Origin of the sequence: Teichococcus aestuarii (assembly GCF_003116135.1) — a bacterium.
Taxonomy (GTDB): domain Bacteria; phylum Pseudomonadota; class Alphaproteobacteria; order Acetobacterales; family Acetobacteraceae; genus Pseudoroseomonas; species Pseudoroseomonas aestuarii.
Genome location: NZ_PDOA01000003.1, coordinates 57,477 through 500,799, shown reverse-complemented (window position 1 = coordinate 500,799; position 443,323 = coordinate 57,477). Strand labels below are relative to the sequence as shown.

Here is a 443,323-nt window from a genome sequence, read left to right as displayed (position 1 = left end):
AAGGGCTCGAAGAAGGCCCATTCCTCGTCCGTCAGCAAACCTCGCAGCACCGGCGCCTCCCTTCAGGAGGCAGCCTTGAATCACCTCAGGTTCAGGGTGTGAAGCACCTTTGTCCACGTCGCCTAGGCGCCTCTACCTGCAGAAATCCAGCCGCCTTCCGACACCCAGAGCCTCGGCGACTTCGAGCAATGACGGTTCGACAGCGCCACCACTCATCATCGTCTGCTTGGCTTCTAGAGCAGCGCCGCGGCTGGATTGATGATGTGGACGGTTCGTCGGACGAAGGGAGTTACGCTATGCGGCTACTGCTGGTGGGATCGACCGGGCTTGTGGGCCAGCATGTCCTTGCATTCGCGCTGGCAGACCCTCGCGTCACCGAGGTCGTGGCGCTCGTCCGGCGCCCTCTGCCCGAGCACCCGAAGCTCAGGGCACCGTTGTACCGCGCTCGGTTGTTGAGACACCTGGGTGAAGCCTAAGCGGCGAGCGCCGCGGGTGAAAGCTGATCCTGACGGACGGCGTCCGGCGATCTGAAGCCGTGACGCTCGATGAGCCAGGTCGAGTTGTAGGTGCGCCGGAACTCGAGCAGTGCCTGGCGCAGTTGCTCGACGGTGTCGAAGGTCCGGACCCAGAGGAGGTTCTCCTTGAGGGTTCGGATGAAGCGTTCGGCGCATCCGTTCCCCTCGGGCGCACGCACGAAGGCGGGTGAGCTCTTGATGCCGAGGAACTTCAGCTCGCCCTGGAAAGCGTCGGACATGTACTGCGAGCCGTGGTCATGGCGCAGCGAGAGGCCCGCCGCGATGCCCTTGGTGAAGCCGCCGAAGTGCTGGCGCACGCCCTGCCTGAGGGGCTCAAGCGCCTCGAAGCGGGTGCCGCGCCGGGCGGCATGGAGACCGACGCACGCGGCGCTGTGGTGATCGATCGCGACGAACACGGCGGCCTGGCCCTCTGCCGTCCAGGTGGTGGTCATGTCGGTGCCCCACATGATGTCCACCGCGTCAGGGATGATGGTGCCGTCGTGGTTGCGCGGGCCTCGCGGGGCACCGGCCCGGGAGGGGGCGAGCAGGCCGTGCTCGCGCATGAGCCGCAGCACCCGGCGCCGGGAGGTCCGGACCCCTTCCATGCGCAGCCGGGCCCAGACCTTGCGGTGGCCTTCGCCATGAAAGGGGCTGGCGGCGAGGGCAGCCCGGACCGCCTCCAGTAGCGCCGTGTCCGGCATCGGCCCGACAGGTCCTCGGCGCCTTGGCGGCTCCACCCGGGGCGGTGCGCGATGGCGGTAGATCGTGGCCTGGGCCATGCGCCAGACCCGGCAGACTCGCGCCAAGCCATAGGGCCTGCCACTGCTGGGCGAGATGGTCAGGCTCATGGCCTCGGCCTCCGCCGGGCCAAAGGGCGGCCACCCTCCAGGGCTGCGACCTTGGCCTCCAGCAACTCGCGCTCCAGCAGCATCTCGCCCAGCCGCGCCTTGAGCCGCTCGCTCTCGAGTTCTTCCCCTGCCGTGGGCCGCGTCGCCAGGCTCGCCTCGCCAGCCGCCAGGAAGGCGTCGCGCCAGCCGCTCAGCGTCGCGGCCGTGACACCCAGTGCCCGCGAGACCGTCTCCAGATCCTCGCCCCGCAGCAGCCGAAGCACCGCGTCCCGCTTGCGCTGCCGTGACATCCGCCCACCCCGGCCAGGACCAGCGGCATCCATCGTTCCTGTCGTCATCATCCACCCCATCGGCGGATACCGTCCGCTTGCGGGGTGTCTCGATCAACCGTGGAGCGGAGGACCGTGGTGACTTCGCGCGCCTGCCGGACCATGCCGAAAGGTGGCGTGCCGACGCGGTGATCTGCACGTTAGGCACCACGATGCGGGCCACTGGGTCCAGGACGCGTTCCGCCGGGTGGACAAGGACTACCCGCCTGCGGTGGCGCGTCTGGCCCGCCGACACGGCACGCCAGCCTTTGTGCTCAACTTCTCCATGGGAGCCGACCCGTCGTCGCGGCTCTTCTACACAAGGGTGAAAGGCGGGGTAGAGCGGGAGCTGTCCGCACTCGGCTTCTGCTCCCTAACTACCGCGCGCCCCAGGCTGATCAGCGGCCAGCGGCAGGAACCGCGCCTGGCGGAGTTGGCTGTCAGCATGATTTTGGGACTGCCCGCGCCGGTGCTGCCAAGGCGCCTTCAGATCAACTCGGCTACCCGGATCGTTCGCGCGATGGTTGATGCTGCTGTCTGATGGCACCGGCGAAGCAGGTAATCGGGTCTGGTGACCTGACCTAAGGTGAGCCTTAGTGTCTAAACCAGAACCATGAAGACGTGCAGGAGGCTGTTGTGACGCGTTAAGCCGAACATTCCATGCCGACGACTCGAGCGGTAAACCTTCTTCCCGCTTGATGAGCCGTCCATGCTTTCCATAGGAGAGACTTGTTATCCACAGATAGGGGGCCGCGGAGCCGTTCCGACAGCGAAGCGCAGCGGCCCCCTATCTGTGGATAACGAGAGGTCCCTGTGGGAAGTGTGGGCGGCGCCGTGAGACATTCACCTGATTAGATCATCTTGCACGCCTTCAGGTGCTATAACCTTGATAGTAAGTTTCCGAAGAACCTGAATGGCATCAGGGGGCACGTACAAAGATGCATATACGCAGAGCTTCTTTGCAAAGTTTCCGATAAAGTTTACGGTTAGAAAGTCCTATAATGCCAATAGGCGGCGCCAGTTCTTCCCTGAATCAGCAAGGCCGGAGCGGCGATCCCGCTCCGGCCTTTTCTGTGTCTGCGCAGCCAGCTCGAGTGGGAGCTGCCTGAGGGGCGCCGGGGCGGGATCGCCGCCCCGGCGCGTGATCCGGAGTACCCTCCGGCCGGGGGTCAGCCGCCGAAGATCAGCGCGCCATTGTCCCAGTTCACGTCGATGTTCGACCCGACCAGGATGATGTGCATGTCCGCAACGTCGTCGAACCGGCCGGCATTGTCGCTGACATCCAGCAGAACGCGGGTGGCCTCGACCACGCCATTGCCGGAGTAGTTCAGCACCTGCACGTTCTTCTCGTAGCGGATGGCCAGGCCCAGGCTGTCCGAGCTCACGGTGCTGGCGCTGGCCAGGCCGTTGCTGAGGAACTGCACGCTGTCCGCGCCCTGGAAGTAGATGCGGTCGCCCAGGCTGAAGTTGCTGATGTAGTCGCGCGTCCACTGGGTGGTGCCGGACTCGGCGATCAGCTGCGTCCGGTCATAGCCCTGGTAGATGTAGTTGTCGAAGTCGGCGCTGCCGAACATGTTGTCGCCGTCGCGGCCGCCGATGATGGTGTTGGAGCTGTTGTAGATGGCGGTGTTCCACACCGTGTCGGCCCCGCTGTCACCGGCATGGAGCGTGTCCTTGCCGGCTCCGGCGCTGATGTAGTCGGCACCGGCGCCGCCGGCGATGTAGTCGCTGCCCGCGGTGCCCCTGATGTACTGGTCCCCCGCGCTGCCGGTGACGGAGATCGAATCCGAGCCGCTGTTGCGGGAGTCGAGCAGCCAGAAGATATCCGCGTGGGCGTTGTCGAAGCCGTTCTGCGCGGCGTGCACGTTGGCGGCGTTGTCGACGACGCGCAGGTAGTCCGTGCCGCGGATGCCGGCGGTCGCCACCTCCTCGTTCGTGTAGTTCACCACCGAGTCGATCACGCCGTAGTAGGTGCGCTGCTCGGTGGCCTGGTCGGAGCCCAGCACCGGCTGGACCGCGTTCCAGAAGGTCTGCGCCTGATCCACCGTGAAGCTGCCGTTGACCGTGACATAGGAGGCCTTGTTGTCGTCCGTCAGTTCGGTGGCAGCGTTGCCGGCGACGAAGGCGAAATCATTGGCGTTGATCCGGTCGAGCACGCCGGCTGCCGAATCCAGGACGCTGAAGGTGTAGCGCAGCGCGGTTTCGCCGCCCGTCTCCTGGTGGGCGGTGACGAAGGCGCTCACCTCCGAGGCCGTGCCCCGGATGTTGTAGATGTTCGTCGCGCCCGTGTTGCCCCAGGCGGCGGCGGTGGCCGCATCCGCCGTGCTCAGCACGTTGCCGTAGTAGTAGCCGTTGACCGTGATGTCGTGCGCCGTGTTCCGCACCGCCGAGGCCAGCCCCGACAGGTTCTGGAAATGGTCGTAGACGTCGTAGTGCACGGCGCCGGCGCCATCGCGGTCATGGATGACCGTGGCCTGGGCGGTGGTGGCCGCGGTGCTGGCGTTCAGGTCGCCGGCGTGGCGGATCGCCGCATCGGCCTCGCTGTCGCTGCGCGCGAGGGCGGCGGCGGAGTCGGTGATCGCGTAGCTCGCCGTCGCATCCCGGTCGTAGATGACCACGGCCTGCGCCACCGTGGCCGGCGCCGAGGCCGTCACCGTATCGGCATGGATGACGATGGCCGCCGCATTGCCCTGGGCCAGGTTGGCCGGCAGGTCGTTCAGCGTGTAGGCCAGGTCGGCCAGCTCGATGCGGTCGCCGCCGCCATCCACCAGGTTGGAGATCGCCAGCAGCAGCTGCACGTCGGAGACCGCCACCTGGCCCAGATTGTAGCTGGTGAGCGTGATGGTGGTGGCGCCCGGCAGATAGGCGGCCGCATCATCGGCCAGCAGCGCCTGCCAGCTGTCGGTGATCAGCGCGTGCTCCAGCGCGCCATTGCCATTGGCGCCGTCGATAGCCACCAACTGGGCGATGGTCGCGGCATCGGTGACGGTGACGTCGATGCCGTCCTTCACATAGCCCGCCGCGTTCGCCGCCAGGGCGGCCGCCGCGTCGGTGATGGCCGTGTAGCTCAGCGCGCCATTGCCGTTGTCGGCGTCGATGCCGGCGAGCTGGGCGAGGGTGGCGGCATCGGTCACGGTGACGCCGGTGCCGGCGCGCACATAGCCGTCGCTGTTCGCCGCCAGGTTGGCCGCGGTGTCGGTGACGCTGCCGTAGCTCAGCGCGCCATTGCCGTTGGCGGCGTCGATGCCGGCGAGCTGGGCGAGGGTGGCGGCATCGGCCACGGTGACGTCGGTGCCGGTGCGGACATAGCCGTCGCTGTTCGCCGCCAGGTTGGCCGCGGTGTCGGTGACGCTGCCGTAGCTCAGCGCGCCATTGCCGTTGGCGGCGTCGATGCCGGCGAGCTGGGCGAGGGTGGCAGCATCGGTCACGGTGACGTCGGTGCCGGTGCGGACATAGCCGCCGCTGTTCGCCGCCAGGTTGGCCGCGGTGTCGGTGACGCTGCCGTAGCTGAGCGCGCCATTGCCGTTGGCGGCGTCGATGCCGGCGAGCTGGGCGAGGGTGGCGGCATCCGTCACGGTGACGTCGGTGCCGTCCTTCACATAGCCCGCCGCATTCGTCGCCAGGGCCGCCGCCGTGTCGGTGATGGCCGTGTAGCTCAGCGCGCCGTCGCCGTTGTCGGCGTCGATGCCGGCGAGCTGGGCGAGGGTGGCGGCATCCGTGACGGTGACGTCGGTGCCGTCCTTCACATAGCCCGCCGCATTCGTCGCCAGGGCCGCCGCCGTGTCGGTGATGGCCGTGTAGACCAGCGCGCCGTCGCCGTTGTCGGCGTCGATGCCGGCGAGCTGGGCGAGGGTGGCGGCGCCCGTCACGGTGACGTCGGTGCCGTCCTTCACATAGCCCGCCGCATTCGCCGCCAGGGCCGCCGCCGTGTCGGTGATGGCTGTGTAGACCAGCGCGCCATTGCCGTTGGCGGCGTCGATGCCGGTGAGCTGGGCGAGGGTGGCGGCGCCCGTCACGGTGACGCCGGTGCCGGCGCGCACATAGCCGTCGCTGTTCGTCGCCAGGGCCGAGGCCGCGTCGGTGACGGCCGTGTAGCTCAGCGCGCCGCCGCCATTGGCCGCATCGATCGTGGCGAGCTGGGCGAGGGTGGCCGCATCCGTGACGGTGACGGCCACGCCTTCCGTGACGCGCGCGAAGGGCGTGCCGTCATTCATCAGGTTCGCCGCGGTGTCGGCCACGGCGGTGACGCTGACGCCGGCATTGCCGTTCGCCGCGTCGATGGCGTCCAGCTCGGCCAGGCTGGCCGCGTCGGTCACCAGCACGGCCTTGCCGAGCTTCACGAAGGTGCCGCCGCCGTCCTGGCTCGCCATGTCGGCCAGCAGCGCGGCGCGGTCGCCCGAGAGGCTGTCATAGGCCAGCTCGCCCTCGAAGGCCCCGCGCAGCGCGGCCAGCTGCGCCAGGCTCGCCAGGTCGGTGACGGTCACGCCGGCGGCGCCGGCCAGGAAGGGCCGCGGCGCCGCGCCGTCGAAGAAGGCGGCGGTGGCATCCTGCACCACATAGCGGCCTTCCAGCTCCGCCGCGCCGGCCTGGCCGGCGGAGAGGGTGAGGGTCGCGCCCTCGGCGACGCGGAAGGTGTCGACCGTGCCGAGCGCAGCATTGCCCGTGATGTCCAGGTCGCCGGCGATCAGGGCCGTCACGTCGAGGCTGGCGGCCAGGCCGGAGAGGTCGGTCCCGGCCTCCAGGCCGGAGAGGATGACCGTGCCGGTGCCGGTGACGGCCAGGCCGTCCAGCGCCCCTGCGGGGGCCGCGAGGCTGGCATCGCCCAGCGCGATCTCGGCCACCGGCCCGGCGGCGCTGACGCTCTCGCCCTCGCGCGTGAAGACCAGGGTGCCGTCCACGCGCTGCAGCGTGATCTCGCCCTCGGCATTGCCGCCGAAGCGGAGCACCTCCTCCTCCACCGTGACGGTGAGGTAGGGCAGGAAGACGTCCCGCGAGAGGGTCATGCCCTCGGGGATCTCGACGCCGGCGGGGACGCGCAGCACGGCGCCGTCAACCGGGGTGAAGTCGGTCGGGATCGGCGTGTCCGTGGCGGGCTGCCAGCCGGCGGGTGCCTGGAAATCCGGGAAGAAGGGCGCCACGGCGGCCATGCGGGCCAGTGCAGCGTGGGCGTCCTGCGCGGCCACGGCGTCCGTGAAGGCGCTGTCGGCGGCGAAGTCGGTGAGCCTCACGCCATTGCCGAGATCGCGGCCCTCGGCGAAGCCGTAGGTCAGCAGGTGGGTCAGCGCATCGAAGGTGCCGGCCTCGACGGCGGCGCGCACATCGTCATTGGCGGCGAGATAGGCGGTGAGGTCCAGCGCGGCGTTGGGCGAGCGGCCTTCGGACTGGCCGAAGCGGAAGAAGTGCTCGACCGCCGTCATGGTGCCGGCCTCGACCGCGGCGCGGACATCGGGGTTCTGCGCCAGGTAGAAGGTGGCATCGAACAGCGGCGTGGTGCTGCGGCCCTCACGCAGGCCGAAATCGAGGAAGTGCTCGAAGGGGTCAATGCCGGCGGCGGCCACGTCCGGGTTGGCGGCGAGATAGTAGTCCCGGTCGAACAGGGCGTTGGGGCTGCGGCCTTCCGCCTTCCCGAACAGGGAGAAGTGCATGGCGGCGCTCATGCCGGAGGCGGCCACGTCGGGATTGAACGTGAAGTAGTAGGCCTCGTCGACGTTGAGGACATAGGGAGAAGGCGAACTGGCCATTTTTTCTCTCTCTTTATGAACTGTCAGATCCGCTTTTGCGGGAGGCCGAAGCTGGAAGAAGGCGGGCCGCGCCTCAGCCGGAACCACGCTGCGGGAAGCGGCCGGTTGGCTCAGGTCTGGACTGGCCGGCGTGATGGAGAAGAGGAAGGCGGAAGTGTGGCCTGGCCCTTTCCGCAATCGTTCCGGGCAGGTCAGGACCTTATACAACTGTCAATAAATGCCGCAGAAGTGACTGCAGCCCGCTGAAAAGTGATTCCGTGGTGACGCGGCAAAAATGTCGCAATACTTGGCGTGCCCTGATCTCTCTTCCGTTGCTAAGCCACGGAAAAGAAATGGCTGCTCCAGCCAAGCTCCAGTCTGGACCTGGCACGCGGCCAGCCGGTACTTGCGCATATCAATGTCTATTGTTCGTGGCTGTTTTCTACCCGGAGTTGCACTCTCCTCCTCCGGTCTTGGGGGCCCGGCCTGCCACGCGCCGGGGTGCACGGCTCCTCCCGCCGGGCCGCGCCGTGCTGGCCCGCAGGCTGCGGTGGAGTCTCCGGCCAGCGGCGTCGCGGGAGCCCTTGCCGCAGGCGAGGCGCAGCGCGCCGCAGCCTGGCGCAAGGGAGCGGGGAGGATGGTTTCAGGCCGAAATGTCCACAGTTCGTGCCTGTGTGCCAGAAGGGACACCAGATGTGGTGTGCCGGCTGCCGAATCGCCTGGCTGTCGCCTTGCGCTGCGCTGCCTCGCCCCATATGCTGCGGACCGAGAAACCCGCCGGAGTGTGTGAATGGAAGGGCATGCCAGGACATCGCAGCAGGGAAAGTTCCTGCCGTCCGCAGCAGCCCTTTCCTGAGCTTCACGGCGGCGGATGCAGGGCGCCGCGCCGCCCGCCCCTGCGGCCGCAAGCCGCCCGCGCTTGACCCGGAACCTTTCTGCCAGACACCAGACGACGCGCGGCGCAGGAACGCCGTGCGGCGCGCCATGACCGAGCCACCGGAGAGACCCCATGTCCGAACACGCCGCGCCCGAGAAGATGGACCTGCTGACCGCCAACCCGGTCTACAAGCCCTTCCGCTACCCTTGGGCCTTCGATGCCTGGCAGACCCAGCAGCGTGTCCACTGGCTGCCCGAGGAGGTGCCGATGGCGGACGACGTGAAGGACTGGCAGAAGAATCTGACGGAGACCGAGCGCAACCTCGTCACGCAGATCTTCCGCTTCTTCACCCAGGCGGATGTCGAGGTGAACTCGGCCTACATGAAGCACTACAGCCAGGTGTTTAAGCCCACCGAGGTGCTGATGATGCTCTCGGCCTTCTCCAACATCGAGACGGTGCACATCGCCGCCTACTCGCACCTGCTCGATACCATCGGCATGCCGGAGATCGAGTACCAGGCCTTCCTCAAGTACAAGGAGATGAAGGACAAGTACGACTACATGCAGACCTTCTCGGTCGACAACAAGACCGAGATCGCCAAGACGCTGGCCGCCTTCGGCGCCTTCACGGAAGGCCTGCAGCTCTTCGCCTCCTTCGCCATCCTGCTGAACTTCCCGCGCTTCAACAAGATGAAGGGCATGGGGCAGATCGTGACGTGGTCGGTGCGCGACGAGACGCTGCACTGCCTCTCCGTCATCCGCCTGTTCCGGACCTTCATCCAGGAGAACCCGGAGATCTGGACGGAGCAGTTCCGCCAGGAGCTGACCACCATCTGCACCACCATCGTCGAGCACGAGGACGCCTTCATCGACCTCGCCTTCGAGCTGGGCGGCGTGCAGGGCATGACGCCCGAGGACATCAAGCTCTACATCCGCTTCATCGCCGACCGCCGCCTGCAGCAGCTCGGCCTCGACGCGCATTACGGCATCGAGAAGAACCCGCTGCCCTGGCTGGACGAGATCCTGAACGCCGTGGAGCACATGAACTTCTTCGAGGGCCGCGCCACGGAATACTCCAAGGCCAGCACTCAGGGTTCCTGGGAGGAGGCCTTCGCCGACGGCGTGTTCGCCGACAAGCAGCCGGAAGGGCAGATCCTGCCCCAGTAACGCCCCGGTAAGGCCCGGGTGAAGCGCCGGGCGGGGGAGGGGAGCCTCCGCCGCCCGGCTTTTCGCCCTCATCAAGCGGGGGGCGATCGGCTAATGAGGGGGCCATGCAACGCCTCCTCCGCATCCTCGTCCTTGTCCTGATCCTCGGCCTCGGCGCGCTCTGGGGCGTGGCCTGGTTCGGCCGGCAGCCGGGGGAGCCGCTGGGCGACGCCTTCATGCGGCAGGTCGCCGCCCTCACCGGGCAGGAGGCGCCGCTGCCCTCCGCGGGGGGTGTGCAGCTGCCGCAGGGAATGAGCCTGGGCGGCCCCTTCAGCCTGGTGAACCAGGATGGCCGCACCGTGACCCAGGCCGATTTCGGGGGCGGGCTGCTGGTGGCCTATTTCGGCTTCACCTTCTGCCCCGATGTCTGCCCCACCGAGCTCGGCGCCATCAGCGCCGCCATGGACCTGCTGCCGCCCGCCCAGGCGGAGCGGGTGACGCCGGTGCTGTTCACCATTGACCCCGAGCGGGACACCCCGGCGGCGCTGAAGCCCTATGTGGCCAATTTCCACCCCCGCATGGTGGGTCTGACCGGAACGCCCGAGCAGGTGGCGGAAACCGCCCGCCGCTTCCGCGTCTATTATGCCAAGGTCAACCGTCCGGAGATGAGCGAGTACCTGATGGACCACTCCTCCTTCATCTACCTGATCGGGCCGGACGGCCGCGTGCGCAGCCTGCTGCGCCCGCAGACCCCGCCGGAAGATATTGCCGCCGCCATCCGCGGGCAGTTGGCGGGAATGTAACACTCCAAAAAAACCTGTGCCTCCGCTTTCTCACGCAGCTGTGTCATCGGTAGGCAGGCCGCTGCAAGACCTGCTAAGAGGCAGTTCCCGCCCCTCCACAAATACGTTTTATTTGCGGATTAATAATTGAATGGCGGGGCTGTAGATCGAGGAGCAGCGTCATCATGGCGGATGAGTTGTCAGAGGGCCGGGCGGATCGCGAGTCGGCGCGCAGCGGCCAGGCTGCCCCGCGCCATACGCGCCGCCTGTCCGACAAAATCCTCATCGCCTTCCACCAGGCTTGCGATCAGGGCGATTTCGAGGTGGCGGAAGAGCTGCTCCGCATCCTGGAGACGATGCTGACCCGCCGCCCCACGGCGCCTGACCACAACCGGCGCAAGAACATGGAAAGCCTGGTCGCGGCGCATGAGAGGCTCTGGCTGCTGCGTCACCCCGAGCCGGGCGACTGAAAGCCGCTCCGGCGCCGCGGGACTTCTAAACCCCGATTTCGTTTCGGGCTTTCCGGGCGGGGTTCCGTTGACATGCGATCGCAGGACGTGATTTCCTCCATCCTTCAGGAGGGCGCCGCCGCATGAGCATCCAGTTGGGTCAGACTGCTCCGGATTCCACGGCCGAGACCACGGCCGGCACCCCCCGCATCGCCGGCGGCTTCTGGGGCGCCGTCGGCAACACCCCGCTGATCCGGCTGCGCCGCGCCTCCGAGGAGACGGGATGCGAGATCCTGGGCAAGGCCGAGTTCATGAATCCCGGCGGCTCGGTGAAGGACCGTGCGGCGCTCGGCATCCTGCAGGGCGCGGTGGAGCGCGGGCTGCTCACCCCGGGCCAGCCCGGCACGGTGGTGGAGGGCACGGCCGGCAACACCGGCATCGGCCTCGCCCTCGCCGCGCAGGCGCGGGGCTGGCGGAGCGTCATCGTGGTGCCCGAGACGCAGAGCCGCGAGAAGCTGGACTTCCTCCGCATGATCGGCGCCGATCTGCGGCTGGTGCCGGCGAAGCCCTTCAGCGACCCCGGCAACTACGTGCATGTCTCCCGCCGCCTGGCGGAGGAGCTGGGTGCCGTCTGGGCCAACCAGTTCGACAACACGGACAACGCGCTGGCGCATGAGCGCACCACCGGCCCCGAGATCTGGGAGCAGACGGGCGGCCGGGTGGATGCCTTCACCTGCGCCTGCGGCACCGGCGGCACGCTCGCCGGCACGGCGCGGGCGCTGAAGGCGCGCAACCCCGGCATCCGCATCGTGCTGGCCGACCCGGAGGGCAGCGCGCTCGCCCCCTGGGTGAACAGCGGCACGGTGAAGGCCACCCCGGGCGGTTCCATCACCGAGGGAATCGGCCAGGCCGCGCGCGTGCCGGGCAACCTGGAGGGCGCCCCGATCGACGGCGCCGAGACCATCCCCGACGCCGAGGCCCTGGCGCAGGTCTATGCCCTGCTGGCGGAGGAGGGGCTCTGCGTCGGCGGCAGCGCCGGGCTGAACGTGGCGGCGGCCATCCGCGTGGCGCGCGCGCTCGGCCCCGGCCACACCGTGGTGACGGTCCTCTGCGATGGCGGCGCGCGCTACCAGTCCAAGCTCTTCAACCCGGCCTTCCTGCGGGAGAAGGGCCTGCCGGTTCCCGCCTGGCTGGGCTGAGCGGCGGCCGGAAGCGGCCCGGCTGCCGGTCTTTTTTGCTCGGGTAGCGCCTTCCGATACAGCCGCTCTTGGCCCCGCGCCGCTTTGGCTGCACCCTCCGCGACATGACCGCCGAGGGAGAGACGCCGGTGAACGGAGCCGAGAGCCTTGTCCACACGCTGCTGAAGAGCGGGGTGGACACCTGTTTCGCCAACCCGGGCACCAGCGAGATGCATTTCGTCGCCGCGCTGGACCGGATTCCCGGCATGCGCTGCGTGCTGGGGCTGCAGGAGAACATCGTCACCGGCATGGCCGATGGCTACTGGCGCATGGCCGAGAAGCCGGCGGCCACCCTGCTGCATTGCGGCCCCGGCCTGGCCAACGGCCTGGCCAACCTGCACAACGCCCGCCGCGCCCGCAGCGGCATCGTCAACATCGTGGGCGACCAAGCGACCTATCATCGCCCGCTGGATGCCCAGCTCACCGCCGACACCGAGGGCTGGGCGCGCCCCGTCTCCGGCTGGGTGCGGACGGCGATGGACGCCAAGCGCGTCGGCGCCGATGCCGCCGTGGCCGTGCAGGCCGCGCGCACCGCGCCGGGGCAGATCGCCACGCTGATCCTGCCGGCCGACACCGCCTGGAACGAGGGCGCCGAGCCGGCCGAGGCGCTGCCCGTGCCGCCCGCGCCCGCGCCGGACCCGCATGCGGTGAAGAACGCCGCCCGCATCCTGCGCGAGAAGAAGAACGTGCTGATCCTGCTCGGCGGCGTCGCGCTGCGGGCGGAGGGGCAGGCGCTGGCTTGGCGCGCCGCCCAGGCCACCGGCCAGCGCGTGCTGGCCGAGATGTCCAACGCCCGGGTGCAGCGCGGCCGTGGCCGGATGCAGCTGGAGCGCGTGCCCTATCCGGCGGACATGGCGATCGACGCGCTGAAGTGGGTCGAGCACCTGATCCTGGTGAACGCGAAGGCGCCGGTCGGCTTCTTCGCCTATCCGGGCAAGCCGAGCCTGCACTACCCGGAGACGGCCGGCGTGCACGTGCTGTCGCGCTACGAGGAGGATGGCCTCGCCGCGCTGCAGGCGCTGGTCGATGAGCTGGGCGCGCCGGAGGCCGCCATCCCCGACCCCGGCCCGCGGCCCGAGCCGGCCAAGGGCGCGCCGACGCCGGAGGGCCTGGCCCGCACGCTCGCCGCGCTGATGCCGGAGGGCGGCATCGTCGCCGATGAGAGCGTCTCCTTCGGCCGCGGCTTCTACAAGGAGACGCACGCCGCGCCGCCGCATGATTGGCTGCACATCACCGGCGGTGCCATCGGCTGCGGCATGCCGCTGGCCACGGGGGCCGCGATCGGCGCCGGCGGGCAGCGCCGCGTCATCAACCTGCAGGCCGACGGCTCGGCCATGTACACGCTGCAGGCGCTGTGGACCCAGGCGCGGGAGCGGCTGCCCGTCACCACCATCATCCTGTCGAACCGCAAGTACCAGATCCTGATCGGCGAGTACCAGAATGTCGGCGCCAATCCGGGTCCGACGGCGATGAGCATGCTCGACCTCAGCAACCCGGACATCGACTGGCTGCGCCTGGCCGGCGGCATGGGTGTGGAGGCGGCCCGCGCCACGACGCTGGAGCAATGCGCCGACCTGCTGGCGCAGTCCTGCGCCCAGCAGGCGCCGTTCCTGATCGAGCTGATGATCTGACCCATCCTCCCCGCACGGCGGGGCCGGAAAGATAGGGGGGCGGGCCATGCGGATGGCCCGCCCTTTCTTTTTGCGAGCCGCTCGCAAATGATGCTTGACGCCGCCCCGCCCATGGGCTTATTTGCGAATAACTCGCAGTTGCAGCGAGGCTGGCGGAAAGCGGTTACTACCGTCCCACCGCGTCACCGGATCCCGCACTCTCCCCCCGGGTTCCGTCAGCCCCGATGCCGCAGCGGGAATCGGTTTCCGGCCCGCAGGGGGGGCCGGAGACCGGAAGCGGGCCGGGGGGATCGGGCGCACTATGCGAACCGCCTGATCCAGCCGCGCGGTACCTGAAGGGGGACACCGCCGGTGATTGATTTTGCACGCGGGCAGGGCGTGCAACCCCGGTCCGCGCCCCCTTCCTTCGCCGCGCCCTCCGCTGGCCGGATCCGGCAAGGGGAGGGCTGGCGCGGGGCGCCGCAGGCGCTAGGCTGCCACCGTCCAAGACAAGACGGAGGAAGCCCTCTTCATGCCCTACATCATCGAGACCTTCGACAAGCCCGACAGCCAGGCGCTGCGCCAGGCCACGCGCGAGGAGCACATCGACTACCTCGAATCGCAGGTCGACCGGCTGCTGGCCTGCGGCGCCAAGCTGAAGGACGACGGCAGCGACGCCGGCGGCGGCTTCTACATCGTCGATGTCGAGACCCGCGCCGAGGCGGAGGCCTTCATCAACGCCGATCCCTTCACCAAGGCGGGGCTGTTCGAGCGCATGGCCATCACCCGCTGGCGCAAGGGGTATCTGGACCGCAAGAGCTACCTGCGGCCGCGGTGAGCGGCCGGGGCGGCCCGATTGCGGGCTGAATCCCGCCTCTCTAACATCCGGCCCCGCATGAGGAGATCGCGATGAGCGAGCAGGAGCTTTCGGCCCGTATTGCCGCGCTGGAAAGCCGTATGGATCAGGTCGAGCAGCGCCTTGGCGCCAAGCTCGACCACATCGGCAAGCGGCTGGAGGAGATCACCTCGTTCTTCGCCACCCGCACCAGCCGCATGATGAACGCCCAGTCGCTCTACCTGGGCGACCACACGGCGCTGACCTTCCTGGAGACGGGGCAGCGGATCTATGTCGATACCCGCAGCCAGGACATCGGCGTGCACCTCCTCACCGTCGGCCGGTGGGAGAGCAACTACCTGGAGCTGTTCCGCCGGCTGGTGAAGCCGGGGCACACCGTGTTCGACATCGGCGCCAACCATGCCTTCTACGCCCTGCACGCGGCGAAGCTGACCGGCGCCACAGGGCAGGTCGAGGCTTTCGAGCCCAACCCCCGGCTGGCCGAGCTGTCAGCCGCCTCGCTGCGCGCCAACGGCTACAAATGGGCCAGGCTGCACGCCGTCGCGGTAGGCGACGCGAAGGGGCAGGCGGTGCTCACCTTCAACCCCAGCATGTCCGGCGGCGGCAACATCCAGATGAACCCGGCCCGCAGCAAGGCCGAGAGCGTCACGGTGGATGTCGTGGTGCTGGACGAGATGTTCCCCGACCCTTCCTACACCGTCGATGTCATCAAGATGGATGTGGAAGGCTATGAGGGCCGGGCGCTGCGCGGCATGGCGCAGCTGCTGGAGCGCTCGCCCGATGTGCGCATCATGATGGAGTTCGCCCCGGCGCTGATGGCCCGCTCGGGCGTCGGCGCCTCCGAGGTGGCGGCGCAGTTCCAGGGGCTGGGGCTTTCCGCCTGGCTGATCGGCGGCACCGGGAAGCTGGAGGCGGTCAGTTGGGGCAAGCTGGCCAACCAGCCGGGCGGGCTGATGAACATCCTGGTGGCGCGCGAGCCGCCGGCCTGAACCCGCGCAACCCCGCCCCGGCGGGGTGGTTTTCCTCCATGACGGCGCGCCCCGCGCCCATGACGGAGGAAGAGATGACCGCCAACGCGCGCCCCTACCTGCTGGCCCTGGCCGCCGCCGCCGCCCTGGTGGCCGGCCCGGCCCTGGCCCAGGACACCCGCTCCGCCCCTCCTGCTGCCACGCCGGGGCCAGCGCCCGGCGAGTCGGACAGGCAGACCCTGCAGAACAACAGTGCCACCCGCGCGCTGGACCGCGCCGCCGGCACCAACACCTCCGGCGCCTACCCCAGCCAGTCGGACGGCACGCCCGGCAACCCGCCGGGCACGGAGGCCACCCGCGCGCTGGACCGTGCCGCCGGCACCAACACCTCCGGCGCCTATCCCGGCCAGTCGGACGGCAAGCCCGGCAACCCGCCCGGCACCGCGGCGGAGCGCGAACTGGACACCACGCCCCGGACGGAGGACGTGGCCCCGTCCCGCCCGGACCGCCGCAGCGAGGCCACGCCGCGCTTCCTGCTGGCGCAGAACCCGCTCGGCCCACGCCCGGGGCTGGAGAACGGCGCCACGCTGAGCGGGCCGGAGGCCAAGAGCGGCACCGGCAACAACAGCGGCGCTGCGCCCAGCGGCCCCACCACGCCGACGCCGGGCAACGCCGCCAGCCGGCCCGAGCGTGGCGGCGGCCCGCCGCAGCCCGGCGGCGCGCCGTCGCAGCACACCACCGGCGCACCGTCGCTGGAGACCCGGGAGGTGGGGCCGCCGGGCAGCAATCCCACGCAGCAGCAGCGGCCTTCAAGCGCCAACTGAGCGCGTCCGCCGGGCCGGCTGCCAGGACGGGTGCAAGGGAGGGGAGCCGTTGGCTCTCCTCTCACAGTCCGCGCAGCCGGGCGGCGAGATGGGCAGCGTAGTTGTCGGTCATGCCCGCCACGAAGTCGATCGCGCAGCGGATCGTCTCGCTCGGGGAGAAGCCTGGCTTCGGGTGGTAGTCCTGCATCAGCGAGAGCGCCTGCCGGGGGCGCGAGGGAATGTCGTCGAAGCCGTGCCGCGCCACCGCCAGGCAGGCTTCCAGGAACACCGCCAGCGTCTTCTCCAGCACGTCCCAGGCGCCGATCTCGAACTCGGCCTTGCGCGGGTGGAAGTAGAGCGTGTCGCGGTTGGTGTCCTGCACGGCGCGGAACAGCCCGCGCAGCTCCGCCTCGCACAGCCCGATCAGCGACTCGCCCGCCGGCATCGCGCCGGCCATGAAGCGCGGGTGGTGTTCGCAATAGGCTTCCGTGACGGCGCCGATCAGCCGGCCGATGGCGCCGGAGCGCAGCAGCGCCACCTTCTGCGCCTCGGTGTCCTCATCCGCCAGCCGGCCGGCCTCGACCCGTGCCAGGGGCGCCACAAGCGCCTCGTAGGTGGCGTAGGGGACGATCTGCAACTCCACCGCGTCCTCGAGGTCGGCGAGGCCGTAGGTGATGTCGTCCGCCGCCTCCATCAGCCAGACGGCCGGGTGGCGGGCATGGGCGCCGCCCAGGCCGCAGGCGGCGGTGACGGCGGCGAAGGCCTCGCGCTCGGTGGCGAAATGGTTGAACTTCACGCCCGCCCGGCCCTGCCGCGCGGCGCGGGGGTCCAGGGCATCCCAGGGATATTTCAGGAAGGCGCCGAGGCTGGCGGAGGTCAGCTTCAGCCCGCCGCGCTCGCGGTAGCCATCGGCCCGCGTCAGGATGCGGAAGCCCTGGGCGTTGCCGTCGAAGAAGCGCAGGTCCTCGTCCAGCCCCAGCCCGCTGGGGCGGCCCTCGGCCTCCATCCAGCGCGCCATGAAGGTGGCGATCACCTCCTCCCCGGCATGGCCGAAGGGCGGGTTGCCGATGTCGTGCGCCAGGCAGACGGCCTGCACGAGATAGCCCAGGTCGTCCGGCGTGTGGCCGGCCGCGCGCAGCTCGCCCGCCAGCCGGGAGCCCACGGCGAAGCCCAGCGAGCGGCCCACCGAGGCCACCTCCAGCGTGTGCAGCAGGCGGTTGCGCACATGCGCGTTGAAGGGCAGGGGGTGGACCTGGGTCTTCTGCTGCAGCCGCCGGAAGGGGCGGCTGAAGACGATGCGGTCCTGGTCGATCTGGAAGGCGTTGCGGTTGGGGGCCGGCCGGGCCGCGTCCGAGAGGAAGCGGCGCCTCTCGAACAGCGTTTCCCAGCGCATAGGGCGGTTCAGCCCCGCATCCGCGCCACGGTGGCGGTGGTGGAATTGCCCGGCAGCAGCGCCGCCAGCTTCACCACGCCCCCCCATTCCTGCACCAGCTCGCCACCCACCACCTGGTCCACCGTGTAGTCGGCGCCCTTCACCAGCACGTCGGGGCGCAGCAGCTCGATCAGCTCCACCGGCGTGTCCTCCTCGAAGACCGTCACCAGGTCGACGGTGGCCAGCGAGGCCAGCACGGCGGCGCGCGCCGCCTCGGGCTGGATCGGGCGCGCCGGGCCCTTCAGCCGCTTGACGCTGGAATCGGCGTTGACGCCCACCACCAGGCGGTCGCACCAGGAGCGGGCCTGCTCCAGCAGGTGCACATGCCCGGGGTGCAGCAGGTCGAAGCAGCCATTGGTGAAGCCGACGCGCCAGCCGCGCTGGCGCCAGCGCTCCACCTGCTCGGCCGCGGCGGCGCGGCGCAGCACCTTGCGCAGCGCGCCGCGCTCGGGGGTGAGGGCCTCCAGCAGGTCGGCCTCCCGCGCCACGGCGGTGCCCACCTTGCCCACCACCAGCCCGCCGGCGATGTTGGCGATGCGCGCCGCCAGCGGCAGCGGCAGCCCGGCCGCGTAGCCGGCGGCCAGCACCGCCACCACCGTGTCGCCCGCGCCGGAGACGTCGTGCACCTCCGGCGCCTCGGCCGGCAGGTGGTGCACCACGTCGCCCTCCAGCAGCGTCATGCCATCCTCGGAGCGGGTGACGAGCACGGCGGGGAAGCCATGGTGCCGTTGCAGCGCCCGCGCGGCGGCGACGATCTCCTCCTCCGTGTCCACCGGCATGCCGGTGGCCAGCGCCAGCTCGGCGCGGTTGGGGGTGATCACGTCGGCCCCCGCGTAGCGGGAGAAATCCTCGCCCTTCGGGTCCACCACGATGCGGCGGCCGGCGGCCTTGGCGGCGGCGATCAGCCGCTCCGGCACGTCGCCCGCCAGCACGCCCTTGCGGTAGTCGGAGAGCACCATCACCGAGGTGGCGGCCACCGTGTCGGTGGCGATGCGCACCAGCCGGTCCGCGAGGCGCGGATGCACGGCGCGGGCGATCTCGTGGTCGGCCCGCAGCATCTGCTGCCCGTTGGCGATGAAGCGGGTCTTGGTGGTGGTGGCGCGGCCGCCCTGCACCAGCAGCCAGGGCTCGACGCGCGGCTGGCCGCCGATCAGCCCGGTCAGGTCGCTGCCCGCCTGGTCGTCGCCCACCACGGAGAGGAAGGCCACCGCCGCGCCCAGCGCGGTGAGGTTGCGCACCACGTTGCCGGCGCCGCCGGGCATGGCCACCTCGCGCTCCACCCCCAGCACCGGGACCGGTGCCTCCGGGCTGATGCGCGTGACGCGGCCATAGACGTAGCGGTCCAGCATGGCGTCGCCCACCACCAGGACGGAGGCGCGCTTGAGCTGCCGCACGGCCTCGGCGAGGTCGGCGGCGTCCACGGGGGTTCCGGTCTCCGGCGGAGACTCCACCGGCGAGGCGGCGGCGCCGTCCTGCGGGGAGGCCGGGAGGGCGCCGGGGAGGGCGCCCGGAGGGGCAGAGGGGGGCACGGGGCCTTGCATTGGCAAGCTGCCTAGCGCAGCCCTGCGGCCACGCGCAAGGCGCCCTCTCATACGGAGAGGAAACGAAGTTGCGCGGCTTCCAGCACCAGGCAGGTCAGCGGTCCGCCGGCGACCGCCCCGGTGTCGATGCCGATGCGGTTCGGGCGCAGCTCCGGCGCGCGGCAGGGGGTGTGCCCGTGCACCACCACCTTGGGCAGCGGGCGGGGCCAGGAGAGGAAGGGCTCGCGGATCCACAGCAGGTCCTGGTTGCGCTGCGCCGCCAGCGGCCGGCGCGGATCGATGCCGGCATGGACGAAAAGATAATCCCCCGCCTCCCATCGCAGCGGCATGGTGGCCAGCAGCGCCCGGTGCCGCAGCGGCAGCACCGGCGGCCCCTGGCAGACGCCATAGCTGGAGAGGGTGGCGTCGCCGCCATTCCACAGCCAGACATCCTCGGCCACCGTGCCGGGGCCGGCGGCGAGCGAATCCAGCATCATCGCCTCGTGGTTGCCGCGCAGATGCACACGCTCGGCGCCGGGCACGGGGCTTTCGCCGCAGAGCCGGTCGAGCACCGCCGCGCTGTCCGGGCCGCGGTCCACATAGTCGCCGAGATGCACCAGGGCGCAGCGCTCGGCCGGGCGGCGGGCCCAATCCTCCGCCACCATCGCGTGCAGCCTGGCCAGCTTCGTGGCGCAGCCATGCACATCACCGATGGCGTAGACCCTGAGGCCGGGGGGTAACCGGCCGGGCGCCGGAATGGACATGAAGGAACACACCGGACAAGCGAAGCCTGCACGCGCCATGCGCGAGGCGGGACGCCACTATAACCCTCGGCCGGCCGTTCCGTTGTCGGCACCCGTCATCACGCGCTGCGGCGCAGCGCGCGAGGCCAGGGACAGGGGCAGGGGCAGGGGCAGGGGCAGCCCCCCGGCTCAGCGGGCGGGGGCGACCCGCCAGATGCGGTTGCCCGTGTCGTCCGTCACCAGCAGGGCGCCGCGGCCGTCCTCGATGACGCCGACCGGCCGGCCATAGGTCTCGCCCGTTCCGCTGTCGGGCATGAAGCCGGTGAGGAAGGGCTCCAGCGGCCCGCTCGGCCGGCCATCGGCGAAGGGGATGAAGGCGAGCTGGTAGCCGGAGAAGGGCACCCGGTTCCAGGAGCCGCGCTGCGCCACGAAGGCGCCGCCCCGGTAGCGGGCGGGGAAGCCATCCCCCTGGCGCAGGAAGGCGAGGCCGATCGAGGCGGTGTGGCTGCCCACCGCGTAGTCCGGCTTGAGGCTCTGCGCCACCAGGTCGGGCCGCTCCTGGGCCATGCGCGGGTCCGGGTTGCGGCCCCAATAGGCATAGGGCCAGCCATAGAAGCCGCCTTCCCGCACGCTGGTGATGTAGTCCGGCACCAGGTCGTCGCCAATGTTGTCGCGCTCGTTCACGGCGGTCCAGAGGGCGCCGGTCTGCGGCTCCCAGTCCAGCCCGTTCGGGTTGCGCAGGCCGTGGGCGAAGATGCGCTGGCTGCCGCCCTCCGGGTCGATCTCGAGGATGGCGGCGCGGCGCGCCTCGCGCTCCATGCCGAACTCGCCATTGTTGCTGGCGGAGCCCACCGTGACATAGAGCTTCCGCCCGTCCGGCGCGGCGACGACGTTGCGCGTCCAGTGGTTGTTGTAGCCGCCGGCGGGCAGGTCCAGCAGGCGCTGGGCGGTGGCGGGGTCGATGCGGTCGCCGCCCGGCGTGTAGCGGTAGCGCATCAGCGCGTCGGTGTTGGCGATGTAGAGCCAGCCATTCTGCCACAGCATCCCGAAGGGCTGTTTCAGCCCGGTGAGCAGCACCTGCCGCGTCTCCGCCACGCCGTCGCCATCGGCGTCGCGCAGCAGGGTGACGCGGTTGGCGCTTTCGCCGGCGATGGTGCCGGCGGCGCGCTGCTTCTCCAGCTTCTCGCGGTCCTCGGCATTCTCCGGCGGCTTGGGCACGGTGCGCGCCTCGGCCACCAGGATGTCGCCATTCGGCAGGCGGTGCATCCAGCGCGGGCTGTCCAGCCCGGTGGCGAAGGCATTGACGGTGAAGCCCTCCGGCGCGCGGGGCGTCACCCCGTCCGGCCAGCCCAGCTGGCGGGAGTAGTTCTGCACCGCGTGGCTCAGGTCGGGCGGCGGCAGGCGGGGGTCGGGGCCCGTCGCCGCCGGGGCGCGGCCGGCCCAGGCGCCGAGGGAGAGGCCCAGGGCGGAGCCCAGCAGAAGGCGGCGGGAGGGTGCGGCCATCGGGGAGGATCTCCTGCGAAGGGTCGGCGATGCCAGTGCAACGGCGCCGCCATGGTCCGGTTGGGGCGCCTCGCGCCGCCGTGACCGGGCGGGGAGGGTGTGAAACCCCCCGCCGCGCCGCCACGTTGGGCCGGTGTGGCCGCACCCCTCCGGTGCCGGCCCGCGCAGCGTCCCGTCCCGACCGCCAGGAGGCCCTCATGAAGCGTTGGACCAAGCCCCGCATCGTCACCCTCTGCACCGGCATGGAGATCAACTCCTACGCCACCGCCGAGTAATCCCGGGCGGGAGATGCGGCTCATCATCCTGGGCTCGGCGGCGGGTGGCGGCTTCCCGCAATGGAACTGCGCCTGCGAGAATTGTCGGCTGGCCTGGGCGGGCGACCCCCGCCTCTCCCCCCGCACCCAGTCCGCCCTGGCGGTGGCGCTGGCCGATGGCACCTGGCTGCTGGTGAACGCCTCGCCGGATGTGCTGCGGCAGATCGCCGCCACCCCGGCCCTGCAGCCGGGGGCGGCGCCGCGGCACAGCCCCATCGCGCAGGTGCTGCTGACCAGCGGCGAGATCGACCACATCGCCGGGCTGCTCTCGCTGCGGGAGCGGCAGGGCTACGGGCTGCGCGCCACCCCGCGCGTGCTCGGCATCCTGCGCGACAACAGCATCTTCGAGGCGCTGAGCCCCGGGCATGTGCGGCGCGCGCCGCTGGCCCTGGGCGAGGCATGGGAACTGCCGGGGCTGACGCTGCGGCTCTTCGCCGTGCCGGGCAAGCCGCCCCTCTACCTGGAGGCGGGCACTACTGCGGATGCGGAGGACACGGTGGCGGTGGAGCTCACCGCGCCCGATGGCCGGCGCGCCTACTACATCCCGGGCTGCCACGCCGTGACCCCGGAGCTGCGCGCGCGCCTCGATGGCGCCGCGCTGCTGCTGTTCGACGGCACGGTCTGGACCGATGACGAGCTGCGCCGCGCCGGCGTCGGCGAGAAGACCGGCCGCCGCATGGGCCACCAGCCGCTCTCGGGCGAGGATGGCTCGCTGGCGGCGCTGGCGGGGCTGGCGATCGGCCGGCGCGTGCTCGTGCACATCAACAACACCAACCCGCTGCTGCGGTCCGATTCGGCGGAGCGTGCCCAGGCCGCGGCGCTGGGCTGGGCGGTGGCGGAGGACGGCATGGAGCTGGCATGGTGACGCGGCCGATGACGCCCGACGAACTCGAGGCCGCGCTGCGGCGGATCGGCGCCGAGCGCTACCACAACCTGCACCCCTTCCACCGCCTGCTGCATGAGGGGCGGCTGGACAAGGGGCAGGTGCAGGCCTGGGCGCTGAACCGCTACTACTACCAGAGCCGCATCCCGCTGAAGGACGCCGCCTTCCTCTCCCGCGCCGAGGACCCGGCGCTGCGCCGCGAATGGCGCCGCCGCATCGAGGACCATGACGGCACGGACGGCACGGATGGCGGCATCAACCGCTGGCTGGCGCTGACCGACGGGCTGAGGCTGGACCGCGCCGATGTCGAGGCCGGGCGCGGCATCCTGCCCGCCACGCGCTTCGCGGTGGATGCCTATGTGCGCTACGTGCGCGACAAGTCGCTGCTGGAGGCGGTGGCTTCCTCGCTGACCGAGCTGTTCTCGCCCACCATCATCTCCGAGCGCGTCTCGGGCATGCTGCGGCACTACGACTTTATCAGCGAGGACACGCTGCGCTATTTCGGCCACCGCATGACGCAGGCGCCGCGCGATTCCGACTTCGCGCTGGATTTCGTCAAGCGCGAGGCGCGCACGCCGGAGCAGCAGGAGCAGGTGCTGGAGGCGCTGCGCTTCAAGTGCGACGTGCTCTGGGCGCAGCTCGACGCGCTGCACCACGCCTATGTCACGCCCGGGCTGATCCCGCCCGGCGGCTTCCGGCCCCGATGAGCGAGGCCCCCCGCCTCTCGCCGCACGCCCGGCTGCGGCACGATGCGGCGCGCGGGCAATGGGTGCTGCTGGCGCCTGAGCGCGTGCTGGTGCTGGACGAGACCTCCCACGCCATCCTGGCCCTGCTGGACGGCACGCGGGACGTCGCCGCCATCGCCGCGCAGCTCGCCGCCGAATACGACGCGCCGGCGGAGGAGATCGCCGCCGACGTGGCGGCGGTGCTGGACGATCTTCGCGCGCAGGGGCTGGTGCGGCCGTGAGCGGGAGCATCCCGCCGCCGATCGGGCTGCTGGCGGAGCTGACGCATCGCTGCCCGCTGGGCTGCCCCTACTGCTCCAACCCCACCGACCTGGAGAAGCGCGGCGCCGAGCTAGACACCGCCACATGGCAGCGGGTGATGCGCGAGGCGGCGGCGCTCGGCGTGCTGCAACTGCATCTCTCGGGCGGCGAGCCGGCGGCGCGGCCGGACCTGGAGGCCATCACCGCCACCGCCGCCGAGGCGGGGCTCTACACCAACCTCATCACCTCCGGCGTGCTGCTGAACGGTGCCCGGCTGCGCGCCCTGGCCGATGCCGGGCTGGCGCATGTGCAGCTCAGCCTGCAGCACGCCGAGGCGGCGGCGGCCGACCGCATCGGCAATTTCCGCGGCGGCCATGCGCGCAAGCTGGCGCTGGTGGAGGGCATCCACGCCGCCGGGCTGGCGCTGACCATCAACGTGGTGCTGCACCGGGGCAACCTGGATTCGGTGGAGGCGATGATCGCGCTGGCGGAAAGGCTCGGCGCCGGGCGGCTGGAGATCGCGCACACCCAGTACCATGGCTGGGCGCTGCGCAACCGCGCGGCGCTGATGCCGAGCGCCGCGCAGGTGGCGGAATCGCGCGCCACCGTGCTGGCGGCGCGGGAGCGGCTGCAGGGCCGCATGGCGATCGACTTCGTGGCGCCGGACTACCATGCCAGCCGCCCCAAGGCCTGCATGGGCGGCTGGGGCCGGCAGTTCCTGAACGTGACGCCGAGCGGCGCCGTGCTGCCCTGCCACGCCGCCGAGACCATCCCCGGCCTCAGCTTCCCGCGCGTGACGGAACAGTCGCTGGCCGGGATCTGGTATGGCGCGGAGGCCTTCAACCGCTTCCGCGGCACCGCCTGGATGCCGGAGCCCTGCCGCTCCTGCGACCGGCGGGAGGTGGATTGGGGCGGCTGCCGCTGCCAGGCGCTGGCGCTGACCGGCGACGCCACCCAGGCCGACCCCGCCTGCGCCCTCTCGCCGCACCGCGCCGCCCTGCTGGCCGCGCTGGAGGCGCCGGCGGAAGACAGCCTGGCCTTCCGCCGCTGAGGCGGCAGGAAGGCAGGCGTTCCGGGCCGCGGGACCGCGCCCGCAGCGTTGATGTCATTGCCCCTGCCGCGGCCGAAACTTCAACCCGCCCTGCCGCGTAGATCTGTTCGCCCCCAAGACGAAGGAAGCGGATGATGCGCCCCTGCCTGATCATCGCTGCCGGCATCCTCGCGGCCGCGCCCCTGGCGTCCCTGTCGCCGGCCCGGAGCGCCGAGCCTCTCCGGATGACCGCCTGCCCCTCCCGCGAGAAGACGGAGCAGATCCTCCAGAGCGGCGGCAATCTCAACCCCGATGGCTGCCGCACCGTGACCGTCACCCGCGTCGATTCCCCCGCCGGCCCGGTCTGCGTCATGAATTTCGGCGAGAGCCAGGGTATCGTTGGCGCCATCACCAGCGCGGCGGTGCCGACCGAGTGGTGGACATCCTGCGAGAATCTCCGCCAGCCCTGACGGCGCCGGGGCTGGAAGCGGGGAAGCGGCCCCGGAGGGCTCAGACCCGCTCCAGCACCATGGCAATGCCCTGGCCGACGCCGATGCACATCGTCACCAGCGCGTAGCGCGCCTCACGGTGGTGCAGCTCGGCCACCGCCGTCTGCACCAGCCGCGCGCCGGACATGCCGAGCGGGTGGCCGAGCGCGATGGCGCCGCCATTCGGGTTCACATGCTCGGCGTCGTCCGGCAGGCCGAGGTCGCGCGTCACGGCGAGGGCCTGGGCGGCGAAGGCCTCGTTCAGCTCGATCACGTCGATGTCGGAGAGGTCGAGGCCGGCCCTGTCCAGCACCTTGCGGGTGGCGGGCGCCGGGCCGAAGCCCATGATGCGCGGCGGCACGCCGGCGGTGGCGCAAGCCACCACGCGGGCGCGCGGCACCAGGCCGTGCGTGGCCGCCGCCGCCTCGCTGGCCAGCAGGATGGCACAGGCGCCGTCATTCACGCCCGAGGCGTTGCCCGCCGTCACCGTGCCGCCCTCGCGGCGGAAGGGGGCGGGCAGGCGCGCCAGCATCTCCGGCGTGGTGTCCGGGCGGGGGTGCTCGTCCTGCCGCACGATCACCGGCCCGCCCTTGCGGCGGCGGATCTCGACGGGGACGATCTCCTCGGCGAAGCGGCCATTCTCCATGGCGCGCCTGGCCCGCTGCTGGCTGCGGAAGGCGAAGGCGTCCTGGTCGGCGCGGCCGATCTGGAAATCGGCCGCGACGTTCTCCGCCGTCTCCGGCATGGATTCGGCGCCGTACTGCGCCCGCATCAGCGGGTTGACGAAGCGCCAGCCGATGGTGGTGTCGTACATCTCCGCCTGCCGGCCGAAGGGCTCGGCGTTCTTGCCCATGACGAAGGGCGCGCGCGTCATGCTCTCCACGCCGCCGGCCAGCATCAGCTCCGCCTCGCCGGACTTGATGGCGCGGGCGGCGATGCCGGTGGCGTCGAGCCCGGAGCCGCAGAGCCGGTTGACGGTGCTGCCCGGCACGCCATCCGGCAGGCCGGCCAGCAGCCCGGCCATGCGCGCCACGTTGCGGTTGTCCTCCCCCGCCTGGTTGGCGCAGCCGAGGACGATGTCGTCCAGCGCGCCCCAGTCGAGCCCGCGGTGGCGGGCCATCAGCGCCTTGATCGGCACGGCGGCGAGGTCATCGGCGCGCACCGCCGCCAGCGCGCCGGCATGGCGGCCGATGGGCGTGCGGGCGGCGTCGCAGATGAAGGCGTCACGCATCGCGGTGTGTCAGGCCTTGCGCAGCGGCGCGTCGGTGCGCGCCTGGAGGTCGTCGAAGCTGAGGCCGGGGGCCATGTCCACCACCGCGAAGCCCTGCTCCGTCACGTCCAGCACGGCGAGGTTGGTGTAGACGCGGCGCACGGCGCGCATGGCCGTCAGCGGGTAGCCGCAGCGGTGCACCAGCTTGGAGCGGCCCTCCTTGGTGGTGTGCTCCATCACCACCCACAGCCGCTTGGCGCCGGCCGCGAGGTCCATGGCGCCGCCGACGGCGGGGGCGGTGTCGTTGGCCGAGGTCGCCCAGTTGGCGACGTCGCCATTCTCCGCCACCTCGAAGGCGCCGAGCACGCAGAGGTCGAGATGCCCGCCGCGGATCATGGCGAAGCTGTCGGCGTGGTGCACATAGGCGCCGCCGCGCAGCAGCGTCACCTGCTGCTTGCCGGCGTTGATCAGCCAGGGGTCGGCGTCGTCCGGCGCGGGGGCGGGGCCCATGCCCAGCACGCCGTTCTCGGAGTGGAACACCACCTCGCGCTCGGCGGGGACGAAATCGGCCACCAGCGTCGGGATGCCGATGCCGAGGTTGACGTACCAGCCCTCGGGGATGTCCTGCGCCACCCGTGCGGCCATCTGCTTGCGGGAGAGGGGCGTGAAGCTTGTCTCGCTCATGGGGAGGATCCTCTCAGGCCCAAGGGTCAGGCGACGGGGTGCAGCAGGACGCGGTCGACGAAGATGCCGGGGGTGACGACCTCCTCCGGGTCCAGCGTGCCGAGCGGCTCGATCATGTCCACCTGCGCGATGGTGAGCTTCGCGGCCATGGCCATCACCGGGTTGAAGTTGCGGCCCGAGCGCCGGTAGGTGAGGTTGCCCCAGCGGTCCGCCTTGTGCGCCTGCACCAGCGCCACGTCGCCGGGCAGGGCGTGCTCCAGCACGCAGGGGCGGCCGTTGAACTCGGCGGTGGGCTTGCCCTCGGTCAGCAGCGTGCCGTAGCCGGTGGGGGTGTAGAAGGCGGGCACCCCGGCGCCGGCGGCGCGCATCCGCTCGGCCAGCGTGCCCTGCGGCACGATCTCCAGCTCCAGCTTCCCGGCCTTGTACAGCTCCTCGAACACCACCGAGCCGGCGCTGCGCGGGAAGGAGCAGATGATCTTGCGCACCCGCCCCAGCTCCATCAGCCGCGCCAGCCCGACGCGCCCGGCGCCGGCATTGTTGGCGACGATGGTGAGGTCCTTCGCCCCCTGCTCGATCAGCCCGTCGATCAGCGCGTCCGGCTGGCCGACCGAGCCGAAGCCGCCCACCAGCACGGTGGCGCCGTCGGCGAGGCCCTGCATGGCCTCGGCCATGTCGCGCACGGTCTTGTTGATCATCGGATCGTTCCCTCGGGGTGTCCCTGCTGGGTCATGGCGTTCCCTGTTCTTCTTGCGGTGGGCGAGACTAGGTCCGCCATGCGCGGGGCCGCAACGGCGTGCGCTATCCGCACAACGGGCATCCTGGCAGCTCCGGCCGCAACAGCCGCCTCCTCCGGGGCGTTAGCCCCCGGGAACGACCCTGCGCCCGCTTCCTGCTGGCGCATCCGGACAGCAAGGACGCGCATGGCCGAGCCTGCCCATCCCGCCACCTATCCGCCCCTCGATCAGCCGAAGCCGGTGGCGGAGGGGCTCTGGATCGTGGACAGCGGCCCGCTGCGCGTCCTGGGCCTTCCCCTGCCAGTGCGCATGACGGTGCTCCGCCTGCGGGATGGCGGGCTCTGGCTGCACTCGCCCACCCGCCATACCGATGCATTGCAGCGCGCGCTGCAGGAGATCGGCCCGATCCACCACCTGGTCGCGCCCAACATCGCGCACTGGTCCTTCCTGCAGGCCTGGCAGCGCCATTGCCCGGAAGCCAGGATCTGGGCGGCACCGGAGCTGCGGCGGCGCCGCGCCGTGCGGAAATCCCGCCTGCGGCTGGACCACGACCTTGCCGGCGCCGCGCCGGAGCCCTGGGCCGGGGAGATCGAGCAGCGCGTCGTGCCCGGGGCCGGCGGCTTCCGCGAGGTGGCCTTCTTCCACCAGCCGAGCCGCAGCCTGCTGCTGACCGACCTGGTGCAGAACCTGGAGCCCGGCAAGCTGCCGCCCCTGGTGCGCCCCCTGGCGCGGCTGGCCGGCGTCATGGCGCCGGAGGGCGGCACGCCGGCCTATCTGCGCGCCCTTCTGCGCCTGCGCCGCCGGGAGGCCGCCGAGGCCGCCCGGCAGATGCTGGCATGGCAGCCGGAGCGGGTGATCTTCGCCCATGGCGCCTGGTTCGAGCGGGACGGCACCGCGGCGCTGCGGCGCGCCCTGTCCTGGCTGCTGCGCTGAGCCGCCCGCCACCCCTGATTCCCCGCAGCAAGGAACACGGACACATGCCCACCCCTGCCAAGTCCACCCCTGCCAAGCCCGCCCCGCGCGGCACCCGCGCCCTGACCAGCGCCATCCTGGCCGCCCTGGAGGGCATCCCCGAGGTCCACCGCAAGGCGGCCTTCCGCCACGCCACGGTGGCGGTGCGGGAGAAGCTGATCGCCCAGTCGGAGAAGGCGAAGGCCGCCGCGCGCCGGGCGCCCGCCCTGCCGGGGGCGAAGCGCCGCGCCGCCGTGGCGTCCATCCGGGAGGACACGGCCCGGGAAGACACAGCGAAGCCGCCGCGCGCCACGGCCCGTCGCGGCCGGAGCGCACCGGCCGGCTGAAGGGAAGGGCCGCGCCTAGCCCGGGATGGTCCGCCGCAACTCGGCGGCCGCGTGGAGCAGGGCCGGCAGCAACCGCTCCCGCAGCACCTCGTCCGGCGCGCGCGCCGTCCGCACGCCGATGTTGATGGCGGCGACGCAGCGCCCGCGCTGGTCGCGCACCGGCACGGCAACGGAACGCAGCCCGATCTCCAGCTCCTCGTCCACCAGTGCGTAGCCGTGCGCCCGCGCCTCGCGGATGGCGGCGCGGATCGCGCTGCGGGTGGTGCGGGTGTGGGCGGTGAGCGCGGCGGGGGCGAGGCGCGCCACGAACTGGTCCACCAGCGGCTCCGGCTGGGCAGAGAGCAGCGCCCGCCCCAGCGCCGTGCAATGCGCCGGCAGCCGGCTGCCCACCCCCAGCGCCACGGAGGCGATGCGCGCCGCCGCCGCGCGGGCGATGTAGACCACCTCCGCCCCGTCGAGGATGGCGGCGGAGCAGCTCTCGCCCGTCGCCTCGCGCACGGCGTCGAGCTGCGGCTGGAGCTGTTCGGGCAGGGTGGCGCTGGCCAGCCAGGCGCCGCCCAGCCGCAGCACGCGGGGGGTGAGGGCGAAGCCGCGCCCATCCGCCTCGGCATAGCCCAGCGAGACCAGGGTGAGCAGGCAGCGCCGTGCCGCCGCCCGCGTCATGCCCGTGGCGCGGGCGATCTCGGCGATGCTGGCGCGGCCCTCGCCGGCCTGCCCCGGCAGGGCGTGGAACGCCTCGATCACGGCCAGGCCGCGCGAGAGGCCGCCCAGCAGGTCGCGCGGGCTACCCATCGCGCGCCTGGCCGGGGGTCAGCCCCGTCATGCGGCGGAAGAAGCGCGAGAAATAGGCCGGGTCGCGGAAGCCGAGCCCGTAGCCGATCTCGGCCACCGAGAGGGAGGAGTAGCGCAGGCTGCGCCGCGCCTCGGTGATGCGCCGGGCGTTGAGGATCTGCAGCGGCGTGCGCCCGGCGGCGGCGCGGCAGAGCGCGGCCAGGCGCTTCTCGGAAAGGCCCAGCGCCTTCTGGTAGTCGGCGATCGGGCGCGGCTCGTGGAACCACTGCTCCACCAGGGCGCGGAAGCGGGCGAAGTGCAGCGTGCCGGCGCTGGCGGCGGCGTCCGCGCGCGGCTGCCCGGCGCGCAGCCGCGCCAGGGCGATGAGCAGCAGCCGCAGCTGCGCCGCCAGCGCCGCGCTCCGCCCGGGCCGGTGGGCGGCGAATTCCTCCGCCAGCTCGGCGAAGCGCTGCGGCACGCGGTGGGCAACCAGCGCCGCCGGCTCCAGCGGCAGCAGCAGCGCCGCCTCGGGCAGCGTGTCCTCCGCCAGCAGCTCCGCCGCCCAGGGCAGGGTCAGGCTCAGCACCCAGCCATCCGTGCCGGGCTGGAAGGTGAAGCCGTGGATCACCGCCGGCGGCAGCAGCAGCAGGGCGGGGGCGGCGAAGTCCCGCTCCTGCCCGTCGAACTGCGCGCGGCCGCCGCCCTGCTCGGCCAGCAGCAATTGCAGCAGGCCGGGATGGCGGTGCGGCGCGATGTGCCAGCCATGCGGCAGGCTGCGGGCGGGGATGGTCTCGATGTGCAGGAAGCGGGAATCCGCCTCATCCCCGGCCTCGCCGTAGAGGAAGAAGCGCGGGACGATCTCCATGGCGGGAAAGTGCCAGGATTTCGCCCTTCCGTCCATTCAGCCGCGCCGGTGGGGCGGGATAGCGTGCCGGCCAAGCAGAAGCCTCCGGAGGAAAAGTCCATGCGCACCCAGGTCGGCATCGTCGGCTGCGGCCCCGCCGGGTTGTTCCTGGCCCACCTCCTGCACCGTGCCGGCATCGAATCCGTCATCCTGGAGAGCCGGAGCCGCACCGAGGTGGAGGGCACCATCCGCGCCGGCGTGCTGGAGCACTGGCTCGTCGAGATGATGACGGCGATGGGCCTCGGCGCGCGGATGCTGCGCGAGGGGCATTTCCACACCGGCATCACCCTGCAATGGAACCGCCAGCGCCTGCATCTCGACATGGAGGACCTCACCGGCGGCAGGAAGGTGACGGTCTATGCCCAGCACGAGGTGCTGAAGGACCTGATCGCCGCGCGGCTGGCCGATGGCGGCGCCATCCATTTCGGCGTCTCGGCCACCGCCATCCACGCCGTGGACACCGACCGCCCCTTCCTCACCTGGCGCGCCGATGGCGACGGCCCGGAGCAGCGGCTGGATTGCGATTACATCGTCGGCGCCGACGGCTTCCACGGCCCGGGGCGGCAGGCCATCCCGGCCAGCCGCCGCACCGAGTACCAGAAGGTCTACCCCTTCGGCTGGCTCGGCATCCTGGCCCGCGCGCCGCTCTCCTGGCCGGAGCTGATCTACGCCAACCAGGGCGAGGGCTTCGCGCTGCTCTCCACGCGCTCGCCCGAGATCCAGCGCATGTACATCCAGTGCGATCCGGCGGACGACATCACCAACTGGCCCGACGACCGCATCTGGGCGCAGCTCGAGGCGCGCCTGTCCACCGACGATGGCTGGGTGCTGCAACGGGGAGAGATCTTCCAGAAGGGCATCATCCCTTTGCGCAGCTTCGTCTGCGAGCCGATGCAACATGGCAGGCTGTTCCTGGCGGGCGATGCCGCGCACATCGTCCCGCCCACCGGCGCCAAGGGGCTGAACCTGGCGGTGGCCGACGCGGTGGTGCTGGCCCGCGCCCTGGAGGCCCGCTACCGCGACAACCGCACGGAGAGGCTGGACGCCTACAGCGCCACCTGCCTGCGCCGCGTCTGGAAGGGCGAGCGCTTCTCCTGGTCCATGACCACCATGCTGCACCGCAACCCGGATGACAGCCCCTTCGAGCAGCGCATCCACCAGGCGGGGCTCGACCTGCTGCGCAGTTCCCGCGCCGCCGCCACGGCGCTGGCCGAGAACTATGTGGGCCTGCCCTTCGAGGACTGAGCGCCGCCCGGCCGGATGGACAGGCGGGCGGGCCGGGTGGAAGAACAACGCCGCCCTTCCTCCCGCGCCGGAGCCGCCGCCATGCCGATCCTCGATTTCCAGCAGGTCGATGTCTTTTCCGCCACCCCGCTGAAGGGCAACCCGCTGGCCGTGGTGCTAGGGGCCGACAGCCTTTCCGACGCGCAGATGGCCGCCTTCGCCAACTGGACCAACCTCAGCGAGACCACCTTCCTCCTCCGCCCCACCCTGCCGGAGGCGGATTACCGGGTGCGCATCTTCACCCCGGAGCGGGAACTGCCCTTCGCCGGCCACCCGACGCTGGGCAGCTGCCATGCCTGGCTGGCGGCGGGCGGGCGGCCCAGGGGGGCGGAGGTGGTGCAGGAATGCGGCGTCGGCCCCGTGCGCATCCGGCGGGGGGAGGGCGGGCAACTGGCCTTCGCCGCCCCGCCGCTGCGCCGCAGCGGGCCGGTGGAGCCCGAGGTGCTGGCGCGCCTCGCCCGCGGGCTGCGCCTGGCGCCGGAAGCCATCGTGGCGGCGGAGTGGATCGTCAACGGCCCGGAATGGGTGGGGGTGCTGCTCCGCTCCCGCGCCGAGCTGCTGGCGATCGAGCCCGATTACGCGGCGCTGGAAGGGCTGTGGCCCGGCGTGGTGGCGCCCTGGGACCCGGCGGTGGACGGGACGGAGGCGCAGTTCGAGCTGCGCGCCTTCATCCCCGGCTCCGCCGTGCCGGAGGACCCGGTGACGGGCAGCCTGAATGCCGGCATCGGGCAGTGGCTGATCGGCAGCGGCCGGGCGCCGGAGCGCTACGTGGCCGCGCAGGGCACGGTGCTGGGCCGTGCCGGCCGCGTCTTCCTGCGGCGGGAAGGGGAGACGGTATGGGTGGGCGGCGCGGTGGTGACGGTGCTCTCCGGACGGGCGGAGCTGTAGGTCAGGCGAAATTGTAACGGCGGCGGGCCTGGGCAAGCGGCGGCGGCTTCCCCTAATCGGGACCATGCAATCCGCCGCCATCCAGGCCGAGGGCCTGACCAAGCGCTACGGCGAGACCACCGCCGTGGAGTCCCTGAGCTTCACCCTGCCGCGCGGCGCCACCTGGGGCCTGCTGGGCGGCAACGGGGCGGGCAAGACCACCACCATCGCCATGCTGCTCGGCCTGCTGGTGCCGAGCGCGGGCCGCGTCTCCGTGCTGGGGCACGACATGGCGCGGGACCGCTTCGCCGCGCTCGCGCGGATGAACTTCTCCTCCCCCTATGTGGCGCTGCCGCACCGGCTGACGGTGGCGGAGAACCTCCGGGTCTATGCCCATCTCTACGGGGTGCGCGGTACCGAGGCGCGCATCGCCGAGCTGGCGGCCGCCCTGCAAATGGAGGAGATCCTGCACCGCCCGGCGGGCCAGCTCTCGGCCGGGCAGAAGACCCGCGTGGCGCTGGCCAAGGCGCTGGTGAACCGCCCCGAGCTGCTGCTGCTGGACGAACCCACCGCCAGCCTCGACCCGGACACCGGCGACTGGGTGCGAACATGGCTGGAAAATTATCGTGCCGAAAGCGGCTGCGCCATACTCCTGGCCAGCCACAACATGGCCGAGGTGGAGCGCCTCTGCGGCCATGTGCTGATGATGAAGCGCGGCAGGCTGGTCGATCAGGGCAGCCCGGCCGATCTCGTCGCCCGCTTCGGGCGGGACAATCTGGAGGATGTCTTCCTCGACATCGCCCGCGACCGGAGGGTGGAAGCATGAACGGGGCACCGCGCCGCGTCTGGGGCCTGGTCTACCGGCACCTGGCGCTCTACCGCCGCTCCTGGCCGCGGCTGCTGGAGCTGATGTACTGGCCGGTGCTGCAGATGCTCGTCTGGGGCTTCGTCACCGCCTATCTGGCGGGGGTGCAGCAGAACACGGCCACGGTGGCGGCGGGCGTGCTGCTGGGCGGCGTGCTGCTGTGGGAGGTGGCGCTGCGCAGCCAGATGGGCTTCGCCCTCTCCTTCCTGGAGGAGGTCTGGAGCCGCAACCTCGGCCATATCTTCGTCAGCCCCCTGCGGCCGGGGGAGCTGGTGGCGGGGCTGATCACCATGGCCACGCTCAGGATGCTGATCGGCGTGCTGCCGGCGGTGGGGCTGGCTTGGCTGCTCTACGGCTTCGGCCTGTTCGGACTGGGGCCGGTGGTGGTGCTGTTCTTCGCCGCGCTGATGCTGATGGGCTGGGCGGTGGCGCTCGGCGTCACGGCGATGATCCTGCGGCACGGGGCGGGGGCGGAGCCGCTCGCCTGGTCGGTGCTGTTCGGCCTCACGCCCTTCGCCTGCGTGTTCTACCCGATGGCGACGCTGCCGCAGCCGCTGCAATGGGTGGCGCAGGCCATTCCCGCCGCGCATGTGTTCGAGGGGATGCGCGCCGCCCTGCTGGAGGGGCGGGTGGATGGCTGGCACCTCGCCGCCGCCTTCCTGCTGGATGCGCTGTGGCTGGCGCTGCTCGGCCGCGTCTTCATGGCGCAGTTCGAGGCGGCGCGGCGCAGCGGCGCGCTGATGAACATCGGCGAGTGAACGGGCGGCGCGTGAGCGGGCGGCGCGTGAGCGGGCGGCGAGTGAGCGGGCTGCGGGCGGGGGCGTCCCGCCGCCCCGCCCGCCTCAGCCGAACCAGAAGCGGTCCGGCACGGCGGCCTGGCTGGCGCGGGCCAGGGCCGCTTCCACCTCGGCGGAAGACTCGGGCGCCGTGGCCTGCAGCCGGTCGGTGTCGAGCCCCAGGCTGAGATCCGGCCGCAGGCTCAGCCGCAGCGCCAGGGCATGCGCCAGCACCCGCATCGCCGCCTGGGTCTGCGGCACCTCCTGCCAGCCGGGCAGGCGCATGCTGAAGGCCAGCCGCGCCGCATGCTCCGCCAGCAGCGGGTGCGGGGGCGCCCAGGCCGGCACGGCCGTGGCGATCGGGGGAGATTCGGGGGGCATCCTGCGCGCCTTCATCCGGTCCGGAGGGGAGGGCGCGGAGGGCCGCGCCGCCACCATCTTCCGGCCTTCAGGGTGAACAGGCGGTGAATGCGCGTGACGGCGGCCGGGGCCGGCCATGCCGTCCCGGCAATTCCGCCGCCGCCCGAAAGGGGCTACAGGTCGGGCGTGACCCCGACCCGCTTCTTCCTGATCCGCCACGCCATCGTCGAGCCCTCGGCGCGTGTCGTGATGTATGGCGACATGGATGTCGCCATCTGTTCCCTGGCCCTGGCGCAGGAGAGCGCCGCCTATGCCTGGCTGGCGGGCCGCCTGCCGGAGGGGGCGCGCTGGTTCCACACCCCGCTCTCGCGCACCCGCGCCACGGCCGAGGCGATCTTCGCCGCCGGCTACCCGACGGCCGCGCTGAGCGTGGAGCCGCGCTTCGCCGAGCAGCATCTCGGCGAATGGCAGGGCATCACCTATGAGGCGCTGGCCCGGCTGCTCTCCGAGCCGCCGCACCCCTTCTGGCCGCATGGCGCCGCCGAGCGGCCGCCGGGCGGCGAGAGCCTGCAGGACGTGATCGGCCGCATCGGCCCGGCGCTGGAGGAGATGGCGGAGCGGCTGGAGGGGATGGATGTGGTGATCGTGGCGCATGGCGGCTCGATCCGCGCCGCGGTGGCGCACGCCATGGGGCTCGACCCGCACCAGGCCTTCCAGCTCTCGGTGAAGAACCTCTCCCTCACCCGGCTGGAGAAGCACGGGGCGCATTGGCGCGTGGCCTCGGTGAACGAGGAGCCGCCGGCCGGCGCGGCGGCCTGAAACCGCCGCGCAAAGCCACGCCTCGCTGCAAGTTGGGCTTGCCACGCCGCAGCCGGAAGGCCATTCCTGGGCAATGGGTTGCCGGAGGACCTTCATGCGGCGTTCGATCTTCGCACCAATCCCCCTTGCCGGGGCCTTGCTGCTGACGACGGCCCTGTGCGCCGGAGGCGCGCGGCCGGCCGCCGCGCAGGTGGAGCAGCAGGCGCTGGTGGACCGCTCCACCCTCGCCGTGCAGGAAATGCTCGGCGCCGCCGGCCCGGCCGATGCCGCCCACTACAATGACGCGGTGACCATGCTGCGCCGGGCGCGCGCCGTCATGGTCTGCCCGCGCGTCTTCCGCGCCGGGTTCATCCTGGGCGGGCAGGGCGGCTCCTGCGTGCTGCTGGCGCGCGACGGCGCGGGCTCCTGGTCCTCGCCCGCCTTCTACAGCCTGGGCTCGGGCAGCCTCGGCTTCCAGATCGGCGTGCAGGACGCCATGGTCATGATGATGGTGCTGACCGACAAGGGCCTCTCCGCCCTGATGGACAGCCAGTTCAAGGTCGGCGCCGACGCCTCCATCGCGGTGGCGACGATCGGCGGCGGCATCGCCGGCTCCACCACCGCGGCGGTGGGGGCGGACATCGTCACCTTCGCCAAGACGCGCGGCCTCTATGCCGGCATCGCGCTGGACGGCTCCCTGCTCTCCACCCGCAGCGACTGGAACCGCGCCTATTACGGCCAGAGCGTCGGCGCGCGGCAGATCGTGGTGGACATGGCCGCCCACAACCCGGGGGCCGACCCGCTGCGCGGCACGCTGATGCGCTTCGGCGGCGCGCCGGCGGCCACCGCCGCCCAGCCCTACCAGCAGCAGCAGCAGCAGCAGCCGCAGAGCTTCCAGCAGCCCGGCTACCAGCCGCCGCCCTCCTACCAGCAGGGTGGCGGCGTGCAGGCCGAGCCGCTGCGCTGATCCGGCCACTGCGCTGATCCGGCCGCCGCCGGTGCCTTGTCGGCACTGGCGGCCGCGATCCGGTAATTTTCCGTTTATGACTCCGCGCTAAGCCAGACCCTCTCTGCTGAAGTGGGCTTCGGGCATATGCGCATTCGTACTCTCTTCCTGGCCGGCTTCTGCGCTGTAGCCCTGCCAGGCGCGCTGGCCTCCCTGGTGCTGGCCGGCCAGGCCTTCGGCGACTGGCGGCAGGCCAACCAGGCGATGCTCGATACCCGTGCCCTCAGCGCCCTGCAGCGCGCGCAGACCGCGCTGACCATCGAGGTCGGGCAATATGCCAGCTCCGCCACCAGCCCCGCGCCGGACATGCCGACGCTGCGCGCCACCGTGCCGGTGGCGGACCAGCAGCTTGCGCTGATGGCGGAGAGGCTGCCCGCCTCCTCGCTCGGGGAGGCGGCGCTGTCGGTGACGCGGCAGCTCACCCAGACCATGGCCACGCTGCGCCGCCGCGCCGAGGCCGAGTTCGTGCGCCCCCTGCCGCAGCGCGACCCCACCCTGGCCACCGATCTGCGGCAGGCGCGCGCCACCCTGATGGATGGCGTGACCGCGCAGGGCGACACGCTGGTCCGCCTGCTGGCGGTGCGCCAGCCGGAGCTGATGCTGCCGCTGGAACTGGCCCGGGCCGTGATGCAGCAGCGCGACGTGACGGGCCGCAACCTGACCGCGCTCTATGGCTGGGTGAACGGCCTGCCGGTGGAGCGCGCCGCCTTCCATGCCCTGCAGGGCCAGCTGGGCGAGGCCCGGCAATCGCAGCAGAGCGCGCTGCACCTGGTCGATGTGCTGCGCGACCGGCCGCGGCTGCAGGAGGCGGCCGGCCGGTATGGCAGCCTGAACGAGGCGCTGAATGGCCGGATCCGGCAGCTGAGCGACCTGGCGGCGGCGAATCTGGATCGCGTCGCGCCGCCCGGCACCTGGCCTGCCGACAGCAACGCGCTGCGCCGCGAGATCACGCCCATGCAGTTGCGGCTGCTCGACCTGCGCGACGCCGCGCTGGACGAGGCGATGGCGATGACCGAGGAGGCCACCGGCTCCGCCCGGCTGCGGCTGGCGATGGCGCTGGGGCTGGTGGCCCTGACCCTGGCCGTCGTCCTCGGCGGCCTGCTGCTGCTGATGCGCCGCCTGGTGCAGCCGCTGCGGGCGCTCACCGCCACCCTGTCCCGCATCGCCCAGGGCAGCCTGGAGGTGGCCGTGCCCGGCCACGCCCGCACGGACGAGCTGGGCGAGATGGCGCGCGCCATCGAGACGCTGCGCGAGGGCTCGCGGCAGCGGCTGGCGATGCAGCAGGCCCAGCAGCAGGCCCAGCAGGCCGAGCTGGAGCGCGCCAAGCGGGTCGACCTGCTGCTCAACCACTTCGAGGAGGAGACGGCGGGCATGCTGCGCGTGGTCGCCTCCGCCGCCACCGAGCTGGACGCCACCGCCGCCAGCATGGCCGGCATCGCCCAGGACGGCACCCGCCATGCCGGCGACGTGGCGGAGGCCGCCCGGCAGGCCAGCGCCAATGTGCAGACCGTGGCCGCCGCGGCCGAGGAGCTGGCCGCCAGCATCGCCGAGGTGGCGCGCCAGGTGCGCGACGGCGCCGGCCAGGCGCGCTCCGCCGTGGCCGCCGCCGAGCGCGCCGGGCAGACCGTGCGCGGCCTCTCCGACGCCGCCGACCGCATCGGCGACGTGGTGAAGCTGATCGCCGACATCGCCAGCCAGACCAACCTGCTGGCGCTGAACGCCACGATCGAGGCGGCGCGGGCGGGGGAGGCGGGCAAGGGCTTCGCCGTGGTGGCGTCCGAGGTGAAGAACCTGGCCAGCCAGACGGCCAAGGCCACCGAGGAGATCGGCCAGCAGATCGCCGGCATGCAGACCGAGACGCAGCGGACGGTGCAGGCGATCGGCGCCATCGCCGGGATCATCGAGGGGCTGAACCGCGCCACCGCCCAGGTGGCCGAGGCCGCCGGGCAGCAGGCGGAAGCCACGCAGGAGATCGGCCGCGCCGTGGCCGAGGCGGCCACCGGCACGGATGCCGCCTCCCGCCACGCGATGGGCGTCAGCGCCGATGCCGAGCGCACCGGCACCGCCGCCGGCGAGGTGCGCGCCGCCTCCGGCGAGCTGGCGCAGCGCTCCGAGGCGCTGCGCGGGCAGATGGAGCGCTTCCTCAGCGCGATCCGCGCCGCCTGAGGCGTGGCGGCCGGCGCCGCCTCAGGCGCCGGCCTGCAGCCCGTTGCGCAGCGAGTGCCCCTCGGCGCTCGCGGGGTCGATCAGCCCCTCGCGCAGCAGCAGGTCGATCAGCACCAGGTTGACGTTGAACTTCACGCTGTCCGTATCCCGCACCACCTCCAGCACGCGGGCGATGGGCCACAGCTCGAAATGCTCCACCTCGTCGTCATGCGGGGTGGGGGTGAAGTCCTCGGGCAGCTCCAGGTCGTAGACATGCAGGATGTCGCGCCGCAGCCCGCCATCGGCCTGGCGCATGATGTAGGAGATGCGGCCCGTGGGCCGCGCTCCGGCCACCAGCTCGGGCGGCAGGCCGGCCTCCTCGGCGCCCTCCTTCACCAGCGTCTCCCAGGCATCCAGCCCGGCGGGGGTGCCGCCGGCCACCAGGTTGTCCCACTGGCCGGGCGCCACCGCCTTGTCCCGCGCCCGCTTGCCGATCCAGACATGCAGCCCGTCGGCCCGGCGCACCAGCCCGTTCAGGTGCACCCCCTGCGCCAGCACGCCGAAGGCTGGCACGGCGCCGCGGTCCAGCGTGGCCAGCACCGGCCCTTCGGGCGTCGCGCGCACGTCGAAGGGCTCGCCGCGCACGCGCAGGTAGCCGGCCTTCTCCAGCCCCTTCGCCGCCTCGGCCAGGGCCGCGCCGCGCGCGGCCGCGCCCCGCAGCCGGCCAGCCAGCGAGACGCCCTCGCCATCGAAATGGAAGTCACGCGGGCGGAAGGCCAGCCAGCGGGCCAGTTCCGGCGACAGCCAGCCGACCTGCTCGGCGCCGATGCGGAAGGGGATCAGCCCGGCGGGCGAGGCCAGGTTGTTGCAGGCGGCGATGTGGCGGGCGAAGCCCGTGGAGGCGGGGATGGGCATGCCCTCCCTCATGCCGCCGCCGCGCGCCGGCGGCAATGCCTTCCGCCCGGCCGGGCCGCCCAGCCGACCGCCCAGCCGACCGCCCAGCCGACCGCCCAGACGGGCTGGGGGGCGGGCCATGTGCCGGGGGCATGCGCGCCGCCCGGATGCGGCGCGGTGCATTGCCGCTGCCGGTGGCGGGCGCCATGTAACGCCCGACCGACTGGAGATTGCCCCGTGCCCGCTTCCCCTGCCGCGCCGGCCCGTCCGCGCGGCCACTTCCAAACGCTGCTGACCCTCGCCCCCTATCTCTGGCCCCGCAACGAGCCGGGGCTGCGCGCCCGCGTCGTCGTCGCGCTGATCCTCATGGTGCTCGCCAAGGGCGCCAACGTGGTGGTGCCGATCGCCTATGCCCGCGCCGTGGACGCGCTGGGGCCGCAGGCCGGCACCGCCGCCGCCATCGCCACCGTGCCCGTGGCCCTCGTGCTGGCCTATGGCCTGCTGCGCATCACCTCCTCCTGGATGGCGGAGCTGCGCGACGCCGTCTTCACCCGCGTGCAGGCGCGGGCGGGGCGGGTCATCGCGCTCAACGTGTTCCGCCACCTGCACGCCCTGTCGCTCCGCTTCCACCTGGACCGGCAGACGGGCGGCATGAGCCGCGTCATCGAGCGCGGCACGCGGGGCATCAACTTCGTCCTCGACTTCATGCTGTTCAACATCATCCCCACGCTGATCGAGATCCTGCTCGTCGCGGGCATCCTGTGGGGGCTGTTCGACGCCAGCTTCGCCCTCGTCACGCTGCTGACGATCGGGCTCTACATCGCCTTCACCCTGGTCTTCACCGATTGGCGGCTGCGCTTCCGCCGCGCCATGAACGAGATGGACCAGGAGGCCAACACCAAGGCCATCGACAGCCTGCTGAACTACGAGACGGTGAAGTATTTCGGCAACGAGAAGCACGAGGAGCGGCGCTACGATTCCTCCCTCGCGCGCTACGAGGCCGCCTACACCCGCTCCGAGGTGACGCTGAACTACCTGAACATGGGCCAGGCGGCGATCATCGCCATCGGCCTGACGGCGGTGATGCTGATGGCCGCGCGCGGTGTCGCCAGTGGCAGCATGTCGGTGGGCGATTTCGTGCTGGTGAACACCTACCTGATCCAGCTCTACCTGCCGCTGAACTTCCTGGGCTTCGTCTATCGCGAGTTGAAGCAGGGGCTGGTGGACATGGAGGCCATGTTCACCCTGATGCGCGAGAAGCAGGAGGTGGCCGACGCCCCCGGCGCGCCGCCGCTCGCCGCAGGCCCCGGCGCGCTGGAGTTCCGCGACATCCGCTTCGGCTACCGGCCGGACCGCACCATCCTCAAGGGTGTCTCGCTGAGCGTCCCGGCGGGGCGGACGCTGGCCATCGTCGGCCCCACCGGCGCCGGCAAGTCCACCATCTCTCGCCTGCTGTTCCGCTTCTACGACGCCCAGAGCGGCGAGATCCTGCTCGATGGCCAGGATATCCGGAGCGTGACGCAGGAGAGCCTGCGCGCCGCCGTCGGCGTGGTGCCGCAGGACACGGTGCTGTTCAACGACACCATCCGCTACAACATCGCCTATGGCCGCCCCGGCGCCTCCGAGGAGGAGGTGGTGGCGGCCGCGAAGCTCGCCCAGGTGCATGACTTCGTCCTCCGCCTGCCGGATGGCTACGACACCCGCGTGGGCGAGCGCGGCCTGAAGCTCTCGGGCGGCGAGAAGCAGCGCGTGGCGATCGCCCGCACCATCCTGAAGGACCCGCGCGTGCTGATCCTGGACGAGGCGACGAGCGCGCTCGACACGCGCACCGAGCAGGAGATCCAGGCGGCCCTGCGCGGCGTCTCGGCCGGGCGCACCACGCTGGTCATCGCCCACCGCCTCTCCACCGTGGTGGAGGCGGACGAGATCATCGTGCTGCAGGACGGGCAGATCGCCGAGCGCGGCAACCACACGGCGCTGATGGCGGCCGATGGCCTCTACGCGCAGATGTGGCGCCGCCAGTCCGAGGCAGTGGCGGCGGCCGAGGCGGCGGCGGCGGCGCAGGAGGCGGCGCGCGCCGCCGGGGTGGAGGCGGATGCGGGGCGGCGCCCGGCGCACGACCCGCGCCTGTGAGCGGCGCGTTCCGCCCGCCTTTTGCGCCCCCTGCTCTTTTGCGCCCGTGCTCTTTTGCTTCCCCGCCAGTGTGACTATGTGACCGGACCGTATCAGGAGGGCACCAGATGCAACTCGATCCGCAGGGGGTGGCCCCGGAAGATCTCAGCCATGCCGGGTCCGTGGTGGACAAGGCGATCGAATACATGATCGAGCAGAAGATCGCGCCGATCTCGGTCGCCTCCGCCCTGCTCGGCGGCGCGCTCGGGCTGATGGCGCGCAGCATGCGCGACGAGGCGATCGCCAACGTGCTGCGCAGCGCGCTGGCCTCGGTCGAGGCGGGGGAGCTGGCCGAGATGCGCCAGGGGCCGCCGTCCGGCAACGATCTCTGAAGCCGGCAGGCGCCCGCGCGGCCAGGATTTCCGCCGCCGCGGGGCCGTCGAATCCTTGACTCTCGCGGGGAGGCGGGCCATACGCCCCCTCTGTTTTTCACACTGGGTGTGCGGTCTGTGCCGCGACCCCGCTCCGATTGAAGGGTAGCGCCATGGCTCGCCGTTGCGGCATCACCGGCAAGGGCGTGCTGACGGGCAACAACGTCAGCCACGCCAACAACAAGACGCGTCGCCGTTTCCTGCCGAACCTGCAGGAAACCTCGTTCTTCTCCGACGTGCTCGGCACCTCCGTGCAGATCCGCATCTCCACCAACGGCATCCGCACCGTGGAGCACAATGGCGGCCTGGACTCCTTCCTGCTCGGCACCGCCGACCGGAAGCTGCCGGCCGAGGCGCTGACCCTGAAGCGCCGCATCCTGAAGGCGCAGGAGAAGAAGGCCGCCGCCGCGGCCTGACGCGCCTCCCGCGCCCTGCGCGCGGTGCATGGACCGATGATGCGAACGCGCCCCGCCTGAGCGGGGCGCGTTTACTTTTTCTTCGGGTCCGTCGCGCAGCATGAGCGCATGGCGACTTTTTCCCTGATTGTCCTGATGGGCCTGCTTTCCGGCGTGGGCCTGCTGCTCTTCATGGCCGAGCGCGAGCGCCACCGCGCGCAGCGCCGGGTCATCGAGATGGAGCAGGAGGTGGCGCAGCGGACCCGGCATCTCGACCTGTTCGCGCAGGAGCTGCACACGCTCGGCCTGTCCCTGCTGGGCCAGAGCCCGCAGCTGGCGCAGGGCGGCGCGGAAGGCCATGCGCGCGCGCTGCTCTGCCTGGCCGCCGACGTGCACGACCTGGCCGCCAGCACCGCCGCTCCCCGCCGGCTGCGGGAGGAGTGCGTCTCCCTGGCGCCGCTGCTGCGCGAGGTGATCGAGCAGGTCTCGCTGGCCATGGCGCCCGGCACGCGGCAATGGCGCGTCGCGCCCGACCTCGCCGCGCTGATCCTGCGGGCCGACCGCCGCGCGCTCCGCGGCGCGCTGCTGCAGGTGCTGACCCGCGCCATCCGCCACACGCGCGAGGGCGACCCGATCATCCTGCAGCTGGTGCAGGCGGAGGAGACGCTGACCATCCTGGTCGAGGATGAGGGGGCGGGGCTGGCCGCCGGGGATCTCGGCCAAAGCGCCGCCGGCGATGGCACGCGGGGGCTGGCCCTGGGGCTGCTGGTGGCCCGCCAGCTCCTGCGCGCCCATGAGGGCGAGCTGACGGTGGAGGCGGTGCAGGGCATCGGGGCCCGCACCTGGATGACCCTGCCACGGCGCTGCTTGCTGCACATCGCGCAGGACGGCCCGCCGGGCACGCCCGCCGTCCTGCTCCCCGCCCCGGCCGGTACCGATGTCGCCCCTGCCGGCAATGCGCCGGAGGCGGTGCAGGCCGGCACCGGGCGGGCGGCCCTGCCCCTCCAGGCCGGAGGCGGCTAGGCGCCGGGAGCGGCGCCGCCGTCGCGGAGGGTGAAGAGCAGCAGCAGCCCCTCCTGGAAGAACAGCTCGTTGTCGTCGGCCAGCAGGGCGACCCAGGTCTGCCCGGCATGGCGGAAGCTGGCCACCCCCTCCCAGTTCTCGCCGGGCAGGGCCGTCTCGGGCAGCAGGGTCTCGGCCTCCAGCACCGTCTCCGCGCGGGCGGTGGCCAGGGCTGCGGCGGGCAGGCGCAGCAGGCGGCCCTGGAAGCCCTGGGGCAGGCCGAAGCGCCGCTCCACCACCAGGGCGCCACCATCGGCCAGGCCGCAGGCACCGGTGGGCACGAAGCCGGGCGTGGGGCGGTAGGCGAGGGGCAGCCACTGCCCGGGCTCGCCCAGCCAGGCGCGCACGTCTCCCCCGTCCTCCGCCCCCGCGCCGCCTGTGGCGGGCAGCGCCTCGGTGATGGCCAGCCATCGCCCGTCGGCCAGCAAAGCCAGGCTTTCCAGCCCGCCATTGTTCGGCGCGAAGCGCAGTGCCGGGGGCATGGCGATCGGCCGGCACGCCTCGCGCAGCGTGTCGTAGGCGCAGACGCGGTGGCGGCGCTCGAACCCCACCAGCCAGCCACCCCCCGGCCGTGGCGCCAGCGATTCGGCATCGCCATCGACGCTGCGGGGCAGGGGGATGGGTAACTCGCCGGCCAGCCGGCCGGTCTCGAGCGCCTCCAGCGCCACCGGCCGCCCTTCCGGCCCGAGCCGGAGACCGGCCTGGAGCCAGCGGCCCAGATCGCTGATGGCGGTCAGCCGCAGGGCCTCATCCACATGCAGGCCGGAGAGGCCGCCGAAGCCGATGACATGCCGGTTCAGCCGCAGCCCGCCGCGCGATTTGAGCGGCGAATCCGGCGGCAGGTCGAGAGGCGGCAGGGGCGTGGCCGGCGCGCCGCCCAGGCGCAGGGCGGCACAGGCCCCGAGCCCGCCCAGCGCGGCCACGGCCAGCAGGCCGCGCCGCCCCGGGCGGTTCACGCGCGCGCCTGCCTGCTCACGCCGCCCGCCGGCTCACGCGAGCAGCGGCGCCCGCTCGGTGGCCGCGCGCTGGAAGGCGGCGGCGGCGTCCTCGTCGAACAGCTCCGCCAGCTTCTTCATCATCGTGCCGCCCAGCTCCTCGGCATCGACGATGGTGACGGCGCGGCGGTAGTAGCGCGTCACGTCATGCCCGATGCCGATGGCGATCAGCTCGACGATGTCGCGGTTCTCGATGTCGCCGATCACCTTGCGCAGGTGGCGCTCCAGGTAGTTGCCCGGATTGACGGAGAGCGTGCTGTCATCGACCGGCGCGCCGTCAGAGATCACCATCAGGATGCGGCGCCGCTCGGGGCGCATCATCAGGCGCTTGTAGGCCCAGTCCAGCGCCTCGCCGTCGATGTTCTCCTTGAGCAGACCCTCGCGCAGCATCAGCCCGAGATTCTTGCGGGCGCGGCGCCAGGGCGCGTCGGCGCTCTTGTAGATGACGTGGCGCAAATCGTTCAGCCGGCCGGGGTTGCGCGGCTTGCCTTCCTGCACCCAGCGCTCGCGGCTCTGGCCGCCCTTCCAGGCGCGGGTGGTGAAGCCCAGGATCTCCACCTTCACCGAGCAGCGCTCCAGCGTGCGTGCCAGGATGTCGCAGCACATGGCGGCCACCGAGATGGGGCGGCCGCGCATCGAACCGGAATTGTCGATCAGCAGGGTGACGACGGTGTCGCGGAAATCCGCCTCCCGCTCCCGCTTGTAGGAGAGGGAGAGCATCGGGTTGACGATGATCCGCGCCAGGCGCGCGGCATCGAGCTGCCCTTCCTCGAGGTCGAACTCCCAGGCGCGCTGCTGCTGCGCCAGCAGGCGGCGCTGCAGCCGGTTGGCCAGCTTGGAGACGACGCCCTGCAGGTGGCTGAGCTGCTGGTCGAGCTGCTGGCGCAGGCGGGCCAGCTCCTCGGCGTCGCAGAGATCCTCGGCCTCGATCTCCTCGTCGAACTTCTTGGTGAAGGCGCGGTAGGCGGAGGCATCGTCGGAGGGGGCCACCTCCTTGCGCTGCTGCGGGCCGCCCGGGCGGTCCTCGCCCTCGGCGGCGACACCTTCCTCCTCCTGGGTCTCGCCCTCCTCCTCGGCGCCCTCGCCCTGCATGGATTCGGGCTGGGCGCCGAGCGTCGGGTCGCTTTCCTGGCTCTGCGCCTCGCCCTCGGCGGAGTTGTCCTGCTGGCTGGAGGTCTCGCTGCCCTCGTCGCCCTGCTCGTCCTCCTCGGCCTCCGCCTCCACCTCGGCCTCGACCAGGTCGAAGGCCGAGAGCAGCTTGCGGGCGGCGCGGGCGAACTTCTCCTGGTCCTCGCTGGCGGTGGCCATCTCGTCGAGCGCGGCCTCGGCCTTGTCGCCCAGCGTGGCGCGCCAGAGGTCGAGGATGCGCTGGGCGGCGGCGGGGGCGGCCTGGCCGGAGAGGCGCTCGCGCGCCAGCAGCGAGAGCGCGGCGGGCAGCGGCAGCTGGTCCTTCCGCGTCATCCGGTCATAGCCTTCCGACTCGCAGGTCTCGGCCAGCCGGGCATCGAGGTTGGCGGCCACGCCCGGCATCAGCCGGGAGCCGATCACCTCGACGCGGGCCTGCTCCAGCGCGTCGAACACCTCGCGCGCCTCGCGGCGGGCGGGGGTGCGGGCGGCGTGGGCGGCCTCGTCATGGTGGCGCAGGCGCAGCGCGATGGAATCCGCGGCGCCGCGCAGCCGGGCCATCTCGGCCGGCGGCAGGGCGCGGGTCGGCAGCGGCAGCCGCGCCCGCTTGCCGGCGAGGCCGGACGGCCCCGGCTGGTAGGCCACCTGCACCTCGGCGTTGCGCGCGATGGCGCGCAGCGTGCCGGCGGTGGCCCGCTTGAACTCTTCCTGACGTGTCAGGTCCTTGCCGCTACCGCTCATGGCGTACCCCTGCTGGGAGGTCCAGGAACCTCAGGTTCCTGGCGGGGAGGTCCAGGAGGGGCGGCGCCCCTCCTGGCCATGGTTTCAGTTCTTGCGAACCAGCAGCCCGGTGGGAACTTCCTCGTTGAAGCAGCGCTGGTAGTACTCGGCCACGGTGGACCGCTCCGCCTCGTCGCATTTGTTGAGGAAGGAGAGGCGGAAGGCGAAGCCGACATCCCCGAAGATGCGGGTGTTCTCGGCCCAGGTGATGACGGTGCGCGGCGACATGACGGTGGAGATGTCGCCGGCGATGAAGCCGGCGCGGGTCAGGTCGGCCAGCGCCACCATGGCGTCGATGCGCTTCTTGCCCGCCGTGTCGCCCGGCTCGATGCCGAGCTTGGCGGCGACGATGCTGCTCTCCTGCGCGTGCGGCAGGTAGTTCAGCGTGGCCACGATGTTCCAGCGGTCCATCTGGCCCTGATTGATCTGCTGGGTGCCGTGGTAGAGGCCGGTGGTGTCGCCCAGCCCCACCGTGTTGGCGGTGGCGAAGAGGCGGAAGGCCGGGTGCGGGCGGATGACGCGGTTCTGGTCGAGCAGGGTCAGCTTGCCCTCGACCTCCAGCACGCGCTGGATGACGAACATCACGTCCGGCCGGCCGGCGTCGTACTCGTCGAACACCATGGCGCAGGGGTGCTGCAGCGCCCAGGGGAGGATGCCCTCGCGGAACTCCGTCACCTGCTTGCCGTCCTTGAGGACGATGGCGTCCTTGCCGATCAGGTCGATGCGGCTGATGTGGCTGTCGAGGTTGACGCGGATGCAGGGCCAGTTCAGCCGCGCCGCCACCTGCTCGATATGGGTGGACTTGCCGGTGCCGTGGTAGCCCTGGACCATGACGCGCCGGTTGAAGGCGAAGCCGGCCAGGATGGCGAGCGTGGTGTCGCGGTCGAACTTATAGGTGGAGTCGGGCTCCGGCACGTGCTCGGTGCGGACCGAGAAGGCGGGAACCTCCAGGTCGCTGTCGATGCCGAAGACCTCGCGCGCCTTCACGGTGATATCCGGCAGGTTGATCACGGAGGTGGGGCGCGCTTCGGACAATGTTGCGACCTTCGTCATAGGGCTCTCTTCGCTCTCGGCTGTGCGTTCGCGGATCGGGGCGGTGCGGTGTCGGTCTCTCGCGGCTCAGGCTGCCCGGCTGGCGGAGGCCGCGGGCGGCTTCTTCGGCGTCTGCTGTTCCGCCGCCATCATGGCCAGCCGCTTGCGCAGAAGGCTATAGGCTCGGTTGATATCCTTGAGGCGGTCCTCGGCGGATTTGTCGCCGCCGTTGGTGTCGGGGTGGTAGCGCTTGGCGAGCTCCTTATAGCGGGCGCGCAGCGCATCCTCCTCCAGCGGCCAGCCGAGGCCGAGCATGTCGAGCGCGGCACGCAGCTCGGGCGGTGCCTCCTTGGCGCTCTTGCGCGGCGTCGGCGGCGCCTGGCCAAACAGTCCGAGAGGGTCGCGGAACAGCTCGGGGTTCAGCTTGGTGCCGCCGAGCCGGCCCAGGGGCCAGGTCGGGCGCTGCCAGGAGCTGTCCTCGCGCAGGTTCTGCTCGATCTCGTCGGCATTCATGCCTTTATAATAGTCCCATGCCTGGTTGTAGGCGCGGACATGCTCCAGGCAGAAATGGTAATAGTCGCGCAGTCGCGAGCGGTCGCGGGGTGCGCGGAATTCACCCGGAGCCTCACAGCCGGGCGCGTCGCACGGTGTGGTCGGGGTGGATGTGTCGGGTCTGAGACGTTCGCCTCGGCGGGCCATTTGGAGGTTTATGGGCGTCTCGCGGGCATCCCGCAAGGCGGCAGATGCCAAACCTTTCTCTTGGCAGGCGGGTTTCGGCATGGAAAACCTGCCCGTCATGTCAACACGCGAAGAGCGCATGCGGACGATCCTGCTCTCGGCCTTCCCCGGGGCGGATGTCTCGATCCTGGATGAGAGCCACCGCCATGCCGGCCATGCCGGCGCGGCCCCCGGCGGGCAGACCCACTACGCGGTGCGGGTGGTCAGCCCCGCCTTCGCGGGCATGAGCCGCGTCGCCCGCTCGCGCGCCGTGCACGCCGCGCTGGAGCAGGAATTCGGCAGCGGCCTGCACGCCCTCTCGCTGCGCCTGCAAACCCCGGAGGAGGCGGGCCGGGCGGCCTGACGCCACCCGCCCGCAGGATCATGGCCGAGACCCAGCCCGCCGCCACCACCCCGCCGGCCGCTCCGGCGGGCACGATCCTCTACGAAGACGAGCACCTCGTGGTGGTGCACCGGCCCGCCGCCGGCGAGCCCACGCTGATCACCTTCGCCGACCTGACCTTCCGCCCGAAGGGCGACAGCATCTGGGGCCAGGAGGTGGCGCGCAAGCTGAAGGTGAACGCCATCGGCTTCGTGGCCAAGCGGGAGAACTGGTTCCCCGCCGCCTCGGTGGCGGCGGCGGCGGCGGCGGTGCGCGGCGCCCTGCGCGGCCCCGCCGTCACCTACGGCTACAGCATGGGCGGCTATGCCGCGCTGAAATACGCGCGGCTGCTGGGCGCGGCCCATGCCTTCGGCGTATGCCCGCAGGGCTCGATCGACCCGCGCCAGGTGCCGTGGGACAAGCGCTTCCACCAGCACCACGACGCCGCCCTGCTGCCCGACATGGCGGTGCGGCCGGGCGAGCCGGGCCGCTTCGCCGTGCTGCTGGCCGACCCCTACATGCCGGAGGATGCGCGCCACGCGGCGGCGCTGGCGAAGGGGGCGGGGGTGCACTGGCTGCGCACCCCCTTCATGGACCACGCGCCGGTCTGGCTGCTGGTGGAGAGCGCCTTCCTCCGCCAGATGCTCGACGGCATCCTGGCCGAGGACCTGCCGCGGCTGACGGCGCTGATGCGCGCCCGCCGCCACCAGAGCCCGCACTGGTTCCGCCATGCCGGCAACGCCGCCTTCCGCCGCGGCCATCTGGAGATGGCCAACCGGCTTTGGAAGCGGGCGCTGGAGCTTGGCCTCTCCCCCGGAATCGCCGAGCAGGACATCATGCGCGCCATGCGGCTGCGCATGCGCGCGCTGCGCGACGCGGGCGACCGCGACGGTGCCACCGCCGTGGCGCTGCGCCAGGCGGCGCTGCGGCCGGAGGATTTCCACAGCCAGGCGCGGGCCGGCCACGCCCTGCTCGGCATGGGCGAGTTCAACGCGGCGGAGGCCCCGTTCCGCGCCGCCCTGGCGCTGCGCAAGAATGTCGGTCACGTCTACCAGGGGCTTTCCCTGGTGCTGGGCAGCCAGAAGCGGATGACGGAGGCGCTGGAGCTGTGCAAGCGCGGCGTGCGCGACGCGCCGGGCGACGGCAAGCTGCATGTGCATTACGGCCACCTGCTGCTGAACAACGGCAAGCTGGACGAGGCCGAGGCGCAGTTCCGCATTGTGCTGCGGCAGAACCCCAGCCATGCCAAGGCGCTGCTCGGCCTCAGCCACACACTGGCCGCGCGTGGCGACCGCGCCGAGGCCATCGCCGTCGCCCGCCAGCAGGTGCAGGACGCCGACAAGGACCCTCAGGCCTATCTCTGGCTCGGCCAGCTCCTGCTGTTCGTCGGCGAGCCGGGGGAGGCGGAGCCGGTGTTCCGCGAGGCGCTGCTGCTCGCGCCCGAGCTGGGCGCGGCGCATATCGGGCTGGCCCGCGCGCTGGAGCGGACAGGGCGGCTGGAGCTGGCGCGCCGCACCGCCGCCGAGGCGGCACGCCGCTTGCCCGAGGACGAGAAGGTGCAGGCCCTCTACAGCCGCCTCGGCCCGCCCGACCTCACCGAGGCTGAGGCGGCGGAGCTGGCGCCGCCCGCCTCGCCGCTGCGCCGCTTCCTGCGCGCCTTCTTCAGCCGCGACGAGGACTGACGCCGGCCTTCACTCCGCCGCGCGGTGGCGGCTGGCGGCGTAGTCCGGCCAGTGGCGCGCCACCACGTCGCTGCCCTCCGCATAGGCGAGGCAGGTATCGACCAGGGCGGGGCGGCGGGCGGGCGATGTCTTCGCCTCGGCTTGGCGGCGGGCCTGCCGCGCGTCGTAGGTGGTCTGGAAGGCGACGGTGGCGAGTTGCGCCATCATCTCCCGCAGATGGGTGCAGCCCAGCGTGCCGCCCACCCGCTCCTGCACCGCGCGGTTGAAGCCGGCGCCGATGCGCAGCCCCGCCAGCCGGCCGAAATTCGCCGCCGCGGCGGGGCAGATGGCGTAGGGGCTGAAATCGGTCGAGGCCTCGCAGGCGTGGATCAGCAGCTCGTCATCCACGGTCAGCCGGATCCACATGCCGTGCAGCGGCTCGTCCGGGCCGACGCTGCGGTCCAGCGTCTCGAAGCCATGCGGCTTGGTGTCGACCAGATGGCCCTCGATGTCGAACAGGCCGTCCTCGCGCGCATAGCCGTGCATGTCGATCAGGCGCCGGTGCAGCGGCTGGCGCGCGGCGGGCGGGGAGAGGGGCATGGGCAGGCCTCCCGGCATGATGCGTCGCAACAGAGCCTTCCGCTATGGCATGGCGGACACGAGGGGGGAAGCCCGGCGCGGGGCATGGCTGCCGCGCGCGGCGGCGCTCAGCCGGTGGCGCCGGCCTCGCGCAGCAGGTCCTCGACCAGCGCGGGCGGCACGTCGCCGCGCGTCAGCGCCTCGCCGGGGGCGCGCAGCAGCACGAAGCGCAGCGCGCCGTCGCGCACCTTCTTGTCCTTGCGCATGCGGCCCATCAGCGCCTCCACGGTGAAGCCGCGCGGCAGGTCGGCGAGGCGCGCGGGCAGACCGACGGCGGCGATATGCGCCTCCACCCGCCCCGGCAGCGCCGCGTCGCACAGGCCGAGCCGCGCTGAGAGCCGGGCGGCGAGGCCGAGCCCGATCGCCACGCCCTCGCCATGCAGCAGGCTGCCGTCATAGCCGCACTCGGCCTCGATGGCGTGGCCGAAGGTGTGGCCGAGGTTGAGCAGGGCGCGGCCGCCCTCGGGGCTTTCCTCGCGCTCGTCGGCGGCCACCACGGCGGCCTTCAGGCGGCAGCTCTCCAGCACGGCGTGGCGCAGCGCGGCGGCATCGCCCGCCACGGCCTTGGCGCCCTCGGCCTCGCACCAGTCCCAGAGCGGGCCCTGGAGCAGGCCGTGCTTGGCCACCTCGGCATAGCCGGCGCGCAATTCGCGGGCGGGGAGGGTGGCGAGCACCCCGGTATCGGCCAGCACGATGCGCGGCTGGTGGAAGGCGCCGGCCAGGTTCTTGCCCGCCTTCAGGTTAATGCCGGTCTTGCCGCCCACCGAGCTGTCCACCTGCGCCAGCAGGGTGGTGGGCACCTGCACGAAGGGCAGGCCGCGCAGCGCCGCGGCGGCGGCGAAGCCGGCGAGGTCGCCCACCACCCCGCCGCCCAGCGCGACGATGGCGGTGCTGCGGTCGATGCCCGCCGCCAGCAGCGCCTCCATCAGCGTGCCGAACGGGGAGAAACTCTTGCTGGCCTCGCCCGGCGGCACGGAGAGGCTGGCGCGGATCTCGAAGCCCGCCCGCTCCAGCCCGGCGCGCAGCGCGGGGAGGTGCAGCGCCGCCACGCTGGCATCGCTGACGATGGCCACGCGCCGCGCCGGCAGCACCGGGGCGATCAGCCCGCCAGCGCGGGCCAGCAGCCCCTCGCCCACCAGCACCTCGTAGGGGCTGGCGGAGAGCGCCACCGGCAGGCGGTCCGGCATGGCATGGCCCTCCAGCGCGGCCTGCACGCGGTCGGTCGTGGTCTCGGGGGATTCGTCCAGGCAGTTCACCACGATATCGGCCTCGGCATAGAAGGGGTGGCGGGCGGCCATGAGGCGGTTCAGCACCGCCTCCGGGTCCTGGTCGAGGAACATCGGCCGGGTGCTGCGCCCCGCGACGCGCGGCAGCAGCACCGGCACGGTGCAGCGCAGCCACAGCGCCACGGCGCCCGAGTCGCGGATGGCGCGGCGCGTCTCGGCATCGGCATAGGCGCCGCCGCCGGTGGCCAGCACGACGGGCGGGCCGGAGAGCAGGCGGGCGATGACCCGCCGCTCCCCCTCGCGGAAATGCGGCTCGCCATAGCGGGCGAAGATCTCGGTGATGGGCTGGCCGGCGGCGGCCTCGATCTCGGCGTCCGCGTCGCAGAAGGGCAGGCCCAGGCGCTGCGCCAGGCGGCGGCCGATGGAGGATTTGCCGGAGCCCGGCATCCCCACCAGCACGACCGAGCGCGGCCGGCCGCCCGGAATGTCCAGGGGCGGCGGCATGGCCGGTGCCGGCGCGGTCATGGCGGGGCCGGTGGGCTCGGGGGCCGGCGGTGCGGCGGGCGGAATGATGGCGAAGCCGAGGTTGCGTGACACAGGGCCGGACGGTAGCACATCACACTCCGCCGCGCAGGATACCCCCGGCCGCCATGTTCCGCCGTCCCTTGCTTCTCCTCATCCTGATCCTGGTCATCGCCGCCCTGGGCGGGCTGCTGGTGCTGGGCGCCTTCCCGCCGCCCGTGACGCAGCAGCCGGTCGAGCGCACCCTGCCCAACGAGCGCTTCGGCACCCGCTGAGGCCGGCCCCGGCCGTCAGGAACCAGGGATGGACCGCCACCTCGAGGCCTTCCTGGAGATGCTCTCGGCCGAGCGTGGCGCCGCGCGCAACACGCTGACGGCCTACGAGGCGGACCTGACCGATTTCGAGACCTATGCGCGGCGCCGCGGCGAATCGCTCGCCGCCGCCTCGTCCGAGATGCTGCGCGCCTACCTGGCGCGGCTGACCGATGCCGGCCTCTCGCCGCGCACCGCGGCGCGGCGGCTCTCGGCGCTGCGGCAGTTCTTCCGTTTCCTGGCGCGGGAGAATGTGCGCGCCGACGACCCCACCGAGCTGCTCGACAGCCCCCGCCAGCCGCGCTCCCTGCCCAAGGCGCTGCGCGTGGCGGAGGTGGAGGCGCTGCTGGGCGCCGCCGCGACCATTCCCGGCAAGCGCGGCCCGCTGGCCGTGGCGCTGCTGGAGCTGCTCTACTGCTCCGGCCTGCGCGCCAGCGAGGTGGTCTCGCTGCCGGCGCATGCCCTGGCGCAGGGCAGCGCGCTGATCCGCGTGCGCGGCAAGGGGGGGAAGGACCGGCTGGTGCCGGTCTCGGCCCGGGCGCGCGCCGCCGTGGCCGCGCTGCGGGACCCGAAGAAGCCTTCCAAATGGCTGTTCCCCTCGCATGGCGCGGCCGGGCACCTGACGCGCCAGGGGCTGCTGCTGCTGGTCAAGCAGGCGGCGCTGGCGGCGGGGCTGGACCCGGCCAAGGTCAGCCCGCACGTGCTGCGCCATTCCTTCGCCAGCCACCTGCTGGAGGGCGGCGCCGATCTGCGCGCCCTGCAGATGCTGCTCGGCCATGCCGACATCGCCACCACCCAGATCTACACGCGGGTGCTGGAGGAGCGGCTGCGCCAGCTCGTCGAGACGCACCACCCGCTGGCCTGACGGGGCCGGCCATGGCACGCTGCCCCCGCCAGGGGGCGGGGAGGAAGGGCATGACCATGCTGGCCGGGCGCTGCCATTGCGGCGCCGTGCAGTATGCGGTGGCGGTGGCGGATGTGCTGCACCACGCGCTGTGCCACTGCGCCGATTGCCGCCGCCATGCCGGGGCGCCGGTGGTGGGCTGGGCGATGGTGCCGGCCGGGCGGCTCACCGTGCAGGGCACGCCGAAGGTCTATGCCTCCTCCGCCCATGGCCGCCGCAGCTTCTGCGCCGAATGCGGCACTAGCCTGTTCTACGTGAACGAGGCGATGCTGCCCGGCATGGTGGACATCCAGACCGGCACGCTGGACGATGCCGCCCTCCTGCCGCCGGGCGCGCAGATCCAGGTGGCGGAGCGCCTGCCCTGGATGGCCACGCTGCACACCCTGCCGGAATTCCAGCGCTACCCCGGCTGAGGCGGGCGGGATGCGGCGGGCATGCTGGCCTTGACGCCGCATCTGCGCTAGGCCACCCGCTCTCCGCGCCCAGGCCGTGACGGGCGCCGCCAGAGACGGGATCGCGATGCGTCACTTCCTCGACTTCGAAAAGCCCCTCGCCGAACTGGAAGGCAAGATCGAGGAGCTGCGCCGCACCACCGATGCGGGCGGCATCGACGTGGCGGAGGAGGTCGGCCGCCTGTCGGACAAGGCGGAGAAGCTGCTCTCCGCCACCTACGCCAAGCTGACGCCCTGGCAGAAGACCCAGGTGGCCCGCCACCCGGACCGGCCGAAATGCCTCGACTATGTCCGCGCCCTGATCGAGGACTTCACGCCCCTGGCCGGCGACCGCGCCTTCGCCGACGACGCGGCGGTGGTGGGCGGCATGGGCCGCTTCCGCGGCCGCGCCGTGATGGTGCTGGGCACCGAGAAGGGCACCGACACCGAGAGCCGCGTGCGCCACAATTTCGGCATGGCCCGGCCCGAGGGCTACCGCAAGGCCCGCCGCCTGATGGAGCTGGCCGGGCGCTTCGGCCTGCCCGTCCTCTCCTTCGTCGACACCGCCGGCGCCTTCCCCGGCATTGAGGCCGAGGCGCGCGGCCAGGCCGAGGCCATCGCCCGCTCGATCGAGGCCTGCCTGGACGCGCCGGTGCCGGTGGTCTCCACCATCATCGGCGAGGGCGGCTCGGGCGGTGCCATCGCCCTCGCCGCGGCCGACCGCGTGCTGATGCTGGAGCACTCCATCTACTCGGTGATCAGCCCCGAGGGCTGCGCCTCGATCCTGTGGCGGGATGCGGCCCAGGCCAGCACCGCCGCCGATGCGCTGAAGCTGACGGCGCAGGACCTCTCGCGCCTGGCGCTGATCGACGCCGTGGTGGCGGAGCCGCTGGGCGGCGCGCACCGCGACGCGGCCGCCGCGATCGCCGCCGTGGGCGACAAGGTGGCGGAATGCCTGGAGCCGCTGCTGGCGCTCGACAGCGGCACGCTGCGCGCCCGCCGCCGCGAGAAGTTCCTGGAGATGGGCCGCAACGGCGTGGCCTGAGGCGCCGGGCGCAGCCCCCCGCCTCAGCGCACCGGCAGGAGCAGGCCGCAGGCGGTGCCGCGCGGCGCCCGCTGCATCTCGAAGCTGGCGCCGAGCTGCGCGGCCAGCGCCCTGACGATGCGCAGGCCGAGGCTTTGCGTGGTCTCCAGGTCGAAATCCGGCGGCAGGCCGGCGCCGTCATCGAGCACGGTGAGCTGTATCGTGGCCGGCTCCAGCTGGCGCAGCTCGATGGCGATCCTCCCCTGGCCCTGGTGCGCGAAGCCATGCTCCAGCGCGTTGGAGACCAGCTCCATCAGGATCAGCGCCATCGGCACCGTCTGCTCGGGCGGCAGCAGCACGCTGTCGGCCTGCAGGTGCACCTTGACGCCCGTGGCGCCGGCGGCGTCCAGCAGGTCGTCGCACAGCCGGCCGAGGAAGACGCCGAGTTCCACGCGCTGGCCCGAGGGGTCCTGCAGCCGGCGGTGGATGCGGCCGATCAGCTCCAGCCGGGTGGCCGCCTGGTCGATAATGCGGCGGGCCTTCTTGTCCTGCACGGCGCCGCGCTGCAGCGCCATCAGCGCGCCGATCACCTGCAGGTTGTTGGAGATGCGGTGCTGCAGCTCCTGGAACATCACCTCGCGGCTCTCGGCCAGCTGCTGGCTCAGCTCCCGCTCGCGGGACTGGCGGGCGCTCTCGGCGCGCAGGCGCAGCAGCGCCTCTTGCATCAGGTGGATCAGCAGCACGTCCACCGTCACGATCAGGGCGTAGAAGCCCAGCGCCATCGCCGTGGCGCCGTCGAGGGTGAAGCTGTGGAAGGGCTCGATGAAGAAGTACCAGGCGGCGATGCCGGAGGCGGTGGCGGCGGCCACGCCCGGCCACAGGCCGCAGACGAAGGTGGTGACGATCACCGCCGGGAAGAAGGTGAGGTAGGGGAAGCCCGGCGGCAATGCCGGCCCGATCTTCAGCCGGGCCAGAAGCGCCACCAGGAAGACGCCGGCGGCGAAGCTCCAGCGGAACATGGCCGAGCGGGGGCGGATGCTGAACTCCAGCAGCTGGCTCAGGCGGTTCAGCATCGGTGCGTCCGGAGGGGCGGGAGGGGCGGGAGCGGTCTGCGTGCCGGGCCGGCGCCGCCTGGCAGGGCGGGCGGCCGGGTCCGTCCCCGGCCCCTTCCGGGAAAGGGCGCCGGGGAGCCGGGTCTCAGCTCCGGTAGGAGCCGTTGATATCGATATAGCCGTGCGTCAGGTCGCAGGTCCAGGCCGTGCCCTTGCCGCGCCCGAGGCCGATATCGACGGCGATCTCGATCTCCCGGCCCTTCATGTGCGCCACCACCGGCGCCTCGTCATAGCCCGGCACCACGCCGCCCTCGCGCGCCATCCAGGTGCCGCCGACGGCGACCGAGAGCCTGTCGCGGTCGGCCGGCTCGCCCGCCTTGCCCACCGCCATGACGATGCGGCCCCAATTGGCGTCCTCGCCGGCGATGGCGGTCTTGACCAGCGGCGAGTTGGCGATGGCCATGGCGATCTTCTGCGCCGAGCGGGCGGTGGTGGCGCCGGTGACGTCGATGCGCACCAGCTTCTGCGCACCCTCGCCGTCGCGCACCACCTGCAGCGCGAGGTCGAGCAGCAGATCGTGCAGCGCGCGGGCGAAGCCCTTGAGCATCGCGCCGCCCTCGGCCGGCACGCGCGGGTGCTTCGCCTGGCCGGTGGCGAAGACCAGCACCGTGTCGCTGGTCGAGGTGTCGGAATCGACGGTGGTGCGGTTGAAGCTGGCATCCACCCCCTTCTTCAGGATGGCCTGCAGCGCCGCCGCCGGGACCTTGGCGTCGGTGGCGATGAAGCAGAGCATCGTCGCCATGTCCGGCGCCACCATGCCGCTGCCCTTGGCGATGCCGGCGATGGTCACCTCCGTGTCGCCGATCAGCGCGGTGCGGACGCAGGCCTTGGGGAAGGTGTCGGTGGTCATGATGCCGCGCGCGGCACCCTCCCAGCCATCGGCGGCGAGCTGGCCGTGCAGGGCGGGCAGGGCGGCGGTCAGCTTCTCGTGCGGCAGCGTCTCGCCGATCACGCCGGTGGAGGCGAGGAACACCTCGCGCGGCTTGCAGCCGACCAGGCCGGCGGCGGCGTCGGCCGTGGCCTGCACCGCGTCGCGCCCCGGCTTGCCGGTGAAGACGTTGGCGTTGCCGGCATTCACCACCAGGGCGCGGGCCTTGCCGCCCTTGAGCGCCGCGCGGCACCAGTCCACCGGCGCGCCCGGGCACTTGTTGCGGGTGAACACGCCGGCCACCGTGGTGCCGGGGGCGAACTGCATCAGGGTGAGGTCGTTGCGGCCCTTGTATCGGATGCCCGCCGCCGCCACGCCGAGCGTCACGCCGGCGATGGGCGGCACGGCGGGGAGGGGAACCGCGAGCGGAGAGACGGGCAGAGCCTTAGCGGCCATCAGGGCGCATCCTTGACGTGATCAGGGCGCCGCAGCGTTACCGCAAAGGAAGAGGGCTTGAAAGCAGGCGCGCGGGCCGGCGGCGGCGGAGATCCGCCGCCGCCGGCCCGCGGCAGGATCGCCTCAGCGGCGCGGCTGCCCGGCGGGCGGCGCGGCGCCGTCCAGCAGCGAGGGCGCGGGGGTGCTGGCGCGGGGCGAGCCGTCCATGTTGAAGCGCTCGATCTTGGCCTTGGCCTGCACCTCCTCCACCGCTGCGTTCACCGCCTCCTCGAAGGCGGCCTGGCGCAGCGATTCGGCGCTCTCCTCAAAGCTCGGGGCCGGCGCCATGCGGCGCGCCTCGACCTTGATGACGTGCCAGCCGAAGGGGCTCTTCACCGGCTCGCGGCTGATCTCGCCCGCCTTCAGGCCGAAGGCGGCCTCGGCGAATTCCGGCACCATGTCGGACTTCTTGAAGAAGCCGAGGTCGCCACCCTGCTGGGTGCCGGGGCCGGTGGAGCGCTGCTTCGCCACGGCGGCGAAATCGGCGTTCGGCTTGCGCACCTCGGCGAGTGCGGCGCGCGCCTCGGCCTCGGTGGCGGTGAGGATGTGGCGCGCATGCACCTCCTCCTCGCCCGGCTTGCCGGCGATCTCCTTCTGGTAGCGGGCGCGCAGCGCCTCCTCCGTCAGGGCGGGGGCGATCTCGCGGCGAAGCAGCGCCTGCTGCAGCTGCTCCTCCTCGGCGCGGCGGATGGCGGCCTGCACCGCCGCGTCCTTGTCGAGCCCCTGGGCGCGGGCGGCGGCGACCAGCGCCTTCTGGGCGATCAGCTGGTCCAGCACGAGGGGGAAGAGCATCGGGCCGGGGGCGCCGCGCAGCTCGGGCGGCAGCTCGCCGATGGCGGCCTGCACGTCGGAGAGGCGGATTTCCTCCTGCTCGACGCGGGCGACCACCGGGTTGCCGGCCGGCTGGCCGGCGGGCGTACCGGGCGCGGCCTGGGGCGCGGCCGCGCCGGGCGGTGTTCCCGGCTGTGCCTGGCCAGTCTGGGCCTGACCAGTCTGGGCCTGACCGCTCTGGGCCAGGCCAGGCTGGGCCAGGAGGGGCGCCGCGGCGAGCAGCAGGGGAAGAATGAGGGCGGTGGATCGCATTCGGTGCATGTGCCTTCGCGGCTGGACGGTTCAAGATGGCGGATGCCGCCCCACATCACAATCAGGGCAGGCAGGCCAGCCAGGCAGGGCCGCCGCCGCGGCGTGGGCCTGACCTTTCGGCGCTGTCATTCCGGCTTTCGTTGACCCTGAGGCGGGCCGCGCCTATCTGTCTCGGCCAAAGCAGCCTGTTGCCCGCCCCTGTTGCCCGGCCTGGGCGGACCCGGAAGGTCCGGGCCCGGCCTTCCTCCGGACTGGCCCCGTGCCCGGCCGTCGGAGGGGGGGGAGGGGTGCCGGCCGCCCTCGGAGAGTTTCGAAACAGCATGTTCTCCCGCCTCGCCCGCGCCATCTTCGGCACCTCGAACGACCGCGTGCTGAAGCAGTTCAGCGCCCGGCTGCCCGACATCACCGCCTTCGAGCCGAAACTCGCCCCCCTCTCGGACGAGGAGCTGCGGGCGCAGACCCCGAAGCTGAAGGCCCGCCTCGCCGCCGGGGAGAGCCTGGACGATCTGCTGCCCGAGGCCTTCGCCACGGCACGCGAGGCCTCCAAGCGCGTGCTCGGCATGCGCCATTTCGACGTGCAGATGATCGGCGGCATGGTGCTGCACGCCGGCCGCATCGCCGAGATGAAGACCGGCGAGGGCAAGACCCTCGTCGCCACGCTGGCGGTGTACCTCAACGCCCTCGCCGGCAAGGGCGTGCATGTCGTCACGGTGAACGACTACCTGGCGCAGCGCGACAGCGCCCAGATGGGCCGGCTCTACAACTTCCTCGGCCTCTCCTGCGGCGTCATCGTCCACGGCCTGACGGATGTGGAGCGGCGCGACGCCTATGCCTGCGACATCACCTACGGCACCAACAACGAGTTCGGCTTCGACTACCTGCGCGACAACATGAAGTACCGGCTGGACGAGATGGTCCAGCGCGACTTCAACTTCGCCATCGTTGACGAGGTGGACAGCATCCTCATCGACGAGGCGCGCACGCCGCTGATCATCTCCGGCCCGGCCGAGGACAGCTCCGAGCTGTACCGCCAGGTGGACCTCGTGGTGCGCGAGCTGGTGAAGGACAAGGAGACCTTCGACAAGGACGAGAAGATGCGCACCGCGGCGCTGACCGAGGCCGGCACGGCCACGGTGGAGCGCATGCTGAGCGAGGCCGGGCTGCTGGAGGAAGGCAATCTCTACGACTTCCACAACGTCACGCTGGTGCACCACGTCAACCAGAGCCTGCGCGCGCATGTCCTCTTCGCGCGGGACGTGGACTACATCGTCAACCGCGAGGGCAAGCTCGTCATCATCGACGAGTTCACCGGCCGCATGATGGAAGGCCGCCGCTACTCCGAGGGGCTGCACCAGGCGCTGGAGGCCAAGGAAGGCGTCGAGGTCCAGCCGGAGAACCAGACGCTCGCCTCCATCACCTTCCAGAACTACTTCCGCCTCTACCCCAAGCTCGCCGGCATGACCGGCACGGCCTCGACCGAGGCGGACGAGTTCGCCGAGATCTACAAGCTGGAGGTGGTCGAGATCCCGACCAACCTGCCGGTGGTCCGCCAGGACAGCGACGACGAGGTCTACCGCAGCGCCGCCGAGAAGTACGACGCGGTGGCGAAGCTGGTGAAGGAGGCGCAGGCGCGCCACCAGCCGGTGCTCGTCGGCACTACCAGCATCGAGAAGTCGGAGCTGATCAGCGAGCTGCTGAAGAAGGAAGGCGTGCCGCACAAGGTGCTGAACGCGCGCTACCACGAGCAGGAGGCCGGCATCATCGCCCAGGCCGGCCGCCCGGGCGCCGTCACCATCGCCACCAACATGGCCGGGCGGGGAACCGACATCAAGCTCGGCGGCAATGCCGAGATGCTGGCCGAGGCGGGCTTCCCCGGCCCGAAGGAAGGGCCGGAGTGGGAGGCGCACCTCGCCGCCCTCCGCGCCCAGGTGAAGGCGGATGAGGAGGTGGTGAAGCAGGCGGGCGGCCTCTTCGTCATCGGCACGGAGCGGCATGAGAGCCGACGCATCGACAACCAGCTGCGCGGCCGCTCCGGCCGCCAGGGCGACCCGGGCGCCTCCCGCTTCTTCCTGAGCCTGGAAGACGACCTGATGCGGATCTTCGGATCGGACCGCATGGGCGGGATGCTGCAGAAGCTCGGCCTCAAGGAAGGCGAGGCCATCATCCACCCCTGGATCAACCGGGCGCTGGAGAAGGCGCAGAAGAAGGTCGAGGCGCGGAATTTCGACACCCGCAAGAACCTCCTGAAGTACGACGACGTCATGAACGACCAGCGCAAGGAGGTGTACGCCCAGCGCCGCACCTTCATGACGGCGGCCGACGTCTCGGAGACGGTGGAGGAGATGCGGCGCGAGACGATCGACGCCATGGTCGCCCGCGCCATCCCGGAGAACGCCTATCCGGAGCAGTGGGACATCGCTGGGCTGCAGGAGCGGGTGCGCAACGACCTTGGCCTCGACCTGCCGGTGGAGGAATGGGCGAAGGAGGAGGGCATCGACGAGGTGGCGGTGCGCGAGCGCATCCAGGCCGCCGCCGAGCAGATGGCCGCCAGCCGCGCCGCCAATATCGGCCCCGAGCTGATGCGCATGGTCGAGAAGCAGCTGCTGCTGCAGGTGTTCGATTCGGTGTGGAAGGAGCACCTGCTCTCGCTCGACCACATGCGCCAGGGCATCGGCCTGCGCGCCTATGGCCAGCGCGACCCGCTGAACGAGTACAAGAGCGAGGCCTTCAACCTCTTCAACACCATGCTCGAGGATCTGCGCGAGCGCGTCACCTCGCTGCTGCTGCGCATCGAGCTGAGCCCCGCCTCGCCGCCGCCCCTGCCCGAGCCGGTGATGGTGAGCGACATGCGCCATCCGGAGCCGGACATGATGGGCGCGGCCTCCGCGGCGGGGTGGGATCATGCGCCCGCCGAGGGCGGCTTCGCCCCCGCCACGCCGCGCGCGGTGGAAGGCGTCGATCCGCAGGACCCGGCCACCTGGTACCGCACGCCGCGCAACGCCGCCTGCCCCTGCGGCTCGGGGAAGAAGTACAAGCACTGCCACGGCAAGCTGGGCTGACGGCCCGGCAGGCCAGGTAAGGGCGGGGGAAGGAATTCCCCCGCGCCCCCATCTTCTTTCTGTCAGCCGGCGTGGATCATGCCGGCATGGTGCTGGGCCAGCCAGCCATGGATCGCCCGGGTCATCGAGCGGGCGAGCAGGGCGCGGTGCGCGGCGCGGTTCAGCGCCGCCTCGTCCCGCCGGTCCGAGAGGAAGCCCATCTCCACCAGCACGCTCGGCACGTCCGGCGCCTTGAGCACGGCGAAGGAAGCCTGGCGGTGGGTGTTGGGCAGCAGCGTCACGCTGCGGCCGAGCGAATCCACCACGAAGCGCGCCATCCGCGCCGAGCCCACCTTCGTCTCCTGCCGCACCAGCGAGTAGAGGATGCGCTCCACCTCGGGCGAGACATCGGGCAGGCGCAGCCCGCCCGCCGCGTCGGCGCGGTTCTGCGTCTGCGCCAGCCGGGCGGAGAGCGCGTCCGAGGCGCGGTCGGAGAGGGTGTAGACGCTGGCGCCGCGCGCCCCCGGCGCGGAATCGGCGTGCAGCGAGACGAACAGCGCCGCCTCCCGCTTGCGGGCGAACTCCACCCGGCCGTCGAGCGAGACGAACGCGTCGCGCGCGCGGGTCAGCGCCACGCGGCAGCGCCCGCCCGCCTCGAGCTGCCGCTTCAGCTCCAGCGCGGCGGCGAGGGTGATGCGCTTCTCCAGCGTGCCGTTGACGCCGATCGTGCCCGGGTCCTTGCCGCCATGGCCGGGGTCCAGCACCACCAGCGGCAGGGAGGAGGCGGCCGCCGCGCCGCCCAGCCGCCCCTCGGCGATGGTGCCGCGCGCCAGCCGCGCGAAGCCGGGCTGGGTGCCGGGCGTGACATGCACCGCGAGCTGCCGCCCGTCCTCCTCCGCCTGCACCGAGACGGGGCCGGCGAGGTCGATCAGCAGCCGCTTGTTGGCGTTGTCCCAGCGCGCGCCGCGCACCAGACCGGCCGCGCCGAGCCGCGCCGGGCCGCGCCAGGTGGTGCCGGGCAGGCTCAGCACCAGCCGGGCGGGGCGGGTGGTGGCGCGCAGCGACCAGCGCGTGGCGCTGTTGACCGCGATGGTCAGGCGGCTGCCGCCATCGGCGCGCGCCAGCCGGGCGGCGGTGACGGCGGCCTCGGCCAGCGCCGGCACCCCGGCGAAGGCGAGCCCCAGCGCCATCTGCAACAATTGCCGGCGGCCGGGTGAATCAGACATGGCGCGGCGAACTCCCCCTCGATGAGCCTGGCGAGGCCGGCGGGCTTTCCCCCTCCCGGCGGCCCCGGCCGGGCGCGGCCCTCCCCTGGGTGCGCGCCCGTCACCGCCGGCGCGGGGCGCGGCGGCGACCGGAAGGCGGGCAGGGGCGCGAAAACGCCGCCACGCCGGCCGGCCCGCGATGGGCCGCACCTTGCCGATACTTCGCCTCTATCATGCCAGTGCCGCAGGATCACGGGATTCCTTCATGTAACATGTGAGGAATGCAATGCCTTGTGGAAGGAGCAGCCCCCGCCTATGGTGCCTTGCCCCGGCGGCGAACGCTGTCGGTGGAGGTTCCGGGCACGGCCGCCTGGGCTTTTCCTGGCTCCGCCGCCTTCATGGCGGGCCAGGCCCGAAGCGGCCTGAAGGATCTGGCAAGGGATTGCCCCCTATGATCAGGGGTGCGCGCATCCCGGCTCCGCCAGAGCCCCGTTGTCCGCTCCACCGGCGCGTGCACCATGGCGCGGAGGGATGATGCGGGTTTTCCGCCCGCCATCCTGGCTCGTGCCTGCCGCTGGCCCGTTCGTGCCCGCCCGGCGTCGCTCTGCGATGTGGCGGCACGGTCCCGGGGCCTGCGCGCGGCGCGCCCAACAAGGGCCCCCCCATTCCGGGGCGCGGCCCGCCGAGACGAGAGGTCGAGACCAGAGCCGCATGGCAAGTCCATCGCCACGCCGCCTGCGCGACCCCGCTGCCTCGGGCCTGCCCACCCATTGCCGCCACCGGCAGCGCGACCGCGCCGGTGGCTCGGAGCATCCCGGTTCATGACCAAGCGCATGCTGATCGATGCATCCCACGCCGACGAGACACGCGTGGTGGTGCTGGACGGCAACCGGCTCGAAGAATTCGACATCGAGACCGAGAACAAGCGCCCGCTGAAGGGCAACATCTACCTCGCCAAGGTGGTGCGCGTGGAGCCCAGCCTCCAGGCCGCCTTCGTCGAGTATGGCGGCAACCGCCACGGCTTTCTCGCCTTCGGCGAGATCCACCCCGACTACTACCAGCTGCCCGTCGCCGACCGTGAGCGCCTGCTCGCCCTGCAGGCCGCCGAGGCCGCCGAGGATGAGGCGGACGACGAGGGCGAGGAGGTCAGCGAGGCCGAGGCCGACGCGATGGCCGCACGCATCGAGCAGATGGTCGATGCCGACCAGGCGCCCCGCGAGACCTCCGGCGAGGCGCTGATCGCCGCCGAGGCCGCCGCCGCCGAGGCCACCGTGCCGCATGAGGGCGTGCCGGTGAGCGAGACCGCCGGCGAGGACGCCGAGAGCGCCGCTCCCGAGACCCCGCCCGAGATGCTCGGCGGCCGTGACAAGGACGAGGAGAACGGCCGCGAGGAGCGCCGCATCCCGCCCCGCTTCCTGCGCCACTACAAGATCCAGGAGGTGATCCGCCGCCGGCAGGTCATGCTGGTGCAGGTCGTCAAGGAGGAGCGCGGCAACAAGGGCGCGGCGCTGACCACCTATATCAGCCTCGCCGGCCGCTTCTCCGTGCTGATGCCGAACAGCCCGCGCGGCGGCGGCATCTCCCGCAAGATCACCTCCATCGCCGACCGCAAGCGCCTGCGCGAGGTGATCGAGGAGCTGAGCATGCCGCGCGGCATGAGCATGATCGTCCGCACCGCCGGCGCCGGCCGGCCGAAGCCCGAGATCCGCCGCGACTGCGAGTACCTGCTGCGTCTGTGGGACGACATCCGCGAGCGCACGCTGGAATCCACCGCGCCGACGCTGGTCTATGAGGAAGCCGACCTCATCAAGCGCTCGATCCGCGACGTGTTCGGCCGCGACATCGAGGAGATCCAGGTGGAGGGCGAGGGCGCCTACCGCCAGGCGCGCGACTTCATGCGGATGCTGATGCCGCAGAACGACCGCAAGATCCGCCTCTACAAGGACCACTCGGTGCCGCTCTTCGCGCGCCACGGCGTGGACCAGCAGCTCGACGCGATGATGTCGCCCACCGTGCAGCTGAAGTCGGGCGGCTACATCGTCATCAACCAGACCGAGGCGCTGGTCGCCATCGACGTGAACTCGGGCCGCGCCACGCGCGACCGGCACATCGAGGACACCGCGCTGCGCACCAACCTGGAGGCCGCCGACGAGGTGGCGCGCCAGCTGCGCCTGCGCGACCTGGCCGGCCTCATCGTCATCGACTTCATCGACATGGAGTCCTCGCGCAACGACGCGCAGGTGGAGCGCCGCCTGAAGGAGGCGCTGAAGCAGGACCGCGCCCGCATCCAGGTCGGCCGCATCAGCCATTTCGGCCTGCTGGAGATGAGCCGCCAGCGGCTGCGCCCCAGCCTCACCGAGCATTCCTTCGCCACCTGCCCGCACTGCCAGGGCCTCGGCATCGTCCGCACGCCGGAGAGCAGCGCACTGCAGGTGCTGCGCCAGATCGAGGAGGAGGGCGCCCGCCGCCGCGCCGCCGAGATCGTCGTCTCCATCGCGCCGGAACTGGCCCTGCACATCCTCAACCGCCGGCGCGAGCGTCTGGCGGAGATCGAGGCGCGCTACGGCATGGCCGTGCTGTTCGAGCCGGACGCCAAGCTGCTGCCGCCGGCCATCCGCATCGAGCGCACCCGCGCGCAGACCGTGGCCGAGCCGCCCAGCGCCCCCGCCGCGCTGCGCATGGACTACGCCCCCGAGGTGGAGGAGGCCGCGCCGGTGGCCGTGCCGGAGGCGCCCGCCGCCACGGCCGCGCCTGCGCCCATGCCTGCCGCCGCCGCCGAGGATGAGGCCGTGGCCGTGCCGGCCGGCGCCGAGGTTCCGCCCGCCGAGGCCGGTGCCGAGGACCGTGGCAATGGCGAGAACCGCCGCCGCCGCCGCCGTCGCCGCCGCCGTGGGGGCCGCCGCGAGGATGGCGCGCCGATGCAGGCCGGCGATCTCGCCGGGCCGGACGACAGCGAGGGCGACAGCGAGGGCGACGAGGCCGAGGCCGAGTCCGAGGGCATGACCCCGGACGAGGCGGTGCCCGAAGCCGCGCCCGCCTCCGCCACGCCGGTGCCCGAGGGGCCGGCGGCCGATGGCGCCGCCTTCGACAGCGAGGAGGAGCAGCGCCGTGGTCGCCGCGGCCGCCGTGGCCGCCGCCGCTTCGGCGAGGGAACGGAGCCGCCGCGCCCGCGTTATGCCGGCCCGACGCCCGCCGACCCCTTCGCCGGCACGCTGGACGACATCTTCGACGCCATGGCGGCGGCCGAGGAAGCCGCGCAGCAGCCGCTGGCGCCGAAGCCCGGCACGCTGCCGCCGGTGACGCCGGAGGTGGCGCCGGTCGCCGCCATCGACTCGCTGCCGCAACCGCCGGTGCCGGAGATGCAGGCCGCGCCGCAGCCTGTCGTGGAAAGCGCCGCCCTGCCGGAGCCCGCGCCCCTGCCGCTGACCGAGCCCGCGCCCGTGGTCGAGGCTCCTGTGGAAGCAGCGGTGGAAGCGCCGGTGGAGGCTGCGCCGGCCAAGCCGCGCCGCACGCGCAAGGCGCCGGCCAAGGCCGCCGTGGCCGCGCCGGAGGCGGTGGAAGCCGCGCCGGTGGAGGTGCCTGTGGAGGCGGAAGCCGCGCCGGCCAAGCCGCGCCGCACGCGCAAGGCTCCGGCCAAGGCCGCCGCGGCCGCGCCGGAGGCGGTGGAAGCCGCGCCGGCGGAAGAGCCGGTGGAGGCTGCGCCGGCCAAGCCGCGCCGCACGCGCAAGGCTCCGGCCAAGGCCGCCGCGGCCACGCCGGAGACCGTGGAGGCGGTGCCGGTGGAGATGCCGGTGGAAGTGCCGGCGGCTGCCCCGGCCAGCGAGGCCGTGGCCGAACCCGCGCCGGCCGTGGAGCCGGCGCCGGCCGCCACGCCGGAAGCCGGCGCACCGGTGCAGCCCGTGCTCGTGGATGCCGTGCCGGATGCGCCGAAGAAGCGCGGCTGGTGGAAGCGCTAAATCCCATGGCCCCGTGGCGCCCTGCGCCACGGGGCCTGGACTTCCCCGCATGAGCGAGCCCGAATTCGCCCCCCTCCGCACCGAGCGGCTGACGCTGCGGCCCCTGCGCGCCGAGGATGCCCCGGCGCTGCACCGCCTGATCAACGACTGGGAGGTGGTGCGCTGGCTCAGCCGCGTGCCCTTCCCCTACTCCCGCGAGCTGGCCGATGAGTGGATCGCCTCCACCCACAAGCGGCTGGCGGAGGGCTCCGCCTGGCACCTGGCCATCGTCGGCCAGGATGGCGACACCGAGGTGCTGGTCGGCTGCGTCGGCCTGACGCGGGAGCCGGATACCCGCCGCGCCGAGCTGGGCTACTGGGTCGGGCGCCGCTTCTGGGGCCATGGCGTGGCCGCCGAGGCGGCTGGCCGGCTGGCCCGCTGGGGCCTCGCCAATCTCGACCTGGACAGCATCTTCGCCCATGCGCTGGAGGAGAATGGCCGCTCCGGCGCCGTGCTGCGGCGCATCGGCCTGCGCGAGACGGGCAAGGGCGAGGTGCCGTTCCTGGCGCGCGGCGCCCGCCTGCCGGTGACGCTGTTCGAGGGCGGGCGGGAGGACCTGACCGCCCCCGTGCCGCTGCCCGAGCCCTTCGTGGCCGAGCCGCCGCCGCCGGACGCCAAGCCCATGCTGCTGGTGGCCGCCTGCGCGCTGGTCGACCCCGATGGCCGCGTGCTGCTGGCCCGCCGGCCGGAAGGCAAGCCGATGGCGGGGCTGTGGGAGTTTCCCGGCGGCAAGCTGGACCCCGGCGAGACGCCGGAGCAGGCGCTGATCCGCGAGCTGAAGGAGGAGCTGGATATCGACGTCTCCGCCGCCTGCCTCGCGCCCTTCACCTTCGCCAGCCATGATGCCGGGCGCTTCCACCTGCTGATGCCGCTCTACCTCTGCCGCCGCTGGGAAGGCACGGTCACCGCGCGGGAGGGGCAGGCGCTGGCCTGGGTGAAGCCGCAGAAGCTCTCCGACTACGCCATGCCGCCGGCCGACAGGCCGCTGGTCGCGCTGTTGCGCGATTTCCTGTGAGGCGGGCGGGGGGTAGACTCCCCCCCCGACGCCGCCCTTGGGACTCGCACATGACCAACCCCACCGCCTGCCTGCTCATCATCGGCAACGAGGTGCTCTCGGGCCGCACCCAGGATGCCAACCTGAAGTTCATCGCCACGAAGCTCGGCGAGATCGGCATCCCGCTGCGCGAGGTGCGCGTCATCCCCGACGTGCCGGAGACGGTCATCGGCACGGTGAACGAGGTGCGGGCGAAGTTCACCTATGTCTTCACCACGGGCGGCATCGGCCCGACGCATGACGACATCACCGCCGAATGCATCGCCGCCGCCTTCGGCGTGCCGTGGGAGCCGCACCCGGAGGCATGGGCACGGCTGGCCGCGCATTACGCGCGCCAGGACCCGCCGGCCGAGTTCAACGCCGCGCGCCAGCGCATGGCCACCATGCCGCGCGGCGCCGCGCTGATCGACAACCCGGTCTCCGTCGCGCCCGGCTTCATCATCGGCAATGTGCATGTGATGGCGGGCGTGCCGCGCATCATGCAGGCGATGTTCGAGGGGCTGACGCCGAAGCTGGCCGGCGGCGTGCCGGTGCAGTCGCGCGCGGTGCACGCCGCCGGCATGCTGGAGGGCACCATCGCCGAGGGGCTAGGCGCCATCCAGGCGCGCTACCCCCAGCTCGATATCGGCTCCTACCCGTATTACCGCCCGGAGGGGAACGGCGTGGCGCTGGTGGCCAAGGGCACCGACCTCGCGGAGGTGGAGGCCGCCACGGGCGAGATCACCACCTTCATCACCGAGCTGGGCTACGTGCCGGTGCAGGGCGAGCCGCGCTGAACGAAAGGCCAGGGGAGAAGGAATTCTCCCCTGGAACCCCTTTTCTTTCTTTTGTCAGTCAGGCTTGGCCACGCCGGAAAGCTCGGCCACCAGCTCCCCCAGCGCCGCCGAATCCATGCCCCCCCGCCCGCTGTTGACCAGCGCCTCCATCATCTGCGCGGCCAGCGCGGTGGAAGGCGCGAACACCCCGTGGTCCCGCGCGGCGCCGATCGCCAGGCGCATGTCCTTGCGCATCAGCTCTGCGCGGAAGCCGGGCTGCAGCGCGCCATCGAGGTAGCGCTTGGCATGCGCCTCCAGCACCGCCGAACGGGCGGAGCCGCCGAGCAGCGCCTGGCGCATCGCCTCCGGGTCCAGCCCCGCCTTGCGGCCCAGCGCCAGCGCCTCGAACACCGCCTGCATGGTGGCGGTGATGATGAGCTGGTTGGCCGACTTGCACACCTGCCCGGCACCGGCCGGGCCGAGATGCGTGGCGCTGCGCCCCACCGCGCCGAACACGGCGGCGGCGGCGTCGAAGGCCGCGCGGTCGCCGCCCACCATGCAGGTGAGGGTGCCGTCCCGCGCCCCGGCGGGGCCGCCGGAGACCGGGCTGTCCAGCAGGTGCGCGCCGCGCTCGGCCAGCAGCCGCGCGGCAAAGCCGGCGGCGGGGGCGGCGGCGATCGAGGAGAAGTCGATCACCACCGCGCCGGGGGCGATGCCCTCCGCCACGCCGCCGGGGCCGAACAGCACGGCCTCCACATCCGGCGTGTCGGGCACGCAGAGGCCCACGCAGGCGGCGCCGCGCGCCGCCCCGGCGGCACTCTCCGCCCAGGCCGCGCCCTGCGCCTCCAGCGTGGCCGCCTTGGCGCGGCTGCGGGTGTGCACCGTGAGGGCGAAGCCGGCGCGGCGCAGGTTGGTGGCCATCGCCGCCCCCATGACGCCGAGCCCGATGAAGGCGACCGGGGCGGGCGGGGTGATCGGGGTCATTCGCGCGTTCTCCTTGCTCAGCTTCGGCGCAGCGCGCCGCGGATGTCGTCCAGCAGCGTGTCCATGGCGCGCTGGAAGTCGGGGCCGCTGGCATAGCCGTCCGCCTCGCGGATGCGCTCCATGAAGCGGATCCAGGCGGGCGCCTTCATGCCCTCGCGGAAGCGGTCGTGGTGGTAGGCCGCCATGGCGTCGGTCAGCCCGGCGGGGCCGATCCAGCCCTTCTGGTTGTCGGCCCGCACGTCCCAGCCCAGCTCGCGCAGCGTCGGCACATCGGGCCAGGCGGGGGAGCGCTCGGCGGAGGCGAGGGCGATCGGCACGATGTCGCCCGAGGCGGCGAGCCCGCCCAGCTCGTCGGACGCCTGCACGCCGAGGTCGATCTCGCCCGAGAGCAGGGCCTGCGCCACCGGGCCGCCGCCGGTATAGGGCACGTGCAGGAACTCCACCGCCGCGCGCCGCTCCAGCAGCAGGAACAGCGAGTGGGAGAGGGTGCCGGCGCCGGCCGAGCCATGGGTGATGCGCCCCGGCTCCGCCTTGGCCGCCGCCATCACCTGCCGCATGTCGGAGAAGCGGCCGCCCTTGCCGCGCACGCAGATGAAATGCCCGTTGCGCGTCAGGCGGATGACGGCGCGGAAGGATGTCTTGGGGTCGTAGGGCACCTCGCGGTGGGCGGGGATGGAGGTGCTCTCGCTGCCGCCGGCCAGCAGCAGGGTGTGGCCGTCCGGCGCCGCGCGGGCGACGAAATCGGCGGCGAGCGCGCCGCCGGCGCCGGGGCGGTTCACCACCACCAGCGGCTGCGGGTAGAGCGGCGCGCAGGCCTCGGCGATGGTGCGGGCGATGATGTCGCTGCCGCCGCCGGGCGCGAAGCCGGCGATGAGCTGCACGGGGCGCGTGGGCTGCCAGCCGGAGGCCTGGGCGGCGGCGGCGCGGGGGCGCAGCAGGGCGGGGGCGGCGAGCAGGCCGGCCATCAGGGCGCGGCGAGGCATCCTGGACATGTGGACATTCTCCCGGTGGTTCTTGCGCAGGGCGGCCGTGTCTTCACGGTCCGCAGCGGGGCGCGGCGGCGGTGCCGCGCCCCGGCAGTGTCAGGCCAGCACGTAACCGGCGCCGCAGCGGGCGCAGATCTCCCGCACATGGCGGTCCAGCGTCTCCGGCACGGGGATGCCGGCGGCGCCGCGGGCGGCGTGCTCGGCATCCTCCGGCTCGCCGGGGATCAGCACGGGGCGGCCCGAGAGGGCAGGGGGCGTCGCCCGCATCGTCTCCAGCAGCGTGCCGAGATCGGCCTCGAATTCCTCCGGCGGGCGAAAGGCGGCGGGGTCGATGGCCAGGAAGAAATGGCCGATATTGTCCGGCTCCCCCGGCTTCGCTGTGCGGTTGCGCAGCACGGAGAGGGCGCCGCCGGTCAGCGTGCCGGCCAGGATCTGCACCATCAGCCCCAGGCCATAGCCCTTGTGGCCGCCGGTGGCCTCGTCGCCGCCGAGCGGGGTCAGGCCGCCCTCGGCCCGCCTGAAGAGATAGGCCATGCCCTCGGCGGCGTCGGTGACGGGGCGGCCCTCGCCATCCACCACCCAGCCTTCCGGCATCGGCTTGCCGTTGAGGTCGTAGACCTTGACCTTGTTGCCGGCCACCGTGCTGCTCGACATGTCCAGCACGAAGGCCGGCCGGCCATCGGCCGGCGCGGCGAGGGCGATGGGGTTGGTGCCGAGCATCGGCTGCGCGCCGCGCGTGGGCACCACCAGCACGCTGCGCGCCGTGGTCATCACCAGGCCGATGACGCCGCGCTTCGCCGCCAGCCGCGCGTAGTAGCCGGCGGCGCCGAAATGGTGCGAGTTGAACACCCCCACCGCGCCGATGCCGCCCGCCCGCGCCTGCTCCACGGCCAGCTCCATCGCCATGACGGCGACGGGATGGCCGAGCCCGGCGCCGCCATCGACCAGCGCGGTGGCGGCGTTGCGCCGCACCACGCGCGGCCGCGCCGCGAGGTCGAGCTGCCCGGCGTTGCGCATGGTCTCGTACATCATCAGCATCGACAGGCCGTGCGAGTCGATGCCCATGAGGTCGGTCTCCACCATGGCCTCGGCCGTGGTGGCGGCCAGCACAGGGTCCATGCCCCATGCCAGCAGGATGTTCAGGATCTGCCGGTGGACGCGCTCCGCCGGCACCTGCGCCACGGGCGTGGCCATGCTCCCCGTCCTCAGCGCGTGATGGCGAAGCCCTTGGCGGCCAGGGTCTGCTCCACCCAGGCGCGGTCCCAGCCGGCGCCGCGGATGGCGGCGGTGGTGGCGGCCTCCTTCGCCGCATGGCCCTCGGCCGCCGTGATCACCGCCTCCGCCGCCTCGCGGGGCACGACGACGACGCCATCCTCGTCGGCCGCGATCAGGTCGCCGGGGGCGACCACCAGCCCGCCGCAGGCGATGGGGTAGCCGATCTCGCCCGGCCCTTCCTTGTGCGGCCCCGCCGGCGTGGCGCCGAGCGCCCAGACGCCGAGGTCGAGCTGCGCCAGCTCCTTGATGTCGCGCACCGCGCCATCGACCACCAGCGCGCCGACGCGGCGGCTGACGGCGTGGCTGGCCATCAGGTCGCCGGCCACGGCGATGGAGAGGTCGCCGCCGCCGTCGCAGACGATGACATCGCCCGGCTGGGCGAGGTCGATGGCGCGGTGCAGCAGCAGGTTGTCGCCGGGGCGGACGCGCACGGTCAGCGCCGGGCCGACCAGGGCGCGGCGCCCGCCATAGGCCTTGAAGCCGCCGCGCATGGCCTGCATCCGGTTCATGACATCGCCGATATTGGCGACGGGCAGCTTCGCCGCCCGGTCGATCAGCGCGGGCGCGACGCGGGTGAACTGCTCGGCGATGCGCAGGCCAATGGCCATCCTGGAAGTCCTCCGGTGGGGTGTGTCTCTTTGGGCGGGCGGGCGGGGCCTGCCAGCGGGCCGGCAGGGTGGCACGGGCTGTTCACTGTCTGCAATCCCCACTCATCCGATGACCGGCTTGCCAGATGTCCGGCGTGCCGGTCTTTGCGGGGCTTTCAGGCCTCGTCTGGGCCGAGGAAGCGCGCCAGGCGCACGGCGGTGTGGCCGCGCATGGTGCGCGGGCTTGGCATCACCAGCAGGCAGTCATCATGCGGCGTGCGGATCTCGGTCTCGCCATCCAGCGCCAGCAGCGTGTTGCGGTGGGGGATGACGGCGCCGCCCCGGAACGGCGCGACGAAGCTGAAATTGTGCGTGCCGGCGACGACCGTGCGCGTCACCCGCGCCAGGCGGGGCGGGGCGGCGGACGGGGCGGGGGGCAGGTCCAGCGTGCCGGTCTCGCGCAGCAGGGCGGTGGCGCAGCCCTCCAGCGTGGCCAGCGTCGCCGCCTCCCAGTGCTGGCCGCCTTCCACCAGCAGGGCGGTGCGCTGCCCCTCCGGCGTGCTGAAGCCGCTGTGGTCGATCAGCCGCAGGCCGGTGTTGTGGCCCTGGTCGGCCACCACCAGCGGCGGCACGCCGAGCCGCCGGCCCAGCACCTGCCCGCGCGGCGTGGTGCCGCAGAGGATCAGCGGGTCGGAAGGCCAGAGCATGCTGTGCAGGTCCAGCAGCACATCGACGCTCTCCACCAGTGGCAGCAGCTCCCGCGCGCGCTGCAGCTCGGCGCTCTGGCGCGGGCCGTTCAGCACGCGGCCGCACCAGACGCGGTTCATGTCCTCGTCGATGTAGCGGCTGAGGGTGGGGTCGGCGGGGTCGAAGCGGGCGAAGGCGCGCAGGTTGGCGAAGACGAAGGTGAGCCGCCCGCGCGCCGGCCGCAGCCCCCGTGCCAGCCAGCGCGACAGCAGCAGCGCGCCGGCGATCTCGTTGCCGTGGATCAGGCTGACCAGCGCCACATGCGGGCCGGGCTCGGCGGCGGTGAAGCTCCACACCCCCGGCAGCAGGTTGCCCGCCAGCCAGGGGCGCAGATCCGGGACCGGCAGCTCCACCGGGAAGTGCGGCAGGAAGGGCCGGTCCGCGCTGCCGCTCACCCTGCGGCACCCCGCGGGGCAGGCGGCGCGACCTCCCAACCAGGGCACGGCCCCGGCGCCTGCATGGATGCTTGCACCCTCGTCCCCCTGAATCTGTCTCCCGCACGCACTCTATACGCAGGTGCGGGATGGGCAACCGGGCGGGGGCGTGGCGCTTGCGGCGAGGCGGCCCGGCCGGGAGCCGCCCTAGCCGGGGCGGGCCTCCCGCCGCGCCTGGCCGACCAGCTGGCGCAGCGTCGGCAGGTCCACCGCGCCGGGCACCAGCGTATCGCCGATCACCAGCGCCGGCGTGCCCTGGATCGAGAGCGCCTGCGCCAGCGCCACGTTGCGCTGCAGCCGCGCCTGGATGGCGGGGTCCTCCATGTCGCGCTTCAGCCGGGGCCAGTCCAGGCCCAGCTTCTCGGCCTCCGCCTTCAGCGCCGCCTCGGTGGGCTCGCCGCGCAGCCGCATCAGCGCGTCCTGCAGCGCGGCGTACTTGCCCTGGCGCTGCGCCGCCAGCAGGGCGCGGCTGGCCACCACGCTGGCCGGGCCGAGGATCGGCAGGTCCTTCATCACCACGCGAAGCTGCCGGTCCTCGGCCAGCAGGGCCTGTATCGTCGGGTGCAGCGCCTTGCAGTAGCCGCAGCGCGCGTCGAAGAACTCGACGATGGTGAGGTCGCCCTGCGGGTTGCCCTTCACCGGGTCCGCCGGGTCTCGCAGCAGGGCGGCGGCCTCGGCGCGGATGGCCTCGCGCTGGGCGCCGGCGCGGTCCTGCTGCTCGGCCTGCTCCAGCGCCCCGAAGGCGTCGCGCAGGATGGAGGGGTCGCGCTTCAGCGCCTCGCGCAGGATCTCCACCACCTCGCCGCGCTGCTCGGGGGTGAGGGGCTGCGCCAGGGCGGGCGGCGCCATGAGGACCGGCAACAGGGCCAGGGCCAGGAGGCGGGGAGAGAGGCGGGGGGCGAGGCGGGTCGTCAGGGTCACGCGGCTTATCGTCTCCGTCGTTCGTTCTCGCGCTCGGCGGCGCGCTGCTCGGGGGTCAGGTTGTCGCGCCGCGCGGCGTTGCGCAGGTCGGCGGCGCGCAGCCGGGCGGGGCTGGGGGGCAGCGCCTCCTCGGCGCGGCGGGCCAGGAAGCGGGCGGCGGGGAAATCCTCCTCCAGCATCGCCTCCTCCGCCAGGGCCAGGTCGGCCAGCGGCATCTGGCCGAGCCGGCCGCGGGCGATGCCGAGCTGCCGCCAGGTGAAGGCGGAGTCGCGGTCGAGCGCCAAACTCGCCTCCAGCTCGGCCACGGCGGGCGGCAGCAGGGCCGGGTCGCCGAGCTCGATCATCACCCGCGCATGGGCGGTGCGGATCAGCGGCTCGGCGGGGGCGAGGCGGGCGGCGGCGGCGTAGGCGGGCAGCGCCTCGGCGGCGCGGTGGCCCTCGAACAGCACCTGCCCCTTCATCTCGTGCAGCCAGGGATTGCCCGGCTGCGCGGCCAGCAGCGACTCCAGCCCGGCCACGGCCTCGGCGATGCGGCCCGCGCGGAACGCCATGATGGCGCGGGCATAGCGCGCCGGCGCGCCCGAATCCTCCGCCGGGTATTGCCGCAGCACCCGTTGCGGCGGGTCGAGGAAGCCGTGCAGCTTGGCCTTCGCCATGGCGAAGGCACCCTCCAGCGCCGCCGGCATCAGCGCCGGGGTGCTGCGGCTGCGGCGCATCTGCTCGCGCACGAATTCCAGCCGGTCCTGCGAGAGCGGGTGGGTGCGGAAATACGGGTCCTGCCGGCCGACGGCGAGCAGCTCCTGGTCCAGCAGCCGCTCCAGCAGGCGCTTCAGCCCCGCGGCGGACCAGCCCACCGTCTCCAGGTAGTGCAGCCCGGCCTGGTCGGCCGCCTGCTCCTGCCCGCGGGTGAAGGCGAAGAGCCCGCCCAGGGCGCTGCTCTGCCCGCCCAGGGCGATGGCACCGAAGGCGCCGCCCTGGCCGGTGGCCACCGCCGCCCCGGCGCCGAGCAGCATGGCGGCGACGGAGCGGATCGTCGCCATCCGCATCTCCTCCGGCAGCCGCGCGAGGTGCCCGCCGGCGATGTGGCCGGTCTCGTGCGCCAGCACCCCGGCCAGCTCGGCGGCCGACCCGGCCTGCAGGATGAGCCCCGTGTGGATGAACATGCGGTTGCCGGTGGTGACGAAGGCGTTTATGGCGCGGTTCTGGATGAGGGTGATGTCCACCCGGCCAGGGTCGATCCCGGCGGCGCGGAACAGGGGGTTGGCGAAGCCGCGGACCATGCGTTCGGTCTCGGCGTCGCGGATCACCACCACGCCCCGCCCGCCCTCTCTTCCGCCCTGGGCCGCAGCGGCCCCGGGAACCAGCACCGGAGTGAAGAACGCCAGCATGAGCAGCAGCGCGCGGAACGGGGCCAGCAGCTTTCCCATGCCGGCCATTCTAGCCCGAGCCGACCGGGAGCGGCCAGCACCGCAGCCCCGCCGGGGCGCCCCCGCCACGCTGGCGGCCCTGGGCCTGCTGGCGCTGGCCGGCTGCGGCACCGTGAGCAACGCGGTGAGCGGCCTGACCGGCGGCGGACCGGCCCCCGGCCAGCCCGGCTATGTCAGCGGCTTCCTCGGCGGCGCGGTGGCCGATGAGCCGCGCGCCGCGCTGGTGGCGCGCGAGGTGCTCTCGGTCGGCGGCACGGCGGCGGATGCGGCGGTGGCGGCGGGCTTCGCCATGGCCGTCACGCTGCCCTCGCGCACCGGGCTCGGCGCCGGCGGCGCCTGCCTCGTCTACACCCACAGCCGCAACACCACCGAGGCGCTGCTGTTCCTGCCGCCCGCCGGCACCGCCGCCGGCGGCGACCGCCCGGCCGCGGTGCCGATGCTGGCGCGCGGCCTGTTCGCCCTGCACACCCGCAACCCGCGCCGGCCTTTCGAGGAATTGATGGCGCCGGCCGAGCAGCTCGCCCGCTTCGGCGCCACCGTCTCGCGCGCCTTCGCGCAGGACCTCGCCGCCGTCTCCGGCCCGCTCTTCGCCGATCCGCGCGCCCGCGCCCTCTACGCCGACGCCGCCGGCCGGCCGCTGGCCGAGGGCGAGCGGATGACCCAGGCCGATCTCGGCGCCACGCTGGGCGCGCTGCGCGTCTCCGGCGTGGGCGACCTGCACCAGGGCGCCCTGGCCCGCCGGCTGGAGGCGGCGAGCCCCGGCATCGGCGGCCCGCTGACCGTGGAGCAGCTCCGCCCGGCCCTGCCCAGCGTCACCGCGCCGCTGCAGGTGAGCGTGGGCAGCGACATCCTCTCCTTCCTGCCGGCGCCGGCCGATGGCGGGCTGGCCGCCGCCGCCGCCTTCCAGGCGCTGCAGGCGGGCGAGGGGGTGGACGCCGCCTCGCAGCGCGGCCTCGCCGTCTCCCATGCCTGGCGCCAGGGCGGGGCCGACCCCGCCGCGCTGCTCGCGCGCCCGCCGGCCTTCCCCGGCGCCGCGCCGGTGCTGCCGGCCTCGGCCGGGCTGATGACGCTGGACCGCGACGGCAACGCCGTCTCCTGCGTGTTCACGCTGAACAACCTGTTCGGCACCGGCCGCGTGGTGCCGCAGATGGGCTTCCTGCTGGCCGCCGCCCCCGGCGTCGGGCGCGTCGAGCCGCCGCTGCTGGCGGCCGCCCTGGCGCACAACGCCAATCTCCGCGCCTTCCGCTACGCCGGCACCGGCACCGGGCAGGCGGCGGCGCCGATCGCGCTGGCGCTGCCGGCGGCCCGCCACCTGCTGAACCGCACCGGCATCGACGCCGCCGTGGCCGGGGTGCCGGAGCCGGGGCGGGCCAATGCCATCGGCTGCCCGGCCTACCTGCCGGGCAATTCCGCCCAGTGCGCCGCCGCCACCGACCCGCGCGGGGCGGGGCTGGCCATCGGCGGCGGGCTCTGAGGCCCAGGCCGGGGAGGGTGCCGCCCTCCCCGGGCACCCTCCCGCCGGGGTGACGGCGCCAGGAGTATCGAGACAGATGTTGAAGACGGAATGTTGAAGACGGGCCGCGGGGCGGAAGCGCCGCCCTTCCTGGTGATGGACGTCATCGCCGCCGCCAATGCGCGCGCGGCCGCGCTGCCGCCGGGCGCGCCGGGGGTGCTGCGCATGGAGGTGGGGCAGCCCTCCACCGGCGCCCCGCGCATCGCGGTCGTGGCGGCCCAGCGCGCCCTCTCGGCCGGCGCGCCGATGGGCTACACGGAGGCCTTTGGCCTGCGCAGCCTGCGCGAGCGCATCGCCCGGCACTACGAGGACAAGTACGAGGTCACCGTGGCGCCCGGCCGCGTGGCGGTGACGGTGGGGGCCTCGGGCGCCTTCCCGCTGGCCTTCCTCGCCGCCTTCGACCCGGGCGACAGGGTGGCGATGGCCGCCCCCTTCTACCCGCCCTACGCCAACATCCTCACTGCCCTCGGCATGGTGCCGCAGCTGCTGCCCTGCGACGCCTCCACCCGCTTCCAGCCCAGCATCGCCATGCTGGAGGCGCTGGACCCGCGGCCCGAGGGGCTGATCGTCGCCTCGCCCTGCAACCCGGCGGGCACCATGCTCTCGGCGGAGGAGCTTGGCGCCATCGCCCGCTGGTGCCACGAGAACGGCGTGCGGCTGATCTCGGACGAGATCTACCACGGCCTCTCCTACGGCATGGCCGAGACCACCGCCGCCGCGCTGAGCGACAGCGCCGTGGTGATCAACAGCTTCTCCAAGTACTTCTCGATGACCGGCTGGCGCATCGGCTGGATGGTGCTGCCCGAGGACCTGATCCGCCCCGTCGAGTGCCTGGCGCAGAACATGTTCATCAGTGCCCCGCATGTGGCGCAGGTGGCGGCGGAGGCCGCCTTCGAGGGGGTGGAGGAGCTCGAGGGCAACAAGGCCGCCTATGCCCGCAACCGCGACCGGCTGCTGGCCGGACTGCCGGCGGCGGGGTTCGACCGGCTGGCGGCGGCGGACGGCGCCTTCTACCTCTGGGCCGATATCGGCCACCTGACCAATGACAGCGTGGCCTTCGCCGCCCGCATGCTGGCCGAGGCCGGCATCGCCGCCACGCCGGGGGTGGATTTCGACCCGGCGCGCGGCGGCCGCTTCCTGCGCTTCTCCTATTGCGGCGCCGAGGATGCCATGGCCGAGGCGCCGGGGCGGCTGCGCGCCTGGCTGGGGCGCTGAAGGCGCCGCCTCAGACGACGGCCGCCATCCCGCCCGGCCCCTGCGCCAGCAGCGCCGCCAGGGCGCGCAGCCTCTCCTCCAGCGGTGCCCGGTCCGGCGCCGCGCCGAGGGCGATGCGCAGCCCGCGCCCGCCCTCGCCGAAGGCGCCGCCCGGCACCAGCGCCAGCCCTCCTTCATGCTGCTCACCTGCATTCCGCCCCTGCGGCCGCTGAAGGGGTGGCGGGTGGCCAGCCAGTATTTCTACAAGGCCGAGGAGGCGCGCTTCGGCCAGCGCCGGGCGCCCAACGCCGGCTGAGCGCCGCCCGCCGGGCAACCCGGCCGCCGCTCTGTCCGTTCATTCCTTCGCCGGGCAGATGGAGCCCGGCGGGGATGGAGGGCGACGATGATCATGGGTTCCAGCGGCCGGCGCCTGCCGGGCTTCCTCTCGCGGCGGCTCTTCCTGCGCCAGGCCGGCGCGGAGGCCCCCGCCACGCCGCCCCGGGCGGCCACCCAGGCCGAGGCGCCATCCGGCGCGGCCACACGCCGCCCCCGGCCGACATGGCGCCTGCCCGCCGCTGAGGCGCCGCCCGGGTGCGGGCAGGTCCGCTAGTTCGGCGCGAAGAAGCGCTGCAGCCGCTGCAGCATGTCCCGCAGGTTGAAGGGCGGCGGCGGCTCCTCGGCCTGCTCGGCCGGAGCCTGGGCGCGGAAGGCGGCCAGCGCCGCCGGGGTCTCGGAGAGCGGCAGCTCGCGCGGCTCGCTCTCTGCCGTGGCGCTGCCCAGCCCCAGCACCCGCACCAGCACGCGGTCCGCCGCGGCCAGCTCGGTGGCGGCGCGGGCTGCATCCTCCGGGCGCGGGGCGCAGACCACGGAACGCCCTTCCAGCCCGCAGGGCATCTCGAACAGGGCATTGGGCGGGAAGCGGAGCTGCACCGTGCCGGTCAGCGCCAGCAGGCCGCGTGTGGCGCTCTCCAGCCCCAGCTCGCGCGCCGTCACCACCGGCACCAGCCGGCCGCGCCGCGGCGCCACCTCCAGCGCCAGGGCGCCCTGGCTCTCGGTGGCCGGCTCCACGGGCTGGTTGTGGGTCATGCGGCAGGTGGCGCGGTCGGTCATCGGGTCCGCCGCGCAGGCCAGGATCCAGGGACCGTAGCTGTCCGTGGCGGCGCGGGCGGGCGCGGCGGCGAGCGGCCCGAGGCCGGCCAGCAGCAGGGCGAGCGGGGGGAGGATGGCGATGGGGCGCATGTCGCGCAACATAGGGATGCAGAGAGGAGCTTGCCATGAATACGATCACCCTGCCGGATGGCCGCAGCATTCCCGTGCTCGGCCAGGGCACCTGGCGCCTGGGCGAGCGCGGCGCCGACCGCGCGGCGGAGGCGCGGGTGCTGCGCCTCGGCCTCGACCTCGGCCTGACGCTGGTCGACACCGCCGAGATGTATGCCGAGGGCGGCGCCGAGGAGGTGGTGGCCGAGGCCATCGCCGGCCGGCGGCAGGAGGTGTTCCTGGTCAGCAAGGCCTACCCGCAGAACGCCTCCCGCGCCCGGCTGCCGCAGGCCTGCGAGCGCAGTCTGAAGCGGCTCGGCACGGACAGGATCGATCTCTACCTGCTGCACTGGCGCGGCGGCGTGCCGCTGGCCGAGACGGTGGAGGCGATGCGCCGGCTGGTCGAGCAGGGCAAGATCGGGGCCTGGGGCGTCTCCAACCTCGACGTCCCGGACCTGGAGGAGCTGGGCCCCGCCCTCTCCGAATGCGCCACGGACCAGGTGCTCTACAATCTGGAGGCACGCGGCGTGGAGTTCGACCTGCTGCCCTACGCGGCACGGCTGAAGATGCCGGTGATGGCCTATTCGCCCGTGGGGCAGGGCGGCGACCTGCTGGGCCACCCGGCGCTGAAGAAGGTGGCACGGCGCCAGGGCATCAGCCCGGCCCAGGTGGCACTGGCCTGGACGCTGCGCCAGCCGGGCGTCATCAGCATCCCCAAGGCCGCCTCGGAGGCGCATCTGCGCGAGAACGCCGATGTCTGGAAGGTGGTGCTGACGCCGGAGGACCTGTCCGAGCTGGACGGCGCCTTCCCGCCGCCCCGCCGCAAGCAGCCGCTGGAGATGCTCTGAGATGCCGCCGCGCCCGCCCCGGCGCCGGGCGGCGGCGGCGCACACCGCTTTGTCGCTTCCGGCGCCGGGGGGCGGCGCCTATCCTGCCGGCGTGACATGTCCTGACATCCGCGCGCCGTGACCGCGGCGCCCGTACTGCTCCTCTGCCTCCTGCTGCTGCTGGCTGCCGCCGGGGCCTTCGCCGGGCGCTGGCCGGCGCCCTTCGGCATTGCCATCGCCCGGCTGGTGCATGGGGGCTGCGCCGCCGTCTCGGCGGGCTTCGCGCTGCTCGCCATCCTGGCGCTGGCCACGGGGGGCATGGCGCCGGTGCTGCTGCCCTTCGGCCCGCCCTGGGCGCCGCTGAGCCTGGGGCTGGACGCGCTCTCGGCCTGGTTCCTGCTGCTGCTGGGCCTGGCCGGGCTGGCCGCCGGGCTGTTCGCGCTGGAGCGCGAGGTGGCGGTGCCGCCGCGCCGGCTGCTGCCCTGGCCGCTGTTCCTGGCCGGCATGGCGCTGACCCTGCTGGCGGCCGACGCCTTCACCCTGCTGCTGGGCTTCGAGCTGATGTCGCTCGCCTCCTGGGCGCTGGTGGCCTCCAGCCCGGCCGATGCGGAGGCGCGCGCGGCGGCGCGGCAATACCTGGGCTTCGCGCTGTTCGCCGCCGCCTGCCTGGTGCCGGCGGTGGGGCTGATGGGCGGGCTGGCGGGCGACCTCTCCTTCGCCGGGCTGCGCGCCGCGCCGCCGCAGGGCTGGGCGGCGGTGGCGGTGCTGGCGCTGGTGCTGGCCGGGGCGGGGGCCAAGGCGGGGCTGGTGCCGCTGCATGGCTGGCTGCCGCTGGCCCACCCGGTGGCGCCGGGGCCGGTCTCGGCGCTGCTCTCGGGCGTGATGACCAAGGTGGCGCTCTATGTCATGGCGCGGCTGCTGCTCGATCTCGGCGGGCTCGGCCAACCGCTCTGGTGGGGCGTGCCGCTGATGGTGATGGGCGCCGCCTCCGCCGTGCTGGGCGCGCTGCGCGCCGGGCAGGAGCGGGACACCAAGGTCCTGCTGGCCTGCTCCACCATCGAGCATGTCGGGCTGGTCACGCTGGGGCTCGGCCTCGCCGCCACGCTGCGCGCGGCCGATCTCGGTCCGCTGGCGGCGCTGGCGGCGGCGGCGGCGCTGCTGCACGCCCTGGCGCATGGCCTGTTCAAGACCCTCCTCTTCCTGGTGGCGGCCGAGGTGCAGCACGCCGCCGGCTCCCGCCGGCTCGACAGCCTGGGCGCCCTGGTCCACGCCATGCCGGCGGTGGCGCTCTGCGCGCTGGTCGGCGCCGCTGCCGCCGCGGCGCTGCCGCCGCTCTCCGGCTTCGCGGGGGAGTGGCTGCTGCTGCAGGCGCTGCTCGGCGCCTGGCGGGTGGGGGAGCTGGGCTTCCAGGTGCTGGTGGCCGCCTGCACCGCGCTCGCCGCGCTGGCGGCGGCGCTGGGCGCGGCGGCCATGCTGCGCTTCTGGGGGCTGGCCTTCCTCGGCCGCCCGCGCGGCCCCCGCACCCTCGGCGCGCAGGATGCGCCGCCGCTGGTGCGCGCCGCCCTGGCCGGCCTCGCCGGGCTGGCGGTGCTGATCGGCCTGCTGCCCGGGCCGCTGCTGATGCTGGGGGCGGGGGCCATCGGCGCGCTCAGCGGCCATCCCGGCCTGCCGGAGGCGGCGCCGCTCTCGGTCAGCCCCTCGGTGCAGGGTGCGGACTACGCGCCGCTGCCGCTGGCGGTGCTGCTCGGCCTGCTGGGGGCGGGGCTGGTGTGGCTCTGCCGGCGCCTCTCGCCGCAGCCCGCGCGGCGCGGCCCGGCCTGGGATGGCGGCTTCCAGGCGCCGCCGCCGCACCTACCCTTCGGCGACCCCGCCACCCAGCCCGGCGCCGATGGCTTCGCCCAGCCGCTGCGGCGGATGCTGGGCGGCCGCCTGCTGGCGGCGCATGAGGCGGTGCACAGGCCGCCCCCCGGCGACACCGCCCCCGCCCGGCTGGAGAGCGGCTTCCACGACCCGCTGCCGGGACGCCTGCTCGCCCCCCTGGTGGCCCTGCGCGAGCGGCTCTCGGTGGCGGCGGAGCGGCTGCGGGACCTCAGCCTGCGGCGATTGCTGATGCTGGGCTTCGGCACGCTGGTGCTGCTGCTCCTGCTGCTGGCGCTGCTGCCGGGCGGGGGGGCGCGCTGATGCTGTTCCCCGCCATCGTCACGCAATTGCTGCACGCGGCGCTGCTGCTGGCCCTGGCGCCGCTGCTGGTGGGGGTGGTGCGCTGGCTCAAGGCGCGGCTGCTCGGCCGGCGCGGCGCGCACCCCTTCCAGCCCTGGCGGGACCTGCGGAAGCTGCTGCGCAAGCAGCCGGTGCTGGCCGAGGGCGCCTCCCCCGTCACCGCCGCCGCGCCCTATGTGGCGCTGGCGGCGACGCTGGCGGCGGCGCTGATGGTGCCCGGCTTCGCCCGCGGCATGGCGCTGGCGCCGATGGGCGACCTGATCCTGATCGGCGGCCTGCTGGCGGTCTCGCGCTTCGCCCTGGCCCTGGCGGGGATGGATGCCGGCACCGCCTTCGGCGGCCTCGGCGCCGCGCGCGAGATGAGTTTCGCCAGTCTCGCCGAGCCGGCCTTCGTGCTGGCGGTGATGGTGCTCGCCATGCTGGCCGGCACCACCAGCCTCGATGGCATCGGCGCCGTGCTGCAGGAGGGGGCGGTGGGGCTGCGTGTCTCGCTGGGCCTGGCGCTGCTGGCGCTGCTCGCCGTGGCTCTGGCCGAGAATGGCCGCCTGCCGGTGGACAACCCCGCCACCCACCTCGAACTCACCATGGTGCACGAGGCGATGCTGCTGGAGGCCTCCGGCCGCCACCTCGCCCTGTGGGAGATGCAGGGGGCGCTGCGCCTCGCCCTGTGGCTGGCGCTGCTGGCGGCGGTGTTCCTGCCCTTCGGCACGGCGCCGGCCGAGGCCGGGCCGCTCGGCTGGCTGCTGGGCCTCGCCGCCTGGGCGCTGAAGCTCGGCCTGCTGGCGGTGGCGCTGGCGGTGTTCGAGACGGCGATCGCCAAGATGCGCGTCTTCCGCGTGCCGGAGTTCCTCGGCGCGGCGCTGCTGCTGGCGCTGCTCGGGGTGGTGCTCCTGTTCCTCTCCACCGGCCTGGCCTGAAGGGCGCGCGGCATGGGCTTCGGCCAGCTTTCCTACGACATGGCGCACCTGCTGGGCGGCGGCGTGCTGCTGTTCTCCTTCGTGCTGCTCTACCAGCGGCGCCTTTCCGGCGTCATCGCCGCCTTCGCCGCGCAGGGGGCGCTGCTGGCGCTGGCCGTGGCGTGGCAGGGCTGGGCGCAGGGGGCGCCGGGCCTCTACCTCACCGCGCTGCTGGCGGCGGTGGCGCAGGCGGTGCTGCTGCCGCTGGCGCTGCGCCGCCTTGTCCGCCATCTCGCGGTGCAGCGCGCGGTGGAGCCGGCGCTCGGCATCGGCGCCAGCATGGTGGCGGGCGTCGCACTGGTGGCGCTGGCGCTGATGGTGGTGCTGCCGGCCACCGCCGGCGCCGGCCTTCAGGCGCGGGAGGATCTGGCGCTGGCCCTTTCCGTGGTGCTGCTCGGCATGCTGATGATGATCACGCGGCACAACGCCATCAGCCAGCTGGTGGGGCTGCTCAGCCTGGAGAACGGGCTGGTGCTGGCCGCCTCCGGCGTGCGGGGCATGCCGCTGGTGCTGGAGCTGTCCACCGCCGCGCTGGTGCTGATGCTGGCCGCCGTTGCCGGCTTCTTCGTCTTCCGCCTGCGCGAGAGCCTCGCCAGCCTCGACGTCTCCGCCCTGCACGCGCATCGCGGCGAGCGGGAGGGGGAGGGCGCATGATGCACCCCGCCCTCCTGGTGCTGCTGCCCTTCCTGGGCGCGGTGGTGCTGGCCGCGATCCCCCGCCAGCCCGTGGCGGCGCTGGCCAATATCGGCTTCTCGGCCGGCGGCTTCCTGCTGGCGCTGGCGCTGCTCGCCCTGCCGCGCGAGGTCGAGGGGCTGCTGCATCTCGACGCGCTGAACCTGCCGCTGCTGCTGCTCTCGGGGCTGGTCGGCCTCACCACGGCGGTGTTCTCGGCCGCCACCCTGCCGGCGGAGGGCTTCGGCCCGCGCGCCGGGCGGGCCTACCACGCCGCCTTCCAGCTTTTCCTCGGCGCCAACCACCTGGCGCTGCTGGCCGACAATCTCGGCCTGATGTGGGTGGCGATCGAGCTGGCCACGCTGGCCAGCGTGCTGATGGTGGCGCTGCACCGCACCCCCGCCGCCATCGAGGCGGCCTGGAAGTTCCTGATGCTGTGCGGCGTCGGCATCGGGCTGGCGCTGTTCGGCACCATCGTGCTGGCGCTGGCGGCGCAGCCGCTCACCGGGGGTGGTGCCGCCTCCCTCTCCATTGCCGCCCTCGGCCGCGTGGCGCGGGAGGCCGATCCGGCGCTGATGACGCTCGCCTTCGTCTTCCTGCTGGTGGGCTACGGCACCAAGGCGGGGCTGGTGCCGCTGCATTCCTGGCTGCCCGATGCCCATGCCGAGGGGCCGATGGCGATCTCCGCCGTGCTCTCCGGCCTGCTGCTGAACGCGGCGTTGCACGCCATCCTGCGCGCCAAGGCCATCGTGGCGCTGAACCCCGGGCCGCTGCCGCCCGGCGCGCTGATGGTGGCGATGGGCCTCGCCTCGCTGCTGCTGGCCGCCTTCGCGCTGTGGCGGCGGCGGGATGCGCGGCGCCTCTTCGCCTGGAGCAGCATCGAGCATATGGGCCTCGCCGCCTTCGCCTTCGGGCTGGGCGGGCCGGCGGCGATGGCGGGGCTGCTGCACATGCTCGGCCATTCGCTGGTCAAGAGCGCCCTGTTCTTCGCCCTTGGCCGCGCCATCGTGCTGAAGGGCGGGCAGCGCCTCGCCGCCATCGGCGGGCTGAACCTCTCCCATCCGGTGCTGGGCTGGACGCTGGCGCTCGCCATCCTCGCCACCGCCGGGCTGCCGCCCTTCTCCCTCTTCGCCAGCGAGTTCCTGATGGCGCAGCAGAGCGTGGCGCGGCTGCCCTGGCTGGCCCTGCCGCTCGGCCTCGGCCTGCTGGTGGCGGCGCTGGCGCTGCTGCGCACCCTGCAGGATCTCTGCTTCGGCCCGGCCACGGCCGACGCGCCCGGCGCCCCGCCGCCCGCGCTTGGCGAATGGGCGGTGCTGGCCCCGGCGCAGCTCCACCTGCTGCTGGCGCTGGCGCTGGGGATGGCGCTGCCCGCGCCGCTCGCCGCCCTGCTGGCCGAGGCCGCGAGGATCGCCGGATGACCCCCGCGAGGTTCGCGCCATGAATGGCCCCGCCACCCGCCTGATCCAGTCCGGCACCCGCCGTTCGCCCTTGCGCTGGCGGCTGGACGAGGGCGGCTGGGCGGCGCTGCCCGCCGCGCTGCGGCAGGAGCCGGAGCTGGAATTCCTGGGCCTGTGGGGCGAGGCCGAGCGGGTGCACGCCGCCTTCCGCCATGCCGGGGGCGGCCCGCCGCTGCTGGCCACGGCCGATGCCACGGGCGGCCGCTATGCCGCCCTCTCCCCCGCCCGCCCCGCCGCCAGCCGCTTCGAGCGCATGGTGGCCGATCTCTGGGGGCTGCGCGCCGAGGGGGCGGTGGATTCCCGCCCCTGGCTGGACCACGGCGTGTGGCCGCTCCACGCCCCGCTCGGCAAGTCGCCCAGCCCGCCGGTGGGCGAGCTGCCGCAGCCCGCCTTCCTGCCCGCCGAGGGGGAGGGGGTGCACCAGATCCCGGTCGGGCCCGTGCATGCGGGCGTGATCGAGCCGGGGCATTTCCGCTTCCATGTGCAGGGCGAGACCATCGTCCGGCTGGAGACGCGTCTGGGCTACGCGCACAAGGGCGTGCTGGGGCTGATGCGGGGCAAGTCGCCCCGGCTGGCGGCGCGGCTGGCGGCGCGGCTCTCGGGCGATTCCACCGTGGCGCATGCCTGGGCCTTCGCCGCCGCCGCCGAGGCCGCCACCGGCGTCACGCCGCCGCCACGCGCCACCCTGCTGCGCGGCGTGATGGCGGAGCTGGAGCGCATCGCCAACCACCTCAACGATATCGGCTTTCTCTGCAACGACGCCGCCTTCGCCTGGCCGCATGCCCGCTGCGGCCTGCTGCGCGAGCGTGTGCTGCGCGCGGCGGACGCCGCCTTCGGCCACCGGCTGATGATGGACCGCGTGGTGCCGGGCGGCGTCTCCATCGACATCGCGCCGAGCGGGCCGGAGGCGATTCTGGCCGCGCTGGCGGCGGTGGTGGCCGGGCTGCCGGCGCTGCGCCGCGCGATCGAAGGCCATGCCAGCCTGCAGGACCGGCTGGCCGGCACCGGCACGCTGCGCCCTGGCCTGGCGGCGGGCTTCGCCGCCGGCGGCTATGTCGGCCGCGCCTCGGGGCGGGATTTCGACGCACGGCGGGACATGCCCTACGCGCCCTATGACCGCCTCGGCTTCACCGTGCCGCTGCGCCAGGCGGGCGATGTGGAGGCGCGGCTGCAGATCCGCCTCGACGAGCTGGCCGAGAGCCTGGCCATGGTGGCCGCCCTGCTGGCGCGGCTGGAGGCGGGCGAGACGCTGCTGCCCATTCCCGCCCGGGCGGGGGAGGGGGTCGGCGTGGTGGAGGGCTTCCGCGGCGAGGTGCTGTGCTGGATGGCGCTGGACGAGGCGGGGCTGATCCGCGCCATCTTCCCGCGCGATCCCTCCTGGCTGCACTGGCCGCTGCTGGAGGCGGCGGTGGAGGGCGACATCGTGGCCGACTTCCCGCTCTGCAACAAATCCTTCAACGCCTCCTACAGCGGGGTGGACCTGTGACCCCGCCCCGGCAGGGAGACTGACAGATGCCCTGGCCCCGCCCGCTGCTCGCCGATCTGGCGCGCACCGTGTTCCGCCGCCCGCTGACCGACCCGCCGCCGGAGAGCACGCCCGAGATCGTCGCCGCCCTGGTGGAGCGGCTGGACGCCATGGCGCGCGGCCGCCTCGGCCGCAGCCTGGCGATCCGCCATGTCGATGCCGGCTCCTGCAATGGCTGCGAGCTGGAGGTGAACGCCCTCTCCGGCGTGGCCTACGACCTGGAGCGGTTCGGGCTGCGCTTCGTCGCCTCGCCGCGCCACGCCGATGTGCTGCTCGTCACCGGGCCGGCCGCGCGCAACATGAACGAGGCCCTGCTGCGCACCCATGCCGCCATGCCCGACCCGAAATGGGTGGTGGCGGTGGGCGACTGCGCGGTGGATGGCGGCGTGTTCCAGGGCAGCCCGGCGGTGGAGGAGGGCGGCGTCGGTCAGGTCGTGCCGGTGGACCTGCTGATCCCCGGCTGCCCGCCCAGCCCGACCCTGCTGCTGGAGGGGCTGCTGGCGCTGCTGGAGGCGGAGGTCTCGGCGCCGCCGCCGGTGCTGCCGCCACGGCCCGTGGAGCCTTCCCTGGAGGACTGGGCGCAGCCGCAGCCCAGGGACCCGGCGCAGGACCCTGCCTGGAAGCAGGACCCCACCTGAAAAAATGGGCCGGCCGGACGAGCCGGCCGGCCCAACAGCCGGCCCCCGGAAGGGCTGGCTGATCGGACGGCGGCCTGCCGGGAAATAAGGCCGCCGCCGAATCCGGGCGCCCTGCTCAGCCGGCCGTGCGGGCGGCGCGGCGGGCGCGGGCGGCCTGCTGGCGCTGGGTGCGCTTGACGGCGCTGGCGTGCTGGCGCTGGCGGGTGGTGCTGCGCGCGCTGTGGCGGCGGGTGTGCTGGCGCGCCGCCGCCGGCTGTGCCTGGGTACCTGCCGTGACGGCCTGGCCACGCGGGGCGCGGGCCTCGGCGGTGCCGGAAAGGGCGGTCAGGGCCAGCGGTGCGGCCAGGGCGAAGGCCGCGAGCAGGAGGCGGAACGAGCGGAGCATTGCGGTGGATTCCTGATGGCGAGGGAAGCACGCCCCTCAGCCAACAGGCTGCGCAAGCTGGCCTCTCGCCAGGATGGGCCGGCGCTGAATTCACCGTAATGAAGTGTTTGCCTTCAGAGCAGGCAGAGCAGCTGCAACTCGCGCCGCAGCGCCTCGGGCAGGGCGGCGATGCCGTCATCCGCCGCGCCGTCGGGGCGGGCGGCGATGTCGGGCGGCGCGGCCTCGGGCGCCAGGTAGCGCCAGCCCTGGAAGGCCTTCACCGGCCGTGCTGCCACCGCCACCAGCGCCGGGTCCAGCACCAGGGCGGCGTACGCCGTGCCGTCCTCCGCCGCCTCGGTGCGGATGTCGAGGATGCGCTGGCGGACGCAGGCGAAGCCGGCCACCACCCAGTAGAGCGAGCCGCCCGCCAGCACCTCCTCCGCCCGCTTGGGCTGCATGCGGGTGAGGTGGCGGAGCGGCGGGTCGAGGCGGGCGCGCCGCTCCTGCGCGGCGCGGAGGGAGGCCACGTCGCGCGGGCCGACGCAGAGCTTGATGATGTGCAGCACGCCGCCTGATCTACGCCCCCCGCGCCGCGCCGCAAGGGGGGGCGATCGTGGTGCTTCCTTTGTGTGGCGCGCTGCGGCACGCTGCTCCCCGGCCACACCCGGCGGCATGATCGGGGCCGGGCCAGGACGGCGGCCGCGGCCGCCGCGGACAGGGAAGGAAGACCGATGCAACGACGCGAGATGCTCTTCGCCGGCGCGCTGGCGGCCACGCTGCCGGTGCTGGCGCCACGCCTGGCGGCGGCGCAGCCCAAGCAGGCCGGCTGGCCGCGCGCGCTCACCATGGGCACGGCGGCGCCGGGCGGCACCTACGCGCTCTACGGCCCGGCCTGGGGGCAGATGGCGCAGGCGGCGACGGGGGTCGCCATCTCCTACCGGACCACCCAGGGGCCGAACCAGAACATCCTGCTGGTGGAGCGCAAGGAGGTGGAGATCGCCATGACCACCATGGGCGTGGCGCTGCAGGCCTGGGAAGGCAAGGGCGACTGGACCCAGGGCAAGCAGTTCCGCGAGATCCGCGCGCTGTTCCCGATGTATGACACGCCCTTCCACGGCATCGCGCTGAAGCGCAGCGGCATCACCCGCTTCGCGCAGCTGGAGGGCAAGAACATCGGCGTCGGCCCGCGCGGGGGCACGCCCGGCACCTACTTCCCCATCATCATGAGCACGCTGGGCTACAAGCCGGGGGCGGTGCGCTACGGCTCCGGCTCCGACATGGCGGGGCAGCTGCAGGACGGGCTGCTGGATGCCTACCTCTTCGCCTCCGGCATCCCCGTGCCCTCCTTCAGCGAGGCCGAGACGCAGGGCGATGTGGTGTTCCTCGACTTCACCGAGGCGGAGGTGGCGAAGCTGACGGCGGCGCTGCCCGAGCTCTCCCCCGGCACCATCCCGGCCAGCACCTACCGCACCGCCGGGCGCGATCTGCGGGTGGTCGGCATGTTCAACTTCGCCATCGCGCATCGCAGTCTGGACGAGGGCCTGGTCTATGCCATCGTCAAGGCGGTGATGGACGGCAACGCGCAGCTGGTGCAGGCGATCGCGGCGGCGCGCGAGACGGTGCCGGCCAATGCCGCCAAGAACGGCTTCCTGCCCTTCCATCCCGGCGCGGCGCGCTACTTCCGCGAGAAGGGCATCAACCTGCCGGACAAGCTCGTGGCAGCCTGAGGGCGGCGGCACGGCGCGGCGGGGGAGGGCGGGCGGCGGGCTGAAACAGTGGCGTTTCACAAGGCCTTAAGCCTGGCGGGGCATTCTGCGGCCGAACCAGACGCTGGAGGGCCGCCAATGCGCATACTGCTGAACCTGCCCGTCGCACAGAAGCTGCTCCTTTCGGCTCTGTTGGCGATTGGCCTGCTGGGGCTGCTGGTGGCCCGCAGTGATGCGGGGCTGTCCGCCGTGGCGCAGGAAAGCCAGACGCTCAAAGTCGCCGCCGAGGCCGATGCCGCGTTGCGGGAGGTGCGTTTCGCGCTGGCGCGCGCGGGAATCGCCACCCGCAGCGCCATCGCCGCGCAGTCGCCCGCAGCCGTGGAGGGGGCCACGCGGGAGCTGGAGCAGTGGCTCGCCGAGGCGCGCCGCCTGCTGGGCCAGGGCGGCCAGGGCGACCCGAAGAGGGCCGAGGCGCAGATGCTGCTGGAGCGCTACCGGACCCTGGCCATGGAGCTGGCGCGGCTGCGCCGGGATCTGCTGGAGGCGCGCGACCAGCAGCTTTTCCCCGCCTTCCGCGCCTATGGCAGGCAGTTGGAGCCCGCCCTCGGCATGGTCGAGTACGCGGCCCTGCCGGGGGAGGAGCGCGGCGCGCTGCGCGACCGCCTGCAGTCTCTCCACATGGCGGCCGGCGAACTGCGCAACGCCGTGCAGCACCACCTGATCACCGACGAGGACGCGCCGCTGCAGCGGATGCGGCAGGCCGTGGCGCAGATCGAGGCGCACCGGCAAGGGCTTGAGCGTAGCCTGCCCGGCCTGCGCGATGCGGGGCTGGCGGCGGATCTGCGGCAGCTTTCCGGCCTGGCGGAGCGCATGGGAACCCTGGCCGCGGATGTGGCGGCGCTGAATCTGCGCCGGCAGGCCATGGTGCAGGAGGCGGTGGCGGTGCGCGTCTCGATCGACCGCCAGATGGACGGGCTGAGCGAGGCACTGGCCGCCACGGCGCGGCGCACCGAGGTGGCGCTGCAGGAGGATCTCCTGTCGCTGCGGCAGGGCGGGCAGTGGACCGGCGGCGCCGTGGTGCTGGTGCTTCTGCTCTCGGCCTGGGGGATGGGCCGGCTGGTGGGGGCGCCGATGCGGCGGCTGGCGGCGGCGCTGGGGCGGATCACCGCCGGGGAGGCGGCGCAGCCCGTGCCGGAGCAGCACCGGCGGGACGAGATCGGCGCCATCGCCTCGGCGGCCGAGGCGCTGCGCGTCCACATGCGGCAATCCTACCTCCAGAAGCAGATGATGGAGCAGCTGCCGATCGCCATCGTCACCGCCGATCCGCGCGACGATTTCCGCATCAACTACATGAACGCGGCGATGCGCGGGGTGCTCAAGGACCGCATCGCCCACCTCCTGCCCTGCCGGCCGGAGGAGGTGCTGGGCAAGAGCTTCGACATCTTCCACCGCGACCCGGCCCGCCAGCGCGCCCTGATGGCCGATGGCTCGCGCCTGCCCTACCGCGCCCGCATCACCGCGGGCGGCGAGACGATGGAGCTCAATGTCAGCGCCATCCGCGACCCTTCCGGCGCCTATGTCGGGCCGATGCTGGTCTGGACCATGGTGACCGAGCAGGCCCGGCTGGCCGACACCTTCGAGGCCGACGTCAAATCGGTGGTGGAGACCTTCGTCACCCGGGCCGGGGAGATGCAGGAGGCGGCCGGCCGGCTCACCGCCACCGCCCGCCAGTCGCAGGAGGAGGCCAGCACCGTGGCCGACGCGGCCAGCCGCGCCAACTCGGACGTTCAGGCGGTGGCGGCGGCGGCGGAGGAGATGGCGGCCTCGATCGTCGAGATCACCCGGCGGGTTTCCGAGGCGGCGGGGGTAACGCAGCAGGCGGTGGCCGAGGCGCAGGCCACCGACGCCACCATGCGCAGCCTGACCGAGGCGGCGGCGCGCATCGGCGACGTGGTGAAGCTGATCGGCGACATCGCCGGGCAGACCAACCTGCTGGCGCTGAATGCCACGATCGAGGCGGCGCGGGCGGGGGAGGCGGGCAAGGGCTTCGCCGTGGTGGCGTCCGAGGTGAAGAACCTGGCCGGGCAGACCGCCCGCGCCACCGAGGAGATCAGCAGCCAGATCGCCGAGATGCAGGCCGCCACCAGCCGCGCGGTGGAGGCGATCCGCGGCATCGGCAGCACGGTGGAACGGACCAACGGCATCGCCACCGCCATTGCCGCCGCGGTGGAGGAGCAGGGGGCGGCGACGCAGGAGATCGCGCGTGCCGCCGCGCAGGTGGCGGAGGCCACCGGCACCGTCAGCTCCCGCATCGGGAGCGTGCGGATGGCGGCGGCGGAGACCGGCGGCTCGGCCGGGCATGTGCTGGAGGCGGCGCGCGAGCTGTCCGGCCAGGCCAGCGCCCTGCGCAGCCGCTCCGACAGCTTCCTGCAGGCGGTGCGGGCCTGAGCGGGGCGGGGCGCGCGCGGGGAGGCGGGTGCAAAACAGTTGCGCCGCCCCGCGCGCCGGCGCTAAGCCAGCCCGCTTTTTCGCCCGCGAACGATTGCAGGGCACCGATTTCAGGGGGATGGACACCATGGGCTACCGGGTCGCGGTCGTCGGCGCCACCGGCAATGTGGGGCGCGAGATCCTCAAGACCCTCGCGGAGCGGGACTTCCCCGTCAGCGAGGTCATCGCCCTCGCCTCGGGCCGCTCGGCGGGCCAGGAGGTGTCCTTCGGCGAGAAGGGCGTGCTGAAGGTGCAGAACCTGGAGAAGTTCGACTTCGCCGGCACCGATATCGCCCTGTTCTCGCCCGGCGCCTCGGTCTCCGCCATCCATGCGCCGCGCGCGGCGGCGGCGGGCTGCGTGGTGATCGACAACACCAGCCAGTTCCGCATGGACCACGACGTGCCGCTGGTGGTGCCGGAGGTGAACCCGCAGGCGCTGAAAGGCTTCCGCCGGCGCAACATCATCGCCAATCCCAACTGCTCCACCATCCAGATGGTGGTGGCGCTGAAGCCGCTGCACGAGATCGCCACGGTGCGGCGCGTGGTCGTGGCCACCTACCAGTCGGTTTCCGGCGCGGGGAAGGAGGCGATGGACGAGCTGTTCACCCAGACCCGCGGCGTCTTCGTCAACGACGCGGCCACGCCCGAGGTGTTCACCAAGCCCATCGCCTTCAACTGCATCCCGCACATCGACAAGTTCATGGACGACGGGGCCACCAAGGAGGAGTGGAAGATGGCGGTCGAGACCCGCAAGATCCTCGACCCCGACATCCAGGTGGTGGCCACCTGCGTCCGCGTGCCCGCCTTCATCGGCCATGGCGAGGCGGTGCATGTGGAGTTCGAGCGGCCGATCACGGTGAACCAGGCCTGGGCGGCGCTGCGCGAGGCGCCGGGCATCACCGTGCTCGACCACCGCGAGGATGGCGGCTACGCCACCCAGGTGGAGATCGCCGGCGAGGACCCGGTCTTCGTCTCCCGCCTGCGCGCCGATCCCACCGTGCCGAACGGCCTGGCCTTCTGGTGCGTGGCCGACAATCTGCGCAAGGGCGCGGCGCTGAACGCCGTGCAGATCGCCGAGGAGCTGGTGCGCCAGGGCCTGCTGGAGAAGCAGGCGGCCTGAGGCGCCGCCCCCGCCGGGCGCATCACGCGAAAGTATGGGATTGCGGCGGCACGGCCACGTTGCCGCCGCATCTTTGTCCGGCATCCGGGCGGAACCTCCAGGTGTTGTTCAAGCCAGGAGGATTCATCATGCGGAAGACCCTGATGCGCGTCGGGCTGGCGGCCGGGCTGGCGCTTGGTCTGGCGGCCTGCACCGACCCCTACAGCCCGGGCCAGCGCGCCCTGGGCGCTGGCGCGCTGGGCGCCGGCGCCGGCGCGGGCATCGGCTCGCTGAGCGGCAATGCCGGCACCGGCGCGCTGATCGGGGGCGCCCTGGGGGCCGTGGGCGGCGCCGTGACCACGCCGGAGCGGCCGGTCGACCCCTATTATGACCGCCGCCCGCCCCGTGGCGGCTATTACGGCTACTGACCCTGCCGCGGCGGCTCCCTGCGGGAGCCGCCGGACCTTTTCTGCCCTTCCGCCACCCGCATTGGGCACCGAGTCGGACAAAGACGACCGTGGCTATCCGGCGTGTCTTGCCCAGCCCCGCCATGGCCGGGCATCGCGGATGAAAAGGCGAAAACGTTAACCCGCAATTTTACCGCACCGTGGCATGGGCGGGGTGGGCGCGTTGACGCTGCATGGCGGCGCACCATAAAAGGTTCCACCGCTTCCCCCCGGCCGCTTGCCCAGGCCGGGCCGGGAGCGTTTCAGAATAGGCGGAGCGGGATCGGTCCATGGCCAGTACGAAAGACGCGCGCGAGGCGACCATGGTGGGGCGCCGCACGGACGGGACGCCGGTGAGGCGCCCCCTGTCCCCGCACCTGCAGGTCTATGACATGATGCAGATCACCAGCGGCCTGTCGATCGCGAACCGCGCGACCGGCATCGCCTGGACGGTCGGCCTGCTCTTCCTGGTGTGGTGGCTGGTGGCGGCTGCGGCCGGCCCGCGGGCCTTCGCCACGGCGCAGTGGTTCTTCTCCTCCTTCCTCGGCATCCTCATCCTGTTCGGCATGACGGCCGTGGCGTGGTTCCACACCCTGGGCGGCGTGCGTCACCTGATGTGGGACGCGGGCTATGGCTACGACCTGCCGACCACCTACCGCACCGGCCGGGCCGTGCTGATCGGCACTGCGGTGCTGACGGTGCTGACCTGGTTCATCGTCATCATCGCCTGGGGCTGAGGAGCGGCACATGAGCGACACCCCGACCCGCGTTCCCCTGCAGTCGCCGCTCGGCCGCGTCCGTGGCCTCGGCTCCGCCAAGCAGGGCTCGCACCATTGGTGGATCCAGCGCGTCAGCTCGGTGGCGCTGCTGCCGCTGATGCTGTGGTTCATCCTCTCGGTCGCCACCATGGGCGGCAAGGAATACGCCGAGGTTGTGGCGTGGATCGCCCACCCGCTGAACGCCACGCTGCTGCTGCTGTCCATCGGCCTCGCCTTCCAGCACGCCGCCTCGGGCATGCAGGTGGTGATCGAGGACTACACGCGCAGCGAGATGGTGCGCATGGCGGTGATCCTGGCGGTGAAGGCCGCCTGCGCGCTGTTCGGCGTGCTGGCCGCCGTGGCCGTGCTGAAGATCGCGATCTGAGCCAGCGGCGGGGGGTGGCAAGGCGCCACTCCCGCCCATCTTCACGCTGAGTGCTTTCTGGAAAGGCGGCGGCTCCCTGTGCCCGCTGCGCAAGTGACGGACGGATCGGGACGATGAACGCGATCACCATGCCCTCCTCGGGCGCCTACCGCGTGGTGGACCACACCTACGACGTCGTCGTCGTGGGCGCCGGTGGTGCCGGGCTGCGCGCCACCTTCGGGATGGGTGCGGCGGGGCTGAAAACCGCCTGCATCACCAAGGTCTTCCCGACCCGCAGCCACACCGTGGCGGCGCAGGGCGGAGTCGGCGCGGCCCTCGGCAACATGGGCGAGGATGACTGGCGCTGGCACATGTACGACACCGTCAAGGGGTCGGACTGGCTGGGAGACCAGGACGCCATCGAGTACATGTGCCGCGAGGCGGTGCCGGCCATCATCGAGCTGGAGCACTTCGGCGTGCCCTTCAGCCGCACCGAGGATGGCCGCATCTACCAGCGCCCCTTCGGCGGGCACATGCAGAACTACGGCAAGACCCCGGCCATGCGCGCCTGCGCCGCGGCCGACCGCACGGGCCATGCCATCCTGCACACGCTCTACCAGCAGTCGCTGAAGCACCAATGCGAGTTCTTCATCGAGTATTTCGCGCTCGACCTGATCATGGAGGACGGCGCCTGCCGCGGCGTCATGGCCTGGAACCTGGAGGATGGCAGCCTCCACCGCTTCCGTGCCCAGACCGTGGTGCTGGCCACCGGCGGCTATGGCCGCGCCTACTTCTCCTGCACCTCCGCCCACACCTGCACGGGCGATGGCGGCGGCATGGTGCTGCGCGCCGGCCTGCCGCTGCAGGACAATGAGTTCGTCCAGTTCCACCCCACCGGCATCTACGGCTCGGGCTGCCTCGTCACCGAGGGCGCCCGCGGCGAGGGCGGCTACCTGACCAACTCCGAGGGCGAGCGCTTCATGGAGCGCTACGCGCCGACGGCGAAGGACCTCGCCTCGCGCGACGTCGTCAGCCGCGCCATGTCGATGGAGATCCGCGAGGGGCGGGGCGTCGGCCCGCACAAGGACCACATCCACCTGCACCTCGAGCATCTCGGCGCCGACCTGCTGCATGAGCGGCTGCCCGGCATCTCCGAGACGGCGAAGATCTTCGCCGGCGTGGACGTGACGAAGGAGCCGATCCCGATGCTCCCGACCGTCCACTACAACATGGGCGGCATCCCGACGAACATCCACTGCGAGGTGCTGGCGGCGACCGGCACCGACCAGGACCGGGTGGTGCCCGGCCTGATGGCGGTGGGCGAGGCGGCCTCCGTCTCGGTGCACGGCGCCAACCGCCTCGGCACCAACTCGCTGCTCGACCTGGTGGTGTTCGGCCGCGCCGCCGCGCTGCGCGCCGCCGAGACGATCAAGCCCGGTGCCACCCAGGCGCCGCTGCCGCCCAAGGCCGGCGAGGCCGCGCTGGACCGGCTGGACCGCGTCCGCCACGCCAAGGGCGGCACCTCGGTGGCCGATCTGCGCCTGCAGATGCAGCGCACCATGCAGACCCATGCCGCCGTCTTCCGCACCTCCGACCTGCTGAAGGAAGGCGTGGAGAAGATGGAGAAGGTGGCCGCCGGCTATTCGGACATCCGCATCGCCGACCGCAGCCTGATCTGGAACAGCGACCTGGTCGAGGCGCTGGAGCTGGACAACCTGATCGGCAACGCGCTGACCACCGTGGTCGGCGCCGAGGCGCGGCACGAGAGCCGTGGTGCCCATGCGCATGAGGATTATCCGGAGCGCGACGACGCGAACTGGATGAAGCACACCCTTGCCCGCATGGACGACAAGTACAAGATCAGCCTCGACTACCGTGACGTGAAGATGCGGACCCTCACCAACGAGGTTCAGGTCTTCCCGCCCAAGCCGCGCGTTTACTGAGGGAAGGAGCGGGACTCATGGCCACCTTCACGCTGCCCAAGAATTCCACCATCGGCACCGGCAAGACCTACAAGGCCGAGGCCGGCGCCAAGAACGTCAAGGCGTTCAAGATCTACCGGTTCGACCCCGACACGGGGGAGAACCCGCGCTACGACACCTACGAGATCGATCTCGACAAGTGCGGCCCCATGGTCCTGGACGCGCTGATCAAGATCAAGAACGAGGTGGACACCACGCTGACCTTCCGGCGCTCCTGCCGCGAGGGCATCTGCGGCTCCTGCTCGATGAACATCGACGGGATGAACACGCTGGCCTGCCTGAAGCCGATCGAGGATGTGAAGAAGGACGTGCGCATCACGCCGCTTCCGCACATGCCGGTGGTGAAGGACCTGGTGCCGGACCTGACGCATATCTACGCGCAGCTGCGCTCCATCGAGCCCTGGCTGAAGTCCGACACGCCGCCGCCGCCGGATGAGGAGCGCCGCCAGTCGAAGGACGAGCGCGCCAAGCTCGACGGGCTGTGGGAGTGCATCCTGTGCTTCTGCTGCTCCACGGCCTGCCCCTCCTACTGGTGGAATGGCGACCGCTATCTCGGCCCGGCCGTGCTGCTGCAGGCCTATCGCTGGATCGCGGATTCGCGCGACGACCACACGGGCGAGCGCCTCGACGACCTCGAGGATCCGTTCCGCCTGTATCGCTGCCACACCATCATGAACTGCGCCGCGACCTGCCCGAAGGGGCTGAACCCGGCCCAGGCCATCGGCAAGATCAAGCAGATGATGGTCGAGCGCCAGGGCTGACGCCCTTCACCGGAACTGTCCGGAACAAGACAAAGGCCCGGGGGAAGGAATTCCCCCGGGCCTTTTCGATTCCGATTCGCCCTCAGGACTGGGCCTGGAAATTCGGCCCGATCCCGGGCTCCGGCGCGTCCTGCAGGAGGGACTGCGCGGCTTTGTGATTGACCACCGTGGTCACCCGTCCCGGCTCGGTCGAGGCCACCGCCGAGATCGGCAGGTATTTGTGCTGACCATCCGTGGAATCGTTGCGCGTCAGCTTGATGAAGTCGCCCTCTAGATGGTCGACGGTGCCGAGATGGTTGCCACAGGAGCCGACGATTTCAGCCTGTTCCGTGATCGTGGACTTGTCGATCATTGGGCGTCGCTCCGTTCTGTTGTTTCGCCTGATTTGTAAACGCAGCCATGCAGGCAGGGGATGCGCCGCCGGAACATGACGCTGCTTTCATCACTTCACGAAATCTAAAAAACCCACCCTTTCCGTAGGTTGTGGAACGTTGTGAAAGTGCGGTTGCCGGTTTCGGCCACCCAGGCTATGCCGCATTGCGATGGATGGCCCCTTAAAGCCGGGCGGTGCCGCAAGCCCCCCGTCCCCCGCTGAAGGTCCTCTGCCGGCCTACCGTGCGAAGGTGGCGGCGGGGGAGCTCCGCGCCGACCCCGCCCAGGCGCTCGCCGCCGAGACGTTGCAGGATCTGTGGCGCCGCACCCGCGGCTACGAGCCGCGGCAGGAGCAGCCCACGGCCGAGGGCGGCGGCTTCATGAGCCGCTTCTTCCGCCGCAAGCCGGTGGAGGAGGCGCCGGGCAACGCGCCGCAGGGCCTCTACCTCGTGGGCGAGGTGGGGCGCGGCAAGTCCATGCTGATGGACCTGTTCTTCCTCTGCGCCGACGTGCCACGGAAGAAGCGCATCCACTTCCACCAGTTCATGCAGCAGTCGCACCAGCGCATCCATGCCTGGAAGAAGCAGCATGGCGACGCGGCGGACCCGATCCCGCCGCTGGCCGACCAGATCCTCGCCGAGGCCTCGCTGCTCTGCTTCGACGAGTTCCAGGTGCACGACATCGCCGACGCGATGATCCTGGGACGGCTGTTCGAGGCGCTGTTCGCGCGCGGCACCGTCATCGTCGCCACCAGCAACACGGCGCCGGACGATCTGTTCAAGGGCCGCCCCGGGCGGGACGCCTTCCTGCCCTTCATCGCGCTGATCAACAGGAACGTGGCGGTGCTGCACCTGCAATCGGCGCAGGACTACCGGCGTGACCGCATCCAGGGCCTGCCGACCTGGCACGCGCCGGCCGATGGCCGGGCGGAGCGGGCGCTGGATGCCGCCTTCCGGGAGCTGACCGGCAAGCCGCACGGTGCCCCGGAGGTAATCTCGGTGCTCGGCCGGCGGGTCGAGATCCCGCAGGCGGCGGGCGGCGTGGCGCGGGCGGATTTCGACGCGCTCTGCGGCAAGCCGCTGGGGCCGGCCGACTACCTGGCCATCTCCACCCACTACCACACGCTGGTGCTGGACGGCGTGCCGCGGCTGGGGCCGGACAATTTCGACAAGGCCCGCCGCTTCATCACCCTCATCGACACGCTCTACGAGCACCGCTGCAAGCTGGTGGCCTCGGCCGCCGCCCTGCCGGACCAGCTCTACGAGCAGGGCGAGAACGCGGCGATGTTCCAGCGCACCGCGTCGCGCCTGATGGAAATGCAAAGCCACGACTATCTGGGCCTGCCGCACCTCACCTGAGGAGCGGGGCCGCCACCGGAAAGGAGTTGCCATGCGACTGATCCCGCTCTGCCTGCTCGGCCTCCTGGCCGCCTCCATCGCCCCCGGCATGATCTCTGGCGCGGAAGCCGCGCCGAATCGCGGCGAGGGGCGCACCGTCTCCGCCAAATCCGCCAAGGCGGGCAGCGTCCTCCGCACGGCAGCCCGGCCGGCCGCGCAGCCGCAGCGCAGCGCGGTCCGCCCGGCTGCCGCCAAGGGCACCCAGCTGCTGCGCCGCCCCGCCATGCAGCCGCAGCGCACCGCCGTGCGGCCAGCCGCCCGCCCGCCGGCCGGCGGCGCGCGCCTCACCTCCTGGCAGGCCGGCCTGCCGCTGGCCTCCGGCACGCAGCGTGAGTGCCCGGTGGGCACCCTGGCCACCCTGGCCCGCGGCCATGATGACGTGATCCGCTGCATGCCGCTTTGAGCGGCAATCCTCCGGCCCCTGGCGTTCCGATTGTCCTGAAACGGCACCAGCCCGCCTTGCCCATGCGGGTGGGGCGGAGTAGGTAGCCGCTGCAAGATTTCCCTGATCTCGCCCATCGACGAACGCCTCGGGAAGGAGCCTCCTATGGCCCGTAAGAAGATTGCGCTGGTCGGCGCCGGCAATATTGGCGGCACGCTCGCTCACCTGATCGGCCTCAAGGAACTGGGCGATGTCGTCCTGTTCGACGTGTTCGCCGGCGTGGCCGCCGGCAAGGCGCTGGACATCATGCAGTCCGGCCCGGTCGACGGGTTCGACAGCAAGATGGTCGGCGCCGCCGACTACGCCGCCATCGAGGGCGCCGACGTGGTGATCGTCACCGCCGGCTTCCCCCGCCTGCCGGGCATGACGCGCGACGACCTGCTGACCAAGAACGCCGAGGTCATCACCAAGGTCGCCGAGGGCATCAAGACCTATGCCCCGAACGCCTTCGTCATCTGCATCACCAACCCGCTCGACGTGATGGTGTGGGTGCTGCAGCAGAAGTCCGGCCTGCCGCCTGAGAAGGTCGTCGGCATGGCCGGCGTGCTGGATTCCGCGCGCTTCCGCCTGTTCCTGGCCGAGGAGTTCGGCGTCTCGGTCGAGGACGTGACGGCCTTCGTGCTGGGCGGCCATGGCGACACCATGGTGCCGCTGACCCGCTACTCCACCGTCGCCGGCATCCCGGTGCCGGACCTGGTGAAGATGGGCTGGACCACCCAGGACAAGATCGACGCCATCGTGACCCGCACCGCCAATGGCGGCGGCGAGATCGTCAAGCTGCTGGAGAAGGGCTCGGCCTTCTACGCCCCGGCGGCCTCGGCCATCGCCATGGCGGAAAGCTACCTGAAGGACAAGAAGCGCGTCCTGCCCTGCGCCGTGCTGCTGAACGGCGAGTACGGCATGAACGACTTCTATGTCGGCGTGCCCGTCGTCATCGGCGACAAGGGCGTGGAGAAGATCGTCGAGGTCCAGTTCACCGACGCCGAGAAGGCCGCCTTCGACAAATCCTGCGACGCGGTGAAGAAGCTCATCGCGGACTTCAAGAAGCTCGGCGTCTGAGCCTCCCGCGGCCGGGGCGGTCGCCCCGGCCGCTCCCCATCCGGCCGCGCCCCGGCCGTCCAGCCCAGCAAAGGGTGAGCGGATGAATATTCACGAATATCAGGGCAAAGAGCTGCTGCGCCGCTACGGCGTCGCGGTGCTCGACGGCCATGTGGCCTGGACCGCCGAGGAGGCGGCCGAGGCGGCAAGCAAGCTGCCCGGCCCCGTCTATGTGGTGAAGAGCCAGATCCATGCCGGCGGGCGTGGCGCCGGCCGCTTCGCCGAGGACCCGAACGGCAAGGGCGGCGTCCGCGTCGTCAAGTCGGTCGAGGATGTCCGCGCGGCGGCCGAGGCGATGATCGGCAAGACCCTCGTCACCAAGCAGACCGGCCCGGCCGGCAAGCTGGTGAGCCGTGTCTATGTCGAGGATGGCTGCGACATCAAGCGCGAGCTGTACCTCTCGCTGCTGGTGGACCGTGACACCTCCCGCATCGTCATCATGGCGTCCACCGAGGGCGGCATGGAGATCGAGGAGGTGGCCGAGCACCACCCCGAGAAGATCCTGAAGGCGGTCATCGACCCGGCCTCGGGCGTCTCCGGCTTCCACTGCCGCAAGCTGGCCTTCGGGCTGGGCCTCGAGGGCAAGCAGGTCGCCTCCTTCACCAAGTTCGTCACGGCCATGTACCAAGCCTTCGTCGAGCTGGATTGCGCCATCGTCGAGATCAACCCGCTGGTCGTCACCGGCGCGGGCGAGATCGTGGCGCTGGACGCCAAGGTGTCCTTCGACGACAACGCGCTGTTCCGCCACAAGGACCTCGAGTCCCTGCGCGACGACAGCGAGATGGACCCGAAGGAGCTGGACGCGATCAAGAACGACCTGAACTATGTGGCGCTCGACGGCGAGATCGGCTGCATGGTGAACGGCGCGGGCCTGGCGATGTCCACCATGGACATCATCAAGCTCTACGGCTCCAGCCCGGCGAACTTCCTCGACGTTGGCGGCACGGCGACGGCCGAGCGCGTGACCGAGGCGTTCCGGATCATCACCTCCGACAGCAACGTCAAGGCGATCCTGGTCAACATCTTCGGCGGCATCGCCAAGTGCGACATGATCGCGACCGGCGTGGTGCAGGCGGCCAAGAACCTGACCCTTTCGGTGCCGCTGGTGGTGCGCCTGGAAGGCACCAATGTGGAGCTCGGCAAGAAGATCCTGGCCGAGAGCGGCCTGAAGATCATCCCGGCCGACAACCTGGCCGACGCCGCCGAGAAGGTGGTCGCCGCCGTGAAGGGAGCCAAGTAAGATGGCCATCCTCGTCGACGCGAACACCAAGGTGATGACCCAGGGCTTCACCGGGAGCCAGGGCACCTTCCACGCCGAGCAGGGCATTGCCTACGGCTCGAACTATGTGGGCGGCGTGACCCCGGGCAAGGGCGGCCAGACGCATCTCGGCCTGCCGGTGTTCAACACCGTGGCGGAATGCGTGGAGGCCACCGGCGCCAACGCCTCCGTCATCTACGTGCCGCCGCCGTTTGCCGCCGACTCCATCCTGGAGGCGATCGACGCCGAGGTGCCGCTCATCATCTGCATCACCGAGGGCATCCCGGTGCTGGACATGGTGAAGGTGAAGCGCGCCCTCTCCGGCTCCAGGTCCCGCCTGATCGGGCCGAACTGCCCGGGCGTGATCACGCCGGACGCCTGCAAGATCGGCATCATGCCGGGCCACATCCACAAGCGCGGCTCTGTCGGCATCGTGTCCCGCTCGGGCACGCTGACCTATGAGGCGGTGGCGCAGACCACGGCGGCCGGCCTCGGCCAGTCCACCTGCGTCGGCATCGGCGGCGACCCGGTGAAGGGCACCGACTTCACCGAGGTGCTGGAGATGTTCCTGGCCGACCCCGAGACCCAGTCGATCATCATGATCGGCGAGATCGGCGGCCAGTCGGAGATCCAGGCGGCCGAGTTCCTGGGGCGCGAGAACAAGCCGGGCTCCAAGAACTACAAGCCCGTGGTCGGCTTCATCGCCGGTGCGACCGCCCCTCCGGGCCGCCGCATGGGCCATGCCGGCGCCGTCATCTCCGGCGGCAAGGACACGGCCGAGGCCAAGATGAACGCCATGCGCGAGGCCGGCATCCATGTCGCCGAGAGCCCGGCGGCGCTGGGCTCGACCATGGTGAAGGCGCTGCGCGGCTGATGCCCGACCCGTCGTGGCAAGGCGAGCAAGGCCAACCGGGCGGGTCTGTCATGCAGGCCTGTCAGTGCTGGCTGCCATGCCGCGACTTTAACCTCTATGTTAATCAGCGCCGTCCCTATATCGGGGACGGCGCTGCGTTTTGTGACGCCCGGTAGTGAACGGATGCCGCCGCGCCCGACGAGGTGCGGGCGAGGAGGAGATGATGGCCGGTATCGATATCCTGGCAAGCGCGATGACGGGGGCGAACGCCACCTTCCTCGCCGACCTGTATGCGCGCTGGGTGGAGAATCCGGACAGCGTGGACGCCTCGTTCCAGGAGCTGTTCGCGGCGCTGAACGACGATGCGCGCGCCGTTCTGCACGACGCCACCGGCGCTTCCTGGTCGCCCCGCCCGCGCGGCGGCTTCGCGCCCGAGCCCGAGGCCCCGAAGGCCGACCCGAAGAAGGGCGCCAAGCCGGCCCCCGCCGTGGCGGCCGACCCCGCCGCCTCGCGCCAGCAGGTGCTGGATTCGATCCGCGTCCTGATGCTAATCCGCGCCTACCGCGTGCGCGGCCATCTGGAGGCGCAGCTCGACCCGCTCGGCCTGCAGCAGGCCAAGCCGCACCCGGAGCTGGACCCCAAGACCTACGGCTTCACCGACGCCGACATGAACCGGCCGATCTTCATCGACCGCGTTCTCGGCAAGGAGACGGCCTCGCTGCGCGAGATCGTGCAGATCCTGCGCGCGACCTATTGCGGGCCGATCGGCGTCGAGTTCATGCACATCCAGGACCCGGAGCAGAAATCCTGGATCCAGCAGCGCATCGAGGGCGCGCCCTGGACGCGCGCCTTCGACAATGACGGCCGCCGCGCCATCCTGCAGCAGCTGACCGAGGCCGAGGGCTTCGAGGCCTTCTGTGCCCGCAAGTATGTCGGCACCAAGCGCTTCGGGCTGGAGGGCGGCGAGGTCACCATCCCGGCGCTGCAGGCCATCATCGAGACCGCGGCGGGGCAGGGCGTCAACGAGATCGCCATCGGCATGCCGCATCGCGGCCGGCTGAACACGCTGGTCAACGTGGTGAAGAAGCCCTTCACCCAGGTCTTCTCCGAGTTCAAGGGCACGCCGGCGCACCCCGACGACGTGCAGGGCTCGGGCGACGTGAAGTACCACCTCGGCACCTCGACCGATGTCGAGATCAACGGCCGCCAGGTGCACCTCTCGCTGCAGCCCAACCCCTCGCATCTCGAGGCGGTGGACCCGGTGGTGGTGGGCAAGGTGCGCGCGCGCCAGGACATGGCGGGCGACACCCGCACCCGCCGCTCCGTCATGGGCATCCTGCTGCATGGCGACGCCGCCTTCGCCGGCCAGGGCCTGGTCTATGAGACGCTGGCGATGAGCCAACTCATCGGCTACCGCACCGGCGGCACCGTGCATGTGGTGGTGAACAACCAGATCGGCTTCACCACCGTGCCGCTGCACGCCTATTCGGGCCTGTATTGCACGGATGTCGCCAAGTCGATCCAGGCGCCGATCCTGCACGTCAATGGCGACCAGCCGGAGGCGGTGGTGTTCTGCGCCCGCCTCGCCGCCGAGTACCGCATGCAGTTCGGCGCGGACATCGTGCTGGACATCGTCTGCTACCGCCGCCACGGCCACAACGAGACGGACGAGCCGGCCTTCACCCAGCCGACCATGTATGGCCGGATCAAGGAGATGAAGACGACCCGCACGAAGTACGCCGAGGCGCTCGCCGCCTCCGGCGCCGTGCCGGCCGAGGACGGCAAGGCGATGCTCGACGCCTTCTACGCCCGGCTGGAGGAGGCCTACCAGGCCGCCCAGACCTTCAAGCCGAACAAGGCGGACTGGCTGGAGGGCCACTGGGCCGGCCTCAAGGCCGCCGGCTCGGATGACGAGGACAAGGAGGACGGCACCGCCGTCGACCTCGCCACGCTGCGCGAGGTGGGCGGCGCCCTCTCCCGCGTGCCGGAGGGCTTCAACGCCAACTCCAAGATCGTCCGCCAGCTCGAGGCCAAGAAGAACGCCATCGAGACGGGCGAGGGGATCGACTGGGCGACCGGCGAGGCGCTGGCCTTCGGCACCCTGCTGCTGGAGGGCCACCGTGTCCGCCTCTCGGGCGAGGACGTGCAGCGCGGCACCTTCTCCCACCGCCATTGCGTGCTGATCGACCAGCAGAGCCAGGCGGAGTACATGCCGCTGAACAACATCCGCGACGGACAGGCGCGGATGGAGGCCTTCAACTCGCTGCTCTCCGAGATGGGCGTGCTGGGCTTCGACTACGGCTACACCCTGGCCGACCCGCAGACCCTGGTGCTGTGGGAGGCGCAGTTCGGCGACTTCGCCAATGGCGCGCAGGTCATCATCGACCAGTTCATCGCCAGCGCCGAGACCAAGTGGCTGCGCATGTCCGGCCTCGTGATGCTGCTGCCGCACGGCTATGAGGGGCAGGGGCCGGAGCACTCCTCCGCCCGCCTCGAGCGCTACCTGCAGCTCTGCGCCGAGCGCAACATGGCGGTGTGCAACTTCACCACGCCGGCCAACTACTTCCACGCCCTGCGCCGGCAGCTGAAGCGCAACTACCGCAAGCCGCTGGTGGTGATGACGCCGAAGTCCCTGCTGCGCCACAAGCTGGCGATCAGCAGCCTCTCGGAGTTCGCGCCCGGCTCCACCTTCCGCACCGTGATCCCGGAGGTGGACGCCATCGCCCCCGCCGAGCAGGTGAAGCGCGTCGTGCTCTGCACCGGCAAGGTCTATTACGACCTGCTGCAGGAGCGCCGCGACAAGGGCGTGCAGGACGTGGCCATCGTGCGGGTGGAGCAGATCCATCCCTTCCCGCGCGTCAGCCTCGCCAAGGCGCTCGCCGAGTACAAGAATGCCGAGGTGGTCTGGTGCCAGGAGGAGCCCGAGAACATGGGCGCCTGGACCTTCGTCGACCGGCGCATCGAAAAGGTGCTGAAGGACCTCGATATCAAGGCCAAGCGGCCCGACTATGTGGGCCGCGCCGAGGCGGCGAGCCCGGCCACCGGCCTGGCCAAGGTCCATCAGCAACAGCAGGAGGCCCTGGTGCGCGAAGCGCTGGGCCTCGACTGACCCATTCCTGAGCATCGCACCGGCAAGAAGGCGACGGCAGAATGACCGAAATTGTGGTGCCCACACTGGGCGAGAGCGTGTCCACCGCGACGGTGGCCAAGTGGATGAAGAAGGCCGGTGACGCGGTTGCGGCCGACGAGCCGCTGGTGGAGCTGGAGACCGACAAGGTCACGGTGGAGGTCAACGCGCCCTCCGCCGGCGTGCTGGAGTCGATCACCGCCGATGAGGGCGCCGAGGTCGAGCCGGGCGCCGTGCTCGGCGTGATCGGCGCCGGCGACGGCAAGGCCGCCGCGCCGAAGCCCGCCGCCGACAAGGCCGCGAGCGCCCCCGCGGCGCCCGCCGCCGCCCCCGCCGGCCCGAAGGTCGAGGCGCCGCGCGCCGAGACCGGCCCGGTCGGCCGCCCCGGCGTCGGCCACGCGCCGCTGCCCGCCGCCGCCAAGATGATGGCCGAGAACAAGGTGTCGGCCGAGCAGGTCGGCACCGGCACGGCGAAGGATGGCCGCATCAGCAAGGGCGACGTGCAGGCTTTCCTGGCCCGCCCGGCGCCCGAGGCGGCGAAGCCCGCCGCGCCGAAGGCCCCGCGCGCCCTGGAGGGCGGCGAGGAGCGGGTGAAGATGACCCGCCTGCGCAAGACCATCGCCAACCGGCTGAAGGAGGCGCAGAACACCGCCGCCATGCTGACCACCTTCAACGAGGTGGACATGGGCGCGGTGATGGCGCTGCGGAACGAGTACAAGGACGTGTTCGAGAAGAAGCAGGGCACCAAGCTCGGCTTCATGTCCTTCTTCGTGAAGGCCTGCGTCTCGGCGCTGAAGGAGTTCCCGGCCGTCAACGCCGAGATCGACGGCGACGATCTGGTCTACAAGAACTTCGTGCACATGGGCATCGCGGTGGGCGGCCCGTCCGGCCTCGTCGTGCCGGTGCTGAAGCACGCCGACCAGATGTCCTTCGCCGAGATCGAGAAGAGCATCTCCGGCTTCGGCCGCAAGGCGCGTGATGGCCAGCTCAAGCTCGACGAGCTCTCGGGCGGCAGCTTCACCATCACCAATGGCGGCATCTACGGCTCGCTGATGTCGACGCCGATCCTGAATCCGCCGCAGTCCGGCATCCTGGGCATGCACAAGATCCAGGAGCGCCCGATGGTGGTGGGCGGCAAGATCGAGATCCGCCCGATGATGTACCTGGCGCTCTCCTACGACCACCGCATCGTCGACGGGAAGGAGGCGGTGTCCTTCCTGGTGCGCGTGAAGGAGAGCATCGAGGACCCGCGCCGGCTGATGCTCGACATCTGAGGCCCGGCCCTTCCGGGCCCGGGATGAAGGGGCGGGGGCCGCGCGCAGCGGCCCCCGCTTCGCGTTTCAGCCGTCGATGCTGAGGTTGAGCCGCGCCACCATCGCCTTCTCATAGGCCGCGCGGCGCACCGTGAAGTCGCGATAGGCCTCGGTGTCCATGTAGTTCAGCGGCATATCCCACTTCTCGCGGATCGCCGTGTTCTCGGGGCTCATCAGCGCGGCCTTGAAGGCGTCGTGCAGCACGCGCACCACGCCCGGGTCCATGCCCTTCGGCCCGGCGATGCCGTAGGGCGAGGTCACGGCGAGGTCGATGCCCAGCTCCCGCAGCGTCGGCACATCGGGGAAACGCTTCGCCCGCTCGGGCGACCAGACGCTGAGCAGGCGGAACTGCCCCGCCTCCACCTGCGGCACCCAGGCGGAGCTGTCGGCGATGCTGTCGATCTGCCCGCCGAGCAGCGCCGTCACCCCTTCCGTGCTGCCGCGGAAGGGCACATGCGTCATCTGCATCCCCAGCCGGTTGCAGATATCCTCCATGGCGAGGTGGTTGGTGGTGCCGATGCCGCTGGTGGAATAGGTCATCATCCCCGGGCGCGCCTTCACCGCCGCCACGTAGTCGGCCCAGCTCTTGATCGGGCTGTCCGTCCGCACCACCACGCCGAACAGCCAGCCGGTGAGGCCGATGACCGGGGTGAAATCCTCCACCGGGTCCCAGGACTTCGCCTTGGTCATGTAGGGATGGCGGATCACCGAGAGGTGGTGCTGGGCCAGGGTGTAGCCATCGGGCGCCGCCTGCAGCAGCGCCTGGGCGGCCAGCAGCCCGCGCGCGCCGGAGCGGTTCTCGATCACCACCGGGTGGCCCAGGCTGCGTGTGGCGAGATCGGCCATCGAGCGGAGCTGCGCGTCGGCCGAGCCGCCAGGGGGCCAGGGCACCATCAGGCGGATCTGCCGGGCGGGGAAGCCCTGTGCCAGGGCGGGGCGCGCCAGGGCGCCGGCGGCGGCAGCGCCGGCGGCGAGAGCCAGGACGTTGCGGCGCGGCAGCGCCCGGTCGGAGCGGGTGGGCATTCTCGTCATTCCTCCACGGGGGAGGCTTCGTTTTGGCCCCCTCCCATTGCGGGCAGCGTGGCAGAGGCGGGGCATGGCGCGCAACATCCCTGCGCGGGCCCGGCCCCACGCCCGCCCCTGTGGCGGCCAGGGCGCATGCGGGGCGGGAGGGGCAGGATCGCGCCGCCAGGGGCCGGCTCCGGCACGCTGCCCCCTTGCCCGATGGCGCCGGCCGCGCCAGTTTGCCCGTCACATTCCATTGCCAAGCAGGACTTTTGCCCCATGTCCGACAGCTTCGACGTGATCGTGATCGGCGCCGGCCCCGGCGGTTATGTGTGCGCCATCCGCGCCGCGCAGCTCGGGCTGAAGGTGGCCTGCGTCGAGAAGCGGGAGACGCTGGGCGGCACCTGCCTCAACATCGGCTGCATCCCGTCCAAGGCGCTGCTGCAATCCTCGGAGAGCTTCGAGGAGACCAAGCACAAATTCGCCGACCACGGCATCATCGTCGAGGGCGTGAAGCTCGATCTGGCGCGCATGCAGGCGCGCAAGGGCGAGGTGGTGGCCGCCAACACCAAGGGCGTCGAGTTCCTCTTCAAGAAGAACAAGATCACCTGGCTGAAGGGGGCCGGGAAGATCGTCGCCCCCGGCAAGGTGGAGGTCGCCGGCCAGACCTACGAGACGAAGAACATCGTCATCGCCACCGGCTCGGACAGCGCGCCGCTGCGCGGCGTCGAGGTCGATGAGAAGCAGGTCGTCACCTCCACCGGCGCGCTGGAGCTGGAGAAGGTGCCGGGCCACCTCGTCGTCATCGGCGGCGGCGTCATCGGGCTGGAGCTGGGCAGCGTGTGGCGCCGCCTCGGCGCCGAGGTGACGGTGATCGAGTATCTCGACCGCCTCGCCCCCGGCATGGATGCCGAGACGGCCAAGCAGTTCGAGCGCGTGCTCGCCAAGCAGGGCATGAAGTTCAGGCTGAAGTCCAAGGTGACCGGCGCCGCCAAGTCGGCCGAGGGCGTGACCCTGACGGTGGAGCCCGCCGCCGGCGGCGCGGCCGAGGAGATCAAGGCCGATGTGGTGCTGCTGGCCATCGGCCGCCGCGCCTACACCGAGGGCCTCGGCCTCGCCGAGGTCGGCGTCGAGCTGGACGAGCGCGGCCGGGTGAAGACCGACGGCCACTTCGCCACCAACATCCCCGGCATCTACGCCATCGGCGACGTCATCGCCGGCGCCATGCTGGCCCACAAGGCTGAGGATGAGGGCGTGGCGCTGGCCGAGATGCTGGTGGGCCAGGCCGGCCACGTGAACTACGGCGTCATCCCCGCCATCGTCTACACTTGGCCCGAGATCGCCAGCGTGGGCGAGAGCGAGGAGGAGCTGAAGGCGCGCGGCCAGGCCTACAAGGTCGGCAAGTTCCCCTTCATGGCCAATGGCCGCGCCCGCGCCATGGGCGACCTGGACGGCTTCGTGAAGATCCTGGCCGACAAGGAGACGGACCGCGTGCTGGGCTGCCACATCCTGGGCCCGGATGCCGGCACGCTGATCGCCGAGGTCGCCATCGCCATGGAGTTCGGCGCCAGCGCCGAGGACGTGGCCCGCACCTGCCACGCCCACCCGACGCTGAACGAGGCGGTGAAGGAAGCCGCCCTGGCCGTCGACGGCCGGCCGCTGCACATCTGAGCGGCGCGGCGCGGGTGGGCTCGCTTCACCCGCGCCCGCCCCTGGCCGGCCTCGCCCGCGCAGGATTGAGCGAGGCGGGGCTGAGCCTCTGCCTCGCCGCCGTGGCGGGGGCGGTCAATGCCGGCGGCTTCCTGCTGGCCGGCGCCTACACCTCGCACATGTCCGGCATCGTCTCGGCCATGGCGGACCATCTGGTGCTCGGCGCCGTGCCCGTGGTGCTGGCGGGGCTGCTCGCGCTGCTGGCCTTCACGGGCGGCGCCATGGCCTCGGCCATGCTGATCAACCATGGCCGCCGGCGCGGGCGGCCCAACCCCTACCTGGCGCCGCTGCGGCTGGAGGCGGGGCTGCTGCTGGCCGGCGGCGGCGCCGGCTGGCTGGTGGCGCAGCGATCGGGCGGGCTGCCGCCCGCGGCGCTGGCGACGCCGCTGCTCTGCTTCCTGATGGGGCTGCAGAACGCCACCATCACCAAGATCTCCGGCGCGCGGATGCGCACCACCCATGTCACCGGCATCGTCACCGACATCGGCGTGGAGCTGGGCAGGCTGCTCTACTGGAACCGCGCCGGAATGCTGGAGGGCCGCCCCTTCGTGCGGGCGGACCGCGCCAAGCTGCGCCTGCTGCTCGGATTGCTGGGCGGCTTCTTCCTGGGCGGGGTGGCGGGGGCGGCGGGCTTCCTGGTGCTGGGCTTCGCCTTCTGCCTGCCGGTGGCGGCGCTGCTGCTGCTGACGGCCGGGGCCATGCGCCAGCCATGAGGCAGGCTTCTTGAGCCGAGGCCGGGGCAGGGCCATCTGCCATGCCATGCTCGTCTATCGCCCGTCCTGGAAACGCAAGCTGGCCGGCTGGTTGCTGCTGCTGCTCGGCGTGATCGGCCTGATCCTGCCGGTGATGAACGGCACCGTCTTCCTGCTGCTCGGCATCTTCGTGCTGCGCGAGCAGCATGCCTGGTCGCAGCGCGCGCTGGGCTGGTGCCAGGCACGCTGGCCGGCCCAGGTGAACGGGCTGGGCTCGCTGGAGGGCCGCATGCTGAGCCGCTGCGGCGCGTGGTCGGACTGGATGATGCGCCGCCTCGGCCGGCGCTGAGGCGAGGGGCGCGGCCTAGTCGCTGCGCGGATGCGCCTTCTGCCAGGTCTCCAGCAGCTTCACCGCATCGACGCTGGTGTAGCGCTGGGTGGTGGAGAGGCTGGCATGGCCGAGCAATTCCTGGATGGCGCGCAGGTCGCCCCCCGCGCCCAGCAGGTGGGTGGCGAAGGAGTGGCGCAGCGCGTGCGGCGTGGCGCTCTCCGGCAGGCCGACGAGCCGTCGATAGGTCCGCAGCGCCTTCTGCGCCACGCCCGGGTCCAGCCTGTCGCCCCGCGCGCCGAGGAAGAGCGGTTCCTCCGGCAGGGCGGCGCCGCGCAGCCGCAGATAGGCCGCCACCGCCTCGGCCACCGCGGGCAGCACCGGCACCAGCCGCTCCTTCTCGCCCTTGCCGGTGATGCGGAGCGCCTGCCGGGCCTTCGGCGCGTCCTTCACATCCAGCGCCAGCGCCTCCGAGATGCGCAGGCCGCAGCCATAGAGCAGGGTGAACAGCGCCGTGTCGCGCGCCGAAAGGAGGGGGCTGTTCTCCACGTCGCCGGCGGCGCGGGAGACGTCGATCGCCTGCTCCGGCGTCAGCGGGCGGGGCGCGGGGGGCACCACGCGCGGGCCGCGCAGCCCGGCCAGCGCCAGCGGCGGCAGGCCGTGGTGGCGGGCCAGGAAGCGCAGGAAGCCGCGTATGGCGGCGAGCTGCCGCGCGCGGGTGGCGTTGCCCACGCCGTCGCGCGTCGCGCGCTCGGCCAGGAAGGCGCGCAGGTCGGCCGGCCGCAGCGCGGCGAAGCTGGCCATGGTGGGTTCCTCGCCATGGTGGCGGGTGAGGAAGTCCAGGAAGTCCGAGAGGTCGCCGCCATAGGCGATCAGGGTGTGGCGGCTGGCCCGGCGCTCCCGCGCCAGCCAGTCGAGCCAGAGCTGGCGGGCCTCGAAGCCGGTCATGACGGGGTTCTCGCTCATCGCAGCAGGGCCGCGGCCAGGGCGCGCGCCAGGAACAGCAGGTCCGGCCCGGCGCCGCGCGCCGGCAGGCCGGTGGCGCCGCGCGCGCCCAGCACCAGCATGCAGGGCGCGCCGGGCAGCGGCAGCCGGGCCAGCGCGTCGCACCGCACCAGGCCGGCCGCCTCGGCGTGCAGCAGGGGAAGGTCGGTGGGGGCGGGGCGGACCAGCGCGTCGCGCCCGGCGGGCAGCAGCCGCGCCACGGTGCCGGCGGGCAGGCTCAGCCGGTGCGCGGCGGGCATCCCCTCATCGGCCAGGGCGCAATGCTCGAGGCCGAGCAGGGCGGGCCATTCCTGGCTCACCGTCTCGGCCGGGTCGGCGCTCGGGATCAGCGCCAGCACGGCGGCGCGGGCGCGGGCGGCGAAGCCCGCCCCCTCGCGCGCCGCGTCCGCCATCTCGCGGCTGGCGGCGCGCTCGGCGGAGAGCATCGCCGCCATGTGGTCGGCCAGCTCCTCGCCATGGACGCGGCGCGGCGGCGCAAGCAGCCGGTACAGCTCGGGCTGCTCGGCCAGGAAGCCGGGATGGGCCCGCAGCCAGGCGGCCACATCCTCGGGTGTCATGCCGCCCTCCGCGCCCCGCGCCCGGCTCAGAGGATGCTCTGGCCGGTCTTCTTCCAGTCGGCCAGGAAGGCCTCCAGGCCGCGGTCGGTCAGCGGGTGCTTGATGAGCTGGCGGATCACGGCGGGCGGCAGGGTGGCCACGCCGGCGCCGAGCTTGGCCGCCTGCGCCAGGTGCAGCGGGTGGCGGATGGAGGCCACCAGCACCTCGGTCCGGATCGCGGGGTAGTTGCGGTAGATCTGCACGATGTCGGCGATCAGCTGCATGCCGTCCTGCGCCAGGTCGTCCAGCCGGCCGACGAAGGGCGAGACGTAGGTGGCCCCCGCCTTGGCCGCCAGCAGCGCCTGGGTGGGGGAGAAGCACAGCGTGACGTTGACCGGCGTGCCCTCGTCGGAGAGCGCGCGGCAGGTGCGCAGCCCGGCCTCGGTCAGCGGCACCTTCACCGCCACGTTCGAGGCGATGCCGCGCAGGAAGCGGCCCTCGGCCAGCATGGTCTCGTAGTCGGTCGCCGTCACCTCGGCGGAGACGTGGCCGGGCGTCACGGTGCAGATCTCGGCGATCACCTCGGCCATGTTGCGGCCGGACTTGGCGATCAGCGAGGGGTTGGTGGTGACGCCGTCGACCATGCCGAGCTCGGCAAGCGCGCGGATCTCGGACACCTCGGCGGTGTCGACGAAGAACTTCATGAGGCGGTTTCCTGTGGCGCGGCGACATGCGCCGGTTGCGAGGAGGAGGGGGTGCGTCCCGGGGTCGTGTCACCCTATCTAGCGGATGGCGGGTGCCGGGCGAAAGGCCGTGCCGCCCGGGGAAGGTCTTGGAGAAGGGGCTCGATGGCTCGTCTGCGTGTGCTGCTGCCCCTGCCGCTGGCCGGGGCCTATGACTACCGGGTGCCGGCCGGCCGGGACGTGCCGCCGGCCGGCAGCTTCGTGGTGGTGCCGCTCTCGGGCCGGCAGCTCTACGGCGTGGTGTGGGATGGCGAGGCCGATCCCGACCTGCCGGAACGCCGCCTGCGCGACATCGTGGAGGTGCTGCCGGTGCCGCCGATGACGGCCAGCCTGCGCCGCTTCGTCGAATGGGTGGCGGCCTATACGCTGAGCCCGCCCGGCGCGGTGCTGCGCATGGCGATGAGCAGCCCCTCGGCGCTGGAGCCGCCGGCGCAGAAGGCCGGCTGGCGCCTCGCCGCCGCCGGGCGGCGCGCGGCCCAGGGGCAGGGCCAGGGGGAGGGGCGGCTGACCGAGGCGCGCCGCCGCGTGCTGGACGCGATGGAGCCGGGCGAGGTCTACACCGCCGCCACCCTGGCCGCCGAGGCCGGCGTCTCCGCCGGCGTGGTGCGCGGCATGGCCGGGGCCGGGCTGCTCGAGCCCGCCCTGCTGCCGGCCGGCGCCGAGTTCCCGCGCCCCAACCCCGCCCACCCCGGACCCACCCTCGGCACCGAGCAGGGGCAGGTGGCGGCGGCGCTGCGGGAGGCCACCGCGGCGCGGGCCTTCGGTGTCACGCTGCTCACCGGCGTCACCGGTTCGGGCAAGACGGAGGTGTATCTGGAGGCGGTGGCGGAATGCCTGGAGCAGGGGCGGCAGGCGCTGGTGCTGCTGCCCGAGATCGCCCTCTCCACCCAGTGGCTGGAGCGGTTCGAGCGGCGCTTCGGCGGCCCGCCCGCCCTGTGGCACTCCGAGCTCGGCAGCCGGCTGCGGCGGGACACCTGGCGCGCCGTGGCCGAGGGGCGGGCGCCGGTGCTGGTGGGCGCCCGCTCGGCCCTGTTCCTGCCCTTCCCGGATCTCGGCCTGATCATCGTGGACGAGGAGCACGAGACCGCCTTCAAGCAGGAGGAGGGCGTCATCTACCACGCGCGGGACATGGCGGTGGTGCGCGCACGCCTCGCCGGCGCCGCCTGCGTGCTGGTCTCCGCCACGCCCAGCCTGGAGACGCTGACCAATGCGGGGACTGGCCGCTACGCCGCGCTGCACCTGCCGGTGCGGCATGGCGGCGCCAGCCTGCCCGAGGTGGCGGTGATCGACCAGCGGCGCACGCCGCCCGAGCGCGGCCGCTTCCTCAGCCCGCCGCTCGTCGAGGCGGTGCGGGAGACGCTGGCGGCGGGGCAGCAGGCCATGCTGTTCCTCAACCGGCGGGGCTACGCGCCGCTGACGCTCTGCCGCAGCTGCGGCCACCGCATGCGCTGCCCCAACTGCACCGCCTGGCTGGTGGAGCACCGGGTGCGCCGCACCCTGCAATGCCACCATTGCGGCCATGCCGAGCCGATTCCCGAGACCTGCCCCGAATGCGCCGCCGAGGGCAGCCTGACGCCGCTCGGCCCCGGCGTGGAGCGGGTGCAGGAGGAGGCGGCGCTGCTCTTCCCCGATGCGCGGCGGCTGGTGATGGCCTCCGACACCATCCCCGGCCCCGCCGCGGCGGCCGAGGCGGCGCGCGCCATCCAGGAGCGCGAGGTGGACCTCATCATCGGCACGCAGATCGTCGCCAAGGGCTGGCACTTCCCGCACCTGACCCTGGTGGGGGTGGTGGATGCCGATCTCGGCCTCGCGGGCGGCGACCTGCGCGCCGCCGAGCGCACGGTGCAGCTGCTGCACCAGGTGGCCGGCCGCGCCGGCCGGGCCGAGGCGCCGGGGCGGGTGCTGCTGCAGAGCTGGAGCCCCGAGCACCCGGTGCTGGAGGCGCTGGTCTCGGGCGACCTCGACGCCTTCATGGAGGCCGAGGCGGAAAGCCGCCGCCCCGGCCATTGGCCCCCCTTCGGCCGGCTCGCCGCGCTGATCGTCTCGGCCGAGGACGAGCGGGAGGCGGACCGCGCGGCGCGCGACCTGGGGCTCACCGCGCCGCAGGCGGAGGGGGTGGAGGTGCTGGGCCCGGCGCCGGCGCCGCTTGCCCTGCTGCGCGGGCGGCACCGGCGGCGGCTGCTGCTGAAGGCGCGGCGGGATGTGGCGGTGCAGCCGCTGCTGCGGGAGTGGCTCTCCCGCGCCGGGGTGCCGGCCGGAGTGCGAGTGCAGGTCGATATCGACCCCGTCAGCTTCCTGTGACGCGGCGCGGCAAAGCGACAAATTGCGACAGGCTGGTGAAGACCCGGTAACGAATCCGCCGCACCCCCCGTTGCCGCGCCGCAATACCTTGTGTTAATGCCGGGCCGCCGCGGCGGACGATGTCCGCGCGCGTCGAAATCATGTCCAACCGCCGGAATGCCCTCCGGGGCACCGCGCGGCGGGACGCCGGGATAGCAGAGAACGGGATCCTCCGTGGCCTCCGAAGCGACCAACGTCTCGCCCAACGCGACCCAACCTTCCGGCCTCGCGCAGCGCTACGCGCTGGCGCTGCTGGAGCTGGCCAAGGACAAGAAGGCGGTCGATTCCGTCGCCGCCGACCTGGACAGCCTGAACGGCCTCTGGTCGAAGGACGCGGCCTTCCGCGCCTTCGTCGAGGATCCGCGCCTCGACAGCGGCGCGCAGCGGCGCGGCGCTCTCGCCGTGCTGGAGCGCGCCGGAATCTCCGGCGAGGTCCGCAACCTGGTCGGCGTGATGATCGCCAACCGCCGCCTCGCGGCGCTGCCGCAGGTGATCGCCGCCTTCGGCACGCTGCTCGCCGAGCAGCGCGGTCAGCAGACCGCCGAGGTCGCCACCGCCCATCCGCTTTCCGACACGCAGCGCACGCAGCTCGTCGCGCGGCTGACGGAAGCCGGGTATTCCAACGTGAAGCTGGTCGAGCGCGTCGACACCACCCTGCTGGGTGGCCTGGTCGTCCGTCTCGGGTCCCGCCTCTACGACAGCTCGATCAAGTCCAAGCTGCAGCGCCTGCAGTACGCCATGAAGGGGGCCGCCTGATATGGAGATCCGTCCCGCCGAGATCTCGGAGATCCTGAAGCAGCAGATCGCCGGTTTCGACGCCGATGCGAATGTTGCCGAGGTCGGCACCGTGCTGACCGTGGGCGACGGCATTGCCCGCGTCTACGGCCTGCAGAATGTCATGGCCGGTGAGCTGGTGGAGTTCCCCTCCGCCGGCCTCAAGGGCATGGCGCTCAATCTCGAGACCGACAACGTCGGCGTCGTCATTTTCGGCAACGACCAGCAGATCCGCGAGGGCGACACCGTCTCCCGCACCGGTGACATCGTCGACGTGCCGGTCGGCCGCGGCCTGCTCGGCCGCGTGGTCGATGGCCTGGGCAACCCGATCGACGGCAAGGGTCCGCTGGTCGACGTGACCCGCGCCCTGGTCGAGGTGAAGGCGCCCGGCATCATCCCGCGCAAGTCGGTGCACGAGCCGATGCAGACGGGCGTGAAGGCGATCGACGCGCTGATCCCGATCGGCCGCGGCCAGCGCGAGCTGGTCATCGGCGACCGCCAGACCGGCAAGACCGCCGTCATCATCGACACCATCATCAACCAGAAGCAGATCAACGCTTCTGGCGATGAGTCGAAGAAGCTCTACTGCATCTACGTCGCCATCGGGCAGAAGCGCTCGACGGTGGCGCAGCTGGTCCGCACGCTGGAAGAGAACGGCGCGATGGAATACTCCATCGTCGTCGCCGCCACGGCGTCCGACCCGGCGCCGATGCAGTTCCTGGCGCCCTACACGGGCTGCGCCATGGGCGAGTTCTTCCGCGACAGCGGCAAGCACGCGGTCATCTTCTACGACGATCTGTCGAAGCAGGCCGTGGCCTACCGCCAGATGTCGCTGCTGCTGCGCCGCCCGCCGGGCCGCGAGGCCTATCCGGGCGACGTGTTCTACCTGCACTCGCGCCTGCTCGAGCGCGCGGCCAAGATGGGCGAGGCCGCCGGCCTCGGTTCGCTGACCGCGTTGCCGGTGATCGAGACGCAGGCGGGCGACGTCTCCGCCTACATCCCGACCAACGTGATCTCGATCACGGACGGGCAGATCTTCCTGGAGACCGAGCTGTTCTTCAAGGGCATCCGCCCCGCCGTGAACGTCGGCCTCTCGGTCTCCCGCGTCGGCTCCGCCGCCCAGATCAAGGCGATGAAGCAGGTCGCCGGCAAGATCAAGCTGGAGCTGGCGCAGTACCGCGAGATGGCGGCCTTCGCCCAGTTCGCCTCGGATCTCGACGCCTCCACCCAGGCCCTGTTGGCCCGTGGCGCGCGCCTGACCGAGCTGCTGAAGCAGCCGCAGTTCAAGCCGGTGCCCGTCGAGGAGCAGGTGATCTCGCTCTTCGCCGGCGTCCGCGGCTACCTGGACAAGATCCCGGTCGCCAAGGTCGGCGCCTTCGAGACGCAGCTGCTCTCCTCGATCAAGGCCAATGCGCCGGAGATCGTGGCCAGCATCCGCGACAAGAAGGAGATCACCAAGGAGAACGAGGCGAAGCTGGTGTCCTTCATGGACGACTTCGCCAAGTCCTTCGCGGTCTGAGATCGGGCCGGGGCAGACAGCATGGCCAACCTCAAGGAACTCCGGGGGCGCATCAACAGCGTCAAATCCACCCGGAAGATCACCCAGGCGATGAAGATGGTCGCGGCGGCGAAGCTCCGCCGCGCCCAGCAGCAGGCCGAGGCCGCCCGCCCCTATGCCGAGCGCATGGCCCGCATGCTGGGCGCGCTCGGGCAGGCGGTGGCCGGCAACCCGGACGCGCCGAAGCTCCTCGTGGGCACCGGCGCGGACCAGGTGCACCTGCTGGTCGTCGTCACCGGCGACCGCGGTCTGGCCGGCCCCTTCAACACCAATGTGAGCCGCTTCGCCCGCGCCCGGATCCGGGCGCTGGAGTCGGAAGGCAAGACGGTCAAGATCCTGACCGTCGGCCGCAAGGGCGCCTCCTACCTGAAGCGTGAATTCGCCTCCCGCGTGGTGGGCGAGGTCAGCTTCCAGGGCAAGAAGCGCGTCGGCTTCGAGGATGCGAACGAGATCGCCACCCGCGTCACCGCGATGCTGGAGGCGGGCGAGTTCGACGTCTGCACGCTCATCTACAACCGCTTCCGCAACGTGATCAGCCAGACCCCCACGGGCCAGCAGCTGATCCCGGCGGAGCTGCCGGAGGCCAAGGCCGAGGCGGGTGACGCGCAGGCGTGGTACGAGTACGAGCCGGACGAGGCGACCATCCTGGCGCAGCTGCTGCCGAAGAATCTGGCCATCCAGATCTACCGCGCGCTGCTGGAGAATTCCGCTGGCTTCTTCGGCAGCCAGATGAACGCCATGGACAACGCCACGCGCAACGCCGGCGACATGATCAACAAGCTGACCCTGACCTACAACCGTACGCGTCAGGCGAACATCACCCGCGAGCTGATCGAGATCATCTCGGGTGCGGAAGCCCTCTGAGGGGAATGACGGCCATGAAGAACAACGTTGGCAAGGTCACGCAGGTCCTGGGCGCTGTCGTGGACGTGCAGTTCCCCGCCGAACTGCCGAGCATGCAGAACGCCCTGAAGGTGATGATCGGCGACCGCACCCTGGTGCTGGAAGTCGCGCAGCACCTTGGTGAGCGCACCGTCCGCACCATCGCCATGGACACGACCGACGGCCTGGTCCGCGGCGCCGAGGTGGTGGACACGGGCGCCGGCATCTCCGTGCCGGTGGGCGAGGGCACCCTCGGCCGCATCCTGAACGTCATCGGCGAGCCGATCGACGAGCGCGGCCCGGTGGCCGCAACCAAGAGCTACACCATCCACCGCGATGCTCCCGCCTTCGAGGACCAGGCCACCTCGGCCGAGATCCTGGTGACGGGCATCAAGGTCGTCGACCTGATGTGCCCCTACCTGAAGGGCGGCAAGATCGGCCTGTTCGGCGGCGCCGGCGTCGGCAAGACGGTGACCATCCAGGAGCTGATCAACAACATCGCCAAGGGCCATGGCGGCGTGTCCGTGTTCGCCGGCGTTGGCGAGCGCACGCGCGAGGGCAACGATCTCTATCACGAGATGATCGATGCCGGCGTCATCAAGCTCGGCGAGAACGGCTCCACCGAGGGCTCCAAGGTGGCGCTGGTCTATGGCCAGATGAACGAGCCGCCGGGCGCCCGCGCCCGCGTCGCGCTCTCCGGCCTGTCCATGGCGGAGTATTTCCGCGATGAGCAGGGCCAGGACGTGCTGTTCTTTATCGACAACATCTTCCGCTTCACCCAGGCGGGCGCCGAGGTCTCGGCCCTGCTCGGCCGCATCCCCTCCGCGGTGGGCTACCAGCCGACGCTGGCCACCGACATGGGCGCCCTGCAGGAGCGGATCACCTCGACGAAGAAGGGCTCGATCACCTCGGTGCAGGCCATCTACGTGCCCGCCGACGACCTGACCGACCCGGCCCCCGCCGCCTCCTTCGCCCACCTCGACGCGACCACCGTGCTGTCGCGCTCGATCGCCGAGCAGGCCATCTTCCCGGCCGTGGACCCGCTGGACTCCACGAGCCGCGCGATGGACCCCCGCGTCATCGGCGACGAGCACTACAACACGGCCCGCGAGGTGCAGCGCATCCTGCAGACCTACAAGTCGCTGCAGGACATCATCGCCATCCTGGGCATGGATGAGCTGTCCGAGGACGACAAGCTGATCGTGGCGCGCGCGCGCAAGATCCAGCGCTTCCTCAGCCAGCCCTTCCACGTCGCTGAGGTCTTCACGGGCACGCCGGGCGTGTTCGTCAAGATCGAGGACACGGTCCGCTCCTTCGCCGCCATCTGCAAGGGCGAGTACGACCACCTCCCCGAGGCCGCCTTCTACATGGTCGGCACCATCGAGGACGCGGTGAAGAAGGCCGAGACCCTCAAGGCCGCGGCCTGAACCGGGCAGGGGGAGCTGATCCATGGCGACCTTCGACCTGGAACTGGTGAGCCCGGAGAAGCTCCTTCTCTCCCGCCCCGTCGAGATGGCCATCATCCCGGCGGCGGAGGGCGAGATGGGGGTGCTCCCCGGCATGGCGCCGATGATCGTGGCCCTCAAGGGCGGCGTCATCCGCGTGCAGGAGAACGGGCAGACCACCGAGAGGCTGTTCGTGCTCGGCGGCTTCGCCGAGATCACGCCGACCCGCGTCACGGTGCTGGCGGATGAGGCGACGCCCGTCGCCTCGCTCTCCCGCGCCGCCGCCGCCGCCCGCGTGAAGGAGGCCGAGGCCGCCTACGACGCGGCCGGCAGCGAGACGCCGGAGACGCGCGAGGCGGCGATGGACCGCCTGCTTGCCGCGCGCGAGATGGCCGCCGCGGCCGAGGCCGCTTGAGGCACCGCGCCACCGGTCCTGTCCGGGCTGTGACTTGATTCCCGACGCCGTTCGCAGATCATCCCTGCGGACGGCGTTTTTCTATGTCCCTGGGCTGGCGCGTGCCCCGGGCGGTGGGGGCAGCGGCATGAAGCACTGGCAGATCGCGCAGGTGGCCTGGAACCGGTTCGATCCGGCGCGGCTCGACGCCGGACTGATCCCTCTGGTGAAGGCGGCGGCGATGGTGGAGAAGAACGGCGTCGATTACGCCCTCTATCTCAACCGCGTCTTCCAGGACGACCCGGATTTCCGCCAGGCCGCCGACAACTGGGCGGTGGAGGAGGTGCAGCATGGCGACGCGCTGGGCCGCTGGGCCATGCTGGCCGACCCCGGCTGGAGCTTCGACGACGCCTTCGAGCGCTACCGCAACGGCTACCGGATCGACGTCAACGCCGATGCCTCCATCCGCGGCAGCCGCACCGGCGAGCTGATCGCCCGCTGCATGGTGGAGACAGGCACCTCCAGCTACTACACGGCCCTGGGCGAGGCGACGGAGGAGCCGGTGCTGAAGGAGATCTGCCGCCTCATCGCGGCGGACGAGTACCGCCACTTCAAGCTCTTCTACGACCACATGAAGCGCTACCTGGCGCGGGAACGGCTCTCCTTTCCGCAGCGCCTGCGCGTCGCCGCCGGCCGCATCGGCGAGTCGGAGGATGACGAGCTGGCCTATGCCTATCACTGCGGCAACGAGCCGGAAGGCGCGGCCTACGACCATGAACGGTGTATCGCCGGCTACATGGGGCGTGCCATGGGCTACTATCGCTACCGGCATATCGAGCGTGGCATGGGCATGGTTTTCAAATCGATCGGGCTGACGCCCCGGGGCCGCCTGGCGGGCCTCGCCGCGCAAGGGGCGTGGCGGCTGCTGCGCTGGCGGCACGGGCGCTACCAGCAATGGCTGGCGCGCTCCGATGCCACCAAGGGGAAGCTCGCCGCACGCAGCCCGGCCGCGGCTTGAGCATCGCCATGCTTCGCCGCCGCACCCTGCTGGCCGCCACGGCCGCCGGCACGCTGTCCCCCTCCCTGGGCCGGGCCCAGGCCGCGCCCGATCTCTCCGGCCAGCCCAGCCTGGGCGCCCTGGCGCGCAGCCAGGGCCTCACCTTCGGTGCCGCCGTGCAGGGCCAGCTCCTGGAGACCGACCCGGACTACCACCGCGCCTTCGAGACCGAGGCCGCCATCCTGGTGCCGGAATGGGAGGCCAAGTGGTCCGCCCTGCAGCCGCAGGAGGGCCGCTTCGACACCGCCCCGCTCGATTCCATCCTGCGCTGGGCGCAATCCCGCGCCCGCCCGGTGCGTGGCCATGCGCTGATCTGGCACAACGACCTGCCGGACTGGACCCGCGCCGCGCTGGGCGAGGGGCGGGACCGCGCCCTGGCCGTGATGGCCGCGCATTTCGACCGCGTCCTGTCCCATGCCCGCGGCCAGATCCGCGACTGGGATGTGGTCAACGAGCCGGTGGCCAACCCGCCCGGCAGCGACGTGCCCCAGGCCGGCCCCGGCGAGCTGCGCGACACGCCCTGGCTGCGCGCGCTGGGGCCCAACTACATCGACATCGCCTTCCGCATGGCGCGCGAGCGCGACCCCACCCTGCGGCTGACGCTGAACGAATACGGCATCGAGGAGGACACGCCCGACGCCACCGAGAAGCGCCGCCGCCTGCTGGCGCTGCTGCGCTCCCTCCTGGCGCGGGGCACGCCGCTGGATGCGGTGGGCATCCAGGCGCACCTGCAGATGGTCCGCCCCTTCCGCCCGGCGCCCTTCGCCGCCTTCCTGGCCGAGCTGCGGCAGATGGGCCTGGCCGTGCTGATCACCGAGCTGGATGTGCGGGAGGCGCCGAGCCCGCCACAGGACATGGGGGCGCGCGACGCGCTGGTGGCCGAGCGTGCCCATGCCTTCGTCGCCACGGCGCTGGAGGGCGGGGTGCGCACCATCCTCACCTGGGGCCTGTCCGACAAATACTCCTGGCTGGCCACCGAGCCCGCCGTGGCGCTGCGCGACGGCCGCACCCATCGCGGCCTGCCGCTCGACGCGGAATGGCGCCGCAAGGCGTTGTGGGAAGCCCTGGCCCGCGCCTTCCAGGGCCGCTGAACGGCGGCGAAGCCGCGCGAGGGGGCGACAGCGGCGCCGATCGGGTGTTTCCTGGCGGGTATGTCTCGCGCTGGAGCCCCGATGGATCTCGCCACCCTCGAAACCCCCGTCCCCGTCGTCGACCTCGCCGTGGTCGAGGCCAACCTGGCGCGGATGCAGGAATACTGCGACCGCCACGGCCTGGCCCTGCGGCCGCACATCAAGACGCACAAGATCCCGGCCCTGGCCCAGCGGCAGGTGGCGCTCGGCGCCCGCGGCATCACCTGCCAGAAGCTGGGCGAGGCCGAGGTGATGGCCGATGCCGGGCTGGACGACATCCTGATCTCCTACCCGCTGCTGGGGCAGGGCAAGGCCGCGCGCCTCGGCGCGCTGGCCGGCCGGGCGCGGATGCGCGTGGCGGTGGACAACCCGCTGGCCCTGCGCAACGCCGCCGAGGCCGCCGCCGCCGCGGGGGCCGAGATCGGCGTGCTGGTGGAGTTCGACAGCGGCGCCCGGCGCACCGGCGTCACCAGCGTGGAGGCGGCGCTGGAGCTGGCCCGCGCCGCCCGCGCCACCCCCGGCCTGCGCTTCGACGGGCTGATGACCTACCCCGTCTCCGCGGCCAGCGCCGTGTTCCTGGAGGCCATCCTGCCGCGGCTGCGGGCGGAGGGGCTGGAGCCCGCCATCCTCTCCGGCGGCGGCACGCCAGATGCCTTCCGCACCCATGAGCTGGCGCCGGTCAACGAGCTGCGCGTCGGCACCTACATCTACAACGACCGGATGATGGTGGCGGCGGGCCATGCCGGCTGGGCCGATTGCGCCCTGCACCTGCATGTCACGGTCATCAGCCGCCCCACGGCGGAGCGGGGCATCATCGACGCCGGCACCAAGAGCTTCGCGGCCGACCCGATGCCGGGGGGCGCGGAACTCGGCCACGGCTACTTCCCCGACTACCCGGAGGCGCGGCTGGAGCGGCTGAGCGAGGAGCACGGCATGCTCGACCTCTCCGCCTGCGCCCGGAAGCCGGAGCTGGGCGAGCGGCTGCGCGTGGTGCCCAACCATGTCTGCCCCGTCAGCAACCTGCACGACCGGATCGCCTTCGTGCGCGGGGGGGAGTTCCTGGGGTTCCAGGATGTCGCGGCGCGGGGGAAGACCCTTTGAGAGCGCGGCCCGCAGCGCGGGACGAGCGCCCGAACGGGCGCCGCCGCCTGTGCGGCGGAGCCAAGCCGGCGGATGCCGGCGCCGGCGTTTGAGGGCGGCTGTGCGTCAGCACAGGCGCAACTGAAAAGACCCCGGGGAGAAGGGATTCTCCCCGGAGCCCCTCTTCTTTTCTTCTTTCAAGTCAAAGGAGCAACGCATGACCGAGACCGCCGAGCAACGCCTGGAGGCGCTGGGGCACAGCCTGCCGAAGGTGGGCAAGCCGCTGTTCAGCTACGTGCCGTTCCGCCGCGTGGGCGATGTCGCCTACCTCTCGGGGCAGGTGCCCCGGCTGGCCGATGGCTCCGTCATCCAGGGCAAGGTGGGCGCCGAGATGGGGGTGGAGGAGGCGCGCAGGGCGGCCGAGCTCTGCGCGCTGCATCTCCTGGCCGTGGCGCGCGAGGCCGCGGGCTCGCTGGAGCGGGTGGAGTTCCTCAAGGTGTTCGGCATGGTCAACGCCACGCCGGAATTCGGCGAGCAGCCCAAGGTGATCGACGCCTGCTCGCAGCTCCTCGCCGCCGTGCTGGGCGAGCGTGGCCACCATGCCCGCTCGGCCGTCGGCATGGGCTCGCTGCCCTCCAACGTGCCGGTCGAGATCGAGGCCGTCATCCGCATCCTGCCGTGAGAGGAGGATTGGAGGGAGGAACCTTCTTTTTCTGAAGAAAAAGAAGCAAAAAGACTTTCCGGGTTTGGCGTCACGCTCCCGGCCAGCGGCCGCTAAGTGAGTACGCGGGCAAGCCGGCCCAGCCCCTCCGCCAGCCTTGCCCGTTCCGCCTCGCCGCCCAGCGAGAGGCGGAAGAAGGGCGCCTCGCCCCCGGCATGGCGGAAGGGCGTGGCGGGGGCGAGCGAGACCTCCGCCGCCCGCGCCCGCGCCAGGAAATCCGCCTCCGCCTCGCCGGCGGGGCGGTGCATCCAGATGTGCCAGGAATCGCCGGGCTCGGTGGCGAAGCGCGCCGTGCCCAGAATCTCCCGCGCCAGGGCACGGCGCGCGGCGCCCTCGGCGCGCTTCTCCGCCACCAGCCGGGCGGCGGTGCCGTCCTCCGCCAGCCGCGCCGTGGCGGCGGCGATCACCGGGTTGGCCGTCAGGCCGCGGATGCGGATCTGCTCCGCCGCCACCTCGGCCAGCGCCGCGGGCGCCGACACCGCCCCCAGCCGCAGCGAGAGCGAGACCATCTTGGACAGGCTCCACATGCCGAAGACCCGCTCCGGCAGCAGGCTGGCGAGGCTGGGCGGCCGTAGCTCGGGCGCGGCGAGGAAGGCATAGGCCTCGTCCTCCACCACCCAGAGGTCGTGCCGCGCCACGATCGCGGCCAGCGCCGCCAGCCGCGCCGCGCTGTAGGTGAGGCCGAGCGGGTTGTGCACCACCGGCATCACATAGAGCACGCCGGGTGGCTCGGGGCTGGCCAGGGCCTGTTCCAGCGCGGCGAGGTCCATGCCTTCGGCATCCATCGGCAGGCCGAGGGTCGGCACGCCTTCCAGCGCCAGGAAGTGCCGCGCCATGGGGAAGGTGTGCGCCTCCATGGCGATGCGCCGCCGCCCCGGCCCGGCCGCCGCCAGCGCCGCCGCGAAGGCCACGCTCAGCGCCGACTGCCCGCCGCAGGTCAGCGCCAGCGCCTGCCCCGGCGCCAGCCCGAGCAGCGGCGCGATGGCCCGGCGTGCCGCCTCCGCCCCCTGGGGCGGGCCATAGGCGGCAGGCAGGGGAGCGCCGCCCTCCAGCAGGCCGCGCAGCGCGCCGGAGACCGCCGCCTCCTGCGCCGGGATGGCGGGGTAGTTCACCCAGAGATCGTACATGCCCGCCCTCAGCCCTTCAGGTGCCGCGCCAGGAAGGCCAGCACGGCCCGATAGACCCTCCGCCGGTTGTCGCGCTTGGTGAAGCCGTGCCCCTCATCGGGGAAGGTGAGGTATTCCACCGGCACGCCGCGCCGCTCCAGCGCCGCCACGATCTGCGCGCTCTCCTGCGGCGGCACGCGCGGGTCGGTCATCCCCTGCGCCACCAGCAGCGGGCAGGCGATCCGCTCCGCCCGCAGCAGCGGCGAGAGGCGCTCCAGCAATTCGGCGTCCCGCACCGGGTCGCCATATTCGGCGGCGCGGTGGCCGATGCGCCAGGGGCCGGTGCGCTCGAAAAAGGTCTTCCAGCGGGCGATGCCGTAGAAATCCACGCCGCAGGCCCAGAGCGCCGGGTATTCGGTGGTGGCGGCCAGCACCATCCAGCCGCCATAGCTCTGCCCCATGATGCCGATGCGCGCCCCATCCACCCCTGGCCGGGCGGCGAGGAAGGCATGGGCGGCGGCGAGGTCCGCCACGCTGTCCAGCCGCTTCTCCCGGTCGTCCAGCGCGGCGTAGTCGCGGCCATAGCCGGTGGAGCCGCGCACATTCGGCACCAGGACGCCGATGCCCATGGCCAGCACCGCCTGCAGGTCGGGCCGCCAATTGGGCAGCGCCTGCGCCGCCGGGCCGCCATGCACCCAGACCAGCATGGGCCAGCCGGAGGCCGGCGCTTCGCCTTCCGGCAGGGCCAGGAAGGCGGGAATCTCCCGCCCGTCATGGGTGGGGTAGGTGATGCTTTCCCATTGCCGCAGCCCGCGCGGGACGTCGGCCGGGAACAGCGGCTCGCTCTCCGCCCGGTCCGGCCAGGCGCGGTGCAGCCCGGCGGGAAAGGCGAATCCCGCCAGGTCGAAGGCCACATGGCTGCCATCCGGCGCCCAGCTGACCTTGGTGATGACGCCGCGCGGGTGCCAGGGCGCGGCCCGCACCGCGCCGCTGGCCGCATCCAGGAAGCGCAGGCGGGAGTAGCCGCCCTCGTTCACCACCACCGCCAGCAGCGACTCGTCCGGCGAGAGCTGAAGCACCTCCACGTCATGCGGCGGGGCGTAGAGGAAGCGCGGCGCCGCCCCGGGCTCCTGGAAGGCCACGCCCAGGAAATCCTGCCCTCGGTCGGTCAGCAGCCAGAAGCCGCCGCCACCGGCCTTGCCGCGCGGCGCCTGGTGGCGCCAGTCGCCCTCATGCGGGGTGAGGGGGGTGCGGGCACCATCGGCCAGGGCCACGCGGTCGAGGCTGGATTCGAAGGTGCGGGGGGCGGTGGCCAGCAGCAGCGCGTCGCCCTCCGGCGCCCAGGCGGGCAGTTCGTGCGGGCCTTCCACCTCGGCCACGCAGCGGGCCGCGCCGGTGGCGAGCTCCATCACCCAGGCATCGGTGTGCGCCGGGTCGCGCGCATTGGCGGTGTAGGCGATGCGCCGGCCGTCGGGCGAGACGGCGCCCCAGCCATGGATCACCTCCGGCGCCTCGGTCAGCGCGCGGGCCTCGCCCTCGGGCGGCAGGTGGTGCAGCTGCACCCGCTCGTCGCCGGCGCCGTCGCGGCCGAACACGGCGCCGCCATCCGGCAGGCCGGCGACGTGCGAGACGGCGTCGCGGTGGCGGGTGCGCGGCCGGGGCGCGCCGCCGCCGGCCGGGATCTCCCAGACCTGCGCGGAGCCTTCCGCGTCGTGCAGGAAGTAGAGCCGGCCATCCCCGGCATGGGTGGGGGCGCTGGCGGCGGGGGTGGCGAGCAGCCGCTCGAGCAGGGCGGCGGCATCGGCGGGCGCGGCATCGGAGGACATGGGCGCCACGGTGAACCCGATCGGCCCGCGCGCCAAGGCGGTGGAGCGCGGCAAATGCGCGCAACCGGCATGGCCGGATGCCGCGCCAGGGCCTAATCTGCCCGCATCATGCGCTATGTCTCGACCCGGGGCGCCGCCCCCGCCCGCGATTTCGAAGGCGTCCTCCTGGCCGGGCTGGCCGAGGATGGCGGCCTGTTCATGCCGGAAACCTGGCCGCTGCTCTCGGCCGCCGAATGGCGCGGCCTGCGCGGCCTGCCCTATCCGGAACTGGCCGCGCACCTCATGGCGCGCTTCACCGGCGGCACGCCGGACGAGGCCACGCTGCTGCGCATGGCCCACGCCGCCTATGGCGGGTTCGGCCATGCCGCCACGGCGCCGCTGGTGCAGGTGGAGCCGGGGATCTTCTCGCTGGAGCTGTTCCACGGGCCGACGCTGGCCTTCAAGGACATGGCGATGCAGCTGCTCGGGCAGCTCTTCGACCATGCGCTGGCGAAGCGCGGCGAGCGTGTCACCATCGTCGGCGCCACCTCGGGCGACACCGGCTCCGCCGCCATCGAGGCCTGCCGCGACCGCGCCGCGATCGACGTGGTGATCCTGCACCCCGAGGGCCGCACCTCCGAGGTGCAGCGCCGGCAGATGACCACGGTGCTCTCGCCCAACATCCACAACATCGCCGTCCAGGGCAGCTTCGACGACTGCCAGGACCTGGTGAAGGCGATGTTCAACGACGCGCCCTTCCGCCAGGAGATGCGCCTCTCGGCGGTGAACTCGATCAACTGGGCGCGCATCGCGGCGCAGGTGCCCTACTACGCCTATGCCGCGCTGGCGCTGGGCGCACCGGATCGCCCGGTGGCCGTCTCCGTCCCCACCGGCAATTTCGGCAATGTGCTGGCCGCCTGGGTGGCGCGCCGCATGGGTCTGCCGATCGAGCGGCTGATCATCGGCGCCAACCGCAACGACATCCTGGCCCGCTTCCTCGCCGCCAACGACATGTCGGTGCAGGGGGTCGCGCCCTCGTTCTCGCCGAGCATGGACATCCAGGTCTCATCGAATTTCGAGCGGCTGCTGTTCGAGCTGCTGGGGCGGGATGCGGCGGCCACCGCCACGACCATGCAGCGCTTCCGCGCCGAGGGCCGCATGCCGGTGCCCGACTCCGCCTGGAAGAAGGCGACCGCCCTGTTCCACGGCCACACCCTCTCCGACGAGGGGACACTCGAAGAAATCCGTCGCCTGTGGCGGGAGAGCGCCTATCTGGCCGATCCGCACACCGCCATCGGCATGGCGGCGGCGCGGGCGCACCGGCCGGAGGACAAGGGCATCCCGGTGATCGTGGCGGCCACGGCGCATCCGGCCAAGTTCCCGGACGCGGTGGAGAAGGCCACCGGCTTCCGCCCGCCGCTGCCGGCCCGGCTGGCCGATCTCTACGAGCGGGAGGAGCGGTTCATCGCGATGCCGAACGACCTGGAGAGCATCGAGGCGGCCGTGCGCGGCCATGCGCGGCGCAACGCCGCCTGAGGTGGTGAAGGGTTGGGAGAGGGCACCGTGCCGTCTCCCGCCTGACCGAGAGCCGGGGCCGGTTCAGCCCGGGTTGTTGGGGATGCTGATCGGCACCACCTCGACCATCACCACCCCTTCCTCGCGCATGCCGAGCTGCGTGGCGATACGCGGGCTGACATCGATCACCCGCCCGCCCTTGAACGGCCCGCGGTCCTGGATGGTGACGACGGCGCTGCGGCCGTTCTCCAGGTTCTTGACCCGCGCCTGGGTGCCGAGCGGCAAAGTGCGGCTGGCCGCCGCGTTGGAGTTGCGGTTGAAGCGGCGGCCATTGGCCATGCGCTTGCCGTGGAAATGGTTGGCGTAATAGGAGGCCCGTCCGCGCTGCACCCGGTGCGCGGCACGCGGGGCGGGCTTGCTCGCGGTGGCGCTGCGGGCGGTGGTCTCCCGCTTCATCTCGCGGCTTTCCACGGGGGAGAGAACGGCCGTCAGGCCAAGGGCGGCACAGATCGCGGCCAGCTTGAGTCCTCGCATGATGGATGGCCCTCCTTGTCTTGCGATGGGCCAGGTGGCGGCATGGCCGCACATGGCCCGGTTCATCCTAGGTGGGGTGCCCGCCGCTCCGGGCAATGCGGCCAGCCCGGCGGCGAGCGGTTCCGTCAATCCTTCCCCTGGCCGGGGAGGGGCCGCACTTCCACGGGCGCGGTGCCATCCTCCATCATGTCCAGCTTGCGGGCGGTGCTCTTGCTCAGGTCGATCACCCGGCCGCGCGCATAGGGTCCCCGGTCCTCGATGGTCACCTCGGCGGTCCGGCCATCCTCCAGGTTCCGCACCTGCGCCCGGGTGCCGAGGGGCAGGGTGCGGCTGGCGGCGGAATCCGATTCCTGCCGGAAGGTCTCCCCATTGGCCATTTCCCGCCCATGGAAGCGGTCATGGTAGAAGGAGGCCTCGCCACGATGCGGGCGCGCATTCTCCTCACGCACCGGCAAGACCATGCCGCCCGTTGTGGCCGCCGCCGCGAGGGGCGCGGCGCTGCGGGCCTGGGCAGGGGGCGTCGCGAGCAGGGCACCCGCCAGCAGGGCGGGCAGGCAGGACAGGGCCAGGGGCAGGCCACGCATGGATCGTGTTCCTCGTCAGTTTCCAGGGGGCAGGGCCCTGGCGGACGCCGCGCGCGGCGTCCGCCAGGGCCTTACAGAACCTTAACGAAGCAGGGGCCGGGACGTTGTGCCGCCACACCGCCCCGTGAACAGGCGCGGCCATGTGTCCAGGGCCGGTGCCGGGCCGTGCCCGGCATCAGGACCAGCGCCGGGCCTTGCCCGGCATGCGGCGCAGGCATGGCGGCGGCCGGGGTCGCACGCGGCGCATTTCGACACTACATTCGGAATCAAATGGGTTTCCGCCCGCCATCCCCCTCTCCGCGCGGGCCGATCACAGGAATGCTTGCTCATGACTGAAGCGGTGCGGCTGACGCGCCTTGCCAACGGGCTGACCATTGTCTCCGAGGCCATGCCACGGGTCGAGACCGTGTCGATCGGCGCCTATGTCCATGCCGGCACGCGGGACGAGACGGGCGCCGAGAACGGCGCCTCCCACTTCCTGGAGCACATGGCCTTCAAGGGCACCGAGAAGCGCGACGCCGCTTCCATCGCGCGCGAGATCGAGAATGTCGGCGGCCACCTGAACGCCTACACGGCGCGCGAGCAGACCGCCTACTACGCCAAGGTGCTGAAGGAGGACATGCCGCTCGCCGCCGACATCATCGGCGACATCCTGACGCACTCCACCTTCATCCCCGAGGAGATGGAGCGCGAGCGCGGCGTCATCCTCCAGGAGATCGGCCAGGCGAACGACACGCCGGACGACATCATCTTCGACCACTTCCAATCCACCGCCTTTCCCGACCAACCGATGGGCCGCCCGACGCTCGGCACCGAGGAGAGCATCGCCGCCATGGGGCGCGAGGTGCTGACCGGCTACATGCGCCGCCACTACGGCCCCAGCCGCATGGTGGTGGCCGCCGCCGGCGCGCTGGAGCACGAGCATCTGGTCGGGCTGGTGGAGCGCCACTTCGCCGACCTGCCGGTGGTCAGCCCCACCCCCTCGGAGGTGGCGCGCTACGGCGGCGGCGAGTTCCGCGAGGAGCGGGAGCTGGACCAGGTGCATGTGGTGCTGGGCTTCGAGGGCCCGGCGGTGGCCACGCCGATGCACTACCCCACCATGCTGCTTTCCACCCTGCTCGGCGGCGGCATGTCCTCCCGCCTGTTCCAGGAGATCCGCGAGAAGCGCGGGCTGGTCTATTCCATCTACTCCTTCGCCCAGCCCTTCCGCGACGGTGGCCTCTTCGCCATCTACGCCGGCACGGGCGAGGCGCAGGCGGCCGAGCTGGTGCCGGTGGCGCTGGAGGAACTGCGGCGCGTGCAGCACGACGTGACGGAGGAGGAGCTGGCCCGCGCCAAGGCGCAGCTGCGCGCCTCGGTGCTGATGTCGCTTGAATCCACCGGCAGCCGCTGCGAGCAGCTGGCGCGGCAGATCCAGGTGCATGGCCGCCTCATCCCCGTCGAGGAGACCAAGGCGAAGATCGCCGCCGTCACGGTGGAGCAGGTGCAGCAGGCGGCGGCGATGATCTTCCGCTCACGCCCGACGCTGGCCGCCCTCGGCCCCGCCGGCAAGGTGCCGGGCCTGCCCGCCATCGTGGAGAAGCTCGCCGCATGAACCGGCTGGAGCACCTGGAATCCCTCGTCGCCGCCGCCCGCGCGGCGGGGGCGGATGCGGCGGATGCGCTGATGATCGTGGGCACCGCGCTCTCGGTGCACCGGCGCCTGGGCAAGCTGGAGCATCTGGAGCGCTCCGAGGGGCTGGATCTCGGGCTGCGCGTGCTGGTCGGCCAGCGGCAGGCCATCGTCTCCGCCACCGATGCCGAGCCGCGCGGCTTCCAGGCGCTGGCCGAGCGCGCCGTTGCCATGGCCCGCGCCGTGCCACCGGACCGCTTCTCCGGCCTCGGCGAGCCGCACTCGGTGCCGGCGCTGGACCTGGCGCTGAACGACAGCGCCGAGCCGGATGCCGAGGCGCTGATCGCCCGCGCCGCCCTGGCGGAGGACGCGGCGCTGGCGGTGCCCGGCGTCACCAACAGCGAGGGTGCCGAGGCCGGCTTCGCCCGCACCGAGGTGGCGCTGTTCAGCTCCGCCGGCTTCGCGGGCGAATATGGGCGCAGCGGCCATTCCATCTCGGTGACGGCGGTGGCCGGCCAGGGCACCGGCATGGAGCGCGACTACGACTACAGCAGCGCCGTCCATCTCGCCGACCTGGAGGACCCCGCCGCCCTGGGCCGCGCCGCGGCCGAGCGCGCCGTGCGCCGCCTGAACCCCATCCGCATGAAGACCGGCCGCCGCCCCGTGGTCTATGACCCGCGCGTGGCCGGCTCACTCGCCGGGCATCTGGCGGCGGCGCTGAATGGGGCGGCGGTGGCGCGCGGCACCTCCTTCCTGCGCGACCGCATGGGCCAGGCGGTGCTGAGCCCCGGCCTCAGCCTGCGCGACGACCCGCTGCGCCCCCGCGGCCTGCGCTCCCGCCCCTTCGACGGCGAGGGGATGCCCGGCGCGCCGCTGGCGCTGGTGGAGGATGGCGTGCTGCGCTCCTGGGTGCTGGACTGGCGCAGCGCGCGGCAGCTCGGCCTGCGTTCCACCGGCCATGCCAGCCGTGGCATCTCCAGCCCCCCGGCGCCCGCCACCACCAACCTGTGGCTGGAAGGCGGCAGCGGCACGCCGGAGGCGCTGATGGCCGATATCGGCGAGGGCCTTTACGTCACGGAGATGATCGGCTCCGGCGTGAACGGCGTGACGGGCGACTACAGCCGCGGCGCCGCCGGCTTCGTGATCCGCGACGGCCAGCTGGCCGAGGCGGTGAGCGGCATCACGGTGGCCGGCAATCTGAAGGACATGTTCCTCAACATGCGGGCCGCCGGCGACCTGCGCTTCCGCCGCGGCACCGATGCTCCGACCCTGCGCGTCGATGGGCTGACCATCGCCGGCAGCTGAGCCGCCGGCGCAGGCAGCCGCGGCCGCCTGCGCCGATGCTCAGGCGGCGCGCACCTGGGTGATGAACTGCCCCACCTCGGACCGGAGCCGCTCCGACTGGCGGGACAGCTCGCCCGAGGCCTGCAGCACCTGGCGGGCCGAGGCGCCGGTCATCTCGGCGCCCTGATTCACCTCGGCGATGCTGCCGCTGACGCTGTCCGTGGCCTGCGCGGTGCGGGTGACGCTGCTGGCGATCTCGCGCGTCGCCAGCCCCTGTTCGTCGATGGCGGCGGCGATGGTGGAGGTGATGTCGCTGATCGAGCCGATCGTGCCGGTGATCGCCTGGATATCGACCACAGCCTGCTGCGTGGCGCTCTGGATCTGCGTGATCTGACTGCGGATCTCATCCGTGGCCCTGGCGGTCTGGCTCGCCAGGTTCTTCACCTCGCTGGCCACCACGGCGAAGCCCTTGCCGGCTTCTCCCGCCCGCGCCGCCTCGATGGTCGCGTTCAGCGCCAGCAGGTTGGTCTGCCCGGCGATGGTGTTGATCAGCCCCACCACCTCGCCGATGCGCGCCGCGCTCTCGGCCAGGGCGCGCACCGTGTCGTCGGTGCGCTGCGCGTCGCTCACCGCCCGCGCCGTCACGGCGGTGGCCTGCGCCACCTGGCGGCTGATCTCGCCGATCGAGGCGGTCAGCTCCTCGGTGGCGGAGGCGACGGTCTGCACCCCCTGGCCGGCCTCCTGCGAGGAGGAGAGCACGCGCTCCACCTGCTGGCCCGTCTCGCTGGCGGTGCCGGCCATGGATTGCGCGGTGGCTTCCAGCTGGGTCGAGGCGGCGGCGAGCATATCCACCATGTCGCCCACCTTGCCCTCGAACCGCGCCATCAGCGCCGTGAGCTGGGTGGCGCGCTGTTCCTTCGCCTGCCGCTCCGCCTCCTGCGCGGCGGCCAGCGCGTCGGCCTCGCGCAGGCCGCGGCGGCATTCCTCCAGAGCCTTCGCCATCTCGCCGATCTCGTCCTGGCGGTCGCGCTCGGCCAGCGTGAAATCGTAGTCCCGCCGCGCCACCTTGCGCAGCGCGCCGGAGAGCCGCACCACCGCCCGGCCCAGGTTGCGGTCCATCCACAGCGCCATGCCGAGGCCGGCCAGCAGCGCCAGCGTGGCGGTGGTGAAGATGCCCGTCATGGCCATGCCATAGGCTTCCTCGGCCATGGTGCTGGCGGCCATGAAGCCGGCGCGGTTGAGCTTCAGCATCTCGTCCAGCGTGCCGAAGGCGACGCGGATGGCGCGGGCGGATTCGTTGTTGAACAAGCTTTGCGCCGCGGCCTCGTCCTTCCGCAGGAGATCGTCGTTGATCGCGTTGTAGGCGCGGTACTCGGTCAGGAAGCGGTCATACAGCGCCCGTTCCTGCGGGCCCGAGATCATCGGCGGATAGGCGTCGATCTGCCGCCGCACCTCCCGCACCATGGAGTCGAACTCGGCCTGCACCTGCGGCCGCTCGCGCGCATCCCGGGTGGCGAGCAGGCGGGAGAGGCGGATGCGCTCCCGCGCCAGGCCGTATTGCAGTTCGCCCAGGGCCCGCACCGAGGGCATCCAGTTGTCCCGCATCTCGATCATGTCATGGTTGATGGTGCGGAGCTGGGCCGCGCCGTAGAGCCCGTTGCCGATGAAGAACATCAGCAGCACGCCGAAGGAGAGCAGCACCTTGCCGCGGATGCTCAACCGGTTGAGGAAATTTGCCATGACGCCCACTGCCGTTTCCAGCGGCAGTGGACAGCCGGTTTCCTTACCGGGCGCCTAATGTTGCCGGGCCGGTGGTGTCACAGCCCCGCGAGATGCGAGAATTCCCGGACCAGCCGCTCATAGACCGGCCGCCGGAACGGCACCACCAGCGCCGGCAGCGCCGCCAGCGCCTCCCACCGCCAGGCGTTGAACTCGGGATGCGGGTCGAGGTCGAGGCGGATCTCCTCGTCCCGCCCCAGGAAGCGCAGGGCGAACCATTTCTGCATCTGGCCCCGGTAGCGGCCGCCCAGCGCCTTGCCCACCAGCTCCGCCGGCAGGTCATAGCGCAGCCATTCGGGCACCTCGCCGATGATCTCGGCCCGCGCGGTGCCGATCTCTTCGGCCAGCTCCCGCAGCACGGCGTCCCGCGGCTCCTCTCCCTCGTCCAGCCCGCCCTGGGGAAGCTGCCAGGCATCCTGCGCCACGTCGGCGCGCCGGGCGATCAGCACCTGGCCGGCATGGTTGAACAGGGCGGCGCCGACATTGCGGCGGTAGGGCAGCTCGGCCATGGCGGATCGGTCTCTAGCGGGAAGCGGAAGGGATCGGCGTGTTGTCGGGCGCGTGCAGCACGGCACTGGCGGGCGCCAGCACCAGGCCGCGCGCCTCCAGCCCGGCCGCCCAGGCGGCGATGCGGTCCACCAGCAGCGGCGTCGGCTCGGCGGCCAGGCCGACCGCCCGCCCGTGCCGCTGCGCCAGGCTCTCCAGCTGGGACAGGCGGTGCTCCACCTCGCCACGGGTCGGCAACTCGTCCAGCAGCAGGTCGGCGGCGGCGTGCCAAGCCAGGGCGGTGGCGCCGGGGCGGGGGTCCACATAATAGAGCCCGCGCGCGCGCACCTCCTCCTGCACCACGGCCAGCGCCTCGGGGCTGGCCAGGAAGCGCTCCCCGCGCTGCGCGCCCAGCGCGCCGACGACGCCGGCATAGCCGGCGAAGCGGCCCATGGCGCGGTGCAGCCGCTCCAAATTCTCGCCCGGCGGCAGGCTGGCGCGCAGCAGGTGCCCGGCCGGCAGGTCGCCGGGCGATTCCAGCGGCAGCGCCAGCACCACCTCCATGCCGCGCCGCCGCGCCGGCTCCAGCAGCAGGTCCGGGCGCAGCGCCAGGGGGCTGATGGCGAGGGTGGCGGCGGGCGGCAGGCGGCGCAGCGCCTCCTCGGCGCGCAGCCCCGCGCCGCCGAAGCCGCCGATCACCAGGGCGATGCGCGGCCTGGCATCCGCTGCGTCGAAGGGGCGGGCATAGGCGGTGCGGGGTTCGGCGCCACCCGGGCCGATGCGCGGCAGCGGGCCGTGCGGGCTCTCCTCCAGCAAGGCGGGGCGGGGCGCGGCGATGACGGGGCCGCCGCGCCCCGCCAGCCCGGGCTCGGGCAGGGGCGGCGGGGGCGGCGCCTCGGGCGGCGGCGCCGGCTCGGGCAGGGCGGCGGGGGGCGGCAGCGGCGCGGCGAGCACGCCGCCCTGTGGCGCCGGAAGCGGCGTGCCGGCCAGGGGAGGCTCGGGCAGCGGCGGCGCGGGGAGGGGCAGGGCGGCGGCCAGTTCCTCACGTCCCGGCGATGCGGGGGAGGGGGCGCCGGCCCGCGCCGCGGCGGCCGGCAGCGGGGCCGCGTCCGGCCCGGCTGCAAGGGAACCGGCCGCAGGGGAAACGGCCCTGGGGGAACCGGCCTCAGGGGAAGGGGCCGCAGGGGAACCGGCCGCCCGCGCCGCCGGCGCGGCAGCGCGGGGCGCAGGCTGCGGCGAGGCGAGCCGGGCGGGCCCTTCCGGCGCGCCGAGCCAGTGGAGCACCCCCACCGTCCCGATGCCGCCGGCCAGGACCACGGCCCAGAACACCCCCAGCGCCCGCCAGGCGGCCCGAGCGTCCATGCCGCTCATCCCCCGCTCATCTTACCCCGCGGGCGCGCGGCGTTCAGCGCGCGGCGCGGCGCTGCGGCTCGGCCGCAGACCAGGCGCGCAGCAGCGACACGGCCTGCTGCAGCTGGAAGTCGGTCTCCGGCTTGGTCGGGTCGAAGGCCGGCGCGCCCTCGGGCGGCATGCGCTGCACCTTGTCCAGCACCCCGGCCGGCAGGTTCAGCGGCGGCAGCGGCGCGCTCTCGTGCGTGGCGTTGTCGTTGCGCAGCGCGCGGCGCAGATCGGCCTCGCGGTCGCGCAGCGGGGCGTTGCCTTCCTCGCGGGTCGCCAGCACCTCGACATCCGGGCTGATGCCCAGCGCCTGGATGGAGCGGCCGGAGGGGGTGTAGTAGCGCGCCGTGGTCAGGCGGATGGCGCCGTTGCCGGGGATCGGCATGACGGTCTGCACGCTGCCCTTGCCGAAGGACTTGGTGCCGAGCACCACGCCGCGGCGGTGGTCCTGCAGGGCGCCGGCGACGATCTCGCTGGCCGAGGCGGAGCCGCCATTGACCAGCACCACCACCCGCAGCCCCTCGGTGATGTCGCCGGGCTTGGCGTTCCAGCGCTGCGCGTCGTCCGGGCGGCGGGCGCGGGTGGAGACGATCTCGCCCTGCTCCAGGAAGTCGTCCGAGACCTGCACCGCCTGGTCCAGCAGCCCGCCCGGGTTGTTGCGCAGGTCGAGGATCAGCCCCTTGAGGTTGCCGCCCGCCTGTGAGCGCATCGTGCTCACGGCGCGGCGCAGGGCGCTCTCCGTCTGCTCGTTGAAGGAGGAGAGACGGACATAGCCGATGTCGTTGCCTTCCAGCCGGAAGCGCGCCACCTGCGGGCGGATCACGTCGCGGGTCAGGGAAAGCTCGATCGGCGTCTCGGTGCCGGGGCGGCGGATGGTCAGCTTGATGCTGCTGCCGCGCTCGCCGCGCATCTTCTCGACCGATTCCTGCAGCGTCAGGCCCTGCACGGATTCGCCGTTGAGATGGGTGATGAGATCGCCCGGCTTGACGCCCGCCTTGGCCGCCGGCGTGTCGTCGATCGGGCTGATCACCTTCACATAGCCGCCTTCCTGGCTGACCTCGATGCCGAGGCCGCCGAACTCGCCGCGGGTCTGCACCTGCATGTCGCGGAAGGAGCGGGCGTTCATGTAGCTGCTGTGCGGGTCGAGCCCCTGCAGCATGCCGTTGATGGCCGCCTCGATGACCTCGCGGTCCTTCACCGGCTCGACATATTCGGCGCGGACGCGCTCGAACACGTCGCCGAACAGGTTCAGCAGGCGATAGGTCTCGGCGCGGTTGCCGGCCTCCTGGGCGAAGGCGGACATCACGGGCGGCGCCACCACCGGCCCCAGCACGGCGCCGGCGGTGAACGCCGCCGCCACCACCCCGACCATGCGCATTCCAGGCTTCATGCGGCGACCCCTCATGCCGGTCAACGATCCTTTCGCCGTGGCGAGTTCCACGGCCCTGCGAGACACCCTAGAGCGAATTCCTGTGCAAGGGGCAAACTGAAACCTTTCTGGACAATTGACCCCTGGCGCCGGCTAGCCACGGCCACGGAACCACGCCTTCGGGTCCACCGGCTGGCTGTTGCGCCGCAGCTCGACATAGAGCGAGGCGCGGCCATTCTCCTCGCCGCCGCCGAGCTGGCCGACCGGCTCGCCGGCCAGGACGCGGGCGCCGATCTCGGCATCCAGCCGCTCCAGCCCCGCCAGCACGAAATGGTAGCCGCCCCCGCAATCGACAATCAACAACTGCCCATAGGAGCGGAAAGGCCCGGCGAAGGCGATGCTGCCGCCGCAGGGGCTGACCACCCGCGCGCCGGGCGGCGCGGCATAGGTCAGGCCGCGGGCCGGGCCGCCGGCGCCGCTGTCGCCGAAATCGCGCGCCAGGGTGCCGGCCACCGGCTGGGCGCGGCCGCCCTGCGCGCGCGGCGCCGGCGTGGCCGGCGTGCGCGAGGCCTGCTGCCGCCGGGCCCCCTCCCGCCGCTCCTGCTCCTGCCGTTCCAGCGCGGCCTGCTCGCGCGCCAGGGCCGCGCGCTGCTCGGCATCGCGCGTCGCCTGGCGGCGGGCCTCCAGCGCCGCCGCCTCGCGCTCCGCGCGCAGCCGGGCGGCGCGCTCGGCGGCCTCGCGCTCCCGCTCGGCGCGGGCACGGGCCTCGGCCTCCGCCTGGGCGCGGGCGCGCTCCAGCCGCTCCAGCATGCCGCGCAGGTCGCCGGCGCGGGCGGCGGTGGCGGCGGCCTCGCGCGCCGCCTCGGCCTGCTCCGCCTCGGCCGCGCTGCGCTGCGTGCGGGCCGCCGCCAGCGCCGCCTCCACGGCGGCGGCGGCGGCGTGGCGCTCGGCGCGGGCGGCGGCCAGGCGACGCGCCTCGGCCTCGGCCCGCTCGGTGGCGGCGGCGGCCACGGCCTGCGCCTCGCGCAGCGCCGCCGCCTCGGCCGAGAGGTGGCGCGTCAGCCCGCGCAGCACCAGCGCGCCGCGCAGCGCCGTCTCGGGGTCCACCGGCACGGCGAGCAGGGTCTCGGCCGGCCACTGGCCGAGCCGGCGCATCAGCGGCAGCAGCGGCGCCATCGCCTCCGCCCGCCGCTGCAGGTCGACCAGCGCGTTGTCGCGCACCACCGCCGCCTCGCGCGCGGCGGCCTCGGCGGCGTCGGCCGCCTCGTCGGCGGCCACGGCGCGGCGGCCGGCCTCGGCGCGCTGGCGGGCCAGGGCGGCCTCCGCCTCGGCGGCCGTGCGGGCGGCCTCGGCGGCGGCCTGCGCGGCGGCGCGGGCGGCCTCGGCGGCGCGCTCCGCCTCCTGCACGCTGCGCGCCGTGGGGTTCTCGGCACCCCAGGCCAGGAAGGCCGGGGCCAGCAGGGCGAGCGGCGCCAGCAGCAGGAGGGCGCGCAGCGCGCCGCCCGGGGGCAGGCTCACCGCCGCCATGCCGCCGCCGCCATGCCGCGCCGCCCCCGCCTCAGCCAGCGATCAGGCTCCGCCCCGTCATCGCCGCCGGCTGGTCCAGGCCGAGCAGGGCGAGCAGGGTGGGCGCCACATCGGCCAGCCGCCCCTCGCGCAGCGTGGCGCCGGCCGGGCCGCCGCGCAGCAGCACCGGCACCACGTTGGTGGTGTGGGCGGTGAAGGGGCCGCCCGTGGCGGGGTCCTTCATCATCTCGGCGTTGCCGTGGTCGGCCGTCACCAGCAGGGCGCCGCCCTGGGCGGCCACCGCCGCCTCGATCCGCGCCAGGCCCGCATCCACCGCCTCGCACGCCTTGATGGCGGCGGCCAGGCTGCCGGTGTGGCCCACCATGTCGGCATTGGCGAAGTTCAGCACGATCAGGTCGAATTGCCCCGAGCTGATCGCCTCCACCGCCTTCCCGGCCAGCTCAGGGGCCGACATCTCGGGCTGCAGGTCGTAGGTGGCCACCTTGGGGGAGGCGACCATGACGCGCTCCTCGCCGGGGAAGGGGGTCTCCTCGCCGCCGTTCAGGAAGTAGGTGACATGCGGGTACTTCTCCGTCTCCGCCATGCGGAGCTGGCGCAGCCCGGCCTGCGAGACCACGGCGCCCAGGATGTCCTGCATCGACTGCGGGGCGAACAGCGTCTCCAGCAGCGGGTTCAGCGCGGTGGAGTATTCCGTCATGCCGGCGGCGCCGGCGAGCCTCGGGCGGCGCGGCGGCGCAAAGCCGTCGAAGGCCGGGTCGAGCAGCGCGGTCAGGACCTGCCGCACCCGGTCGGCGCGGAAGTTGAAGCAGAGCAGCCCATCGCCATCCTGCATCCCCGCATAGCCGCCGATGACGCTGGCGGGAATGAACTCGTCCGTCTTGCCGGCGGCGTGCGCGGCGGCGATGGCGGCGGCGGCGCTCTCCGCCCGCTCCCCCTTGGCCTCGACGATGGCGTCCCAGGCCTGGCGCACCCGCTCCCAGCGGTTGTCGCGGTCCATGGCGTAGTAGCGGCCGGTGACGGTGGCGAGGCGCGCCCCCGCGGGCAGCTTCGGCTCGAAGGCGGCGAGGTAGCCCGGGCTCGCCTGGGGCGGGGTGTCGCGCCCGTCGGTCCAGGCATGGATGGCCACGGGGATGCCGGCACCGGCAAAGACCTTCGCCAGCGCCAGCCCGTGCTCCTGGTGGCTGTGCACGCCGCCGGGGGAGAGCAGGCCCATCAGGTGCAGCGTGCCGCCGCTCGCCTTCAGCCTGTCGATCAGCCCGGCGACGGCGGGCAGGGTGGCGAGCGAGCCGTCGGCCACGGCGCGGTCGATGCGCGGCAGGTCCTGCATCACCACGCGGCCGGCGCCGAGGTTGAGGTGGCCCACCTCGGAATTGCCCATCTGCCCGTGCGGCAGGCCGACATCCTCGCCGCAGGTGCGCAGGAAGCTGTGCGGGCTTTCGGCCCAGAGGCGGTCGAAGCAGGGGGTGCTGGCCTGCCGCACGGCATTGTCCGCCTCGTCCTCGCGCCAGCCCCAGCCATCCAGGATGACGAGCATCACGGGCTTCGGACGGGACATGGGCATCTCTCCTGCGGGTCGGTGACGGCACGGGATAGACCCGGCAGGGGGCGCTTGCCCAGGGGGATGAGGCAGGGGATGCGGCAGGGGTGCGGCAAAGGAGGGATTGGCCAGGGGCGGCCCGGTCACGCCGGGCCGCCCCTGGCGCCCGGCGGCTCAGGCGGGCAGCGTCAGGTCGCTGGCGGGGGGCAGGTAGGCGGGGGTGTAGATCTCGCCGGCCTTCAGCGGGGCGTCGATGCCGAAGGCGGAGCGGATCGTCTCGATCGCCGCCTGCACCCGCGCCTCGGTGAGGTTGCCGAAGCCGCCCGAGAGCACCTCCGGCGTGCGGATGAAGCCGAAATTGGCCATCATGCGCGCCTTCTCCAGCTCCTTCGGCGCCGTCGGGTCGCGCTGGGCCAGGGTGGCGATGGCGGCGTCCGGGTCCTTCCAGGCCGCCGCATGGCCGCGCGCGATGGCGCGGATCATGCCCGTCACCAGCTTCGGGTTGGCCTCGGCATAGGGGCGCTTGACCAGCAGCGCGGTGGAGAGCAGCGCCACGCCCGCGTCGGAATAGCGCAGCGAGACGATGTCGCCCTCCGGCACGCGCAGGCTGCGCAGGCTGAACACGCCGGAGACCTCGAAGCCGGTGATGGCATCCGTCTCGCCGCGCACCAGCATCGGCTCGCGCAGCTGCGGCGTCACCGTCAGCCAGTTGATCTTGCTGGAGTCGATGCCGGCGGCCTTGGCCAGGGCGGGGAAGAGCTGGCGGGCGGAATCCGTCTCCGGCGCCGCCACCTTGCGGCCTTCCAGCTGCTTCAGGGTGGTGATGCCGCTCTTCTTCAGCGTCATCACCGCCAGCGGGCTGCCCTGCTGGATCACCATGGGGGCGATGATGTCGCTGCCCTGGGTGGTCAGGCGCAGGCGGATGGCCGGCGAGAGGTCGGCGATGCCGAACTCGTAGGCGCCCGTGCTGACCTTCACCGGCGTGTCGCCCGAGCCGAAGCCGCGGTCGATGGTGATGGCGATGCCTTCCTCGCGGAAGAAGCCGCGCTCGGCGGCGAGCAGGAAGGGCGCCTGCGGGCCCTGGAAGGCCCAGTCCAGGCAGAACTTCACCGGCGTCAGCGCGGCCTGCCCGCGTGCGAGGTGGGGCATGGCGAGCAGCGTGCCGGCGGTGCCGAGCATCAGGCCGCGACGGGTGGCGAGCATGGAAAGTCTCCCGGTCGGCGCCGGCGCGCGGAGGCGCGGCCGGCGGATGCGCGGCATGTAGCAACCGCGGTGCCGGGCGGGGAAGCGCCGTCTCGGGCCTTCCTCATGGCCCGGGCCGGCGGGGAGGCCGCCTTGAGGACGCCGCCGCCCCGGTCTGCGCGCCCCCGGGTGCCGCGCATGAAAGGGTGCCGCGCATAAAGCCGCGCATAAAAAGGGGGCGCGGCCTGCGCCGCGCCCCCGTCATGGCCTTGCCTGGTCCGCGCCGGCTCAGCCGGTCTGCTGGATCGCCGAAAGCTTCCAGCTTCCCGCCGGGCCGCGCACGAAGGTCCACAGCTCGGTGGCGGTGTCGCGGCGGTCCGGGTCGCCCTCCACCACGCGGCCCTGCGCGTCGTAGGTCACGTCGACCAGGCTGAAGCGCATGGCGACGGTGGCGTATTCGGAGTCGCCCTCCCGCCAGGCCTCGGCGAGATCACCCTGCTCCAGCCGCGGGTCGCGCGTCTCGTTGCGCCAGCCGCGCGCCTCCAGGTCGCGCCAGTCCTTGCTGAAGAAGCCCATCATCTCGGGCGTCGTCAGCCGCGACAGGGCCGCCGGGTCGCGGCGAGACCAAGCCTCGTTCACCGCGCGCAGCAGGCCCTCGAAGGCCTGGAAGTCGGACTGCGCCAGCTGCACCGGGGTTGCCGCCGGGGCCGCCGGCCGGGCACCGCCCATTCCGCCACTGGCCATTCCGCCACTGGCCATGCCGCCACTGGCCATGCCACCGCCGAGACCGCCCATGCCCATCGGCCGCGCGGCGGGCTGCGCCTCGCGGTGGAGCGGGCCGGGGCGCGGGCCGCCGGCCATGGCGGGCTGGTTGCGGTTGCGGAAGAAGCGGATCGCGAAGCGCACCAGCAGCACGATCAGGCCGATCTGCAGCAGCAGGCCCAGGATGCTGCCGATGCCGCCGAAGCCGCCAAACAGGCCGTTGCCGAACAGCAGGCCGCCAATGCCCATGCCGATCAGCCCGCCCATCAGCGCGCCGCCGAAGCCGCCGCCGAACATGCCGCCGCGCGTAGCGGTGGCGGCGCCGGGGGCGGCCGCGTTCGGCCGGGCCTGCTGGCCGGGCTGGGTCATGGTGCGGTCCATCGGCCGCGCCGCGTCGGGCGCCGTGCGGGTGACGGGCGGCGGCGCGAAGGTGCGGCTGCCGCGGCTGCCGAAGCTGGAGCGGCCGCCCGGGCGGGCCTCCGCCAGGGCCGGGCCGAGCACCAGGGCAAAAGCGGCAAGGGCGGCCAGGAACCTGGCTCTTCCGTGCATAGGGGTGTTCCTCCGGGAATCTTTCATCGGCCCATCATATAGGCATTAACGCGCCGTAATCCATGCTGGCCGGCGCCGCCACGAAGGCCTAAACCGCCGGCCGGCACCGGCGTTGCAGGCGCCCCCCGGCTGCTCCATGGCGGCCTCGCGCTGCAGGCCGCCCGGCGTGCCGCCCCCCTCCCGCCTGAGCCGCGCGAGGCTGGCCAAACGCCGCCCGATGCCGCAGAAGGCGCGCCCATGAAGAATGAAGCTGGCATGGCGAAGGCAGTGCGTCGCCTGTGGTGGCGGGTGGAAGGCGGGGTGGTGCGCGGCCTGCTGGCCCTGGCGCGGGCGCTGGGCCCGCGGCGCGCCTCGGCGCTGGGCGGCGCGGTGGCGCGCGGGCTGGGGCCGTGGCTGCCGGTCTCGCGCGTCGGGCGGCGCAACCTGGCGCTGGCCTTCCCGCAGAGCGATGCCGCCTGGCGGGAGCGCGTGCTGCGCGGTGCCTGGGACAATCTCGGCCGCACCGCGCTGGAGCTGCCGCACCTCGCCGGCCTGCGCCGGACGGAGGGCGGCCCCGGCTGGGAGGTGGTCGGCGCCGAGCATCTCCCCGCCGGCGAGACGCGGGTCATCTTCGTCTCGGCGCATCTGGCCAACTGGGAGGTGCTGCCGCTGGCGGCGCATGCGGTGGGGCTGCGCATGGCCAGCCTCTACCGCGCGCCGGACAACCCGCATGTCGATGCCGCGCTGCGCCAGATGCGCGAGGGCGGCGTGGAGCTGCCGCTGTTCCCCAAGGGCTCGAAGGGGGCGCGGCTGGCGCTGCGGCATCTGGCGGCGGGCCACGCGCTGGGGCTGCTGGTGGACCAGAAGCTGAACGAGGGGCTGGAGCTGCCCTTCCTCGGCCACCCGGCGATGACCGCGCCGGCCCCGGCCGAGATGGCGCTGCGCTTCCGCTGCCCGCTGATCCCGGTGCATGTCGAGCGGGCCGGGCCGGGCCGCTTCCGGGTGGTGGTCGAGCCGCCGCTGCCGCTGCCGCAGACGGGCGACCACCATGCCGATGTGCGCACCACCATGCTGGCGGTGAATGCGCGGATCGAAGCCTGGGTGCGGGCCCGGCCGGAGGAGTGGCTCTGGCTGCACCGCCGCTTCCCGGCGCGCTACTACAGGGCGGAGGCCGCGCCCCCGGGCTGATGAGTGGACCGCCTGCCGGCCGCCGGGCGCCTCAGCCCACCACCAGCATGGCGCCGGCGGCGTAGAGCTTCTCGCGCAGGCCCGGCAGCGGCGCCAGGATGACGACCCCGGGCGACGCCTCCCGCCACAGCGTGGCGCCGGCGCTGCGCAGGGCGTCGCCGGTGGCGACACTGCTGTCGAACAGGGCGATCAGCGGCGCCTCGATCGAGCCGGCGCGGCGGAGGTTCTCCGGTGAGGGGGCGGGGCGGGGGAGAAATTCGGAAAGGATCGACATGCGCTCGCCAATGCCTCCCCGACCCTTACCGGGTGATGAAAGCGTTACTGCAATTTGGTGGATTATCGCGAAAAATGCTGCCGGGGTGTTGCCGCCTCTCAGGCGGGAGGCAGCAGCGGCTGCGGGTCCAGCGCCGTGGCGAACCAGTGCAGCCCCAGATGCAGGTGCGGCCCGGTGACGCGGCCGGTGGCGCCGATCGCGCCCAGGCGCTGGCCGCGCGCCAGCATCGCCCCCTCCCGCACATCCATGGCCGAGAGGTGGGCGTAGAGGCTGACCACGCCGTGGCCATGGTCCACCAGCACGGTGTTGCCGGTGAAGTAGAGATCCTCGGCCAGCAGCACGCGGCCGGGGGCCATGGTGGCGCAGGGCGTGCCGGTGGGGGCGGCGATGTCGAGCCCCAGATGCGGGGCGCGCGGCTCGCCGTTCAGGATGCGCTGGCTGCCATACACGCCGCTGATGCGGCCATGCGCCGGCCAGTCGAACCCTTCGGCGAAATGGGGCAGGTCGCTGTCCACCTTGCGCAGGGCGGCGATGCGCTCGCGCTCGCGGGTGATGCGGGCCATCTGCTGCGCGTTGGGACTGACCATGGCGCCGGGCAGGCCGTTGATGCGCTGCACGTCCCATTCGCGCCTCGCCACGGCGAGGCTGCGGCGCTCCGTCTGGCCGCCGGGAGTGGTCACCACCAGCTCGGCGGCGGGCGCCGCGTCGCGGCTGAAGCCCAGGGCGAAGCGGCCATCGGGCGCCACCGAGACGGCGCGGCCATCCAGCGTCACGCGGCTGCCGGGGCGGGTGCGGCCGAGCAGCAGCCCGCCCTGGGCCGGCGCCTCCGGCGGCAGCGCCAGCAGCGGCCCCGCGGAGGGGTTGGAGGCCGCGACCGGCTCCGCGCCGCCCCCGCAGGCGCCCAGCAGCAGGCCGGGCAGGGCGAGGGCGAGGCGGCGAGAGAGCATGCGGGCATCCTTCAGGGCGATGGCCTTGGGGTCGATGGTCACAGCAGCGAGCCCTGTTCCGGCTTCGGCTCGGGCCGGGGGTCCGGCGGGGCCTTGCGGCGTGGCTTCGGGGGCGTGGCGGGGGCAGGCGGGGCATCGCCGCCCTCGGCCAGCAGCGCCACGCTGCCGTCGCGCAGCGTGGCGGTGAGGCGCTGGCCGGGGGCGATGGCGGCGGCCTCGGTCAGCGGCTCGCCATCGGCGCCGCGCAGCAGCGCGAAGCCGCGCGCCAGCACGCCCTGGTAGGAGGCGCCCTCCAGCCGGCCCACCAGCCCCTCCAGCCGCAGCCTTGCCTCGCGCAGCCGGCCAGCCAGCGCGCCGGCCGGGTCCGGCAGGCGGTGCAGCGCGGTCTGCCGCCGGTCGATCATCCGGCGCAACGCGGCACCGCCGCGCATCTCCAGCAGCGCCAGTGCGTTGCGGTGGCCGGCCAGCGTCTCGCGCGGATGCGGCAGGCGAGGCGCGATGGCATCGAGCGCCGCGCGCTTGCGGGAGAGCAGCGCGCCCGGCGCCAGGGCCAGGCGCTCGGCGCGGTCGTCGAGCCGCTGGCGGGCGGCACCCACCAGCCCGGGCAGGTCCGGCATCCGCGCCTCGGCGCGGGAGAGGCGCAGCCGGGCCGTGTTCAGCAGCGCCTGGCCGGATTGCAGCAGCCGCGTGGCGGTCTGCCCCAGCGCCGCCAGCAGATCGGCCCGCGCCGGCACGGCCAGCTCGGCGGCGGCGGTGGGGGTGGGGGCGCGGCGGTCCGAGGCGAAGTCGATCAGCGTGGTGTCCGTCTCGTGCCCCACCGCCGAGATCAGCGGGATGGGGCATTCGGCCACGGCGCGGATGACCACCTCCTCGTTGAAGGCCATCAGATCCTCCAGGCTGCCGCCGCCGCGCGCGACGATCAGCACGTCCGGCCGGGGCAGGCCGGCGGGCAGGCGGGAGAAGCCGCGGATGGCGGCGGCGATCTGCTCCGCCGCGCCCTGGCCCTGCACCGGCACCGGCCACAGCAGCAGGTGGCGCGGGAAGCGCCGCGCGATGGTGGTGCGGATGTCCTGGATCACCGCGCCCTTCTCGGAGGAGACGACGCCGACCACGCGCGGCAGCAGCGGCAGCGGCCGCTTGCGCGCCTCGTCGAACAGCCCCTCGGCGCCGAGCTTCTTCCTCAGCTGCTCGATGCGGGCGAGCAGCGCGCCCTCGCCGGCGAATTCGATGCGGTCGATGATGAGCTGGTAGTCGCTGCGCTCGCCATAGGCCGAGACCTTGCCGGTGGCGATCACCTCCATGCCGTTCTCGGGCTTCAGCGAGAGGCGCGGCACGGCGAAGCGCCAGATGATGGCGCGGATCTTCGCCCCCTCATCCTTCAGCGCGAGGTAGATATGGCCCGAAGGGTAGGCCTTCAGCTCGGTGATCTCGCCGCGCACCCGCACGCGGCCGAACTCGCCCTCCAGCGTGCGCTTGATGGCGCCGCTGATCTCGGAGACGGTGAATTCGGGGGCGTTGCTGCGGGCCGGGGCCTCGCGCGCATCGGGCGTGTCCATGCCGCGCATAGTAGGGCGGCCGCGGCGCCACGGCCAGCCGGCCGGCCTTTGCGGGCCACACCGCAATACGTTACTATATCAGAACATGTTGCATCCCCGGGAGGCTCCGATGCGCGACGCGGCCGCGAGGCAAGCCATGGACGAGGTCAACAGGATCTTCGAGGAGCAGGTTGTCGGCCAGGGCCGGTTCGAGGCCCTGGACCAGGTCTACACCCGCGATGCCCTCATCCTGCCGCCGGGCGGCGAGGCGGTGCAGGGGCTGGAGGCGATCCGCGCATTCTGGCAGCAGGCGGCCCGCAGCCTTGGCGTGACCGCCTGCCGCCTGCGGCCGTTCGAGACCACCATCCTGGGCGAGATGGCCTGCGAGGTCGCGCGGGGGGAGATCGTCACCGGCAGCGCCACCATCCCCATCCAGTATGTCGTGCTGTGGAAATGCGGGGATGGCGGCTGGAAATGGCACCGCGACATCTGGAACACCTCCGCCTGAGGCGGCGGCGGCCTGGCACAGGGTTGAAGGCATGGGCTGACGGAGCCCCGCCAGTCATGCTAGCGCGGCCCCGGTTTGGAACAAGGGCCTCGGGTCACGATGCAAGTGCTTCTGGTGGGCGGCGGCGGCCGCGAACATGCCCTGGCCTGGGCGCTCTCCGGCTCCGGCCTGCTGGGCAAGCTCTGGGTGGCGCCGGGCAATGCGGGCATCGCCGAGATCGCCGAATGCGTGGCGATCGGCGCCGAGGATGTCGCCGGGCTGGTGGCCTTCGCCCAGGCGCAGGCGGTGGACCTGGTGGTGGTGGGGCCGGAGGCGCCACTGACGCTGGGGCTGGCCGATGCCTGCGCCGCAGCCGGGATCCGCTGCTTCGGCCCCAGCGCCGCCGCCGCGAAGCTGGAGGGCAGCAAGGCCTTCACGCGAGAGGTGACCACCGCCGCCGGCGTGCCCGGCGCCGAGTGGGCCCGCTTCACGGATGCCGCCGAGGCGCGCGCCTATGTCCGGCGGAAGGGCGCGCCGATCGTGGTGAAGGCCGATGGCCTCGCCGCCGGCAAGGGCGTGGTGGTGGCCGCCACGGTGGCCGAGGCCGAGCAGGCCATCACCGAGATCATGGAGGAGCGCGTGCACGGCGCGGCCGGCGCCGAGATCCTGATCGAGGAATGCCTGATGGGGCAGGAGGTCTCCTTCTTCGCGCTGTGCGACGGCACCACCGCCCTGCCCATGGCCGCCGCGCAGGACCACAAGCGCGTGGGCGATGGCGACACCGGCCCCAACACCGGCGGCATGGGCGCCTATTCCCCGCCGCCCGCCTTCACGCCCGAGATCGAGGCGCAGGTGATGGACCGCATCATCCGCCCGACCCTGGCGGAGATGGCGAAGCGCGGCACGCCCTTCCGCGGCGTGCTGTTCGCCGGGCTGATGCTGACGGAGAGCGGTCCGCGCCTGATCGAGTTCAATGTCCGCTTCGGCGACCCGGAATGCCAGGTGCTGATGCTGCGCCTGCAATCCGACCTGCTGGCCGCGCTGCTGGCCGCCTGCGATGGCGAACTGGACCGCTTCGCCCTGCGCTGGTCGGAGGAGGCGGCGATGGTGGTGGTGATGGCGGCGAAGGGTTACCCGGGCGCCTACCAGAAGGGCAGCGTCATCGAGGGGCTGGAGCGGGCGGCGCAGGTGCCGGGCGCGCAGGTCTTCCATGCCGGCACGGCGCGGGACGCGCATGGCAGCCTGGTGGCCACGGGCGGGCGTGTGCTCGGCGTCGCCGCCAGCGGCGCCACCCTGGCCGAGGCGCGGGGCGCGGCCTATGCGGCGGTGGATGCCGTGAACTGGCCGGAGGGCTTCTGCCGCCGCGACATCGGCTGGCGCGCCCTGAACTGACGGAAGGAAGCAAGGCCAGGGGAATTCCTTCCCCTGGCCTTGCTTGCTTACGCGTTCGCCGCCCCGATGAACGCCGCGAAGGCCGCGAGCTGCTTGCGGATCACCTCGCGCGTGCCTTCGTCGGTCAGCCGGCCATCCTGCACGCGCTGCTGCACGGAGGCCACCATCACCTCCGGCTTGTTCAGCACCCGCGCGTCGAGGAACACCGCCACCTGGCGCAGGTGGTACTGCGCGCGCACGCCGCCCAGCACGCTCATCGAGGCGCTCTGGATGGCCATCGGCTTGCCGGCGAAGGGGGTGTCGGGCAGGCGGGAGAGCCAGTCGATGCCGTTCTTCAGCACGCCGGGGATGGAGTAGTTGTATTCCGGCGTGACGATGATGATTCCGTCCGCGGCGGCGATGGCCTCGCCCATGGCGGTGACGGCGGCGGGGAAGCCCTGCGCCTGCACATCGGAATTGTAGAGCGGGATGTCGCCCAGGCCTTCGAGCGCAGTCAGCGTCATGCCCTCGGGCGCCAGCTCCGGCAGGGTGCGCTGGAGGGCGGCGTTGTAGCTGCCGGCGCGCAGGCTGCCGCACAGGGTGACGACGGAAAGCGGACGGGTCATGCGGGTTCCTCGGTGCGGGGCGTGGAGGGCGGCGGGGGCCGGCCCTGGCCCATGCTGCGCTGCAGGGCGGTGCGCATCTCCGCCATCGTGTAGGGCTTGCTGATGACCTCGCTCGACCGGAAGCGGTCGGGGAAGGCATCGGCCTCGCCATAGCCGGTGGCGAAGACGAAGGGGATGCCGCGCGCCAGCAGGGCATCGGCCACGGGGAAGCTGCTCTCGCGGCCCAGATTGACGTCGAGCAGCGCCACCTGGGGCACGGCATGCTCCAGCATCCGCAGCGCCGCCTGGACTGAGGAGGCGACATCCACCGCCGTGCCCCCCAGGCGCCGCAGCTGGTCCTCGGCATCCATGGCGATCAGCAGGTTGTCCTCCACCAGCAGCACGCGGCCGGAGAAGGAAAACTCCGCCGGGGCGGCCGGAAGGGCGTGCTGTGCCTCCACCGCCGCCTCCGTGCCGCGCCGCACATAGCTGGCCGGCAGCAGGAAGCGGGCCTGCACGCCGGACAGGTGGTAGTGCAGCTCCGCCTCGCCCTTCAGGTCGTGCGGCAGGGCGCGCTCGACGATGGTGGTGCCGAAGCCCTGGCGCCGCGGCGGCTGCACGGGCGGCCCGCCTTCCTCGGTCCAGCGGATCTCCAGCGCCTCCTCGGGCGTGAAGCGCCAGCGCACCTGCACATGGCCGTGGCCGTCGCACAGCGCGCCATACTTGGCGGCGTTGGTCATCATCTCGTGCATGACCAACGCGAGGGTGGTGTAGGCCACCGGCTCGAGCAGCACCGGCGGGCCGTCCAGCCGCACCCGGTCGCGGCCATTGGCGGCGTAGGCGGCGGCCTCGGAGCGGATCAGCTCCTCCAGCGGCGCCGCGCGCCAGCGGTCGGTGGTGATCTGCTCATGCGCGCGCGCCAGCGCCTGGATGCGGCCGCCGATCATGCCGGCGAACTCGTCCACCGAGCCGGCATGGCCGCGGGTCTGGTTCACCAGGCCGCGGATCAGGCCGAGGATGTTGCGCACCCGGTGGTTCAGCTCGGCGATCAGGATCTCCTGCCGCTCCTGCGCCACGCGGCGCTCGCGCTCCGCCATGTCGGTGAGCTGCAGCACGACCTCGAGCAGCGTCACGCGCAGGCGCTCGGCCATCATCAGGTCGCTCTCGGTCCAGGGGCGGCTCTGGCCCTCGACCGTCTCCTGCCAGGCGGCGAAGCTCTTGCGCGGCGTCAGGCGCGGCCCGTTCGGCCCCAGCGCCACCGGCTTGCTCGGGTCGCCCGCCCAGGTGACGGACTGCGTCACGGCACGGCGGAAGAACACCAGGTAGTCGCGCGGGGCGCGGGAGAGCGGGATGGCGAGCAGCCCGGCGGCGCGCTGCGCGTAGTCGGCCGCCGGCGGGTGCATCTCCCCCAGCCGGTGGGTGGCGTAGATGGTGCCCGAGGCGGCGCGGTGCAGGAAGCGGACGATGCCGGAGAATTCCTCCACCGTCGGCGTGTGGCCGTGCAGCGCGGTGCCGGTGCTGCTCCACAGCCCGATGCCGTCGCAGCCGATGACCTCGGCCAGCGTCTCGAGGAACTCGGCGAGCGAGCTGCTGCCGGGGCGCATGGCGCCGAGCGAGGCCATCAGCCGGTGGTGCACGCGGTTGGCCTGCGCCTCGCGCGAGAGATCCTCCTCCCGCTCGCGGCTTTCCAGGGCGAGGGAGAAGATCTGGCCGAACAGCTCGGCCGCGGTGCGGCGCTCGAAGGGCACGCGCAGCGGCTCGGTGTTGTGGCAGGCGATCAGCCCCCAGAGCCGGCCCTTGCGCAGCACCGAGATCGACATGGAGGCCTTGATCCCCATGTTGCGCAGATACTCGATGTGGATGGGCGAGACGCTGCGCAGCACGCTGAGCGAGAGGTCGAGCGGCTGCTGGCGCGAATCGAGCAGCGGCAGCACCGGCACCGGCGCCAGCTCCGTGTCGGTGATCAGGCGCAGCAAGTTGCGCTCGTAGAGCAGCCGGGCCTGGCGCGGGATGTCGGAGGCCGGGAAGTGCAGCCCCATGAAGGAGGGCATGAAGCTGGCGGTCGATTCGGCGATCACCTCGCCCGCCCCGTCATGGTCGAAGCGGTAGAGCATGACGCGGCCGAAGCCGGTCAGCGCGCGGATCTGCCGCACCGCCTCGCGGCAGAGGCCGTCGAACCCCTCCACCTGGTGCAGCCGGGCGATCATGCCGCGCACCGTGGTGCCGGCCTCCAGCGCGTCCTCCAGGTCGGAGGGCTCGCCCTCCAGCACGATCATCTCGCCCGCCATGTGGATGGCGAGGTCGTAGGGCGGCTGCCCTTCCTGCAGCACCACGCCGAACAGGCGCTCCACCGCGTTGGGGCCGCGCAGCAGGTGCAGCCGGCCGCCGATCTGGTGCAGCGCCTCGCGCGTCAGCAGGCGGGAGAGGAAGCTGCCGAACAGGGCCTCGGGCGCCTGGCCCAGATGCGCCTCGACGTTGGCGGAGGTCCGCCGGACCACCCAGTCCGAAGTGACCGCGACCAGGAAGCCGATCGGCTGAACGCCACCCAGCAGGTGGATCGGCTCGCGGTCGCAATTCGTCAGGTCGACGGCCTGTGTCAGAGAGAGGTCGCCCAGGTCTTCACGCATGCAGCATTGGCTCAGCGGTCCTTTCGCGACGCAGGGCCGCCAGGAAGTGGTCGAAGGCCAGGCGCGCGCCATGCGCCGCCTCGGGCCAGAGGTGCGAGCCGGGGAGAGCCTGCTCCAGCAGCGGCAGGAAGGCCGGCCAGCCTCCCGTCCCCGGGTCGTGGGCCAGGTAGGCCGTGGCCCCCCGTGCTTCCGGCAGGGCCGCGGCCTGGCGCAGCAGCATGGCATTGCCGAGCCGCGAGCCCTCCAGCACATAGGCGGCGCCCAGTGCCTCTTCCACCCCGGCGAAGGCGAGGGGCGGGCTGTCAGGCGCGGCCACGCCGAGCGCCGCGAGATCGGCGGCCAGGGCGGCGGCGCGGCGGCGGCGGGGCCAGTCCGGCAGCCTGGCGGCGAGGCCCGCGGCGTCGCAGGCGGCTTCCAGGGCCGGCAGGGCGCGGGCATGGGCGCGGAGAAAGCCGCGATAGCCGGCGAGGGTGCCGAGGTCGTGGTCGCTGCCCAGGGCATCGGCGGCGTCGTGCCGGGACCGGGTTTCCTGCCGCAGGTGCCAGCGCAGGCCGGTACGCCGGGATTCGGTGCCCAAAGGGGCCATGATGCGTCGTCTCTCCGAGCCTGCCCGGTTGCAGGCCCACCTATAAGCGCTTCCTCCCAAATGGGGGATCAACCCTGCGGGATGGAGCGCAGGGGTTGAGACCGGCCGCACGGAAACGGGGCCGCACGGAAACGGGGAGGGAGGTTGCCGGCCGGGAGGGTTTCCGGGCTAAACTCCAACGTGGAGCCTTGCCCCTATAAAGCGAGGAAGTTGGAGGAAGACAAGAATGACTGCATTGACCCGCCGCGCGGCGCTCTCGCTGGGTGCCCTCGGCGCCGCCGGCCTCGGCGCGGCCGCGCTGGCCCGGCCGGCCCTGGCCCAATCCGGCTTCCCCAACCGCCCGATCCGCATGCTGGTGCCCTGGGGCGCCGGCGGCACCACCGATGTCCAGATGCGCGCCTTCTGCGAGGTGGCCTCGGCCAGGCTGGGCCAGCCGGTGGTGGTGGAGAACCGCTCCGGCGCCGGCGGCATCCTCGGCCCGCAGGCGCTGCTGAACGAGAAGCCGGACGGCTACACCCTCTCGCAGATGCCGATCAGCGTGTTCCGCTATCCGCACATGGCCGCGCGCGCGCCCTTCGACCCGATGAAGGACTTCACCTGGGTCAGCCACCTGACCGGCTACCTGTTCGGCATCGTGGTCCGCGCCGACGCGCCCTGGAACACGCTCGACGAGTTCATCGCCGATTCGAAGAAGAACCCGGGCAAGTTCACCTACGGCACCCCCGGCGTCGGCACCTCGCTGCACATCACCATGGAGCAGATCGCCGGGCAGAAGGGGGTGGAGTGGGTGCACGTGCCCTTCCGCGGCTTCGCCGAGAACCTCACCTCGCTGCTCGGCGGCCAGACCCATGCGCTGGCCGACAGTTCCGGCTGGGCGGAGATGGTGAAGGACGGCCGGGTGAAGCTGCTCGTCACCTGGGGCCCCTCGCGCGCCAAGCGCTTCCCCGAGACGCCGACGCTGAAGGAAAGCGGCATCGACATCGTCTCCACCTCGCCCTACGGCGTCGCCGGGCCGAAGGGGATGGACCCGGCGGTGGTGAAGGTGCTGGACGAGGCCTTCCGCGTGGCGGTGAACGACCCGAAGCACGTCGCCATCCTCGACCGCTACGACATGCCGGTGATCTACATGGGGCCGGAGGAATATGCCGCCTTCGCGCAGAAGACCAACACCGAGGAGAAGGCGATGATCGAGCGGCTCGGGCTGAAGCTCTGAGCCGCGCCGCCCGGCCGCGCCTTGGCGGCGGGCCGGGCGGGCCTCATCCTGGGGGCGATCCACGCGCAGGAGAGCCCCCATGGACGCACCCATCCCCGAGCGCCCCATCCCCGGGCGGCCGATCCCTGAGCGGCCCGTCGCCGCCGAGCCCGCCGCCGAGCCCGCCGCCGGCCTCGACCGGCACGGCTTCCGCCCCGGGGACCCGTGGCGGCCGGAGGGGTGCCGGCGGGTGGCGCTGGTGCTGCAGGGGGGCGGGGCGCTCGGCGCCTACCAGGCCGGGGTGTACGAGGCGCTCGCCGAGGCGGGCGTGGCGCTGGACTGGATCGCCGGCGTCTCGATCGGCGCGATCAACGGCGCGCTGATCGCCGGCAACCCGCCGGAGAGGCGCGTGGCGGCGCTGCACAGCTTCTGGGACCGTGTCACCAGCGAGCGCATCTGGCCCCAGGCCCTGCCGGATGGCGACCTCTTCCGCCAGTGGCGGCACGAGGCCTCGGCGGTGCTGACCATGCTGCAGGGCCAGCCCGGCTTCTTCACGCCGAACCGGCCCAACCCGTGGTTCTCGCTGCCCGGCGCGCGCACCGCGACCGCCTTCTACGACAGCGCGCCCCTGCGCGAGACGCTGCGCGAGCTGGTGGATTTCGACCTGCTGAACGATGGGCGCATCCGCTTCTCGGTCGGCGCCGTGAACGTCGCCACCGGCAATTTCGCCTTCTTCGACAGCAGCCGCATGCGCATCACCGAGGCGCACATCATGGCCTCCGGCGCGCTGCCGCCGGCGCTGCCCATGGTGCAGGTGGGAACCGACTGGTTCTGGGATGGCGGCCTTGTCTCCAACACGCCCCTGCAGCACCTGCTGGAGAATCTGGAGGGGCGCAACACCCTGGCCTTCCAGGTGGACCTGTTCAGCGCGCGGGGGCTGGTGCCGCGCTCCATGCCGGGCGTGATGTCGCGCGAGAAGGACATCCGCTACAGCAGCCGCACCCGCATGGTGACGGACATCTACCGCCGCCAGCGCCAGCTGGAGGTGGAGCTGCGGCGGGCGCTGGAGATGGTGCCGCCCGAGCGGCTGGACGAGGGCCAGAAGGCGCTGAAGGCGCAGCTGGAGCGAATGCCGGAGGTGGTGATCCTGCAGCTGATCTACCAGCAGCAGGCCTTCGAGGGGCAGGCGAAGGACTACGAGTTCTCCACCACCTCCATGCACGCCCACTGGCAGAGCGGGCTGGAGGACACCCGCGCCACGCTGCGGCACGGCAACTGGCTGGTGATGCCGCCGCCCGGCAGCGGCATCCAGGTGCACGACATCCACCGGCCCTGAGGCTGCGGCCCCGGGGCCGCCGCTCAGGCTGCTCCGGGCGGCGCCAGCGCCGCGCGGCGCGGGCAGCCGAGGGCGTGGTCGTTGAACAGGCCAGCCGCCTGCATCCAGGCATGGACCGTCACCGCGCCGACGAAGCGGAAGCCCCGCCGCTTCAGCGCCTTCGACAGCGCCTCGGATTCGGCGCTGCTGGCGGCCACATGCGTGCCGTCGCCGAGCCGTGGCACGCCGCCGACGAAGCCCCAGGCGAAGGCCGCGAAATCCTCCCCCGCCGCCATCATTTGCAGGTAGGCGCGGGCATTGCCGATCGTCGCCTCGATCTTGGCGCGGGAGCGGATGATGCCGGCATCCTGCACCAGCGCCTCCACCCGGGCGGCGTCGTAGGCGGCCACCGCCTCCGGGTCGAACCCCGCGAAGGCGGCGCGGAAGCCCTCGCGGCGGTGCAGGATGGTCCGCCAGGAAAGCCCGGCCTGGAAGCTCTCCAGCACCAGCAGCGCCCAGAGTGCGCGGCTGTCGCGCAGGGGCACGCCCCATTCGGTGTCGTGGTAGGCCACCATCACCGGGTCGCCCTCGGCCCAGGCGCAGCGCGCGCAGCCGCTCATGGCGCGGCCACCGCCGCCATGGGGGGGAAGTGCTCCACATGCGTCTCCGCCGTGCGGCCGAGATAGACCGCCCGCCGCCCGGCGAGGGAGACGATGTAGCCCACGCAGCCGGCGGCGCGCGCCCTGGCGCAGAAGCCCCGGTAGCTGTAGCCGGGCGCCTGGCGCTGCGCCTCCCCGATGGCGGCGCGCAGGGCCGTGGTGTCGAACGCGGCCGCGATGGGGCCTTCCTGCGGGGGCTGCGGCAGGACCAGGCTTTCGCCGTCCGCGTGGTAGTAGGTGGCGCTGGCGCGGCGGAAATCGACCGCGTAGCTCTCGAAGCCGGCGCGGCCCAGCCGGTCCAGGATCTCGGGGAAATGCAGGGTGCCGGCCTCGGCGCCGTCGAGGCAGGCCTGGGCCACGGCGCGGGGGGTGTCGTCCATCGGATTCATCCGCGGTGTGGGGTTGCGGGAGGTCATTCGACCGCCACGCCGGTGATGCCGAGCCGCGCCACGGTCCGCTCCAGCAGGTCGCGCAGGGTCTCGCGCTCGGCGGGGGAGAGATGGGCGAAGCACTCGGCCTCGTTGCGGTCGGCGAGGCCGGCCAGTTCCGGCACGAAGGCGGTTGCCGACTCTGTCAGCCCGAGGGTCTGCGCCCGCCCATCCGCCGCGCTCGGCGCGCGGAGGAGCAGGCCCTTGCCGATCAGCCGGTCGGCGAGGCGGGTGATGGCGCCGCGCGTCATGCCCATCCGCGTGGCGAGCTGGCTGGGCGGCAGGGGCGGCTGCCCGTACAGCATGCGCAGGAGTGCCCATTCGGCCACCGTCACCCCCCGCGCGGCGAGCTTGCGGGCGAAGGCGTGCGAGACATGGTTCGACACCTGGCGGATCCGGTAGCCGAGATGGTCGGTCAGTTCGGGGAGGGGCTGGGGCATGAGGTCATGTTGAGTTTCCTAGGAAACTATATGATCCGGACGCTCCGGGAAACAGGAAATCGGCCTGCCGCGAAGGGGCGGGGCGCCGGCCCCGCCGCCGCCGCTCAGCCGGCCGGCGGGTCCCAGGCGCGCACGGGCGGCAGGTTGCCGGTGAACTTCTCCACCTCCAGCGCGGTGAGCTGCCCGGTGCAGCCCTGGGCGAGGCGCGAGGTGCCCATGTCCCGCGTCAGCACGTTCGGGTTGCCGTGCACGCAGAGCGGGTTCTCATCGTTCGGGTCCTCGGGGTCGTACCAGGCGCCGGTGGCGAGCTGCACCACGCCGGGCATCACCGCCTCGCTCAGCGCCGCCGCGGCCAGGCAGGCGCCACGGGCGTTGTGCAGCCGCACGATGTCGCCCTCGGCGATGCCGCGTGCCGCGGCGTCCTGGGGGTGGAGGCGCACCACCTCCCGCCCGCGCCGCTTGGAGGCGGCGCTGGTGCCGCCGAAATCGAGCTGGCTGTGCAGCCGGGTGGCGGGCTGGTTGGCCACGAGCCAGAGCGGCGCGCCGGGGGCGGGGGTGTCAGTCGGCGCCAGCCAGGCGGGGTGGCCGGGGCAGTCATCGTAGCCGAAGCCGGCGATGGTCTCCGAGAAGATCTCGATGCGGCCACTCGGCGTGGGCAGCGGGTTCGCCGCGGGGTCCTCGCGGAAGGCGCGCAGGATGCCGCCATCGTCCGGCGCCTGGGGCAGGGCCAGCTCGCCGTCCTGCCAGAATTCCTCAAAGGAAGGCGCCGCCTCGCCGCGTTCGGCCAGCGCCGCGCGGGTGGTCTCGTAGAGGTGGCGCAGCCAGCCGCGCGCGTCCCGCCCCTCGGTGAAGGCGTCCCCGCAGCCCAGGCGCTCCGCAAGGCCGGCGAAGATGGCGTAGTCGTCCCGCGCCTCGCCGAAGGGCTTTGCGAGTTGGTGCATGGCGACGAGCAGCGGGTCGTTGGGCGAGCCGGCGATGTCCTCCCGCTCCAGCGAGAGTGTGGCGGGCAGCACGATGTCGGCGTGCCTGGCGGTGGCGGTCCAGGCGCTCTCATGCACCACCAGCGTGTCGACGCGGGCGAAGGCGCGGCGCAGCCGGTTGATGTCCTGGTGGTGGTGAAAGGGGTTGCCGCCCGCCCAGTAGACCAGCTTGATATCGGGGTAGGCCAGGCGCTGGCCGTTGTAGTCGAAGGGCGCGCCGGGGTTCAGCAGCATGTCGCTGACGCGGGCCACGGGGATGAAGTCCCGCACGCCGTTCCGGCCCTGCGGCAGGCCGGCGATCGGCACCGCATTGGCCCGCTTGCCGTAATGCGCGATGGCGCCGAGCGCGTAGTTGTAGCCGCCGCCGGGCAGGCCGATCTGCCCCAGCATCGCTGCCAGCACGGCGGCCATCCACACCGGCTGCTCGCCATGCTCGGCGCGCTGAAGGGAATGCGCCATGGAGATGAGGGTGCGGGTGCCGGCCGCGTCCCGCGCCAGTTGCCGGATGCGCCCGGCCGGGATGCCGCAGTGGACGGAAGCCCAGGCGGCGTCCTTCGGCTGGCCGTCGGCGGCGCCGGTCAGGTAGGGGGCGAAGCGGTCCCAGCCGGTGCAGTGGGTGGCGAGGAAGGCCGTGTCGTGCAGCCCCTCGGCCAGCAGGGTGTGCGCCATGCCGAGCATCAGCGCCGTGTCGGTGCCGGGGGTGATGGGCAGCCACTCGGCGCCCGCCTCCTCCGGCAGGTCGTCCTTCAGCGGTCCGATCAGCACGAAGCGGGTGCCGCGCGCCGCCGCCGCCGCCATGGCGCCGCGCTCGACATGGCGGGAGACGCCGCCGCTGGCCACCGCGCTGTTCTTCACCGCCATGCCGCCGAAGGAGAGCACCAGCCCGGTGTGCCCGACGATCTGCTCCCAGGTGACGTTGCGGCGCGTGACCGCCTCGAACGGCCCCAGGATGTGCGGGATGATCACCGCCGAAGCGCCGGCGCTGTAGCTGTTGACCGAGCGGACATAGCCGCCGAGGGCGATGTTCAGGAACCGGTGGATCTGGCTCTGCGCATGGTGGAAGCGCCCGGCGCTGGCCCAGCCATAGGAGCCGCCGAACACCGCCTGCGGCCCGTGCGAATCCCGCACCCGCGCCAGCTCGCCCGCCAGCAGCGCCAGCGCCTTCTCCCAGGAGACGGGGACGAACGCCTCCCGCCCGCGCGCCGTGCTGGGGCCGGGGCCGTGCTCCAGCCAGCCTCGCCGCACCATGGGCTGCGCGATGCGCGCCCGGTGGCGCAGCGCCTCCGGGAAGTTTTGTAAGATCGGCGAGGGGTCGGGGTCCGCCGGATGGGGCTCCACCACCAGCGCGCCGTTCTGCCAGCCGGCCCGGAAGGCACCCCAATGCGCGGCATGTGGCCGCATCGCGCCATCCTGTTCCGTCATCGCCTGCTCCTCGCCAACAGGGCCAGCCGGTGAGATTGCCGGGGCCCGGCCCCATATGAGAGGGAGTGTGCGGCCGCCGGCCCGGCCTGTCACCCCGCTTCGGGGGTGGGGCAACCCGGCGCCTCTGCCCGGCATTGCCGTGGCAGCAACCCGAGGGAGAGTGAATTGGCGCTGCTGCTGAACATCCTGTGGAACGTCTTCGCCCTCGGCTTCGTCACGGCGGCGATGTGGCTGCTGGCCGCGGTGCTGATGACCATCACCATCATCGGCATCCCCTGGGCGCGCGCCTGCGTGACGATGGCGAGCTATTCCTTCCTCCCCTTCGGCCGCAGCCTGGTCTCGCGCGAGGACCTGACGGGCGTCCCCTCCATCGGCACCGGGCCGCTGGGGCTGCTGGCCAACCTGATCTGGTTCCTGCTGGCCGGCATCTGGCTGTGCATCTCGCACCTGACGCTGGCGGCGGCGATGGCCGTCACCATCATCGGCCTGCCGCTGGCCTGGGCGCATCTGAAGCTGGCCGGCGCCGCCATCTTCCCCGTGGGCAAGCGCGTGGTGCCGAACGATGTGGCGGATGCCGTCTCGCTCGGCCGCGGCCGCGATGCCTGGGGGCGGATGCGCGGCGGCTGAGCGCGCCCGCCATGGTCGATCCCGACATCCTGGTGGTGGGGGCCGGCGCCGCCGGCTTGGCGGCGGCGCGCGCCATCCGCGCCGCCGGGCGCGGCGTGCGGGTGCTGGAGGCGCGGCACCGCCCGGGCGGCCGCGCCTGGACCGACAGCACCACCCTGGCCGCCCCGTTCGACCTCGGCGCCACCTGGCTGCACCAGGCGCTGGACAACCCGCTGGCGCCGCTCGCCGCCGGCGCCGCGCCCTTCGACCATGATGCGGTGCGCCGCCATCTCTGCCTGATCGACGGCCGCCCCGCCGCCGAGGCGGAGATGGCCGATTACGACGCCACCTACGCCGCCTTCCACGCCCGCCTGCGCGCCGCCCTGCCGGAGGCGCCGCCCGGCGCCTCGGCGGCCGATTTCGCCCCGCGCGGCGGCCCCTGGGATGCCATGGTGGCGCATTGGGAAGGGCCCGTCATCTGCGCCGCACCGCTGGCCGAAATGGACCTGCGGGACTTCCTCGACACCCAGCTCGACGCGCCGAACTGGCTGCTGCCGCAGGGCATCGGGAATTTCCTATCCGGCCTCGCCGCCGGCCTGCCCGTCACCTATGGCGCGGCGGTGGAGCGGCTGCGCTGGGGCGGCGCCGGCGTGGTGGCAGAGGGCGCCTTCGGGCAGGTTGCGGCCCGCGCCGCCATCGTGACCCTCCCCACCGCCCTGCTCGCCGCCGGCGCGCTGCGCTTCGACCCGCCCCTGCCGGCGGAGACGGAGCAGGCGGCGCACGACCTGCCGCTCGGCCTGCTGAACAAGATCGGCCTGCGCGCGGCGGGGGAGGACCGGCTGGGCCTCGCCCCCTTCACCGGGTAGGAGCGGCGGGTGGAGCGGGAGGATGAGGCGGCGATGACCTTCATCGCCTGGCCCTTCGGCCAGGACCATCTGATGGGCTTCCTCGGCGGCCCCGCCGCCTGGGAGGCCAGCCGCGAGGGCCCCGCCGCGCTGGAGGCGCTGGCCCGGGCGGAGCTGCGCGCGGCCTTCGGCCCCCGCGCCGATGCCGCGCTGCGCGGCGCCCCGGTGCTGGCCAGCGACTGGGGCAACGATCCCTATGCGCGCGGTGCCTACTCCCATGCCCGGCCCGGCCGGGCCGCGGCCCGCCGCATCCTGGGCACGCCGCTGGCCGGCGGGCGGCTCTGCTTCGCCGGCGAGGCCTGCCACCCGCGCCTCGCCGCCACGGTGGGCGGCGCGTGGGAGAGCGGCGAATGGGCCGCCCATGCGGCCCTGGCGGCCCTGGCCGGCGTCCCTCCGGAACCAGTGAGATGAACACAGGCTTAAAGTTTCGCTCAGGCTGCCTTATCTGCTGCACCGCATGACGGATCAGGCGGAACAGGCGGGCTTCGACCGTCAGGACGACACGCTGCGGCTGCGCGGGGCGATGACCACGCGGCAGGTGGGCGGGCTGTGGGAGCCGCTGCTGAAGGCCGCGCGGGGCGCGCGGCGGCTGGACCTCTCCGGCGTCACGGCGCTCGACACCACCGGCGCCGCCCTGGTGCTGCGCGGCGCCGCCGTGGCGGGCGATGCCCCGGTGGAGGGCGCCAGCGCGCCTGTCTCCGCCGTGCTGAAGCGGGCGCAGGATGCGCTGGCGGCCCCGCGCCCGGCCGCCGGCCCGAAGCCGCTGCCCTTCGTCGGCCGCGTCGGCGCCTGGGGGGTGGAGGGCCTGCGCGCCTTCCGCGCCTCCACCGGCTTCCTCGGCGAGACGGTGCTGATGGGGCTGGCCGTGCTGCCCCAGCCGCGCCGATTGCGCGTGGCCGACCTGCTGCGCCACCTGGACGAGGCGGGGCTGCGCGCCTTCCCGCTGGCGATCCTGCTCGGCACGCTGATCGGCGTCATCCTGGCCTTCCAGTCCTCCATCCCGATGCGGCAGTTCGGCGCCGAGATCTTCATCCCGCCGCTGGTCGGCATCTCGCTGATCCGCGAGCTGGGGCCGCTGATCGCCGCCATCATCGTCGCTGGCCGCACCGGCTCGGCCTATGCCGCCGAACTCGGCACCATGACGGTGAACGAGGAGGTGGACGCGCTGCGCATCATGGGCGTCGATCCGGTGAGCATGCTGGTGCTGCCGCGCCTCGTCGCGGCGCTGCTGGTGATGCCGGTGCTGGCGCTGGTGGTGAACCTCACCGGCCTGTTCGGCATGGGCGTGGTGATGGGCACGCTGGGCTTCCCCGCCGCCCTGGTGCTGAACCAGCTCAGCCAGTGGCTGACGCTGGGCTCGCTGCTGGGCGGGCTGTTCAAGGCGGGCGTGTTCGGGCTGGTCATCGCCGGCATCGGCTGCCGCGCCGGGCTCGGCGCCGGGCGCGGGCCGCGCGCGGTGGGCGATGCCGCCACCCAGGCCGTGGTGGGCGGCATCGTCGCCACCGTGGTGCTGGACGGGCTGTTCGCCGTCCTCTTCTACCGTCTGGGATGGTGAGCGGCATGGCCGAGCAGAAGGAGGCCCCCGCCGTCGTCGGCGTGCGCGGCCTGACCATGGCCTTCGGGTCCAACGTGCTGTTCCGCGACGTCACCTTCGACGTGCGCAAGGGCGAGGTCTTCGTCATCCTCGGCGGCTCGGGCTGCGGCAAGTCCACCCTGCTGAAGCTGCTGATCGGCCTCTACCGGCCGAGCGAGGGCGAGATCCGCATCCTGGGCGAGAACCTCGATGCCGCGCGCGGGCGGGAGCGGCGCGAATTGCTCTCGCGCCTCGGCGTCATGTGGCAGTCCGGCGCGTTGTTCGGCAGCATGACCCTGCTGGAGAACGTGATGCTGCCGCTGGAGGAGCACACCCGCCTGCCGCGCGCGGCGCGCGAGGAGGTGGCGCGCGTCAAGCTCGGCCTGGTCGGCCTGTCGGACGCCGCCAACCGGCTGCCGGCCGAGATCTCGGGCGGCATGGCCAAGCGCGCCGGCATCGCCCGCGCCATGGCGCTGGACCCGCCGCTGCTGTTCCTCGACGAACCCTCCGCCGGGCTCGACCCCATCACCTCCGCCGGCCTCGATCAGCTGATCCGGGACCTCGCGCGCGACCTCGGGACCACCTTCATCGTCGTGACCCACGAATTGCAGAGCATCCTGGCCATCGGCGACCGCTGCATCATGCTGGACAAGCAGGCCAAGGGCATGATCGCCGAGGGCGACCCGCGCGAGCTGCGCGACCACGCGACGCACCCCACCGTGCGCGCCTTCTTCCGCCGGGAGGCGGCCTGAGCCATGGCGAGTTCCAGCAGCCTCTATGTCCGCGTCGGCGCCCTGATCCTGGTCGGGCTGGCGCTCGGCCTCGGCTTTCTGCTGTTCCTGACGGGCGGCGGCTTCGGCCGGCAGAGCATCGTCTTCGAGACCTACCTGCAGGAGAGCGTCACCGGCCTCGAGGTCGGCGCGCCGGTGCGCTACCGCGGCGTGCAGATCGGCCAGGTGAGCCAGGTGGGGCTGGTCAACGCCGCCTATCCGCCGGGCAGCCGCGACGCGGCGCTGGAGGCCTTCCAGCTCGTGCTGGTGCGCCTCTCGCTCGACCCCGCCAAGGCCACGGTGCGCACCGAGGACCAGGCGATGCGGGCGGTGGAGCGCGGGCTGCGCGCACGGCTCTCCAGCCAGGGCATCACCGGCGTCGCCTATATCGAGCTGGACTTCGTCAGCCCCGAGCGATTCCCGCCGCGCGAGGTGCCCTGGGAGCCGGACTACCCGGTGGTGCCCTCCATGCCCTCCACCGTGGCGCAGGTGCAGAACGCGGCGGAGGCCATCCTGTCCCGCATCCAGCAGGCGCCGCTGGAGCAGCTGCTGGACGATGTCAGCGGCATTGTCCGCACCCTGCGCACCCAGGTGGACGAAGGCGACTTCGCTCACCTTCTGGCCGAGGCGGCGCAGACCATGGCGCTGCTGCGCCAGGTGGTGCAGAGCTCCGACGTGCCCGCCATGGTGGCCGAGCTGCGCGGCGTGGCGGCCGACCTGCGCACCACCTTCGCCGGCCCCGAGATCCGCGAGGCGCTGGCCAACACCGGCGCCGCCACCGAGGAGATGCGCCGCGCCCTGACCCGGCTGCCCGCCGTCATCGGCGCGCTGGAGCAGACGGCGCGGGCGGCGCGCAACACCACGCAGGACACCAATGCCGACCTCGCGCCGATCCTGCGCGACCTGCGCGCCGTGGTGAGCAATTTGCGCGACACCACCGAGACGCTGCGCCGCGCCCCCGGCCAGGCCATCTTCGGCGCGCCGCCGCCGCCGCCCGCCAACCGCTGATGAGAGCCCCCCGCATGAACCGACGCCTGCTGCTCCTGGCCCTGCCTGCGCTGGCTTCGCTGCCCCTGGGCGCCTGCAGCGTCATCCCCGAACGGCCCTATGTGGAGACGAAGCGCTTCCCGCTCGACCCGCGGCGCGACGGGCCGCCGGCCCGGCGGGGGCGGGGGCGCGTGCTGCAGGTGCGGCTGATGCGCGCCGCTCCCGGCCAGGACACGCGCGGCCTGCGCACGCTGCGGGAGGACGGCACCATCTCGGTCGATTTCTACGCCGAATGGAGCGCGCCGCCGGTGGAGCTTGCCGAGGAGGCGATGCGCCGCTGGCTCTCCGCCTCCGGCCTGTTCAACGGCGTGGTGGCCACCGGCAGCCGCGTCAGCCCCGATCTGGTGCTGGAGAGCGAGCTGACGGCGCTGCATGCCGATCTGGCGAAGGGCGAGGCGGTGGCCGGGCTCTCCGTGGTGCTGCTGCGCGAGACGGGCGGCGATGCGCAGCTTCTCACCCAGCTCGCCATCCGCGGCACGGCGCCGCTGCCGCCGCAGCGGCCGCTGCCGCCCGAGCTGGCGGCCGAGGCCATGAACGAGGCCCTGGCCAGCGCCCTGGGCGCGCTGGAGCGGGGTCTGGCGCGCTACGCCTGAAGGAGGGGGCGCGCACGGCCCCTCCTCCCATCCCCGGCCCATCTTCCTTTTCTTAACGATTGTGCAAGCTGCGCCGCGTTAGTCTCAAAAACGAGACGGATGACGGCTGGCACGCCATCCGGGCGGGACCGGAATTCTGGGCGCGGCGTGTCAGGCCGGGGGCGGGAGAGTGTTGCATGCCGAGTGCGGACCCTTGGGACGAGGCCTGGGATGCCTATGAGGCGCGCCGCCAGGGCGCTCTTCCGGCCGCCGGGCCGGAGGCCTGCGCCGTGCCGCTTCCTGGGCCGGCGCGGCGGCGCGGCCGGGGCGCGCTGCGGGCCGGCCTTCTGGCTGGCGGGGCGGGGGCGCTGCTGACGCTGGCGATGCCGGGGTTGCAGCTGGCGGGGCTGATGCTCCGCCACGATGCGGCCGGCCTGCTGGCCGCCCTGCCGGCCGAGGGCGCCGTGCTGCGGCTTGGCCCGGTGGAGGCCGGGGCGGGCGGTGCCTCCCGCCCCTATCTGGACGGGCTGGCGGCCGAGCTGGCCTCGGGCGCGCGGGACCCGGCGGCGGTGGCGCGGCTGCTGGAATCGCGCCGCCTCGCCGCCCCGCCCGTCCGGGACCCGGTGGCGGGGCAGGCGGAGACGGTGCGGCTGGCCTGGCCGCTGGGATGGAACGCGGCACGGCTGGAGCTGCTGCCGCGCGAGGGCGGCGGCGGCCTGGCGCTCGACCTCGCCTGGCGCCAGGGCGGCTGGCAGATCCGCCAGGTGGTGCTGCGGACCGGCGCGGGATGAGGTTGCGGGAGCGGAGGCGGCCCCCGGCGGCGGCAGGCGCGCCGGGGGCACCGCCTCAGAAGCGGTAGCGCAGCGCGGCGCCGACGATCCACGGGTCGAGATCGGCCCGCGCGCCGATGGCGCCGCCATTGACCGAGACATCCGGCCGCAGGAACAGCTTCTTCACGTCCAGGTTGAGGCCCCATTCCGGGGTCAGGGCGTAGTCCACGCCGGCATTCAGCGCCCAGCCCCAGCTGTTCTCGATATCCACCTTGCTCACCGGCGCGGTGCGGCTGCCGCCCTCGCCATAGAACACCGTGTAGTTCACGCCGGCGCCGACATAGGGGCTGAGGCGCGCGGCGGGCAGGGGATGGAATTGTAGGGTGAGGGTGGGCGGCAGCGCCCAGACCCGGCCGAGATCGACATCGCCCAGCGCCGAGCCCTTCACCGTCACATCATGCCGGCTGGTGGCGGCGATCAGGTTCAGCGACAGGTTCGAGGTGAGGAAGTAGGTCAGGTCGAGCTGCGGGGTGAGCGTGTCGGAGGCTTCCGGCTTGCCGCCGATGGCATCGACGCGCCCGCCATTCTGCGGCAGCACGCCGATGGCGCCGAAGCCCACCACCAGATCCCCCGCCTGCTTGCCCCGGAAGCCGGGCAGTTCCTGCATCAGCCCCTGAGCCTGGGCCGGCGCCCCCATCAGGGCGGCGCTCATGGCGGCGCCCAGCAGCGCGCCGCACGTCATCTTGTTCACGACCAACCTCTCGTTCCAGGCGGCGCGGGCGCCGCCGGAAACGGGAGTAGGCCGATGTGCCGCACGATTCCTTGATCTGGATCATTCGGCGATCCGGGTCAGTCGGCGGTGATGCCGGCGGTCTGGATCACCTGCCGCCAGCGGCCGATCTCCTCGCGCTGGAAGCGGCCGTATTCCTCCGGCTTGTTGGCCACCACGTCGAGCCCGATCTGCTCCAGGCGCGGCTTCACCTCGGGGTGGTTCAGCGCCTCCATCACCGCGGTGGCGATGCGGCCGCGCAGCGCCTCGGGCATGTTGCCCGGCGCCATCACCGCCTGCCAGGAGGTGACGACGAAATCGGCCATCCCCGTCTCGGCGGCGGTGGGCACGTCGGGCAGGACGGGGTGGCGCTTGGCGCCGGTCACCATCAGCGCGCGCAGCCGGCCGGACTGGATGTGGCCGGCCACCGTGCCGAGATTCTGGAAGGACATCTGCACATTGCCGGCGATCAGGTCGGTCGCCGCCGCGGCGCCGCCGCGATAGGGCACATGCGCCACGTCGGTGCCGGTGCGCTGCTTGAACAGCTCGGTCGTCATCTGGTCGGAGGAGCCGACGCCGCTGGTGGAGTAGCTCGCCTTGCGCGGGTTGGCCTTCAGCCAGGCCACCAGCTCGGCCACGGTCTTCGCCGGCACCTTCTCGGGGTTCACCACCAGCACGTTCGGCGTGGTGACGGCCAGCGTGATGGGGGTGAAGTCCTTCACCGGGTCATAGCCCAGCTCCGGGCGCAGCGCGGCGTTGATGGCATAGACGCCGATCGAGCCCACCATCAGCGTATGGCCGTCCGGCTCGGCGCGGGCCAGCAGGCGGCCGGCCACCTCGCCATTGGCGCCGGCCCGGTTCTCCACCACCACGGGCTGGCCGATGGTCTGGCTCATCCGGTTGGCGATGGCACGCGCCACGATGTCGGACGGACCGCCGGCGACGAAGGGCACCAGCATGGTGACGGGCCGGTTCGGCCAGGCCGGCTGGCCGGAGCTTTGGGCGAGGGCGGCGGTGCTGGCCAGCAGCGGCAGGCCGCCCATCAGGGCGGCGAAGGTACGGCGGTTCATAGACGTTCTCCGGCACTGTCTTGCTTATTCCCGTACGATGACATGATGGCTTGCCTCCTGGCCAGGGGGGCATGGGCCTCTTTCACCCGGCCGGGCGCAGCCTCGGCGGCCGCCACCCCCGGTCATGGCGTCGCGCGCCGCATCCCGGCCCGCGGCGCCACGTCTTGCCGCCGCGGAAGGCTGCGGATAAGCCGTGGCATCCGCAGCCGGCAGGACGATTCCATGGCGACCGACCTCGACATCGCGCGGGCCGCGCGGCTCCTTCCCATCCAGGAGATCGCCGCGCGTGCCGGCATCCCCGAGACGGCGCTGGAGCCCTATGGCCGGCACAAGGCGAAGGTCGGGCTGGACTTCGTCGCCGAGCAGGAGCGCATGTCGGCGCCGCGCGGCGCGCTGGTGCTGGTCACCGGCATCAGCCCCACCGCCGCCGGCGAGGGCAAGACCACCACCACCATCGGCCTCGGCGACGCGCTGAACAGCCTCGGCAGGAAGGCGATGATCGCGCTGCGCGAGCCCTCGCTCGGGCCGTGCTTCGGGGTGAAGGGCGGTGCCACGGGCGGCGGCCGCGCGCAGGTGGCGCCGATGGAGGAGATCAACCTCCACTTCACCGGCGACTTCCACGCCATCACCTCCGCCAACAACCTGCTGGCGGCGATGCTGGACAACCACCTCTACTGGGGCAACGAGCTGGGGCTCGATGCGCGCCGCATCTCCTGGCGCCGCGCGCTCGACATGAACGACCGCGCGCTGCGCTCGATCAACGCGGCGCTCGGCGGCGTGCCGAACGGCTTTCCCCGGGAGGACGGGTTCGACATCACCGTCGCCTCCGAGGTGATGGCGGTGTTCTGCCTCTCGAAGGACCTGGCGGAGTTGCAGCAGCGGCTGGGCCGCATCATCGTCGGCCAGACGCGGGACGGGCGGAACGTCACCGCGCACGACCTGAAGGCCGATGGCGCCATGGCCGCGCTGCTGCGCGACGCGCTGGCGCCCAACCTGGTGCAGACGCTGGAGGGCAGCCCGGCGCTGGTGCATGGCGGGCCCTTCGCCAACATCGCGCATGGCTGCAACAGCGTCATCGCCACGCGGCTGGCGCTGCGGCTGGCCGATGTGGTCGTCACCGAGGCGGGCTTCGGCGCCGATCTGGGCGCCGAGAAGTTCCTCGACATCAAGTGCCGCAGCGCCGGCCTCGCGCCCTCCGCCTGCGTGGTGGTGGCCACGGCGCGGGCGCTGAAGATGCATGGCGGCGTGGCGAAGTCGGCCCTCGGCGCGGAGGATGTGGCGGCGGTCACGCGCGGCGCGGCCAATCTGCGGCGGCATGTGCAGAACATGCAGAAATTCGGCCTGCCCGTGGTGGTGGCGCTGAACCGCTTCACCAGCGACACCGACGCCGAGATCGCGGCGGTGCAGGCGGCGGTGCGGCCGCTCGGCGTCGAGGCCATCCTCTGCACCCATTGGGCCGACGGCGCCGCCGGCGCGGCCGACCTCGCCCGCGCCGTGCAGGCGCTCATCGCCGGCGGCACCGCCAGCTTCGAGCCGCTCTACAACGACCACATGTCGCTGCAGGGCAAGATCGAGACGGTGGCGCGCGAGATCTACCACGCCGCCAGCGTCAGCGTGCCGCCGCCCGTCGCCGCGAGGCTGCGGCGCTTCGAGGAGCAGGGCTTCGGCCATGTGCCCGTCTGCATCGCCAAGACGCAGTATTCCTTCAGCGCCGACCCGGCGCTGATGGGCGCGCCGGAGGGGCATGTGCTGCCGCTGCGCGAGGTGCGGCTCTCGGCCGGCGCCGGCTTCGTCGTGGCGATCTGCGGCGAGATCATGACCATGCCCGGCCTGCCGCGCCGCCCCGCCGCGGAAGGCATCGGCCTCGATGCCGAGGGGCGGATCGAGGGGCTGTTCTGAGCCGGCGGCGGGCGCGGTGAGCGGCGACGCGGCCCTGCTGCGCCAGGCCGCCGCGCGCCACGCCGCCGGCGCGCTGGATGAGGCGGAGGCGCTCTACACCCGCCTCCTGGCCCGCAGCCCGCGCGATGCCAATGCGCTGAACCTGCTCGGCACGCTGCACCGGCAGCGCGGCGACCTGCCCCGCGCCATCGGCCTGATCCGCCGCGCCGTGGCGTTGCGGCCGGAGGCGCCGGTGTTCCTGGCCTCGCTGGGCGGCGCGCTGGCGGAGGCGGGGCAGCTGGAGCCGGCGGTGGCGGCGCTGCGCGCGGCGCTGGCGCGGCGGCCGGACGACGCGGTGGCGCTGCGCAACCTGGGGCAGGCGCTGTGCGGGCTGGGGCAGGCGCGGGCGGCGCTGGCGCCGCTGCGCCAGGCGGTGGCGCTGGCACCGGAGGCCGCCGAGACGAAGCTGGCCCTGGCCCATGCCTGCCGCGAGGCCGGCGCCCTGCCCGAGGCCATCCGCATGGCCGAGGCGGCGCTGGCGCACCACGACCCGGACGTGGCGGGGCAGGCGCGCTTCCTGCTGGCGGCGCTGGGCCGCGCGCCGGCGCCGGAGCGCGCCCCCGCCGCCTATGTGCGCGACCTGTTCGACCAGTACGCGCCGCGCTTCGCGGCGGACCTCACCGGCCGGCTGGGCTACCGCACCCCGGCCGCCCTGGCGGCGCTGCTGCGCGACTCGGGGCTGGCGCCGGCGCCGGTGGAGGGCGCGCTCGACCTCGGCTGCGGCACCGGCCTGTCCGGCCTGGCGCTCGCGCCCTTCGCGCGGCGGCTGGAAGGGCTGGACCTTTCGCCCCGCATGCTGGCCGAGGCGGCGCGCCAGGGCTGCTACGCCGCCCTGCACGAGGCGGACCTGCTGGACTTCCTGCCCCGCCACCCCGCCGCCTGGGACCTGATCGCCGCCGCCGACGTGCTGAACTACCTGGGCGATCTCGGCCCCGCTTTGGCGGCGCTGCGGGCGGCGCTGCGGCCGGGCGGGCTGGCGCTGTTCAGCGTCGAGCTGGCCGAGGGGGAGGCGGGCGGGGAGGGGCCCTACGCGCTCGGCCCCGGGCTGCGCTACCGCCATGCCCTGCCGGCACTGCGCGCCACCTGCGCCGCCGCCGGCCTGGCCGGCGTGGCGGAGCGGCGGGACGTGCTGCGCCAGGAGCAGGGCGCGCCGGTCGACGGGGTGCTGATGCTGCTCCGCCGCGCCTGACCGGCGGAGTTGAACGGCGCCCCCGCCCCTCAAGCCCCTGTTAACTTCCTGCACCGCAGATTGAGCCACCGTCACCACCGACGGTGACAGGGGACGAGACCGGCCCCGCCAGCAGGAGCAAGACCGGAATGTGTTGAAGCCCCGCACCCATGGGCGCGGCATCGGCGGCTTTCGCCTGCTGCCCGGAGCTTTCCCCTCACATGCCCGGTGCCATCCGCCCGGGTTCCGAAGGACCGCTGTTCATGTCCACGCTTGTGCTCGAACTGCGCCAGGGCGACCTGCTGGTCGTCAACGGCGCCCCGCTGCGCTTCCGCAACCGCGCCCGGGTGGAGCTGACCAGCCGCGCGCGGTTCCTCTTCGGCAAGCAGATCATGACCCCCGAGGCCGCCGACACCCCGGCCAAACGCATCTACTTCGCGCTGCAGACCGCCTATATCGGCAATGAGGAGGAGCGCGAGCGCGGCCTGGAGCTGGCACGCGATCTGATCGCCGAATTCCAGAGCATCACCACCTCGGCCCTGGTGCGCGAGATGCTGGAAAGCGCCCTGGTCCTGGCCCAGCAGGACGAGTGCTACCAGTCGCTGAAGCTGGTCCGCCGGGTGATGCAGCATGAGGATGCCGTGTTGCGCGCCGCCGCCGAGCCGCCCACCCGCGCCCATCCCGTGCCGCCATCCGGCGAAGGGGCGGGAGCCATGGCGTGATGCCGCTCGGCCAGACGATCGCCACGGGGGGCGCATCCCTGGCGGAAAGCCGCGCGGCCGAGGCCGAGGCCTTCCGCGCGGCGGTGTCCCGACTGCGCCAGGCGCGGGCGGGCGGGGCCGGCCGGCGCGCCGCGGCGGTGCGTGCCACGCGCCGGCTCTGGCAGGCCGTGCTGTTGGCGGTGTGCAGCCCGGCCTGCCCCTTGCCGGATGCCCTGCGGGACGGCTTCGGCCTGCTCGGCAGCGCCGTGCTGCGGGAGCTGGAGCGGGAGCAGCCCGACCTGGACTTCCTGATCATGGTCAATGAGCAGGTCGTGGCGGGCCTCGCCACCTATCACTGAGCACGCCTTCGCGGGCATGCAGCCCAGCCCGCCCGGAGGGGGCTCAGCCCGCCTGCCAGCGCAGCCGCCGCAGCAGCCACTCGCGGTAGGCCAGCACGGCATCGGCGGCGGGGCAGAGCGGCGCGATGGTGGCGCGCGCCTCGGCGCCCACCAGGGCGGGGGCCGTGGTCTCCGCCGGCTGCTTCGCCTCCTCCTCCTGCCAGAGCAGGGCGGCGCGCCGCCACGCGGCGACGACATCGGCCGAGGTGAGGCCGGGCAGCATCAGCGCCGCGCGCAGCCGCAGCGCCGCGAAGCCCGCCTGTGCCGCCGCCAGCGGCGCCGGGCGGATGGCGGGCAGGGCGCTGGCCGCCGGCAGCTCCGGGTTCTCCCGCCGGCCGGGCGTGTCCAGCTCCAGCCAGGGGGTCAGGCCTTGGCGGCGCGCCTGGGCGGCGGCGGCGGGAGCGGCGATCACCATGGCATCGGCCACGCCCTGGGCCAGGGCAGCGGCCGCCTCGCCGCCGGCGATGCCGAACACCGGGATGGCGGGCAGCCCGAGCAGGTCCAGCGCCAGCAGGGCGGCCGCTTCCGGCGCGTCGGGGCCCGGCAGCGCCAGCCGCAGCGGCCGCGCGGCGGTGGGCGCGAGGACGCCCCGCCCGGCCAGCACCGCCCCCTGCCAGGAGACGCAGAGCGGCAGCCAGCCCTCGGGCTGGAACTGGGCGCGGCTTTCCCCCACCAGCCGGGCATGCGCGGCCAGGCCGGGCAGCACGAGCAGGGTGCGGCCGTCGCCCGCCTCCAGCGTGGCGAAGCGGTTGGCGGCGGTGACGCCGTCCGGCCCGCCCAGCGTGACGGTGCGCAGCGCCACGGCGTGCGGCAGGCCGCGCGCCAGCCCCGCCGCCACCCCGCGCGCCCATTGCGCCGCCGCGCCGCCCTCGGGGCCGGGCAGCAGCAGGGTGGCGCTGTCCGGGGCCAGGGAAGCGGGAACCGGAGAGGCGGGAGCCAGGGCGGCGGCGCCCGGCTGGGGCTGGGCGCGCAGCGGCGGGGCCAGGGCCGGCATCAGCGCCGCCGCGCCGGCCAGCCGCAGCCAGGCCCGGCGGCCGCGCGGCGCGCCGCCCTGTGGCGGTGCCGGGAAGGGGGAGTGGATGCCGCGCCCCGCCATGCCGCTCAGTCGTCGTAGGTGGCCAGGGTCTCGACCGGCACGTCGACGCGGGCGCGGCCGTTGAGGAAGCGCAGCTCGATCAGCGTCGCCGCCGCCGGCACCTCGGCGCCGGCCTTGCGCAGCAGCTGGATGGCGGCGGCCATGGTGCCGCCGGTGGCCAGCAGGTCGTCCAGCAGCACCACCCGCTCGCCGGGGCGCAGCGCATCGGCCTGCATCTCGATGCGGTCCTTGCCGTATTCGAGGTCGTAATCATAGCCGATGGTGGCGCCCGGCAGCTTGCGCGGCTTGCGCAGCATGATGAAGCCGAGACCGAGCTCCAGCGCCATCGGCGCGGCCATCAGGAAGCCGCGGCTCTCGATGCCGGCCAGCAGGGTCGGCCGGTAGGGGCGGATGATCTCGGCCAGCCGGTCCATCGCCCCGCGCCAGGCCGGGCCGTCCCGCAGCAGGGTGGAGATGTCGTAGAACAGGATGCCCGGCTTCGGGAAATCCGGCACGCCGCGGATATGCGCCTTCAGGTCGAAATCCTGGGTGCCCGAGGAAGTGCCCGAGGAAGCGCCGGAGGCGGGGGTGAGGCCGTTATCAGGCATCGGGGTCTTTCAGTCAGCAGGAGGGGGCGGGCTGGGTGGCCCGGCCGGTCGCGGCGGAGACTAGGCGCCCCGGCCCGCCGCTGCAACGCAAGCCGCATGACGGGATGCTGCCGGGGCCGCCGGATCGAGGCTTGGCGAAGCGGCGGCGGCCTGCCAAGAGCAGATTCATGCCGCGCATCCTTCTGGCCTGCCTCGCGGGCTTCTGTTTCCTCGCCCTCTACCTGGTCGTGGTGCTGCGCATCGCCGACTGGATGCTGGGCCTGCACTGGGCGCTGCAGGTGCCCTTCTTCGTGCTGGCCGGCCTCGCCTGGGTGTTTCCCATCCGCGCCCTGATGTTCTGGGCGGCGCGGCGGCCGCGCTGAGGCGGGCAGCGGCCGGGAGAAGGCCCCGGGCGGACCGCGCCGCCCGGGAGCCGGAGCCTGCGGCGCCGGTCAGAAGGCGCGGCTGAGCGTCACCATCGCCCGCGCATCGCACAGCTTGGTGCCGGCGAAGCACTCGGCCTTGGAGAGGTTGGTGTCGTAGTAGCCGACCGTCAGGGCGAAGCCCGCCACCACCTCGCGCGACAGCGCGACGGACCAGTTGGCGTAGTCCGGCGCGCCGTAGCGCGGGTTCTTGTCGATCCACTGGTAGCCGTAGCGGCCGGCCAGGGTGACATCGAGCGGCAGGCTGACATCGGCGCCGCCCTCCAGGTAGATGGCCGAGCCGGCCTCGAAGTAGAAATCGGGCGAGTAGGCCAGGGCGCCAACGAACTTCACCGCGTCCAGCGTGTAGCTCGCCTTCGCGACCGCCTCGAAGTAGTTGTACTCGTAGCTGCCATCGGGCTTGTCGTAGCCCGGATAGGTGTAGAACACCCCGCCCAGATCCAGGTTTACCGGGCCGAGCCCGAAGCGGTAGCCGGCCAGCAGGTCCAGTTCCTGCCGCGCATTGCTGCCGGGGAAGGTGACGTTGCTGGCGAAGGCGCCGGCATAGAGGCCCGTCTCATGCTGCACGTCGAGCGTGAGCGAGGCGGCCGGCCGGTTGCGGGTCTGCGAGATGCCGCGGAACAGGTAGTCCGAGGCGATGGCGGGCGTGGCCGTCACGGTCAGGCCGGCGCTCTCGATCGTGGTCTGCGCGGCGGCGGGCAGGCTCAGCGGCAGGATGCCCAAGGCGAGGGCAGCGGCGGAGGCCAAAGGAGACTTCATGGGCAGGTTCCCTCCAGCCGGAAGCCTCGTGCTTCCGGTGGTAACCGATGCCTTAGCAAAATGTGTGCAACTTTGATGACGTCGGCGCCGCCCTGCGGCGGAATCGGAAAGCCCCGCCGGCCGTCTCCCTGGCGGGAGGGGCAGGCGGGGCTTTCCCCGGCCGGATCATTTGGTCGGAGCGAGAGGATTCGAACCTCCGGCCCCTGCGTCCCGAACACAGTGCTCTACCAGGCTGAGCTACGCTCCGTCGTTCCGGCCGGCGCGTCCTCTCGGGCACGGCGCGGCGTATAGCGGCAGGCGCGGGTGCCAGCAAGGGCGCCCGGACCGTGGCGGAGAAGAAAAAGTCACTTTTCTGCCGCGCCGGTCATGCTGTGATGCGCGCGGGACCGACGACGGAGGAACGCACGACATGCGGATGAGACAGGCAGGGCTGGCCGGCGCGGCGCTGGCGGTGGCGGCGCTGGCGGGCGCCTGGCAGGCCGCTCCGGCCCTGGCCCAGGCGGGCGCGGCCAGCGGCACGGCAGGCGATGTGGTGGCCGAGCGCAAGGCCGGGCTGAAGCAGATGGCCGGGCATCTGGAGGCCATCAAGGGCATCCTCGATTCGCGCGGGGCGCTGGAGCCGGTGGCCGGCCGCGCCACGGAGATGCAGCGCTTCTTCGAGGGCTTCCCCGCCCGCTTCCCGCCCGGCAGCGACACGGGCGACACCCGTGCCCTGCCCGCCGTGTGGTCGGACCGCGCCGGGTTCGAGCGCGCCAGCGCTAACATGGTGGCCGCCCTCGGCAAGCTGCGCGACGCGGCGGCCGCGGGCGATGCCGGCGCCACCGCCACGGCCTTTCGCGAGGCGGGCGGCACCTGCGGCGCCTGCCACCGCAACTACCGCGCCCGCTGAAGGCGGCGCGGGAGGGCGCTTCCCCGGCGCCCGCCCGCCCTCAGCCGAGGCCGGCGATGAGCCAGACCGCCGCCAAGGCCAGCGCCAGCAGCAGCGCGCCCCGCAGCGGCGGGGCGATGCGCGGCGCCGTGGCGGCCAGGGGCGCGGGCAGCCACTTGCTGCCGGTCAGCATCGGCCGCACCAGATCCTGCCCCTTCACCAGCGCGTAGAGGCCGACCACCAGCACGTGCAGCGCCGCCAGCGCCAGGATCACGTTGAAGTTGCGGATGTGCAGGAAGGTCATCCAGTCGCTGACGGCGGCGGGGGCGTGCGCCGCGAGCGGGCCGCGGGTAAGGACCAGGTCGTCGGCGAAGAGGCCGCTCACCGCCTGCAGCAGCAGCACGGCCAGCAGCGCCAGCACCATCCAGCCGCCGGCGGCGTTGTGGCCCAGCTCGGTGTCCGGCGCGCGCCGGAAGAGGTGGCGCAGATGCGACAGCGCCGCCAGCGGCGAGCGCAGGAAGCGCGAGAAGCGTGCCGTGTCCGACCCCACCACGCCCCAGCCGGCACGGAACAGCAGCAGCGCCAGGATGGCGTGGCCGCTGGTCATGTGCAGATCCATCCGCCCCGTCTCCGCCGTCCACCAGGACAGGCCGAGCAGGCCGACGATCAGCCAATGGGTCAGCCGCACCCAGCCATCCCACACCTGCACGCGAATCCGTGTCTCGTTGCGCATCGCAGCCTTGCTCCCGTGGCCTGTGGCGGGGCAGCATTCAGCAATTCGCCGGTCCCTCCCCGCAAGGGGGCCGGGAGAGGGGCGGCGCCCCGGCTGCGGGAAGAATGCGGGATCGCCAGGTGATGCGAGCATGACGGATCGGACACGCCTGTCCCTGCTGGGGGTGGCGGGGGCCGCGCTGGGCGGCGGCCTGGCCGGGTGGCTCATGGTCGTCGCCGCGCCCTCGTCCGGCCCGTCATGGCCCGCCGCCTGGTTCGCCCCGCCGGCGCCCCTGCCCGGCGCGGCCTCGGTCCCGGCCCCGGCCCCGGCGGCCGCCCCGCAGGTTGCCGCCGAGATCACGCCGCGCTTCGACATCGCCCGCATCGGCGCGCGGGGCACCGCCGTGGTGGCCGGGCGCGCCGCGCCGGGCGCCGAGGTGGTGCTGCTGCGGGATGGCGGGCACGAGCTGGGCCGCGCCCGCGCCGATGCCCGGGGCGAATGGGTGATCCTGCCCGCCGAGGCGCTGCCGCCCGGGCCGCACGAGCTGAGCCTCGCCGCCCGCACCGCCCACGGGGCGCTGCACCGGGGCGGGGAGGCCCTGCTGGTCCTGGTGCCGGCGCCGGAGGCGGGCGGCGCCGCCGCGCCGGAGGGGCCGCTGGCGGTGCTGCTGCCGCCGGCCGGCGGGGCCGCGCCGCGGCTGCTGCAGGCGGCGGGGCCTGCCGCCCGGCCGGCGGCGCCCCCGGCGGGCCGCGCGCTGGCGCTGGATGTGGTGGATTACGACGATGATGGCGGGCTGCGCTTCGCCGGCAGCGCGCCGGCCGGCAGCCATCTGCGCCTCTACATTGACCAGGGCCATGCCGGCGACACGCGCGCCGACACCGAGGGCCGCTGGGCGCTGCGGCCCTCGACCCAGGCCGCGCCCGGCCTGCACACGCTGCGGCTGGACCAGCTCGGCCCGCAGGGGCAGGTGGCGGCGCGGCTGGAGCTGCCCTTCCAGCGCGATGCGGCAGGGCCGGCGGAGGGCCGCATCGTGGTGCAGCCGGGCCACAACCTCTGGCGCATCGCCCGCGCAACCTATGGCCGCGGCACCCGCTACACCATTATCTACCGTGCGAACCAGGAGCAGATCCGCGACCCGGGGCGCATCTATCCCGGCCAGGTCTTCACCCTGCCGCCCTCGTGAGCGGCAGGGCAGGGCGGACGGGGCGTCAGCGGTCAGGGATTGTTTGCGCTTCCCCGACGGACCATAACCAGGGGCATCATGGCGCTTATTGAAAGCCTTCGCTTGGTCCTGGCCCCGCCGCATCCGGCTGGCCGGCCCTTCATCATCGGTGGCGCGGCCGTTGCCGTGGTCGGGGGCCTGTTGCTGGGCTCCTGGCTGTTCTGGCTCGGTGTCGCCTTCACCCTGTTCTGCCTCTACTTCTTCCGGGACCCGGAACGGGTGACGCCGGACCGGCCGGTCTTCGTCGCCCCCGCCGATGGCCGGGTGGTGAGCGTGGCGCCCGCCGTGCCGCCGGCCGAACTCGGCCTCGGCGCCACGCCGCGCTGGCGCGTGGCGATCTTCCTCTCGGTGCTCGACGTGCACGTCAACCGCAGCCCGGTCGATGGCATCGTCACCCGAATCGCCTACCGGCACGGCAAGTTCCTCAACGCCAGCCTGGACAAGGCCAGCGACGACAATGAGCGCAACGCCCTGGCGATCCGCCTGCCGGGCGGGCAGGAGATCGCGGTGGTGCAGATCGCCGGGCTGATCGCCCGACGCATCCTCTGCAACGTGCGCGAGGGCGACCAGCTCCGCGCCGGCGAGCGCTTCGGCATCATCCGCTTCGGCAGCCGCACCGACCTCTACCTGCCGGAAGGCGTGAAGCCGGTGGTGACCGAAGGCCAGCTGATGATCGGCGGCGAGACGGTGATCGCCGAGTTGGCGCCCGCGCCCAACCCCGCGGCGGCCATGGCGCCGGGCACGGTCCTCTGATGGACGAGGCCCCCCGGCACCCCGCCCCGTCCTCCTCCTCGCGGCGCTTCCGCTTCGCCGCGCGCCAGCGGCCGCGTTTTCAGGGCCAGTCCTTCAACCGGCTGATCCCGAACATCCTGACCCTGCTCGGCCTCTGCGCCGGGCTGATGGCGATGCGCTTCGCGCTGGAGGCGCGGTGGGAGCCCGCGGCGGGCCTCATCATCCTGGCCGGCGCGATCGACGGCCTGGACGGGCGGCTCGCCCGCCTGCTCAAGGCGACCAGCCGCTTCGGCGCCGAGTTCGACAGCCTGGCCGATTTCCTCTCCTTCGGCGTGGCGCCGGCCATGGTGCTCTACCTTTGGACCATGCACGAGTATCGCGGCCTCGGCTTCGTGCCCTGCGTGATGTTCGCCGTCTGCATGTCGCTGCGCCTGGCGCGCTTCAACGCGGCGCTGGATGCGGGGCCGATGCCGCTGCCCGGCCCCCCGCCCAAGCCCGCCTACGCGCAGAGCTTCTTCACCGGCGTGCCGGCGCCGGCCGGCGCGCTGCTCGGCATGTTCCCCATCTTCGCCGCGCTGGCCTTCGAGGGCTGGGGCTGGACGGGGCTGGCCGGCGCGGTGCGGCACCCGGCCTTCGTCGGGCTGCTGCTGATCGCGGTGGCGCTGATGCTGGTCAGCACCCTGCCCACCTGGTCGTTCAAGAACTTCAAGGTGCGGCGCGAATACGTGCTGCCGCTGCTGCTCTCCATCGGCGCCTATGCCGCGCTGCTGGTCAGCGAGCCCTGGGCGGCGCTGGCGGCGGCCGGGCTGATCTACTGCGGCATGCTGCCCTTCTCCTTCCGCTCCTACCTGCGGCTGAAGCGGGAGACGGAGGCGCTGATGCAGCCGCTGCCGCCCCCTTCGGGCGGGACCTCCACCCCCGCACCATGAGCGGGCAGGGCGCAGGCCTCGGCGGCCTGGCTCTGCCCCTGCCGGGCGGCGGCACCGCCCGGCTGCGCGGCGGCCCCTTCGCCGCCTGCCCCGCGGAGGGCTTCGCCCTCTGCCTCGATGGCGGGGCCGCCAACCGCCGGCGTGCCACCCTCCTCCTCCCGATTCCCGATTTCGGCGTGCCGGACGACCTGCCGGCGCTGCGCGCGGCGCTCGCCGCAACCGTGGCGGCGCTGCGGGCGGGTGAGGCGGTCTATGTCGGCTGCCGCGCCGGGCTGGGGCGCACCGGCCTGGTGCTGGGCTGCCTCGCCCGCCGCAGCGGCGTGACGGAGGAACCGGTGGCCTTCATCCGCCGGCACTACCACCCCGGCGCCATCGAGACGGCGGCGCAGGAGGCCTTCCTGCGGGAGGCCTCGCTGGATGGCTGAACCACGCCCCGGCCCCCGGCCGAAGCCTGACTGGGCGATGCGCGTGCTGCCGCCCTACCGCCCCCCGCCCGCACCGGCCAATGACCGGCGGCCTCCGGGCCGCGGCGGACGGTGGCGGTTCCTGGCCTGGCTGCTGGTGCTGCTGGCCGTGCTGTTCCTTATCAAGGTTTTCTTCACTTCCGGCTCCTAGGCTGAGACTTCGAAGATCACGCGCTCGTGAGGTGTGTGTTTTGAAGGGTTTGGCTAACATTCCTAACCAATAGGTTGATGGATGCCGGGAGATTTTCGAATGCTTGCTGCCTCGCCGCCTCGCCGTGCCCTGCTGCGCGCCGCCCTGGGGAGCCTTGCCCTGGGCAGCAGCGCGAGCCTGCTGGCGGGCTGCGCGGCCCCGTTCGGGCAGCAGGCGCGGGGCACCCCGGCCGAGGCCATCGCCACCGGAGGATCGGCCGTGCTCTACAACGGCCAGGGCGGGCGCGGCGCGGCGGTGGGCTTCGGCACCCGGCATGTGCTGACCTGCGCGCATCTGCTGGAGGCCGGGGCCACGGGCGCGCGCCTCCGCCGCGCCGATGGCGCGGAGGCCGAGGCCGCGCTGGCCGGCCGCAGCGCGCGGATGGACCTTGCCGTGCTGTGCGTGCCGCCCGGCTTCCTGGCCGCCGCGCCGCGCGCCGCCGAGCTGCCGCGCGAGGGGGAGGCGGTGTGGGCCACCGGCGCGCCGGGCTTCGGCCCCGCCATCGCGCAGGGGCATGTCGAGGCGCCGGATGCCGAGATGCCGGGCTTCGGCCGTGGCTTCACCGCCCGCATGCCGGCCCTGCTGGGCTATTCGGGCGGCCCGGTGGTGGATGCCTCGGGGCGGCTCATGGGCCTCACCGCCGCCCTGCCCAACCCCGGGGCGGCCGGCGCCCTGGCCCTGCTGACCGGTGCCGACCTGGACGGGCTGGCGCGGCGCGACCGGCAGGTCTTCGTGCTCGGCATCCGCCGGGCGGAGGCGGAGGCGCTGCGCCTGCTCGGCCGCACGGCCGCTTGAGCGGCATCCACCGCCGCCGATTCCCCTGGACTTGGCCACCCCGCGCGCAGCATCGTTGCCGTAACAACCAAGGCGGGCCGTGCCGTCTTCCCCTGGCGGCGCCAGCCCGCATGCCAAGGGAATCCCGCCATGACGATTGCGAACATCCTGCGCGGCAAGGGCTCACAGGTGGTCTCCGTCGGGCCGCAGGACGATGCCGCGGCCGTCGCGCGCACCCTGGCGCAGCACCGCATCGGCGCCGTGCTGGTGCGGGACGCGCAGGGCGGCGTGCTCGGCATCCTCAGCGAGCGTGACATCGTCCGAGCCCTGGCCGGCCAGCCGGAGGGAATCGGCCGGTTGCAGGCCGACCAGCTCATGACCCGCGTGCTGCACACCGTCTCGCCCGAGACGCCGATCACCGCCGCCCTTTCCATGGTGACCGACCGCCGCGTGCGCCACCTGCCGGTGCTGGACGGGGCGGGCGCCCTGGTCGGCATGGTCTCGATCGGCGATCTGGTGAAGGCGCGCATCGCCGAGGCGGAGCAGGAGGCGAGCGACCTGCGCAACTACGTCACCTCCGGGGGATGAGCGGCGGGGCGGCTGAGCGGCGGGGCGGCGCCGCGCTGCACAGAAGGCGGTCAGGAACCGCCCAGGAACTGCGCGGAAGCCGCCCTCCGGCGCGCGCCTGCGCGACGGCGGATGTCCGAAACACCCTTGCAAGGCTTTCGCGGGCGCGACGATGATGCCCGCCAAGCAAAACAGGCAGGGGTCTGGGTTCATGAACATCCACCGGCGTTCCCTTCTCGCGGCCGGCGCCGCCGGCGCGCTGCTGCCGCTCGCCGGGCGGGAGGCCCTGGCGCAGGCGCGCTGGCAGCTGGCCACGCCCTATCCGGACGGCAACTTCCACACCCGCAACCTGCGGCAGTTCGTCGAGGCGGCGCAGCAGGCCTCGGGCGGCGCGCTGCAGATCCAGATGCACACCAACGCCGCGCTGCTGAAGATGCCGGAGATCCGCCGCGGCATTCAGACCGGCCAGGTGCAGATGGGCGAGATCCTGATCTCGGCCTATGGCAACGAGGACCCGTTCTTCGAGGTGGACGGCATCCCGCAGCTCGTCACCTCCTATGAGCAGGCGCGCAAGCTGGCCGACCTCTCCCGCCCCTACATCGAGGCGCGGCTGAAGCGCACCGGCATCACGCTGCTCTACATGGTGCCCTGGCCGCCCTCGGGCTTCTACACCAACTTCCCGGTGGATTCGATCGAGGCGCTGCGCGGCAACAAGATGCGCACCTTCAGCGCCGCCACCAACCGATTCGCCACGCTGGTCGGCGCCACGCCGACCCTGGTGCAGGCGGCCGAGGTGCCGCAGGCCTTCGCCACCGGCGTGGTCAACAGCATGGTCACCTCCGCCGCCACCGGCGTCGACGTGCAGGCCTGGGACTTCGCCAAGTTCTTCACGCCGATCGGCTTCACCTGGACCAAGAACGCGGTGATGGTGCAGACCCGCGCGCTGGAGGCGCTGCCCGAGGCAGCGCGCAAGGCGGTGCTGGACGGCGCGAAGGCGGCCGAGACGCGCGGCTGGGAGATGTCGGCCGCCGAGCAGGTGGCGCGCGAGAAGATCCTGGCCGATCGCGGCATGACGGTGAACCAGCCTTCCGCCGCGCTCCGGGAGGGCATGGCCAAGGTCTCCGAGACCATGGTGCAGGAGTGGCTCGCCAAGGCCGGCGAGGACGGCAAGAAGCTGATCGACGCCTACCGCGCGGCCTGAGGCCACGCCCGCCGCGCCGCCGCCGCCCGGAAGGCCCCCGCCAGGGGCCTTCGCCCGGGCGGCGGCCTGCCCCGCCGCAATCGCCGAACCCGAGAGGCCACGCATGCGCGCCCTGCGATCCGTGCTCGACTTCCTGTATCTGCTGGGCGGGGTGGGGGGCGCGCTGGCGCTCACCGCCATCGCCCTCGTCATCGCCGCCCAGGTGGGCGGGCGCTTCCTCGGCCTGACGGTGGCGGGGGCGGACGACCTGACCTCCTTCGCCGTGGCCGCCTCCGCGCTGCTGCCGCTGGCCTATGCCTTCCGCCATGGCGCGCATATCCGCGTGGACCTGATCATCGGCCGGCTGCGGGGCCGGGCGCGATTCGCGCTGGAGGCGGTGGCGCTGCTGCTGGCGCTGGCCGTGGTGCTGGCGCTGGGCTGGGCGCTCTCCGACCTCGCCACCGATTCGCTGGAGTTCGACGACGTGGCGCAGGGCACCGTTCCCTGGAAGCTGTGGATTCCACAGGCGGTCTCGGCGGTGGGGGTGGTGCTGTTCGCCCTCTCCCTGCTGGACGACCTGGTGGTGCACCTGGCCGGCGGCACGCCCTCCTACCGCCGCGCCGGCGAGGGCTCGGCGCTGGACCGCGCGGCGGAGGAACTCTGATGGATCTCGCGCAGACCGAGGCGGGGCTGCTGCTGCTGGCCCTGCTGTTCCTGTTCCTCGGCCTCGGCGTCTGGATCGGCCTGGCGCTGATGCTGGTGGGCTTCTGCGGCGTCGTCGTGCTGCCCTGGCTGATCCCCGCCATGCCGGCCATGCCGGTGGAGAAGGTGATGGGCACCGCCATCTGGCAGGCCATGGCCTCCTGGACGCTGGCCGCCCTGCCGCTGTTCATCTGGATGGGCGAGATCCTGTTCCGCACCAAGCTGTCGGAGGACATGTTCCGCGGCCTCGCCCCCTGGGTGCAGCGCCTGCCGGGGCGGCTGATGCATGTGAACGTCATCGGCTGCGCCATCTTCGCCGCCGTCTCCGGCTCCTCCGCCGCCACCGCCGCGACCATCGGCAAGATGTCGCTGCCGGCGCTGACGCAGCGGCGCTACCACCTGCCCATGGCCATGGGCAGCCTGGCCGGCGCCGGCACGCTCGGCCTGCTGATCCCGCCCTCGATCGTGATGATCGTCTATGGCGTGGCGGCCGAGGTCTCGGTGGTGCGGCTGTTCATCGCCGGCGTGCTGCCGGGGCTGCTGCTGGTGGCGCTGTTCAGCGGCTACATCGCCGTCTGGTCGCTGCTGCACCCGGAGCTGACGCCACCGCGCGACCCCTCCATGCCGCTGCGCCAGAAGCTGCGGGAAAGCGCCCAGCTCGTGCCGGTGATGCTGCTCATCGGCTTTGTCATGAGCAGCATCTATTTCGGCTGGGCCACGGCGACGGAGGCGGCGGTGTTCGGCGTCGTCGGCGCGCTGGCGCTCTCGGCCTGGGGCGGCACGCTGAGCTGGGCCTCGCTGCGCGACAGCCTGATGGGCGCCACGCGCCTTGCCTGCATGATCAACCTGATCCTGGCCGGCGCCGCCTTCCTGACCCAGGCCATGGCCTATTCCGGCATTCCCGCCGCCATGGGCGCCTGGGTGGGCGAGCAGGGCTTCAGCCCGGGCATGATCATCCTGGTGCTGACGGTGATCTACCTGATCCTCGGCTGCTTCATCGACGGCATCAGCATGATCGTGCTCACCGCCTCGGTGGTGCTGCCAGTGATCTCGGCGGCGCAGTTCGACCTGGTGTGGTTCGGCATCTTCATCGTGCTGGTGGTCGAGATGGCGCAGATCACGCCGCCGGTGGGCTTCAACCTCTTCGTCATCCAGGGGCTGACGGGGCAGGGCATCTTCGCCGTGGCGCGGGCGACGCTGCCCTTCTTCCTGCTGATGGTGGTGGCGGTCGCCATCGTCACCGTCTTCCCCGGCATCGTCACCTGGTTGCCGCGCACCATGCTCTCCGGCTGATCCTGGCGGAGGGCGGGCCAGAGTGGCGGCACAACCTTTCTCCCTGCCCGGCGTTGTTGCGAACGCAGACAGGGAGAACTCCGATGAGATTACATGTGATGGGTGCCGCCGCTCTGGCCCTGGCGCTGGCCGCCTGCGGCACGGATGAGCGCGAGCGGGTACAGGGCGGCGCGGCCGCCGGTGCCGCCACCGGGGCCGGCGTGGGCGCGCTGGGCGGCCCGGTGGGCGCGGCGGTGGGTGCGGTGGTCGGCGGTGGCGCCGGCGCCGTGACGGGCGCCACCACCTCTCCCTCCGACGTCAATCTCGGCCGCCCGCTGTGGCGCGATCCGGAGGTGCGCACGCCGCTCGACGAGACCAACCGCCGCGGCAGCAGCCGCAGCTCCTCCCGTGGCAGCCGCGCCAACAGCGACGGCGCCTATATGGGCGGTGGCATGGTGGTGGAGCCGGGTGGCACCCCCGCCAACCCGCGTCCCGCAAGCAGCACGGGCAACACCGGCAGCGGCATGGGCGGCTCGGGCATGGGCGGCTCCGGCATGAGCGGCACGGGCATGAGCGGCACGGGCACCAGCAGCACCGGCAGCGGCATGAGCGGCTCGGGCACGGGCAGCACGGGCATGGGCGGCTCCGGCGGCGCCGCGACCACCACGACGGGCGGCGGCACCACCAGCGGCGGCGCCATGTCCAGCCCGACGCCGGTCAGCCCGGCGCCGCGCACCTCGCCCTGAGGGAAGCGGCCGGAGGCAGCCTTTCCGAGGCAGCCTCCGGCCAGGGTGCCCGGCCCGGCCGGGCCGGGCTCATGCCTGATCCGCAGGCTCCGGCCAGCCGCCACGGTCGAAGCGCTGCACCTCCAGCAGGTAGCCCGCCGGATCGCGGAAGAAGAAGTGCTCCACGCCATAGGCTTCCGACCAGGCGGGCGCTTCGCCCACCTCCACACCCCGCGCCTTCAGCAGGGCGTGGCATTCCGCGACCCGGGGGGTGACGAAGGTGATCACCACGCCGCCCTCCGCCCGCGGTTCGTCCCCGGCCCGGGGGGCACGGGCGCGGCAGACTCCCAGGAAGGCCCGCGGCGCATCGGCGCCGCCCGCCACCGCGTAGATGCGGCAGCGCCCCTGGTCCTGCACCAGCGGCAGTTGCAGGACAGTCTCGTAGAAATGCCAGCTGGCCTCGGGCTGCTCGGCATAGACGAAGGTGATCTGTTGGCCGAGGCCGGGCAGGGCGGTGCGCATGGCGCGATCCTGCCCCGCCACGGCCAGCCCGACAATAGGAGGCACGTCCTCCTTCCGCAGCAGGAGGCACCATGAAGCCGCCCATCCCCGTCCACGAGCCGCTCTGGGTGAAGGAGTTCAAGGCCTTCATCATGCGCGGCAACGTTGTCGACCTTGCGGTCGGCATCGTCATCGGCGCGGCCTTCACCGGAATCGTCAACTCCCTGGTGCAGGACCTGATCAATCCGCTGATCGGCCTGATGATCGGCGGCGTCGACTTCTCCAACGTCTTCGTCGTGCTGAGCGGCGAGCGCGGCCCCTCGCTGGAGGCGACGCGGCAGAGCGGCGCGGCGGTCCTGGCCATCGGCCTGTTCATCAACGCCATCATCCGCTTCCTCATCGTGGCGATGGCGATCTTCTGGCTGCTGCGCATGCTCACCCGGCTGCGCGTGCGGCACAGGGAGGAGCAGAGCGCGCCGCCCGCGCCCACCACGCAGGAGAAGCTGCTGATGGAAATCCGCGACGCGCTGGTATCGGAGCGCGGGGCCACCCAGGCCGCGCCGCCCCCGGCCGGCCCTGCACCGCGCCCTTCCTGAGGCCGCGGCGTGGTCGCCCAGGGCGGTGAGGGATGCTAGGATGACGGACATGCGCTTCAACCATCCCCCCTCCCTCGAGGACCTCCAGGACATGGCGGAGACCGCCTTCGCCGCCATCCCGCAGGCGCTGCGCGAGGCGGTGCGGGGCGTCGCCATCCTGGTCGAGGACGTGCCCGACGAGGAGACGCTGGAGGCGATGGACCTCCAGCACCCCTGGGAGCTGACCGGCCTCTACCGCGGCACGCCGCTGACCGAGAAGACCAGCCTCGGCGTGGCCGCCGAGCCGGACATGATCCTCCTCTACCGCGAGCCCATCCTGGTGGAATGGATCGAGACCGGGGAGGATCTGTTCCGGCTGGTGCGCAACGTGCTGATCCACGAGATCGGCCACCATTTCGGCTTCTCCGACGAGGAGATCGCCCGGCTGGAAGGCGAGGGCTGAGGCTTCAGCCCGCCCGCCTTCAGCCCGCCAGCGCCCGGGCCACCGCTTCGCGCAGCCCCGGCAGCACGGCCTGCTCGAACCAGGGCCTGGCATCGGCCCAGACCTTGGTCCGCCAGGAGGGGTGGGGCAGCACGGCCAGCCCGCGGGGCCGCAGCGCCGCCTGGTCCCGCACCGTCTCGCCGAAGCGCGAGGCCGCGGCCCGGCCCAGCACCGCCCGCACCGCATGCGCCCCCACCAGCAGGGTGAGCCGGACCTGGCGCATCGGCGGAATCAGGCGGGGGTGCCAGAGCGGCGCGCATTCCGGGCGCGGCGGCGCGTCGCCGCCCCGGGGCAGGCGGCCGGGGTAGCACAGCCCCATCGGCACGATCGCCACCCGCGCGCCATCGTCGAAGGTGGGGCGGTCGATGCCCATCCAGCCGCGCAGCCGCTCGCCCGAGGCGTCGTTCCAGGGCAGGCCGGTGACGTGCACCCGGCTGCTCGGCGCCTGGCTGATGATCAGCACCCGCGCCGTCTCGCCCACCCGGAAGACAGGGCGCGGCCCCAGTGGCAGGGCGGCGGCGCAGAGGGTGCAGGCGCGCGCGGCGGCGGCGGCTTCCTCCAGGGTCAGGGCGCGTGCTCCGCCAGCAGCGCCGCCACGAAGGCGGGCACCAGCTCCGTGGCTGGCCCGTGCCGCGCCTCGTCGAAGAGGCGGCTGCCGGCGCTGGGCTCGAGGTTCAGCTCCACCGTGCGCGCCCGGCCGCGCAGCGCCGCCACGAACCCCGCCGCCGGATAGACCTGCCCGGAGGTGCCGATGGAGACGAACAGCCGGCACCCCGCCATCGCCGCCTCGATCCGCTCCATGCCGAGCGGCACCTCGCCGAACCACACCACATCCGGCCGCATCCCGCCGGTCTCGCCGCAGCCGGGGCAGGGGGTTTCCGTGGACAGATCGCCGGCCCAGGGCCGGGTGGCGCCGCAGCGCAGGCAGCGGGCATGGCCCAGCCGGCCATGCATGTGCAGCAGGGAGGGGGCGTCCTCTCCCATGGCGCGGTCATGCAGGTCGTCCACGTTCTGGGTGACGAGCAGGAAGGGCGCCGGCCAGCGCGCGGCCAGCCAGGCCAGCGCGTCATGCGCGGCATTGGGCCGGATGGCGGGGTCGCGCAGCTGGGCGCGGCGCATGTTGTAGAAGGCATGCACCCGCGCCGGGTCGCGCGCGAAGGCCTCCGGCGTGGCGACATCCTCGATGCGGTGGCGGGCCCAGAGCCCGTCCGGATCGCGGAAGGTGGCGAGGCCGGATTCGGCGGAGATGCCGGCGCCGGTCAGGATGATGAGGGGCGGTGCGGACATGGGCGAGGCTTCCCGCGGCGCGGGGCCGCGGTCAAGCGCCGGCTTCGGGCGCCGCCGCCGCCGCCGCCACCACCGCCCTGGCCCGCGCCGCCCTCAATGCTGGTGGCCGCCGCCGCTCCGCCCCGGGCTGGCGCCCGCCGCCGCCACCGCCAGCTCGACGGTGATGCGGCCGGCCCGCTCGAAGACGAGGGTGACGGGCACGCGGTCATCCTTCCGCAGCGCCTGCTTCAGCCCGATCAGCATCAGGTGATAGCCGCCGGGGGCAAGCTGCACCTCGGCACCGGGCGCGATCTCGATGCCCTCGACGGGGCGCATGCGCATCACCCCGCCTTCATGGATGTGGGTGTGGATCTCCACCGCGCGGGCGATGTCGGCGCTGCCGCCCACCAGCCGGTCGGGCGTGGTGCCGGTGTTGCGCAGGGTCATGAAGCCGGCGCCGGTGATGTTGGCCGGCGCGGCGCGGCTCCAGGGATGGCCGATCTCGATATCCCCGAGCGCGTAGCTGTGGGCGGCGGCGGGGCGGGCAAGGGTGCAGAGGCTCAGGCCCGGCAGGGCGGCCAGCATCAGGCGACGCGTGAACATGCGGGAGAAATCCGGTTTCGGGCCAGGGCGGCCCGGGGAGATGGGAAAGGTCGGCGGCGCGTGTTCAGGCGGCGGCGGGTGGCGCGCGGGGCAGGGCGGGCGGCGCGCGGGCCGGTGGGCGGGGCGCCCTGGCCTCCGGCAGCGGCAGCCCGGCATCGGCCAGGCGCCAGTGCGGCGCCGGCAGCAGGGGCGGCGCGGGCAGGGCCAGCTGCGGCGTGGCGTGGCAGGCCAGGCACCAGCCGCTGAGGTCGGGGCTGCCGGCGGGGCCGTCCTCCTCCCCGCCTTGCCCGGGGCCGTCCGCCGGATCGGGGGGGAGCTGCACCAGCTTCAGCCCGTCCGGCGTGCAGAGGTGCAGCAGCAGGCCGTCCGCGCGCGGCTGCGCCATGCGCAGGCAGTGCCTGGCCGCCACCAGCCCCTGGCCAACCAGGAGCAGCGTGAACAGGCTCAGCAGGAAGGGGCGCAGCCGGGTCATCCCGGCGGCTGCCTAGAACTCCGCCTCGCGCCCGGCAAGCCCGGAACGGCCGGCATCGTCGCCTTCGAGCGGATAATCCACCTCCGCCTCGTAATGCGCCTGCTCCTTGCCGAGGCGGGAGGAGAACAGGGAGAAGCGCTCCACCGCCACCGGCGGCGGGCGGAACAGGTTGTGCGCCTGGACGAAGCCGATCAGCTTGTCGGGCGCCACCTTGTCGGTGCGCGCCAGCGTCACGTGCGGCGCGAAGCGGCGGCGCTCGGGCGGCAGGCCGGCGCGCTGCAGCGCCGTCTCCACCTTGGACTGGAGATGCGCCAGCCGCTCGCCGCGCTCGGCCTTCACATGCAGCGAGTGGATGCGCCCGGCCTTCTCGAAGATGTCGAGCCCCGCCAGCTGGAGGTCGAAGGGCCTGGCGCGGATGCCGGCCAGCGCCTCGTCCAGCTCATCCGCGCGCCAGCCCTCGACCTCGCCGATGAAGCGCAGCGTCAGGTGGTAGTTCTCGGGCGGCACCCAGCGCGCGCCGGGAAGTCCGCCGGCAAGGTCGGAGAGCTGCTCCCGCAGCGCCTCCGGCAGGGGCAGGGCAACGAACAGGCGTGGCATGGCGGCTCAACCTCCCTGCACCTTGGACAGAAGCTCCCGCACGGCGGGGAGCATGCGCCGCGCCATCTCCGCCGCGCCCTGCGCGTTGGGATGGATCCGGTCCGGCTGGTTCAGCGCCGGCTCGCCCGCCACGCCCTCCAGCAGGAAGGGATAGAAGACAACCTGAGGATACGCCTCGGCCAGCCGGGTGAAGGTGGCGGCGAAATCCCGGCCGTACTCGGCGCCGAGATTGGGCGGCGCCAGCATCCCGGCCAGCAGGGTGGGCAGGCCGCGCGCCGCGAGGCGCTTCAGGATGTCGTCGAGGTTGGCGTGGCTGTCGGCCGGCGGCAGGCCGCGCAGCCCGTCATTGCCGCCGAGCGCCACGATCACCGCCTGCGGCCGGTCGGCCAGCGCCCAGTCGAGCCGCGCCTTGCCGCCCGCCGTGGTGTCGCCCGAGACCCCGGCGGGGATGACGCGCACCGCCTCCCCCGCCTCCCGCAGCGCCTTCTGCAGCTGGGCGGGGAAGGCCTCCTCCGGCGCCAGCCCGTAGCCGGCGGTGATGGAATCGCCCAGGATCAGCAGCCGCACCGGCTCCTGCGCCCGGGCTGGCCACGCCGAAAGAAATATTCCGATACCGAGAGCTGCCCTTCGCAGTGCGGCACGCCGGCCATATCTGCGGAACATGCTGGACGCACCGAACGCCATCCGTTCCCCCGCTGCGAGGCCCCCCGCGGGGGCCGGACGCGACGCAAACCTCATCGAGGCCCGCGGGCTCGCCTTCAAGGTGGCGGGGCCGGGGGGTGAGGTCAACATCCTCCGCGGCCTTGATCTGGACGTGAAACAAGGTGAGGCGGTGGGGCTGGTCGGCCCCTCCGGCTCCGGCAAGACCTCGCTGCTGATGCTGCTGGCCGGGCTGGAGCGCGCCACCGGCGGCGGCCTCCGGGTCGCTGGCACCGATCTCGGCGGGCTGGACGAGGATGGCCTCGCGCGCTTCCGGCGCGACCATCTCGGCATCGTCTTCCAGGCCTTCCACCTGATCCCGACCATGACGGCGCTGGAGAACGTCGCCGTGCCGCTGGAATTCGCCGGGCGGGCCGATGCCTTCGAGCGCGCCCGCGTGGCGCTGGGGCGGGTCGGGCTCGGCCACCGGCTGGAGCATTACCCCGGGCAGCTCTCGGGCGGCGAGCAGCAGCGCGTGGCGCTGGCCCGCGCCGTGGTGGGCGAGCCCAGCCTGCTGCTGGCCGACGAGCCCACCGGCAACCTCGACGGCGCCACCGGCCAAGCGGTGATGGATCTGCTGTTCGGCCTGCGGGAGCAGCTCGGCACCACCCTGCTGCTGATCACCCACGACCCGGCGCTGGCCGCCCGCTGCGGCCGCCGCCTGCGCATGGCCGATGGCCTGCTGGTGGAAGACAGCGCCACGCCCCCCCCGGCTGCTTCCTCGTGAGCGGCACCTTCGGGCTGAGCTTGCGCTTCGCGCGGCGGGAGCTGCGCGGGGGCTTGCGGGGGCTGCGCATCGTGCTGGCCTGCCTGGCGCTGGGGGTGGGGGCCATCGCCGCCGTCGGCACGCTGCGCGCCGGCATCCAGGCGGGGCTCTCCGCCGACGGCGCCCGCATCCTGGGCGGCGACCTCTCGGTGCGCGTCTCCTACCGCCCCATGCCGCAAGCGGCGCGGGACTGGATCACCGGCCAGGGCGCCCGCCTCTCCGAGGTGGTGGAGATGCGCGCCATGGCCATCGCCCCCTCGGGCGAGCGCTCCCTGGTGGAGCTGAAGGCGGTGGACGGGGCCTACCCGCTCTACGGCGCGCTGGCGCTGGAGCCGGCGCTGCCGCCGGAGCGGGGCGGGCGCCTCGCCCCCGGCGAGGTGGCGCTGGACCCGCTGGTGGCCGAGCGCCTCGGCGTCGCCCCCGGCGACGAGATCCGGCTGGGCGAGGCGCGGCTGCGCCATGCCGGCACCATCCGCTCGGAGCCGGACAAGGTGGCGAGCCCCGCCATCCTCGGCCCGCGCGCCATGATCGCGATGGAGAGCCTGCCGGCCACGGCGCTGATCCAGCCCGGCAGCCTGGTGCAGTACGAGTACCGCATCGCCCTGCCGCCCGGACTGGCGCCCGGCCCCTTCGCCGAGGCGCTGCGCGTGGCGCATGACGATGGCGGCTGGCGCATCCGCGGCGCCGCCGAGGCCTCGCCCGGCGTCAACCGCTTCCTCGACCGTGCCGCCTCCTTCCTGACGCTCGCCGGGCTGACAGCGCTGCTGGTGGGCGGCATCGGCGTGGCCACGGGCGTGCGTGCCTGGCTGGACCAGCGGGCGCGCACCATCGCCACGCTGCGCTGCCTGGGCGCCCCGGCGCGGGTGATCTTCACCACCTACCTGCTCCAGGTGCTGGTGCTCTCGGCGCTCGGCATCCTGCTCGGGCTGCTGCTGGGGCAGGGGCTCTCGGTGCTGGCGGCGCGGGCGCTGGAGGGCGCCCTGCCGGTGCCGCCGCGCCTTGGCTTCTACCCGCTGCCGCTGGCCCAGGCGGCGCTCTACGGCGTGCTGACGGCGCTCACCTTCGCCCTCTGGCCGCTTGGCCGGGCGCGGGAGATCCCCGGCGCCGCGCTGTTCCGCGACGTGGTGCAGGGCGGCGGCGGGCGGCCGCGCTGGTCGCTGCTGGCGGTGAACGCCGCCGCCGCCCTGGCGCTGGTGGCGCTGGTGGTGGGCAGCGCCGAGCAGCCGGGCTTCGCGCTCGGCTTCTGCGCCGCCGCCGGCGGCACGCTGCTGCTGTTCCGCCTCGGCGCCAGCGCGCTGATGGCGCTGGCGCGGCGCTGGCGGCACCAGCGGCGCCCGGCGCTGCGCCTGGGGCTGGCCAACCTGCACCGCCCCGGCGCACCCACCGCGCTGCTGCTGGTGGCGCTGGGCATCGGCCTGACCACCCTCTCGGCGGTGGCGATGATCGAGGGCAACCTCCGCCGCCAGATCCAGGACCAGCTGCCCGAGGCGGCGCCGAACTTCTATTTCATCGACATCCAGTCCGACCAGGCGCGGCGCTTCGACGAGCTTGCCCTGGCGCAGCCCGGCGTGGCGGAGATCCGCCGCGTGCCCTCGCTGCGGGCGCGCATCACCGCCATCAAGGGCGTGCCGGTGGACCAGGTGCAGGCCACCGAGGACACGCGCTGGGCGCTGCGCGGCGACCGTGGCCTGACCTATGCCGCGACCCCGCCCGAGGGCACCCGCCTGGTGGCCGGCCAGTGGTGGGCGGCCGACTACAGCGGCCCGCCGCTGCTCTCGCTCGATGCCCGGCTGGCCGAGGGCTGGGGCGTCACGGTCGGCGACGCGGTGACGCTCGACATCCTCGGCCGCGACATCGCGCTGAAGGTGGCGAGCCTGCGGCAGATCGAGTGGCAGGGGCTGGGGCTGAACTTCGTGCTGATCGCCTCGCCCGGGCTGCTGGAGGCGGCGCCGCACACCCACATCGCCACCCTGCGCGGCGATCCGGCGCGCGATGCCGCCGTGCTGCGCGCCATCACCGACGCCTTCCCCAACGTCTCCGGCATCCGCGTGCGGGACGCGCTGGAGGCGGTCTCCGGCCTGCTGGAGCGGCTCGGCACCGCCGTCTCGGCGGTGGCGGGGGTCACGCTGCTGGCGGGCGGGCTGGTGCTGGCAGGCGCCATGGCCGCCGGCCAGCGCCGCCGGGTGCGGGACGCCGTGGTGCTGAAGGTGGTGGGCGCCACCCGCGCCCAGGTGCGGCGCGCCTGGATGGTGGAGTTCGGCCTGCTCGGCGCCACGGCGGGCGTCATCGCGGCGCTCTGCGGCACGGCGGCGAGCTGGGCTGTGGCGCGCTACGTGATGCGGACGGACTGGGCCTTCCTGCCCGGCACGCTGGCCGCCACCATCCTGGGCTGCACCCTGCTGACGCTGCTGCTGGGCTATGCCGGCACGGCGCTGGCCCTGCGCGCGCGGGCCGCGCCATTGTTGCGCAATGAGTGATTTCCCGCCCCAGGGCCTTTCCGCTAAGGGAGCCCTGCCGCGGGTGGGGCGGGCCGATGAATTCTGCGCGGCCCCGCCCGCCACGCCCGCGATTCCCGTTGAACCAGATTACCGTTAGTCCATATTACTCATGACCCGCGGATTCTCCGCGCTGGGAGGAGTTGAGACACCTATGGCCACTGGTCCCGACTATCGATACACGACGGGTGCGCCTGGCTGGGGTCGCACCGCGACTGCCGACGCGGCCGCCGTCGATGCCGGGCTGCGGTCCTACATGCTGCGCGTCTACAACTGGATGGCGTCCGGCCTGCTGCTGACGGCGATCGTTGCCTACCTGATCGCCAACACCGGCGCGGCCGACCTGTTCTACACGGTTGTCCGCACGCCGCGCGGCCTGGCCACGCAGCCGACCATCCTGGGCTTCGCGGCCATGCTCGCCCCGCTCGCCTTCGTGCTGGTGCTGTCCTTCGGCATCAACCGGATGAGCAAGGGCACGGTGCAGGCGCTGTTCTGGGTGTTCTGCGCGGCCATGGGCGCCAGCATGGCGAACATCTTCGCCGTGTATGTGGGCGCCTCGATCGCCAGCACCTTCTTCATCACCGCCGGCATGTTCGCCGCCGTCAGCCTCTACGGCTACACGACGAAGGCGGACCTGACGAAGCTCGGCACCTTCATGATGATGGGCCTGATCGGCATCATCATCGCCGGCGTGGTGAACATGTTCGTGGGCTCCTCGGCCCTGCAGTTCGCCATCAGCGTCATCGGCGTGGTGGTGTTCGTGGGCCTCACCGCCTACGACACGCAGCGGATCAAGTCCGACTACGTCGAGTACGCCTATGCCGAGGGCACGGACATCGCCGCCAAGCGCAGCGTGTTCGACGCGCTGGGCCTGTACCTGAACTTCATCAACCTGTTCCAGCTGCTGCTGCAGTTCATGGGCGTGCGCCAGCAGGACTGATCCTGCCGGCGCCCCGGTAAGGGTGGATGGCCCCGGAGGGAAACCTCCGGGGCTTTTTCTTTGCGCCGCTCAGCCCTGGGGCGGCGGGCCGAGCCCTTCCAGCCCCGTGCCGAGCGACGCCCACTCCGCGCGCAGCATGGCCAGCACGGTGGCGCAGGCCGGGTTCTCCATCTCCGGCCGCCAGGCCAGCACCAGCTCGGCGGCGGGCGGTGCCGGCATGTCCAGCGGCCGCAGCGCCACCTCGGCCGGCTGCAGCCGCTCGGCCGCGCGCGGCACCAGCGCCACCCCGAGCCCCGCCCCCACCAGCGCCAGGATGGAATGCGTCTGGCTGATGTGCTGCACCCGCTCCGGCACGATGCCCGAAAGGCGGAACAGGCCGGTGACGAGGTCGTGCAGGTAGCGCCCCTCCACCGGCGGGTAGGTAATGAGCGGCTCGTCCTCCAGCGCCGACAGGGCGATGGCGGGGCGCGACGCCAGCGGATGCGCCCGCGGCAGCGCCACCAGCAGCGCCTCCCGCTGAACCCGGGTGCTGAGCAGCCCGGCCGGGCGCCCCACCGGCCGCAGCAGGCCGAGATCGAGCCGCCCCGCCTGCAGGGCCTGCACCTGCTCCTGCGAGACCGCCTCGCGCAGCGTCAGCGTGATCTCCGGCAGGCGGGTGCGCAGCAGGCCCACCAGCCGCGGCAGCACGCCATAGCTGGAAGCGGCGGTGAAGCCGATCCGCACCTCGCCGCTCTGCCCGCGCGCCACGCGCCGGACCTGGAGGGCGGCGCCCTCGGCCAGCCGCAGCAGCCGCCGGGCATCCTCCAGGAAGGCCTGGCCTGCCGGGGTGAGGCGCACGCCGCGGCTGTCCCGCCACAGCAGCACGGCGCCGAGCCGGTGCTCCAGCGCCTGGATCTGCCGGCTCAGCGGCGGCTGCGTCATGTTCAGCCGCGCCGCGGCCCGGTGGAAGTGCAGCTCCTCCGCCACCGCGACGAAGCAGCGCAGCTGGTTGAACTCGAACATGGATACCGCCCCGGCATCGGCCGATGCCGAATCAGGTTTAGACCGGTATCGCCGCGCGGGCCTAGAGCGGAAGCCAAGGCCGCGCGCCACAGGCGGCCAGTTCCGGGGAGAACAACCGAGATGCTTCGCCGCACCCTGCTGCGCGCCGCGCCCCTGGCCGGCGCCGCCGCCCTCTCGCCGCTGGCCGCACCCGCCCTGCGCGCCCAGGGGTTCGACCACACGCTGCGCATCATCGTGCCGAACGCGCCGGGCGGCACCAGCGACATCATCGCCCGCCTGCTGGCGCCCGAGATGACGAAGGCGCTCGGCCAGTCGGTGGTGGTGGAGAACCGGGCCGGCGCCGCCGGCAACATCGGCGCCGACGCCGTGGCCAAGAGCCCGCCGGATGGCCACACCCTGCTGCTGATGGACGTCTCGACGCTCGCCATCAACCCGGCGCTGTTCCCGCGCATCCCCTTCGACGTGCAGCGCGACCTCGCGCCCGTCACCATGCTGATCTACGCCCCCTATCTCGCCGCCACCCGCAACACCCTGGCGGTGACGGACGCCGCCAGCCTCGCGGCCCATGCCAGGGGGAAGGGCGGGCTGAACCTGGCCAATGCCGGCGTCGGCAGCCTGACGCACCTCACCGCCGTGGAGGTGGCCGCGAAGCTCGGCGGCGAGGTGACGCACGTGCCCTACCGTGGCGGCGCGCCGGCGCTGCTCGCCATCAGCTCAGGCGAGGCGGACATGATCATCAACGGCGCCACGGCGACGCAGCCCTACGTGGTGAACGGGCAGATGCGCGGCATCGCCGTCTCCGGCCCGCACCGGCTGGCGGCGCTGCCGAACGTGCCGACCTTCGCCGAGCTGGGCTGGCCGATGGCCGATGCCGGAACCTGGCAGGGGGTGATGGTGCAGGGCAACACGCCGCGCCCGCTGGTGGAGAAGCTGGAGACGGTGCTGCGCGCGGTGATGGCGCAGCCCGCCATCGCCGGCCGCATCGCCGAGCTGGGCGGCGAGCCGCGGGTGGAGGGGCCGGACGCCTTCCGCCGCTGGCTGGCCCAGGCGACGGAGAGCTACGGCGCCATCGTCCGTACCCACAACATCCGCCCCGAGTGAGGAAGCCCGCCGCATGAGCCTGTCCACCGCCCCCGCCGCCCTGCGGCGCGCGCCCCGGGAGCTGGAGGCCTTCGCCACGGCGCTGTTCGCGGCGGCGGGGCTGGAGCGTGGCATGGCGGAGAGCGTCGGCCGGCTGCTGGTGCTGACCGACATGATGGGCCGCCGCACCCACGGCCTGGCCCAGGCCGGCGCCTACCTGGCCGAGATCGCGGCGGGGCGGATGGAGACCGCCGGCCAGCCGGAGGTGCTGCGCGACACCGGCGCCACCCTGGTCTGGGATGGCGGCTACCGCCCCGGCCTCTGGCTGGTGGAGCAGGCCGTGGAGCAGGCCCTCGCCCGGCTGCCGCGGCATGGCGTCGTCACCCTCGCCATGCGGCGCAGCCACCATATCGGCTGCCTCGCCGCCCTGGCCAGGCGCGCCACCGATGCCGGCTGCTTCGTCATGCTGGCCTCCTCCGGCCCGCATAGCCGGATCGTGGCGCCCTTCGGCGGGCGGGAGGCGCTGTTCAGCCCCAACCCCTTCGCGGTCGGCTTCCCGGCCGGCGCCGTGCCGGTGCTGGTGGACATCTCCGCCTCCATCACCACCGTCTCGATGACGCGGCAGAAGGCCGCCGCCGGCGAGATGTTCGAGCACCCCTGGCTGCTGGACGCCGAGGGCCGCCCGACCCGCGACCCCGCCGTGATGGAGCGCGAGGCGTCGCGCGGCAGCCTGATGCTGCTGGGCGGGCCGGAGGCGGGGCACAAGGGCTTCGGCCTGGCGCTGATGGTGGAGGCGCTGACCCAGGGCCTGGCCGGCCATGGCCGGCGGGACGCGCCGGGCCGCTGGGGCGCCAGCGTCTACCTGCAGGTGATGGACCCCGGCGCCTTCGCCGGGCGGGAGGCCTTCGGGGACCAGATGTCCTTCCTGGCCGAGGCCTGCCGCGCCAACGCGCCGGCCGACCCCGCCCGCCCGGTGCGCCTGCCGGGCGAGCAGGCGGCGCGCGGAATCGCGCGGGCCGAGGCGGAGGGGCTGGAGGTGCCGGCCGGGACCGTGGCCGCGCTGCGCGAATGGTCGGCGCGGCTGGGCGTCGCCTTTCCCGGCTGAAGCCAGCCGCCGCGCAGGAAAAAGGCCCGGGAGCTGGCTGCTCCCGGGCCTTCTTGCGTATCCGGCCGGCGTGGCGGGTGCCGTCAGCCCTGCTTCAGGTGCTCCAGCAGCTTGTTCATCGCCGCGTTCTTGTCGGTGCCGTCGATCGCCGCGACCTCGGCGGCCAGCCGGTCCATGGCCAGCTCGTAGATCTGCCGCTCGGAGAAGGACTGGTCCGGCTGGCCGGCATTGCGGTGCAGGTCGCGCACCACCTCGGCGATCTGCACGGGGTCGCCGCTGTTGATCTTCTGCTCGTATTCCTGGGCGCGGCGGGACCACATGGTGCGCTTGATGCGGGCGCGGCCCTTCAGCGTCTCCAGCGCCTCGCCCATCATGTTGGTGTTGGCGAGCTTGCGCAGGCCGGAGGAGGCCGCCTTGTTCAGCGGCACCCGCAGCGTCATGCGGTTCTCCTCGAAGGTGACGATGATCACCTTCAGCTCCGTGCCGGCCACGGCCATGCTCTCGATGCCCTGCACCTGGCCCACGCCGTGGGTCGGGTACACCACATGGTCGCCGGCCTTGAACTCGCTGCCCTGGTTGCCGAGCGGCTTGGGCGGCGGAACAGGGCGGGAGGACCCGCCTTCGGTGGGAGAGGGGCTCTGGGATTCCGACATGCCTGGGCGACGTCCGGGTAGGATGCGGGGGGAGGTTCGGGATTCGGCCGGGGCCGGCTCGGGTTGCGTGCTGGTGGATCTCGCGCCGGCGGGTGGCTTCATCCGCTGTCTACTCCTGCGAACCGCAAGTGCGGGGAGGGGCGGCGCCACCGGAGGGAGCCGGCCGCGCGTTCATCGCCTCACGCACCCAGAAAAGCTGGGGCCGCGCCGGGGCGCGGACAACCAGGCCCAAATCGCAGGATAGCAAAAAACGCGTGATTCGTCACGCGGCGCCGGGCTTGGGGTCGAACAGCTCTTTCTTGTCCGGCTTGCCGTTCCATTCCTCGGCATCGGCCGGCGCCTCGCCCTTGCGGGTGATGTTCGGCCATTGCTGGGCGTAGGTGCGGTTCAGCTCCGCCCATTCGGCGGCGCGGTCGTCGCTGTCGGGGAAGATGGCCTCGGCGGGGCATTCGGGCTCGCAGACGCCGCAGTCGATGCATTCATCCGGGTGGATGACCAGCATGTTCTCGCCCACGTAGAAGCAATCCACCGGACAGACTTCCACGCAGTCCATGTACTTGCAGCGAATGCAGTTCTCGGTGACGACGTAGGTCACGGGCCCCAATCCTTCTGCCGTCCGTTCCAGACAGCTCCTGCGCCAGACACCCTGGCGCGCGGCGGAGAAATGGACCGCAATGCCCGCCCGCGCAACCGCCTTTCTGCGATGGCGCGGCCCCGCGCCGGGCATGGCGGAGGTCAGGGCGCGGCGGGCGGCGGGGCGCCTGGCGGCGGCTCGGTCAGGTCCTCGTAGAGGGCGCGCGCCTCGGGGGCGGGGCCGCGCCGGCCGGCCAGGGCCAGGATGCGCCAGACCCGTACGCTGCCACGCTCCGGCCCGCCGAGGGCGAGGGTCATCACATCACCGGGGCGGAGCTTCGCGTGCGGCTTGTCCACCGGCTGGCGGTTGAGGCGGACGGCGCCGCGCGCCACGAGGCGGGAGCAATCCGCGCGGGTCTTGGCCACCCGCGCGCACCACAGCCACTTGTCGAGCCGCTGCCAGTCGCGGTCCTCGTCGCCGCCGGCCGCCAAGTCAGTCCTTGCCCAGCTTCAGCCGCGCCAGCACCGCGAAGGGGCTGTCCGGGTCCGGCCCCTTGCCCTTCTCGGGCGAGAAGGAGAAGGAGCGTGGCTCCTGCCCGCGGTCGTTGCGCGGGCCACGGCGGTCGCCGCGGTCGCCCTGCGGGCGCGGCGGCCGGTCGCCCTGGTGGCGGTCTCCCTGCGGGCGGGGGCCGCCCTTGCCCTGGAAGCGCGGTCCACCACCGGCCTGGTCGCGCGGGCCGCGCTCGCGGCGCGGCTCCCGCTCCGGCGCCGGGGGCGTGCCCTCGGGGGTGCCTTCGGCGGCGGGCGCGGCCTCGCGCGGCGGGCGGGGGCCACGTTCGCCCCCACGCTCGCCGCCCCGCTCCGGGCGGCGCTCCGCCGGGCGGCCATCGCGGCGCTCGCCGGGGCGGCCCGGGCGGAAGCGGCCGCGGTCCTCCCGGCGGGCGCTGACCATGGCGGGGGCGGGCGGGCCGAACGCATCCTCGGCCAGCGCCTCCGGCGTCAGCAGCCGGAAGCCCAGCGCCTGCAGCACGGCGGGCAGCACGTCGGCCTTCACGCCCAGGCGGCTGGCCACGTCGGCCGGCAGCATGGCGGGCGCGCGGCGGGTCAGGTGGCCGAGCTCGCCGGCCACGCGCTCGGCGACGTCGAGCCGCAGCAGCACCGGCCCGGCCTGCACCCAGCCCATGGTGGCGGCGAAGCCCTCCGGCCAGCCTTCCGGCGGCGGCACGGAGACGAGGCCGCCGCCCGGCACCACCGGCACGTCGCACTCGGCTTTCAGCGCCCAGAGCTGGGCGCGCAGCGCCATCGGCTTGGGCTTGAGCATCTCGGGCAAATAGAGCGCGAAGCGCCCGGCGCGGATGCCGATGGCCTTCAGCTTCTGCCGCAGCTCGGGGTTCACCTCCGCCTCGGTGCCACCGGGCACCAGGCCGAGATACTCGCGCAGGCGGAAGGCGGGGCCGCGCAGCGCGCCATCCTCGGCGGCCTTGGCCTCCACCACGTCGAGCGGGGCGAATTCCCGCTTGATGGCCGCCTCGATCCAGGTGGCGAGGCGGGCGCGGATACGCTCCCGCTGCGCGCCGTCCAGCAGGTCGGTGGGCAGCGGCTCGACCAGCGGCTTGTCCGGGGTGGGTCCGGGCCGCAGGCGGGCGACCTCGTCACCGTTCCAGGTGATGCGGTGGGACGGGGTCAGGGCGAAAGCGTCGTCGGACGCGGTTTCGATCTCAGTCACGCGCTTCGGCATCTCACTCTGCAGGGCACGGCGGGCGGCACGCAGGACAAGCTTGCGCTCCTCCCCATTACCCGCAGCGGCATCGGGTTCAAACACGAAACCCTTCACTTGGCCAACGGGGTGGCCTTCCACCACCACCTCACCCTGGCGGGTGACGGCGGAGAGGAGTTCGTCGGCGGACTCGTCGAGCCGGCGGATCAGGTGCGCCGCGCGGCGGTCGACGAAGCGGGCGGTCAGGCGCTCATGCAGCGCATCGCTGACAGCATCCTCGGCGGCGCGGGCGGCGTCCTGGAAACGGGCGGCGTCGCGCACCCAGTCTGCACGCGCCGCGATATAGGTCCAGACCCGAATCGCCGAGAGGCGCGTCATCAGCGTGTCGAGGTCGCCCTCGGTGGTGGCGCACTGGGCGATCTGCCCGGCCACCCAGTCGGCGGGCAGGTGCCCTTCCTTCGCCAGGTGGAGGAAGACGCGGGCGCAGAGCCGCGTGTGGCTGTCATCGGCCAGCTTGCGGAAATCCGGGATCTGGCAGGCTTCCCACAGCAGCCGCATGCGCGTCCGCCCGCGCGCCACCTGGCGGATCTCCTGGTCGCGCGAGAGGGCCTCGAGGGTGATGTGGTCGGTCGCGTCATTGCCCTTGGCGAGGCCGGGCACGGGCGGCGGGGCAGCCAGGCTGTCGAGCAGCGCGTCGATGCCGGAGAGGTCGAGATCGGCGTTGCGCCAAGCCAGCGTGCCGAGCGACTCGAAGTGATGGCCCTCGATCTTGGCCACCATCTCCTCCGGCAGGGGCGGGCAGTCGGCCGTCACGCCGAAGGTGCCGTCGCGCATGCCGCGCCCGGCGCGGCCGGCGATCTGCGCCGCCTCCTGCGCCGAGAGCGGGCGGGGGCGGTGGCCGTCGAACTTCTGCAGCGAGGCGAAGGCGACATGGTCCACATCCATGTTCAGCCCCATGCCGATGGCGTCCGTCGCCACCAGGAAGTCCACCTCGCGGTTCTGGTAGAGCGCCACCTGGGCGTTGCGGGTGCGTGGGCTGAGCCGGCCCATCACCACCGCGCAGCCGCCGCGCCGGCGGCGGATCGCCTCGGCGATGGCATAGACCTCGCTGGCCGAGAAGGCGACCACGGCGGAGCGCGGCGGCAGCCGCGTCAGCTTGGCGGGCCCCGCGTAGCGCAGCTGCGACAGCCGCGGCCGGGTCTCGATCTCGGCCTGCGGCACCAGCCGCTGCAGCAGCGGGCGGATGGTCTCGGCGCCGAGGAACATGGTCTCGACCATGCCGCGCGCATGCAGCAGCCGGTCGGTGAAGACATGGCCGCGGTCCGGGTCGGCGCAGAGCTGGATCTCGTCCACCGCGACGAACTCCACCCGCCGGTCGAGCGGCATGGCCTCCACCGTGCAGGCGAACCACTTGGCGCCGGGCGGCAGGATCTTCTCCTCGCCGGTGATGAGGGCGACACGCTCCTCCCCCTTCAGCGCCACCATGCGGTCGTAGTTCTCCCGCGCCAGCAGGCGCAGCGGAAAGCCGATGATGCCGGTCTCATGCGCCAGCAAGCGGGTGATGGCCAAGTGGGTCTTGCCGGTGTTGGTCGGACCCAGGACGGCCTTGACGCGCGCGGGAAACATGGAGGCGGTGGAGGACGAGTACGGGGAGAGAACGGGCATCTCGTGCCTAAGTGGGCCAAGCGAGGGGGCTTGGCAACCACGCTGCGCGCGGCGGGGCTTTTTAACGGAATGGCAGTACTGCCCCGCTGAGGATGCACGGGCCCTGCGGGCAGCCCGCATAGGGGGCGGCACGTCCGGAAGAGGGTGAGAGATTTCATGATCGGCTGGTTGTCGCGTTCGCTCGCCACACGCCTCTACGTCCTGCTGGGGCTGTCTGCGCTGGTGGCGCTGGTCACGGCCAGCTTCGCCATGTGGGCGCTCTCCAGCTACCGGGTGGAGGTGCAGGCCACGCAGCGGACCGGCGCGATCGCCTGGCGGGTCGAGCGGGTGAACGGGCGGGTCATGGAGGCGGTCTCGGACAGCCGCCTGCTGTACTTCGCCCAGCCCGGCAGCGATGCGGAGAAGGCGGCCGCCTCGCTGCGCCGCGCCCTGGCCGGGCTGCAGGCCGAGATGGAGGCCTGGCAGGCCCTGCTGCGGCCGGAGGAGCTTCCCGCCTTCCACGAATTGTCGCGCATCACCGGCGAGTTCGTGCGCTTCCGCACCGAGGTCGCCCGCGTCGGCGTGGAGACAGGGCCCCCCGCCGCCAACGCCATGGGCAACAACGAGGCCAACCGGGCCAACCGCCGGGCCCTGAACGAGATGCTGGACCGTGCCGCCAAGAGCGCCGAGGCGCAGAGCGAGCATGCGGCCCGGGAGGCCATCGCCTATGCCGACCGCCTCTCCGCCATGCTGCTGGCGCTGGTCTGCACGGGCCTCGCCATACTGGGCGCAACGCTGATCGTCACCATCCGCCGCAGCATCCTGCGGCCGCTCTCGGCCGCCACGGGGGGCATCGCCAACATGGCGGCGGGCGATCTGGGCCAGCCCGTCCCCGGTGCCAGCCGGCCGGACGAGATCGGCGTGCTGGCCGGCGCGGCCGAGAGCCTGCGCGAGAATCTGCGCCATGCCGAAGGGGTGGAGCAGCAGGCGCGGGAAGCGGCGGAGGCCCGGCTGCGGCGCGCCGAGGCCTATGCCACGGCCGTGAGCGACTTCCGCCAGGAGGTGGATGCCGCCATGGCCGGGCTGAGCCAGGCGGCCGGGGCGGTGGAGAGCGCCTCCGCCACGCTGCGCGGCGTGGCCGACCGCACCGCGCGGGCGGGTGGCGCGGCGGCCAGCGCCGCCGATGGCACGTCGCAGGAGGTGCGCACCGTCGCCGCCGCCGCCGAGCAGATGGCCTCCGCCGTGCAGGAGATCGCCCGCCAAACGGCCGAGGCCACCCAGGTGACCGCCGGCGCCGCCGAGGCCGCCCGCCGCAGCGACCAGACGGTGCAGGGGCTGACCGAGGCGGCGGCGCGCATCGGCGACGTGGTGAAGCTGATCGGCGACATCGCCGGGCAGACCAATCTGCTGGCGCTCAACGCCACGATCGAGGCGGCGCGGGCGGGGGAGGCAGGCAAGGGCTTCGCCGTGGTCGCCTCCGAGGTGAAGAACCTCGCCGGGCAGACCGCCCGCGCCACCGAGGAGATCAGCAGCCAGATCACCGCCATGCGGCAGGCCACGGGTGCGGCGGTGGAGGCGATCAGCGGCATCGCCGGCACTATCGCGGAGGTGGACCGCATCAGCGGCAGCATCGCTGCGGCGGTGGAGCAGCAGGGCGCCGCCACCCGCGAGATCGCCCGCGCCGCCGCCGCCGCCGCGCAGGGCACGGGCGAGGTGGCGCAGCGCAGCGGCGAGGTGCGCGGCGCCGCCGGTGAGGCGCAGCAGGAGGTCGGCCGGCTTTCCGAGGCGGCGGCGAGCCTGCAGCAGCGCAACACCACGCTGCGCAGCGCGGTGGATGGATTCCTGCTGCGCATCGGGCAGGCCTGAGGCAGAAGGGAAGGGCGGGGGCGGCCTGCCCCTTTCTTCCCGACTCCTCTGGTGCCTGCCATCTCCGCCCTCCGCTTTCCCGTCCTGCGCCATGTCCTGCTGCTGAGCGCCATCTTCGCCGCCATCGGCGTCACGCAGCCCTTCCTGCCGGCCTTCCTGGCCGCCCGGGGCCTCTCGCCCGGCGAGATCGCGCTGGCGCTGGCGCTGGGCTCGCTGGCGCGGCTGCTGGCCGGGCCGGCGGCCGGGCGCTGGGCGGACGCGCTGGGCGATGCCCGGCTGCTGCTGGGCGGGCTGGCGCTGCTGGGCCTGCTGGTGGCGGGCGGCTTCCTGGCGGCGGCGGGGTTGCTGGGCTTCATCCTGGTGCAGGTGCTGCTCGGCATCGCCATGGCGCCGCAGGTGCCCCTGGCCGACGCGCTCTGCCTCGCCGCCGCCCGCCAGGGGCTGTTCGACTACGGGCAGGTCCGCGCCGCCGGCTCGGTGGCCTTCATGGCGGCGGCGATGCTGGCTGGCTGGCTGGTGGGGGTGTGGGGCTATGGCGCCGTGCCGGTGCTGATCGGCGCCGCCATGCTGGCCACCCTGGCCGCCACCCTGCTGATGCCGCGCCCGCCGCCACGGCCCCCGCGCCAGGCGAAGGGCGGCTTCGGCGCCACGCTGCGCCTGCCCGGTTTCACGCGGCTGCTGCTGCTCTCCGGGCTGATCCAGAGCAGCCACGCCGCCTATTACGGCTTCGGCAGCATCCACTGGACGGCGGCGGGGCATTCCACCGCCACCATCGGCCTGCTCTGGGGCCTGGGCGTGGTGGGGGAGGTGGTGCTGTTCCTGCTCGGGCGGCGGCTGATGGCGCGGGTCGGGCCACGCGGCATGGCGCTGCTGGCGGCGGGGGCGGGGCTCCTGCGCTGGGGGCTGATGGCCGGCACCGTCTGGCTGCCCGCCCTGGCGCTGATGCAGGTGCTGCACGCGCTCACCTTCGGCGCCCAGCACCTGGCGGCGATGCACATGATCCTGCGGCTGGTGCCGGCCGAGCAGGCGGGCACCGCGCAGGCGCTGCACGCTGCCCTCGGCGTCGGCCTGCTGATGGGGGTGTTCACCCTGCTCTCGGGGCCGTTCTACGCCGCCTGGGGCGGCGGCGTGTTCCTGCTGATGGCGGGGCTCTGCGCCCTGGCGCTGCCGCTGGCCTGGCGCCTGCCGGCCCGCTGATGCGCGACGCCGCTCAGTCCTCGGCCAGCACCGTGGTGGGCCAGGCGGGGGCGGCGGCGCTAACCCAGGCCGCGCCATCCCAGCGGCGCGGCTCGATGCGGGCCGCATGGTCCTGGATAATGATGCGGTTGTAGGCATTCGGCTCGCCGCGCAGCCGGGTGGAGATGGCCGAGCCGGCCTGCACCACCAGCAGCTCCGGCCGCTGCGAATCCGGCGCCGCGGCGCCGCGGTGCAGCCGCACATAGCCCCGGTGCAGATGGCCTGAGAGGATCAGCCGCACGCCGGCGCGCTGCAACGCCTCCAGCGCCGGCGCCGCGCGGCGGGCCAGGGGCGTGCCCGGGGCGTCCTCGGGTGCCAGGAAGGGGTGGTGCGCCACGACGATGCGGAACAGGCCGGGCGGCAATTCGTCCAGCCGGTCCAGCAGGCGCTTCAGCCGGTGGCGCTTCACCCGGCCGCCTTCCCAGGCAAGGTGCAGCCCGCCGCGCACCACCGTGTTCAGCCCGATCACCGCCACATGGTCATTGCGCCAGAACGGCTCCGTCTCGCCGCCGACGAAGCGGCGCCAGCGGCCGAAGGGGTCCAGGAAGCGCTCCCAGGGCCAGTAGTTGGTGATGTCGTGGTTGCCGGGCACCACCAGCAGCGGCGCGCGCAGCGCCTCCATGAAGCGGCACGCCGCGCGGTACTCGCGCGAGCGGGCGCGCATCGTCAGGTCGCCGCTGATCACCACCAGGTTGGCCGGCTCGGCGTTCAGCGTCTCGATCAGCGCCTCCGCCACGCGCTCGTCCACCCGGCCGAAATGCAGGTCGGAGATGTGGTCGATGCGGTGCGGCAAGGTCATTGCGGGAATTCCTGAGGCGGGCATCGCGGAGGACGGGCCATGCGGCGGGCGGTGCGTTGCAGAACGCCTGGAGCGCGCGGAAGGATGCGCGTGCCCTCAGCCAGGCTCCGGCCCCTGCTCCTGCCCGGCCCCATGGCCGCGCGGCACCAGCACCTTCAACGCCCGGGGGTGGAGGCTGTAGTGCAGGGGGGTTTCCAGCAGCGCCGCCTCGCCATCGTTCATCACCCAGAGATGGCGCTTGCGGGCGTGCAGGACAATGGCGGTCGCCTGGCGGCTGAGCAGGCCGGACTGCCGCCGCCACCGGCCTGCGGCCATGGCCAGCAGCAGCCGCACCACCCACCACAGGCCGAAACCGCGCGCCACATGCAGGGTCAGGATGCCGCCATCCAGGCGCGGCCGGTGGAACAGCGCGCCCGGCGCCTCGCCATAGGCGTTGTTCACAACCGAGAGGGCGCGGGTCCAGACACGCAGCACGGGCGCCACTTCGGGTGGCTGCCCTGGCGTGCCCAGGCGCAGCCCGAGCCGCAGCGGCGGGTGCCGCCAGAAGGCGCGCGCCGCCCCCACCACCACCCGCCAGCGCGAGGCCAGCCGCCCATCGCCGCGGGAGCGCTCGCGGTGCTGGCCGATGCGGTTGGGCAGCCCGATGACGGACTGGCAGAGGAAGATCTCGCCATTCACCTCCGCCAGGTCGATCGGCGCCACATGGGCATCGCCCAGGGCGGCGGCGGCCTCCAGCGGCGGCATCGGCAGGCCGAGGTCGCGGGCCAGCAGGTTCATGGTGCCGAGCGGCAGCACGCCGAGCGCCACGCCGGTGCCGCGCAGCGCGGCGGCGGCGCTGCGGATGGTGCCGTCGCCGCCGCCGATGATGAGGGCCTCGGGGGCCGTCTCCAGCGCCAGGGCGATGCGGCCGGGCAGGTCCGGCGCCGCGTCGGGGGCGATGACGGTGAGGTCGAAGCCGGCGCGGCGCAGCGCTTCCGGCAGGGCCTCGGCGAGTCCGGGCTCGCCCAGCAGCGTGCCGGAGCGGGGGTTCAGCAGCAGGGTGGCGCGCATGGGCAGGGGGGTTCTCCAGCGCCCGAACGCGGCCTGAGCGGGGCGGTTGCGGGGCGACATGGCTGGCGGATGGCTTTTTGGCCAGATGGCCCGCAGTTCAGGGGCAATTCAGGAAGGCTTCACCATTGGGAACGATACTCGACAGCATCGCGCAGCAGAGGAGACATTCCCATGAACTGGACCACCCGCCAGCGGCCTCTCACCGCCCGCAACATGCTGCGGGGCCTGATGGCCCTGCCCTGGAACGCGCCACTCTTCGGGCCGCTGCGCATGCAGCGGCCGGAGAACTGAAGCCGCCCGCCCCCTGAACGCGGAAAGGGCGCGCCCCCGCCCGGGGACGCGCCCTTTTCCTGCCTGCCGCCCGGAGGGACGGGGCTTGCGCCACCGCCCCCGCCGCCCGGCGCGGCCTCAGGCGGCCTTGGCCATGTTGCGCAGCACGTAGTGCAGGATGCCGCCATTCTTGTAGTACTCGACCTCATCGGCCGTATCGACGCGGCACTGTACCTGGGTGGTGGTGGTGGTGCCGTCCGGGCGATGGATGACGAGGTCCAGCACCATGCGGGGCTTCAGCTCCTCAAGGCCCAGGATGTCGATGGTCTCCTCGCCGGTCAGGCCCAGCGTCTCGCGGTTCTCGCCCGGCTTGAACACCAGCGGCAGCACGCCCATGCCGACCAGGTTCGAGCGGTGGATGCGCTCGAAGCTCTCGGTGATGACGGCCTTCACGCCCAGCAGGAAGGTGCCCTTGGCCGCCCAGTCGCGCGACGAGCCGGTGCCGTATTCCTTGCCGCCGAAGATAACGAGCGGCGTGCCCTCGGCCTTGTAGCGCATGGCCGCGTCGTAGATCGGCATCACCTCGCCCGAGGGCTGGTGCTTCGTGATGCCGCCCTCGATGCCGGGCACCATCTCGTTCTTGATGCGGATGTTGGCGAAGGTGCCGCGCATCATCACTTCATGGTTGCCGCGGCGGGCGCCGTAGCTGTTGAAGTCCGCCTGCCGCACCTGGTGCTCGCCCAGATACTCGCCGGCGGGGGAGGTCTTCTTGATGTTGCCGGCCGGGCTGATGTGGTCGGTGGTGATCGAGTCGCCCAGCTTGGCCAGCACGCGGGCGCCCTGCACCGAGGCGATCGGCTTCGGCTCGGCGTCCATGCCCTCGAAATAGGGCGGGTTCTGCACGTAGGTGGAGCCGCCGTTCCACTTGTAGGTGTCCGACCCGGCATCGACGCGGATCGCCTGCCACTGCTCCGGGCCCTTGAAGACGTCGGAATAGCGGGACTGGAACATCTCGCGGGTGACGACGGCGGAGACCGTGTCGTTCACCTCCTTCTGCGTCGGCCAGATGTCCTTCAGATAGACCGGCTGGCCGTCCTTGCCGGTGCCGATCGGCTGCGTCGTCACGTCCAGCGTGATGGAGCCGGCGAGCGCGTAGAGGACGACGAGCGGCGGCGAGGCCAGGTAGTTGGCGCGCACGTTCTGGTGCACGCGGCCCTCGAAGTTGCGGTTGCCCGACAGCACCGAGACGGCGACCAGCTTGTTGTCCTCGATCGCGTCCACGATCGGGTCCGGCAGCGGGCCGGAATTGCCGATGCAGGTGGTGCAGCCATAGCCCACCGTCTGGAAGCCCAGCGCGTCGAGGTGCTCGCTCAGCTCGGCCTTGTTCAGGTAGTCCGTCACCACCTGGGAGCCGGGGGCGAGCGAGGTCTTGACCCAGGGCTTGGGCTTCAGGCCCAGCGCGTTGGCCTTCTTGGCCACCAGCCCCGCCGCCACCAGAACGTAGGGGTTCGAGGTGTTGGTGCAGGAGGTGATGGCGGCGATCACCACGTCGCCATGGCCGAGGTCGTAGTTGGCGCCGGCCACCGGCACGCGCAAATCGGCCTTGTCGCCGGGCACGCCGAGGTTGCCGGAGGCCAGCTCCTTGGCGAAGGCGGGGGCGGCGTTGTCGAGCGAGACGCGGTCCTGCGGGCGCTTCGGGCCGGCCATGGACGGCACCACCGTCGCCATGTCCAGCTCCAGCGTGTCGGTGAACACCGGCTCCGGCATGCTGGAATCGGCGAACATGCCCTGCGCCTTGTAGTACTCGCGCACCAGGTTGATGCGGTGCTCGTCGCGCCCCGAAAGGCGCAGGTAGTCCAGCGTCACCTCGTCGACCGGGAAGATGCCGCAGGTGGCGCCGTATTCGGGGGCCATGTTGCCGATGGTGGCGCGGTCGGCCAGCGCCATGTCGGCCAGGCCCGGGCCGTAGAACTCGACGAACTTGCCGACGACGCCCTTCTTGCGGAGCATCTGCGTCACCGTCAGCACCAGGTCGGTGGCGGTCACGCCCTCGCGCAGCTTGCCGTGCAGCTTGAAGCCGATGACGTCGGGGATCAGCATGGCGATCGGCTGGCCCAGCATGGCCGCCTCCGCCTCGATGCCGCCGACGCCCCAGCCCAGCACGCCGAGGCCGTTCACCATGGTGGTGTGGCTGTCGGTGCCGTAGCAGCTGTCGGGGTAGGCGAAGGTGTCGTCGCCGTCGGTGGCGGTCCAGACGCCCTGCGCCAGGTATTCCAGGTTCACCTGGTGGCAGATGCCGGTGCCGGGGGGGACGACGCGGAAGTTGTTGAACGCCTCCTGGCCCCAGCGCAGGAACTCGTAGCGCTCGCCATTGCGCTCGAACTCGATGTCGACGTTCTTCTGCAGCGAGGAGGCGCTGCCGGAGACGTCCACCATCACCGAGTGGTCGATGACCAGATCGACGGGAACCAGGGGGTTCACGCGCTTCGGGTCGCCGCCGAGCTTGGTGATGCCGTCGCGCATTGCGGCGAGGTCGACCACGGCGGGCACGCCGGTGAAGTCCTGCATCAGGATGCGGGCGGGGCGGAAGGGCACTTCCTTCTCGCTGCGGCCTTCCTTCACCCACTCGGCCACCGCCTCGGCGTCCTTCACCGAGTAGCTGCGGCCATCCTCGAAGCGGAGGATGTTCTCCAGCAGGACCTTCAGGCTGAAGGGCAGGCGGCTGACATCGCCGATGCTCTTCGCCGCCTCGGGCAGGCTGAAGTAGTGGTAAACCTTGCCGTCCACCGTCAGGGAGCGACGCGCCTTCAGGCTATCCTGCCCGATCATCCGCATGGTCCGGGGTCCCCTCAATATTTGCTGCGAACGCTGCCGCTTATTACACGGGGAGCGGCCACGGTCCATCGGCGGGCGGGGGTGTGAGGTGCCGTGCTGGAAGCGAATGCGTTGGCGGTGGAGCGGGGCGGGCGGGTGGTGTTCGCCGGCCTGTCCTTCAACCTGGAGGCGGGGCAGGCCCTGGTGCTGACCGGCGCCAACGGCGCGGGCAAGTCCACCCTGCTGCGCGCCCTGGCCGGGCTGGTGCCGCTGGCCGAGGGCAGCCTGCGCTGGAGCGGCGCCGCGGCCCTGGCCGAGGGCCCCGAGTCGCGGCTGCGCTACCTGGCCCATGCCGAGGCGCTGAAGCCCGGCCTCTCGGTGGTCGAGAACCTGCGCTTCTGGGCGCGCTGCTGGGGCGGCGCGGTGGAGCCGGCGCTGGAGGCGGTGGATCTCGCGCCGCTGGCCGGGCTGCCGGCGCGGCTGCTCTCGGCCGGGCAGCGGCGGCGGCTGGCGCTGGCCCGCCTCGCCCTGGCGCCCGTGCCGCTCTGGCTGCTGGACGAGCCGACGGTGGGGCTGGATGCCGCCGCCATCGCCCGCTTCGGCGCGCTGCTGGCGCGGCACCGCGCGGCGGGCGGCGCCGTTGTGGCCGCCACCCATGTGCCGCTGCCGCTGGACGGCGCCGGGGAACTGCGCCTGGAACAGCAGCCCTGGGGGCTGGAATGACCGCGCTGCTGCGGCGGGAATTGCTGCTCGCCTTCCGCCACCCGGCCGACACGCTGGCGGCCATGCTGTTCTTCCTGCTGGTGACGGCGCTGTTCCCCTTTGGCGTGGGGCCGGCGCCGGAGGCGCTGGCGCGGCTCGCCCCCGGCGCGCTGCTGGCCGCCGCCCTGCTCGCCGCCCTGCTGCCGCTGGACCGGCTGTTCGGCGCCGAGGCGGAGGACGGCTCGCTCGACCAGCTCCTGCTCAGCGGCCTCTCGGGCTTCGAGATCGCGCTGGCCAAGGCGCTGGCCCACTGGCTGACCACCGGCGCGCCGCTGCTGCTGGCCACCCCCATCGCCGCCGCCATGCTGAACCTGCCCGAGGCAGCCTGGGGCGTGGCGGTGCTGGTGCTGGGGCTGGCGACGCTGTTCCTCTCGCTGCTCGGCACGGCGGGGGCGGCGCTGACGCTGGGCGCCCGGCGCGGCGGCGTGCTGCTGCCGCTGCTGGTGCTGCCGCTGGCCATCCCGGCCATGATCTTCGGCGCGGCGGGGATCGAGGCGGCGGCGGGCGGGGTGGCGGTACGGCCCTTCCTGCTGCTGCTGGGCGCGCTCACCGCCGCCGCCCTGCCGCTGGCCCCGCTCGCCGCCGGCGCCGCGCTGCGCGCCGAGTGAGGGGCGCCCTCAGCCCAGCGGCGCCGTCCGGAACAGCGACACGCGCAGCCCGCCATGCGGCACCGGCGGGCCGCCGGGCAGGAAGGGCAGCCCCGTCGCATGGGCGAGCTTCGGCTCGCTGGTGACGATCCCGACGCGCCAGCCCGTGAAGCGGCTCGTCAGCACCTGCCCCAGGGCGCGGTAGAGGGCCGCCAGCTTCGCCTTGTCCCCGATGCGGGCACCATAGGGCGGGTTGACGATGACCAGCCCCGGCGGCCCCTCGGGCGGCACCGCCTCGCTGACCGTGCAGTGGCGGAACTCCGTGTGGTCGGCGACCCCGGCACGCCCGGCATTGGCGCGGCTCATGGCCACGGCGGCGGCGTCGCGGTCGCTGCCATGGCAGCGGAAGGCCGGCACGCGCTCGCTCCGCACCGCGCGCATCCGCTGCCAGGCATCCTCGTCGAAGGTGGCGAGCTGCTCGAAGGCGAAGGCGCGGTGGCGGCCCGGGTTGAGCCGCGCCGCGATCTCCGCCGCCTCGATGACGAAGGTGCCGGAGCCGCACATCGGATCGAGCACCGGCTCGGCGCCGTCATAGCCGCAGGCGCGCAGGAACAGCGCGGCGAGCGTCTCCCGCATCGGCGCTCGGTTGACCTCCGCCTTGTAGCCGCGCCGGTGCAGCAACTCGCCCGAGGTGTCGACACTGAGGGTGCAGAGGTCGTTCTCCAGCCGCGCCCGCACCACCACCGCCGCCTCCGGCGAGGGCGTCGCGCCCAGCGTCTCGCGGATGGCGGTCTCGATGCGCTGGGCCACGGCGTCGGAATGGTAGAGGCGGGAGCCGGCGCAGGAGGCCTCCACCCGGAACGGCACCTCTGGCCGCAGGACATCGGCCCAGGGCACCTGGCGCGCGCGGTCGTCGAGCTGCGCGAAATGCACGGCGCGGAAGGCGGCGAGCCGCGCCAGCACGCGGCTGGCGCCGCGCACCCAGAGATTGGCCCGCCACACCTCCGGCCAGCCGCCGCGCAGGGTGACGCCGCCCGGCACCACGCGGGGCTGCCGGAAGCCCTTGCCGCGCACCTCCTCGAACAGCGCCGGCTCCAGCCCGGGCACCGTGGCGAGGAAGATCTCGAAATCCTGGTCTCGCGCCGTCGCGCCGGACGCAGCCTTCACCGCAGCACCTTGGTTGTTCGGGTTGCCCGCGCCGGGCGGGAAAGGCGCTGCCTCATGGCAGGGATGGCGGGGGGATTCAACGGGCGGGCATCGGCCAGATGGAGGAGAGAAGGCCAGGGGAATGAATTCCCCTGGAACCCCTTCTTTTTTCTATCGGCCAGATTCGAAAACAGATCAGAAAAAAGAAGGGGTTTGGGGAATTCCTTCCCCAACCTACCCCCCTTCATGCCGCAGGGGCCGCGTCATCAGTTGCGTCACCGCACCGGCCACGTCCGCCTCGCCCGCCAGCACGGCGGCCACGGCGGCGGCGATGGGCATCTCCACCCCCTCAGCATGGGCACGGGCGAGCAGGGCCGGGGCGGTGGCCACGCCCTCCGTCACGCTGTTCCGCTCCGCCAGGATGTCGGCCAGGTGCCGCCCCTGGCCCAGGGCAAAGCCAAGCGAGAAATTGCGGCTGCCGGGGCCGGTGCAGGTCAGCAGCAGGTCGCCAAGGCCGGAGAGGCCGGCCACCGTCTCCGCCCGCCCGCCCAGCGCCAGGGCGAGCCGCCCGATCTCGGCGATGCCGCGCGTCACCAGCGCGGCGCGGGCATTCTCGCCGAGCCCGGCGCCCATGACGGCGCCCGCGGCGATGGCGATGACGTTCTTGGCCGCGCCCCCCACCTGCGCCCCCACCGCGTCATCCTGCCCGTAGAGGCGGAAGGCGGCGGTGGCGAGGCCCGCGATGGCCTGCTCGCGCAGAGCGGGTGGCAGCCCGGCCACCACGGCGGCGGCGGGCAGGCCGGCGGCTACCTCGGCAGCGAAGTTGGGGCCGGTGAGCACCCCCGCCGGCAGGCCGGGACGCACCAGGGCCAGCGTCTCCAGCGGCAGGCGATGCCCCTCGGCGGTGACGCCCTTGGCCGCCACCAGCACGGGGGGAAGCGCGGCGGGGAACCCTTCCAGCACGCGGGCCATGTGCTGCGCCGGCACCACCAGCAGGGCCAGCTCCGCCCCCGCCAGCGTGGTGGCCGGGTCGGCGGTGACGGCAATGGCCTCCGGCAGGCGGTGGCCGGGCAGGTGGGCGGCGTTCTCGCGCGCCGCCTGCATGGCCGCGGCGCGGGCGGGGTCACGCGCCCAGAGCGTGACGGCGGCCCCCGCGCGCGCGGCCTGGATGGCCAGCGCCGTTCCCCAGGCCCCGGCACCGATCACGGCGATGCGGCGCATGCTCATTCCTCGGCGATGCGGGTGACGGAGCAGCCCTGGCCCGGCTCGCCCTCGCCCAGATGCTCCAGCAATGCTTCGAGGATGGCGCGAGCCTCCTCCTCGAAGCGCCAGGGCGGGTTGACCACCACCAGGCCGCAGCCGTTCAGCCGCTGCGGGTCGGTCGGCTCGCGCAGCCACAGCTCGCAGGCGAGGATGTCGCGCACCCCGCTCTCGGCCAGCGCCGTGTGGAAGACGCGCACCGGCGCGCGGTGCTTGATGGGATACCAATGCGCCTGCACCCCGGCGCGGAAGCGGTGCGCCACCAGGGCCAGCCCTTCCGCCATGCGCTCGAACTCGCCCTCCACCTCGAAGGGCGGGTCCACCAGCACCAGCCCGCGCTTCTCGGCGAAGGGGGTGAGGCCGGTCAGCGCCTCCCAGGCGTCGCGCTTGTGCACGGCGGTCTGCGGGTCGCCGCGGAACAGGGTGCGAAGGGTCGCGTGGTCCTCCTCGTGCAGCTCGCACAGCACGAGGCGGTCATTGGGCCGCAGCATCATCCGCACCAGCGAGGGGCTGCCGGGGTAGCGCGGCGGGAAGCCGGCGTTGCGCACCAGCGCCAGCCAGTCGGCCAGCGGCCCCTCGGTGAGGCCGAGCAGCCGGCCGACGCCGCGCCGCCACTCCCCTGTGCGCTCCGCCTCGGAGCCGGAGAGGTCGTAGGCGCCGATGCCGGCATGGGTGTCGAGCACCCGGAAGGGCTTGTCCTTGGCGGCGAGGCGGCGGATCAGCAGGACCAGCAGGGCGTGCTTCATGCAGTCGGCGAAGTTGCCGGCATGGAAGGCGTGGCGGTAGTTCACGCGGCGCGCTCCCCGGTCGGTTCCGCCGAGAGCTCGGCCAGCGGCCAGCGCGGGCGCGGGGCGAAGTCCAGCGGCTCGGTGAGGCCGGCGCGCAGCCGCTCGATGCCGGCCCAGGCGATCATCACCGCATTGTCCGTGCAGAGCCGGATCGGCGGCGCCACCAGCGGCAGGCCGGCGCGCGCCGCCTCGGCCGAGAGCGCGGCGCGCACCCCCTGGTTGGCCGCCACGCCGCCCGCCACCACCATGGCGGTGGCCCCCCCACAAGTGGCATTGGGCAGCATGGCCAGGGCGTTGCGCGCCCGGTCCGCCAGCACGGCGGCGACCACGCGCTGGAAGGCGGCGGCGAGGTCAGCACGGTCCTGCTCCGTCTCCAGCTTCGGCACCATCTGCGCCACGGCGGTCTTGAGGCCACTGAAGGAAAAATCGCAGCCGGGGCGGCCGAGCATCGGGCGGGGCAGGGGGTAGCGCATCGGGTCGCCGCTGGCGGCCAGCTTCTCCAGGGCCGGGCCGCCGGGCCAGGGCAGGCCCATCAGCTTGGCCGATTTGTCGAAGGCCTCGCCCACCGCGTCGTCCAGCGTGGAGCCGAGGCGGCGGTAGCGGCCCAGCCCCTCCACCGCCACGCACTGGCAATGCCCGCCGGAGAGCAGCAGCAGCAGGTAGGGGAATTCCACCCCGCCCTCGACCACGCCCGGGAGCCGCGCCGTCAGCGCATGCCCCTCCAGGTGGTTCACCGCGACGAAGGGCAGGCCGTGGGCGATCGCCATGCCCTTGCCGAAGCTGGCGCCGACGATCAGCCCGCCGATCAGCCCCGGCCCCGCCGTGGCGGCGATGCCGCCCAGATCGGCCGGCGCCACGCCCGCCTGGCCCATCACCTGCGCCGCCAGGGCCGGGAGATGGGCGAGATGGGCACGCGCCGCGATCTCGGGCACCACGCCGCCGAAGGGGGTGTGCTCGGCCAGCTGGCTGCGCACCGCTTCCGCCAGGATGGTGCCGTCCGGTGCCAGGATCGCGGCGGCGGTCTCGTCGCAACTCGCCTCCAAACCCAGGACCGGACCTCTGATAGGCGCCGATTGCATCCGTTCTTGCCTTCCCCAATGCCGGGCGGTGGTTCTATGACGCCCGCATGTCCCTTGCCCACCCCGTCCTGCCGTCTGCCGCGGTGGGCGCTTCCGCTTATGCCCGCGTCGCCGCCCCGGCCGATACCCGGATGGGCGGCGGCCTCCCGGCGGGTTCCCACCCCGGTGCCGCGCCCCCGCCGGGCCATGCGCCGGGCCATGCGCCTGGAACGCTGCGCCAGGGCGCGCCGGTGAAGCCCCATGCGCGGCGGCCGCTGCCGCTGCGCGTCGGCACCCGCGGCTCGCCGCTGGCGCTGTGGCAGACCCGCACCTTCCTCGACCTGCTGCTGCGCTTCTGCCCCGTGCTGCGCAACGCCAAGGCCTTCGAGGAGCATGTCATCACCACCTCGGGCGACCGCATCCAGGACAAGCGCCTGGCGGATATCGGCGGCAAGGGCCTCTTCGCCAAGGAGATCCACGAGGCGCTGCTGGACGGGCGGATCGATTTCGCCGTGCACAGCCTGAAGGATCTGGAGACCGAGCTGCCCCCCGGCATCGTGCTGGCCTGCACGCTGAAGCGCGAGGATGCGCGGGACACGCTGATCCTCGGGCCCAACTGCCCGGCCGTCGATGCCGCCGACCCCTATGCGGCGCTGCCCACGGGCGCGCGCATCGGCACCGCCAGCCTGCGCCGCCAGGCGCAGCTGCTGCACGCGCGGCCCGACCTGCAGGTGCAGATGATCCGCGGCAATGTCGGCTCGCGCCTGGCCAAGCTCGCCGCCGGCGAGGCCGATGCCACGCTGCTGGCCCTGGCCGGGCTGAAGCGGCTGGAGATGGCCGACCGCGCCTCCGTGGTGCTGGACGCCGAGGCGATGGTGCCGGCCGCCGGCCAGGGCATCGTCGGCATCACCGTGCGCGCGGCGGATGAGGAGCTGCACGAGCTGCTCTCCGGCATCGAGGACCGATCCGCGCGCGCCGTGTCCCGTGCCGAGCGGGCGCTGCTGGCGGCGCTCGACGGCTCCTGCCGCACGCCGATCGGGGGCCATGCGCGGCTGCTGCCGAATGGCGAGCTGCACCTGACCGGGCTGGTGGCGCGCCCCGATGGCAGCTTCCTGCTCAAGCGCAGCATCCACGGCGCCGCCGCCGATGCCGGGCGGCTGGGCCGCGAGCTGGGCGAAGGGCTGCGCGCCGACAGCCCCGCCGACATCTTCATCGGCTAGCCCCGTGCGGGAGGCGCCCGCCATCCTGGTGACGCGGCCGGAGCCCGGCTGCGCCGAGACCGCCGCCGCCGTGGCGGCGCTGGGCTGGCGCCCGCTGGCGGCGCCCGCGCTGGTGCTGGCCCCGCTGCCGCCGCCCGCCCTGCCGCTGACCGCCGGGGGCGGCCGCCCCGCCCAGGCCACCCTGCTGCCGAGCCGCGCCAGCGCCCGCGCCCTGGCCGGCTGGCCGGAGAAGGACCGCCTCATGGCCTGCCCCGTGCTGGCGGTGGGCGACGGCACGGCCGAGGAGGCACGCCGCGCCGGCTTCCGCCAGGTCGAGGCGGCCGCCGGCGATGCCGATTCGCTGGCGCGGCTGGCGGTGGCGCGGCTGGACCCGCGGGCCGGCCCGCTGCTGCTGGCGGTGGGGCAGGGCTATGGCGCCGCGCTCGCGGCGGCCCTGCGCGCCGCGGGCTTCGCCGTGCGGCGCCGCGTCGTCTACGCGGCGCGCCCGGCCGCCGCCCTGCCGGAGGAGACGGTGGCGGCACTGCGCGCCGGGGCGGTGCGCGGGGCGCTGTTCCTCTCGCCGCGCTCGGCCCGCCACACCCACTTCCTGCTGCGCCGCGCGGGCCTTGTGGAAACCGTGCGGGAGAGCGTGGCGTTCGCGCTTTCACCACGTATTGCGGCGGCGCTCGCGGGAATGCCATGGCGAGCGATCCATGCTACCCCGGTGCCGGAGCTTCCGGCGCTGCTGGCCCTGCTGGGCCGGCCGCCCGGGGCGTGGCCGGACGCGGCGCCCCCCGGCGCCTCGCCGGGCGGATTGCCAGAACCGGAGAGCGAGGGGCAGGAGAGAGAATGACCGACACGCCGAAAGACAGCCCCAAGGGTGAGCCGGTGACGGGCAGCCGCAACACCCCGCCCGCCAAGGGAAAGCCCGGCCGCGAGAACCCGACCGTGACGCCGCGTGCCTTCAGCGGCATCAACCCGGCCGCGAAGCCCGCGCCGGATGCGGCCCCCCAGGCCGCCCCTGTCCCGCCCCCTGCCACCCCGGCTTCATCTACTCCGGCTTCGTCCACGCCCGCCGCCGCTGCGCCGGGCGCTCCTTCCGCCGCCGCGCCGCACGTCCCGCCGCCTGCGGCCGACGCGCCCCCGGCCCCGCCCGCTCCATCAGCCGCTTCCCCGGCCGCCGCACCCGCCGGCGGGGCCGGCTCCAGCCCACCCGCCGGCGGGGCCGGCTCCAGCCCATCCGCCGGCGGGGCCGGCTCCAGCCTATCTGCCGGCAGGGCCGGCGCCAGCCCATCCGCCGCCCCGGGCGGCAGCACGCCCATCGCACCCGCGCCCTCCGCCCCGCCGGCCACGCCGCCGCAGAAGCCCGCGCCCCGGGCCGAGGCCACCACCCAGGAGACGGTGATTCCGCCTGTGCCCACGCCGCCCCGCCCCGCCACCCCGCAGGACAGCTCCCCCCCACGCATGACCAATCCTTCCGCCCCGCCCGCGCCCACCGCTCCGGCGCGTGGCCGCCTGGAGCATCTGGCCCTGCCCATCGCCGCGGTGAGCGGCGTGGCCGCCCTGCTGGCCATCGGCATCAGCCTGGCCAACCGGCCGGGGCCCTCGGTGGAGCCCGCCCGCGTGGAGGCGCTGGAGCAGCGCCTCTCCGCGCTGCAGCCGGTGCAGGAGCAGCTGCGCGCCCTGCAGCCGCTGCCGCAGCGCCTGCAGGCGCTGGAGAGCGGGCCGCTGGCCCAGGCCGGGCAGCGCCTCGGCGCCGTGGAATCCGGCCTCAGTGAGACCCGGCAGACCGTGGGCGCGCTGCGCGAGCAGGTGCAGAGCCAGCGCAGCGACCGCGAGGCGGTGGAGCGCGCCGCCAATGCCCGCATCGAGGAGGCCGAGCGCGCCTTCTCCCAGCGCATCAGCGGCGCCGAGGCGCAGATCGCCCAGCGCGTGGCCGCCGCCGAGGCGGCGCTCGGCCCGCGCTTCGCGGCGGTGGAGGAGACCATGCGCCAGCGCATCGCCGCCTCCGAGGCGGCGGCGCAGGAGCGGGCCGCGGCGCGCGAGAAGGCGCTGGATGAGCGCTTCTCCGCCCTCGAGGCGCGCGAGAGCCGTCTGGCCAATGCCGAGCAGCGCCTGTCGCGGCTGATCGCCAGCGCCGGGGTGGAGACCGCCCTGGAGGCGGGCCGCCCGCTCGGCCAGGCCCTGTCCGGCCTGGGCGGCGAGGCACCCGCCGCGCTGCGGCGCTACGCCGAGAACGCGCCGCCCACCGAGGCCGCGCTGCGCCTCTCCTTCGAGGATGCCGCCCGCGCCGCCCGCGCCAAGGCCGAGCCCGCCAATGAGGGCCAGAGCGTGTGGGAATCCGCCGCCAGCCGCCTCGGCAACCTCGTCACCGTCCGCCGTGGCGAGAACGTGGTGTGGGGCGATTCGGTGAGCGGCGAGCTGGAGGCGGCCCGCCGCGCCCTGGAGGCCGGCGACCTGCCGGCCGCCATCCGCCGCATCGAGGGCCTGCCCGAGCCGGTGCGGGCGCCGATGAATTCCTGGCTGGAGCAGGCGCGCGGCCTCGTCGCCGCGCGCGGCGCGCTCGGCGAGCTGCGCAGCGGGGGGCAGGGCTGATGCGCCGCGCCATCGGGCTGCTGCTGCTCAGCCTCGTCGCCGTTGCCATCGCCTGGGGGCTGATGCGCCTGGGCGGGTCGGTGGAGCTGCGGGTGGGCGACATGTTCATCGGCATCTCGCTGCCGGTGCTGCTGATCGGCCTCGTCGTGCTGTTCCTGGTGCTGCACGGGCTGCTGGTGGGGCTGCGCGCGCTGATCGGCTGGCCGGCCCGCGCCCGCGCCCGCCGCGCCGCGCGCCGGCGGGAGCAGGGCGACGCGGTGCTGACCCGCGCCCTCGTCTCCCTCGCCGCCGGCTCGGCCGACGCGGCGCGCAGCGAGGTCCGCAAGGCCCGCACCCTGCTGGGCGACACGCCGCAGCTGCTGCTGCTGACCGCCGAGGCCGAGCGCATGGCCGGGCGTGAGGAGGCCGCCACCGAGGCCTTCCAGGCGCTGGCCAAGCGCGAGGATGCCCGCTTCATCGGCCTGCGCGGCCTGCTGCGGCAGGCCATCCAGCGCAAGGACTGGCCCGCCGCCCAGGCGCTGGCGCGCGAGGCCGAGGCCGCCCACCCCGGCGCCGCCTGGCTGCGCGAGGAGCGCGCCGTGCTGGCGCTGCGCACCCAGGACTGGCGCGAGGCGCTGACCCTGGCCGCGCCGGAGACGCCGCGCGCGCCGCTCGCCATGGCCGCCGCCAGCCAGGAGCCGGACGCCGAGCGTGCCGCCGAGCTGGAGCGCCAGGCCTTCCAGGCCGACCCCGGCTTCACCCCCGCCGTGCTGGCGCATGCGAAGCGCATGGCCGCCAATGGCAGCCCGCGCCGCGCCAAGGCGGTGCTGGAGCAGGGCTGGGCCGCCGCGCCGCACCCGCAGGTGGCCGAGGCCTATCTGGAGGGCGAGGCGGACCCGCTGGCGCGGGTGAAGCTGGCCGAGGCGCTGGTCAGCCGCAACCGCACCCATGCGGAGAGCCGGCTGCTGCTGGCCCGCGTGGCGCTGCAGGCCAGCCTGACCGGCCGCACCCGCAGCGAGCTGGAGGCGCTGGTGGAGTCCGGCGAGGCCGATGCCCGCGCCTACCTGATGCTGGTGGAGCTGGAGCAGCTGGAGCATGGCGACAGCCCGGTGGCCCGCGCCGCCGAGGCCAAGTGGCTGCGCGCCGCCACGGCCGCGCCGCAGGAGCCGCGCTGGCGTTGCGGCCAGTGCGGCAAGGTGCACGCGCAGTGGAAGCCGGTGTGCGAGGCCTGCGGCACGGCCGGACGCATCGCCTGGGGCCGCCAGGACTGAGGCGGCGCCCGGGCCTTTGGCCCTTGTCGGGAAAAGCGCGCCGGTGGCGCGCTTTTTTTATCCACGCAGCGGGTTGGCCAGCAGCAGCCCGGCGCGGCGGAAGCTCAGGGAAAGGCCGATCGCCGGACCCATGGCGGCATAGGCGCCGGCCGGTGGCAGCAGGCGGAGAAAGGCGGCCAGCGCCTCCCGCCGCGGGCCACGCTGTGCCAGGGCGAAGGCCAGCAGCAGGGCGGGCTCATCTCCCATGAGGGCCGGATGCACGGTTTCCCCCATCGCGAAACGGTGCCCGCCCAGGCGCATCACCGCGTCCAGCGCCGGCGCGGCCGCCGCCACATTCTCGGCGATGAAGGGCAGCCGTGCCTCGGGCAGGCCGGCCAGCCCGCGGCGCGTGGCGCAGGACCAGCGGCGCATGCCTTCCAGCAGCAGCGCCTCGGGCACGGGGAGGGCGTCGACATGCGCGTCGGTCCAGGGCCAGGTGGGCAGGCCGTGAGTAGCCATGGCGGTCGGGTCTCCCTGGTGGCAAGAGGGTGTCGGGCCAGATTGCCGAAAGTAAGAATTAGTCGCAAGTGACCCTGTGTATCGGCCTGCCCCGTCAGCGCAGGGCGAAGCCTTCCTCCGGCGGCAGGGCCAGCCGCAGCACCAGCTCCACCCGGTCCAGCGCGTGGCTGCCGAGAAGCTCGCTCCAGTGGTTCACGATCTCGGGGGCGGGGTCCCGCTCATGGGTGTTGCGGTAGAGGCTGGCCACGAAGTCGCGGTCGCTCTCCCCGGCGTGGAGGGCGAGGAATTCGGGGCTTTCCAGCAGCGCCTGCGCCACCTCCCATGCCTCGGCCGGCCCGTCGCCCGCATGGCCCATCCAGTGGGCCAGATCGGGAATGGAGGGCGCACGGTTCAGCACCGTGTCGTACAGGGCGGCGATCATCTTCTCCGGCTGCAGGGGGCCTGAGAGGCCGGCGGCGGGCGAGAGGGGCGCCAGCAGCTTCAGGTCCAGCGAGGCCGCGCCCGCGGGCTTGTCCTGTGCCAGGGCCTGCAGGGCCTCGAGCAGCTTGCCGCCATTGGGCAGGCTGAGCTGCTCCAGCGCCTCGCGGTGGCGGAGCAGGCCGTGCAGCAGGCTGCCAAGCTCTGCCTCGGGCTCGCTGCCGGCCACCCAGACAAGGATTCTCCGCTCCTCGCCCGTGCCGCCGAAATCCAGCAGGTAGGAAGCATCGGGCGGCGCCTCGAACTGGGCGAGGCCGGCCTGCAGCCGCCGCTGATCCTCGGCCGATAGCCACAGCAGCCCGCCGGAGGAGAGCGAGGCATGGGCCTCGCCTCCTGCGGTGACGCCGGTGTGCTCCGCCTGCCAGACCAGCTTGAAGCTGTTCAACAGCGCCGGCGCGGCCTGCGCCACGATGTGCAGGGTGTTCTGCACATCTGGCGGTGGCGGCTGGTCAGGCAGCGCCGGAGAACCGGGTTCCGGCAGTGGTGGCGGTGGCGGAGGCGGCGGTGGCGGAGGCGGCGGTGGTGGCGGAGGCGGCGGTGGCGGTGGTGGCGGAGGCGGCGGTGGCGGAGGAGGTGGCGGCGGCGGCGGAGGCGGTGGTGGCGGAGGCGGTGGTGGCGGAGGCGGTGGCGGCGGCGGAGGCGGCGGCGGAGGCGGTGGCGGCGGCGGCGGCGGTGGCGGCGGCGGCGGCGGTGGCGGAGGCGGCGGTGGCGGCGGTGGCGGCTCGATGGCGGGAGGGGCGGGCGTGGTGTCCACGGTGGTGGCGTCGATCACCACGACATCCATCAGGAAGCTGGCATCCTGTCGGCCGTTCGAGACGGTGATCATCACCGGGCGGGTGGTGCCGCCCTCGCGCAGCAAATCCACCCCGTCGCGCAGCTTCAGCACGTCGCCCACCACCTCGAACAGGGCGGAGTCCGGCCAGGCCACCTCATAGGTCAGGCTGCGGATGTCGGTGTCGGAATCATAGCCTTGCAGCCGGCCGATGACGCCGCCCACATCCGTCTCCAGCACCGATCCGCCGGAAGCGAAGAGCAGGCGCCGGGGTGGCGCGTCGTCGATCCCCAGCAGCGTGACGGACCAGCTCTGCGTCGCGTCCTGCCAGCCACTTTCCGTGCGCACGGAAAGACCGAACCGGAAGACGGGGTTCGTGGCGCTGGCCTCGGCCTCGCGGTCGAAGACCATGGCGGGCACGATGGTGACGGTGCCGGTCAGCCGGTCGAGCGTCGCCTCGAACAGGCGGGCCGACTCGCCGATCAGCCGCACCTCCAGCGGGTTGACGATGCCGGAGAGGTTGAGTGTCGCTACCCAGTCGCCGGGGCGGCCATTCTCCAGGATGGTGTTCGGAACCTCGCCGGAGACCAGCAGTGCCAAGCTCCCCTCCCTCCTGCCATGGCGTCGGGCGGGAGAGTCGGGGGCGGCGGGTAAAGAAATCCTAAGAAAGCGGTGCCTGCACCAGCCGCCAGGCCAGCGCCGCCAGCATCAGCGCGTTGAGGCCGAACAGCGCGGCGCCCGCCGGGCGCAGCCAGGGCCCGCTGCGCCGCCCGAAGAAGCGGCCGAGCAGCGCCACCCCCACCAGGGCGGGCACCGTGCCGGCGCAGAAGGCCAGCATGGCCAGCGCCCCGCCCAGCGCGCTGCCTGTGGCCGCCGCGCCGGCCAGCGCGCCATAGAGCAGGCCGCAGGGCAGGGCGGAGAGCATCAGCCCCAGCGCCACGCCGCGCCAGCCATCGGGCGCCGCCAGCAGGGCGCCGAGATGCCGCGAGAGGAAGCCCGGCAGGCGCGGGGCGGGCAGGCGCGGCAGCCACCGGCCCAGGCCGTGCGCCAGCCGGGCCGAGGCCTGGCCCAGCATCAGCAGCGCCGCCAGCAGCAGCAGCGCCGCCAGCGACAGGCGCAGTGCGCCCGGCACGCTGCCGCCTTCCACCAGCGCGCCTGCCAGCCCGGCGCCACCGCCCATCAGGGCACCCAGCAGCGCGTAGCCCAGCATCCGGCCGGCGTGGTAGGGCAGCAGCGCCGCACCGCCGAGCCGTGCCAGCCGCCCACCCGCCGCCGCGCGCGGCGACACGGCCGCCGCCTGCGCCAGCACGAAGGGCGCGCACATGGCGGCGCAATGCGTGGCGCCCCCCGCCAGCCCCGCCAGGAACAGCGCGCTCATCAGCGCGGCTAGCCCGCCAGGGCCAAGCGCGGTCAGGTCATGCAGGCAATCGGCGATCATGCCCCACATTCTGCCGCGCCGGGCGCCGCGCCGCGTTGCGCCAGATCAAGCGGCGCGGCGCCGCAGGGCGCCAGATCAAGCGGCACGATGCCGCAGGGCGCCAGATCAAGCGGCGCGGCGCCGCAGGCGGCCATCCAGCACCATGAAGCCGAGCGCGATCAGCGCCATGCCGGCCAGGTGCCGCGGCAGCAGCGCCTCGCCCAGCACCAGCACGCCGAGCAGGATGGCCATGACCGGGACGAGTTGCGTCACCAGCGCGGTGTTGGTGGCACCCGCCTCGGCCAGCAGGCGGAAGAACAGCGCATAGGCCACGCCGGTGGAGATCAGCCCCAGCGCCAGCACCGCCAGGATCACCTCCGGCCCCGGCAGCGGCAGGTGCCAGGGCTGGTCCAGCAGCAGCACCAGCGGCAGGGCGAGCAGGATGCTCGCCGTGGTCTGCCCGGCCGCCGCCGCCAGCGGCGGCACGCCCATCCGCCGGAAGCGGCGGCCCCACACGCCGGCGCAGGCATAGCTGAGGCAGGCGCCGAGCCCCGCCAGGATGCCCGGCAGCTCCGCCCCCGTGCCGAAGGCGGCTGGCCCGGCCAGCACCGCCACCCCGCCCAGGCCGACCAGCACGCCAGCGAGGCGGTGGCCGCTGAGCTTCTCGTCCGCCGTGGCGAGATGCGCCACCACGGCGGTCAGCACCGGCGTCGCCGCGTTCACCACCGAGGCCAGGCTGCTCGGGATGCTCTGCTGCGCCCAGACGATCAGGCTGAAGGGGATGAGGTTGTTCAGCAGCGCCATGCCGAGGCAGGCCAGCAGCACCGGGCGGCGCAGCGGCAGGCGCTGCCGGTTCAGCGCCAGCAGCAGCCAGAGCAGCGCCGACGCCAGCACCACCCGCGAGAGCACCACGGTGAAAGGCGGCCAGGCCCGCCCGGCCACCGCCATGAAGAAGAAGCTGCCGCCCCAGGCCAGGGCGAGCAGGAGGAGCAATCCCCATTGGCGGGGGGTGAGCGGCGCGTTCATGGGGAGATGTTCTGGAACCAAAGGAGGATGGCCGCACTCCGGGGAGTGCGGCCATCTGAAGTCTTCTGAGGATTCTTCTTTTTCTGAAGAAAAAGAAGCAAAAAGACTTTGTCAGTTTGGCGTCACGCTCTCGGCCAGCGCACCGCCAACAGGCAAAAGTTTTTTGGTTCTTTTTTCTAAAAAAAGAACGACTTACCTCTTCTTCTCGATCAGCACGCCTTCCGCCTTCAGCGCGGCGATCTCCTCGGCGCTGTAGCCATGCGCGGCCAGCACGTCCTCGCCATGCTGGTTGAAGGCGGGCGGGGCGGCGCGCGTGCCGCCCGGCGTGCGGGAGAGCTTGATCGGCGTACCCAGGGCGCGGAACTCGCCGAGTTGCGTCACCATCTCGCGGTGCGCGGTGTGCGGGGCGGCCAGCGCCTCGTCCACGTTCAGCACCGGGCCGGCGGGCAGGCCGGCGGCCAGCAGGCGGTCGGAGAGGTCGTGGCCATCCTCGGTGGAAAGGCGCTGCTCCAGGATGGCGGCCAGCGCCTCGCGGTTGGTCACGCGGTCGCCATTGGTGCGGAAGCGCGGGTCCTCCGGCAGCCCCTCCAGCCCGAGGAAGGCGCAGAACTTGCGGAAGGCCGGGTCGTTGCCGCAGGCAACGAAGATCTCGCAGGTCGCCGTCTTGAAGGCCGAGTAGGGCGAGATGTTCGGGTGCGGGTTGCCGGTGGCCTTGGGGCGCTTGTCGTTCAGCAGGTAGTTGGCGGCCTGCGGGTGCAGCAGCGCCATGCCGCAATCGTGCAGCGTCATGTCCACATACTGGCCCTGGCCGGAGCGGGCCCGCTCCTGCAGCGCCATCAGGATGCCGATGCTGGAGTAGAGGCCGGTGGCGAGGTCGACGATCGGCGTGCCCATGCGCACTGGCGCCGTCTCCGGCGTGCCGTTGATGGACATGAGGCCCACCATCGCCTGGATGATGGCGTCATAGCCCGGCAGCCCGCCGCGCGGACCGGTGGCGCCGAAGCCCGAGACGCGGCAATGCACGAGCTGCGGGAACTTCTTGCTCAGCACCTCCTCGTAGCCCAGCCCCCACTTCTCCATCGAGCCGGGCTTGAAGTTCTCCACCAGCACGTCGGCATCCTCCAGCATCCGCAGCAGCACGGCGCGGCCGGAAGGCTTGGCGAGGTCGAGCGCGATCGACTTCTTGTTGCGGTTGACGCCGATGAAGTAGCTGGCGGCATCGCCCTGGAAGGGGGGGCCCCATTCCCGCACCTCGTCGCCCTGCGGCGGCTCCACCTTGATCACCTCGGCGCCATGGTCGGAGAGGATCATGGTGCAGTAGGGGCCGCCGAGGACCCGGGTCAGGTCGATCACCTTCAGCCCGGCCAGCGCGCCGGCGGAGCGGGCCAGGCCGGCGCCCGTGGGGGAATCGTTGGTGGGCAGGGCATCGGTCATGCGGCGGCGTCCTTCTTCTCGGCTGCGCCGAAGACCCGGGCGCAGAATTCGGGGTAGGTCTCGATCATCTCGTCCCGCACCGGGCCGCGCAGCAGGGCGAGCTGCTCCGGCGTCGGGTCCGGCGTGGCGGGGAGATGGGCGGGCTCGTCATAGTCGAAGCCGGTGGCGGCGCGGATGCTGGCGACATCCTCGCCCGGATGGGCGCTCTCCAGCGCGAAGCGGCCGCGCGCGGGGTCGAAGCGGAACACCGCGCGGCCGGTAACCAGCGCCTGCGCCGTGCCGCGGCGGAACACGCCGGGGGCGGAGAGGCCGGGGGCGGAGATGTTGTCCACCTTCTCCACCAGTACGCGGGGCGAATGCTCCTCGCGGAACAGGATGGTGCGCGGCGTCATCATGTACATGAAGGCGCTGCCGAAGCTGCCGGGGAAGCGCGCCCCCGTGCCCGGCCATTCGCCGGTGCCGATCAGGTTGATGTTGGCCTGCCCGTCTATCTGCCCGCCGCCCAGGAAGAACAGGTCGATCCGCCCCTGCCCGGTGAGGTCGAACAGCTCGCGCGAGCCCTCGGTGAAGGGGTTGCCGCTGCGCTTGTGCAGCAGGGAGAGCCGCACGGGGTGGCCGGACTTCTTCACCAGCCAGCAGGCGGCGGCCGGGATGGGCGAGGCGGCGCCCACCGCGATGTGCCGCGCGGGCGGCGCGGCCGGGTCCAGGATCAGCCGCGCCAGGGTGGCGGCGAGGCGTTCCTCGGGCTTGATCTCGGGGCCGCTCATGCCAGTGCCTCCTCGTGCTGCTCGGTGACGTGGCGCGCCAGCCAGGCCTGGAAGCCTTCCTCGGTGCGGGCGGCGCGGGCGTATTCGGCGATGAAGCCGGCATCCACGCCGTATTCGTCGAGCAGCGCCACGGGCTGCGCGCCGCGCGGGGCGAGGGCGATGCCGCTGATGTAGGTGGCGCTGATGGTGCCGGGGGCGAGGCGCTCATCCTCCAGCAGGTTGCCGTCGTGCAGCCGCTCCACCGTGACGAAGGTGGCCTTCGCCGCATGGGCGATGGTGGCGCATTCCCGCCGCCGCCCGAGCCAGACATTGCCCTCGCGGTCCGCCATCGCGGCGTGGATCAGCGCGAAGTCGGGGGAGAGGGCGGGCAGCAGCACGACAGGATCGCCGCCGCCGGCGAAGGGGTTGTCGATGACGCGCCAATCCGGCCGGTTGGCCAGGATGTCGCTGCCGATCAGCCCGCGCAGCGGCATGAAGGGCACGCCCTTCTCGGCCGCCTGCAGCATGGTGTGGATGGCCGGGCAGGTGGCGTCCCGCACCGTGATCCGGCCTTCCTTCAGCGCGGCGGTGAAGCGGGGGGCGAAGCCGGCCTCGCCGAGGCTGACGGCGCTGGTCTGCACCTCCGCCACGCAGCCGGCGCCGATCAGGATGTCGGTGGCGAAGCCCGAGACCGGCACACCCAGCAGCCGCAAGCCCCGCGCGCCGCGGCGGATCAGCGCCTTGGCCAGCGCCACCGAGGGCAGGGAATTGTCGGGCGGCAGCGCCACCATCGCGCCGTCCGGCACGCGGGCGGCGAGGGCCTCCGGGGAAGCCTCCAGGGTCTCAGGGTTCATGGGCCGGTTCCTCCGGCGCGCACCATAGACCCTTCGGGGCGGAGGGGGAGGGGGGTGGCTGGCGGATCGGCCGGCGCCGGGGCTAGGCTGGACCGCATGGCGACGAACCCGCCCACCCTGCACACGCCGCGCCTGCGGCTCCGCCCCTGGCGGGAGGAGGACCGCGCCGCGCTGGCCGCACTGAACGCCGACCCGGCGGTGATGCGCCACTTCCCCGCCCCGCTGGACCGCGCCGCCTCGGATGCCTTCATGGACCGGATGGCGGCGCATCTCGATGCGCATGGCTACGGCTTCTGGGCGGTGGAGCGGCTTGGGGTGCCGGGCATCATCGGCCTGTGCGGCCTGGCCCGCCTTGCCTGGGAGAGCATCCCCTGGGAGGCGCCGGCCGACCCGCCGGTGGAGATCGGCTGGCGCTTCGCCACCGCCTTCCAGCGCCAGGGCCTGGCCGAGGAGGCGGCACGGATCGCGCTGGCGCATGGCTTCGGCCCGCTGGGGCTGGCGGAGATCGTCGCCTTCACCGTGCCGGAGAACATCCGCTCCTGGTCGCTGATGGAGCGGCTCGGGATGCGCCCCGCCGGCGTCTTCGGCCACCCCCGCCTGCCGGAAGGCCACCGGCTGCGCCGCCACACGCTCTACCGCCTGCGCCGCGCCGACTGGATCGAGGCCCACCTCGGCGGCTGAAGGGAAAGGGGAGGGCGGGGCACGCCCCCCCCCCGATGCGGGCTCAGCCCAGGCAGCGCGCCAGCAGCTCGGCCGTGCGGCCATTGGCGATGGTCGCCGCCCGCCCGTCCCAGGAATGGCCGCCCATGCGGGCGAAGGCGTGGTCCACCCCCGGATAGACATGCGCCGCCACCTCGGGCTTGCCCTCGACACCCGCCAGGATCGCCTTGCGGGCCGCCTCCGGCACGAACTTGTCCAGCTCGGCGATGTGCATCAGCAGCGGCCTGGTGATGCGGTCCTTGCCCTCCAGCAGCCCGTCGATGCCGACGCCGTAGTAGGAGATATTGCAATCCGCATCCGACTCGGTCGCCATCATGAAGGCGAGCCGGCCGCCCAGGCAGAAGCCCATGGTGCCCGCCTTGCCGTTGCAGCCGGGCATGACGCGCACGGCCGCCAGCGTCGCCTTCAGGTCCTCGATGCCCTTCTGCTGGTCGAAGGCGTTCATCAGGGCGAAGGCGCGGTCCCACTCCTCCTTGCTGCCATCGGTGAGCTGGATGCCCGGCTCCTGGCGCCAGAACAGGTCGGGGCAGATGGCGATGAAGCCCATGTCCGCCACCCAGTCGGAGAGCGACCGCATGGCATGGTTCACGCCGAAGATCTCCTGGATCATCACCACCGCGCCGGCCGGCACCTGCTTCGGCATGGCCAGGTAGGCCGAGAAGCTGCCGCTGCCGTCGGTGGCCTGGATCGTGATTTCGGGCATGTGCTTATCCTGACTCGCGGTTCCGGAGCCGGCAGGATAGCGGGATGGGGGCCGGACGGAAGCGCCCGCCGCTTCAGTCTTTCGCCATCCGGCCCAGGCTGGCCGGGCGGCACGCCGAACCCCCTGGAACAGCCTGTCCGGGTGGTTTGCAGAAAGCCCGCATGGCACCATGTGCTGGCGTAGTCTGAAGGTGCCCGCAGCATGCCCGTCTCCCGCCCCGATTTCCGTGAAGCCATGGCGCGCCTGGGCGCGGCGGTGAGCCTGATCACCAGCGACGGCGCCGGCGGCCGGGCCGGGCTGACCGCCAGCGCCGTGTGCAGCGTGACCGACGACCCCGCCACGCTGCTGGTCTGCATCAACCGCAACAGCGGCCAGAACGCCGCCATCAAGGCCAATGGCGTGCTGTGCGTGAACGTGCTCTCGGCGGGGCAGCAGGAGCTTTCCAACGTCTTCGCCGGCTTCACCGGCGCGCTGACGGCGGAGCAGCGCTTCGCCCACGGCGACTGGACGACGCTGGAGACCGGCGCCCCCGTGCTGGCCGATGCCGCCGTGGCGCTGGACTGCGCGATCGACGAGGTGCTGGAGAAGGGGACGCACAGCGTGTTCTTCGCCAGCATCCGGGCCATCCATCTCGGCGCGCCCGGCCCGGCGCTGATCTGGTGGCGGAGGGACTACCACCACCTCGGCCATCCGGCGCTCTGAGGCGGGAGGGGGCAGCCCCCTCCCGCCCTGTCAGGAAGCGGCCTCGATGGTGTCGCGCACCAGCGGGTAGACCTCGTTGGCCCAGCGGCGGCCGCTGAACACGCCGTAGTGGCCGGCGCCGGTCTGCAGGTGGTTGTGCTTCATGGTGGCGGGCAGGCCGGCGCAGAGGTCGAGCGCCGCCGCCGTCTGGCCGATGGCGCAGATATCGTCCCGCTCCCCCTCCACGGTCAGCAGGCGGGTGCGGCGGATCAGCTCCGGACGCACCAGCCGGCCGCGGTAGTGGAACTGGCCGAGCGGCATGTGGTGCTCCTGGAACACCGTGCGGACGGTCTCCAGGTAGAACTCGGCCGGCAGGTCCATCACCGCCAGGTATTCGTCGTAGAAGCGGCGGTGCGCGTCGGCCAGCTCGGAATCGCCGCCCACCAGGTTGCGGTACTGCTCCAGATGCGCCCGCACATGCCGGTTCATGTTCATCGACATGAAGGCGGTGAGCTGCAGCGCGCCGGGATAGACCTTCCGCCCGCCACCCTGGAAACGCCAGGGCACGGTGTCCACCAGGTTCTTCTCGAACCATTCGATGGTGTTGCCCTGCGCCAGCTCGTTCACCTTGGTGGGGCTGATGCGGGTGTCGATGGGGCCGGCCATCAGCGTCATGCTGCGCGGCGTGGCGGGGTTCTTCGCCTCCGACATGACGGCCACCGCCGCCAGCACCGGCACGGCCGGCTGGCACACCGCCAGCACATGGCCGCCCGGCCCCATCTCCTCCTGGAAGCGGATCACATGGTCGATGAACTCGTCCATGCCGAAGCGCCCGGCGGAGAGGGGCACGTCACGGGCATTGGTCCAGTCCGTGATGTAGACGTCGTTCTCCGGCAGCAGCACCTGCACCGTTCCGCGCAGCAGGGTGGCGAAGTGGCCCGACATGGGGGCCACCACCAGCACCTTGGGCTGCGGGATGTCCACATCCTTGCGGAAGTGCAGGAGGGTGCCGAAGGGGGTGCTGTAGAGCGCCTCCTCCTCCACCGCGATCTCCTGGTTGCCGACCTGGACGCTGGTGAAGCCGAAAGGAGGCCGGGTGTGGGTGATACCGCTGCTGCCCAGGAGCTCCAGCGCGGCGGTCATCTGCCGCAGAGCGAAGGTTTCCGGCCGCCCGGTGTCGAACTGCCGCAGCACCGCTCCGGTTCCCCGGGCAAACATCCGGATCGGTGTCATCAGGTCCTGCTGGGCCTGATAGATCTGGTACATCATCCGCTGGAGCCTCTCCCGCGTCCATGCCTTGCCCAAATGGCCAGCATCTTGCCCGCCGCCCCAGCGAAAGGTAACGAAAATGTTCCTTCGCCGCGAGGGGGGATGTTGGTTGGGCATATATTGCCATTCCGTCAAGACCGTGGCGCGCCTAAGGTTGCATCCTCACGGTTTCCGGAGGCGGTGCCATGGTCCAGTCCCGGCTTCTCATCAGCAGCCGTAACTACTCCTCCTGGTCGCTCCGGGGCTTCCTGCTGTGCCGGCTGGCCGGCATCCCCTTCACGGTGCAGGTCGCGGCGGCGGACGACCCGCAGGCCCGGGCCGAGCTGCTCTCGCGCAGCTCCACCATCCGGCTGCCCTGCCTGCTGCAGGGCGAGATCGCCATCTGGGACACGCTGGCGATCGCCGAGCACCTGAACGAGGCCTACCCCGGGGCGCAGATGATGCCCGCCCAGCGCCTGGCGCGCGCCCGCTGCCGCTCCATCTCGGGCGAGATGCATTCGGGCTTCGCGGCGCTGCGCGCCTCGCTGCCGCTGAACATGCGGGCGCGCCGGCCCGGCTTCACCCTCTGGTCCGGCCCGCGCGCCGACATCGCGCTGATCCAGGAGATCTGGCAGGACTGCCTCGACATCTGGGGCGGGCCGTGGCTGTTCGGGGACCGGCCCAGCGTGGCGGACGCCATGTACGCCCCCGTCGCCAGCCGCTTCCTCACCTACGACGTGGCGCTGAACCCGGATTGCGCCACCTACCGCGACCACCTGCTCGCCTGGCCCGACATGGCGGAGTGGATGCAGGAGGCCGAGCAGGAGCCGGAGGCGATCGAGGAGCTGGAGGTGGAGTTCTGAGCGGCGGCGGGCGCTACAGCGCCTCGCCGGCGCACCAGCCGCTCGCCCAGGCCCATTGGAAGTTGTAGCCGCCGAGCCATCCGGTCACGTCCACCGCCTCGCCCACGACATGCAGGCCGGGCACGGTGGTGGCCTCCATCGTGCGGGAGGAGAGGGCGGCGGTGTCCACGCCGCCCAGCATCACCTCGGCCTTGGCGTAGCCCTCGGTGCCCGAGGGGGTGAGGCTCCAGTGCGCCAGGCTGCCGGCCACGCGGCGCAGGTCGCGGTCGGTCTGCATGGCCATCGGCCGGTCGGGCAGCCAGGCGGCGGCCAGCGACTGCGCCAGGCGCTGCGGCAGCAGCTCGGCCAGCACGGTGCGCGGCTCCGCCTTCGGGCGGGCGGCCTTGCGCGCCACCAGCAGGTTCACCGCGTCCTCCGCCCCGGGCAGCAGGTTCAGCGCGATGGCCTGCCCCTCCCGCCAGGCGGAGGAAATCTGCAATATCGCCGGGCCGGAAAGGCCGCGATGGGTGAACAGCACCGCCTCGGGGAAGCTGTGCCGCCCGAGCCGCGCCACCGCCGGCAGCGCCACGCCGGAGAGCGGGCGCATCAGTTCCAGCACCTCGCCGGCGAAGGTGAGCGGGACGAGGGCGGGCCGGGTTTCCGTCAGCGGCAGCCCGAAGCGGCGCGCGATGTCCAGCGAAAGGCCGGTGGCCCCCATCTTCGGGATGGAGAGGCCGCCCGTGGCCAGCACCAGGGCGGGGGCGGTGAAGTCGCCGCGGTCGGTCTGCACCCGGTAGTGGTCGGCGCGGGAGACATCCGTGATGCGGTGGCCGAGGCGGATCTCCACCCCCGCCGCCGCGCACTCGGCCAGCAGCATGGCGACGATCTCGCGCGCTGAATGGTCGCAGAAGAGCTGGCCCAGCGTCTTCTCGTGCCAGGCGATGCGGTGCTTCTCCACCAGCGCCAGGAAGTCGGCCGGGGTGTAGCGCTTCAGGGCGGATTTGCAGAAATGCGGGTTGGCGGAGAAGAACCGCTCCGGCCTGGTGTCGCGGTTGGTGAAGTTGCACCGCCCGCCGCCCGAGATGAGGATCTTCGCGCCGGCCTGGGGGGCGTGGTCCAGCACCAGCACGCGCCGCCCGCGCTGCCCGGCGCGCAGCGCGCACATCAGCCCGGCCGCGCCGGCGCCGAGGATCACCGCATCGAAATTCCGCATGGAGGCGGGCTTTAGCCGCTGGCGGCGCGCAAAGGAAGCGCGGGCGGAGGCCGCGGAGGGCCGCCCGACTTATCCCCCGATCCCGTGGATGAGGCTGGGGATAAGTGGCGGCATAGGATGGGGACAGCGGTGGGGCGCCGAGCAAAGCAGCAGCGGGGAGCAAGGGGTTTGCCCGAAATCCCCGATTCTTCGTTGCGATAGTGTACCATTAGTGCCGCCAGGCTCAGGCTGGCCGGGACGGCTGGAGGAAGGCGCGCCCGGCCGCCGCGTAATCCTCCGCCCGCAGGGCACGGCGCAGCAGGGCCGGGTCGTTGGCCGCCGGGGCGTCCCCCTGGCGCAGGGCGCGCAGCGTTTCCTCCACTGCCCGCAGCGCGGCGGGGAAGCTGTGGTGCCCCTGCAGCATCACCCGCACGCCCAGCCCGGCCAGGGTGGCGGCATCGCCCAGCCCCTCGCGGCTGCCGCCCACCAGCAGGGGGATGTCCACCGCGGCGCGCAGGGCGGCGAGCTGCGCCAGATCCTGCACGCCCGTGAGGAACAGCCCGTCCGCCCCGGCGGCGGCATAGGCGCGGGCGCGCTCCAGCGCATCCTCCAGCGTGGTGGCCGAGAGCGCCCCCGTGCGCGCCACCACGCAGAGCGCGGGGTCGCGCCGCGCGGCCAGGGCGGCGCGGAGCTTGCCCAGCCCCTCCTCCAGGCTGACCAGCCGCGTGGCGCTCTCGCCGAAGGGCTGCGGCAGCAGCGTGTCCTCCAGCGTCAGGGCGGCGGCGCCGGCGGCCTCCAGCTCCTCCACCGTGCGTGCGGCGGAGAGGGCGTTGCCGAAGCCATGGTCGGCGTCCACCAGCAGCGGCAGCGGCCCGGCGCGGGTGATGCGGCGCACCAGCCCGGCCAGTTCGGTCAGCGTCATCACCATCAGGTCCGGCGCCGCCAGCACCGCCGCCGAGGCCACCGAGCCGCCAAGGATGCCGCATTCATAGCCGATATCGGCGGCGATGCGGGCGGTGGCGGCGTCATAGACCGAGGCAGGGTGCACGCAGCCGGGGCCGGCGAGCAGGGCGCGGAAGGCGTCTCGGGGCGTGGCGGGCATGGGCGGTTTTCTTCCCTGTGGCGTGTTCTGGCCGCCGCAGCATGCCGCAGCCAGGCCGCGCCGGCCATGCGGCGTGCCAGCCGCTTGCCGGCCGGCGCGGGGAGTGGCTTCATGCCGGCCAGCGATCAATGCCATCGTATCGCTCAACGATACGGCGCGCCGGCCCCTCTTGTGGGGCTGTCCGCCAGGGAGAGCGCGCCGCCCGGCGCAGCCGCAGGGGAGATTGGAAGCATGTTGCTCAGGACGTGGCTCAGGCGAACGGTGCTGGCATCGGCGATGCTCGGAGCGGGGCTGGGGGCGGGGCTGGCCCCCGCCGGTGCGCGGGCGCAGCCGGCGGAGAAGCCGCTGCGGCTGGTGGTGAATGTCGGGTTGCAGACGCTGGACCCGATCGCCGGCACCTCCTTCGTCACCCGCAACTTCGCCTACATGGTGTTCGACACGCTGGTGGCGATGGACAGCCAGGGCCAGTACCGGCCGCAGATGCTGCAGGGCTGGGAGGTGAGCGCGGACGGGCTGACCTACCGCTTCACCCTGCGCCCCGGCCTCGAATGGCACGATGGCACGCCGGTGACGGCCGAGGATTGCGTCGCCTCGCTGAAGCGCTGGGGGGCGCGCGACTCCACCGGCCGCCGCCTGATGGCCGCCACACAGGAACTGCGCGCCACCGGCCCGGACAGCTTCGAGCTGAAGCTCGCAAAGCCCTTCGGCGGCGTCATCGACGCGCTGGGCAAGCCCAGTGTCCATACCCCCTTCATGATGCCGGCGCGGCTGGCCGCCACCCCGCCCACCCAGCCGGTGACGGAGATCGTCGGCTCCGGTCCCTTCCTCTTCGTGAAGGAGGAGTGGGTGCCGGGGGAGCGCACCGTGTTCCGCCGCAACCCGCGCTACCGCCCGCGCGACGAGCCGGCCGACGGGCTGGCCGGCGGCAAGGTGGCGCATATGCAGCGCGTCGAGTTCCTCACCATCACCGACCCCGCCACCCGCGCCGCCGCCCTTCAGAACGGCGAGGTGGACTACCTGGAATACGCGCCGCTCGACTACCTGCCGATGCTGCGGCGGGACCGGAAGCTGGTGCTGGCCAAGCCGGGCGGCATCGCGCAGATCATGGGCGCGGTGGCGGTGAACCACGCGCAGCCGCCCTTCGACAGCCTGCCCGTGCGCCAGGCCCTGCAGATGGCGCTGGACCAGCGGGAGGTGGTGGCGGTGCACGGCCTGCCGGACGAGATGACGCGCGTGCCCTGCCAGTCCATGACCCTGTGCGGCACGCGCTACAGCAGCGAGGCGGGCGGCGAGGCGCTGCGCGAGCCCAGCCTGGAGCGCGCCCAGGCGCTGCTGAAGCAGAGCGGCTACAAGAACGAGCGCGTGGTGTTCCTGCACCCGGCCGATTCCGCGCTGATCAACCCCATGGCGCTGGTGGTGGCCGACCGCATGAAGCGGGCCGGCTTCAACGTGGAAGTGCAGACGCTGGACTGGGCGACGGTGGCGCAGCGCTGGCTCAGCCGCGCGCCGGTGGAGCAGGGCGGCTGGAGCGTGGTGCCGGTGATCTACACCGGCTTCGACATGTCCGAGCCGCTGAGCAACCCGGGCATCAGCTACAACTGCACCGGCACCGCCCCCTGGCTCTACTGCGACGAGGCGCTGAAGCCGCTGCTGGAGCGCTTCGAGGCGGAGAGCGACCTGGAGAAGCGCCGCGCCATCGTCGCCGACATCAACCGGCGCGCCCTGGCCAATGTGAACTTCCCGCTCACCGGCCAGTTCTCCAGCCCGGCCGTGTGGCGGGCCGAACTGGAGGGGGTGATCGATTTCGGCTTCCCCGTGCTGTGGAACATCCGCCGCGCGGCACGCTGAAACGCGGGCGCCCCGGCGGGCCTTGCCTGCCGGGGCGTTCTCATGATCGGGCGGGGAAGGCGCGCCGCTCAGCGCCGGCGTGTCTGCGCCCAGGCCTCGGCCATGCGGTCGAGCCGGATCTGCTCCGGCGTGCGGGCAGGGGCGCGCGGGGCGGCCACGGCGCGGTCGAAACCCCAGCTCCGCACCGGGCCGGAATCGACATGCACGAAGCCATGGTCCGGATAGCTGCCGACGCCGCCCCGCCCGAGGCCGCGCGCGGCATCGCCGAAGGCGGCTAGCCTCGCCTTCGGGATCTGCACGTCGAGCGCCGCGGCGCGAAGGTGCTGGCTGTCGCCCGCGCCATGCACGGCGGCGTTGGTGGCCGGGGTGCGGTAGCCGGAGAGCACGGTGAACGCCTCCATGCGCTCCCGCATGCCCAGCTCCCACAGGATGTCGATGGCCTTCGGGTCGAAGGGATGGACCGTGCCGGTGCGGGTGTCCGCCAGCACGATCGAGAGTTCCCGCATGGCGCCCGCGTCGAATTCCACCCCGTTGTGATAGGGGCCATCGAAACGGGAGCCGGTGGCGGCGTGGCGCAGCGCGAGCCGACGCTGCGCAAGGGGTGGGCTGGCCCGCCGCCGGGCCGCCGCGTGGGCGAGGCCTGGGGCAACGAGCACAGCCGGGGCCGTGGCGGCCAGGAGAAGGAATCGGCGGCGCATGGGCGCGACCCTAATGAAGGGTTAAGACGCGCGGAAGCACACCTCACGCGATTGGGACCAATTTCAAAACAAACGCGCTGATTTTTCTCAAAAAAGCGATGAAGCCGGAAGCTTTCTCGCCTTCAGAGCAAGCTTTGCATCCGCAGCATGCCCAGCGCCGCCAGGCTGGGGGCATCCTGCAGGACATTGTCGCGCACCATGGCCTCGATCTCGGCCAGGCTGAAGTCGCGGCAGATGAGGTCCTGCTCCGAGACCTCGCGCTCATGGGCACCCTGCGTCAGCCCGGTGGCCAGGAACACATGGCCGCGCTGGTTGGAGATGCCGGCCCCCTGGAAGATCTGCCCGGCGTGCCGCAGGCTGGCGGCGACCAGCCCGGTTTCCTCGCGCAGCTCGGCGGCGGCGAGCGTGGCCAGGTCCGGGCCGTGCTGCTCCTCCCAGGTGCCCATGGGCAGTTCCCACTGCCGCGCGCGGATCGGGTAGCGGTACTGCTCCACCAGCGTGATGCGGCCGTCCTGGAGCGGCACCACCACCACGAAGTCGCTGCGCTCCACCACGCCGTAGAGCCCGTCCGAGCCGTCGCGGCGGCGGATGCGGTCCTCGCGCACCCGCAGCCAGCGGTTCTCGTAGGCGATGCGGCTGCTGAGGGTGGTGATCTCCTCGGTCATCCCGGCGGCCCTCAGCGGCGCGGCGCCAGGCGCCAGTTGCTGGCCCGCAGCTCCTCCACCGCCCCGTCGAAGGAGGCGATGCGGTCCGGACCGGCGGGGTGGGTGGAGAGGCGGCTCGTCTCCGTCCGGCCGGAGAGGCGGGCCAGGGTGAGCAGCATGTCCCGCGCCTCGCCGATGTCGTAGCCGGCGCGGTGCAGGATGGCGGCGCCCAGCACGTCTGCCTCCCGCTCCTGCGCCTTGCTGTAGGAGATGACGCCGAGCTGCGCGCCGACGCCGGAGGCGGTCTGCGCCAGCTGCCCGGTCTCCAGCCCCGCATAGGCGCCGGCCAGCGAGGCCAGGATGCCGCCCAGCGCCGCCCCCGCCTGGGCGCGGTTCTGGGTGGAGCGGACATGGTCGGCGGCGTGGTGCGCCATCTCGTGCGCCACGACGAAGGCGATCTCGGCGTCGTTGCGGGCATAGTCGGCCACGCCGCGCTGCACGACGATGACGCCCTCGCCGGTGGCGGCGGCATTCAGGTCGGTGCTGGGGTCGTAGACGAAGCGCCATTCGCAGCCGGCGCCGCGGCCGATCTCCTGGCACACGGCGGTGCCGGCCGGCGCCAAGCGCCGCGCCACGCGGGTGATGGCGGCCTTGGCCTCATCCTCGGAGAGGTTGCGACGGCCCGGCGCCGCCCCCTGGCCGATCTCCGACGCCGCCGCCTGCAGCCCCGCCGGCGTCGCCACCGGCACCTCGTAGACGGCCTGCGCGCAGGCGAGCAGCGGCAGGCAGAGCAGCAGCGGGAGGGCAGGGCGCATGGTCATGTCCTTCGGCGGTGTCGGGGAAAGGGAGCGGAGGGGGGCGGAGGAGCCGGGGGCCGGCCGCCGCCTCAGCCGGCGTCGCGGAAGTAGGGCTCGACCGTGCCCTGGAGCTTCATGGTCATCGGGTTGCCCTTGCGGTCCACCGAATTGCCGAGGGTCAGGCGCACCCAGCCCTCGCTGACGCAATACTCGTCCACATTGTTCTTCTCGACGCCCTTGAAGCGGACACCCACGCCGCGCTCGATGGCGGCGGCGTCGTAATGGGGGCTCTTCGGGTTGCTGGAGAGGCGGTCGGGCGGGGTGTCGGTGCTCATGCTGAGGCCTTGTGCTGGGTCGGCGGGCAGGCGCCGCCGCGCGGTGGGTGATACCCAACCGCGCGGCGCTTTGCCAACCGCCCCCAGGAATGGCTCCTGCGCAGGCTCGGGAATGGGCCAGGCCTCAGGTGACCGGGGCGCCGGCCTCCCGTGCCATGGCCACCATGTCGTGCCGGGCCTTCTGCATGTCGTCCAGCGTGCCGAAGGCGTTCATGTAGTGGCCCTTGAAGCCGCGCCGCTCCAGGAGCGCGAACATCGCGCCGAAGTCGAAATCGCCCTGGCCGGGCAGCAGGTGCTGCTCATGCCCGTTGCGGAAGCAGTCGGCCAGCCGCACCTCCGCCACGCGCTCCAGCGGGATGGCGTCGACGAAGCCCTCCACCCCGTCCGGCATCAGATGTGCGTGATTGGCGGTGAAGGAGAGCGCGAAGGCCGGCGAGTTGATCCGGTCGTAGTAGTAGCGCCACTCCTCGATGGTGTGCGCCAGGTAGTGCACCTCGGCGTCCTCGGGCTCCTTGTTGAGGTTCTCCAGCAGCAGCAGCGCGCCGCGCTCCTCGGCATGGCCCACCATGCGCTTCAGGCGCTCGAGCCCCGCCTCCATGCGCGGCTTCACGTCGGCGGTGAAGTGGTAGCCCGCATGCACCACGATCCATTCCGCGCCCAGCTTCGGCGCGAGGTCGATATAGGCGCGCATGTAGGCATCCACCGCCTCCGACAGGAAGGGCGAGTATTCCGCCACGTTCACCGCCGAGAGGGTGTGCAGGCCGAGCGTCACGCCGCGCCGCGCCGCCTGCTCGCGGATCGCGGCGGCGCGCGCGTCGTCGAACTCGTTCACCCGGTTGGCGCCGGTGTCGAGCTGGATGTCGATGTAGCGGACCTGGTTCTCGGCCGCCCAGTCGATGGCGTCCTCCAGCCGCAGGCGGCGGCCGATATCGACGCCGATCCGGTCAATCAGCAGCATGGCGTTTCCTTCCCGTTGTGCTGTTCATGGGGCGTGTCGGTGGTCTCCGCCGCCGCGTTGCCCTGCGCGATGGCGGCCAGGTAGCGGGCCCGGCCGGCGCGCGTGTGCGCCTCCGCGTGGCGCCGCGCCGGCTCGGCCTTTCCGGCCAGGATGCTGGCCAGCAGGCGATGGTGTTCGGCATTGGCCACCCGCATGTTGCCGGCGGCGTCGAAGGAGCGGCGGCGCAGCAGCAGCAGCTTGCGCGTGTGCTCCAGATAGACGGCCTGCAGCGGCTGGTTGCCGCAGAGGCCGACGATCTGCTGGTGGAACAGCGCGTTGTCGGTGAAGAAGGCCTCGAGCGCACCCTGTTCCACGGCGTGGTCCATGCGCGCCACCGTCGCGCGCAGCGTGGCGGCCTCCGGGCCGTCGCGCCGGCCCTTCAGCCTCTCGGCCAGCAGCGCGGCGGCATGGCCGAACAGCACCGCGTTCAGCTCGTAGATCTGCGCCGCCTCCTCCATCCCGAGGCTGCGGACGAAGGCGCCGCGGTTGAGGATGACGGTGACGAGGCCATCCTTCTCCAGCGCACGCGCCGCCTCGCGCACCGGGCCGCGGCTGACGCCGAGCTGCGCCGCCAGCGCCACCTCGTTCAGCCGCGCCCCGGGGGGCAGCGCGCCGCTTTCAATCAACCGTTCCAGCGCCGCCTGCACGCTGCGGCCCAGCGGCTGCCGCGCCGCGATGCGCGCCCGCAGCGCCGAGACGCCGCTGTCCTGGCCTTGGGCCTCGCCGGTGGATGCCAGGACCGCGTCCGGGCCGTTGGCCTCTCGCTGCGACATGGGCGCTTCCTCTCCCGCATGTTCGGGCGGTGTTTATTGTTTACAGCCTGCATGGGCGGTGACAAGCTTCCTCTCCAGGAGAGGAACGAACCGAAAGCGCGGATCGCCACCAGGGCGGCCGGTGCCATACGCCGCCCGCCGGTCTCCGGCCCGGCGCCTTTCCCCCGACGCGCGTGACCGCATCTGGCATTGCAGCAAGGCCCGGCATTCCATGAACATTCAGTTTTCCCCTGACGCCGCCAACAAGATCCTCACCCGCAAGCAGGACGGCATCGGCTGGCTGACCATCAACCAGCCGGAGAAGCGCAACGCCATCTCGCTCGCCATGTGGGACGCGATCGCCGCCGCGGCCGACGACTTCGCGGCCGACGACGCGGTGCGCGTGGTGGTGATGCATGGCGCGGGCGGCAAGGCCTTCGCCTCCGGCGCCGACATCAGCGAGTTCGACCGCGTGCGCGCCGATGCGGCGGCGCAGCAGGAATATGGCCGCCGCAGCGGCGAGGCGCGCCGCCGTCTGGAAGGGCTGCGCAAGCCGCTGATCGCGATGATCCAGGGCTTCTGCATCGGCGGCGGCTACGCCACGGCGCTGATGGCCGATCTGCGCATCGCCTCGGCCGACAGCCGCTTCGGCATTCCCGCCGCGAAGCTCGGCATCGCCTATGGCTATGAGAGCCTCTCGCGGCTGGTGGCGCTGGCGGGGCCGGCCATGGCCAAGGAGATCCTGTTCACCGGCCGCCAGCTCGACGCCGCGGAGGCGCTGGCCTGCGGGCTGATCAACCGCGTGGTGCCGCCCGAGGCGCTGGAGGCCACCGTGACCGAGCTGGCGTTGCAGATCGCGCGCAACGCCCCGCTCTCGGTGGAGGCGTCGAAGGTGGCGATCGACCAGATCGCCGGCGACCCGATGGCGCGCGACAACGCCCTGGTGGAGCGGCTGAACCGCGCCTGCTTCGACAGCGCCGACTACGCCGAGGGCCGCCGCGCCTTCCAGGAGAAGCGGCCGCCGGCCTTCACCGGGCGCTGAACTGTTTCCCCGGCCCAAGGGCCAGGAAGCTGTAGTCCCCGGCCCAAGGGCCGGAAAGCTGTTGTCCCCGGCCCAAGGGCCGGGAAGCTGTTGTCCCCGGCCCAAGGGCCGGGCTGGCACCGAGCGGGGCGCGCAAGGCGGACGCAGAGCCGCCACCCCGCCGTGACAAGGGAGGAAATGACGATGATGATCCTGAACAGGCGCCTGATGCTGGGGCTCGCTGCCGGTGGCGCCATGGCGCGCCTCGCCCCCGCGGCGGCGCAGGAGCTGCGGCCGCACGAGAAGGAGCTCTACGAGGCGGCGAAGCGGGAAGGGCAGATCACCTGGTACACCGGCCAGTACCAGGCCGAGCCCTCGCAGGCGATCGGGCGCGGCTTCACCGAGCGCTTCCCCGGCATCACCGTCAACGTGGTGCGCAGCACCTCGCAGGTGGCGTTCCAGCGGCTGGCGCAGGACATGCGCGCCGGCGTCGCGCAATGCGACGTGTTCAGCTCCACCGACCACAGCCACGCCGCCTACCTGAAGCGGCAGGGCCGGCTGATGCCCTACAAGCCGCACAATGCGGAAGGGCTGATCCGCGCCGCGAAGGAGGCGGGCGACCCGGACGGGCACTTCCAGGTCACCTATCTCGGCCTGTTCCTGATGGCGCGGCGCAGCACGGACGTCTCGGAGGCCGAGGCGCCGAAGAGCTGGAAGGAGCTGACCGACCCGAAATGGCGCGGCCGGATCGCCGTCGGCCATCCGGGCTACAGCGGCGCCATCACCTCCTGGTGCCTGGCGATGCGCGAGAAGTATGGCTGGGACTACTTCAAGGCGCTGGAGAAGAACCAGCCGCAGATCGGCCGCTCCAGCGCCGACCCGGTGACGATGCTGAATGCCGGGGAGCGGCAGATCGGCGCCGCCATCCCCTCCGCCACCACGCTGCTGTCCATCTCGCGCGGCAACCCGATCACGCTGATCTATCCGACGGACGGCACGCTGATGGTGCCGGCGCCGAGCGGCGCGCTGAAGGACGCGCCGCATCCGAACGCCGCCAGGCTGTTCATGGAGTTCATGACCAGCCCGACCTACTACGCCGTGACCCGGCCCTTCTTCAGCGAGTCGCTGCGCCCCGAGGTGCCGCCGCCCCCCGGTTCCCGCCCGCTCGACGAGGTGCCGCTGATCACCGCCGATCCCAAGGCGCTGGAACGGGACGGGCAGGAGGTGAAGGAACTCTGGCGCGACACCTTCGGCGTCTGATCTGATGACCCCCCCCGGCGCAACGACGCCGGGGCGGACTGCCAAGAAGCAATGAGAGGGAGAGAGACGATGCAAGGGATCAGCCGGCGTGGCCTGTTGGCCAGTGCCGCCATCATCGGCAGCGGCGGCGCCGCGATGCGCGCCGCCGCCCAGGACCTGCCGGCGCATGAGCGCGCGCTCTACGAGGCCGCGAAGCGGGAAGGCCAGGTCACCTGGTATTCCGGCCAGCAGAGCGCCGAGACCTCCGAGGCGGTGGGGCGCGCCTTCGGCGAGCGCTACCCGGGCGTGCATGTCAACGTGGTGCGCAGCACCTCGCAGGTGGCGTTCCAGCGGCTTTCGCAGGACATCCGCGCGGGCGTGGCGCAATGCGACGTGTTCAGCTCGGTCGACTACAGCCACTCCACCTTCCTCAAGCGGCAGGGGCGGCTGATGGCCTACACCCCGCAGAACGCCGCCGGCCTGCTGGAGTTCGCCCGCAAGGCTGGCGACCCGGACGGCCAGTTCCACGTCTTCTACATCGGCGTGCACCTGCTCTCCCGCCACACCGGGCAGGTGCCGGCGGCGGAGGCGCCGAAGAGCTGGCAGGACCTGCTGGACCCGAAGTGGCGCGGCAAGATGGCGGTGGGCCACCCGGGCTTCAGCGGTGCCATCGGCGCCTGGGCCGTGCTGATGCGCAAGATGTATGGCTGGGAGTACTTCACCAAGCTGGAGAAGAACCGGCCGCAGATCGGCCGCTCCAGCATCGACCCCGTGACGGCGCTGAACGCGGGCGAGCGCAGCATCGGCGTCGCCGTGCCCTCGGCCACCGCGCTGCTGTCGATCTCGCGCGGCAATCCGCAGGAGCTGATCTACCCGACCGACGGCACGGTGGTGGTGCCCTCGCCGAGCTGCATCCAGAAGAACGCGCCACACCCGAACGCGGCGAAGCTGTTCATGGAATTCGCCACCGGCCCGGAATACTTCCGTGTCACCCGCAAGTACTTCTCGGAGTCCCTGCGCGGCGACGTGCCGCCGCCCGAGGGCGCGAAGCCGCTCGAATCCATCAAGATCATCATGCCCACGCCGCAGGAGATCGAGACCGGGGTGACGGAGGTGAAGGAACAATGGCGCGACACCTTCGGCATCTGAACACGCACACCAACCGCGAGGGAGAGGCGACCGCATGACGGATTCCGCCGCCATCCTGCCCAAGCCCGCCGCGCTGGAGGCGCGGCGGCCAGGGTTGCTCAGGCGCCTGCGCTACCTGGAGCCCTCCAACCTGCTCTGGGTCCTGCTGGTGGCCACGCTGCTGTTCCTGGTGGCGGTGCCGATCGGCAAGCTGCTGGTCGTCTCCTTCGAGGAGCAGGGCACCGGCGCCTTCACCCTCTCCAACTACGCCACCGCCTATGGCCGCGTGCGCTACCTGGAGGCGCTCGGCAACTCGCTGATGCTGGGCGCGCTCTCCTCCTTCTTCTCGGTGATCTTCGCGGTGCCGATGGCCTGGGCGGTCTCGCGCACCGACATGCCGGGCAAGGGCTTCACCTGGGCGATGGTGATGGGCGCCTTCATCATGCCGCCCTATCTCGGCGCGGTGGGCTGGATCCTGCTGGCGGGGCCGAATTCCGGCTTCCTCAACCAGGCCTGGACCTGGCTGACGGGCATCGAATCGCCGCTGGTCAACGTCTACAGCTTCGCCGGGCTCGCCCTCGTCATCGCGCTGCACTCCTTCCCGCTGATCTTCATCTTCGTGAAGTCGGCGCTCGACCTGATCTCCTCGGAGATGGAGGACGCCGCCAACATCCTCGGCGCCGGCACCTGGACGGCGATGCGCAAGGTGACGCTGCCGCTGGTCTGGCCCGCCGTGCTGGGCGGCATCATCGTGGTGTTCCTGGAGACGGTGGCGCTGTTCGGCACGCCGGCCATCATCGGCATCCCGGCGCGCATCAACGTCGTCACCACGCAGCTCTGGCAGTTCTTCGAGTATCCGGTGCGGGTGGAGGTGGCGGCGGCCTACGCCATGCCGCTGCTGCTCATCACCATCGGCATGATCGCGGTGCAGAAGCTGCTGCTGGCGCGCAAGGGCTTCGTCTCGCAGACCGGCAAGGGCGGCGAGCGGCGGCCGATCCGCCTCGGTGGCTGGCGCTGGGCGGTGCTCGGCTACTGCGTGTTCGTCGGCGCTCTCTCGGTGCTGATGCCGCTGGTGGTGCTGCTGCAGGCCTCCTTCGCCAAGGCCTGGGGGCGCGGCCTCTCGCTCGCCAACCTGACGCTGGACAACTACGCCTACCTGCTGTTCCGGCACGAGATGGCGCTCACCTCCATCTGGAACACGCTGTGGTTCTCGGCCGCCTCGGCGACGGCGGCGGTGATCATCGCGGTGCTGGTGGCCTACATCGTGGCGCGGCGGCTGGTGCCCTTCGGCTCGGCGCTGGGCTTCCTGGCCATGGCGCCCTTCGTCATCCCCGGCATCGTCATGGCGATCGGCTTCTACGCCGCCTACGCGGCGCCGCCGGTGGCGCTCTATGGCACGGCGCTGATCATCATCCTGGCCTTCACCGCGCGCTTCCTGCCCATCGCCTTCGCCAACTCCTCCGCCGCGGTGCGCGCCGTGCACCCGGAGATGGAGGAGGCCTCGCGCATCCTGGGCGGCGGGCGGCTGCTGACCATCCGGCGCATCACCGCGCCGCTGATCAGCCGCAGCCTCATCGGCGGCTGGCTGATCGTCTTCATCGTCGCCTCGCGCGAGCTGTCGGCGGCGGTGTTCCTGGTGGGGCCGCGCACGCGCACCATGTCGGTGCTGCTCTACGACCTCAGCGAGGCCGGCAATTTCGAGGTGCTGGCGGCCTTCGGCGGGCTGCTGCTCGCCATCACGCTCATTCTCGTCGCCATCGGCATGAAGCTGGCCGGCCGCGACTTCATGCTGCGGAGGAACTGAGAGACATGCCCCGTCTGACGCTCAAGGGCCTCGGCAAGGCCTATGGCCCGCTCAAGGTGGTGAACGATGTGGACCTGACGCTGGAGGAGGGGGAGTTCGTCTCCCTCCTCGGCCCCTCGGGCTGCGGCAAGACGACGACGCTGCGCATGATCGCGGGCTTCATCGAGCCGACCGAGGGCAGCATCAGCATGAATGGCGAGGTGCTCTCCGCCCCCGGCGCCGTGCTGCCGCCGGAGCGGCGCCGCATGTCGATGATCTTCCAGAGCTACGCCATCTGGCCGAACATGACGGTGGCGGAGAATGTCGGCTTCGGGCTGAAGCTGCAGAAGCTGCCCTCCGCCGAGGTGAAGTCGCGCATCGGCCGCATCCTGGAGGTGGTGAAGATGAGCCACCTGGCGGACCGCTACCCCTCCGAGCTTTCCGGCGGGCAGCAGCAGCGCGTGGCGCTGGCCCGCGCCATCGTGGTGCAGCCCTCCGTGCTGCTGCTCGACGAGCCGCTCTCCAACCTCGACGCCAACCTGCGCGAGGAGATGCGCTTCGAGATCCGCCGCCTGCACGACGAGTTCCGCATCACCACCGTCTATGTCACGCACGACCAGTCGGAGGCGATGGCGACGGCCGACCGCATCGCGGTGATGAATGCCGGGCGCATCGAGCAGGTGGATGCGCCGCACCTGATCTATACGCGGCCGCGCACGCGCTTCGTCGCCGCCTTCATCGGCCGCACCAACCTGCTGGAGGGGCGGCTGGCGAATGGCGAAATCGGGCTGGACGGCTTCGCCCTGCGCGCGGCGCAGCTCGGCGGCGCGCCGCCGGATTCGGCGCGGCCCATCCTGCTCTCCGTGCGGCCGCAGAGCATGGCGCTGCACCGCACCCAGCCCGCCGCGCGCGACGGCTACCCGCTGCTGCCCGCCACCGTGGCCCAGCGCACCTATCTGGGCGAATCCTGGGACTACGTCGTGCACCCGCGGGAGAGCGGGCTGCAGCTGCGCGTGACGGCACCGCCCCTGCAGGTGCACGAGGTGGGCGAGACGGTCTGGCTGGAGTTCGACCCGCAGCAGATCGCCGTGGTCAACTGAAGGGGAGGGCGGTGGCCGCCGGGCCGCCGCCATGGCCTTCTGCGCCGATGGACGAGCTCACCTTCCTCACGCGGCTGCACCGGCCGGGCCTGATCGTCGATGTCGGCGCGCATGACGGGCTGCTGACCCTGCCGCTGGCGCGGCTGCCGGGCGCGCGGGTGCTGGCCTTCGAGCCCCTGCCGCAGGCCCATGCGCGCCTCGCGCGCGCCTGTGCCGGTCTCGGCAATGTCACGCTGCGGCGGGAGGCGCTCTCCGACGCCCCCGGCACGCTGGAGCTGGCACTGCCGGTGCTGGACGGCGTGCCGCAGGAGCAGTGGGCCTCCACCGTGAAATCCTACGCCGGCTATGGCGCGCGCATTGACACGCAGCGCGTCGCGGTGCCCGCCATCACGCTGGACAGCCTGGCGCTGGCTGAGATGGCCGCGCTCAAGATCGACGCCGAGGGCGCCGAGTACGAGGTGCTGCGCGGCGCGCGGCAGACGCTGCGCCGCTGCCGCCCCCTGCTGACGCTGGAGCTGGAGGAACGGCATCGTGAAGGCGCGACCTGGGCGGTGCCGGCCTTCCTCGACGGGCTGGATTACCACACGGCCTTCCATCTGGATGGCGCCTGGCACCCCATCGCGGCGCTGGACCGGCCCCGCATGCACCGCGCCAGCCCTGATCCTTCGGTCTTCGGCGCGGCCTCGGAGCGGTACGTGTTCACCTTCTTCGCCTGGCCCCGCGAGCGGGATGCCGAGGTCCGCGCCCGTGTGACGACTGCGTAACAGCCTGGCCGAAAAAGAAACCGCCTCCGCTTCTGGCCGTTTTCCTGCGCGGACGAAGAAGGAGAAACGCCAATGGCTATCATCCAGGGCACTGAAGGCAACGACGACCTCGTTTCCTCCAATTCGCGAGAGAACGACATCATTGTCGCGCTCGGGGGCAATGACCGTGTCGAGGCCCGTGGCGGCGATGACCTGATCTATCCGGGCCTCGGCAATGACCGCATCGAGGGCGGCGATGGCCGGGACACCGTCCGCGTCGGCGGCGATATCGCCCAGTGGGAGGTCTATCGCTACGAGGATGAAGGCATCCTGCGCGGCCCTGAGGGAGTGAAGAGCCTTCTGGACGTCGAAGGGCTGGAGTTCGCCGACAATCCCGGCACCTACGAGCTCGACGATTTCAACGAATTCTTCGCCTACACCTATCTGGCGTCGAATCTGGACGTGGCCGACGCACTGGGCGTGAACCCGGACGCGGCGTGGGATCACTTCCGCGATTTCGGCTCCGTCGAGGGTCGCCAGCTCAGCTTTGACGGCAATGCCTATCTGGCCGCCAACCCGGATGTGCTGGCGAACGAGGATTTCGGCGCCAATTCCGACCAGGGCGGCGCGCGCCACTACCTGGCCGCCGGCCGCGCCGAGGGCCGCCCGACCGACTTCGCGGGTCTCTCCTACATCGCCAGCCACGAGGATCTGATCAGCGCCTTCGGCGTGAATGAGGCGCTCGGCACGGAGCACTATGTGCAGAACGGCTTCAATGAGGGCCGGGCCGTCAGCTTTGACGGCCTCGACTACGTCGCCAGCTACGGCGACCTGATCGATGCCTTCAAGGGCGCCGGTGGCGCGATGGCGATCGAGGATGCGGGCGCGGCCCACTACATCCAGAATGGCCGCGCCGAGGAGCGTACCGTCGGCTTCGACGGGCTGCAGTATGTGGCCAGCCACACCGACCTGATCGAGGCCTTCCGCGGCGGCAATGGCGCCGAGGCCTATGCCGATGCCGGTGCGCTGCACTACATCCAGAACGGCTACGCCGAGGAGCGCGTGGTCGACCAGTTCAACGAGGCGAGCTACGCCGCTGCGAACATGGACCTGGCCTCGGCGGGCGTGACCTCGGCCGATGCCCTCGCGGCCCACTGGATCCAGTACGGCCTCGCCGAGGGCCGGACCGGTGCCTACGATCCGGTCGTTGCCTGACGCGGACAGGGAGAGCCCGGGCCGGGCTCTTCCGCACCGGGCCGGCATCCTTGCGATGCCGGCCTTTTTCATGCCTGCGCGGCATCCCCTCTCTCGCCTTCCGGCGCGTGGCGGGTATAGCGGAAGACATGATCCAGCCTCGCACCGCCCCCGCCGCACTGCCGCATCGCCGGCTGGCGGCCGCCATCGCCGAGCTGCACCGCAGCCTGCTGAACGCCCAGGCCTCCGGTTCCCCCGCGGCCGGCAATCCCTATGCCCTGCTGCAGGCGGTGATGCACGACCCCGCCTTCCTCTGGCTGCGCCGGCTGAGCGACCTGATCCTGGCCATCGACGAGGCCGGCGCGAAGGGCGCCACCCCTTCGCCGGAGGCGATGCAGGGCTTCCTGTCCCGCGCCACCGGCCTGGTGGAGGAGGGTGATGGCGAGGCGGCGGAGATCCGGCAGAAGATGGGCGGCTTCCTGCTGCGCCCGGACGTGGCCGCCGCGCATGCGAAGCTGCGGGCCGTGCTGGCCGAGCTGCGCGCCCAGCGGCCGCACTGAGCCGCGCGCCATGCGGCAGCACAGCCACCGCCTGGAGGTCGCCACCCGCGGGCGCGGCCTGCGCGACATCACCGCGCCGCTCTGCGGCTGGGTGGCGGAATGCGGCATCGGCACCGGCCTGCTGACAATCTGGTGCCGCCATACCTCCGCCTCGCTGCTGGTGCAGGAGAATGCCTCGCCCGAGGTGCTGCAGGACCTGGAGGATTTCCTCGGCCGCCTGGTGCCGGATGGCGATGCCATGGCCTACCGGCATGACGAGGAGGGGCCGGACGACATGCCCGCCCATCTGCGGGCCGTGCTGACCCAGACGCAGCTTTCCATCCCCGTGCTGGAGGGGAAGCCGGTGCTGGGCCGCTGGCAGGCCGTCTATCTCTGCGAGCACCGCACCCGGCCGCACCGGCGGGAGCTGGTGCTGCACCTGCTGGGCACCCCCGCCGGCTGACGGCCGGGCCTCAGCCCGGCGGCAAGCGGCGCGATGACGGCCTGTCCGGCGAGGGCATGTCCAGCGGGGGGCTGTCGAGCGGGCGGTCCAGGTGCTCGCGCAGCAGCCGCATGTTGCGCAGATTGGCGCGGTAGAACACGTCCCCCGCCCAGCCGACCACCGGCACCGCGCTGATCAGCGTGTCGAGGCCGAGATGGCCCAGCATCCGCAGCAGCGTGGGCAACGGCACGCCGAGCCGCCGCGCCTCCCACAGCAGGTAGACCGACACTCCCTTGGAGGCCAGCAAACCCAGGCCGGGCACCAGGTTCAGCACCGGATCGGCGCCGAAGCGGATGTTGGTGAGGGGAAGGCGCCAGCGGCTGTCCAGCAGGCGGGCGACGGCCTCCAGGCGGCGGCGGGTGGCATCGGTGTCGGCGTCTGTGCGAGGTGGCATGGCAGGGGCCTTGGCAGCGTCTGGAGAGGGAACGCGGGGGCAGGGCAGGCGTTCCGTCCCCTCCCGCCGGTGGCGATGCACGCCGGGGCTGTGGCGGAGTGCGCCGCCACCCCTTTCCCGCGTGCGTGATCGTTCGAACAAAAGAAGAACATTGCCCCGCTCCCGACCGCATGGCACACCAAGGCAGGACGGGAGGAGGGCATGGAAAATCTGGCGCGCTGGACCCTGGCCCAGACTTTTGGACTGCTGGGCACACTGGCGGTGATCTTCCGCGACAATTACCGCTCTCCCCTGCCGGTGCTGGAGCTGGGCGAAATGCTCGTGCGCTTCGGCCCGCAGGCCTCGGCGCTGGGGCTGCTGCTGGCGCTGTGGCCGGTCTCGGACCTGGTGTTCCGCGCCTGCGCACCGGACCGTGCCTGGCAGTGCGCGGGGGCCTTCAACCGCTGGGCGGTGGCGCTGCTGCTGTTCTTCCTCTGCGCCCATGCGGCGGTGCTGGGGCTGGTGGCGATGTCGGACCCCGCCCTGCTGGCGCGCGCCGTGCGCCCGGCGCTGCGGAGCGCCTATGGGGCGGCTCTGCTGGCCACGGCGCTGCTGTCCCTGGCTTATGTGCTGAGGCTGGAATTCACGTTGTGGAAGGCGCATGATCGGGCGATGAGGAACGATCGCCAAGGCTGAGCATGGGGGGGCAGGACATCCTCGCCGCCCTGATCTGGGGTGCCAGCCTGCTCGGTCTCGGGCTGGGCGGCTATGGGGTGGCGCGCTACGGGCTGGGCCTCTGGCGTATCTCGCGCGGCCGCCGCCGGCGCTGAGGCGCGCCTCAGTCCCGCCGCCGCCGGCCGATCAGCCGCGCCACCAGCATCAGCATGCCGCCGGCGACGATGAGGCCGGCCGTGCCCGGGCTCCGCTCCACCGTCTCCAGCAGCATGGCCGGGATCCAGAGCAGGGTGTCCCAGCCCAGCACATGCGCGGCGATGCCCAGCGCCACCAGCAGGCTGCCCAGAAACCAGAGCTGTGACGCCATCCGTCCGTGTTCCGCCTGATCCGTGCGGCGGCCGGCCGGCACCATGCCGGGCCGTGCCGCCTGAAGGGCGGAGATCGTGCTTCGCGGCCCCGCCGGCAAGGGGGCGGCGGGGAGGGGGCGCGGCGGCCCCCTCCCGGATTCAGTTGAGGAATTCCGGCGAGACGAGGCTCGGCAGGAACAGCACCAGCCCGGGCCAGGCGATGATCAGCAGCAGCACCGCCAGCATCGGCATCAGCATGATGAAGGTGTCCTTCAGCGCATCCGCCATGCGCATCCCCGCCACCGAGCAGGCGATCATCAGGCAGAGGCCATAGGGCGGCGTGACCAGCCCGAAGGCCAGCGAGACGATGCCGATCATGGCGAACTGCACCGGGTCGATGCCGACCGAGACGGTGAGCGGCTGGAGGATGCTGCCGACGATGATGATGGCCGGGATCGCGTCGAGGAAGCACCCCGTGATCAGGAACACCGCGGCGATGAACAGGCCCACCCCGAGCGGCCCCATGCCCCAGGCCTCGACGCCGGCCAGCAGCACCTTCGGGATCTCGTAATAGGCCAGCAGCCAGCCGAAGGCGCTGGCGGTGCCGACGCAGAACAGCGCCACCGCCGCCAGCCGCCCGGAATCGAGCAGCGCCGCCCACAGCCCCTTCATGTCCATCTCGCGGTAGACCAGCAGCGAGAGGGCGCAGGCGTAGAGCACCGCGATGCAGGCGGATTCCGTGGCGGTGAACCAGCCGAACAGCTTGCCGCCGATGATGATGAAGGGCGTGGTGAGCGCCGGCAGCGCCACGAACAGCGCCACGCCCAGCTCCCGCAGGGTGGAGCGCGGATAGGTCGGGTAGCCGCGCAGCTTGGCGTAGGTGTGCACCGTGGCCATCTGCACCCCCGCGATCAGCAGCCCCGGCACCACGCCCGCCAGGAACAGCGCGCCGATGGAGACGCTGAGCACGCCGCCCCAGACGATCATCAGGATCGAGGGCGGGATGATGACGGCGAGCACCGCCGAAACGGCGGTGATGGCGACGGAGAAGCTGTCGTCATACCCCTCCTTGCGCTGCGCCTCGATGAAGATCTTGCCCTGGCTGGCGGCATCGGCGGTGGAGCTGCCGGAGATGCCGGCGAAGAAGAAGGAGAGTACCACGTTGATCTGCGCCAGCCCGCCGGGGAAGTGCCCGACCAGCGCCCGCGCCAGCCGCATCAGCCGGTCGGTGATGCCGCCGACATTCATCAGGTTGGCGGTGAGCAGGAAGAAGGGCACCGCCAGCAGGATGAAGCTGTTGTAGGCGTTGAAGGTCTCCTGCACCATCAGCGCGGGGGAGAGGTGCGGCTCGATCAGCATGATCGGCAGGCAGGCGAGGCCGAGGCAGAAGGCCACCGGCACGCGCAGCGCCATCAGCCCGAAGAACACCCCGAACATCAGCGCCGCCGCCGTGCCGGAGGAGAGGACGGCCCCGTTCATGCGTCCCGCCTCCGCAGCAGCAGCGCCGCGTCGGCCATGCGCAGCCCCATGAACAGCAGCCAGGAAGCACCGGCCACCGGCCAGGCCATATGGATCAGCCAGAGCGGCAACTCCGCCATCTCGCTGATGCGGTAGAAGGCGAACTCGGTGAACTCCCAGCCCCAGAACAGGAACACCCCGGCCATCACCAGCACGAAGCTGCCGGAGACCAGCTCCATCAGCGCCGTCGCGCGCGGGGAGAGGACGGGGAACACGTCGACGATGAAGTGCGTGCCCTCGCGCACCGCCAGGATGGCGCCCAGCATCACCATCCAGACCAGCGCGAAGCGCGCCATCTCCTCCGTCCAGATGTAGTGCGGGATGACAGCGGTGTAGCGCGAGAACACCTGCAGCGTGACAGGGAACAGCAGCACCAGCACGCTGAGGCCAAGCAGCCCCCGCAGCAGCGCCGCATAGGCGTCGGCGAGGCGCCGCAGCGGCCCCGCCCGTTTTGGTTCAGTCATCGTTTCGTCCGGCTGGAGGGCAAGGGTCGCTGCGGCCTGTCCCTCAGCTCGTCACGTCGGCGATGCGGCGCAGGATGGCCTCCGCGTCGATCTCCTTGGCGTAGGTGGCCAGCACCGGCGACACCCTCTGCTGCAGCGCGTCGCGGTCGGTGAAGGGCACGCGCTTCAGCCGCCCCGCGGCCTCCAGCGCGGCGATCTTCTGCCCGTCCTCGGTGGATTCGATCTGCCGCCCATAGGCCGCGGCCTCCGGCCCGGCGCGGCGGATGGCCGCCTGCAGGTCGGCCGGCAGCCGCGCGAAGGTGACGGCGGAGAAGCAGAGCGGGCGGATGGTGATGGCGTGCTGCGTCATCGAGAGGTGCGGCGCCACCTCGTAGAAGCGCATCTGCTCGACGCCCGCCGCCTCGTTCTCGCCCGCCTCGATGACGTTGTTCTGGATGGCGTTGTAGACCTCGTTGTAGGCGATGACGGTGGGGGACATGCCGGCCGCGGCGAAGGTGCGGCTCCAGATCGGCGCGCCCTGCACCCGCACCTTCATGCCGCGCAGCGCCTCCAGGTTGCCGGCCGGGCGGCTGGCGAAGATGTTGCGCACGCCGCCGCCGGCATAGCCCACCAGCATCACCCGCGCCCGCTTCTCCACCTCCTCGGCGATCGGCTTCAGCATGTCCTGCTCCAGCACCTTGTTCCAGTGCGGCAGGTCGCGGAACAGGAAGGGCGCGTCGATGAAGGGCGCGGCGCGGGAGAAGGTGGACATGTGCGCCGGCGAGACGATGCCGTAATCCACCGCGCGGCCCTGCGCCATGTACTCGAAGTACTGCTTCTCCAGCCCCAGGCTGCTGTTCTTGTGCAGGATGAAGTTGATGGGCTTGCCGTAATACTGCTTCACCAGCTCCTCGAACCGGACGATGCAGCGGGTGAAGGCGTGCTCGTCGTTGAACTGTGACGCGCCGTTCAGGGTGATGGCCTGGGCCTGGGCCCGCCCGGTGATGGCGAAGCCCGTGATCCCCCCCGCGACTCCCAGCGTGGCGCCAAGCAGCGTCCTGCGATCCATGGTCGTTCTCCCATATTATCAGATGGCCATACGTCCGATGGCCTGCGACGCAGACTAGACCGGTGACAAAGGAAAACAAAACCGCAGAAATGCGGGGCTGGGTGTCCCCGCGCCGGCCGCCACGGCGCCGGGGCAGGGGCCGGCGGGCAAAATCGAGGCACCGGCCGCGGCCACGGGCGGAGGGAGCCGGTCTAGTCTGCGCCGGTCGCTCCCCGGGTTGTCGAGGCCGCACCTTGCGTCTGCTCCTGCCCTTCAAGGCCCAGGCTTCCAGGCTGCACGGCGCGGCCGGGAGCCTGCCCCTGCGCATGGCCGCCTTCGGCATGCTGGCCTGCCTGGCGCTGCTCGGGGTCGAGACCCTGAACAGCGTCCGCGCCCGTGCCGAGCAGCTGCAGAAGGCCGAGGCCTCGGTCACCAGCCTGGCCCGCGCGCTGGTGCAGCATGCCGATGACATGCTGAGCCTGGCGGATGTCATGCTGGTCAGCCTCGTGGAGACCGCCCGGAGCGAGGGCCTGCAGCTTCCGGCCCTCGGCCGGCTGAACCTGTTGCTGGAGCGACGGGCCACCATGCTGCAGCGGGGCCTGCGCTTCTCCATCCACGGCCCGGACGGCGCCCTGCTCGCCACGTCCCATCCCGGCGCCGATGCCGGCCCGGCGGAGCGCGACGAATTCCTCCACCAGGGTGCGGCGGGCGGCGGCGTGGCTTATCTGGGCCTGCCCGTGCGCGACCGCGCGTCGGGCGCGTGGATGCTCACCCTCTCGCGCCGGATCGAAGGCCCCGATGGCAGCCTGGCCGGGGTGGCCGTCGCCACCATCGAGACGGCCCATTTCGTCGCGCACTACGCGTGGCTCGGCCTGGGGCCGCAGAGCACCGTCGCCCTGTTCCGCGACGACGGCACTGTGCTGGTCCGCCATCCGCCGCGCGACGACCTGATCGGCCGCCGCAGGCTGCGGCAAGACATCCTGCAATCCGGGAAGGACGGGCCGGAGAAGCCGGACCGCTACATCTCGCCGATCGACGGCGTGAAGCGCATCGGCGCCTTCCACCGGGCCGAGAACCATCCGATCCTGCTGGTGGTCTCGCTCTCCGTCGAGAACGTGCTGACGGGCTGGCGGAATGATCTGGCGAAGCGGGCCATGATCACCGGCGGGCTGATCCTGCTGCTCGCCTTTCTCGGCGTCCGGCTGACCCGCAGCGCCCTGGAGCGGCACCGCGTGGCCCAGGCCCTGGCGGAAAGCGAGGCCAGCTTCCGGTCGCTGGCGGAGAACTCAAGCGATGTGGCGATGCGGGTCGATATGCAGTGCATCATCCGCTATGTCTCGCCGGGCATCCAGCCCTGGCTGGGCTGGCAGCCGCAGCAGATCGCCGGGCAGTTCATGCCCAACCTCGTGGCCGCCGAGGACCGCGGCACCATGCAGGCCACACTGCTGCGGATGGTCTCGGAGGGGCTGCCGCCAACCCGGCACACCCTCCGCCTGCACCGGCGCGACGGTGCGCTGGTCTGGGCCGAGCTGGCGCTGCACCCCATGCGCGACCCCCGCACCGGCCGGCCCGACGGCGCCGTGATCGTCGCCCGGGACATCGGCGAGCACAAGGCGCGGGAGGCGCAGCTGCATCGGCTGGCCAGCACCGACGGCCTGACCGGCCTCGCCAACCGCCGGGCCTTCGACGAGACGCTGGAGCGCGAGTGGCGGCGCATGGTGCGCGGCGACGGCGCCCTGTCGCTCCTGCTGCTGGACGTGGACCGCTTCAAGCCGTTCAACGACCGCCATGGCCATCCGCAGGGCGATTGCTGCCTGAAGGCGGTGGCGGACGCGCTGTCCACCCTGGCGCGCCGCCCGGCCGACCTCGCCGCACGCTATGGCGGGGAGGAGATGGTGCTCCTCCTGCCGGACACGGACAGCGCCGGCGCGGCCCGCATGGCCGAGGCGGCGCGCGCCGCCATCGAGGGGCTGCAATGGCCGCATGAGGACAACACGCCGTTCCGGGTGGTGACGGTCAGCATCGGCGTTGCCACGGCCAGCCATGGCAGCGGCCTGATGGCCGCCGAGCAACTGGTCAAGGCGGCGGACGGCGCCCTCTACCACGCCAAGCGGAATGGCCGGAATCGCATCGTCCTGGCCGAGGCGCTGGCGGAGCGGCCGGCCCTGCCGGCGGGCGGGATGGAAGACTGGCCGCCCCCCACCCGGGCCGGGCAGCCCGGCCAGCCGGAGCGCGGCTGAGCCGGGCATGCAAGGCCAGGCATGCAAGGCGGGGCATGCGAGGCCGGGTATGCAAGGCGGGGCATGCGAGGCCGGGTATGCAAGGCGGGGCATGCGAGGCCAGGCCTGCGGAGGCCGGGCCGCCGCCCGCGGATCAGGCCGGCGGCGCGACCGCGTGGACGGGCCTGCCGGTCGCCGCGAAGCTGGACAGGTTCTCCAGCGTGGTGTGCGCGATGGCCTGCATCGCCTCGGCGGTGAAGAAGGCCTGGTGGCCGGTGATCAGCACGTTCGGGAAGGTGAGCAGCCGGGCGAAGACATCGTCCTGCAGGATCTGGTCCGACAGATCCTCGAAGAACAGGTCGCTCTCCTCCTCGTACACGTCGAGGCCCAGATGGCCGATCGCCCCGGTCTTCAGCCCCTCGATCAGCGCCCGCGCATCGACCAGCGCGCCGCGCCCCGTGTTGATGAGCATGACGCCGTGCTTCATGCGGGCGATGGCCGCATGGTCGATCAGGTGGCGGGTGTCCGGCGTCAGCGGGCAGTGCAGCGACACGATGTCGGACTCCGCCAGCAGCGTCTCGAGCGGCGCCACCGTCGCGCCGATCGCCGCCAGCTCGGGGGTGGGGTAGGGGTCGTGCACCAGCACGCGGCAGCCGAATCCGGCCATGATCCGCGCGACGGCGAGGCCGATCTTGCCGGCGCCGACGATGCCGGCGGTGCGGCCGCGAAGGTCGAAGCCCAGCAGCCCCTCCAGCGCGAAGTTCCCTTCCCGCACCCGCGCATAGGCGCGGTGGATCTTGCGGTTGAGCGACAGGATCAGCGCCACGGTGTGCTCGGCCACGGCATGCGGCGAATAGGCCGGCACGCGTGCCACGGCGAGGCCGAGCGAAGCGGCCGCGGCGAGGTCGACATGGTTGAACCCCGCGCTGCGCAGCGCGACCAGCCTTGTGCCGCCCGAGGCCAGGGCTTCCAGCGCCGGGCGGTCCAGCTCGTCGTTGACGAAGGCGCACACGGCCTCGGCGCCGGCCGCGAGGGTGGCGCTGTCGCGCGTCAGCCGCGCCTCCAGGTAGCGCAGCGCGTGGGGCTGGCCCGCCGCCGCGTTGGCGGCATCGAGGAACCGGCGGTCATAGGATTTGGTGCTGAAGACCGCGACCTGCATGGTGTCCTCCGTCTTGCCGGGATGGCGGGCACAGCGTCGCAAATCCGGCGGCCCGGCGCACCCCTTCTGCGCCGGGCGGGGGAGGCCTAGGCCGCTCCGGCTGCGCGCGGTATCTCGTCAGACGGCCATGGGCGAGGGCCGCCGGCGGAACAGCCGCCCTGCGGCGGGCCGACAGGGAGTGAAAACGATCTTGAGAATGCCGCTATGGGCCAGCGCCCTTGCCGCGACGCTGATTGTCCAGACCGTGAGCTCCTTCGCCAGCCTTGTCGTTCCGCTGCTCGGTCCGCCCCTCATGGCCCGCGCCGGCCTGCCGCCGGAGAGCATCGGCCTCGTCTCCGCCATGACCTCGGTCGGCATCTGCTGGAGCCTGGCCTGTGGCGGGCCGATGCTCGGCCATCACGGCCCGGTCCGGACGCTGCAGATCGGCCTCGCCTGCATGGTGGCCGGCCTGTTCGTGCTGTCGCAGCCGCTCGGCCTGCTGGGGTTGCTGGGCGCCCTGGCGATCGGCTTCGGCCTGGGGCCCAACACGCCGGCGGGCAGCCAGATCCTGATCCGCACGGCACCCCCCCGGCACCGCACCCTGATCTTCTCGATCAAGCAGGCGGGCGTCCCGCTGGGCGGCGCGCTGGCCGGGCTGGTGGTGGCGCCCCTGGTGCTGCGGCACGGGCTGCCTGCCACCCTGGGCGTGGTCATCGGCGTGATCCTGCTTACCATCCTGCTGGTGCAGCCTTTCCGCCGCCGGCTGGACGAGGACAGGGGCACGGGGCATCCGGGCTGGGCCCGCGCGCTGGTCTCCCCGGCGGCGATGCTCGGCTCCGTTGGCGTGCTGCGCGCGCATCCCTCCCTGCCGATGCTGACGGCCCTCGGCGCCTCCTTCTCGATGATGCAGTCCTGCCTGACGGCCTTCACCGCGACCTATGCGGTGACGCGCCACGGCGCCTCCCTGGCCGAGGCCGGGCTGATCGTCGCGCTGATGCAGGGGGCCAGCATGGTGGGGCGGATCGTCATGGGCTGGGTGGCGGACCGCACGGGCCATGCGATGCGGCTGCTGGTGCTGCAGGCGGGGGCCTCGGCCCTGGCGGTGGGGCTGCTGGTCGTGGCCGGGGGCCATGGCGCCTGGGCGCTGTATGGCTGCGCGGCGCTGGCGGGCCTGACCGCCATCGGCTGGAACGGCGTGCACATCGCGGAGCTGGCCCGCGTCGCGCCCCTGCACCAGGTGAGCGACGTGACCTCCGCCGCCAGCCTCTTCGGCTTCATCGGGTCGATCTTCGGGCCCCTGCTCTTCACCCTGGTGGTGCACTGGAGCGGCAGCTACGGCCTGGCGTTCCTCCTCATGGCCGCCCAGCTCGCGGCCTTCGGGCTGGTCAGCGCCGCCTTCCTCTGGCGGGGCGCGGGCCGGCGGGCCGGCGGCGGCGCCGGCTGAAGGCCCGCGCGCCCCTCGTCAGGGCGCGCCCGCCTCGTGGCGCAACTGCTGCTCTCGCAGGAAGATGAACAGGCCGGCGCCGATGATGATGGCGGCCCCGGCCAGGGTCAGGGGCCCGATCACCTCGCCGAAGAAGAGGTAGCCGAACAGCATGCCCCAGAGGATCAGCGTGTACTGGTAGGGCACCACCACCGAGGCCGGCGCCATCCGCAGCGCCTGGTTCACGCAGAGGTTGCCGGCCAGCGAGCCGATGCCGAGGAACAGCATCAGCACGAGGTCGATGGCGCCGGGCGGCGTCCAGCCCTGGGCCAGCACCAGCACGGCGCCGAAGAGCAGGGCGGCCAGCAGCTGCGCCGTCATCAGCACGGTGCCGCGCGTGCCGGCCAGCTTGCGGGTGGCGACCAGGAAGCAGGCATAGCTGAAGCTGCCCGCCAGGGCGCAGGCCGCGCCGAGGGAGAGCGAGTCCGGCGAGGGATGCAGCGCCAGCACCACGCCGCCGAAGCCCACCGTCACGGCCGTCCACCGGCGCCAGCCCACCCGCTCGCCCAGCAGGAAGGGGGAGAGGGCGGTCACGTAGATCGGGCCGGCCATGTAGTAGGTCATGACCTCCGCGAGCGGCAGCGCGACGAGGGCCCAGAAGAACAGCGAGGTCTCCAGCGTCGAGAACAGCACGCGGAGCAGCTGCAGCCCGGGCCGCGGCGGCCGCAGGAAGGCGTGCGGACCGGTGCGGTAAATGAAGGGCGCCATGACGCAGAGCCCGGCGATGCTGCGCACCAGCAGCAGCTGGCCGACCGTGTAGGCCCCCACCAGCCATTTGCCCAGCGTGTCGTTGACGGCGAAGAGCAGCACGCCCAGCAGCATCATGGCGATGCCGCCGGCGGCGCCCGTGGGCATCAGGCCCAGGCGCAGGAATGCGGACACGGCGATAGACCCAACCCCTTGTGGCGCTTCTCGCCCGGAATGGGGGGCGCCGCCCCGCAGCAGTAGCCAGAGCCGGCCGCGCTGCAAAGGCCGCGCCGCGCGAGGGGCGCCGGCAGGCTTGCGCCGTGCCGCCCGCTATCCGCATCATGCGGCGCAAGCGCCCGCGCCATGACGGGCGGCATGGAGGATCGGATGAGGATGTTCACCCGCCGCGGCCTGATGGCCGCCAGCGCCACCCTGCCTGCGCTTTCCGCCCTGCCGGCGCGGCCCCGCGCCCAGGGCGCCGCGCCGACGCTGCGCATCGGCGTGCTGGCCGATTTCTCCGGTCCCTACCGGGATACCTCCGGCCCCACCTCGGTGGTCTGCGCGCGGCAGGCGGTGGCGGATCTCGGCCTGGATACGCGCGGCATCAAGGTGGAGATCCTGCAGGCCGACCACCAGAACAAGGCCGATGTGGGCCTTGGCATCGCGCGCCGCTGGTTCGACCAGGACGGGGTGGATGCGATCACGGAGGTGAACAACAGCGCGGTCGCCCTCGCCGTGGCCAACCTGGCGCAGGAGAAGGACAAGGTGGTGCTGGCCTCCGGCCCGGCCAGCGCCGTGCTGACGGGCGAGCGCTGCACCAGCAACCTGGTGCACTGGACCTACGACACCTGGATGTGCGCCAACGTGGTGGGCAAGGCCTCGGTCCGGGCGGGCAACGACAGCTTCTTCTTCCTGACCGCCGATTACAGCTTCGGCCACCAGCTCGAGCGCGACACCACGGCGGCGGTGCAGGGCGCCGGCGGCAAGGTGCTGGGCGGCGTGCGCTTTCCCTTCCCCGGCACCGCCGACTTCTCCTCCTTCCTGGTGCAGGCGCAGAGCTCGCGCGCCAAGGTGGTGGCCATGGCCACGGCCGGCGCGGACACGGTGAACTGCATGAAGCAGGCGCAGGAATTCGGCCTGACGCGGCGGCAGAAGATGCTCGCCCTGATCGCCTTCATCTGCGACATCCACGCCATGGGCCTGCCCGCCGCGCAGGGCCTGCTGCTGAACGAGACCTTCTACTGGGACCTGAACGACCGCACCCGCGCCTTCCTCGGCCGCGTGCGCGACAAGACGCCCACCAACTGGCCGAACCAGGAGCATGCCGGCACCTATTCCGCCGTGCTGCATTACCTGAAGGCCGTGGCCGATCTGGGCCCCGCCGCGGCGCGCGCCTCCGGCCGGGCTGTGGTGGAACGGATGAAGGCCATGCCCACCGATGACGACTGCTTCGGCCCCGGGACGCTGCGCGCCGATGGGCGCAAGATCCATCCGGCGCATCTGTTCGAGGTGAAGCGCCCGGAGGAGAGCCGGGGGCCGTGGGATTACTACAAGCTCGTCGGCACCGTGCCGGCGGCGGAAGCCTTCCGCCCGATGGGCGAGGGCAACTGCCCGCTCGTCCGCAGCTGAGGGACATCGCGGGCGCCCTGGCGCCGGGTCCGGCGCGGGGCGGAGGATGCCGCGACAGGCCCGGCGGCATGGCCGCCGGGATGCCTGAACAGGCACCCGGGCCTGATGGCCGCATCCTGATATATCATATCTTGCACGGGAAGACCGATGGCCTAGGATGTTCCGCGAGCGGGCCAGAACAGCCGACAAGCCGCTCCGGCAGACAGGAGGCGCCCATGGTCGATCCGAACATTTCCCGCCGTGCCCTGCTCGCGGCCGGAGCCTTTGCCGTGCCGGCGATCCTCGGCACGCCACGCCCGGCGCGGGCGGCCGGCGCCATCACCGTGATGCTGGAATCCGAGGTGGTGGTGCTGGACCCGCACGCGACCACCGCCGCCATCACGCGCAGCTTCGGCTACCATGTGTTCGACACGCTGTTCGCGCAGGATTCCAAGGGGACGATCCGGCCGCAGATGGCGGAGGGCCACACGGTCTCGGCCGATGGGCTGGAATGGCGCTTCGCCCTGCGCGACGGTCTCGCCTTCCATGACGGCGCGCCGGTCACGGCCGCCGATTGCGTCGCCTCGCTGCGCCGCTGGGCGGTGCGCGACAGCCTCGGCCGCATGCTGCTGGCGGCGATGCGGGAGATGCGGGCGGAGGATGCGCGCCGCTTCTCCATCACGCTGAAGGAGCCGTTCCCGCTGATGCTGGAGGTGCTGGGCAAGCCCAACGCGCCCGTGCCCTTCATCATGCCCGCGCGCATCCTGCCCGAGGGCGACGCGCGCATCACCGAGATCACCGGCTCCGGCCCCTTCAGCTTCGTGCGCGAGCAGTGGCGCACCGGCGACCGCATGGTGCTGCGGCGCAACGCGCGCTACGTGCCGCGCGACGAGCCGGCCGATTTCCTGGCGGGCGGCAAGGTGGTGAAGCTCGACGAGCTGGTGCTCAAGACCATGCCGGACGACACCACCGGCGTGAACGCGCTGATCGCCGGCGAGATCGACTACATGCAGTACCTGCCCTTCGACTTCCTCGGCGTCCTCGGCCGCAACCGGGATCTGCGGCTGATGGAGCTGAAGGGCATCGACATGTTCCAGGGCAATTTCCGCCTCAACCACGCGAGCGGCCCCTTCGCCGACCCCGCGGTGCGCCAGGTGATGTGGAAGCTGGTGGACCAGAAGCAGGTGCTGGACGCCATCGGCATCCCGCCGCGGTTCCGGGTGGAGAACTGCCGCTCCTTCTGGATGTGCGACGCGCCGCTGGAGACCGCCGCCGGCAGCGATGTGGCGCGCTTCGACCCGGAGGCCGCGAAGCAGGCGCTGGCCCGCACCGGCTACAAGGGCGAGCCGGTGGTGATGCTGGAGGTCTCCGGCTCCATCTCGCAGACCGCCGGGCACGTGCTGGCCGAGAACATGAAGAAGGCCGGCTTCACCGTGGACGAGCAGGTGATGGACTGGGGCACGGTGCTGGCACGCCGCGCCAAGCCCGATGGCTGGAGCCTGTTCCCCGTCTACGCCAACGGCGTGGACATGGTCTCGCCGCTGAACCACTTCTATGTCGCCAACAACTGCGCCGACTATCCCGGCCGCAGCTGCGATGCGCGCATCACCGGCCTGCTGCGGGACTATGCCCGCGCGCCGGATCTCGCGGCGCGCCGGGCGGTGGCCGAGCGCATCCAGATCGCCGCCTACGAACTGGTGCCGAGCGTGATGTGGGGCCAGTTCTCGCGCCCCGCCGGCTACCGGGCGCGGCTGCGGAACATGATCCAGTCCAGCTTCCCGCTTTTCTGGCAGGTCGAGGTCTGACGCATGCTGCTGGGCGGGATCGCGGATGACCTGACGGGCGCGGTGGAGCTGGCCGGCATGCTGGCGGCCGGCGGGATGCGCGTGGCGCTGGTGCTGGACGACGCGCCGATCCCGTCCGGCCAGGATGCGGTGGTGGTGGCGCTGCCCTCCCGCGTCGCGCCAGTGGCGGAGGCACGCGATGGCTTCGCACGCGCGGCCGATGCGCTGCTGGGCGCCGGGGCGCGGATGCTGTTCTTCAAGTACTGCGCCACCTTCGATTCCACGCCCCAGGGCAATATCGGCCCCTGCGCGGACCTGCTGATGGAGCGGACGGGCGCGCCCTTCACCCTGTTCGCGCCCAGTTTCCCGGAGGCGGAGCGGCGGGTGTTCATGGGCCATCTCTTCGTGGGCGCGCAGCTCGTCTCCAACTCGCCCAAGCGCTTCGACCCGCTGACGCCGATGACCGAGCCGGATCTGGTGAAGGTGCTGGCGGCGCAGACGGCGCGGCGGGTCGGCCTGCTGCCGCTGCCGGTGGTCGCGCAGGGGGAGGCGGCGGTGGCGCGGCATGCGTCGACCCTGCGGGAGGCCGGCCTCTCCTACGCCATCGCCGATGCCGCGACGGAGGAGGACCTCGCCACCCTGGCGCGGGCGAGCTGGGACTGGCCGCTGGCGACCGGCGGCTCCAACCTCGCCGCGCATTACCCGCCGATCTGGCGGGAGAAGGGGCTGCTTGCGCCCGCCGCCGCCCTGCCGCCCGCGCGGGCCGGCGGGCATGGCGCGGTGCTGGCCGGCAGCTGCTCGGACCGGACGCGGGAGCAGGTGGCGCATTTCGCCGGGCATCACCCGGTGCTGCGGATCGACCTGGCCCGGCTGGAGACGCCGGCGGCGGCGCTGCGCGAGGCGGCCGGCTGGGCCCTGCCGCGCCTGGAGCGGGGGCCGGTGTGCATCACCACCGCGGGCGACCCGCAGGCGGTCGCTGCCGCCCAGGCGCGCCTCGGGCGCGAGGGCGCGGCGCGGGCGGCGGAGGAGCTGCTGGGCGGGCTGGCGCGGGCGCTGGTGGCGGCGGGCGCCCGGCGCCTCCTGGTGGCGGGCGGCGAGACCTCGGGCGCGGTGATCCGCGCGCTGGGCATCGCCCGGCTTACGGTCGCGCCCTATGTCTCGCCGGGCATCGGGCTGTGCGCGGCGGAGGCGCCGGAGCCGCTGGCGCTCTGCCTCGAATCGGGGAAGCTGGGGCCGGTGGACATGTTCGGAACGGTGCTGGAGCGGATGCGCGCATGAACGGGGTGCGGCAGGCGCGCGAGGATGTCGCGCAGGGCTACCGGGAGCTGGGGCGGCTGGGGCTGAATTTCGGCAGCGCCGGCAATGTCTCGCGCCGTGTTGAGGGCGGCATGGTCATCACCCGCTCCGGCACCACGGTGGATGCCACGGCGGAGGCCGACACGGTGTGGATGTCGCTGGAGGGCGCGGCCCGGGATGACGCCGCGCCCTCCAGCGAATGGCCGATGCACGCCGCCATCCTGCGCGCCTTCCCCGAGGCGGGCAGCGCGGTGCACACCCATGCCGATGCCTGCACCGCGCTCGCCTGCCTGGGCGAGGGGCTGCCGGCCTTCCACTACATGGTCGCCGGCTTCGGCGGCGAGGATGTGCGCTGCGCCCCCTATGTCACCTTCGGCACGCCGGAGCTGGCGGTGGTGGCGGTCGAGGCGCTGCGCGGCCGCACCGCCTGCCTGCTCGGCAATCACGGGATGATCGTGACGGGGCGCGACGTGAAGGCGGCCGTGGCCGCCGCGCTGCGGCTGGAGACGCTGGCCCGGCAATACCTGCTGGCGCGCTCGGCCGGCACGCCGCGCCTGCTGGACGCGGCGCAGATGCAGGCCACGCGGGAGCGCTACAAGACCTACGGCAGCGCCGCCCCCGCGCGGGGCTGAGCGCCGCCCTACAGCGCGGCGGCGGCCCGGAAGCCGGCCTCCGCCGCTTCCAGCGCGCGGTCGATATCCGCCTCGGTGTGCGCGCAGGAGAGGAACATGTTGTGCCGGGGGTGGAAATACGCCCCGTGCCGCAGCGCCGTGGCGCAAAAGGCGTCGCCCTTCGCCCAGTCCGGGTCGTTGTCGAAGATCATCAGCGGCATCTGCGCCGGGCCGGTCTGGCGGACAGGCAGGGCGTACTGGCGCGAGAGCGCGTCCAGCCCGTTGCGCAGCCGCTCGCCCATGGCGCGCATGCGGGCCGGGCCGTCGATGCGGCGCAGCTCGGTAATGGTGGCGACCGCGGCGGCCATCGGCACCGCGCCGCACCAGAAGGAGCCGGTGGTGTAGACCTGCGTCGCAGCCTGGCGGAAGCGCTCCCGCCCGGTGACGGCGGCGAGCGGATGGCCGTTGGCGATGGCCTTGCTGAAGGCGGAGAGATCGGGCCGCACGCCGAGCGGCTCCCAGGAGCCGGCGAGGTCGATGCGGAAGCCCGCGCGCACATCGTCGAGGATCAGCGCGGCACCCGTCGCGTCGCACAGCGCGCGGAGGTGGCGGGCGAATTCCGGCGTCGGCAGCTCCTGGTGGCGGCCGAAATCATGCCGGAAGGCGGTGACGATGACGGCGGCAAGGTCGCCCTTCGCCGCCTCGGCCGCCGCGTCCAGGCTGGCCGTGTCGTTGTAGTCGAAGGTCAGAAGATGGGCGCGGTCCTCGGTGGTGACGCCGGCCAGGGAGGGCGAGCACCAGGGCACGGCGCCGTGGTAGGAGCCGCGCGCCACCAGTACCTTGCGCCGCCCCGTCTCGGCGCGGGCAATGGTGACGCAGGCGGTGGTGGCGTCCGTGCCGTTCTTGGCTAGCAGCGCCCAGTCGGCATGGGCGATGGTTTCCACCAGCAACTCGGCCAGCTCCACCAGCACGGGGGCGGGGCCGTTCATGCAGTCGCCCTGCGCGGCCTGGCGGCGGGCGGCCTCCTCCACCGCGGGGTTGCGGTGGCCGAGCACCATCGGGCCCCAGGAGCACATGAAGTCGATGTAGTCCCGCCCGTCGGCGTCGCGCAGGCGGCAGCCCTCGGCCGATGTGAAGTATTGCGGGTAGCCCTCCGGCAGCTTGGCCGCGTTGAGATGGCCCCAGAGGCCGCCGGGGATGACGGCCCGGGCGCGGGCGCGCAGGGCGGCATCGCGGGAGGCGGTGCCGGACTTCTCGGGCAGGAGGGCCTGCGACATGGACGGATCCTCGTCTTGATCCATTCGATATATCATATTTCCCCCAAGGGCCGGAAGGCCTTCAGCCCATCAGCCGGCGCAACGCAGCCCCGATGCCGGAGGCGTTACTCAGCGCGGCCATGTTCAGCGGGCGCGACACCACGGGCGCGGCCGCGCCGCCGGTGACGCGCAGGATCTCGGCATCCAGCCAGTCGAAGCAGCGTTCCTGGATCTCCTGCGCAATGCGGGCGCCATGGCTGGTGCCGCGCGCCGTCTGCTCGGCGATCAGCACGCGGTTGGTGCGGCGCACGCTGGCCTCGATGGCCGGCCAGTCCAGCCCGCCGGGGTCGAGGCTGCGCAGGTCGATGATCTCGGCATCGATCCCGGTGGCCTCGGCGGCCTCGAGGCTGGCGGCGACCATGGTGGAGTAGGTGAGCACGGTGCAGGCCCGGCCCGGGCGAACGGTGCGCGCGGAGCCGAGGGGGATGATGTAGTCCCGGTCGTCGCCTGGCACCGGGCCGGTGGTCTGGAACAGGTCCTGGTGCTCGATCACCAGCACCGGGTCGTCGCAGCGCAGCGCCGCGTTCATCAGGCCGATATAGTCGTGCGGGGTGGAGGGGGAGACGATCCGCCAGGCCGGGTAGAGGGCGAAGAGCGCCGAGGGGTCCATCGAGTGCTGTGAGCCGTAGCCCGCCTGCGGCGAGACGCGGGCGCGCACCACCACCGGCACGCCGAAGCCGCCGCCGAACATGTGCGAGAACTTGCCGATGCCGTTGAACATCTGGTCGGCGGCGACGATGCAGAAATCGCCGAACATGATGTCCACCACGGGCCGCAGCCCGCAGGCGGCGGCGCCGAGCGCCATGCCGGTGAAGCCGTTCTCGCAGATCGGCGTGGGGAAGACGCGCTCGGGGAAGCGCTCCATCACCCCCCTGGTCGAGCCGGAGACGCCGCCGCGCAGCCGGTGCACATCCTCGCCGATGACGATGATGCGCGGGTCGCGCTCCATGTTGCGCAGCAGGGTGCTGGCGATGGCGTCGACATATTTCACCTCCACCCGCGCCGCGGCGGGCACGGAGGCCGTCTCCAGCACGCGGGCGCCGGCCAGCTCGGAGAGGTCGCCACGGATGCCGTTCTCGATCTCCGCCACATCGGGGAAGGCGCCGGCGCGGATCTGCGGCGTGTTGGAATCGCGCGGCATCTCGGTCAGCGCGGCGGCGGCCTCGGCCACCATGCGGGTGGCGCGCGCGTCGAGCGCGGCGAGGCCGGCCTCGTCCAGCACGCCGAGCGCCTTCAGCCGCGCCGGCATGGTGGCGAGCGGGTCGCGCGCCTGCCATTCCGCCTCCTCCTCCCGGCTGCGGTAGCCGAGCTGGCTGCCGAGCAGCGGGCCACTCTGGTGCAGGAAGCGGTAGAGGATGGCCTCGACGAAGACCGGCCCGCCCGTCTCGCGGATGGTCTGCACCGCCCATTGCATGGCCCGCCGCACGGCGACGAGATCCATGCCGTCGCACTCCACCGAGGGCACGCCGAACATGGCGCCGCGCGTGGTCAGCCGCGTCTCGCGCGTCTGCTCCCGGACATGGGTGGAGACGGCGTAGAAATTGTTCTCGAGGAAGAAGATGACGGGCAGGTTGTAAAGGGCGGCGAGGTTGATGGCCTCCATCGATTGCCCCGCCATCAGCGTGCCGTCGCCGAAGAAGGCGACCGAGACATGGTCGCGGCCCAGCACCTTGTCGGCCAGGCCGTAGCCCACGGCGTGGGGGAGGTTGCCGCCGATGATGGCGCTGGTGCCGACGATGCCCGCCGGCGCCCAGCGCATGTGCATGGAGCCGCCACGCCCGCCGCAGAAGCCTTCCGCCAGCCCCATGATCTCCGCCATGGCGCGGCGGACAAGGCCGCCCGCTTCCTCCACCGGCGCGTCCCGGCGCGGGTCGTAGCCGCCGGGGAGGGCGCTGTTCAGCAGCTTGGCCAGGATCTGGTGGTGCGCGCGGTGGGTGCCGTTCAGCTTGTCCTGCGTGCCGAGCACGGACATGGCGCCGACCGCGCCCGCCTCCTGGCCGATCGAGGCATGCGCCGGGCCATGCACCAGGCCCTGCCCGTGCAGTTCCAGGATCTTCTCCTCGAAGCGGCGGATGAGCAGGAGCTGCTCCATCCAGCGGGCGAGGGCGGCGGGGTCTTCCGCCGCCCAGTCGGCGTCATCCACCTCCAGCCGGAACCAGGGCGTGTCGGTGGCAATCGGGGTGCGCTGCATGGGAAGGCGTTTCCTGGGTTCCGCGCCTTGTGGCGGCGCTTCGCCCCCGCCGCGCGCGGCGGGAGGCTGTTCTGTCAGAGGTCGAAGCCCTCGAAGGGCGCGGGGTCGAGGAAGCGGCGGAGAACATTGCCCGTCAGGCGGCTGACGGAATTCTCGTAGCCATTGTGCGAGAGCGCGCAGGCCCAGGCGATGGAGCCGGTGGAGAAGACGGCGCCACCGCGCGCCGTGGGGAAGAAGGCGATGTCCGCGCGCACCTGCGCGTTCTGGTCGCCCATGGTGCCGCGGTGCAGGGTGCGCAGCTCCTCCAGCGTCGGCACGCCGCCATAGTCCAGCCGGTCCGCCGTGGCGAGCCAGAGGAGGTGCGGCGGCGAGCCGAGGGTGGGTTCCACCCGGTCCACCTCCAGCCCCGCCGCCCCGCCGCCGCGCAGGCCGAAATCGCCGAGCGGCGCGTCGAGGTCGATGCCTTCCACCGCCCAGGCGATGCGCGGGTCGCGCGCGGGTTCGCGCCATTCATAGGGGTAGGAGCGGGTGAAGACCTGCGCGTCGAAGCCGACGCCGACAAGGCGCTGCGGCGGGCGTCCGCTGGCGCGCCAGAGGCCGGAGGGCTCGCCGGTGAAGGAGAGGGCGTTCTCGCCCGGCTCGCCCTCCCAGGTGCGCAGCCCGATCATGCCGCGGCGGATCTCCATGGCATGCGGCTCGGTCGGGTGCCAGCCGATGCGCCAGTAGAAGCCGTTGCCGCCGAGATAGATGTGGCGGCCGCCGCCACGCTGGTAGGCATCGAAAGCCTCGATCATGGAGCGGCTGAAATACTCGGGATGCGAGCCGGTGATGACGCAGCGATAGGGGGCGAGCGTCTGCGCGCCGTGGCGGTGGATGTCGTCATCCGTGACGATGTCGTAGTCCTGGCCGATCTGTTCCAGCCAGTCGAGGATGTGCGTGTCGTTGCCGTAGTTGAAGGTGGCGCCGCGCGGCCGCATGTTCAGGATGGGGCGCTTCGCCGTGGAGTAGCACCAGCCGCTGCCGTCGCTGTGCGTGTCGTAGGTGGAGAGACCGAGCTCGCGGTGCTCCTGCAGGTAGACATCGTCGCGCGAGAGGGCGATGAGGCCTTCCAGCATGGCCTCCGCATGCACCTGGTCCAGCCGCAGCGCGCTGTTGGCATAGGCCAGGAAGGTGGCGGTGCTGGCGACGAAGGCGAGCTTCGCGCGCGGCCTGCCGAGCGGCGCGCGGACGAAGAAGGCGACAAAGCTCTCCACCGGATCCTCGCCGCCCTGCCGCGCGCGCAGGCGCAGCGCGTAGAAGCCGCTGCGCCAGTCCTCGGGGATGGTGAGGCGGAGATCCGGTGACCAGCCTGCGTCGTGCATGTCGTCGCTGTGGAAATGGATGGCGCCGTAGAGTTCCGGCGCCTCGGTCCACTGCACGGTGCGGCCATCCCAGTTGGCGCCGGTGGCCGCGCGCATCGGCATCTGGCGCAGCCTTCCGTCCAGCCGGTTGGCGGAGAGGTCGCGGATGATGTCGGTGGACATCTCGCGCGAGAAATCCCAGGCGCCGACCAGGTCGGGCTCGGCGGGGGAGGGCGTCAGGCTCTCGGCCAGGGCGCGCAGCGCGGCCTCGTCGCGGGCGGCGGAGAGCAGGCGCGGGCGGTCGATCTTGCCGTCGAAATGCCCGGCGGTGCGGGGTGCCGCGCCCGCCTCCAGCGCATGGGCGGCGATGACGAGGGCCGTATCCGCCGGCCAGGCAATCTCCCTGGGGGCCTCGGCGCTGGCCATGCCGCCCGTGTCGCGCCCGGCCTGGGCGTCGAGGCTGGACTGGAAGACGGTGATCCGCCCCTGCGCCGGATCGTAGCAAGCACCGACAAAAATCCACTCCCGCTCCAGCACCGGGCGCGGCGCGGTGACGCGCCAGAGGCGGCCCTGCGCGCCGAGAGTGAATTCGAGCCGCGCCTCGGCATCCAGCGCGAGGCGCCAGCCCTCCGCCGTGTCGTCGCGCCAGCGGGAGAGCAGCGTCTGCGGGCCGGTGCCGGGCGCGGTGGGGTGGATGAAGGCGGCCACCGAGAGCGCGCCCGGCCGGTTCAGCGCCGGCGCATCGGGGATGAGGGCGCAGGAGCCGGGGCGGAGCGGCTGGTGGCGCAGCGCCACCGGCCCGTCGAGCGGCGTGCCGGGTTGGTGGAAGCGAAGGCCCGGCCCGTCCGGGTCCGGGTCGGCGCAGCGGACGCGCAGCAGCGTGGCCTCGGCCCCTTCCAGCGTGGCGCTGGAGAGATGGAAGGCCACCTCCTCCCCGGGGGAGACGACGAGCGGCCAGGCATAGCCGAGAACGGCGGTGGTGTCGGTCATCAGGGCGTGGTCCTGCTGGGCGCCAGCGTCTGGCCGGTCAGCGCTTCCCAGCGCAGGGCGAAGACGGCCCACTCGGCCTCGGCCAGGCTGGTGAAGACTTGGTTGGGGAAGGTCTCCACCGGCGCGCCGCGGCGGCCGGGCATGCGCGCCAGCATCCAGCGGCGGTTCGGCTCCAGCACCACGAGCACGTGGCGGCGGCCGACGCCGGACCAGCGCATCCGGTGCAGCAGCTTCTGCAGTTCGTCGCTGTGCGGGCCGCGCGGCTTGCGGCGGAATTCCTCGACGAGGTCGAGCCGGCTCGGGTCCACCGGCCAGTGTGCCGCCTCGGGGTGGTTCACCAGCATGAAGGGCGGGTTTCCGTGAGAGGGGTGGCGCGGGCGGGCCCGTGCGGCCCGCCCGTGGGATCGGTCAGTGGGCCGGTCAGCGGGTCAGCCAGTTCACCCAGCGCTCGCGCATGGCGTTGCGGTTGGCGGCGATCCATTCGTAGTCGGCGATCACCAGCCGGTCCCAGTTCTCGGGCCAGGAGGCGCGGTAGCGGCGCTCCGCCTCGGGCACCAGCGCGGCGGTCTCGCGGTTGTTGCTGTCGAAGGAGACCTTCTCGCTGAAGGGCAGGTGCTCCTTCGGGTTCTGCACGAAGAACTTCAGGAAGCGCATGGCGTTGGCGGTGTTCGGCCCGCCCTTCAGCACCGCCCAGTTGCCGACGTCGCGGATCGCGCCGTTCCAGGTGAAGTCGAACTCCCCGCTCTTGGCCAGCGGCACGGCGCGGGAGGAGTAGAGCACGCTCATCACCGCGTCGCCGCCGCGCAGGATCTGCATGGAGTTGTCGCCGCTCTTCCACCAGGCGGCGACATGCGGCTTGATCGTGTCCAGCTTGCGGTAGGCGCGGTCGAGATCCATCGGGAAGAGCTTGTCGCGCGGCACGCCATCGGCCATCAGCGCCGCCAGCGGCAGCCACCATTCGCGGTCGCCCGTATCCGGCAGGGAGCGGGGGCCGGGAAACTTCGCCACGTCAAAGAACTCCGCCCAGGAGGCGGGGCCGCCATTGGGGAAGGCCTTTTTGCTCCAGGTGATGGCCATGCCGCCAGCGGTGCGGATGATGCCGGTGGGGAAGCAGCCACCGGGCAGGGCGTGCTGCGTCATGGCCGGCGTGGTGCAGTCCACCGGCGCCAGGATGTCGGCGTGCTGGATCAGGTCGGGCGGGGTGGCGGTCACCACGTCGAAGGGGATGTTGCCGCTGCGCTGCCCGGCGCGGGCGCGCGCCCACTGGTCCGGCAACTCGATCGGGATGGAGCGGACGCGGATGCCCTGCTCCTGCTCGAAGCGGCGGTAGAAATGCTCCTGCAGGCTGCGTTCCATCAGCCCGCCGGTGGCGCAGACCACCACCTCGCCCGAGCCGCGCCGGGCGAGCGATGGCTTCGCCAGGCCCGCCGACCCCGCGCCCAGCGCGGTGGCCGCCAGAAGTGTTCTCCGTGTCACGCCCATGCCCTGTCTCCTGTCCTTGCCGGTTGAGAGAGGACCTGGCCGCCGCCGGGGATCAGCCGGGGGTGGTCCAGGCCGTGTCGCGTTCCATGCGGCCGAGGAGCGCGACGAGATTGGCGCCGCCCTCCATCAGATCCGCGCGCAGGGCGGCGCGGGTCGCCTTCGGGTCCCGCGCGCGCAAGCCGTCGATGATGTCGAGGTGCCGGTGCCGGCCGGGGTAGCTCGGCCGCGCATCGGGGTAGAGGAAGGCGTGCATCGGCCCGTTGCGCAGCCAGATGCTCTCGATGATGGCGAGCAGCTCCGGCATGGCGGCGGCCGCGTAGAGGGTGTGGTGGAAGGCCCAGTTGGCGCGGTTGGCGGCGGTCGCTTCGCCCGCCTCCTCGGCCGCGGCCAGGGCGGTGTTGGCGCGCTCCAGCGCGTCGAGGTCGGAGGGAGTGATGCGCAGCGCGGCGGCCTCGGCGGCCAGCCCCTCCAGCTCCAGGCGGATGGTGCGCAGCTCCAGATACTGCTCCAGGCTGAGGCCGGCGACGGTGATGGAGCGCGCCGCCTCCAGCCGCAGCGCGCGCTCGCGGGCGAGCTGCACCACCGCCTCCCGCACCGGCGTCTCGGAGACCTGCATGGCGGCGGCGAGGTCGCGGATCTTGAGCCGCTGGCCGGGGCGCATGCGGCCCTCGAACAGGGCGCTGCGCAGCTCGTCATAGACACGCCCCGCCAGGTTCTCCCGGCCGACGGGGGCGACGAAATCGAGCACGTTTGCCGCTTCGGGCATGGTCTTCATGGTCCTGGGTCCGGTGCCGTGCCGGCGGCCCGCGCCCTCCGCTCCAGGCTGCGCTTCAGCCCGTAGCCGAGCAGCAGCGCGAGGATGGTGAGGGCGGTGAGCATGGTCGCCACGGCGGCGAGGGTGGGCGAGATGTTGAAGTCGATATCCTCGAACATCTTGCGGGGCAAAGTCTTGCGGTCGAGATCCGAGATGAAGAAGGAGACCACCGCCTCGTCGAAGGAGATGATGAAGGCGAAGAGGGCGGCGGAGACGAGGCCCGGCGCGATCAGCGGCAGGGTGACGTGGCGGAAGGCGCGGATGGGCCCCGCGCCGCAGGACAGCGCCGCGCGCTCCAGATCCACGTCGAAGCGGTAGAGCGCCGCCAGCACGGTGAAGACCACGAAGGGCAGGGCGAGCACGGTGTGCGCCATGGCGAAGCCGAGCAGCGTGCCGGTGAGCCGCAACTGCTCGAACACCAGGAACATGGCGACGGCCAGCGCGATGTGCGGCACGATGACGGGGCCGATCACCAGCAGCTCGATGAAGCCCTTGCCCGGCAGCCGCCCGCGCACCAGGGCGAGGGCCAGCATGGTGCCGATGAGGGTGGCGCAGACCGCCGAGATGAGCCCCGCCTCGGCGCTGAAGAGGGTGGCGCGCAGCCAGTCGCTGTCCTCGAAATAGGCGGCGTACCAGCGCAGCGAGAAGCCTTTCGGCGGGAAGCTCAGCAGCCGCTCCGGCCCCACCGACATCGGCGCGATGATCAGCGTCGGCAGCAGCAGGAATACCGTGACGGCATAGGCCGCCGCGTTCAGCGCCATCCGCCCGGCGCGGTTGTGTGTCCGCGCGGCGCTCATGCGGACCCCACGAAGCGGTCCAGCCGCACCGCGCGCTTGAACAGCAGGGTGAGGGCCAGCACGAAGACCAGCAGGATGCCGACCAGCGCGCCGGCGAAGGGCCAGTCCAGCATCTCCCGCACCTGCTGCGAGACGAGGGTGGCGATCATCATCTGCTGCGGCCCGCCGATCAGCGCAGGCGTGACGAAGAAGCCCAGCGCCAGCAGGAAGACCATCAGGCAGCCGGAGGTGACGCCGGGCAGCGCCAGCGGCCAGATCACCTCGCGGAAGGTGGCCCAGGGCGAGGCGCCGAGCATCTGCGCCGCGCGCGGATAGTCCTCCGGGATGCCCTTCAGCGCCGAGTAGATGGGCAGCACCATGAAGGGCAGCAGCACATGCGCCATGGCCAGCACCACCGCGCCCTCCGTGTAGAGCAGGCGGATGGGCGCCTCGGTCAGCCCTAGCTGTTGCAGGAGCTGGTTCACCACGCCGTTGCGCTGCAGCAGCACCATCCAGGCATAGGTGCGCACCAGCACGGAGGTCCAGAGCGGCAGCAGCACGGCGGCGGCGAGCAGGGCGAGGCCCAGCCCGCGGCTGCGCGACATCACCCAGGCCATCGGCCAGGCGAGCAGCAGCGCCAGCGCCGTCACCAGCGCCGCGATGCGGAGCGTGCGCAGCATGACGCGCAGATAGACCGGCTCGGCGAAGGCGCGGGCGTAATGCTCGGTGGTGGGGGCGGGGACGAACAGGCTCTCATGCAGCAGCGTCGCCAGCGGCAGGATGAAGATGATGGCGACGAGCAGCAGGAAGGGCGCCGCCAGGGCCAGGCTGGCCGCCGGGCTGTAGCGGCGCCCGCCGAGCCGGAAGCGGGAGGGGCGGCGCGCGCTCACGCGCGGAAGGCCCTGGCGTCGGCCGCCTGCCAGGCGAGGCGCACCGTCTCGCCCGGGCGCGGCTCGTGCAGCCCGGCGCCGGCGGGGATGCGGGCGCGGAGCGGCTGGCCGAAGGCGCCTTCCAGCATCAGCGTGGTGGCGTTGCCGGCATAGATCGCCTCCGCCACGCGGGCGGTGGTGCCTTCGGCGGTGGCGGGCAGCACGCGCAGCCGCTCCGGACGCAGCGCCACCTTGATGCGGCCGCCGGCGGGCAGCGCCTCGGCGGCGATGGCGGGCAGGCTGCCGCCGCCCGTGAGCGCGACCGTCACGGACTCACCGGATGCGGCGGCCTGGGCGAGCTGCCCCTCGCAGAAATTCGTCTCGCCGATGAAGCCGGCGACGAAGGCGGTCTGCGGCGCCTCGTAGAGATCGCGCGGCGTGCCGAGCTGTTGCAGCCGCCCGTGGTCCAGCACGGCGATGCGGTCGGCCATGGTCAGCGCCTCCGTCTGGTCGTGGGTGACGAAGATGACGGTGATGCCGATGCGCTGCTGGAGATGCTTGATCTCGATCTGCATCTCCTCGCGCAGGTTCTTGTCCAGCGCGGAAAGCGGCTCGTCCATCAGCAGCACGCGCGGCTGGTAGACGATGGCGCGGGCGATGGCCACGCGCTGCTGCTGCCCGCCCGAGAGCTGCGCCGGCCGGCGCCCGCCCATCTCGCCGAGCCGCACCGTGGCCAGCGCCGCGCGGGCGCGCTCCTCCCGCTCGGCGCGGCCGACGCCGCGCATCTTCAGCGGGAAGGCGATGTTCTCCAGCACGCTCATATGCGGGAACAGCGTGTAGCGCTGGAACACCATGCCGAGGTTCCGCCGGTTCGGCGGCGTCCAGGTCACCTCCTCCTGCCCGATCAGGATGCGGCCCGCATCCGGGAACTCGAAGCCGGCGATGGACATGAGGATGGTCGTCTTGCCCGAGCCGGAAGGGCCGAGCAGGGCGAGGAACTCGCCGGAGCTGACCTCCAGCGAGACATGGTCCACCGCGTTCACCGGCCCGAAGCGCTTCACCAGCCCCTCGACCGCCACGCGGCCCGCCAACCCGTCCGTTCCGCCCATTCGGCTCCCCTGGCCCCGATCCGGAAACAGAGTATTTGATATATCGACAAGACCCGCAAGCCGGTTCCACACTCCCCGCAGACAGGGAGGACGGCATGACCGGAGTGGATGCGCGGATGCTGGAGGCGGCGCTGCCGCCGCTGGAGGGGGAATTGCGGGTGCCCGGCCTGGAGGGGCCGGTGGAGATCCTGCGGGATGCCTATGGCATTCCCCATCTGCGCGCCGGCGGCACGGGCGATGCCTGGTTCGCCCTCGGCTTCGTCCACGCGCAGGACCGGCTGTTCCAGATGGAGCTGACGCGGCGGCGCGCCCTGGGCCGGGCTGCCGAATGGCTCGGCGCCGGCGCGGCGGAGGCGGATATGCTGGTCCACCGCCTCGGCATGGAGGCCGCCTGCCGGCGCGACCACGCGGCGCTGGGCGGGGCGGCGCGGGCCATGCTCGACTCCTACGCGGCGGGGGTGAACGCCTTCCTCGCCTCCGGCGCGCCGCTGCCGGTGGAGTACGCGCTGCTCGGCGCCACGCCGGAGCCCTGGGAGGGCTGGCACAGCATCGCGGTGATGCGCCGCCTCGGGCTGCTGATGGGCTCGGTGTGGTTCAAGCTGTGGCGCGCCGCGGCGCTGCCGGTGGTGGGGGCGGAGCGCGTCGGGCTGCTGCGCTACGATGATGGCGGGGGGGACCTGCTCTGCATCCCGCCCGGGGTGGAGGCGGCGCGCTACGAGGCCGATCTCGCGGCGCTGGCGCCCGCCCTCCGCGCGCTGCTCGACTCGCTCGGCGTGCAGGGCGACGAGACGGGGGGCGGCAGCAACAACTGGGCGGTCGCGCCCTCGCGCAGCGGCACCGGGCGGCCTGTCCTCGCCGGGGACCCGCACCGGGTCTTCGAGATCCCCAACATGTATGCGCAGCACCATGTGGCCTGCGACGCCTTCGACATGATCGGCCTCACCGTGCCGGGCGTGCCGGGCTTCCCGCATTTCGCGCAGAACGGCCGCGTGGCCTATTGCGTGACGCACGCCTTCATGGACATCCACGACGTCTTCCTCGAGCGCTTCTCGGAGGATGGCGCACGGGTGATGCAGGCGGGCGCCAGCGGGCCGGCCAGCGGGCCAGAATGGGTGCCCGTCATCCGGCGCGAGGCGGAGATCGCGGTGCGCGGCGCGCCGCCCCGCCGCTTCGAGATCCTGGAGACGCCGAACGGCCCGGTGATCGCGGGCGATGCGCGGGCGGGCACGGCGCTCTCGCTGCGCTCCGTGCAGTTCGCCGAGACGGACCTCTCCTTCGACTGCCTGCCGCGCATGACGCAGGCCACCGGCGTCGAGGATCTGTTCGAGGCGACGCGCGGCTGGGGGCTGATCGACCACAACCTCGTCGCCGCCGACACGGGCGGGCATATCGGCCATCTGGTGCGCGCCCGCGTGCCGCGCCGCGGGCGGGAGAGCGGCTGGCTGCCCATGCCGGGCTGGACGGGCGAGCATTCCTGGCGGGGCTGGATCGGGCATGACGAGATGCCGCGCGCCATCGACCCGGCGGAGGGGCTGATCGTCACCGCCAACAACCGCGTGGTGGCGGATGACCACCCGGACTACCTCTGCACCGATTGCCACCCGCCCTACCGCGCCGCGCGCATCCTGGAGGAACTCCGCGCCAACCCGGCCTTCCGCGCGGAGGATGCCGGGCGGCTGCATGGCGACACGCTCTCGGCCAATGCGCTGCTGTTCCAGCAGCGCCTCGCCGCGCTGCCCGAGCCGGAGGGGGCGGCGGGCGCGCTGCGCGCCCGGCTGCTGGCCTGGGACGGGCGGATGGAGGCCGGCGCCACCGAGCCCGGCGCCTATGTCGCGCTGCGCCGCGCGCTGACGCGCATCCTGGCCGAGCGCAGCGGGCTCTCGGGCGCCGGCGGCCATCCCTGGCTGGCCGTGGCGCCCAGCGTGGTGCCGATGAACCAGCTCTGGTGGACCCTGCCCAACCTGCTGCGGCGCGACGATGCCGCGCTGCTCGATGGCTGGAGCTGGGACCAGGCCCTCGGCGCCGCGCTGCGCGAGGTGGCGGAGACGGAAGGGGAAACCCCCTGGGGCGAGGCGCACCGGCCGCGCTTCGCCCATCCGCTCTCCGCGCTGTTCCCCGAGGCGGCGCCGCTGCTCGACCCGCCCGCGCTGCCGATCGGTGGCGACAACGACACGGTGCTGGCCAACGGCCTGCTCGCCGCCGCCGGGCCCGCCGCCGCCTATGGCGCCCTGGCGCGCTACGCCTTCGACGTGGGGGATTGGGACAACAGCCGCTGGGCGGTGTTCCACGGCGTCTCCGGCCATCCCGGCAGCCCGCACTTTACGGACCAGCACGCCGAATGGGCGGCCTGCCGCATGGTGCCGATGCTCTATGGCTGGGAGGCGGTCCGCAAGGCGGCGCGCGCCACCCAGGTGCTGCGCCCGTGAGCGGGCCGGCAACCGGCCTGCCCGCCGCCATCGCCACGCCGGAGCTGTGCCGGATCGGCGCCGTGCCGCTCGCCGCCATGATCCGCCGTCGCGAGGTCTCGGCGCGCGAGGTCATGGCCACCTATCTCGACCACATCGCGGCCGTGAACCCGCATGTGAACGCCATCGTCTCGCTGCGACCGCGCGCCGCGCTGCTGGCCGAGGCGGAGGCGGCGGACGCGGCCGTGGCGCGCGGCGAGGCCACCGGCCCGCTGCACGGGCTGCCGCAGGCGATCAAGGACCTGGCCGCGACGAAGGGGCTGCGCACCACCCTCGGCTCGCCGCTCTTCGCGGAGCAGGTGCCGGAGGAGGACGCCATCTTCGTCGCCCGCATGCGCGCGGCGGGGGCCATCATCATCGGCAAGACCAACGTGCCGGAATTCGGCTACGGCTCGAACAGCTACAACCCGGTCTTCGGCCTGACCCGCAATGCCTGGGACCCCTCGCGCGTCGGCGGCGGCTCCAGCGGCGGGGCGGGGGTGGCGCTGGCCACGCGGATGCTGCCCGTGGCCGATGGCGGCGACATGGGCGGGTCGCTCCGCAACCCCGCGGCCTTCAACAACGTCTATGGCTTCCGCCCGAGCCAGGGCCGCGTGCCGGCCGACACGCCGGACCCCTTCTACGGCCAGATGGCGGTGGAAGGCCCGATGGGCCGCAGCGTGCGGGACGTGGCGATGCTGCTCTCCGTGCAGGCCGGGTACGACCCCCGCGCGCCGCTCTCGCTGGAGGCGCCGGGCTACCGCTACGAGGACCGGCTGGAGGAGGGCCGGGCGGCGCCGCTGCGCTGCGGCTGGCTGGGCGACCTCGGCGGCCACCTGCCCTTCGAGCCGGGCGTGCTGGCGCTGTGCGAGGCGGCGGCCGGGCTGTTCCGGCAGGCGGGCGGCAGCGTCGAGCCGGCGCGGGTGGAATTCGACCCCGAGCGGCTGTGGCGCGCCTTCGTCACCCTGCGGCAGCAGAGCATCGGCGGCCGGCACGACGCCGCCTGGCGCGACCCGGCGCAGCGCCGCCTGCTGAAGCCCGAGGCGATCTGGGAGATCGAGGGCAGCCACCGCCTCTCGGCGCTCGATGCCTACAAGGCGGGGCTGGAGCGGGGCGCCTGGTACAAGGCCTTCACCGCCCTGTTCGCGCGCTTCGACGTGCTGCTGATCCCCGCCGCGCAGGTCTTCCCCTTTCCGGCGGAGGTGACCTGGCCGCGCGAGGTCGGCGGCCGCGCCATGGACAGCTACCACCGCTGGATGGAGGTGGTGGTGGGCGCGACCATGGCGGGCTGCCCGGCCATCAGCGTGCCGGCGGGCTTCGACGCGCGCGGCCTGCCGATGGGGCTGCAGGTCATCGGCCCGCCGCGTGGCGACCTCCGCGTGCTGCAGGCCGCCGCCCGCTACGAGGCCGCCTGCCCCTGGACCGGCCGCCTGCCGCCCTGGCTGGACGCGCCCCCCGCCACCACCCCCGCTCAGGAGATGCAGCCATGAAACGCCGTGACCTTCTGGCCCTCCCGGCCGCCCTGCTCGCCGCGCCGAATGTCGTGCGCGCGCAGGGCACGGCGGGGGCGCGCAGCCTGCTCCGCTTCGTGCCGCAATCCGACCTCGCCTTGCTGGACCCGGTGTTCAACACGGCGCTGGTGACGCGCAACCACGCCATGATGGTCTATGACCAGCTCTACGGCCTGGACGAATCCTACGAGCCGCGTCCGCAGCTCGTGGAAGGGCATGTCATCGAGGATGAGGGGCGGCGCTGGCGCATCACGCTGCGCGAGGGGCCGGTCTTCCACGACGGCACGCCGATCCGCGCGGTGGACGCCATCGCCAGCATCGCGCGCTGGAGCCAGGCGGATGTGCTGGGGCAGGGCATCCGCGCCATCACCGAGGAGATGACCGCCGTCTCCGACCGGGTGTTCGAGATCCGGCTGCGCCGGCCCTTCCCGCTGCTCGCCGCCGCCCTGGCCAAGCCCTCCTCCTTCTGCCCGGTGATGCAGGAGCGCTTCGCCCGCAACCCGCCCGCGACGCAGGTGACGGAGATCGTCGGCAGCGGACCGTTCCGCTGGATCGCGGGCGACCGCCTGGCCGGGGTGCGCGCGGCCTATGAGCGCTTCGAGGGCTATGTGCCGCGCAACGAGCCGCCGAGCTTCCTCGCCGGCGGCAAGCGCGCCTATCTCGACCGCGTGGAGTGGCACACCCTGCCGGACGTGGCGACGGCGGCCGCCGCCTTGCAACAGGGCGAGGTGGATTGGTGGGAGCAGCCCTCGCCGGACCTGCTGCCGCTGCTGCGCCGCAACCGCAACATCCGCCTGGAGGTGAAGGACAGGAGCGGCTCCATGGGGATGATCCGCTTCAACCACCTGCAGCCGCCCTTCGACAACCCGGCCATCCGCCGCGCCTTCCTCCCCGGCATCCGCCAGGCCGACTACATGACCGCGGTGCTGGGCGAGGACCGCTCGCTGTGGAACGACCGCTGCGGCTTCTTCCTCCCCGGCAGCCCGCTGGCCACCGAGGTGGGGCTGGAGGCGATGGAGGGCGCGCCCGACCATGACAAGGTGAAGCGCAACCTGGAAGCCGCCGGCTACAAGGGCGAGCGCGTCGTCTTCGTCGTGCCGACGGACAATGCCCGGCTGAACGCGATGAGCGAGGTTGCCGGCGACATGTTCCGCCGCAGCGGCGTCAATCTCGACTACCAGGCGGGCGACTGGGGCACCATCGCCGCGCGGGTGAACAACCGCGGGCCGCTGGACAAGGGCGGCTGGAGCGTGTGGTGCAACACCATTCCCGGCATCATCGCCACCAGCCCGGCCACGCAATCCTACCTGCGGGGGCCGGGCAAGGCGGGCACCTTCGGCTGGCCGGACCTGCCGAAGATCGAGGCGCTGCGCAACCAGTTCATGGATGCCACCGACCCTGCGGAGCAGAAGCGCCTGGCCGAGGCGATGCAGCGTCAGGCCTTCGAGGACATCCCCTACCTGCCGACGGGCGCCTTCACCCAGCCCACGGCGTTCCGCGCCAATGTGACGGGGATGCTCAACGGTTTCCCGATCTTCCACAACGTCCGCAAGGGCTGAGCAGGGCGCGGCGCGGCCCCGCGCCCTGGCGCGGAGGCCCGCTGCGCGGGCTCCCCGGCCGGGAGCGCCGGCGCGGCTGCCGTATCACGGCAAGACGCCTGCGGTCACGCTCGTCTCAAAGGGGAGAAGGAGATGGTGCCCAGAGCCGGAATCGAACCAGCGACACTGCGATTTTCAGTCGCATGCTCTACCAACTGAGCTATCTGGGCCCATGCTTGAGCGCCCTCTCGGGCGCCGTCGGCAGATGACGGGGAAATAACGGATGCGCCGCGGCCTGTCCAGCGGGGTCGCAGGATTGTTTTGCGGCCGGTTTCAAGCCTGCCCATCCTCCTCCTCAGGCCCCGGTACGGGCGCGCCGGGGATGACGTAGCCGCCCTGCAGCCAGCGGCCGAGATCGACCTGCCGGCACCGGTCGGAGCAGAAGGGGCGGTGCGCCGGGTCGGAGGGCTTGCCGCAGACGGGGCAGGCCGCGCGCCGGCGGGGCTTCGGGTCATTCGGCATGGACATGCTCCTGTCCGGGGGGGCAGAGCGGGTCGGCGCGCAGCGACAGCGGCCCGGCGGCCCGGGTGAATTCCTCCAGCGCGCCCGGCCAGTCGCGCAGCGCGGCCAGCACGGCGGGATGGGCGGTCAAGGCCAGGCGCGCGCCGGGCCGGGCGGCGGCCTCGCGCACGCCCCGCCGCAGCGCCAGGAGGCCACGGGTGAGGGGGGAGGGCGGGTCGCCCAGCACCTCGTGCAGCGGGGTGTGCACGCGGCGCCGCTGCAGCTCGATCAGCCCCAGCCCCGTCATGCCGACCAGCCGCAGATGCGGGTCTGCCGCCAGATGCGGCTGCAGCCCCGGCAGCAGGTCGCGCCGGCGGGCGATGGGCATGCCCGCCATGTCGATGAGGATGGCGCCGGCGAGGTGGCGCAGGCGGATCTGCCGCAGCGCCTCGGCCAGGGCGGCGGCGTTCAGGGTGCGGTGCGCCGCCGCGTCGCGCCCGCCGGCGGCGGCGCCGGCGTCGATGTCGATGGCCAGCAGGGCGGGGGTGGGGTGCAGCGTCAGCCGCCCGCCGCCGGGCAGCGGCACCGCCATGCCGGAGAGGGTCTCGAACGCCTCCTCCACCGCCTCGTCGAAGGCAGGGGCGGTGGAGAGGGACACGCGCGCGGCGCCGAGCGCGGCGCGCAGCCGGGCGGCGGTGGCGGGGTGGTCGGTGCGGAGCGTGGCCTCGGGGTGCTGCGCGGCGAGGCGCAGCGGCGCGTCCGGGCCGCGCGCCAGCAGCCGGGGCGGACCCTGCGGCGCCTCGGGCCCGGGCCGGGCGGCGAGGCGCGGCCCCTTGCCGCCCTGCGCCGCGCGCGTCACCGCCACGCGCAGCCATTCGCCCTCGGTGCGGCCCTTGGCGCCCTCGGAATCGGGCAGGAAGCCGGTCTCGCCGCCCGCCATGGCTAGGAAGGCGCCGCCCATGGCCGGGGCACGGGCGGAGAGGCGGGCGATGTGCAGGTCGCCCACCCCTTCGGGCCGCGCCGGGCGCTCGATGAAGGCTGCCTCCAGCCGGTCCCCGTCGATCAGGTCTCCGGCGAGCAGGGCGGTGCGCTGCTCGCCCGGCGAGACGGAGACCAGGATCAGGGGCGCAGCCACCCGATGCCCCGCAGCAGCTGCGCGGTCTCGTGCAGCGGCAGGCCCACCACGTTGGAATGGCTGCCCGAGAGGAAGCGGACGAAGGCCTCGGCCGATTCCTGGATGGTGTAGCCGCCCGCCTTGCCGCGCCACTCGCCGGAGGCGATGTAGGCCTCGACCTGCGCCGCGGTGAGCCGCTGGAAGGTGACGACGCTCTCCACCACCCGCGTCAGCAGCCGCCCGTCCGGCAGGCCCAGCGCCACGCCGGTATAGACGCGGTGGCGGCGGCCGGAGAGCAGGGCGAGGCAGTCCCGCGCCTGCGCCTCGGTCTCGGCCTTGGGCAGGATGCGGCGGCCGACGCCCACCACCGTGTCGGCGGCCAGCACCAGCGCCTGCGGCTCGCCCGCCATCACGGCGCGCGCCTTTTCCTGGGAGAGGCGCCCGGCCAGCTGGCGCGGCAACTCCTGGGGGCGCGGGCGCTCGTCGATCTCGGGCGGCAGGATGCGCGCGGGCACGACCCCGATGCGCGCCAGCAGGTCGCGGCGGCGCGGGCTGCCGCTGGCCAGCACCAGCGGCGGGCGGGCCGCCTTGTCTGGCCCGGTGGCGTCGGGAAGGGTGGCGGCGCCCTCGGGCGCGGCGGCCGGCGGAGCCGGCGGGCCCGCCTCGGGCATTACTTGAACCGGAAGGTGATACGGCCCTTGGTGAGGTCGTAGGGCGTCATCTCGACATTCACGCGGTCGCCGGCCAGCACGCGGATGCGGTTCTTGCGCATCTTGCCGCTGGTGTGGGCCAGGACCATGTGCTCATTGTCGAGCTTCACGCGGAACATCGCGTTGGGCAGAAGTTCAACGACCTGGCCGCTGAACTCGATCATATCTTCTTTTGACATCAGGCCTCTTTCGGGGGGTGTGGACGGGCGGGGCGGACCATGATCGTCCGCGCCCGGCCGGTCAAGCACAGGCTGCGGGGACGGGCAGGGCGCGCGCCGCTCGGTGCGCCGCAGAAATGGCGCCGCAGCGCGGATTCTTCAACCGTTCAGGGGCGGTGACAGGGGGTTCAGCCCTGCCCCAGCCGCATGGCCACGCTGCGCGCATGGGCGCCGAGCCCTTCCGCCTCGGCCAGCGCCACGGCGGCGGGGCCGATCGCCTCCAGCCCGCGCCGCTCGGCGGCGATCCAGGTGGTGCGCTTGAGGAAGTCGAACACCGAGAGGCCGGAGGCGAAGCGCGCCGTGCGGCCGGTGGGCAGCACGTGGTTCGGCCCGGCCACGTAGTCGCCCAACGCCTCGGGGCAGTGGGCGCCCAGGAAGGCGGCGCCGGCGTGGCGGATGCGGGCGAACAGCGCCTGCGGCTCGGCCACCATGATCTCCAGGTGCTCGGGCGCCAGCCGGTCGGTCAGCGCGGCGCCCTCCTCCCAGTCCCGCACCACGATGATGGCGCCGTGGCGGCGCCAGCTCTCGCCGGCGATGGCGGCGCGGGGGAGGCTTTTCAACGCATCCTCCACCGCGTGCTCGACGGCGTGCGCCATCTGCCCGCTGGTGGTGATGAGGATGGACTGCGCGCTCTCGTCGTGCTCGGCCTGGGCCAGCAGGTCGATGGCGATCAGCGCCGGGTTCTGCGAGGCATCGGCCAGCACCACCACCTCGGAGGGGCCGGCGATGGAATCGATGCCGACGCGGCCGAAGACCTGCCGCTTGGCCTCGGCCACATAGGCGTTGCCGGGGCCGACCACGCGATCGACCGGCGCGATGCTGGCGGTGCCCCAGGCCATGGCGGCCACCGCCTGGGCGCCGCCCACCCGGAAGATCTCGCTGACGCCGGCACGGTGCGCCGCGGCCAGGACCAGCGGGTTCAGCACGCCATCGGGGGTGGGGACGCACATGGCGATGCGCGGCACCCCCGCGACGCGCGCGGGAATGGCGTTCATCAGCACGGAGGAGGGGTAGGCCGCCTTGCCGCCGGGCACGTAGATCCCCACCGCGTCCAGCGGTCCCCAGCGCAGGCCGAGGGTGAGGCCGAGCGGGTCGTCCAGCTCCACGTCGCGCGGCAGCTGCGCCTGGTGGAAGCGCTCGATGCGGGTGGCGGCGAGGTCCAGCGCGTCCAGCAGGGCAGGGGCGCAGCCGGCGCGGGCGGCCTCGATCTCGGCCTCGGTCACGCGCAGCGCGGCGGCGCTGCCGGGGGTCCAGCGGTCGAAGCGGGCGGTGATGTCGAGCAGGGCGTTGTCTCCACCCGCGCGCACCTCGGCGATGAGGGCGGAGACGGCGGCATCCACCTTGGCGGTGGTGTCGCGCGCCTGGTCGAGCAGCGCGCGGAACTTGCCCTCGAAGCCGGGCTCGGCGGTGGAGAGGCGGATCATGCGGCGGGCTCGGTTCCGGTGGCGGCGAGGGCGGCACGGAAGCGGGCCAGCCAGGCGCCGATCGCCTCGGGCCGGGTCTTCAGCGCGGTGCGGTTGACGATCAGGCGGGAGGTGACCTGGGCGATCACCTCGGTCTCCACCAGCCCGTTGGCCTTCAGGGTGGAGCCGGTCTGCACCAGGTCCACGATCAGGCGGGAGAGGCCGAGCGAGGGGGCCAGCTCCATGGCGCCGTTCAAGTGCACCACCTCGGCCTGGATGCCACGGGCGGCGAAGTGGCGGCGGGCGACGTTCGGGTACTTGGTGGCCACGGCGAGGCGCGACTCCCGCCCCAGCGCGTGCTGCCCGGCGCTCTCCACCGGCTCCGCCACCGAGACGCGGCAGCGGCCGATGCCGAGGTCGAGCGGCGCGTAGATCTCGGGGTAGTCGAACTCCATCAGCACGTCGGCGCCGCAGATGCCGATCTGCGCGGCGCCGAAGGCGACGAAGGTGGCCACGTCGAAGGAGCGCACCCGCACCACGTCGAGCCCCGGATGGTTGGTCTCGAAGCGCAGGCGGCGGCTGGATTCGGCGTGGAAATCCTCGGCCGGCACGATGCCGGTGCGGGCCAGCATCGGGCCCAGCTCCTTGAGGATGCGGCCCTTGGGCAGGGCCAGGACGAGAGGCGCCGCATCATCGGCGGCTGCCGCGTTGGGGAGGGTGATGGGCTGGTCCATGGCGGGTTGTATCACCGGAAAAGCGGCAAAGCCATGTCAGCCTGGAATACGTTCAATGTCGGCGCCGACGGCGGCGAGCTTGCGCTCGACCCGCTCATAGCCCCGGTCCAGGTGATAGACGCGGTTCACCACGGTCTCCCCCTCGGCGGCGAGGCCGGCGATGATGAGGGAGACGGAGGCGCGCAGGTCGGTGGCCATGACCGGCGCGCCGGAGAGGCGCGGCACGCCGCGGACGATGGCCGAGGAGCCGTGCGCGTTGATCCGCGCGCCCATGCGGGTCAGCTCCGGCACATGCATGAAGCGGTTCTCGAAGATCGTCTCGGTGATCATCGAGGCGCCCTCGGCCACCGCCATCAGCGCCATGAACTGGGCCTGCATGTCGGTGGCGAAGCCGGGGAAGGGCTCGGTCATCACATCGACGCCGTGCAGCCCGTTCAGGCGGCGGGCGCGGACGCCCTCCGCCTCCTGCTCCATCTCCACCCCCGCCTCGCGCAGCGAGCGGGTGCAGGCGCCGAACAGCTCCAGCGTCATCCCCTCCAGCAGCAGCTCGCCGCCGGTGATGGCGCCGGCGCAGGCGAAGGTGCCGGCCTCGATGCGGTCCGGCAGGATGGCATGGGTGGTGCCGTGCAGGCTGTCCACGCCCTCGATGGTGAGCCGGTCGCTCCCCACCCCCTCGATGCGGGCGCCCATGGAGATCAGGCAGTTGGCGAGGTCGGTGATCTCCGGCTCGCGCGCGGCGTTGACGAGCTGGGTGGTGCCCTCGGCCAGCGCCGCCGCCATCAGCAGGTTTTCCGTCGCCCCGACCGAGACCTGCGGGAAGAGGATGCGCGCGCCCTTCAGGCGGCCCTCCACCTTCGCGTCGATATAGCCGGCCGCGAGGTCGATCCGCGCCCCCATCTGCTCCAGCCCCTTCAGGTGGAGATCGACGGGGCGGGTGCCAATGGCGCAACCGCCGGGCAGCGAGACGCGGGCCTGGCCGTAGCGCGCCAGCAGCGGCCCCAGCACCAGGATGGAGGCGCGCATCTTGCGCACCAGGTCGTAGGGCGCCTCGAACTGGCTGGCCGCGCCGTCCAGCAGGATGCGGCGGCCCTCCGTGTCGTGCTCCACCGTCAGCCCGTGCTGGGCGATCAGGTGGCCCATGGTGGCGACGTCGGCGAGCGCCGGGGCGTTGGTCAGCACCACCGCCTGCTCGGTGAGCAGGCCGGTGGCCATCAGCGGCAGGGCGGCGTTCTTGGCGCCACCGATGGCGATGCGCCCCTCGAGCCGGCGGCCGCCGCGAATGCGGATGCGGTCCATGATGCGCGCTCCCCCTTACAGCCGGGGCAGCGCGACGCCGCGCTGGCCCATGTATTTGCCCTTGCGGTCGGCATAGGACACCTCGGGCGCCGCCGAGCCCTGCAGGAACAGGAACTGGCAGATGCCCTCATTGGCATAGATGCGGGCCGGCAGGGGGGTGGTGTTGGAGATCTCGATCGTCACCTGCCCCTCCCATTCCGGCTCCAGCGGCGTGACGTTCACGATCAGCCCGCAGCGGGCATAGGTGCTCTTGCCCAGGCAGATCACCAGCACGTCGCGCGGGATGCGGAAATACTCGACCGTGTGCGCCAGGGCGAAGGAATTGGGCGGGATGATGCAGGTCGGGCCGCGCCGGGTGACGAAGCTGTCATCGGCGAATTTCTTCGGGTCCACCAGCGCGTTGTCCACATTGGTGAAGACCTTGAACTCGTCCGCCACGCGGGCGTCGTAGCCATAGGAGGAGAGGCCGTAGGAGATCACCCCCTCGCGCCGCTGGCTCTCGACGAAGGGCTCGATCATGCCGTGTTCGGTCGCCATGCGGCGGATCCAGTGATCGGGCATGATGGACATGGGCAGGAACGTCCTTCGGCGCGCGGCAGGGCCGGCCCCGATAGCGCAGCGGGCAGCCGCCGGCAACTCGGGGGCTGGATGGCGGGGCCTACGGGCTCAGTCCTGGCGGGGCGGCTCGGCAGGCGACGGGGAAGGGGTGGGGGCGGCCCCGGGCGCCTCGGTGGTGGCGCGGGCGCGGCTCTGCGCCTTGCGGCGGCGCAGGTTCTCGCGCAGGGCGGCAGCCAGGCGAGCTTCGCGTTCGCTGCTGCGGTCGGCGGGCGGGGGTGTCTTGCTCATCGGGCGGGCAGGGCGGGGAGGGTCACGGAGCGAACCCCCAGGGGCCGGCCATTCCAGGAAGGGAAGGTGGTGCTGCTAGAGAGGATTGAACTCTCGACCTCTCCCTTACCAAGGGAGTGCTCTACCACTGAGCTACAGCAGCATACCGCCGTGGAAGCGAGGCGCTCTCTAAGGGCGGGGGCGGGGCGGCGCAACCCCTTTTTTGCGCCGGGGGCGGAAAACCACCCCCGGCGCCTGGCGGGAGAAAGGCCCTCCGCCCCCTGCCGGAGGGGGCGGGGTAGGCCTTCTCAGGCGCCGGGCTCGCCGAAGCCGCGCCCCTTCCGCGCCGCCTCCCACACGCCGAGCGCGGCGATGGCGAGGTTCGGCAGCGCCGATTGCAGCTCGGCCGAGAGGCTGATGCCGAAGCCGGCGGCCAGCAGCAGGAACAGGCCGCGCCAGGTGCTGGGCTGGCCGATCTGCTGGCGGATCCATTCGCTCATGGTGGATACTCCCTGAGGGGTAAGATCAGGCTGGGGGTCGGGATCAGACGCCGTTCAGCGTCAGCGCCTCGGCAGCGATGGTTACCGTGCCCGGCCCCGTCACGCTGGCGGTTTGCGCCAAGGGCCCGTAGGCGAGGGCATTGCCACCGCTCGCCGCGTCATAGAGGCCGAGATGCGTCAGGCCGCCGGCGGCGCCCGTGAAGACGAAGCGCAGCGCCTCGGTGTTCCGCTGCGCGCCGGTGCCGGTGAAGATGACCCGCTGGCGGGCATAGCCATTGCCGGCCGGCTCGCCGGTCAGGCCGCCGGCGCCCGCCCCGGTGCCGAGACCGGCATAGACGATGGCGGGCAGCGCGGGGGCGCGGCCGCACAGGGCGCGGGCCAGCATGTTGCGGGCGTAGTCGGTCAGGGTCGGCATGGAGGTGCGTTCCTTTCTGTCCAAGGAGATGTTGCGCGCAGGGGCGGTGCGGCCTCAGCCGGCCGCCGAGACCGCCTGCAGCATGGCGTCGGGCAGGCGCAGCGGGCGGTGGTCGATGAGGGCGACCTCGCCATTCGCCGCACGGTTCAGCGCGGTGGAGGCGTGGCCGACCAGCATCCGGACGAGCCCGGCAGGCGGGGTCACGGCGGCGCTCTGCACCGTGCCGCCATTCAGGCAGAAGGCCACCTCGCCCGGCGCCCAGGCCAGGGCGGCACGGAACGGCGTGCCCGGAACCATGTTGCCGCCCGGGAGCGCGGCCAGGGTGGCGCCGCCGCTGTCCACCACGCCGAAGATCTCCGACCCGCCGGAGGTGTTGCGGATCAGCAGCCGGTTGGCATCCGTGCCGTCGTCGATCTGCAGCAGGCCCTGGCTGGCGCCGAAGGCGGCGGCATTGGGCAGCATGCCCGCCACCACCACCGTCCCCGCGCCGCCGAGGCCGCCGGGCGGCGACCAGACGGGTGCATCGGCGCTGCGCGATGACGCGGCGGGAGCGCCGGCCGGCGGCAGCACCGGGGAGGTGGCCACCTCGCCCCGCTCGAGCTGCGGGGCGCCGAGGAAGAAGGTGGCGTTGATCGCTGCGCCCGCGTTCTGGGTGAAGTAGAAGCGCGGCACCAGGCCTGTGGTGCCGGAGCCCATCACCGTGGTCAGGCTGGGGCGGGCGAGCGTGGTGCCCGGCGAGACCGCCAGGCTGCTCGGGCTGGCCGTGCCGCCGGCGGTGCGGATCGAAAGCTGGATGTTGGACAGGCCGGCGAGGCTGCCGCCGGTCAGCGCCACGAAGAAGCTCGCCGCCCAGATCTCGGTGGCCGTGGTGGGGACCGAGGTGTCCGCATCGAAGGTCAGCGCCGTGTTGAGGCCGTTGCCGGTGCCGCTCACCTGCAGCTGGAATCCGGGGATGCCGTTCAGCACCGCCGGCCCCAGGAGGACGAGGTTGGCCGGGCTGCCCTGCAGGCTCCAGGTGGATGGCAGGGTGCCGGCGGCCGCGCCCTCGCATCGCGGGTTGCGCAGGCTGTTGGTCCTGCCTGCCTCCACCAGCAGCCGGCGGGCCGGCCCGTGGAAACGTGGCGTGTCCGCCGCCGCGGCCTGCCAGAGCCCGGCCGCATCCTGCACCAGCGCCGCACCGGCGCGGCTGAGGGCGACGCGCCCCGCGTGATCCGGGCCCAGCGCGCGCAGTGGGATGCCCGCGCCGGGCAGCCCGAGAAGACTGGCCGTGGTGATCATCAGGGCGCCCCCGCCCCCACCAGCTGGCAGATCTTCGTCGTGCCGCCATCCGGCGAGTAGGCCAGCAGCGTCGCCACGCCGCCGGCGCGGATCCTGGTGAAGCCATCGCTGTTGGTGGGCGCGGCGTTGCTGGTGAAGCCCGACAGCGTCAGCCCCAGATCCGCCCCCGTGCGGTTCACCACCGTGCAGGAGAAGCCATCGCCCGTGTTGGCCCAGCTCAGCGAGAGGGTGGTGCCGGCGTTGGCCACGAGCATCCGCGCATTGTGCGCGGCATGCGTGACGGTGGTGGCCGCCGAGAGCAGCACGGAGGTCAGCCGCCGGTCGGTGAACTGCGCGTCCACATACTGCTTCGTCGCCGCATGCAGGCTGGCCGCCGGGTTGGCGGGCAGCACCAGCGGGCCGGTTAGCGTCACCGTGCCGTTGGCGGCGATGCGGAAGCGTTCCGCCACGCTGCCGCCCTGGCGGGTCTCCACCACCACCGCGCCGGCCTCCGCGCCGCTGGTCACCGCCTCCGCCACCGTCACGAGGCGGGCGAAGACCTGCTCTGTGCCGGCGCTGTTGTTGCCGCTGCTCTCCAGCACGCCGATGCGGTCATTGGCCGCCGGCGTTGCGGAGAGGCGGCGCAGCCGCACCGTCTGCGCCGCCGTCATGCCGCTGCCACCGAAGGTGAAGCCGGCATTCGGGTTGCCCGTCTCGCCGGCGAAGACGCAGTCGGTGCCGGAGATCGAGAAGCTGGCGTAAGGCGCGTTGCCGCTGTTGTGGAGCCGGAGCTGGCTGCCCAGGCTGGCGCTGCGGCGGTGCAGGTTCACCGCGCCATCCGTGTCCATCGACAGCCGCGTCTCGATCGCGGCGCCCGAGGAGACGGAGGCCAGCTCCAGCCGCCCGGCGGCGATGCGCTGGGTGGTGGGGGTGCCGCTGCCCAGGCGGTTGCCCAGGAGCTGCAGCCGCTGCATCGCCGCCGCGCTGTCGGCGGTGAAGGTGACGGCGCTGGTGTCGCAGCCCGAGACGATGAGGTTGCCTGCGCTGGCGCCGAGATGGATGGCGCTGATGGTGACGTTGCCGGTGCCGGGCGCGCCGGTGAAGTCGCAGCCAATGAGCGACAATTGGCCGGCCAGCACCTCGGTGATGCGGCGTGCCCCGCCGGTGATGTTGACGCCGATCATCTCGTGCTGCTCGTTGCCGGTGGTGTTCACCTGCACCGAGCAGCCCTTGGAGGAGAGGAAGCCGCCCACCCACTTGCAGCGCAGCGCCGTGCCGCCGATGCGGACGCCGATGGTGGCGGGGTCCGCGGCGTCCACCCAGCCATCCGTGCCGCTGTTGAAGAAGCTGCAGGAATGCGTGGCGTCCTGGATGTCGAAGCCGATCTCGTGGCCGAACTCGAAGCAGTTGTCGAAGGTGGCCATGTCGACATCGTTGACGACGAAGCCGGTGCCGGGCCGCCGGTTCGGGCTGATGTAGACGGCGCCGCCCGCCGTCCAGCCGGCCGCGTAGGTGCTGCCCACCAAATCGACCGTGGTGGCGTCCACCACCGCCACCGTCCAGCGGCCGTAGCAGCCCGGCGCGCCGGAGGTGCGCACCTCGGCGATGTTGATGATGTCGCCATTCACCAGGCTGTGCGGCGTGGCCATGGTGACGCGGAACAGCCCGGCGCCGTTGCTGGCGACGTTGGTGATCAGGATGCGGGTGTTCGACCAGCTCCGCGAGGTGGTGACCAGCGGATGCCAGTTCACCTCGCTGATGCGCGAGACGTCGAAGGAGCGGGCGAAGTAGAGGCCGTTGGTGCAGTCGCCCAGGATGTTCTCGATGCGCACGCGCGCATTGCCGTTGCTGTGGATGCCCCAGTTGAAGCCGAGGATCAGCAGGCGGGAGAGCTGGCTGTCGGCGCCGTTGGCGATGCCGCTGCCGCCGCTGCCGTCGCCGATGGTGACGGCGGTGCCGGCGAAGGCGGCCACCTCGTCCAGCCCCTCGCGCAGCGTGGCCGGCACGCCGAGGCCGCGGCGGAACAGGGCGATGCCGTCCAGCCCACCATTGCGCCGCACCCGGATGGTGTAGGCGGGGTCGACGATCAGCGCGTACGGCACGCCGCTGTAGCTGCCGCCGATCCGCCAGCCGCCGGAGCCGGGGCGGCCGCGCAGGAAGACGCCATCCTTCAGGATCAGGTCGGCCGCGCCGACCAGGTAGCGGCGCGGGCCGATCAGCACCGTGCCGCCGCCGCGCGACGCGGCCGCGTCGATCGCCGCCTGGATGGCGGCGGTGTCGTCGGTCACGCCATCGCCCACTGCCCCGTAGTCGCGCACATGCAGCTCGCGGTCGGCCATGATGCCGCCGCGCAGCTGCCGGATGGTGGCGCGCCGCGTCTCCGCGGCGGCCTGGCTGCCCTGCACGAGCGGCGCCACATCATCGTCGGTGAGAGCGGCGGCCGCCGGCAGTTCCGTGATCTTCTTGTCGGACATGGAGCAGTGATCCTTCGGGCAGGGGAGGGCGGGCGGGCGTGGTCAGAGCAGCAATTCGCCGCCCTCGGCGGCGGCGAGGCTGGCGCCGGATTCGGTCAGCAGCGCGAAGGGCTCGGTGACGACGAAGGACGCCGAGGTCTGCGCCGCCAGCGGCTCCGCCGTGTCCTGCACCCGGATGCGGTAGCCCGAGCCGGGGTCGGGCGCGGTGAAGCTGGCCGAGGCGCCGCCCGACGCCACCGCCACCACGACCGGGCCGGCGATGACCGCGCCCGCGGCGTTGAGCATGCTGAAGCTCAGGCTGGTGACCGGCCCGGTGACGCGCGCGCCGATGGTGAAGCTGCGGCCGATGTAGAGGCCGGTCGGCACCGGATCGAGCGCGACGCTGCGCGTCTCGGCCGGCACCGGGCCGAGCGAGAACTCGAAGCCCAGCGCGGTGCTGCCGTTCAGCCGCAGCGGCGGGGCCGAGGCGTCCAGCACCAGCCCGTTCCCCACCCCCGCGCTGCTGCGCACCGGCAGGAAGGTGAGCGAATCCGCCGATTGCAGCACCACCACATGCCCCGGCTGCAGCCGGGCGGCGACGCTGGTGAAGTAGCCCGGCGCCAGCACCGCGGCGCGGGTGTCCGTGGTGACGTAGAGCCAGAGGGTGAAGCTGTCCGTGCTGGCGAGCGAGGACAGGCCGCGGGGATCGAACGGCATGCGCGTCTCCTGGATGGGTCGCGAAGGGCGTGCGGGCCCGATCCGCGTGCCGGCCCCTGGCGCATGGCGAATGGCGCATGGCGAAGGGCCGGCGCGTGGAGGGGCCGGGAAGGGCGATCAGGAATGCCGGGGAAACGGGCCTGCGCTGGACGCAGCTCACCCGTTGATGGCTAGGATTTAAAGAACATATTGACGCTTTGTCAAGAAAATATTCCCAAATCCATCATCGCCACGCCGCAGCCCGTGGACCCCTGGGCGGCGGGGAATTAACCTGCCGTTCCGTCTCCATTCCGCTGCAGGGACCGCACGATGCTCCGACGCCGGATCGCCACCGCCGCCTTCGCCGCCCTGCTGGGCCTGTCCGCTGCCATGCCCGCCCGCGCCCAGCAGCCGGAGACGGTGCTGAACGTGTACAACTGGTCGGACTACATCGACCCCTATGCCGTGGCGCAGTTCCAGCAGGAGACCGGCATCCGCATCCGCTACGATGTGTATGACAGCCTGGAGACGCTGGAAGGGAAGCTGTCCGCCGGACGCTCGGGCTACGACATCATCGTGCCGACCAGCGAGCCCACCTTCTCCCGCCTGGCGCGGGCCGGTGCGCTGAAGCCGCTCGACCGCGCGCTGATCCCGAACTGGGGCAAGCAGGATGCCACGCTGCTGCGGCAGGTGGAGAGCAGCGACCCGGGCAACCGCTTCGGCGCCATCTATCTCTACGGCACGGTGGGCCTCGGCATCCGCGCCGACCGCGTGCGCGAGCTGTTCCCCGACGCGCCGACCGACAGCCTCGACCTGCTGATGAAGCCCGAGAACGCCCGCCGCCTCGCGCGCTGCGGCATCGCGGTGATGGATTCCGCCACCGACGTGCTGCCCAGCATCCTGCAATGGCTCGGCCGCGACCCCAACAGCACCGAGCCGCGCGACCTGCGCGCCGCCGAGGACGCGCTGACGGCCATCCGCCCGCATGTCCGCGCCATCACCGCCAGCGGCAACATCCTCGATGCCCTGGCCAATGGCGAATACTGCGTGGCGCTGACCTATTCGGGCGATGTCATCCAGGCGCAGGCGCGCGCGCGGGAGGCGAAGCGCGGCGTCGAGATCGGCTATGTGGCGCCGAAGGAGGGCGCGCAGCTCTGGTTCGACATGCTGGCCATCCCGGCCGACGCGCCGCACCCGGAGGCGGCGCACCGCTTCATCGACTTCCTGCTGCAGCCGGCGGTGATGGCGGGCATCACCAACCATGTCCGCTACCCCAACGCCGTGCCGGAGGCGCGCCCGATGGTGAACCCGGCGGTGCGGGACGACCCGGATGTCTACCCCACGCCCGAGATGCTGAAGCGCACCTTCACCACCGCGCCGCTGACGCCCGCGGCGGAGCGGGCGCGCAGCCGTAGCTGGAGCCGCTTCAAGGCCGGCCGCTGAATTGTGCCGCTGCTGTCCCTCCGTGGCCTGAGCAAGCGCTTCGGCCAGACCCTCGCGCTCGACCGCCTCGACCTCGATGTGGCGGCGGGCGAGTTCCTCACCCTGCTCGGCGGCTCCGGCTCCGGCAAGTCCACCCTGCTGCGGGTGGTGGCGGGGTTCGAGGCGGCGGATGCGGGGGCGGTGCTGCTGGAGGGGCGCGACCTCTCCGGCGTGCCGCCGCACGCCCGGCCGCTGAACATGATGTTCCAGTCCTATGCCCTGTTCCCGCATCTGAACGTGGCCGCCAACATCGCCTATGGCCTGAAGCGGGATGGCGTGCCGCGCGCCGAACGCGCCGGCCGCGTGGAGCAGGCGCTGGCCATGGTCGGGCTGGAGGGCTTCGGCGGGCGGCTGCCGCACCGTCTCTCCGGCGGGCAGCGGCAGCGCGTGGCGCTGGCCCGCGCCCTGGTCAAGCGCCCGCGCCTGCTGCTGCTCGATGAACCGCTCGGCGCGCTGGACGCCAACCTGCGCGAGCGCACCGGCTTCGAGCTGCGTGCCCTGCAACGCGAGACGGGGGCCGCCTTCATCATGGTGACCCACGACCAGCAGGAGGCGCTGGCCCTGGCCGACCGCGTGGCGGTGCTGGAGCATGGCCGCGTGGTGCAGCTCGGCGCCCCGCGCGCGGTCTATGACCGGCCGGCGACACGCTTCGTCGCCCAGTTCCTCGGCACGGCCAATGTGCTGGAGGGCCGTGCCGCCGGCGAAGGCTTCGACTGCCCGGGCCTCGCCGCCACGCTGCGCCCGGAGGGGGCGCTGCCGCCGGGCACCACGGCTTGCGCCCTGCGGCCCGAGCGCATCGCGCTCCGCCCTGGCGCGCAGGGCCCGAACAGCGCCGGCGGCGTGGTGGAGGAGGTGGCCTTCCGCGGCGATGACAGCCTGCTGCTGGTGCGCGCCGAGGGCGGCGCGCTGCTGCGCGTGGGCCATGCCGAGGAGGATGGCCCGCCGCCGCCGCGTGGCAGCGCCGTGCGCCTGGGGTGGGAGGCGGCCTCCGTGGTGCCGCTGGCCGGCTGATGCACGCCGCGCTGCGCGCCATCCTGCGCCCCTTGCCGCTGGCCGTCCCGTCGCTGTGGCTGGCGCTGCTGGTGGCGGCGCCGCTGCTGGTGGTGCTGGTGCTGGCCTTCGCCTGGCCGGCCGAGAGCGTGCCGCCCATCGCCCCGCCCTGGGGCGCGGAGGGGCCGAACACCGAGCCCTTCGCCCTGGTGCTGGAGGATTCCTTCTACCATGCGGCCTTCGCGCAGGCGGCGCTGGTGGCGGCGGGCACGGCGGCGCTCTGCCTGCTGCTGGGCTTCCCCATGGCCATGGGCCTGGCGCGCGCCAGGCCCGCCTGGCGGCTGCCGCTGCTGATGGCGGTTCTGCTGCCGTTCTGGACCGGCTTCCTGCCGCGCCTCGGCGCCTGGATCGGCCTGCTGCGCGACGAGGGCTGGGTCAACACCGTGCTGCAATCCCTCGGCCTGATCACCGATCCGCTGCCGCTGCTCTATTCCTGGCCGGCGCTGTTCCTCGGCATGGCGCATGCGTACCTGCCCTTCGCCGTGCTGCCGCTCTATGCCAGCCTCTCGCGCCGGGACCCGGCGATGGAGGAGGCGGCGGCCGATCTCGGCGCCACGCCCTGGGCGGTGTTCCGCACCGTCACCCTGCCGCTGGCGGCGCCGGGGGCGGCGGCGGCCTTCCTGCTGGTGTTCATTCCGGCGGCGGGGGAATACGTCATCCCCGAGCTGCTGGGGCCGCCGGGGGCGCAACTCGTCGGCCGGGTGCTGTGGCAGGAATTCTTCCAGAACCGCGACTGGCCGGTGGCGGCGGCGCTGGCGGTGCTGCTGCTGCTGGCGCTGCTGCTGCCCATCCTGCTGTTCCAGCGGCTGGAGGCGCGCCGATGAGCCGGGGGACGGGACAGGGCGGCATGGCGCGGCTGGGCCTGATGCTGGGCCTCGGCTTCCTGTGGCTGCCGGTGCTGCTGCTGGCGGGCTACGCCTTCAGCGGCAGCCGCATCCCCTTCCAATGGGGCGGCTTCTCGCTGCGCTGGTTCGCCGCCCTGGCCGAGAATGAGCGGCTGCTGGAGGCCGCCTGGCTGTCGCTGCGCGTGGCGCTGGGCTCGGCCACGCTGGCGGTGCTGCTGGGCGGCGCCACCGGCTGGGTGCTGGCGCGGCGCGGGCCGTTCCGCGGCCGGGCGCTGTTCGGCGTGCTGGCCGGCGCGCCGCTGGTGCTGCCGGACGTGGTGATGGGCCTCTCCCTGCTGCTGCTCTTCGTGCTGCTGGAGGGCGCCACGGGCTGGCCCGCCGGGCGCGGCGCCACCACCATCCTGCTGGCGCACGCCACCATCGGCGCAGCCTATGTGGCGGTGCTGGCGCAGGCGCGGCTGGCCGAGATGGCGCCCGAGCTGGAGGAGGCGGCGCGCGACCTCGGCGCCGGTCCGGCCACGGCCTTCGCCACCGTCACCCTGCCGCTGATGGCGCCGAGCCTGGCGGCGGGCTGGCTGCTGGCCTTCACCCTCTCGCTGGACGATGTGGTGGTAGCGAGCTTCGTCTCCGGCCCTGCCGGCACCACCCTGCCGATGGTGGTGTTCTCCATGCTGCGGCTGGGGCTGACGCCGGAGGTGAATGCGCTCGCCGTCATCATCCTGGCGCTGGCGGGCCTGGGCGGCGGCCTCGCCCTGCTGGCCATGCGCGGCCTGCGCAGTCTTTGAACCTTCCGTGTGCCCGGCTTGCCGGCCGGGCGCCGCATCCCAGATCGAATTTGTGGACGACCTGGCTGCGCATGGCGTGGTGGTCACATCCTACCATATGGCCACCCGGCTGCCGTTGCCCGGGCCTTCCGTGAAGCGAATGCCGCGCCCCCGGCGCGACAGGCAATCGAACACGGCGCCGCGGCGCGGCGCGGGAGGACGACAATGGCCACGACCTGGACCGAGGCGCCCGACATGGCCCGGCACGAACCCGCCATACATCGGATCGGCAGCACGGAGGTCGGCCAGGCGCTGGCCCTCGGCTGGCGGGATTTCCTGGCCAACCCCACGCAGCTCGTCTTCCTGGCGATCCTCTATCCAATCATCGGCCTGATCGCCGCGCAGCTCGCGGCGGGCCGGGATGTGATGCCGCTGTTCTGGCCGCTCGTCTCCGGCTTCGCCCTTCTCGGGCCGGTCGCGGCGCTCGGCGTCTATGAGCTGAGCCGGCGCCGCGAGCAGGGCCAGCCGACCCGTTGGACCGATGCCCTGGCGGTGCGCCACTCCCCGGCCCTCACCTCCATCATCGGCCTCGGCGTGCTGCTGCTGGCCATCTTCGTCGCCTGGATCTTCACCGCGCGGGCGATCTACGGCATAACGCTGGGCGATACCCCGGCCACCGCTACCGATTTCCTCAGCCGGGTACTCTACAGCCGCGAGGGGCACCAGCTGATGCTGCTGGGCAACCTGGCGGGCTTCCTGTTCGCGGTGCTGGTGTTCTCCCTCACCGTCGTCTCCTTCCCGATGCTGCTCGACCGTGCGGGGCGGGGCCTGCCGGTCAACGCACGCATGGCCATGCGCGCCTCCCTGCGCGCGGTGCGGACCAATCCGGGCCCGTTGGCGCTGTGGGGCTTCCTCATCGCCTTGTTGCTGGCTCTGGGCAGCCTGCCCCTCTTTGTCGGCCTGGCGGTGGTCGTGCCGGTGCTGGGGCATGCCACCTGGCACCTCTACCGCCGGATCGTCCGCGACTGAGCGCCGGAGGCCGGCCGCCTCCGGACCCGCCCTGGGTTCCGGAGGCCCCCAGCTAGGCCCCCAGCCAGGCACCCGATCCAGGCACCCGAGCCAGGCAGAAGAGGGCCGGCTTCGTCATTCCCGCACCGCCATCCGGCCAGCATGCCGCGCAGGGGGAACCCCCGCGGCGGCGGCCTGTTTGTCTTTCTGCAACAAGCTTCTGGCCGGCAGGCAGGGCGGAGTGGCCGTCCTGGAGTCTCTTTTCCGGAAGTCTCCGATGCCGGCGCAGGCCGCAGATGAGCCGCCGATGCCTGTCTGTGCCGGCAACAGGCAGGGGCCGGCAGCAAAGAGGGGCCGGCAGCAAAGAGGGGCCGGAAGCAGAAAGGGGAAAGACAGCATGGGTGACGAACACCGCACGAGCGGACCGCGGCCGCAGGGGCTGGGGGCACAGGGCCCCGGCAACGCACATGGCATCCCCGCCGATCATGAGCCCGATGTGGAAGGGCGGCCCTTCAGCCCGGAGGGTGGCCGGCCCGCGCAGGACCCGGACGCCATGGCCAGGAAGGTGCTGAACCGCACGCCGCCTGGCCCTGCGTCTGATGACGGTGCGGGGTCGGAGGGGGCCGGCGGCGACAGCTAGGATACCGCTGGCGAAGATGAGGTCCCTGGAGGGGGCTGGTGCTGTTCCCGGCACACCCTCTCTGCGGACGATGCCGGCCCTGCCCGAGAACGATGGCCATTGAGCCCGGCGTCCGGGTGGCCGGAACGTCCGGCGAGCCGTCTCGTGACTCCGGAGGAATGTCGATGCTCATACCCCGCAGCATTCACGCCCTGATCGACTATATCTATGGCGTCGTACTAATCGGAATACCGTACTTCCTCGGCTTCGCCTGGCAGGAACCGGCACGCATGGTGTTCTGGGCCTTCGGCTTCGGGGCCATCCTCTACAGCCTGCTGACCAATTACCGGCTGGGTCTGCTGAAGCTGATCCCTTTCCGCATCCATCTGGTGCTGGATGTGGTGGCGGCGCTCGCCCTGCTGGCCTCCCCCTGGCTGCTCGGCTTTTCGGAGGAGGTCTGGGTGCCGCATGTGGTGCTCGGGGTGCTGGCGATCGGTGTCGTGCTGCTGAGCCGGAGGACGGATGACACCTTGCCCGCTCCGCTGCGCGACTAGGGCCGCTCCCCCGCGGGCAGGGCAGGGGCTGCCAGAGCGGTGGCGGAACGGTCGGCCCGGCCTTGGCGCCGCGCCATGGCGGAATCGGCCCCGCCGGGCGGCATGGCGCCTTGTCGGGGCGGCCGGCTGGGGTCTAGGGTCCGCCGTCTTTCGAGTTGGACCCATCCTTCCATGAACCTGATCGCCGAGCGGCTCGACCGCATCGCCCCCTCCCAGACCATCGCCATCACCGCCAAGGCGCGGGCGCTGAAGGCCGAGGGCAAGAATGTCATCAGCCTCTCGGCCGGGGAGCCCGATTTCGACACCCCCCGCAACGTCAAGGACGCGGCGATCGCGGCGATCGAGAAGGGCGAGACCCGCTACACCGATGTCGCCGGCACCAGGGCGCTGCGCGAGGCCTGCGCCACCTATTTCCGCCGCGAGCACGGGGTGGAGTACAAGCCGGAGGAGATCGTCGTCTCCACCGGCGGCAAGCAGGTGATCTTCAACGCCATCCTGGCCACCATCGACGCCGGCGACGAGGCGATCATCCCGGCGCCGTGCTGGGTCTCCTACCCCGACATCGTGACGCTGGCCGAGGGCAAGCCGGTGATCGTGCCGGCCGGGCAGAACCAGGGCTTCAAGATCACGCCCGAGCAGCTCGAGGCGGCGATCACGCCCCGCACCAAGTGGTTCATGCTGAACAACCCCTCCAACCCCACCGGCGCCGCCTACAGCGCGGAGGAGCTGAAGGCGCTGGCCGAGGTGCTGCTGCGCCACCCGGACATCTGGATCTTCACCGACGACATCTACGAGAAGCTGACCTATGGCGGCTTCAAGGCCCGCACCCTGGTCGCGGTGGAGCCGCGCCTGAAGGAGCGGACCGTGACGATGAATGGCTGCTCCAAGGCCTACGCCATGACCGGCTGGCGCATCGGCTTCGCCGGCGCGCCGGTGAAGCTGATCAAGGCGATGGACAAGCTGCAGGGCCAGTCCACCTCCAACACCTCCTCCATCTCGCAGGCCGCCGCCGTCGAGGCGCTGACGGGGCCGCAGGATTCGGTCGAGGCGATGCGCGTCGTCTATGAGCGCCGCCGCGACCTGGTGGTGGGGCTGCTGAACCAGGCGCCGGGCATCCACTGCATCGTGCCCGAGGGCGCCTTCTACGTCTTCCCCTCGATCCATGGCTGCCTGGGCAAGACCACGGCCTCCGGCAAGAAGATCGAGACGGACGAGGATTTCGTCACCGCGCTGCTGGAGGATGAGGGCGTCGCCGCCGTGCACGGCTCGGCCTTCATGTTCCCCGGCCATTTCCGCATCAGCTACGCGACCGACGACGCCTCGCTGACCGAGGCCTGCACGCGCATCCAGCGCTTCTGCGCCGGGCTGAAGTGACCTGAGCGGAGGGGGAGGGCGGGCGGCGCGCCGCCCGCCCTCCGCCGGGCGCGGGGTGCCTCAGCCCAGCTTCAGCACGATGCGGCCATCGATCGCGCCGCGCTCCATGCGGGCGAAGATGTCGTTGATCTCCTCCAGCCGGCCCCAGCTGAAGTGGGATTCCACCTTGCCCTCTCCGGCGAAGGCCAGCGCCTCCTCCAGGTCCTGCCGCGTGCCGACGATCGAGCCGCGCACGGTGATGCGCTTCAGCACCGTGTCGAAGATCGGCATGGCGAAGCGGCCCGGCGGCAGGCCGACCAGCGCCATGGTGCCGTGCGGCCGCAGCATGGCGAAGGCCTGCTCGAAGGCGGCGGGCGAGACGGCGGTGACGAGCACGCCATGCATGCCGCCCGCGCGGCGCTGCAGCACCTCGCCCGGGTCTTGCTCCCGCGCGTTCACCACCAGGTCGGCGCCGAGGTTGCGGGCCAGCTCCAGCTTCTCCGGGTGCACGTCCACGGCCGCCACGTGCAGCCCCATGGCCCGGGCATACTGCACCGCCATGTGGCCAAGCCCGCCGATGCCGGAGATGGCCACCCACTCGCCGGGCCGCGCCTCCGTCTCCTTCAGCCCCTTGTAGACGGTGACGCCGGCGCAGAGCACCGGTGCGGCCGGGCCGAAATCCAGCGCGTCCGGCAGCAGGCCGACATAGTCCGGATCCGCCACCACGTATTCGGCGAAGGTGCCGTTGACCGAGTAGCCGGTGTTCTGCTGGCGGGCGCAGAGCGTCTCCCAGCCGGTGCGGCAATGCGGGCAGCCGCCGCAGGCGGTGTGCAGCCAGGGCACGCCGACGCGGTCCCCCTCCCGCACCCGCCGCACCCCGGCGCCCAGCGCGGCCACATGGCCCACCCCTTCATGCCCCGGGATGAAGGGCGGGCGCGGCTTCACCGGCCAGTCCCCCTTCACCGCGTGCAGGTCCGTGTGGCAGACGCCGGTGGCGGCGAGGCGGACCAGCACCTGGCCGGGCCCGGGCTCGGGCACCGGCACCTCCTCGATCGTCAGGGGGGCGCCGAATTGCCGCGCCACGGCGGCCCGCATCATCCTGGCCATCTGCCAATCCTTCTGCTGCGTGCGGCACGCTACGGGGCGGGGCGGCAGGGCGCCTTGCGCTGCATCAAGCGCGCGCCACCTTGGCGCGCGGCGCGGCCGGGCCTAGGCTGCGCCCCCTTGTTCGCCTGACATGTCGGAGATCATCCCAGCCATGCCCGCCCTCGCCGGTCGTCTGAACGACATTGCCGTCTCCGCCTCCGTTGTCATGGGCACCCGTGCCCGGGCGCTGGCCGCCGAAGGCAAGAAGGTGATCAGCCTCGCCGCCGGCGAGCCCGACTTCGCCACCCCCGCCCATGCCATCGAGGCGGCGCACCAGGCGGCGCTCTCCGGCGACACCAAGTACCCGCCGACCGACGGCACGCCGGCGCTGAAGAAGGCGGTGCAGAAGAAGTTCAAGCGCGACAACAACCTCGACTACGCGCTGGACGAGATCATCGTCGCCAATGGCGGCAAGCAGATCATCATGGACGCGCTGCTCGCCACCTGCGACCAGGGCGACGAGGTTCTGATCCCCGCCCCCTACTGGGTCAGCTACGCCGACATGGCGAAGCTGGCGACGGCCACGCCCACCTTCGTCAACTGCCCGCAGAACAACGGCTTCAAGCTGCGCCCGGAGGATCTGGACGCGGCCATCACGCCGAAGACCAAGTGGCTGTTCCTGAACTTTCCGAACAACCCGACCGGCGCCGCCTGCTCCCGCGCGGAGATGCAGGCGATCGCGGCGGTGATGCTGAAGCACCCGCATGTCTGGATCCTGACCGACGACATGTACGAGCACCTCGTCTATGAGGGCGGCTTCTGCACCATCGCCGATGTCGAGCCGCGGCTGAAGGACCGGGTGCTGACGGTCAACGGCACCTCCAAGACCTATGCCATGACCGGCTGGCGCGTCGGCTTCGCCGGCGGCCCGAAGCCGCTGATCAAGGCGATGACCAACATGCAGGGCCAGCTCACCAGCGGCATCAGCACCATCAGCCAGGCCGCCGCCGTGGCCGCGCTGGAAGGGCCGCAGGATCTGGTCGCCGAGCGTGCCGCCATCTACCGCGAGCGGCGCGACCTGGTGGTGGAGATGCTGAACCAGGCCCCCGGCATGGTCTGCCACAAGCCCGAGGGCGCCTTCTACGTCTACCCCGACATCGCCGGCTGCATCGGCAAAACCAGCAAGGGCGGCCGCAAGCTGGAGACGGACACCGACTTTGCCCTGGCGCTGCTGGAGGAGAAGCTGGTGGCCACGGTGCAGGGTACGGCTTACGGCATGAGCCCCTATCTGCGCATCTCCTACGCCACCGACACGGAGAGCCTGCGCGAGGCCTGCGCGCGCATCCAGGAGTTCTGCCGGGAGCTGGCGTGAGCGGCGCCGGCTTCACGCTGCGCGCCGGGCGGGACGCGGACGCGGCGGATTTCATCCGCCTCGTCGGCGATGCCTGGGGCGAGTACCCGAACTGCATCCTCGACGTGGATGGCGAGGTGCCCGAGCTGCGGGCGCTCGCCAGCTACTTCGCGGCGGCCGGCGGCGCGCTCTGGGCGGCGGAGGCGGCGGGGCGCGTGGTGGGCATGGTGGCCACGCGGCCGCTCGGCTCCGATCGCGCCTGGGAGATCTGCAAGATGTATGTCGAGAAGGCGCAGCGCGGCACCGGCCTCGCCCATGCCCTGCTCGGCGGCGCGGAGGAGCATGCCCGCGCCCAGGGCGCGCAGCGGATCGTGCTCTGGACGGACACCCGCTTCGAGGCGGCGCACCGCTTCTACGAGAAGCGCGGCTATGTCCGCTCCGGCTCCATCCGCATCCTCGACGACATCTCGAAATCGCTGGAATTCCGCTACGCCAAGCCGCTGGTCGGGCTGGCGGTGGAGGCGCTGGACGCCGCCGCCGCCGCCAGCGCCGAGCGCAGCCTGGCGGAGATGCTGGTGGCCTGCGTGGCCGATGGCGCCGCCACCGGCCACCTGCCGCCGCTCTCCCTTGAGACGGCGCGCGCCTTCTGGCGTCGCGTCTCGGGCGAGGCGGCGCTGGGCAACAAGCTGCTGCTGGTGGCCTGGCAGGAGGGGCGGGTGGCCGGCACGGTGCAGCTCAACCTCGCCATGCCGCAGGACCAGGCGCACCGCGCCGTGGTGGAGCAGCTCCTGGTGCATCCGGATTTCCGCCGCCGGGGCATCGGCCGGGCGCTGATGCAACGTGTGGAGCAGGCGGCGCGCGGCATCGGCCGCTCGCTGCTGACGCTCGACATCCGTGCCGGCGCCGCGGCCGAGGCGCTGTGCCGCAGCCGGGGCTGGGTGGCGGCGGGGCGCATCCCGGGCTTCTCGCGCGATGCCACGGGCGCGCTGACCGACCAGCTGCTGCTCTACCGCACGCTCTGAGGGCCGGGCCGGGAGGGGGGCACCCCTTCCGGGCCGCCCGCCCTTGTCCTACGCTGGCGGAATGATCACGCCGGAATACTGCCGCGCCATGGCGGCCTACAACAGCGAGATGAACCGCCGCTTCTACGCCGCCGCCTCCGGGCTGGACGAGGCGGCGCGGACACGCCCGCGCGGTGCCTTCTTCGGCTCGCTGCATGGTACGCTCTGCCATCTGGTCTGGGGCGACATGCAGTGGATGAGCCGCTTCGATGGCGGGCCGCCGCCGCCGGCCAGGCTGCCCGAGAGCGCCGGCATGATCCCCGGCTTCGCCGCGCTGGAAGCCGCCCGCGTGGCGCTCGACGCGCGCATCGAGGCCTGGGCGGCGGGGCTGGACGCGGCGCGGCTGGCGGGCGACCTCACCTGGTACAGCGGCGCCGCCGGCCGCGAGGTGACCCGCCCGATGGCCCTGCTGGTGGTGCATTTCTTCAACCACCAGACGCATCATCGCGGCCAGGCCCACGCCCTGCTGACGGCCGAGGGCGCCCGGACCGGGGATACCGACCTGTTCCTCGTGCTGCCCTGACCCGCGCAAAGCGGGCAGGGGGGGGCGAAAACTCCCCCGCGCCTTCCGTGTTCTCCCCGCGACACGCAAGGGAGACCACGACATGCCTGACATTCAGCAGAGCAAGATCCTGATTCTCGCCACGGACGGCTTCGAGGAATCCGAGTTGTTCGTGCCGCTGGAGAAGCTGCGCGCCGCCGGTGCCACCGTGCATGTGGCCGCGCCCGGCAAGACCCGCGAGCCCGGCAGCATCGTCGCCTGGGACGGCCAGAAGCAGCCGGAGGACTGGGGCCGCAAGGTGCCGGTGGACCGCAAGCTGGAGGAGGCCGCCGCCGATGACTACGACGCCATCGTGCTGCCCGGCGGCGTGCTGAACCCGGACCAGCTGCGCGTGAACCCCGCCGTCATCGGCCTGGTGCGGGACTTCGCCGCCAAGGGCAAGGTGGTGGCCTCGATCTGCCACGGCCCGTGGATCCTGGTGGAGGCCGGGCTGGCGAAGGGCCGCAAGATGACCTCCTTCGCCTCGATCAAGACCGATGTGCAGAATGCCGGCGCCAACTGGCTGGACCAGGAGGTGGTGACCGACCAGGGCATCGTCACCAGCCGCTCGCCCGAGGATCTCGATGCCTTCGTCGCGAAGATCATCGAGGAGGTGCGCGAGGGCAACCACGGCCCCCGCCGCGCCGCCTGAACGGCCTGTGCGAAACCGGGCCGGGGGAGGCATCCCCCGGCCCTTTTCACGTCCTCAGCGCAGGAACGGCCCGACCGCCGCGAGCACCGCCTCCGGCGCCTCCTCGGCGAGGTAGTGGCCGCTGCGCACCGGGCCGCCGCTGACCGGCCCGGCGGCATAGCCCTGCCACAGCTCCAGCGGCCGGTACCACTGGCCGATCTTCCCCTTCTCGCCCCACAGCACCATCAGCGGGCAGCGGATCTTCTCCCCCGCCGCGCGGCTGGCGCGGTCATGCTCCAGATCGATGGTGGCGGCGGCGCGGTAATCCTCGCAGATGGCGGTGACGGTGCCGGGCCGGCGCAGCGCGGCGAGGTAGTCGGCACGCGCCTCGGGGTGGAAGAAGCCCCTGTCCTTCGGCTCGCGCGAGGTCTGCAGGTCGAACCAGTCCTCGACGTCGCGCAGGATCATGCGCTCCGGCAGGTCGTGCTTCTGCGCCAGGAAGAACCAGTGGTAGTAGCCGAGCGCGAAGGCCATGTCGGTGCGCTCGAAATGCTCGATCGTCGGCACGATGTCGAGCAGGGCGAGGCGCTCCACCGCCTCCGGCGCGTCCAGCGCCAGTCGGTGCGCCACACGGGCGCCGCGGTCATGCGCCAGCACGCGGAAGCGCTCATGGCCGAGGCCGCGCATCAGACCCAGCATGTCGGCCGCCATGGCGCGCTTGGCGTAGGGCGCATGGTCGGGGGTCGGTCCCGGCTTGCCGGAGAAGCCGTAGCCGCGCAGGTCCGGGCAGATCACCGTGTGGCGCTCGGCCAGAAGGGGCGCGACGCGGTGCCACATGGCATGGGTCTGCGGGTTGCCGTGCAGCAGCAGCAGGGGCGGGCCCTCGCCCCCCCGGCGCAGGCGCAGCGTCTGGCCCGCGACATCGCGTTCCTCCAGGACGAATCCCTCGAAGATCATGCCGTTTCCTCCTCTCCGGAGGGCTCAGCCCAGCACGGTATAGACGCCGAGCGCCAGCCCCGCCGCGCAGAAGCCCATGGACAGGCCCGGCCAGATGCTGCGGGGGCCACGGCTGGCCAGCAGCAGGTTGAAGACCAGCGACAGCCCGAAGCCCACCGCGGCGGTGGTCAGCGGCCGCATGTAGATGCCCCACACCAGCAGGCCTATCCACAGGAAGAAGGCCAGCCTGGCCAGGAGCTTCCAGATCGTGTCGGCCGCGTCGGAAGCCGGGCGCAGCTCTGGCACGTTGGAGCGGGTGTGGATGAAGGCACCGCCCGAGAGCAGCAGCAGCGCGGGAATGAAGGTGTCCATGCCTCAGCCGGGTAGCCAAGCCGGCGCCCCTTGCCAAGCCGCAAAGATGGGCCTGCCTGAGCTCAGCCTGCGCCGCCGCAGGATTTCCTGTCGCCGCCGCGCAGCAGCAGGGGGCAGTAGGGGCATTCCTGGCGTTCCGGCAGGCGGTAGAGCAGGCAGCAGACCTTGCGCCAGTGCTGCGGCCCCTCCGGCCCTTCCAGCAGGCGCATCGGCTCGTGCAGCGGGTTGGCCGAGCCATCTGGCCAGTGCGTGGCCTCGATGACGGCCTGGCCTGGCGCCGCGCTGCCGGGCGGCGCGCCCTCGGCGGTGGCGGCCTCCCGCACGATCCAGGCGAAGTAGCTGGCGGCGTTGGCCCAGAGCACCCGGGGCGCCAGCCGCGCCTCGGCCGCCCAATGCGCGATCAGCGGCGCCAGATGCTCCTGCACCAGCGGCGCGAAGCGGGCGAAGGCGTCGGCCGGGGGCGGCGCCTCGCGCCCGGCATCGGGCAGGGCGATGGCGGCGGGCATGCCCTGCTCGGTCAGCATCACCGCCCCGCCCTGCGGCGCCAGCGGCAGGCTGCGATGCGCCAGCAGCAGCGTCAGCACCACCGGCGGGATCAGGGTGTAGAAATAGTGCCGGCTCCACAGTGAGAGCAGGGCACGCCGGTCCTGCCCCGGCTGGCGGCGCAGCAGCGGCGCCAGGATCGCCTCCACGCCGCCGGGCGCCATCAGCGTGGCCAGCGGCAGCGAAGGGCCCGGCGTGCCCAGCGGCACCAGCCCTGCGCCGGCGCGGGTCAGGGGGCCGGTGAGGAAGGGGAAAGGCGTCATGCGCCCCTGCATAGCGCGGATGAGAAGCGTTCGCATCCAATTTCCGCGGCGGCGGGGCAATTGGCCCCGCCGCCGGCCCCGCGCTACTCCACCTGCACATTGGCGGCGCGGATCACCGCCGCCCAACGCGCGATCTCGGCCTCCAGGAAGCGGCCCGCCTCCTCCGGCGTGCCACCCACCGTCTCGAAGCCCATGCCTTCCAGGTTCCGCACGGTGGCCGGCTCCCGCACGATGGCGGCGATCTCGGTCGAGACGCGGCGCACGATCTCGGGCGGCGTGCGGGCCGGCGCCAGCAGCAGGCACCAGGTGGAGGAGACGAAATCCGGCACGCCGGCTTCGGCAAAGGTCGGGATGTCCGGCGCGAAGGGCGGGCGGGCGGCGCTGGCGATGGCGAGCGGGCGGGCGTTGCCGGCCTCGAATTGCGGCCGCAGGGTCGAGTAGGTGTCGAACATGGCGCTGATGTTGCCGGCGATCAGGTCCTGCAGCGCCGGCTGGGTGCCGCGATAGGGCACATGCACCAGCCGGGTGCCGGTGCGCGCCTGCAGATCCTCCATCGTCAGGTGCGCCGCCGCGCCGATGCCGCTGGAGCCGAAGTTCAGCGCTCCCGGCTTGGCCTTCGCCTCGGCCAGGAGCTCGGGCAGGGTGCGGGGCCGCATCTTCCCGCTGCCGGCCAGGATCAGTGGCGCCGAGACGACATGCGAGACGGGGGCGAAATCCGCCACGGGGTCGAAGGGCAGGCGGCCCTTGAACAGCGTGGCGTTGGCGGCGTGCGCGCCGATCACCATGACGAAGGAATAGCCATCGGGCGGGCTGCTGGCGACGACCCCGGCGCCCAGGATGCTGTTGGCGCCGGGGCGGTTCTCGATGACGACCGGTTGGCCGAGGCGGCGGGAAAGCTGCTCGCCGACCAGGCGGGCGGCGATGTCGGTGGTGCCGCCCGGCGCATAGGGCACGACGATGCGGATGGGCCGGGCCGGCCAGGCCTCGGCCCGGGCCCCGCCGCCGGGCGCCAGCGCGGCGAGGCCCGCCGCGCCTAGCGTGAGCGCCTGGCGGCGCGGGAGGCCGGGTGTGAAGCTGCTGGGCATGGACGTTTCCCCTGTCTGTCGTTCGTTGCCGCCCCACTCTGCCGCAGGACAGCCGCCGGGCAAGCCGGTAACGAAGCCAGACTCGGGAAAGACCGCGTGCCTCAGCCTTTCAGCAGGTGGCGGCTGGCGCGCCGCAGCAGCCAGCCCTGCAGGCCCGGCGCCTTGTGGATGGCGTCGCGCAACGCCTTCAGCTCGGCCTCCGCGCGGGAGCGGGCGAGGGCGGCCTCCACCGCGTGGCCGCGGGCGATCTGCCGTTCCTCCTCCAGCGTGGCGAGGCGGCGCGCCACCCGGCTCCTCTCGCCCTCCGGCCCCTGGCTGATCTCGCGCAGCAGGGCGCGGGCCTCCTCCAGCTCCTGCCGCAGACGCTCGACCTCACCCTGTGCGGCCGCTCCCTGAGGTGGCGCCGAGGACGGGCCGGCCAGACGAGGAGCGCGGGTGTTCGGGATGCTCTTGGAACGCTTGCGGCCCATGCCGGCTTTCCCCTCTCTGCCAAGCCAGGGTCGATACCCTTCCTGGCCGCATGGGGAAAGGCCAACGTCACCGAAAGCGGGAAGCCAAAAAAAGAGGCCCGGAAAACAGAGTTTTCCAGGCCAGTCATACAGGGAGGCTTCACGTCTGGGAGACGAAGGGTCAGAGACCCTTTCCGACCTAGTCGCCGGATGAAGAGACCCTAATGTGCGTCGCAGCATGCGCGTAGGTCGAATATCGCCACTCCGCCATGCGTTCCGCGCATGATGAAGTTTTCGCGTCCTCCCTCAGCCGTTGAGGCTGGCCAGTTCGGACACCAGGAAGTCGCGGAACACGCCGACACGCTTGGAATGCCGCATCTCTTCCGGATAGACGAAATAGGCGTCGATGCGGGGCGCCTTGAGGTCGCCCAGCACCGGAATGAGGTCGCGCAGGTCGTCGCCCATGTAGTCGGGCAGGGCGGCGAGGCCGAGGCCGGAGCGCACGGCGTGCAGCATGGCGGGCAGGCTGTTCACCTCCACCGCCGCGCGGCGCGGGCTTCCGGGGCGGCGCCCGGCTTCCAGCAGCCAGTTGATGCTTTCCACCGGTGGCCGGTAATCGCCATAGACGATCAGCCGGTGGGCATCGAGATCCTCGGCCCGCTGCGGGATGCCGGCCTGCTTCAGGTATTCCGGCGAGCCCACCACCTTCCAGCCGAAGGTGGCGACATGCCGCTGGATCAGGTCCGGCTGCTTCGGCGGGTGCATGCGGATGGCGACATCGGCCTCGCGCATGGCGAGGTCGAGATCGGCGTCGTCCAGCAGCAGCGTCACCGTCACGTCGCTGTGCAGGCTCATGAAGCGGCGCAGGCGCGGCGCCAGCCAGGTGGTGCCGAAGCCGGTGGTGGTGGTCACCTTCAGCCGGCCTGCGGCGCGTTCCCGGCTCTCGGTCAGCAGCGCCTCGGTCATCGCCAGCTTGGCGAAAACCTCCCGCACGGTGCGGTTCAGCGTCTCGCCCTGCTCCGTCAGGATCAGGCCGCGCGCATGGCGGTGGAAGAGGGGCACCTGCAGCGCCTCCTCCAGCGCCTGGATCTGGCGCGAGACGGCCGACTGGCTGAGGTTCAGCGACTCACCCGCATGGGTGAAGCTGCCCGCCTCGGCGACGGCGTGGAAGACCCGGAGCTTGTCCCAATCGAGCGGCATGGCGGGTCAGGCGGCTTCGGCGGTGGCGGCGGCGTCCTCGCGCTCGGCGAGGAACTTCTCCGCCTCCAGCGCCGCCATGCAGCCGGTGCCGGCGGCCGTCACCGCCTGGCGGTAGACACGATCCTGCACATCGCCGGCGGCGAAGATGCCTGCCCGGCTGGTCCGCGTCGAATCAGGGGCCGTCACCAGATATCCTTCCGCATCCATGTCCAGCTGTCCCTTGAACAGGCTCGTGGCCGGGGCATGGCCGATGGCGACGAAGACGCCATCCACCGCCAGTTCCCGCGCCTGGCCGGTGTCGCGGTCGCGCAGGGCGAGGCCGCGTGCCACGGGCGTGCGCCCCCCGGTCTCCGCCAGGACCTGCTCGGTCAGCGTGTTCCAGAGGATCGTCACGTTGCTCTTGGCCATCAGCCGCTTCTGCAGGATCCGCTCCGCCCGTAGCGTGTCGCGGCGGTGAATCAGCGTCACGTGCCGCGCCAGGTTGGAGAGGTAAAGCGCTTCCTCCACCGCGGAGTTGCCGCCGCCGATCACTGCGACGTCCTTGTTGCGGTAGAAGAAGCCGTCGCAGGTGGCGCAGGCCGAGACGCCGAAGCCGGAAAGCTCCTTCTCGCCCGGGATGCCCAGCCACTTGGCCTGGGCGCCGGTGGCGATGACCACGGCCTCGGCCTCGTAGCTGTCGCCCGAATCGCCGGTGCAGCGGAAGGGCGGGCCGGCGGCGAAGTCGACGGCGGTGATCAGGTCGTGGTGGATGCGGGCGCCGACATGCTCGGCCTGCTCGCGCATCTGCTCCATCAGCCAGGGGCCCTGGATGGGGGCGGCGAATCCGGGATAGTTCTCGACCTCGGTGGTGATGGTGAGCTGCCCGCCCGGCTGCATGCCGGCCACGATCAGCGGCTCCAGCCCGGCGCGGGCGGCGTAGATGGCCGCCGTGTAGCCGGCGGGGCCGGCCCCGAGGATCAGAAGGCGGGTGCGGTGAAGTTCAGACAAGGGCTTGGTCCCGGAATCGCTCTGTTGTCGCAGGATATCGGAAAGAACCCGTTTCCCCGCAACCCGATGCCTTGAATAGAAGGGCTCGTGCAAGGATATTGCGCCTGAAACGCCGCTCGAGCAACGAAACGGTTCCGATGAAGCCTGAAACGATCGACAACCTGGATGCGGTAGACCGCCAGATCCTCGCGGAACTTCAGGCCGATGGCCGGATGACCAATGTGGAGCTGGCCCGGCGGGTGGAGCTCTCCGCGCCGCCCTGCCTGCGCCGGGTGCGCCGGCTGGAGGAGGGCGGCATCATCCGCGGCTACCATGCCGACATCGACCCCGTGGCGCTGGGCTGGCAGATCACCTTCTTCGCGGTGGTGGGGCTGGAGAGCCAGAAGCACGCCATCCTCTCCGCCTTCGAGGCGGAGGTGACCACCTGGCCGGAGGTGCGGGAATGCCACATGATCCGTGGCGGAGGCGATTTCCTGCTGCGGCTGGTGGCGCGCGACACGGCGCATGAGAACGCCCTGACCAACCGCCTGACCGCCGCGCCGAATGTGGGGCGGGTGACGACGCTGCAGACCATCCATACCGCCAAGGAAGTGCCCGGCGTGCCGCTGGACGTGAAATAAGGAAGCGTACGGCAAGGCGGGGGAGGGCCTGCCTCCCCCGCGCGCCCTCAACCCCGCCGCACCACGTAGTTGGCGGCTTCCATCGCGGCGATGATGGCATTGCCCTGTGCGGCGTCGCGCACCTCGATCATCAGCTCCAGCTCGGTGGACTGCACCGTGGGCGCGCCGAAGAGCTGCTGGTGCTTCACCTCGATGACGTTGCCGCCCGCATCCGAGATGCGCTTCGAGATGTCGGCCAGCACGCCGGGGCGGTCGGGGATGTCGAAATGCAGGCGCAGGATGCGGCCATCCCGCAACAACTGCCGCAGCAGCACGTTGGAGAGCGCCCGGGCATCGATGTTGCCGCCGCAGACCGGGGTGCCGACCTTGCGGCCGGCGAAGCGCCCCGGATGCGCCAGCAGCGCCGCGACGCCGGCCGCGCCGGCGCCCTCGGCCACCACCTTGGCGCCCTCGGCCAGCAGGGCCACGCCCTGTTCCACCGCCCGCTCCGGCACCACCAGCACCTCGATGCCGAGGCTCCTGAGCAGCGCGTAGGGGGCCTCGCCCACATCGCGCACGGCGATGCCCTCGGCGATGGTCGGGCCGCCGACCGCCACGGGCTGCCCGGCCAGGCGCTGCGCCATGGCCGGGTAGCCTTCCACCTCGACGCCATAGACGGTGAGGCCGGGGTTCAGCTCCAGCGCCGCGGCGGCGCAGCCGGCCAGCAGCCCGCCGCCGCCGACGGGGAAGACCAGCGTGTCCAGCCCCGGCGCGTCCTCGATCATCTCGATCGCCATGGTGCCCTGGCCGGCCATCACGCCCGGGTCGTCATAGGGGTGGATGAAGGTCAGCCCCTCGCGCAGCGCCAGCGCATGGGCGTGCGCCGCGGCCTCGGCCAGGGTCTCGCCATGCAGCACCACGGTGGCGCCCCAGCTCTCGGTCCGCACCACCTTGGTGGCGGGCGTGAAGCGCGGCATGACGATGGTGGCGCGTATGCCGAGCAGGCTGGCATGGCGGGCCACCGCCTGGGCGTGGTTGCCGGCCGACATGGCGATGACGCCGGTGGCCTTCTCCCGCGCCGTCAGCAGCGCCAGCCGGTTGGCGGCACCGCGCTCCTTGAAGGCGCCGGTGGCCTGGAGGTTGTCCAGCTTCAGCCACACCTCGCAGCCGGCGGCGCGGCCGATGACGGGGGCCGGCACCATGGGCGTGCGCAGCACCGCGCCCTGGATGCGGGTGGCGGCCTCCCGCACATCGGCCAGGGTGACGAGGCCGGGCGCGGGCAGGTCGAGCGTCATGCCCGGCAGGCTGCGGCTCGGCATGGTCAGACGAAGCGGACCTTGGCGATCTCGTAGGCGCGCGCGCCACCGGGGGCCGGCACCTCGACGGAGTCGCCGAGCTTCTTGCCGAGCAGCGCCTTGGCCAGCGGCGAGGAGATGGAGATGGAGCCCTGCTTGGTGTCCGCCTCGTACTGGCCGACGATGCGGTAGGTCTTCTCCTCCTCGCTCTCCTCGTCGATGACCGTGACGGTGGCGCCGAAGCGCACCTGGTCACCGGAGAATTTCGAGACGTCGATCACCTCGGCGGAGGGGACGATGCTCTCCAGCTCGGCGATGCGGCCCTCGACGAAGGACTGGCGCTCGCGCGCGGCATGGTACTCGGCGTTCTCGGACAGGTCGCCATGCTCGCGGGCCTCGGCGATCGCGCGGATCACCGCGGGGCGCTCCTCCGATTTCAGATGCCGCAATTCCTCCTCAAGTCGGGCGAGACCTTCGGCGGTCATCGGGAATTTCTGCACGGCAGATCTTTCCTTCATACGCGGCAACGGCCGCCGGGCAGGACCCGGCGGCCTTCCGGCACCCCAGGGCGGTTGCCCCTGCGGATGCCATTGGCGGGAAACATGGATCGGGCGGGACGGGCCTTGCAGCCTGCCCCGCCCCGCCCTTCAGAACGAAGGAGGAAAGTAAGCCTGTAGGGGCGCCACTTCAAGAGTTCCGGCCTTCAGCGCGGCGATGGCGTGCACCGCGGCGCGGGCGCCGGCCATGGTGGTGTAGTGCGGCACCCCATGGGTCAGCGCGCCGCGGCGGATGTCGAAGCTGTCCGCCACCGCCTGGCCGGTGCCGGTGGTGTTGATGACGAGCTGGATCTCGCCATTGCGGATGGCGTCCACGCAATGCGGGCGGCCTTCCATCACCTTGTTCACCACCGTCACGGCGAGCCCCGCCTCGCGCAGCGCCGCGGCGGTGCCGCGCGTGGCCAGGATGCGGAAGCCCATGTCGGACAGGCGGCGGACGAAGGAGATGGCCCCCTTCTTGTCGGTGTCCTTCACCGAGACGAAGGCGGCGCCCTCCAGCGGCAGCTTCACGCCGGCGCCGAGCTGCGCCTTGGCGAAGGCACGCTCGAAGGAGGCGTCGAGCCCCATCACCTCGCCGGTGGACTTCATCTCCGGCCCGAGGATGACATCGACATTGGGGAAGCGGTTGAAGGGGAACACCGCCTCCTTCACTGCGACGTGCCGGTTCACCGCCTCGTCGTCGAGCTTGAACTCGGAGAGCTTCGCGCCGGCCATGACGCGGGCGCCGATCTTGGCGATCGGCACGCCGGTGGCCTTGGCCACGAAGGGCGCCGTGCGCGAGGCGCGCGGGTTGACCTCGAGGACGAAGATCTCGCCGTCCTTCACCGCGTACTGCACGTTCATCAGGCCCTTCACCTTCAGGGCCTTGGCCATCGCCTCCGTCTCCGCCTTCAGCTCGGTGACCACCGAGGGGGGGAGGGAGTAGGGGGGGAGCGAGCAGGCGCTGTCGCCCGAATGGATGCCCGCCTCCTCGATATGCTCCATGACGCCGGCGACATAGACCTGCCCGTCCTCGTCGGCGATGCAGTCCACATCCACCTCGATGGCGTCCTGCAGGTACTGGTCGATCAGGATCGGGTTCTCGCCGGAGACGATCACCGCCTCCTGGCCGAAGCGCAGAAGCTGCTCGCGGTTGTAGGCGATCTCCATGGCGCGGCCGCCCAGCACGTAGGAGGGGCGCACCACCACGGGGTAGCCGATGCGCTCGGCCTCGACCACCGCCTCGTCCAGCGTGCGGACGATGCCGTTCTGCGGCTGCTGCAGGCCGAGGCCCTTGAGAAGCTGCTGGAAGCGCTCGCGGTCCTCGGCGATGTCGATGGCCTCGGCGGAGGTGCCGAGGATCGGGATGCCCGCCTTGTGCAGCGCCTGGGAGAGCTTCAGCGGCGTCTGCCCGCCATACTGCACGATGCAGCCCAGCACCTCGCCCTTCTCCTGCTCCTTGCGGATCAGGGAGATCACGTCCTCGGCCGTCAGCGGCTCGAAGTAGAGGCGGTCCGAGGTGTCGTAGTCGGTCGAGACGGTCTCGGGGTTGCAGTTGACCATGATGGTCTCGAAGCCGGCCTCGCGCAGCGCGTAGCAGGCATGGACGCAGCAATAGTCGAACTCGATGCCCTGGCCGATGCGGTTCGGCCCGCCGCCGAGGATGACGATCTTCTTGCGGTCCGTCGGCCGGCTCTCGCAGGCGGGGGTGCCGAAGCCGCCCTCGTAGGTCGAGTACATGTAGGGCGTGTCGGAGGCGAACTCGGCGGCGCAGGTGTCGATGCGCTTGAACACCGGCAGCACGCCGAGGCCGAGGCGGTGCTGCATCACCGCCGCCTCGCTCTGGCCGCTCAGCACGCCGAGGCGTTTGTCGGAGAAGCCCATCGCCTTCAGCCGGCGCAGCCCGTGCGCGTCCTGCGGCAGCCCCTCGGCGCGGACGCCCTCCTCGGCGCGGACGATCTTCTCGATCTCGCGGATGAACCACGGCTCGAAGCGGCAGGCCTCGTGGATCTCCTCCACCGTCAGGCCGGCGCGCAGCGCCTGCGCCACGTTCAGCACGCGGTCCGGCTTCGGCGTGGCCAGCGAGGCGATATGCGCCTCGCGGCTGTTGTCGGCCATGGCGATATCGTCGAGGCCCGACAGGCCGGTCTCCAGGCTGCGCAGGCCCTTCTGCAGCGCCTCGTTGAAGGAGCGGCCGATCGCCATCGCCTCGCCCACCGACTTCATCGAGGTGGTCAGCGTCGCCGGCGTGCCGGGGAACTTCTCAAACGTGAAGCGGGGAATCTTGATGACGACGTAGTCGATGGTCGGCTCGAAGCTGGCCGGCGTCACCATGGTGATGTCGTTCTTCAGCTCGTCCAGCGTGTAGCCGACGGCGAGCTTGGCGGCGATCTTGGCGATCGGGAAGCCCGTCGCCTTCGAGGCCAGCGCCGAGGAGCGGGAGACGCGCGGGTTCATCTCGATGACGACCATGCGGCCATCCACCGGGTTGATGCCGAACTGCACGTTGGAGCCGCCGGTATCGACGCCGATCTCGCGCAGGCAGGCGATGGAGGCATCGCGCATGCGCTGGTATTCTTTGTCCGTCAGCGTCAGCGCCGGCGCCACCGTGACGGAGTCGCCGGTGTGCACGCCCATCGGGTCCAGGTTCTCGATGGAGCAGACGATGATGCAGTTGTCCGCGGTGTCGCGGACCACCTCCATCTCGTACTCCTTCCAGCCCAGCACGCTCTCCTCGATCAGCACCTCGTTGGTCATCGAGGCGGAGAGGCCGGCGGAGACGATCTGCTCGAACTCCTCGCGGTTGTAGGCGATGCCGCCGCCCGTGCCGCCCAGCGTGAAGGAGGGGCGGATGACGCAGGGGAGCTTCACCAGCTCCAGCCCGGCGCGCGCCTCCTCCATCGTGTGGGCGATGTGGCTGCGCGGGCTCTCGATGCCGATCTTGGTCATCGCGTCGCGGAACTTCAGCCGGTCCTCGGCCTTGTCGATCACCTCGGCCTTGGCGCCGATCAGCTCGCAGCCATACTTCTCCAGCACGCCGGCCTCGGCCAGCTTGAGGGAGGTGTTCAGCGCCGTCTGGCCGCCCATGGTCGGCAGCAGCGCGTCCGGGCGCTCCTTGGCGATGATCTTCTCCACCATCTCGACCGTGATCGGCTCGATATAGGTGGCGTCCGCCAGGCCCGGGTCGGTCATGATGGTCGCGGGGTTGGAGTTCACCAGGATCACCCGGTAGCCCTCCGCCCGCAGCGCCTTGCAGGCCTGCGCGCCCGAATAGTCGAACTCGCAGGCCTGGCCGATGACGATGGGGCCGGCCCCGATGATCAGGATGGACTTGATGTCTGTACGCTTCGGCATCGGGAGGGCCCTTATCGGCGGGAGTCGGTGGCGAGTTTGACGGCGATCAGCCCCAGCGCGCCGCCCAGCACATAGCGCTGCGCGGCCAGCCAGAGGGGACGCCTGGCCAGGAAGGTGGAGATGCCCCCGGCGCCCAGCACCAGGAGGATGTCGAACAGCGCGCCGATCAGCACCTGCACGCTGCCCAGGATGACGCCCTGCGCCAGCACGCTGCCGCGGGCGGGGTCGATGAAGGGCGGCAGCACCGCCACGTAGAACAGCGCCACCTTCGGGTTCAGCAGCGCCGTGGCGGCGCCCACGGCGAACAGCCGGGCCGGCGGCTCCGGCGGCAGGGCGCGCGGTTCGAACACCGAGGCGCCGCCGGGGCGCAGCGTCTGCCAGGCCATCCAGCCGAGATAGGCGGCGCCGCCCAGGCGCAGCACGTCATAGGCATAGGGCACCGCCAGCAGGGCCGCGGTGACGCCGGCCGCGGCGGCCAGCATGATCAGCGCCATGCCCGCCTGGCAGCCGGCCAGCGAGACCAGACCCGCCTGCCGCCCCTGCGCCAGGGTGCGGGAGGCGAGGTAGAGCATGTTCGGCCCCGGCGTAACCGCCAGCCCCACGGAGAGCGCGGCGAAGGCCAGGAGCGCCGCGAGCGAGGGCATCAGCCCATCCCCGCGGCAGGAACCGGCGCCGCGCCCATGGCCTCAGCCCTGGATCGAGAAGCCGCCATCGACCGGGATGGCGGTGCCGGTGATGAAGGCGGCCTCGTCGCTGGCGAGGAAGGCGGCGATGCCGCCGAAATCCTTCGGGTCGCCCCAGCGCTTGCTGGGGCTGCGGGCGATGACGGCGTCGTTCAGGGTCGGCACGTCCTGCCGCGCCTTGCGGGTCAGGTCGGTGTCGATCCAGCCGGGCAGGATGGCGTTGGCGGTGATGCCATCGGCGCTCCAGGCAGCGGCGAGGGACTTGGTGTACTGCACCACCGCGCCCTTGCTCGCCCCATAGGCCGGGGAGAAGGAGACGCCGAAGATGGAGAGCATGGAGCCGATGTTGATGACGCGGCCATGGCCGCTCGCCTTCAGCGCCGGGTAGGCGGCACGGGTCAGGCGCATCACGCCGGTCAGGTTGGTGTCCAGCACCGTCATCCACTCCTCGTCCGTCACCATGTGCGGAGCCTTGCGGATGTTGGTGCCGGCGTTGTTCACCAGGATGTCGAGCCGGCCGGCCTGGGCCAGCACCTCCTCCACCAGCTTCGCCGGCACGGCGGGGTCCGTCAGCTCGGCCTGGAGGGCAAGGGTCTGGCCGCCCAGCTCGGCGGCGGCGGCGGCGTTCTTCTCCGCGCTGCGGCCGGCGATGACGATGCGCGCGCCGCAGGCGGCCAGGCCGCGCGCCATGCCGAAGCCGATGCCGCCATTGCCGCCGGTGACCAGCGCCACGCGCCCCGTCAGGTCGAACATTCCAGCCATGCCCTGTCTCCCCTGTTCTGGCCGGCGGCTCAGGCCGCCTTGTGCTTCTCGATCATCTCCACAAAGCGGTGGAAGAGATAGTGGCTGTCGGAGGGGCCGGGGCTGGCCTCCGGGTGGTACTGCACCGAGAAGGCCGGGCGGTCGGTGGCGGCGATGCCCTCGTTCGAGCCGTCGAACAGCGAGACATGGGTGATCTTCACCGTCTCCGGCAGCGACTTGTCGTCCACCGCGAAGCCATGGTTCTGGCTGGTGATCTCGACGCGGCCGGTGGCCAGGTCCTTCACCGGCTGGTTGGCGCCGCGGTGGCCGCGGTCCAGCTTGAAGGTGCGGCCGCCCAGCGCCAGCGCCAGCAGCTGGTGGCCGAGGCAGATGCCGAACACCGGCGTGCCGGCATCGAGCACGCCGCGGATGGCGGGCACCGCGTAGGCGCCCGTCGCCGCCGGGTCGCCGGGGCCGTTGGAGAGGAACACGCCATCCGGCTTGTGGGAGAGGATGTCCTCGGCGGTGGCGGTGGCGGGCAGCACGGTCACCTCGCAGCCGGCATCGGCCAGGCAGCGCAGGATGTTGCGCTTGGCGCCGTAATCGACGGCCACCACCTTGTGCTTGCGCGCCGGCGCCACGTTGTAGCCCTGGCCCCAGGACCACAGCCCCTCGGTCCAGGCATAGGACTGGCGGCAGGAGACCTCCTTCGCGAGGTCCATGCCCTCCAGCCCCGGCCAGCCGGCCGCCTGGGCGCGCAGCGCGGGGATGTCGAAGCGGCCATCCTGCGGGTGGGCCAGCACGCCGTTCGGCGGGCCGCCATCGCGGATGCGGGCGGTCAGCGCGCGGGTGTCGATGCCGGCGATGCCGGGAATGCCATGGCTCTTCAGCCAGTCATCCAGGTGCCGGGTGGCGCGGTAATTGGCCGGCTCGGTCAGATCGAGCTTCACCACCAGGCCGCGCGCGGCGGGGGTGATGCTCTCCACATCCTCCGCATTGGCGCCCACATTGCCGATATGCGGGAAGGTGAAGGTGATGATCTGCCCGGCATAGGAGGGGTCGGTCAGGGTTTCCTGATAGCCCGTCATGCCGGTGTTGAAGCAGATCTCGCCGACGCTGGCGGTGTGGGCGCCGAAGCCCACGCCCCAGAAGACCGTGCCATCGGCCAGCACCAGGGCGGCGGTGGCGCCGGCGGGGGGCTGCTGATCGTCGGTCGGGGTGGCGGCAGCGGGCATGCGCGTCTCCGGGCTCGGTTCGGTCTGCGGGGTGGGGGCGGCGGCCAGCTCCGCCAGGGAGAGGCCGGTGGCGGCGAGGATCGCCGGCCAGTGCCTGGCGGGAATGGCGCGCGCCTGGCGCCACTTCCGCACCGCCTCGGTGCCGACGCCGCAGCGCTCGGCCACGGCTTCGCTGCCGCCCATCAGGGCGATGATGTCATCCACAGACCGCATGGGAGGCTTATGTGGGAAGGAATTTCCCAGTGCAACCAAATCCGGGCAAGTGGGAAAAAATTTCCCAGCCTGGCTACCCCCTGGCTCCGGCCGCGCCGAGCGGCTTTATACCCCGCCCGATCCCAGAGGAGAGTGACCGATGAGCCTGCGCGAACGCTTCACCCAGGAATTGAAGGTGGCCATGCTGGCCAAGGACGCGGCCCGCACCTCCACCATCCGCATGATCATGGCCAAGCTGAAGGACACCGACATTGCCGCCCGGCCCTCGGGCGTCGATCAGGTGCCGGAGGAGCAGATCGTGGCCATGCTGCGCTCGATGGTGAAGTCCCGCCGCGAGAGCGTCGAGATGTACACCCAGGGCAACCGGCCGGAGCTGGCGGAGAAGGAAGGCGCCGAGATCGCCGTGATCGAATCCTTCCTGCCGCGGCAGATGGACGAGGCCGCCATGCAGGCCGCCGTGGCCGAGGCGGTGGCCGAGAGCGGCGCCAGCTCGGTGAAGGACATGGGCAAGGTGATGGCGGTGCTGAAGGCGAAGCACGCCGCGACGCTGGACATGGCCAAGGCCGGCCCAATGGTGAAGGCGGCGCTGAACGGCTGAGGCCGCGCCCGCCGTGGCGCGGCGCCGCGGCATGGCTTAGGTAGGGCGGCATGTCCCTGCCGCCCAACTTCCTGGAGGAGCTGCGCCTGCGCACGCCGCTGGCGCCGCTGATCGGCCGCAGCGTGAAGCTGACGCGCGCCGGGCGGCAATGGCGCGGCTGCTGCCCCTTCCACGGCGAGAAGTCGCCCTCCTTCTACGTCTATGACGACCACTACCACTGCTTCGGCTGCGGCGCGCATGGCGATGCCATCGCCTATGTCATGCAGAGCCAGGGGGCGAGCTTCCCCGAGGCGGTGGAGCGGCTGGCCGCCGAGGCGGGGCTGGAGGTGCCCAAGGCCACCCCGCAGCAGGCCCGGCGTGAGGAGAAGCGGCGCGACCTGCACGGCGTGATGCAGGCCGCCGCCGAGGCCTTCCAGCGCCGGCTGCGGCTGCCGGAGGGCCGGGCGGGGCTGGACTACCTGCTGCGCCGCGGCCTCTCGGAGGAGACCATCCGCAAGTTCGGCCTCGGCTGGTCCGGCGGCGGGCGCGGCACGCTGGCGGCCGACCTGAAGCCGCTCGGCATCGAGCCGCCGCAGCTCGTCGAGGCCGGGTTGATGCGGGCGGGGGAGGGGGACGCGCCCCCGGCCGACCTCTATTTCAACCGGGTGATGTTCCCGATCCGCGACCGGCGCGGCCGCATCGTCTCCTTCGGCGGCCGGGTGCTGGGGGATGCGCAGCCCAAATACGTCAACGGCCCGGAGACCGAGCTGTTCTCCAAGCGCCGCAACCTCTACGGCGCCGACCTGGCGCGCGAGGCCGCCTTCAAGGGCGCGCCCGTGGTGGTGGTGGAGGGCTACATGGACGTCATCGCCCTGCACCAGGCGGGGTTCGGCGGCGCCGTGGCCCCGCTCGGCACGGCGCTGACGGAGGAGCAGCTGGCCGAGCTGTGGCGCATGGCGCCGCAGCCGCTGCTCTGCTTCGACGGCGACAAGGCGGGCCTGCGCGCCGCCGCCCGCGCCGCCGAGCTGGCGCTGCCGCTGCTCTCGCCCGAGCGCAGCCTGGGCTTCGTCACCCTGCCGGCGGGCGAGGACCCGGACACGCTGGTGGCCAAGGGCGGCTCTGGCGCCTTCCGCACCCTGCTGGAGGCGGCCCGCCCGCTCTCGGCGGTGCTGTATGGCATGCTGGCCGAGAAGCACCCCGGCGGCACGCCCGAGGCGCGCGCCGCGCTGCGCCACGACCTCGAGGACGCGGCCGGCAAGATCCCCGACAAGTTCCTGGCCGGCGAGTACCGCCGCGCCCTGCTCGACAGCTTCTTCGCCGGCAACCGCCGCCCCGCCCCGGCGCCGCGCCAGCCCTGGTCGCCGCGCGGCGGGGCGGGCGGGCGCGGTGCCCGGCCCCTGGCCCCCGCCCTGAACCTGCCGCGCCCCGGCATCGACCCCGCCCAGGTGCGGCAGGAGCAGGCGCGCTGCCTGCTGGCCATCACCCTGGCCCATCCCTGGCTGCTCGGCGAGGTGGAGGAGGCGCTGGCCAGCCTGGAGCTGCCCGAGGGCATGGCGCGCCGGTTGCAGCAGGCCATGCTGGGCTGGCACGGCGGGACGGAGCGCCTTGAAGCGGCGGCGCTCGCCGACCACCTCGAAAAAATGGACCCTGACGGCCTGGCCTGGCTGCGCCAGTCGCCGCGCATGCTGCCCGCGGCGGCGAAGGAAGCGGCCCTGCCGCAGCTGGTGACGCAGCAATGGTGGTACTTCTTCGGCCGCTTCCGTGGCGAGGCGGCGCTGCTGCTGGAGCGCGAGGCGGCGGTGCGGGACCTTGCCGCCACCGGCAGCGCGGCCGCGCAGACGCGGCTGATCCGGCTCAACGAATTGCTCGCCGCCCAGCGCCGCGGCGAGATGGAGGAGGAGAATGAGGGCGGGTGAGCGGCGCGCCCGCCGGGCGCCATTCCGCGACCCGCTCTTGTGTTGCCCTGTCACGGGGCGTTATGGCCCCGTTTCGTGGCGTTCATGCGGGCGCGGCGTTGGCCCCTCTCTCTCCGTTCACCCGGGGCGGGGCCGTTAGGACCAAAGCGAGGCTTCCCGGCCTACACTGCGGGCCGGGCTGAGTCAGACGGAGCGGATCGGCATGGCGAGCAAGGTCGCGAACGGCACCGACACGGTCGAGAACCGCGACGAGGCGGTGGAGGGCGCGCTGCTCGACACCCTGTCGGCAGCGGTCAAGAAGCTGGTCGCGCGGGGCAAGGAACGGGGCTACGTCACCTATGACGAGCTGAACCAGGCCTTGCCCGACAGCCAGGTGTCCTCGGAACTGATCGAGGACACCATGGCGATGCTGAGTGAGCTCGGCGTCAACGTGGTCGAGGCCGAGGAGACCGAGGACACCGAGGGCGCCGCCAAGCCCGCCGCCAAGGCCGAGGGGGCCGAGGAGGAGGAGGAGGAGGAGAGCGGCGGCAACGTCGACGAGGAGAGCCTCGGCCGCACCGACGACCCCGTCCGCATGTACCTGCGCGAGATGGGCAGCGTCGAGCTGCTCTCGCGCGAGGGCGAGATCGCCATCGCCAAGCGCATCGAGGCGGGGCGGGACATGATGATCGGCGGGCTCTGCGAGAGCCCGCTGACCTTCCAGGCCATCCTCACCTGGCACGACGCGGTCAAGGAAGGCCGCATGCTGCTGCGCGACGTGATCGACCTCGAGGCGACCGCCGCCGCCGACAGCCCCGACGTCCCCCCCGCCGCGGAGGAGGAGTTCGAGGATGGCGAGGAGGGCGAGGGGATGGGCCTCTCCCTCTCGGCGCTCGAGGAGAAGCTGAAGCCCGAGGCGCTGGCCACCTTCGAGCAGATCGAGGAGATGTATGGCCGCCTGCAGAAGCTGCAGAACAAGCGCATGGAGGCCTACACGGCGGGCGAGGAGTTCGCCACCCGCACCGAGGCGACCTATGAGAAGCTGCGCCAGGAGCTGGTGACGCTGGTCGAGAAGGTGCAGCTCCACAACAACCGCATCGAGGAGCTGGTCGACCAGCTCAAGGGGCTGAACCGCCGCATCACCGGCTATGAGGGGCAGATCCTGCGCCTCGCCGAGGCCAGCAAGGTGAAGCGCGACGACTTCCTCACCCAGTGGCGCGGTGCCGAGATCGACCCCGCCTGGTTCGACCGCGTGGCCACCCTGCCGGGCAAGGCGTGGAAGAACTTCGCCGAGCGCTCGCGCGACGAGGTGGAGCAGATCCGCAACCAGATCGGCAACACCGCCGCCGTCACCGGCCTGCCGGTGGGCGAGTTCAAGCGGGTCTATTCCACCGTCTCGCGCGGCGAGCGCGACATGACCCAGGCGAAGAAGGAGATGATCGAGGCCAATCTCCGCCTCGTCATCTCCATCGCCAAGAAATACACCAACCGCGGCCTGCAGTTCCTGGACCTGATCCAGGAGGGCAATATCGGCCTGATGAAGGCGGTCGATAAGTTCGAGTACCGCCGCGGCTACAAGTTCAGCACCTACGCCACCTGGTGGATCCGCCAGGCCATCACCCGCTCGATCGCCGACCAGGCGCGGACCATCCGCATCCCCGTGCACATGATCGAGACGATCAACAAGCTGGTGCGCACCAGCCGCCAGATGCTGCACGAGATCGGCCGCGAGCCGCAGCCCGAGGAGCTGGCCGAGAAGCTCGGCATGCCGCTCGAGAAGGTGCGCAAGGTGCTGAAGATCGCCAAGGAGCCGATCAGCCTCGAGACGCCGATCGGCGACGAGGAGGACAGCCACCTCGGCGACTTCATTGAGGACAAGGCGGCGATCATCCCGCTCGACGCCGCCATCCAGACCAACCTGCGCGAGGCCACCACCCGCGTGCTCTCCTCGCTTACCCCGCGCGAGGAGCGGGTGCTGCGCATGCGCTTCGGCATCGGCATGAACACCGACCACACGCTGGAGGAGGTCGGCCAGCAGTTCAACGTGACGCGCGAGCGCATCCGCCAGATCGAGGCCAAGGCGCTGCGCAAGCTCAAGCACCCGAGCCGCAGCCGCAAGCTGCGCTCCTTCCTGGACAATTGAGGATGGCGCTCTCCCTGGTGGAGCCGGCGCTCCGCGTGGCGGTGGACGTCACCTTCCTGCGCATGGCGGCGCCGCCCGAGGGGCCGGCGCCCGCCCTGCCGGAGGGCAGCCGGGTGGAGCGCGTGGCGCGCTGCTCCGTGCCTTTCTACCGCTACCTCTACAACACGGTGGGGCAGGATTACGTCTGGTGGCTGCGCCGCGCCGCCGGCGATGCCGAGATCGCCGCCATCCTGGGCGACCCGGCCGTCTCCATCCATGTGCTCTACCAGGGCGGTGCGCCGGCCGGCTTCTTCGAGCTGGAGCGCCGCCCGGCCACGACGGCCCAGGCCGGCACCGTGAACATCGCCTATTTTGGCCTGCTGCCGCATGCGGTGGGCACGGGGGCGGGGCGCGCCTTCCTGCGCCATGCCATCGACATGGCCTGGGCCGAGGGCTGCGCCCTGCTGACGGTGAACACCTGCACCGCCGACCATCCCCGCGCCCTGCCCAACTACCTGGCCGCCGGCTTCACCCGGCTGCGCACGGTGCGCGAGATCTGGCCGGTGCCGGTGCGGCTGGGCCTGGCGGTCCCGTCCCACCTGCTGGCCTGAAGCGCCCCACGGCTTAGCCTTCCTTTACCTCCGCCTCCGACAATGGCGCCGGGCGTGAAGCCCGAGCCCTCCGGAGGTTCCGCATGGCCACAGCCTCATCCCCTCGCCAGGGCCGCCTGCCCATTGCCCTGCGCCTTGCAGCCCTGGCCCTGCTCGCGCTCCTGGCGCTGGCGGGGCTGACGGTGCATGGCCTGTCCGAGCGGCGGCAGGTCATGGAGGAGGGGCGCATCGACATGCTGCGCGCCGTGGTGGAGACGGTCATCGCCATCGCGGCGCACCACGCGGCGGAGGAGCAGGCGGGGCGGGCGGACCGCGCCACGGCCCAGGCGGCGGCGCTGCGCGCCATCCGCGCCATGCGCTACCGGGGTGACGAGTACGTCTTCATCACCGACATGGAGCCGCGGATGGTGATGCACCCCATCCGGCCGGCGCTGGAGGGGCAGGCGCTCGCCGCCAGCCGCGACCCCAGCGGCTTCCCCCTCTTCCTCGCCTTCGTCGAGACGGTGCGGCGCGCGGGAGGTGGGCTGGTGCCCTATCTCTGGCCGCGCCCCGGCGCCGAGAAGCCGGTGGAGAAGCTGAGCTACGTGCAGGGCTTCGCGCCCTGGGGCTGGGTGATCGGCACCGGCGTCTATGTCGATGACCTGCGCGCCGCCCAGCACGCGGCGCTGCTGCGGGAACTCGGCGTGGCGGGCGGCGTCGGGCTGCTGCTGGCGCTCTCCGGCCTGCTGGTCGGCCGCGGCGTGACCCGGCCTCTGAAGGCGCTGGAGGCGCGCATGCGCAGCCTGGCGGCGGGCGGCACGGCGGCGCCCGTGCCGGGGATTGGCCGTGGCGACGAGATCGGCGCCATGGCCGGCGCCGTGGCCGTGTTCCGCGAGGCCATGCTGGAGGCCGACCGGCTGCGGCAGGAGCGGGAGGTGGCGCGGCAGCAGGCGGAAGGCGCGCGGCACGATGCCCAGCGCGCCCTGGCCGCCGAGGTGGAGCAATCCCTCGGCAAGGTCTCCGGCCATCTCGAGCACTCCGCCGGCACGCTGGACGCCGCAACCCAGGCGATGGGCGCCACGCGCGATGCCATGGCCGCCGGCCTCGCCGCCGCCCAGGCCGACGCGGCGGCGACGGGCGAGAATGTCCGCGCCGTGGCGGCCGCGGCGGAAGAGCTGGCGCGTTCGGTCGAGGCCATCACTCGGCAGGTCGAGGAGAGCGCCGGCGCCGCGCGCCGCGCCTCCGCCGAGGCCCGCCAGGCGGACGAGACGGTGGGCAGCCTCACCGACACGGCGCGCCGCATCGGCGACGTGGTGCGGCTGATCAACGACATCGCCGGGCAGACCAACCTGCTGGCGCTGAACGCCACCATCGAATCGGCCCGGGCGGGGGAGGCTGGCAAGGGCTTCGCCGTCGTCGCCAACGAGGTGAAGGCCCTGGCCAGCCAGACCGCCCGTGCCACAGAGGAGATCGCCACGCAGATCAACGCCATGCAGCGGGTGACGGAGCAGGTGGTGGCGGCGATCCGCGGCATGGGCGGCGCCATCGAGCATTCCGGCACGGTGGCCACGGCCATCGCCGGCGCCATTGCCCAGCAGGGCGCGGCCACCCGGCAGATCGCGGCCCATGTGGCGGAGGCCACCACCGGCTCCAGGACGATGGGCCGCCGCATGGCGCAGCTGGGCGAGGGCATGGGCCTGAACGACGCGGCCCTGGCCCGCGTGCGCGAGGCGGGCAGCGCGCTGGGGCAGCAGGGGCAGGCCCTGCGGCAGGCGGTCGACGGGCTGGTGGCGCGGCTGCATGGCGGCGCCCCGACCTGACGGCCGCCCCCGGCACGCAAAAGGCCCGGAGGAAAGCCTTCCCCCCGGGCCCTGCGTCTCACACCCCCGGAGGGGAGATTACTGGGCGGCGGCGATCTGCTTCTGCAGGATCTCGGCGGCCTGGGCGGCGTTGCCCCAGCCCTTCACCTTCACCCACTTGCCCGGCTCCAGGTCCTTGTAGCGGGTGAAGAAGTGCTCGATCTGGTCGCGGGTGATCTTCGGCAGATCCTCCAGCTCCTTCACGTCGGTGTAGGCGAGGGAGATCTTGTCGTGCGGCACGCAGACGAGCTTCTCGTCCTGGCCGCTCTCATCCTCCATGAACAGCACGCCGATGGGGCGGGCGCGGATCGCGGCGCCGGGCACCACGGGGGCCGGCACCAGCACCAGCGCGTCCGACGGGTCGCCATCGTCGGCCAGCGTGCCGGGGACGAAGCCGTAGGCGGCCGGATAGGCCATCGGCGTGAACAGGAAGCGGTCCACCACCACCGCGCCGCTGTCCTTGTCCACCTCGTACTTCACCGAGCTGCCCTGGGGGATCTCGATGACGACGTTGATGTCGTGCGGCGGGTTCTTGCCGGTGGAAAGCTTGGTCACATCCATGGGGGGCATCCGTTTCGTGGCAATGCGGAGGCTGGTTAGCAGGGGGCGGCGGCGGCGGCAATTCGGCCGCGCGGCGGGGCTTGCGGGCGCCGTGGCCGCTCGCGCACCATGGGCGGCCCCATGCGCCGCGGAAGAAGGCCCGCCGGCCCGGGGCTAGGGAGAGAGCAGCGCCATGACCACCCGTCGTTCCCTGTTGGCGGCCGCCTGGGCGGTGCCGTTGGCCGCCGCCGCGCCGGGCATCCTGGCCCGCGCCGCCCTGGCGCAGGCACCGACCGCGCAGGCACCGACCGCGCAGGCACCGGCCGCGCAGGCACCGATTGCGCAGGCACCGGCCGCGCCGGCCCTGGTGGAACGGCGGGAATTCAGCTTCCAGGGCTACACCACGCGCGGCGGCGCCAGCATTCCCGCCATCCGCACCGGCTACCAGACCGCCGGCACGCTGAACGCCGCCGGCGACAACGCGGTGCTGGTGACGCATTTCTTCAGCGGCAACGGGCATGCCTTCGGCCGGCTCCAGGCGGAAGGCCCGGCGGGGTGGTGGGATTCCATCATCGGCCCCGGCCGGCCGATCGACACCGAGCGCTACTTCGTCGTCGCATCGGACACCCTGGTGAACCTCAACGCGCCGGACCGGCATACCATCACCACCGGCCCCGCCTCGGTGAACCCCTCGACCGGCCGGCCCTGGGGGATGAGCTTCCCCGCCGTCTCCATCCGCGACTTCGTCGAGGTGCAGAAGCGGCTGCTGGACCATCTGGGCGTGAAGAAGCTCGCTCTGGTCGCCGGGCCCAGCATGGGCTCGCTGCAGGCCATTGAATGGGCGGCGGCCTATCCGGAGATGGTCGAGCGCGTCATGCCGGTGATCGGCACCGGCGAGATGGATGCCTGGATGCTGGGCTGGCTGGATCTCTGGGCGGCGCCCATCCGCATGGACCCGGCCTGGCGCAATGGCGACTATTACGGCCAGGGCCGCGAGGCGCCGCTGCGCGGCCTGGCCGAGGCGCTGAAGCTCGTCACGCTGCATTCGCGCGACCGCGGCTGGGCCGGCCAGTTCGGCCGCCGCCCGGCCGAGGGGCAGGACCCCGCCCGCCGGGTGCAGGACCGCTTCGCCATCGAGGCCGCGCTGGATGCCGCCGCCGCCGCCCGCGCCAAGGTCTCGGACGCCAACTCCTTCCTCTACCTCGTCCGCGCCAACCAGCTCTTCCTGAACGAGTATGCGGGGCTGGAGGCCGCCCTGGCCAAGGCCGGCGGCCGCTGGCTGGTGGTGCCGAGCCGGGGAGACCGCGTCTTCCCCATCGAATACAGCGAGGAGCTGGTGGCGGCGCTGCGCCGCGCCGGCCGGCCCGTCAGCCAGGCGGTGCTGACCGGCACCCAGGGTCATCTGGAAGGGGTGGTCGGCATCGCCCAGGCCGAGGCGCAGATCCGGGAGTTCCTTGCCCGCTGAGGCCCAGTCGGTCTAGCAGAGGGGGCAGCGGCGAATCGCCCCATCCTCTCATGCGCCCGTAGCTCAATGGTCAGAGCGGGCCGCTCATAACGGCTTGGTTGCGGGTTCAAGTCCTGCCGGGCGCAGAGGGACGGCGTGATTGCGAGAAACGGCGCGCGCCGCACCAAGCTGCCCTTGCGGAGCGGAACAAAATTGCGCGAGATATCGCGCCCGGCGCCATGGACAGTGCGCCATTCCCCCGCCGGAGGAACGCGTGTCCGCGACCGCCCCGCCCTTCAACCCCGCTGCGGTGCTTCCCGCCGGCTGGGCTCCCGCCTCCCTGGCCCCCGGCTCCCGGGGGCGAAGGCCGCATCCCTGGTCGCCGGCCTGGTGCCAGGGCAGGAGCCCGCTCTTCTGGCTGGGCGCCAACGGCGCGGTGCTGCTCGGCTATCTGGTGCTGGGCTGGGCGGTGGGCCGCTTCTTCGCGGCCTATGGGCTGTTTCCCTCGCCCATCTGGCTGCCCGCCGGCCTGGCCGCGGCGGCGGCCATGCTGGGGGGATGGCGACTCGCGCCCGGTATCTTCCTTGGCTCCCTGGTGGTGAACGGGTCGGTCCTCGGCAGCGACTGGGGGCTGGCGGCGGTGGTGTCGCTCGGCAATGCGCTGGGGCCGCTGGCCGGCGCGGCGCTGTCGCGCCGCTTCCGCCCGGCGCCCGGCCTGTTCACCCGCTTCGGGGGGGTGGTGGCCTTCCTCGCCGGCCTCGTGCTGCTGCACGCCCTCATCACCGCCAGCACCGGCACGCTGGCGCTGTGGTGGCTGGGCGGGGCGCGGCCTGAGGAACTGCCCGGGCTGTGGAGCGGCTGGCTGCTCTGCGATGCCGGCGGCACCTTCTACTTCACCCCCTCCCTGGCCATGTGGCTGGGGCTGGAGCGCACGCCCCCCCAGCGCGGCCGAAGCTGGCTGGTGCTGGATGGCGCCGTGTGGCTGGCCACGGCGGGCCTGGCGGCGCTGGTCTTCTCCTTCCGCCTGCCGGAGGGGCTGCCCACGGCGCAGATGGTCTTCCTGCTGGCGGTGCCGCTGTCCTGGATCGCCCTGCGCATCTCGCTGCGCGCCGCCTACACGCTGCTGACCCTGATCTGCGTCATCGCCTCGGCCGGCACGGTGATGGGCTACGGCCCCTTCCAGTCGGGAGCCGTGGCCAACCCGATGCAGTCGGTCGGCCTGCTGATCGTATTGTGCGCCATGAACATCCTGACGCTGATCGCCCTGGTCAGCGAGCGGCGGGAGGCGGAGGCGGCGCTGGCGGAAGCCAACCGCACGCTGGAATGGCGCGTCGCCGCCCGCACGGAGGAATTGCGACGAGAGGCGGAGACCGATTCGCTCACCGGCCTGGCCAACCGCCGCAGCTTCTTCCACCGGGCCGAGGCGATGCTGCGGCGGGACCGCGCGGTGGGGCAGCCCTTCTGCCTGCTCGCCCTCGACCTCGACTATTTCAAGGCGATCAATGACAGCGCCGGCCACGCCGCGGGCGATGCCGTGCTGCGCGCCGCCGCCGAGCGCCTGGTGGCCCAGCTCCGCGCGCAGGACCTGCCGGGGCGGATCGGCGGCGAGGAGTTCGCCGTGGCACTGCCGGGCACCGATCTGGCGGAGGGAGCGCGCGTGGCGGAGCGGCTGCGCGCGGTGCTTTCCACCGTGCCGCTGCCGCCGGCGGTGGGGCGGGCGCGCCTCTCGGCCAGCCTCGGCATCGCCTCGGCCGGGCCGCAGGACCAGAACCTGGAGGACCTGCTGCGGCGGGCCGATGCCGCCCTCTACGCGGCCAAGCGCGGCGGCCGCGACCAGGCACAGGAGGCGGTTTGAAGGGCAGGGGCCGAACCCTCACGCTTGGCGCGCAGGCCCGGTCTGGCTAGAACCGGGGCTGAACCTCTGCCCGGAATAGTGTGACCATGGCCGCTCAGTACGTTTTCGTCATGAAGGATCTCACCAAGTCCTACCCGGGCGGGCGTGAGATCTTCAAAGGCATCACCCTCTCCTTCCTGCCCACCGCCAAGATCGGCGTGCTGGGTCCGAACGGCGCCGGCAAGTCGACGCTGATGCGGATCATGGCGGGCATGGACAAGGAGTTCGGCGGCGAGGCCTGGGCGGCCGACGGCGTCAAGATCGGCTACCTCTCGCAGGAGCCGCAGCTCGATGCCAGCAAGACCGTGGGCGAGAACGTCCGCGACGCCTTCGGCACGCTGGCGGCCGACCTTGAGCGCTTCAACGAGATCTCGATGAAGTTCGCCGAGGAGATGAGCGAGGATGAGATGAACACCCTCCTCGCCGAGCAGGCCGAGCTGCAGGAGCGGATCGACGCCGCCAATGGATGGGATCTGGACCGCACCATCGACATCGCGCTCGACGCGCTGCGCTGCCCGCCGGCCGAGAGCGGCGTGACCAGCCTCTCGGGCGGCGAGCGCCGGCGCGTGGCGCTGTGCAAGCTGCTGCTCGAGAAGCCCGACCTGCTGCTGCTCGACGAGCCGACCAACCACCTCGACGCCGAGAGCGTGTCCTGGCTGGAGAAGACGCTGCGCGACTACCAGGGCGCCGTGCTGATCGTCACCCACGACCGCTACTTCCTCGACAACGTCACCAACTGGATCCTCGAGGTCGACCGCGGCCGCGGCATCCCCTACGAGGGCAACTACTCCGCCTACCTGACCGCCAAGCGCAAGCGCCTGCAGCAGGAGGAGAAGGAGGAGAGCACCCGCCAGCGGCAGCTGGCCGAGGAGCAGGAGTGGATCGGCCGCAGCCCCGCCGCCCGCCAGGCCAAGAGCAAGGCGCGCATCCAGGCCTATGAGGAGCTGCTGGCCAAGAGCCTGGACCGCGCGCCGGACCCCACCGAGATCCAGATCCCGCCGGCGCCGCGCCTCGGCAACCTCGTCATCGAGGCGGAGGACCTGCGCAAGGGCTTCGGCAACAACCTGCTGATCGACGGCCTCTCCTTCAAGCTGCCGCCGGGCGGCATCGTCGGCGTCATCGGGCCGAACGGCGCCGGCAAGTCCACGCTGTTCAAGATGATCACCGGCAAGGAGAAGCCGGATGGCGGCTCGCTCAAGATCGGCGAGACCGTCTCCCTCGGCTATGTCGACCAGAGCCGTGACACGCTGGATGACAAGCGCACCGTCTGGCAGGAGATCTCGGACGGCGAGGACCTGATCATGATGGGCAAGCGCGCCGTGCCGAGCCGCGCCTATGCCGCCGCCTTCAACTTCAAGGGCGGCGACCAGCAGAAGCCCGTGGGCGTCCTCTCGGGCGGCGAGCGCAACCGCGTGCACCTGGCCAAGATGCTGCGCAAGCCGCACAACGTCATCCTGCTCGACGAGCCGACCAACGACCTCGACGTGGACACCCTCCGCGCGCTGGAAGAGGCGCTGGTGGATTTCGCCGGCTGCGCCGTGATCATCAGCCACGATCGCTGGTTCCTCGACCGGCTGGCGACGCACATCATGTCCTTCGAGGGCGACAGCCACGTCGAATGGTTCGAGGGCAACTATCAGGCCTACGAGGCGGATCGACGTCGACGCCTTGGCGCGGCGGCCGATCAGCCGCACCGTATCAAGTACCGGCCGCTCACCCGGTAAGCCGGTGGATGGCCTGGCGCGGGTGGAATCCCCGCATGCGGTGCGCACGCCCCGTCTGGTGCTGCGCCCCGTCGGGCCTGGGCATCTGGCCGACCTCGTCGCCCTGAAGGGCGACGAGGCCGCCTTCGGCCTGATGCTCCACGGCACCCGCAGCCCGGCCCAGGCGCGGCAGGACCTGGAGGACGACATGGCCTTCTGGGCCGTGCGCGGCTACGGCACCTGGGCCGTGCATCTGGCGGAGAGCGAGGCCTTTCTCGGCATCGTGGCGCTGTCGGAGCGGCCGGATGGGCGAGGGGTGGCGCTGCGCTTCGCGCTCTGGCCGCACACCCGCGGCAAGGGCTATGCGCGGGAGGCCGCCCGCGCGGCGGTCGAATTCGGCCACCGGCAGGCCGGCCTGCCCCGCATCATCGCCGTGGCGCGGGAGGACAACCGCGCCTCGCGCGGTGTGCTGGAGGATCTTGGCCTGCGCTGTGCGGGCGAGTTTCCGCGCGATGGGCACCGCATGCTGGTCTATGAGAGCCTGCGGCCGCCGGCACCGCCCGCGCAGCAGGGCGAAGGCTGATCGACAGGCCGGGTGGGGGCGATGCCCCGACCCGGCCTTTTTCATGTGCTCCGCCCTATTGTGGCAGTTCTGCCACATTTGAGGCGGCGGCCTGCCCTGCGTCCTGACAGTAATCCCCTGTTAACTAATGAACCGGAAGAAGCCCCTGCGGCCTTCGCCCCTCAAACAAGGCAAGGCTGCCATGATTGTGTTTAAAATGTGGCGAACCTGCTCTATCCAGCCGGACAGGGAAGGAAGCGCGGGCTTGAAGGTTCTGCCGGATGATGTCTCTTCGCCGTCTCGCCCTGTTGGGCCTCCTCCTGGGCGCCAACCTTGTCGCGCCGGCCGCGCAGGCGCAGGATTTCACCCTGCGCGCCGCCATCGGCGGGGGCGGGGTGCCTTACGCGCAGAAGGACTCCTTCCTGGTCGCCACGCTGGGCGGGCCCAAGGCTGGCAAGGTGGCGCTCGCCACCAGCCTGCCGCTGGCCGCCCTCGCCAGGCCGGTCTTCGAATCCCGCCCGCTCTATGTGCTGGGGGGCGGGGTGGGGCTGGGGCGGCTTGGCCAGGCACGGCTTTCACTGGATGGGCAGTTCGCCGCCGCCGCCAACCCGGCGCCCGATGAGGCGCGCGCCATGCTGGGGCTGGCCCGGCTGCGCCTGGTGTTCTGAGCCGCCTCAGCCCGTGGCGGCGAGGCGCGCCATGGCCGAGGCGGTGGCCTCCTCGGCCGGGAAGAAGGCCTCGATCGTCACCTCCGCCAGCGTCACATCCACCGCCGTGCCAAACACGGTGGTGGTGCTGAGGAAGCTGAGCGGCCCCGCCGCGCTCGCCAGCCGCAGCGGCACGGCGATGCCCGCCTCCTCCACCGGCACGGGCCGCGCCCCGCGCGCCTGGGGTGGCGGCGGATACGCCTTCAGCTCCTCCAGCAGCCGCATCAGCACGGGGTCGGCCGAGCTTCGTGCCTCATGCCCCAGCCGCGCCAGCAGATGGGCGCGCCATTCGGCGTAGTTCAGGATGCGGTCCGCCAGCCCCTCCGGGTGCAGGCTGAGGCGCAGCACGTTCACCGGCGGCCGCAGCAGCGGCGGCGCCACCGCCCCGATCAGCACGCCGATGGCGGCATTGGCCGCCAGCAGCGTCCAGTGCCGGTCCACCGCCAGGGCGGGGTGGGGCATGTGGCCGTGCAGGATGCGCTCCATCGCCTGCCGCGCCGAGGCCAGGTCGGGCGCCTGCCAGGGCCGCTCCCGGTAGACCGGCGCGAAGCCCGCCGCCGCCAGCAGGGCGTTGCGCTCGCGCAGCGGCAGGCCGAGCGGCTCCGCCAGCCGCAGCACCATGGCGCGGCTTGGCATGGCGCGGCCGGATTCCAGGCAGCTCAGGTGCCGCTGGGAGATCTCGGCCTCCAGCGCCAGCGCCATCTGGCTCATCCGCCGCCGTTGCCGCCACTGGCGCAGCAGCGTGCCGGCCGGGAGTGGTTCGATACCCATCATGCGCCGAGCCTAGCCACCGCATCCGCCGCCGGACAATGACCTCCGAGGTCATCGACCCGCCGCCGGCGGTGGGGAGAGGATCGGCCCCGGCGGCACCGCAGCCCGCGGCGCCGAAGCGATGCGAGGAACCGATCATGATGGCGTGGACCGAACACCTTTCCCTGCGGCGCCTGCTGGCAGCCGATGCGGCGAGCTGCGCGCTGATGGGGGCCGCCCTGCTGGCGGCGCCGCAGGCCCTGGGCGGCTGGACCGGCCTGCCGCCGGCGCTGCTCTCCGGGGCGGGGCTGGCCCTGCTGCCGGTGGCGGCCTTCATGGCGCTGCTGGCACGCGGCGGCGCCGTGCCGCGCTGGGGGCTGGCGGTGGTGCTGGGCGGCAATGCGCTGTGGGTTGTGGCCAGCCTGATGCTGCCGCTGCTCCGGCTGGTGGCGCCGAACGCACTGGGATGGTCCTTCCTGCTCGGCCAGGCTGGCTTCGTCGCCGCCCTGGCCTGGCTGGAGGGCGCCGCCGCCCGTGCCCGGCCGGCCCTGGCCTGAGGCGGCGCGCCATGACCTGCTACGCCATCGGCCTGCTGCACGATGTGGAGATGGGGCCGGGCATCCTGGCCTATCTGGAGGGGATCGATGCCACGCTGGCGCCTTTCGGCGGGCGCTACCGCATCCATGGCGGGGTGCCGGAGATGCTGGAAGGCGCCTGCGACCGCGACCTGATCGTCATCGCCTTTCCCGACCGGGCGGCGGCCCGGGCCTGGTACGGATCGGCGGCCTACCAGGCCCTGCTGCCGCACCGGCTGCGCCATGCCCGGGGTGCGGTGTTCCTGATCGACGGCGTGGCGGAGGGCCACCGCGCCACGGACATCCTGCGGCGCGGTGGCTGAGGCCTCAGGCCCCGCGCCGCCGCGCCAGCAGCTTCACCCCCAGCATGGCGCCGCCGATCACCAGGAAGGAGAGGGCGGTGGAGACGGTGCCGAGGGCGTAGAGCACCGGCGTCGTCACCGTCGTCGTCATGCCGAGGATTTCTAGCGGCAGGGTGTTGCCGCTGCCGGCGGTGAGCAGGGTGCGGGCGAACTCGTCGAAGGAGAGGGTGAAGCCGAACAGCGCGATGCCTACCACGCTCGGCGCGATGATCGGCAGCACCACGTGCCAGAAGCTCTGCCAGGGGGTGGCGCCCATGTCGCGCGCCGCCTCCTCCCAGCTGCGGTCGAAGCGGTTGAACACGGCGAACATGATCAGCAGGCCGAAGGGCAGCGTCCAGGTGAGCTGCGCGCCGAAGGCGGAGGAGTACCAGGCAGGCTCCCACTCCATCCGGTTGAACAGCAGCCCGACGCCGAGGCTGACCAGGATGGACGGCACGATCAGGCTGGCGAGGGTGAGATAGAACAGCGCGCCGCTACCGGGGAAGCGGCGGCGGAAGGCCATGCCGGCGGCGAGCGAGATGACCACCGTGCTCGCCGTCACCATCGCCGCCAGCAGCAGCGTGCGCGTCATCGAGGCGCCGAGGTCGCCCACCGCCTGCGGCTGGAACAGCCGGCCGAACCAGTGCAGCGAGACGCCGTTCATCGGGAAGGTCAGCCCGCCATCCGGTCCCTGGAAGGAGAGGATGGTGATGGTGAGCGTCGGCCCGTAGAGGAACAGCAGGAACAGCACGAACAGCGTGCCGAGCAGGATGCGCGCCGTGCGTCCGGGCATGGGCTCAGAGCTCCTTGCGGATGTCGATGGCGCGCAACATCGCCGCCACCAGCAGCAGCACCATGGCCAGCAGCACCACCGCGTTGGCGGCCGCCGCCGGATACTGCATCAGCCCGATCTGGTTGCTGATCATCAGCCCCACCGAGGCGCTCTGCCCGCCGCTCATCAGCCGCACCGTGGCGAAGTCGCCCATCACCAGCACAACGACGAAGATGCTGCCGATGCCGATGCCCGGCTTGCACAGCGGTAGGATGACGCACCACAGCGTCTGCCAGAAGCCGGCGCCGGCATCGCGCGCCGCCTCCAGCAGCCGGCGGTCGATGCGCATCATGGTGTTGAAGATCGGCACCACCATGAACAGCGTGTAGAGGTGGACGAAGGCCAGGATCACCGAGAAATCCGAGAAAAGCAGGAATTCCAGCGGCTGCTCGATCAGGCCCGCGCCCATCAGCGTGTTGTTCATGATGCCGTTGCGGCCGAGGAAGGGTACCCAGGCGATCATGCGGATCAGGTTGCTGGTCCAGAAGGGCACGGTGCAGAGGATGAAGAGCACCGTGCGCCAGGTCGCGTCCTGCACCACGAAGGCCAAATAGTAGGCCAGCCAGAAGCCGAGCGCGAAGGTCACCAGCCAGGTGAGGCCGGCGAACCACAGCGTCTTGAGATAGGTCTGCCACGTCACCGGGGAGGCGAAGACCTCCTGGTAATTGGTCAGCACGAAATCCGGAATCAGGCTGAAGCTGTCATAATCGTAGAAGCTGACGACGACGATCAGCGCGATCGGCAGCAGCAGGAAGGTGGCCAGCACCAGCGCCAGCGGCGCGGCCTGCAGCCAGGGGAACCATCGGGACATGCGCGCGCTCCAACTCCGGGCCTTCCAGGGGGCGCCGCCCCCTGGACCCCCGCCGGGGTGACCGTGTCACCCCGGACCCCGCCATCGTGTGCGATCGCTGCAGGCGGCAACGCCGGAAGCGTGAATCGCACACGCAAACAAAATCAGGCCGCGATGAACTCGTTCCACTTCTGGATCATGTAGCGGTCCTCGTTCATCACCGAGTTCCAGCAGACGACCTTGCCCATGCGGTCCGTGAAGGAGCCGCCATCGCGCACCGCGCCGGCCTTCTCCATCACCTTGCCATCGGGGGCGACGATGTCGGCGGTGGCGGGCTTGCCCTCCATCCAGTAGCCCCACTCATTCTCGCTCATGTTGGCCTTCGCCGTCTCCAGCACCGCCGAGTAGTAGCCCTGGCGGTTGAGGAAGGCGCCGCACCAGCCGGAGAGATACCAGTTCATGTACTCATAGGCCGCGTCCAGCTCGAGGCCGGAGAGGTGGCGCATCAGGCCGAGGCCCGAGCCCCAGGCGCGGTAGCCCTCGGCCAGCGGCTGGTAGACGCAGGGGATGCCGCGCGAGCGCACGGCGGTGACGGCCGGCGACCACATGGACTGGATGACGACCTCGCCCGAGGCCATCAGGTTCACGCTCTCGTCGAAGCTCTTCCAGAAGGCGCGGAACTGGCCGGCGCGCTTGGCCTCGATCAGGAAGGCGATGGTCTTGTCGATCTCGGCGCGGGTCATGTTGCCCTTGTCGCCGTATTTCACGATGCCGGCGCTCTCCGCCACCATCGCAGCGTCCATGATGCCGATGCCGGGGATGTTCAGGATGCTCGCCTTGCCCTTGAAGGCGGGGTCCAGCAGGTCCTTCCAGTGGGTGATGGGGCGGCCCACCAGGTCGGGGCGGATGCCCAGCGTGTCGGCGTTGTACACGGTCGGCATCAGCGTCATCAGATCGGTGCGCTTGCCGGCGAAGGTCTTCGCATCCTTGCTTTCGACGAAGCCCACCGAGAAGGGCGAGGTGCCCTGGCCCGGCGCGCTCTCCGGCGTCAGGCGGCCGGTGGTGAAGATCGGCACGATCTTGTCGGCCAGCTTGATGCGCTTGGTGTCGATCGGCTGCAGCGCGCCGGTCGGGTACACCTTCTTGATGCTGAAATATTCGATGTCCGCGATGTCGAAGCTGCGCGCCTGGGTGGCGGCGCGCTGCGCCACGGCGTCGGTGTCGGTCACCGTCAGCTGCAGGGTGAAGCCGAGGTCCTTCTTCACCTGCTCGGCGATCGGGTTGAGGCCCGAGACGCCGGTGCCGATCTGCCGCAGCGTCACGTTGCGGATGTTCTGCGCCCACAGCGTGGGGAAGCCGGTGACGGCGCCGCTGCCCAGGGCCGCGCCAGCCAGCGCCAGCGCGCCGCGGCGGGTGAGGGAGGGCTGAGTCTTCTTCTGCTCGGTCATCTTGTACGCTCTCCTGGTCAGGCGGTCTGGCTGAGGGGGTGGGCGTCCTGCGCCGCCCAGCCCAGCGTGGCGGCCTCGCCCGGGGCCACGGGCGCGGCGTGGAACAGGCCATCCGGCAGCAGCGCCTCGGCGGTCTGGCCGTCCCCGGCCCGCACCACCACGCGCACCGCGGCGCCCTGGTACTCGACGGTGGTCACCTGGCCGGCCAGGCTGGCGCCGTCACTGGCGCCGCCTTCCGGCACCGGCGTCAGCCGGGTGCGGTCCGTGCGCACGGCGAAGCGGCCGCCCGGCAGGTCCAGCACATTGTGGCCGCCGATGAAGCGGGCGACGAAGGCGCTGGCCGGCTTCTCGAAGATCTCGCGCGGATGCGCCGCCTGGGCGATCCGCCCATGGTCCATCACCACGGCGATGTCGGAGAGGGCCATCGCCTCCTCCTGCCCATGGGTGACATGGATGAAGGTGATGCCGAGCTCGCGCTGCAGCCGCTTCAGCTCCTCGCGCATCTGGGTGCGCAGGAAGGGGTCGAGGGCGGAGAGCGGCTCGTCCAGCAGCAGCACCTTGGGGCGGGTGATCAGCGCGCGGGCCAGCGCCACGCGCTGCTGCTGGCCGCCCGAGAGCTGCGCCGGCAGCCGGTCCGCCATCTTCTCCAGCTGCACCAGCTTCAGGAACCCGGCCGCCTGGGCCAGCCGCTCTGCCTTGCCCACGCCACGCATGCGCAGCCCGAAGGCGATGTTCTCCAGCGCCGTCAGGTGCGGGAACAGGGCATAGGACTGGAACATCATGGCCGTGCCGCGCGCCGCCGGCGGCAGCAGCGTCACATTGCGGCCGGAGAGCAGGATGTCGCCTTCGCTCACCGTCTCATGCCCGGCGATCATGCGCAGCGTGCTGGTCTTGCCGCAGCCCGAGGGGCCGAGCAGGCAGCAATAGCTGGCGGCCGGGATCGAGAGCGAAATCCCGTCCACCGCCGCCGGGCCATGGCCGTACCGCTTGGTGACGCCGATCAGTTCCACATCCGGTCGCAATCGCCCGATCCCATTCCGGTTCGTGTCGGCGCGGAGGGTATGCAAGGGATGCGCCAGGAGCTGGACCGCTGCGCGGGCAGGCGTCGCCCCCGCGGAAACAGGGACCGTAAGGGCCGGAAGCACACGAAAACGAGAGGTGCTATGCCTTGATTTTGGGCAGATAGGGCCGCCCTGCCCGTAGCCTGCTCAAGTTGTTCACAAGTCCAAACAGACCTTACATTCATCCACCATCTTGATGATGCGCGCTGCCGGGAGACCATGTCGAATGGCGGCAGGAGAGCAAGCGATGGCGGACGCGAGGCCCCCGGGCTTTAACCTGAACATAGGCTTGTCAGACGTCGTAGGACTGAAGCCGGTTCTCGACGATCTGGTGGACATGGCCTGGGAGCCGGGCTGGAGCCCCGCGGCGCTGAGCCGGCTGGTGCGGCTGTGCGATGATCTGAAGCGCAGCCTGGAGCCGGCGGTCTGGCAGATGGCCTGCGCCGAGATGCTGGTCCACCCGCTGCACCGGCTGATGCTGGAGGACCCTCTCATCCGCGCGGCACAGGATCTGGCGGGCCGCCCCGGCCTGCTGCCGCTGCTGCAGGACCTGCTGCTGCGGCATGAGACGGTGCGGGACCGGCTCAGCCAGGCCTCGCGCGCCGGGCGCGACCTGTTCGAGGCAACCGCCGCGCTCGGCTATTTCAGCGCCTTGCAGGGGCAGCCCGCCTTCCTCGCGCGGGTGATCGAGGCGGTGCTGGAGCGCCGCCCGGGGGCCGAGGTGCTGAGCCTGGGGGCAGGGCACCTGCGGGAGGCCGCCATGCTGGCCCAGCCCGGCAAGCTCGGGCGCTGGGTGGCGCAGGAGACGGACCGCGGCGTCATCGCCACGCTGCGCAGGGGGCTGCCGCCCGGGCTGCCGCTGCGCAGCCTGCGCTGCAACCTCTCCTCCTTCGTCCGGAAGCCTTATCTGCGCGGCTGCTTCGACCTGATCCTGCTGCCGGACCTGCCGGGCTGCGGCACCGGCAGCTGGCCGAAGGAGCTGGTGGATTCCGCCTTTGCGGCGCTCAAGCCGGGCGGCCTGCTGCTTCTGGGCAGCGCCGGCCCCGCCCCGCCGGAGGCAGCCTGGATGGAGGTGTTCCTGGGTCTGCGGCCCTGCTGGCGCAGCCTGGAGGAGATGGAGGCCCTGCTGGCCGCTGTGCCGCCGGCGGAGGCGCGGCGGCCTCGGGTATTCCAGGGCATCGGCGGAGGCGTCGAGGGGCGGCGGCTCTACGCCATGGTCGAGCGGCGCTGAACGGGCGGAACAACGCCCGGAAGCGGCGGCCATCCACCAGGGGGCAGCGCCGCCCTGGCGGATGGCCGCCGGAAGGTCCTCAGGGGTTCTCGCGCGCCGCCAGCGCCGCCACCTGGCGCCGCATGGCATCCAGCAGGGCGGAAACCTGGCCGCCATTGCGGCTGATCACGGCGGAGTACTCGCTGCGCTGGGTGAGCCGCAGGGAGGTGCCTTCCGCGATCACGTCCACCACGCGCGGCTGGCCGCCCACCTCGCCCACCCGCCAATCGAGGCTGAACGGGGCGGTGTTGGGGCGCTCGATGACGGTGTTCACCAGCGCGTCGTCCTCGGTGCGCTGCTGGCTACGGCCCAGGCTGAAGCGCACGCCCTCATACTCGCCGAAGCGGGCGGAGAGATTGCGGATCAGCGTCTCCTCGAACAGCTTCATGTATTCCTGCTGCTCCGCCGGGGAGGCGGTGCGCCACCAGCGGCCGAGGATGAAGCGGCCCACCCCCTCCACATCCACGGCGCGGCGCAGGATCGCGGCCACACGTTGCCGGCGCTCGGCCACGGGCGCGCGGGAGTTGAGGGCGCCCACCAGCTCCTGGCCAGTGGCCTCGATGAAGTTGGCGGCGCGGTTGATGTCCATCTCCGCCCGCGCCGGGGAGCTTCCGAGCGCGACCATGGAGAAGGGGGCAGCCCATGCGGCGGCCAGCAGGGAACGGCGGTGCATCCTGTTCTGTCTCATCTTGTGTTCAAGCCCGCTCAGTTGCGGCCGGGCGGGTTGCCCGCAGTCCCGAGCCCCGTGCCCCAGGCATTGCCGGAAGACGGATTGGCACCGCTGTTGCGGATCTCCGACTGGCGGCGCTGGCGATAGGCGCTGCGGAACGTGGCATACGGGTCGAGGCTGGTTTCCTTCACCGAATCAATCGTCTCGATCAGCCTTTCGCGGGTGTCGAGCACGGTCAGGCCGGTGATGCCATAGCCGATGTTCTCTATCGTGTTGTCGCCATTGGCGACCACCCAGGTCACCGGGTTGGAGACGATATCCAATCCAAACCCCGTCAGGTCACGCGGGTTGCTCGGGCCCAGCACCGGAATGAACAGGAACGGGCCTTCGCCCAGGCCCCAGACCGCCAGGGTCTGGCCGAAATCCTCGGTGTGTCCGGGCAGGCCGAAATTCTTCGCCACGTCGAAGATGCCGCCGACGCCCAGGGTGGTGTTCAGCAGGAACCGGCCGAGGGTGGTGCCGAAGCGCTGCGTCTCGCCCTGCAGGCCATCGTTCAGCAGGATGACGGGGCTGCGCAGGTTGGCCAGCACGTTGCCCACGCCGGTGCGGACCGGCTGCGGCAGCACGAAGCGGTAGACCTCCGCCGCCGGGCGCAGCAGCACCGTGTCGATCCCGTTATGCACCGTGTACATGGTGCGGTTGAAGGGCTCGAGCGGGTCGTTGGTCTGCTCGTACTCCGCCAGGGCTTCGGGCTCGTTCGCTGGGGGACGCGTGGCGCAGGCCGAGAGGGCCAGCATGCCGAGCAGCAGAAGAAGCGGGCGGCGGTAGGGGTGCATGGGCGGGGCGTTTCCTGGGGGTCGGGAAGGCTGGGGGGAGCAGAGGGGGGAGCGGTTGGCCGGCAACATACATGCTGGGATGAATGCCAGGAACATCTAAAGGCCAAGCTGGCTTAAACAACCCCGTGCGTGTACCGCATTCATTTCCATCGCCCGGTGCAGTATGGGGGAGGCATGAACCACTTCGCCGACCACGCCGCCCCCGAAGCGCCGCAGGGCGCCCAGCTTGGCTCCTCCCAGACGGGTGCCCCGGGCACCCTGCAGCGCTGGTTGACCGGCCCGCGCGTGGCCGGCCTGCCCGTGCCGACCGAGCTGCCCCCGCCCGCGCTCTCCTTCGAGTTCTTCCCGCCCCGCACCGAGGCGCTTGAGCAGCAGCTCTGGACCTGCGTGCGGCGGCTGGAGCCGCTGGCGCCGCGCTTCGTCTCCGTCACCTACGGCGCCGGCGGCACCACGCAGGAGCGCACCCACGCCACCGTCGCCCGCCTGGTGCGGGAGACCAGCCTGACGCCGGCCGCGCACCTGACCTGCGTCGGCGCCAGCCGCGGCGAGGTGGACGACGTCGCCCGCCGCTACTGGGCCGATGGCGTGCGCCATATCGTGGCGCTGCGCGGCGACGCCCCGGCCGGCGAGGCGGGCTACGTGCCCCACCCCGATGGCTACGCCTACGCCGCCGATCTGGTGGCCGGGCTGCGCAAGGTCGGCGACTTCGAGATCTCGGTGGCCGCCTATCCGGAGACCCACCCCACCGCCAGCTCCGCCCAGCACGACCTGGACAACCTCAAGCGCAAGATCGACGCCGGCGCCACCCGCGCCATCACCCAGTATTTCTTCGATACCGAGGTGTTCCTGCGCTTCCTCGACCGCTGTCTCGCCGCCGGTATCACCGTGCCGATCGTGCCGGGCATCCTGCCGGTCTCCAACTTCAACCAGGTGCGCAAATTCTCCGCCATGTGCGGCGCCAGCGTGCCGGGCTGGATGGGCAAGCTGTTCGAGGGGCTGGACGACGACCCGGACACCCGCCGCATGGTGGCCGCCGCCCTGGCCGCCGAGCAGGTGCGGCTGCTGCAGGCCAATGGCGTGGACGAGTTCCACTTCTACACCCTCAACCGCGCCGACCTGACCTATGCCATCGCCCATATCCTGGGCGCCCGGCCAAAGGTGGCGGCGGCGCTCTGAGCGGAGGCCCCCTCCCGTGGGGGGCCTTCAGCCCCGCCGCGCCAGCCGGGCATAGACCGGCTTCAGCAGGAAGGGGCTGAGGAAGAGCGGGAACTGGCAGAGCACGAAGAACAGCAGGATGCGCGGCTCCGTGCTCGCCGGCATCACCGCCAGGTAGAGCGCCATGTTGCGGTTGCCCGAGAGCAGCCCGGCGGAGAGCGAGAGGCGCCGCCCCGCGGGGCGGAAGACCAGCGCCGTGGCCAGGTTCAGGCCGAGGCAGCCGGCGAAGGCCAGGGCCACGCCGCCCAGCACCAGCCCCGGCTCGGCCAGCAGCAGCGCCAGCACCCCATCCATCACGCCGAAGCCGTAGAGCACCACCAGCAGCACCACCGCGCCATCCACCGCGCCGCCCCAGCGGGCGAGGCGCGCCGGGCCGGCCATCTGCCGGATGGCCAGCGAGACCACCAGCGGCAGCCCCACCACCAGCGCCAGCCGCGCCATCAGCCCGGCCACGGTGATGGAGAGGTCGATGCCCAGCAGCCCCAGCGCCAGCGGCGGCGCGGTGAAGGGCACCAGCAGGGTGGAGAGCAGCGAGGCCACCAGCGCCACCTCCCCATCCAGCCCCACCAGCCGGGCGAAGGCGGGGGAGGAGGTGGCGGCGCAGCCGGTGGCGACGATGACCAGCCCCGCGCCCATCGGCCCGTCCAGCCCCACCGCCTGGGTCACGGCGAAGGCCAGCAGCGGGCAGCCCAGCAGCAGCCAGGCCAGCAGCGCCGCCACCAGCAGCGGCCGCCGCAGATAGGCCAGCACCTGCACCGGATCGACCCGCAGCAGCACCAGCGTCATCAGCAGCGCCACGATCGGCGTCACCGCCTCGCGCAGGGCGGCGGCGAGCGGCGGGATGAACAGGCCGGCGAAGATGCTCACCGCCAGCAGCACGCCACCCTGCCGGGCGGACCATTCCAGGGCGCGGATCGGCAGGCTGAGAATGGCGGTAACTCCTCCCGGCAAGCGGCCGGAGGTTGGCCGCGTTCGTGACCCGTTCTATATCCAGCCTGTGCCCTCGCCAATCCTGCCCCTCCTCGCCCTTCCCCTGCTCCTGCTGCTGGGCGCCGCCCCGGCCGCGGCGGCCTGCACGGACGCCCCCGCGCCCGGGGTGGACTGGCGACGCTGCCTGCAGGACGGGCAGGACCTGCACGGCGTGGACCTGACCGGCGCCGTGCTGCGCGACGCCAGCTTCGCCCGGGCCCGTCTGGGGCAGGCGAAGCTGGTCAAGGCGGATGCGCCCTCCGCCCGCTTCACCTCGGCCGATGCCACAGGAGCCGACTTCTCCGGCGCCGTGCTGCGCGGCGCCGAGTTCACCCGCGCCCGGCTGGCCGGCGCCCGCTTCGTGCGGGCCGACCTGCGCGGCGCCCGCTTCTTCCGCGCCGACCTGACCGATGCCGACCTGACCGGGGCGGAGCTGTCGGGCGCTGACCTGGGCACCGCCACGCTGGACGGCGCGCTCTGGGTCGATGGCGCCCGGCGCTGCGCCGCCGGCTCCGTGGGGTTCTGCCAATGACGACGATGCCCGCCTCCGCCGCCGCCGCCGACTACCTGGCCCGGCTGAACCCCGAGCAGCGCGCCGCCGTGGAGACGGTGGACGGGCCGCTCCTGGTGTTGGCCGGCGCCGGCACCGGCAAGACGCGGGTGCTGACCACCCGCTTCGCCCATATCCTGATGACGCGGCGGGCCTTCCCCAGCCAGGTGCTGGCCGTCACCTTCACCAACAAGGCGGCGCGCGAGATGCGCGAGCGCGTCTCCGCCATCCTCGGCCAGCCGGCGGAGGGGCTGTGGCTCGGCACCTTCCACGCCCTCTGCGCCCGCATGCTGCGCCGCCATGCCGAGCTGGTGGGGCTCGACAGCAACTTCACCATCCTCGACACGGACGACCAGATGCGCCTGCTGAAGCAGGTGATGGACGCCGCTGGGGTGGACCAGAAGCGCTGGCCGCCGCAGGGGCTGATGGCCGTCATCCAGCGCTGGAAGGACCGCGGCTGCACCCCGGCCCGCATCACCCCGGCCGAGGATTCGGACTTCGCCAACAACCGCGCCCGCAGCCTCTACGCCGCCTACCAGGAACGGCTGCGCCAGGTGAACGCCACCGATTTCGGCGACCTGATGCTGCATGTGGTGGAGATCCTGCGCACCCACCCGGACGTGCTGGCCGACTACCACCGCCGCTTCCGCTACATCCTGGTGGACGAGTACCAGGACACCAACCTGGTGCAGTATCTCTGGCTGCGCCTGCTGGCCCAGCGGGAGGACCCTTCGCAGCGCAACATCTGCTGCGTGGGCGATGACGACCAGTCGATCTATTCCTGGCGCGGCGCCGAGATCGAGAACATCCTCCGCTTCGAGAAGGATTTCCCGGGCGCCACCATCGTGCGCCTCGAATCCAACTACCGCTCCACCACTCCCATCCTGGGCGCCGCCGCCGGGCTGATCGCCCGCAACAGCGGCCGCCTGGGCAAGACGCTGCGGCCGGGGCGGGAGGATTCGCGGGGCGAGAAGGTGCGCGTCGTCTCGCTGTGGGATTCGGAGGAGGAGGCCCGCATGGTGGGCGGCCGCATCGAGGCCGCGCGGCGGGAGGGGCACAACCTCGCCGAGATCGCCATCCTGGTCCGCACCGGCTCGCAGACCCGCGCCTTCGAGGAGCGGCTGATCACGCTCGGCATCCCCTACCGCGTGGTGGGCGGGCTGAAATTCTACGAGCGGGCCGAGATCCGCGACGCCATGGCCTATCTGCGCGTGCTGCAGCAGCCGGCGGACGACCTCGCCTTCGAGCGTATCGTCAACACCCCCAAGCGTGGGCTGGGCGACACGGCGCTGCGCGCCATGCACCAGCTCGCCCGCGCCGAGGGGGTGCCGCTGCTGGTGGCGGCGGACCGGATGACGGCGATGGGCGCGCTGCGCCCGAAGCCGCGCCAGGCGCTGCGCGAGCTGCTGGAAGGCTTCGCCCGCTGGCGCGAGGGGCTGGGGCGGGAGGGGCATGTGGTGGTGGCCGCCACCCTGCTGGAGGAATCCGGCTACACGGAGATGTGGAAGCAGGACAAGTCGCCCGAGGCGCCCGGGCGGCTCGAGAACCTGAAGGAGCTGATCCGGGCGCTCGGCGAGTTCGAGACGCTCGCCGGCTTCCTCGAGCACGTGTCGCTGGTGATGGAGAGCGACCAGGCCCCCGAGGCCGAGCGGGTCAGCCTGATGACGCTGCACGCCGCCAAGGGGCTGGAGTTCGACACGGTGTTCCTCCCCGGCTGGGAGGAGGGGCTGTTCCCGCACCAGCGCTCGCTGGACGAGAGCGGCGACAAGGGGCTCGAGGAGGAGCGGCGCCTCGCCTATGTCGGCATCACCCGGGCGCGGAAACGCTGCATCATCAGCCATGCCGCCAACCGCCGGCTCTATGCCAACTGGAGCAGCGCCATCCCCAGCCGCTTCCTGGAGGAGCTGCCGCCCGAGCATATCGAGCAGGAGGGCGGCGCGCGGGCCGAGCGCAGCCGCATGATGGCGGCGCCCTCGGTGTTCTCCGGCCAGTTCCCGCTGGTGGCGCGCAAGCCACGCATCATCGAGGCCGGCGCCTGGGAGGTCTCGGAGCGGCCGGCGAAGAATGCCGCCATCCCGCCCGGCACGCGGGTTTTTCACCAGAAATTCGGCTATGGGCGTGTCGTGAGCACCGACGACAACAAGCTGGACGTCGAATTCGACAAGGCGGGGCGGAAGCGCGTGCTCGACAGCTTCGTGGAAAAGGCCTGATGAACCGCCGCCATCCCCAGACCCTGGAAACCCTGACCATCGACGGCCTGCCGGAAGAGGCGGTGCCGCATTTCGAGGCGGCGCTGCAGACCGTCTGCCCCACCGTGGGCTACTTCAAAGACGACCCGACCGACACCTGGGGCCTGGAGGCGGTGCGCGAGACCGGCGTGGGCGACGAGGAGCTGCTGCCCGCCCTGGTGCTGGCCTCGGCGCTTTCCGGCATCGAGATGCCCGAGCTGAAGCGCGCGCCGGTGGAGGCGGAGGGCTGGCTGGCCCGCACCGTGCAGGCCTTCCCCGAGCAGGAGATCGGCGCCCGCGTGCTGATCCGGCCCAGCCACATGCCCAACCCCGTCACCTATGGCCGCACCGTGCTGCGGCTGGATGCCGGCCTCGCCTTCGGCTCCGGCGAGCATGGCTCGACGCGCGGCTGCCTGATTGGCTTCGAGGGCATGGCGCACCGCCGGCCGCGCCGCATCCTCGACCTTGGCACCGGCTCGGGCATCCTGGCCATGGCCGCGGCCAAGCGGTTGCACCGCAAGGTGCTGGCCACCGATATCGAGCCCTGGAGCGTGCGCATCGCCGCCGAGAACGCGCGGATGAACGGGCTGCGCAACCTGCTGGAGGCCAGGCTGGCCGATGGCTGGCGCCACCGCGGCGTGCGCGCCGGCACCTACGACCTGGTCTTCGCCAACATCCTGGCACGGCCGCTCTGCGCCATGGCCAAGAGCCTGTCGGACCATCTGGCGCCGGGCGGCACCGCCATCCTGGCCGGGCTGCTGGGCACGCAGGTGCGGATGGTGCTGGCCGCGCACCGCCGCGCCGGCATGGTGCTGGAGCGGCGCATCGACCAGGGCGCCTGGTCGGCCCTGGTGCTGCGCAAGCGCTGAAAATGGAACCGCCCCGCATCTGGGGGGATGCGGGGCGGTTCTGGTCGGGAGCGGCACCGGGGGGAGGGGGGGAGGAAGCGCCGTTCCCTTAGTCTCTGGTGCAACAACTCCGGCCCGAGGCCGGAGTTGCTGTGCCGCGTGCGGATTTTTTCAGGCAGCGCTGCGGCTGTTGGCCGGCGCGTTGGCGGCGCGGCTGGCCTGGGCCTCGAAGTCGCCGTCGAACACGCGGCTGATCTCGCCACGGCTCAGCCCGATGTCGGACAGTTCGCGGTCGGTCATCAGGGACAGCTCGTTCTGCACGCGGCGGCGCTGCGGATATTCCACCACGGCGCGGTAGGCCCTGGTCAGCGCCTTGCGGATCCAAAGGCCGATCGCCTCATCCCGCGCACGCATCGCCGCGAGGGCGACGGAGCGCGCCTCGTCCATGTTGAAGGCGGCGGCGGGGATGGCGGAGTCAAACTCCGGCTTGGTGATGCGGGGTTCCATTGTCTAGCGTTCCAGTTGCGCGCCGGGGTGGTCCGCAGGACTGGCTCTTGCCGTCGACCGCCCGCCCCTGGTGCGATGAGCAGGATGTAATCTTGTGCAGGCGCGAAGACGAGCGCGACAAGCGAAGCTGAGCCATGCGCAGGACGCATTGATACCTGTGGAAATATGTTCTTAACGGGATGCTAACCGAAGTGACACACGCCGAACGCCTCGCCGCCCTCCGCGCCGAGCTTGCCCGCAGCGGGGTGGATGGCCTGCTGATCCCCCGCAGCGACGAATATCTGGGCGAATACGTGCCCCCCAGCGGCGAGCGGCTGGCCTGGGTCACCGGCTTCACCGGCAGCGCCGGCATGGCCATCGTGCTGGCGGAGCGCGCCGCGCTCTTCGTCGATGGCCGCTACACCACCCAGGCGCGGCAGCAGGCCGACACCACCCTGTGGGAGCAGCGCCACCTCACTGAGCAGCCGCCGCAGGATTGGCTGGCCGAGCACGCCGCCGGCCTGCGCATCGGCTACGACCCCTGGCTGCACCCGCAATCGATGCTGGACAGGCTGGCCCCCTCGGGCGCCGTGCTGGTGCCGCTGGCGGCCAATCCGGTGGATGCCGTGTGGCGGGACCGCCCGGCGCCGCCCGCCGCGCCCGCCGTGCCGCACCCGCTTGCCTATGCCGGCCGCGATTCGGCCGAGAAGCGCGCCGAGGCCGCCGCCACCCTGCGCGCCGCCGGCGAGGATGCCGCGGTGCTGGCCGACCCGCATTCCCTGGCCTGGCTGCTGAACCTGCGCGGCGGCGACCTGGAGCACACGCCCCTGGCCCTGGGCTTCGCCCTGCTGCACGCCGATGCGCGGGTGGAGCTGTTCATGGAGCCGGCCAAGCTCTCCGAGGCGGTGCGGGTGCATCTGGGCAACGCGGTGGCGGCGCATCCGCCGGCGGCGCTGGCCGAGGCGCTGGCCGGACTCGGCGGCAAGGCGGTGCGGATCGACCCCGACGCCACGCCCGTCTGGTTCGCCGCCACGCTGCGCGAGGCCGGCGCCACGCTGCGCCCGGGCGAGGACCCCTGCCGTATGCCGCGCGCCTGCAAGAACCCGGTGGAGCAGGAGGGCGCCCGCGCCGCCCACAAGCGCGACGCCGCGGCGATGGCGCGCTTCCTCGCCTGGTTCGCCCGCCACGCGCCCCAGGGCGGCGAGACGGAAATGAGCGCCGCCGGGCGCCTCCTGGCCTTCCGGCGGGAACAGCCGCTGTTCCGCGCCGAGAGCTTCCCCGCCATCTCGGGGGCGGGCGAGCATGGCGCCATCGTCCACTACCGCGCCACGCCGGAGAGCGACCGCCCGATCCACTCCGGCGAGTGCTACCTGATCGACAGCGGCGGCCAGTACACGGACGGCACCACCGACATCACCCGCACCCTCTGGACCGGGGCGCGCGAGGGCGGCCCCATCCCCCCGGCCGACCTCGTGGAGCGCTACACCCGCGTGCTGCGCGGCCACATCGCCCTGGCCACGCTGCGCTTCCCGCAGGGCGTGGCCGGGCCGCATATCGACGCGGTGGCGCGTGCGCCGCTCTGGCAGGCGGGGCTGGATTTCGACCATGGCACCGGCCATGGCATCGGCAGCTTCCTCTCGGTGCATGAGGGGCCGGTCAGCATCAGCCGGGCGGCGCGGACGGTGCCGCTGCGGCCGGGCATGATCCTGTCCGACGAGCCGGGTTTCTACCAGCCGGGCGCCTATGGTATCCGCATCGAGAACCTGCTGCTGACCCGCGCGGCCGAGGCCCGCCCCGGCCAGACGCGGCCCTTCCTGGAGTTCGAGACCCTGACCCTGGTGCCTTATGAGCGCCGTCTGATCGATTGCGCGCTGCTCACCCCGGCCGAGCATGCCTGGGTGGATGCCTACCATGGCCGCGTGCTGGCCGAGATCGGCGGCGCGGTGGAAGCCGATGTGGCGGAATGGCTGCAGTGGGCCTGCGCGCCGCTCTGACCGCCCGGCTGCGCCGCCCCATCCCCGCCGCGCCCTTTGCCGAGCCGATGCTGCCCCTCCTGGCGGGGCAGCGCGTGCTGCTGGTCTATGGCCTGATGGGGGAGGGGGCGGCGCGGCTGGCGCCGCTCGGCATGGACTACATGGGCACGCAGCTGCGCTGGCTGCTGGCGCAGGGCGCCCGCGCCCGCGTGGTGAAGCTGCCCACCACCGCGCCCATCGCGCCCAATGCCGCGCGGCTGGCCGAGGCCATCCTGGCCGAGCCGGAGCCCTGCCTGCTGGTGGCGCACAGCAAGGGCGGGCTGGAGGCGCTGGCGGCGCTGCTGGAGCCTGCCGTGGCGGCGCGCTGCGCCGGGCTGCTGGCGCTGCACGCGCCCTTCCACGGCTCGCCGGTGGCCGATGCGCTGCTGGCCCGACCCCGCCTGCACCGCGGCCTGGCGGCGCTGGTGCGGGCGCTGCGCATGGGCGGCGGCGCCGGCCTGCCGGACCTCTCCACCGAGGGCCGCGCCGCCTGGATGGCGGCCCATGCCGCGCGGGTGGCCGAGATCACCGCCAGCCTGCCGGTGCTCTGCGTCGGCAGCTACCTGGAGCGGGATGCGGTGGGGCCGGACCGCCGCTACCTGCCGATGGTCCGCTTCATGATGCGGCGCGGCGCCGGCCCGAATGACGGCTTCGTCTCCGTGGCCTCGGCGCTGCTGCCCGGTGCCCGCCACCGGGTCATCCGCGGCGGCCACCGTGCCTCCGTCTCGCAGGGCCTGGGCCGCGACCCGCTGGGCGTGCTGCACGAGGGGCTGGCGGAGCTGCTGGCGGCCCGCATGAGCGAGCGCGCCCTCAGCCTGCGCCACTGAGGGCGGGGTCCGGGGAGACACTGTCTCCCCGGCGGAGGGGTCAGGGGAGGCGGCGCCTCCCCTGTGCTTATCCCAGCCCGGCGAGTTCCCGCCACTCGGCCTCGGTGAGCGTCCGCAGCCCCAGCTCGGCCGCCTTCTTGGCCTTCGACCCGGCTTCCGCCCCCACCACGACGAAATCGGTCTTCTTCGAGACGCTCTTGGTCACCTTGGCGCCGAGCCGCTCGGCCACCGCCTCCGCCTCGTCGCGCGAGGTCTTTTCCAGCGTCCCGGTAAAGACGATGACCTTCCCCGCGAAGGGGCTGTCGTTGGTGGAGAAATCCTCCGCATCGGCGGGTGCCACCTCGCGGGCGAGGTCGTCCAGCGCATCGCGGTTGTGGCGCTCGGCGAAGAACTCGGCCAGCTCGGTGGCGATGGCCGGGCCGATGCCCTGGATCGAACCCAGCTCCTCCCGCGCCTCGGAGCCCAGGGTGGTGGCCGCCACCATCTTCTCCCGCCAGGCGGCGAAGCTCTGGTAGTGCCGCGCCAGCAGCTTGGCGTTCTGCTCGCCGATGCGGCGTATGCCGAGGGCGAAGATGAACCGCTCCAGCGGCGCGTTGCGCCGGGATTCGATGGCGGCGAGCAGGTTGGCCACCTTCTTCGTGCCGGCCGCGCCCTTGGCGGAGCGGCCCCAGCCCTCCCAGCCGCGCATCCGCTCGGCGTGCGGGGCCAGGCGGAACAGGTCGGCGGGGCTCTTCACCAGCCCCTCCTCGTGCAGCCTGAGGATGTTCTCCTCGCCCAGCCCCTCGATATCCATGGCGTTGCGGCTGACGAAATGCTTCAGCCGCTCCACCGTCTGGGCCGGGCAGACCAGCCCGCCGGTGCAGCGCCGCACCACCTCGCCCTCCGGCCGCACGGCGTGGCTGCCGCAGGCGGGGCAATGGGTCAGGGGGCGCCACGGCCCGGCGGCCTCCACCTCTGGCGGCCGCTTCTCCGCCACCACGCCGACGATCTGCGGGATCACGTCGCCGGCGCGCTGGAGGATGACAGTGTCGCCCACCCGCACATCCTTGCGGGCGATCTCGTCCTCGTTGTGCAGCGTGGCGTGCTGCACCATGACGCCGCCGACATTGACCGGCTGCATCACCGCGCGCGGCGTCAGCGCCCCCGTGCGGCCGACCTGGATCTGGATCTCGAGCAGCACCGTCTCGGCCCGCTCCGCCGGGAACTTCCAGGCGATGGCCCAGCGCGGCGCGCGGCCGACGAAGCCGAGCCGCCCCTGCCAGTCCAGCCGGTCCAGCTTGTAGACCACGCCGTCGATGTCATAGGCGAGGCCGGCGCGCTCCGCCGTCATCTCCGCCTGGAAGGCCTTGGCGGCGGTTTCGTCCGGCAGGGTGCGGGAGAGGGGGTTCACCCGGAACCCCCAGGCCTCGAGCTGCTTCAGGTAGCCGGCATGGGTTTCGGCCACCGGGCTGCTGGATTCCCCCTGGGCATAGGCGAAGAGCTTCAGCGGCCGTCGCGCCGTGACCTCGGGGTTGAGCTGGCGCAGGCTGCCCGCCGCCGCGTTGCGCGGGTTGACCGGGATGCGGACCGCCTCGCCCACCTTCTCGCCGCGCTCGCGCCGCTGCTCGCGCTCCTCGTGCAGCCGCGTCTGCTCGGCATGGAAGGCCAGGAAGTCGGCCTTGGTCATGAACACCTCGCCGCGGATCTCGATCGAGTCCGGGAAGGGGGCGGGCAGGCGGCGCGGCAGCTCGTCCAGCGTCTCCAGGTTGCGGGTGATGTCCTCGCCCACCGTGCCGTCGCCGCGCGTGGCGCCGCGGACGAAGACGCCGTTCTCGTAGAGCAGGTTGACCGAGAGCCCGTCGATCTTCGGCTCGGCCACGAAGCGCAGCGTCTCCTCCGGCGGCAGCTTCAGGAAACGCCGGATGCTTTTCGCGAACTCGGCGAAATCCTCGGGGGAGAAGGCGTTGTCCAGGCTCAACATCGGCGTGCCGTGGCGGGACTTGGCGAAGCCCGCCGCCGGCGCCGCGCCGGGGGACGCCTCGCTCGGGCTGTCGGCCCGCTTCAGGGCGGGGAAGCGGCGCTCGATGGCGGCGTTGCGGCGGCGCAGCGCGTCGTACTCCGCGTCGGTCATCACCGGCGCGTCGTTCTGGTGATAGGCGATGTCGGCGGTCTCGATCGCCTCGGCCAGGGCGGCGAGTTCCTCGGCCGCCTGGGCCTCGGTCAGGTCGTCGACGGGAATCGGGCGGAGCGGCGCGGTCATGGCATGTCCGTTAACGCGGCGGGGAGAGAAAAACAAAAAGGCCGGGGGAAGGAATTCCCCCGGGCCCCCATCTTTTTTCTGCCAGTCGGCGTCAGCGCAGCAGGCTGTCGGCGGCGGCGCGGGCGGCTTCGGTGATGGTCTCGCCGGCCAGCATGCGGGCCAGCTCCTCGCGGCGCGCCTGCGCGTCGAGCGGCTCCACCCGGGTCTCGGCACGGTCGGCCCGCACGCCCTTGGAGACGCGCCAGTGCTGCGTGCCGCGCGCCGCCACCTGCGGGCTGTGCGTCACCACCAGCACCTGCAGGCGCTCGGCCACGCGGGCCAGGCGCTCGCCCACCGCCGCCGCCGTGGCGCCGCCGATGCCGCTGTCCACCTCGTCGAACACCAGGGTCGGCACAGGCGAGCCGCGCGCCAGCACCACCTTCAGCGCCAGCATCAGGCGGGACAGCTCGCCACCCGAGGCAATCTTGTCGAGCTGCCCGGGCTTCTGGCCGGGATTGGTGGTGACGAGGAAGGTGACGCGGTCCTGCCCGTCGGCCGCCCAGGCGCGCTCCTCGCGGGGCGCGATCTCGATATGCAGCCGGGCGCGGTCCAGCTTCAGCGGCGCCAGCTCCTGCGCCACCGCCTTCTCCAGTTCGCGGGCGGCCTTGGCGCGGGCGGCGGACAGCGCCCCGGCGCGGCGGACATAGCCGGCACGCGCCGCGGCGGCGGCCTGCTCCAGCGCGGCGGCGCGCTCGGCCCCGGCATCCAGCGCCGAGAGGCGGGCTGCGAGGTCCTGCAACAGCTGCGGCAGCTCCACCACCGCCACCATGTGCTTGCGGGCGGCGGCGCGCAGCGCGAAGAGCCGCTCCTCCACCTGCTCCAGCCGGCGCGGGTCGGGGCCGAGATCGGCGCCGAGGCGCTCCAGCAGGCTCTCCGCCTCGGCCAGCGAATCCTGCGCCTGGCCCAGCGCGGCGAGGATGGGTGAGGCCTCCTCGTTCGGCGGCGGCAGGCGCTCCAGCGCGCGGGCGGCGTTGCGCAGCGCGGCGGCCGGGCCGGCGCTGCCGCGGCGGTCGCGCGGCTGCAATTCGGAGAGGGCGGCGGCCACGGCCTCGGCCCGGCGCTCGCCCTGCTGCATGGCTTGGCGCTCATTGGCCAGGGCATCCTCCTCGCCCTCGGCCGGCCCGAGCAGGGAGAGCTCCTCCACCGCGTGGCGCAGCCACTCCTCGTCGCGCTGCGCCTGGGCGATGGCCTCCTGCGCCTCGCGCAGGGCACGCTCGGCCTGCCGCCAGGCGCGGTAGGCCTCGCCCACGCCGGCGCGGTCCGGCTCCAGCCCGCCGAAGGCGTCGAGCAGGGCGGCGTGGGTGGCGGGGTCGGCGAGGCCGACCTGGTCGTGCTGGCCCTGCACCTCGACGAGCAGCGCGCCGAGCCGGCGCAGCAGCGCCACACCCACCGGCTGGTCGTTGACGAAGGCGCGGGAGCGGCCATCGGCCTGCACCACGCGGCGCAGCACCAGATCCTCCTCCACCTCGATTCCCTGCTCCACCAGCAGGGCATTCGCGGGGTGGTCGGGGGGGAGGTGGAAGCAGGCGGCGACCGAGGCCTGGGCCTGCCCGCCGCGCACCATGCCGGCCTCGGCGCGCTGGCCGAGCGCCAGGCCCAGGCTGTCCAGCAGGATGGACTTGCCGGCACCGGTCTCGCCGGTCAGCACGGTGAGGCCGGCGCCGAGCGACAGGTCCAGCCGGTCGATCAGCACCACGTCGCGGATGGCGAGCGAGTTCAGCATGGCGGGGCCTTGGCCGCGGCGTTCCCGGCCCGCCGGCTCAGAACACCGAGTTCCAGGCGCGGCGGAGGATGCCCGGCCGGTCCTGCGCCGCCGGTTGCGCGCCATCCACCAGCAGGGCGTAGGAATCCTGGTACCACGGGTTGCCGGGGTAGTTGTGGCCGAGCACGCTGGCGGTCCGCCGCGCCTCCTCGGTGAGGCCGAGGGCGAGATAGATCTCGGTCAGGCGGTGCAGCGCCTCGGGCGTGTGGTTGGTGGTCTGGAACTCCTCCACCACGCGCCGGAAGCGGCCGATGGCGGCGGAATACAGCCCCCGGGACTGGTAGAAGCGGCCGATGTTCATCTCCCGCCCGGCGAGATGGTCGCGGGCGAGGTCCATCTTCAGCCGCGCATCGCGGGCATAGGAGCTTTCGGGGAAGCGGTTGATCACTTCCTGGAGCCGCGCCATGGCGATCTCGGTGCCACGCTGGTCGCGCTCGGCATCGACGATCTGCTCATAGTAGGAGAGCGCGCGCAGATAGTAGGCATAGGCGATGTCGCGGTGCGCGGGGTGGAGCTGGATGAAGCGGTCCAGCGCGCCGATCGCCTCGGTGTAGCGGTTTCGCATGTAGTCGGAATAGGCCGACATCAGCTTCGCGCTGGTGGCCCAGGTCGAGTAGGGATGCTCCCGCTCCACCGTATCGAAATATTCGATGGCCTGGACGTATCGTTCCTGGCGCAGCGATTCGATGCCGGCGGCATACAGGGACTCCGGCGTCTGCTCGGCCAGCGGGGCACGAGGGCGCAGGGAGGTGTCTTTGCCATCCCACTGGGAGCAGGCGCCCGCCAGCAGCGGGGCGGCCAGGATCAGGGAGAGGCGGAGAGTCCGGTTCAGACGGGTGCGCATGGCGTCCGCTCTATATCATGCGCCCCCGCCAAGACGAAGGGGCCCTCTGGCCGGATCAGGCGGCGACCGGCTCGGCTTCCGGAACGCGCGTGGCTGCGGGCTCGGTGGCGGGCAGCAGCGGCGCGTCCTTCCAGCGCCAAGCGCTGGCATCGGCGAACAGGGCGCGCAGCAGCCGGTTGTTCAGCGCGTGGCCGGAGCGGCTGCCGCTGAAGCGGGCCGAGAGCGGCGCGCCGGCCAGGGCGAGGTCGCCCACCACGTCGAGCAGCTTGTGGCGCACGCATTCATCAGCGTGGCGCAGCCCGCCCGGGTTCAGCACCAGCGGGCCGTCGACCACCACGGCATTGGCCAGGCTGCCGCCCTGCGCCAGACCCATGGCGCGCAGCCGCGCCACGTCCTCGGCCATGGTGAAGGTGCGGGCATCGGCCAGCACGCCGCGGAAGGAGGCTTCCGTCACGCGCAGGGAAAGGCTCTGGTGGCCAATCGCAGTGGAGGGGAAGTCGATCTCCAGCGATGCCTCGAAGCCCGGCGTGGCGGTGGGGTGCAGCGCCACCCACGGGGCGCCCGGGCCTTCGCCATCCTGCACGCGCACCGTCTTCAGCACCTCGATCGTGCTGCGCGGCATGGCGCTGGTGGCGATGCCGGCGCAGTCGATGAGGAACAGGAAGGGAGAGGCGGAGCCGTCGAGGATCGGCACCTCGGGGCCATCCACCTCGACCACCACGTCGTCGATGCCGCTGGCCGCCAGCGCGGCCATCACGTGCTCGATGGTGCCGAGTCGCGCCTGCGGCTGGCCGGGCAGGGCAATGGCCGTGCACAGGCGGGTGTCGAACACCAGGTCGTAGCGCGCGGGGATGTCGAGGCCGAGATCGGTGCGGCGGAAGACGATGCCGGTGCCGATGGGCGCGGGGCGCAGGGTCAGCGCGGCGCGGCGGCCCGAGTGCAGGCCGATGCCGACGCACCCGATGGGCGCCTTCAGCGTCCTGCGTCGTTCCATGCCCACTGCGAGGAAACCGTCCATCATTGCCCCTGGCCATTCCTGGATCGGCGGGAGGCGGCCCTGCGGCCGTTCCGCCTGACCGTTACATGGCATTTGCGGCGGGGCATCGCGAGTCAACGCTTGTTTCCGTTTATTTCAGGTTAGCTTAGGCAGGTAAGCCTCTGATCTGAAACGGTTGGTGCGAAGCAAAAAGCCCCGCAACCTGCGTTGCGGGGCTGGTTCGTTACCGGGCTCGTCCGGCGTTCAGTTGTTCTGGCGGCGCAGGAAGGTCGGGATGTCGAGGCCCATCTCCTCGCCCTGCGGCGCCGGCTGCGGGGCGGGTGCCGCAGCCGGGCGCGACGCGGCAGGCTGCGCCGGGGCCGCGGCCACGGGGCGCGGAGCGGGGGCCGGCGCGGCGTCGCCCTCGGCCGAGAGGTTGCGGCGCATCAGGCCGGTGGCGCGGCGGAACAGGTTGAAGCCGCCGCCGCTGGCCGGGGGCGCAGAGACCGGCGGCGGCGCCATCGGGCGCGGCGCCGCGGCCTGGCGCGCCGCGGCATCCGGGTGCTGCGCCAGCGGGGCCGGCATGTCCTCGGGCGAGGGCGCCTCCGGCGCGGCCTCGTAGGCCACCGGCTGCGGGGCGGGCGCCAGTTGCTGCGCCGTGGCGGCGCCGGTGACCATGGCGGGCGCCATGCCGGCCGGGCGGCGCGGCGCGCCGGCAGGGCCGGCCGGGCCCACGCGCACCGGCGAGGCGGGCTGCGGCATCACCGGGCGCTGCATCGCCGGCGCGCCCGGCACGCCGCGCGGAATGGCGGGGGGGACCGGCGCGGTGGCCACCGCCTGCGTCGGTGCCGCGCCGCCGACGGCGACCAGCTTCGGCCGCTCCGCGCTGTGCTCCTGGATGGCGTCGATGCCGGTGGCGACAACCGAGACGCGCAGCCGGCCGTTCATGTCCTCGTCGACCGAGGAGCCGAAGATGATGTTCGCTTCCTCATCCACCTCGCGGCGGATGCGGTTCGCGGCCTCGTCGACCTCGAACAGCGTCATGTCGTAGCCGCCGGTGATGTTGATCAGCACACCCTTGGCGCCGAGCATCGAGGTGTCCTCGAGCAGCGGGTTGTTGATCGCGGCCTCGGCCGCCTTCACCGCGCGGTCCTCGCCCTCGGCCTCGCCCGTGCCCATCATCGCCTTGCCCATCTCGGCCATGACGGTGCGGATGTCGGCGAAGTCGAGGTTGACCAGGCCCGGATTGACCATCAGGTCGGTGACGCCGCGCACGCCCATGTGCAGCACGTCGTCCGCCATCTTGAAGGCTTCGGCGAAGGTGGTGCGCTCATTCGCCTTGCGGAAGAGATTCTGGTTCGGAATGACGATCAGCGTATCGACATAGGACTGCAGATCCTCGAGCCCCGCCTCGGCCGCCCGCCGCCGCTTCGGCCCCTCGAAGTCGAACGGGCGGGTGACGACGCCGACCGTCAGGATGCCGCGCTCGCGCGCCATGCGCGCGATGACCGGCGCCGCGCCCGTGCCCGTGCCACCGCCCATGCCGGCGGTGATGAAGACCATGTGCATGCCCTCGAGGTGGCGGGCCAGCTCCTCCGTCGCCTCCTCGGCGGCGGCGCGGCCGATCTCGGGCTTGGCGCCGGCGCCGAGGCCCTGCGTCAGGTGCGGGCCGAGCTGCACGCGGCGTTCCGCGCGGCTGTGCACCAGCGCCTGGGCATCGGTGTTGGCCACCAGGAACTCGACCCCGTCGAGGCCCATGGCGATCATGTTGTTCACCGCGTTGCAGCCCGCGCCGCCGACACCGACGACGGTGATGCGCGGGCTGAAATCAGTGTGCTGCTGGCGCGGGATCGTCAGGTTCAGCGTCATTGCAGCGTGTCTCCTCGGGTAGCGGGCGTTGGGCGTGGCGGTCGGGTGGCAGATTGCATCAGACGCGGTCGCGAAGCCAGTTGACGAAGCGGGCAAATTTGCCGTTTCCGCGCTCCGGGCCAGGATCAATATCGAGCAGCGGGCGGCCTTCGCCCGTGCCCCATGCGACAAGTCCCAGCGTTGTCGCAAAATCGGGACCTTGCGCGGTTTCTGGCAAGCCGCGCACCATCGCGGGGCGTCCGAGGCGCACGGGACGGTCGAGAATTTGTGCGGCCAGTTCGCGGAGTCCCACGAGCTGACTCGCACCGCCGGTGAGTACAACGCGCGAACCTGCATCGCGGCCGAGCGCGGCGGCGTTCAGCCGGTCCCGCACCAGCTCCAGCGTCTCCTCGATTCGCGGCCTGATGATGTTGACGATGCTGGCGCGCGGGATGCTGACGAGATGATCGTCGTCCTCGCCGACCTGCGGCACGTTCACCATGGTCTTCGCATCGTCGCCGCCATTCAGCGCGCTGCCGTCGAGAATCTTGATCCGTTCCGCATGCGCGATCGGCGTGGCCAGGCCACGGGCGAGGTCGTTGGTCACCTGCCAGCCGCCGACGGGAATCTGCGCGGTGTGCAGCAGATGCCCCTCGCCATAGACGGCGATGCTGGTGGTGCCGCCGCCCATGTCCACCACCGTGGCGCCCAACTGCCGCTCATCCTCAACCAGCACGGAGAGGGCGGAGGCGTAGGGCGCCGAGACCAGCTCCTCCACCTCCAGGTCACAGCCATGCAGGCATACGCCGAGGTTGCGCAGCGAGGCGGAAGCGGCATCGACGAGGTGCATCTGCGCCACCAGCGCCTCGCACACCATGTTGCGCGGATCCTCGACGCCGGACGTGGCATCGATGGTGAAGCCGAGCGCCGCGGCATGCACCGTCTCGCGCCCGTCATCGACGGCGCGGCGGCGGCCCTCGCCGAGCACGGCGCGCAGGTCCGCATCGACCACGGCGCGGCCGCCGATCGGCCACTGAATATTCATCAAACGTGAGCCGGGCTGGCCGCAGGAGAGGTTGACGATGGCGCCGGCCAGCTTGACCTCCGCGGCATCCTCCGCCTGCGCCACGGCGGCGCGGATGCACTGCTCGGCCTCGTGCAGATCGACGATGTTGCCGCCCTTGATGCCGCGCGCGCGCTGCCAGCCGCAGCCGAGGATGCGCGCCTGCCCGTCATTCTCCACGCGCGCGATCAGGCAGACGATCTTGGTGGTGCCGATGTCGAGCACGCCGAAGGGGCCGCTGCGCGCGCGCCGGCGGCGCGGTGCTGCGGGGGCCCCGGGCGGCGGCTCGGCGGTGGCGATGCGAGGCGGGTTCCTCATCCGCGGCTGCTCCCGCCGCGGCGTTTCGGCGGCTCCGCGATCGGCTCCGGCGCCGGGTTCTGCCGCACCACCAGCCGGTCCGGCAGGCGCAGGTCGATCGCCACCAGCGGGCGGTCCAGCAGCGCGCTGCTGCGCTGCAATTCACCCAGCCGCTGCACCGCCGCCGCCTCGTGCGCCTCGGGCAGCAGAACGTCGGTGCCATTGTGCAGGCGCAGGTTCCAGCGGCGCTCGTTCACCAGCACCAGCGCCTGCACGCGGCGGCGCACCTCGGGCTCGCGCGAGAGCGCGTCATACAGCGTGGCGCCGAGCTTGTGCGCGCCATCGCCCACCAGCAGCGGCAAGGGCCCGAAGGCATCCAGCGTGTCGGCCGAGACGACGCGGCCGTCGCGGTCCACCACCGCGAACTCGCCCTGGCGCTGCCAGATGGCGAAGGGCTTCCGCTCATGGATCTCGATCAGGATGTTGCCCGAGAGATGGCGCTGCACCTCGGCCTGCTCAATCCAGGCGATGCTCTCCAGCCGCGCCTTGGCCTGGGTCGGCGAGAAGGCCAGCAGCGGGTCGCCGCGGCCGACGCCGATGGCGGCGCGGATCAGCTCGCGCGGCGTGTTCTGCTGCCCGCGCACGACGATCTCGTTCACCGTCAGCCCGGCGGCGCCGGCGACCTCGGCCATGTTCTCGCCAAGCCAGGCAAAGCGGCCCGCCGGGTCCAGCGCCGACACCGTCACCGCGCCGGCGCCAACGAGGCCGAGGCCGAGCAGCGCGTAGAGCGCCGGGCGCAGCAGCCCGCGGCGGCGGCGCAGCCAGAGGCGCAGGCCGCTCGGCCGCTGCGGCGCCGCCATGCTGGGGCGCCCGCCATCGCTGGAGAGACGGGTGCGGTCCTCCGCGCGGAGGCGGGCGGGACTACGGGCCATGGCGTGCCTCCTGCACCAGCCAGGTGCAGAGCTCGGGGAAGCTGATGCCGCGATAGGCCGCCTGCTCCGGCACAAGGCTGGTCGGCGTCATGCCCGGCTGGGTGTTCACCTCCAGCAGGGCGAGGCGGCCGGTCGCGTCGTCGTAGCGGAAGTCGGAGCGGCTGACGCCGCGGCAGCCCAGCGCCTGGTGCGCGCGCAGCGCCGCATCCATCGCCGCCTGCGCCACCGCGTCCGGGATGGCGGCGGGGATGGTGTGGCGGCTGCCGCCATCGGCATACTTCGCGTCGTAGTCGTAGAACACGTGGCCGGTGCCGATCTCGGTGACGGCGAGCGGGCGGTCGCCCATCACCGCCACGGTCAGCTCGCGCCCGGCGATGTATTCCTCGGCCATGATCTGCCGGCCGAAGCGCCAGCCGCGGGCGATCTCGGCGCGGCGGTTGTCGCCATCCTTCAGGATCTCGACGCCGACGGAGGAGCCCTCGTTCACCGGCTTCACGACATAGGGGCGGTCGAGCGGGTCTTCGGCCGCCAGCTCCTCGGGCGTCACCACGCGGTGCTCGGCCAGCGGCAGGCCGTGCGCGGCGAACACCGCCTTGGCGGCGGACTTGTCCATCGCCACCGAGGAGGCGCGCACGCCGGAATGGGTGTAGGGAATGCCGAGCCAGTCCAGCACGCCCTGCACGCAGCCATCCTCGCCGAAGCGGCCATGCAGCGCGTTGAACACCGCATCCGGCTTCGCCCGCTGCAGCGTGGCGATGAGCGTGGCGAGGTCGCCCGTCACCTCGACGGGCGTGACCTCGTGCCCCGCCTCGCGCAGCGCGGCGATGACCTGCCGTCCCGTAGAGAGCGAAACCTCGCGCTCGGTGGAGATGCCACCGAACAGGACAGCGACATGGCTCATGCGGCGGGTTCCCCGATGCGCTTGATTTCCCACTCCAGCGTGACGCCGGACTGCGCGGCGACGCGCGCCCGCACCGTCTCGCCCAGCCCCTCGAGGTCGGCCGCCGTGGCGGCGCCGAGGTTGAGGAGGAAGTTGCAGTGCTTCTCCGACACCTGCGCGCCGCCCTGTCGCAGGCCGCGGCAGCCGGCGGCGTCGATCAGCGCCCAGGCCTTGTGGCCCTCGGGATTCTTGAAGGTGGAGCCGCCGGTGCGGGCGCGCACGGGCTGGCTCTCCTCGCGCGCCGTGCGGATGGCCTGCATCCGCGCGGCGATCGTGGCCACGTCGCCCGGCACGGCGCGGAAGCGCGCGCGCACCACCACGCCGCCCTCGGGCAGGGCGGAGCGGCGATAGGCGAAGCCCAGCTCGGCGGCGGAGAGGCGCAGCAGCCCGGCGGGCGTCGCCACCTCGGCCCAGTCCAGCACGTCCTTCACTTCCGCGCCGTAGGCGCCGGCATTCATCGCCACCGCGCCGCCGATGGCGCCGGGGATGCCGCTGAGGAATTCCAGCCCGCCGAGGCCGGCGGCGGCGGCATGCTCGGCCACCGTCATGTCGAGCGCGGCGGCGCCGGCGACGATGCCGTCGGCCTCCACCACGATGTCGGAGAAGCCGCGCGCCAGCTTGAGGACGATGCCGCGCAGACCGCCATTGCGCACCAGCAGGTTGGAGGCGGCGCCGATCACCGTCAGCGGCAGGTGCGCGGGCCGGTCGCGCAGCAGCAGCAGCAGGTCGTCCACATCCGCCGGGCGCACGAGGTACTGCGCCGGCCCGCCGACGCGGAACCAGGTGAAGGGCGCCAGCGGCGCCTCCGCCTGGACGCGGCCGCGCAGCGGCGGCAGGGCGAGGGTGGCGCTGTCCGGCATGGCGCGGCTCACCGGACCCCCCCGGCCATGCGCGGTCCGCGTGGCTGCAACTCGGCCAGCTTCTCCGGCAGCGCATGCGCCCAGGCGGTGATGTTGCCGGCGCCGAGGCAGACGACATAATCGCCCGGCTTGGCGATGGCGTTGATCATCTCCGGCAGGCTGTCCGGCCCGGGCAGCGGCACCACGCTGCGGTGGCCATGCGCGCGCAGGCCATCGACCAGCGAGTCACGGTCGGCGCCGGGGATGGGCTGCTCGCCGGCGGCATAGACATCGGCCACGATCACGGTGCCGGCGTCGTTCATGCACTGGCAGAACTCCTCGAAGAGCTGCTTCAGGCGCGAGTAGCGGTGCGGCTGCACCACGGCGATGACATCGCGCGCGCCGGCCTGCCGCGCCGCCTTCAGCACGGCGGCGATCTCCACCGGATGGTGGCCGTAATCGTCGATCACCTGGATGCCGTTGGTCTCGCCCACGCGGGTGAAGCGGCGCTTGACGCCCTTGAAGCCGGCCAGCGCCGAGCGGATGGTGCCCTCGTCGATGTCCATCTCGATGCCGACGGCGATGGCGGCCAGCGCGTTCTGCACGTTGTGCTGGCCGAGCATCGGCAGGCGCATCGGCTTCAGGCTGCGGCTGCGGCCGGTGGCGCGGTCCTGCACGATCACCTCGAAGGTGGCGCCCATGCGGTCGGTGATCAGCCGCTCGGCGCGCACATCGGCCTGCGGCGAGAAGCCGTAGGTGATCAGGCGGCGGTCGATATGCGGGATCATCGCCTGCACGTTGGGGTGGTCGGCGCAGAGCACGGCGAAGCCGTAGAAGGGGATGTTGCCGACGAACTGGGCATAGCCCTGCTTCATCGCCTCTTCGGTGCCCCAGTGGTCCAGGTGCTCCGCATCCATGTTGGTGACAACGGCGGCGACGGCGGGCAGGCGCAGGAAGGAGCCGTCGCTCTCATCCGCCTCCACCACCATCCAGTCGCCCTCGCCGAGGCGGGTGTTGGTGCCGTAGGCGTTGATGATGCCGCCATTGATCACGGTGGGGTCGAGCTTGGCGGCCTCCAGCACCGTGGCGACGAGCGAGGTGGTGGTGGTCTTGCCATGGGTGCCGCCGATGGCGATGCCCCATTTCAGCCGCATCAGCTCGGCCAGCATCTCGGCGCGGCGCACCACGGGGATGAGGCGCTGGCGGGCGGCCACCACCTCGGGGTTGTCGCGCTTCACCGCCGTCGAGATGACGACGACCTGCGCGCTGCCGAGATTGGCGGCATCGTGCCCCACGGTGACGGCGATGCCGGCGGCGCGCAGGCGCTCGACATTGTAGCCCTCGGCGATGTCGCTGCCCTGCACCGTGTAGCCGAGATTGTGCAGCACCTCGGCGATGCCCGACATGCCGATGCCGCCGATGCCGACGAAGTGGATGGGACCGATATTCAGCGGCAGGGCGCGCATCACGAGACTTCCTGAGAGCGGCGCGCCGTGGCGCGCGCGAGAACGAGATCGGCCAGCCGCGCGGCGGCATCCGGCGCGGCGAGGCTGGCGGCGGCGGCGGCGGCCTGGGCCAGCGCCTCCGGGGAATCGAGCAGGGCGGCGAGCTTCTCCGCCAGCGCCTGCGGCGTGCAGGCGGGCTGCGGCATCACCACCGCCGCGCCGCTGGCGGCGAGGGCCCGGGCATTGGCGCTCTGGTGGTCGTCGATGGCGTGCGGCAGCGGCACCAGCACGGCGCCGCGCCCGGCGCAGGCCAGCTCCGCGACCGTGGAGGCGCCGGCCCGCGCCACCACCAGATGCGCCGTGCCGTAGAGGCCGGCCACGTCGCCGAAGAAGGGGGCGAGCTCCGCCGGCACGCCGAGCGCCTCATAGGCGGCGCGCACGCGGGGCAGGTCCTCCACCCGGCATTGCTGCACCACGGAGAGGCGGCTGCGCAGCGGTGCCGGCAGCAGCCCCACCGCCTCCGGCACCACGTCGGAGAAGATGCGGGCGCCGAGGCTGCCGCCGATGACGAAGAGCCGCACCGGGCCTTGCGGCGGCGTGAAGCCCTGGCCCGCCAGCCCGGCCAGCGACGGGCGCACCGGGTTGCCCACCACGGCGGTGGTGGTGCCGGCCGGCACGCGGGTGGTGTCGGCGAAGGAGAGGGCCAGCGTGTCGGCGCCGCGCGCCAGCAGCCGGTTGGCGCGGCCGAGCACCGCGTTCTGCTCGTGCAGGATGGTGGCGGGGCGGCGCGCGGCGGGCAGGGTGCGCGCGGCCAGCAGCGGCGGCACGCAGGGATAGCCGCCGAAGCCCACCACCGCGGCGGGGGCGAGGGATTGCAGCAGCCGCCGCGCCTGCAGGGTGCCTGCGGCCAGCGCCACGGCACCCTCGGCCGCGCGCTTCAGCCCGCGCCCGGCGAGGCCGGCGCCCTTCAGCACGAAGCGCTCCGCCTGGGCGAAGGCGGGGCTGCTGTAATCGGCGCTGCGCGCATCGGTCATCAGCGCGATGCGGTGGCCGCGCCGCAGCAGCTCCGCCGCCAGCGCCTCGGCGGGAAAGAAATGCCCGCCGGTGCCGCCGGCGGCGATGACGATGGGGGCGCCGCTCATGCCTCCTCCGTCCGCGCGAGCCGCCGCCGCGTCATGGCCAGCAGCATGCCCATGCCGAGCGCCACCGCCACCACCGAGGAGCCGCCATAGGAGACGAAGGGCAGCGTCATGCCCTTGGTCGGGATCAGGTGCAGCGCCGAGCCCATGTTGATGAAGGCCTGCAGGCCGAACTGCGTCAGCAGCCCGGTGGCGCCGAGGATGATGAACATGTCCTTCTCGCCCAGCAGCCGCAGCAGGCCGCGCAGCACGACGAAGCCGAACAGCGCCAGGATCAGCAGGCAGATGGCCAAGCCGAATTCCTCGCCGGCGACGGCATAGACGAAGTCGGCATGGGCGTCGGGCAGCATGCTCTTCAGCCGGCCCTCGCCGGGGCCGACGCCGAGCAGCCCGCCATGGCCGAAGGCCTCCATGGCGATCTGCACCTGGTAGGTGTCGCCCGATTGCGGGTCGAGGAAGCGGTCGATGCGCGACTGGAAGTGCGGCAGCACGAAATAGGCGCCGACGCCGCCCAGCACGCCAGCGATGCCGGCGCCGGCCACCAGCGCCAGGTTGATGCCGGCGACGAAGAGCTGTGCGCAGAACACCGAGCCGATGACGATGAGCATGCCCATGTCCGGCTGCTTCACCAGCACCGCCGCCACCACCACGAACAGCGCGCAGGCGGCGGCGGTGGCGCGCCAGCCCATGCTGCGCGCCTCGGAGAGCAGCCAGGCGGCGACCACGGCGAAGAACGGCTTGAGGAACTCGGAGGGCTGCAGGGTCATGCCCGGAAGGTGCAGCCAGCGCCGCGCGCCCTTGATCTCGACGCCCATCGAGAGCGTCGCCGCCGTCATCAGCAGCGCGCCGAAGAAGCCGAGCAGCGCCAGGCGCCGCACCTGCTTCACCGGCAGCAGCGAGATGGCCACCATCACGCCCGTGGCCAGCGCCAGGAAGAAGACCTGCTTGAGGATGAACAGGTCGCGCGAGCTGGCGCCGATGCGCTCGGCGACGCCCGGGCTGGCGGCCAGCAGCATGACATAGCCGAGGCCGACCAGCGCCAGCAGCGCCGCCAGCGTCCACCGGTCGACCGTCCACCACCAGCGGCCAAGCACGGAGGTATCAGCGCGGGAGAGGGCCATCACACGTCCTCGGGCATGGCGGCGACGAGGGCGCGGAAGGCATCGCCGCGCGCATCGAAGCCGGTGAACTGGTCGAAGCTGGCGCAGGCGGGGGAGAGCAGCACCGTGCCCACGCCCTGCCGCCGCGCCGCGTCCCGTGCCGCCGGCACCGCCGCCGCCAGCGTGCCGGCCACCTGTACGGGCACGCCGTGCGCCGTGAGGGTGGCGGCGAAATCCTCGGCGCTCTGGCCGATCAGCACCGCCTCGGCGATGCGCGGGAAGAGCGGCGCCAGGCTGTCGATACCGCCCGCCTTCGGCACGCCGCCGCCGATCCAGACCACGCGGCCGTAGCTGGCCAGCGCGCGCGCCGCGCTGTCGGCGTTGGTGGCCTTGCTGTCGTTGACGAAGGCGATGCCGCCGCGCGTGCCCACCCGCTCCTGCCGGTGCGGCAGGCCGGGGAAGCTGGCGAGGCCGGCGGCGATCTCGGCGCGGGAGAGGCCGAGGAACAGCGCCACGGCGGCGGCCGCGGCGGCGTTCTGCGCGTTGTGGCTGCCGGGCAGGGCGGGCGCGGCGTCGAGATCGGCGATCGGGCCGGAAGCGTCGCGCAGCGTGCGGCCCTCCGCCCAGACGCCGCCCGGCTGCGGGGCGAGGCCGGAGATCGGCGCCACCCGCGCCGCGCGGCCCTGCGCGAAGGCGGCGGTCTCCGCGTCGTCCATGCCGATCACGGCGAGGTCGTCGGCGCCCTGGTGGCCGAAGATGTGCGCCTTGGCGGCGGCGTAGCCTTCCATGCCGCCATGCCGGTCCAGATGGTCCGGCGAGAGGTTCAGCAGGATGGCGGCATCGAAGTGCAGCGCATCGGTGCGCTCCAGCATGTAGCTGGACATCTCCAGCACATAGGCGCCGTCATCGCCGAGCAGGGGCAGGCCCAGCGCGGCGGGGCCAAGGTTGCCGCCCACCTCGGCCACGCGCCCGGCCCGCAGGAGCAGGTGGTGCAGCAGCGCCGTGGTGGTGGATTTGCCATTGGTGCCGGTGACGCCGAGGAAGCGCGCATGGCTTCCCGAGGCGCGCACGGCGCGGAACAGCAGCTCGGCGTCGCACAGCACCGGCACGCCGGCGGCCTGCGCGCGGGCCGCGGCTGGGTGCGGCTTCGGCAGGGTGTGCGGGATACCGGGGGAGAGCAGCAGCGCGTCGAAGCGAAAGCCCGCCGCCGCGCAGGGGTCGCCCACCGGCAGGCCGGCGGCCTCGGCCGCGTTCCGTGCCGCCGCGCCATCGTCCCAGCAGAGGATCTCCGCGCCCCAGCCCATCAGCCGCCGCGCCGAGGGCAGCCCGGCGCGGCCGAGCCCGACCACGGCAATGCGCTGCCCGGCGAAGGGCGCGAAGATGGCGGCAGGGGAGGGGGCGGGGAGGCTCATCTCAGCGGATCTTCAGCGTGCCGAGGCCGACAAGGGCCAGGATCATGGCGATGATCCAGAAGCGGATGACGATGGTGGGCTCGGCCCAGCCCTTCTTCTCGAAATGGTGGTGCAGCGGCGCCATCAGGAACACCCGGCGGCCGGTGCGCTTGAACCAGAAGACCTGGATGATGACGGAGACCGTCTCCACCACGAACAGCCCGCCGACGATGGCCAGCACCACCTCGTGCTTGGTGGCCACCGCCACGGCGCCGAGCGCGCCGCCGAGCGAGAGGCTGCCCGTGTCGCCCATGAACACCTTGGCCGGCGGCGCGTTGTACCAGAGGAAGCCGAGTCCGGCGCCGATCAGCGCGGAGAGGAACACCGCCAGCTCCGAGGTGCCCGGCACGCCGTTCAGCTGCAGGTAGTCGGCGAAGAGGCGGTTGCCGACGAGGTAGGAGATGAGGCCGAACACGCCGGCGGCCAGCATCACCGGCACGGTGGCGAGGCCGTCCAGCCCGTCGGTCAGGTTCACCGCGTTGGAGGCGCCCATCATCACCAGCATCCCCACCAGCGGGAAGAGGATGCTGAAATTGATCATCGCCTCCTTGAGGAAGGGCATGGTCAGGTGGCTGGACAGCTCGGGCGGCATGAGCTGCGTGATCCAGATGGCGGCGGCGAGGCCGACGCCGGCCTGCACCACCAGCTTCGCCTTGCCGGAGACGCCCTTGGTGTTGCGCTTGGTGACCTTCAGCCAGTCGTCCCAGAAGCCCAGCGCGCCATAGCCCAGCGTCACCATCAGCACGGCCCAGACGAAGCCGTTGCGCAGGTCCGCCCAGAGCAGCGTGGCCGGCACCAGCCCGAGCAGGATCAGCACGCCGCCCATGGTGGGCGTGCCCTTCTTGGTCAGCAGGTGCCCTTCCGGCCCGTCGGTGCGGATCGGCTGGCCGCCATTCTGGAAGCTGCGCAGCCAGCGGATCACGGCAGGGCCGAAGAACAGGGTGACGAACAGCGCCGTCATGCAGGCCGCGCCGGCCCGGAAGGTGACGTAGCGGAACAGGTTGAACAGGAAGAACCCGTCCGCGTACGGGGACAGGAAATTGTAGATCATGAATGCGCCCCTTCGCGCACCCCAGGTCGCATGTCCTGGGATGCCGATGTCAGGGCCCGGACCACCACCGCCATGCGGCTGCCCAGCGACCCCTTCACCAGAATGACATCGCCCGGACGCACGGCCTGCCGCACCAGCGGGGCCAGTTCATCGCTGCTGTCCCGATGCGCGCCGCGCCGGTTCTCCGGCAGGGCGTCAAACAGGCCGCGCATCAGTGCACCGCAGCAAAATACCACATCCGCCCCGGCCAGAACATCGGGGAGCAGGGATGCGTGCAAAGCGGGGCCATGCTCGCCCAGCTCCCGCATGTCGCCGAGCACGGCGATTCGCCGCCCGCCCGGGCCGGGGCGCTGCGCCCCCAGCACGCCGAGCCCGGCGCGCATGGCGGGGGGCTGGCCGTTGTAGCTATCGTCGATCAGCAGGGCCGGGCCGCCCGGCAGGTCCAGCGCCACGCGCCCGCCGCGCCCGGCGCCGGGGCGGAACTCCGCGAGCGCCGCCAGGAAGGCTTCGCGCCCGGCGCCCAGCGCCTCGGCCACCGCGATGGCGGCCAGCGCGTTCAGCGCCAGGTGCCGCCCCGGCGCCGCGAGATGCAGCGTGTGCGCCGCACCGCGCAGGGAGAGTTGCGCCACCCCGCCCTCGGCCGCGCCCTCATAGCCGAGCAGGCGGTAATCCGCCGCCGCATCCGTGCCGAAGGTGACGGCGCGCAGCCCGGCGGCCTCGGCGCGGGCGGCGAGGCGGGGGAACATGGCGGCGTCGCGCGGCAGCACCACCGGCGCGCCGGGGGCGAGGCCCGCCATGATGTCCGCCTTCTCCTCGGCGATCTCCTCGAGCGAGCCGAGATGGCCGATATGCGCCGCCTCCACCGTGGTGATGGCCGCTACATGCGGCCGGGCGAGGCGCGCCAGCGGCGCGATCTCGCCGCGGTGGTTCATGCCGATCTCGAGCACGCCGTATTCCGCCTCGCGCGGCATGCGGGCGAGGGTGAGCGGCAGGCCCCAGTGGTTGTTGTAGCTGGCCACCGCCGCATGGGTGCGGCCCAGCGCCGAGAGGCCGTGGCGCAGCATCTCCTTGGTGGTGGTCTTGCCGACGCTGCCGGTGATGGCGGCCAGCCGCGCCGTGCTGCGCGCGCGGCCCGCGGCGCCCAGCGCCTGAAGGCCCGCCAGCGTCTCGCCCACGCGCAGCAGCGGCGCTCCGGGCGCCACGCCCGGCGGGTCGCGGTCCACCAGCGCGGCGGCGGCGCCGCGCGCCAGGGCGTCGGCCACGAAATCATGCCCGTCCCGCACATCGCGCAGCGCCACGAACAGCTCGCCCGGGCCGGTGGCGCGGCTGTCGATGCCGACGGAGGTGATCTCCAGCCCGTCCAGGCCAGCGCCTTCCAGGGTGCCGCCGGTGGCCTCGCGCAGCTCGGCCGCGGTCCAGAGGGGGGCGCTCATGCCGCCACCCCCGCGAGGCGGCGCACCACCTCGGCATCGTCGAAGGGGTGCACCACGCCGGCGATGGTCTGGCCCGGCTCATGCCCCTTGCCGGCCACCGCCAGCACGTCGCCGGGGCCGAGCGCCGCCAGCCCGGCGGCGATCGCCGCCTCCCGGTCGCCGATCTCGGTGACCTCGGCCGCCCCCGCCATGCCGGCGCGCACGGCGGCGCGGATGGCGGCGGGGTCCTCGCTGCGCGGATTGTCGTCGGTGAGGATGGCGTGGTCGGCGAGGCGGGCGCAGACCTCGCCCATCAGCGGGCGCTTGCCGCCGTCGCGGTCGCCGCCGGCGCCGAACACCACATGCAGCCGCCCCGTGGTGTGCGGGCGCAGCGCGGTGAGCAGCCGCTCCAGCGCATCCGGCGTGTGGGCATAGTCGACATAGGCGGCCGCGCCATTGGGCAGGCGGGCGGCCAGCTCCATGCGGCCGCGCACGCCGACGAGGCGCGGCAGCAGCGCCAGCACCGTGTCGGCCGCCATGCCGGTGGCGATGGCGAGGCCGGCGGCGAGCAGCACATTGTCCGCCTGGAAGCGGCCGGGCAGGGCAAGGGCCACCTCGGCGCGGCGGCCGAAGGCCTCCAGCACCATCTCCTGGCCGTCGGGGCGCGGGGTCTGGCGCAGCAGGCGGATCGCCTCGCCGGCCTCGCCCACGGTGTGCAGCTTCAGGTGGCGGCGGCGGGCGATGCCGCGCAACGCGGCGAGGATCTCGGGCGCCATGTCGGCATTGGCCACGGCGGCGTCGCCCTGGTCGAGCAGCGTGTCGAACAGGCGCAGCTTGGCGGCGGCGTAGGCCTCCATGCCGCCATGGTAGTCCAGGTGGTCGCGCGTCAGGTTGCTGAAGCCGGCGGCGGTGAGCATCAGCCCGTCCAGCCGCCGCTGCTCCAGCCCGTGCGAGGAGGCCTCCAGCGCCACGCTCTGCACGCCCGCGCGGGCGAGTTGCGCCAGCATGGCGTGCAGCGCCACCGGGTCCGGCGTGGTGAGGGAGGCTGTCTCGGGGAAGCCCGGCGCGCGCAGGCCGAGCGTGCCGAGCGAGCCGGCCTTCACCCCCGAAAGCGCCCAGAGCTGGCGCAGGAAGTCCACCGTGCTGGTCTTGCCGTTGGTGCCGGTGACGGCGACGATCCGCGCCGGCTGGGTGCCGTGGAAGGCGGCGGCCATGCGGGCGAGCGCGCGGCGCGGGTCGGCATCGGTCAGCAGCGGGCGGGGCGGCACGCCGGCGGGCCATTCGGTGCCGTCCGGCGCCAGCACGGCGCCGGCGCCGCGCGCCACGGCCTCGGCGATGTAGGCGCGCCCGTCCTGCCGGGCGCCGGGCAGCGCCGCGAACAGGTAGCCGGGCGCCACCGCCCGGCTGTCCGCCGTCAACCCCGTGATCGGCAGCCCCGCGAAGGGAATGGCGGTGGCCGGGCGCTGCGATCCGAGGGCCTGGCGCATCAGGTCAGCGAGTTGCAAGGCTCGCCTCCCGCCGCGGAACCGGCGCGGACGGGTCGGCCGAGGTCATGCGCAGCGGCACGGGCGGCGGCAGGCTGCCGGGGCTGGCCGGCATGTTGGGCATCGGCACCGCGCGCGGCAGGGGCCGGGGCTGCACGGGCGCCGGGCCGGGCTGCGGCGCGCGCAGCGCCGGGGCCTCGGGCGCCGCGGCCGGGCGCGGCGCGCTGGCGCGCGGCGGCTCGGCCGGGCGGCTGGCGGCGGGCGAGACGGCGGGCGCCGCCGCGCGGGCGCTGGCGGTGGCGGCGCGCGGCCGGCCCGGCTGCAGCGGGATCTCGGTGGCGGCGACGATCGCCGGGTTGGCCGGGTCCTCCGGCACCAGCCCCAGGATGGGGGCGATGCGCGAGATGACGGTGTGCGCCGCCGGCGCCGCCACCCAGCCGGCGGTGGCGTAGCCATGGCTCTTGGCGTTCGGCGTCGGCTCGTCGACCATGACGTAGAGCGCGTAGCGGGGCGCCTGCATCGGGAAGGCGCCGACGAAGGCGGCGATGCGCTTGTTCATGATGTAGCCGCCGCGCGGGCCGGTCTTCTGCGCCGTGCCGGTCTTGCCGCCGACGAAGTAGCCCGGCACCTCGGCATTCTTGCCCGAGCCGTCGGTGACGACGAGGCGCATCAGCCGACGCATCGTCTCGCTGTTCTGCTCGCTGATCAGCCGCGTGCCCTCGCGCACCGTGCCGGGCGGCTGGGCCAGCAGCGTCGGCGCCCGCAGGATGCCGCCATTGGCGATGGCGGAGACGCCCGTCACCACATGCAGCGGCGTGACGCTGATGCCGTGGCCGAAGGAGATGGTGAACATGTTGATGTCGCGCCAGGAATTGGCGGGCGGCACCAGCGGCGCGGCGGCTTCGGGCAGCTCGATCGGCGTGCGCGCCAGCATGCCGGCGCGCTTGAGGAATTCACGCTGCCGCGCCGGCCCGAAGGTGGCCGCCATGTGCGCGGCCCCCAGGTTCGACGAGTAGGCGAGCATCTCGGGGAAGGTGATCCAGCGATTCTTGCCCTTGTAGTCGCTGATCGTGAAGCGGCCGTAGCGGATCGGGCGGGAGGCGTCGAAGCTGCTCGTGTTGACGTTGGCGGTGCCGTATTCCAGCGCCGCCGCGGCGGTGAACAGCTTGAAGGTGGAGCCCGGCTCGTAGACGCCGACCGTGGCGCGGTTGAAGCGCTGGTCGGGCGTGGCGCCGCCGATGTCGCCCGCGTCGTAGTCGGGCAGGCTGACCATCGCCACCACCTCGGCGGTGTTGATGTCGAGCACCACGCCGGCGCCGCCGATGCCGCTGAAGTCGCTGATCGCCTGGCTCACCGCGTCGCGGAGCGCGAGCTGCACGCGCACGTCGATCGAGAGCTTCAGCGGCGTGTCGCGCTCGGTGCGCAGCCGCTCGTCGAAGCGGCGCTCGATGCCGGAGAGGCCGTTGCCGTCCACGTCCACATTGCCGAGCACGTGCACGGCGGCGCGGCCCTGCGGGTAGTAGCGGCGCTCCGCCTCCTCGAAGTCGAGGCCGGCGATGCCGAGGTTGATGATGCCCTGCTGCTCGCGCGGGGTCAGGGCGCGGGCGACGTAGACGAAGCCGCGGTCCCCCGAGAGGCGCTCGATCAGCCGGTCGCGCTCGATCTGCGGCAGCACCGTGCGGATGCGGTCGGCGACGTGCTCCTTGTTCTCGATGACGCGCGGATTGGCGATCAGCGCCGTCACCGGCAGGGAGATGGCCAGCATCTCGCCGTTGCGGTCGGTGATCGGCGCGCGGCTGGCGGCGTGCTGCGCGGGCGGCTGCAGCGCGCGCACCGCGGCGTTCAGCCGCTTCGGCTCGGCCGGCATCACCACGGTGGACCAGGTGGCCTTCGCCGCCACGGCCAGGAACAGCGTGCCGAAGCCCAGCGCCGCGATCACCAGCCGGCCGCGGCTGCGCTCCAGCTGCGCGCGGCGGGCGAGGTCGGGCTGGGTGACGCGCACGACCACGCCGGGCGCCGGCGGCGCCGGCTCCTCATGCCCCACCGGGGCCTGCCGCGGGTGGCGGAGGGGCGGGGAATCGGGCGAGGGAGGCGGGACGTGCGGCATGGGGGGTTACTGCCTCCAGGCACCGGGCGAAACGGGAACGGGAGCGGCCAGCGGCACCGGCGGGGCGAGACCGCCGCCGGCCATGCCGAGGGCGGAGCCGCCTACGGGCGGGGCGAGGGGGCGCGGGGCCGGCACATGCGCGGCGCGCAGCAGCGGCACATGCGCCTGGGCCGGCCGGGCCTGCGCGGCCATCCCGAGCGAGGTCGGCGCAGCCTGGCGCGCCGCCGGTGCGGCGACCGGCGCACGCGGCGCGGGCGCGCGGTGCGGCGCCTCCACCCGGCTGGCGGCGACGGCGAGGCTGGAGGCGGGAGCGGAGACGGGGCGGATGACCGGCTCCGGCGCGGCGCGCGGCGACTCGGCCGGGCGCGCCGCGGCGGGGCGGTGATGCGTCTCGGCGGTGGTGCGCGGCGCGGCCACGGCGCTGGAGACGGCGCCGACCGCGGCGGCGGCCAGCACCGCCGCGCCCGCGGCACGGGCGGCCGCCGGCGGCTGCGGGGCGGCGGCCTGGACCGTGCCCTGGGTGGCCGGCTGCGGCGCGGCGGGTGTGGCCGCGGCCACCGCCACCTCGGGCGCCGAGCCGAACAGGCTGACCGGCCCGGCGAAGGCCACCGCCTGCGGCAGGCGCCGCTCCAGCTCGGCCATGCGCACGAACTGGTCGGGGGTCATGGTCTCCAGCGTCAGGTGCCGCTGCGCCACCTGACGCAGCCGCTCCGGCTCGTTCAGCATCGCCCATTCGGCGCGCAGCACCTGGGTCCGCTCCCGCGCCTGCTCGATGCGGCGGTTCAGGTCGCGCATCTCGCGGTCGAGCTGCGTCGCGGCTTCCTCGGCACGGTAGACGTGCCAGCCGACCAGGCTGAAGGCAGCGATGGCGACCACGGTCAGGGGGCGGAACATCAGGCCTCCTCCAGCTTCTCAAGGGCCCGCAGGCGGGCGGATCGGGCGCGCGGGTTGGCCGATGTCTCGGCGTCCCCCGGGCGCTGGGCGTTGTTCGTGACGAGGCGGAACCCCGCGCGCGTGACAGGGGCGTGCATGGCGGCCGGCGTGTGGCGCGAGGCGCCGGGCGCGCGGCCGGCGGCGGCCTGCATGAAGCGCTTCACCAGCCGGTCCTCCAGCGAGTGGAAGGCCACCACCACCAGCCGGCCACCGGGGGCCAGCAGCTTCGCGGCGGCGGCAAGGCCGCGCTCCACCTCGCCCAGCTCGTCATTCACCTTCAGGCGCAGCGCCTGGAAGGAGCGGGTGGCGCTGTCCATGCCGGAGGGGTCGCGCGGCATCACGGAATGGATGACCTGCACCAGCCGCCCCGTCGTCTCGATCGGCGCCTCGCGCCGGGCGGCGACGATGGCGCGGGCGATGCGGCGGGAATGCCGCTCCTCGCCCAGCTCCCACAGCACATTGGCGAGGTCGGCCTCCGGCAGGCGGTTCACCAGGTCGGCGGCGGAGGGGCCGGCCTTCTCCATCCGCATGTCGAGCGGGCCGTCGAAGCGGAAGGAGAAGCCGCGCTCCGCCTGGTCGATCTGGAAGGAGGAGACGCCGAGGTCGAGCACCACCCCGTCGACCGCCGGCACCGAAGCCTCGGCCAGCAGCGTGCCCATGTCGCCGAAGCGGCCCTCATGCAGGTGCAGCCGGCCAGCGAAGGCATCGCGCAGCGCGGCGCCGCGGGCGATGGCATCCGGGTCGCGGTCGATGGCGTGCAGGGTGCAGGGCGCCGCCTCCAGAATGGCGCGGGCATAGCCGCCGCCGCCGAAGGTGCCGTCGACATAGATCCCGCCCTCGCGCGGGGCGAGCGCGGCCAGCACCTCGGCCAGCATGACGGGGACATGGCCGCTCATGCCGCGCCCCGCGGCGTGGCGGGCAGGGTCATGCCCTTCGCGGAGGCGTTCTGCCGTGCCGCGAGATTGCGCTGCCGCCCGGCGGCGGGCTCCCACATCTGGAAGATGCGGCCCAGGCCGATGAAGGCGATGGAGTCGCTCAGCCCAGCATGGGCGATCAGCTCCTCGGGCAGCATGATGCGGCCCTCGCCATCCGGGCGCATGGGATAAGAATCGGCGAAGAGGGTGGCGGCGAGGTCGTCATGCTCGTCGGAAAACACTTCGAGCTGTTCCAGCTTGCCCGTCTCGGCCTCGAAGGCGGGCATCGGCCAGGCCTCCAGGCAGGAATGCTTGTGGGAAGGGCGCAGCACCAGCTCGTCGCTCCCCAGCCGGGTGAGCTCCGCACGAAAGGGCGCAGGCACGGAAACCCGTCCCTTGCGGTCCAGCCGATTGGTGTGTGTCCCCATGAACCGGGTCATCTGGCCGCCCTGTCCCCCTGCGGCGGTGATAAAGTCCCGGCCGGAAAGCGGCCGGCGAGGCCCCCCGACCCCGCCGGCTCACCCGACCATCCCCTTCACGACTCCCTCGCCCCCCCGAGCTACGGATCGTTCATGGGATAAGTTGGGATATCATGGGTTCAGTTTGGGCAGCAAGGGTAAAACCCCCGCCAAAGCCCATCCCGAACACAGGGAAAACATTGTCTTATCCAGCGCACCTTCGGCGCTGTGTTACGACTGTTCGGATTGTGAGTCGGATTGGGGAGTGTGCGTCAGATGGCCTGTAAGCCGGGTTCTGTCCGGGCAGGCGGCAAGCCACCTGCCCGGGGCGACCATTCCTCTGGGACATGCCTTGCGGCATGCCTCTCGCGGCCAACCCGGGTGGCGGGGCGGGAACGCCCCTGCGGCCGAGTCCCTCGCGGAACTCCCGCCGGCCACCCCTATTCGGCCTTGCTCCCGGTGGGGTTTACCGTGCCACCCCTGTTGCCAGGGGCGCGGTGCGCTCTTACCGCACCGTTTCACCCTTACCAGCGCGGCAAGCCGGGCTGGCGGTCTGATTTCTGTGGCACTTTCCCTGAGGTCGCCCTCGCCGGCCGTTGACCGGCACCGTATTCCCGTGGAGCCCGGACTTTCCTCCAGCCCCGGAACCTGCCCGGAGCCAGCGGCCGCCCGGCCATCTGACGCGGCGGTCCTGTGCGCCGGCGGCGCCGGGAAGTCAATGCGCCGCGGGTGCCCGGCGCCGGGGCCGGCTCAGGCCGGCGGATACAGCGCCGCCACGGCTTCCAGCCGCCGCAGGGTGCCGGCATCGGCCCGGCCATCGACGGTTTCCTGCCGCCAGCGGCGCTGGAAGGCGGCCAGCGCCAGTTCCGGCCGGGCCGGGTCCACCGGGTAGCCGATGCGGGCCAGCAGCGGCAGCGCCCGCGCCACGCCGCCCGGCGCCGGTGCCGTTTCCGCCCCGGTGATGCCGCGCGGCCACAGGCCGACGCCGTTGGCGGCCAGCCCTTCCCAGTCGAACAGCTCGCCCGGGTCCTGCTTCCGGTCGGGCGCGATGTCGCTGTGGCCGACCACGTTGCAGGGCGGAATCGGGTGGCGCGCCAGGATGTCGAGGCAGAGCTCGGCCACCGCCGCCATCTGCAGCGCGGGGAAGGGGCGGTAGCCCCATTCATGGCCCGGATTGGCGATCTCGATGCCGATGCTGCGGCCGTTCAGCGTCTCGTGCCCGCGCCAGAAGGAGATGCCGGCATGCCAGGCGCGCCGCCCCTCCGGCACCAGCCGCCAGATCAGCCCGTCCTCCTCCACGAGGTAGTGGCAGGAGACGCGGGGCAGCGGCGGCGGCGGGGCGGGGTCGCAGAGCCGGTCGAGCGCGGCGGCGGCGCTGGCCATGCCGGTGTAGTGCAGCACCAGCATGTCCACCGGCACGCCCTCGGGGCGCGAATCGTGGTTGGGGCTGGCGCGGTCCCGGCAGGGCAGGGCGGTGTCCAGAGAGGCTCCCGGGAGGGTCTGCCCGGCCGCTGCCGCCCCCCTCAAAGATTGCGCTCCCGCTTGATGCGGTCCCAGGCGGCGTTGATCTCGGCCACCTTGTCGGAGGCGCGGCGCACCTGCTCGGGCGGCACGCCGCGCGCGGCCAGGCTGTCCGGGTGGTATTCGCGCATCAGCTTGCGCCAGGCCTGGCGCACCTGGTCGTCCGTGGCGGCCGGCGGCACGCCGAGCACGGCATAGGGGTCCGGCCCGCGCGGCCGCACCAGGGCGGACTGCCCGGCCTGGGCACGCGCCTCGCTGGCATCGTCCAGCCGGAAGCTCTGCCGCACCTTCGCCAGGAACACCGCCTCGCTGCGCGTCATCGGCCCGTCGGCGCGGGCGATGTGGTGCAGCGCGGTCAGCACCTCCTCCAGCATCACCCTGTTGTCGGCGAAGGCCTCGCCCATGCGGTTGGCGAAGGGCTCGTAGCCGCCCGGCTCCTCGCGCGCCTTGTCGAACAGCAGCCCCACCTCCCGCTGGCTCTCGGGCGGGATGCGGAAGGCGCGCTTGAAGGCGTCGATCTCCTCACGCTTCACCGCGCCATCCACCTTGGCCAGCTTGGCCGACAGCACGATGACGCCGATCGAGAAGAGCTGATCGCGGTTGGTGATGCGGGCGATGGCCTCGGGCCGGCTGTCCAGCTCCGGCAGGCGCGTTGCCCCCTCGTCGGCCGCATGGCCGAGCGCCGCCCCGACCACCGCGCCGAACGGCCCGCCCATGGCGAAGCCCGTCACGCCGCCGAGGATCTTGCCCCACAAACTCAAGGCCCGCCAGCCTCCCGCCTTCGTGCTGTCAGCCTCTCCCTACCATGCCCGGGGGCAGCCTGCCATTGCCTCCGGTGGCGTCTCGGCCCTTGCATGGCGCGCCGCCGGGCGCCACACGGAGGCGGCGAGAATCGGAGAGCACGGGATGACCGCAGCGGGCTGGCAGTTCTGGGTCGATCGGGGCGGCACCTTCACCGATATCGTGGCGCGCGATCCCGCAGGGGCGCTGTCCACGCGGAAGTTGCTGTCCGAGAATCCGGGCCGCTACCGCGACGCGGCGGTGGCCGGCATCCGCGCCTGCCTCGGCCTGCCCGAAGGCGCGCCGATTCCGCCCGGCACCATCGAGGCGGTGAAGATGGGCACCACGGTGGCCACCAACGCCCTGCTGGAGCGCAAGGGCGAGCGGGTGCTGCTGCTGGTCAACCGCGGCTTCGCCGATGCGCTGCGGATCGGCAACCAGGCCCGGCCGCGGCTGTTCGACCTCGACATCCGCCTGCCCGAGCTGCTGCACGAGCGCGCCGTGGAGATCGGCGGCCGCATCGCCGCCGACGGCACCGAGATCGAGCCGCTCGACGAGGGCGCCGCCCGCGCCGCGCTGGAGGCCGGCTTCGCCGACGGCATCCGCGCCGTGGCCATCGTGCTGATGCATGCCTGGCTGGCGCCGGAGCATGAGCGGCGGCTCGGCGCCATCGCGCGGGCGGTGGGCTACACCCAGGTCAGCCTCAGCCACGAGGCCTCGCCCTTGCCGCGCATCGTGCCGCGCGGGGACACCACGGTGGTGGACGCCTACCTCTCCCCCATCCTGCGCCGCTATGTGGAGCAGGTGGCGGAGCAGCTCCCCGGCGTGCCGCTCTACTTCATGCAGTCCTCCGGCGGCCTGACGCGGGCGGAGAAGTTCCAGGGCAAGGACGCCATCCTCTCCGGCCCCGCGGGCGGCATCGTCGGCGCCGCCCGCACCGCCGCCATGGCGGGACTGGAAAAAATCATCGGCTTCGACATGGGCGGCACCTCGACCGACGTGGCGCTCTATGCCGGCCAGTTCGAGCGCGCCTTCGAGACGGTGGTGGCGGGCGTGCGGATGCGCGCGCCGATGATGGCCATCAACACCGTGGCGGCGGGCGGCGGCTCCATCCTCTCCTTCGACGGCGCCCGCTTCCGCGTGGGGCCGGAGAGCGCCGGCGCCGTGCCCGGCCCCGCCTGCTACCGGCGCGGCGGCCCGCTGACGGTGACGGACGCCAATGTCATGGCGGGCAAGATCCAGCCCGCCCACTTCCCGCCGATCTTCGGCCCGAACGGCGACGAGCCGCTGGACGCCGTGGTGGTGCGCGAGAAATTCGCGGCGATGGCGGCCGAGATCGCCGCCGCCACCGGCCAGCCGCGGCAGGACCCGCGCGCCGTGGCCGAGGGGTTCCTCCGCATCGCCGTCGCCAACATGGCGCAGGCCATCAAGCAGGTCTCCATCCAGAAGGGGCACGACCCCGCCGGCCACGCCCTGCAATGCTTCGGCGGCGCCGGCGGGCAGCATGCCTGCCTGGTGGCGGACGAGCTGGGCATGGAGACGGTGTTCATCCACCCCTTCGCCGGCGTGCTCTCCGCCTATGGCATGGGGCTGGCCGACCAGAGCGTGATCCAGGAGGCCGCCATCGAGGCGCCGCTGGCACCCGAGGGGATGGAAGCGCTGGCGGAGCGCATCGCCGGGCTGGAGGCGGAGGGCCGCGCGGCGCTGGAGGCCCAGGGCGCCGAGCCCGCCCGGCTGCGCGCCGAGCCACGCCTGCACCTGCGCTACGCCGGCACGGACAGCTTCCTGCCCGTGCCCTTCGGCGACCACGCCACGGTGCTCGCCGCCTTCACCGAGGCGCATCGCCGCCGCTTCGGCTTCGCCACGCCCGAGCGGCCGGTGCTGGTGGAGGCCTGCGTGGTGGAGGTCATCGCCCCCGGCGAGGCGGTGGAGGAGCCCCGCCTGCCGCCCCGCGCCGCGGGCGAGGCGCCGGCGGCGGTGGACACCGTGCCGCTTTTCACCGGCGGCACCGAGCACGCGGCCCCGGTGCTGGACCGCGAGGCGCTCCGCGCGGGCGACCGCATCGCCGGCCCGGCGCTGATCCGCGAGCGCACCGCCACCACCGTGGTCGAGCCCGGCTGGACCGCCGAGGTGACGCCGCTCGACCACATGATTCTCCGCCGCACCACGCCGCGGCCGAAGGCGGAGACGGCCGAGGCCGGGGACGGCGCCGCCGCGCGGCCGGACCCGGTGCTGCTGGAGCTGTTCAACAACCTGTTCATGAGCATCGCCGAGCAGACCGGCACGGTGCTGCAGAACACCTCGCTCAGCGTGAACATCAAGGAGCGGCTGGACTTCTCCTGCGCCATCTTCGACGCCGAGGGGCGCCTCGTGGCCAACGCCCCGCACGTGCCGGTGCATCTTGGCGCCATGGGGCAGAGCGTCCGCACCGTCATCGACAGCCGCGGCGCCACGCTGAAGCCCGGCGACGTGGTGGCGCTGAACAACCCCTACAATGGCGGCACCCACCTGCCGGACATCACCGTCATCACCCCGGTCTTCGACGAGGCGGGGAGGGAGATCCTGTTCTTCGTCGGCAGCCGTGGCCACCACGCCGATATCGGCGGCCTCACCCCCGGCTCCACGCCCCCCGATTCCCGCACGCTGGAGGAGGAGGGGGTGGTCATCGACGACTTCCTGCTCGTCGATGGCGGCGCCTTCCAGGAGGCGCCCTTCCGCGCCCTGCTGGCGGGCGCGAAGTACCCGGCGCGCAGCCCGGATGTGAACGTGGCCGACATCAAGGCCCAGGTGGCGGCCAACGAAACGGGCGTGCAGGAGCTGCGCCGGGCGGTCTCGCAATTCGGCCTGCCCACCGTGCGCGCCTATATGCGCCACGTGATGGACAATGCCGAGGAGGCGGTGCGGCAGGTGCTGGACCGGCTGCAGGACGGCGAATTCGCCTACACCATGGACGATGGCGCGCCGCTGCGTGTCGCCGTGCGGGTGGACCGCGCCGCGCGCCGTGCCACCATCGACTTCACCGGCACCGCGCCGCAGCGCCCCGGCAACTTCAACGCCCCCGAGGCGGTGACGCGCGCCGTGGTGCTCTACTGCTTCCGCTGCCTGGTGGGCGAGGACATCCCGCTCAACGATGGCTGCCTGGTGCCGCTGGAGATCGTGGTGCCGCGCGGCTCCTTCCTCTCGCCCGAGCCGGGTGCCGCGGTGGTGGCCGGCAACACGGAGGTCAGCCAGAACACCGCCAACGCGCTGCTCGCCGCGCTCGACGCCTGCGCCTGCGCCCAGGCGACGATGAACAACCTGCTCTTCGGCGACGACCGCTACCAGTACTACGAGACGGTGTGCGGCGGCACCGGCGCGGGGGAGGGGTTCGACGGCGCCTCGGCCGTGCAGACCCACATGACCAACACCCGCATGACCGACCCCGAGATCCTGGAGCTGCGCTACCCGGTGCAGCTGGAGGAGTTCGCCATCCGCCGCGGCTCGGGGGGGCGGGGGCGCTGGCGCGGCGGCGATGGCGCGCGGCGGCGCATCCGCTTCCTGCGGCCGATGCAGGCCATCATCGTCGCCAGCCGGCGCGAGGTGCCGCCGCACGGGCTGCATGGCGGCGCCGACGGCGCGCCCGGCCGGCAATGGGTGGAGCGGCTGGACGGCACGGTGCAGCCCCTCGGCGGGCGGGACCGCGCCGAGCTCGCCGAGGGCGAGGTGCTGGGGCTGGAGACGCCCGGCGGCGGCGGCTGGGGCGCGGCGGGGGAGGCCCGGTCCGGCTGATGCCACGGCCCGCGCCATCCGCCCCGCCCGGGCGCGGCCGCTGGCTGGCCCTGGGCGCGCTGGCGCTGCTGCCGCTGCTGGTGCTGGCCGGCCTGTGGTTCGGCCCGCGCCTGACGGACTGGAACGAGCACCGCGACCGACTGGCCATCCTCGCCGCCGGCCGGCTCGGCCAGCCGGTGACGCTGGCCGGCCCGGTGCGGCTGGCGCTGCTGCCGCAGCCCATGCTGGAGGCGGGCGGCGTCACCATCGGCGGGCCGGATGGCGAGATCTCGATCGAGGCGCGGGCGCTGCGGCTGCGGCTGGATTGGGCTGCCCTGCTGCGGCTGGAGCTGGAGCCGCGCGAGGTGGCGGTGGTCGGCGCCGAGATCCGCCTGCCCTGGCCGCCGGCGCCCGGCCAGCCCTTCCGCCCGCCACCCTGGCTCACCGGGTTGCAGGGCCGCATCCAGGATTCCCGCATCATCCTCGGCCAGGTGGCGCTGGAGCAGGTGGAGGCCGATCTCGCCGCCGGCGGCCCGGCCGATGCGCTGCGCATCGACGGCCAGTTCCGCTGGCGGCAGACCGAGGTGGCCTTCGAGACCACGCTCGGCCGCCCGGGCTGGGATGGCATCGCGCCGCTGGCGCTGACGCTGAGCGGCGCCCGCGCCTCCGTCTCCGCCAGCGGCGTGCTGCTGCCGGAGGGTGGCTTCGAGGGCAGCCTGCAGGGCGGCGGCAGCGACCTCGCGGCGCTGCTGCCGGCGCCGCCGGGCAGCTTCCGGCTGCGCGGCCGGCTCAGCGTCACGGCCGAGCTGCTGGCGGCGGAGGATCTGAGCCTCGACATCGCCGGCAGCCCGGCGCGCGGCGCCGCCACGCTGCGCGTCAGCCCCGTGCCGCGCCTCGACATCGCGCTGCAGACCGGCCGGGTGGAACTGGACCCGTGGGTGGCGGCGCTGCGTGGCGCCGGCGGGCCGCCCCTGCCATTCGGCCTGGACCTGACGGCGGAGGCCGCCCAGCTGCGCGGCGTGACGCTGCGCCGGCTGCGCGGCGCCCTCTCCCTGGATGGCGAGCGCCTGACGCTGACCAATATCGGCGCCCTGCTGCCGGGCGACACCGAGATCGAGCTGGACGGCGCCACCACCGGCCGGCCCGGCGCCGGCCGGCTGGAGGCGGCGCTGCGCTTCCGGGGCGAGGGGCTGCGCGCCACCCTCGCCGCCCTTGGCCTGCCGCTGGAGGGCACCGATCCCTCCCACCTGCGCCGTGGCGAGGGCAGGCTGCGCCTGACGCTGGACGAGAACCAGGCGGCCATTCCTGAATTCACCGCCACGCTGGACGGCAACCGGGTCTCCGGCGCCGGGGTGTTGCGCTTCGGCCCGCGGCCGGCGCTGGGACTCGGGCTGAATTTCGAGAAGCTGGCGCTGGATGGCTGGCTGCCATCCGGCATCGGCTGGCCTGCCATCCAGGCGCGCCTGGCCGGCATCGACGCCAATCTGCGCCTCTCCGCCGAGCAGGCTGAATGGCGCGGCCTGACCTTCCAGGGCCTCTCCGCCGACGCCGCGCTGGAGAATGGCCGCCTCACCGCGCGCCGCCTCGCCGCCCGCCTGGCGGAGAGCGAGCTGGCCCTCTCTGGCGTTGCGCAGCTCGGCCCGGCACCGCGGCTGACCGACCTGGCGCTGGAAGTGAGCGCTCCCGTCGCGGCGCCGCTGCTGGCGCTGCTGCCCGGCGGCTGGCCGGACCACATGCCGATCGCGGGGGCGCCACTCTCGCTGCGGCTCTCCGGCAGCGGCCCCGCCGGCGCGCTGGCGCTGCGCGGCGGGCTGGAGCTGGGCGACCTGCGGGCGGAGCTGAACGGCACGCTGGACCTCGCCCTGCCGCGCTACGCCGGCGCGCTGACGCTGCGCCACCCGGGCGCGCCCCGCCTGCTGGCGGAGCTGGCCAGCCTCGCCCTGCCTGGCTGGCTGGATGAGGGCTCGCTCTCGCTCATCGCCAATGTCGCGCTCTCGCCGCAGGAGCTGACGGCGGAGAATTTCGACCTGGTCGCCGCCGGGCTGCGGCTGAGCGGGCAGCTCAGCCTGGCGCAGGGCGCGCGCCAGCCACGCCTGACCGGGCGCGTCTCGGCCGAGCGGCTGCTGCTGCCGGGCCTCGACTGGCGCTCGCGCGAGCCGATGGTGCTGGAAGGGCTCCAGCTGCTGGATGCCGAGCTGGCGCTGGCGGCGCAGCGCGTGGAGCCGGTGGGGCTGCCGGTGCTGGAGCAGGCTTCCGCCACGCTGCGCCTGCAGGATGGCACCCTCGCGCTGGAGGGCCTCCGCGGCCAGCTTGCCGGCGGGCGCCTCTCCGGCGCGCTGCGGCTGGACGGTGCCGCCAGCCCGCCCACCCTGGCCGTGCAGGGCAATGTCTCGGGTGTCGCCCTGACCGGCCCGCTCACCGGCCTGCCGCTCGACCTCTCGGCCGGGCGGGTGGAGGGGGAGGTGCGGCTGCGCGCCACGGGCCACAGCCCCGCCGCCCTGCTCGCCACGCTGGAAGGCCAGGCGCGGTTCTCGGTGCGCGACGGCATCCTCGCCGGCGCCGACCTGCGCGGGGCCCTGGCCGCCGCCGAGCGTACCGATTCCGGCACCGCCGAGGCCGGGCTGCGGGCCGCGCTGGGCGATGGCGCAACCGCCTTCGAGGCATTCGACCTCGCCGCGCGCATCCAGTCCGGGCGCGCGGTGCTGGAGCAGGGGCGCATGGCCATGGCCGAGACGGCTGGCGCCACCCTGGCCGGCGAGGTGGACCTGGCACGGGCTGGCATGGACCTGATGCTGGCGCTGCGCGACGCGGAGGGGCCGGAATTCGGCCTGCGCCTGACCGGGCCGCTGCCCCTGCCGCGCCGTGTTCCGGAGCTGGCGCCCTGGCTGCGCTGGCGGGCGGAGCGCTGAGCGCCCCGGCTCAGCCGGGCGCGTCGATGCGGCGGTAGCGCGCCTCCGCGAACTCGAAGGCGCCGAAGGCGGCCAGGCCCAGCGCCACCACCCCGAACAGCACGCGGCCGAAGGGCTGCGCCTGGAGGGCCAGCAGGGCGCTGCCCAGGCCGCGCACCTCCTGCGGGTCGGACTGCCAGGCGGCCACCACCAGGAACAGCCCGATGATGAGGAACACCACCCCGCGCGCCGCGAAGCCGAGCCGGCCGAGCGGCACCACCCAGTGGGAGGCCTCGGCGGGGCAGCGCAGGTGGCGGGTGAAGGAGGCGCGCCAGCCGCGCGCCAGCATCGCCACGCCCACCCCCATGACGATCAGCCCGATCAGCGCCACCAGCACCTCGCCCGCCGGCTTGGCCAGCAGCCAGCGCGTCCAGTCCTGCGCCGACTGGTCGTCGCCGCCGCCGCCGCCGCCGCGGCCGAGCAGGAGGCCGAAGGCGGAGATGCCGAGGCCGGTATAGGCGACCGCCGAGATCAGGGCGCCGCCACGGATGGCCAGCGCCTTGGCGCCGTGGCCATGGTTGTCGGCATCGAGCAGCCCCTGCAGGGCCCGCCACAGGGCGAAGCCGAACAGGCCGAGCCCCACCACGCCCAGCAGGACGCCGCCGAAGGGGTGCAGCAGCAGCTCCCGCAGCGCCCCCTTCGAGCCTGTGGCCTGGCCGCCGGGCCCGACGGCCGCCAGCAGCGCCAGCGAGCCGATAATCAGGCTGACCGCGCCGCGCGCGGCGTAGCCGAGCCGCGCGAACATCTCGAGCGCATGGCGATGGGATGGCACGGGCAGGGCCTCCGGTGCGAGTGCGGGACCTCTGTAACGCCGCGACTCAGCTTTCCGATGCAGGCAGCGCCGAACTCTCTTCCGGCGGGTGTCGCCGCGCCGGCGGCAGACGTGCCAGCAGGAACAGCATGACCCCCATGGCCGGCAGCGCCGCGAAGGTGGTGAGCAGGAAGAAATCCGCCCAGCCCAGCCATTCGGCGAGGGAGCCGGAACTGGCGCCCAGCGTGCGCAGCGGCACCGCCGCCAGCGAGGAGAGCAGCGCGTATTGCGTGGCGGTGAAGGCGCGGCTGGTGAGGCTGGAGAGGTAGGTGACGAAGGCGGCGTCGGCCAGGCCGTCGGTGAAGTTCTCGACGCCCACCTGGGCCCAGAGCATGGGCATGTCGTGCCCGGCATGGGCGAGCGCCACGTACATCAGGTTGGAGAGCATCTGCGTCAGGCCGGTCAGCACCAGGGCGCGGGCGGTGCCGATGCGCACCACCAGCCAGCCCCCCGCCAGCGCGCCGAGCAGCGTGGCGAACAGGCCGAACACGCTGGAGACCGCCGCCACCTCGGTGCGGGAGAAGCCGAGATCGCGGTAGAAGGGCGCCGTCATCACCCCCGCCAGCGCCTCGCCCAGCTTGAACAGGGCGATGAACAGCAGGATCCAGAGCCAGTAGGGGCGGCGGACGAAATCGGCGAAGGGGTCCACCACCGCGGCGCGCAGCCGCGCCGACCAGCCCAGCGCCGAGGCGGGCGCCGCCGCCGGCTCCGGCCCGCGCCACACCGCGACGAAGCCGATGCCCACCAGCGCCGCGCAATAGGCGAAGGCTGCCGTCCAGCCGGCGAACTCGGCCACCGTCAGCGCGCCGGCGTTGGAGGCCAGCAGCGCGCCGCGATAGCCCCAGACATAGTAGGCGAGGCCGAGGCCCTGTTGCCGCTCCTCCAGGAACTCGATGCGGTAGGCATCCACCACGATGTCCTGGCTGGCGGAGAGGAAGGCCACCAGCACCGCGACCGCCACCGTGATCTCCGGCGCCACGGCCGGGTTGGTGAAGCCGAGCGCCAGGATGGCGAGCGCCAGCACCGGCTGGATGCTGGCCAGCCAGCCGCGCCGCCGGCCCCAGCGGCGGAAGAAGGGCGGCGCCGCATGGTCGATCAGCGGCGCCCAGAGGAATTTCAGCGAGTAGGAGAGGCCGATCAGCGCCGTCAGCCCGATGGCGGTGAGCGGAATGTTGGCTTCCGACATCCACTGCCGCAGCACGAAGGCGGTGAGCGGCAGCGGAACCCCGGCGGAGAAGCCAAGGGCCAGCATGATGAGGAATCGGCGGTCGCTGGCGATCGCGGGGAGGGGAAGGCGCATGGGCGCCCACCCTGCCATGCGCGGGGCGGCTTTTGAACCGCCGCCGCGCCGCCTCAGGCGGTGCCCGGCTCCGGGCGGTGGCGCAGGGCACGGCCCAGCGCCTCGGCCAGGGCGCCGCGCGCATAGGGCTTGCGCAGCACCGCCGTGGCCGCCGCGGCATGGACGGACAGCTCGGCATCGCTGCCATAGCCGGTGATGAAGATGATGGGCACCTGCCGCGCCCGCAGCACCTCGGCGAGCGGGAAGACCACCTCGCCGGCCAGGTTCACGTCCAGCAACGCGGCGCTCAGCCGCGGCGTGCCGGCTGCCAGGGCCAGCGCCTCCTGCAGGGTGTGCGCCGGGCCCACCGGCGTGCAGCCCATCTCCTGCAGCAGCACCGCCGCCTCCAGTGCCAGCATCGACTCATCCTCCACCACCAGCACGCTGGGCGGAGAGGAGGGGTCGTCGATCAGCGGCAGCAGCGCCGTGGCGGCCTCGGCCGGGGTGGCCAGGATCGGCGCGGCGGTGCGCCAGGCGGGGCCGTCCGGCGCGCTGACATGCCGGGCCGGCAGGGTGAGGGAGGCGCGCAGCCCATCCTCGCCCCAGACCAGGCGCAGCAGGCCGCCCAGCTGCCGCTCGGCCAGTTGCCGCACCAGCCGGAGCCCGAAGCCGGGGCGCGGTGGCGGCAGGTCGGGCGGCGCGGTGTCGGCCTGCGGCACGCCGCTCTCCTCCCACAACAGGCGCAGCCCGCCATCCTGGCCGGTGAAGGCCCAACTCAGCGAGAGGCGTCCCTCCGGGTGGCTCAGCGCGCCATGCCGCACCGCATTGGCGGACATCTCATGCAGCAGCATGGACAGCGGCTGCACGGCGATCGCGGCGATGCGGGCCGGCGGGCCGTCGATGCGGACGGCGCCCTGGTGCGCGGCCAGCTCGCCCTCCGCCACCGCGCGCAGCTCGGCCCCCAGCCAGGCATGGCTGGCCAGCAGCGCGTGCGCCCGCGCCATGGCGGCGACACGCCCCTCCACCGAGGTGGCGAAGCGCTCCGGCGGTACGTCGCGCGGGGCCAGCCGCACCAGGGAAAGGGCCACGGCCAGCGCGTTCTTGGCGCGGTGGTCCACCTCGCGCACCAGCAGCGCCTGGTTGGCCTCGGCCTCCCGCTTGGCACGGGCGCGCAGGCGCAGCGCCTCGCCGGCGCGGATCAGGCTGGCCCGCGCCATGGCCACCTCCCGCACCGTGGCGGAGGCACGGGCCGGGGGCGGTGCCTCCGCCAGGGCGACGGCGGCGGCGTCGATGCCCAGCCCCTCGATCTCCCGCCCCAGTATGCGGCCGAGCCACAGCGCGGCCAGCGCGGCCAGGAGGGCGGCGCACAGCCCGCCCACGCTGGCGAGGCCGAGCGCCCGCCAGAGCGGGCCGTCCACCTGCAGGCGCGGCGCCGCGTAGACCACCATCCAGGGCATGGTGCCGGTGCGGCGGACCGCGGCGTAGACCGGCACCTTGTCGTAGGAATGGGTGCGGACCAGCCCGCCCCGGCCCTGGCCGGCCTGCAGGAAGGCGCGGATCTCCGGCGTGGCGGGCTGCGCGAGCCACACCTCCTGCTCCAGCGAGCGCGCGACGACGATGCCGGAGCGGTCCACCACGGAGGCGATCCAGCCCGGCGGCGGCGACTGGTCCTGCAGGATGCGGGCAATGCCCTCGGGGCGGAGATTGGCCGCCAGCACGGCGATGGTGCGCCCCTCCCGCCGCACCGGCAGGGCCACGGCCACCACCCAGTTGCGCGCCAGGGCCGGCCAGTAGAGGTCCGAGACATAGGGCTCGTCCCCCTGCAGCACGGCGCGCATGAAGGCGGGGGCCTCCTGCCCGGCGGTCTCCGGGCGGGGCGGGAAGCGCATCGGCCGGCCGGCCGGCAGCACCGCGCCGGGGACCACCAGCGTGTTCAGCACCTGGCGGGCTGTCCCGACCGAGTAGAGGCTGACATTCAGCAGCGCCGCCGTGCGGCGCGCCACCAGCGCCGAGGCCTGGGCGTGGAACGAGGCCAGCGCCTGCTCCGCCGCCTCCTGCTGCAGGGCGCGGTCGAGGTCGGGCGAGGTGGAAAGCACCTCCAACGCCGCGATGGTGACGCGCAGCTCGCGGTCGACCGCGAGCTGCAACGCGTTGGCGGTGTCTGCCATGGCGCGCAGCATGTCGCCGCGCTGCTCCTGCGCCGTCCACACCGCGAGGCCGGCCGAGAGTGCCACCAGCGGCAGCGCCGTGGCGAGCACCAGCCGCAGGATGTGGACACGGAAGCGGGCAGGTCTTCGGGGTTTCGGCGCGGTCCTGTCCTGCAGCTTTCCAGTGCTCATGCCATGCCAATCTCTGAGGCTGCCTGCCCCCAGATGACCGCGCAGGACAATTCAGGCAGGCGTGACCGGCCTAGCCGAAACCCCTGCGGCGCGCGAAGCACATTGCGTTGTTCAGGCCACGGCCCCCGCAGTATCGCCCGCTTCGTGACGAAAACTTACGAAGCGGGCGATGTCGGCGAACGGCCTCAGGCCATGTTCACCATGATGGTCTTCTTGTGCGTGAAGTGCTCGAGCATCGATTCCAGGCTCGCCTCCTTGCCGAGGCCCGAGGCCTTCACGCCGCCATAGGAAAGGTTCGGCTGCACGACGAGGTTCTGGTTCACCTGCACCAGCCCCGCCTCGATGCGGTGGGCGAAGCCGAGCGCGATCTTGAGGTTGTTGGTCCAGACGCTCGCGGCGAGGCCGAACTCGGTGTCGTTGGCCGCCTCCAGCACCGCCTCCGCGTCGTCGAAGGGAAACACGACGGTGACGGGGCCGAAAATCTCCTCGCGCACCAGGCGGCTCTCCTTGTCGAGCCCGGTGAAGATGTGCGGCTGGATGAACAGCCCCTTCTTCAGCGCGGGATCGGCGGGCATCGCCGAGCAGGCGCGGCCCTCGGCGCCGGCGGTGGCCTTCCCCTCCTCGATGAAGCCCTGCACCTTCTCGAACTGGCCGGGCGAGATGATGGTGCCGATGTCGGTCTTCTCGTCCAGCGGGTCGCCCATCACCATGGCATCGACCCGCTTGGCCATCTCGGCCACGAACTTCTCGTAGATCGGGCGCTCGACGAAGATGCGGCTGGCCGCCGTGCAGCTCTGCCCCTGGCGGGTGAAGCGCATGGAGGTCAGCGCGCCCTGCACGGTCTTTTCGAAATCGCAATCGGCGAAGACGATCATCGGCGACTTGCCGCCGAGTTCGAGCGTGACGGGGATGAGCTTCTCCGCCGCCGCGCGGTAGATGATCTTGCCGGTCTCGACCGAGCCGGTGAAGGTCACCTTCTTCACGAGCTTATGTTCGACGAGCGGCGCGCCGCATTCCGGCCCCTGGCCGGAGAGGATGTTGAACACGCCCGCCGGCAGCACGCGGTTCATCAGCTCGACGATGCGCAGCACCGCGAGCGGCGCCTCCTCCGCCGACTTGACGACGATGCTGTTGCCGGCGACCAGCGCGGGCGCCGCCTTCAGCGCCATCAGCATCATCGGGATGTTCCAGGGGATGATGGCACCCACCACGCCGAGCGGCTCGCGCACCGTGATGTTCAGCACCTCCGGCGCGAAGGGCACCGTCTCGCCCTTGATCTCGCCGCCGAGGCCGCCGAAGAACTCGAAGATGTCGGCCACGTTGTTGGCCTCGACGCGGCTCTCCGTGCGCAGCGCCTTGCCGGTCTCGAGCGCCACCAGCCGCGACAGCTCCTCGACATGCTCGCGGATCAGCTGCGCCGCCTTGTGCACCAGCGCGCCGCGCTTGCGGGCGGGCACCTTGGCCCATTCCTTCTGCGCGCGCGCCGCCTCGGCCACCGCGGCCTCGACATCCGCGGCATCCCCGTCCGCCGCCTCGGCCACCGTCCCGCCGGTGGCGGGGTTCACCACCGCGAAGGTGCGGCCCGAGCGGGCCGGGGTGTAGCGGCCGCCGATGAAATGCACGCCCGAGAGCGCCTTCGCCAGGGCGAAGGGGTCCAGGCAGGGGGCCTCCGGGGCGGGGTTCGGGCGGTCGAGCATGGCTTTCCTCCTGGTTCGGCCGGAACGGCCCGGCCGCGGAAACGGTTTGGCCGCGGACGATGCGCCGGGCCACGCGCCAGGGCAACCCATGCCGGCAACCCATCCCGGCAACCCATCAAGTTGACCCGGCGCCCTGCCTCGTGGTGTGCGTCTTGTGGCGGGCGCGGGGCGGGGGCAGCATCCGCCCCCATGAGCCTTGCATCGCCCACCCTGGCCGAGACCATCCGCCTGCGCCTGGCCGACGACATCACCGCCGGCCGCCTGCCGCCCGGCAGCGAGATCGACGAGGGCGCGCTGGCCGGGCGCTTCGGCGCCTCCCGAACCCCGGTGCGCGAGGCGCTGCGCGAGCTGGCGGCGCAGGGCATGGTGGAGATCACCCCGCGCCGGGGCGCCCGGGTGGCGCGGGTCTCGCTGGAGCGGCTGGGCGAGCTGTTCGAACTGCTGGCCGAGACGGAGGCGATGTGCGCCCGCTTCGCTACCTGGCGGATGACGGCCACCGAGCGCTTCGCCCTCCAGGCGCTCCAGGCCGGCTTCCACCCCTGCCCGGAGGAGCGGCCCGGGGCGCTGGCGGCCTATGATGCCTACAACCAGGGCTTCCACGAGCTGATCTACCGCGGCACCCACAACGGCGTGCTGGCCGAGCACGCGGCGGGGCTGCGGCAGCGCCTGGCCCCCTATCGCCGCGCCCAGTACCGGGGCGACCGGCGCATCGAGCAATCCTATGCCGAGCACCAAGCGGTGCTGGAGCGTATGCTGCGCGGGGCAGGGGACGAGGCGGCGCAGCTGATGCGGGCGCACATGCTTTCCGCCAGCGCCGCGCTGGCGCGCTTCATGCAGGGTGATCTCCGGGAAATTGTGGGCGAAGCGAACTGATCCGCGGAGTTTTGCATACAAAAGTTCATGCGGAACGGGGCGCCGCATAATTTCCGGTTCCCGTACCGCCTGGCCTGCGCTCTACTGGCTGGCCTGGGGCTGCGGGTAGCACGCCCCGCTATGCGGGAGGAAGTTCCATGGCGCTGTCCATCACCCTTGGCGCGCGCACCTGGATCGAGCGGCTCTGGTCCGGGATCGCCGATCGCGGCCGGCCCTATGCCGACGTGCCCGGCGCCGCCACCCCGCCGCTGGACCGCGCGCGGCTGCTGGCCATGGCGCTGCTCTCCGAGCGGGGCGAGGCCTCCGGCGCGGCCGTGGCGCGCGAGCTGCTGCAGGTGCTGGGCACGCTGGAGGCGGGCGACCGCGCCGCCTTCCGCCATTTCCTCGCCGGCAACTTCCTGCCCGACCAGGAGAGCCTGCGCGCCGCCGCTGAGGCCTACCTGGCCGAGCCCTCGGCCGAGCGGGCCATGGCGCTGTTCGAATGCGCCGAGCCGCCCCGCCAGGAGCTGCTGCGGCGGATGAACATGGCGCCCGGCGGCACCGCCGCGCTGGTGGCGCTGCGCACCGAGCTGCTGGCCGGGCTGAAGCGCGAGCCGGCGCTGAAGCCGCTGGATTCCGACCTGCGCCACCTCTTCACCTCCTGGTTCAACCGCGGCTTCCTGGAGCTGCGCCGGATCGACTGGGACACCCCCGCCGCCATCCTGGAGAAGCTGATCCGCTACGAGGCGGTGCACGAGATCCAGGGCTGGGAGGACCTCCGCCGCCGCCTCGCGCCGGACCGGCGCTGCTTCGGCTTCTTCCACCGCGCCCTGCCGGGCGAGCCGCTGATCTTCGTCGAGGTGGCGCTGGTGAAGGGGCTGGCCGGCGCCATCCAGCCGCTGCTGGCGCTCAGCCGCGACCCGGCGCCGCAGCCGCCCGCCGGGTTCGACACCGCCATCTTCTACTCCATCTCCAACTGCCAGGAGGGGCTGCGCGGCATCTCCTTCGGCAACTTCCTGATCAAGCAGGTGGTGGAGGAGCTGAAGGCCGACCTGCCGGGGCTGAAGCACTTCTCCACCCTCTCGCCCGTGCCGGGCTTCCGCCGCTGGCTGAAGCGCCGGCTGGACCGCGATGGCCAGGCCCTCACCCCGGAGGAGCGGGGCGCGCTGGCCGCCCTGCTGCCGCCCGCGCAGGAGGAGAGCGTGGCCGAGGCCGGGCCCCTCTCCACCGCCGCGCTGCTGGAGCAGGTGGCCGAGGGCGAGTGGTGGCGCGACCCGGCGCGCGAGGCGGCGCTGCGCGGCCCGCTGATGCGGCTGGCCGCCGAGTACCTGACCCGCCCCAACACCGGCATGGGCAACATCGACCCGGTGGCGCGCTTCCACCTCGGCAATGGCGCGCGGCTGGAGCGCATCAACTGGCTGGGCAACACCGCGCCGCGTGGCCTGGAGGAATCGCACGGGGTGATGGTGAACTACCTCTACGACCCCGACAGCATCGAGGCCAACCACGAGGCCTTCACCCGCTCCGGCACGGTGGCGCGCTCGGCGGCGGTGGAGGCCATGCTGGCCCAGCCGCGCCTGCCGGCGCCGGCAACCGGCGGCGCCCGCGCCCGGCTGCCGCGCCTGCTGGGCGGCAGCGGCGGGGCGCCGGAGCCGGCCGCGCCCGCCCCGCCCCCGCGCGAGAACGCCGCCTCCTGACCCGCGGGGCCATGGCCCCGGCGGGCGGGACAGGCGGCGGGGGAGGGTTCCACCGCCCGCCCGTTCTGCCCTAAAGCCCCGGGCCAAGCGGCAGCGCGGCGCCGGGGGCACCGAACAGGAAGGCGGCCCCGCGCCGCGCCGCCTTTCCGCAACGCACAGGCGCCAAGAAGCCACCGGCAGCCCATCGGCCCCGTCCAGCCGCAGGAACGATCCAAGACCATGTCACCCGCTCTCGCCTCCACGATGGGGCTTGTCGTGATGTTCATCCTGGGCACGGCGCTGCCCATCAACATGGGCGCGCTGGCCTTCGCCCTGGCCTTCCTCATCGGTGTCTTCGCGGTCGGCATGACGGCCAGCCAGATCCTGGCCGGCTTCCCGGGCGACCTGTTCGTCACCCTGGTGGGCATTACCTACCTCTTCGCCATCGCGCAGAAGAACGGCACCATCGACCTGCTGGTGCACTGGGCGGTGCGGGCGGTGGGCGGGCGCATCGCCGCCATTCCCTGGGTGATGTTCGGCGTCGCCGCCATCCTCACCGCCATCGGCGCGGTCAGTCCGGCGGCGGTGGCGATCATCGCGCCCATCGCGCTCCGCTTCGCCCGCCACTACAACATCGACCCGCTGATGATGGGCCTGCTGGTGGTGCATGGCGCGCAGGGCGGCGGCTTCTCACCCATCTCGATCTATGGCGGCATCACCAACCAGATCGTCGAGCGCGCCGGGCTGCCGGGCGACGAGATGGTGCTGTTCCTGGCCAGCCTGCTGTTCAACCTGGCGGTCGCCGTGGCGGTGTACTTCGTCTTCGGCGGTGCCCGGCTGATCGGCCGGCGCGACGGCGTGGCGCATGACGAGTTCGAGGAAGGCGGCCGCCCCTCGCTGCCGGTGCGTGGCCATGGCGGCACCCCCGCCGCGCCGAAGGGCGGGGAGCCGCACGCCGTGCCCGCCCTCGACGCCCAGCGCGGCCTGACGCTGCTGGGGCTGCTCGTGCTCGGCGTCGGCTCGCTCGCCTTCGGGCTGAACGTCGGCCTGATGGCCATCACCGTGGCCGTGGCGCTGGCCCTGGTGGCGCCCGAATCCCAGAAGGGCACGGTGGACAAGGTGAGCTGGTCCACCGTGCTGCTGATCGCCGGCGTCATCACCTATGTCGGCGTGCTGCAGAAATCGGGCGCGGTCGATCTGGTGAGCGGCAGCGTCGTGGCCCTCGGCGCGCCGCTGCTGGGGGCGCTGCTGCTCTGCTACATCGGCGGCGTGGTCTCGGCCTTCGCCTCCTCCACCGGCGTGCTGGGGGCCATCATCCCGCTCGCCGTGCCCTTCCTGGCGGGGGGCGAGGTCGGGGCGGTCGGCATGATCGCCGCGCTGGCCATCTCGGCCACCATTGTCGATGTCAGCCCCTTCTCGACCAATGGCGCGCTGGTGCTGGCCAACGCGCCGGAGGGCGAGCGGGAGAAGCTGTTCCGCCGCTTCCTCGTCTACAGCGGCCTCGTCGTGGTGGCGGGGCCGCTGCTGGCCTGGGCGGTGCTGATCGTGCCCGGCTGGCTGTGAGAGGCATGCCGGAAGCGGCTTGGGTGGGCTGGCCCTCCGCCGCCGCTTCTGGCTTGATGGGGCGTGGCCGGAAAGCCGGCCGACGCCGCCCGACCCGTGGTAAGTGTTGACAGCAAACGGAAGACAGAAGCGATGACTGAGCCGACCGGCCCGCTGAGGGGCCTGCGCGTGGTGGACCTGACCCGGGTGCTGGCGGGCCCCACCTGCACGCAGATGCTGGGCGACCTGGGTGCCGAGGTGATCAAGATCGAGCGCCCCGAGGCGGGCGACGACACCCGCGGCTTCGCCCCGCCCTATGTGCCGAACACGCGGGAGAGCGCCTATTTCGTCGGCGTCAATCGCAACAAGCAGTCGGTGACGGTGGACATCGCCCGCCCCGAGGGCCAGGCCATCGTCCACAAGCTGCTGGAGACGGCCGACATCCTGGTCGAGAACTTCAAGGTCGGCGCGCTCGCCAAGTACGGCCTCGGCTGGGAGCAGCTGAAGGAAAAGTATCCGGGGCTGATCTACTGCTCGATCACCGGCTTCGGCCAGACCGGCCCCTATGCGCCGCGCCCGGGCTACGACGCGCTGATCCAGGCGATGGGCGGCGTCATGTCGCTCACCGGCGAGCCGGAGGGCGAGCCGCAGAAGGTGGGCATCCCGGTGGCCGACCTGTTCGCCGGCCTCTACGGCACCATCGGCGTGCTCGCGGCGCTGCGCCACAAGCAGGCGACAGGGCAGGGCCAGCAGATCGACATCGGCATGCTGGACACGCATGTGGCCTGGCTCGCCAACCAGGGCATGAACTACCTGGCCACCGGCGAGAACCCGCCGCGCCTCGGCAACCAGCACCCCAACATCGTGCCCTACCAGGTCTTTCCCACCGCCGATGGCTACATGGTGCTCTCCATCGGCAACGACCCGACCTTCGAGCGCTTCTGCAAGAACTTCGCGCTGGAGCACCTGCTGGCCGACGAGCGCTACGCCACCAACGCCGCCCGCGTCGGCAACCGCGCCCTGGTGACCGAGACGCTGACGGCGGTGACGAAGACCCGCCCCACCAAGGAGTGGATCGAGAAGCTGGAGGCGCTGAAGATCGGCTGCGGCCCGATCAACACGCTGAAGGATGTCTTCGCCGACCCGCATGTGGTGGCGCGCAACATGGTGGTGGAGATGCCGCACGCCTCGGGCGAGAGCGTGAAGGTCATCGCCAACCCGGTGAAGCTCTCCGCCACCCCGCCCGACTACCGCTCCGCCGCGCCGGTGCTGGGGCAGCACACGGAGAGCGTGCTCTCCGGCCTCGGCTACTCGGAGGCGGAGATCGCGGCGATGCGCCAGGGAGGCATCGTCTGAGCTTTATCGTCTGAACAGGCGGGGCGGGGGAGGGCGGCGGCGCCTCCTCCCGCTCCGGGCCGCAAGCGGGAGCCGGGCAACCAAAAGCGCCGGCCTGACGTTCCGCCCTCGCAAGGCCGCCCGCCGACACGCGGGTGGCTCCCGAGGAGATACTGATGACGATGATGTCCCGCCGCGCCAGCCTGCTGCTGCCGATGGGCCTGGCCGGTCTGGTGGCCGCCTGCGCCACCGAGCCGATGCCGCTGCCCCCCGCCGACCCGACCGGCAAGGCCGATCCGCAGATGCGTGCGCTGCTGGAGAGCCTGCAGGCGCTGAACCCCAAGCCGATCGAGACACTGAGCGCCGAGGAAGCGCGCCGCCAGCCCGGCATGGCCGACGCGGTGAAGCACCGGCTGCGCGCCCAGGGCCTGCCCGTCGCGCCGCGCCCGCTACCGGTGGTGCGCGACCTGGAGATCCCGGGCAATGCCGGGCCGCTGATGGCCCGCCTCTACAGCCCCGTGGAGCCGCCGCGCGCCGGCCAGCCGCCGCGCGCCCTGCTGCCGCTGATCGTCTACTACCATGGCGGCGGCTTCGTCATCGCCGACCTCGACACCTACGACGCCTCGGCCCGCGCCCTGGCCGCCGAGGCGCAGGCCGTGGTGCTCTCGGTGCACTACCGCCAGGCGCCGGAGAACAAGTTCCCCTCCGCGCATGACGACGCCTACACCTCCTACATCTGGGCGGTGCAGAACGCGGCGCAGCTTGGCGCCGACCTCTCCCGCGTGGCCGTGGTGGGCGAGAGCGCCGGCGGCAACCTGGCGATCACCACCGCCATGTCGGCCCGCGAGGCGCGCGCGCCGCTGCCGGTGGCAATGGGCCTGATCTACCCGGTGGCCGGCACCGACATGACCACGCCCTCCTACCGCGAGAACGCCATGGCCAAGCCGCTGAACGCGGCGATGATGCGCTGGTTCGTCGAGAAGTACACCAGCGGCCCGGCCGAGCTGCAGGACCCGCGGCTGAATGTCTATGGCCGGGCCGAGCTGCGCGGCCTGCCCAAGGCCGTCATCGTCACCGCCGAGATCGACCCGCTGCGCAGCGACGGCATGATGCTGGCCGACAAGCTGCGCGCGGCGGGCGTGCAGGTGGTGGCGCAGGACTACCCGGGCGTGACGCACGAGTTCTTCGGCGCCGATCCGCAGCTGCTGGCCCGTGCCGGCGAGGCGCAGCGCTTCATGGCGGGCGAGCTGCGCTCCGCCTTCGCCCTGCCGGCGCCGACCATCGTGCCGCCGCAGCCGCCGCGCCGCCCCGTGCCGCGCGGCTGAGGCACAGCGCCTGACCTGGCTGCGGAGGGCGGCTCCCGGCCAGGGGGCCGCCCTCCGCGCATCCGGCGCTTCCCATCCGGCCGGAAGCGCCAATACTGACCGGCTGACAGGAAGGAGATTCCGCCATGGAACTGCGCGAACTCGGCCGCTCCGGCCTGCGCGTCTCGCCCCTCTGCCTCGGCGGCAACGTCTTCGGCTGGACGGCGGGCGAGGCGGACAGCTTCCGCCTGCTCGACCGCTTCGTGGAAGCGGGCGGCAATTTCATCGACACCGCCGATGTCTATTCCGTCTGGGCGCCCGGCCACCAGGGCGGCGAGTCGGAGACGGTGATCGGCAACTGGCTGGCCCAGGGCGGCGGGCGGCGGGAGAAGGTGGTGATCGCCACCAAGGTGGGCATGGAGCTGGCGCCGGACCGCAAGGGGCTGGCCGCCGCCTATATCCGCCGCGCCGTGGAAGATTCGCTGCGCCGCCTGCGCGTCGAGCGGATCGACCTCTACCAGGCGCACAAGGACGACCCGGAGACGCCGCTGGAGGAGACGCTCGGCGCCTTCGCGGAACTGATCCGGGAGGGCAAGGTGCGCGCCATCGGCGCCTCCAACCACGAGGCGCCGCGGCTGCGGGAGGCGCTGGAGACCAGCGCCCGCCTCGGCCTGCCGCGCTACGAAAGCCTGCAGCCGCACTACAACCTCGCCGAGCGGATGCGCTACGAGGCGGCGCTGGAGGCGGTCTGCCAGGAGGAAGGGCTGGGGGTGATTCCCTATTTCTCCCTCGCGGCCGGCTTCCTCACCGGCAAGTACCGCTCGGAAGCCGATCTCGGGCAGAGCCCGCGCGGCCAGGGCGTCGCCAAGTACCTGGACGAGCGCGGCCTCGGCATCCTGGCGGCGCTGGACGCGGTGGCGGCGCGGCACGGCGCCACGCCCGCGCGGGTGGCGCTGGCCTGGATGATGGCGCGGCCCGGCATCACTGCGCCGATCGCCAGCGCGACGAAGCTGGAGCAGCTGGAGGAACTGCTGGCTGCGACGGCGCTCCGGCTCGATCCGGAAGATGTCGAGCGGCTGGACCGGGCCTCGGTGGGGTAAGGGAAGGTCGGGGGAGGGAACTCCCCCGAACCCCCTCCTTTTTCTGACAGAAAGAAGATGAGGGGGCCCGGGGGAGAATTCCTTCTCCCCCGGCCTTTCAGCGCTCGCGCAGCTTGCGCGCGGCATCCACCGCGAAATAGGTCAGCACGCCATCGGCGCCGGCGCGCCTGAAGGCCAGCAGGCTCTCCAGCATCGCCTTCTCGTGGTCCAGCCAGCCGTTGCGGACGGCGGCCATGATCATCGCGTACTCGCCGCTCACCTGATAGGCGTAGGTCGGCACGGCGAAGCGGTCCTTCACCCGGCGGACGATGTCGAGATAGGGCATGCCGGGCTTGACCATCACCATGTCCGCGCCCTCGGCCAGGTCGAGCGCCACCTCGCGCAGCGCCTCGTCGGAATTGGCGGGGTCCATCTGGTAGGTCTTCTTGTCGCCCTTCAGCGCGCCGCCCGAGCCCACCGCGTCGCGGAACGGGCCGTAGAAGGCGGAGGCATACTTGGCGGCGTAGGACATGATGCGGGTGTGGATCAGCCCGCGCCCGTCCAACGCGGCGCGGATGGCGCCGACGCGGCCATCCATCATGTCGGAGGGCGCGATGACGTCGATGCCCGCCTCCGCCTGGTTCACCGCCTGGGCGGCGAGGATGGCGAGGGATTCGTCATTGGCCACGTAGCCGTCGCGGATCACGCCGTCATGGCCGTGGTCGGTGTAGGGGTCGAGCGCCACGTCGCCCACCAGGCCGAGATCGGGGAATTCCCGCTTCAGCAGGCGGGAGGCGCGGCACATCAGGTTTTCGGGGTTGGTGGCCTCGGTGCCCTCGGCATCCTTCCGCTCCGGCGGCGTCATCGGAAAGAGGGCGATGGCGGGGATGCCGAGCTCCACCGCCGGCGCCACGTGCTGCGCCAGCCGGTCGATCGTCACCCGCTGCACGCCGGGCATGGAGCCCACATCGGAGATGCCGCCGCTGCCCTCCATGACGAAGATCGGCCAGATCAGGTCGTCCACCGAGAGGCGGTGCTCGGCCACCAGCCGGCGGGTCCAGGCATCGTGCCGGTTGCGGCGGGGGCGGATGGCGGGGAAGGCCCCCAGGGGAGAGGTCATGCTGTTGCTCCGGCGGCGGCCAGGGCCTGGCCGAGATCGGCCAGGATGTCGTCGATATGCTCGATGCCGATCGAGAGACGCACATAGCCGGGCGTGACGCCGGCCGCCGCCTGCTCCTCGGCCGAGAGCTGGCTGTGCGTGGTGGTGGCGGGGTGGATGGCGAGGCTGCGCGCATCGCCGATATTCGCCACATGGTAGAACATCCGCAGCGCCTCGATGAAGCGGCGCCCCGCCTCGGCGCCGCCCTTCAGCTCGAAGCCGAGCAGGCTGCCGAGGCCGCCCTTCAGATGCGCCGCCCGCTGCCGCGCCGGGCCGCTGGCCACGGAGGGATGGATCACCTTCGCCACCGCCGGGTGCGCGGCGAGGAAGGCCGCCACGCGCAGCGCGTTGGCGCAGTGCCGTTCCATCCGCAGCGGCAGCGTCTCGAGCCCCTGGAGGAAGAGGAAGGCGTTCATCGGCGCCATCGCCGCGCCGATGTCGCGCAGCAGGCAGGTGCGCATCCGCAGGATGTAGGCGACGGGCCCCATCGGCTTCGCGGCCTCGGTCCAGACGGCGCCGTGGTAGCTGGGGTCGGGCTGGTTCAGGGTGGGGAAGCGTGCCGGGTGGGCCGCCCAGTCGAAATTGCCGCCATCGACGACGATGCCGCCGATGCTGCTGCCATGCCCGCCGATCCACTTGGTGGTGGAGTGCATGACGATGGCCGCGCCATGCTCCAGCGGCCGGCAGAGGATCGGCGCCGCCGTGTTGTCCATGATCAGCGGGATGCCCATGCCCCGCCCGAGCGCCGCCACCTCGGCGATGGGGAAGACCTCCAGCTTCGGGTTGGGCAGCGTCTCGGCGTACCAGGCGCGGGTGCGGTCGTCGGAGGCGGCGGCGAAGGCCTGCGGGTCGGCCGGGTCGACGAAGCGGACCTCGATGCCGAACTGCTTCAGCGTGTTGGCGAAGAGGTTCCAGGTGCCGCCATAGATGGCGGTGGAGGAGACGATGTTGTCCCCCGCCGCGCAGAGGTTCATCACGCAGAAGCTGCTGGCCGCCTGGCCCGAGCCCAGCGCCAGCGCCGCCACGCCCCCCTCCAGCGCCGCCATGCGCCGCTCCAGCACGTCGAGCGTCGGGTTCATGATGCGGCTGTAGATGTTGCCGCCCTCCTCCAACGCGAAGAGCCGGGCGGCGTGGCCGGTGTCCTGGAACTGGAAGCTGGTGGTCTGGTGGATCGGCACCGCCACGGAGCCGGTGCTGGGGTCCGCCCGCCAGCCGGCATGCAGGGCGAGGGTTTCGGGGTTACTGGTGCTGGCCATACTGCGCCTCCCGCTTTTCGTGGGGGCTGTGGTGCCACGGGGCGGGGGCGGGGGGGAAGGGGCGATGCGCGCGGCCCTGGCCCGCCGGCCGCATGGCCACCCTGCGCCTTGCGCCGATTTCATGCCCGGCGGCGGCGTGGCGGTGGCAGCCTCGGCCGCATGCGCCGCCTGTTCCTCTCCCTGTTGCTGCCACTCCTCGCCCTGGCACCGCCCGCCGCCCGGGCCGTGGAGCTGCGGCCCGTCACCCTGCCCGGGCCGGAGGGCACCCCGCTGCGCGCCCTGCTGGCCCTGCCGCCGGCCGGTGCCCCGCTCGGCGTTCCAGTCGTGGCGCTGCATGGCTGCGGCGGCCTCGGCCCGCCAGGGGCGATGCGCGCCCCGGCGCGGGAGCGGGACTGGGCGGCGCGGCTGGTGGAAGCCGGCCACCCCGTGCTGTTCCCGGACAGCTTCGGCAGCCGCGGCCTCGGCCCGGCCTGCGGCCGGCCGGAGCACCCGGCGCGGCCGGACCCGGTGCGCGCGGCCGATGCCCTGGCCGCCGCCGCCTGGGCGCAGGCCCAGAGCTGGGCCGCGCCTGGCGGGGTGCTGCTGCTCGGCTGGTCGCATGGCGGCAGCACGGTGCTGGCGGCGGCCGCGCGGGCGGAGCCGGGGCTGGTGCGGGCGGCGGTGGCCTTCTATCCCGGCTGCCTCGCCGCCCGCCGGGCCGGCACCATGGCCGCCATTCCCCTCCTGCTGCTGCTGGGCGAGGCGGATGACTGGACGCCCGCGCGCTTCTGTCAGGGCTGGGCCGCGGCGCAGCCGCCGGGCCGGTTGGAGGCGGTGCTCTACCCCGGCGCCGGCCATGGCTTCGACGCACCGGGCGAGGCGCCGCCGCGCGCCCTGGAACTGCCCGACGGCCGGCGGGTGACGGCCGGCGCCCACCCCGCCGCGCGGGCGCTCGCCATGCCAAGAGCGCTGGCCTTCCTCGCCGCACATGCCGGCCCTGCATCCAGGCCCTAGGGCTTTGCATTTCCCGCCGCCGCGAGGCGTGGTAACGGGGGCGCCATGAATCCGGCCGACACCCCCATCGCCCTCGGCGCCGACCATGCCGGCGTCGCCCTGAAGGACAGCCTGCGGGCCGCACTGGAGGCGGCCGGCCACCCCGTGCTCGACTTCGGCACCCATGGCAGCGAGAGCTGCGACTACGCCGATTTCGCCCACCCCGTCTCCGAGGCGGTGGCGGGCGGCCAGGCGCGCTTCGGCGTGCTGGTCTGCGGCACCGGCATCGGCATGGCGATCGCCGCCAACCGCCACCCCGCCATCCGCGCCGTGGTGGTGCACAACACCACCGAGGCGCGGCTGACCCGCGCCCACAACGATGCCAACATCGCCTGCTTCGGCGCCCGCACCGTGGGGCCGGAGGTGGTGCTGGACGCGCTCTCCGCCTTCCTGACCACCCCCTATGAAGGGGGCCGTCACGACCGTCGCATCGCCAAGATCACGCCGCGCATCCTCGCCGCCGGCACCGCCCAGGAGGCCTGAACCGATGAACGAGCTGTCCCCCGCGCACCTCGCCGGCCGCTTCTTCGGCGCCCCGCTGGCCGAGGCCGATGCCGACATCGCCACGCTGATCGGCCGCGAGCTGACCCGCCAGCAGGACGGCATCGAGCTGATCGCCTCCGAGAACATCGTCTCCCGCGCCGTGCTGGAGGCCCAGGGCTCGATCCTGACCAACAAGTACGCCGAGGGCCTGCCCGGCAAGCGCTACTACGGTGGCTGCGAGGTGGTGGACGAGATCGAGACCATCGCCATCGAGCGCGCCAAGCAGCTCTTCGGCTGCGGCTTCGCCAACGTCCAGCCGCACAGCGGCGCCCAGGCCAACCAGGCGGTGTTCTTCGCCCTGATGCAGCCGGGCGACACCTTCATGGGCCTCGACCTCGCCGCCGGCGGGCACCTGACGCATGGCTCGCCCGCCAACCAGTCCGGCAAGTGGTTCAAGGTGGCGCCCTACACGGTGGAGCGCGAGAGCGGCCGCATCGACATGGAGGAGGTGGCGCGCATCGCGCGCGAGAGCCGCCCCAAGGTGATCGTCGCCGGCGGCTCCGCCTATTCCCGCGCCTGGGACTTCGCCCGCTTCCGCGCCATCGCCGACGAGGTGGGCGCCACCTTCATGGTGGACATGGCGCATTTCGCGGGCCTCGTGGCCGGCGGCGCGCATGACAGCCCGTTCCCGCACGCCCATGTGGTGACCACCACCACCCACAAGACGCTGCGCGGCCCGCGCGGCGGCATGATCCTCACCAACGACGAGGCGCTGGCCAAGAAGTTCAACAGCGCCGTCTTCCCCGGCCTGCAGGGCGGCCCGTTGGAGCATGTGATCGCCGCCAAGGCCGTGGCCTTCGGCGAGGCGCTGCGCCCCGAGTTCCGCGCCTATGCCAGGGCCGTCGTCGCCAACGCGAAGGCGCTGGCGGACGAGCTGGTGGCCCAGGGCGCCGGCATCGTCACCGGCGGCACGGACAACCACCTGATGCTGGTCGACCTCCGCCCGCTGAACCTGACCGGCAAGGCGGCCGAGGCGGCGCTGGGCCGCGCCCACCTGACCTGCAACAAGAACGCCATCCCCTTCGACCCGGCCAAGCCCTTCGTCACCTCGGGCATCCGCCTCGGCACGCCGGCCGGCACCACGCGTGGCCTGGGCGAGGCGGAGTTCCGCGAGATCGGGCGGATGATCGGCCGCGTGCTGCTCGGCCTCTCCCGCGCCAACGAGCCGGAGGGCAATGCCGCGGTCGAGGCCGAAATCGGTGCCGAGGTGCTGGCGCTCTGCCAGCGCTTCCCGATCTACCGCTGAGCGGCCGGGGCAGGGGGGCGGGAGATGCGCTGTCCGTTCTGCGGCAGCGAGGACACGCAGGTGAAGGACAGCCGCCCCGCCGATGACGGGGCGGCGATCCGCCGCCGGCGGTCCTGCCCGTCCTGTGGCGCCCGCTTCACCACCTTCGAGCGGGTGACCCTGCGCGAGCTGACGGTGGTGAAGTCCGACCAGCGCCGCGTGCCCTTCGACCGCGACAAGCTCGCCCGCTCCATCCGCATCGCGCTGCGCAAGCGGCCGGTGGACGAGGACCGGGTGGAGCGCATCGTCAACGGCATCCAGCGCCGGCTGGAGGCCGAGGGCGAGAGCGAGATCAGCTCCCGCGCCATCGGCGAGATGGTGATGGAAACGCTCAAGGAACTCGACCAGGTGGCCTATGTGCGCTTCGCCTCGGTCTATCGCAATTTCGGCGAGGCCGCGGATTTCCAGGCCTTTCTCGGCTCGCTCGACCGCAACGGCTGACAGACCCATGGTGATCCTCTTCCATCCCGCGGCCCGTGCCGCCGGGAATGCCGCCGCCGTTCTGGCCACGCTGCGCGAGGCCCTGCCGGGCGACCGGGCGGCGCTGGCGGTGATGGCCGCCGCCGCCTTCGCCCAGGGGCCGGCGGCGCTGATGCCGGCGCGGCTGCGCGCCCGCGCCGATGCCGGCCGCTTCGCCGCCCTCTTCGCCGCCCATGGCCCGCTGCTGCTGGCCGAGGCGGAGGGCCGCCCGCTCGGCTGCATCCTGGCCGAGCCGGCACAGCCCGGCGAGCCGGCGCGCATCACCGGGCTGTGGGTGGCGCCCGGGGCGGCCGGCCAGGGCATCGGCTCCGCCCTGCTCGCCGCCATGGAACGGCATCTGGCCGCGGCCGGGGCGGAGAGCCTGCGGGTGCGGGTGCCGAGCGGGCATCTGCGCGCCCTCGGCCTGTTCCGCCGCCGCGGCTACGCCATGCAGGCGGCCGGGCAGCGCACCGAGCCGGTGCTGCAGGTGCCGCTGCCGCACACCGTGCTGGCCAAGCCCCTGGCCGGCGCCACGGCGGGCGGCACGCTGCCCTGCGCCGCGGCATGAGCACGGGCGCCGGCCAGGACCCGGGCCAGGCGGCGGAGGCGGCCGACGAGGCGCATCTGCGCGCGGCGCTGGCGCTGGCCGCGCGTGGCCTCGGCAACACCTGGCCCAACCCGGCGGTGGGCTGCGTCATCGTGCGCGATGGCGCCGTGGTCGGGCGCGGCTGGACCGCCCCCGGCGGCCGCCCGCATGCCGAGACGGAGGCGCTGAAGCGCGCCGGGGCGGCGGCGCGCGGCGCCACCGCCTATGTCACGCTGGAGCCCTGCTGCCACTGGGGCCGCACGCCCCCCTGCGCCGATGCGCTGGTGGCCGCCGGCGTGGCCCGCGTGGTGGTGGCCATGCGCGACCCCGACCCGCGGGTGGACGGCGCCGGGCTGGCGCGGCTGCGCGCCGCCGGCATCGCCGTCTCGGTGGGGCTGCTGGAGGCGGAGGCGCGGGCGCTGAACGCCGGCTTCCTCAAGCGCCTGACGCGGAACCTGCCGCTGGTCACGCTGAAGCTGGCCACCACGCTGGATGGCCGCATCGCCACCCGCACCGGCGAGAGCCAGTGGATCACCGGCCCCGAGGCGCGGCGCATGGCGCACGCCCTGCGCGGCCGGCACGACGCCGTGCTGGTGGGCAGCGGCACCGCCCTGGCCGACGACCCGGATCTCTCCTGCCGCATCCCCGGCTATGCCGCCGTGCCGACGGTGCGCGTGGTGGCCGATGCCCGGCTGCGCCTGCCGCCCACGGCGCGCATGCTGCGGGAAGGGCAGGGGCCGGTCTGGGTCGCCACCCGCCCCGGCCACCCGGATGCGGTGCTGGAGCCGCTGCGCGCCGCCGGCGCCGAGATCGTCGAGGTGCCGGAGGCCGAGGGCGCGCACGGGGTTCCCCTGGGGCTCGACCCCGCCGCGCTGCTGCGGGCGCTCGCCGCGCGGGGCCTGACGCGGGTGCTGGCCGAGGGCGGCGCCGCGCTCGGCGCCGGGCTGCTGCGCGCCGGGCTGGTGGACCGGCTGGCCTGGTTCCATGCCCCTGGCATCATCGGCGCCGATGGCAGGGCCGCGCTGGACGCTTTGCCGCTGGAGGTTTTGTCGGCCATGCCCAGATATCGCCGCACCGCCCTGGCGCTGCCGGGGGCGGACCTGCTCAGCGAGTATGCCAGCGAGACCCATTCCAGCCAGATCGGGGCCGACTGAATGTTCACCGGGATCATCACCGCCCAGGGCCAGGTGGCCGAGGTCACGCCGATCGGCGGGGGGCAGGACATGCGCCTCGTCATCGCCACGCCCGGGGGCTGGCTGGAGGGGGCCGCGCTCGGCGCCTCCATCGCCTGCTCCGGCTGCTGCCTCACCGTCATCGCGCGCGACGAGCGGCGCTTCACCGTCGAGGTCTCGGCTGAGACGCTGGGCAAGACCACGCTTGGCCAGTGGCGGCAGGGCGGCACCATCAACCTGGAGCGCGCCCTGAAGATGGGCGACGAGATGGGCGGCCATGTCGTCTCCGGCCATGTGGACGGAGTGGGGGAGGTGGTCTCCGCCACGCCCGAGAACGGCTCGCTGCGCCTGGTGGTGAAGCTGCCTGAGGCGCTGGCCCGCTTCGTGGCGCCGAAGGGTTCGGTCACCATCGAGGGCGTCTCGCTCACCGTGAACGATGTCGAGGGCAGCCGCTTCGGCGTGAACCTGATCCCGCACACGGCGCAGGTGACGACGCTCGGCGGCTTGCGGCCCGGCGCGCCGGTGAATATCGAGATCGACATGCTGGCGCGCTATGTCGCCCGCCTGCGTGAGTTCGAGGCGGGCGATGCCCGGCGGGGGGAGACCAAGGCATGAATATTCTGACCCAGCGCACCTCCTTCTCGGAGTTCCTCAGCCCCACCGAGGAGCTGCTGGAGGAGGCCCGGCGCGGCCGCATGTTCATCCTCGTCGATGACGAGGACCGCGAGAACGAGGGCGACCTCGTCATCCCGGCCCAGTTCGCCACGCCCGACGCCATCAACTTCATGGCCCGCCATGCGCGCGGGCTGATCTGCCTGGCCATGACCAAGGCGCGGGTGGAGCAGCTCGGCCTGCCGCTGATGGCGCAGAGTAACGGCACCCGCCACCAGACCGCCTTCACCGTCTCGATCGAGGCGCGGGACGGCGTGACCACCGGCATCTCGGCGGCCGACCGGGCGCGCACCGTGGCGGTGGCCATCAACCCCGAGGCACGGCGGGAGGAGATCGTCACCCCCGGCCATGTCTTCCCGCTGGTGGCGCGCGAGGGCGGCACGCTGGTGCGCGCCGGCCACACCGAGGCGGCGGTCGACTTCGCCCGCCTCGCCGGGCTGAACCCCGCCGGCGTGATCTGCGAGATCATGAACGAGGACGGCACCATGGCCCGGATGCCGGACCTGGTGGCCTTCGCCCAGCACCACGGCCTGAAGCTCGGCACCATCGCCGACCTGATCGGCCACCGCCGCCGCACGGAGCGGCTGGTGCGACGCGTCGAGGAAGGCCGCCACGCCGGGGCGCCGGGCGGCGAGTGGCGCTCCGTCGTCTATGCCAACACGCTGGAATACGGCGAGCATGTCGCGCTGGTGAAGGGCGACCTCGCGCGCCCCGGCCCGGTGCCGGTGCGGATGCACGCGGTGAACCTCTTCGCCGACATCGTCGGCGCCAACGGCGCGGCCGAGCTGCACCACGCCATGGAGGCCATCGCGCGCGAGGGCCGCGGCGTCGTCGTGCTGATCCGCGACGTGAAGCCCACCGCCCTCTCCGAGCGGGTCCGCGCCGGGCGCGACCGCAGCGAGCAGCCGGAGCTGCGCGACTACGGCATCGGCGCGCAGATCCTGGCCGATCTCGGCGTGCGCGAGATGATCCTGCTGACCAACCACCCCAGGGCGATCGTCGGGCTGGAGGGCTACGGCCTGACCGTGGCCGAGACCCGGCCGATCGAGCACCAGTGAGCACCTGAATTCATGAGCACCATCGACGCGCCGGAGCGCGCCACCCCCGCCATCCCGGGCCCGCCGCCGCGCATCCTGCTGATCCAGGCGCCGTATTACGAGGCCGTGGTCTCCGGCATGCGGCACGGCGCCGAGCGCGTGCTGGCCGAGGCGGGGGCGACGCTGGAGGTGGTGGACGTGGCCGGCGCCTTCGAGCTGCCCGCCGCGCTGCGCCTGGCGCTGAAGGCGGCGCCGCAGGGCGGGGCCGGTAGCGGGGCCAGGGGCGGTGACGGGGGCTGGGACGGCTTCCTGCTGCATGGCTGCGTGGTGAAGGGCGAGACCGACCACTACCAGTTCATCTGCGAGGCGGTGTGCCAGGGTGTCATGGACATCAGCGGCGAGACCGGCGTGCCGCTGGGCTTCGGCCTGCTGACGGTGGAGACCCTGTCCCAGGCCGTGGCCCGTTCCTCCAACGACCGCCACAACAAGGGTGCCGAGGCGGCGCATGCGCTGCTGGCGCAGGTGGCGCTCGCGCGCCGCTGGAACGTGAAGTGGGGCGCGAAGTGAGCGGCTCCGGCAAGGGTGCCCCCAAGGGCGGCCCGCAGGGCAAGCGCCCGGCGCCGCCGCAGGGCCGCCCGCGCACCGGCTCGCGCGTCGCCGCCATCCAGGCGCTGTTCCAGAGCGAGCAGACCGGCGAGGCGGCCGAGACGGTGCTCGACCAGTTCGTCCGCCACCGCATCGGGCCCGATGCCGGCGGCTTCGAGGATGGCCGCGTGCCGCTGGCGGACGTTCCGCTCTTCGCCGAGCTGGTGCGCGGCGTGGCGCGCCAGGGCGATTCGCTGGACGAGATCGTCGGCGGCCATCTGGCGGGCGACTGGACGGTGGTGCGGCTCGACCCGGTGCTGCGCGCCCTGCTGCGCGCCGCGGCCTTCGAGCTGTCCTCCGGCACGCAGCCGCCGGCCCGCGTGGTGATCAACGAATACATGGACATCGCGCACGGTTTCTTCAGCGGCGAGGAGCCGCGCTTCGCCAATGGCGTGCTGGACGCCATGGCCCGCTCGCTGCGCGCCCCCGAGTTCCAGCGCTGAGCCGGGCGGGGGAGGCGCCGCCTCCCCGCCGGGGCGGAGAGCCTTCCCCATGACCCTGCTTCCATGACCCTGCCGCCGGAATTCTCGCTGATCGCACGGCATTTCCGCCCGCTCGCGGGCCCCGGCGCGCTGGAGCTGGAGGACGACGCCGCGCTGCTGGCGCCGCCCCCAGGGCGGGAGCTGGTGCTGGCGGCGGACGCCATGGTGGCGGGCGTCCACTTCCTGCCGGACGACCCGCCGGAGACCATCGGCCGCAAGCTGCTGCGCACCAACCTCTCCGACCTCGCCGCCATGGGCGCGGCGCCGCTCGGCTACCTGATGACCACCGGCCTGCCGCGCGGCCTGCCGGATGGCTGGCTCGGCGCCTTCGCCGCCGGGCTGGCGGCGGACCAGCGCGAATTCGGCCTCTCCCTGCTGGGGGGCGACACCGTCTCAACCCCCGGCCCGATCCATCTCTCCCTCACCATCCTCGGCCATGTGGCGCCCGGCGCGGCGCTGCGCCGGGCGGGGGCGCGGCCGGGCGACGAGATCTGGGTCTCGGGCAGCATCGGCGACGGCACGCTGGGCCTCGGCGTGCTGCAGGGCGAGTTCCCGGCCGATGCGGCGGGCTTCCTGGCGGAGCGCTACCGGCTGCCGCGCCCGCGCCTGGGGCTGGGGCAGGCGCTGGCGGGCCTCGCCCGCGCGGCGATGGATGTGTCGGACGGGCTGGCGCAGGATCTCGGCCATCTCTGCCGCGCCGGCGGCTGCGGCGCCGTGCTGCGCGCGGCGGATGTGCCGCTCTCGCCGGCGGCGCGGGCGCTGCTGCGCGGGGCGCCGGCGCTGCTCCCGCGCATCCTGACCGGCGGCGACGATTACGAGCTGCTCTTCGCCGCGGCGCCCGGGGATGCGGAGGCCATCCGCGCCCAGGCCGCCGCCTGCGGCGTGGCTGTGTCGCGCATCGGGCATTTCGCGCCGGGCGAGGCCGTGGTTACGGTGGTGGATGGAGCCGGGGCGCGCCTTGACCTCGGCCAGGGGGGATGGAGCCACTTCTGATGGCAGGAACGGAACCGGCGGACGCCGTGGGGAACGCCCGGGCGGACGCCGAGATGCGCAGGACGGTCTGGCTGATGTTCGCCTGCCAGGCGCTGATGAACGCCTCCGTGGTGGGGCAGGTGGCGATGTCGGCGCTTATCGGCCACAGCCTGGCCAGCGACAAGGCGCTCGCCACCCTGCCCATGGCGTTGCAGATGGCCTCCACCATGGCCGCCTCCATCCCGGCGGGGCTGGTCTTCGCCCGGCTGGGGCGGAAGGCGGGCTTCGTGCTGGGGGCGGTCGGTGCCTGCCTCGGCAGCCTGACCTTCGCGCTCGGCGTCTGGCAGGGCGATTTCCTGCTCTACTGCCTCGGCGCCATCCCGGCGGGCCTCGGCTTCGGCATCTCGCAGCACTACCGCTTCGCCGCGGCCGAGGTGGCGACGCCCGCCTACCGCCCGCGCGCCATCTCGCTGGTGATGGCGGGCGGCGTGCTCTCCGCCATCTTCGGGCCGGAGCTGGTGAAGCACAGCCGCGACATGCTGGCGCCCTTCCTGTTCCTCGGCACCTACCTGATCCTGGCGCTGCTGCCGCTGGTCTGCCTGGCGCTGCTCTCCCGCGCGAAGCTGCCGCCGGCGCCGCCGCGGCCCAAGGTGGCGACGCCGATCGGCGAGATCTTGGCCCGCCCGGCCTTCCTCACCGCCGCCATCACCGGCGCGGTGGCCTATGGCACGATGAACCTGGTGATGACCTCGACGCCGCTGGAGATGATGCTCTGCGGCTTCGGCGTCGGTGCCAGCGCCACGGTCATCCAGCTGCACGCCGTCTCGATGTTCGCGCCCGGATTCGTCACGGGGCGGCTGATCGCCCGCTTCGGCGTGCGGCGGATCATCGCGGCGGGGGCGCTGCTGAACCTGTTCTGCGTCGCCGTGGCGCTGTCGGGGCGGGAGTTCGGCCATTTCAGCGTGGCGCTGATGCTGCTGGGGCTGGGCTGGAACTTCATGTTCGTCGGCGCCACCAGCCTGCTGGCCGAGGCGCACCGGCCGGAGGAGCGGGTGCGTGCCCAGGCGGCCAACGACTTCATCGTCTTCGGCACGGTGGCGTGCACCGCCTTCGCCTCCGGCGCCATCCATGCCCAGGCGGGCTGGATGGTGCTGAACCTGGCGCTGCTGCCCGCCGTCGGCCTGGCGCTGCTGCTGGTGCTGCTGCAGGCCCGTCGCCCGAGCGCCGCCTGAGCAGGCGGCCGGCGGCGCAAAAAAAGCCCGGGAGGCTTCCCGGGCTTTTTTCATGCCATGGCGGCGGGGAAGGGGGAGGGCCTAGAGCAGATCGCGAGCAGGCTGCTTCGCCTGATCGCGTGAAGATGCTCGCGAAAACAATGAGCTAGAGCCTTTTCCGTGAGCCAGTACGAACGGAAAAGGCTCTAGCGCCCCGGCCCGCCGCCCGGCGCCGTCTCCGAGCCGAGGCCACCGGCGCCGACGCGCCCGATATTGCCGAACAGCGCCTGCAGCACCGTGCGCTCCGTGCCCGGCACGGGGGTGGTGCGGCCCACCATGTCCACGCTGCGCATGTCGTCCTGGCCCACCTCGCGGATGTCGCGCAGCGTGCCGCCCTCGTCGAAGCGCATGGCGATGACGCGGCGGTCCTCGACGGTGAAGTGGCTGGCCGGGCGCATCCGCGTCACCGAGCTGATGTAGTACCACATGTTCCGGTCGAAGGTGCCGGTGGCGGTGGGGGAGCCGAGCAGGGCCTGCACATCGGCCTGGGTCTGCACGCCCGGGGTGAGCTGCGCCAGCAGCTCCGGGTCGGCGCGGTTGCCGCGCTGCACCGGCGGCGCCTCGAAGACCGAGCAGCCGGCGGCGGGCAGGGCCAGGATGAGCGCGAGCAGCGCGGCGCGGGCCTTGCCGGCCGGCCGCGGGCGGAACATGCTGCGGGTGGTGTCGCTGCTGGTCACGTCGCTGTTCACGGGGCGCCCCAATTCCTCTCGGCCTTCGCCCCGCGCGGCACCCGCCGGCGGGCCGGTCGGATTGACCAATGCGGGGTTGCGGTCCATCTGCACGGTCGATTGCCACCGCCCCGCATCGGGGTCAACCGGCCTGTGCCGCCCGGGGAACCGACCCGGGGTTTCGCCCAGGGTTTCGAAGGAGCCTGTCCCGACCATGGCCTTGTTCGGCCTGTTCCGCCGCAAGCCGCATGAGCGGCAGGGATTCGAGCTGTACGGCGCCGCCGTGCGGGCGGCGCGCCACCCCGTCTTCTTCGCGCATTATGGCGTGCCGGACACGCTGGATGGCCGGTTCGACCTGATCGGCCTGCAGGTGGCGCTGCTGATCCGCCGCCTGCACCGCGACGCCGACCGGCGCGGCGCCGTGCTGGCCCAGGCGGTGTTCGACGCCATGTTCGCCGACATGGACTTCAACCTGCGCGAGATGGGGGTGGGCGACATGTCCATCGCCAAGCGGGTGAAGAACATGTGGGAGGCCTTCCACGGCCGCGCCCGCGCCTATGAGGCGCCGCTGGAGGCGCGCGACACGGCGGCGCTGGCCGCCGCCCTGGCGCGCAATGTGTGGCGCGGCGCGGTGGCGGAGGACGCGCCGGCGCCGCGCGCGCTGGCCGCCCTGGCCCTGGCCACCGACGACGCCCTGGCCGCGCAGGGGCTGGATGCCCTGCTGCGGGGCCAGGTCACCTTCCCCCCGCCCCGGGACGAGATCCCGCAGTGAACGCAGGAGGCCGCATGACCGACCAGCCCCTGGAATTCTCCCGCACCCTGCCCTGGGTCGCGGTCGGCCCCGAAGGGCGCCGCCAGACCGTGCGTGCCACCGAGGCGGAGTGCGCCGCGCTGGCGCGCCGCTTCGGCATCCCCGCCGTCAATGCCCTGGGCGCCGAGCTGGAGCTGCGGGTGGAGGGCGGTGGCGCCATCCGCGCGCGGGGGCGGCTGCGGGCCTCCGTGGTGCAATCCTGCGTCGTCACGCTGGAGCCGGTGACGCAGGCGCTGGATGAGGCGGTGGACCTGCGCTTCCTGCCCTCCGGCAAGGAGCCGTCGGACGAGGACCCGGACGGGCCGGACGAGATTCCCACCGAGCGCGGCGTGATGGAACTGGGCGAGGCGCTGGCGGAGCAGCTCTCCCTGGCGCTCGACCCCTATCCGCGTGCCCCGGGCGCCACCCTGCCGGCCCTGGATGCGGCGGAGGAGGCGGATGAGCCGGCGCCGAAGCGGCCCAACCCCTTCGCCGTGCTCAAGGGCGGCAAGCCTTGAGCGTGGCGCGAGAGGGTTGCGTTTCAACCCTCTCGAAGCCTGCGTAACAACGGCGTATCAAGACTGGCGGCGGCATTGGCCCGCCTGTATGGAGAGCTCCATGCGCCGGAGAGACCTGCCCGCCTTGCTGCTCGCCGCGGCAATGCCCCTGCCTGCCTTGTCCTCGCCCGCCCTGGCGGCCGCGCCCGCCGCCCGCCCCCGTGCCGAGGCGGAGGCGATGCTGCGGCTCGCGGCCCGGCTGCGGCTGCTGTCGGTCGATGGCCTCTCGCCCCGGCTCTACGACATCCCGCCTGATGCCCGCCTCGGCGCCGACCCGCAGGGCCATGCCGCCGCCCTCTATGCCGCCGCCGGCGCCGCGCTGGCCGACCTGGTGCAGGGCCGCGTGACCGAGCAGCCCGGGCGGCCGGATCTCCGCCGAGACCTTTCCCCGGCCCGGCTGGCGCAGTGGCAGGCGCAGCTGCTGCGCAGCCCGGAGCCGGCCGAGGTGATCGAGCAGGCGGCGCTGAGCCACCCCGACATGCCGGCGCTGCGCCTGGCCCTGCAAGCCGTGCGCGCCCGCGTCGAGGCCGGCGGCTGGCCGCTGGTGCCGCCCGGCGGAACGCTGGACCCCGGCATGGCCGACCCGGTGCGAATCCCCGCCCTGCGCGCCCGCCTCGCCGCCGACGACACCACCCTGGCCGCCGCCCCGGATGCCGGCGAGCTGTTCGACACGGCGCTCGAGGAGGCGGTGCGCCGCTGGCAGGCCGCGCATGGGCTGGACGTGGATGGCCGCGTCGGCCCCGCCACGCTGCGGCTGATGAACCGCCCGGCCGAGGCCTGGCTCGGCCAGGTGCGGGTGGCGATGGACATGCGCCGCGGCGCCGCCGCCCCGCCCGCCGGCCGGCGCATCGAGGTGAACATCCCCGAATTCCGCCTCTGGGTGATGGAGGGGGCGCGCACCCTGCTGGAGATGCCGGTCATCGTCGGCAAGGCGGCGCGGGCCACGCCGCCGCTGGCGGTGAAGATGACGGCGGTGCAGTTCAACCCGCCCTGGGGCGTGCCCGAGCGCAACGCGCGCGAGGATTTGCTGCCGCGCTTCCGCCGCGACCCGCGCGCCATGATGGAGAAGGGCTTCCGCCTGTTCACCGTGGTCGGCGGCGAGCGGGTGGAGGTGGACCCGATGACGGTGGACTGGGCGAGCGTGAACCCGCAGCGCTTCCCCTACATCGTGCGGCAGGATGCGAGCGATGTGAGCGCGCTCGGCCGGCTGAAATTCGTCATGCCCAATGGCGACGACATCTACCTGCACGACACGCCGGACCGCCACCTGTTCAGCCGCGGCGACCGCGCCCTCTCCTCGGGCTGCATCCGCCTCAGCCAGCCCATGGAGCTGCTGGCGCTGGTGCTGGAGAACGCCCCCGGCTGGAACCGCGAGCGCGCCCAGGCGGCGCTCGACAGCCGGCAGACCAGCTTCGTCGGCCTCGCCCGCACCCTGCCGGTGCGGCTGGCCTACACCACGGTGACGGTGGAGGACGGGCTGGTGCGCGTCCGCCCCGACATCTACGGGCTGGATGCCGCCTATCTGCGGCTGCTGGACCAGCGCCGCCCGGCGCCCGGCGCGGCACCCGGCGCGGCCCCCGTGCCGCTGGCCCAGAACACGGCTTCCAGCACGGCCGGAGCGCCCTCCGCCATCCCCGCTCCGGCGCGCCCGGCGCCGGAACAGCCCCGCCCCGCCCGCGCCGAGGCCCCTGGCCCCGCCGAGGCGACAAAGGTTGCGAGCCCCTGATGCTGTTCGGACGACACAAGCCGCAAAGCTGCCCCTGCTGCGACCCCGCCCTGGCCGGGCGGCGCGAGGTGATCACCGCCGGCCTCGGCCTGCTGGCCTGCGCGGCACTGCCACGCGCCGCGCGGGCCGCCCCGCCGCTCGCCCCGGTGCGCAGCCTGCGGGTGGAGCGCAGCTACACGGAGGACCGCTTCGAGGGCGTGTACTTCCGCGATGGCCGCTACGACCGCGAGGCGCTGCACAAGCTGGACTGGGTGTTCCGCGACCTCTCCGCCGCCGAGGTGACGCCGATGGACCCAAGGCTGTTCGACGTGCTGCACGCCGTGGCCGAGCAGCTCGAGGCCTCGGAGGCCTTCGTCATCTCCAGCGGCTACCGCACGCCGGAGCGCAACGGCCAGCTCCGCACCCGCCGCGTCTCGACGGTGAGCCTGCACATGTCCGGCATGGCGGCCGATTTCCGCCTGCCGGGGCGCGACGCCTATGGCGTGGCGCGCGCCGCCGCGCAGATGCAGGTGGGCGGCGTCGGCCTCTACCGCCGCGAGGGCTTCGTCCACCTCGATTGCGGCCCGCCGCGCCGCTGGTAGCGGCGCCCCCGGCTCAGCTGCGCCCGGCTCAGGCGCGCCAAGCTCAGATATGCCCGGCTCAGGCGCCGGCCAGCTCCACCAGCGCCGCCGCCAGCACCCGTGTTCCCCGGGCGAGCTGCTCCGGCGAGGAATACTCCGACGGGTGATGGCTCACGCCATCCCGGCAGGGCACGAAGATCATCCCCGAGGGGCAGAGCGGCACCAGGAACTGCGCGTCGTGGAAGGCGCCGGAGGGCATGCGCAGGGATTTCAGCCCCTGCGCCGCCGCCGCGCGCTCCACCGCGTCGGGCACCTCGGGCCGGAAGGTGACGGGCAGGGCGTGGAAGGTCTCGGTGACGGTGGCGGTGCAGCCGCGCAGCGCGGCCTGGATGACGCCGGGAATGGCATCGCCCCGCTTCAGCAGCACATCCTTGTCCGGGTGGCGCAGGTCGATGCTGAAGCGCGCCAGGTTCGCCACCGTGTTGGAGGCGTTGGGGAACACCTCCACCCGGCCCACGGTGAAGCGCAGCACATCCGCCGGGTCGTGCGTCAGCGCGTTCAGGGCGGCGATGGCGCGCAGCATGTCCTGCACCGCATCCTTCCGCTGGCCGAGGGGCGTGGTGCCGGCATGGTCGGTGCGGCCATGGATCTCCACGGTGAACCAGCGGCTGCCCTGGATGCCGGTGACGATGCCGATGTCCAGCCCACCCGCCTCCAGCCGCGGCCCCTGCTCGATATGCGCCTCCACATAGGCGTGCGGGCGCGGCGTGCCGAAGGGGCGGCGGGGCAGGTCGGCCTCGGCCGCCAGATGCTCCTCCAGCGCGGCGCGGAAGGTGGTGCCCGCCGCGTCGGTCACCGAATCCCAGCTGTCGGCGGGGCGGAAGCCGCTCCAGGCCATGCTGCCCATGCAGCCGGGGGCGAAGCGGCCGCCCTCCTCGTTGGTCCAGGCCACCACCTCGATCGGCCGGCGGGTGGCGATGCCGGCCTCGCGGATGGCCTGCACCGCCTCCAGACCCGCCAGCACGCCCCAGATGCCATCGAACCGCCCGCCATTGGGCTGGCTGTCCATGTGGCTGCCGGTCAGCACGGGGGCGGCGTCCGGGTCGGTGCCCTCGTGGCGGAGGAACAGGTTGGCCAGCCCGTCGGTCGCCACGGTCAGGCCAAGCTCGCGTGCCCAGCCGATCAGCAGCCGGCGCGCCTCGCGGTCGAGCGGGGAGAGGCAGGGGCGGTTCACCCCGTCGCCGGGGATGGCGCCGAGCTGCGCCATGCGCATCAGGCGGTCCCATTGCCGCGCCTCGTCCACCGCCGCGATCAGGTTGGGGGGTGCGGCCATTGTGCTGTGCTCCTGAGAACCAGCCGTCATGGATAGGGGAAAGGCCGGGGAGGGGGAATTCCCCCCTGGCCTCCCTCCTGCCGCCGTCAGCCGGCCAGCTTGAGGCCGATGATGCCGCCCGCGATCAGGGCGATGCAGAGCAGGCGCGCGGCCGTGGCGGGCTCGCCGAACAGGGCGATGCCGAGCAGCGCCGTGCCCACCGTGCCGATGCCGGTCCAGACCGCGTAGGCGGTGCCGAGCGGCAGGCCACGCAGGGCCAGGCCGAGCAGGCCCAGGCTGGCGGCCATGCTCGTCACCGTCAGCACGGTGGGCACCAGCCGCGTGAAGCCGTGGGTGTATTTCAGCCCCACGGCCCAGCCGATTTCCAGAAGGCCCGCCAGGGCAAGGTAGATCCAGGACATGAGGGAACGCCCCCCTTTCCAAGGTGGCGGGGTCGTCCCTGCCGTGGTCGATGCGAGGGGAGGTCGTCCTCCCGCCCCTCATCTAGGCGATCCCGGCCGGTCTTGCACCGGCCGGGCGCCGGCTCACCCGGCCGTGTTGTTCCCGCCGGGCGCCGCGGCCGCCGGAGAGGATGGCTCGGCGCGCAGGAAGTCGAGGTCGCAGCCCTCGTCGGCCTGCAGCACCTGCTCCGTGTAGAGCCGCGCATAGCCGCGCTTCGCCGTGGCGGCGGTGGCGGGCTGGGTGGCGCGGCGGCGCTCCAGCTCGGCCGCGTCCACCAGCAGGTCGATCCGCCGCTCCTTCACCGAGAGGCGGATGCGGTCGCCATCCCGCACCAGGCCAAGCGGCCCGCCCGAGGCGGCGTCCGGCGAGACGTGCAGCACGATGGTGCCATAGGCGGTGCCGGACATGCGGGCATCGGAGATGCGCACCATGTCCTTCACCCCGGCCCGCGCCAGCTTGGACGGGATGGGCAGGTAGCCTGCCTCCGGCATGCCGGAGGGCGAGAGCGGGCCGGCATTCTGCAGCACCAGGAAGTCGTCCGCCGCCACGTCGAGATCGGGGCTGTCGATGCGCGCGGCGAGGTCCTCCAGCGAGGTGAAGACGACGGCGCGGCCCTCTTGCTCGAACAGCGCCGGGTCGGCCGCCGCCCGCTTGAGGATGGCGCCGCGCGGCGCCAGGCTGCCGAACAGCGCGACCAGCCCGCCCTGCGGCTGCAGCGGCTCCTCCCGCGCGCGCACCACGGTGCGGTCCACATAGCCCGGCTCGGCATCCAGCCGCTCGCCCAGCGTCTGGCCGGTGACGGTCATCACGTCGAGATGCAGCATCGGCCGCAGCTCGCGCAGCACGGCGCCGATGCCGCCCGCCGCGTAGAGATCCTCCATGTAGAAGGGGCCGGTGGGCTTGAGGTCCACCAGCACCGGCGTCTCGTCGGACAGCACGTTGAGCCGGTTGAGGTCCACCTTGATGCCGGCGCGGCCGGCGATGGCGGCGAGGTGGATGATGGCGTTGGTCGAGCCGCCGATCGCCAGCAGCACGCGCAGCGCGTTCTCCACCGACTTCTCGGTGACGATCTGCGAGGGGCGCAGCTTGCGGGTGGCCAGCATCATCGCGGCGGTGCCGGAGGCCTCGGCGGCGCGGATGCGGTCGGCGTGCACGGCGGGGATGGCGGCGGTGCCGGGCAGCATCATGCCCAGCGCCTCGGCGAGCGACGCCATGGTGGAGGCGGTGCCCATCACCGCGCAGGTGCCGGCGGTGGTGGCCAGGTTGCCCTCGATCTCCTCCACCGTCTCCTGGTCGATCTCGCCGGCGCGGAACTTGGCCCAGAAGCGGCGGCAATCGGTGCAGGCGCCGAGCCGCTCGCCGCGCCAGCGGCCGGTGGACATCGGCCCCGTCACCACCTGGATCGCCGGCACGTCGGCCGAGATGGCGCCCATCAGCTGCGCCGGCACGGTCTTGTCGCAGCCGCCCACCAGCACCACCGCGTCCATCGGCTGGCCGCGCACCATCTCCTCGGTGTCCATCGCCATCAGGTTGCGGAACACCAGGGCGGTCGGGTTCAGGAAGGGCTCGCCGAGCGAGATGGTGGGGAACTCGCGCGGCAGGCCGCCGGCGGCCAGCACGCCGCGCTTCACCGCCTCCACCAGCTCCGGCACGCCGCGGTGGCAGTTGTTGAACTCCGAATAGGTGGCGGCGATGCCCACCACCGGCTTCTTCAGCAGGCTGGAGGACAGGCCCATGGAGCGGGCCATGGACAGGCGCAGATAGCGCGCGAAATCCATGTCGCCATAGTTGGTCAGGCCACGGGTCAGGCCGACGGGCTCGGGCTTCTCGGTCATGGGCAGGGGTTTCCTCCGGAGATCTTTGGTGTTCAGGCCAGCAGCGTGGGGTGCTGGCCGAGATAGGCTTCGCGCGCCGGGCGGAAATGCGCGACGCAGAGCGCCAGCAGCGCCGCGCGGTCGCCGGCGCGCAGGGCGCCGAGCATGGCGGCGTGCTCGTCGCGCGCCCATTCCATGCTCGCCTGGCTGCGCAGGTTGGCGTAGCGGATCACCTGCGCCCGCTGGCCCAGCTCCTCGATAGTCTCGGCCAGGAACAGGTTGCCGCAATGGGCGTAGAGCGCGCGGTGGAAGGCGAGGTCGGCGCGGAACACGGCGCGCGTATCGCCCTCGGCGACGGCGGCGGCATGCTGCTGTTGCAGGGCGTGCAGCGGCGCCAGCGCGTCTCCGGCCAGCGGCAGCGGGATCAGCGCGGCGGCCTGGGTCTCCAGCATCTCGCGCAGGGCGTAGAGCTGCCGAACCTCCTCGGGGCTGTAGGCCTTCACCAGCGCGCCGCGATGCGGGATGCGCTCGATCAGCCGCATCCGCTCCAGCTCGGCCAGGGCCTGGCGCACCGTGTGGCGCGTGGCGCGGAAGCGCTCGGCCAGCTCCTCCTCGATCAGCCGCTCGCGCGGGTGGAGGCGGCCGAAGACGATATCCTCCTCCAGCGCCGCGGCGATGGCGGCGGGCAGGGGCAGGGCGGCATCGTCTCGGGCGGCATCGGCCATGGCGCGGCTTCCGTGGAGCGGGGCGAGGACAGCTTAATCGGCGACGGGATTGTCGACAATGCCGTTGACTCATCTGCCGCCGCCGGGAAGAGTGCGGCGCAGAAGAAAACCCCTGGAGGACGTTCCATGCGCAAATCCGCTTCGCAGGGCGGCTTGCCGCGCCGTGGCCTCGGCGCCATGGCCCTGGCCGCCACCGCCCTGGCCGCCGGCTTCCGCCCCGCCCATGCCGCCGCCTATCCAGACCGCGCCATCTCCGTCGTGGTGCCCTTCGCGCCGGGCGGCGCCACCGACCTCGCCGGCCGCCTGCTGGCCGACCGCATCGGCCCGCTGCTGGGCGGGGATGGCCGCGCCCTGGTGGAGAACCGGCCCGGCGCCGGCTCCAGCCTGGGCGCCGACTATGTCCGCCGCGCCAAGCCCGATGGCTACACGCTGCTGGTCGGCTCCGCCTCCACCCTGGCGGTGGCGCCGGCGGCGCAGCCCAACATCGCCAAGTACCATCCGGTGGAGGATTTCACGCCGATCGCCATCATCGGCACCAGCGCCATGGGGCTGGTGGTGCCCGCCGCCTCGGGCATCAAGAGCGTGCCGCAGCTGATCGCGCGGCTGAAGGAGAAGCAGGGCGCGGACGGCTTCGCCAGCTCCGGCGTCGGCGGCGTGTCGCACCTGGCGTCGGAGCTGTTCGTCAAGCTGGCGGCGGCGCCCGCCAACCACATCCCCTATCGCGGCGGCAGCTCGGTGGCCGAGGCGCTGCTCAAGCAGGAGGTGATCTTCGCCATCGACCAGATCGCCTCCATCGTCGGCCAGATCCGCGACGGGGCGCTGACCCTGCTGGCGGTGACCACCGAGACGCGCGACGCCAACTTCCCCGATGTGCCGACCCTGGCCGAGGCGGGGGTGCCGGGCTACGCGCTCTCCACCTGGACGGCGATGGTGGGGCCGAAGGGCCTGCCGCCCGAGGTGGCGGCGGCGCTGAACAAGGCGGTGAACGCGGCGCTGAGCGAGCCCGCGCTGCGCGAGCGCCTCTCCAGCAGCGGCACCGACCCGCGCAACGACAGCACGCTGGAAAGCGCGGCCGCCTTCCTGGGGCAGGAGTTCAACCGCTTCAAGGCGGTGGTGGAGCGCACCGGCCTGAAGCTGGACTGACGGCAGCTGGACTGACCGCAGCTGGACCGACGGCGGCTGGTCCGACGGCGCGGCGCGGCCCTTCCCGCCGGAAGGGCCGCACGGGCGGCATGGCTCAGGCCGGCACCGCCGCCTCGGCCTCGCTCTCCGCCGGGGCGGGCGGCAGGGCGGCGAGGGCGGTGCGCATCGCCTGTTCCGCGTCCGGCCAGCCGGTCTCGATGTCGTCACCGGCCAGGGTCAGGCTTTCCGGCGAGAGCAGGGCGCGCAGATGCTGCTCCCGCCAGGCCTTGGGCTGGTCGCGCTTGGCCAGGCCATAGGCCAGGGCGCGCACCACCCGCATCACCATGGCGCGCTCCGAGATGGTCTGGGCGGCGCTGGTGGCGGCCTCGGACTCCACCGTCGCGGGAGCCAGGGCCAGCAGGCGCTCCGCCAGCGCCGGCACGGCGGGGTAGGCGAGGTTGATGTGGAGCTGGTGCGTCTCGGCATAATAGGCCGCTGCGCGGTGGGTCAGCTCGCGGTCCGCCAGCTCGGCCGGGTCGCGCAGCAGGAACAGCGCCGGCGGCGTCTCCAGCACCGGCGCGGGCGGCGGCGTCTCGGGCTTGGCGGCGGCGGCGGGCGGCGCCGGCGGCTGCGCGCCGGGCAGGCCGGGCTTCGGCGGCGGCCGGCGGCGCTGCACCTCCATCTGCTCCAGCATGGTGCGCATCATCTCGCGCACCTCGTCGAGGTAGAGGGCGTCCGGCGAGGCATCGGCCAGCAGCCTCGACAGCCATTCCGGAATGTGGCGCGACACGAGGCCCGCATAGTCCATCAGCCTCACCTGCGCCTGGGTGGCGGTGCGGTAGCGCAGGAATTCGCGATAGGCCTCCGGCTGCACCGGGTAGTCGGCCGGCAGCTCGACCAGGACGATGACGCTGCGCGCCGCGAAGGGAATGCCGAAGCTGGGCGCCTCGCGCCGCCAGGCATTGCCGCGGGCCACGGCATACATCTCGTTCTGGTGCACGACGGCGCCGAGGCTCTCGTGCAGCATCACGCCTTCCTTGCGCGGCAGGTCCGCATCGTAGGCGTAGTGCAGCACGATGCCGTCCGGACCCTTCACGGCCTCGTAGTGCTCGAGCTGCGCCAGCCGCTCGGCCAGGCTCACCACCCGCAGCGGCTGCGTCAGCCGGGCGATGCCGGGCTTGATGATGACCTCGGTGCCGGCGGGAAAGCGGAAGAAACGGTGGCCGATGGTCTCGATCAGCCAGTGGGCCGGGCTGCGCGGGTGGCCGTTGTAGGGGTCGAGCGCCGTGTTCTGCTCCGGCGCGTTGCCGAATAGCACGACCTCCGTCCATTCCTGGTCGAGCGGGCGGCCCTCGGCGGCGGCGCTTTCGGTGACGTGGATGACCTCGCGCATCTGCCCGTCCGTCCCCGGGCGCAGCAGGCGGCCATAGACGCCGCCGAACTTGCCGATCATCACTTCCTGAACCATGCCCTTGCGGGCCGAGCGGTAGCGCATGCCGTTCTGGTTGGAGGGCAGGGAGGCCACCTTGGCACCCATGCCGAAATTGCGGTCGAGCCCGGTTTCCTTGCGGATCGAGGCGGCGATGTCGCACATCCGGTAGAGTTCCGGGCCGGTGAGGCCGGTGCCGCTGTTCCACACCGCCAGCTTCGGCGTGCCCTCGACCGGCACCGTGGAGAACTCGACACGCCGCTCGCCCTCGGGGGCAGAGCCCGCGGCCTCCAGCGCGTTCTGGAGCAGCTCGCGGATCATCATGCTCTTCGGGCAGCGCTCGATCATCGAGGCCACAAGGAAGTCTTCGTCCTTGACGCGCAGCTTCGTGACGGTGGTGCTCATCGTGGCAGTCTCCCCTGCAGCGGCTCGCTGGTGGCATGGCCCAGGCCAGGTTCCGCGCTTGCCTCCTGGCGGGACCACACGGCATGTTGTGCATAGCAGCAGACGGCGCAGCCTCGCCAGGGACAGTTCAAAGCATGCCGGCCGCACTCGCGAGACTAGAACAGGACATCCGGCAGCAATTATCGCTGGTGGACTACCCCGCCCGCCCCTGGATGCGGCCTGCCGCGGCGGATGTGCTCGACGTCGCCATCATCGGCGCCGGACAGACCGGATTGGCAACGGCCTTCGGGCTGCGCCGCCAGAAGGTGGACAAGCTGGTCCTGTTCGACCGTGCACCGCCAGGCGGCACCGGTGTCTGGATCACATTTGCGCGAATGCGCACCCTGCGCACGCCCAAGCACGTCACGGGCCCCGATCTCGGCCTGCCGGCACTGACCCCGCGCGCCTATTTCACCGCCCGCGACGGCGAGGCCGCCTGGGACAGCCTGCACAAGATCGGCCGCGAGGACTGGCAGGACTATCTCGACTGGTACGCCCGCGTGCTGGAACTGCCGGTGCGGCACGAGCACACGCTGCTGGAGATCGGCCAGGAGGCGGAGACGGGGCTGCTGACGCTGCGCTTCGCCACGCCCGGGGGCGAAGTGGTGCGGCGTGCCCGCAAGCTGGTGCTGGCCACGGGCATGGATGGCGCGGGGGCCTGGCAGATCCCGCCGCCCTTCGGCGCCCTGCCGCCGGGGCGGGTGCTGCACACCGCCCAGGCGATCGACTTCGCGGCGCTGGCCGGCAAGCGGCTGCTGGTGATCGGCGCCGGCGCCTCCGCCTTCGACAACCTGGCCACGGCCCTGGAGGCCGGCGCGGCCGAGGCCACCATGCTGGTGCGCCGCCCGCGCATGCCGCGCGTCAACCCGTTCCGCTGGATGGAGCAGGCCGGCTATCTCGGCCAGTACCATGCGCTCCCGGACCTGCTGAAATGGCGCTTCACGCGGCACATCTTCGAACTGAACCAGCCGCCGCCGCAGGAGAGCTGGGACCGCGTGGCCGCCGACCCGCGCTTCCGGCTGGTCATGGGCGCGCCGGTCGAGTCTGCCCGCATGGAGGGCGGTGCTGTGGTGCTGGAGACGCCGCGCGGCGCCTTCGGCGCCGACGCGGTCATCCTCGGCACCGGCTTCACCTTCGATCTCGGGCTGCGGCCGGAACTGGCGCCCTTCGCGCGCCACATCCGCCTCTGGCGCGACGCCTTCACCCCGCCAGCGGGCGAGGAGAGCGCCCTCTGCGGTGCGTCGCCCTACCTCTCGCCGGATTTCGCCTTCCAGGAAAAGGTGCCCGGCGCCGCCCCGCTGCTGCGCCATATCCACTGCATGACCTATGCGGCGACCCTCTCCATGGGTCTCTCGGGCGCCAGCATCAGCGGCATGAAGTATGGCGTGCCGCGGCTGGTGGACGGGCTCTGCCGCGCGCTCTGGCTGGAGGATGCCGAGGCGCATCTCGCCGCCCTGCGCGCCTTCGACCTGCCGGAACTGACCGCCCCCATCCCGCAGGAACACGAGACCCCGGAGGAGCGCCGGGCCGGCGCCGCGGAGTGAGCATGAGCAGACCCAGCGCCCTCTCCACCCACATCCTCGACACCGCCTCCGGCCGCCCGGCCGAGGGGGTGCGGGTGCAGCTGTGGCGGATGCAGCCCGTGCCCGCGCTCCTGGCGGAGGAGCACACCGATGCCGATGGCCGCGCCGGCGGCGCCCTGCTGCCGGCGGAGCGCTTCCGGCCCGGCCGCTACGAGTTGCGCTTCTTCGTGGGCGACTACTTCGCCGCGCGCGGCATGGCTGGCGGGCCGGAGGAGCGCTACCTTGACGTGGTGGCGGTCAGCGTCGGGCTGCGCGAGGGACAGGGGCACTACCATGTGCCGCTGCTCTGCACGCCCTGGTCCTACACCACCTATCGCGGCTCGTAGGGCGAGGGATCGTCCAGCTCGGGCGGCGGCTGCGCCTCCGGGTCGCGGGCGATCAGCCCGGCATCGTTCTCCGCGAAGCGGCCGACGCGCGCCGGCACTGGCCAGCAGGCGAGGTCCCCGGCCGGGCTGGGGCGCAGCAGGGCCAGCGGGTCGCCCTCCGCCTCGCCCAGCCAGGCGGGCCAGTCGGCGCGTGGCAGGATCACCGGCATGCGGTGATGCACCAGCGCCTGCTTGGCATTCGCCGCCGTGGTGATGATGCTGAAGGTGCGCAGCCATGTGCCGTCCGGCTGCTGCCACCCCTCCCACAGCCCGGCCAGCGCCATCGGCTCGCCGCTCGCCAGTGCCACGGCGTAGGGCTGCTTGCGCGTGCCCTCCTGCCGCCACTCGTAGAAGCCGTCGGCGGGCACGAGGCAGCGGCGGCGGGCGAAGGCCTCGCGGAAGGAGGGCTTTTCCGTGATGCCTTCGCTGCGGGCGTTCATCAGCTTCGCGGCGCCGGAGGCGTCCCTGGCCCAGCGCGGCACCAGCCCCCAGCGCAGCGGGCCCAGATGCCGCGCGCCGCTCTCCGGGTGGCGGCGCACGACCAGCGAATCCTGCGTCGGCGCCACGTTCCAGGAGGGAGGATGGTTGGGGAGCGGCGGCGCCGTCTCGAAATACTCCGCCAGGCGCTGTGGCTCGCGCTGCAAGAAGTAGCGGCCGCACATGATGGGTCTCCCTTCGGCCATCCAGCATAGCGGCCCGGGCGGCCGGCCGCGAGGTGGCGGCCGCGCCGCGCCGAGACAGGGCGGGGCTCACGGCAAGGTAATTTCGAAAACAAATCGATATTCGGTAGAGCCAGGGCCCGGCCCGAAAAAAACACAGGCCGGATCCGCTCAAGCTGGGAGCCGGTCAGGAACTCCCCGATGCGGATCAAGGAAGGGAGTTCCGCCTATGAGCTTCGGCAGATTCTTCACCTCGGACTGGATGCACTACACCCGGCCCGCGCTGGACTGGTTCAATTCGAAGCTGGTCTATGGCACCCGCGGCGACGACACCATCGGCCGCGACGGCAACGGCCTGCTCGTCTTCGGCCTGGCCGGGGATGACCAGATCACGGTGGATGGCCGCGCCAACCCGGATGGCGCCGGGAACAAGGTGCTGGGCGGCTCCGGCCGGGACAGCATCATCGCCTCGGGCAACAAGAACCTGCTGCTGGGCGAGACGGGCAACGACAGCATCACCGCCACCGGCAACGACAACACGGCCTTCGGCGGGGCGGGCGACGACGTCATCGCCATGACCGGCCAGAACGCCAGCGGCAACGCCGCCCATGGCGGCAGCGGCAACGACACGCTCTCCGCCTTCGGCTACGACAACCGGCTGTATGGCGGCGCGGGCGAGGACGTGCTGAGCAGCCGCAGCTTCAGCGTCGGGCAGGGCATCCAGGTGGGCGACGGCACGGTGATGAGCGGCGGCTCCGGCGCCGACCGCTTCGTGCTGAACAACACCAGCGCGCTCTCCGTGCTGGACAATGGCGACGACGTCGTCTCCGCCGGCGACACCTTCCGCGGCGTGATCGACGTGATCACCGACTACCGGGCCGGCGAGGTGATCGAGACCGGCGCCACCACGCGCGTGAGCGGCCCGGTGGCGCTGGACGAACTGCAGACCATTCCGCCCGGCAATTTGGGCGCCGTGCTGGCGGCCGGCGAATACGCCCTGTTCCATGGCGCGCTGACCGAGGCCGGCGTGTTCTCCGTGGCGGCGGCGGGGCCGGACCTGCTGATGATCTACGAGACCGCCAACAGCGCCGACCCCACCGCCAGCGGCGCGGTGGTGCTGCGCGACTATGCCTCCGATAGCGTGCTGATCGCCTGAAGGGCCGGCGTGCCGGGCGGGCCTGCGCGGCCCGCCCGGGTCAGGATCAGTCCACGATGAACAGCGTGGCGCCCGTCTCGGTGACGGAGCGGTGCGCCGCGTCGCCGAAATCGGACACCATGTAGCTCATGCCGGCCTTCAGCTCCGTGCGCCGGCCGTCCTTCAGCTCGCTGACCAGGGTGCCCGCGACCACGTGGATGATGTGGCCGCGGTCGCACCAGTGGTCGGCCACGTAGCCGGGCGAATACTCCACCAGCCGCACGCGGATGTCGCCGAGAGTGAAGGTGCGCCACAGCGCGTGGCCGGATTCGCCCGCGTGCCGGGTCGGCTCCACCGCCGACCAGTCGATGGCGGTGAAGGGCAGGGGCGGGATCTTCACGGGTGCCGCCTTCAGCCGCGCGGCAGCAGCTGCTCGGCCAGCGCCGCGAAGAAGCTGGCGCCGACCGGCAGGACCGCGTCGTTGAAGTCGTATTTCGGGTGGTGCAGCCCGGCATCGGTGGCCGAGCGGCCGCCGCCCAGCATCAGGTAGGAGCCGGACTTGGCGTTCAGCATGAAGGCGAAGTCCTCGCCGCCCATGGTCGGCTTGGGCAGCTCATGCGTGTTGGCCTCGCCCACCACGGCAGCGGCGGCGCGGGCGGCGAGCTGCGTCGCCTCGGCCTCGTTGATGGTGGAGGGGTACATGCGGAAGAAGCGCACCTCCGCCTGCGCGCCGAAGGCGGTGGCGATGCCGGAGGCGATCTCCGTCACCTTCTTCTCCAGGATGTCGCCCACCTCGGGGCGGAACCAGCGGGCGGTGCCGCGCAGGCTCACCGTCTCGGGGATGACGTTGAAGGCGTTGCCGCCCTCGATCTTGCCGATGGTGACGACGCCCGCCTCCACCGGCTCCACGTTGCGCGCCACGACGGATTGGAGCGCGGTGACGATCTGCGCCGCGATCACCACCGGGTCGTTGCCCATGTGCGGCATGGCGCCATGCGCGCCCTTGCCGGTGATGGTGATCTCGATATCGGCCACCGCCGCCATCACCGGGCCGGTGCGCCAGTGCATCTCACCCGCCGGCAGGTTCGGCCAGTTGTGGATGGCGAAGACGCGGTCCATCGGGAAGCGCTCGAACAGCCCTTCCTTCACCATCACCTCGGCGCCGCCGCCCATCTCCTCGGCGGGCTGGAAGATGACATAGACGGTGCCGGCGAAGTTGCGCGTCTCGGCCAGGTACTTCGCCGCGCCGAGCAGCATGGTGGTGTGGCCGTCATGGCCGCAGGCGTGCATCTTGCCCGGCACGGTGGAGGTGTAGGGGACACCGCTCTCCTCCAGGATCGGCAGCGCGTCCATGTCGGCGCGCAGGCCGATGGCGCCGCCCGGCGCATTGCCGCGGATGACGCCGACCACGCCTGTCTTGGCGATGCCGGTGATCACCTCGTCCACGCCGAACTCGCGCAGCTTCTCCGCCACGATGCCGCTGGTGCGCACCTCCTCGAAGGCCAGCTCCGGGTGGCGGTGGAAATCCTGCCGCCAGGCGGTCATCTCGTCGTGGAAGTCGGCGATGCGGTTGATCACGGGCATGGGGCGGGTTCCGTCCGGTCGGTGTGGTCGCGAAGGCGTGCAGCTTTGCGGCGAGTGCCGCCGCCCCGCAAGGGGAGGGGGGTTCCCCGGAGCGCCGGCGGGACCATCTGAGGGCGGATGCTCCGCCGGGTCGTGATCCTCCTCCTGCTGCTGTCGCTGCTGGCGCCGGCGGGCCTCTATGTCTCGGGCCTGTGGCGCCCGCCGCCGCGCTGGGACCCCTGGGCCGTGCTCGACATCCGCGACACCCCCAATTTCGTGACGCCCTGGAAGCTGGCCCGGCTGGAGCGCGAGCCCGCGGCCTGCTTCGCCGCGCTGGAGCAGTCGGGGCTGGCGATGGCGCGCCTGCCGGACCGTGCCTCGGATTCCGGCTGCCCGCTGGAGAACACGGTGCGGCTGGAGGGCGGCCGTGCCGCGCTCAGCCCGGCGGGGCCGGTGGTGACCTGCCCGCTGGCGGTGGCCTGGGCGATGTTCGAGCGGCACGCGCTGCAGCCGGCGGCGCGGGCGCATTTCGGCCAGGGCGTGCGTGCCGTGCGGCAGCTCGGCACCTACAATTGCCGCAACGTCTATCACCGCGCCGAGGGCCGCCGCAGCCAGCACGCCACGGCCAACGCCATCGACATCGCCGGCTTCACCCTGGCCGATGGCCGCGCCATCACCCTGCTGCGCGACTGGGAGGGGGCGGGGCCGGAGGCCGCCTTCCTGCGGGATGCGCGGGACGGCGCCTGCCGCTTCTTCAAGGCGGTGCTGGGGCCGGACTACAACGCGCCGCACCGCGACCATTTCCACCTCGACCGGGGGCGGTGGTCGCGCTGCTCCTGAGGCCGGGATGGCTACGGTATCATGATACCACAGCTTTTTCCCTTGACCTCCCCGGGCGTTGCGCCGATAACCCGCCCCATCTTTCCAGGACTAAGCAAAGCAGATCATGCTCACCACGCAGACCCGCTCGCTGAAGCCGGCGGAGGTCAAGAAGGGCTGGGTGCTGATCGATGCGGACGGGCTCGTGCTCGGCCGTCTCGCGGCCCTCGTTGCCAATCACCTCCGCGGCAAGCACAAGCCGCAGTTCACGCCGCATGTCGATTGCGGCGATCATGTTGTCATCGTCAACGCCGAGAAGGTGAAGGTGACCGGTAACAAGGCCGAGCAGTCGGTCTTCTACTGGCACACCGGCTACCCCGGCGGGATCAAGGAGCGCACCGTCCGTGAGCGCCTCGAGGGCCGTTTCCCCGAGCGCGTGATCGAGAAGGCCGTGGAGCGCATGATCACCCGTGGCCCGCTGGGCCGTCGGCAGATGAAGAACCTGCACGTCTATGCGGGCGCCGAGCACCCGCATGCCGGCGCGCAGCCCCAGACGCTGGACGTCGCCGCCCTGAACCGCAAGAACAAGGTGGCCTGAGATCATGAGCGAACAGACCACCGCCACTTCGCTGTCCGAGCTGAAGAACCTGGTCGCCGGCACCCCGGCCGCCGGTGAGGCCGCCGCCGCGCCGCGCGAGCCGAAGAAGGACCAGTTCGGCCGCTCCTACGCCACGGGCCGCCGCAAGAACGCCATCGCGCGCGTCTGGGTGAAGCCGGGCAAGGGCACTGTCGAGATCAACGGCAAGGCCGCCTCTAAGTACTTCGCCCGGCCGGTGCTGCGCATGCTGATCGCGCAGCCCTTCCTGGTGGCCGACCGCTACCAGCAGTTCGATGTGTACTGCACGGTCGTCGGCGGCGGGCTCTCCGGCCAGGCCGGCGCGGTGCGCCACGGCATCAGCCGCGCCCTGACCAACTTCGAGCCGGCCCTGCGGCCGATCCTGAAGAAGGCCGGCTTCCTGACGCGCGACCCGCGCGTCGTCGAGCGCAAGAAGTACGGCAAGGCCAAGGCCCGACGCTCCTTCCAGTTCAGCAAGCGCTGACGCTGGCGGGCCGGCGTACGCGCCGGCCCGATCAAGGGCTGTTCATCGGCAAGGGCGGGTCCGCGAGGACCCGCCCTTTCTGCATTCTGCTATCGTCACCGACCCTGAAGGAGGGCCAGATGGCCAAGGGTTCCGTTCCCGCGATCTTCATCGACGGCGAAGCCGGCACAACGGGGCTGGGCATCCGCCAGCGCCTCGAGGCGCTGCCCGGCATCGCCCTGCGCTCGATCGACCCGGCGCAGCGCAAGGACCCCGAGGCCAAGCGTGCCCTGATGGCCGAGGTGGACCTGGTGGTGCTCTGCCTGCCGGACGAGGCAGCGAAGGAGAGCGCGGCCATGGCCGCCAGCCTCGGCGCCGACGCGCCCAAGCTGCTCGACGCCTCCACCGCCCACCGGGTGAACCCGGACTGGGCCTATGGCTTCCCCGAGCTGTCGGCGGCGCAGGCGGCGGCGGTGGCGGCCAGCCCGCGCGTTTCCAACCCCGGCTGCTACCCGACGGGCGGCATCGCCCTGCTGCGGCCGCTGGTCGATGCCGGGCTGATCCCGGCCGACCACCCTATCACCGTCAATGCCGTCTCGGGCTATTCCGGCGGCGGCAAGGCGATGATCGAGGCCTATGAGGGCGGCACCGCGCCGGCCTTCGAGCTGTACGGGCTGGGGCTGGAGCACAAGCACCTGCCGGAGCTGCAGCTCTATTCCGGCCTGACGCGGCGGCCGATCTTCGTCCCCAGCGTCGGCAACTACCGGCAGGGGATGCTCGTCTCCATCCCGCTGCATCTCGACACCCTGCCGGGCAACCCCGCGCCGGAGGATCTGCGGGCGGCGCTGGCCGCGCATTACGAAGGCTCGCCCTGGGTGCGGGTCGTGCCGGCGCCGGCCAATGGCAAGCTGGAGCCCGAGGCGCTGAACGACACCAACGGGCTGGAACTGCGGGTGTTCGGCAACGCGGCGCGGCACCAAGCCGTTCTGGTGGCGCGGCTGGACAATCTGGGCAAGGGCGCCTCGGCGGCCGCGGTGCAGAATATCGGCCTGATGCTCGGGCTGGAGCAGGCGGCGCGGCAGGCCGCCTGAGACGCCGCCGGCGCGGGGCGCGGGGGGGCACCCCCTTCCGCCCGGCGCCAGCGGGCAGGATGATGCGGGCGAGGGGGGCAGCCCCTCCCGCCCATGCCCGCCGCCAGGGTGGCGGGCCAACCCTGGCGGGCCAACCCCGCCGCAGCGCGAGGAACCCGTCACGCCCATGGCTCCGCTCCATCCCTTCGAAGGGCGCCTGCCCACCATCGACCCCAGCGCCTTCGTCGCGCCCAGCGCCGCCGTCATCGGCGATGTCGAGCTGGGGGCGGATGCCAGCGTCTGGTATCACTGCGTGCTGCGCGGCGACACCAACTTCATCCGCGTCGGCGCCCGCAGCAACATCCAGGACGGCAGCATCGTCCATGTGAATGCCGGCACCCACCCCACCATCATCGGCGCCGACGTCACCATCGGCCATGCCTGCATCATCCATGCCTGCACGCTGCACGACCGCGCCTTCGTCGGCATGGGCGCCACGGTGCTGGACGGCGCGGTGATCGAGGAGGGCGGCATGCTGGGTGCCGGCGGGCTGCTCGCGCCCGGCAAGCGGATCGGCGCCAACGAGCTGTGGCTGGGCTCGCCCGCCCGCAAGGTGCGGCTGATGGAGGCGGAGGAGCGCGCGCGCTGGGACCGCACCGCGGCACACTATGTGGAACTGGCCAAGCGGCACCGCACCTCGCTGGTGACCGGGGGCGCATGATGCCGCGCCCCGCCGTGTCGCGGCCCGCCCTCGGGCTGGCGCTGGGGCTGGTCCTCGCCGGCTGCGCCCTGGCGCCGCCCACGCCGCCCGTGACGCTGCCGGCCGCGGCGGCGCGCGGCGCGCCGGCTCCCGCCACGGCGGCCATCCGCGGCGCCGCCGCCGCCTTTTCCGCGCCGGAGCGCCTGCATGGCCGCCCGGCGCTGGCGGCGCTCGCCGTGGCGCAACTCGAATACATCGCGGTGGAGCTGCCCTCCGGCCGCTTCGGCGATGTCGGCATGGTCTCGCCCTCGCTGCTGGCGGCGCGGGACGAGGTGCGCGGCGCGCTGGGCATTCCCTCCACCGCGCCGCCGCAGGCGGTGATCGACGCGATGGCGGCGGCGGCCACCGCCCCGGGCGGCGACCCGGCGGGGCCGGCCGCGCTGCCACCGGGCCTGTTCCCGCTCGGCGGCGCCGAGGTGTGGCGCCGCCTCGGCCAGCTGCCCCGGCTGCCCCAGGCCAATGCCGGCACCCTGCGCGCCCTGCGCCACTGGGAGTTCGGACCGGAGGAGCCGTTCGAGATGAGCAGCCTGTCGCGCCGCCGCTGAGCCCGCCCGCGCCGCCGCTTTGGCACGCCGCGCCGGCTGCGGCATTCTGCCCGCCTGACCTGATCGGAGTGCCCCGCATGCGCCGAGTCCCCGCCCTTCCCCTGACGGCGCTGCTGCTGGCCGCCCTGGTGCTGCCCGGCTGCGCGGAGCTGCGCACGCCCCGCCCGCGGGTCAGCCTGCCGCTGGAGCTGGTGCCCAATGCCGAGGACCCGGTGCGCAGCGCCGCCCGCCTCGCCTCCGCCGCCTTCGCCGACCAGGGCGCCGCGCTGCAGGGCCACCCGGCCGAGACCGCCCGCGCCGCCGCGCGGCTGGAATACCTGGCGCAGACCCTGGCCGCCGATCCGCGCTACGCCGCCCTGCCGCCAGGGCTGACGCTGGCGCTGCGCGGCGCGGTGGGCGAGGTGCGCGGCGCGCTGGGCCTGGCCGAGGCGGCGCTGCCGGAGCAGGCCATCGCGGCCCTGGCGCAGGCCGCCCGCGCGCTGGAGGGCCGGGACGATGCCGCCGCCGTGCTGGTGCCGCCGCTCTTCCCCGCCGGGGCGGAGGCCACGCTACGCCGGCTGCGCGAGCCCGGCCCGCTGCCGGAGGCCGCCATCGCCACCGGCCGCACGGAGGAGGCGATCCGTGCCCTCGACATCGGCACCGGCTGGACCCTCTCGCCCGAGCGCTCGACGCTGCGCTGAACCGCGCCCCTCCATCCTTTCGCTTCAAGAGCGGGGGCGGATGTGCAGAATGCCGCCCTTCGTGTTCCGTAGATCTGGGAGTTCCTCATGCAGCGACGCAGTTTCCTGGCCGGCACCGCCGGCCTGACCGCCGCCGCGCACCTCGCCCGCCCGGCCCTGGCGCAGGGCGAGGCCAATCAGGTGCTGCGCTTCATCCCGCAGGCCGATCTCAGCATCCTCGATCCGCTGAACACCACCGCCTACCCGACGCGCAACCACGGCCACCTCTGCTGGGACACGCTGTACGGGCTGGACCTCGATTTCCGCCCGCAGCCGCAGCTCGCCGCCGGCCATACGGTGGAGGATGACGGCAAGCGCTGGACCTTCACGCTGCGCGAGGGCATCCGCTTCCACGACAACGAGCCGATCCGCGCCGCCGACGCCGTGGCCTCGATCAGGCGCTGGATGCTGCGGGACACGCATGGCCAGACGCTCTCGCAGCGTGTCGAGGAGATCCGCGCGCTGGACGACCGGCGCTTCGAGATCCGCCTGAAGCGCCCCTTCGGCCCGATGCTGGACGCGCTGGCCAAGGCCTCCTCCTATCCCTGCTTCATCTACCCCGAGCGCTTCGCGACGCAGGACCCGGGCCGCGCCTTCACCGAGGTGGTGGGCTCCGGCCCCTACCGCTTCGTGGCCGAGGAGCGAGTCTCGGGCAGCCAGGTCGTCTATCGCCGCTTCGAGGGCTACAAGCCGGCCGGCGGCGCCGTCAGCCTGACGGCGGGGCCGAAGCTGGCGCTGTTCGAGCGGCTGGAATGGAAGCACATCCCCGACCCCGCGACAGCCGCCGCCGCGCTGCAGGCCGGCGAGGTGGATTGGTGGGAGCAGGTGGCGCCCGACCTGCGCCCGCTGCTGCGCCGCGGCCGCAACATCACGGTGGACCGGCTGGATTTCGGCGGCACGGTGGCGATGCTGCGCCCCAACCACCTGCACCCGCCCTTCGACAACCCGGCGCTGCGCCGCGCCCTGCTGCCCGCCATCCGGCAGGCCGACTACATGACCGCCATCATGGGCGACAACCGCGACCTGTGGCGCGAGGGGATCGGCTGCTTCCCCGAGGGCAGCCCGATGGCGTCCGACGCCGGCATGGAGGCGCTGACCGGCCCGCGCGACTTCGAGGCGGCGAAGCGCGCCGTCCAGGCCGCCGGCTACAAGGGCGAGAAGGTGGTGATGCTGCACCCCACCGACATCGTCAACAACAACAACCTGACCGCCGTGGCGACCGACATGCTGCAGCGCACCGGGCTGAACGTGGAGAGCGCCACCTCCGACTGGGGCACGCTGCTGCAGCGCCGCGCCAACAAGAACCCGCCGGGCCAGGGCGGCTGGAGCGCGCTGATCGTGCTGTTCGGCGGCATGGACCTGGCCAATCCGGGCGGCCACCCGCTGCTGCGGGCGAACGGCCAGAATGCCTGGTTCGGCTGGCCCACCGCGCCGAAGCTGGAGGAGCTGCGCGACCAGTGGTTCGACGCGCCGGACCTTGCCGCGCAGCAGCGCATCGGCCGCGAGATCCAGACGCAGTTCTTCCAGGACGTGCCCTACTACCCGCTGGGCCAGTACCTGATCGACAGCGCCTGGCGCAGCAACCTGACCGGCCACCGCAAGGGCATGGCGCTCCCCCTCAACGTCAAGCGCGCCTGAGACTTACAGAAGAAAGATGGGGGCCCGGGGGAATTCCTTCCCCCGGCCTTCTTCTGCTCAGCAGCCTTCCGCGAGAAAAACCCGGCTCGGCGCCACGAACTCCTCCTGCGCCGCCACGGTGAGGATCTCGCGCGACGCCGCCTCCGAGGTCCGCCGCAGCAGCCCGTAGATGGAGGAGGCGGCGGCCGCCAGCGCCGCGCTGGCGCTGCCGCTCTTCACCCGGTGGAACAGGAACAGCGCCGCGATGGCGTCGCCCGCGCCGTTCACCGAGAGCGGCAGCATCGGCGTGGCGACGCGGTAGAACGCACCCCCCTCGGCCGCCAGCATCTCGATCCGGTCCTCCGGCGTCTCGGCCACGCGTAGCGAGGTGACGAGCACGCAGCGCGGCCCGCCCGGCGCCATGGTGGCCTGCAGCGCCGCGACCGCTGCCTTGGCCTCGGCCAGGGTGGTGACGGGCATCCCCGTCATCCATTCCAGCTCGAACTGGTTGGGGGTGAGGATGTCGGCCGCCGGCACGGCGCGGTCGCGCATGAACTCCGGGATGCCGGGGCGGACGAAGACGCCGCGCCCGACATCGCCGATCACCGGGTCGCAGCAATAGAGCGCGGCGGGGCTGGCGGCCTTCACCTTGGCCACCGCCTCCAGGATCGCCTCGCCGATGGCGGCGTCGCCCATGTAGCCGGAGAGCACGGCGTCGCAGCGGGGCAGGGCGCCGCGGTCCTCGATGCCCTGCACCAGGTCGCGCACCAGATCGGCGCCGAAGACCTGCCCGCGCCAGGAGCCGTAGCCGGTGTGGTTGGAGAACTGCACCGTGTTCACCGCCCAGACCTCGGCCCCCAGCCTTTGCAGCGGAAACACCGCCGAGGCATTGCCGACATGCCCGTAGGCGACCCAGGACTGGATGGAGAGGATGTTCATGCGCCTGACCCGGTGGTGGAGGCGGGGCCGCGCCCCGCGGCGGCAAGCTGTAGGAAGGGGCGCCCGGCCGGTCAATCCGGCGGCGGAATCGGCGCGCCGCGCGGCCTGCTCGGTTGCACCGGGGGGGCGCTGCCTGTAGAAGCGGCGCTTCCGTGCGGCCGGTCGGCATCGGCTGCTCCATAATCAGACGAGTGCGCCATGAAGCCCGACATCCACCCGGACTATCACGAGATCAACATCATCATGACCGACGGGACGACCTACAAGACCCGGTCATGCATGGGCAAGCCGGGCGAGACGCTGCGCCTGGACATCGATCCGAAGTCCCACCCGGCCTGGACCGGCGTGCAGCGCGTGATGGACACCGGCGGCCAGATCGCCAAGTTCAACAAGAAGTTCGCCGGCATCGGCGCCCGCAAGAAGGGCTGATGCGCAAGGCCCCGCAGGGCCTTCCACCGACGCGGATTTTTGAGCGCCACTCCCTTGAAGCAGGGGGTGGCGCTTTCCATTTCCAGCCCTGCCAGCGGTGCCCGGATCGGGGCCGCCGGTGTGATCCAGACGCGACGGGGCCGCCCTTGTGGGGCCCGCATGACGCGGCGGATCGCAACGCAACGGACCCTTGCTTGGATTGAGAAGGCTCCTGACCATGAACGCTTTCGACACCGCCCCCCTGTTCCGCTCCGCCATCGGCTTCGACCGCCTGACCCGGCTGATCGACACCGCCCGCGCCGCGTCCGAGGGGCCCTCCTACCCGCCCTACAACATCGAGAAGACCGGTGAGGACGCCTATGTCCTGACCATGGCGGTCGCCGGCTTCGGCCCCGAGGACCTGGAGATCACCGCGCAGGACAATGTGCTGGTCGTCTCCGGCAAGACCGCGCCGGTGAACGAGCAGGAGCGCCGCTACCTGCACCGTGGCATCGCCGGCCGCGCCTTCGAGCGCCGCTTCGTGCTGGCCGACCACATCCAGGTGGAAGGCGCCGACCTCGCCAACGGCCTGCTCAACGTGGCGCTGAAGCGCCAGGTGCCCGAGGCGCTGAAGCCCCGGCGCATCGCCATCGGCAGCGCGCAGCCGCGCCAGCCGGTGCTGGAGGGCAAGTCCGAGAGCCAGCTCGCCGCATAAGGGCTGGCCGGACCGAGTGATGGGCCGGGGTGGCGACACCCCGGCTTTTTTCATGCCCGGCCTTTTTCCCGCGCCAAGGCTTGCCCGGCGCGGAAGCCTCGCGGAAGCTGGGGCTGCACCTTCCGCAGCCGGGCCATGATCCAGGATCCAGAGAAATTCCGCACGGTGACGGCGCTGGGCATCGCCCAGACCCTCGCCTGGGCCTCCTCCTACTACCTGCCCGCCATCCTGGCGCGCCCGATGGCGCAGGATCTCGGCCTCTCCACCTCCACGATCTACGCCTACTTCTCCATGGCGCTGCTGCTGACGGCGCTGCTCGGCCCGCTCACCGGCCGCATCATCGACCGGCGCGGCGGGCGCGGGGTGCTGGCGCTCTCCAACCTCGTCTTCGCCGCCGGGCTGGGCACGCTGGCGCTGGCGCAGGGGCCGCTGGGGCTGGGGGTGGGGTGGGGGCTGCTCGGCATCGGCATGGCGCTGGGGCTGTACGACGCCGCCTTCGCCACCCTGGCCGGCCTGTATGGCGCCCTGGCCAAGGGGCCGATCACCGGTGTCACGCTGTTCGCCGGCTTCGCCTCCACCGTCGGCTGGCCGCTCAGCACCTTCCTCGATGCCGAGTTGGGCTGGCGCGGCGCCTGCCTGGTCTGGGCGGCGCTGCATCTGGGGCTGGGGCTGCCGCTGAACCGGCTGCTGGTGCCCGCCGCGCCGCCCCCCGCGCCCAAGGCCGCCGCCGAGGGGCCGGAGAGTCCGGCGCCTCCGCAGGCCATGTGGGTGCTGGGCTTCGTCTTCGCCGCCACGGGCATCATCACCGCCGCCATCGGCGCTCACCAGCCGGCCCTGCTGGCCGCCGCCGGCGCCTCGCCCGAGGCCGCCCTGCTGGCCGCTTCCCTCACCGGGCCGGCGCAGGTGGCGGCGCGCTTCCTGCAATTCAGCCTGCTGCGCGCCCTGCATCCGCTGTGGATGGCGCGGGTGGCCTGCGTCATCCAGGGCCTCGGTGCGCTGGCCCTGCTGTTCCTGGGCGGGCCGGCGGCGGCCGCCTTCGCCCTGCTGCATGGCGGCGGCAACGGGCTGCACACCATCGCCAAGGGCACGCTGCCGCTCGCCGTGTTCGGGCCGGTGGGCTACGGGCAGCGGCAGGGCATCCTCTCCGCCCCGGCGCGGCTGTTGCAGGCGGGGGCGCCGCTGCTGTTCGGCCTGCTGATGGAAGCCCATGGCGCCGGCGCGCTGTGGCTGACCACCGGGCTGTGCTTCGCCGCCTTCGCCGCCCTCTTCGCGCTGCGTGCGCGCTGAGGGCGGCGCCTCGGCTCAGGCGTTGCGCCGCAGCGCCTCCGGGTTGATCAGCGCGTCCGGGTCCGGCTGGCCCGCCAGGAAGTCCAGCACGTTGCGGGCCGAGGCGGTGGCCATGCGCTGCAAGCCCTCGGCGGTGCTGGCGGCCACATGCGGCGTCATCACCACGTTCGGCAGGCCGAGCAGCGGGATGGGGCTCTGCATCGGCTCCACCTGCACCACGTCCAGCCCCGCCCCCGCCAGATGGCCGGAGCGCAGCGCCGCCTCCAGCGCCGCCTCCTCCACCAGCGTGCCGCGCGCGGCGTTGATCAGCACGGCGCCGGGCTTCATCGCCGCCAGGAAGCCGCCATTGACCATGTTCCGCGTCTCGGCGTTGGAGGGGCAGTGGAGGGTGACGATGTCCGCCTCCGCCAGCGCCGCCGGCAGGTCGCGCGCCGGCTCGTAGCCCAGGCCGCGGATGGTGTTGGCGGGGATGAAGGGGTCGTGCACCCGCACCCGCAGCCCGAAGGCGGCGCAGAGCCGCGCCACCCGCGTGCCGATGCGGCCGAAGCCGATGATCAGCACGGAGCGGCCGCCGAGGTCGAAGGTGGCGGACTGGCCGGGCACCCGCCACTCGCCGCGCCGCACCCCGGCGTTGAAGGCCACCACCTGGCGGGAGAGCGCCAGCATCAGCATCAGCGTGTGCTCGGCCACCGAGGCGGCGTTGGCCTCCGGCGTCACCGCCAGCAGGATGCCGCGCTCGGTCAGCGCCGGCACGTCCACATTGTCGTAGCCGACGCCGTGGCGGCAGACGAAGCGCAGCCTCGGCGCGCGGTCGAGCAGGGCGCGGTCCACCGTCATGCCGCGCACGATCATCGCCTCCGCCTCGGCCAGGTGGCCGGGCAGGGTCTCGGGCGTCAGCGCCTCGGGCGTGAGGAGGCGCAGGCCGGGGGCCTCGCGCAGAATCTCAAGCCCGTCGCGGTGGATGGGGTCGGGCACCAGCACGGTGTGCAGGGAGAGATCGGCCATGGCGGTCACCCGTTGCCCCAGGGGCGGCGGCGGAAGAGGTCCTTCACGCCCTCCGCCTCGCGCAGGGCGGCGGCGCGGTATTCGGCGCCGACGAGGGGGCGCATCGGCAGGTTCAGCTTCGCCGCCTCCTCGACGAAGGCCGGGTCGGCCAGGGTGGCGCGGAAGGCGGTCGCGAGCGGCGCGGCGATCTCCTCCGGCAGGCCGGGCGGCGCCACGAAGCCGCGCGCCGAGCCGCCGACGACATCGAAGCCCTGCTCCCGGAAGGTGGGCACCTCCGGCATGGCGGACCAGCGCTCCGGCGCGGCGGCGCCGAGGCAGCGTGTTCGCCCCTCCTGCAACAGGGAGATGCCCTCGCTGAGATTGTAGGAGGCGACGTCGAGCTGCCCGCCCAGCAGGTCGCGGATGACGGGGGCGGTGCCGTTGTAGGGCGCGTGCAGGGCGCGGACCTGCGCCACCTCCTCGAAGGCGAGCAGCAGCTGGTGGTCGTCCGAGCCGATGCCGGCGGCGGAGCCGACCGAGACGGCCTCCCGCGCCTTGGCGGCGGCGGCCTTCAGGTCGCCCAGGCCGCGCAGCGGGGAATCGGCGCGCACCCAGAGGGCGCCGGGATCCTCCACCAGCTGCGCGACGTAGGTGAACTCCTCCATCTTCCAGCGCACCGGCCGTTCCAGCGGGATGGAGCTGAGGGAGAGGCTGGCGATGGCGCCCAGCGTGTGGCCATCGGGGCGCGCCGCGAAGATCGCCTCGTTGCCGGTCTGCCCGCCCGCGCCGACGCGGTTGGTGACGACGAAGCGCGCGCCGGGGAGATGGTTCGGCAGGTGCTTGGCCGCCAGCCGCGCCATGATGTCGATGCCGCCGGCCGGCGGGTAGGGAACGATGATCTCGATCGGCCGGGCGGAGGGCCAGGCGGCCTGGGCCAGGGCAGGGCGGGCCAGCAACGGCAGGGCCGGCACGGGAAGAAGGCAGGCCAGGAGGCCCCGGCGGGTGGGCATGGTGTCGTCCTCGGACTCGTTCCCCGGGGCGTTCTGCGGCCCCGGCCCCCGGGAGGGGGGCTATTGCCGGCAGGCTAGACCATGGCGGCCGCCCTGGCCATGGCTGCCCCGCGTCCGCGTCTTCGCACTTGCGTCAAGGCCCCGGCGCGCGCATATGAGCGACGCCGGCCTCCATGGGGAAGTGCCGGCCGCGCCCTGGCTGCGTGAACGGACCGCCCGCCCTTCGTCGGCGGCGGCCATGCCAGGGCCCCGGGACAAACCCCCC

At 72.7% G+C, this 443,323-nt stretch carries 411 protein-coding genes, 4 tRNA genes, 1 other RNA gene and 3 pseudogenes; 218 read left to right on the top strand and 201 right to left on the bottom strand.

The features are described 5' to 3' along the window. Nucleotides 1-472 precede the first annotated feature (472 nt). Nucleotides 473-1,701 (bottom strand): annotated as a pseudogene (locus tag CR165_RS07800) (IS3 family transposase). A 178-nt stretch (nt 1,702-1,879) separates the two neighbouring features. Between CR165_RS07800 and CR165_RS07795 the strand changes: the two are divergent. Beyond that, nucleotides 1,880-2,212 (top strand): Rossmann-fold NAD(P)-binding domain-containing protein, encoded by a 333-nt coding sequence (locus CR165_RS07795; protein ID WP_109516384.1) that lies wholly within the window; start codon nt 1,880-1,882, stop codon nt 2,210-2,212. Between the two features lie 628 nt (nt 2,213-2,840). Here CR165_RS07795 and CR165_RS07790 read toward each other — a convergent pair. Then, the gene (locus tag CR165_RS07790; RefSeq protein WP_109516383.1) at nt 2,841-7,412 is read right to left on the bottom strand and encodes a beta strand repeat-containing protein; all 4,572 of its coding nucleotides are present in this window, start codon (nt 7,410-7,412) and stop codon (nt 2,841-2,843) included. Between the two features lie 988 nt (nt 7,413-8,400). Between CR165_RS07790 and CR165_RS07785 the strand changes: the two genes are divergently transcribed. From CR165_RS07785 to CR165_RS24950, 8 genes are all read left to right on the top strand, one after another. Beyond that, nucleotides 8,401-9,435: a ribonucleotide-diphosphate reductase subunit beta gene (locus CR165_RS07785; RefSeq protein WP_109516382.1), complete on the top strand. Its 1,035-nt coding sequence runs from the start codon at nt 8,401-8,403 to the stop codon at nt 9,433-9,435. Between the two features lie 104 nt (nt 9,436-9,539). Further along, nucleotides 9,540-10,217, top strand: a complete 678-nt coding sequence (locus CR165_RS07780) for an SCO family protein (RefSeq protein WP_109516381.1) — start codon at nt 9,540-9,542, stop codon at nt 10,215-10,217. 164 nt (nt 10,218-10,381) lie between these two features. Continuing rightward, the gene (locus CR165_RS07775) at nt 10,382-10,666 is read left to right on the top strand and encodes a hypothetical protein (protein ID WP_109516380.1); all 285 of its coding nucleotides are present in this window, start codon (nt 10,382-10,384) and stop codon (nt 10,664-10,666) included. Between the two features lie 122 nt (nt 10,667-10,788). Continuing rightward, nucleotides 10,789-11,844: a cysteine synthase A gene (locus tag CR165_RS07770; protein WP_109516379.1), complete on the top strand. Its 1,056-nt coding sequence runs from the start codon at nt 10,789-10,791 to the stop codon at nt 11,842-11,844. Between the two features lie 128 nt (nt 11,845-11,972). Then, nucleotides 11,973-13,514, top strand: a complete 1,542-nt coding sequence (locus CR165_RS07765) for an acetolactate synthase large subunit (RefSeq protein WP_109516426.1) — start codon at nt 11,973-11,975, stop codon at nt 13,512-13,514. 511 nt (nt 13,515-14,025) lie between these two features. Continuing rightward, a complete protein-coding gene (locus CR165_RS07760; RefSeq protein ID WP_109516378.1) occupies nt 14,026-14,331 on the top strand; it encodes a YciI family protein in 306 nt (101 codons plus the stop codon). Nucleotides 14,332-14,402: 71 nt separating this feature from the next. Then, nucleotides 14,403-15,338 carry an FkbM family methyltransferase gene (locus CR165_RS07755; RefSeq protein WP_109516377.1) on the top strand — a complete coding sequence of 312 codons (936 nt, stop codon included), beginning with the start codon at nt 14,403-14,405 and terminating at the stop codon, nt 15,336-15,338. Between the two features lie 74 nt (nt 15,339-15,412). Then, the gene (locus CR165_RS24950) at nt 15,413-16,141 is read left to right on the top strand and encodes a hypothetical protein (protein ID WP_181378045.1); all 729 of its coding nucleotides are present in this window, start codon (nt 15,413-15,415) and stop codon (nt 16,139-16,141) included. Between the two features lie 61 nt (nt 16,142-16,202). Here the strand turns inward: CR165_RS24950 and dgt are convergent, their stop codons facing one another. The 4 genes from dgt to CR165_RS07730 form a co-directional block, all read right to left on the bottom strand. After that, the gene (dgt, locus tag CR165_RS07745; RefSeq protein WP_109516376.1) at nt 16,203-17,513 is read right to left on the bottom strand and encodes a dGTP triphosphohydrolase; all 1,311 of its coding nucleotides are present in this window, start codon (nt 17,511-17,513) and stop codon (nt 16,203-16,205) included. Between the two features lie 8 nt (nt 17,514-17,521). Beyond that, nucleotides 17,522-19,093: a D-glycero-beta-D-manno-heptose-7-phosphate kinase gene (gene rfaE1 / locus CR165_RS07740; RefSeq protein WP_245906217.1), complete on the bottom strand. Its 1,572-nt coding sequence runs from the start codon at nt 19,091-19,093 to the stop codon at nt 17,522-17,524. Nucleotides 19,094-19,140: 47 nt separating this feature from the next. Further along, a complete protein-coding gene (locus tag CR165_RS07735; protein WP_109516374.1) occupies nt 19,141-19,836 on the bottom strand; it encodes a metallophosphoesterase family protein in 696 nt (231 codons plus the stop codon). Nucleotides 19,837-20,004: 168 nt separating this feature from the next. Continuing rightward, nucleotides 20,005-21,318, bottom strand: coding sequence for a PQQ-dependent sugar dehydrogenase (locus CR165_RS07730; RefSeq protein ID WP_109516373.1), 1,314 nt, complete (start codon nt 21,316-21,318; stop codon nt 20,005-20,007). 152 nt (nt 21,319-21,470) lie between these two features. Here CR165_RS07730 and pqqA point away from each other — a divergent pair, with 152 nt between their 5' ends. From pqqA to CR165_RS07700, 6 genes are all read left to right on the top strand, one after another. Then, a complete protein-coding gene (gene pqqA, locus CR165_RS24945; RefSeq protein WP_181378044.1) occupies nt 21,471-21,593 on the top strand; it encodes a pyrroloquinoline quinone precursor peptide PqqA in 123 nt (40 codons plus the stop codon). Nucleotides 21,594-21,606: 13 nt separating this feature from the next. Then, nucleotides 21,607-22,497, top strand: a complete 891-nt coding sequence (gene pqqB / locus CR165_RS07720) for a pyrroloquinoline quinone biosynthesis protein PqqB (RefSeq protein WP_109516371.1) — start codon at nt 21,607-21,609, stop codon at nt 22,495-22,497. Next, a complete protein-coding gene (gene pqqC / locus CR165_RS07715) occupies nt 22,491-23,222 on the top strand; it encodes a pyrroloquinoline-quinone synthase PqqC (RefSeq protein WP_109516370.1) in 732 nt (243 codons plus the stop codon). The genes pqqB and pqqC overlap by 7 nt, the downstream gene beginning before the upstream one ends. Next, nucleotides 23,219-23,482 (top strand): pyrroloquinoline quinone biosynthesis peptide chaperone PqqD, encoded by a 264-nt coding sequence (gene pqqD / locus CR165_RS07710; RefSeq protein WP_109516369.1) that lies wholly within the window; start codon nt 23,219-23,221, stop codon nt 23,480-23,482. The genes pqqC and pqqD overlap by 4 nt, the downstream gene beginning before the upstream one ends. Beyond that, a complete protein-coding gene (pqqE, locus tag CR165_RS07705) occupies nt 23,479-24,552 on the top strand; it encodes a pyrroloquinoline quinone biosynthesis protein PqqE (RefSeq protein ID WP_109516368.1) in 1,074 nt (357 codons plus the stop codon). Before pqqD ends, pqqE begins: the two co-directional genes overlap by 4 nt. Nucleotides 24,553-24,686: 134 nt before the next feature. Then, the gene (locus CR165_RS07700; RefSeq protein WP_146201851.1) at nt 24,687-25,001 is read left to right on the top strand and encodes a hypothetical protein; all 315 of its coding nucleotides are present in this window, start codon (nt 24,687-24,689) and stop codon (nt 24,999-25,001) included. 40 nt (nt 25,002-25,041) lie between these two features. Here CR165_RS07700 and pcaF read toward each other — a convergent pair whose 3' ends face one another. From pcaF to CR165_RS07685, 3 genes are read right to left on the bottom strand one after another with little or no spacing between them, the layout of a single operon-like run. Beyond that, nucleotides 25,042-26,250 carry a 3-oxoadipyl-CoA thiolase gene (pcaF, locus tag CR165_RS07695; protein ID WP_109516366.1) on the bottom strand — a complete coding sequence of 403 codons (1,209 nt, stop codon included), beginning with the start codon at nt 26,248-26,250 and terminating at the stop codon, nt 25,042-25,044. A 9-nt stretch (nt 26,251-26,259) separates the two neighbouring features. After that, entirely contained in the window at nt 26,260-26,913 is a 654-nt protein-coding gene (locus tag CR165_RS07690; protein WP_109516365.1) for a 3-oxoacid CoA-transferase subunit B, read from the bottom strand. A gap of 26 nt (nt 26,914-26,939) precedes the next feature. After that, complete coding sequence (locus tag CR165_RS07685; RefSeq protein ID WP_109516364.1) at nt 26,940-27,608, bottom strand: 3-oxoacid CoA-transferase subunit A; 669 nt, start codon at nt 27,606-27,608, stop codon at nt 26,940-26,942. A 225-nt stretch (nt 27,609-27,833) separates the two neighbouring features. Here CR165_RS07685 and CR165_RS07680 point away from each other — a divergent pair, with 225 nt between their 5' ends. Beyond that, nucleotides 27,834-28,580, top strand: a complete 747-nt coding sequence (locus tag CR165_RS07680; RefSeq protein WP_109516363.1) for a DUF4336 domain-containing protein — start codon at nt 27,834-27,836, stop codon at nt 28,578-28,580. A 44-nt stretch (nt 28,581-28,624) separates the two neighbouring features. After that, a complete protein-coding gene (locus CR165_RS24940; protein WP_181378043.1) occupies nt 28,625-28,945 on the top strand; it encodes a hypothetical protein in 321 nt (106 codons plus the stop codon). 15 nt (nt 28,946-28,960) lie between these two features. Here CR165_RS24940 and CR165_RS07675 read toward each other — a convergent pair whose 3' ends face one another. Both CR165_RS07675 and CR165_RS07670 read right to left on the bottom strand, forming a co-directional pair. Beyond that, nucleotides 28,961-29,737 carry an IclR family transcriptional regulator domain-containing protein gene (locus tag CR165_RS07675; protein ID WP_109516362.1) on the bottom strand — a complete coding sequence of 259 codons (777 nt, stop codon included), beginning with the start codon at nt 29,735-29,737 and terminating at the stop codon, nt 28,961-28,963. Then, nucleotides 29,730-30,581, bottom strand: coding sequence for a helix-turn-helix domain-containing protein (locus CR165_RS07670; protein ID WP_181378042.1), 852 nt, complete (start codon nt 30,579-30,581; stop codon nt 29,730-29,732). The genes CR165_RS07675 and CR165_RS07670 overlap by 8 nt, the downstream gene beginning before the upstream one ends. Nucleotides 30,582-30,680: 99 nt before the next feature. Here CR165_RS07670 and CR165_RS07665 point away from each other — a divergent pair, with 99 nt between their 5' ends. From CR165_RS07665 to CR165_RS07650, 4 genes are all read left to right on the top strand, one after another. Next, the gene (locus CR165_RS07665; RefSeq protein ID WP_109516360.1) at nt 30,681-31,865 is read left to right on the top strand and encodes a 4-hydroxybenzoate 3-monooxygenase; all 1,185 of its coding nucleotides are present in this window, start codon (nt 30,681-30,683) and stop codon (nt 31,863-31,865) included. An 81-nt stretch (nt 31,866-31,946) separates the two neighbouring features. Then, entirely contained in the window at nt 31,947-32,792 is an 846-nt protein-coding gene (locus CR165_RS07660; RefSeq protein ID WP_109516359.1) for a PhzF family phenazine biosynthesis protein, read from the top strand. Between the two features lie 64 nt (nt 32,793-32,856). After that, nucleotides 32,857-33,597, top strand: coding sequence for an ABC transporter ATP-binding protein (locus CR165_RS07655; protein ID WP_109516358.1), 741 nt, complete (start codon nt 32,857-32,859; stop codon nt 33,595-33,597). After that, the gene (locus CR165_RS07650; RefSeq protein ID WP_109516357.1) at nt 33,594-34,394 is read left to right on the top strand and encodes an ABC transporter permease; all 801 of its coding nucleotides are present in this window, start codon (nt 33,594-33,596) and stop codon (nt 34,392-34,394) included. The genes CR165_RS07655 and CR165_RS07650 overlap by 4 nt, the downstream gene beginning before the upstream one ends. Nucleotides 34,395-34,478: 84 nt before the next feature. Here CR165_RS07650 and CR165_RS24420 read toward each other — a convergent pair whose 3' ends face one another. After that, nucleotides 34,479-34,793 (bottom strand): hypothetical protein, encoded by a 315-nt coding sequence (locus CR165_RS24420; RefSeq protein ID WP_146201850.1) that lies wholly within the window; start codon nt 34,791-34,793, stop codon nt 34,479-34,481. 165 nt (nt 34,794-34,958) lie between these two features. Here CR165_RS24420 and CR165_RS07635 point away from each other — a divergent pair, with 165 nt between their 5' ends. The 3 genes from CR165_RS07635 (at nt 34,959) to CR165_RS07625 (ending at nt 38,742) form a co-directional block, all read left to right on the top strand. Beyond that, entirely contained in the window at nt 34,959-35,591 is a 633-nt protein-coding gene (locus CR165_RS07635) for a histidine phosphatase family protein (protein ID WP_109516425.1), read from the top strand. Nucleotides 35,592-35,685: 94 nt separating this feature from the next. Then, nucleotides 35,686-36,537 carry a lipid-binding SYLF domain-containing protein gene (locus tag CR165_RS07630; RefSeq protein WP_109516354.1) on the top strand — a complete coding sequence of 284 codons (852 nt, stop codon included), beginning with the start codon at nt 35,686-35,688 and terminating at the stop codon, nt 36,535-36,537. 126 nt (nt 36,538-36,663) lie between these two features. Further along, complete coding sequence (locus tag CR165_RS07625) at nt 36,664-38,742, top strand: methyl-accepting chemotaxis protein (protein ID WP_109516353.1); 2,079 nt, start codon at nt 36,664-36,666, stop codon at nt 38,740-38,742. Nucleotides 38,743-38,763: 21 nt separating this feature from the next. Here the strand turns inward: CR165_RS07625 and CR165_RS07620 are convergent, their stop codons facing one another. Continuing rightward, nucleotides 38,764-39,636: an NUDIX hydrolase gene (locus CR165_RS07620; protein ID WP_109516424.1), complete on the bottom strand. Its 873-nt coding sequence runs from the start codon at nt 39,634-39,636 to the stop codon at nt 38,764-38,766. A gap of 216 nt (nt 39,637-39,852) precedes the next feature. Between CR165_RS07620 and CR165_RS07615 the strand changes: the two genes are divergently transcribed. The 4 genes from CR165_RS07615 to CR165_RS07600 all read left to right on the top strand — a co-directional run bounded on the left by CR165_RS07615 (nt 39,853) and on the right by CR165_RS07600 (nt 43,576). Then, nucleotides 39,853-41,748, top strand: a complete 1,896-nt coding sequence (locus CR165_RS07615; RefSeq protein ID WP_281262097.1) for an ABCB family ABC transporter ATP-binding protein/permease — start codon at nt 39,853-39,855, stop codon at nt 41,746-41,748. A gap of 107 nt (nt 41,749-41,855) precedes the next feature. Beyond that, complete coding sequence (locus tag CR165_RS07610) at nt 41,856-42,119, top strand: hypothetical protein (RefSeq protein WP_109516352.1); 264 nt, start codon at nt 41,856-41,858, stop codon at nt 42,117-42,119. A gap of 152 nt (nt 42,120-42,271) precedes the next feature. Continuing rightward, nucleotides 42,272-42,574: a 50S ribosomal protein L28 gene (gene rpmB, locus CR165_RS07605; protein WP_109516351.1), complete on the top strand. Its 303-nt coding sequence runs from the start codon at nt 42,272-42,274 to the stop codon at nt 42,572-42,574. 108 nt (nt 42,575-42,682) lie between these two features. Next, nucleotides 42,683-43,576, top strand: a complete 894-nt coding sequence (locus CR165_RS07600; protein WP_109516350.1) for a sensor histidine kinase — start codon at nt 42,683-42,685, stop codon at nt 43,574-43,576. Here CR165_RS07600 and CR165_RS07595 read toward each other — a convergent pair. From CR165_RS07595 to CR165_RS07580, 4 genes are all read right to left on the bottom strand, one after another. Next, the gene (locus CR165_RS07595; RefSeq protein WP_109516349.1) at nt 43,573-44,571 is read right to left on the bottom strand and encodes an esterase-like activity of phytase family protein; all 999 of its coding nucleotides are present in this window, start codon (nt 44,569-44,571) and stop codon (nt 43,573-43,575) included. The genes CR165_RS07600 and CR165_RS07595 overlap by 4 nt on opposite strands. A 33-nt stretch (nt 44,572-44,604) precedes the next feature. Next, nucleotides 44,605-46,476, bottom strand: a complete 1,872-nt coding sequence (gene cobT, locus CR165_RS07590; RefSeq protein WP_109516348.1) for a cobaltochelatase subunit CobT — start codon at nt 46,474-46,476, stop codon at nt 44,605-44,607. Nucleotides 46,477-46,560: 84 nt separating this feature from the next. Further along, a complete protein-coding gene (gene cobS / locus CR165_RS07585) occupies nt 46,561-47,568 on the bottom strand; it encodes a cobaltochelatase subunit CobS (RefSeq protein ID WP_109516347.1) in 1,008 nt (335 codons plus the stop codon). 66 nt (nt 47,569-47,634) lie between these two features. Further along, nucleotides 47,635-48,246, bottom strand: a complete 612-nt coding sequence (locus CR165_RS07580; protein WP_109516346.1) for a J domain-containing protein — start codon at nt 48,244-48,246, stop codon at nt 47,635-47,637. A 97-nt stretch (nt 48,247-48,343) separates the two neighbouring features. On the opposite strand from CR165_RS07580, the gene CR165_RS07575 reads away from it, so the two are divergent. Both CR165_RS07575 and CR165_RS07570 read left to right on the top strand, forming a co-directional pair. Next, on the top strand, nt 48,344-48,628 hold the full coding sequence (locus CR165_RS07575; RefSeq protein WP_109516345.1) for a BolA family protein: 285 nt from the start codon (nt 48,344-48,346) through the stop codon (nt 48,626-48,628). A gap of 20 nt (nt 48,629-48,648) precedes the next feature. Then, nucleotides 48,649-50,328 carry a tetratricopeptide repeat protein gene (locus CR165_RS07570; protein ID WP_109516344.1) on the top strand — a complete coding sequence of 560 codons (1,680 nt, stop codon included), beginning with the start codon at nt 48,649-48,651 and terminating at the stop codon, nt 50,326-50,328. 9 nt (nt 50,329-50,337) lie between these two features. Here CR165_RS07570 and CR165_RS07565 read toward each other — a convergent pair whose 3' ends face one another. Next, nucleotides 50,338-50,907, bottom strand: a complete 570-nt coding sequence (locus CR165_RS07565; RefSeq protein ID WP_109516422.1) for a DUF2889 domain-containing protein — start codon at nt 50,905-50,907, stop codon at nt 50,338-50,340. Nucleotides 50,908-51,014: 107 nt separating this feature from the next. Continuing rightward, nucleotides 51,015-52,697 (bottom strand): 3-dehydroquinate synthase, encoded by a 1,683-nt coding sequence (gene aroB / locus CR165_RS07560; protein ID WP_408887532.1) that lies wholly within the window; start codon nt 52,695-52,697, stop codon nt 51,015-51,017. 125 nt (nt 52,698-52,822) lie between these two features. On the opposite strand from aroB, the gene CR165_RS24935 reads away from it, so the two are divergent. The 4 genes from CR165_RS24935 (at nt 52,823) to CR165_RS07545 (ending at nt 55,385) form a co-directional block, all read left to right on the top strand. Further along, nucleotides 52,823-52,969 carry a hypothetical protein gene (locus tag CR165_RS24935; protein ID WP_181378041.1) on the top strand — a complete coding sequence of 49 codons (147 nt, stop codon included), beginning with the start codon at nt 52,823-52,825 and terminating at the stop codon, nt 52,967-52,969. A 28-nt stretch (nt 52,970-52,997) separates the two neighbouring features. Further along, nucleotides 52,998-53,870: a site-specific tyrosine recombinase XerD gene (locus CR165_RS07555; protein ID WP_109516342.1), complete on the top strand. Its 873-nt coding sequence runs from the start codon at nt 52,998-53,000 to the stop codon at nt 53,868-53,870. 50 nt (nt 53,871-53,920) lie between these two features. After that, nucleotides 53,921-54,322 carry a GFA family protein gene (locus CR165_RS07550; protein WP_245906216.1) on the top strand — a complete coding sequence of 134 codons (402 nt, stop codon included), beginning with the start codon at nt 53,921-53,923 and terminating at the stop codon, nt 54,320-54,322. A 106-nt stretch (nt 54,323-54,428) separates the two neighbouring features. Then, nucleotides 54,429-55,385 (top strand): acetyl-CoA carboxylase carboxyltransferase subunit alpha, encoded by a 957-nt coding sequence (locus CR165_RS07545; protein ID WP_109516341.1) that lies wholly within the window; start codon nt 54,429-54,431, stop codon nt 55,383-55,385. Nucleotides 55,386-55,408: 23 nt separating this feature from the next. On the opposite strand, the gene CR165_RS07540 is transcribed toward CR165_RS07545, so the two are convergent. The 3 genes from CR165_RS07540 to CR165_RS07530 form a co-directional block, all read right to left on the bottom strand. Continuing rightward, complete coding sequence (locus tag CR165_RS07540) at nt 55,409-56,437, bottom strand: sensor histidine kinase (RefSeq protein ID WP_245906213.1); 1,029 nt, start codon at nt 56,435-56,437, stop codon at nt 55,409-55,411. Between the two features lie 124 nt (nt 56,438-56,561). Continuing rightward, nucleotides 56,562-57,800, bottom strand: coding sequence for a bifunctional glutamate N-acetyltransferase/amino-acid acetyltransferase ArgJ (gene argJ / locus CR165_RS07535; protein ID WP_109516340.1), 1,239 nt, complete (start codon nt 57,798-57,800; stop codon nt 56,562-56,564). A 123-nt stretch (nt 57,801-57,923) separates the two neighbouring features. Beyond that, nucleotides 57,924-58,922 (bottom strand): peptidylprolyl isomerase, encoded by a 999-nt coding sequence (locus tag CR165_RS07530; protein WP_109516339.1) that lies wholly within the window; start codon nt 58,920-58,922, stop codon nt 57,924-57,926. Nucleotides 58,923-59,242: 320 nt separating this feature from the next. On the opposite strand from CR165_RS07530, the gene secA reads away from it, so the two are divergent. Next, complete coding sequence (gene secA / locus CR165_RS07525) at nt 59,243-61,981, top strand: preprotein translocase subunit SecA (protein ID WP_109516338.1); 2,739 nt, start codon at nt 59,243-59,245, stop codon at nt 61,979-61,981. Between the two features lie 62 nt (nt 61,982-62,043). Here the strand turns inward: secA and CR165_RS07520 are convergent, their stop codons facing one another. Continuing rightward, nucleotides 62,044-63,186 (bottom strand): N-acetylmuramoyl-L-alanine amidase, encoded by a 1,143-nt coding sequence (locus CR165_RS07520; RefSeq protein ID WP_109516337.1) that lies wholly within the window; start codon nt 63,184-63,186, stop codon nt 62,044-62,046. Between the two features lie 800 nt (nt 63,187-63,986). Between CR165_RS07520 and CR165_RS07515 the strand changes: the two genes are divergently transcribed. Genes CR165_RS07515 through CR165_RS07505 form a run of 3 tightly spaced genes read left to right on the top strand, consistent with a single transcriptional unit; the run spans nt 63,987 to nt 68,990 of the window. Beyond that, complete coding sequence (locus tag CR165_RS07515) at nt 63,987-67,121, top strand: ribonuclease E/G (protein WP_109516336.1); 3,135 nt, start codon at nt 63,987-63,989, stop codon at nt 67,119-67,121. A 49-nt stretch (nt 67,122-67,170) separates the two neighbouring features. Beyond that, the gene (locus CR165_RS07510; RefSeq protein ID WP_109516335.1) at nt 67,171-68,175 is read left to right on the top strand and encodes a bifunctional GNAT family N-acetyltransferase/(deoxy)nucleoside triphosphate pyrophosphohydrolase; all 1,005 of its coding nucleotides are present in this window, start codon (nt 67,171-67,173) and stop codon (nt 68,173-68,175) included. A gap of 50 nt (nt 68,176-68,225) precedes the next feature. Then, the gene (locus CR165_RS07505; protein WP_109516334.1) at nt 68,226-68,990 is read left to right on the top strand and encodes a competence/damage-inducible protein A; all 765 of its coding nucleotides are present in this window, start codon (nt 68,226-68,228) and stop codon (nt 68,988-68,990) included. Nucleotides 68,991-69,044: 54 nt separating this feature from the next. On the opposite strand, the gene CR165_RS07500 is transcribed toward CR165_RS07505, so the two are convergent. From CR165_RS07500 to CR165_RS07470, 7 genes are all read right to left on the bottom strand, one after another. Next, complete coding sequence (locus tag CR165_RS07500) at nt 69,045-69,953, bottom strand: NAD(P)-dependent oxidoreductase (RefSeq protein ID WP_109516333.1); 909 nt, start codon at nt 69,951-69,953, stop codon at nt 69,045-69,047. A gap of 17 nt (nt 69,954-69,970) precedes the next feature. After that, a complete protein-coding gene (locus CR165_RS07495; RefSeq protein WP_109516332.1) occupies nt 69,971-70,945 on the bottom strand; it encodes a tripartite tricarboxylate transporter substrate binding protein in 975 nt (324 codons plus the stop codon). Between the two features lie 90 nt (nt 70,946-71,035). Next, nucleotides 71,036-72,133, bottom strand: a complete 1,098-nt coding sequence (locus CR165_RS07490; RefSeq protein WP_109516331.1) for an Ldh family oxidoreductase — start codon at nt 72,131-72,133, stop codon at nt 71,036-71,038. Nucleotides 72,134-72,144: 11 nt separating this feature from the next. Beyond that, a complete protein-coding gene (locus CR165_RS07485; RefSeq protein WP_109516330.1) occupies nt 72,145-72,822 on the bottom strand; it encodes an RraA family protein in 678 nt (225 codons plus the stop codon). Nucleotides 72,823-72,977: 155 nt separating this feature from the next. Continuing rightward, nucleotides 72,978-73,943, bottom strand: coding sequence for a M14 family metallopeptidase (locus CR165_RS07480; RefSeq protein ID WP_109516329.1), 966 nt, complete (start codon nt 73,941-73,943; stop codon nt 72,978-72,980). Nucleotides 73,944-74,129: 186 nt separating this feature from the next. Next, a complete protein-coding gene (locus tag CR165_RS07475; RefSeq protein WP_245906211.1) occupies nt 74,130-74,903 on the bottom strand; it encodes a DsbA family protein in 774 nt (257 codons plus the stop codon). 5 nt (nt 74,904-74,908) lie between these two features. Continuing rightward, nucleotides 74,909-76,330, bottom strand: coding sequence for a M48 family metalloprotease (locus CR165_RS07470; protein WP_181378040.1), 1,422 nt, complete (start codon nt 76,328-76,330; stop codon nt 74,909-74,911). Between CR165_RS07470 and CR165_RS07465 the strand changes: the two genes are divergently transcribed. After that, nucleotides 76,329-77,804, top strand: a complete 1,476-nt coding sequence (locus CR165_RS07465; RefSeq protein WP_181378039.1) for a gamma-glutamyltransferase — start codon at nt 76,329-76,331, stop codon at nt 77,802-77,804. The two genes, CR165_RS07470 and CR165_RS07465, sit on opposite strands and share 2 nt — an antisense overlap. A gap of 90 nt (nt 77,805-77,894) precedes the next feature. Next, complete coding sequence (locus CR165_RS07455; RefSeq protein ID WP_109516327.1) at nt 77,895-79,058, top strand: pyridoxal phosphate-dependent aminotransferase; 1,164 nt, start codon at nt 77,895-77,897, stop codon at nt 79,056-79,058. Nucleotides 79,059-79,068: 10 nt separating this feature from the next. Here CR165_RS07455 and CR165_RS24930 read toward each other — a convergent pair whose 3' ends face one another. Continuing rightward, a complete protein-coding gene (locus CR165_RS24930; protein ID WP_181378051.1) occupies nt 79,069-79,215 on the bottom strand; it encodes a hypothetical protein in 147 nt (48 codons plus the stop codon). 225 nt (nt 79,216-79,440) lie between these two features. Here CR165_RS24930 and CR165_RS07445 point away from each other — a divergent pair, with 225 nt between their 5' ends. Further along, nucleotides 79,441-79,647, top strand: coding sequence for a hypothetical protein (locus tag CR165_RS07445; protein ID WP_109516325.1), 207 nt, complete (start codon nt 79,441-79,443; stop codon nt 79,645-79,647). Here CR165_RS07445 and CR165_RS07440 read toward each other — a convergent pair. Next, nucleotides 79,644-80,276, bottom strand: a complete 633-nt coding sequence (locus CR165_RS07440; RefSeq protein ID WP_146201848.1) for a hypothetical protein — start codon at nt 80,274-80,276, stop codon at nt 79,644-79,646. The two genes, CR165_RS07445 and CR165_RS07440, sit on opposite strands and share 4 nt — an antisense overlap. Nucleotides 80,277-80,311: 35 nt before the next feature. On the opposite strand from CR165_RS07440, the gene CR165_RS07435 reads away from it, so the two are divergent. From CR165_RS07435 to CR165_RS07405, 7 genes are all read left to right on the top strand, one after another. Further along, nucleotides 80,312-81,142, top strand: a complete 831-nt coding sequence (locus CR165_RS07435; RefSeq protein ID WP_109516323.1) for an aldo/keto reductase — start codon at nt 80,312-80,314, stop codon at nt 81,140-81,142. 117 nt (nt 81,143-81,259) lie between these two features. Continuing rightward, nucleotides 81,260-83,302: a proton-conducting transporter transmembrane domain-containing protein gene (locus CR165_RS07430; protein WP_109516322.1), complete on the top strand. Its 2,043-nt coding sequence runs from the start codon at nt 81,260-81,262 to the stop codon at nt 83,300-83,302. After that, nucleotides 83,302-84,258 (top strand): respiratory chain complex I subunit 1 family protein, encoded by a 957-nt coding sequence (locus CR165_RS07425; RefSeq protein WP_109516321.1) that lies wholly within the window; start codon nt 83,302-83,304, stop codon nt 84,256-84,258. The genes CR165_RS07430 and CR165_RS07425 overlap by 1 nt, the downstream gene beginning before the upstream one ends. A gap of 12 nt (nt 84,259-84,270) precedes the next feature. Continuing rightward, entirely contained in the window at nt 84,271-84,951 is a 681-nt protein-coding gene (locus tag CR165_RS24925) for a hydrogenase-4 component E (RefSeq protein ID WP_181378038.1), read from the top strand. Next, nucleotides 84,951-86,387 carry a proton-conducting transporter transmembrane domain-containing protein gene (locus CR165_RS07415; RefSeq protein WP_245906209.1) on the top strand — a complete coding sequence of 479 codons (1,437 nt, stop codon included), beginning with the start codon at nt 84,951-84,953 and terminating at the stop codon, nt 86,385-86,387. Before CR165_RS24925 ends, CR165_RS07415 begins: the two co-directional genes overlap by 1 nt. A 19-nt stretch (nt 86,388-86,406) precedes the next feature. Further along, a complete protein-coding gene (locus CR165_RS07410; RefSeq protein WP_109516319.1) occupies nt 86,407-87,912 on the top strand; it encodes a hydrogenase large subunit in 1,506 nt (501 codons plus the stop codon). A gap of 26 nt (nt 87,913-87,938) precedes the next feature. Continuing rightward, a complete protein-coding gene (locus CR165_RS07405; protein WP_109516318.1) occupies nt 87,939-88,589 on the top strand; it encodes an NADH-quinone oxidoreductase subunit B family protein in 651 nt (216 codons plus the stop codon). A gap of 115 nt (nt 88,590-88,704) precedes the next feature. On the opposite strand, the gene CR165_RS07400 is transcribed toward CR165_RS07405, so the two are convergent. Together CR165_RS07400 and CR165_RS07395 are read right to left on the bottom strand one after the other, a co-directional pair. Then, nucleotides 88,705-88,974 (bottom strand): hypothetical protein, encoded by a 270-nt coding sequence (locus tag CR165_RS07400; protein WP_109516317.1) that lies wholly within the window; start codon nt 88,972-88,974, stop codon nt 88,705-88,707. A 113-nt stretch (nt 88,975-89,087) separates the two neighbouring features. Continuing rightward, entirely contained in the window at nt 89,088-89,519 is a 432-nt protein-coding gene (locus CR165_RS07395; RefSeq protein WP_109516316.1) for a DUF1489 family protein, read from the bottom strand. 165 nt (nt 89,520-89,684) lie between these two features. On the opposite strand from CR165_RS07395, the gene CR165_RS07390 reads away from it, so the two are divergent. The 8 genes from CR165_RS07390 (at nt 89,685) to CR165_RS07355 (ending at nt 98,556) form a co-directional block, all read left to right on the top strand. After that, the gene (locus CR165_RS07390; protein WP_109516315.1) at nt 89,685-90,680 is read left to right on the top strand and encodes a TAXI family TRAP transporter solute-binding subunit; all 996 of its coding nucleotides are present in this window, start codon (nt 89,685-89,687) and stop codon (nt 90,678-90,680) included. 117 nt (nt 90,681-90,797) lie between these two features. Beyond that, entirely contained in the window at nt 90,798-93,107 is a 2,310-nt protein-coding gene (locus CR165_RS07385; protein ID WP_109516314.1) for a methyl-accepting chemotaxis protein, read from the top strand. Between the two features lie 127 nt (nt 93,108-93,234). Continuing rightward, complete coding sequence (locus tag CR165_RS07380; RefSeq protein ID WP_109516417.1) at nt 93,235-94,266, top strand: aspartate-semialdehyde dehydrogenase; 1,032 nt, start codon at nt 93,235-93,237, stop codon at nt 94,264-94,266. 128 nt (nt 94,267-94,394) lie between these two features. Further along, nucleotides 94,395-94,673, top strand: coding sequence for a hypothetical protein (locus tag CR165_RS07375; protein ID WP_109516313.1), 279 nt, complete (start codon nt 94,395-94,397; stop codon nt 94,671-94,673). Nucleotides 94,674-94,981: 308 nt separating this feature from the next. Further along, on the top strand, nt 94,982-95,428 hold the full coding sequence (gene sdhC, locus CR165_RS07370) for a succinate dehydrogenase, cytochrome b556 subunit (protein WP_109516312.1): 447 nt from the start codon (nt 94,982-94,984) through the stop codon (nt 95,426-95,428). Nucleotides 95,429-95,438: 10 nt separating this feature from the next. Then, nucleotides 95,439-95,834, top strand: a complete 396-nt coding sequence (gene sdhD, locus CR165_RS07365; RefSeq protein WP_109516311.1) for a succinate dehydrogenase, hydrophobic membrane anchor protein — start codon at nt 95,439-95,441, stop codon at nt 95,832-95,834. Between the two features lie 113 nt (nt 95,835-95,947). Then, on the top strand, nt 95,948-97,756 hold the full coding sequence (gene sdhA / locus CR165_RS07360) for a succinate dehydrogenase flavoprotein subunit (RefSeq protein WP_109516310.1): 1,809 nt from the start codon (nt 95,948-95,950) through the stop codon (nt 97,754-97,756). A gap of 17 nt (nt 97,757-97,773) precedes the next feature. Continuing rightward, nucleotides 97,774-98,556, top strand: coding sequence for a succinate dehydrogenase iron-sulfur subunit (locus tag CR165_RS07355; RefSeq protein ID WP_109516309.1), 783 nt, complete (start codon nt 97,774-97,776; stop codon nt 98,554-98,556). An 82-nt stretch (nt 98,557-98,638) separates the two neighbouring features. Here CR165_RS07355 and CR165_RS07350 read toward each other — a convergent pair whose 3' ends face one another. After that, nucleotides 98,639-98,908: a DUF2171 domain-containing protein gene (locus tag CR165_RS07350; protein WP_109516308.1), complete on the bottom strand. Its 270-nt coding sequence runs from the start codon at nt 98,906-98,908 to the stop codon at nt 98,639-98,641. A gap of 190 nt (nt 98,909-99,098) precedes the next feature. On the opposite strand from CR165_RS07350, the gene zapE reads away from it, so the two are divergent. The 7 genes from zapE (at nt 99,099) to odhB (ending at nt 108,377) form a co-directional block, all read left to right on the top strand. Beyond that, nucleotides 99,099-100,286: a cell division protein ZapE gene (gene zapE, locus CR165_RS07345; RefSeq protein WP_109516307.1), complete on the top strand. Its 1,188-nt coding sequence runs from the start codon at nt 99,099-99,101 to the stop codon at nt 100,284-100,286. Between the two features lie 31 nt (nt 100,287-100,317). After that, nucleotides 100,318-100,728, top strand: coding sequence for a hypothetical protein (locus CR165_RS07340; protein ID WP_109516306.1), 411 nt, complete (start codon nt 100,318-100,320; stop codon nt 100,726-100,728). A 144-nt stretch (nt 100,729-100,872) separates the two neighbouring features. Next, nucleotides 100,873-101,826 (top strand): malate dehydrogenase, encoded by a 954-nt coding sequence (mdh, locus tag CR165_RS07335; protein ID WP_109516305.1) that lies wholly within the window; start codon nt 100,873-100,875, stop codon nt 101,824-101,826. An 82-nt stretch (nt 101,827-101,908) separates the two neighbouring features. Continuing rightward, nucleotides 101,909-103,105, top strand: coding sequence for an ADP-forming succinate--CoA ligase subunit beta (gene sucC, locus CR165_RS07330; RefSeq protein WP_109516304.1), 1,197 nt, complete (start codon nt 101,909-101,911; stop codon nt 103,103-103,105). A 1-nt stretch (nt 103,106) separates the two neighbouring features. After that, on the top strand, nt 103,107-103,997 hold the full coding sequence (gene sucD, locus CR165_RS07325) for a succinate--CoA ligase subunit alpha (protein WP_109516303.1): 891 nt from the start codon (nt 103,107-103,109) through the stop codon (nt 103,995-103,997). Nucleotides 103,998-104,199: 202 nt separating this feature from the next. After that, complete coding sequence (locus CR165_RS07320; protein ID WP_109516416.1) at nt 104,200-107,085, top strand: 2-oxoglutarate dehydrogenase E1 component; 2,886 nt, start codon at nt 104,200-104,202, stop codon at nt 107,083-107,085. Between the two features lie 41 nt (nt 107,086-107,126). Continuing rightward, a complete protein-coding gene (gene odhB, locus CR165_RS07315; protein WP_109516302.1) occupies nt 107,127-108,377 on the top strand; it encodes a 2-oxoglutarate dehydrogenase complex dihydrolipoyllysine-residue succinyltransferase in 1,251 nt (416 codons plus the stop codon). Nucleotides 108,378-108,443: 66 nt separating this feature from the next. Here odhB and CR165_RS07310 read toward each other — a convergent pair whose 3' ends face one another. Beyond that, the gene (locus tag CR165_RS07310; RefSeq protein ID WP_109516301.1) at nt 108,444-109,439 is read right to left on the bottom strand and encodes a tripartite tricarboxylate transporter substrate binding protein; all 996 of its coding nucleotides are present in this window, start codon (nt 109,437-109,439) and stop codon (nt 108,444-108,446) included. 135 nt (nt 109,440-109,574) lie between these two features. On the opposite strand from CR165_RS07310, the gene lpdA reads away from it, so the two are divergent. From lpdA to CR165_RS07295, 3 genes are read left to right on the top strand one after another with little or no spacing between them, the layout of a single operon-like run. After that, nucleotides 109,575-111,092, top strand: a complete 1,518-nt coding sequence (gene lpdA / locus CR165_RS07305) for a dihydrolipoyl dehydrogenase (RefSeq protein WP_408887531.1) — start codon at nt 109,575-109,577, stop codon at nt 111,090-111,092. Nucleotides 111,093-111,106: 14 nt separating this feature from the next. Continuing rightward, complete coding sequence (locus tag CR165_RS07300) at nt 111,107-111,844, top strand: YoaK family protein (protein WP_109516299.1); 738 nt, start codon at nt 111,107-111,109, stop codon at nt 111,842-111,844. Between the two features lie 10 nt (nt 111,845-111,854). After that, nucleotides 111,855-112,172: a PGPGW domain-containing protein gene (locus CR165_RS07295; protein ID WP_146201847.1), complete on the top strand. Its 318-nt coding sequence runs from the start codon at nt 111,855-111,857 to the stop codon at nt 112,170-112,172. A gap of 15 nt (nt 112,173-112,187) precedes the next feature. Here CR165_RS07295 and CR165_RS07290 read toward each other — a convergent pair whose 3' ends face one another. Genes CR165_RS07290 through fsa form a run of 3 tightly spaced genes read right to left on the bottom strand, consistent with a single transcriptional unit; the run spans nt 112,188 to nt 114,396 of the window. Further along, nucleotides 112,188-113,117 carry a tyrosine recombinase XerC gene (locus CR165_RS07290; RefSeq protein ID WP_245906206.1) on the bottom strand — a complete coding sequence of 310 codons (930 nt, stop codon included), beginning with the start codon at nt 113,115-113,117 and terminating at the stop codon, nt 112,188-112,190. Beyond that, entirely contained in the window at nt 113,114-113,713 is a 600-nt protein-coding gene (locus CR165_RS07285; protein WP_109516296.1) for a hypothetical protein, read from the bottom strand. The genes CR165_RS07290 and CR165_RS07285 overlap by 4 nt, the downstream gene beginning before the upstream one ends. 26 nt (nt 113,714-113,739) lie before the next feature. Next, a complete protein-coding gene (gene fsa / locus CR165_RS07280) occupies nt 113,740-114,396 on the bottom strand; it encodes a fructose-6-phosphate aldolase (protein WP_109516295.1) in 657 nt (218 codons plus the stop codon). A gap of 144 nt (nt 114,397-114,540) precedes the next feature. On the opposite strand from fsa, the gene CR165_RS07275 reads away from it, so the two are divergent. The 10 genes from CR165_RS07275 (at nt 114,541) to CR165_RS07230 (ending at nt 125,777) form a co-directional block, all read left to right on the top strand. Then, nucleotides 114,541-116,736, top strand: a complete 2,196-nt coding sequence (locus CR165_RS07275; protein ID WP_109516294.1) for a primosomal protein N' — start codon at nt 114,541-114,543, stop codon at nt 116,734-116,736. A gap of 213 nt (nt 116,737-116,949) precedes the next feature. After that, nucleotides 116,950-117,531, top strand: coding sequence for a F0F1 ATP synthase subunit delta (locus tag CR165_RS07270; RefSeq protein ID WP_109516293.1), 582 nt, complete (start codon nt 116,950-116,952; stop codon nt 117,529-117,531). 1 nt (nt 117,532) lies between these two features. Further along, a complete protein-coding gene (atpA, locus tag CR165_RS07265; protein ID WP_109516292.1) occupies nt 117,533-119,068 on the top strand; it encodes a F0F1 ATP synthase subunit alpha in 1,536 nt (511 codons plus the stop codon). 21 nt (nt 119,069-119,089) lie between these two features. Continuing rightward, complete coding sequence (locus CR165_RS07260; protein WP_109516291.1) at nt 119,090-119,971, top strand: F0F1 ATP synthase subunit gamma; 882 nt, start codon at nt 119,090-119,092, stop codon at nt 119,969-119,971. 14 nt (nt 119,972-119,985) lie between these two features. After that, nucleotides 119,986-121,416 carry a F0F1 ATP synthase subunit beta gene (atpD, locus tag CR165_RS07255; RefSeq protein WP_379633103.1) on the top strand — a complete coding sequence of 477 codons (1,431 nt, stop codon included), beginning with the start codon at nt 119,986-119,988 and terminating at the stop codon, nt 121,414-121,416. A gap of 22 nt (nt 121,417-121,438) precedes the next feature. After that, the gene (atpC, locus tag CR165_RS07250; RefSeq protein WP_109516289.1) at nt 121,439-121,849 is read left to right on the top strand and encodes an ATP synthase F1 subunit epsilon; all 411 of its coding nucleotides are present in this window, start codon (nt 121,439-121,441) and stop codon (nt 121,847-121,849) included. A gap of 127 nt (nt 121,850-121,976) precedes the next feature. Further along, the gene (locus tag CR165_RS07245) at nt 121,977-122,846 is read left to right on the top strand and encodes a ferritin-like domain-containing protein (protein ID WP_109516288.1); all 870 of its coding nucleotides are present in this window, start codon (nt 121,977-121,979) and stop codon (nt 122,844-122,846) included. Nucleotides 122,847-122,854: 8 nt separating this feature from the next. Then, nucleotides 122,855-123,976, top strand: coding sequence for an endo-1,4-beta-xylanase (locus CR165_RS07240; protein WP_109516415.1), 1,122 nt, complete (start codon nt 122,855-122,857; stop codon nt 123,974-123,976). Between the two features lie 81 nt (nt 123,977-124,057). Continuing rightward, entirely contained in the window at nt 124,058-125,116 is a 1,059-nt protein-coding gene (locus tag CR165_RS07235; RefSeq protein ID WP_109516287.1) for an alanine racemase, read from the top strand. A 196-nt stretch (nt 125,117-125,312) separates the two neighbouring features. Then, on the top strand, nt 125,313-125,777 hold the full coding sequence (locus CR165_RS07230) for a RidA family protein (protein ID WP_109516286.1): 465 nt from the start codon (nt 125,313-125,315) through the stop codon (nt 125,775-125,777). A gap of 92 nt (nt 125,778-125,869) precedes the next feature. On the opposite strand, the gene CR165_RS07225 is transcribed toward CR165_RS07230, so the two are convergent. Together CR165_RS07225 and CR165_RS07220 are read right to left on the bottom strand one after the other, a co-directional pair. Next, entirely contained in the window at nt 125,870-126,943 is a 1,074-nt protein-coding gene (locus CR165_RS07225; RefSeq protein ID WP_109516285.1) for an aminotransferase class I/II-fold pyridoxal phosphate-dependent enzyme, read from the bottom strand. An 8-nt stretch (nt 126,944-126,951) separates the two neighbouring features. After that, the gene (locus CR165_RS07220; protein WP_245906204.1) at nt 126,952-128,802 is read right to left on the bottom strand and encodes a S9 family peptidase; all 1,851 of its coding nucleotides are present in this window, start codon (nt 128,800-128,802) and stop codon (nt 126,952-126,954) included. Nucleotides 128,803-128,856: 54 nt separating this feature from the next. On the opposite strand from CR165_RS07220, the gene thrC reads away from it, so the two are divergent. Next, nucleotides 128,857-130,263, top strand: a complete 1,407-nt coding sequence (gene thrC, locus CR165_RS07215; RefSeq protein ID WP_109516284.1) for a threonine synthase — start codon at nt 128,857-128,859, stop codon at nt 130,261-130,263. Between the two features lie 63 nt (nt 130,264-130,326). Here thrC and CR165_RS07210 read toward each other — a convergent pair whose 3' ends face one another. Next, nucleotides 130,327-130,776: a septal ring lytic transglycosylase RlpA family protein gene (locus CR165_RS07210; protein ID WP_245906202.1), complete on the bottom strand. Its 450-nt coding sequence runs from the start codon at nt 130,774-130,776 to the stop codon at nt 130,327-130,329. A 125-nt stretch (nt 130,777-130,901) separates the two neighbouring features. Continuing rightward, nucleotides 130,902-131,360 (bottom strand): septal ring lytic transglycosylase RlpA family protein, encoded by a 459-nt coding sequence (locus CR165_RS07205; RefSeq protein WP_245906200.1) that lies wholly within the window; start codon nt 131,358-131,360, stop codon nt 130,902-130,904. A 328-nt stretch (nt 131,361-131,688) separates the two neighbouring features. Here CR165_RS07205 and CR165_RS07200 point away from each other — a divergent pair, with 328 nt between their 5' ends. Beyond that, a complete protein-coding gene (locus CR165_RS07200; RefSeq protein ID WP_109516282.1) occupies nt 131,689-132,954 on the top strand; it encodes a M16 family metallopeptidase in 1,266 nt (421 codons plus the stop codon). Next, on the top strand, nt 132,951-134,276 hold the full coding sequence (locus CR165_RS07195) for a TldD/PmbA family protein (RefSeq protein ID WP_109516281.1): 1,326 nt from the start codon (nt 132,951-132,953) through the stop codon (nt 134,274-134,276). The genes CR165_RS07200 and CR165_RS07195 overlap by 4 nt, the downstream gene beginning before the upstream one ends. A 39-nt stretch (nt 134,277-134,315) precedes the next feature. On the opposite strand, the gene CR165_RS07190 is transcribed toward CR165_RS07195, so the two are convergent. The 8 genes from CR165_RS07190 to CR165_RS07155 all read right to left on the bottom strand — a co-directional run bounded on the left by CR165_RS07190 (nt 134,316) and on the right by CR165_RS07155 (nt 144,844). Further along, nucleotides 134,316-135,995, bottom strand: a complete 1,680-nt coding sequence (locus tag CR165_RS07190) for a methyl-accepting chemotaxis protein (RefSeq protein WP_109516280.1) — start codon at nt 135,993-135,995, stop codon at nt 134,316-134,318. Nucleotides 135,996-136,072: 77 nt separating this feature from the next. Beyond that, nucleotides 136,073-136,543 (bottom strand): RNA pyrophosphohydrolase, encoded by a 471-nt coding sequence (locus CR165_RS07185; protein WP_109516279.1) that lies wholly within the window; start codon nt 136,541-136,543, stop codon nt 136,073-136,075. A gap of 13 nt (nt 136,544-136,556) precedes the next feature. Continuing rightward, nucleotides 136,557-137,882 (bottom strand): divergent polysaccharide deacetylase family protein, encoded by a 1,326-nt coding sequence (locus CR165_RS07180; RefSeq protein WP_146201846.1) that lies wholly within the window; start codon nt 137,880-137,882, stop codon nt 136,557-136,559. Nucleotides 137,883-137,925: 43 nt separating this feature from the next. Continuing rightward, on the bottom strand, nt 137,926-139,323 hold the full coding sequence (locus CR165_RS07175) for a S41 family peptidase (RefSeq protein WP_109516277.1): 1,398 nt from the start codon (nt 139,321-139,323) through the stop codon (nt 137,926-137,928). Between the two features lie 117 nt (nt 139,324-139,440). Continuing rightward, nucleotides 139,441-140,805: a murein hydrolase activator EnvC family protein gene (locus CR165_RS07170; protein WP_146201845.1), complete on the bottom strand. Its 1,365-nt coding sequence runs from the start codon at nt 140,803-140,805 to the stop codon at nt 139,441-139,443. 40 nt (nt 140,806-140,845) lie between these two features. Next, nucleotides 140,846-142,369, bottom strand: coding sequence for a 2,3-bisphosphoglycerate-independent phosphoglycerate mutase (gene gpmI / locus CR165_RS07165; RefSeq protein ID WP_109516275.1), 1,524 nt, complete (start codon nt 142,367-142,369; stop codon nt 140,846-140,848). 156 nt (nt 142,370-142,525) lie between these two features. Then, nucleotides 142,526-143,554: an ABC transporter substrate-binding protein gene (locus CR165_RS07160; protein ID WP_181378036.1), complete on the bottom strand. Its 1,029-nt coding sequence runs from the start codon at nt 143,552-143,554 to the stop codon at nt 142,526-142,528. Between the two features lie 267 nt (nt 143,555-143,821). After that, the gene (locus CR165_RS07155; protein ID WP_109516273.1) at nt 143,822-144,844 is read right to left on the bottom strand and encodes a TIM44-like domain-containing protein; all 1,023 of its coding nucleotides are present in this window, start codon (nt 144,842-144,844) and stop codon (nt 143,822-143,824) included. 237 nt (nt 144,845-145,081) lie between these two features. Here CR165_RS07155 and CR165_RS07150 point away from each other — a divergent pair, with 237 nt between their 5' ends. Further along, nucleotides 145,082-146,011: a lysophospholipid acyltransferase family protein gene (locus tag CR165_RS07150; RefSeq protein WP_245906199.1), complete on the top strand. Its 930-nt coding sequence runs from the start codon at nt 145,082-145,084 to the stop codon at nt 146,009-146,011. 31 nt (nt 146,012-146,042) lie between these two features. Here the strand turns inward: CR165_RS07150 and CR165_RS07145 are convergent, their stop codons facing one another. The 3 genes from CR165_RS07145 to xseA all read right to left on the bottom strand — a co-directional run bounded on the left by CR165_RS07145 (nt 146,043) and on the right by xseA (nt 148,788). Then, nucleotides 146,043-146,285 carry a hypothetical protein gene (locus CR165_RS07145; protein ID WP_109516271.1) on the bottom strand — a complete coding sequence of 81 codons (243 nt, stop codon included), beginning with the start codon at nt 146,283-146,285 and terminating at the stop codon, nt 146,043-146,045. 98 nt (nt 146,286-146,383) lie between these two features. Then, complete coding sequence (locus CR165_RS07140; RefSeq protein ID WP_245906197.1) at nt 146,384-147,274, bottom strand: M23 family metallopeptidase; 891 nt, start codon at nt 147,272-147,274, stop codon at nt 146,384-146,386. Then, nucleotides 147,271-148,788, bottom strand: coding sequence for an exodeoxyribonuclease VII large subunit (xseA, locus tag CR165_RS07135; protein WP_109516270.1), 1,518 nt, complete (start codon nt 148,786-148,788; stop codon nt 147,271-147,273). Before xseA ends, CR165_RS07140 begins: the two co-directional genes overlap by 4 nt. Before the next feature lie 109 nt (nt 148,789-148,897). Between xseA and CR165_RS07130 the strand changes: the two genes are divergently transcribed. Together CR165_RS07130 and purD are read left to right on the top strand one after the other, a co-directional pair. After that, nucleotides 148,898-149,275, top strand: a complete 378-nt coding sequence (locus CR165_RS07130) for a YybH family protein (RefSeq protein WP_181378035.1) — start codon at nt 148,898-148,900, stop codon at nt 149,273-149,275. Nucleotides 149,276-149,374: 99 nt separating this feature from the next. Further along, entirely contained in the window at nt 149,375-150,646 is a 1,272-nt protein-coding gene (purD, locus tag CR165_RS07125; RefSeq protein ID WP_109516268.1) for a phosphoribosylamine--glycine ligase, read from the top strand. Nucleotides 150,647-150,693: 47 nt separating this feature from the next. Here the strand turns inward: purD and CR165_RS07120 are convergent, their stop codons facing one another. Genes CR165_RS07120 through CR165_RS07110 form a run of 3 tightly spaced genes read right to left on the bottom strand, consistent with a single transcriptional unit; the run spans nt 150,694 to nt 154,443 of the window. After that, nucleotides 150,694-151,251, bottom strand: coding sequence for an NADPH-dependent FMN reductase (locus CR165_RS07120; RefSeq protein ID WP_109516267.1), 558 nt, complete (start codon nt 151,249-151,251; stop codon nt 150,694-150,696). After that, complete coding sequence (locus tag CR165_RS07115) at nt 151,248-153,857, bottom strand: HWE histidine kinase domain-containing protein (protein WP_109516266.1); 2,610 nt, start codon at nt 153,855-153,857, stop codon at nt 151,248-151,250. The genes CR165_RS07120 and CR165_RS07115 overlap by 4 nt, the downstream gene beginning before the upstream one ends. Beyond that, complete coding sequence (locus tag CR165_RS07110; protein ID WP_146201843.1) at nt 153,850-154,443, bottom strand: biliverdin-producing heme oxygenase; 594 nt, start codon at nt 154,441-154,443, stop codon at nt 153,850-153,852. Before CR165_RS07110 ends, CR165_RS07115 begins: the two co-directional genes overlap by 8 nt. A 226-nt stretch (nt 154,444-154,669) precedes the next feature. Here CR165_RS07110 and CR165_RS07105 point away from each other — a divergent pair, with 226 nt between their 5' ends. Both CR165_RS07105 and CR165_RS07100 read left to right on the top strand, forming a co-directional pair. Beyond that, nucleotides 154,670-155,656 carry a tripartite tricarboxylate transporter substrate binding protein gene (locus tag CR165_RS07105; protein ID WP_109516264.1) on the top strand — a complete coding sequence of 329 codons (987 nt, stop codon included), beginning with the start codon at nt 154,670-154,672 and terminating at the stop codon, nt 155,654-155,656. 79 nt (nt 155,657-155,735) lie between these two features. Beyond that, on the top strand, nt 155,736-156,971 hold the full coding sequence (locus tag CR165_RS07100) for a patatin-like phospholipase family protein (RefSeq protein ID WP_109516263.1): 1,236 nt from the start codon (nt 155,736-155,738) through the stop codon (nt 156,969-156,971). Between the two features lie 23 nt (nt 156,972-156,994). Here the strand turns inward: CR165_RS07100 and CR165_RS07095 are convergent, their stop codons facing one another. The 4 genes from CR165_RS07095 to CR165_RS07080 form a co-directional block, all read right to left on the bottom strand. Beyond that, entirely contained in the window at nt 156,995-157,570 is a 576-nt protein-coding gene (locus CR165_RS07095) for a DNA-3-methyladenine glycosylase I (protein ID WP_109516262.1), read from the bottom strand. Further along, on the bottom strand, nt 157,567-157,989 hold the full coding sequence (locus CR165_RS07090; RefSeq protein WP_109516261.1) for a DUF1398 domain-containing protein: 423 nt from the start codon (nt 157,987-157,989) through the stop codon (nt 157,567-157,569). The genes CR165_RS07095 and CR165_RS07090 overlap by 4 nt, the downstream gene beginning before the upstream one ends. Before the next feature lie 32 nt (nt 157,990-158,021). Then, on the bottom strand, nt 158,022-158,477 hold the full coding sequence (locus CR165_RS07085) for a MarR family winged helix-turn-helix transcriptional regulator (protein ID WP_109516260.1): 456 nt from the start codon (nt 158,475-158,477) through the stop codon (nt 158,022-158,024). A gap of 104 nt (nt 158,478-158,581) precedes the next feature. After that, nucleotides 158,582-160,879, bottom strand: a complete 2,298-nt coding sequence (locus CR165_RS07080) for a molybdopterin guanine dinucleotide-containing S/N-oxide reductase (protein WP_109516259.1) — start codon at nt 160,877-160,879, stop codon at nt 158,582-158,584. Between the two features lie 165 nt (nt 160,880-161,044). On the opposite strand from CR165_RS07080, the gene CR165_RS07075 reads away from it, so the two are divergent. The 7 genes and pseudogenes from CR165_RS07075 to CR165_RS07040 all read left to right on the top strand — a co-directional run bounded on the left by CR165_RS07075 (nt 161,045) and on the right by CR165_RS07040 (nt 167,143). Beyond that, nucleotides 161,045-161,506: a YccF domain-containing protein gene (locus tag CR165_RS07075; RefSeq protein ID WP_109516258.1), complete on the top strand. Its 462-nt coding sequence runs from the start codon at nt 161,045-161,047 to the stop codon at nt 161,504-161,506. Between the two features lie 11 nt (nt 161,507-161,517). Next, nucleotides 161,518-162,801, top strand: a pseudogene (locus CR165_RS25585) (flavin monoamine oxidase family protein). A gap of 46 nt (nt 162,802-162,847) precedes the next feature. Continuing rightward, complete coding sequence (locus tag CR165_RS07060; RefSeq protein WP_109516255.1) at nt 162,848-163,945, top strand: ABC transporter permease; 1,098 nt, start codon at nt 162,848-162,850, stop codon at nt 163,943-163,945. 5 nt (nt 163,946-163,950) lie between these two features. Further along, a complete protein-coding gene (locus CR165_RS07055; RefSeq protein ID WP_109516411.1) occupies nt 163,951-164,715 on the top strand; it encodes an ABC transporter ATP-binding protein in 765 nt (254 codons plus the stop codon). Nucleotides 164,716-164,718: 3 nt separating this feature from the next. Continuing rightward, nucleotides 164,719-165,741, top strand: a complete 1,023-nt coding sequence (locus CR165_RS07050; RefSeq protein ID WP_109516254.1) for an MlaD family protein — start codon at nt 164,719-164,721, stop codon at nt 165,739-165,741. A gap of 14 nt (nt 165,742-165,755) precedes the next feature. Beyond that, nucleotides 165,756-166,373: an ABC-type transport auxiliary lipoprotein family protein gene (locus tag CR165_RS07045; protein ID WP_181378034.1), complete on the top strand. Its 618-nt coding sequence runs from the start codon at nt 165,756-165,758 to the stop codon at nt 166,371-166,373. Between the two features lie 176 nt (nt 166,374-166,549). After that, nucleotides 166,550-167,143 (top strand): hypothetical protein, encoded by a 594-nt coding sequence (locus CR165_RS07040; RefSeq protein ID WP_109516252.1) that lies wholly within the window; start codon nt 166,550-166,552, stop codon nt 167,141-167,143. A 55-nt stretch (nt 167,144-167,198) separates the two neighbouring features. Here the strand turns inward: CR165_RS07040 and CR165_RS07035 are convergent, their stop codons facing one another. Further along, nucleotides 167,199-167,864, bottom strand: a complete 666-nt coding sequence (locus tag CR165_RS07035) for an OmpW/AlkL family protein (protein ID WP_109516410.1) — start codon at nt 167,862-167,864, stop codon at nt 167,199-167,201. Between the two features lie 107 nt (nt 167,865-167,971). Next, nucleotides 167,972-168,961, bottom strand: coding sequence for a Bug family tripartite tricarboxylate transporter substrate binding protein (locus tag CR165_RS07030; protein WP_109516251.1), 990 nt, complete (start codon nt 168,959-168,961; stop codon nt 167,972-167,974). A gap of 222 nt (nt 168,962-169,183) precedes the next feature. Here CR165_RS07030 and CR165_RS07025 point away from each other — a divergent pair, with 222 nt between their 5' ends. From CR165_RS07025 to CR165_RS07010, 4 genes are all read left to right on the top strand, one after another. Further along, on the top strand, nt 169,184-170,860 hold the full coding sequence (locus CR165_RS07025; protein WP_109516250.1) for a formate--tetrahydrofolate ligase: 1,677 nt from the start codon (nt 169,184-169,186) through the stop codon (nt 170,858-170,860). 16 nt (nt 170,861-170,876) lie between these two features. Next, complete coding sequence (locus tag CR165_RS07020; RefSeq protein ID WP_245906195.1) at nt 170,877-172,088, top strand: methyltransferase; 1,212 nt, start codon at nt 170,877-170,879, stop codon at nt 172,086-172,088. 242 nt (nt 172,089-172,330) lie between these two features. Beyond that, nucleotides 172,331-172,789 carry a flagellar biosynthesis repressor FlbT gene (locus tag CR165_RS07015; RefSeq protein WP_109516248.1) on the top strand — a complete coding sequence of 153 codons (459 nt, stop codon included), beginning with the start codon at nt 172,331-172,333 and terminating at the stop codon, nt 172,787-172,789. Further along, nucleotides 172,789-173,127: a flagellar biosynthesis regulator FlaF gene (locus tag CR165_RS07010; protein WP_109516247.1), complete on the top strand. Its 339-nt coding sequence runs from the start codon at nt 172,789-172,791 to the stop codon at nt 173,125-173,127. Before CR165_RS07015 ends, CR165_RS07010 begins: the two co-directional genes overlap by 1 nt. A 43-nt stretch (nt 173,128-173,170) precedes the next feature. On the opposite strand, the gene CR165_RS07005 is transcribed toward CR165_RS07010, so the two are convergent. Together CR165_RS07005 and CR165_RS07000 are read right to left on the bottom strand one after the other, a co-directional pair. Then, the gene (locus CR165_RS07005; RefSeq protein WP_109516246.1) at nt 173,171-174,262 is read right to left on the bottom strand and encodes a hypothetical protein; all 1,092 of its coding nucleotides are present in this window, start codon (nt 174,260-174,262) and stop codon (nt 173,171-173,173) included. Between the two features lie 5 nt (nt 174,263-174,267). Further along, entirely contained in the window at nt 174,268-174,849 is a 582-nt protein-coding gene (locus CR165_RS07000; RefSeq protein ID WP_109516245.1) for an adenine phosphoribosyltransferase, read from the bottom strand. A 167-nt stretch (nt 174,850-175,016) separates the two neighbouring features. Between CR165_RS07000 and CR165_RS24920 the strand changes: the two genes are divergently transcribed. After that, nucleotides 175,017-175,211, top strand: a complete 195-nt coding sequence (locus tag CR165_RS24920; protein WP_181378033.1) for a DUF2842 domain-containing protein — start codon at nt 175,017-175,019, stop codon at nt 175,209-175,211. Nucleotides 175,212-175,280: 69 nt separating this feature from the next. On the opposite strand, the gene CR165_RS06990 is transcribed toward CR165_RS24920, so the two are convergent. Then, nucleotides 175,281-176,030, bottom strand: a complete 750-nt coding sequence (locus tag CR165_RS06990; protein WP_109516243.1) for a TorF family putative porin — start codon at nt 176,028-176,030, stop codon at nt 175,281-175,283. A gap of 170 nt (nt 176,031-176,200) precedes the next feature. Beyond that, nucleotides 176,201-176,277 (bottom strand) — tRNA-Pro (locus tag CR165_RS06985). Nucleotides 176,278-176,439: 162 nt separating this feature from the next. Here CR165_RS06985 and CR165_RS06980 point away from each other — a divergent pair. After that, a complete protein-coding gene (locus tag CR165_RS06980) occupies nt 176,440-176,919 on the top strand; it encodes a c-type cytochrome (RefSeq protein WP_109516242.1) in 480 nt (159 codons plus the stop codon). Between the two features lie 40 nt (nt 176,920-176,959). Here CR165_RS06980 and CR165_RS06975 read toward each other — a convergent pair whose 3' ends face one another. Next, nucleotides 176,960-177,631 (bottom strand): cytochrome b/b6 domain-containing protein, encoded by a 672-nt coding sequence (locus tag CR165_RS06975; protein ID WP_109516241.1) that lies wholly within the window; start codon nt 177,629-177,631, stop codon nt 176,960-176,962. Nucleotides 177,632-177,761: 130 nt separating this feature from the next. Here CR165_RS06975 and CR165_RS06970 point away from each other — a divergent pair, with 130 nt between their 5' ends. The 11 genes from CR165_RS06970 (at nt 177,762) to CR165_RS24915 (ending at nt 186,388) form a co-directional block, all read left to right on the top strand. Next, nucleotides 177,762-178,793 (top strand): LysM peptidoglycan-binding domain-containing protein, encoded by a 1,032-nt coding sequence (locus tag CR165_RS06970; RefSeq protein ID WP_109516240.1) that lies wholly within the window; start codon nt 177,762-177,764, stop codon nt 178,791-178,793. Nucleotides 178,794-178,871: 78 nt separating this feature from the next. Further along, nucleotides 178,872-179,585, top strand: a complete 714-nt coding sequence (locus CR165_RS06965) for a phosphatidylserine decarboxylase (RefSeq protein ID WP_109516239.1) — start codon at nt 178,872-178,874, stop codon at nt 179,583-179,585. Then, entirely contained in the window at nt 179,585-180,493 is a 909-nt protein-coding gene (locus CR165_RS06960; protein ID WP_109516238.1) for a CDP-alcohol phosphatidyltransferase family protein, read from the top strand. Before CR165_RS06965 ends, CR165_RS06960 begins: the two co-directional genes overlap by 1 nt. Continuing rightward, nucleotides 180,490-180,918, top strand: coding sequence for a protein-tyrosine phosphatase family protein (locus tag CR165_RS06955; protein WP_109516237.1), 429 nt, complete (start codon nt 180,490-180,492; stop codon nt 180,916-180,918). Before CR165_RS06960 ends, CR165_RS06955 begins: the two co-directional genes overlap by 4 nt. After that, on the top strand, nt 180,911-181,108 hold the full coding sequence (locus tag CR165_RS24415; RefSeq protein WP_146201841.1) for a hypothetical protein: 198 nt from the start codon (nt 180,911-180,913) through the stop codon (nt 181,106-181,108). Before CR165_RS06955 ends, CR165_RS24415 begins: the two co-directional genes overlap by 8 nt. A gap of 99 nt (nt 181,109-181,207) precedes the next feature. After that, complete coding sequence (locus CR165_RS06950; RefSeq protein WP_181378032.1) at nt 181,208-181,942, top strand: S1 family peptidase; 735 nt, start codon at nt 181,208-181,210, stop codon at nt 181,940-181,942. Nucleotides 181,943-182,071: 129 nt separating this feature from the next. Further along, nucleotides 182,072-182,509: a CBS domain-containing protein gene (locus CR165_RS06945; RefSeq protein ID WP_109516235.1), complete on the top strand. Its 438-nt coding sequence runs from the start codon at nt 182,072-182,074 to the stop codon at nt 182,507-182,509. Between the two features lie 190 nt (nt 182,510-182,699). After that, nucleotides 182,700-183,689 carry a TRAP transporter substrate-binding protein gene (locus CR165_RS06940; protein WP_109516234.1) on the top strand — a complete coding sequence of 330 codons (990 nt, stop codon included), beginning with the start codon at nt 182,700-182,702 and terminating at the stop codon, nt 183,687-183,689. A gap of 103 nt (nt 183,690-183,792) precedes the next feature. Continuing rightward, nucleotides 183,793-184,332 carry a TRAP transporter small permease gene (locus tag CR165_RS06935; RefSeq protein ID WP_109516233.1) on the top strand — a complete coding sequence of 180 codons (540 nt, stop codon included), beginning with the start codon at nt 183,793-183,795 and terminating at the stop codon, nt 184,330-184,332. Then, on the top strand, nt 184,332-185,663 hold the full coding sequence (locus CR165_RS06930) for a TRAP transporter large permease (RefSeq protein ID WP_181378031.1): 1,332 nt from the start codon (nt 184,332-184,334) through the stop codon (nt 185,661-185,663). The genes CR165_RS06935 and CR165_RS06930 overlap by 1 nt, the downstream gene beginning before the upstream one ends. Before the next feature lie 98 nt (nt 185,664-185,761). Further along, nucleotides 185,762-186,388, top strand: a complete 627-nt coding sequence (locus tag CR165_RS24915) for a hypothetical protein (RefSeq protein WP_181378030.1) — start codon at nt 185,762-185,764, stop codon at nt 186,386-186,388. Nucleotides 186,389-186,457: 69 nt separating this feature from the next. Here the strand turns inward: CR165_RS24915 and CR165_RS06920 are convergent, their stop codons facing one another. Next, nucleotides 186,458-186,934 (bottom strand): VOC family protein, encoded by a 477-nt coding sequence (locus CR165_RS06920; protein WP_245906193.1) that lies wholly within the window; start codon nt 186,932-186,934, stop codon nt 186,458-186,460. 26 nt (nt 186,935-186,960) lie between these two features. Between CR165_RS06920 and mscL the strand changes: the two genes are divergently transcribed. Both mscL and CR165_RS06910 read left to right on the top strand, forming a co-directional pair. Then, nucleotides 186,961-187,464 (top strand): large conductance mechanosensitive channel protein MscL, encoded by a 504-nt coding sequence (gene mscL, locus CR165_RS06915; protein ID WP_109516231.1) that lies wholly within the window; start codon nt 186,961-186,963, stop codon nt 187,462-187,464. 40 nt (nt 187,465-187,504) lie between these two features. Then, a complete protein-coding gene (locus CR165_RS06910) occupies nt 187,505-187,906 on the top strand; it encodes a metallopeptidase family protein (protein WP_456316312.1) in 402 nt (133 codons plus the stop codon). 19 nt (nt 187,907-187,925) lie between these two features. Here CR165_RS06910 and CR165_RS06905 read toward each other — a convergent pair whose 3' ends face one another. The 6 genes from CR165_RS06905 to CR165_RS06880 all read right to left on the bottom strand — a co-directional run bounded on the left by CR165_RS06905 (nt 187,926) and on the right by CR165_RS06880 (nt 191,450). Then, nucleotides 187,926-188,426: a uracil-DNA glycosylase family protein gene (locus CR165_RS06905; RefSeq protein ID WP_408887530.1), complete on the bottom strand. Its 501-nt coding sequence runs from the start codon at nt 188,424-188,426 to the stop codon at nt 187,926-187,928. An 83-nt stretch (nt 188,427-188,509) separates the two neighbouring features. Further along, nucleotides 188,510-189,232, bottom strand: coding sequence for an NAD-dependent deacylase (locus tag CR165_RS06900; protein WP_109516229.1), 723 nt, complete (start codon nt 189,230-189,232; stop codon nt 188,510-188,512). Nucleotides 189,233-189,325: 93 nt separating this feature from the next. Further along, complete coding sequence (locus tag CR165_RS06895; RefSeq protein WP_245906191.1) at nt 189,326-189,814, bottom strand: copper chaperone PCu(A)C; 489 nt, start codon at nt 189,812-189,814, stop codon at nt 189,326-189,328. 64 nt (nt 189,815-189,878) lie between these two features. Continuing rightward, on the bottom strand, nt 189,879-190,286 hold the full coding sequence (locus CR165_RS06890; RefSeq protein ID WP_109516228.1) for a DUF2946 family protein: 408 nt from the start codon (nt 190,284-190,286) through the stop codon (nt 189,879-189,881). 12 nt (nt 190,287-190,298) lie between these two features. Then, the gene (gene thpR / locus CR165_RS06885) at nt 190,299-190,883 is read right to left on the bottom strand and encodes an RNA 2',3'-cyclic phosphodiesterase (RefSeq protein WP_109516227.1); all 585 of its coding nucleotides are present in this window, start codon (nt 190,881-190,883) and stop codon (nt 190,299-190,301) included. Nucleotides 190,884-190,889: 6 nt separating this feature from the next. Beyond that, the gene (locus CR165_RS06880) at nt 190,890-191,450 is read right to left on the bottom strand and encodes an arylesterase (protein ID WP_367604204.1); all 561 of its coding nucleotides are present in this window, start codon (nt 191,448-191,450) and stop codon (nt 190,890-190,892) included. A gap of 94 nt (nt 191,451-191,544) precedes the next feature. Between CR165_RS06880 and CR165_RS06875 the strand changes: the two genes are divergently transcribed. The 3 genes from CR165_RS06875 to CR165_RS06865 all read left to right on the top strand — a co-directional run bounded on the left by CR165_RS06875 (nt 191,545) and on the right by CR165_RS06865 (nt 195,783). Further along, nucleotides 191,545-192,309, top strand: coding sequence for an ABC transporter ATP-binding protein (locus CR165_RS06875; protein WP_109516225.1), 765 nt, complete (start codon nt 191,545-191,547; stop codon nt 192,307-192,309). Beyond that, nucleotides 192,306-194,825, top strand: coding sequence for an ABC transporter permease (locus CR165_RS06870; RefSeq protein ID WP_245906190.1), 2,520 nt, complete (start codon nt 192,306-192,308; stop codon nt 194,823-194,825). The genes CR165_RS06875 and CR165_RS06870 overlap by 4 nt, the downstream gene beginning before the upstream one ends. A gap of 172 nt (nt 194,826-194,997) precedes the next feature. Beyond that, on the top strand, nt 194,998-195,783 hold the full coding sequence (locus tag CR165_RS06865; RefSeq protein ID WP_109516224.1) for a Bax inhibitor-1/YccA family protein: 786 nt from the start codon (nt 194,998-195,000) through the stop codon (nt 195,781-195,783). A 69-nt stretch (nt 195,784-195,852) separates the two neighbouring features. On the opposite strand, the gene CR165_RS06860 is transcribed toward CR165_RS06865, so the two are convergent. After that, nucleotides 195,853-196,785 carry a LysR family transcriptional regulator gene (locus tag CR165_RS06860; protein WP_109516223.1) on the bottom strand — a complete coding sequence of 311 codons (933 nt, stop codon included), beginning with the start codon at nt 196,783-196,785 and terminating at the stop codon, nt 195,853-195,855. A 120-nt stretch (nt 196,786-196,905) separates the two neighbouring features. Between CR165_RS06860 and CR165_RS06855 the strand changes: the two genes are divergently transcribed. Together CR165_RS06855 and CR165_RS06850 are read left to right on the top strand one after the other, a co-directional pair. Next, a complete protein-coding gene (locus CR165_RS06855; RefSeq protein WP_109516222.1) occupies nt 196,906-197,886 on the top strand; it encodes a Bug family tripartite tricarboxylate transporter substrate binding protein in 981 nt (326 codons plus the stop codon). 13 nt (nt 197,887-197,899) lie between these two features. Next, nucleotides 197,900-198,970 carry an Ldh family oxidoreductase gene (locus tag CR165_RS06850; protein WP_109516221.1) on the top strand — a complete coding sequence of 357 codons (1,071 nt, stop codon included), beginning with the start codon at nt 197,900-197,902 and terminating at the stop codon, nt 198,968-198,970. An 83-nt stretch (nt 198,971-199,053) separates the two neighbouring features. Here CR165_RS06850 and CR165_RS06845 read toward each other — a convergent pair whose 3' ends face one another. The 4 genes from CR165_RS06845 to CR165_RS06830 all read right to left on the bottom strand — a co-directional run bounded on the left by CR165_RS06845 (nt 199,054) and on the right by CR165_RS06830 (nt 203,578). Next, nucleotides 199,054-199,623 carry a CarD family transcriptional regulator gene (locus tag CR165_RS06845; RefSeq protein ID WP_245906188.1) on the bottom strand — a complete coding sequence of 190 codons (570 nt, stop codon included), beginning with the start codon at nt 199,621-199,623 and terminating at the stop codon, nt 199,054-199,056. A 262-nt stretch (nt 199,624-199,885) separates the two neighbouring features. Next, on the bottom strand, nt 199,886-200,218 hold the full coding sequence (fdxA, locus tag CR165_RS06840; RefSeq protein WP_109516219.1) for a ferredoxin FdxA: 333 nt from the start codon (nt 200,216-200,218) through the stop codon (nt 199,886-199,888). A gap of 140 nt (nt 200,219-200,358) precedes the next feature. Further along, complete coding sequence (locus tag CR165_RS06835) at nt 200,359-200,688, bottom strand: RNA-binding S4 domain-containing protein (RefSeq protein WP_109516218.1); 330 nt, start codon at nt 200,686-200,688, stop codon at nt 200,359-200,361. Nucleotide 200,689: 1 nt separating this feature from the next. Next, complete coding sequence (locus CR165_RS06830) at nt 200,690-203,578, bottom strand: helicase-related protein (RefSeq protein ID WP_245906186.1); 2,889 nt, start codon at nt 203,576-203,578, stop codon at nt 200,690-200,692. A gap of 798 nt (nt 203,579-204,376) precedes the next feature. On the opposite strand from CR165_RS06830, the pseudogene CR165_RS26265 reads away from it, so the two are divergent. Next, nucleotides 204,377-205,423: pseudogene (locus CR165_RS26265) on the top strand (methyl-accepting chemotaxis protein); the annotation flags it as partial. A gap of 51 nt (nt 205,424-205,474) precedes the next feature. Beyond that, a complete protein-coding gene (locus CR165_RS06820; protein WP_181378029.1) occupies nt 205,475-206,620 on the top strand; it encodes an MFS transporter in 1,146 nt (381 codons plus the stop codon). Between the two features lie 13 nt (nt 206,621-206,633). On the opposite strand, the gene CR165_RS06815 is transcribed toward CR165_RS06820, so the two are convergent. The 3 genes from CR165_RS06815 to acnA all read right to left on the bottom strand — a co-directional run bounded on the left by CR165_RS06815 (nt 206,634) and on the right by acnA (nt 211,613). After that, nucleotides 206,634-207,458 carry a metallophosphoesterase family protein gene (locus CR165_RS06815; RefSeq protein WP_109516215.1) on the bottom strand — a complete coding sequence of 275 codons (825 nt, stop codon included), beginning with the start codon at nt 207,456-207,458 and terminating at the stop codon, nt 206,634-206,636. A gap of 96 nt (nt 207,459-207,554) precedes the next feature. After that, nucleotides 207,555-208,508, bottom strand: coding sequence for a diacylglycerol/lipid kinase family protein (locus tag CR165_RS06810; RefSeq protein ID WP_109516214.1), 954 nt, complete (start codon nt 208,506-208,508; stop codon nt 207,555-207,557). Between the two features lie 408 nt (nt 208,509-208,916). Next, the gene (gene acnA / locus CR165_RS06805) at nt 208,917-211,613 is read right to left on the bottom strand and encodes an aconitate hydratase AcnA (RefSeq protein ID WP_109516213.1); all 2,697 of its coding nucleotides are present in this window, start codon (nt 211,611-211,613) and stop codon (nt 208,917-208,919) included. 93 nt (nt 211,614-211,706) lie between these two features. Between acnA and ccmA the strand changes: the two genes are divergently transcribed. Then, entirely contained in the window at nt 211,707-212,315 is a 609-nt protein-coding gene (ccmA, locus tag CR165_RS06800; protein WP_109516212.1) for a heme ABC exporter ATP-binding protein CcmA, read from the top strand. Beyond that, nucleotides 212,312-212,962 (top strand): heme exporter protein CcmB, encoded by a 651-nt coding sequence (ccmB, locus tag CR165_RS06795; protein WP_109516211.1) that lies wholly within the window; start codon nt 212,312-212,314, stop codon nt 212,960-212,962. The genes ccmA and ccmB overlap by 4 nt, the downstream gene beginning before the upstream one ends. Nucleotides 212,963-212,971: 9 nt before the next feature. Here the strand turns inward: ccmB and CR165_RS06790 are convergent, their stop codons facing one another. From CR165_RS06790 to tsaD, 4 genes are all read right to left on the bottom strand, one after another. After that, entirely contained in the window at nt 212,972-214,108 is a 1,137-nt protein-coding gene (locus CR165_RS06790; protein WP_109516210.1) for a THUMP domain-containing class I SAM-dependent RNA methyltransferase, read from the bottom strand. Nucleotides 214,109-214,321: 213 nt separating this feature from the next. After that, nucleotides 214,322-215,314, bottom strand: a complete 993-nt coding sequence (locus tag CR165_RS06785) for an NAD(P)H-dependent glycerol-3-phosphate dehydrogenase (protein WP_109516209.1) — start codon at nt 215,312-215,314, stop codon at nt 214,322-214,324. Continuing rightward, nucleotides 215,311-216,138: a 23S rRNA (adenine(2030)-N(6))-methyltransferase RlmJ gene (locus tag CR165_RS06780; protein ID WP_109516208.1), complete on the bottom strand. Its 828-nt coding sequence runs from the start codon at nt 216,136-216,138 to the stop codon at nt 215,311-215,313. The genes CR165_RS06785 and CR165_RS06780 overlap by 4 nt, the downstream gene beginning before the upstream one ends. Next, a complete protein-coding gene (gene tsaD / locus CR165_RS06775) occupies nt 216,135-217,214 on the bottom strand; it encodes a tRNA (adenosine(37)-N6)-threonylcarbamoyltransferase complex transferase subunit TsaD (protein WP_109516207.1) in 1,080 nt (359 codons plus the stop codon). Before tsaD ends, CR165_RS06780 begins: the two co-directional genes overlap by 4 nt. A gap of 47 nt (nt 217,215-217,261) precedes the next feature. Here tsaD and hemC point away from each other — a divergent pair, with 47 nt between their 5' ends. The 4 genes from hemC (at nt 217,262) to CR165_RS06750 (ending at nt 222,237) form a co-directional block, all read left to right on the top strand. Beyond that, nucleotides 217,262-218,413, top strand: coding sequence for a hydroxymethylbilane synthase (gene hemC / locus CR165_RS06770; protein WP_245906184.1), 1,152 nt, complete (start codon nt 217,262-217,264; stop codon nt 218,411-218,413). Nucleotides 218,414-218,417: 4 nt separating this feature from the next. Continuing rightward, nucleotides 218,418-219,245, top strand: coding sequence for a uroporphyrinogen-III synthase (locus tag CR165_RS06765; RefSeq protein ID WP_181378028.1), 828 nt, complete (start codon nt 218,418-218,420; stop codon nt 219,243-219,245). Between the two features lie 611 nt (nt 219,246-219,856). Then, nucleotides 219,857-220,987 carry a COG4223 family protein gene (locus CR165_RS06755; RefSeq protein ID WP_109516204.1) on the top strand — a complete coding sequence of 377 codons (1,131 nt, stop codon included), beginning with the start codon at nt 219,857-219,859 and terminating at the stop codon, nt 220,985-220,987. After that, complete coding sequence (locus CR165_RS06750; protein WP_109516203.1) at nt 220,987-222,237, top strand: heme biosynthesis HemY N-terminal domain-containing protein; 1,251 nt, start codon at nt 220,987-220,989, stop codon at nt 222,235-222,237. Before CR165_RS06755 ends, CR165_RS06750 begins: the two co-directional genes overlap by 1 nt. Nucleotides 222,238-222,294: 57 nt before the next feature. Here the strand turns inward: CR165_RS06750 and CR165_RS06745 are convergent, their stop codons facing one another. From CR165_RS06745 to CR165_RS06715, 7 genes are all read right to left on the bottom strand, one after another. After that, nucleotides 222,295-222,735 carry a hypothetical protein gene (locus tag CR165_RS06745; RefSeq protein ID WP_109516202.1) on the bottom strand — a complete coding sequence of 147 codons (441 nt, stop codon included), beginning with the start codon at nt 222,733-222,735 and terminating at the stop codon, nt 222,295-222,297. Nucleotides 222,736-222,829: 94 nt separating this feature from the next. Continuing rightward, the gene (locus CR165_RS06740; RefSeq protein ID WP_109516201.1) at nt 222,830-224,584 is read right to left on the bottom strand and encodes a DUF4214 domain-containing protein; all 1,755 of its coding nucleotides are present in this window, start codon (nt 224,582-224,584) and stop codon (nt 222,830-222,832) included. 61 nt (nt 224,585-224,645) lie between these two features. Beyond that, nucleotides 224,646-225,422: an urease accessory protein UreH domain-containing protein gene (locus tag CR165_RS06735; protein ID WP_109516200.1), complete on the bottom strand. Its 777-nt coding sequence runs from the start codon at nt 225,420-225,422 to the stop codon at nt 224,646-224,648. Nucleotides 225,423-225,527: 105 nt separating this feature from the next. Then, the gene (locus CR165_RS06730) at nt 225,528-226,427 is read right to left on the bottom strand and encodes a DMT family transporter (RefSeq protein ID WP_109516199.1); all 900 of its coding nucleotides are present in this window, start codon (nt 226,425-226,427) and stop codon (nt 225,528-225,530) included. A gap of 192 nt (nt 226,428-226,619) precedes the next feature. After that, nucleotides 226,620-227,861: a CaiB/BaiF CoA transferase family protein gene (locus CR165_RS06725; RefSeq protein WP_181378027.1), complete on the bottom strand. Its 1,242-nt coding sequence runs from the start codon at nt 227,859-227,861 to the stop codon at nt 226,620-226,622. Then, entirely contained in the window at nt 227,858-228,628 is a 771-nt protein-coding gene (locus CR165_RS06720) for a CoA-transferase (RefSeq protein WP_109516198.1), read from the bottom strand. The genes CR165_RS06725 and CR165_RS06720 overlap by 4 nt, the downstream gene beginning before the upstream one ends. After that, nucleotides 228,625-229,461 carry a CoA transferase subunit A gene (locus CR165_RS06715; protein ID WP_109516197.1) on the bottom strand — a complete coding sequence of 279 codons (837 nt, stop codon included), beginning with the start codon at nt 229,459-229,461 and terminating at the stop codon, nt 228,625-228,627. The genes CR165_RS06720 and CR165_RS06715 overlap by 4 nt, the downstream gene beginning before the upstream one ends. Before the next feature lie 96 nt (nt 229,462-229,557). On the opposite strand from CR165_RS06715, the gene CR165_RS06710 reads away from it, so the two are divergent. Beyond that, complete coding sequence (locus CR165_RS06710) at nt 229,558-230,142, top strand: GNAT family N-acetyltransferase (protein ID WP_109516196.1); 585 nt, start codon at nt 229,558-229,560, stop codon at nt 230,140-230,142. A gap of 43 nt (nt 230,143-230,185) precedes the next feature. Here the strand turns inward: CR165_RS06710 and CR165_RS06705 are convergent, their stop codons facing one another. After that, nucleotides 230,186-230,884 carry a dienelactone hydrolase family protein gene (locus CR165_RS06705; protein ID WP_109516195.1) on the bottom strand — a complete coding sequence of 233 codons (699 nt, stop codon included), beginning with the start codon at nt 230,882-230,884 and terminating at the stop codon, nt 230,186-230,188. A gap of 201 nt (nt 230,885-231,085) precedes the next feature. Here CR165_RS06705 and CR165_RS06700 point away from each other — a divergent pair, with 201 nt between their 5' ends. Then, nucleotides 231,086-231,586, top strand: a complete 501-nt coding sequence (locus CR165_RS06700; RefSeq protein ID WP_109516194.1) for a flavin reductase — start codon at nt 231,086-231,088, stop codon at nt 231,584-231,586. 30 nt (nt 231,587-231,616) lie between these two features. Here the strand turns inward: CR165_RS06700 and CR165_RS06695 are convergent, their stop codons facing one another. Further along, a complete protein-coding gene (locus CR165_RS06695) occupies nt 231,617-232,831 on the bottom strand; it encodes a polyhydroxyalkanoate depolymerase (RefSeq protein ID WP_456316311.1) in 1,215 nt (404 codons plus the stop codon). A gap of 188 nt (nt 232,832-233,019) precedes the next feature. Here CR165_RS06695 and CR165_RS06690 point away from each other — a divergent pair, with 188 nt between their 5' ends. Next, a complete protein-coding gene (locus CR165_RS06690) occupies nt 233,020-233,676 on the top strand; it encodes a glutathione S-transferase (RefSeq protein ID WP_109516192.1) in 657 nt (218 codons plus the stop codon). A 13-nt stretch (nt 233,677-233,689) separates the two neighbouring features. Here CR165_RS06690 and CR165_RS06685 read toward each other — a convergent pair whose 3' ends face one another. After that, the gene (locus CR165_RS06685; protein WP_109516191.1) at nt 233,690-234,868 is read right to left on the bottom strand and encodes a BaiN/RdsA family NAD(P)/FAD-dependent oxidoreductase; all 1,179 of its coding nucleotides are present in this window, start codon (nt 234,866-234,868) and stop codon (nt 233,690-233,692) included. Nucleotides 234,869-235,091: 223 nt separating this feature from the next. Then, nucleotides 235,092-235,949: an isocitrate lyase/phosphoenolpyruvate mutase family protein gene (locus CR165_RS06680; protein WP_181378026.1), complete on the bottom strand. Its 858-nt coding sequence runs from the start codon at nt 235,947-235,949 to the stop codon at nt 235,092-235,094. Between the two features lie 231 nt (nt 235,950-236,180). On the opposite strand from CR165_RS06680, the gene CR165_RS06675 reads away from it, so the two are divergent. Next, nucleotides 236,181-237,797, top strand: a complete 1,617-nt coding sequence (locus CR165_RS06675) for an ABC transporter substrate-binding protein (protein ID WP_109516189.1) — start codon at nt 236,181-236,183, stop codon at nt 237,795-237,797. A 68-nt stretch (nt 237,798-237,865) separates the two neighbouring features. On the opposite strand, the gene CR165_RS06670 is transcribed toward CR165_RS06675, so the two are convergent. The 6 genes from CR165_RS06670 to CR165_RS25975 all read right to left on the bottom strand — a co-directional run bounded on the left by CR165_RS06670 (nt 237,866) and on the right by CR165_RS25975 (nt 242,041). Next, nucleotides 237,866-238,495, bottom strand: coding sequence for a YcbK family protein (locus tag CR165_RS06670; protein ID WP_109516188.1), 630 nt, complete (start codon nt 238,493-238,495; stop codon nt 237,866-237,868). 122 nt (nt 238,496-238,617) lie between these two features. Beyond that, the gene (locus CR165_RS06665; protein ID WP_109516187.1) at nt 238,618-239,160 is read right to left on the bottom strand and encodes an NUDIX domain-containing protein; all 543 of its coding nucleotides are present in this window, start codon (nt 239,158-239,160) and stop codon (nt 238,618-238,620) included. Between the two features lie 11 nt (nt 239,161-239,171). Further along, the gene (locus CR165_RS06660) at nt 239,172-239,954 is read right to left on the bottom strand and encodes a M48 family metalloprotease (protein ID WP_109516186.1); all 783 of its coding nucleotides are present in this window, start codon (nt 239,952-239,954) and stop codon (nt 239,172-239,174) included. A 71-nt stretch (nt 239,955-240,025) separates the two neighbouring features. Further along, nucleotides 240,026-240,271, bottom strand: a complete 246-nt coding sequence (locus CR165_RS06655; RefSeq protein ID WP_109516185.1) for a DUF3297 family protein — start codon at nt 240,269-240,271, stop codon at nt 240,026-240,028. A gap of 124 nt (nt 240,272-240,395) precedes the next feature. Further along, nucleotides 240,396-241,229, bottom strand: a complete 834-nt coding sequence (locus tag CR165_RS06650) for a sugar phosphate isomerase/epimerase family protein (protein WP_109516184.1) — start codon at nt 241,227-241,229, stop codon at nt 240,396-240,398. Continuing rightward, a complete protein-coding gene (locus tag CR165_RS25975; RefSeq protein ID WP_109516183.1) occupies nt 241,220-242,041 on the bottom strand; it encodes a GntR family transcriptional regulator in 822 nt (273 codons plus the stop codon). Before CR165_RS25975 ends, CR165_RS06650 begins: the two co-directional genes overlap by 10 nt. A gap of 211 nt (nt 242,042-242,252) precedes the next feature. On the opposite strand from CR165_RS25975, the gene CR165_RS06640 reads away from it, so the two are divergent. The 9 genes from CR165_RS06640 to CR165_RS06600 all read left to right on the top strand — a co-directional run bounded on the left by CR165_RS06640 (nt 242,253) and on the right by CR165_RS06600 (nt 251,230). After that, nucleotides 242,253-243,062, top strand: coding sequence for an enoyl-CoA hydratase (locus CR165_RS06640; RefSeq protein ID WP_181378025.1), 810 nt, complete (start codon nt 242,253-242,255; stop codon nt 243,060-243,062). Nucleotides 243,063-243,245: 183 nt separating this feature from the next. Further along, nucleotides 243,246-244,301: an ABC transporter substrate-binding protein gene (locus CR165_RS06635; protein WP_109516182.1), complete on the top strand. Its 1,056-nt coding sequence runs from the start codon at nt 243,246-243,248 to the stop codon at nt 244,299-244,301. 69 nt (nt 244,302-244,370) lie between these two features. Further along, entirely contained in the window at nt 244,371-245,429 is a 1,059-nt protein-coding gene (locus CR165_RS06630) for an ABC transporter substrate-binding protein (RefSeq protein ID WP_109516181.1), read from the top strand. 34 nt (nt 245,430-245,463) lie between these two features. Next, nucleotides 245,464-247,212, top strand: coding sequence for an ABC transporter permease (locus tag CR165_RS06625; protein WP_109516180.1), 1,749 nt, complete (start codon nt 245,464-245,466; stop codon nt 247,210-247,212). 5 nt (nt 247,213-247,217) lie between these two features. After that, a complete protein-coding gene (locus tag CR165_RS06620; RefSeq protein WP_109516179.1) occupies nt 247,218-248,291 on the top strand; it encodes an ABC transporter ATP-binding protein in 1,074 nt (357 codons plus the stop codon). Nucleotides 248,292-248,338: 47 nt separating this feature from the next. After that, nucleotides 248,339-249,055: an FkbM family methyltransferase gene (locus CR165_RS06615; RefSeq protein WP_109516178.1), complete on the top strand. Its 717-nt coding sequence runs from the start codon at nt 248,339-248,341 to the stop codon at nt 249,053-249,055. Between the two features lie 72 nt (nt 249,056-249,127). Beyond that, entirely contained in the window at nt 249,128-250,249 is a 1,122-nt protein-coding gene (locus CR165_RS06610) for a hypothetical protein (protein ID WP_109516177.1), read from the top strand. Nucleotides 250,250-250,377: 128 nt separating this feature from the next. Next, nucleotides 250,378-250,788: a hypothetical protein gene (locus CR165_RS06605; RefSeq protein WP_109516176.1), complete on the top strand. Its 411-nt coding sequence runs from the start codon at nt 250,378-250,380 to the stop codon at nt 250,786-250,788. A 10-nt stretch (nt 250,789-250,798) separates the two neighbouring features. Then, nucleotides 250,799-251,230: a secondary thiamine-phosphate synthase enzyme YjbQ gene (locus CR165_RS06600; protein ID WP_109516175.1), complete on the top strand. Its 432-nt coding sequence runs from the start codon at nt 250,799-250,801 to the stop codon at nt 251,228-251,230. 10 nt (nt 251,231-251,240) lie between these two features. On the opposite strand, the gene CR165_RS06595 is transcribed toward CR165_RS06600, so the two are convergent. Beyond that, on the bottom strand, nt 251,241-251,663 hold the full coding sequence (locus CR165_RS06595; protein ID WP_109516174.1) for a DUF4112 domain-containing protein: 423 nt from the start codon (nt 251,661-251,663) through the stop codon (nt 251,241-251,243). A 201-nt stretch (nt 251,664-251,864) separates the two neighbouring features. Between CR165_RS06595 and CR165_RS06590 the strand changes: the two genes are divergently transcribed. Beyond that, a complete protein-coding gene (locus CR165_RS06590; protein WP_109516173.1) occupies nt 251,865-252,338 on the top strand; it encodes a hypothetical protein in 474 nt (157 codons plus the stop codon). Between the two features lie 2 nt (nt 252,339-252,340). Next, nucleotides 252,341-252,472 carry a hypothetical protein gene (locus tag CR165_RS25970; RefSeq protein WP_281262096.1) on the top strand — a complete coding sequence of 44 codons (132 nt, stop codon included), beginning with the start codon at nt 252,341-252,343 and terminating at the stop codon, nt 252,470-252,472. An 8-nt stretch (nt 252,473-252,480) separates the two neighbouring features. On the opposite strand, the gene CR165_RS06585 is transcribed toward CR165_RS25970, so the two are convergent. From CR165_RS06585 to CR165_RS06570, 4 genes are all read right to left on the bottom strand, one after another. Then, nucleotides 252,481-252,684 (bottom strand): hypothetical protein, encoded by a 204-nt coding sequence (locus CR165_RS06585; protein WP_109516172.1) that lies wholly within the window; start codon nt 252,682-252,684, stop codon nt 252,481-252,483. 139 nt (nt 252,685-252,823) lie between these two features. Beyond that, nucleotides 252,824-254,143: a TRAP transporter large permease gene (locus tag CR165_RS06580; RefSeq protein ID WP_109516171.1), complete on the bottom strand. Its 1,320-nt coding sequence runs from the start codon at nt 254,141-254,143 to the stop codon at nt 252,824-252,826. After that, on the bottom strand, nt 254,140-254,646 hold the full coding sequence (locus tag CR165_RS06575; RefSeq protein WP_109516170.1) for a TRAP transporter small permease: 507 nt from the start codon (nt 254,644-254,646) through the stop codon (nt 254,140-254,142). The genes CR165_RS06580 and CR165_RS06575 overlap by 4 nt, the downstream gene beginning before the upstream one ends. A 43-nt stretch (nt 254,647-254,689) precedes the next feature. Continuing rightward, the gene (locus CR165_RS06570; protein WP_109516169.1) at nt 254,690-255,694 is read right to left on the bottom strand and encodes a TRAP transporter substrate-binding protein; all 1,005 of its coding nucleotides are present in this window, start codon (nt 255,692-255,694) and stop codon (nt 254,690-254,692) included. A 233-nt stretch (nt 255,695-255,927) separates the two neighbouring features. Here CR165_RS06570 and CR165_RS06565 point away from each other — a divergent pair, with 233 nt between their 5' ends. Continuing rightward, on the top strand, nt 255,928-257,913 hold the full coding sequence (locus tag CR165_RS06565) for a sensor domain-containing diguanylate cyclase (protein ID WP_181378024.1): 1,986 nt from the start codon (nt 255,928-255,930) through the stop codon (nt 257,911-257,913). 133 nt (nt 257,914-258,046) lie between these two features. On the opposite strand, the gene CR165_RS06560 is transcribed toward CR165_RS06565, so the two are convergent. Beyond that, on the bottom strand, nt 258,047-259,051 hold the full coding sequence (locus tag CR165_RS06560; RefSeq protein WP_109516167.1) for a 2-hydroxyacid dehydrogenase: 1,005 nt from the start codon (nt 259,049-259,051) through the stop codon (nt 258,047-258,049). 244 nt (nt 259,052-259,295) lie between these two features. Here CR165_RS06560 and CR165_RS06555 point away from each other — a divergent pair, with 244 nt between their 5' ends. Continuing rightward, nucleotides 259,296-260,474, top strand: coding sequence for an MFS transporter (locus CR165_RS06555; protein ID WP_181378023.1), 1,179 nt, complete (start codon nt 259,296-259,298; stop codon nt 260,472-260,474). A gap of 18 nt (nt 260,475-260,492) precedes the next feature. Here CR165_RS06555 and CR165_RS06550 read toward each other — a convergent pair whose 3' ends face one another. Next, nucleotides 260,493-261,395 (bottom strand): DMT family transporter, encoded by a 903-nt coding sequence (locus CR165_RS06550; protein WP_245906182.1) that lies wholly within the window; start codon nt 261,393-261,395, stop codon nt 260,493-260,495. A gap of 198 nt (nt 261,396-261,593) precedes the next feature. Between CR165_RS06550 and CR165_RS06545 the strand changes: the two genes are divergently transcribed. The 4 genes from CR165_RS06545 (at nt 261,594) to CR165_RS06530 (ending at nt 266,520) form a co-directional block, all read left to right on the top strand. Further along, the gene (locus CR165_RS06545; RefSeq protein WP_219929702.1) at nt 261,594-262,829 is read left to right on the top strand and encodes an ABC transporter substrate-binding protein; all 1,236 of its coding nucleotides are present in this window, start codon (nt 261,594-261,596) and stop codon (nt 262,827-262,829) included. 215 nt (nt 262,830-263,044) lie between these two features. Next, nucleotides 263,045-264,613 carry an ABC transporter substrate-binding protein gene (locus CR165_RS06540; RefSeq protein ID WP_109516164.1) on the top strand — a complete coding sequence of 523 codons (1,569 nt, stop codon included), beginning with the start codon at nt 263,045-263,047 and terminating at the stop codon, nt 264,611-264,613. A gap of 3 nt (nt 264,614-264,616) precedes the next feature. Then, nucleotides 264,617-265,870, top strand: a complete 1,254-nt coding sequence (gene otnK / locus CR165_RS06535) for a 3-oxo-tetronate kinase (RefSeq protein WP_109516163.1) — start codon at nt 264,617-264,619, stop codon at nt 265,868-265,870. Beyond that, nucleotides 265,867-266,520 carry a class II aldolase/adducin family protein gene (locus CR165_RS06530; RefSeq protein WP_109516162.1) on the top strand — a complete coding sequence of 218 codons (654 nt, stop codon included), beginning with the start codon at nt 265,867-265,869 and terminating at the stop codon, nt 266,518-266,520. The genes otnK and CR165_RS06530 overlap by 4 nt, the downstream gene beginning before the upstream one ends. Before the next feature lie 8 nt (nt 266,521-266,528). On the opposite strand, the gene CR165_RS06525 is transcribed toward CR165_RS06530, so the two are convergent. The 9 genes from CR165_RS06525 to CR165_RS06485 form a co-directional block, all read right to left on the bottom strand. Then, nucleotides 266,529-267,776 carry an aminotransferase class III-fold pyridoxal phosphate-dependent enzyme gene (locus CR165_RS06525; RefSeq protein WP_219929701.1) on the bottom strand — a complete coding sequence of 416 codons (1,248 nt, stop codon included), beginning with the start codon at nt 267,774-267,776 and terminating at the stop codon, nt 266,529-266,531. 61 nt (nt 267,777-267,837) lie between these two features. Then, a complete protein-coding gene (locus CR165_RS06520; RefSeq protein ID WP_109516160.1) occupies nt 267,838-270,006 on the bottom strand; it encodes an alpha-ketoacid dehydrogenase subunit alpha/beta in 2,169 nt (722 codons plus the stop codon). A gap of 74 nt (nt 270,007-270,080) precedes the next feature. After that, the gene (locus CR165_RS06515; protein ID WP_109516159.1) at nt 270,081-272,336 is read right to left on the bottom strand and encodes a N,N-dimethylformamidase beta subunit family domain-containing protein; all 2,256 of its coding nucleotides are present in this window, start codon (nt 272,334-272,336) and stop codon (nt 270,081-270,083) included. Next, on the bottom strand, nt 272,336-272,680 hold the full coding sequence (locus CR165_RS06510; RefSeq protein WP_109516158.1) for a hypothetical protein: 345 nt from the start codon (nt 272,678-272,680) through the stop codon (nt 272,336-272,338). Before CR165_RS06510 ends, CR165_RS06515 begins: the two co-directional genes overlap by 1 nt. Before the next feature lie 76 nt (nt 272,681-272,756). Beyond that, entirely contained in the window at nt 272,757-273,818 is a 1,062-nt protein-coding gene (locus CR165_RS06505) for an extracellular solute-binding protein (RefSeq protein ID WP_109516157.1), read from the bottom strand. Nucleotides 273,819-273,870: 52 nt separating this feature from the next. Next, entirely contained in the window at nt 273,871-274,584 is a 714-nt protein-coding gene (locus CR165_RS06500; protein ID WP_109516402.1) for a GntR family transcriptional regulator, read from the bottom strand. Nucleotides 274,585-274,589: 5 nt separating this feature from the next. Further along, nucleotides 274,590-275,429, bottom strand: a complete 840-nt coding sequence (locus CR165_RS06495) for an ABC transporter permease (RefSeq protein WP_109516156.1) — start codon at nt 275,427-275,429, stop codon at nt 274,590-274,592. Continuing rightward, nucleotides 275,426-276,298, bottom strand: coding sequence for an ABC transporter permease (locus CR165_RS06490; protein ID WP_109516155.1), 873 nt, complete (start codon nt 276,296-276,298; stop codon nt 275,426-275,428). Before CR165_RS06490 ends, CR165_RS06495 begins: the two co-directional genes overlap by 4 nt. Then, entirely contained in the window at nt 276,295-277,386 is a 1,092-nt protein-coding gene (locus tag CR165_RS06485) for an ABC transporter ATP-binding protein (RefSeq protein ID WP_109516154.1), read from the bottom strand. Before CR165_RS06485 ends, CR165_RS06490 begins: the two co-directional genes overlap by 4 nt. A gap of 95 nt (nt 277,387-277,481) precedes the next feature. Between CR165_RS06485 and CR165_RS06480 the strand changes: the two genes are divergently transcribed. From CR165_RS06480 to CR165_RS06470, 3 genes are read left to right on the top strand one after another with little or no spacing between them, the layout of a single operon-like run. Continuing rightward, nucleotides 277,482-279,812 (top strand): penicillin acylase family protein, encoded by a 2,331-nt coding sequence (locus CR165_RS06480; protein WP_109516153.1) that lies wholly within the window; start codon nt 277,482-277,484, stop codon nt 279,810-279,812. Continuing rightward, a complete protein-coding gene (locus CR165_RS06475; protein ID WP_245906180.1) occupies nt 279,809-281,320 on the top strand; it encodes an amidase in 1,512 nt (503 codons plus the stop codon). The genes CR165_RS06480 and CR165_RS06475 overlap by 4 nt, the downstream gene beginning before the upstream one ends. Continuing rightward, on the top strand, nt 281,317-282,900 hold the full coding sequence (locus CR165_RS06470) for an ABC transporter substrate-binding protein (protein ID WP_109516151.1): 1,584 nt from the start codon (nt 281,317-281,319) through the stop codon (nt 282,898-282,900). The genes CR165_RS06475 and CR165_RS06470 overlap by 4 nt, the downstream gene beginning before the upstream one ends. A gap of 133 nt (nt 282,901-283,033) precedes the next feature. On the opposite strand, the gene CR165_RS06465 is transcribed toward CR165_RS06470, so the two are convergent. The 16 genes from CR165_RS06465 to CR165_RS06390 form a co-directional block, all read right to left on the bottom strand. After that, a tRNA-Phe gene (locus CR165_RS06465) sits at nt 283,034-283,109 on the bottom strand. A gap of 103 nt (nt 283,110-283,212) precedes the next feature. Beyond that, nucleotides 283,213-283,401: a DNA gyrase inhibitor YacG gene (yacG, locus tag CR165_RS06460; RefSeq protein ID WP_109516150.1), complete on the bottom strand. Its 189-nt coding sequence runs from the start codon at nt 283,399-283,401 to the stop codon at nt 283,213-283,215. Then, nucleotides 283,391-284,515: a ribonuclease E/G gene (locus CR165_RS06455; protein ID WP_109516149.1), complete on the bottom strand. Its 1,125-nt coding sequence runs from the start codon at nt 284,513-284,515 to the stop codon at nt 283,391-283,393. The genes yacG and CR165_RS06455 overlap by 11 nt, the downstream gene beginning before the upstream one ends. Next, nucleotides 284,500-285,165, bottom strand: a complete 666-nt coding sequence (locus CR165_RS06450) for a Maf family protein (protein WP_245906179.1) — start codon at nt 285,163-285,165, stop codon at nt 284,500-284,502. The genes CR165_RS06455 and CR165_RS06450 overlap by 16 nt, the downstream gene beginning before the upstream one ends. Further along, nucleotides 285,165-285,383 (bottom strand): translation initiation factor IF-1, encoded by a 219-nt coding sequence (gene infA / locus CR165_RS06445; RefSeq protein WP_007003972.1) that lies wholly within the window; start codon nt 285,381-285,383, stop codon nt 285,165-285,167. Before infA ends, CR165_RS06450 begins: the two co-directional genes overlap by 1 nt. Before the next feature lie 167 nt (nt 285,384-285,550). Beyond that, nucleotides 285,551-286,846, bottom strand: coding sequence for a histidinol dehydrogenase (hisD, locus tag CR165_RS06440; RefSeq protein WP_109516148.1), 1,296 nt, complete (start codon nt 286,844-286,846; stop codon nt 285,551-285,553). Next, on the bottom strand, nt 286,843-287,559 hold the full coding sequence (hisG, locus tag CR165_RS06435) for an ATP phosphoribosyltransferase (protein ID WP_109516147.1): 717 nt from the start codon (nt 287,557-287,559) through the stop codon (nt 286,843-286,845). Before hisG ends, hisD begins: the two co-directional genes overlap by 4 nt. Nucleotides 287,560-287,595: 36 nt before the next feature. After that, the gene (gene murA / locus CR165_RS06430) at nt 287,596-288,855 is read right to left on the bottom strand and encodes a UDP-N-acetylglucosamine 1-carboxyvinyltransferase (protein ID WP_109516146.1); all 1,260 of its coding nucleotides are present in this window, start codon (nt 288,853-288,855) and stop codon (nt 287,596-287,598) included. 15 nt (nt 288,856-288,870) lie between these two features. Continuing rightward, nucleotides 288,871-289,425 carry a dCTP deaminase gene (dcd, locus tag CR165_RS06425; RefSeq protein WP_109516145.1) on the bottom strand — a complete coding sequence of 185 codons (555 nt, stop codon included), beginning with the start codon at nt 289,423-289,425 and terminating at the stop codon, nt 288,871-288,873. A 96-nt stretch (nt 289,426-289,521) separates the two neighbouring features. Beyond that, on the bottom strand, nt 289,522-289,701 hold the full coding sequence (locus CR165_RS06420) for a hypothetical protein (protein ID WP_109516144.1): 180 nt from the start codon (nt 289,699-289,701) through the stop codon (nt 289,522-289,524). 67 nt (nt 289,702-289,768) lie between these two features. Beyond that, a tRNA-Thr gene (locus tag CR165_RS06415) sits at nt 289,769-289,843 on the bottom strand. A gap of 145 nt (nt 289,844-289,988) precedes the next feature. Then, a complete protein-coding gene (locus CR165_RS06410) occupies nt 289,989-290,180 on the bottom strand; it encodes a hypothetical protein (protein WP_109516143.1) in 192 nt (63 codons plus the stop codon). 43 nt (nt 290,181-290,223) lie between these two features. Then, nucleotides 290,224-290,595, bottom strand: a complete 372-nt coding sequence (locus CR165_RS06405) for a phage tail fiber protein (RefSeq protein ID WP_109516142.1) — start codon at nt 290,593-290,595, stop codon at nt 290,224-290,226. Nucleotides 290,596-290,649: 54 nt separating this feature from the next. Next, nucleotides 290,650-291,873, bottom strand: coding sequence for a hypothetical protein (locus CR165_RS06400; RefSeq protein ID WP_109516141.1), 1,224 nt, complete (start codon nt 291,871-291,873; stop codon nt 290,650-290,652). Further along, nucleotides 291,873-294,326, bottom strand: a complete 2,454-nt coding sequence (locus CR165_RS25965; RefSeq protein ID WP_146201839.1) for a glycosyl hydrolase family 28-related protein — start codon at nt 294,324-294,326, stop codon at nt 291,873-291,875. The genes CR165_RS06400 and CR165_RS25965 overlap by 1 nt, the downstream gene beginning before the upstream one ends. A 42-nt stretch (nt 294,327-294,368) precedes the next feature. Next, a complete protein-coding gene (locus CR165_RS06390; protein ID WP_109516140.1) occupies nt 294,369-295,022 on the bottom strand; it encodes an immunoglobulin domain-containing family protein in 654 nt (217 codons plus the stop codon). A 309-nt stretch (nt 295,023-295,331) separates the two neighbouring features. On the opposite strand from CR165_RS06390, the gene CR165_RS06385 reads away from it, so the two are divergent. The 7 genes from CR165_RS06385 to CR165_RS06355 all read left to right on the top strand — a co-directional run bounded on the left by CR165_RS06385 (nt 295,332) and on the right by CR165_RS06355 (nt 302,697). Then, on the top strand, nt 295,332-296,444 hold the full coding sequence (locus CR165_RS06385; protein WP_109516139.1) for a polyamine ABC transporter substrate-binding protein: 1,113 nt from the start codon (nt 295,332-295,334) through the stop codon (nt 296,442-296,444). Between the two features lie 3 nt (nt 296,445-296,447). Further along, nucleotides 296,448-297,494 (top strand): ABC transporter ATP-binding protein, encoded by a 1,047-nt coding sequence (locus tag CR165_RS06380; RefSeq protein ID WP_109516138.1) that lies wholly within the window; start codon nt 296,448-296,450, stop codon nt 297,492-297,494. Then, nucleotides 297,494-298,357 (top strand): ABC transporter permease, encoded by an 864-nt coding sequence (locus CR165_RS06375; RefSeq protein WP_109516137.1) that lies wholly within the window; start codon nt 297,494-297,496, stop codon nt 298,355-298,357. Before CR165_RS06380 ends, CR165_RS06375 begins: the two co-directional genes overlap by 1 nt. Beyond that, a complete protein-coding gene (locus tag CR165_RS06370) occupies nt 298,354-299,163 on the top strand; it encodes an ABC transporter permease (RefSeq protein WP_109516136.1) in 810 nt (269 codons plus the stop codon). The genes CR165_RS06375 and CR165_RS06370 overlap by 4 nt, the downstream gene beginning before the upstream one ends. Before the next feature lie 204 nt (nt 299,164-299,367). Further along, a complete protein-coding gene (locus CR165_RS06365) occupies nt 299,368-300,171 on the top strand; it encodes a DUF2189 domain-containing protein (protein WP_109516135.1) in 804 nt (267 codons plus the stop codon). A gap of 783 nt (nt 300,172-300,954) precedes the next feature. Next, on the top strand, nt 300,955-301,323 hold the full coding sequence (locus CR165_RS06360) for an SPW repeat domain-containing protein (protein ID WP_146201838.1): 369 nt from the start codon (nt 300,955-300,957) through the stop codon (nt 301,321-301,323). 171 nt (nt 301,324-301,494) lie between these two features. Beyond that, nucleotides 301,495-302,697, top strand: coding sequence for a pyridoxal phosphate-dependent aminotransferase (locus CR165_RS06355; protein ID WP_109516133.1), 1,203 nt, complete (start codon nt 301,495-301,497; stop codon nt 302,695-302,697). Between the two features lie 60 nt (nt 302,698-302,757). Here CR165_RS06355 and CR165_RS06350 read toward each other — a convergent pair whose 3' ends face one another. Next, nucleotides 302,758-303,783, bottom strand: a complete 1,026-nt coding sequence (locus tag CR165_RS06350; RefSeq protein WP_109516132.1) for a zinc-dependent alcohol dehydrogenase — start codon at nt 303,781-303,783, stop codon at nt 302,758-302,760. A 151-nt stretch (nt 303,784-303,934) separates the two neighbouring features. Between CR165_RS06350 and CR165_RS06345 the strand changes: the two genes are divergently transcribed. From CR165_RS06345 to CR165_RS06330, 4 genes are all read left to right on the top strand, one after another. Continuing rightward, on the top strand, nt 303,935-305,134 hold the full coding sequence (locus tag CR165_RS06345) for a pyridoxal phosphate-dependent aminotransferase (protein ID WP_109516399.1): 1,200 nt from the start codon (nt 303,935-303,937) through the stop codon (nt 305,132-305,134). Then, the gene (locus tag CR165_RS06340; RefSeq protein WP_245906177.1) at nt 305,131-306,135 is read left to right on the top strand and encodes a GNAT family N-acetyltransferase; all 1,005 of its coding nucleotides are present in this window, start codon (nt 305,131-305,133) and stop codon (nt 306,133-306,135) included. Before CR165_RS06345 ends, CR165_RS06340 begins: the two co-directional genes overlap by 4 nt. Before the next feature lie 61 nt (nt 306,136-306,196). Continuing rightward, the gene (locus tag CR165_RS06335; protein ID WP_109516130.1) at nt 306,197-306,697 is read left to right on the top strand and encodes a DinB family protein; all 501 of its coding nucleotides are present in this window, start codon (nt 306,197-306,199) and stop codon (nt 306,695-306,697) included. Between the two features lie 82 nt (nt 306,698-306,779). Further along, entirely contained in the window at nt 306,780-307,367 is a 588-nt protein-coding gene (locus tag CR165_RS06330) for a type 1 glutamine amidotransferase domain-containing protein (protein ID WP_109516129.1), read from the top strand. 54 nt (nt 307,368-307,421) lie between these two features. On the opposite strand, the gene CR165_RS06325 is transcribed toward CR165_RS06330, so the two are convergent. From CR165_RS06325 to trxB, 7 genes are all read right to left on the bottom strand, one after another. Continuing rightward, nucleotides 307,422-308,303, bottom strand: a complete 882-nt coding sequence (locus CR165_RS06325; protein WP_109516128.1) for an alpha/beta fold hydrolase — start codon at nt 308,301-308,303, stop codon at nt 307,422-307,424. 24 nt (nt 308,304-308,327) lie between these two features. Then, a complete protein-coding gene (locus CR165_RS06320) occupies nt 308,328-308,654 on the bottom strand; it encodes a multidrug DMT transporter permease (protein WP_109516127.1) in 327 nt (108 codons plus the stop codon). A gap of 62 nt (nt 308,655-308,716) precedes the next feature. Next, complete coding sequence (fhuF, locus tag CR165_RS06315) at nt 308,717-309,496, bottom strand: siderophore-iron reductase FhuF (RefSeq protein ID WP_109516126.1); 780 nt, start codon at nt 309,494-309,496, stop codon at nt 308,717-308,719. Between the two features lie 47 nt (nt 309,497-309,543). Further along, nucleotides 309,544-310,545, bottom strand: coding sequence for a tripartite tricarboxylate transporter substrate binding protein (locus CR165_RS06310; protein WP_109516125.1), 1,002 nt, complete (start codon nt 310,543-310,545; stop codon nt 309,544-309,546). Between the two features lie 101 nt (nt 310,546-310,646). After that, on the bottom strand, nt 310,647-311,015 hold the full coding sequence (locus CR165_RS06305) for a hypothetical protein (protein WP_109516124.1): 369 nt from the start codon (nt 311,013-311,015) through the stop codon (nt 310,647-310,649). Nucleotides 311,016-311,300: 285 nt separating this feature from the next. After that, on the bottom strand, nt 311,301-312,194 hold the full coding sequence (locus tag CR165_RS06300; protein WP_109516123.1) for a LysR family transcriptional regulator: 894 nt from the start codon (nt 312,192-312,194) through the stop codon (nt 311,301-311,303). Between the two features lie 6 nt (nt 312,195-312,200). Beyond that, a complete protein-coding gene (trxB, locus tag CR165_RS06295; protein ID WP_109516122.1) occupies nt 312,201-313,181 on the bottom strand; it encodes a thioredoxin-disulfide reductase in 981 nt (326 codons plus the stop codon). A gap of 137 nt (nt 313,182-313,318) precedes the next feature. Between trxB and CR165_RS06290 the strand changes: the two genes are divergently transcribed. After that, on the top strand, nt 313,319-313,801 hold the full coding sequence (locus CR165_RS06290) for an Lrp/AsnC family transcriptional regulator (protein ID WP_109516121.1): 483 nt from the start codon (nt 313,319-313,321) through the stop codon (nt 313,799-313,801). Between the two features lie 47 nt (nt 313,802-313,848). Here CR165_RS06290 and CR165_RS06285 read toward each other — a convergent pair whose 3' ends face one another. The 6 genes from CR165_RS06285 to carA all read right to left on the bottom strand — a co-directional run bounded on the left by CR165_RS06285 (nt 313,849) and on the right by carA (nt 321,837). Continuing rightward, nucleotides 313,849-315,099, bottom strand: a complete 1,251-nt coding sequence (locus CR165_RS06285) for a threonine ammonia-lyase (protein ID WP_245906174.1) — start codon at nt 315,097-315,099, stop codon at nt 313,849-313,851. A gap of 2 nt (nt 315,100-315,101) precedes the next feature. After that, the gene (gene greA / locus CR165_RS06280; protein WP_109516120.1) at nt 315,102-315,575 is read right to left on the bottom strand and encodes a transcription elongation factor GreA; all 474 of its coding nucleotides are present in this window, start codon (nt 315,573-315,575) and stop codon (nt 315,102-315,104) included. 147 nt (nt 315,576-315,722) lie between these two features. Continuing rightward, a complete protein-coding gene (gene carB, locus CR165_RS06275; RefSeq protein ID WP_109516119.1) occupies nt 315,723-318,965 on the bottom strand; it encodes a carbamoyl-phosphate synthase large subunit in 3,243 nt (1,080 codons plus the stop codon). Nucleotides 318,966-318,976: 11 nt separating this feature from the next. Beyond that, on the bottom strand, nt 318,977-319,609 hold the full coding sequence (locus CR165_RS06270; RefSeq protein WP_109516118.1) for a LysE family translocator: 633 nt from the start codon (nt 319,607-319,609) through the stop codon (nt 318,977-318,979). 42 nt (nt 319,610-319,651) lie between these two features. Next, nucleotides 319,652-320,410, bottom strand: a complete 759-nt coding sequence (locus tag CR165_RS06265) for an SDR family NAD(P)-dependent oxidoreductase (protein ID WP_109516117.1) — start codon at nt 320,408-320,410, stop codon at nt 319,652-319,654. 29 nt (nt 320,411-320,439) lie between these two features. Continuing rightward, nucleotides 320,440-321,837 (bottom strand): glutamine-hydrolyzing carbamoyl-phosphate synthase small subunit, encoded by a 1,398-nt coding sequence (gene carA / locus CR165_RS06260; protein ID WP_109516116.1) that lies wholly within the window; start codon nt 321,835-321,837, stop codon nt 320,440-320,442. A gap of 139 nt (nt 321,838-321,976) precedes the next feature. Between carA and CR165_RS06255 the strand changes: the two genes are divergently transcribed. From CR165_RS06255 to CR165_RS06235, 5 genes are all read left to right on the top strand, one after another. Then, entirely contained in the window at nt 321,977-322,435 is a 459-nt protein-coding gene (locus CR165_RS06255) for a GatB/YqeY domain-containing protein (RefSeq protein WP_109516115.1), read from the top strand. A gap of 50 nt (nt 322,436-322,485) precedes the next feature. Then, the gene (gene dnaG / locus CR165_RS06250; protein WP_109516114.1) at nt 322,486-324,330 is read left to right on the top strand and encodes a DNA primase; all 1,845 of its coding nucleotides are present in this window, start codon (nt 322,486-322,488) and stop codon (nt 324,328-324,330) included. Nucleotides 324,331-324,532: 202 nt separating this feature from the next. After that, on the top strand, nt 324,533-326,452 hold the full coding sequence (gene rpoD, locus CR165_RS06245) for an RNA polymerase sigma factor RpoD (protein WP_109516113.1): 1,920 nt from the start codon (nt 324,533-324,535) through the stop codon (nt 326,450-326,452). A 2-nt stretch (nt 326,453-326,454) separates the two neighbouring features. Next, on the top strand, nt 326,455-327,042 hold the full coding sequence (locus CR165_RS06240; protein ID WP_109516112.1) for a GNAT family N-acetyltransferase: 588 nt from the start codon (nt 326,455-326,457) through the stop codon (nt 327,040-327,042). An 83-nt stretch (nt 327,043-327,125) separates the two neighbouring features. Then, on the top strand, nt 327,126-328,841 hold the full coding sequence (locus CR165_RS06235) for a methyl-accepting chemotaxis protein (protein ID WP_109516111.1): 1,716 nt from the start codon (nt 327,126-327,128) through the stop codon (nt 328,839-328,841). 78 nt (nt 328,842-328,919) lie between these two features. Here CR165_RS06235 and ppa read toward each other — a convergent pair whose 3' ends face one another. After that, on the bottom strand, nt 328,920-329,441 hold the full coding sequence (gene ppa / locus CR165_RS06230; RefSeq protein WP_109516110.1) for an inorganic diphosphatase: 522 nt from the start codon (nt 329,439-329,441) through the stop codon (nt 328,920-328,922). A gap of 172 nt (nt 329,442-329,613) precedes the next feature. Between ppa and CR165_RS06225 the strand changes: the two genes are divergently transcribed. The 6 genes from CR165_RS06225 to CR165_RS06200 all read left to right on the top strand — a co-directional run bounded on the left by CR165_RS06225 (nt 329,614) and on the right by CR165_RS06200 (nt 335,691). Beyond that, entirely contained in the window at nt 329,614-330,885 is a 1,272-nt protein-coding gene (locus tag CR165_RS06225; protein WP_109516109.1) for an E22 family MetX-like putative esterase, read from the top strand. A 52-nt stretch (nt 330,886-330,937) separates the two neighbouring features. Beyond that, a tRNA-Ile gene (locus tag CR165_RS06220) sits at nt 330,938-331,010 on the top strand. A gap of 128 nt (nt 331,011-331,138) precedes the next feature. Further along, on the top strand, nt 331,139-332,719 hold the full coding sequence (locus CR165_RS06215; protein ID WP_181378021.1) for a GGDEF domain-containing protein: 1,581 nt from the start codon (nt 331,139-331,141) through the stop codon (nt 332,717-332,719). Nucleotides 332,720-332,805: 86 nt separating this feature from the next. Continuing rightward, the gene (gene ettA / locus CR165_RS06210) at nt 332,806-334,482 is read left to right on the top strand and encodes an energy-dependent translational throttle protein EttA (protein ID WP_109516107.1); all 1,677 of its coding nucleotides are present in this window, start codon (nt 332,806-332,808) and stop codon (nt 334,480-334,482) included. Between the two features lie 40 nt (nt 334,483-334,522). Continuing rightward, nucleotides 334,523-335,044, top strand: a complete 522-nt coding sequence (locus tag CR165_RS06205) for a GNAT family N-acetyltransferase (RefSeq protein ID WP_245906173.1) — start codon at nt 334,523-334,525, stop codon at nt 335,042-335,044. 263 nt (nt 335,045-335,307) lie between these two features. After that, nucleotides 335,308-335,691, top strand: coding sequence for a hypothetical protein (locus tag CR165_RS06200; protein WP_146201837.1), 384 nt, complete (start codon nt 335,308-335,310; stop codon nt 335,689-335,691). Nucleotides 335,692-335,697: 6 nt separating this feature from the next. On the opposite strand, the gene CR165_RS06195 is transcribed toward CR165_RS06200, so the two are convergent. Then, nucleotides 335,698-336,504 carry a helix-turn-helix domain-containing protein gene (locus CR165_RS06195; protein WP_219929700.1) on the bottom strand — a complete coding sequence of 269 codons (807 nt, stop codon included), beginning with the start codon at nt 336,502-336,504 and terminating at the stop codon, nt 335,698-335,700. A gap of 137 nt (nt 336,505-336,641) precedes the next feature. Here CR165_RS06195 and CR165_RS06190 point away from each other — a divergent pair, with 137 nt between their 5' ends. Together CR165_RS06190 and CR165_RS06185 are read left to right on the top strand one after the other, a co-directional pair. Further along, on the top strand, nt 336,642-337,037 hold the full coding sequence (locus CR165_RS06190; RefSeq protein WP_219929699.1) for a hypothetical protein: 396 nt from the start codon (nt 336,642-336,644) through the stop codon (nt 337,035-337,037). A gap of 11 nt (nt 337,038-337,048) precedes the next feature. After that, nucleotides 337,049-337,378: a DUF1330 domain-containing protein gene (locus tag CR165_RS06185; RefSeq protein ID WP_109516103.1), complete on the top strand. Its 330-nt coding sequence runs from the start codon at nt 337,049-337,051 to the stop codon at nt 337,376-337,378. Between the two features lie 4 nt (nt 337,379-337,382). Here CR165_RS06185 and CR165_RS06180 read toward each other — a convergent pair whose 3' ends face one another. From CR165_RS06180 to CR165_RS06165, 4 genes are all read right to left on the bottom strand, one after another. After that, nucleotides 337,383-338,189 (bottom strand): ABC transporter permease, encoded by an 807-nt coding sequence (locus CR165_RS06180; protein ID WP_109516102.1) that lies wholly within the window; start codon nt 338,187-338,189, stop codon nt 337,383-337,385. 4 nt (nt 338,190-338,193) lie between these two features. Further along, nucleotides 338,194-339,039 (bottom strand): ABC transporter permease, encoded by an 846-nt coding sequence (locus CR165_RS06175; RefSeq protein ID WP_109516101.1) that lies wholly within the window; start codon nt 339,037-339,039, stop codon nt 338,194-338,196. Nucleotides 339,040-339,182: 143 nt separating this feature from the next. Beyond that, entirely contained in the window at nt 339,183-340,466 is a 1,284-nt protein-coding gene (locus tag CR165_RS06170; RefSeq protein ID WP_109516100.1) for an ABC transporter substrate-binding protein, read from the bottom strand. A gap of 17 nt (nt 340,467-340,483) precedes the next feature. Further along, on the bottom strand, nt 340,484-341,488 hold the full coding sequence (locus CR165_RS06165; protein WP_109516099.1) for an ABC transporter ATP-binding protein: 1,005 nt from the start codon (nt 341,486-341,488) through the stop codon (nt 340,484-340,486). Between the two features lie 328 nt (nt 341,489-341,816). Between CR165_RS06165 and CR165_RS24905 the strand changes: the two genes are divergently transcribed. Continuing rightward, complete coding sequence (locus CR165_RS24905; RefSeq protein WP_181378019.1) at nt 341,817-342,758, top strand: hypothetical protein; 942 nt, start codon at nt 341,817-341,819, stop codon at nt 342,756-342,758. A 79-nt stretch (nt 342,759-342,837) separates the two neighbouring features. On the opposite strand, the gene CR165_RS06155 is transcribed toward CR165_RS24905, so the two are convergent. Continuing rightward, nucleotides 342,838-343,470, bottom strand: coding sequence for an MlaC/ttg2D family ABC transporter substrate-binding protein (locus CR165_RS06155; protein WP_245906172.1), 633 nt, complete (start codon nt 343,468-343,470; stop codon nt 342,838-342,840). A 32-nt stretch (nt 343,471-343,502) separates the two neighbouring features. After that, a complete protein-coding gene (locus CR165_RS06150; protein ID WP_109516096.1) occupies nt 343,503-344,303 on the bottom strand; it encodes an MlaA family lipoprotein in 801 nt (266 codons plus the stop codon). A 174-nt stretch (nt 344,304-344,477) separates the two neighbouring features. Between CR165_RS06150 and metF the strand changes: the two genes are divergently transcribed. Continuing rightward, nucleotides 344,478-345,479, top strand: coding sequence for a methylenetetrahydrofolate reductase (metF, locus tag CR165_RS06145; RefSeq protein ID WP_109516095.1), 1,002 nt, complete (start codon nt 344,478-344,480; stop codon nt 345,477-345,479). Nucleotides 345,480-345,506: 27 nt separating this feature from the next. Here metF and CR165_RS06140 read toward each other — a convergent pair whose 3' ends face one another. After that, complete coding sequence (locus tag CR165_RS06140) at nt 345,507-346,469, bottom strand: hypothetical protein (protein WP_245906171.1); 963 nt, start codon at nt 346,467-346,469, stop codon at nt 345,507-345,509. On the opposite strand from CR165_RS06140, the gene CR165_RS06135 reads away from it, so the two are divergent. Genes CR165_RS06135 through CR165_RS06125 form a run of 3 tightly spaced genes read left to right on the top strand, consistent with a single transcriptional unit; the run spans nt 346,447 to nt 350,134 of the window. After that, nucleotides 346,447-347,019 (top strand): pentapeptide repeat-containing protein, encoded by a 573-nt coding sequence (locus CR165_RS06135; protein WP_181378018.1) that lies wholly within the window; start codon nt 346,447-346,449, stop codon nt 347,017-347,019. The genes CR165_RS06140 and CR165_RS06135 overlap by 23 nt on opposite strands. Then, nucleotides 347,016-349,247: an ATP-dependent helicase gene (locus CR165_RS06130; protein ID WP_109516094.1), complete on the top strand. Its 2,232-nt coding sequence runs from the start codon at nt 347,016-347,018 to the stop codon at nt 349,245-349,247. The genes CR165_RS06135 and CR165_RS06130 overlap by 4 nt, the downstream gene beginning before the upstream one ends. Beyond that, on the top strand, nt 349,247-350,134 hold the full coding sequence (locus CR165_RS06125; RefSeq protein WP_109516093.1) for a 50S ribosomal protein L11 methyltransferase: 888 nt from the start codon (nt 349,247-349,249) through the stop codon (nt 350,132-350,134). Before CR165_RS06130 ends, CR165_RS06125 begins: the two co-directional genes overlap by 1 nt. 150 nt (nt 350,135-350,284) lie before the next feature. Here CR165_RS06125 and CR165_RS25355 read toward each other — a convergent pair whose 3' ends face one another. Continuing rightward, nucleotides 350,285-350,620: a DUF1127 domain-containing protein gene (locus CR165_RS25355; protein WP_219929698.1), complete on the bottom strand. Its 336-nt coding sequence runs from the start codon at nt 350,618-350,620 to the stop codon at nt 350,285-350,287. Between the two features lie 179 nt (nt 350,621-350,799). On the opposite strand from CR165_RS25355, the gene CR165_RS06115 reads away from it, so the two are divergent. Both CR165_RS06115 and CR165_RS06110 read left to right on the top strand, forming a co-directional pair. Then, nucleotides 350,800-352,593 (top strand): aminopeptidase P family protein, encoded by a 1,794-nt coding sequence (locus CR165_RS06115; RefSeq protein WP_109516092.1) that lies wholly within the window; start codon nt 350,800-350,802, stop codon nt 352,591-352,593. Then, nucleotides 352,563-353,438 carry a lipase family protein gene (locus CR165_RS06110; RefSeq protein WP_146201836.1) on the top strand — a complete coding sequence of 292 codons (876 nt, stop codon included), beginning with the start codon at nt 352,563-352,565 and terminating at the stop codon, nt 353,436-353,438. The genes CR165_RS06115 and CR165_RS06110 overlap by 31 nt, the downstream gene beginning before the upstream one ends. 67 nt (nt 353,439-353,505) lie before the next feature. Here the strand turns inward: CR165_RS06110 and ligA are convergent, their stop codons facing one another. The 23 genes from ligA to CR165_RS05995 form a co-directional block, all read right to left on the bottom strand. Next, nucleotides 353,506-355,677 carry an NAD-dependent DNA ligase LigA gene (gene ligA / locus CR165_RS06105; RefSeq protein WP_109516090.1) on the bottom strand — a complete coding sequence of 724 codons (2,172 nt, stop codon included), beginning with the start codon at nt 355,675-355,677 and terminating at the stop codon, nt 353,506-353,508. 91 nt (nt 355,678-355,768) lie between these two features. Continuing rightward, nucleotides 355,769-357,439, bottom strand: a complete 1,671-nt coding sequence (recN, locus tag CR165_RS06100; RefSeq protein ID WP_109516089.1) for a DNA repair protein RecN — start codon at nt 357,437-357,439, stop codon at nt 355,769-355,771. 37 nt (nt 357,440-357,476) lie between these two features. After that, complete coding sequence (locus CR165_RS06095) at nt 357,477-358,322, bottom strand: outer membrane protein assembly factor BamD (protein WP_109516088.1); 846 nt, start codon at nt 358,320-358,322, stop codon at nt 357,477-357,479. A 55-nt stretch (nt 358,323-358,377) separates the two neighbouring features. Next, nucleotides 358,378-359,316: a UDP-3-O-acyl-N-acetylglucosamine deacetylase gene (lpxC, locus tag CR165_RS06090; RefSeq protein WP_245906170.1), complete on the bottom strand. Its 939-nt coding sequence runs from the start codon at nt 359,314-359,316 to the stop codon at nt 358,378-358,380. Between the two features lie 246 nt (nt 359,317-359,562). Then, on the bottom strand, nt 359,563-361,167 hold the full coding sequence (gene ftsZ, locus CR165_RS06085; RefSeq protein ID WP_109516087.1) for a cell division protein FtsZ: 1,605 nt from the start codon (nt 361,165-361,167) through the stop codon (nt 359,563-359,565). Nucleotides 361,168-361,225: 58 nt separating this feature from the next. Continuing rightward, nucleotides 361,226-362,527, bottom strand: coding sequence for a cell division protein FtsA (gene ftsA / locus CR165_RS06080; protein ID WP_109516086.1), 1,302 nt, complete (start codon nt 362,525-362,527; stop codon nt 361,226-361,228). Beyond that, complete coding sequence (locus CR165_RS06075) at nt 362,524-363,438, bottom strand: cell division protein FtsQ/DivIB (protein ID WP_245906169.1); 915 nt, start codon at nt 363,436-363,438, stop codon at nt 362,524-362,526. Before CR165_RS06075 ends, ftsA begins: the two co-directional genes overlap by 4 nt. After that, complete coding sequence (locus CR165_RS06070; protein ID WP_109516085.1) at nt 363,428-364,339, bottom strand: D-alanine--D-alanine ligase; 912 nt, start codon at nt 364,337-364,339, stop codon at nt 363,428-363,430. Before CR165_RS06070 ends, CR165_RS06075 begins: the two co-directional genes overlap by 11 nt. After that, nucleotides 364,336-365,238, bottom strand: coding sequence for a UDP-N-acetylmuramate dehydrogenase (gene murB / locus CR165_RS06065; protein WP_109516084.1), 903 nt, complete (start codon nt 365,236-365,238; stop codon nt 364,336-364,338). The genes CR165_RS06070 and murB overlap by 4 nt, the downstream gene beginning before the upstream one ends. Before the next feature lie 8 nt (nt 365,239-365,246). Next, nucleotides 365,247-366,683 (bottom strand): UDP-N-acetylmuramate--L-alanine ligase, encoded by a 1,437-nt coding sequence (gene murC / locus CR165_RS06060; RefSeq protein ID WP_109516083.1) that lies wholly within the window; start codon nt 366,681-366,683, stop codon nt 365,247-365,249. After that, on the bottom strand, nt 366,683-367,804 hold the full coding sequence (murG, locus tag CR165_RS06055; RefSeq protein WP_109516082.1) for an undecaprenyldiphospho-muramoylpentapeptide beta-N-acetylglucosaminyltransferase: 1,122 nt from the start codon (nt 367,802-367,804) through the stop codon (nt 366,683-366,685). Before murG ends, murC begins: the two co-directional genes overlap by 1 nt. Beyond that, nucleotides 367,801-368,922 carry an FtsW/RodA/SpoVE family cell cycle protein gene (locus CR165_RS06050; RefSeq protein WP_109516081.1) on the bottom strand — a complete coding sequence of 374 codons (1,122 nt, stop codon included), beginning with the start codon at nt 368,920-368,922 and terminating at the stop codon, nt 367,801-367,803. The genes murG and CR165_RS06050 overlap by 4 nt, the downstream gene beginning before the upstream one ends. Further along, nucleotides 368,922-370,313, bottom strand: a complete 1,392-nt coding sequence (gene murD / locus CR165_RS06045) for a UDP-N-acetylmuramoyl-L-alanine--D-glutamate ligase (protein WP_109516080.1) — start codon at nt 370,311-370,313, stop codon at nt 368,922-368,924. The genes CR165_RS06050 and murD overlap by 1 nt, the downstream gene beginning before the upstream one ends. 1 nt (nt 370,314) lies before the next feature. After that, the gene (gene mraY / locus CR165_RS06040) at nt 370,315-371,403 is read right to left on the bottom strand and encodes a phospho-N-acetylmuramoyl-pentapeptide-transferase (protein WP_109516079.1); all 1,089 of its coding nucleotides are present in this window, start codon (nt 371,401-371,403) and stop codon (nt 370,315-370,317) included. Next, entirely contained in the window at nt 371,400-372,836 is a 1,437-nt protein-coding gene (locus CR165_RS06035) for a UDP-N-acetylmuramoyl-tripeptide--D-alanyl-D-alanine ligase (protein WP_109516078.1), read from the bottom strand. Before CR165_RS06035 ends, mraY begins: the two co-directional genes overlap by 4 nt. Continuing rightward, nucleotides 372,833-374,302, bottom strand: a complete 1,470-nt coding sequence (locus CR165_RS06030) for a UDP-N-acetylmuramoyl-L-alanyl-D-glutamate--2,6-diaminopimelate ligase (protein WP_109516077.1) — start codon at nt 374,300-374,302, stop codon at nt 372,833-372,835. Before CR165_RS06030 ends, CR165_RS06035 begins: the two co-directional genes overlap by 4 nt. Before the next feature lie 4 nt (nt 374,303-374,306). Beyond that, entirely contained in the window at nt 374,307-376,406 is a 2,100-nt protein-coding gene (locus CR165_RS06025) for a peptidoglycan D,D-transpeptidase FtsI family protein (RefSeq protein ID WP_109516076.1), read from the bottom strand. 6 nt (nt 376,407-376,412) lie between these two features. Next, nucleotides 376,413-377,300, bottom strand: coding sequence for a cell division protein FtsL (ftsL, locus tag CR165_RS24900; RefSeq protein WP_181378017.1), 888 nt, complete (start codon nt 377,298-377,300; stop codon nt 376,413-376,415). After that, entirely contained in the window at nt 377,300-378,235 is a 936-nt protein-coding gene (rsmH, locus tag CR165_RS06015; RefSeq protein WP_109516075.1) for a 16S rRNA (cytosine(1402)-N(4))-methyltransferase RsmH, read from the bottom strand. Before rsmH ends, ftsL begins: the two co-directional genes overlap by 1 nt. After that, nucleotides 378,232-378,693 (bottom strand): division/cell wall cluster transcriptional repressor MraZ, encoded by a 462-nt coding sequence (gene mraZ, locus CR165_RS06010; protein WP_109516074.1) that lies wholly within the window; start codon nt 378,691-378,693, stop codon nt 378,232-378,234. Before mraZ ends, rsmH begins: the two co-directional genes overlap by 4 nt. Before the next feature lie 286 nt (nt 378,694-378,979). Beyond that, an RNA gene (gene rnpB, locus CR165_RS06005) (RNase P RNA component class A) lies at nt 378,980-379,392 on the bottom strand. A gap of 69 nt (nt 379,393-379,461) precedes the next feature. Beyond that, on the bottom strand, nt 379,462-380,118 hold the full coding sequence (locus tag CR165_RS06000; RefSeq protein ID WP_109516391.1) for an N-acetylmuramoyl-L-alanine amidase: 657 nt from the start codon (nt 380,116-380,118) through the stop codon (nt 379,462-379,464). A gap of 116 nt (nt 380,119-380,234) precedes the next feature. Continuing rightward, a complete protein-coding gene (locus tag CR165_RS05995) occupies nt 380,235-380,993 on the bottom strand; it encodes a TerB family tellurite resistance protein (protein ID WP_109516073.1) in 759 nt (252 codons plus the stop codon). Between the two features lie 145 nt (nt 380,994-381,138). Here CR165_RS05995 and CR165_RS05990 point away from each other — a divergent pair, with 145 nt between their 5' ends. Together CR165_RS05990 and CR165_RS05985 are read left to right on the top strand one after the other, a co-directional pair. Next, nucleotides 381,139-384,780 carry a hydantoinase B/oxoprolinase family protein gene (locus tag CR165_RS05990; RefSeq protein ID WP_109516072.1) on the top strand — a complete coding sequence of 1,214 codons (3,642 nt, stop codon included), beginning with the start codon at nt 381,139-381,141 and terminating at the stop codon, nt 384,778-384,780. After that, a complete protein-coding gene (locus CR165_RS05985) occupies nt 384,780-387,668 on the top strand; it encodes an AsmA family protein (protein WP_109516071.1) in 2,889 nt (962 codons plus the stop codon). Before CR165_RS05990 ends, CR165_RS05985 begins: the two co-directional genes overlap by 1 nt. Nucleotides 387,669-387,678: 10 nt before the next feature. Here CR165_RS05985 and CR165_RS05980 read toward each other — a convergent pair whose 3' ends face one another. The 4 genes from CR165_RS05980 to CR165_RS05965 all read right to left on the bottom strand — a co-directional run bounded on the left by CR165_RS05980 (nt 387,679) and on the right by CR165_RS05965 (nt 393,833). Further along, complete coding sequence (locus CR165_RS05980; RefSeq protein WP_219929697.1) at nt 387,679-388,479, bottom strand: DUF1206 domain-containing protein; 801 nt, start codon at nt 388,477-388,479, stop codon at nt 387,679-387,681. A gap of 46 nt (nt 388,480-388,525) precedes the next feature. Continuing rightward, nucleotides 388,526-389,818, bottom strand: a complete 1,293-nt coding sequence (locus CR165_RS05975) for an AmpG family muropeptide MFS transporter (protein ID WP_109516069.1) — start codon at nt 389,816-389,818, stop codon at nt 388,526-388,528. Between the two features lie 53 nt (nt 389,819-389,871). Then, the gene (locus tag CR165_RS05970; protein WP_109516068.1) at nt 389,872-392,136 is read right to left on the bottom strand and encodes an HWE histidine kinase domain-containing protein; all 2,265 of its coding nucleotides are present in this window, start codon (nt 392,134-392,136) and stop codon (nt 389,872-389,874) included. A 185-nt stretch (nt 392,137-392,321) separates the two neighbouring features. Beyond that, on the bottom strand, nt 392,322-393,833 hold the full coding sequence (locus CR165_RS05965; protein ID WP_109516067.1) for an aldehyde dehydrogenase family protein: 1,512 nt from the start codon (nt 393,831-393,833) through the stop codon (nt 392,322-392,324). A gap of 189 nt (nt 393,834-394,022) precedes the next feature. On the opposite strand from CR165_RS05965, the gene CR165_RS05960 reads away from it, so the two are divergent. From CR165_RS05960 to CR165_RS05935, 6 genes are all read left to right on the top strand, one after another. Beyond that, a complete protein-coding gene (locus CR165_RS05960; RefSeq protein WP_109516066.1) occupies nt 394,023-394,706 on the top strand; it encodes a GntR family transcriptional regulator in 684 nt (227 codons plus the stop codon). Nucleotides 394,707-394,843: 137 nt separating this feature from the next. Beyond that, complete coding sequence (locus CR165_RS05955; RefSeq protein WP_109516065.1) at nt 394,844-396,382, top strand: malonyl-CoA decarboxylase; 1,539 nt, start codon at nt 394,844-394,846, stop codon at nt 396,380-396,382. Between the two features lie 219 nt (nt 396,383-396,601). Next, complete coding sequence (locus CR165_RS05950; RefSeq protein ID WP_109516064.1) at nt 396,602-397,924, top strand: SLC13 family permease; 1,323 nt, start codon at nt 396,602-396,604, stop codon at nt 397,922-397,924. Nucleotides 397,925-398,056: 132 nt separating this feature from the next. After that, nucleotides 398,057-399,259: a CaiB/BaiF CoA transferase family protein gene (locus CR165_RS05945; RefSeq protein ID WP_109516063.1), complete on the top strand. Its 1,203-nt coding sequence runs from the start codon at nt 398,057-398,059 to the stop codon at nt 399,257-399,259. A gap of 155 nt (nt 399,260-399,414) precedes the next feature. Then, nucleotides 399,415-400,563: an alpha/beta hydrolase gene (locus CR165_RS05940; protein ID WP_109516062.1), complete on the top strand. Its 1,149-nt coding sequence runs from the start codon at nt 399,415-399,417 to the stop codon at nt 400,561-400,563. A 125-nt stretch (nt 400,564-400,688) separates the two neighbouring features. Beyond that, complete coding sequence (locus CR165_RS05935; RefSeq protein WP_109516061.1) at nt 400,689-401,642, top strand: aldo/keto reductase; 954 nt, start codon at nt 400,689-400,691, stop codon at nt 401,640-401,642. 97 nt (nt 401,643-401,739) lie between these two features. Here the strand turns inward: CR165_RS05935 and hemB are convergent, their stop codons facing one another. Together hemB and CR165_RS05925 are read right to left on the bottom strand one after the other, a co-directional pair. After that, on the bottom strand, nt 401,740-402,741 hold the full coding sequence (gene hemB / locus CR165_RS05930) for a porphobilinogen synthase (RefSeq protein ID WP_109516060.1): 1,002 nt from the start codon (nt 402,739-402,741) through the stop codon (nt 401,740-401,742). Continuing rightward, nucleotides 402,738-404,036 (bottom strand): O-acetylhomoserine aminocarboxypropyltransferase/cysteine synthase family protein, encoded by a 1,299-nt coding sequence (locus CR165_RS05925; protein ID WP_109516059.1) that lies wholly within the window; start codon nt 404,034-404,036, stop codon nt 402,738-402,740. Before CR165_RS05925 ends, hemB begins: the two co-directional genes overlap by 4 nt. 159 nt (nt 404,037-404,195) lie before the next feature. On the opposite strand from CR165_RS05925, the gene CR165_RS05920 reads away from it, so the two are divergent. The 12 genes from CR165_RS05920 to CR165_RS05865 all read left to right on the top strand — a co-directional run bounded on the left by CR165_RS05920 (nt 404,196) and on the right by CR165_RS05865 (nt 414,153). After that, complete coding sequence (locus CR165_RS05920) at nt 404,196-405,029, top strand: dienelactone hydrolase family protein (RefSeq protein ID WP_181378016.1); 834 nt, start codon at nt 404,196-404,198, stop codon at nt 405,027-405,029. A 45-nt stretch (nt 405,030-405,074) separates the two neighbouring features. Continuing rightward, nucleotides 405,075-405,551, top strand: a complete 477-nt coding sequence (rpiB, locus tag CR165_RS05915; RefSeq protein ID WP_109516058.1) for a ribose 5-phosphate isomerase B — start codon at nt 405,075-405,077, stop codon at nt 405,549-405,551. Between the two features lie 4 nt (nt 405,552-405,555). Beyond that, nucleotides 405,556-406,857 (top strand): serine hydroxymethyltransferase, encoded by a 1,302-nt coding sequence (glyA, locus tag CR165_RS05910; RefSeq protein WP_109516057.1) that lies wholly within the window; start codon nt 405,556-405,558, stop codon nt 406,855-406,857. Between the two features lie 24 nt (nt 406,858-406,881). Further along, nucleotides 406,882-407,337, top strand: coding sequence for a transcriptional regulator NrdR (gene nrdR / locus CR165_RS05905; protein WP_109516056.1), 456 nt, complete (start codon nt 406,882-406,884; stop codon nt 407,335-407,337). Between the two features lie 7 nt (nt 407,338-407,344). Then, nucleotides 407,345-407,923: a GNAT family N-acetyltransferase gene (locus tag CR165_RS05900; protein WP_109516055.1), complete on the top strand. Its 579-nt coding sequence runs from the start codon at nt 407,345-407,347 to the stop codon at nt 407,921-407,923. After that, entirely contained in the window at nt 407,920-409,095 is a 1,176-nt protein-coding gene (gene ribD, locus CR165_RS05895; RefSeq protein ID WP_109516054.1) for a bifunctional diaminohydroxyphosphoribosylaminopyrimidine deaminase/5-amino-6-(5-phosphoribosylamino)uracil reductase RibD, read from the top strand. Before CR165_RS05900 ends, ribD begins: the two co-directional genes overlap by 4 nt. Beyond that, nucleotides 409,096-409,728: a riboflavin synthase gene (locus tag CR165_RS05890; RefSeq protein ID WP_109516053.1), complete on the top strand. Its 633-nt coding sequence runs from the start codon at nt 409,096-409,098 to the stop codon at nt 409,726-409,728. Beyond that, complete coding sequence (gene ribB, locus CR165_RS05885) at nt 409,725-410,843, top strand: 3,4-dihydroxy-2-butanone-4-phosphate synthase (RefSeq protein WP_109516052.1); 1,119 nt, start codon at nt 409,725-409,727, stop codon at nt 410,841-410,843. Before CR165_RS05890 ends, ribB begins: the two co-directional genes overlap by 4 nt. 12 nt (nt 410,844-410,855) lie before the next feature. Further along, nucleotides 410,856-411,389 carry a 6,7-dimethyl-8-ribityllumazine synthase gene (gene ribH, locus CR165_RS05880; protein ID WP_109516051.1) on the top strand — a complete coding sequence of 178 codons (534 nt, stop codon included), beginning with the start codon at nt 410,856-410,858 and terminating at the stop codon, nt 411,387-411,389. Beyond that, the gene (nusB, locus tag CR165_RS05875; protein WP_109516389.1) at nt 411,386-411,910 is read left to right on the top strand and encodes a transcription antitermination factor NusB; all 525 of its coding nucleotides are present in this window, start codon (nt 411,386-411,388) and stop codon (nt 411,908-411,910) included. The genes ribH and nusB overlap by 4 nt, the downstream gene beginning before the upstream one ends. A 63-nt stretch (nt 411,911-411,973) precedes the next feature. After that, entirely contained in the window at nt 411,974-412,942 is a 969-nt protein-coding gene (gene thiL, locus CR165_RS05870) for a thiamine-phosphate kinase (protein ID WP_109516050.1), read from the top strand. Then, entirely contained in the window at nt 412,942-414,153 is a 1,212-nt protein-coding gene (locus CR165_RS05865; protein ID WP_109516049.1) for an MFS transporter, read from the top strand. Before thiL ends, CR165_RS05865 begins: the two co-directional genes overlap by 1 nt. 185 nt (nt 414,154-414,338) lie before the next feature. Here the strand turns inward: CR165_RS05865 and CR165_RS05860 are convergent, their stop codons facing one another. Next, nucleotides 414,339-414,881 (bottom strand): outer membrane protein assembly factor BamE, encoded by a 543-nt coding sequence (locus CR165_RS05860; protein WP_245906167.1) that lies wholly within the window; start codon nt 414,879-414,881, stop codon nt 414,339-414,341. A gap of 193 nt (nt 414,882-415,074) precedes the next feature. On the opposite strand from CR165_RS05860, the gene CR165_RS05855 reads away from it, so the two are divergent. The 4 genes from CR165_RS05855 (at nt 415,075) to CR165_RS05840 (ending at nt 418,514) form a co-directional block, all read left to right on the top strand. After that, on the top strand, nt 415,075-415,632 hold the full coding sequence (locus CR165_RS05855) for a ubiquinol-cytochrome C chaperone family protein (protein ID WP_109516048.1): 558 nt from the start codon (nt 415,075-415,077) through the stop codon (nt 415,630-415,632). Between the two features lie 14 nt (nt 415,633-415,646). Continuing rightward, a complete protein-coding gene (locus CR165_RS05850; protein WP_109516047.1) occupies nt 415,647-416,168 on the top strand; it encodes a YceD family protein in 522 nt (173 codons plus the stop codon). A gap of 100 nt (nt 416,169-416,268) precedes the next feature. Next, nucleotides 416,269-417,933 (top strand): L,D-transpeptidase family protein, encoded by a 1,665-nt coding sequence (locus CR165_RS05845; protein WP_245906165.1) that lies wholly within the window; start codon nt 416,269-416,271, stop codon nt 417,931-417,933. Continuing rightward, on the top strand, nt 417,933-418,514 hold the full coding sequence (locus tag CR165_RS05840; protein ID WP_109516045.1) for a YcbK family protein: 582 nt from the start codon (nt 417,933-417,935) through the stop codon (nt 418,512-418,514). The genes CR165_RS05845 and CR165_RS05840 overlap by 1 nt, the downstream gene beginning before the upstream one ends. Before the next feature lie 58 nt (nt 418,515-418,572). Here CR165_RS05840 and CR165_RS05830 read toward each other — a convergent pair whose 3' ends face one another. The 4 genes from CR165_RS05830 to CR165_RS05815 all read right to left on the bottom strand — a co-directional run bounded on the left by CR165_RS05830 (nt 418,573) and on the right by CR165_RS05815 (nt 422,806). Next, nucleotides 418,573-419,826 carry a M20 family metallo-hydrolase gene (locus CR165_RS05830; RefSeq protein ID WP_109516044.1) on the bottom strand — a complete coding sequence of 418 codons (1,254 nt, stop codon included), beginning with the start codon at nt 419,824-419,826 and terminating at the stop codon, nt 418,573-418,575. 86 nt (nt 419,827-419,912) lie between these two features. Beyond that, complete coding sequence (gene sugE, locus CR165_RS05825; protein ID WP_109516043.1) at nt 419,913-420,227, bottom strand: quaternary ammonium compound efflux SMR transporter SugE; 315 nt, start codon at nt 420,225-420,227, stop codon at nt 419,913-419,915. A gap of 123 nt (nt 420,228-420,350) precedes the next feature. Continuing rightward, nucleotides 420,351-422,102 (bottom strand): dihydroxy-acid dehydratase, encoded by a 1,752-nt coding sequence (locus tag CR165_RS05820; protein ID WP_109516042.1) that lies wholly within the window; start codon nt 422,100-422,102, stop codon nt 420,351-420,353. Nucleotides 422,103-422,134: 32 nt separating this feature from the next. Continuing rightward, nucleotides 422,135-422,806: a GntR family transcriptional regulator gene (locus CR165_RS05815; RefSeq protein ID WP_109516041.1), complete on the bottom strand. Its 672-nt coding sequence runs from the start codon at nt 422,804-422,806 to the stop codon at nt 422,135-422,137. A 126-nt stretch (nt 422,807-422,932) separates the two neighbouring features. On the opposite strand from CR165_RS05815, the gene CR165_RS05810 reads away from it, so the two are divergent. Next, a complete protein-coding gene (locus tag CR165_RS05810) occupies nt 422,933-423,949 on the top strand; it encodes a Bug family tripartite tricarboxylate transporter substrate binding protein (RefSeq protein ID WP_109516040.1) in 1,017 nt (338 codons plus the stop codon). A gap of 94 nt (nt 423,950-424,043) precedes the next feature. Here CR165_RS05810 and CR165_RS05805 read toward each other — a convergent pair whose 3' ends face one another. After that, complete coding sequence (locus tag CR165_RS05805) at nt 424,044-425,762, bottom strand: ATP-binding protein (protein WP_109516039.1); 1,719 nt, start codon at nt 425,760-425,762, stop codon at nt 424,044-424,046. Nucleotides 425,763-425,896: 134 nt separating this feature from the next. Here CR165_RS05805 and CR165_RS05800 point away from each other — a divergent pair, with 134 nt between their 5' ends. Together CR165_RS05800 and uraH are read left to right on the top strand one after the other, a co-directional pair. Further along, nucleotides 425,897-427,345 carry a SidA/IucD/PvdA family monooxygenase gene (locus CR165_RS05800; RefSeq protein WP_109516038.1) on the top strand — a complete coding sequence of 483 codons (1,449 nt, stop codon included), beginning with the start codon at nt 425,897-425,899 and terminating at the stop codon, nt 427,343-427,345. 2 nt (nt 427,346-427,347) lie between these two features. Continuing rightward, complete coding sequence (uraH, locus tag CR165_RS05795) at nt 427,348-427,710, top strand: hydroxyisourate hydrolase (RefSeq protein ID WP_109516037.1); 363 nt, start codon at nt 427,348-427,350, stop codon at nt 427,708-427,710. Here uraH and CR165_RS05790 read toward each other — a convergent pair. Further along, the gene (locus tag CR165_RS05790) at nt 427,695-428,411 is read right to left on the bottom strand and encodes an SOS response-associated peptidase (protein WP_109516036.1); all 717 of its coding nucleotides are present in this window, start codon (nt 428,409-428,411) and stop codon (nt 427,695-427,697) included. The genes uraH and CR165_RS05790 overlap by 16 nt on opposite strands. A gap of 226 nt (nt 428,412-428,637) precedes the next feature. Here CR165_RS05790 and CR165_RS05785 point away from each other — a divergent pair, with 226 nt between their 5' ends. Next, on the top strand, nt 428,638-429,564 hold the full coding sequence (locus CR165_RS05785) for a calcium-binding protein (protein WP_109516035.1): 927 nt from the start codon (nt 428,638-428,640) through the stop codon (nt 429,562-429,564). Nucleotides 429,565-429,610: 46 nt separating this feature from the next. Here CR165_RS05785 and CR165_RS05780 read toward each other — a convergent pair whose 3' ends face one another. Together CR165_RS05780 and CR165_RS05775 are read right to left on the bottom strand one after the other, a co-directional pair. Continuing rightward, nucleotides 429,611-429,943: a DHCW motif cupin fold protein gene (locus CR165_RS05780; protein WP_109516034.1), complete on the bottom strand. Its 333-nt coding sequence runs from the start codon at nt 429,941-429,943 to the stop codon at nt 429,611-429,613. Nucleotides 429,944-429,954: 11 nt separating this feature from the next. Continuing rightward, nucleotides 429,955-431,127: a M20 aminoacylase family protein gene (locus CR165_RS05775; protein ID WP_109516033.1), complete on the bottom strand. Its 1,173-nt coding sequence runs from the start codon at nt 431,125-431,127 to the stop codon at nt 429,955-429,957. 117 nt (nt 431,128-431,244) lie between these two features. On the opposite strand from CR165_RS05775, the gene CR165_RS05770 reads away from it, so the two are divergent. From CR165_RS05770 to CR165_RS05735, 8 genes are all read left to right on the top strand, one after another. Then, nucleotides 431,245-431,946 carry an extensin-like domain-containing protein gene (locus tag CR165_RS05770; protein WP_109516032.1) on the top strand — a complete coding sequence of 234 codons (702 nt, stop codon included), beginning with the start codon at nt 431,245-431,247 and terminating at the stop codon, nt 431,944-431,946. Between the two features lie 106 nt (nt 431,947-432,052). Beyond that, nucleotides 432,053-432,523, top strand: coding sequence for a 50S ribosomal protein L13 (gene rplM, locus CR165_RS05765; protein WP_109516031.1), 471 nt, complete (start codon nt 432,053-432,055; stop codon nt 432,521-432,523). Nucleotides 432,524-432,527: 4 nt separating this feature from the next. Then, nucleotides 432,528-433,025 carry a 30S ribosomal protein S9 gene (gene rpsI, locus CR165_RS05760; protein WP_109516030.1) on the top strand — a complete coding sequence of 166 codons (498 nt, stop codon included), beginning with the start codon at nt 432,528-432,530 and terminating at the stop codon, nt 433,023-433,025. Between the two features lie 119 nt (nt 433,026-433,144). Continuing rightward, nucleotides 433,145-434,095 carry an N-acetyl-gamma-glutamyl-phosphate reductase gene (argC, locus tag CR165_RS05755; protein ID WP_109516029.1) on the top strand — a complete coding sequence of 317 codons (951 nt, stop codon included), beginning with the start codon at nt 433,145-433,147 and terminating at the stop codon, nt 434,093-434,095. Nucleotides 434,096-434,261: 166 nt separating this feature from the next. Further along, nucleotides 434,262-434,795, top strand: coding sequence for a gamma carbonic anhydrase family protein (locus tag CR165_RS05750; RefSeq protein ID WP_109516028.1), 534 nt, complete (start codon nt 434,262-434,264; stop codon nt 434,793-434,795). Continuing rightward, complete coding sequence (locus CR165_RS05745) at nt 434,792-435,379, top strand: hypothetical protein (protein WP_109516027.1); 588 nt, start codon at nt 434,792-434,794, stop codon at nt 435,377-435,379. The genes CR165_RS05750 and CR165_RS05745 overlap by 4 nt, the downstream gene beginning before the upstream one ends. A gap of 77 nt (nt 435,380-435,456) precedes the next feature. Further along, a complete protein-coding gene (locus CR165_RS05740; protein ID WP_109516026.1) occupies nt 435,457-436,059 on the top strand; it encodes a hypothetical protein in 603 nt (200 codons plus the stop codon). 87 nt (nt 436,060-436,146) lie between these two features. Further along, on the top strand, nt 436,147-437,736 hold the full coding sequence (locus tag CR165_RS05735) for an ABC transporter substrate-binding protein (RefSeq protein WP_109516025.1): 1,590 nt from the start codon (nt 436,147-436,149) through the stop codon (nt 437,734-437,736). A gap of 57 nt (nt 437,737-437,793) precedes the next feature. On the opposite strand, the gene pdxY is transcribed toward CR165_RS05735, so the two are convergent. Next, the gene (gene pdxY / locus CR165_RS05730) at nt 437,794-438,654 is read right to left on the bottom strand and encodes a pyridoxal kinase PdxY (protein WP_109516024.1); all 861 of its coding nucleotides are present in this window, start codon (nt 438,652-438,654) and stop codon (nt 437,794-437,796) included. Nucleotides 438,655-438,852: 198 nt separating this feature from the next. Between pdxY and rpmE the strand changes: the two genes are divergently transcribed. The 3 genes from rpmE (at nt 438,853) to CR165_RS05715 (ending at nt 441,064) form a co-directional block, all read left to right on the top strand. After that, nucleotides 438,853-439,083, top strand: coding sequence for a 50S ribosomal protein L31 (gene rpmE / locus CR165_RS05725; protein WP_109516023.1), 231 nt, complete (start codon nt 438,853-438,855; stop codon nt 439,081-439,083). Nucleotides 439,084-439,300: 217 nt separating this feature from the next. Further along, complete coding sequence (locus CR165_RS05720; protein ID WP_109516022.1) at nt 439,301-439,777, top strand: Hsp20 family protein; 477 nt, start codon at nt 439,301-439,303, stop codon at nt 439,775-439,777. A gap of 135 nt (nt 439,778-439,912) precedes the next feature. Further along, nucleotides 439,913-441,064 carry an MFS transporter gene (locus CR165_RS05715; protein ID WP_109516021.1) on the top strand — a complete coding sequence of 384 codons (1,152 nt, stop codon included), beginning with the start codon at nt 439,913-439,915 and terminating at the stop codon, nt 441,062-441,064. A gap of 15 nt (nt 441,065-441,079) precedes the next feature. Here the strand turns inward: CR165_RS05715 and CR165_RS05710 are convergent, their stop codons facing one another. Together CR165_RS05710 and CR165_RS05705 are read right to left on the bottom strand one after the other, a co-directional pair. Further along, the gene (locus CR165_RS05710; protein ID WP_109516387.1) at nt 441,080-442,069 is read right to left on the bottom strand and encodes a hydroxyacid dehydrogenase; all 990 of its coding nucleotides are present in this window, start codon (nt 442,067-442,069) and stop codon (nt 441,080-441,082) included. 5 nt (nt 442,070-442,074) lie between these two features. Further along, entirely contained in the window at nt 442,075-443,058 is a 984-nt protein-coding gene (locus CR165_RS05705; RefSeq protein WP_109516020.1) for a tripartite tricarboxylate transporter substrate binding protein, read from the bottom strand. Between the last annotated feature and the right edge of the window lie 265 nt (nt 443,059-443,323).

Coding starts and splice junctions, on each gene's coding strand:
- CR165_RS07405 (WP_109516318.1), top strand. CDS start 87,939: ATGCCCTGGCCCCGCCCGCTGCTCGCCGATCTGGCGCGCACCGTGTTC.
- CR165_RS07130 (WP_181378035.1), top strand. CDS start 148,898: ATGCGCGACGCGGCCGCGAGGCAAGCCATGGACGAGGTCAACAGGATC.
- CR165_RS07735 (WP_109516374.1), bottom strand. CDS start 19,836: ATGTCCATTCCGGCGCCCGGCCGGTTACCCCCCGGCCTCAGGGTCTAC.
- CR165_RS06670 (WP_109516188.1), bottom strand. CDS start 238,495: ATGCGCCGCCGATTCCTTCTCCTGGCCGCCACGGCCCCGGCTGTGCTC.
- CR165_RS06115 (WP_109516092.1), top strand. CDS start 350,800: ATGCTAACCGAAGTGACACACGCCGAACGCCTCGCCGCCCTCCGCGCC.
- CR165_RS06310 (WP_109516125.1), bottom strand. CDS start 310,545: ATGCCCAGCAGCTTCACACCCGGCCTCCCGCGCCGCCAGGCGCTCACG.
- CR165_RS05820 (WP_109516042.1), bottom strand. CDS start 422,102: ATGACCGAGAAGCCCGAGCCCGTCGGCCTGACCCGTGGCCTGACCAAC.
- ribH (WP_109516051.1), top strand. CDS start 410,856: ATGAGCACCATCGACGCGCCGGAGCGCGCCACCCCCGCCATCCCGGGC.
- CR165_RS06585 (WP_109516172.1), bottom strand. CDS start 252,684: ATGGCGTCACAGCTCTGGTTTCTGGGCAGCCTGCTGGTGGCGCTGGGC.
- CR165_RS07680 (WP_109516363.1), top strand. CDS start 27,834: ATGGCCGAGCCTGCCCATCCCGCCACCTATCCGCCCCTCGATCAGCCG.
- CR165_RS06965 (WP_109516239.1), top strand. CDS start 178,872: ATGGCGCTTATTGAAAGCCTTCGCTTGGTCCTGGCCCCGCCGCATCCG.
- CR165_RS06960 (WP_109516238.1), top strand. CDS start 179,585: ATGGACGAGGCCCCCCGGCACCCCGCCCCGTCCTCCTCCTCGCGGCGC.
- odhB (WP_109516302.1), top strand. CDS start 107,127: ATGACCGAAATTGTGGTGCCCACACTGGGCGAGAGCGTGTCCACCGCG.
- CR165_RS24925 (WP_181378038.1), top strand. CDS start 84,271: ATGGGCTTCGGCCAGCTTTCCTACGACATGGCGCACCTGCTGGGCGGC.
- CR165_RS07440 (WP_146201848.1), bottom strand. CDS start 80,276: ATGCGCCCCATCGCCATCCTCCCCCCGCTCGCCCTGCTGCTGGCCGGC.
- CR165_RS06950 (WP_181378032.1), top strand. CDS start 181,208: ATGCTTGCTGCCTCGCCGCCTCGCCGTGCCCTGCTGCGCGCCGCCCTG.
- ppa (WP_109516110.1), bottom strand. CDS start 329,441: ATGGATGTGACCAAGCTTTCCACCGGCAAGAACCCGCCGCACGACATC.
- CR165_RS06955 (WP_109516237.1), top strand. CDS start 180,490: ATGAGCGGGCAGGGCGCAGGCCTCGGCGGCCTGGCTCTGCCCCTGCCG.
- CR165_RS06505 (WP_109516157.1), bottom strand. CDS start 273,818: ATGGGCGTGACACGGAGAACACTTCTGGCGGCCACCGCGCTGGGCGCG.
- CR165_RS07050 (WP_109516254.1), top strand. CDS start 164,719: ATGGCGAGTTCCAGCAGCCTCTATGTCCGCGTCGGCGCCCTGATCCTG.
- CR165_RS07620 (WP_109516424.1), bottom strand. CDS start 39,636: ATGCCCATCCCCGCCTCCACGGGCTTCGCCCGCCACATCGCCGCCTGC.
- CR165_RS06300 (WP_109516123.1), bottom strand. CDS start 312,194: ATGCCGCTCGATTGGGACAAGCTCCGGGTCTTCCACGCCGTCGCCGAG.
- CR165_RS06125 (WP_109516093.1), top strand. CDS start 349,247: ATGAACCGCCGCCATCCCCAGACCCTGGAAACCCTGACCATCGACGGC.
- CR165_RS06865 (WP_109516224.1), top strand. CDS start 194,998: ATGGCCACTGGTCCCGACTATCGATACACGACGGGTGCGCCTGGCTGG.
- CR165_RS06695 (WP_456316311.1), bottom strand. CDS start 232,831: ATGTACCAGATCTATCAGGCCCAGCAGGACCTGATGACACCGATCCGG.
- gpmI (WP_109516275.1), bottom strand. CDS start 142,369: ATGTCCCGTCCGAAGCCCGTGATGCTCGTCATCCTGGATGGCTGGGGC.
- CR165_RS06400 (WP_109516141.1), bottom strand. CDS start 291,873: ATGATCACCACGGCCAGTCTTCTCGGGCTGCCCGGCGCGGGCATCCCA.
- CR165_RS06030 (WP_109516077.1), bottom strand. CDS start 374,302: ATGCGCCAGGCCCTCGGATCGCAGCGCCCGGCCACCGCCATTCCCTTC.
- sugE (WP_109516043.1), bottom strand. CDS start 420,227: ATGTCCTGGATCTACCTTGCCCTGGCGGGCCTTCTGGAAATCGGCTGG.
- CR165_RS06420 (WP_109516144.1), bottom strand. CDS start 289,701: ATGAGCAAGACACCCCCGCCCGCCGACCGCAGCAGCGAACGCGAAGCT.
- CR165_RS06945 (WP_109516235.1), top strand. CDS start 182,072: ATGACGATTGCGAACATCCTGCGCGGCAAGGGCTCACAGGTGGTCTCC.
- purD (WP_109516268.1), top strand. CDS start 149,375: ATGCAAGTGCTTCTGGTGGGCGGCGGCGGCCGCGAACATGCCCTGGCC.
- CR165_RS07350 (WP_109516308.1), bottom strand. CDS start 98,908: ATGATCGACAAGTCCACGATCACGGAACAGGCTGAAATCGTCGGCTCC.
- sucD (WP_109516303.1), top strand. CDS start 103,107: ATGGCCATCCTCGTCGACGCGAACACCAAGGTGATGACCCAGGGCTTC.
- CR165_RS06480 (WP_109516153.1), top strand. CDS start 277,482: ATGACCGGAGTGGATGCGCGGATGCTGGAGGCGGCGCTGCCGCCGCTG.
- CR165_RS07470 (WP_181378040.1), bottom strand. CDS start 76,330: ATGGGAAAGCTGCTGGCCCCGTTCCGCGCGCTGCTGCTCATGCTGGCG.
- CR165_RS07090 (WP_109516261.1), bottom strand. CDS start 157,989: ATGGACGACACCCCCCGCGCCGTGGCCCAGGCCTGCCTCGACGGCGCC.
- CR165_RS06360 (WP_146201838.1), top strand. CDS start 300,955: ATGCTCATACCCCGCAGCATTCACGCCCTGATCGACTATATCTATGGC.
- CR165_RS07340 (WP_109516306.1), top strand. CDS start 100,318: ATGCGACTGATCCCGCTCTGCCTGCTCGGCCTCCTGGCCGCCTCCATC.
- CR165_RS06155 (WP_245906172.1), bottom strand. CDS start 343,470: ATGCACCGCCGTTCCCTGCTGGCCGCCGCATGGGCTGCCCCCTTCTCC.
- CR165_RS06330 (WP_109516129.1), top strand. CDS start 306,780: ATGCCTGACATTCAGCAGAGCAAGATCCTGATTCTCGCCACGGACGGC.
- CR165_RS06640 (WP_181378025.1), top strand. CDS start 242,253: ATGAACATTCAGTTTTCCCCTGACGCCGCCAACAAGATCCTCACCCGC.
- CR165_RS24920 (WP_181378033.1), top strand. CDS start 175,017: ATGCCGCGCATCCTTCTGGCCTGCCTCGCGGGCTTCTGTTTCCTCGCC.
- CR165_RS05830 (WP_109516044.1), bottom strand. CDS start 419,826: ATGGCCGCACCCCCCAACCTGATCGCGGCGGTGGACGAGGCGCGGCAA.
- CR165_RS05800 (WP_109516038.1), top strand. CDS start 425,897: ATGCCGGCCGCACTCGCGAGACTAGAACAGGACATCCGGCAGCAATTA.
- CR165_RS06910 (WP_456316312.1), top strand. CDS start 187,505: ATGACGGACATGCGCTTCAACCATCCCCCCTCCCTCGAGGACCTCCAG.
- CR165_RS06345 (WP_109516399.1), top strand. CDS start 303,935: ATGCCCGCCCTCGCCGGTCGTCTGAACGACATTGCCGTCTCCGCCTCC.
- CR165_RS06720 (WP_109516198.1), bottom strand. CDS start 228,628: ATGAGCGGCCCCGAGATCAAGCCCGAGGAACGCCTCGCCGCCACCCTG.
- CR165_RS05710 (WP_109516387.1), bottom strand. CDS start 442,069: ATGGCCGATCTCTCCCTGCACACCGTGCTGGTGCCCGACCCCATCCAC.
- nrdR (WP_109516056.1), top strand. CDS start 406,882: ATGCGCTGTCCGTTCTGCGGCAGCGAGGACACGCAGGTGAAGGACAGC.
- CR165_RS07320 (WP_109516416.1), top strand. CDS start 104,200: ATGGCCGGTATCGATATCCTGGCAAGCGCGATGACGGGGGCGAACGCC.
- mdh (WP_109516305.1), top strand. CDS start 100,873: ATGGCCCGTAAGAAGATTGCGCTGGTCGGCGCCGGCAATATTGGCGGC.
- CR165_RS07115 (WP_109516266.1), bottom strand. CDS start 153,857: ATGCGTGAAGACCTGGGCGACCTCTCTCTGACACAGGCCGTCGACCTG.
- CR165_RS07080 (WP_109516259.1), bottom strand. CDS start 160,879: ATGACGGAACAGGATGGCGCGATGCGGCCACATGCCGCGCATTGGGGT.
- CR165_RS05960 (WP_109516066.1), top strand. CDS start 394,023: ATGAGCCTTGCATCGCCCACCCTGGCCGAGACCATCCGCCTGCGCCTG.
- CR165_RS06970 (WP_109516240.1), top strand. CDS start 177,762: ATGACGGATCGGACACGCCTGTCCCTGCTGGGGGTGGCGGGGGCCGCG.
- CR165_RS05735 (WP_109516025.1), top strand. CDS start 436,147: ATGCAGCGACGCAGTTTCCTGGCCGGCACCGCCGGCCTGACCGCCGCC.
- ribB (WP_109516052.1), top strand. CDS start 409,725: ATGAATATTCTGACCCAGCGCACCTCCTTCTCGGAGTTCCTCAGCCCC.
- CR165_RS05920 (WP_181378016.1), top strand. CDS start 404,196: ATGCGCCGCCTGTTCCTCTCCCTGTTGCTGCCACTCCTCGCCCTGGCA.
- CR165_RS06560 (WP_109516167.1), bottom strand. CDS start 259,051: ATGCAGGTCGCGGTCTTCAGCACCAAATCCTATGACCGCCGGTTCCTC.
- CR165_RS06500 (WP_109516402.1), bottom strand. CDS start 274,584: ATGCCCGAAGCGGCAAACGTGCTCGATTTCGTCGCCCCCGTCGGCCGG.
- sdhA (WP_109516310.1), top strand. CDS start 95,948: ATGAACGCGATCACCATGCCCTCCTCGGGCGCCTACCGCGTGGTGGAC.
- CR165_RS07625 (WP_109516353.1), top strand. CDS start 36,664: ATGCGCATTCGTACTCTCTTCCTGGCCGGCTTCTGCGCTGTAGCCCTG.
- CR165_RS05810 (WP_109516040.1), top strand. CDS start 422,933: ATGCGCAAATCCGCTTCGCAGGGCGGCTTGCCGCGCCGTGGCCTCGGC.
- CR165_RS07650 (WP_109516357.1), top strand. CDS start 33,594: ATGAACGGGGCACCGCGCCGCGTCTGGGGCCTGGTCTACCGGCACCTG.
- CR165_RS07770 (WP_109516379.1), top strand. CDS start 10,789: ATGAGCATCCAGTTGGGTCAGACTGCTCCGGATTCCACGGCCGAGACC.
- ligA (WP_109516090.1), bottom strand. CDS start 355,677: ATGACCGCGCCGCTCCGCCCGATTCCCGTCGACGACCTGACCGAGGCC.
- CR165_RS06355 (WP_109516133.1), top strand. CDS start 301,495: ATGAACCTGATCGCCGAGCGGCTCGACCGCATCGCCCCCTCCCAGACC.
- CR165_RS07530 (WP_109516339.1), bottom strand. CDS start 58,922: ATGCGATCCACCGCCCTCATTCTTCCCCTGCTGCTCGCCGCGGCGCCC.
- CR165_RS06190 (WP_219929699.1), top strand. CDS start 336,642: ATGGCGTGGACCGAACACCTTTCCCTGCGGCGCCTGCTGGCAGCCGAT.
- CR165_RS05775 (WP_109516033.1), bottom strand. CDS start 431,127: ATGCCCGTGATCAACCGCATCGCCGACTTCCACGACGAGATGACCGCC.
- CR165_RS06285 (WP_245906174.1), bottom strand. CDS start 315,099: ATGCCGAGCCGCAGCCTGCCGGGCATGACGCTCGACCTGCCCGCGCCC.
- CR165_RS06715 (WP_109516197.1), bottom strand. CDS start 229,461: ATGAACCCTGAGACCCTGGAGGCTTCCCCGGAGGCCCTCGCCGCCCGC.
- CR165_RS07575 (WP_109516345.1), top strand. CDS start 48,344: ATGTCAACACGCGAAGAGCGCATGCGGACGATCCTGCTCTCGGCCTTC.
- murC (WP_109516083.1), bottom strand. CDS start 366,683: ATGCGCGCCCTGCCGCTGAATATCGGTCCCATCCACTTCGTCGGCATC.
- ftsL (WP_181378017.1), bottom strand. CDS start 377,300: ATGTTCCGCCCCCTGACCGTGGTCGCCATCGCTGCCTTCAGCCTGGTC.
- CR165_RS07185 (WP_109516279.1), bottom strand. CDS start 136,543: ATGGCCGAGCTGCCCTACCGCCGCAATGTCGGCGCCGCCCTGTTCAAC.
- CR165_RS07655 (WP_109516358.1), top strand. CDS start 32,857: ATGCAATCCGCCGCCATCCAGGCCGAGGGCCTGACCAAGCGCTACGGC.
- CR165_RS06605 (WP_109516176.1), top strand. CDS start 250,378: ATGATCCAGCCTCGCACCGCCCCCGCCGCACTGCCGCATCGCCGGCTG.
- CR165_RS06325 (WP_109516128.1), bottom strand. CDS start 308,303: ATGATCTTCGAGGGATTCGTCCTGGAGGAACGCGATGTCGCGGGCCAG.
- pqqC (WP_109516370.1), top strand. CDS start 22,491: ATGGTGACGCGGCCGATGACGCCCGACGAACTCGAGGCCGCGCTGCGG.
- fhuF (WP_109516126.1), bottom strand. CDS start 309,496: ATGCGAACGCTTCTCATCCGCGCTATGCAGGGGCGCATGACGCCTTTC.
- CR165_RS06320 (WP_109516127.1), bottom strand. CDS start 308,654: ATGGACACCTTCATTCCCGCGCTGCTGCTGCTCTCGGGCGGTGCCTTC.
- CR165_RS07150 (WP_245906199.1), top strand. CDS start 145,082: ATGAAGAATGAAGCTGGCATGGCGAAGGCAGTGCGTCGCCTGTGGTGG.
- CR165_RS07700 (WP_146201851.1), top strand. CDS start 24,687: ATGCGCCCCTGCCTGATCATCGCTGCCGGCATCCTCGCGGCCGCGCCC.
- CR165_RS07660 (WP_109516359.1), top strand. CDS start 31,947: ATGCCGATCCTCGATTTCCAGCAGGTCGATGTCTTTTCCGCCACCCCG.
- CR165_RS07690 (WP_109516365.1), bottom strand. CDS start 26,913: ATGAGCGAGACAAGCTTCACGCCCCTCTCCCGCAAGCAGATGGCCGCA.
- pqqD (WP_109516369.1), top strand. CDS start 23,219: ATGAGCGAGGCCCCCCGCCTCTCGCCGCACGCCCGGCTGCGGCACGAT.
- CR165_RS07410 (WP_109516319.1), top strand. CDS start 86,407: ATGAATGGCCCCGCCACCCGCCTGATCCAGTCCGGCACCCGCCGTTCG.
- CR165_RS07085 (WP_109516260.1), bottom strand. CDS start 158,477: ATGCCCCAGCCCCTCCCCGAACTGACCGACCATCTCGGCTACCGGATC.
- CR165_RS06785 (WP_109516209.1), bottom strand. CDS start 215,314: ATGAGCATGCGCCGCATCGCCGTGATCGGTGCCGGGGCCTGGGGAACG.
- hemC (WP_245906184.1), top strand. CDS start 217,262: ATGTCCCTTGCCCACCCCGTCCTGCCGTCTGCCGCGGTGGGCGCTTCC.
- CR165_RS06130 (WP_109516094.1), top strand. CDS start 347,016: ATGACGACGATGCCCGCCTCCGCCGCCGCCGCCGACTACCTGGCCCGG.
- CR165_RS07035 (WP_109516410.1), bottom strand. CDS start 167,864: ATGACGTGCGGCGCGCTGCTGGGCGCCGCCATGAGCGCCGCCCTGATG.
- CR165_RS06860 (WP_109516223.1), bottom strand. CDS start 196,785: ATGTTCGAGTTCAACCAGCTGCGCTGCTTCGTCGCGGTGGCGGAGGAG.
- CR165_RS07055 (WP_109516411.1), top strand. CDS start 163,951: ATGGCCGAGCAGAAGGAGGCCCCCGCCGTCGTCGGCGTGCGCGGCCTG.
- CR165_RS07000 (WP_109516245.1), bottom strand. CDS start 174,849: ATGCCTGATAACGGCCTCACCCCCGCCTCCGGCGCTTCCTCGGGCACT.
- rpiB (WP_109516058.1), top strand. CDS start 405,075: ATGAATCCGGCCGACACCCCCATCGCCCTCGGCGCCGACCATGCCGGC.
- CR165_RS06700 (WP_109516194.1), top strand. CDS start 231,086: ATGCCCGTCTCCCGCCCCGATTTCCGTGAAGCCATGGCGCGCCTGGGC.
- CR165_RS06545 (WP_219929702.1), top strand. CDS start 261,594: ATGTTCACCCGCCGCGGCCTGATGGCCGCCAGCGCCACCCTGCCTGCG.
- CR165_RS07675 (WP_109516362.1), bottom strand. CDS start 29,737: ATGGGTAGCCCGCGCGACCTGCTGGGCGGCCTCTCGCGCGGCCTGGCC.
- CR165_RS06750 (WP_109516203.1), top strand. CDS start 220,987: ATGCGCCGCGCCATCGGGCTGCTGCTGCTCAGCCTCGTCGCCGTTGCC.
- CR165_RS06975 (WP_109516241.1), bottom strand. CDS start 177,631: ATGCGCAACGAGACACGGATTCGCGTGCAGGTGTGGGATGGCTGGGTG.
- CR165_RS07790 (WP_109516383.1), bottom strand. CDS start 7,412: ATGGCCAGTTCGCCTTCTCCCTATGTCCTCAACGTCGACGAGGCCTAC.
- CR165_RS07500 (WP_109516333.1), bottom strand. CDS start 69,953: ATGACCCCGATCACCCCGCCCGCCCCGGTCGCCTTCATCGGGCTCGGC.
- CR165_RS07445 (WP_109516325.1), top strand. CDS start 79,441: ATGATCATGGGTTCCAGCGGCCGGCGCCTGCCGGGCTTCCTCTCGCGG.
- CR165_RS06845 (WP_245906188.1), bottom strand. CDS start 199,623: ATGTCGGAATCCCAGAGCCCCTCTCCCACCGAAGGCGGGTCCTCCCGC.
- CR165_RS06075 (WP_245906169.1), bottom strand. CDS start 363,438: ATGGCCCGTAGTCCCGCCCGCCTCCGCGCGGAGGACCGCACCCGTCTC.
- CR165_RS06515 (WP_109516159.1), bottom strand. CDS start 272,336: ATGACCGACACCACCGCCGTTCTCGGCTATGCCTGGCCGCTCGTCGTC.
- rfaE1 (WP_245906217.1), bottom strand. CDS start 19,093: ATGCAAGGCCCCGTGCCCCCCTCTGCCCCTCCGGGCGCCCTCCCCGGC.
- argJ (WP_109516340.1), bottom strand. CDS start 57,800: ATGGCCGCTAAGGCTCTGCCCGTCTCTCCGCTCGCGGTTCCCCTCCCC.
- aroB (WP_408887532.1), bottom strand. CDS start 52,697: ATGACCGCGCCGGCACCGGCCATGCCGCCGCCCCTGGACATTCCGGGC.
- CR165_RS07095 (WP_109516262.1), bottom strand. CDS start 157,570: ATGAGCGGCTGCGCGCGCTGCGCCTGGGCCGAGGGCGACCCGGTGATG.
- CR165_RS05815 (WP_109516041.1), bottom strand. CDS start 422,806: ATGGCCGATGCCGCCCGAGACGATGCCGCCCTGCCCCTGCCCGCCGCC.
- CR165_RS06200 (WP_146201837.1), top strand. CDS start 335,308: ATGTCTCTTCGCCGTCTCGCCCTGTTGGGCCTCCTCCTGGGCGCCAAC.
- pdxY (WP_109516024.1), bottom strand. CDS start 438,654: ATGAACATCCTCTCCATCCAGTCCTGGGTCGCCTACGGGCATGTCGGC.
- CR165_RS06025 (WP_109516076.1), bottom strand. CDS start 376,406: ATGCCGCACGTCCCGCCTCCCTCGCCCGATTCCCCGCCCCTCCGCCAC.
- CR165_RS07730 (WP_109516373.1), bottom strand. CDS start 21,318: ATGGCCGCACCCTCCCGCCGCCTTCTGCTGGGCTCCGCCCTGGGCCTC.
- CR165_RS06195 (WP_219929700.1), bottom strand. CDS start 336,504: ATGATGGGTATCGAACCACTCCCGGCCGGCACGCTGCTGCGCCAGTGG.
- CR165_RS07260 (WP_109516291.1), top strand. CDS start 119,090: ATGGCCAACCTCAAGGAACTCCGGGGGCGCATCAACAGCGTCAAATCC.
- CR165_RS07400 (WP_109516317.1), bottom strand. CDS start 88,974: ATGCTCCGCTCGTTCCGCCTCCTGCTCGCGGCCTTCGCCCTGGCCGCA.
- CR165_RS07385 (WP_109516314.1), top strand. CDS start 90,798: ATGCGCATACTGCTGAACCTGCCCGTCGCACAGAAGCTGCTCCTTTCG.
- CR165_RS05900 (WP_109516055.1), top strand. CDS start 407,345: ATGGTGATCCTCTTCCATCCCGCGGCCCGTGCCGCCGGGAATGCCGCC.
- CR165_RS05715 (WP_109516021.1), top strand. CDS start 439,913: ATGATCCAGGATCCAGAGAAATTCCGCACGGTGACGGCGCTGGGCATC.
- CR165_RS06665 (WP_109516187.1), bottom strand. CDS start 239,160: ATGACCGAGGAGATCACCACCCTCAGCAGCCGCATCGCCTACGAGAAC.
- CR165_RS07670 (WP_181378042.1), bottom strand. CDS start 30,581: ATGGAGATCGTCCCGCGCTTCTTCCTCTACGGCGAGGCCGGGGATGAG.
- CR165_RS06450 (WP_245906179.1), bottom strand. CDS start 285,165: ATGCCCGAGGCGGGCCCGCCGGCTCCGCCGGCCGCCGCGCCCGAGGGC.
- CR165_RS05890 (WP_109516053.1), top strand. CDS start 409,096: ATGTTCACCGGGATCATCACCGCCCAGGGCCAGGTGGCCGAGGTCACG.
- CR165_RS07030 (WP_109516251.1), bottom strand. CDS start 168,961: ATGAACCGCCGTACCTTCGCCGCCCTGATGGGCGGCCTGCCGCTGCTG.
- CR165_RS06410 (WP_109516143.1), bottom strand. CDS start 290,180: ATGAGCGAATGGATCCGCCAGCAGATCGGCCAGCCCAGCACCTGGCGC.
- CR165_RS06635 (WP_109516182.1), top strand. CDS start 243,246: ATGATGATCCTGAACAGGCGCCTGATGCTGGGGCTCGCTGCCGGTGGC.
- CR165_RS05975 (WP_109516069.1), bottom strand. CDS start 389,818: ATGCGCCTTCCCCTCCCCGCGATCGCCAGCGACCGCCGATTCCTCATC.
- hisG (WP_109516147.1), bottom strand. CDS start 287,559: ATGGACCAGCCCATCACCCTCCCCAACGCGGCAGCCGCCGATGATGCG.
- CR165_RS06650 (WP_109516184.1), bottom strand. CDS start 241,229: ATGCTGCTGATTGACCGGATCGGCGTCGATATCGGCCGCCGCCTGCGG.
- CR165_RS07465 (WP_181378039.1), top strand. CDS start 76,329: ATGCCGGCCATTCTAGCCCGAGCCGACCGGGAGCGGCCAGCACCGCAG.
- CR165_RS05925 (WP_109516059.1), bottom strand. CDS start 404,036: ATGGCCAGCACCAGTAACCCCGAAACCCTCGCCCTGCATGCCGGCTGG.
- CR165_RS07380 (WP_109516417.1), top strand. CDS start 93,235: ATGGGCTACCGGGTCGCGGTCGTCGGCGCCACCGGCAATGTGGGGCGC.
- CR165_RS07290 (WP_245906206.1), bottom strand. CDS start 113,117: ATGAGCGAGAACCCCGTCATGACCGGCTTCGAGGCCCGCCAGCTCTGG.
- CR165_RS24935 (WP_181378041.1), top strand. CDS start 52,823: ATGTTCCGCCGTCCCTTGCTTCTCCTCATCCTGATCCTGGTCATCGCC.
- murG (WP_109516082.1), bottom strand. CDS start 367,804: ATGAGCGGCGCCCCCATCGTCATCGCCGCCGGCGGCACCGGCGGGCAT.
- ettA (WP_109516107.1), top strand. CDS start 332,806: ATGGCCGCTCAGTACGTTTTCGTCATGAAGGATCTCACCAAGTCCTAC.
- CR165_RS06940 (WP_109516234.1), top strand. CDS start 182,700: ATGAACATCCACCGGCGTTCCCTTCTCGCGGCCGGCGCCGCCGGCGCG.
- CR165_RS06810 (WP_109516214.1), bottom strand. CDS start 208,508: ATGCGCGCCACCCTGCTGCTGAACCCCCGCTCCGGCACGCTGCTGGGC.
- CR165_RS07160 (WP_181378036.1), bottom strand. CDS start 143,554: ATGCTCGCCACCCGTCGCGGCCTGATGCTCGGCACCGCCGGCACGCTG.
- CR165_RS06170 (WP_109516100.1), bottom strand. CDS start 340,466: ATGACCGAGCAGAAGAAGACTCAGCCCTCCCTCACCCGCCGCGGCGCG.
- CR165_RS06335 (WP_109516130.1), top strand. CDS start 306,197: ATGATCACGCCGGAATACTGCCGCGCCATGGCGGCCTACAACAGCGAG.
- CR165_RS06070 (WP_109516085.1), bottom strand. CDS start 364,339: ATGAGCCATGTCGCTGTCCTGTTCGGTGGCATCTCCACCGAGCGCGAG.
- CR165_RS06580 (WP_109516171.1), bottom strand. CDS start 254,143: ATGAACGGGGCCGTCCTCTCCTCCGGCACGGCGGCGGCGCTGATGTTC.
- CR165_RS06225 (WP_109516109.1), top strand. CDS start 329,614: ATGACCACCCGTCGTTCCCTGTTGGCGGCCGCCTGGGCGGTGCCGTTG.
- CR165_RS05785 (WP_109516035.1), top strand. CDS start 428,638: ATGAGCTTCGGCAGATTCTTCACCTCGGACTGGATGCACTACACCCGG.
- CR165_RS07685 (WP_109516364.1), bottom strand. CDS start 27,608: ATGATCAACAAGACCGTGCGCGACATGGCCGAGGCCATGCAGGGCCTC.
- CR165_RS07555 (WP_109516342.1), top strand. CDS start 52,998: ATGGACCGCCACCTCGAGGCCTTCCTGGAGATGCTCTCGGCCGAGCGT.
- ftsA (WP_109516086.1), bottom strand. CDS start 362,527: ATGAGGAACCCGCCTCGCATCGCCACCGCCGAGCCGCCGCCCGGGGCC.
- CR165_RS06575 (WP_109516170.1), bottom strand. CDS start 254,646: ATGACTGAACCAAAACGGGCGGGGCCGCTGCGGCGCCTCGCCGACGCC.
- CR165_RS05950 (WP_109516064.1), top strand. CDS start 396,602: ATGTCACCCGCTCTCGCCTCCACGATGGGGCTTGTCGTGATGTTCATC.
- mraZ (WP_109516074.1), bottom strand. CDS start 378,693: ATGACCCGGTTCATGGGGACACACACCAATCGGCTGGACCGCAAGGGA.
- CR165_RS05965 (WP_109516067.1), bottom strand. CDS start 393,833: ATGCTCGACCGCCCGAACCCCGCCCCGGAGGCCCCCTGCCTGGACCCC.
- CR165_RS06530 (WP_109516162.1), top strand. CDS start 265,867: ATGAACGGGGTGCGGCAGGCGCGCGAGGATGTCGCGCAGGGCTACCGG.
- CR165_RS06735 (WP_109516200.1), bottom strand. CDS start 225,422: ATGATCGCCGATTGCCTGCATGACCTGACCGCGCTTGGCCCTGGCGGG.
- CR165_RS06990 (WP_109516243.1), bottom strand. CDS start 176,030: ATGAAGTCTCCTTTGGCCTCCGCCGCTGCCCTCGCCTTGGGCATCCTG.
- CR165_RS07145 (WP_109516271.1), bottom strand. CDS start 146,285: ATGTCGATCCTTTCCGAATTTCTCCCCCGCCCCGCCCCCTCACCGGAG.
- CR165_RS07355 (WP_109516309.1), top strand. CDS start 97,774: ATGGCCACCTTCACGCTGCCCAAGAATTCCACCATCGGCACCGGCAAG.
- CR165_RS07755 (WP_109516377.1), top strand. CDS start 14,403: ATGAGCGAGCAGGAGCTTTCGGCCCGTATTGCCGCGCTGGAAAGCCGT.
- CR165_RS06630 (WP_109516181.1), top strand. CDS start 244,371: ATGCAAGGGATCAGCCGGCGTGGCCTGTTGGCCAGTGCCGCCATCATC.
- CR165_RS07205 (WP_245906200.1), bottom strand. CDS start 131,360: ATGCGTGGCCTGCCCCTGGCCCTGTCCTGCCTGCCCGCCCTGCTGGCG.
- lpxC (WP_245906170.1), bottom strand. CDS start 359,316: ATGGAACGACGCAGGACGCTGAAGGCGCCCATCGGGTGCGTCGGCATC.
- CR165_RS07665 (WP_109516360.1), top strand. CDS start 30,681: ATGCGCACCCAGGTCGGCATCGTCGGCTGCGGCCCCGCCGGGTTGTTC.
- CR165_RS06980 (WP_109516242.1), top strand. CDS start 176,440: ATGCGGATGAGACAGGCAGGGCTGGCCGGCGCGGCGCTGGCGGTGGCG.
- CR165_RS07040 (WP_109516252.1), top strand. CDS start 166,550: ATGCCGAGTGCGGACCCTTGGGACGAGGCCTGGGATGCCTATGAGGCG.
- ccmB (WP_109516211.1), top strand. CDS start 212,312: ATGACCGCGCTGCTGCGGCGGGAATTGCTGCTCGCCTTCCGCCACCCG.
- CR165_RS06855 (WP_109516222.1), top strand. CDS start 196,906: ATGCTTCGCCGCACCCTGCTGCGCGCCGCGCCCCTGGCCGGCGCCGCC.
- carB (WP_109516119.1), bottom strand. CDS start 318,965: ATGCCGAAGCGTACAGACATCAAGTCCATCCTGATCATCGGGGCCGGC.
- recN (WP_109516089.1), bottom strand. CDS start 357,439: ATGCTGAACTCGCTCGCCATCCGCGACGTGGTGCTGATCGACCGGCTG.
- CR165_RS07005 (WP_109516246.1), bottom strand. CDS start 174,262: ATGGCGGGGCGCGGCATCCACTCCCCCTTCCCGGCACCGCCACAGGGC.
- pcaF (WP_109516366.1), bottom strand. CDS start 26,250: ATGCGTGACGCCTTCATCTGCGACGCCGCCCGCACGCCCATCGGCCGC.
- metF (WP_109516095.1), top strand. CDS start 344,478: ATGAACCACTTCGCCGACCACGCCGCCCCCGAAGCGCCGCAGGGCGCC.
- CR165_RS06050 (WP_109516081.1), bottom strand. CDS start 368,922: ATGGCCCTCTCCCGCGCTGATACCTCCGTGCTTGGCCGCTGGTGGTGG.
- CR165_RS07495 (WP_109516332.1), bottom strand. CDS start 70,945: ATGTCCAGGATGCCTCGCCGCGCCCTGATGGCCGGCCTGCTCGCCGCC.
- CR165_RS07775 (WP_109516380.1), top strand. CDS start 10,382: ATGGCGGATGAGTTGTCAGAGGGCCGGGCGGATCGCGAGTCGGCGCGC.
- carA (WP_109516116.1), bottom strand. CDS start 321,837: ATGCGGTCTGTGGATGACATCATCGCCCTGATGGGCGGCAGCGAAGCC.
- CR165_RS06470 (WP_109516151.1), top strand. CDS start 281,317: ATGAAACGCCGTGACCTTCTGGCCCTCCCGGCCGCCCTGCTCGCCGCG.
- CR165_RS07175 (WP_109516277.1), bottom strand. CDS start 139,323: ATGAGGGGTCGCCGCATGAAGCCTGGAATGCGCATGGTCGGGGTGGTG.
- dnaG (WP_109516114.1), top strand. CDS start 322,486: ATGTCCCTGCCGCCCAACTTCCTGGAGGAGCTGCGCCTGCGCACGCCG.
- CR165_RS06095 (WP_109516088.1), bottom strand. CDS start 358,322: ATGCGCACCCGTCTGAACCGGACTCTCCGCCTCTCCCTGATCCTGGCC.
- CR165_RS06745 (WP_109516202.1), bottom strand. CDS start 222,735: ATGGCTACTCACGGCCTGCCCACCTGGCCCTGGACCGACGCGCATGTC.
- CR165_RS06510 (WP_109516158.1), bottom strand. CDS start 272,680: ATGCTGGTGAACCACCCCGAGGCGGCACACTGGCCGGTGGACCCGAGC.
- CR165_RS06035 (WP_109516078.1), bottom strand. CDS start 372,836: ATGAGCGCCCCCCTCTGGACCGCGGCCGAGCTGCGCGAGGCCACCGGC.
- dgt (WP_109516376.1), bottom strand. CDS start 17,513: ATGCGCTGGGAAACGCTGTTCGAGAGGCGCCGCTTCCTCTCGGACGCG.
- uraH (WP_109516037.1), top strand. CDS start 427,348: ATGAGCAGACCCAGCGCCCTCTCCACCCACATCCTCGACACCGCCTCC.
- CR165_RS06690 (WP_109516192.1), top strand. CDS start 233,020: ATGGTCCAGTCCCGGCTTCTCATCAGCAGCCGTAACTACTCCTCCTGG.
- CR165_RS25970 (WP_281262096.1), top strand. CDS start 252,341: ATGGGGGGGCAGGACATCCTCGCCGCCCTGATCTGGGGTGCCAGCCTG.
- CR165_RS06615 (WP_109516178.1), top strand. CDS start 248,339: ATGGACGAGCTCACCTTCCTCACGCGGCTGCACCGGCCGGGCCTGATC.
- CR165_RS07015 (WP_109516248.1), top strand. CDS start 172,331: ATGTCCACGCTTGTGCTCGAACTGCGCCAGGGCGACCTGCTGGTCGTC.
- murA (WP_109516146.1), bottom strand. CDS start 288,855: ATGGACCGCATCCGCATTCGCGGCGGCCGCCGGCTCGAGGGGCGCATC.
- CR165_RS07780 (WP_109516381.1), top strand. CDS start 9,540: ATGCAACGCCTCCTCCGCATCCTCGTCCTTGTCCTGATCCTCGGCCTC.
- CR165_RS06680 (WP_181378026.1), bottom strand. CDS start 235,949: ATGCCCGCCACGCCCCGAGACGCCTTCCGCGCCCTGCTCGCCGGCCCC.
- CR165_RS25975 (WP_109516183.1), bottom strand. CDS start 242,041: ATGTCGCAGCGAGAGGCCAACGGCCCGGACGCGGTCCTGGCATCCACC.
- CR165_RS07490 (WP_109516331.1), bottom strand. CDS start 72,133: ATGGCCACGCCCGTGGCGCAGGTGCCGGCGGAGCGCGTCCACCGGCAG.
- CR165_RS24940 (WP_181378043.1), top strand. CDS start 28,625: ATGCCCACCCCTGCCAAGTCCACCCCTGCCAAGCCCGCCCCGCGCGGC.
- infA (WP_007003972.1), bottom strand. CDS start 285,383: ATGTCAAAAGAAGATATGATCGAGTTCAGCGGCCAGGTCGTTGAACTT.
- CR165_RS05935 (WP_109516061.1), top strand. CDS start 400,689: ATGGAACTGCGCGAACTCGGCCGCTCCGGCCTGCGCGTCTCGCCCCTC.
- CR165_RS06610 (WP_109516177.1), top strand. CDS start 249,128: ATGGCTATCATCCAGGGCACTGAAGGCAACGACGACCTCGTTTCCTCC.
- xseA (WP_109516270.1), bottom strand. CDS start 148,788: ATGGACACGCCCGATGCGCGCGAGGCCCCGGCCCGCAGCAACGCCCCC.
- CR165_RS07230 (WP_109516286.1), top strand. CDS start 125,313: ATGACCGAGACCGCCGAGCAACGCCTGGAGGCGCTGGGGCACAGCCTG.
- CR165_RS07105 (WP_109516264.1), top strand. CDS start 154,670: ATGACTGCATTGACCCGCCGCGCGGCGCTCTCGCTGGGTGCCCTCGGC.
- rpoD (WP_109516113.1), top strand. CDS start 324,533: ATGGCGAGCAAGGTCGCGAACGGCACCGACACGGTCGAGAACCGCGAC.
- CR165_RS07285 (WP_109516296.1), bottom strand. CDS start 113,713: ATGACACCCGAGGATGTGGCCGCCTGGCTGCGGGCCCATCCCGGCTTC.
- CR165_RS06850 (WP_109516221.1), top strand. CDS start 197,900: ATGAGCCTGTCCACCGCCCCCGCCGCCCTGCGGCGCGCGCCCCGGGAG.
- CR165_RS06710 (WP_109516196.1), top strand. CDS start 229,558: ATGGCGACGAACCCGCCCACCCTGCACACGCCGCGCCTGCGGCTCCGC.
- CR165_RS06755 (WP_109516204.1), top strand. CDS start 219,857: ATGACCAATCCTTCCGCCCCGCCCGCGCCCACCGCTCCGGCGCGTGGC.
- CR165_RS06895 (WP_245906191.1), bottom strand. CDS start 189,814: ATGTTCACGCGTCGCCTGATGCTGGCCGCCCTGCCGGGCCTGAGCCTC.
- CR165_RS06370 (WP_109516136.1), top strand. CDS start 298,354: ATGAGCCGGGGGACGGGACAGGGCGGCATGGCGCGGCTGGGCCTGATG.
- cobT (WP_109516348.1), bottom strand. CDS start 46,476: ATGAGCGGTAGCGGCAAGGACCTGACACGTCAGGAAGAGTTCAAGCGG.
- sucC (WP_109516304.1), top strand. CDS start 101,909: ATGAATATTCACGAATATCAGGGCAAAGAGCTGCTGCGCCGCTACGGC.
- CR165_RS05970 (WP_109516068.1), bottom strand. CDS start 392,136: ATGAGCACTGGAAAGCTGCAGGACAGGACCGCGCCGAAACCCCGAAGA.
- CR165_RS05945 (WP_109516063.1), top strand. CDS start 398,057: ATGACTGAGCCGACCGGCCCGCTGAGGGGCCTGCGCGTGGTGGACCTG.
- CR165_RS06265 (WP_109516117.1), bottom strand. CDS start 320,410: ATGGCTGGAATGTTCGACCTGACGGGGCGCGTGGCGCTGGTCACCGGC.
- CR165_RS06180 (WP_109516102.1), bottom strand. CDS start 338,189: ATGCCCGGACGCACGGCGCGCATCCTGCTCGGCACGCTGTTCGTGCTG.
- CR165_RS07435 (WP_109516323.1), top strand. CDS start 80,312: ATGAATACGATCACCCTGCCGGATGGCCGCAGCATTCCCGTGCTCGGC.
- CR165_RS06600 (WP_109516175.1), top strand. CDS start 250,799: ATGCGGCAGCACAGCCACCGCCTGGAGGTCGCCACCCGCGGGCGCGGC.
- rsmH (WP_109516075.1), bottom strand. CDS start 378,235: ATGAGCGGCCATGTCCCCGTCATGCTGGCCGAGGTGCTGGCCGCGCTC.
- CR165_RS07520 (WP_109516337.1), bottom strand. CDS start 63,186: ATGTCTGATTCACCCGGCCGCCGGCAATTGTTGCAGATGGCGCTGGGG.
- CR165_RS07505 (WP_109516334.1), top strand. CDS start 68,226: ATGACCAACCCCACCGCCTGCCTGCTCATCATCGGCAACGAGGTGCTC.
- rplM (WP_109516031.1), top strand. CDS start 432,053: ATGCTCACCACGCAGACCCGCTCGCTGAAGCCGGCGGAGGTCAAGAAG.
- sdhD (WP_109516311.1), top strand. CDS start 95,439: ATGAGCGACACCCCGACCCGCGTTCCCCTGCAGTCGCCGCTCGGCCGC.
- murB (WP_109516084.1), bottom strand. CDS start 365,238: ATGCCGGACAGCGCCACCCTCGCCCTGCCGCCGCTGCGCGGCCGCGTC.
- CR165_RS06240 (WP_109516112.1), top strand. CDS start 326,455: ATGGCGCTCTCCCTGGTGGAGCCGGCGCTCCGCGTGGCGGTGGACGTC.
- CR165_RS07550 (WP_245906216.1), top strand. CDS start 53,921: ATGACCATGCTGGCCGGGCGCTGCCATTGCGGCGCCGTGCAGTATGCG.
- secA (WP_109516338.1), top strand. CDS start 59,243: ATGTTCTCCCGCCTCGCCCGCGCCATCTTCGGCACCTCGAACGACCGC.
- ribD (WP_109516054.1), top strand. CDS start 407,920: ATGAGCACGGGCGCCGGCCAGGACCCGGGCCAGGCGGCGGAGGCGGCC.
- CR165_RS07565 (WP_109516422.1), bottom strand. CDS start 50,907: ATGCCCCTCTCCCCGCCCGCCGCGCGCCAGCCGCTGCACCGGCGCCTG.
- CR165_RS07155 (WP_109516273.1), bottom strand. CDS start 144,844: ATGCACGGAAGAGCCAGGTTCCTGGCCGCCCTTGCCGCTTTTGCCCTG.
- acnA (WP_109516213.1), bottom strand. CDS start 211,613: ATGCGGATGATCGGGCAGGATAGCCTGAAGGCGCGTCGCTCCCTGACG.
- CR165_RS06890 (WP_109516228.1), bottom strand. CDS start 190,286: ATGACCCGGCTGCGCCCCTTCCTGCTGAGCCTGTTCACGCTGCTCCTG.
- CR165_RS07545 (WP_109516341.1), top strand. CDS start 54,429: ATGCGTCACTTCCTCGACTTCGAAAAGCCCCTCGCCGAACTGGAAGGC.
- CR165_RS05845 (WP_245906165.1), top strand. CDS start 416,269: ATGCGCCGGAGAGACCTGCCCGCCTTGCTGCTCGCCGCGGCAATGCCC.
- CR165_RS06000 (WP_109516391.1), bottom strand. CDS start 380,118: ATGCTGGTGCTGCACTACACCGGCATGGCCAGCGCCGCCGCCGCGCTC.
- atpA (WP_109516292.1), top strand. CDS start 117,533: ATGGAGATCCGTCCCGCCGAGATCTCGGAGATCCTGAAGCAGCAGATC.
- CR165_RS07210 (WP_245906202.1), bottom strand. CDS start 130,776: ATGCGAGGACTCAAGCTGGCCGCGATCTGTGCCGCCCTTGGCCTGACG.
- CR165_RS07240 (WP_109516415.1), top strand. CDS start 122,855: ATGCTTCGCCGCCGCACCCTGCTGGCCGCCACGGCCGCCGGCACGCTG.
- CR165_RS06675 (WP_109516189.1), top strand. CDS start 236,181: ATGTTGCTCAGGACGTGGCTCAGGCGAACGGTGCTGGCATCGGCGATG.
- CR165_RS07045 (WP_181378034.1), top strand. CDS start 165,756: ATGAACCGACGCCTGCTGCTCCTGGCCCTGCCTGCGCTGGCTTCGCTG.
- sdhC (WP_109516312.1), top strand. CDS start 94,982: ATGGCCAGTACGAAAGACGCGCGCGAGGCGACCATGGTGGGGCGCCGC.
- CR165_RS06685 (WP_109516191.1), bottom strand. CDS start 234,868: ATGCGGAATTTCGATGCGGTGATCCTCGGCGCCGGCGCGGCCGGGCTG.
- CR165_RS07580 (WP_109516346.1), bottom strand. CDS start 48,246: ATGGCCCGCCGAGGCGAACGTCTCAGACCCGACACATCCACCCCGACC.
- CR165_RS06590 (WP_109516173.1), top strand. CDS start 251,865: ATGGAAAATCTGGCGCGCTGGACCCTGGCCCAGACTTTTGGACTGCTG.
- CR165_RS07630 (WP_109516354.1), top strand. CDS start 35,686: ATGCGGCGTTCGATCTTCGCACCAATCCCCCTTGCCGGGGCCTTGCTG.
- CR165_RS07785 (WP_109516382.1), top strand. CDS start 8,401: ATGTCCGAACACGCCGCGCCCGAGAAGATGGACCTGCTGACCGCCAAC.
- CR165_RS24420 (WP_146201850.1), bottom strand. CDS start 34,793: ATGCCCCCCGAATCTCCCCCGATCGCCACGGCCGTGCCGGCCTGGGCG.
- CR165_RS07275 (WP_109516294.1), top strand. CDS start 114,541: ATGGCTCGTCTGCGTGTGCTGCTGCCCCTGCCGCTGGCCGGGGCCTAT.
- CR165_RS05955 (WP_109516065.1), top strand. CDS start 394,844: ATGGCGCTGTCCATCACCCTTGGCGCGCGCACCTGGATCGAGCGGCTC.
- CR165_RS07310 (WP_109516301.1), bottom strand. CDS start 109,439: ATGCCCACCCGCTCCGACCGGGCGCTGCCGCGCCGCAACGTCCTGGCT.
- CR165_RS06175 (WP_109516101.1), bottom strand. CDS start 339,039: ATGTCCCGATGGTTCCCCTGGCTGCAGGCCGCGCCGCTGGCGCTGGTG.
- hisD (WP_109516148.1), bottom strand. CDS start 286,846: ATGATCCGCCTCTCCACCGCCGAGCCCGGCTTCGAGGGCAAGTTCCGC.
- cobS (WP_109516347.1), bottom strand. CDS start 47,568: ATGACGAAGGTCGCAACATTGTCCGAAGCGCGCCCCACCTCCGTGATC.
- CR165_RS05985 (WP_109516071.1), top strand. CDS start 384,780: ATGCCACGGCCCGCGCCATCCGCCCCGCCCGGGCGCGGCCGCTGGCTG.
- CR165_RS07485 (WP_109516330.1), bottom strand. CDS start 72,822: ATGGCCATTGGCCTGCGCATCGCCGAGCAGTTCACCCGCGTCGCGCCC.
- CR165_RS05770 (WP_109516032.1), top strand. CDS start 431,245: ATGCTCCGCCGGGTCGTGATCCTCCTCCTGCTGCTGTCGCTGCTGGCG.
- murD (WP_109516080.1), bottom strand. CDS start 370,313: ATGAGCCTCCCCGCCCCCTCCCCTGCCGCCATCTTCGCGCCCTTCGCC.
- CR165_RS07195 (WP_109516281.1), top strand. CDS start 132,951: ATGAACCGGCTGGAGCACCTGGAATCCCTCGTCGCCGCCGCCCGCGCG.
- CR165_RS06655 (WP_109516185.1), bottom strand. CDS start 240,271: ATGAGCACCGACACCCCGCCCGACCGCCTCTCCAGCAACCCGAAGAGC.
- otnK (WP_109516163.1), top strand. CDS start 264,617: ATGCTGCTGGGCGGGATCGCGGATGACCTGACGGGCGCGGTGGAGCTG.
- CR165_RS07245 (WP_109516288.1), top strand. CDS start 121,977: ATGAAGCACTGGCAGATCGCGCAGGTGGCCTGGAACCGGTTCGATCCG.
- CR165_RS05865 (WP_109516049.1), top strand. CDS start 412,942: ATGGCAGGAACGGAACCGGCGGACGCCGTGGGGAACGCCCGGGCGGAC.
- CR165_RS06270 (WP_109516118.1), bottom strand. CDS start 319,609: ATGCCCTCGCTCGCGGCGCTCCTGGCCTTCGCCGCGCTCTCCGTGGGG.
- CR165_RS06595 (WP_109516174.1), bottom strand. CDS start 251,663: ATGCCACCTCGCACAGACGCCGACACCGATGCCACCCGCCGCCGCCTG.
- fsa (WP_109516295.1), bottom strand. CDS start 114,396: ATGAAGTTCTTCGTCGACACCGCCGAGGTGTCCGAGATCCGCGCGCTT.
- mraY (WP_109516079.1), bottom strand. CDS start 371,403: ATGATCTACAATTTCCTGTCCCCGTACGCGGACGGGTTCTTCCTGTTC.
- CR165_RS06830 (WP_245906186.1), bottom strand. CDS start 203,578: ATGCCCGTTCTCTCCCCGTACTCGTCCTCCACCGCCTCCATGTTTCCC.
- CR165_RS07540 (WP_245906213.1), bottom strand. CDS start 56,437: ATGCTGAACCGCCTGAGCCAGCTGCTGGAGTTCAGCATCCGCCCCCGC.
- CR165_RS05740 (WP_109516026.1), top strand. CDS start 435,457: ATGCGCCGAGTCCCCGCCCTTCCCCTGACGGCGCTGCTGCTGGCCGCC.
- CR165_RS07180 (WP_146201846.1), bottom strand. CDS start 137,882: ATGGACGCTCGGGCCGCCTGGCGGGCGCTGGGGGTGTTCTGGGCCGTG.
- CR165_RS07515 (WP_109516336.1), top strand. CDS start 63,987: ATGACCAAGCGCATGCTGATCGATGCATCCCACGCCGACGAGACACGC.
- CR165_RS05940 (WP_109516062.1), top strand. CDS start 399,415: ATGACGATGATGTCCCGCCGCGCCAGCCTGCTGCTGCCGATGGGCCTG.
- CR165_RS07200 (WP_109516282.1), top strand. CDS start 131,689: ATGACTGAAGCGGTGCGGCTGACGCGCCTTGCCAACGGGCTGACCATT.
- CR165_RS05720 (WP_109516022.1), top strand. CDS start 439,301: ATGAACGCTTTCGACACCGCCCCCCTGTTCCGCTCCGCCATCGGCTTC.
- CR165_RS07120 (WP_109516267.1), bottom strand. CDS start 151,251: ATGACCCGTCCGCTTTCCGTCGTCACCCTGTGCGGCAGCCTGCGCGCC.
- CR165_RS06405 (WP_109516142.1), bottom strand. CDS start 290,595: ATGCCGACCCTGACCGACTACGCCCGCAACATGCTGGCCCGCGCCCTG.
- CR165_RS06625 (WP_109516180.1), top strand. CDS start 245,464: ATGACGGATTCCGCCGCCATCCTGCCCAAGCCCGCCGCGCTGGAGGCG.
- CR165_RS05745 (WP_109516027.1), top strand. CDS start 434,792: ATGATGCCGCGCCCCGCCGTGTCGCGGCCCGCCCTCGGGCTGGCGCTG.
- CR165_RS05840 (WP_109516045.1), top strand. CDS start 417,933: ATGCTGTTCGGACGACACAAGCCGCAAAGCTGCCCCTGCTGCGACCCC.
- CR165_RS06110 (WP_146201836.1), top strand. CDS start 352,563: ATGGCTGCAGTGGGCCTGCGCGCCGCTCTGACCGCCCGGCTGCGCCGC.
- lpdA (WP_408887531.1), top strand. CDS start 109,575: ATGCGGGGCGGGAGGGGCAGGATCGCGCCGCCAGGGGCCGGCTCCGGC.
- CR165_RS06520 (WP_109516160.1), bottom strand. CDS start 270,006: ATGCAGCGCACCCCGATTGCCACCGACACGCCCTGGTTCCGGCTGGAG.
- CR165_RS06570 (WP_109516169.1), bottom strand. CDS start 255,694: ATGGATCGCAGGACGCTGCTTGGCGCCACGCTGGGAGTCGCGGGGGGG.
- rpsI (WP_109516030.1), top strand. CDS start 432,528: ATGAGCGAACAGACCACCGCCACTTCGCTGTCCGAGCTGAAGAACCTG.
- CR165_RS06525 (WP_219929701.1), bottom strand. CDS start 267,776: ATGTCGCAGGCCCTCCTGCCCGAGAAGTCCGGCACCGCCTCCCGCGAT.
- CR165_RS07010 (WP_109516247.1), top strand. CDS start 172,789: ATGCCGCTCGGCCAGACGATCGCCACGGGGGGCGCATCCCTGGCGGAA.
- CR165_RS06815 (WP_109516215.1), bottom strand. CDS start 207,458: ATGACCTTGCCGCACCGCATCGACCACATCTCCGACCTGCATTTCGGC.
- CR165_RS06660 (WP_109516186.1), bottom strand. CDS start 239,954: ATGCGCCCTGCCCTCCCGCTGCTGCTCTGCCTGCCGCTGCTCGCCTGC.
- CR165_RS07390 (WP_109516315.1), top strand. CDS start 89,685: ATGCAACGACGCGAGATGCTCTTCGCCGGCGCGCTGGCGGCCACGCTG.
- CR165_RS06485 (WP_109516154.1), bottom strand. CDS start 277,386: ATGGGCGGAACGGACGGGTTGGCGGGCCGCGTGGCGGTCGAGGGGCTG.
- CR165_RS05750 (WP_109516028.1), top strand. CDS start 434,262: ATGGCTCCGCTCCATCCCTTCGAAGGGCGCCTGCCCACCATCGACCCC.
- CR165_RS05850 (WP_109516047.1), top strand. CDS start 415,647: ATGACCGACCAGCCCCTGGAATTCTCCCGCACCCTGCCCTGGGTCGCG.
- CR165_RS07375 (WP_109516313.1), top strand. CDS start 94,395: ATGCGGAAGACCCTGATGCGCGTCGGGCTGGCGGCCGGGCTGGCGCTT.
- CR165_RS05805 (WP_109516039.1), bottom strand. CDS start 425,762: ATGAGCACCACCGTCACGAAGCTGCGCGTCAAGGACGAAGACTTCCTT.
- CR165_RS06365 (WP_109516135.1), top strand. CDS start 299,368: ATGGCCACGACCTGGACCGAGGCGCCCGACATGGCCCGGCACGAACCC.
- CR165_RS05790 (WP_109516036.1), bottom strand. CDS start 428,411: ATGTGCGGCCGCTACTTCTTGCAGCGCGAGCCACAGCGCCTGGCGGAG.
- CR165_RS25965 (WP_146201839.1), bottom strand. CDS start 294,326: ATGTCCGACAAGAAGATCACGGAACTGCCGGCGGCCGCCGCTCTCACC.
- CR165_RS06235 (WP_109516111.1), top strand. CDS start 327,126: ATGGCCACAGCCTCATCCCCTCGCCAGGGCCGCCTGCCCATTGCCCTG.
- CR165_RS06705 (WP_109516195.1), bottom strand. CDS start 230,884: ATGCCCGAAATCACGATCCAGGCCACCGACGGCAGCGGCAGCTTCTCG.
- ftsZ (WP_109516087.1), bottom strand. CDS start 361,167: ATGACGCTGAACCTGACGATCCCGCGCCAGCAGCACACTGATTTCAGC.
- pqqB (WP_109516371.1), top strand. CDS start 21,607: ATGCGGCTCATCATCCTGGGCTCGGCGGCGGGTGGCGGCTTCCCGCAA.
- CR165_RS07110 (WP_146201843.1), bottom strand. CDS start 154,443: ATGGCCCCTTTGGGCACCGAATCCCGGCGTACCGGCCTGCGCTGGCAC.
- mscL (WP_109516231.1), top strand. CDS start 186,961: ATGAAGCCGCCCATCCCCGTCCACGAGCCGCTCTGGGTGAAGGAGTTC.
- CR165_RS06135 (WP_181378018.1), top strand. CDS start 346,447: ATGGCGGTAACTCCTCCCGGCAAGCGGCCGGAGGTTGGCCGCGTTCGT.
- CR165_RS05705 (WP_109516020.1), bottom strand. CDS start 443,058: ATGCCCACCCGCCGGGGCCTCCTGGCCTGCCTTCTTCCCGTGCCGGCC.
- tsaD (WP_109516207.1), bottom strand. CDS start 217,214: ATGCAATCGGCGCCTATCAGAGGTCCGGTCCTGGGTTTGGAGGCGAGT.
- CR165_RS06390 (WP_109516140.1), bottom strand. CDS start 295,022: ATGCCGTTCGATCCCCGCGGCCTGTCCTCGCTCGCCAGCACGGACAGC.
- CR165_RS07060 (WP_109516255.1), top strand. CDS start 162,848: ATGACGGATCAGGCGGAACAGGCGGGCTTCGACCGTCAGGACGACACG.
- CR165_RS06730 (WP_109516199.1), bottom strand. CDS start 226,427: ATGAACGCGCCGCTCACCCCCCGCCAATGGGGATTGCTCCTCCTGCTC.
- atpC (WP_109516289.1), top strand. CDS start 121,439: ATGGCGACCTTCGACCTGGAACTGGTGAGCCCGGAGAAGCTCCTTCTC.
- CR165_RS06305 (WP_109516124.1), bottom strand. CDS start 311,015: ATGGGCCGCAAGCGTTCCAAGAGCATCCCGAACACCCGCGCTCCTCGT.
- rpmB (WP_109516351.1), top strand. CDS start 42,272: ATGGCTCGCCGTTGCGGCATCACCGGCAAGGGCGTGCTGACGGGCAAC.
- thpR (WP_109516227.1), bottom strand. CDS start 190,883: ATGCCACGCCTGTTCGTTGCCCTGCCCCTGCCGGAGGCGCTGCGGGAG.
- CR165_RS07190 (WP_109516280.1), bottom strand. CDS start 135,995: ATGGCAAATTTCCTCAACCGGTTGAGCATCCGCGGCAAGGTGCTGCTC.
- CR165_RS05990 (WP_109516072.1), top strand. CDS start 381,139: ATGACCGCAGCGGGCTGGCAGTTCTGGGTCGATCGGGGCGGCACCTTC.
- rpmE (WP_109516023.1), top strand. CDS start 438,853: ATGAAGCCCGACATCCACCCGGACTATCACGAGATCAACATCATCATG.
- argC (WP_109516029.1), top strand. CDS start 433,145: ATGGCCAAGGGTTCCGTTCCCGCGATCTTCATCGACGGCGAAGCCGGC.
- CR165_RS06935 (WP_109516233.1), top strand. CDS start 183,793: ATGCGCGCCCTGCGATCCGTGCTCGACTTCCTGTATCTGCTGGGCGGG.
- CR165_RS06930 (WP_181378031.1), top strand. CDS start 184,332: ATGGATCTCGCGCAGACCGAGGCGGGGCTGCTGCTGCTGGCCCTGCTG.
- CR165_RS07610 (WP_109516352.1), top strand. CDS start 41,856: ATGCAACTCGATCCGCAGGGGGTGGCCCCGGAAGATCTCAGCCATGCC.
- glyA (WP_109516057.1), top strand. CDS start 405,556: ATGAACGAGCTGTCCCCCGCGCACCTCGCCGGCCGCTTCTTCGGCGCC.
- CR165_RS06495 (WP_109516156.1), bottom strand. CDS start 275,429: ATGAGCGCCGCGCGGACACACAACCGCGCCGGGCGGATGGCGCTGAAC.
- atpD (WP_379633103.1), top strand. CDS start 119,986: ATGAAGAACAACGTTGGCAAGGTCACGCAGGTCCTGGGCGCTGTCGTG.
- dcd (WP_109516145.1), bottom strand. CDS start 289,425: ATGTCCATCATGCCCGATCACTGGATCCGCCGCATGGCGACCGAACAC.
- hemB (WP_109516060.1), bottom strand. CDS start 402,741: ATGACCTCTCCCCTGGGGGCCTTCCCCGCCATCCGCCCCCGCCGCAAC.
- thrC (WP_109516284.1), top strand. CDS start 128,857: ATGCGCTATGTCTCGACCCGGGGCGCCGCCCCCGCCCGCGATTTCGAA.
- CR165_RS06290 (WP_109516121.1), top strand. CDS start 313,319: ATGAAGCCTGAAACGATCGACAACCTGGATGCGGTAGACCGCCAGATC.
- yacG (WP_109516150.1), bottom strand. CDS start 283,401: ATGCCGAATGACCCGAAGCCCCGCCGGCGCGCGGCCTGCCCCGTCTGC.
- zapE (WP_109516307.1), top strand. CDS start 99,099: ATGGATGGCCCCTTAAAGCCGGGCGGTGCCGCAAGCCCCCCGTCCCCC.
- CR165_RS07600 (WP_109516350.1), top strand. CDS start 42,683: ATGGCGACTTTTTCCCTGATTGTCCTGATGGGCCTGCTTTCCGGCGTG.
- CR165_RS06875 (WP_109516225.1), top strand. CDS start 191,545: ATGCTGGACGCACCGAACGCCATCCGTTCCCCCGCTGCGAGGCCCCCC.
- CR165_RS07425 (WP_109516321.1), top strand. CDS start 83,302: ATGCTGTTCCCCGCCATCGTCACGCAATTGCTGCACGCGGCGCTGCTG.
- CR165_RS07760 (WP_109516378.1), top strand. CDS start 14,026: ATGCCCTACATCATCGAGACCTTCGACAAGCCCGACAGCCAGGCGCTG.
- CR165_RS07235 (WP_109516287.1), top strand. CDS start 124,058: ATGGATCTCGCCACCCTCGAAACCCCCGTCCCCGTCGTCGACCTCGCC.
- CR165_RS07225 (WP_109516285.1), bottom strand. CDS start 126,943: ATGTACGATCTCTGGGTGAACTACCCCGCCATCCCGGCGCAGGAGGCG.
- CR165_RS07415 (WP_245906209.1), top strand. CDS start 84,951: ATGCACCCCGCCCTCCTGGTGCTGCTGCCCTTCCTGGGCGCGGTGGTG.
- CR165_RS07570 (WP_109516344.1), top strand. CDS start 48,649: ATGGCCGAGACCCAGCCCGCCGCCACCACCCCGCCGGCCGCTCCGGCG.
- CR165_RS06350 (WP_109516132.1), bottom strand. CDS start 303,783: ATGGCCAGGATGATGCGGGCCGCCGTGGCGCGGCAATTCGGCGCCCCC.
- CR165_RS06185 (WP_109516103.1), top strand. CDS start 337,049: ATGACCTGCTACGCCATCGGCCTGCTGCACGATGTGGAGATGGGGCCG.
- CR165_RS06900 (WP_109516229.1), bottom strand. CDS start 189,232: ATGTCCGCACCGCCCCTCATCATCCTGACCGGCGCCGGCATCTCCGCC.
- thiL (WP_109516050.1), top strand. CDS start 411,974: ATGACCCTGCCGCCGGAATTCTCGCTGATCGCACGGCATTTCCGCCCG.
- CR165_RS24415 (WP_146201841.1), top strand. CDS start 180,911: ATGGCTGAACCACGCCCCGGCCCCCGGCCGAAGCCTGACTGGGCGATG.
- CR165_RS06375 (WP_109516137.1), top strand. CDS start 297,494: ATGCACGCCGCGCTGCGCGCCATCCTGCGCCCCTTGCCGCTGGCCGTC.
- CR165_RS06620 (WP_109516179.1), top strand. CDS start 247,218: ATGCCCCGTCTGACGCTCAAGGGCCTCGGCAAGGCCTATGGCCCGCTC.
- CR165_RS05855 (WP_109516048.1), top strand. CDS start 415,075: ATGGCCTTGTTCGGCCTGTTCCGCCGCAAGCCGCATGAGCGGCAGGGA.
- CR165_RS07025 (WP_109516250.1), top strand. CDS start 169,184: ATGGCGACCGACCTCGACATCGCGCGGGCCGCGCGGCTCCTTCCCATC.
- CR165_RS06255 (WP_109516115.1), top strand. CDS start 321,977: ATGAGCCTGCGCGAACGCTTCACCCAGGAATTGAAGGTGGCCATGCTG.
- CR165_RS06385 (WP_109516139.1), top strand. CDS start 295,332: ATGCTCCGACGCCGGATCGCCACCGCCGCCTTCGCCGCCCTGCTGGGC.
- CR165_RS07510 (WP_109516335.1), top strand. CDS start 67,171: ATGAGCGAGCCCGAATTCGCCCCCCTCCGCACCGAGCGGCTGACGCTG.
- CR165_RS07455 (WP_109516327.1), top strand. CDS start 77,895: ATGTTGAAGACGGGCCGCGGGGCGGAAGCGCCGCCCTTCCTGGTGATG.
- CR165_RS24915 (WP_181378030.1), top strand. CDS start 185,762: ATGGGTGCCGCCGCTCTGGCCCTGGCGCTGGCCGCCTGCGGCACGGAT.
- CR165_RS25355 (WP_219929698.1), bottom strand. CDS start 350,620: ATGGAACCCCGCATCACCAAGCCGGAGTTTGACTCCGCCATCCCCGCC.
- CR165_RS24950 (WP_181378045.1), top strand. CDS start 15,413: ATGACCGCCAACGCGCGCCCCTACCTGCTGGCCCTGGCCGCCGCCGCC.
- CR165_RS06725 (WP_181378027.1), bottom strand. CDS start 227,861: ATGACCGATGCCCTGCCCACCAACGATTCCCCCACGGGCGCCGGCCTG.
- CR165_RS06150 (WP_109516096.1), bottom strand. CDS start 344,303: ATGCACCCCTACCGCCGCCCGCTTCTTCTGCTGCTCGGCATGCTGGCC.
- CR165_RS07100 (WP_109516263.1), top strand. CDS start 155,736: ATGGACGCACCCATCCCCGAGCGCCCCATCCCCGGGCGGCCGATCCCT.
- CR165_RS06540 (WP_109516164.1), top strand. CDS start 263,045: ATGGTCGATCCGAACATTTCCCGCCGTGCCCTGCTCGCGGCCGGAGCC.